Below are 444,267 nucleotides of genomic sequence, written 5' to 3'. Positions count from 1 at the left end.
CATCATCCAGGATGCGGATGGAGCCCTGCCGGACATAGCCGGTCTTCTCGTAGAAGCGATGCGCCGCCTCGAACCGCGTATCGGTCCAGAGCACCAGGCGTTCCGCCCCCGCATCGCGGGCATGCGATTCGGCCGCGCTCAGCAGGCGCTGGGCGAGGCCGGTGCCGCGGGCGGATTTGTCCACATAGACGCGGCAGATCTCCCAGGCCTCGTCATCACCCAGAGGCCTCGTGGCCGCCATGCCGATGATCCGGCCATCCTGTTCCGCCGCCCAGAGCGCGCCGCCCGCTTCCGCGAAGTAGGTCGCGAGCGCGCGCAGCTCCGGCACCTCCCCATCCACGTCCAGCACGCAGTTGGGGTATTCGGCCCAGCAGCCACCGACGAGGGCGATGAAGCCCTCAGCGTCCTCGTCGCGACCGGGCCGGAGGGTCATGCCAAGCCCTTGCAGAACTCCTGGATGCGCGTGCAGGCCTCACGCAGGCTGTCCGTATCGGTGGCGTAGGAGATGCGGACATAGGGGCTCATGCCATAGGCCGAGCCTTGCACCAGCGCGACATGCGCCTCCTCGATCAGTGCGAGGGCGAAGTCCGTGTCGGTGTCGATCCTGCGGCCGCCCTTGCTGGTCTTGCCGAGGCAGCCGGCAATGTTCGGGAAGACGTAGAAGGCGCCTTCCGGCTTGTGGCACTGGATGCCCGGCGCCTGGTTCAGCATCTCCACCACCATGTCGCGGCGCTGCTTGTAGATCAGCGCACGCTCCCTCACGACATCCTGCGGACCATCCAGCGCGGCCACAGCCGCCGCCTGGCCCACGGTGCTGATGCCGGAGGTGAGCTGGCTTTGCATGTTCACCATGGCGGCGATCAGCGGCTTCGGGCCGCCGCAGAAGCCGACGCGCCAGCCGGTCATGGCATAGGTCTTGGACACGCCATTGACCGTCAGCACACGGTCCTTCAGGCGCGGCTCGACTTCCGCGATCGTGCAGAATTCGAAGCCGTCATAGACCAGGTGCTCATACATGTCGTCGGTCATGACCCAGACATGCGGATGGCGCAGCAGGACTTCCGCGATCGCCTTCATGTCCTCACGCGAGCAGGCCGCGCCGGTCGGGTTGTTCGGGAAGTTGAGGATCAGCCACTTGGTCTTCGGCGTGATCGCCGCTTCCAGATCCTCCGGCCGCAGCTTGAAGCCGTTGTTCTGCGGGCAGGTCACCGGCACCGGCTTGGCCGTCGCCAGCTTCGCCATATCGGCATAGGAAATCCAGAAGGGTGCCGGGATCAGCACCTCATCGCCCGGATCGCAGGTGCCGAGCAGGGCGTTCATGATGACCTGCTTGCCGCCGTTCGAGATCATGATCTCGTCCAGCTCGTAGTCCAGGTTGTTGTCGCGCTTGAACTTGCGCTGCACCGCCAGCTTCAGCGCCTTGGTGCCATCCTGCGGCGGATACTTGGTGTCGCCCGACAGCGCGGCCTGATAGGCAGCGTCGATGGCATGGCGCGGCGTTTCGAAATCGGGCTCGCCGATGGCCAGGCTGATGACCTTGATGCCCTGGGCGGCGAGTTCACGGCCCTTGGCGGTCATCACCGCGGAGGCGGAAAGCTCGATATCCTTCAGGCGATTGGCAAGGGCGGGCATTTTTTCGATTAACTCCTGGCGAGGGAGCACAACCTAGTCCCGGAAGGCCCGCTGCTCAATCCGTAGGCGGGCGTGCCATGATCCAGTCGAATGGCTGCTCCCCCACCAACCCAAAACCCTGGCGTTCCCAGAAGCGGCGGGCGGGGCTGTCCTTCAGCACTTCGATGCGGAAGGTCTGGCCAGGGTGGAGGGCCAGGAGCTGGGCGACGATGGCGGCGCCGAGGCCCCTGCCCTGCCGGTCCGGCTCCAGATACAGGCTGTGGAGGTCCACCGCCTCCACCCCTGGTTCCAGGCCGATGCAGCCGATGGGCTGGCCACCGTCCTCGATCACCAGCATGCCGCCACCCGCGAAGGCGGCTTCCATGCGGGCGCGGCGTCGCGCCGGGTCGTAGCGGCCGACGCGCTCCAGATGCGGCCGCATGACGCGGATCGACAGATCCAGCAGCGCCTCGAAATCCGCCCCTGTGGCGGGGCGGAAGCCGAAGGTCACTTCAGACCCTCAGACGCCGGGCGCCGTGCATCCGCACGGCTTGGCTTCGCGGCATAGGCCGCGGGCGCCATTCGGCGCCTCGGCCCTGCGGGCCGCATGAGGCGGTTGTTCTGCCCCAGGCTCACGTCAAGCCGGCACAGAAATCCTGGATGCGGGTGCAGGCCTCGGTCAGCGTCGCGTCGTCCGTCGCATAGCTGATGCGGATATGGCCGGGGAACATGAAGGCCGCGCCGTGCACGGCCGCCACGCCCTTCTCCTCCAGCAGCGCCAGCACGAAGGCCTCGTCGCTGTCGATCTTCGTCCCGCCGGCGCTGGTCTTGCCCAGGCAGCCGCGCACATCCGGGAAGACGTAGAAGGCGCCTTCCGGCATCGGGCAGCGCATGCCCTCGGCCTTGTTCAGCATGCCGACCACCAGGTTGCGCCGGCGCTCGAAGGCCTGGCGCATCTCTTCCACGCTGTCCTGCGGGCCGGTCAGGGCCTCGATGGCCGCGGCCTGGCTGATGGAGCTGGTGTTGGAGGTGGACTGGCTCTGCAGCTTGTCCATCGCCTTGATGAGCTGGATGGGCGCGCCGGCGAAGCCGATGCGCCAGCCGGTCATGGCATAGGCCTTGGAGCAGCCGTTCATGGTGACGGTGCGGTCCTTCAACCGCGGCTCCACCTCCACGATCGTGGCGGGCTTCATGCCGTCATAGGCCAGCTTCTCATAGATATCGTCGGAGAAGATCCAGACATTCGGATGGCGCAGCAGCACATCCGTCAGCTCCTTGAGCTGGGCGGCATTGTAGCCGGCGCCGGTCGGGTTGCAGGGGTTGTTCAGGATCAGCCACTTGGTCTTCGGCGTGATTGCCGCCTCAAGCTGCTCGCCCGTCATGCGGAAGCCCTGGTTGGGGCCGCAGGGGACGATGACGGGCGTGCCTTCGGCCAGCGCCACGATGTCCGGGTAGGAGACCCAGCAGGGGGCGGGGATGATGGCCTCGTCGCCGGCGTTGATGGTGGCGACCAGCGCGTCGAAGATCACCTGCTTGCCGCCGGTGGCGACCAGGATTTCCTCCGGCGTGTAGTCGATGCCGCTGTCGCGCTTGAACTTCTGGCAGATGGCGCGGCGCAGCTCGACGGTGCCCGACACATCCGTATACCGCGTCTCGCCGCGCTCGATGGCGGCGATGGCGGCGTCCTTGACGTTGCGCGGCGTCTCGAAATCCGGCTCGCCGACCGAGAGGGAAATGATGTCCTTGCCCGCGGCCTTCAGCGCCCGCGCCTTGCCGGTCATGGCAATGGTCTGGGAGGGGGAGATGCGGTTCAGGCGATCGGCGATAAGGTTCATGACGGCTTCCGGGGTTCCTGACTGCCCGCTTTCCGGGCAGTTCGACGTTCCTACCGCCGGCCGCCGGGCGCGTCCACAGGATGGCGGCGGCTATTCGAGGCGAAGCGGCCGGTAACCCTGGAAGACAAAGCCCTTCTCCCGCATGCAGGCGGTGCGATGCGCCTCCCGCGCCCCGGTCGCCACATCGACCATGTCGTAGCGGGCGGGACGGTAGCGTTCGGTGACCCGGCAGCGTTCGCGGTCGCCGTCCCGCCAGCAATTCCGCTCCCGCTCGATCCGGGCCGGGGCGGTCTGCTGCCAGACCATCTGCGGCGGCACTTCCTCCGCGGCCCGCTGACCGCAGGCGGCGTTCATCGCCTCCGCCTCGGCCTCCGACGTGCCGGGGCGGGCCCAGCGCTCGGCGCAGCCGGCCAGAAGCAGAATCAGCAGCAGGGTAATCGGGCGCATGACGGGCATCATGGCGCGGAAGCGTGGAGAAATCAGGGCGTCGGCCGTGAACGCAGCAGCCGCAGCGCCAAGGTCAGCGCCAGCCCCACCAGCACCACCAGCACCGTCGCCAGCGCATATAGTTCCGGCGTCAGCCCCAGCCGGACGGTGGAGAAGATCACCATCGGCAGGGTAGAAGCGCCGGGGCCGGAGACGAAGCTGGCGATCACCAGATCATCCAGCGACAGGGTGAAGGCCAGCAGCCAGCCCGCCGCGATGCCCGGGGCGATCAGCGGCAGGGTGATCAGGCCAAAAACCTTCCAGGGCCGGGCGCCGAGGTCCATCGCCGCCTCCTCCAGGCTCAGATCGAAATCCGCCAGCCGCGATTGCACCACCACGGCGACATAGGCGGCGCCGAAGGTGGCATGGGCGATGGCGATGGTGCTGGCGCCGCGGCCGGCCGGGAAGCCGAAGACCGATTCCATCGCAACGAACAGCAGCAGCAGGGACAGGCCGGTGATCACCTCCGGCATCACCAGCGGCGCCGCCATCACCGCGCCAAAGCCAGCGCGGCCGCGGAAGCGCCCGAAGCGCGCCAGGGCGAATCCGGCCAGCACGCCGAGGATGGTCGCCATGGTGGCGGACAGGGCAGCGATGCGCAGGGACAGGCCCAGCGCGCCCATCAGCACCTCATTCCGCCAAAGGCTGTCATACCAGCGCAGGGAGAAGCCGGTGAAGGTCGTGACCATGCGGCTATCGTTGAAGGAGAACAGCGCCATCAGCAGGATGGGCAGATAGAGGAAGGCGAAGCCCAGCCCAAGCGGGATGGCGAGCCGGCCCATGCCCCTCATCGCCCCGCCCGCCACTGAAACAGTGCGATCGGCCCGACCAGCGCCGCCAGCAGCACGATGGCGAGTGCCGAGGCCAGCGGCCAGTCGCGGTTCTGGAAGAACTCCGTCCACAGCACCCGGCCGATGAGCTGCGCGCCAGGCCCACCTAGCAATTCCGGAATGACGAATTCCCCCACGGCCGGGATGAAGACCAGCAGGAAGCCGGCGACGATGCCGGGCAGCGACAGTGGCAGCGTCACCTGCAAAAAGGCGCGCCAGGGCGGCGCGCCCAGATCCTCCGCCGCCTCCAGCAGCGAAGGATCCAGCTTCGACAGCGTGGCGTAGAGCGGCAGCACCATGAAGGGCAGGTAGCAATAGGTGATGCCGAGATACATCGCCGCATCGGTGTAGAGCAGCGGGATCGGCTCTGCGATGATCCCAAGCGACAGCAAGGCACCGTTCAGCCAGCCCTGGTCCTGAAGGATGCCGATCCAGGCGGTGACGCGCAGCAGGAAGCTGGTCCAGAAGGGCAGGATCACCAGCATCAGCAGCAGGTTTCTGCGGGATTCCGGCGCGCGGGCGATCGCCAGGGCCATGGGGTAGCCGACCAGCAGGCACAGCGTCGCGGAGATCGCGGCGACGCGCAGGCTGCGCAGATAGGCCTCCAGGTAATAGGGATCGTCCAGCAACAGCTGGAAATTGGCGAGGTTCAGTTGCAGCACCGCCGTCGCCTCGCCGGACCAGCGCAGCAGCGGGGCGTAGGGCGGCAGGCCCTCGCTGGATTCGGCGAAGGCGATGGACAGCACGAAGGCGAAGGGCACCACGAAGAACAGCGCCATCCAGGCCCAGGGCAAGGCGAGAACCAGGCGCCGCCGCGCCCGCAGTGTCATTCGGGCAGCACCATGCTGGCCTGGCGGTCCCAGCTGACGGCGACGGTATCCTCCCAATCCACCGGGCGTTCCGTGCGCCGGCGGAGGTTCGGCTGGCTGACCCGCACTTCCTTCCCGTTCTCCAAAACCACGTGATAGACAAAGAAGTCGCCGTAATAGCCGATGTCACGCACCCGCCCGACCAGGCGGTTGTCGCCTAGCGGCGCGCCGGGCGCGACGCGCTCGATCCGCATGCGTTCGGGCCGCAGCGCAACAAACACGCGGCTGCCGAGCGGCTTGCTGGCGGCGGGCTCCGCGAGGATGTCGAAATCGAGTTCGGAACTGCCGATTCGCAGGCCCTCAGCCTCCACGCCCTCGACCACGCCTTCCAGGATATTGGCGGTCCCCAGGAATTCCGCGGTGAAGCGGCTGTTGGGGAATTCATAGACCTCCGACGGCGTGCCCACCTGCGCCAGCGTGCCGCGATCCATCACGGCGAGGCGGGTCGCCATGGTCATCGCCTCCTCCTGGTCGTGGGTGACGATGACGAAGGTGGTGCCCGTGCGCTCCTGGATATTCACCAGCTCGAACTGCGTCGCCTCGCGCAGGTTCTTGTCGAGGGCCGAGAGCGGTTCGTCCAGCAGCAGCAGCTTCGGGCGTTTCGCCAGGGCTCGCGCCAGCGCCACGCGGGCGCGCTGGCCGCCGGAGAGCGCCGCGGGCTTGCGGTCGCCCAGCCCCTCCATCTTCACCATGGCCAGCATCTCGGCGACGCGGTCGCGGATCACGGCCTTCGCCGCGCCTTCCTGCTTCAGGCCGAAGGCGATGTTCTGCGCCACCGTCATATGGGGAAATAGCGCATAGGACTGGAACATCATATTCACCGGCCGCGCATAGGGCGGCACCCCGGCCATGTCCTGGCCATCCAGCACGATGCGCCCGGCATCCGGCTCCAGGAACCCCGCCAGGCAGCGCAGCAGCGTGGATTTGCCGGAGCCCGAGCCGCCGAGCAGCGCAAACAGCTCGCCGCGATAGATCGAGAGGCTGACCTCATCGAGCGCGACGAAGCCGCCAAAACGCTTGGTCAGCTTCTCGATTCGCAGGAAGGGTTCCGCGTTCGGGTCGCGCCAGGGCTCCGCCGCGCCAGGCTTCTCGGCCAGACTCGTCGGCCCAGCGGGCCGCCCGCTAAAACTCATCTGCCCGCCTTGAAGCGCGCCCAGACTCGGTTGCGCGCACGTTCTGCCGCCTGCGCGACCGGGCCGATGGTGAAGAAACGCGGGCGCATCGCCTCTGGCGGGAAGACCGCCGGATCGGCCGCGACCTCGGGCGCCACCGAGGCCCGGCTGGCTGGCACGCCATTCGGATAGCGCACGTGGTTGGTGATGGCGGCCATCACGTCCGGCTGCAGCAGGAAGTTGATGAAGGCATGGGCATTGTCAGGATTCGGCGCATCGGCCGGAATGGCCAGCAGGTCGAACCAGAGCTGCGCACCCTCTGTCGCCGCCACATAGGTCACGGCGACGCCCCGATTCGCCTCCCGCGCCCGCACGCCCGCCTGGATCGCATCGCCTGAATAGGCGAAGGCGAGGCAGGCCTGACCGCTGGCCAGCGCCTCGATCGTGCCGCCGGTGGAGAAGTTGCGGATGAAGGGCCGCACCGCCATCAGCGTGCGCTCCACCTCCCGCAGATCGCCGGCATCGGTGCTGTTCGGGTCCTTCCCCAAATAGCGCAGCACGGTCGGGATGACGTCGGAAGCGCTGTCCATCATGCTGATGCCGCAGCGCGCGATGCGACGCGCATGGGCCGGGTCGAAGATCAGGCGCAGGCTGTCCATCGGCGCGTCGGGGGCCAGCGCCCGAATGCGTTCCGCATTCACGCCGAGGCCGATGCTGCCCCACAGATACAGCGCGCCGAATCGGTTGTCGGGGTCCGAGGCCGCGACCTGGGCCTGCAGCGCGGGGTCGAGATTGGCCAGGTTCGGGATCTTCGCGCGATCCAGCGGCAGCAGCCCGCCGGCACGGGCGAGTCGGGAGAAGGTGGGCTCGCTGGTCGGCACGACGATGTCGTAGCCGGACCGCCCGGCGGAGAGCCGGCCCTCCAGCGTCTCCAGGCTGTCATAGATGTCGTAGCGCACCCGGATGCCGGTTTCGCGGGTGAAACGCTGGACGACATAGGGGTCGATATAGTCGTTCCAGTTGAACACGTTCACCACCCGGTCCTGCGCCTGGGCGCTCGGACTGGCAAAGGCGGCCATCAGGGTGGCGAGCAGGGCCAGGCGACGCAGCATCTCGTGCACTCCCGCATCAGGATTCGGGCAATCCTACACAGATCGCCTCAGGGCCGCATCCGGCGCCGATGCGCGATCGACCTGGATTTTGTTCTTGACATGTTCTCGTCCGGGCGATAGGTAAAACCCACCACGGGGCGAGTTGCGCCCAGGACATGGCCTCAAGGCCACCCCTGACGGGGCAGAACCCGCTCGGCAGTCGCCGGAGCGGGATTTTCGCGTCCGGCCACTGGCCGGTGGATATTTTTCTTAGCGAAAGATTATCGTACCGGCCGCGCATCCGCGCGCCTGGCCCGCCACACGTCATAAAGGGAGACCAACCGATGGCCTACATCGACGCCGAGCTCGTGCCCCTGCTCACCAACAGCGGCTTCACGCTTTGGCTTTACCGCACCGCGGATACCCGAGCGGTGGCGCTGACAGCCGGGTACTTCGACGAAGCCGCACCGCGGCTGAACACCGGCGACATCGTCATCCTCACCGCCTCCGACTCCATCTCGATGTGCCCGGTGCGCTCGGGGGATGAGGTGGCGCCCGGCCTGGTGCTGGATACGGCGGCCGCGCCCTTCCGCATCAACATCAACGCCGCCCAGCGCTTCTCCGTCCGCACCGTGGCGAGCGCCGTGGCCTCGACCGTCGTGCTGGCGCCGCTGGCCGCCAGCATCTTCTCCAACGGCTTCGTCGACGCGCAGGCCACCATCGCCGGCCCGGTGACGGAAGTGGCCTTCAGCATCAGCGACGCCGGGGGCGCCACGGTGCGCGGCCCGCAGCTTGCACCGGTTTCCGCGGGCAGCGCCTCCGCCAGCCTGCCCGCGCCCGCCGCCGGCACCGGCTATCGGCTGCGGGTGCAGGCCACGAGCGACTCGGCGGTCGCCGCCAACTCCCCCGTCTTCAGCGTCACCCTGCCCTATGCCGTGCTGCTGCAGGCCGGCGGTGCCCTGCTGATCGAGGATGGCAGCCGTCTGCTGGTCTGAGCGCTCGCACACGGCTTCCGTCCAAGCACCTTCCCAGAATCGGAAACGAACATCCCATGGCTGACGCCAAGATATCAGAGCTGCCGGCTGCCACTGCGCTGGCCGCGGCGGACATCGCGCCCATCGTGCAGGGCAGCGGGACCGCCGCGGTGACGCGCCGTGCCACCTTCGCGCAGATCAGCGCCGGCGTGCATGCCGAGCGCATGTACCACGTCCGCGACTACGGCGCCGTCGGCAACGGCACCACCGATGACGCGGCCGCCATCCAGGCGACCATCGACGCGGCTTCCGCCGGCGGTGGCGGCATTGTCCGTCTTGGACCGCGCACCTACCGCGTCACCGGCGCCAGCATCGTGGTGAAGGAGAATGTGTGCCTGGAGGGGCCGTCGATCCCCGGCGCGCAGCGCGCGCTGGGTGACTACCGCAACATCCCCGGCACCATCCTGCTCTCCTCCAGCCGCACCATGCAGATGATGCGCGCCAGCACGATGCGCGCTGTGACGCTGCTGCGCGATGGCGCCGGCGCGCCACCCACGAACATGCGTGCGGGCATCAATATCCGTGCCCAGATGGCGGGCACCGCCATCAGCATCGGCACCACGGGATCCGGCCAGCACGACGTGCTGTTGCAGGACCTTCTGGTGCTGGGCTTCGACCTGGCGATCCGCTGCGACAGCAGCCAGCGGATGAATGTGCAGCGGTTGCGCGGCGACAATCGCAACGGCATCTACATGACCAACAGCTTCGACATCGCCCGCATCCACGATGTCCATTTCTGGCCCTTCATGACGGCCAATCTCAGCGCCGTCTCCCGCGTCACCTTCCCCATCGGCGGCGTCGCCAATAATGGCAGCGGCGCGGTGCGCATCACCACCACCAGCGCGCATGGGCTGATCACCGGCGATGTGGTGAATATCTACGGCATCGACGGTGTGCCCGGGGCGAATGGTCGCTTCGCCGTGACCGTCATCGATACCACCCGCGTCGACTTGCAGGGCAGCACTTTCACCGGTGGCTGGATCGCCAGCGGCACGCTGCAGGTCTTCAACGGTCGCCGCACCGGCACCGCCTTCCGCATTGAGGACAGCGATGTGGCGGAGATGGTGAACTGCTTCTGCTATGGCTACGACCGCGGCTTCGACCTTGGCAACGGCGCGCAATCCATCCAGCTGCACAATTGCAGCGTCGATGACCAGCTGGAGCTGAAGGATCCGAACACGATCGGTGCGCTGATCCAGGGCACGGCCTTCCGGACGAAGTGGGTCGGCGGCTTCATCAGCAGCCAGGCCACCGCCATCCGCGTCAATTCCAATGCCTCCAACCAGGGCGACAACCAGTTCGTCGGCGTCATGGTCGGCGGTGCCGGTGCCGGGCGCGCGGTGGAAGTCTTCAACGGCGGGCTGACACTGGTTGCCTGCGACCTGCCCAATTGCCGCGTCTACCTTGCCAGCGGCGGCGACAACCTCTCGGTCGTTGCCTCCGACACCCGTTCGGCAAGCTTCGAGGCGCAGACGCCTGGTGATCTTGGCCGCATCGCCCTGGTCGGCAACCGCCTCCAGGCGCTCGGCTCCTCGCCCGATCAGGAACGTGCGCTGCTGCGGCGTCGCTCGGAAACGATGGGCGCCGCGATGGACCTGGAGAACCAGGACGCGCAGGTCACCTACACGATGAGCATCGGCGCCGGTGCGCTGGCGCCACTCGAGATCGGCGGGGACATCGTCAATAACCCCGATGGCGGTGTCGTGCTTGGTGCGCAGTCGGACATGACGGCCCCGATGAAGCTGACCCTGCGCCGCGCCTCCCCCACGCCGGCGGCCGGCCATATGCTGGGCCAGCTCGCCTTCAGCGGCGGCAATGCCTCGGGCACGCAGACCGAATACGCCCGTGCCGGCGGCATCAGTGAGGCGGTGACAACGGGGGCCGAGACCGGCGCCTTCGTGGTGGAGACGCGCAACGGGGGCAGCCTCGCGGAACGCTTCCGCATCGCCTCCTCCGGCACCGTCACCCTGACCGGGCAGATGGTGCTGCCCTCGGACCCCACCAGCAGCACCCATGCGGCCCGCAAGGGTTATGTGGATGCGCAGTTCACCGCCCGGCGCCTGCCGGTGGTCGCCACCTCCGGCGCCACGGCGCTGACGCTGGCGGCGCATAACGGGCGGCTGGTCTCGGCCAATGCCGGCACCACGCTGAGCATCAACTGGACCGCGACCGGCGATGGCTTCTCCTGCCTCGTTGTCAATCGCACCAGCGGCGACCTGGCCATCGCCATGACCGGCTTCACCGGCAGCACGCCGATGAACCCGGATGGGCTGACGACGATCCGGGCGGGCGGGCTGGCGACGCTGCTGGCCTTCAGCCCGGATGGCGGCACCACGAAGCTGCTGATGCTGGCCGGGGCGGGGGCGCCCTGATGGTTGCCATGCCCTTCGCCCTGCTCGGCGCCACGGCGCCGCCCTGGCGGGCGCTGCTGCGCCCCGCCGCTTTGCCGGCGCCGGCCGTGCTGACCCGCGCGCAGGTCTCCTCCCGCGCCAGCGGCCGTGGCGCGGATGATGTGACCTGGATGGATTACGCGGCGGATGTGCCGCGCTTCCAGGGCGCGGCGCAGCGGCTGCTGATCGAAGGCCAGCGCAGCAACGGCATCCGCAACCCACGCGCCGAAGGCGCGGTGGTGGGGGGTGCCCTGCCGACGAACTGGGGATCGATCATCGGCGGCGGCCTGACCCTGTCCACCGTCGCCCTGCTGAGCGAACAGGGGATGCAGGGTGTCCGCATTCGCTGGGCCGGCACCGCGACCAGCACCCAGCCATCCATGCGGCTGGAAACCACCACGGCCATCGTGGCGGCACCGTCGCAGATCTGGACGGCGAGCTACTTCCTGCGGGTCGTCTCGTCCTCCGGCACCTTCGCCTTCGTCCATCGCGCCTTCCAGCGCGATGCCTCGGGCGCATCGGTGGCGGCGCCCGAAGGGGTGGTCTTCGCGCCGACCAGCAGCCTCGCGCGGCATGAACAGGTCTGGACGCTGACCGCCGACGCCACGACGGCCCGTATCGTGCCGGTCATCGGTCTGGCGGTGGCGATCGGCGCGGTCATTGACATCACCTTCGATGTCTTCTGGCCGCAGATGGAGCTGGCCGGCTTCGCCTCCACGCCGGTGCTGCCTGCCGTCGGCACGCCGGCGGCCAGCACGCGCGGTGCGGACCTGGTCAGCCTGCCGCTGGCCAGCCTGGGTGTCACCGGCCCCTGCACCATGCTGTGGCGCGGCGTGATGCCCCAGGCAGCCCCGGTCGGAGCCAGCCAGGTGGTGATGCAGGCGGATACCGGGGTGGATACCGCCCGCTGGGTGGTCATCAACCTGGCCGGCACCAACACCATCCGCCTGGCCGGCAGCGGTGGGCTGACGGCCGATCTCGGCACGATGACGCCGGGCACGCCCTTCACTGTGGGCGTGGCGGCGGATGGCGCCGGGCGCGTTGCCGGTTGGATGACCGGCGGCACCGTGCAGGTGCTGAACGGCGCGCCGACCGGCCTGACCACGCTGCGCCTTGGCAACAACGCGTCGAACACCGCGGCGCAGTTCGGCGAGGTCAGCCGTCTGGGCTTCCTGCCCTTCGCCGTGCCCGATGCAGGCCTGCCCGGCCTGGCCGGCACCCTGCCGCTTTAGCGACACCCAGTCTGAGGATCGCATGATGACTGAATGGACCATGATCTACTGGCAAGGCACGGCGGAGGCCGGTGCCGCGGCGCTGCGCACGCTGGGCTGGCACGGGCCGGGGGAAACGCCGGCGGCGATGCCCGATCCGCGCATCGGCGGCTTCATTCCCGCCCCCGGCACCGCGCCACAGACCTTCGACGGCATCGCCTATGTCGCCGTGGCGGCCAATGCGCCGATCGCCACGCCGCCCGGCCTGCAACCGTCGGGACCCGAGCTCGCCCGCGCCCTGTTGGGCAGCTTCTGACCCTCCCCCGTCCTTCCAAGAACCCCATTCCTTCCAAGAAGAGGATTCCCACATGACCGACCTCACCGATTACGCGAAGAACCTGCTCGGCCGCGCGCTCTGCGCCCGCCTTCCCACCCTGCCCACCGCCGTCTGGGCCGGTGTCGGCACCGGGGGCAGCGATGCCACCGGCCTGACCGGGGAGCCCGCCGGCAGCGGCTATGCCCGCCAGCGCGCCACCTTCACCGGCACCGGTGTGCAGCGGAATGCGGAGGCGATCCGCTTCACCTTCACCGACGCGACCGCGACGCTGACCCATATCGGCCTGTTCGACGCGGTCAGTGGCGGCAATCCGCTCACCTGGTCGGCGCTGACGACGCCGGTGACGGTGGCCGGGCCCGGCGTGGTGACGCTGACCGGCAATGCCTTCAGCGTCACGCCGGAGTAATCGCCCTCCGCGCCCCCTGGCCCGCGAGCCGGGGGGCGAAGGTCAGCCTGGCTGCGGCCGCATGCCGCGCAGCCAGCCCATGGCACTGCCGCGCCCGGCCTCGGCCGGAGCGGCAGGCTGCTGTCCCGGCGCAAGGGGCGTCAGCCGCCGCTCCGCCCAGGCCAGCCGCGCCTGCAGCGTCAGCATGGCGGACTCATAGGCCGGCGCCTCCGCTACCCCCGGCATCGACTCCTCCCGCCCTTCACCGTCCAGCATCGCCGCGGCGAATTGGGCCACGGCGCGAAGGCCGCTGTCGCCGGCATAGGGCGCCACGGTGCTGCTGCGCAGATCGGCCCAGGCCGGCGGCGCGGCATGGCCCGGGTCGCGCCAGAACGCCACGGCGGCACGCAATGCGGCGGATTGCGCATGCCCGCCCCAGGCCAGGTGCAGCGGCACGCGCAGGGCGTCGCCGGCGAAGCGCGCCGGCCAGCCCGGCGCAGGCATCGGCCGCGCAACGCCGCGCGACAGCGCCACCCAGTCCGGCGTCAGGCGCCAGCGACCGAATCGCGCGCGGTCCGCCAGCGCGACACCCCCCTCCTCCAGCATCCGCCATTGCGGCGCCGGCGCCAGCCGCGCCAGGGCCCGGAAGGCCGACGGCATGTAGTAGCCGGGGTTCACCACCACATGATCCGGCTTCAGGAAGCCCTCCGCCCCCGGCAGCAGCAGCAGCATATCGCCTTGTTCCAGCACCACCCGTCGCAGCAGGTCGCGCGCCATCTGCCGGGCCAGGGCGCGATGGTCCGGCTGCCCCCAGCGTTCCGATGCCTCGGCCAGCGCCCAGGCCACCAGCAGATCGCCCTGGGTGGCGTTGTTCAGATCCGGCACCGGGATCGGCGCGCCAGGCCGCCAGGCCCAGGCCAGCAGCTGGTCATCCGGCCGACGCAGCGCCCCGCGCGTCCAGGCCAGGATGCGATCGAAGCTGGGGCGATCGTCGAAGCGCACGGCGCAGAGCAGCGCCGCCCCCTGCCCTTCGGAATGGGAGATGCCGCCCTGGCCGGTATCCAGCACGCGGCCATCGTCCCGCAGGAAACGCCGCCGGAAGTTCAGCCAGTCCCCGATCACCGCCGCCGCCGCGGCGGGAGGCGCCAGCCCGATGAGGCAGGTGCCGATCCCCGCGCCCAGCAGCAAGCGCCGGCCCGGCCGGCCTGGGCCACCGCTGTGGCATGGCGTGGAAGGCTGATCCCTCATCATCACCTGGTCTCCCACCCCTTCGGGGTCATGGCGACGGGAGTAACGTGCCGCCGCGGGCCCAGGCCAACGAGCTTTTGTCAGAAGTTGTGCGCGCGGACGGGACAGGCCGGCCTGGTGCGCGGCACGTTGCGAGGCTGGCCTGACCGGCGCGCCAACCGATCGACGGCGGCCCGCGCTGGCGCGCAAACGCTGCCTTGCCTACAGACGCCTACAAATCACGACGAGTCCGGGCATGCCCAGGACGCCTGCGCGGAGGATCATCGGACGTCAGGCAAGCGGACAGTTCGTGATGGACGTTACCCAGGGCGATTCGACGTCACGCCACCCCCTACCGGGATTCGGGCAGGATCTTCAGTCCTTGCTGCGCGACAGCACGCAGATCGCGCCGGCGCTCGCCTGGCTTGGCCGGCTGCGCCATCACCATGAGGCGAGCGCCAGCCATTCCATACGCGTGGCACGGATCCTGATGGCGATGTGGGTCCATGCGCCGGAGGTGATGGGCGCGCCAGAGGTTCTGCTGATCGGCGGCGCGCTGCACGATATCGGGAAGCTCGCCGTCCCGGCCAGCATCCTCGCCTCCGACCGTCGGCTGAATGCGGAGGAGCAGGCGCTGGTGCGACGCCATCCCGATGCGGGCGCCGAAATCCTGCGCGGCCTGGACTTCGCGCCGGAGGTGGTTTCGGCGGCGCGGCACCATCATGAACACTGGCAGGGCGGCGGCTATCCCAGCGGCCTGCCATCCGCCCGGCTGCATCCGGTGGCCCGCGCCGTGGCCGTCGCCGACGCCTTCGTCGCCATGGTGGAACCCGGCCGGGCCTATCGCCGGGCGATGACCGCGGAGACGGCACTGGGCGAGATCGCCGCCTGCCGCGGCACGCAGTTCGACCCGCAGGCCGCCGACATCCTCATCGCCAGCCTGGCGCAGCCGGCCTTTGGCGCCGGCGCGGCCATCGATGTCCTGGGCCAGGGCCTCGTGACCCGGCTGCACGACATCCGCGAAGGTCTGGGCGATGCGTGACGATGACCAGCCGGCCGACCGGGCCAGGGAACGGCGCGGCGGAGAGATATGGGACGCAACGGGAATGGAGATCGTGTTCCGCGACCTCGTGGAGAATACCCAGGATGTCGTCATCGTCACCGATGCCCTGCTGGAACGTCCCGGACCGCTGATTCGCTACGTGAACCCCGCCTTCACCAGGCTAACCGGATGGCGGGCGGAGGAGGTGCTGGGCCGGTCGCCGCGGATGCTGCATGGCCCCGGCACGGACCGTGCGACCCTGGCTGCCATCGGCCTGGCGCTGCGCCGTGGTGAGCGTTGCGCCGCGCAGGTGATGAACTATGCCCGCAACGGCGCGCCCTATTGGGTCGATATGCGGATTGTCCCGCTGCTCGGCGCCCATGGCCGAATGAACGGCTTCGCCGCGATCCAGCGCGACGTCACCCTGATCCGACGCCGGATGGATGAGCTGGCGCATCTGACCGACCGCGACATGCTGACGGGCATTCCGAACCGCCGCGCCCTGATGCGCGGCGCGGCGGAAGTGGTGGCGCGGCTGGGGCGGCACGCCCCGCACAAGCGTGCCCCCGCATCCGCCGAGGGCCACGGCGCCCAGGGCATGGCGGTGGCCTGGCTCGATATCGACCAGTTCAGTCGCGTCAACGACACCTTCGGCCCGGCCGCGGGCGATGCGGTGCTGATGGGTGTGGCCGACCTGCTGGCCGAGAACCTGCGCCGCGCCGATCTGCTCGGCCGCATGGAGGGGGAGGAATTCGCCATCTGCATGCCGGGCCTCAACCTGGCTGAAGCCGGGGCGGTGGGAGACCGGCTACGCGCCGCCATCGCCGCCACCGCCTTTCCGACCGAGGCGGGCCCGCTGCACATCACCTGCAGCCTTGCGATCTGCTGCCTCGCGCCGGGGGAGGGGCTGACATCCCTGCTGCAACGCGTCCATACAACGCTGGGGAGGGCGAAAAGCGGCGGAAGGAACCAGCTCGCACTGGGATGATCACTTGTCTCAATAGCATGGCCGCCCCCAGCCTGCTCGCCCTTTGCGTGTAGACAGAACATTAACCTATACTATAAGTTAAGTTCTTGTTGCGCGATCGCGCGATTGGCTCAGGGAATCCCTGCATGGTTGCATCCCCGCTGGTGGCCATTCCCAAGGCCGCGTCCTTGTCGCCCCGCCCGATCCTGGTCCTGGAGGATGACGAGGCGGTGGCCACCACCATCTGCACCGCGCTGGAACGCGATGGCTGGACCACCGTGGCGGCCAATACCCTGGCGGAGGGTCGGCTGCGGCTGCAAAGCGACCATCCCCGGCTGGTGATCGCCGATCTCGGCCTTCCTGACGGCAATGGAATCGCCTTCGTGCGGGAGGCCGCCGGCTATCCCGACCTCGGCATCATCGTGGTCAGCGGAAGGGCGGCGGAGGTCGACCGGGTTGTCGGGCTGGAAGTCGGCGCCGACGATTACCTGGCAAAGCCCTTCTCGCTACGGGAAATGATGGCGCGGGTGCGGGCGCTCAGCCGGCGGCTGGATGCCTTGCCCGCCCCCTCCCCCACGCCATCGACCGCCGAGGCGGATCTTCTGATCGCGGAAGCCCGGCCGATCGCGGACCCCGTCGCCTGGACCATCGCGGGGCTGGCGTTACAGCCCGCGCGCGCCCGGCTGGTCCGCCCCGATGGCGCCGATACGCGACTGACCGGTGGCGAGGCGGGGTTGTTGCAGCTGCTGTTGACCGAGCCTGGCCATCTGGCGGCGCGGGAGGATATTTCCGAAAGGGTGCTGGGGCGCCGCCTGCTGCCGGAACAGCGCGGGGTGGATCAGCTGGCCTCCAACCTGCGCCAGAAGCTGCTCGCCGCCTCCGAGGGGCGCATCACCATCACGGCGCAGCGCGGCAAGGGATACCGGCTCGTCTGGTAGCGGGGCGGCAGCGACCCGTTCCGGCTGCTCCATAGGCCCGTTCAAAAGGTCCGAGCGGGGCAGCGTCCCCCTTCCCTCGCGCCATGCCTTTGACAGGCCGCAGGCACGCCGGGATGCGTGCTGATGTATTTGCCGTGCCTGTGGCCTAGTCTGCGCGCCCGCGGCGACCAGGCCCCACCCTCAACGACCAATGCCGTTGCCGGTAAGGTGGCCGGTCGTCATCATCATGTCCTTTCTCAGGAACCGCGCTGCATGCCGAGGGCGCCGACCGGGATTTCCTGTCTCGACGCGATCACCCGGGGCGAGCCGCCGCGCGGGCGAATCGAGGCAGGGGCGGGCGCCGATGCCTGACCAGGCCCCGCGGCTGCGGCTGTACATCGCCGACAGCAGTCCCAGTTCCCGCCCGCCACTGGCCGAATTGACGATGGAGACAGGGAATGTCCACCAGCGTCCGGACCGCGCCTTGGCCGATGGCGTCCTGATGACGCCGCAATTGCTGATCCTGTCGGAAGCCGGCACGGTCGCGGTGGTGGGCGACCTCGGAGACCGGGCGGCGCTGTTGGCGGCACAGGCCGTCGCGCCGCCATGACCACCCTCCAGCCCGGCACACGCCAGGCCGAGATCCTTGATCTGCTCGATACCCTGAGGGCCACCCAGCAGCGGCTGGTGGAGCTGACGGACGGCCAGGTGGATGCGCTGATCGACCCCCTCGGCCAGCGCCATTTGCTGCCGCGGGCCCAGGAAGACATCCTGCGCGCCGCCGGCACTTTCCAGAACATTTTCTGCAATGCCGCCGTCGGCATCGTCAGCACCGACGCCGACCATCACCTGCGGGAGGTCAACCCGGCCTTCTGCGCCATGCTCGGCTTCGGGGCGGAGGAATTGCTCGGCCGCCGCATGACCGAGTTGGACGACCCGAACCATCCCTCCAACTGCGGAGAGCTGATTCGGGAGATCCTGCGCGGCCTGCGGCAGGGCTTCGTCGCGGAGAAGCGCTTCCTGACGCGCGATGGCGCAAGCCTCTGGACGCGGGTCAGCGTCTCCGCCTTGCGCGACCATGAGGGGACGCTGGAAGGCCTGGTCGCGATCGTCGAGGATATCTCCGTCCGCAAGGCGACGGAGGCCGCCAATGAGCGCCTCGCGGCCCGCCTGGCCGCCACCGTCGCCAGCATCTCCGACGCCTTCTTCACCCTCGACCAGGCCGGCCGCCTGACGCATGTGAACGACCGCGCGGCGGCGCTGTTCGACCGGCCCGCGCAGGCGCTGCTGGGCCACGCCATCGCCGCGCTTCCCGGCTTCGATCCGGCGGAGCGCTTCGGCGAGACGCTGCGCGCCGCGACGGAAACCCGGCGAATGCGCGGTTGCGAAGCCCCGCTGGGGGCGGCCGGCCAGTGGCTGGAGATGCGGGCCTATCCCTCCGCCGAGGGCCTGACCGTGGTGCTGCACGACATCACCGAACGCCGGCGGCGCGAGGATTGGCAGCGCCTGCTGGAGACCTGCATCGCCCGGCTGAATCATATCGTGCTGATCACCGAGGGCGCGCCGCTGTCCGACCCCGGCCCGCGCATCGTCTTCACCAACGAGGCCTTCCAGCGCCGCACCGGCTACACGCCGGGCGAGGTGCTGGGCCTGACCCCGCGGCTGTTGCAGGGGCCGAAGACTCAACGCGCGGAACTGGACCGCATCCGCGCCGCGCTCCAGGCCTCCCGCCCCGTGCAGGCGGAGCTGCTGAACTACAGCAAGACCGGCGAGGAATTCTGGATCGAGATGGAGATCGTGCCGGTGATGGACGTCGCCGGCACCGTCACGCACTGGGTTTCCGTCGAACGCGAGATCACCGACCGCCGACGCTACCAGACCCAGCTGGAACAGCAGGCCGCGCTGCTGGAACAGGTGCAGGATGCGATCCTGGTGCAGGGCATCGACCAGCGCATCCATTACTGGAACCAGGGCGCGCAGCGGCTGTATGGCTGGCGGGTGGATGAGGCGCTGGGCCGCCCTGCCGCCAGCCTCGTGGGCGGAGAGCCGGACCTTCTCGCCACCGCCATGCAGGCCGTGCTGCGGGACGGCCGTTGGACCGGCCAGTTGCGGCAGCATCGGCGGGAGGGCAGCGCCCTGGTGGTGGAGGCGCGCTGGACCCTGGTGCGGCACGAGGATGGCACCCCGCGCGCCATCCTCGCCGTGCAGACCGACATCACCGAACGCCTGGAGCTGGAGCAGCGGCTGCGCCAGGCACAGCGGCTGGAGGCGATCGGCCAGCTGACCGGCGGCGTCGCGCATGACTTCAACAACCTGCTGACGGTGATCCTCGGCAATTCCGAAATGCTGGCCGATGGCCTCGCCCAAGGGTCGGAGCTGCGCCAGATGGCGGAGATGAGCATCGCCGCGGCCGAACGCGCGGCGGCGCTCACCGGCCGGCTGCTGGCCTTTTCCCGCCGCCAGGCGCTGGACCCGAAGCCGGTCGATGTGAATGCGCTGCTGACCGGCCTCGGCCAGATGCTGCGGCGGACCATCGGCGCGCAGGTGGCGATGGAGATTCGCACCGCGCCCGATCTCAGCCTGGCGATGATCGATGCGCCGCAGCTGGAAACCTCGGTGCTGAATCTCTGCATCAATGCGCGCGACGCCATGCCCGACGGCGGCCGCCTGTTGATCGAGACCGGCATGGTGCGCCTGGACGCCGCCTATGCGCGGATCGAGGGGGAGGTGACGCCGGGCGACTACATCATGCTCCAGGTCAGCGACACCGGCACCGGCATGACGCCGGATGTGGTGGCGCACGCCTTCGAGCCCTTCTTCACCACCAAGGAGGTCGGCCAGGGCAGCGGGCTCGGCCTCAGCATGGTCTTTGGCTTCATGAAGCAGTCGGGCGGGCATGTCGCCATCCACTCCGAACCCGGAAAGGGCACCCGGGTCCGCATGTTTCTGCCCCCTGCCCCCGGCGAGCTTCCCGCCGAGAGCGCGGCCCCGATCGAGGCCGAGCTGCGGGGTGGCGAGGAGCGGATTCTGGTGGTGGAGGATGACGCGGCGGTGCGGATTCACGTGGCCGGCCTGCTGCGCGATCTGGGCTATCAGGTCACCGACGTGCCGGATGCGGCAGAGGCGCTGGCCGCGCTGCACCAGGATGCGGGCTTCGCGCTGCTGTTCACGGATATCGTCATGCCCGGCGGCATGAACGGGCCGGAGCTGGCCGCCCTGGCGCAGGAGCTGCGGCCGGGCCTGCGCGTGCTGCTGACCAGCGGCTACAACGACCCGCCCCTGGCCCGCCCGGATATCCAGGGCGCCACGCTGCCGCTGCTAAACAAGCCCTATCGACGCCAGGTGCTGGCGGAGAAGCTGCGATCGGTTCTGGATGGGCTGGGATGAGGCCGCGCGCGGCGCGGCGGAAGGGCGAATGGTGCTGCTGGACAGGATTGAACTGTCGACCTCTCCCTTACCAAGGGAGTGCTCTACCACTGAGCTACAGCAGCGTACCGGGACGCCTTAGGGTGCGGGTTCGTAGCGGTTCAGCCGGGCCGCCGCAACCCCCTGTGCGCGGGTCTTTCGGCGGCTGACAATTCGCGGCGCCATCGCCAGATGGAGACGGACAACGTAACCCGGGCGCCGAAGTCGGCGAAGCCCGAACAGCCCTTCAGCAAGGATTGCCGCTTGTCGCACCTGACCGAGACGCTGCCGCGTCCCCTCGCCCCCGGCAAATTCCAGGACCCCGTGACCACAGCCAAGGGGGAGCGCCGGGCCTCGGTGGCGCCGGCGGGGCTGGAGACTCTGTGGTTCAACACCGGCACGCTGTGCAACATCACCTGCCGCGCCTGCTACATCGAAAGCAGCCCGCGCAACGATGCGCTGGTCTATCTGACCGCCGCCGAGGTCGCGACCTTCCTGGACGAGGCCCAGGGACTGCGGGAGGTGGGCTTTACCGGCGGCGAGCCCTTCATGAACCCGGACATGCTGCCGATGCTGGCCGATGTGCTGGCCCGCCCCGGCGATCTGCGGGCGCTGGTGTTGACCAATGCCATGCGGCCGATGACCCGCCGCGCGGCCGGGCTGCTGGCGCTGCGCGACCGTTTTGGGCCGGACCGCCTGGTGCTGCGCGTCAGCCTGGACCACCACACCGCCGCGCATCACGATTTTGAACGTGGCGAAGGCAGTTTTGGCCTGGCCATGGAAGGGCTGCGCTGGCTGGCCCGCGAGGGTTTTTGCGTCAACGTCGCCGGCCGCGCCAGCTTTGGCGGGGAGAATGAGGCGGCGATGCGCGCCGGCTTCGCCCGGCTTTTTGCGGACCACGCCATTCCGTTGGACGCCGCCGATCCGGTGGCGCTGATGCTGTTTCCCGAAATGGACGCCTCGGTGGATGTGCCGGAGATCACCGAGGCCTGCTGGGGCATCTTGGGCAAGCACCCGGACCAGATGATGTGCGCTTCGTCCCGCATGGTGGTGAAGCGGCGCGGCGCGGCCCGCCCCGCGGTGGTGGCCTGCACCCTGCTGCCCTACGACCCGCAATTCGAACTGGGGGCGACGCTGGCGGAGGCGGCCCGGCCGGTGGCGCTGAACCACCCGCATTGCGCGAAGTTTTGCGTGTTGGGGGGGGCGAGCTGTTCGCGGTGATGCCCCGTTCCCAGCCCTTGCGAAAACATACCGATCATGCAACGCTCAGGTCAGCCTGAAAGCATATTTTGTAACCGCACGGAAATTCCTATGAACCCGGTTATTCGAGCGCAGCTACGCGATTTTTCGAGATTACATAACATCTCCGGCGAAACGCCAGAAAACCAGTTCGAGATTTTTGCTATCTTCGCAACGCTTACTGGCCTTTTGGGTGAGACGATTGATGCTTACGACGCACACCTTCAGGGCAACGAATTCGGGGTAGATGGCATAGCTGTTGTTGTGCAAGGTGAGGCCGTCAGAAACCGGCAAGAAGCAGAAGACAAGCTACTCACAATTAAAAATCCATCTGTCGAGTTTATTTTTTTCCAAGCCAAAACAAGCCCGTCGTACGACTACGGCGATATATCAAAATTTTTTGATGCAGTCTCATCTTTTTTTAACGGGGACCTGAAGGGCGAAAGTGAAGCCATAGACGATCTGATCGGAGCCATGGAAGCCGTCTATGAGAAGGGAATTAGTCGGCGCAATCCCAAAATTAGCTGCTACTATATAACGACTGGCAATTATGAACAGCCTATAAGAATCGAAAAACTCAGGACCGCCTTCAAGCAGCAGCTCACCGAATTAAATATATTTGAAGATGGCGCCATCAAAGTGGAGATGGTTGGAGCGCGTGAGCTACAACAATGGTATCGCGCAGCCACAACCTCGGTCGAGGTAGAGATTAACCTTAGTCGCAACGTAGTCATGCCAAGTAACGAGCATGTTGATGAGGCATATATCGGCTACATCGACGCAACTAATCTTTTAAAACTTGTGACGCTTCGCGACGAACACGGCCAAATTCTTGGAATAAACCGAGCAGTATTTTTCGATAATATTCGCGACTATGATGCAAAATCAAAAATCAACACGGCTATAAAAGAAAGCGTTCGAGCCGATGGCGGAAGCGAGTTTGTGTTCCGCAATAACGGCATAACAGTTGTCTCGAAAAATATCGACAGAACAGGAGATAAATTCAAACTCGAGGATTTTCAGATTGTAAATGGATGCCAAACCAGCAATGTGATTTTTGATTTGGTATATGGAGAACCTGACGGAGAGATTGGTAATGAGCAACTCGCGACGACGATCCATGTACCTTTTCGTTTGATTGGTTCGCGAGACGACAGCTTTGTTTCGTCGATCATTATTGGCACCAATCGGCAGAATCCAGTGCGAGACGAGCAGTTCTGGGCGCTTCGGCCGTTTATGAAAAATTTCGAAGAATATTGCCGCAGCCTGGATATTGAACAGATTATTTATTTTGAACGGCGAGAAAATCAGTACCGAGGTCAGCAGGTTGAGCGGACGCGAATCATGCAGCCGTCCGTCTTGATGAAGGCAGTTGCCGCGTGCTTATTATTCCAACCCCAGCGCGCAGCAAGAGATTACAGAGGAATTTTATCTGAGTACGACAATCAAATATTTCTTGATGACCATGACGTCCGAATTTACCACGCAGTGGCCTATCTTTACTATCGACTAGAATTTCTCTGGAGAAACCAGCGCCTAGCTAATAGCAGCAAGACATTTCGCTATTACATTTTAGCTGGAATCGGAATGAGGATAACAAAATCGCAAAACGTCTTCGGAATGAAGACTAACAAAATTCCGCTGATCGCCGAGGCTCTGATAGCGTTGGCGAGGGATGAAGACTCGCTTAAACAAGAGATACATGAAATTGTCGCGGCTATTGAAGACGGCTTGAGCGCACTTGGCCTTGCCAGCCAAGAGAAGGTACGCGATGCAATCCGGTCGGAGGCGTTTTTTGCCCCGTTCAAAGAAAAAATCGGCGCGGCCCATGGAAAAAATAAGATTTAGTAGTTCATTTTGCGCCTACCCCTTCGGCGTCTGCCTCCGCGCCTCCGCCTGCAATAACCGAATCGCCTCCTCCAGCACGGCCAAGGTCTCCGCCGGCATCGCCCCCCGAAAGGCCGCGTCGCGCTCGCGGGCGGCCTGCATCAGCCCCTCCTGAACCCGCACACCCTCCGCCGAAAGGCGCAGCGCCACTTCCCGCGCATCGGCGCCCGTCGCGCGTTCCACCAGCCCGCGCGTCACCAGTGCCTTCACGGCCCGGCTCGCCTGCGCCTTGTCCAGCCCGCTCTCCCGCGCCAGGTCGCCCAGCGTCAGCGGCGCGAAGCCGCCCAGCAGCGCCAGGATGCGCCATTCCATCAGGGTGACGCCGAATTCATCGCGGTAGCGGCGCGCCGCCCCGCGGCTCAGCGCATTGGCCAGCCGGTGGATGCGGTAGGACAGCAGGTCCCGGATGGTGGCGGGCGCGGGGGGGCTCATCGCAAGGGAGTCTCGCGGCGGGGCGCAGGCGCGTCAATCGCCGCCCCGGATTCGCCGCAAGCCTGTGCCAGGATGGCATCATGCCCAGCGAGCTCGCCCCGATTCCGCCCCTCACCTCCCCCCTCCTCGGCACCGTCCGGCCGGCGCTCTCCGTCGTCGTGCCCGCCTATGATGAGGAGGAGGTGCTGCCCGCCTTCCATGCCCGGCTGGTGCCGGTGATGGAAGCCATCGGCCTGCCGTGGGAGGTGGTCTATGTGAATGACGGCTCCCGCGACGCCACGCTGTCCCTGATGCTGGCGCTGCGGATGCAGGACAGCCGGGTGGCCGTGGTCAATCTCAGCCGCAACTTCGGCAAGGAAATCGCCCTGACCGCCGGGCTGGACCATGCCGCGGCGGAACAGGCCGTCATCGTCATCGACGCCGATCTGCAGGACCCGCCGGAGGTGATTCCGGACTTCGTCGCCGCCTGGCGCCAGGGTTATGACGTGGCCTATGCGAAGCGCCGCGCGCGGGAAGGCGAGACCTGGCTGAAGAAGGCCACGGCCGCCGGCTTCTACCGGGTGATGAAGCGCATCGGCGGCAAGGTGGACCTGCCGGCCGATACCGGCGATTTCCGGTTGATGAGCCGCCGCGCGCTGGATGCGCTGCTGGCGCTGCGCGAACAGCATCGCTTCATGAAGGGCCTCTTCGCCTGGGTCGGCTTCCCCTCCATCCCCGTGCTGTACGACCGCGCGCCGAGGGCGGCCGGGGAGACGAAGTGGAATTACTGGCGGCTGTGGAACCTGTCGCTGGAGGGGATCACCGCCTTCACCGTCGGCCCGCTGAAGGTCGCTACCTATCTCGGCCTGTTCACCGCCTTCGGCGCCGTCATCTACGGCGTGCAGCTCATCATCCGCACCGTGCTCTTCGGCAATCCGGTCGCCGGCTATCCCAGCCTGATGGCGGTGGTGCTGTTCCTGGGCGGGGTGCAGCTGATGACGCTGGGCATCATCGGCGAGTATCTCGGCCGGGTCTTCAACGAGACCAAGCGCCGGCCGCTTTATATCGTGGAACGGCACGTGCCGAGCGAAAGCCCCCCGGCGTAGAACTAACGACAGGCCAGGAAGGGGCCGAGCGGGCGGCAGCGGTCCGCCCCCTCCGGCACCAGCGGGGCGAGCTCCGCCTGGGCCGCGGGCAGGATCAGCCGGACCTCCCCGGGCGCCAGCGGCGCGCTGGCCAGGGCGGCATCGCGACAGGCGGGCGGCACGCGCCAGCGGGCGACATACATGGTGCTGACCGGCACGGGATGCTCCGCTGCCAAAGCCAGCGTTTCCAACAGCAGGCCGAAGGTCGCGTGATCCGCCGCCGGCACGCAGCGCCAGCTCGGCAGCAGGGTCAGGCGCTCCGCCCCCGCCAGCTCGGCGCGCAGCGCGGCGGCGTCGAAGGACCAGGCCGGGCGGGCCTGGGCCCAGTTGGCGATGGCGGCGCGCAGCGGCGCGGCATCGGCGAATTGCAGCAGCCCCGCCACCAGGCACAGCGCCGGCCCGACGCGGCCTGCCCGCGCCAGCAGCACCATGCCCGCCAGCAGCAGCCCATAGGCCACCGGCCAGAAGAATCGGCCGGAGGCGCGGAACTGCTCCAGCGCCGCCGGCGGCGGGCCGAGATCCAGCACGATCCGATCGCCAAAACCGACCTGGAAGGACACGGCCAGCGCCGTCAGCGCCAGCAGCACCACCGCCAGCCCCGCATGGCGGCGCAATCCGCGAAAGGCGATGCGGGGCCGCAGCGCCAGCCCCAGCACCAGCGCCGCCAGCAGCCCGGCGCCGAGCCAGTTATACCCCTCCCACCCGCCATGCCCGGTGGCGTCGAGCTGCGGCGACCAGGGCCAGCCGGACAGCAGCGACCCCGCGGGCCAGAGCGGGGAGAGCAGGTTCATGGCGAATTGCCCATAGCCGCCATCTCCGGCGGCGCCGAGATAGCCAAACCCCGCCATCACCCCGACCGCCGCGACAAAACTGGCCGCGACGGCCAGGGCCGGGCCGATGAAGGCCTCGCCCCGCAGCAGCCGCGTCGCCGGCACCGCGCCCAGCAACGCCAGCGTCATCGCGGCCAGATACGGATGCACCAGCAGGGCCACGACTTGCAGCAACCCGGCACACAACCACAGCGCCACCCCCGGCCGCGTCACCAGACGCAGATAAAGGCCGAGCCCCAGCAGCAGCAGGAAATGCCCGCAGAGCGCCGCATGACCGAAGCGCCCGATCCAGGCGGGCATGGAGGCGGCAGCCAGCGCGATACCCAGCGCCGGCAGCAGCCGCCGCTCCCCGGCACTGCGCAGCACCCACACCGCCGCGACGGGCTGAGCCAGCCAGGCCAGGCCGTAGAACAGGCCGACGCCGTGAAACCCCTCCGGCAGCAACCCGCGCAGCGCCTTCAGGGTCAGCGCCAGCAGCGGGATGGAATCGGCGAAGGCGGTGTTCATGCCGCCTTCCTGGGTGTTCAGGTTCAGCGCCATGGTCGGCGGCCAGCGCCAGGCATCGGCGATCAGGTAGCGCTGCGCCACCACATGCTGGGCGGCATCACCCGCCGGCCGCCAGCCCAGCCCGGCGCCAGGAAACAGCACATCCAGCGGAAACACCCAGAGGACGAGGCCCAGCCCAAGGGCAAGGGCCGCGAGGTAGGAGGCCAGGGCGGCCTGGCGGTCGGTCAGGATGGGGGCGTTCCTCGGCTGCGCGTCGATTCTCTACCGCAGCACCAAAGCCCTGGAAATCACACCACCCAGGCGAGCCCGACCCAGAACAAGGTGGAGAGCAGCATGGCCACGCCGATGCCTCGCGCCGCCCCGCCATGCGGCGGCCGGTCCACCAAACGGCGGTGCGGCGGCAGGGGCGGCAGCCGGAAAACCGTGGTCGGACGGAGGTGCAGGGCGTTGCGCATGCCCGAATATGGCGCAAAAGGGGCGGCGGGGGCAGGCAAAAGCGGCACAATCATGATATTTTGAAGGGCAAGCCCAAGGATTTCCTGAAGTTTTCGGCTCCGCCACAATCCCGCCGCAAGCGCGTCGCAAACCCGCCCGTCCCCATGCGTATCTCTCTCATCAAGGGAACGGGTCCTGACCTGAAACGGCGTGGCCAAGCGGCCATCCGGATCAGCCAGGGTTCAGACCCACAACACAAGCTGCGGCCCCCCGCCGATCACGAGGACCCTCCATGCCCGGCCTGGAAGTTGTCCAAACTCTTGTTCGCGAACCGGAAACCCGGCGCTCCGTCTTCACCTATGCCGCTCCCGGCGCGGAGCCGCATGGCCCCGCCGTTGCCACGCCCGTCGGCTTCCAGGCCGCGGCCAAGCGCGCGCTCGACATCCTTGGCGCCGGCGCGCTGCTGCTGTTCTGCCTGCCCGCCTTCCTGGTGATCGCGGCGCTGGTGCGGATGGATGGCGGCCCGGCCTTTTATGCGCATGAGCGTGTGGGCCGGGGCGGGCGCCTGTTCGGCTGCCTGAAGTTCCGCTCCATGGTGGCGGATGCCGACCGGCGACTGGCGGAGCTGCTGGACCGCGACCCGCTGGCCCGTGCCGAATGGGAAGCGACCCGCAAGCTGAAGGCGGACCCCCGCATCACCGCCATCGGCCGCTTCCTCCGCGCCACCTCGCTGGATGAGCTGCCGCAGATCATCAATGTGCTGAAGGGCGAGATGAGCCTGGTCGGCCCCCGCCCGGTGCAGTCCGCCGAGCTCGCGGTCTATTACGGCCCGGCCGCGCAGCACTACATGGCGGTCCGCCCCGGCATCACCGGCCCCTGGCAGGTCGGCGGCCGCAACGACACCTCCTACGCCCAGCGCGTGGCGCTGGACGTGGCCTATGCCCGCCACCACTCGCTGCTGGGCGATATCGCCATCCTGCTGCGCACCCCGAAGGCGGTTTTGGCCCGGCGCGGCGCCTACTGAGGTCGCATCCCCTCCGCGTGCCTTCCCATCCGGTGCCGCGCGGGGCATACCGCGCGGCATGAGACACCAGGGATCGGCGGCCCCCGCCGCCGACCAGGCAGGAACGGCGCAGGTCATGGCCCATTCGGCCGAACAACGCGCCTCCGGCGGGCGACTTCTCTCCGGGACCCTTTGGAATGCCGCCGGGCGCGGCCTGCCGCTGCTGCTGGCGCTGGCACTCACCCCCATTCTCGTGGCCCAGATGGGCATTGATCGCTGGGGTCTTTTCACCCTGGCCCTCGCTTTGGTCGGCGTCTTCGGGGTCTTCGACCTCGGCGTCGGCGCGGCGCTGACCCGGGCGCTCTCCGCCCGCATCGGCGCCGGGGAGATCGAGGGCGCGGCGGAACTCGCCGGCGCCGCGATCAGCGCCCTGTTCCTGCTGAGCGCCGTCATCGCCGCCGCCGCCTTCGCCTTCGTCCCCGCCCTGGTCACGGGCGTGCTGAACACCCCGCCGGATTTGCAGGCCGAGGCCATCACCGCCTTCCGCTGGCTGTGCGCCGCCGCGCCGCTGGTCGTGGTGAACGCCGCGCTCTGGGGCACACTGGCCGCGCATCAGCGGTTCAAGGAAGCCAATCTGGCGGCGATCCCGGTGGCCATCTTCTACTATCTCGGCCCGGTGCTTGTGCTGCTGGTCTGGCAGAGCCTGGTCGGCGTGATCCTGGCGCTGCTCGCCTGCCGGCTGGCCAATACCCTGTCCTACGCCTGGCTGGCGCGCTGGGACCTGCCGGGCCTGCGCCCGACCTGGCCGCGCTGGCCGCTGATCGCGCCCCTGCTGCGCATGGGCGGGTGGATGAGCGCCTCCGGCGTGCTGACCCAGGCGCTGCTCTATGCCGACCGCTTCCTGGTGGGTGCGCTGCTGACCCTGGCCGCCGTCGCCTATTACGCCACGCCGCTCGATCTGGTGATGCGCATGTGGATTCTGCCCGTGGCGGTGTCCCAGGCGCTGCTGCCGGCCATGGCCAGCGCCTATCTCTCCCACAGCGAGGCCACCGCCGGGCTGTTGCGCCGTGGCGCGCTGCTGGTGATGGCGGCGGTGCTGCCGGCCTGCCTCGTGCTGGTGATCTGGGGGCCGGAGATCCTGCGCCTCTGGCTCGGCGCCGATTTCGCCGCCGGCGGCGGGCGGGTGCTGCAGATCCTCTCGGTCGGCGTCTTCTTCTCCTGCGCCGCCTTCGCGCCGGGTGCGCTGCTGGATGCGATCGGGCGGCCGGATGCCAATGCCAAATGGCAGTTGTTGCAGGCGCTGGTCTTCCTGCCGCTCTCGGCGCTGCTGCTGGTCTGGATCGGCATCGAGGGCGCGGCCGCCGCCTGGGCGCTGCGCTGCGCCACCGATGTTTTCGGGCGGCTGTTCCTGGTCGGGCGGCTGTATCCTGCCGCCGGCGTGGCGGCGCGCCAGCTCGCCTGGCCGCTCTTCGCCGGCGGGCTGGGCCTCGCCATCCTGCTGCCCGGCCTGCTGCCGATTCCGCTCGCTGTCTTGGCGCTCGCCGCATTCGCCGCCGCCGGCCTTCTGGCCCTGACCGAGGCCGAGCGCCGCGACGCGCGCGGGTTGTTACGCCGCCCCTGGCGCATCCGCGCCGTGCTGCGCGGGGAACCCGCATGACACCTCTCGCCATCAACGCCCGTTTCCTGACCCAGAAGCTGAGCGGCGTGCAGCGCTTCGCGCGGGAGGTGACGGCGGCCCTCGCCGCCACCGCCACGCCGATCCGCCTGCTCGCCCCGCCCGATGCGCCGGCCGACTTCGCCGGCCTGCCGGTGGAGCGGATCGGGCGGCGCACCGGCCAGGCCTGGGAACAATTCGACCTGCCCGGCGCCGTCGCGGGCCAGCATCTGTTGAACCTGGGCAATACCGCGCCGCTGCGCCTCGGCGCCGCGCAGACCGTGGTGATCCACGACGCCGGAGTCTTCGACACGCCCGAAAGCTATTCCTTCGCCTTCCGCGCCTGGTACCGCGCCTTGCACTGGACCCTGCCGCGCCGCGGCGCGCGGATCGTCACCGTCTCTGAATTTTCCCGCGCCCGACTTGCCCTGCATCTCGGGCTGCCCGCTGCCAGTATCGCCGTGGTGGCGGAAGGCGGCGAGCACGCGCTTCGGGATGCGGCGGAGCCTGGCGTCTTGACGAAGCACGGGCTGCAACCCAGCCGCTTCGTGCTGGCCGTCGGCACCCGCGCCGCGCACAAGAACCTGGATGCGTTGCGGGAGGCGGTGGCGCTGCTGGCCGCGCGCGGGTTGAAGCTCGCCGTGGCGGGCGCCGCCGATGCCAGCGTCTTCCGCAATGCCAGCGATGTCGATGCCGCCCTCGCCTTGGGCCGGGTCAGCGATGGCGAGCTCCGGGCGCTCTATGAAAACGCGCTCTGCCTGATCTTCCCCTCCCGCTACGAAGGCTTTGGCCTGCCGCCGCTGGAGGCGATGTGGTGCGGCTGCCCGGTGCTGGCGGCGGAAGCCGGCGCGGTGCCGGAAGTCTGCGGCGACGCCGCTTTGTGGTTCGACGCGGAGGGGCCGCGCAGCCCCGCCGCGGCCCTGACCCGCTTGCTCGACGAACCCCTGCTGGCGGAAAAGCTGCGCCAGGCCGGCCGTGCCCGCGCCGCCACCTATTCCTGGCCCGCCGCCGCGGACCGGTTGCTCGCTGTGATGGAGCATCGATGAGGATCGCGATCGTCCATGAATGGCTCGACAGCTACGCCGGGTCCGAGCGTGTGCTGGAACAGCTCTTTGCGATCTTTCCCGAGGCCGATCTCTACGCGGTCTGCGACTTCCTGCCGGAGTCGGAGCGCCATTTCCTCGGCGGGCGGGTGCCCACCACCTCCTTCATCCAGCGCCTGCCCCGGGCACGGCGCTGGTTCCGCTACTATCTCGGGCTGATGCCGCTGGCGGTGGAACAATTCGACCTCTCCAGCTACGATCTGGTCCTGTCCTCCTCCCACGCCGTCGCCAAGGGGGTGCTGACCGGGCCGGGGACGCTGCATGTGAGCTATGTGCACAGCCCGATGCGCTATGCCTGGGACCTTCAGCACCAGTATCTGCGCCAGGCGCGGATGGAGTCGGGCGTGAAGGGCGCGCTGACGCGCTGGCTCCTGGGCCGCATGCGGGCCTGGGATTTCGCTTCCGGCGCCCGGCCGGATGTCATCGCCGCCAACAGCGCCTGGATCGCGGAGCGCATCCGCAAATCCTGGCGGCGGGAAAGCGTGGTGGTGCATCCGCCGGTGGATCTGGAAGGCTTTCCCTTCCAGCCGGTGAAGGGGGATGCCTATGTCATTGCCTCCCGCATGGTGCCCTATAAGCGCATCGACCTGATCGCCGAGGCCTTTCGCCAAATGCCCGACCGGCGCCTGATCATCGCCGGTGACGGCCCCGAAATGGGCCGGGTGCGCGAAGCCGCGGGCAATGCCCCCAACATCGAGATCAAGGGCCGCGTCAGCCAGCCCGATCTGGTCGCGCTGCTGGCCCATGCCCGCGCCTTCGTCTTCACGGCGGAGGAGGATTTCGGCATCGGCATGGTGGAAGCGCAGGCCTGCGGCACGCCGCTGATCGCCTATGGCCGCGGCGGCGCCACCGACATCGTGCAGCCGGACATCACCGGCGTTCTTTTTCCCCGCCAGGAGGCATCCAGCCTGATCGCCGCCGTGAACCGCTTCGAGACCCTCGCCATCGCGCCCGAGGCCTGCCGCGCCAATGCCGAGCGCTTCTCCCGCACCGTGTTCCGCGACCGCATGCGGGCATTGGTGGCGGAGGCCTGCGCGGCGCGCGGGCTGACACCACCCATGGCCGGCGAGGTGGCCGCGCCATGATCCGCTTCAGCCTGGTGGTCGCGACGCGCGGCCGGACGACGGAGCTGGTGGAATTCCTCGACAGCGTCACCGCCCAGGGGCGCGACGATATCGAGGTGATCGTGGTCGACCAGAATGAGGATGGCCGCCTCGCCCCGTTGCTGGCGCCCTTCACGGAGCGTCTCAGCCTGACGCATCTGCGTTCCTCCGTCGCCCGCGCCAATCATGCGCGCAACCTCGGCCTGCGCCTGGCAGCCGGGGAGCTGGTCAGCTTCCCGGATGATGACTGCCTCTATCCGCCGCTGCTGCTGGACCGCGTGGCGGCGGCCTTCGACGCCGATCCGGCGCTGACCATCCTGACCGGCCCGGCGGAAAGCCCCGCCGGCGGCCTCGGTTCCGGCCGTTGGCGGCAGGAGGGCGGGCCCATCACGCCGGAAAATGCCTGGACCAGCATCATCGAATTCAACCTCTGGCTCCGCCGCAACCTGGCGCTGCGGCTCGGCGGCTTCGATGATGAGATGGGGCCGGGCACCAAGCTGGGCTCGGCCGAGGGCAACGACCTGGTGCTGCGCGCGGTCACCGTGGGCCACAAGGCGATCTACGATCCCAGCCTGCGCATCATCCATCCGGACAAGCGGCTATCGGAAGTGGCGGTGGCGCGGGCCTGGCTCTACGGCGCCGGGCTCGGCTTCGCGCTGCGCCGCCATTCGGTGCCGGCCGCCGTCTGGATGCCCTTCGCCATCCGCCCGCTGGGCGGGCTGGCGCTGAGCCTCGCGAAGCTGCGGCCGCGCGATGCGGCCTATTACGGCATGACCTTTCTGGGCCGGCTGCGCGGCTTTCTGCGGGGGGACGCGACCGCGGGCCGCATCCGGCCCGCCATCCAGGGCCAGAAGCCGGACTCGCCCTGATGCGCCTTGCCATCGGCATCGCCACGCGCGGCCGCGCCGCGATTCTGGGCGAGGTTCTGACCGAGCTTGCCCGGCAGACACGCGCGCCCGACCGCGTGGTGGTCTGCCATGTGACGGAGGACGACGTGGCCGGCCTGCCGGCGCGCTTTCCCCAGGTGGAATTCCTGGCCAGCCCCGCCGGCCTGCCGCGCCAGCGCAACGCCATCCTGGACCGGCTCACCGATTGCGACGCGGTGCTGTTCCTCGACGACGACTTCCTGCCGGCCCCCGACTATCTGGCGGTGACGGAGGCGGTGCTCGCCGCGCATCCCGACTGTGTCGTCACCACCGGCACCGTGATCGCGGACGGGGCAAAGGGGCCGGGGCTGAGCGTGGCGGAAGGCCGCGCCGTGCTGGTAGCCGATGCGCCGCCGGCGGACCGCATGGCGGTGGCGCCGCATTTCAACGGATATGGCTGCAACATGGCTTTTCGGCTCGCCCCGCTGCGCGCGCACGGCATCCGGGTGGATGAGGCCCTGCCGCTTTATGGCTGGTACGAGGATATCGACGTGACGCGGGCCTTGGGCCGGCATGGGTCCATCCTGCGGCTGGAAGGGGCGCGGGGCGTGCATCTCGGCAGCAAGTCGGGGCGGGTCTCCGGCCTCCGGCTCGGCTACAGCCAGGTGGCGAACCCGGTCTATCTGGCGCGCAAGGGCACCTTCCCCTGGAGCCATGCCATCCCTTCCGCCGCGCGCCACACCGCCATGAACGCGCTGCGCTCCCTGGCGCCGGAGCCGCATGTGGACCGCTTCGGGCGGCTGCGGGGCAATCTGATCGCGCTGTTCGACCTGCTGCGCGGCCGGGCGCATCCCATGCGCATCCTGGAGCTGTGATGGACGACGCCTTCTTCTTCGTCTCCAAGCTGGTCTGGGCGCTGCTGCGGCCGAACACGCTGGCGCTGGCCCTGGCGGTTCTGGGGCTGGTGCTGGTCTGGCGTGGCCGGCGCTTCGGACGCTGGCCGCTGACTCTGGGCCTCGGCTGGTATGTCGCGGTCTTCGCCCTGCCCGTCGCGGCGCTGCTGACCCTGCCGCTGGAAAACCGCTTCCCCCGTCCGGCGACACCGCCCGCGGAGGTGACAGGCATCATCGTGCTGGGCGGCGCGGTGGAACAGCGCATGACCGCCGCCCGCGGCATCCCCGCCTTGAACGGCGCGGCGGAGCGGATGACGGAAGGTGTGGCGCTGTCGCTGCGCTATCCGCGGGCGCGGCTGGTCTTCACCGGCGGCACCGCCGCCATCGACCAGTCCGGCCCGACGGAGGCCGAGACGGCGCGGCTGCTGTTCACCCAGCTCGGCCTGCCGGCGGACCGGCTGGTGCTGGAGAATGAAAGCCGCAACACGCATGAAAACGCCGTCTTCACCCACCGCCTGCTGAATCCCCAGCCCGGCGAGACCTGGCTGCTGGTGACCTCCGCCAGCCATATGCCGCGCTCGGTCGGCGTGTTCCGGGCAGCGGGGTGGCAGGTGGTGCCCTGGCCGGTGAACTACACGACCGGGGACGATCCCGCGCTGTGGTGGGACAACCCCTTCCCCACCAGGCTCAACCAGGCGGAATGGGCGCTGCGGGAATGGGTAGGGCTGACGGTCTACTGGCTGACCGGGCGGACGGGGGCGTGGTTTCCGGGGCCGTGACCCTGGCCTGCGGCGCGCTCCGCCTCGGGCGGCACGGTCACAGCGCGTCGGCCTTCACCCGGTAGATCTCCACCGGCCCGCGTCGCTCCGCCACGGTCGCCGCCAGTTCATAATCGCGGGCCACCGCCGCCATCACCTGCGCCGCCGCGGCCGGGCGCATGTTCTGCATCCAGGCGCGGTCCACCACGATCACGCGCGGACGGGCGGCCAGGACGCGGTCCAGCTCCGCCTCCGTGCTGGTATCCGACAGATCCTCGAATTCCCCGGTCAAATGGGCCGGGAAGGGAAAGCGCGTGGCGATGCGCAGGCCGGATAGGACATAGGCGCTGGTGTGGTAGTTGGCGATGAAGGCGTCCGCCCCCGGACCGCCCGCCGCCGCCATCGCCGCCGCCACCTCGCGCACCGGGTCGCGATGCAGCAGGCCGGGGCCGCGATCCAGCCGCTCATACATCTCCGGCACCCAGCCCTGCGCCGCCAGGCCCAGCAGCAGCACGGCCATGGCCGGCCGCACCAGATGCGGGCGGGCCAGCAGCCCCGCGACACGCCACAGCCCAACCGCCGCGAGCAGCGACAGCGACGGCAGCCACAGCAGGAAGTAATGCGCGAAGAAGAAGCCCGGCCCGGCGATGGCCAGGCAGGCAATACAGAACCAGGCGAGCGCCACCGCGGTCAGCAGCGCCGCGGGCCCGCGCGGCCGCCACAGCACCAACGCCACCAGCGCCGCCGCGAACATCAGGGTCAGTTGCACCGCCGCCGCGGCGATGCGCCGCCAGGCCTCCGCCCCAGCGATACGCTCCATGGAATAGCGGAAGGGGGCGAGGATCGAGCCGTCCAGGTAATCCGCCAGCCAGCCCTGCGCCCAGTAGATCAGCGCGAAGAGCAGGAAGGGCGTGGCGCAGAGCGCGGCATAGGCGCCTGCCATGGCCAAGGCACGGCGCCAGGGCAGCGCCCCGCGCCACAGCGCCGGCCCCAGCAGAACGGCGAAGGCCAGGCAGCCCGCCGGCACCACCACCTGCTTCACCACCAGCGCCCAGCCCACCAGCAGCCCCATCGCCACCAGGGAAAGCCAGCCCGGCGCCCGGCGTTCCGGCCCCAGCGCCTGGGCCGCGCCATGCATGGCGATGGCCATGGCGCTGGCCATGAAGGGCGCGATCAGCAATTCGGTATTGGTGCAAAGCCCGCTGAGCAGCAGCGTATGCGCTGCGTAGATCACGCCCGCGCTGACGCCGACGCCGCGCGGCGCCCCCGTCGCACGGGTCGCGCCATACAGCGCACAGCCGGTGGCGATCACACAGATCAGCCCAAGCAGCCGCACCGCTTCCACCGACACGCCGAAGGCCAGGAAGGCGAGCGCGAACATCGCCGGCGCGCCGATCGGGTGCATGTCCCAGGCGGCGACCAGCGGCCAGCCGCCGTTCAGCCATTCCCGGGCCTGCACCATGTACAGCCCCTCATCCGTATCGACCACCGCCGGGACGAAGGAGGTCAATCGCAGCAGCACCGCCGCGACGATGATGATGAGAAGCGCCAGGGCATCCGCCCGGCTGGGCCGGGCGGTGATGGCGGGGGCGTCGGGCAGGGTACGACCGTCCAGCATGGTCTCTCACGCGGCCGTGATGGCTCACACGCTACCCATCTCAAAGCTGGGGCGCGGATGCAACCGCTCTTCGCCCCTTGATGCGCCGCCCGCATGGCTTTCCCCGGGCGGCGCTGGGGCACAACAGAGGCAGCCTGCCTGCCGCGCGGTCAGCCTTCCCCTCAGTTTTCCGGCTGGAAGCCGCTCTCCCGCACGATTTCCCCCCATTCCTGGCGCTCCCGCCGGATGCGCTCGGCGAATTCGGCGGGGCTGGCGGAGATGGTGGGCAGGTATTCCAGCCGGTCCAGCGCCGCCACGATCTCCGGCATCCGTGCCACTTGGCTGATGCCGGCATGCAGGCCGTTGACGATGGCGGCCGGCGTATTGGCCGGCAGCAGCACGCCGAACCATTCATCCTTGGTCAGCGCCGGCTGGCCCAGCTCGGCGAAGGTCGGCAGGTTCGGGTAGCGCGGATTGCGCTCCGGCGAGGATATGGCGAGCATCCGCGCGCCGCTGCCCTCCTGCGGGGAGATGTCGCCCAGCACGCCGACAAAAATCGGCAGGCGGCCGCCGATCAGGTCCTGCATGGCCGGGGCAGCGCCGCGATAGGGCACATGCGTCATCCGCACATTGATCGCCTTGCCCAGCATCACCCCCAGGAAATGCGGCGCGGAGCCCGCGGCCGGGGAGGCGAAGGGCACGTCGCCCGGCTGGGCCTTCATCCAGGCCACCAGTTCCGGAAAGGTCTTCGCCGGATGAGTGCTGGGCACGGCGATGGCGAAGGGGAAGCTGCAGACGGTGGCAACCGGCGCCAGATCGGTCAGCGCGTCGTAGCGCACCTCCCGCGGGAAGACATGCGGCTGCAGCGTCAGCATGGAGGCCGGGGTCTGGACATAGATGCTGCCATCCGCCTCCCCCGCCTTCACCGCCTCCACCGCGATGCGCCCCGCCGCGCCGACGCGACCTTCCACGATCACATTCGGCGCGTAGATGCCGCGCAGCTTGTCGGCATAGAGCCGGGTGACGACGTCTGACGACCCGCCGGCCGGAAAGCCGACGATGGCGCGGGCATTGCGGTTGATGGTGGGCGTCGCCGCGGACTGCGCCAGGGCGGTGCGATGCAGAGCGGGCGTGGCCAGCGCGGCGGCGCCCAGCGCCAAGACGCGGCGGCGTGACAGGATCAGGCTCATCTCGGATCTCTCCTCCTTGGGGCCGGCGTCTGCGCGCCGGCTTGTGGTGCTACTTTGCCTTTTCGCCCTGTCGCGCGCCATCAGCGCGTCAGGCTGTCTCGATCAGCAATGCGATGCCCTGGCCGCCGCCGATGCAGGCGGAGGCGATGCCATAGCGCCCACCCCGCCGCCGCAGCCCCCGGGCGCAGGTGACCGCCAGGCGGATACCCGTGGCCGCCAGCGGATGGCCCAGCGCGATGGCGCCGCCATGCACGTTCAGCCGCCCCTCATCCAGGTCGAGTTCGCGCGCGCAGGCCATCACCTGGGCGCCAAAAGCCTCGTTGATTTCCACCAGGTCGATCTGGTGCAAGGCGAGGCCCACCCGATCCAGCAAGGCACGAATGGCCGGCACCGGGCCGATGCCCATCACCTCCGGCGCGCAGCCCACCGCCACAGCCGCGACCAGCCGGGCCAACGGCTGCCGCCCGCGCGCGAAGGCGCCGTCGCAGACCAGCGCGGCGGCGGCGCCATCGACCACGGCGGAGGAATTGCCGCCGGTCTGCACCCCGCCAAAGGCCGGCCGGATCCTTGCCAACGCCTCCACCGGCGAGGGGCGCGGATGCGTGTCGGCCGACAACTCCGTCACCTTGCGCGGCAGGGTGATGCCGCGATCGCGCAGCCCCTCCCGCGCGAAACTCGTGCTGGTGATGGTCAGCACTTCCTCGTCGAAGAAGCCGGCCTCCCGCGCCGCCAGCGCCCGGTCGAAGGATCGCGCCGCATAGGCATCCACCTCCGCCCGCGAAATGCCGTGGCGCTTCGCCAATTCCTCCGCCGTGCCGCCCATCGACAGGCCGCAGGCCGGGTCGTCCAGCGCCTCCCAGAGAAAATCCTTGAATTCGACGGGCGCGCCGAGGTCGAAGCCGGTGCGATGGGTGAAGGCGGCGATCGGGTTGCGGCTCATGCTCTCCGCGCCGACGCAGAGCGAAATGCCCGCGCCCTGCCGCTCCACCGCCGTGGCGCCCTGCACCAGCGCCTCGATCCCCGTGCCGCAGACGCGCTGCACCAGCAGCGCCGGCACCGCCATCGGCGCGCCGGCATAAAGGCCGATATGGCGCGGCAGCATATAGGCGTCGAAGCTGGCCTGGGCGACGGAGCCGGCGACGACATGGCCGATCGACCCTGGCTCGATCCCCGCCTTGGCGATCGCGCCCCGCGCGGCCGCGATGCCGAGGTCGATCGGCGAGACCTTGGCCAGCACCCCGCCCAGATCGGCGAAGGGCGTGCGGGCGCCGGCCAGCAGCCAGGCATCGCGCCATTCGGTGTGCAGCGCGGTCATGCATGGGCCTCCGTCAGGCAGATGATCTCGGGTCCCGGCGTCTCGGCATAGAGCGCCGCTACCAGCGCCGTGCGCTGCGCCAGCACGGCGCGCTGGTTGATCGAGCCCTTGTCGGTGATCTCCCCGGCATCGAGCGACAGCGGGGCGTCGAGCAGCACGGCGCGGGTGACGCGATTGGAACTGCCGGTGGCTTGGGAGGCCAGCCGCGCCAGCCCCTCCGCCAGCCTGTCGGTCAGGTCGGTGACGCCGGCGCAGGCCTCGCGTTCGGGGATCAGGATGGCGGCGATGTGGTCGCGGTCATGCCCGGCGATCACGGCATCCTTCACATAGGGCGCGCAGGCGGCGATCAGCTTTGCCCGCAGCGGGCCGACGCTGACCCAGGTGCCGGTCGCCAGCTTGAAATCCTCGGTGATGCGGCCGTCGAAGCGAAAACCCTTGTGCAGGTCAGCGGGGTCCAGCGGCACCAGCGCATCGCCAAGGCAGTAGAACCCTTCCTCGTCGAAGGCGGCGGCGGTGGCGGCCGGGTTGCGCCAATAGCCCGGCGTGATGGAGGGCCCGCGCACCCGCGCCTCCATCTTGCCCGCCACCGGCACCAGTTTCAGTTCGATGCCCGGCGCTGGCAGGCCGACCGCGCCGGATTCGGAAAAACCCTCCCGCACCACCAGGCAGAAGGGCGCCGTCTCGGTGGAGCCGAGGCCGGTGAAGATCGGAATGCGCCGGCCGCATTCGGCCAGCGAAAGCTCATCCAGCGCGTCCCACAGATGCTGCGGCAGGCCGGCGGCGGCGTAGTAGATCATCCGCAGTTTTTCGAAAAAGCGCCGGCGCAGCCCCGCATCCTGGCGAAGATGGTGGACCAGCTCCTCCAACCCACGCGGCACGTTGAAATGGATGCTGGTCGCGACCTCGCCGAGGTTGCGGAGCGTCTCGGCATAGCCGCCGGGCACCGGGCGGCCGTCATCCATGTGGAAGGTGCCGCCATTGTACAGCACCAGGCCGAGATTGTGGTTGCCGCCAAAGGTGTGGTGCCAGGGCAGCCAGTCCAGCAGCACCGGCGGTTCCTCCGCCACGAAGGGAAAAGCCTCCCGCAGCATCTGCTGATTCGAACACAGCATGCGATGGGTGTTGATGACGCCCTTGGGCTGGCCCGTGGAGCCCGAGGTGAACAGGATTTTTGCGACATCATCCGGCTGCACGGCGGCGGCCGCGGCTTCCACCGCCGGGGTCGGGGTGGTGGCCAGCAGCGCGGCCATCTCCGCACCGCCGCGCACCACCTCAACCCCCGGCGGCACGGCGGCGGCGATGGCCTCGGCGAAGCGGGCGCCATCCTCGGCGAAGACCAGGCCCGGCGTCAGCAGCGCCAGGCAGTGCCGCAACTTGGCGAAATCCTTGGCCAGCAGCGAATAGGCCGGGGAGACCGGCGCCACCGGCACGCCGACATGCAGCGCCGCCAGGGTCAGCATGGCCTGGTCCAGCCCATTGCCGGAGAGAATCACCAGCGGCCGTTCCGCCGATAGCCCGCGATCCAGCAGCGCCTGCCCCAGCGCCCGCACCTGCGCCAAGGCCTCGGCATAGGTGATCCGTCGCCAATCGCCGCCCAGTGCCGGATCGCGCTGCGCGATCAGCGTGCGGTCCGGCGCAACGGTCGCAAAATGCACCAGGCGTTCGGTCATGCAGCGGGGGTAGGCGCCGAGCTGCGGCTCCGGCGTGACCAGCAGCGCGCCATCCGACCGATGCGCGACGCGCACGGGGGCGGCGCCCATCCTGTGATGGGCTACGGACATCCCTATCCCTCCGAGGCACCGCGGCCCCTGATTGTTATATCCCATAATAGTAGGATCGCGGCCCCCTTCCAAGGGGCATGTCGTGTCCTGTAAGTCAGCTTCATGCCAATCCCACGCCGCCAGCCCAGGGACCGCGCCGGATTGCCCGATGCGGCCGCGCCGCCCGACATGTCGCCGCTGGACCACAAACTCGGATTCCGCCTGCGCCTGGCGCAGCAGACGGCCTTCGAGGCCTTCCACCGCCTGATGTCGCCGCTCGGCCTGACCCCCGGCCGTATGGGTGTGCTGCTGCTGCTGGAGGTCAATCCGGATATCCGCCAGACAGTGCTGGCGGAGGCGCTGCGCATCAAGCCCTCCAACCTCACCGTGCTGCTGGCGGCGCTGGAGGCCGAGGGGCTGGTCCGCCGGGCGGAGGAAGCGGGCAACCGCCGCGCCAACCTGCTGCGCCTGACCCCCGCCGGCCGCGCCCTGCTCATGCGCGCCAAGGCGGCGGAGGCGGAGGTGGAGCGGCAATTGACCGACAGCCTGACGCCCCCGGAACGTGCCGCCCTGATCTCTGCCCTTGCCCGGGTCGCCGCCGGCTGAGCCTTGCCTGCGCCAGCCCCGCCGCCTAACGTTATATGGCATAACAAATGAGGAAAGCCCGGCATGGCTGAGGATCTGGTCAGCCTGGAGATCCGCGACACGGTCGCCTGGATCGGCCTGAATCGCCCGGCCAAGCGGAACGCCATCAACGACGCGCTGCTGGCGGCGCTGGACGTGGCGGTGGCACAGGCGCAGGCCTCGGCACGGGCGATGGTGCTGTTCGGCCACGGCCCCTGCTTCTGCGCCGGCCTCGACCTTTCCGAACACGGCGCCCGCACGGCGGAGGCGGTGTTCCACCATTCCCGAAGCTGGCACGCGACCTTCCGCCGCATCCGCGCCGGCCGCATCCCGGCCATCGCCGCGATCCACGGCGCCTGTGTCGGCGGCGGTCTCGAACTCGCCGCCGCCTGCCATATCCGCCTGGCCGATCCGACCGCGCTGTTTGCCCTGCCGGAAGGCAGCCGCGGCATCTTCGTGGGCGGCGGCGCCAGCGTGCATGTGGCGCGGCTGATCGGCACGGCGCGGATGACGGACATGATGCTGACCGGCCGCGCCCTGGATGCGTCGGCCGCGGAGCGCGCCGGTCTGGTGACCTACCTGCCCCCCGAGGGCGGCGCCCTGGAACAGGCCGGCGCGGTGGCGGCCAAGGTGGCGGGAATGGCGCCGCTGACCGTGCTCGGCGTGCTCCAGGCCCTGCCCCGCATCCAGGACATGGCGGAGGAGGACGGGCTGTTCGTCGAGAGCCTGATCGCCGCCCTGGCCCAAACCGGGCCGGAGGCGCAGGCTGGCCTCGCCGCCTTCCTGGAAAAGCGGGCGGCCAAGGCGGGGGAGGCCTGACCATGGATCTGCGCGGCGCATCGGCACTGGTCACCGGCGGCGGCTCCGGCCTCGGCGCCGCGACGGCGGAGGCGCTGGCCGCCGCCGGCGCGATGGTGGTGGTCTTCGACATCAACGCGGCCGCCGCACAGGCCGTGGCCGCGCGCATCGGCGGCGTGGCGGTGGCGGGCGACGTGGCGGAGGAAGCGCCGCTGGCCGCGGCGGTGGAGGCGGCCGCCGCCCTCGCCCCGCTGCGGCTCGCGGTGGCCTGCGCCGGCATCGCCCCGGCCGGCCGCGTCGCCGGGCGCCAGGGGCCGCATGACCTGGCGCTGTTCGAACGGGTGGTGCGGGTGAACCTGGTCGGCACCTTCAACCTGCTGCGCCTGGCCGCTGCGCGCATGACCACCAATGACCCGCTGCCGAATGGCGAGCGCGGCCTGGTCGTCGCCACCGCCTCCATCGCCGCCTATGAGGGCCAGATCGGCCAATGCGCCTATGCGGCGTCGAAGGGCGGCGTGGTGGCGCTGACCCTGCCGGCGGCGCGGGAGCTGGCTCGATTTGGCGTGCGGGTGGTGACGCTGGCGCCCGGCCTATTCCACACGCCGCTGATGGACACGCTGACGCCCGAGGCGCGCGAAAGCCTCGGCAAGATGCCGCTGTTCCCCGCCCGGCTGGGAAAGCCGGAAGAATATGCGGCGATGGTGCTGGCCATCGCGGCGAACCCGTTGCTGAACGGGGAGACGATCCGGCTGGACGGGGCGCTGCGGCTGCCGCCGGCGTGACCCGGCGGCCAGTTCAAATCCCCCCTTGCCTGGCCTATCCTGTCCGCTGGCGCCTGAAGCGGGAGCGGGTTTGAAAGACATCATCATCTTCGGGACGGGCCCGATCGCGGAGCTGGCCGAGCTGTATTTCCGGGAGGATGCCGGCCGCCGCGTCGCGGGCTTCACCGTGGATGCCGCCTATGCCACCGCCCCCAGCTTCGGCGGCCTGCCATTGGTGGCCTTCGAGGATATCGAGGCCCGCTTCCCACCAGCGGAGTACGATGTCTTCGTCGCGCTGGCCTATACCAAGCTGAACCGCCTGCGGCGGGAAAAGGTGGATGCCGCCGCGGCCCGCGGCTACGGCATCGCGCATTACGTCAGCAGCCATGCCACGCGCTTTTCCACCTTCGCCCCGGCGGAGAACCAGTTCATCCTGGAGGACAATACCCTCCAACCCTTCGCGCGCATCGGCCGCAACGTCACGCTGTGGTCCGGCAACCATATCGGCCATCACAGCGAGATCGCGGAGGATGTGTTCATCGCCTCCCATGTCGTGGTGTCCGGCGGGGTGAAGATCGGGCCGCGCAGCTTCATCGGCGTCAACGTCACCATCCGCGACCATGTGACCATCGGCGCGGATTGCGTGATCGGCGCGGGGGCGCGTGTGCTGGCGGATGTGCCGGATGGCTCCGTCATGGCGCCTGGCGGGACGGAAATCTCCAAGGTGCCGAGCAGCCGGCTGAAGCGGATCTGAACGGCATGGCCCGCATCGCCTATCGCTGCCCGGTGACAGGCCAGGCCCTGACGGCGGGGCCGGAAGGGCTGGTCCGGCCGGATGGCGCGCTCTACCGATTCCTGCCCGGAAGCGAGGTCCCCAACTTCCTGGACCTCGCCGCCGCGGGCGAAGGCCAGCGGACCAGCCTCGGCATGTATGACACCGCCAGCGCGACCGCGATCTACCGCAACTTCCTCGACTGGCTCTTCGCCACCTTCGGGGAGGATGAGGCGGCGTGGCGCCAGGCGATGGTCGGGCGGCTTTCGCTTCAGCCGGGCGAGGCGGTGCTGGTGACGGGCTGCGGGCTCGGCGACGATATCCCCCCCATGCTGCGGGCTGTCGGCCCGGGCGGCGAGGTGCATGCCCAGGACCTTTCGCCCGCCATGGTGCAGGCAGCCGTGACCCAATGGGCCGAGGTCGGCGGCCCGCAACCCCGCTTTTCCGTGGGCGACGCCGCGCGGCTGCCCTTCGCGGATGGCGTCTTCGACGCCGTCTTCCACTTCGGCGGCATCAACCTGTTCGACGACATCGCGGGCGGCATCGCCGAGATGGCGCGCGTGGTGCGCCCGGGCGGGCGCGTGGTCTTCGGGGATGAGGGCGTGGCGCCCTGGCTGCGGGACACGGATTACGGGCGGATGGTCGTGACCAACATCCCCCTTTGGGGACGCGAAGCCCCGATCACCTCGCTGCCGCCCACGGCGCGGCAGGTTTCGCTCGATTGGGTGCTCGGCAACTGCTTCTGGGTGATCGGCTTCTCCGTCGGCGAGGGCCTGCCGCATCTCGACCCGCATGTGCCGCATAAGGGGCGGCGCGGCGGCAGCATGTGGAGCCGCTACCATGGCAGGCTGGAAGGCGTGACTCCGGAAACCCGGGCGCGGGTCGAACAGGCCGCCGCCGCGGCCGGGCTGTCGGTGCATGACTGGCTGGAAGCGGCGCTGCAGGCGCGGCTGGCGGAGTCGGCAGACCCCCCGGGTCAATCCTCCAGCACAGCGATGCCGAAGCCGGTTCGGCCGTAGCCGACGCCGTTATGCAGCATGTAGCGATGTCCGGCATGGTCGAAGACCGCCGGATAGGTGCGGGTGCCCCGTTCCCAATCCGCCTCCGGCGTCACGAAGCCGATCGCGTCATCCGCCCGCCGCCAGGTGACGCCATCGGCGGAATGCGCATAGCCCAGGGCGTAACTTTCCAGTCGGCGGCAGTACCAGAGATGCCAGCCAGCGGCGTCACGCAGCACGCAGGGCCGCGACAGCGCCCATTCCGCATCCTCGGCATGGTCGAGCGCGCGCCGCGCGTCACGCCGCCAGGTCACGCCGTCGTCCTGCGACACGGCGCGGCGGATCGGGTGGTCGATGGCGCGGCCGCCACGCGGCGGGCATTGATGGGTGCCGTACCAGATCGACAGCCCCGCATCTTCCCGCAGCACCCAGGGATAGCCGAGGCTCAGCGGGTCCGTCGCATCCCGGTCCAGCGCGGGCGCGAAGGAAAGGCGGCGCAGGCAGGCCTCCCCCGGCGCGGCACGAGCACGGCCGATGGCAGTCCGGAAGGGAACGGAACGCCCGAGGCTCCAGCCCAGGAACCAGCAATCGAGCCCACCATCCGGATGCCAGCCCACCCAGCCGACCGAGGCCCCCGCATCGTCGAAGGCACCGACGGGGCCGGGTTCGAGCCAGGGGCCGCGCGGCGGGCCCAGCTTCTCGAAGCCATCCGGTCGAAGCGCGAGGTCGAGCGACCAGATGCCGGACCGCCCCTGCGTGTCGCGGGGGGAGAAGAAGACCCGCAGGCTGCCATCCGGCATGGCGAGCGGCGTGGGGTAGGCGGCATGGGTGGCGTGGCCCGCCGCCTCCCCGGCCGCGACATGCACATGCCCCAGCGCTCGCCAGCGCTGGCGCTCAGCCATGGGAGCCGGGCGCATGGCGCTGGATCAGGGTGAATTCCCACAGGCCGTAATCCTGCAGGACCGCGGCGTGACGGCCATGGCGGGCGATCATCGCCGCCAGCATCGCGGCAGGGTCGGCATAATGCAGATCGGCCCGGCGACGTTCCGGGTCGCTGTTCAGGCTGAGCATGTTGAAGGCGAAGCCACGGCGCGAGGACCGCGCCAGCCCCTCGATCACGCCATCCACATAGCCCGGCCAGGCGGCCGGATCGGCGCCGCGGATGACGTTGAGGATGCCGCTGGCAATGGCGTAGTCCGCCGCCTCCGGGCTTTCGGCGCCAAGGAAGAAGGCGCGATCCGGTCCTTCGCCATGCAGCCGGCGCGCTTCCTCCACCATGGCCGGGGCGACATCGAGGCCGATATAGCGGCCGCGATGGCCATGGGCGCGGAGGAAGGGCAGGAAATCGCCATAGCCGCAGCCGAGGTCGAGGATGCTGGCCTCCGGATCCCCTTCCACCAGGCGGAGGAACTGGCGGTGGCGCAGGCGCTGGCCTTCCTCATCCTTCCAATCCACCCCCTTCGCGGTGGGGCCATGCGTCGCCAGCGCCTGCTCGTAATGGGCCGTGACGGCCTTCAGGATCGGGTCTTGCATCAAGGCCGAACCTGGCCGAGACGAGCGGCGCGGCGGGCGCGCCAGGCATCGGTGCTGGGTGCGGGCTGGTAGTCCAGGCCGAGCCGGCGGCGCAGCACGGGGTCCAGCCCCGGCCGGTCCCGAAACGCCACCTGCTGCGCCAACAGCGGAATGCCGTGCAGGGTGTTGATGGCGCGACGCGGCCGGGTGCCGCGATTCACCCCGCCGCGGTGAAAGCACATGGCGTCGAAGACCACGATGGCGCCGGCGGCCGCATGCGCCGGCATCGCCCAGCGATCGACGAAGGCGCGGGAGGGAAAGGCGTCATGCAGGTGCGAGCCCGGCAGGAACAGCGTGGATCCGCTGGTCGCGTCGAAATCATCCAGCACGGCCAGCGCACCGAGGGCGATCGGCTTGCTGGAGACCCAGGACTGATAGGGCAGGTCGCGGTGCCAGCTCTGCTGATGATGCTCCGCGGCATCGGGCGGCATGACGATGCCGTTCTGCTGCATGACCAGCGCGGCGGGTCCGAGCACCGCCTCCACCACCGCATCCAGGGCCGGGGCGCGCAGGATTTCGAGGAAGACGTCATCCTCCTCCAGCAGCGCGCGCGCCTGGCCGGCATCGCCGATGGCCGCGAGCGCGGGCTCTCCCCCAAACCGCGCGGTCTGCTCCGCCAGGACGCGGTCCAGCGCCGCCCGCAGCGCCTCGACCAGCGGCGGCGGCAGGGCGGCGTCCAGCACCGTGACGCCGTTGCGGGACAATTCCTCCAGCGCCAGGGACAAGGCCGGGTCCGCGGTCGCGGCATCCGTGGTGGTGGTGCTGACGCCGTAGGATTTCATCGTTGCCACCCATCATCCCGTTCGATCCTGTGGCCTGCCGCGACATGCCGGGCAAGCCTGGGCGCCTCAGCCACCCAGCGCCTCCCGCGCCCCCTGCACGCCAAGCGTCAGCAGGGGGTCGAGGACCGAGATCGCCGGCTCGAAATCACCCCAGAGCTGCGGATATTGCGGCAATCCGGCATAAGACATCCACTCCACCGCGATGCCGCGCGCGGCGAAGGCGCCCTCATCCAGATAGGACCGGGCGGAAGGGCCGGAGATGTAGTGCGTGGCGCCAACCGCCGCCGCCAGCTCGACCAGCCGGGTCGTCGCATCCAGCGCGGCCAGCGTCTCCCGTGGCAGCAGGTCCACGTCACGCTGGAAGGGTGTGTCGATGCCGAGCAGCCCGGCCAGTGCCCGCGTCAGCCCCTGGTTCACGGCGGAGAGCATCGCCTCCCCCGCCGCCGTCGCATAGGCGCTCCGCAGCGGGTCGATCACCTCCGCAAAGCCGGCGCCACGGCGATAGGCGCCCTCGATGCTGCGCAGATGCTTCGCCGACCAGCCGGGCTCGGCGACCTCCATGGCGTCGATCGGGGCATGGTAATTGCCCTTCTGCTTCACCGGGATGGTCAGCCAGAGCGGCCCATGCGGCGTCTTGATACGGTTGCGCGTGCGCCAGTCGCGCCGGGTGAACTGCACGCTGTCCAGGAAGATGTAGGCATCGCAGCGCGCCATCATGGCGAAGGCGCCGCGCCAGGGGATGTAGGAGGATTGGACGATGCCGACGCAGCGCCGCGGCCTGGTGCTCACCGGTTGCGGCCGAAGAAGGCGCCGACCGCCGCCACCACCCGCTCCACATCCGCATCGGTCAGGCCCAGATACATCGGCAGCCGCACCAGCCGCGCGGCGATGTCATCGGTCGCCGCCAGCTCGCCATCGACCCGGCCGAAGCGCTGGCCGGCGGGGGAGGAGTGCAACGGCACATAATGGAACACGGCATGGATGCCCTGGCCGGTCAGGTGTTCCAGCAGGCGCGGCCGGCTCCCGGCATCCGGCGTCAGCAGCCAGAAGATATGGCCATTGGCCGCGGTGCCCGGCGCTTCCGGCAGCGTCACCAGCCCGGCCTCCGCCAGCGGCGCCAGGCCTTCGCGATAGGCGTCATAGATGGCGCGACGGCGGGCGATGATGTCATCCGCGCGTTCGAGCTGCGCATAGAGGAAGGCGGAGACGATCTCCCCCGGGCAATAGCTGCTGCCGATGTCGCGCCAGGTGTATTTGTCCACCTCGCCACGGAAGAAACGGCTGCGATCGGTGCCCTTTTCCCGCAGGATCTCGGCGCGCTCGATCAGGGCCGGGTCGTTGATCAGCAGCGCGCCGCCCTCGCCGGAGATGATGTTCTTCGTCTCGTGGAAGGACAGGCAGCCGAGATGGCCGATGGTGCCCAATGCGCGGCCCTGCCAGTCCGAGAGCTGCGCCTGCGCCGCATCCTCCACCACCAGAAGGTTGTGGCGCTGCGCGATCCGCATGATCGCATCCATCTCGCAGGCCAGGCCGGCATAATGGACGGGGACGATGACGCGGGTGCGGGGCGTGATCGCGCGCTCGATCAGCGCCTCGTCGATGTTCAGCGTGTCGCGCCGGATATCCACGAAGACCGGCACCGCGCCGCGCAGCACGAAGGCTGTGGCAGTGGAGGAAAAGGTGAAGGAGGGCATGATGACCTCATCCCCCGGCCCCACCTCGGCCAGCATCGCCGCCATCTCCAGCGCCGCGGTGCAGGAATGGACCATCAGCGCCCGCTTGGCCGCCGCGCGCTGTTCGATCCAAGCCTCGCAGCGCCGCATGAAGGGGCCGCCGCCGGAGATGGTGCCGTTCTGGATCGCCTCCGCGATATAGAACATTTCGCGTCCGACGATGGCGGGACGGCCGAAGGGAATCTTCCCAGGTGGCGGTGCGGGCATGAAGCCCTGTCCCGCACTTCGCCACAGGCGTCAAGCGAAGCCGCCCGCCGCCTTGGCAGCCCGGCATGGACGCCTCGGGGGCGGTCGCGTAAGCCATTGCGGCCATGTCCCCGCCCCCTCCTTCCGCCGCCGAACAGGCCGCGACACTCGGTCGCCTGATGGCCCTGGGGGGCGATGCCGCCCGCGCGGCACATGCGGCCTTCGCCGCCGACCTGACCGCGCTGCTGGACCTGCCGCCAGGGCAGGTCGCGGACCCGGCGGCCTGGACCGCGGCGATCCGCCACGCCCATGCCTATTACGCCTGGTCCTGGGATGCGCGGGCGGTCGCGCTGGTGCCGGCCCTGACCCACGCCATCGAGGCCCGCGCCCGGCAGCCGGTGCCTGACATGCCGGCGCTGCTGGAATTGCTGGACCTGCTGTATTTCATCGGCTGGTGCTTCGAGGCGTCGAACCTGGCGCAGTGCCGCCTGGTGCTGCCCGGCATGCAGGCCGCCGCCCGCGCCTTCCATCGCCTGGCACGGCCAGCCGCCCGCCTGAGCCCCGGCCCGCCGCGCATCTGCTTCCTGTCCATGTTCGCCGGCAAGCGCAACGTGATGACGCTGGCGCCCCGCATGCTGCTGGACGCCTTCCGCGCCCTGCCCGGCGGCTGCGCACTGTCCATGGTCGCCTGGCGCTTCGCCGAGCCGGAATTCGTGGAGGAGCTGCGCGCGGCCGGCGTCAGCGTCACCGTCACCCAGGGCGAGACCACGACGGAACGGCTGGCCGCCGCGCAGGCGGCGGTGGCGGCGATCGCACCGGACATCCTGATCACCGACATGAACAATGCGGTGCCGATCGCGCTCTTCGCCCAGCGCGCGGCGCCGGCGCAGGTCTTCCTGCAGGGCGGAATGCCAGCCTTCCCCACGCCGGGACTGGACGCGGTGTATGACAGCTTCGGCATCGGCGCGACCGGCACCGGCTGGGGCGGCGCGCGGCTGCTGCCCTTCGACACGCCCTGGGACCTCGACATGCTGCTGCCCCCGCCGGACCCGGCCCAGATGGCGGCGGAAGCGGCGGACATGCCGCCGGGCCGGCCGCTGTTCGGCGTCTATGGCCGTCTGGTGAAGCTGACGCCCGATTACCTTCGGGTGGTGGAGCGCATCCTGCTGGCCGTACCCGCCGCGCATTTCGTCGCCGGCGGCACCGGGGAGGCCGAGGTCATCCAGGATTTTGCCCGCACCAGCCCGGCCGGCGCACGCATCCACATCCGCAACCGCTTCGTCCCAGGCCATGCCTGGGGCCGGCTGCTGGACCTGTATCTGGACACCTGGCCGCTGACCGGCGGCGAAAGCGTGCGGGAGACGATGGCCAAGGGCTGCCCCGTGGTCAGCCGCCACAGCGCGGAGATGCCGGCGCTGGACCGCCAGCGCGAACCGGCGCTGGTGGCGCAGGACGAGGCGGGCTTCGCCGATCTCGCCATCGGCCTGTTGCGGGATGACGCCGCGCGCCAGCAGGCCGGCGCCCGCGCCGCCGCCTTCGCCCGCCGCATGGCGGACCCCGCCCCCTTCGCCCGGCAGAGCGCGGAGGCGGTGCGCCTGCTGCTGCGCGACGCCGGATCGCGGCTTTCCCTCACCGGCCGCCTGTTGCGGCGCATCGGCCTGGGCCCTGTATGACGGACCACAGCATGACCGACCCGCGCGATGCCTTCGATGCCGCCCTGATCCCCGGCATGCGCGACCGCCTGGCCGAGGCCTATCGCGTCTTCCGGACGCAGGAACTGGCGAGCATGGCCTCCAACGCCCCGCCCGAGGTCGGCGGCACCACGGGCCGCTACCGGAAGCGGGACTGCCCGCTCTGCGGCGCGGCGGCCAGTGGCGCGCGGCCGGTGCTGACGGCGCATGGCATCACCCTGCTCGACTGCGCCGGCTGCGGCCTGACCTATACGCGGGAGGTGATGGAGGAAGCCGCCGATGCGGCCCGCTACGAAACCTCCGCGCTGGATGAGGCAACCATCGCGCTGCGCCTGTCCGCCCCCTATCTGGAGCTGGAGACGGCCCGCGCGCGCTACTACCTGTCCCGCCTCGCCACCCAGGGCGCCCGGACGGGCCGGCTGCTGGAGGTCGGCAGCGGCTTCGGCACGCTGCTGGTGGAGGCCGCGGCGGCCGGGTGGGATGCGCTGGGGCTGGAGCCGGGGGTGCTGGGTTCCGAAGCCTCCCGCCGCCGTGGGGCGCGGGTGGTGCGGGGCTATTTCCCGGATGATCTGCCGGACCCGGCTGCGCGGTTCGAGGTGGTGGCGGCGCTGGATGTGCTGGAACACATGGCCGATCCGCTGGCCTTCCTTGTCGCGATCCGCGAAAGGATGACGCCCGACGGCCGGCTGTTCCTGCAGGTGCCCAATTGGGACAGCCTGCTGGTGCGGCTGGAGGGTGCCGCCAGCAGCGTGGTCTGCCCCGGCCACTGGAGCTACTTCACCCCCGCCACCCTGCCCGCGCTGCTGGCCCGCGCCGGCTTCCGCGCGCTGGAGGTGGCCACGGTGCAGAGCGAGATCGACCGGCAGTCCGCCCATCCGCCCGCGCAGGTCCAGGCCATGCTGGCGCAGCTGCGCCCCGGGGAGCGGGAGGTGCCGGATGTGGCGCGGCTGCACGCGCTGCGGCTGGGCTACAAGCTGATCGGGGTGTTCGCGGCCAGCTAAGGTCAATCCTCCTCCGAGGCTTGCGTCTCCTCAGCCTTGGGCAACACGAAGCCGACCTGATAGCCGAATGGCTTGCCGATCTTTGCTCGGAGACGTGGCCTCGACCGTCTGAGCCATTTCTGATCTGTTGAGATGCGGAGGCGATCGATCTGTACCAGGGAGGATCATGAGCGACATTCTCATCCGGCAGGCCGTGCAGGGAGACTTGCCGGCACTCGTCGAGATCTTCAATCAATTACATCGTCCACGGCCACGCCACCTTCCAGACCGCTTTGCAGACCGTGGAAACCCGTCAAACCTGGTTCGATACCTATGGCGGCGGTCGTTATCAGCTGTTGGTCGCCGAGATGCAGGGATCTGTCGTGGGCTACAGCTCCAGCAGCCCGTATCGTACTGGCCCGGCCTTCGATACGACCGTCGAGACCAGTGTCTACCTGCACCCGCATCACACTGCCCGTGGCACAGGCTCAGCGCTCTATACGATGCTGCTGGAGCGGATGCGGCGCCAGCCCGTCCATCTCGCAGTGGCCGGCGTCGCACTGCCCAATGCCGCATCCCTCGCCCTCCACCGCAGGATGGAATTCGAGGAAGTGGGCACCTTCCGCGAATATGCGCGCAAAAATGGAGAGTGGATCAGCTCGACCTGGTTTCAGCGCCGCATCACAGGGTTGGCCAAGGCTTGAGGCCGTGACATCCGCGCTGTCCCGCGAGCAAGCGGCGGTCGTGGGCGCTGCGCCGACCGGCAAGCCGCTCCACGCCGGCCCATGGCCACAGAAACTGGCTCGAAACAAAGGGTTTGATGGTAGCGGCGAGCGGACTTGAACCGCTGACCCCGGCATTATGAGTGCCGTGCTCTAACCAGCTGAGCTACGCCGCCCCAGGCCATCTGGGACACCCCGTGGGCGCGCCGCGATTACGCTGCCGCCCCTGCCCTGTCAATGTTCGCGGCACGCAGGAAACCGCCGCCGAGGACCTGTTCGCCGTCATAGACCACGCAGGCCTGGCCGGCGGCGACGATATTGGCCTCCGCCAGCGTCACGCGCATCACCTGCGCCTCGGAGTCCCAGGCCACCGTGGCGCCACGCGGCGCTTCCCGGCCTCGCAGCTTCACCTGCACGGGGCGCGGCGCCTCGGGCGGGGTCACCAGCCAGTTCACCTCGCCCGCCACCGCCTCGGTCCGCGCCAGGGCGGCGCGCGGCGCCACCACGATACGGCGGCGGCCGGGTTCGATGGCGCTGACGAACAGCCGCTCGCCCGAACCACCACCGAGGCCGAGGCCCCGCCCCTGCCCCACCGTGTAGCGCCCGATGCCCTGATGCTGGCCGAGCACCTGGCCGGACAGGTCCACAATCTCCCCCGGCTCCGCGCTTTCGGGACGCAGCCTGGCCACGAGGCGGTCGTAGCTGCCTTCGGGCACGAAGCAGATGTCCTGGCTGTCCGGCTTGGCGGCGACCGCCAGGCCGAGGCGCTCCGCCACCGCGCGCACCGCCGCCTTGTCCGGCATGTCGCCCAGCGGGAAGCGGCAGAAATCGAGCTGGTCGCGGGTGGTCGCGAACAGGAAATAGGACTGGTCGCGGACGGGGTCGGCGGCGCGATGCAGCTCGGCGCCCTGCGGGCCTTCGACGCGGCGGGCGTAATGGCCGGTGGCCAGCGCCTCGCAGCCAAGGTCGCGGGCCAGCTCCACCAGATCCTGGAATTTCACCGTCTGGTTGCAGCGGATGCAGGGGATGGGTGTTTCGCCACGAGCGTAGGTCGCGGCGAAGTCGTCGATCACGGCGGCCCGAAAGCGGCTTTCGCGGTCGAGGACATAATGCGGGATGCCGAGCGTCTCCGCCACGCGGCGGGCATCGTGGATGTCCTGGCCGGCGCAGCAGGCGCCCTTCTTCTGGATGGCGGCGCCGTGGTCATAGAGCTGCAGGGTGGCGCCCACCACCTCATGCCCCTGCTCCACCAGCAGCGCCGCGACGACGCTGCTGTCCACGCCGCCGGACATGGCGACCAGCACTCTCATGACGCGGCGGCGTCCAGCCCCTGCTGCCAGAAGCGCTGTTCCAGCCGCGCCGCCTCACCGAAGGTGGCGGCGAGCATGGGGAAGCGGGCCTCCCCGCCATGCGTCACGCCCAGCGCGTCGATCCGCGCCGCGGCAGCGCGGGCCAGCTTCTGGTAGCCGTCGGAGCCATAGGCCTCGATCCAGCTCTGATACGGATTGTCCTGCACCTTCCGCGCCGGGTCGGCCAGGATTCGCAGTGCCACCTCGGCATAGCCCACCGTGCAGGGGGCCAGCGCCACTTCCAGGTCCAGGATGTCGCCGGCCAAGCCGCGGTCGATGACGTAGCGCGTGTAGCTGACCGTCTCCGCCGATTCCGGCGTGGCGCGCACCTTGGCCTCCGGGATGCCCCATTCGGCGCAATAGGTCAGGTGCATCGTCGTCTCAGCCAGGATGGCGGAGATGGAGGCGGTCTTCTCCCGCATCGCCTCCAGGCTTTCGGCCTTGAAGACGGCCAGGGCCTTGGCGCGGGCGAACTGGATCAGGAACAGATAGTCCTGGATCAGGAAGTCCTGGAAGGCCGCCAGCGGCAGGCTGCCGTCGGACAGGCGCCGGCAGAAGTCATGCCAGGTATAGGCCTGCCAATCCGCCGCGCAGTCCGCGCGCAGGCGGCGGAACAGCCCGCCCTCGGCACCAAAATCCTCCCAGGGCTGCGCCATCTCAGCCGCCGGCGTTGCGCGTGCCGGCCGGCAGCTTCACCACCAGCCCGTCCAGCGCGTCGGTCATGATGATCTGGCAGCCGAGGCGGGACGTCTCCTGCAGATCGAAGGCGAGGTCGAGCATATCCTCCTCATCCTCCGTCGCATCGGCCAGCTTCCCGTACCAGCCGGCATCCACCACCACATGGCAGGTGGAGCAGGCGAGCGAGCCCTCACACGCCCCTTCGATATCGACGCCGTGCTTATGCGCGATCTCGAGCACCGAGAGGCCGAGGGGCGCATCGACTTCCTTGTGCGTCCCGTCCCGCTCGATGAAGGTCATCTTCGGCATGTCAGCCATCACTCCGCCGCGCTGGCCCTGGGGTTTTGGCCCGGGGCATCCCTGTTGTCCGAGGACTCCATGGCCCGGCGCCAGGCGGCGGCCAGGGCCGCGGCTGCTCGATCCACATCCAAGGGCGACGTAAAGCGGCCCATGCCGATGCGCAAGGTTGCACGTGCCTGCGCCTCGGGCAGGCCCAGAGCCCGCAGGACATAGGAAGGCTCCACCTCGGCCGAGGAACAGGCCGAGCCGGTGGAGACGCAGATCTCCGGCGCCGCCGCCATGATGTCCTGGGCCGAGACGCCGCCGGGGAAGGACAAGGACAGATTGCCGGCGACGCGGGCTTCGGTGCTGCCATTGACGACAAGGCCCGGCACCGCCTGGGACAGCGCGGCCTGGAAGCGGGCGCGCTGGCCGGCGATGCGGCCGGCATCTAGCATGCCCTCCAGCGCCGCAATGCGGCAGGCCTCGCCAAAGCCCACGATCAGCGGCGCCGGCAGGGTGCCCGATCGCAGCCCGCGTTCCTGCCCGCCACCCGAAAACAGCGGCGCCAGCCGCACCCGCGGGCGGCGGCGGACATAGAGCGCGCCGATGCCCTTGGGGCCGTAGATCTTATGCGCCGACAGCGACATCAGGTCGGACTTGATCTCCGCCACATCCAGCGGAATCCGCCCCGCCGCCTGCGCCGCATCCGTGTGGAACAGCGCGCCATGCGCCTTCGCCAGGGCGCCGATGGCCGCCAGGTCCTGCACCACGCCGATCTCATTGTTCACCGCCATGACGGAGACCAGCAGCGTCGGCGCCTCGCCCAGCGCCGCCTCCAAGGCGGACAGATCCAGCAGCCCATCCGGCCCGACCGGCAGGATCAGGGGCTCAAAACCCTCGACGGCGAGGTCCTTGACGCTTTCCAGGACGCATTTGTGTTCGGTCGCCAGGGTGATCACCCGGCGGCGTTCGCTGCCCTGGCTGGCGGCGAAGCGGGCGGCGCCCTTGATGGCGAGGTTGTTGGATTCGGTGGCGCCGGAGGTGAACAGGATCTCGTTCGGCTCCGCCCCGATCAACTCGGCCACATGGCCGCGCGCCTCGGCCACCGCCGCCTCCGCCTCCCGCCCCATCACATGCTCGACCGAGCCGGGATTGGCGAAATTCGCCTCCCACCAGGGCCGCATCGCCGCCAGCACCCGCGGATCGGCCGGGGTAGTGGCGTGGTTGTCGAGGTAGATGGGGTGGTTCGGGCGGGTCATGGCGGATTATCTGGCCCCGACCAGGGCGCGGCGGGAGAGCCGATCGCGCATGGCCGACCAGGCCTGGATGAAAAGCTCCGCCGTCTCCTCCGGCGCATTCCAGGGCAGGGAGACGCGGATACCGCCCTCCGCCTCCCCCATCGCCGCCAGCACAGGGCTGCGCCCGACCTTGCCGGAGGAACAGGCCGCCCCCGCCGAGACCTGGATGCCGGCGAGATCCAGCGCGATCACCTGCGTCTCGGCGGCGGCGCCCGGCAGGATCAGGCAGGTGGTATTGGGCAGACGCGGCGCGCCGAGCCCGGCAACCCGCGCACCCATGGCGATGCAGGCCGCCTCGATCGCATCACGCAACGCGGCGAGTCGCGCCGCCTCGCCGGGCTCCGCCGCCCGTGCCGCCGCGCCGAGGCCGGCAAGGGCGGGCAAGGCCTCCGTCCCGCCACGCCGGCCGCGTTCCTGGCCGCCGCCGGCGATCAGCGGCGCCAGCGACAGCCCCGGCCGCAGCAGCAGCGCCCCCGCGCCCTTGGGCCCGCCCAGCTTGTGGCCCGAAATGGCCAAGCTGTCCGCGCCCAGCCCGGCGAGCGAGAGCGGCATGCGCCCCGCCGCCTGCACCGCATCCACATGCAGCAGCGCGCCATGCGCCCGGGCCAGGGCCGCGACCTCCGCCATCGGGTGCAGCACGCCGGTCTCGTTATTGGCCGCCATCACGCAGAGCAGCGCCGGCGGACCCTCCAGCGCCGCTTCCAGCGCGTCGAGGTCCAGCGTCCCATCCGCCCGCACCGGCAGCAGCGTGGCGCCCGGCGCGGCGGCGAGCACCGCCGGATGCTCCGTGGCGCCCACCAGCAGCCGGCGGCCCGCGGGCAGGCCGTGGATGGCCAGCGCATTCGCCTCCGTCCCACCGCCCGTGAAGATCACATCGCCCGGCGCCGCGCCGAATCGCGCCGCCACCTGGTCCCGCGCACGCTCCAGCACCGCCCGCGCCGCGCGGCCGGCGGCATGGACGGAGGAGGGATTGCCCGGCAGGTCCAGCGCCGCCAGCACGGCCGCCCGCGCCTCCGGCCGCAAGGGCTCCGTGGCATTGGCGTCCAGATAGAGGGTCACGCGGTCAGGCCTCTGCCACATCCGCCAGCAGCGGCGGTATGGCGCGGCCGCAGATGCGGCGGGCCACGACATCGGCCAGCGTCACGCCATCCAGGAACAGCCGGATCTGGTTGCCGAGCTCCGCCCAGAGGTCATGCGTCAGGCAGCGTTCCCCGGCCAGGCAGCCAGGTCCGCCCTCCTCGCAGCGCGTGGCGTGAATCGGCTCGTCCACAGCCTCCACGATCGCCGCGATCGAGACTTCGGCCGCAGGGCGTGCCAGGCGATAGCCGCCGCCGGGGCCGCGGGTGGAGGCGACCAGCCCGGCGCGGCGCAGCGGCCCGAACAGCTGTTCGAGATAGGCGAGTGACAGATGCTGCGCCTGGGCGATCTCCGCCAGGCTCACCTGCCCCTGAGCGCCGCAGCGGCCCTCGCCGCCCTGCCGCGCGGCCAGTTCGACCATCGCCATCACCGCATATCGACCGCGGGTGGAAAGCCTCATCCGGGTCTCCCGTCCTGATTGTTTCCGGCTCCAGGGCTGGGCCGGGCGGGCGAGTCACGCAGGCGATTGTCCGCACAATATCGGCCCTGGACGCAATCGAGACGCAATAACATGCAGGGCATGCGGTGAATCCGATATGAAACCTGCCCCTGCCTCACCTATATTGGATGGACCCCAGGGCTTGGGAACCTGCCCGGGGGTATCCGAAGGGCGCGGGCGTGCCGCACCCACCAGAACCACGACCGAGGCCGAATGCCGGCGACCACCGTCGCCAGCCTAAGCCTATTATTCCCGACTGCCGAAGTCAACAATCGGCGGGCGGGTTGACCAGGATGTCGGTGGTGGTTCCGGGTAGGCCCAGGAGGCGCCGCAAGATGGCGTGCTGGTTCCCCAAACGGCCCGGAGGTCGGCGCTGTGCGCGCGCCTGTCTCCGGCCATGGCCCTTGGCAGGCGGCACCGCGCGGTGGCTGCCAGCTTCGGGCCCAACATGGACTGGATCGACAGAACGATGCCTGAAGTCATGTTCGCCGGGCCTGATGGCCGGCTTGAGGGTCGCTACCACCATGCGAAGCAGGCCAATGCGCCTGTCGCGCTGATCCTGCACCCGCATCCGCTGCATGGCGGCACCATGAACAACCGCGTCGTTCACGCGCTGTATCAGCGCTTCCAGACGATGGGCTTCTCCACCCTCCGCTTCAATTTTCGCGGCGTCGGCCGCAGCCAGGGCCGCTATGACGGCGGCATCGGCGAGATTTCGGATGCCGCGGCGGCGCTGGACTTCCTTCAGGCGGTCAATCCCAATGCCTCCTCCCTCTGGGTCGCGGGCTATTCCTTCGGCTCCTATGTCGGGATGCAGCTGCTGATGCGCCGGCCGGAAATGGGCGGCTTCGTCTCCATCTCCGCCCCGGCCAGCCATTACGACTTCGGCTTCCTGGCGCCCTGTCCCTGCAACGGGCTGATCCTGCATGGCGCGGATGACGAGCTGGTGCCGGAAGGCAGCGTGCGGAAGCTTGTGGACAAGCTGAACACCCAGAAGGGCATCGCCATCGACTACCGTGTGATGCCCTCCGCCGGCCATATCTACACCCCGCCCCAGGCGGAGCAGGTGGCCGCGGCGGCGGAAGACCATGTGATGGGCGCGCTGAACCGCAACCGGATGGCGCTGGCCGCGGATTGATCCCGCCAAGCCCTCTCCCCCTGACAAGGGAGAGGGTTGGGTGAGGGGGCCCGCGCCGTAATCCCCCCTCCCCGCCTACAACAACGGCCCCACCAGCCGCCCCCCCAGGGTCGGCCCCGGCGCCCCGGTCGTCCCCGGAAAAGTCAGCGGCAGACCCCGCCACACACGGGCCGCCAGCACCCCAAACGCCTGCGCCTCCAGCGCATCCCCATTCCAGCCCACCACCTCCACCGCCCGCACCGGCTCGGCCAGTGCGGCGGCAAGCGCGCGCATCATCGCCGGATTGCGCCGCCCACCGCCCGCCACCAGCCATTGCACGGGCGGTTCCGGGAAATGCCGGGCCGCCGCCGCGACGCAGATGGCGCAGAAGGCGACCAGCGTGGCCGCGCCATCGGCCGGTGACAGGCCCGCTGCGCCTGCCTCCTTCAGCGCTCGGTCGAAATCCAGCCGGTCCAGGGATTTGGGCGGCGGCGCCGCCAGCCAGGGATGCGCCAGCAGCGGCGCCAGCACCCCGCCATCCGCCTGGCCCGCCAGCGCCAGGCGCCCGTCGCGGTCATAGGATTCGCCGGTGGCGCGCCGCGCCCAATCGTCCAGGGGGCCATTGGCCGGGCCGGTGTCGAAGGCCAGCAGCGTGCCATCCGCGCCGATCCAGGTGACATTGGCAACGCCGCCGAGGTTCAGGATGGCGAGCGGCTTCGGCAGGTCCCGCGCCATGGCCGCATGCACCACCGGCACCAGCGGCGCCCCCTGCCCGCCCGCCGCGACATCGGCCGACCGGAAATCATGGGCGACCGTCATCCCCGTCTCCCGCGCCAGCCGCGCCGCGTCGCCCACCTGCCAGGTGAAGCCCTTCGCATTCAGCCCTGGCCGGAAAGGCCGGTGCAGGATGGTCTGGCCGTGGAAGCCCACCAGATCCGCCGGCCATCCCACGGCCCGCACCGCCTCGATATGCCGCTCCGTCAACCGGTCCACGCAGCTCGCCAAGAAGGGATCGTCCGGCCCGATCTCCGCCGCGCGATCCAGCAATTCGCGCAGATCGCGCCGCAAGGCGGGGGGATAGGACAGGGTCAGCACCGGGCCGAGGCGGCCGATCGCCTCCCCATCCGTTTCCACCCAGGCGGCATCCACCCCGTCGAGGGAGGTTCCGCTCATCAGACCGATAGTTCTAAGCATACCCCCAACGTGCTACGGCACCCGCGCTTTCGGAAGCCCCACTGGATCAGACCGCAGATCGCCATGACCGCTACCCAAAACGCCGGCACCCAGGATTTCGTGCAGATCGCCCGCGAACGCGGCTATATCCACCAGGTGACGGACGCCGAGGCGCTGTCCAAGCGGCTGCTGGCGGGGCCGGTGCCGGGCTATATCGGCTTCGACTGCACGGCGGACAGCCTGCATGTCGGCAGCCTGGTGCAGATCATGCTGCTGCGCCTGATGCAGCGCTGCGGCCACAAGCCGGTGGTGTTGATGGGCGGCGGCACCACCAAGGTGGGCGACCCCTCCTTCCGCGACGAAGCCCGCCCGCTGCTGACCGATGCGCAGATCGAGGTGAACAAGGCCGGCATCCGCCGCGTCTTCGACAATTTCCTTCGGTTCGGCGAGGGCGCCTCGGACGCCATCATGCTGGACAATGCGGTGTGGCTGGACGAGCTCAAATACGTCCCTTTCCTGCGCGACATCGGCCGCCATTTCAGCGTCAACCGCATGCTGACCATGGACAGCGTGAAGCTGCGCCTCGACCGCGAGCAGAATCTGAGCTTCCTCGAATTCAACTACATGCTGCTGCAGGCCTACGACTTCCTGGAGCTCAACCGGCGCCATGGCGTCGCCATCCAGGCTGGCGGGTCCGACCAGTGGGGCAACATCGTCATGGGCACCGACCTGGTGCGCCGGGTCGATGCGAAGGAGGCCTTCGGCGTCACCACCCCGCTCATTACCACCGCCTCCGGCGCCAAGATGGGCAAGACCGCGCAGGGCGCCGTCTGGCTGAATGCCGAGCGCGTGGCGCCCTACGACTACTGGCAGTTCTGGCGGAACACCGAGGATGCCGATGTCGGCCGCTTCCTCGGCCTGTTTTCCGAGCTTCCGATGGACGAAGTTCGCCGCCTGGCCGCGCTGGGAGGGGCCGAGATCAACGAGGCGAAGAAGATTCTGGCCACCGAGGCCACCGCCCTGTTGCATGGCCGCGACGCTGCCGAGGCCGCCGCGGAGACCGCCCGCCGCGCCTTCGAACAGGGCGAGGCGGCGGAAACCCTGCCGAGCCACGTCACCGCCCTGCCCGCCGCCGCGGTGGACATCCTGGCGGAGGCGAAATTCGTCGCCAGCAAGGGGGAGGCGCGGCGGCTGATCGCCCAGGGCGGCATCCGCCTGAACGACACCGCCGTGACCGATCCGGCACAGCTGGTGACCGTTGCGGATTTGCGCGACGGCGCCGCGAAACTTTCTCTGGGCCGCAAGCGTCACCTGCTCGTGCGGCCGGCCTGATAACGACCCGGCCCGGCTGACCGCCGGGCTGCCTTCAAGCCGCCGCGGAACGGGCACGGATTGGCCGTGCCGGGCGACGAGGCTTCCCCTCTCCACCGAGGCGCGGGCTTCCCGCCGGTGGAGGCAGGAGGCCGGCTTGCACGACGCCAGGGTTCTGCGACCTGTCCGCTTCCCGACCGTCCCCGCGGTGGCCGAGCCACTGGCCGGCGCCCTGGCGGCCATGGCCATTGGCATCGCCGTCGTCGCCGCGATCTATGGCTGGCAGATCCTGCCCCCCCACAACACAGGTTGGATGCTGGAGGGCACGATCGGGCCCGACCCGGTGCAGTACTGGCTCGGCTGGACCTATTTTGGCCGCGCCCCCTGGACCTGGCCGCCCGGCGCCAATCCGGACTGGGGGCTCGAGGTCGGCTCCTCCATCTTCTATTCGGATTCCATCCCCCTGCTGGCCTTCGCCTTCAAGGCGCTGCGACGGCTGGTGGAGGTGCCGCAATATTGGGGCCTGTGGCTCTTCGCCTGCGGCGCCCTCCAGGCCCTGCTGGCCTGGCGGCTGATCGGGCTGTTCACGACGGATGCGCTGGCGCGGCTGGCCGGGGCCGGGCTGTTCGTGCTGCAGCCGATCCTGCTGCAACGCATGGGCGGGCATTTCGCGCTCGCCGGTCAGTTCCTGCTGCTGGCGGCGCTGTATCTGTGCCTGACGCGCATACCGGGCTGGCGGCGGCTACTGGCCTGGATGGCGCTGCTGCTCGCGGCTTCGCTGATCCATGCCTATCTGCTGCCGATGGTGGCCGGCCTCTGGGCGACCGACTGGCTCGCCCGCGCTTGGCCCGCTGACCGCCGCAAGCTGCCTCTGGCGGTGGAGGCGCTGGCCGTGCCCGGTGCCGGCGTGGCAGGGCTTTGGGCGGCAGGGTTCTTCCTGCTGGGCGGCGGCATGGGCGGCACCTGGGGTGGCTATGGGCATATGCAGCTCGATCTGCTCGCGCCCTTCGACCCCAGCCATTGGGGCGGGCTGCTGCCGCAACTGCCACGGCCGGACCACCTGGAAACCGCGGACAGCTATCTCGGCCTCGGCACGCTGATGCTGCTGGCGACCGGCGCGCTGGCCTTCCTGATCCGGCCGAACCGCGGGCTCTGGCGCCATTGGCCGCTGCTGGCGGGGCTCGCGGTGCTGCTGGCCCTGGCCATCACCCACCGGGTCAGCCTGGGTGGGCAAGTGGTCGCCGTGCTGGCCGAACCATCGGAGCGGGTGCAGGACATCGCCGATGCGCTGCGCGCCTCCGTCCGCTTTTTCTGGCCCGTCGCCTATGCGCTGATCCTCGGCGCCATTGCCGCCCTGGCTCATGCGCTGGGTGGGCGAAGGGCCGGGTTGGTGCTGGCGGCGGCCTTGGCGGTGCAGGTCATAGACCTGCGGCCGGGCTTCGACCGGCTTGCCCATTTCTTCCGCCCCGCCCCGGCCACGGCCGCGCTGCGGCTCGCCGACCCCTTCTGGCTCAAGGCCAGCCTGCGATATGAACGCATTCGCCTGGCGCCCACCGGCATGCAGGCCCGGCATTGGGAGGAGGTGGCGGTGCTGGCGGCGACGCGCGACCTGCCCACCGATGCCGTCTACCTCGCCCGCATCGACCCGGCGGCGGTGGAGGCGCTGAACACCGCCACCGCCCGCCGCCTGACCGCCGGCGATCATGAGCCCGGCAGCCTTTATGTGTTGGGCGACGAGGCCATGCTGGCGGCGGCCCGTGCCGGCCTGGACCCGGCGCTGGACCTGCTGACGCGCTTCGACGGCATCTGGGTGCTCGCCCCCGGCTGGCTGGGGCCGGCCCCGGTCATCGCGTCCCCGGCGTCGCCTGACCGATCCCGAACAATCCCCGCAGAAAGCCCGGTGTCAGTGCGGCCAGAGGGTTGACGCTGACCTGCGGGTCCTCCGCCGGCCCGGTGATGCGGAAGGTGGCGGCGAACAACCCGCCGCCGGCCTCCGGCGAGAACAGCCGGCCGAAGATCGGAATATTGCCCAGCAGCGAATTGAAGAAATAGGCCGGCACGATGGTGCCCGTTACGTTCAGCCGCTGGCGTCGGCGATCCAGCGTGCCGGTGGCGGTCAGGCCGAGCGAGGCGGAGAAGGCCCGCGCTTCCCCCAACGTCAGCACATCCGGCGTCAGGGAGAAGGGTGCGACCAGCCGGGTGAACCCCAGGCCGGGGCCGGAGACTGCCTCCACCAGCCCATACAGGGTCATCGCCTGCAACAGCTTGGCGATGCTGGGCGCGCCACGCACCGCGAAATCGGTCATCTCCGCGGTGCCTTGCAGCGGCGCGCCCGGCTGGTTGCCGGCATAGCTGGCCCGCACCGACAGGCGGCCACCCTCCAGCTTGCGCAGCACGTCGAAGCTGCTCAGCAGCGCGCCGGCATCCTCCGCCTCCAGCCGCAGGCTGCGGCCATTGCCGGCGGGTTCGATCACCGCCTCGAACCGTCCGCGCGGCCCGGCGCGGCCGGCCAGGGTTCCGGCGCGGACCACGCCACGGCCATCGATCCGCGCTTCCGCCATCACCGCCGCCACCTCCCGCTCCGGGCCGAGCAGCACGCGGTCGAACCGTGCATCCGCGACGAAGGCGGGGCCGCGATCATCCGTCGAATCCGCGGCGCCGGGGGCGGGGCTATCCTCCGCCAGGCTGCGGCGCAGATCGAGCACCGGCCCGCGCAGGGTCACAGCCCAGGGGCTGCCGGGGCCGGAGGGCGGGCGCGCCTCGCCGGTGAAGCGGCTGCCTTCCACCACACCTTCGGAGATGACGATGCGTTCCAGCCGTGTCTCGCCGGTGAAGCGCGCCTGGCCGCGCAGACGCAGATCGGCGGCATCCACCCGGAAACTCTCGATCGCCTCCAGCCGGTCACCGGCCAGCCGCAGCACCATCTCGCCGCCCGCCGCCTGGCCGGGGGGCTTGGTGAAGGCCAGGGGCTCGATCATCAGCCGCGCATCGCGCAGCTCCGCCCGCACCACGGCGCGTCCCTGGCCGCTGCGCCGCCGCTCCGTGCGGACATCGAGGCCGATCGTCCCCTCCACCAACTCCGGCAGGGCCAGGCCGAGCGCCACGAGACGGCTGGCATCCGTCTCCGCCCGCACCGTCTCCCGCATCACCACCTGGCTGGCGGGGCCGTTGCGGAAGTCCATCTCCACCGTGAGCCGCGCGGCGATCTCCGCCAGGGTGGCGGTGCCGCTGGCGCGCAGGCCATTGTTGTCGACGGTGAGATCCACCGTGCCGCGCTCCAGTGGCCGGCCCATCAGCACATCGGCCATGCGCACATCCCGCAGGCGGGACTGGACGCGCAGCTGCAACTGCTCCACCGGCAGGTCCGCCAGCAGGGGGAAGCTGATGGTCAGCTTGCCCTCCATGCTGCCGCGCGGGTCCTTGATCGGCAGCGGCCGGCGCTCGAACAGGCGCAGCCTGGGATGCTGCACCACCGCCAGCGCATCCGGCACCGGCCCGGCCAGGTTGAATTCCATCACCGCGGTTTCCTGCGCGCCGGGCGGCAGCAGGAAGCGCACCGTGCCATCCCGCACCGTCACCTGGCCGCCGGATTGCCGGCCCCCGGTGACGCGCATGGAAATCTCCTCCAGCCCGAAGGTGACCCGGCCCATGGCGCGCTCGGCGGGCGGGATCGGGCGCAGCCAGTGCACCGTGGCCTCCGCCACCTCCAGCGTGCCGGTCAGGCTGGTGAGGCGCGGCGCTTCCAGGCCTGCCCCGGCCTCCGCCTCGATCCGCCACTGGCCATCCCGCGCGATGCCGGCGGTCAGGTTCTCGGTGATCCAGCTTCGCGCGCTGCGGCCGAGGCCTTCCGGCCAGTGGCGGCCGAGATCGGCGATGGCGACGCGGTCGAGCCCGAGGGTCGCGGCACCGCGCCACCGGCCTTCCCCCAGCAACGCCTCCCCGGCAAGCGTCAGGACGGGCGGGGTCGGCCCATCCAGGCGCAACCGGCCCTGCGTCAGGGTGATGCGGTCGGGCGCGGCGGCCAGATCGAGCTCCAGCTCCGCCATGGCGATGCGCTGATCCTCCCCCAGATCCAGCACGCCCGCGCCCGTGGAAAGGCGGGCCGTCGCGGTGCGCAGCGCGCCATCCGGCGCCATCAGGATCGCCGCCTCCACCCGCGCCGTCGCGTCCAGCCGGGCCAGCGGCGCCAGCCCCGGCGCGGCGGCGGCGAGCTGGGCCGGGCGCAGTTCCGGCAGCCGCAGCCGCAGCGCCAGTTCCGCCGGCGTGCCATCGGGGGGGGAGGCCATCTCGGCCGCGATCCAGATCGGCACACGCTCCGCGCCCAGCAGCAAAGTCGCCCCGGCATCGCCCAGCAGGCCGCCGCCCAGTCGCCGGCGCAGAGTCACATCGGCCGCGTCCAGCACCCAGGTCTTGCCGAGCGCCGCATCCTCCACCGTGATGCGCCCGCCCAGGATGCGCAGCGATTGCAGGGCGGAAAGCGGCGTGTCGTCCGAAGGCGCGTGCATCAGCTCATTGAGCAGGTCATCCAGCCCGGCATTGCTACCGCCTTGTGCCGCCGCAGGTCCCTGGCCGAGCAGAAGCGCGATCTGGCCCTGCCCGTCCCGGCGCAGGGTCATCTCCGGCCGCAGCAATTCCAGCCGCCGCGGCGCGAATTCGCCACGCAGCAGCCAGGGCAGTGACAGGGTCACGGCGGCATCCGGCAATTCGGCGGTGACCACCCCATCCGGCTGCCGCAGCCGGACGGCGCTCAGCCGCAATTCCAGCGGCGCCAGATGCCCGTCCCGCCAGCCCTGCCAGCCGATGCTGACCTGTCCAACCTCCAGCCGCGCATCCGGCGCCATGCCATTGGCAGCAAAGGCATTGGCGCGCTCGGCGATGGCCTCGGCCAGGAAGGGCAGCTCGATCGGCCCCTTGGCCAGGCGCCAGGCGCCAGCGCCCGCCGCCAGCAGCAGCAGCAGCGCCAGGCCGAACAGCAGATGCAGGGCCCGGTGCGCTTCCCACGCCACTTGACCCGCGGCTTGCCTCATCGCCACCCTGACCACCCATGCCCAAACCCCGCAACCAGGCCGCCCTGGACCCCGCCGCACCCCGCCCGGCGCGGGCCGCCGACGCGCTGCCGCGCCCCTATGATGCCGAGGCGGCGGCCCAGCTCGCCGCCCGCTTCGCCGAGCGTGGCGGCGCCGAACGCGGCTATGCCGCCGGGGCGGAAGGCGCGGCGCTGCTGGCCGCGCTCGGCGGGCACAGCCCCTATCTCGCCGATCTGGCGCTGCGCGAATCGGTCACTCTGCTGCGGCTGGCGGAACGCGGCCCGGATGCGGCCTTCGCCCTGGCGCTGGACCCGCTGGGCCGCGCAGACCCCGCCGCGACGCGGGCCGGAGTCGCCAGCCTGCTGCGCCAGGCCAAGCGGCAGGCGGCCCTGATCGCCGCCGTGGCGGATATCACCGGCGTCTGGGCGCTGGACCGGGTGACGGGCGCGCTCTCCGACCTTGCGGATGCCTGCACCGACTACGCCTGTGCCCATTTGCTGCGGGAGGCGCAGGCGCGGGGCGACCTGAAACTCGCCGGCGGCGCCGCCAAGCACGACCCACGCGCCACCTGCCGCGGCTCCGGGCTGATCGTGCTCGGCATGGGCAAGCTTGGCGGGCGGGAGTTGAACTACTCCTCTGATATCGACCTCATGCTGCTATATGACCCGGAAGCGGCAACCTACGACGCCGACCGGGCCGGCGCCATCTATGTCCGGCTCGCCCGCGACCTTGTGCGCCTGCTGGAGGAGCGGACGGAGGGCGGCTACTGCTTCCGCACCGACCTCCGCCTGCGCCCCGACCCCGCCGCGACGCCGCTGGCGGTCAGCCTGCCGGCGGCTATCACCTATTACGAAAGCATGGGCCAGAACTGGGAACGCGCCGCCATGATCAAGGCGCGGCCGGTGGCCGGCGACCGCGCTTTGGGCGAGCATTTCCTGCGCGAGATCCGGCCCTTCGTCTGGCGCCGGCATCTGGATTTCGCCGCCGTCGCCGATATCCATTCCATCAAGCGCCAGATCCACGCCCATAAGGGCCATAAGGGCGCCCATGCGGAGGTCCAGGTCGCCGGCCATGACGTGAAGCTCGGCCGCGGCGGCATCCGCGAGATCGAATTCACGGTGCAGGTGCTGCAATTGATCTGGGGCGGCCGCGACCCGGCGCTGCGCGACCCGACCACGCTGGGCGCGCTGGCGGCGCTGGCCGCGGCCGGCAAGATCGACCGGCGCGCGGCGGCCGACCTCGCCGATGCCTATGGCTTCCTGCGCCAGGTGGAACACCGCCTGCAGATGGTGGCCGACCGCCAGACCCATCGACTGCCGGAGGATGCGCCCGGCCTGGCCAATATCGCCTCCTTCCTCGGCTTCGAGGGGTTCGAGGCCTTCAGCGCGGCGCTCACCGGCCATCTCAAGCGGGTCGAACGGCGTTATGCCGGGCTTTTCGAGACCTCGCCCGAGCTCAGTGCCGCCGATGGCGCCCAGGGCGACCTGGTCTTCACCGGCGTCGAGGACGATCCGGCGACACTCGCCACCCTGCGCGCCCTGGGCTTCCAGAACCCCGCCGCCGTCGCCGCCACGGTGCGCGGCTGGCATCATGGCCGCACCCGCGGCACCCGCAGCGAAAGGGCGCGGGAGTTGCTGACGGCGCTGATGCCGGCCCTGCTCGCGGCGCTGGCGCGCCAGCCGCAGCCGGATGCGGCGCTGATGCGCTTCGACGCGGCGTTGGCGCGGATGAGCACCGGGGTGCAGATGCTGTCGCTGCTGGCGCGCAACCCGGCGCTGCTGGATCGCCTGGCTTTCGTGCTCGGCGCCGCGCCGCAGCTGGCGGACCATTTCGCCCGCAACGCCGCGGCGCTGGATGGGCTGCTGGCTGGCCATTCCGCGCCCGGCAACGACCCCGCCGCCTCCCTGCCCGCCTTGGTCAAGGATGCCCGCTTCCTGGAGGAGGCGCTGGAAGCCGCGCGGCGAATGGTGACCGAGGGCAAATTCGAGATCGACGCCGCCGCGCTGGAAGGGCGGCTGGACACGGATGCGGCGGGCCTGTCGCGCAGTGCCCTGGCGGATGCCGCGATCGGCGCGCTGCTGCCCCGCATCACCCAGGATTTCGCCCGGCGCCACGGCAAGGTGCAGGGCGGCGCGCTGGGGGTGGTGGCGCTGGGCAAGCTCGGCGGGCGGGACATGCTGCCGGGCTCCGACCTCGACCTGATCCTGGTCTATGACCATGCGCCCGAGGCGGCGGAGAGCACGGGCGGCGACAAGTCCCTCGCCGCCTCCCAGTACTTCGCGCGGCTGGCCAATCAGGTGGTCGGCGCCCTGACCGCGCCGGGGGCGGAGGGGCGGCTGTATGAGGTGGATATGCGTCTCCGGCCCTCCGGCTCGAAGGGGCCGGTCGCCGTCTCGCTCTCCGCCTTCGCCCGCTACCACGCGGAATCGGCCTGGACCTGGGAACGCATGGCGCTGACCCGGGCGCGCTTCGTGGCCGGCGCGCCCTCCCTGAAACGCAAGGTGGAGACGGCGATCCGCCAGGCGCAGATCCGCGCCGCCGATACCACCCAGGTGCTGGAGGATGCGCGGGCGATGCGCGCCCGGCTGCGGCGTGACCTGCCGGCGGATGGGGCCTGGGATGTGAAGCACATGCAGGGCGGGCTGATGGAGGTGGAGTTCATCGCCCAGGCATTGCAGGTGGCCCATGCCCATCGCCTGCCCGCCGTCATCTCCCCCACCACGCGCCTGGCCCTGGCCGCCCTGGCCAAGGCCGGCATCCTGCCCGCGGCGGAGGCGGAGGCGCTGGTCGCCGCCGACCGGCTGTGGCGCGCCATCACCGCGCATCTGCGCCTGACCGTCGGCCGCTGGCCGGAGGAGACGCTGCCCGAGCCGGTTGCCCTCGCCTTGCTATCGGCCACCGCGAAGCTGCTGCCGGAGCCGGCGGTTGACCAACCCGCCTTCCGCGCACAGATGCGCCGCGTCGCGCAGCAGGTGCGCGACAGCTTCATCCGCCATATCGGCAACCCCGAGACCTAACCGGAGACACGCATGTCCGCAGCCATCGAGGGCGCGCCCGCGCCGGATTTCGCCATGCCGGCCTCGGGCGACCGCACGGTCAGCCTGGCGGAGCTGAAGGGCAAACCCTTCCTGCTGTATTTCTACCCGAAGGCCGACACCCCCGGCTGCACCAAGCAGGCCTGCGGCGTGCAGGAAGCCCTGCCGCAGCTCGGCAAGCTGGGGCTCACCGTCATCGGCGTCTCCCCGGATGCAATGAAGCCGATCGAGAAATTCGCCCAGAAATTCAACCTGACCTTCCCGCTGGCCTCGGATGCCGACCACAAGGTGGCGGAGGCCTATGGGGTCTGGGTCGAGAAGTCGATGTATGGCAAAACCTATATGGGCATGGAGCGCAGCAGCTTCCTGGTGGGCGCCGACGGCCGCATCGCCAAGGTGTGGCGCAAGGTGAAGCCGGAAGCGCATGCCGCCCAGGTTCTGGAAGCCGCGAAGGGGTTGTGATGCAGCAGCAGGTTGAACAGGGGGCTGGCGCCGGCAAGGCGAGCAAGCCGCTGAGCGCCGATGCGGTGACCTGGGCGTTCCGCCTGCTGATCGGGCGTGATCCCACGACCGAGGAGGTGGAAACCTATCGCCAACAGCCGGACCTGGCCGCGCTGCGCGGCACGCTGTTCCACACCTGGGAATTCCACCACATCTTCGACAGCCTGCTGCATGGCGAGCCGATCTACGGCATGCCGCTGTTCCTGATGCGCCCCCCCACGGACACGGCGGTGCCCTGGCGCTTCGAGCCGCCAAGCCTGGAAGAACCGGTCAGCCAGCTCTGCACCGCCGCGCAGTTCGATGATGCGGCCTTCACCGAGATCTCCGAGGCCATGCGCATGTCGCCCGGCCGCACCCGGCGGAACTGGGAACAGACCTGGGTGGTCTCCACGCTGGCGAGCGCCGGGGTCATCGCGCCCGGCAAGCGGGGGATCGGCTTCGGCGTCGGTGGCGAGCGCATTCCCTCCCTGCTCGCTTCCCGGGGCGTGAAGGTCGTGGCGACCGACAAGCCGGCGGCACCGGCCAAGTCCAAAGTCGGCGCCGACATGAACCGGATCGCGATTTTCCACCCGGATATCCTGCTGCTGGAGGATTTCGAGCAGTTGGTCGAATACCGGTCGGTCAACATGCTGCACCTGCCGCAGGACCTGAACGAGCAGTTCGATTTCTGCTGGTCGGCCGCCGCCGCCGACCGGCTCGGCTCGCCCGAGGCCGCCACGACCTTCATCGAGGAAAGCCTGGCCTGCCTGCGCCCGGGCGGCATCGCCGCGCATACCTTCAGCTTCAACATGCTGTCGGACCGCATCACGGCGAACCATCCCACCATCTGCCTGCTGCGCCGCAGCGACGTGGAGCAGCTCGCGCAGCGGCTGATCGTCCAGGGCCATAGCGTCATGCCCATCAACCTGTATCCGGGCCGCGATACGGCGGATGAGAAGATCGAACTGGCCCCCGATGCGCCCTTCCGCCTGAAGAAGCAGTATGGGGCCTTGATCGGCACGTCCTTCGGACTGGCCATCAGGAAGGCCGCGTGAGCGCGCCCACGGGCGGGCGAGGCGACGCAAGAGCGGCGGCCTGTCCTTGAACCAGCCCAGGCCACGGCTGTTCGACGGCATCACGCGCTACGTTTCGGACCTGCTGCGGGTGCCGAGCCGCATGCGCCAGATCCTTCGGAACCAGACGCGCCAGATGAACCAGGCGCACAGCTTGGTCCCGAACGTCTACCTCGGGGATCATACGGCCCTGACCCTGCTGCAGGGCCGGTTGAAGATCTTCGTGGACACGCGCGGCAACGACCTGGCGCCCCATCTGCTGATCGAGGGCACCTGGGAGACCGCCTATACGGCGCTGTTCGAAAAGCTGATCCGGCCCGGGGATACGGTGCTCGACCTTGGCGCGCATCTCGGCGTCTATACGCTGCTGGGCGCCCTGGCCACGGGCCCGTCCGGACGGGTCGCGGCCTTCGAGCCCAACCCCCGCTTCGCCGCGCTTCTCACCAGGTCGCTGGCGGTGAACGGCATGGCTGGCCATGCCCAGGTGAACAATGTGGCGGTCGGCGCCGAGGAAGGCGTGGCGGAGCTGGTGTTTTCCTTGGCCTGGGGCGGCGGTGGCCACCTCTCCCCCCATCCGGGTCACGTGCCGGAGGGTAACCAGATACAGCCCTGCCGCGTGGTGGCGCTGGACGATATGTTTCCCGATGCGGATTTCCGCGTGGATATGGTGAAAGCGGATGTGGAAGGTTTGGAGGCCCACGCGGTACGCGGCATGCGCCGCTTGCTGGCCAGGTCGCCCAACGCCAAGGTGATGTTCGAATTCGCGCCGGGCATGCTGGCGGCGCAGGGCAGCAGCGCGGCGGAACTGGTTCAGCTTTTCGCGGAGATGGGCTTTCGTTTCTGGAACATTGGCGATTCCAGCCAGCTTCAGGCGGTGGACGCCGCCATACTGGCGGCGATGACCGACGGCGTGCGCAACATTCTGGCGGCACGGGAGACCCCTGCCCCGGACTGACGACCAAGGAGATTGTGCATGACCGCGCGCCCCGCCGTGACCGCCGCCGTGCTCATCACCTGCGGGGTGCTCTGCGCCGCACTGGCCATGGGGCTGCGCAATTCCTTCGGCCTGTTCCTGGCGCCGATGACGGAAGCGAATGTCTGGACCGCCTCCGGCTTCTCCTTCGCCATCGCGCTTCAGGTGCTGCTGAACGGCGCCAGCCAGCCGATCTGCGGCCAGCTGGCGGACCGCTATGGTGGACGCGCGGTGGTGATCGGTGGCGCGGCGCTCTACGCCATCGGCATTCTGGGCATGCTGATGGCCTCCGCACTCGGTATCTTCACCTTCTTCGCCGGCGTGATGATGGGGGTGGCCGTCTCGGCGGCCGGCATGCCGGTGATCATCGCCACGCTGACCCGGCTGCTGCCGGAATCACATCGCGGCCGGGCGGTGGGGCTCGGCACCGCCGGTTCCTCCTTCGGCCAGTTCCTGGTGGTGCCGCTGGCCGGGATCGGCATCGGCACGCTGGGTTGGCAGACCACCATGGCGCTGATGGCGGCAACGGCCCTGCTGATGATCCCGCTCGCCATGCCGCTGCGGGAGCCGCCGCGGCCGGTCGTCGCGCCCAAGGATGAGGAGACGGCGCGCGCGGCGCTGTCCCGCGCGCTGCGCACGCCGACCTTCTGGTACCTGTTCTTCGGCTTCTTCGTCTGTGGCCTGCACATCTCCTTCCTGACCACGCATCTGCCGGGCTTCGTGCATTACTGCGGCCTGCCGGTGGCGGTCGGCGCCGGCGCCATCGGGCTGATCGGCCTGTTCAACATCGGCGGTTCACTGGCGGCCGGGGAGTTGACCCAGCGCTGGCGGCGGCGGGAGCTGCTGGTGATCATCTACGCCGCGCGGGGCGTGCTGATCACCGGCTTCATGCTGGTGCCGAAGACCACGACGACCGTCATGATCTTCTCCGCCATCATGGGGCTGCTGTATCTGTCCACCGTGCCGCCGACCGTAGCGCTGGTGGCGCGCAATTTCGGCACGCGCTGGCTGGCGACGATTTTTGGGCTGGTCTTCCTGGGCCACCAGCTGGGCGGCTTCACGGGCGCCTTCATGGGCGGCGTGGTGCTGGATATGACCGGCTCCTACGACCTGATGTGGTGGATTGGGGTGGGGGCTTCGGCTTTCGCGGCGCTGGTGCATTTGCCGGTGAAGGACCCGTCAGTGCCGCCGAAGGTGGCGACTGCGGCGGCTTGAAGCAGCTTCAGGACCTCGCCACGCCCGTGGCGACAGGTTGGAGTGCGACAGGCTCGGCTCCAGCCGGTCCTGGATTGCTGTTCTCCACACCCCACCAAGCAATCGTCATCCCCAGCGCCCTACCCAGCAGTTCAGGCGCATCAGAGGCCGCGATATCGAGGTCAAGAAAGCGCCTGTCGTCACCAAAGGCCGCCACCACCGCCCGATGATGCGCCTCGATCCAGCAGACGAGTTCTTCCGCTGTTCCACCAAATCCAGATGGCAGACCGGGGATATCGGCTGACTTCAACCGATCCGCCAGATCGCGCCATCGCAGCATGCTCTGCGCGGTTGCCTGGGGATCACGACGGTTCAACAAAAGAAGGCAGTCAGGATAGCGCCGGCGGATGGCGAACAGCACCGAGAAATCAAGGTTCGGCCAAAAATTCCGTTGCTTGGCGGGAACACAGTAATCCATCTGCGTAATGGCATCGACGCCCGGCAGAAGAAAAAATGGATCATCGTGGCGAAACAGACCCTGATAAATCAGCTCGCCGACCGGATCCGCACCCATTCTCCAGTGCACCGCATTCAGCCCGCTCTTTGCAAAGGCCTTTTGCAGCGTCGAAGTGCCTGATTTTGGAAAGCCGACGACAACAACTCGCATCCCGGGCTCCTGAAATGAGTGTCGCATCATATCGTAGAAGCAGATCGATTGACCAACGGATGGGGCGGGAACGCCGTTCACGTCGGCACATCATGCCGCCCTCGCCACGCGCTGTTCCGGCAATGCCCGGCAGCATGGCGGCATCCTGGCTCGGTCGGGGTCGCCGGTCTTCTTGTCAAGACAATGTGGGGCAATAGCGGCCCCCCCCTCCCCCGCGCTATGCTGCCGCCAAATGATGATGGAGCGCGGCATGCGACGGTGGGTCCTGGTGGCGGCGGCGGCGATGGCACTCGGGGGCAGCGCGGGCGCGCAGCCGCAGGGCGAACTGCCGCATGCCTGGGTGTTCGGGTCCTGGACCGGCGGCATCTACCCGCCCGGCGCGACCAGCGGGCCGAGCTGCACCGGCCAGCCGGCGGTGATCTTCACCAAGGACGTGGTGCTGCGCGCCTCGGTCTTCGACGTGGCCTATCGCCAGCGGATCATCGAGACGGTGGCGACCAGCCCCGATGTACTGGAATTCCGCTTCGTCCCGGCGCAGGCGCCGTCCGGCCCGCTGGCATCGCGCATGCCGCCCGATCTCGGCTTCGGCTGCGCCACGGGGCCGAACACGCTGCGGGTGGAACGGCGCGGGCCGAATGAGATCGCCTTCCCCAACTGCACCGAATTCCCCTCCCCACTTCAGCGCTGCGTCGGCAACTAGCGTCGTGCGGATCGCGCTGATCCACGCCCTGCGGCACTCCCCGCCGCCGATCGAGGCCGCCTTCGCAGAGATCTGGCCCGGGGCGCGGCTGATGAACCTGTTGGATGACAGCCTCTCGGCCGATCTGGCGCGGGAGGGTGCGCTGACCCCGGCGATGACGGAGCGCTTCCTGACCCTCGGCCGCTATGCGCGCGGCACGGGGGCGGAGGGGGTGCTGTTCTCCTGCTCCGCCTTCGGCCCCTGCATCGAGGCCGTGGCCGCCGACCTCGCCCCGATCCCGGTGCTGAAGCCGAATGAGGCGGCGATCGAGGAGGCTGTGGCGATGGGCCGGCGCATCGGCCTTCTGGCCACCTTCCCCGGCACCCTCGCCTCCATGCCACCGGAATTCCCCCCGGGCGTGGAGGTGGTGCCCTGCCTGGCCGAAGGCGCGCTGGCCGCGCTCGATGCCGGCGAGACGGAGGCGCATGACCGGCTGGCGGCGGAAGCCGCCCGGAAGCTCGCGGGCTGCGACGTGATCCTGCTCGGCCAGTTCAGCCTGGCGCGGGCGGCCCGGGCGGTATCCGCCACCACGGGGTTGCCGGTGGTGACGACGCCGGGGAGTGCGGTGCGTCGGTTGAAGGCGCTGCAGGGGGCGTAATCCAGGGCGCCCGCGTGGCGTCCGGGTCTTCCGCGTCCAGGGCCGGCGCCGGCATCTCGGGCGGCGGCGGTCGCGCGCCGGCATGGCGCACCAGGGCGTCGATCCGCGCCTCGATCGGCGGATGGGTCGCGAACCAGCGCGGACCGAGGCTGTTGGCGCCGTCATGCAGCAGCAGGGCGCGGACCTGGCCGGGCATGCCCGTCATCGCCTCCCGTCCCCCCGCCAGTTTCTGCAACGCGCTGGCCATGGCGTCGGGGTCCGCCGTCATCTCGACCGCCCCAGCATCGGCCAGATACTCCCGGTTGCGCGACAGCGCCATGCGCAGCGCGATGGACAGCACCCAGGCCAAGGCCGCCACGGCGAGCGCCAGCACCACAAGCAAGGCGGCGCCGCCCTTGCCCTTGCTGTTGCCGGAACTGCGCGGCAGGCGGCGCGCCACCCGGAAGCCGCCGCGCCCGACCCCGCGCCAGATCACCTCCCCGACCATGGAGATGACGCCGGCGAAGACCGCGGCCACCACGCCAAGCCGGGCGTCGCCATTGCGGATATGGGTCAGCTCATGCGCCACCACGGCGCGCAACTCGCGCGGCGTCAGCGCCTGCATCAGCCCGCGCGTCACCGTCACCGCGCCCTTGTCGCGCGTCAGGCCGCTGGCGAAGGCGTTGCGCGCCTCGGTCTCGATCACCGCGAGGCGCGGCATGCGCATGCCACGGCTGACCGCCAGCGCCTCCGTCATGTCCCACAGCGCCGGTTCCTGCGCCCGCGTCACCGGCCGGGCGCCGGAAACCATGTCCAATATCCATTGGTTGGAGAACCAGGCGATGGCGAACCAGATGGCGGAGATCAGCAGCGCGATGGGAAAGGCCGCGGGCAGCAGCCGGAAGGACTGCGCCAACCCCTGCCCGAAATCCTCGGCCTCCGCCGCCGACAGCAGCAAGGCGACGGACCAGGTGATCATTGCCAGCAGCACCGGAAAGCCAGCCAGCAGCAGCAGCGTGCGCAGGCCGGTGTTCCAGATATGCGTCCGCAGGCCCAGCGTGGGCAGCATGGCTCTATCCCCAACGTTCCGCTTATGCGGCCCGCCGCCTTCAGGCGGGCCGAGGCCGCGAATGCGGCCCGCGGCTTATGCCGCGTAGCCAAGCGGCCGGAGGCCGCGCCCGGCACCTGAGGGCAAGTTAGAACTTCACCTGCGGGGCGTTCCTGGTCGCCGCCCGTTCATTCTCATCCAGCTCGAAGAAGCCGCGCGGGCCGAAGCCCAGGGAGCCGGCAAAGAACACCGCCGGGATGGATTGGATGGAGGCGTTGTATTCCGCGACGGTGTTGTTGAAGAAGCGCCGGGCCGCGGCCAGCAGGTTCTCCACATTGGAGAGTTCGCCTTGCAGCGACAGGAAGTTGGTATTGGCCTTCAGGTCCGGATAGGCCTCCGACAGCGCGAAAAGCCGGCTGAGCGCGGCGCCGAGCTGGCCCTCCGCGGCGCTGGCCTGTTCCGGCCCCTGGGCGCGCACCGCCGTGTTGCGGGCGGCGATCACCGCCTCCAGCGTGCCGCTCTCATGCGCGGCGTAGCCCTTCACCGTCTCCACCAGATTGGGGATCAGGTCGTGGCGCTGCTTCAGCTGCACCTCGATATCCGCCCAGGCCTGGGCGACCGCCTGCCGCAGTGAGACCAGGCGGTTGTAGATGACGACCAGCCACAGCAGCAGCAGGACGACAATCCCGAGCAACACCCATTCCATGATCAGGCCATTCCCCCTTGATGGGCCGCAGGCTACGCCGCCGAGGCGCGCTCCGATAGGATCGCATCCGCCCGCCGAAAAGCCTCCGCCATGCGCTCGGCCGGCATGGCGCCGCTGAACAGCAGATGGCGGTCCATCAGGAAGGAGGGCACGCCGGAAATGCCGCCGCGTCGCGCCGCCATATCCTCCGCCAGCACCTCGTCCCGATGCGCATTGCTGGCCAGCATCGCGGCCACGGCCGCGCCATCCAGCCCGGCCCCGCCGGCGAGTTCGGCGAGCGTCGCGGCATCGCCAACATCGCGGCCTTCCTGGAAATAGCCCCGAAACAGCGCCTCCACCACCGCATGCTGCACGCCCTCGGTCTCCGCCATGCGGATCACGCGATGGGCGGCGACGGTGTTGGGGGTGCGCAGCATCAGGTCGTGGCGAAAATCCAGCCCGACGGCGCGGCCCGCCTGCGCCACATTGGCGTCCAGCTCCCGCCCCCGGCTTTCCGAGCCGAATTTCTGGGCGCGGTATTCGGCGCGGGCCACGCCTTCGGCGGGCATGTCCGGATTGAGCTGGAAGGGGCGCCAGCGGATCTCGAAGCGCAGCCCTTCCGCCGCCAGCAGCTCCAGCGCCGCATCGAGGTTGCGCTTGCCGATCCAGCACCAGGGGCAGATGGCGTCGGAGATGATGTCGAGCGTTCGCATGCCGGCCTCCGTCAACAAAGGCTGACCTCGCATCTTGGTCGCCGCATGGTCAAGCCGCGTGGCACAGTGTGCAACAAAGCGCGTTGCACAGCGCCGGCTTCATCAGCCGTTAGCCCCGGTCCCGCAGAATGAGCGTGTTCAACCGTTGGGAATCCCTTGCAGATCACCGCGACCAGCAGCGCGGCCAATGCCCGGCACCTGTCCGGCGTGCTGGCCAACCTGTCCACGACCCAGATCGGGATGCTGGAGCCGGAGGTGATCGGCCGGCTGCCGGGGCTTAGCCTGGCGGGTCTGGCCAGCACCCAGCTGGCTGCGCTGGCGACGACGCAGCTCGCGGCGCTGAAATCCACGCAGGTCGCGGCGCTGGCCACCAGCCAGATCGCCGCCCTGGCCAGCACCCAACTCGGTGCGCTGGGCACCGCGGCGGCCAGCGGGCTTGCCGCGACGCAGTTGGCGGCGCTCGGCACCACCGGGCTGGCCGCCCTGTCCTCCACGCAGCTGGCGGCGCTGAAGCCGGCCGCCCTGACCACGCTTTCCACCGCCACCCTCGAAGCGCTCGGCACCGCCCAGACCTCGGCGCTCACGCGCAGCCAGATGGCGGCGCTGCGGCCGACGCAGGTCGCCGCATTGGCCACGACGACCATCGCGGCGCTGACCACGACGCAGCTCGCCGGAATCAGCAATGCCGGCATCGCCGCCCTGGGCACGGCGCAGCTTGCCGCCATGGCGACTACGCAGATCGCCTCGCTGAGCCGCAGCCAAGCCACCGCCCTGACCGCCGCCCAGGTCACCGCCCTCGCCCCCGGCCAGCTCGCGGCGCTGGATGCGACACAACTCGCCACCTTCTCCGGCGCCGAGGTCGCGGGCCTGTCCAGCACGGCGCTAAGCTCCTTGTCCGGCACCCAGATCGCGGGTTTTTCCGCCGGCCAGGTTGCCGCCATGCAGCCCGAGGGGCTGGCGGCGCTCAACCCGACGCAGCTCGCCGCCATCTCCGCCTCCGCCATGGCAATGCTGAGCCTTGGCCAGGTGCAGGCGCTCGGCACCACCCAGGCGGCGGCGCTGACCACGTCACAGGTGCGGGCCTTCGGCGCGGTGCAGGCAAAGGCGATGACGGCGGAGCAGATCTCGGCGCTGTCCACCGGCCAGATCGCGGCATTGACACCGGCCGCGCTGGCGGCGGTGGACGGGTCGGATTTCGATGCGCTCTCGACCGCGCAATGGGCCGCCCTCGGCACGGCGCAACTGGCCGCGCTGAAGCCGGCGCAGGTCGCGGCCATGAGTACGGCGACGCTGACGGGGCTGGCAGCGGATCGTTTCGCCGTCCTGTCGCGCGCCGCCATTGGCGGGCTGACCACCACCCAGCTTGGCGCGCTCGGCAGCAGCCGCATCGCCGCGCTGACGACGACGCAGGTCGGCGGGCTGACCTCGTCGCAACTGGCCGGGCTGGGCACGGCGGATGTCGCCGCACTCGGTTCCAGCCAGGTCGCGGCGCTGGCGCGCGGTGCCCTGCCGGGACTCGGCACGGCGGGGCTGATGGCGCTGGGCGGCAGCGGGCTGGCGGCGCTCACCACCGGCCAGGTCAGCGCCCTGACCGCGACCCAGATCGGCGGCCTGCCGACCGCGAACCTCGCGGCGCTGGAAACCCGGCAGGTGGCGGCGCTCAGCAGCACGGCGCTGGCCGGGCTCGGCAGCACCCAGCTGGCCGCGCTGGGCACCAGCCAGATGGCAGCGCTGGGCACGGCGCAGCTGGGGGCATTGGGCAGCACGCAGCTTGGCGCGCTGGCGGCCACGCAGATCGCGGCTTTGTCCAGCACCCAGGTCACCGGCATCGCCGGCGCCGCGCTGGGCGGGCTGCAAGGCACCGCCATGCAGGCCCTGGCGGTCCAGGGCCTCGGCAAGCTGCAATTGATGGGGCTGGGCAGCGCCCAGCTCAGCGCCTTCGCCACCAGCCAGGTGGCGGCATTGACCAGCACCCAGGTCGCGGCGCTGGACCGCTACCAGGTGCAGGCCCTGCCGGATGGCGCGCCAGCGCTCTGGGGCACGGCGCAGATCAGTGCCCTGACCGCGGCCGGGGTGATGGGGCTGGAGGCGGCGGACCTCGCGGTGCTCTCCACCGATCAGGCGGCGGTGCTGAAGCGCGCCCAGTTGGCGGCGCTGAGCAGCAGCCAGATCGGCCAGCTCGGCGCGACGCAGATCGCGGCCCTGACCACCACCGCGCTGCAGGGCCTGGTCTCGACCCAGGCGCCGGCACTGACCAGCACCGCTTTGGCAGGGCTGGGCTCGGCGCAATGGGCGGCCCTGCCACCCACCGCGCTGCCGGGGCTGGAAAGCGGGGCGCTGGCAGGCATCGGCAGCACCGCCCTCGCGGCGCTGAGCGGCGCGCAGATCGCCGCCCTCGGCACGGCGCAGTTGCTGGCCGCGAGTTCGGATCAGCTTACCAGCCTCAGTTCCACCCAGATCGCCGCCCTGACCGCGACGCAGCTCGGCGGGCTGGATGGGCCGCGTGTGGCCGCGCTGGGAACGACGGCGCTGACCGCTTTGTCCACCGCCGGAGTCGCCGCCCTGGGCACAGCGACCACCAGCGCCTGGGGCGCGACGCAGGTCGCGGCGCTGGGCACGACGCAGGTGGCGGCGCTGTCCGGCACGGCGCTGGCAGCGCTGTCCAGCACCGCCTTTGGCGCGCTGGGCAGCACGCAATTGGCGGCCCTGGGCTCGGCGCAGCTCAGTGCCCTGTCCAGCACCAGCGTGGCCGCGCTCGGCACCACGCAGCTTGCGGCGCTGAGCGCTTCGGGCCTCGCCGGGCTGGGGGTGGCGGCGCTGGGCTCCACCCAATTCGCGGCACTGGCCACCAGCCAGGTGGCGGGGCTTGGCTCGGCGCAGATCGCCAGCCTTTCCACTACCCAGACCGCGGCTCTGGCGAGCACGCAGCTCGCCGCGCTGAGCGCCGCGGGCGCCGCCGGTCTCAATCTGGCCGCCCTGGGCACGACTGGGCTCGCGGTGCTTGGCACGGCGCAGATGGCGGCGCTGGGTTCGGCGCAGGTGGCGGCGCTGGATTCCGCGCAGATCGGGGCGCTGGCCAGCACGCAATTGGCCGCACTGTCCGCCACCGGCATCGCCGGGCTGGATATGGGGCTGGCGGCGGGGCGGCTGACGGAGCTGTCCTCCCGCCAGCTTGGCGGCCTGGTTTCCACGCAGATCGCCGCGCTGACCGCCAGCAACCTGGCGGCGCTGACAAGCACGCAGATCAGCGGCCTGGCCGCGCCCGCTTTGGGCGGCTTGACCACGGCCCAGATCGATCTGCTCGGCACCCGCATGCAGGGGCTGAGCGTGACCCAAATCGGCGGGCTGGGCGCCGCGCAGGTGGCGGCGCTGTCCACCACGGTGCTGGCGGGGATGGGCACGGGCCAGGTCGCGGGGCTGTCCTACTCCGGCACGTCCGGCCTCGGCACGGCGCAGATGGCCGCGCTGGGCACGACACAGATCGCGGCGCTGCGGTCGAGCCAGTTCCTGGCGCTCGGCACGGACAAAATCGCCGCCCTGGCCACCACCCAGGTGGCGGCGCTGACATCGGCGCAGGTCGCCGGCATGGGGCCGGCGCAGATCGGCGCGCTCGATACCGCGCAGATGGCGGCGCTCACAGGGGCCGCGCTGGCGGCGCTGGATGCGTCACAGGTCGCCAGTCTGTCGACCGCCGATGTCGGCGCCATCAGCACGGCCGCTTTCCTCGGCCTGACGCGCACGGCGGTGCAGGCGCTGTCCAGCGACCAGTTGGCGGCGGTGAATACGGGCCAGCTCGCCGCCCTGCGAGCGCGGCAGGAGGTGCCCTTCAGCCGGGACCAGCTCTTCGCCATGACGCCGGAGCAGCTTTCGGCGCTTTACGGCTGACGCCGCGGCGCCCTCACCCCCAGGCTTCGGCTGCCGCGCGCATCCGGTCCGGCACCTGTGCCAGCACCTCCGCCCCCGCATTGGCGAAGGCCATGCGCAGATGGCGGTCCTGACCGGGACCGAAGAAGCTGCCTGGCAGGGTCATCAACCCCTGTTCGGCGGCCAGGAATTCGGCCGCGGCCTCGGCGGACGGCGCCCCCTCCGGCAGGCGGAGATAGGCAAAGTAGGTGCCGATCGCGTCCAGCCGCCAGCCGGGCACCTGGCTGACCCCGGCACGGAACAGCGCCGCGCGTTCGGCCATCAGCGCCCGGTTGCCGGCCCGCCAGCCCCGCAGCGCCGGCACCGCCCAGGTGAGCGCCGCCTGGGCCGGGCGCGCCGGGCAGATCTGCCAGGTGTCCAGCAGCTTGGCGAGTTGCGCCAGAAAGGCCGGGCCGCCGGCGACCGCGCCAAGCCGGTGCCCCGGCACGCAATAGGCCTTGGAGAAGGAGTACAGATGCACCAGCCGGTCGCCCCAGCCCGGCTCGGCGAACAGGCCATGCGGCGGGGATTGGGCTTCGGTGAGGAAGTCGCGATAGGTCTCGTCCAGCACCAGCCAGACGCCGCGATCCCGGCAGAGCTTGGCGAATTGATGGATGACCTCGGGCGGATAGACCGCGCCGGTCGGGTTGTTCGGCGTGACCAGCACGAGGGCGCGGACCGGGTTCGCGTCCATCAGCGCGGCCGCCTCGGCCGGGTCCGGCACGAAGCCGGCCTCCGCGCGCGCCGGAAGCGGCACGGCGCGCACCCCGCGCAGGGTCAGCGCCATCTGGTGGTTGAAATACCAGGGGGCGGGCAGCATCACCGCCTCCCCTGGCGCGGCCAGGGCCGCCATGGTCATGGCGAAGGCGAGATTGCAGCCGGCGGTGATCGCGACATGCTCCGGCGCCATGGGTGTGCCGTAGAAACCGCTGATATCCTCGGCCAGCGCCGCGCGCAGCCCGGCATCACCGTCGATGGCGCCATAGCCGGAGCAGGCGATGCTGCCCGCCGCCTCCGCCAGCCGCGCCAGCAATTCGGGCGGTGGCGGATAGCCGGGGACCGCCTGGGTCAGGTCCAGCGCCGCCCCGGCCGCGCCGGCATAGCGCGCGGCCCAGGCCCGGGCGGCGGGGATCGGCGGGGCGGCGGTCTCCAGGACCCGGTCGGACAGAATCATGCGGGGATGGTGCCGTCCCCTGGCGGGGCCGGCAATGGATCGGGGCCGTCCTCAATCAGGGCGCGGCCGGTGACATGCCGCCAATGGTGCCAAAGCAGCCGCGCCGCGATGCCGCGCCAGGGCCTCCAGGCCAGGGCCATCGCCGCCAATGCCTTCGGAGCGGGCCGCGCCGCCAGGCCCTTCAGATGCGTGACGCTGGCCGCCAGGGCGATGTCGCCGCTGGGAAAAATATCGGGCCGGGAATGGGCGAACAGCAGATGCACCTCCGCCGTCCAGGGGCCGAGGCCGCGAATGGCGACCATATGCGCCACCGCTTCCGCATCGCTCATCCCGTCCAGCAGGTCGAAACGCAGCCGGCCCTCGATACAGGCCAAAGCGAGCGCCCGCGCATGCGCCGCCTTGGGGCGGGACAGGCCGCCGATGCCGCAGAGCACCTCATCACCCATCGTCACCAGCCCGGCCGGGTCGAGCGCGCCGGGAATGGCGGAAAGCCGACGCCAGATCGCGCCGGCCGCCTGGTTGGATATCTGCTGGCCGCAGATGGTGCGTAGCAGCCCGGGAAAGCCATGCGGGCGTGACCGCCAGGGCAAGGGGCCCGCCGCCGCCTCGATCCCCGCGAAATCCGGGTCGAGCACGGCCAGCGCGGCCACCGCATCCCGCGCCCAGCTGGGCGGGTGGGGGAAGAAAATGGGCGGCGGGGATTCAGGAGGGGGGGTCATCCCCGCCGCCAGTACAACACGCCACCCCGGGCTGGGAGGGGGACTCACACGGCATAGTCGAGGCCGCGGCCCGGGGTGACCTGTCGAGTTCGGGAAATGGGCCGCGCCGGTTACGCCGTCAGGGGCGAAAGCGTCAGGAAGTGCAACACCATGTTACGGCGGCCCCCCGCGTCACCCGCCGCAACAATGCGGTCGCTTTGCCGCTAGGGACCGGCGCCTGGCGCGCTATGTTACAGCCATGGACGCCACAGCCCCGCATATCCTGGTGGTCGATGACGACCGGGAAATCCGCGAACTCCTCGGAAAATTCCTGGAGAAGCAATCCTTCCGCGTGACCGCCGCGCGCGATGCTCGGGAGGCCCGAAAACTCTGGCCGCTTGGCCGCTACCATCTGGTGGTGCTCGACCTGATGATGCCGGGTGAATCGGGCCTGGACCTGGCGCGCTGGCTGCGCACGCAGTCCGAGGTGCCGATCGTGATGCTGACCGCGATGGGGGAGGAGACGGACCGCATCGTCGGCCTGGAACTCGGCGCGGATGACTATGTCGCCAAGCCCTTCAACCCGCGCGAATTGCTGGCCCGCATCCGCGCCGTGCTGCGCCGCGCCACCGCCGATAGCAGCACGGGCCCGTCGCAGGAGCCTCCGGCCAAGGTGCTGCGCTTCGCCGGCTGGGTGCTGGAGCCGACGCGCCGGCGCCTGCTGAACCCGCAGGGGGCGGAAGTGCCGCTGACCGGCGGCGAGTATGAATTGCTGATGGTGCTGGTCGAACGTCCGAACCGGGTGCTGACGCGGGACATGCTGATGGATCTGCTGCGCGGCCGCCAGGCGGGGCCGTTCGACCGCGCGATCGACGTCGCCGTCTCCCGCCTCCGCCGCAAGCTGGAGGATGACGGGCGCAACCCGCAGGTCATCAAGACCGTGCGCGGCGGCGGCTACGTGCTCTCCGCCACCGTCGAGCGTGGCTGAGATGCGCCGCTGGCTGGGCTGGTTGTGGCCGAGAAGTCTGGCCGGACGCACCGCGCTGGTGCTGATGACAGGGTTGATCCTGGTGCAGGTGGCGGGGCTGACAATCCATGCGCTGGATCGCGTGGACCTGCAGCGCTACCAGCATGCGCGGGAGATTTCCCAGCGATCCTTCGTCGCCTGGCGCAGCCTGCTGCCATTGCCCCCCGACCGCCGCCAGTCGGTGCTGGAGGATCTGGACACGCCGCCGGGCATGCGGATGACGCTGGATGACGTGGCGCTGGCGCAGCCCGGCTTCCCGCCGCCGCCGCCCGGTCTGATCCGCCTGCTGCGACTCGACGGGCTGAGCCGCGCGCCGCCCCGCCTGCGGCCGCGGGAGGTGATCATCGCGACCCATGGGCATCCGGGCCGGCTGATGGTCAGCCTGCGCTTTCCGGACCAGGGCTGGCTGAATCTGCGACTGGAGATGCCGCCGCCGCGTCCCTGGCATTCCTTCACCTTCCTCATCGCCTTCGTGCTGATGACCATGGCCGCCCTGGCGCTCACCCTCTGGGCGGTGCGGCGGCTGACACGGCCGGTGGCGGCACTGGCGGAGGCGGCCAACCGGCTTGGGCGCGACGTGAACGCCCCCCCCTTGCCGGAGACCGGGCCCAGCGAGGTCGCCACCGCCGCGCGCGCCTTCAACACCATGGCCGAGCGCATCCGCCGCTTCGTCGGCGACCGCACCCAGATGCTGGCGGCCATCGGCCACGACCTGAAGACGCCGATCACCCGGCTGAAGCTGCGCGCCGAATTCCTGGACGATGACGAGCAGCGCCGGAAGATGCTGGCCGACCTGGACGAGATGGAGGCGATGATCGCCGCCACCCTGGCCTTCGCGCGGGACGATTCAACGCGGGAGCCCTCGGTGCCCGTCGACCTCGCCGCGCTCTGCCGCACCGTGCTGGACGAGGCCGCGGATGCCAGCCCGGACCATGCCGAGCTGATCGCCTATATCGGGCCGGAGCATCTGACCGCTTCGGCGCGGCCGGGGTCCCTGAAGCGCGCCTTGGCCAATCTGGTGGGCAATGCCGTGGCCTATGGCGGATCGGCGACGCTGCGGCTGGTGCCGCCGGTGGGTCAGGTGGTGCGAATCACGGTGGAGGATGACGGCCCCGGCGTGCCGGAGGACGAGCTGGAGAATGTGTTCCAGCCCTTCTGCCGGCTGGAGGACAGCCGCAACCGGGAAACCGGCGGCACCGGCCTCGGCCTGCCCATCGCCCGCAATATTTTCCGTGCGCATGGTGGCGATGTGGTGCTGCGCAATCGGCCGGGCGGCGGGCTGGTGGCGCTGGCCTCCCTGCCGGTCTGACTCACGGCCCGAACAGGGCCAGCGCGATCTCCCCGGCGGCCATGCTGGCCGTCAGGCCGATCAGCGACCAGCGCGTCGCCTCTCGCCAGGCAGGCTCGGCGGGAGCTTCGCGGCGCAGCACGCAGGGGCGCGGCGGGATGCGAAGATCGGCCGGGATGTCGCGGGCGACAGAGGCCTGGGGGCGAAAGCCGAGGGCGATGCTGCTCATGGGGTGACTGGAACATATCAAGAACATGAACGCAAGCGGATTCATTGCCCATGGTGATGAGCGCGGTTGACGATGCCCCTTGTGAAAGCGCCCCAGGCCCATGAACATGTCGACCAGCAAGGAGCGCTGCATGTCAAAGTCCGAGGGGTCTCCGCTGGCCCGACGCCTGTTGGTGCTGCGCCTGGCAAGCCTGGGTGGTGCCGCGTCGCTGCCCGTCGCGGCGGCGGCGCAAAGTTCCAAGTCTCCGCCCGGCGCGCCACCTGCGCCGCCAGGGGGAAAGGGCGGGCCGCCGGCGCAGGGCGGCAAGGGCGGTAGCGCCCCCACCCCGCCCCCCAGCGGCGCGACGGACAGTGACCCGAATGACCCGCCGGGCCGTGGCCGTGGTGGCAATCGTCCGGGCACCGGCGTCAGCGACAGCGACCCCAACGACCCGCCCGGCCGTGGCCGTGGCGGCAACCGGCCGGGTGGTGGCGTCACCGACAGCGATCCGAACGACCCGGCGGGTCGTGGCCGGGGCGGGAACCGGCCGGGCGGTGTCACCGACAGCGATCCCAATGATCCGCCCGGCGCGGGCCGAGGCGGCGCGGCGCCGCGCAAGGGCGCCAGCGGGCCGACCGATCGCGACCCGACGGACCCGCCTGGCCGTGGCCGCAGCGGCACCGTGCGGATCTGACGACGGGGCTCAGCCGATCGCGATACCGCGCCCGGCGAAAAAGCGCTCGAAGACCTCGGGCGTCAGCCGCGCATCCAGCTGTGTGGCGGGGGTGTCGCCGGAGGGGTTGTGGAAGCGCAGCGCCCCGTCGGCGGCGCGGCCGAAGACCAGCACCAGATGCCCGCCGCGCAAGGCCGGCGGCACCTCCGGCCAGCGGATGCCGGGATGGACGGAGGCGATGAACAGCCCCTCCGGCAGATTATGCGCCGACACATCCAGCACGATGCGCGCGGCAATCCCCTGCCTCGCCAGCCAGGCCACCGCCCCGGCATAGATCAGGCCGCGAATATCGCCTTCCGGCGTTTCCACATAGCCGCCCTCGGCCTGGACGCCCCGGCGGATGTCATGGATCGGCGGCACCGGCCGGCCCAGCGCGCCGAGCACCATTTGCAGACAGGCGCAGCCGCAGAGATGTCCGGCCCATAGCCCGTATTCCGCTGCATCGGCGGCGCCGCTCTCGGCCCAGAGCGGATCGGTGGCCGCATCACGTCCGGCGAGGAAATCCGCGACCAGGTCGCGGCTTTCCCACTGGGCGCGATAGAGCGTGATGACTTGAGGTGGAATCACCGAAAAGTCTGAATCACGCGATCAAACAAAGCTGGATCAGGCGGCGTCGTTCAGATGGCAGGCGCTGCGCTGACCGGGCGCGATCTCCCGCAGCTTCGGCACCTCCACCGAGCAGCGCGCGAAGGCATGCGGGCAGCGCGGATGGAAATGGCAGCCGGGCGGCGGGTTCAGCGGCGAGGGGATTTCGCCCTTCACCGTGGCGAAGGCCCGCTTGCGGTTGCCGATGCGCGGCACGCTGTTCAGCAGCGACTGGGTATAGGGGTGGTTGGCCGCGGTGAAGACGCGCTCGGTCGGCGCTTCCTCCACCACACGGCCGAGATACATGATGACCACGCGGTCGCTGAGATGTTCGACCACGCCAAGGTCATGGCTGATGAACAGATAGGTCAGGTCCAGATCTGTCCGCAGCTTCATGAACAGGTTCAGGATCTGCGCCTGGATCGACACGTCCAGCGCCGCCACCGCCTCGTCGCAGACGATGAATTCCGGTGCCACGGCCAAGGCCCGGGCAATGCCGATGCGTTGGCGCTGGCCGCCGGAGAACTGGTGCGGGTAGCGGCGCTTGAAGGCCGGGTCGAGGCCGGCGCGGCGCATCTGCTCATCGACATAGCTGTCGAAATTCGCGCGCGTGGTCAGGCCATGCACCAGCGGCGCCTCGCCCACGATGTCGGCCACGCGCATGCGCGGGTTCAGGCTGGCATAGGGGTCCTGGAAGATCATCTGCCGGCGCAGCTTGCCGATCTTGCCGGCCTCGCCGTGCATGGCGGCGACGTTCTGACCGTTCCAGAGGACCTCGCCCTCCGATTGCGGCAGGATGCCCGCGACGATGCGGCCGAGCGTGGATTTGCCGCAGCCGGATTCCCCGACCAGGCCGACCACCTCACCCTTGCGCACGCGAAGGTCGACACCGTCCACCGCATGGACGATCTCCTCCTTCACCGAAGCGCCGAGCTTGCGCGCCAGCTTGGCGGCGATGTCGAGCTTCTTGGCGAAGCGGCGGGTGACGCCGCGCAGCTCGATCATCGGGGTTTCGCTGTCCGAGAAGACCCGGGCCGGACCGACGGATTCGCTCTGCATCTGCATCTGCGTCTGGCTCATGCCGCCACCACCTCCTCAAGATGCGGGTGATGGCAACGGGCGAGGCGGCCCGGCAGCCAGGGCTTCAGTTCCGGCATCACCACGCAATCGGCCTGGGCGCGGGGGCAGCGGGCGCGGAAGGAACAACCCTCCGGCAGGTTGAGCAGCGAGGGCGTCATGCCGGGGATCTGCCGCAGCGGCTCGCCGCGCTTGTTGCGGGACGGCACGCTGCCGATCAGCCCGTGGGTATAGGGATGCAGCGGCGCGTCCAGCACCTCTCCCACATCGCCATGCTCGACGACGCGGCCGGCATACATGACGGCGATATCGTCGGCGAGGCCGGCGACCACGGACAGGTCATGGGTGATCCAGAGCATCGCCGTGCCGGTGTTGGCGCAGAGCTTCTGGACCTCCGCCAGGATCTGGCCCTGGATCGTCACGTCGAGCGCCGTGGTGGGCTCATCCGCCACGATCAGGTCGGGCCTGTGCAGTAGCGCGATGGCGATGGCCACGCGCTGGCGCATGCCGCCGGAGAACTGGTGCGGATAGGATTTCAGCCGCTCTTCCGGTGACGGGATGCCGACCATGCCCAGCGCGTCCCGGGACCGGGCCAGCGCTTCGGCGTGGGAGACCTTGTCATGCGCCAGAACCGTCTCGACCATCTGCGTGTCGATGCGAAGCACCGGGTTCAGCGTCATCATCGGGTCCTGGAAGATCATCGCAATGCGGTTGCCCCGCAGATGCTGCATCTCCTCCTCGGACAGCTTCGCCAGGTCCTTGCCCTGGAACAGGATGGAGCCGCCAACGATGCGGCCGGGCGCATCGACCAGCCTCATGATGGAAAAGCCCGTCACGGTCTTGCCGGAGCCGCTTTCACCGACCAGCCCCAGCACCTTGCCGCGGCCGATGGTGAAGGACACGTCGTCCACGGCGCGCACGACGCCAGCGCGCGTGAAGAAATGCGTCTGGAGGTTGCGCACCTCCAGCGTCGGCGCCGCGGCCGTTGCGGCGGCCAGGGTCGGCGCCGCGGTGTTGAGGGAATCAGCCATGGGCACCCTTACTTCTGCAGCCGCGGGTTCAGCACATCACGCAACTGGTCGCCGACCAGATTGATGGCGACGATCGTCACCAGCAGCGCGATACCCGGATAGAAGGAAATCCAATACTTGCCGGACAGCATGTATTCGTAGCCATTGGCGATCAGCAGGCCGAGCGAGGGCTCGGTGATCGGCACGCCGAGGCCGAGGAAGGATAGCGTCGCCTCCAGCGCGATGGCGCGGGCCACCTGCATCGTGCCGATGACGATCAGCGGCGGCAGGCAGTTCGGCAGCAGATGGCGGAACAGGATGCGGTAGCGCGGCAGCGCCAGGCATTCCGCCGCCTCGATATATTCGCGCCGACGTTCCACCAGCGCCGTGCCACGCACGGTGCGCGCGTAGTAGGCCCATTCGACCACGACGATGGCGATGATGACGTTCGTCACGGACTTGCCGAGGAACGCCAGGATCATCAGCGCGACGAGGATCGACGGGAAGGAGAGCTGCAGGTCGACGATGCGCATGATCAGGCTGTCGGTCTTGCCGCCGGCATAGGCCGCGGCGAGGCCGAGCGAGGCGCCGACCATGCAGGCGATGAAGGCAGAGCCGGCGCCGACGGTCAGCGAGATGCGCAGCCCGTACATGATGCCGGACAGCATGTCCCGCCCCTGGTCGTCCGTGCCGAGCCAGTAGGTGATGGACCCGTCGCCGGATTTCTCCCCCGGCTCCAGCCGCCCGTCCATGATGTCCAGCACCGCCAGGTCATAGGGGTTCTGGGGCGAAATGAAGGGGGCGAGGATCGCCACCAGGATGATGATGGTGATCACCGCCAGCCCGCCCAGGGCCAGCTTCGATTCCGCGAATTCCGAGACGAAGCGCCGGAACGGCGTCTCCACCTTGATCTTGGCGGGGTCCTGGATCGGAGCCCCCTGGCCGACAACCGCGCTCATGCCGTGCGCCCCTTCACTTGCTGTCCAGCCGCACACGCGGGTCGAGCACCGAATACATCAGGTCGACGATCAGGTTGATGGTGATGAACATCAGCACGACGATCATCAGATAGGCGACGATCACAGGCCGATCGAGCACGTTGATGCTGTCGATGATCAGCTTGCCCATGCCCGGCCAGGCAAAGATGCTTTCCGTCACGACCGAGAAGGCGATGGTGCTGCCGAATTCCAGCCCGGTCACGGTGACCACCGGGATCAGGATGTTCTTGAACACATGCACGAAGGTCACGCGGAAGGGGCTGAGCCCCTTGGCGCGGGCGAATTTCACATAGTCCATCAGCATCGTCTCCCGCACCCCCGCGCGGGTCAGGCGGATGACGAGGCTGATCTTGAACAAGGCTAGGTTCAGCGCCGGCATCGCCAGATGCGTCAGCCCGTTCCAGGTCAGGAAGGACCAGCGCATGCCGAGGATCTCCACCGTCTCGCCGCGCCCGGTGGAGGGCAGCCAGCCGAGCTGCACGGCGAAGACCATGATGAGCATCAGCCCGACCCAGAAGGTGGGCAGGGAGAAGCCGAGGATCGACCCGGCCATGATGCCCTTGCTGGCGATGCTGTTGGGCTTCAGCCCGGCATAGAGGCCAAGCGGCAGGCCGATCAGGATGGCGCCGAAGGTCGCGGCGAAGGCCAGTTCCAGCGTCGCCGGCATGCGCTGCAGGATCAGCTGCAGCGCGGGTTCGTTGAACACGAAGGAGCGTCCGAGATCCCCCTGCACCGCCTTGCCCAGGAAGATCAGATATTGCTGCCAGAGCGGCAGGTCGAGGCCGAGGGCGGCGACCGCGCGCTCCCGCTCGAACTGGTCGGCATCCGGGCTGATCAGGATCTCCACCGGATCACCGATGGCGAAGACGCCGACGAAGACGATGATCGACATCGCCAGGACCACGCCGGCAGCCTGGATCAGGCGGCGGAGGAGATAGACGCTCATTCGAAGTCCTTCCGGCCTGCCTTAGCGGGCGGCAGCCGGGCGCACATCCTGGGCCCGGGTCAGTTCATCGACGCGCGGCGAATGCGTCAGGGTACGGCGCATTGCCCAGATGTTGGTCTGGATGTGCAGCGGGATCACGGCCACCTGCTCGGCGGCGATGCGCTGGGCACGGATCAGCATCTGCTCGCGCTTTTCCTCATCCAACTCGACCAGCGCCTGGGTCAGGATGCCATCCACCTCGGCGTTGGAGAAACGGCCGCGGTTGGAAGCGCCCCAGCCGCGCTCACGCGAGACGGTGGCCAGGATGTTGCGCAGCGGGTGGCTGCCATCCGGGTTGGAACCCCAGCCGATCAGATGCGCGGAATATTCGGCCCGGCCGGCCCGCCCGACGAAGGTGGCCCAGGTCTGCGCCTCCACCGCCGTGCGCACGCCGATGCGGGTCCACATCTGGCCGACCGCCTGGGCGATGCGGCTGTCATTGATGTAGCGGTCGTTCGGGCTGTTCAGCGTGATGCGGAAGCCATCCGGATAGCCGGCCTCGGCCAGCAGGCGCCGCGCGCCGTCCGGATCGTATTCCGGCGCGGTCACGTCGGTCACATGACTGAAGGTGCCCGGCGGCAGGAACTGGCCGGAGGGCGTGGCCGCCCCTTCCATCACGCGCTCGGCGATCGCCTTGCGGTCGATGGCGATCGACAGGGCGCGACGCACCCGCACATCCTGCAGCGGGTTGCGGCCCAGCGGGCGGCCATCATTGCCGGTGATGAAGGGCGAATTCTCATTCGCGGCGCGCAGATGGTCGAGGCCGAGGAAGACCAGCCGCAGGCCCACCGTCTCCGACAAGTTCATGTTCTGGTCGCGACGCAGCCGTGCCAGGTCGCTGGTCGGCACCTGGTCGATGAAGTCGAGGTCGCCCGACAGAAGCGAGGCGGTGCGCGTCGCGTCATTGGTGACCATGCGGTAGTTCACGCGCTCAAACGCCGGCTTGTCGCCCCAGTAGCTGTCGTTGCGCGCGAATTCGATGCGGTCGCCGCTGCGATGGCTGACCACGCGCCAGGGGCCGGTGCCGATGGCGGCGCGGCCGGCGTTGAAGTCCTCGGTCGCCGCATTGGCATGGGTCTCCGAATCCAGGATGCGGACATTGGTCATGTCGAGCGGCATCAGCGGATAGGGCTCGGCGGTGTGGAAGCGGATCGTCAGCGGATCGACGACTTCCATCCGCAAGATCGGCCGCGCATAGGCGGCGTAGGAGGACGGGCTGTTCGGCACATTGGGCAGGCGCTGGATGGTGAAGACCACATCCTCCGCCGTGAAGGCGTTGCCATTGTGGAAGCGCACATTCGGCCGCAGCTTGAATTCCCAGGTGGTCGGGCCGACCGCGCGCCAGCTTTCCGCGAGGCCTGGGATGTTGCGCGCCGCGGCGTCGGTATTGACCAGCTTGTCGAAGATCATGTCGCTGACGGCGTTGTTCGGCGACAACTGGTGATAATGCGGATCGAGCGATGTTACCGGCGAACCGACGCCGATGTTCAGCGTCTGAGCCTGTGCCACAGGCAGGCCCAGGACAGCGGCTGCCGCGGCCAGTACGGCGGCATTGCGGATGCTGTTGCGCATCACTCTCTCCTCAACAAAAGCTTCCCCGAAGCGGTCTGTGTAGCAGCATGTGTCGCGACGGGCTAGGCTAACAGCCTGTTCATGACTGTCCGGAGAGACACAGCGAATGCGATATCACCACCTGCGCCGCCGCCACGCCTTGCTGGCAGCGGCACTTCTGGCCACGGCATCGCCCGCCCTTGCGCAGCCGGCATCGCGCAACCTCACCATCGGCATCGGCGGCTCGCCCACCTCGCTCGACCCGCATTTCTACAACGCCTCGCCCAATATCAGCCTGACCATGCATATGTTCGACCGGCTGACGGAGCAGGATTCGCAGGCGCGCATCCAGCCGGCACTGGCCGAAAGCTGGCGCGCCGTCAGCGACACCATGTGGGAGTTCAAGCTGCGTGCCGGCGTGAAGTGGCATGACGGGCGCGACTTCACCGCGGATGACGTAGCTTTCACGATCAGCCGCGCGCCCAACGTGCCGAACAGCCCCGGCGGCTTCGGCGGCTTCGTCCGCGCCATCACGCGGGTCGAGGTGGTCGATCCCCTGACCATCCGCTTCCACACCGCCGCCCCGCACCCACTGCTGCCGACTGAACTCGCCTCGATCCAGATCATCTCCCGCCATGTCGGCGAGGGTGCGGCGACCGAGGACTACAATTCGGGCCGCGCCGCCGTGGGCACCGGGCCCTATCGCCTCGTCTCCTACCGCCCCGGCGACCGCACCGAATTCGCCCGCAACGAGGCCTATTGGAAGGGCGCCGAGCCCTGGGGCCGCGTCTCCTACCGCTTCGTCGCCAATGACGCGGCGCGCACCGCCGGCATCCTGGCCGGCGACCTCGACGTGATCGACCAGGTGCCGTCGACGGACATCGCCCGGCTGCGCCGCGACAACCGGCTCAGCATCTCCGAGATCCAGGGGCTGCGCCTGATCTATCTGATGACCGACTTCTCCCGCACCGACACCGCGCCGGTGATGGTCAGCGACAACGAGGGCAGGCCGCTGGAACGCAATCCGATGCTGGATTCGCGGGTGCGGCGCGCGCTGTCCATCGCCATCGACCGGGAAGCGCTGGCCGACCGCGTCATGGAAGGCACGGCACGGCCGACCGGCCAGTGGCTGCCGCCGGGCTCCTATTCCTACAACCCGGCCGTCGAGGCGCCGCGCCCCGATCCGGACGGCGCCCGCCGCCTGCTGGCTGAGGCCGGCTTCCCGCAGGGCTTCCGGCTGACGCTGGCGACGCCGAACGACCGCTATCCGAATGATTCGCGCACCGCCCAGGCGGTAGCGCAGATGTGGAGCCGCATCGGCGTGCGCACCCAGGTCGAGGCGCTGCCCTGGACCAGCTACGCCGCCCGCAACGCCCGCCAGGAATTCAACGCCCGCCTGGCCGGCTGGGGCAGCGTGACCGGGGAGGCCAGCTACATGCTGGTAAATATCTTCGGCACCTATGACCGCGAACGCCGCACCGGCGCCTCCAACAACTCCCGCTACTCGAATCCGGAGCTGGATGCGCTGACGGCCCGCGCCGCCGGCACGCTGGACGATGCCGAGCGCGAGAAGCTGTTGCAGGAGGCGGTGGCCATGGTGGATCGCGAGACGGCGATGATCCCGCTGTTCCAGCTGGTGAATTTCTGGGCCACCCGCCGCGGCATCAACTACGAGCCGCGGATGGATGAGCGCACCGTCGCGATGAACGCCCGCCCCGCTAACTGAACCCTCGCCCGTTAAAAGCCCTCTCCCCCCGACAGGGGGAGAGGGTTGGGTGAGGGACAACCCGGGACGAGAACGGCCTGCCTCGCCCCCGAAATCCCTACTCCTCCTCAGCCTCCGCCACCGGCAGGATCGCCGTTTCCTTCGGCGAGGCCAGCGCCAGGATCGTCTCGGTCCGCGCCACGCCCGGCTGGCCGCGCACGGCCTCCGACACAAAGGTCTCCAGCGCGGCGATGTCCGCCAGGCGCAGCTTCAGCAGGTAGCACCAGGCGCCGGTGACGGTGTGGCATTCCAGCACCGCCTCATGCTGCTTCATGGCGGCGACGAAGCCGGCATCGCCGTCGCCGGGATGCATGGCGACGAAGACGAAGGCGAGCAGCGGGCAGCCGGCGGCGGTGGGGTCGAGGTCGATCCGCCAGCCGCGGATCACCTCCCGCTCCTCCAGCCGCTTCACCCGCTCCGCGGTGGCCGAGACGGACAGGCCTGCGACCTTGGACAATTCGGCGAGGCCAGCCGCCCCATTCTCCTGCAGGGCGACGACGAGGTTGCGATCGATTTCATCCATGGGCGCAGGTTAGCCCGGCCGCGCCCAAAAAAGAAACGGCGGGCTTGCGCCCGCCGCTGATCTTTTCCGGTGGTTCTGCCGGACGGCCGTCAGATGTAGTGTTCGGCCAGCGGGCGGAAGCCGTTGAAGGCCTGGCTCGCATAGGTCGTTACATAGGCGCCGGTCGAGAGAAGCTGCACCTGGTCGCCGGCATCGAGGGCCATCGGCAGGCGGTAGTTGGACTTCTCATACAGCGTGTCGGTGCTGTCGCAGGTCGGGCCGGCGATGGTCACCGGGCCTTCCTCGCCACCATCATGCGGGGTCTGGAAGGCATAGCGGATGGACTCGCCCTCCGTCTCCGCCAGCCCGCCGAAGCGGCCGATGTCGAGATAGACCCAGCGCACCGGATCATCCTCCCCCTTGCGGGACACCAGCACGACCTCGGACGACACCACACCGGCATCGCCCACCATGAAGCGGCCCGGCTCGATCACCATCTCCGGCAGCGCATTACCGAAATGAGTGGTCATGGCGCCCATGATGGCATCGCCGAAGGCGTCGATCTCCGGCACCTCGGCCCGGTAGCGCACCGGATAGCCGCCGCCGAGATTGACCATGCGCAGATTGATGCCGGCCTGCTTCAGATCAGTGAAGATCATCGCGACGCGGGCGATCGCCGCCTCATAGGCGCCGGTCTGGGTCTGCTGGCTGCCGACATGAAAGGAGATGCCATAGGGGTCGAGACCCCATTCGGCCGCCTTCACCATCAGGTCGCGCGCCATTGCGGCTTCGCAGCCGAACTTGCGCGACAGCGGCCACTCGGCGCCCTTGTTCTCCACCAGGATGCGGCAATAGACGCGCGCGCCGGGGGCGGAACGGGCGAGCTTCTTCAGCTCCGGCTCGCTGTCGAAGGCGAACATGGTGACGCCGGCGGCGAAGGCGGCCTTGATGGCGCTCTCCTTCTTCACCGTATTGCCGAAGGAGATGTCGGCCGGGCGCGCGCCGGCTTCCAGGCAGGCCTGGATTTCTTCCCAGGAGGCCGCGTCGAAGGAGGAGCCGAGGCCGCTCAACCGGTCCAGGATCGGCGCGGCCGGATTCGCCTTCACCGCGTAGTAGACGCGGGCGAGCGGCAGCGTGGCCTTCAGCCGGCGATAGTTCTGCTCCACGCGGTCCACGTCCAGGACGAGGCACGGGGTGGCCGGCGCATGGTCGCGCAGATAGGAAGCGATTTTCGGGTTCATCGCGCCCGTACTCCTGCAAATAGCGGAGACAGCCCCCTGTCGGGAGGACGGCCCCTAGATTGACGAAACGGTCGAACGAACCAGCGACCAAGTGAGGCCGGCGGGGTGAGCCGCCGGGGTTGCCAGAACGCTGACGTCGTTGCGTTAACCTTGCGCCGCGGTGACCGGTCCCTACTGACCGGTTCCGTGGGCTTGGGGCCTTCGGCACGTGCGTACTGCGTCTGCGGCGCATATAGGCGCCAAGGGCCAGGGAGGAAAGCGGTATTTGCACCTCGACCCGGTTTTTTTCCGTGAGCTTTGCTAAATGACCGGAAAGGCCCCCCGTAGCCCCCGGGGGGCGGCCGGGATGGCTCCTGAAAAACCTGCAAGGTCCAGGCGAATCCGCCTGTATCGGTTTTCACCCCCCCTGCTCGGCCAACCCCTTCCGAGCCCGGCTTGCCGCAGGGAAGGCCGCCCCATAATGTTTCTTGTCTGCAATCGTGGGTCGCACTGATGTCTTACCGAGTTCCGCCAGCCCCCTCCCCGTTCCGCGCTTCCCGGGCCGCGCTGCTTCTGGCGCTGCTGATCGGGCTCGGCGGCTGCGCGCAAATGGAGGAGAGGCATCGGGAGCGGCTGCGGGGCGATGCCACCAGCATGCTGTCCAACGGGCCGCCCCCGAATTACCGCGAGCTGGTGCAAGCCGCCATCCGGCAGCGTCTGTCCCGGCCGGACAGCTTCGTGGATGGCCTGATCGGCTCGCCGAGGCCGGGCAGCCAGAATGTTGTCTCGGTTGTTAACGGCCGGGTGATGGAGTCCTCGCGCCGGACCACGGCGGTCGGCTGGGTCGTCTGCACGCGCTACGGCGCCCGGTCCGTATTCGGCCGCGAGTTCCAGGAGAATACGGCGGTGCTCATCAGCGCCCAGGGCGAGGTCACGTCGGTTGATTCCAACGCCCCGACCTGCGCCCGCATGCCGGCGACGATGATGGAGCCGCTCACCCTATAGGGGCGGCACCCTCAGCGGATCAGCCCCGCGACCGGGCTGGAGGGATCGGCTGCCGCGCTGCGCGGCATCCGCCCTGCCAGGAAAGCGTCCCGCCCCGCCTCCACCGCCGCCTTCATCGCCCGCGCCATCCGCACCGGGTCCCGCGCATGGGCGATGGCGGAATTCAGCAGCACCGCGTCGCAGCCCAGCTCCATGGCCAAAGCGGCGTCCGACGCCGTGCCGATCCCGGCATCCACCAGCACCGGCACCTTGGCCTGGGCGATGATCGCCTTGATCATGAAGGGATTGGCCACGCCGAGCCCGCTGCCGATCGGCGCGCCGAGTGGCATGATGGCGACGCAGCCCATCTCCTCCAGCCGCTTCGCCGCCACCGGGTCGTCGGCGCAATAGACCATCACCTCGAAGCCATCGGCCAGCAGCGCTGCCGCGGCCTCGAAGGTCGCGGCCATGTCCGGATACAGGAAGGGTGGCGGGCCGAGCACTTCCAGCTTCACCAGGTTCCAGCCCCCGGCCTCCCGCGCCAGGCGCAGTGTGCGCACCGCATCCATGGCGGTGAAGCAGCCGGCGGTATTGGGCAGGTAGGTGTAGCGGTCGGGCGACACGAAATCCTGCAGCATCGGCTGGCTGGCATCCGACAGATTCACCCGCCGCACCGCGACGGTGACCATCTCCGCCCCCGAAGCCTCGATCGCGGCCTGCGTCTCGGGCAGGTCCTTGTAGCGGCCGGTGCCGACGACGAGGCGGGAGCGGAAGCGCCGACCGGCGACGGTCCAGCCCTCATCGACCTGCGGAATGCCGTCCATCTCAACCACCCCCGATGAAGTGCACGATCTCCAGCCGATCCCCGGCGCCGAGTCGGGTGCTGGACCAGGCGGAGCGCGGCACGATTTCCAGATTGCGTTCCACCGCCACCTTGGGCGCGGCCAGGCCGATCAAGGTCAGCAATTCGGCGACGGAGGCACCCTCCGGCACCTCACGACGCTCCCCGTTCACCTCGATCGCGATGGAGGCAGGCATGGCTGTTCCCGTCATGGGCGGAAGATGGCGGGCGCGCGGGCGGTGAACAAGACGCGCCGGGTGCAAGGCTGGCATCGGCCGTGGCCCTGGCACGTCCCTGCCTGCGAGTGGCTCGCGCCCGCTTGCCCCCGCTTATCCCCCCGTGCTAGCCCGGCGCACCCCGTAAAACCCTGGGATTCCCGTGAACCCGCCGCTGATCGTCGTCCTGAACGGACCCAATCTGAATCTGCTCGGCACCCGCCAGCCGGAGATCTATGGCTCCGCGACGCTGGATGATGTCGAGCAGCTCTGCGCCGAAACGGCGGAACAGCTGGGTCTGGCCATCGACTTCCGGCAGACCAATGGGGAAGGCGAGCTGATCACCTGGGTGCAGGAATGCCGCGGCCGGGCCGATGGCATCATCATCAACCCCGCCGGCTACAGCCATACCTCCATCGCCTTGATGGATGCGCTGAAGGCCACCGACCTGCCGATCGTGGAGGTCCATATTTCCAACATCCACCGCCGGGAGGAATTCCGGCATCTCAGCTATGTGTCCAAGGCGGCGACCGGCGTGATCGCGGGCCTGGGCATCCAGGGCTACGCCCTGGCGCTGCAAGCGATCGCTGACCTGGTGACCGAAGAAGGAGAGCCCTGAATGTCGGGCGTGCAATTCGACGCAGCGGCGATCCGCGAACTCGCCAAGATCCTGCGGGAGACCGATCTCACCGAGATCGAACTGGTCGAGAAGGACAGCCGTATCCGCGTGGCGCGGCAGATCACGGTGACGCAGGTGGCGCATCTGCCCACCGCCGCAGCCCCCGCGGCCGCCCCCGCCGCCCTGGCGGTGCCGGAGCCCGTGGTGACCGATGCGGCGCATCCGGGCCTCATCACCTCCCCCATGGTCGGCGTGGCCTATCTGTCGCCGGAACCCGGCGCGGCGCAGTTCGTGACGGTGGGGGCCAAGGTGGCGCAGGGCCAGACCCTGATGCTGATCGAGGCGATGAAGACCTTCAACCAGATCCGCGCCCCCCGCGCCGGCACCGTCACCCGCATCCTGGTGGAAGGCGGCTCGCCCGTGGAATTCGGCGAACCGCTGATGATTATTGAATGATGGCGATCGCCATCAGCCGCCCGATGACGGGAGGGCCGGAGGCCCGGACGTCTGAATCGGCCGGCCTCGCGCCGCATAGCGGCGGGAAGAGAGCATAATGTTCAAGAAGGTCCTGATCGCGAATCGCGGCGAGATCGCGCTGCGGGTGCATCGCGCCTGCCAGGAGATGGGCATCCGCACCGTCGCCGTGCATTCCACCGCCGACAATACGGCGATGCATGTGCGCCTGGCGGATGAGAGCGTCTGCATCGGCCCGCCCTCCGCACGCGACAGCTATCTGAACATGGCCGCGATCCTGTCGGCCGCCGCCATCACCGGGGCGGAGGCGATCCATCCCGGCTATGGCTTCCTCTCGGAGAACGCGAATTTCGCCGAGATGGTGGAGGCCCATGGCCTGGCCTTCATCGGCCCGACGGCCGCCCATATCCGCATGATGGGCGACAAGATCGCCGCCAAGGACGCCATGCGCAGCCTGGGCGTGCCGCTGGTGCCCGGCTCGCTCGGCGCGCTGGACAGCCTGGAGGAAGCCCGCGCCGTCGCGGAGGAGATCAAGTACCCGGTGCTGATCAAGGCCGCCGCCGGCGGTGGCGGTCGCGGCATGAAGGTGGCGCGCAGTGCCGATGAGCTGGAGGAAGCCTGGCGCGTCGCGCGCACGGAATCCAAGGCCGCCTTCGGCGATGACAGCGTCTATATGGAAAAGTACCTGGATCGCCCGCGGCATATCGAGTTGCAGGTGATGGCCGACATGCACGGCAATGTGGTGCATTTCGGCGAGCGTGACTGCTCGCTCCAGCGCCGCCACCAGAAGCTGGTGGAGGAGGCCGGCAGCCCGGTTCTGACGCCGGCTGAGCGCGACGCGCTGGGCGCTCAGGTCACCAAGGGCCTGCGCCAGCTCGGCTACCGCAATGCCGGCACGCTGGAATTCCTGTGGCAGGACGGCCAGTTCGCCTTCATCGAGATGAACACCCGGCTTCAGGTGGAACATCCGGTGACGGAGATGATCTGCAATGTGGACCTGGTGAAGGAACAGCTTCGCGTCGCCGCTGGCGAGCCGCTGGGCTATACCCAGGACGACATCCGCTTCTCCGGCCATGCCATCGAATGCCGCATCACGGCGGAGGACCCCGAGACCTTCGCCCCCAGCCCCGGCCGGGTCGATATGTACCACGCCCCGGGCGGGCTCGGCGTGCGCGTCGATAGCGCCCTCTATTCCGGCTACACCGTGCCGTCGAACTACGACAGCCTGGTGGCCAAGCTGGTGGTGCACGGCCGGACGCGGCCCGAGGCGATCGCCCGGCTGAAGCGGGCGCTGGCGGAGATGGTCGTCTCCGGCATCAAGACCACCCTGCCGCTGCACCAGCGCATCGTGGCGGACCCGGAATTCCAGGCCGGCGACTATACGATCCACTGGCTGGAGCGCTTCGTGGAGCGCGGGGCCTGACATACCGGGGCCGGCCATCAGGCCGGTCCCGCGCCGTGACATGGGCCGAAACAGGCTGCCCTCGCGGCGACACTATCCTTGGCGCATACTGGTTTCGTGAGCCGCCGCCAGTTCGACATAACACCTGACCTGATGCTCCGCGCCTACCGGGCGGGGCTTTTTCCCATGGCCGAAACCCGGCGCGGGGACCGGCTTTACTGGCTGGACCCGGAACTGCGCGGCGTGCTGCCGCTGGACCGCTTCCACCTGCCGCGCCGGCTGCGCCGCACCGTGCTGGCCGGCCCCTATGACATCACCACCAATCGCGACTTCGCCGGCGTGATCGCCGCCTGCGCCGCCCCCGATACGGGGCGGGAGGACACCTGGATCAATCCGGAGATCGAGCGCCTGTTCGGCGCCCTGCACCGCATGGGCCATGCCCATTCGGTGGAAGCCTGGCTGCCGGGCGAAGGCGGGCCGCAGCTGGTCGGCGGGCTGTATGGCGTGGCACTCGGCGGCGCCTTCTTCGGCGAGAGCATGTTTTCGCGCGCGCGCGACGCTTCGAAGGTCGCGCTGGTGCATCTGGTGGCGCGGCTGCGGCTGTTCGGCTTCACCCTACTGGATGCGCAGTTCCAGACCACCCACCTGGCCCAGTTCGGCTGCCATGAGGTGCCGCGCCAGGCCTATAAGCGCCTGCTGTCCGAAGCGGTGGAGCAGCAGGGCATCTGGAACGACGCGGTGCCGGCGGAGGCCGTTCTGGCCGAGATCCGCCGCCTGGGCGAGACCGCTGACTAGTCTTCTAGGGACGCGGCCCTATTGCGGCAGGCATTGCAGGATGCGGATGTCGTAGACCGGGTGCTGCAGCATGTTCACGCCCGGCGCCTCGGCGAACATCCAGCCACGGAAGACCGGGTTGGCCTCCGGCGGCAGGCGGCTGTCACTGATCTCGATATAGGCCGCGGCGTCCGGCACCTCATCCGGCGGGCGGGCATGGCAGGCGCGGACCAGGATGGTTAGGCTGCCGAAGCGCTCCGGCTGGTTCAGCGCGGCGCGCAGCACGGTGATCCGCGCCGTCACCTTGTCCAGCGCCTGCAACTGGGCGACGCGCTGCGGCCGCCAGTCCTGGGCAAAGGCCGGGCTGGAGAGCAGCAGGAAGGCGAGAAGGAGGCGCCTCATGGGCGCTTCGGGCTCGGCAGGGCGGCGACCAGATCGCCCAGGATGCGCCGCATGGCCGCCTCGTCCACACCCATCAGCACCGCATCCTCGAAGGCGTCGCGCAGCACCTGGGCCGCCTCCTCATGGTTCTCCGCCAGCACCTTCAGCTTCTCGCGGCACGACAGCGGCACGCCATCGGCGCCCGGCCAGGTGGCGGGAGGGGCGAGGCCGTTCATGGGGTCCGGGCGGGTGCCGCCCCGCCGCCGGCCGGCGGCGTGCCCTCGCCACGGTTCGGCTGGCCCTCGGTCATCGAGAAGATGAAGCGGCCCAGCAGGCTTTCCAGGCTGATGGCGGATTGGGTGATGGTGATCTCCCCGCCATCGGCCAGGATGCGATCCGATCCGCCCGGCACCAGGGAGACAAAGCGCCCGCCCAGCAGCCCTTCACTGGCGATCTCGGCGGAGCTGTCGGAGGGGATCTTCAAGGCGGAATCGACGCGCAGGGACAGCACGGCCAGGAAGCTGACGGGGTCGATGCGCTGATCGACCACGCTGCCCACCTTGACCCCGGCGATCCGCACATCGGCGCCGGGCGCCAGCCCGTCGATGCGGTCGAACTTCGCGGTCAGGGTGACGCCCGCGCCGGAAAAGCCCGAACGACCGCTATTGGTCAGCGCATAGGCCAGAAATCCGCAGGCCACCACCAGCACCGCGGCGCCGGCGAGAATCTCGGCGAGGGAACGACGCTTCATGGGTGCTTGATCCTGTAGGGGACGCGCAGGGTCAGGAACCCGGCGTCCAGGCCTCATAATCGCCGGTCGTCACCTGCCGGCGGCCGCCCGAATAGTCGTGGCCGGCCGGGTGCCAGGCCAAGGCGGTGCCGGTCGGGTTCGGGCGGTGCTCCACCTGCCAGGCATGGGCCTTGGTCTCCGACAGCGGGGCGGCGGCGGTGTGATGCAGCCAGCCATGCCATTCCGGCGGCACCTTGGTCGGGTCCGCGGCGCCGGCGAACAGCACCCAACGGCGCTTGCGGCCATATTGCAGGTAGTCCCGACGGGACTCGTGATAGCTATTGCCGAAGCGGTCCGTACCGATCTTCCGACCGGTCAGGGCTGTGGTCAGACGCATCATCAGCGACATCTGCGATCCTTCGGCGCGGCCCCTGGCGATCCTTGCCCGTGGCTGTGCCGTCATCTGCGGGGGGCGCCAGTTTCGCACAACCCCGGCCTCCGCGCAAAACACCGTGTTGTCCACAGGATGTTGCGGGTTCCACGCAAATGACCCACCAGATACGGCTTCCGCAGGCCGCGCGAGGCCTTTAGGGTTGGTGCATGACATCACTCGCCGGAACGCTGTGGGATCAGGTCGCGCTGTGGCGGGTTCGCGCCGCGCCCGACCCGGATGCCGCCCCCCGCCCTATTGCCCTGCCCGTCGCCTGGGATGAATCCGCCGCGGAGGCGCTGGCCGCCCTGGCGCCGGGCGCCGGCCCGGTGGTCTTCCCGAAGCTCGCCGAGGCCTGGATCAACCGCCTCGCTTTGCGGGGGCGGGAGGTCGGGCTGCTGACCGACGCCGCGGCGCAGGACAGCTTCGCCCATGCGCTGCGGGCCCTGTTGCTGGCCCGCCGTGGCGCGCCCGGCGCCGCGATCTGGCGCAATGAGGTGCGCGGCCCCGCCCGCTTCGTGCTGAACCTGCCCGCCTTCCTCGACCCGGAGGGTGGCTTTGACGCCGCCGCCTACGGGCAGGCGGTGGCGCTGGCGGTGCGTGCCCTGGATATCTGGACCGGCGCCAAGGCGCCGCGCCTGTCGGTCGGGTTCGCCGATCTCGCCGGGCTGCTGGCCGGGCTTGGCCTGCGCTATGGCAGCGCGGAGGCGCGCGCCGTGGGCGCCGCCATCGCCGCCCTGACCCGTGGCGCGGCGGAGGCCGAGTCGGGCCGGATCGGCGCCATTCTCGGCGCCCGCGAGCCCCTCGCTCTGTTCGCCCCCGCCCCGCCCGGCGCCACCCCCGTGCCCGGCCTGGCGGAAGCCGCCCGCGCGGCGCTGGAAGCGGCAGCGCGCAGCCTGGGCCTGCGGCACCAAGTGCTGGTGGCGCTTTCGGCCCCCGATGCGGTGGAACAGCTTCTGGGCGCCGAGACCGGCGGCCTGGCCCCTGCCCCCGGCGCGACACGCCTCGCCCTGGACGCCCATGGCTGGGTGGCCGAAGTGCCGAGTCGCACCGCCTTGCGCATCGGCCGCGCGGCGGCGGAGGCGCTGCTCGCGCCCGTGCCGGATGCCGAATGGGCCGGCATGGCGCAGGCCCTCGCCCCCTTCCTGCATGTGCCGCCGCCCATGCCGGTGGCCCCCGCCGCCCCCGCCCGGGCCGCGCCCCCCTTGCCGGTGCCGGCGCCGAGCCAGGCGCAGCGGCCGATGGGCGCCGTCTGGCGGGTTTCCGTCGGCGGCCACAAGGTGGTGCTGCGCACGGCGGAGGATGCGGAGGGCCGCCTCTCCGAGGTGACCATCGCGCTCAGCAAGGAATCGGCGGCCTATCGCAGCCTGATGGAGGCGATGTTGCAGGCCGTCTCGATCGGTCTGGCGGGCGGCGTGGCGCTGGATTCCTATGTCGAGGCCTATGCCTATACCCGCTTCGGGCCTTCCGGCGCCGTGGAGGGCGACCCGGCCATCCGCCGCGCCACCAGCGTGCTGGACTGGGCTTTCCGCCGGCTGGCACTGGATTATCTCGGCCGTCGCGACCTGATGGACCCCTCCGAGGAGGATTGCGCGCCGGATGCCACCGGCCATGCGGCAGAACATCTGCCGCTGCTGCCGATGGACCTGCCCGCCAGCCCGGCGCCACGCCAGCGGCGGCGGCAGTTGAAGCTGGTGGGATAGAGGGGGCGCCTGGCCCCCACCCCGCGCACCCCGTTTCAGCTTGAGGAACCAGACATGCCCGGCACCGTCGACACCAACCTCGCAAACCTCGGCATCACCCTGCCGCAGGCCCCGGCGCCGGTGGCGAATTACATCGGCTTCAATCTGGTCGGGACCCTGCTGGTCGTCTCCGGCCAGATCCCGCTGGTGGATGGCAAGATCAGCACCACGGGCAAGCTCGGCGCGGGCGTGTCCATCGAGGACGGCCAGGCGGCGGCGCGGACCTGCTTCATCAATCTCGTGGCCCAGGTGAAGGCGGCGGTCGGTGATCTGGACCGGGTGAAGCGCGTGGTGCGCCTCGGCGGCTTCATCGCCTGCGGGCCGGACTTCAGCCAGCACGCGCTGGTGATGAATGGCGCGTCCGACCTCGCCGTGGCGGTATTTGGCGAAGCGGGGCGGCATGCGCGCAGCACCATCGGCGTGCCCTCCCTGCCCGGCGACGCGGCTGTGGAAGTCGAAGGCATGTTCGAGATCACCTGAGGCATTGTCGCGCGACGGGCGCGCCCAACCTTGAGCGGCATGCCCGAACTCAGCCTCTCGCTGCACCGCGCCATCGCGGACATCCCGCCCCTGGACTGGGATGCCTGCGCCGGCCCCGACAATCCCTTCGTCAGCCATGCCTTCCTGCTGGCGCTGGAGGAATCCGGTAGCGTCGGCGGGCGCAGCGGTTGGCTGCCGCAGCATGCGGCCCTGCGCGACGAAGCGGGCCGGCTGCTGGCCTGCGCGCCCTGCTATGCCAAGGTGCATTCCCAGGGCGAATACGTCTTCGACCATGGCTGGGCCGACGCCTTCGAGCGCGCCGGCGGCAGCTACTACCCCAAACTTCAGGTCGCCGCCCCCTTCAGCCCTGTGCCCGGCCCGCGCCTTCTGGTGCGGCCGAAATCCGGCATTGGCGTGGAGGCCTTGGCCCAGGGCCTGGTGCAGGCCTGCGGCCAGCTCGATCTTTCGTCAGTGCACTGCACCTTCTGCACGCCCGAGGAATGGGAAGCGCTGGGCGAGGCCGGCTGGCTGCAACGCATCGGCACGCAGTTCCACTGGTCCAATGCCGGCTATGCGACGTTCGACGATTTCCTCGCGGCGCTGTCCAGCCGCAAGCGCAAGCAGATCAAGCGCGAGCGGCGCGACGCTGAGAATTCCGGCTTCGTGCTGAAGACGCTGCGCGGCCATGAAATCACGCCAAAGCACTGGGAGGCGTTTCACCGTTTCTATGTCTCGACCTCCGACAAGAAATGGGGCCGCAGCGCCTATCTGAAAAAGGCCTTCTGGCCGCTGCTGGGCGAGCGGCTTGGCGACAAGGTCGTGCTGATGGTGGCGGAGCAGGACGGAGAGCCCGTGGCCGGCGCGCTGAACCTGCTCGGCACCGATGCGCTGTACGGCCGCAACTGGGGCTGCCTGGTAGAGGCGCCCTTCCTGCATTTCGAGCTGTGCTACTACCGCGCCATCGACTTCGCCATCGAACACAAGCTGCCCCGCGTCGAGGCCGGCGCCCAGGGCGAGCATAAGATCCAGCGCGGCTACCTGCCCGTGCCGACCTATTCCGCCCATTGGATCCAGCATCCCGGCCTGCGCGCGGCCATCGCGGATTTTCTCGATCGGGAGAGGCCGGCAATGGTGGCGGAGATCGAGGCACTGGCCGAAGCCTCGCCCTTCAAGCGCGAGGGCGAATGATCGCCGTCGCGATCGAGGATCCGGACCAGCCCGCCATCCTCGCCATGCTGCGCGCCGGCGAGGCAAATAGCGCCGCGCTCTATCCGGCCGAGAGCAACCACCACCTGCCCCTGGGGTCGCTGCGCACGCCTGGCGTGCTGTTCCATGTGGCGCGCGATGCAGGCGGCCTGGCGCTCGGCACCGGGGCGCTGGTGCCGCATGGCGAATGGGGCGAGATCAAGCGCATGTGGACTGACCCGGGCGCGCGCGGCCTCGGCGTGGCGCGCGCCGTGCTGGAAGCCCTGGAACAGGCCGCGCGCAATGCCGGCCTGCGCCTGCTGCGGCTGGAGACAGGCGCTCACAGCCATGCCGCGCTGGCGCTGTACCGCAGCGCCGGCTTCGTGGAGATCGCGGCCTTCGAGGGTTATGCGCCGGACCCGCTCAGTGTCTTCATGGAGAAGACGCTGGCGTGCTGACCGCCTATGCGCAGCTCGCCGGGTCCATGGCGCTGGTCGGTGCCAATGTCGGTGTGGCGAAGGTTCTGGCGGGCTCGCTGCCGATCGCGATGATCGTCGGGCTGCGCTGCCTGTTGGCCGTGCTGGTGCTGTGGCCGCTGGCGCGCGCGATGGAAGGCCGGGTGCAGGTGGACAGGCGAAGCCTGCGCAACCTGTTCCTCCAGGCGGCCTTCGGCACGGCGCTGTACAATGCCGGGCTGCTGGCCGGGCTGCGGCTGACCACGGCACTGGAGGCAGGGCTGGTGCTGGCCACCCTTCCAGCCGTGGTCGCCATCGGCAGCGCGCTGTGGTTGCGGGAGGTGCTGCCGCCGCGGCAATGGGCCGCCGTGGCGCTGGCCGCCATCGGCATGGGCGCGCTGACCCTGGCCCGCGCGAGCGGGGAGGCGCATGGCAGCCTGCTCGGCAATCTGCTGGTCTTCGGCGGGGTCTGTGGCGAGGCGATCTATATCCTGCTCGCCAAGCGCATCGCCGGCCGGGTGCCGCTGGTGACGGCGAGCCTTTGGATGCAGGCCTTCTCCATGCTGCTGATGCTGCCCTTCTGCCTGCCGGTGCTGGGCAGCGCCATGGCCCTGGCCGACCCGGAGGTGGCGGGGCTGCTGGTCTTCCATAGCCTGACCGCCAGCGTGATCTGCCTGCTTCTCTGGTACGCCGGCCTGCGCCGCGCGCCGGCCGGCATCGCCGGCGTCTTCACCGCTTTCCTGCCGGCGACGGCGGCACTGGTGGCGGTGGGGTTTCTGGGGGAGGCGTTTTCGGGCGTGCATCTCGCGGGTTTTTGCCTGTTGACGGGCAGCATGCTGCTGGCCACCTGGCCAGGACGGAGGCGGAACGGTTAGGCTGGGCGGATGCGCGCCTGGTTCGCCTGTACCGGTTCAGAACTTCTGGCGCTCACGCCGGATGCCGTGGCCAATGCGCTCGCCGCCAGCCAGATGTCCCGCCGGCTATCCGCAGAGCCCGCGCAGCTCCATGCCTGGCGCGATCAGGTGCGACTGCTGCAGGATTGCATTCGGCGCTGTGACGGCCAGGCCTGGACCCTTGCGCTGGAATTCGACCTGCTGCGGCTGGAAAAGCGCATCGATGCGGTGCTGCTGACCGAGGCAGCGATCCTGGTGCTGGAGTTCAAGATAGGCGCCAGCGCCATCACCAATGCCGACCGCGCCCAGGTCTCCGACTACGCCGAGGATCTGCGCGACTTCCACGCCGGCAGCCGGCATCACCCGATCCAGCCGATTCTGATTGCGACCCATTGCGCCAACCCCGCCGCGCCGCAGGCCCCGCTGCCCATCCCGGGCGTGCTGCCGGTGGCGGAAGCCAGTGCCGCCACGTTGCCCGTGCTGCTGGCGACGCTGCGCGATGCTTTGCCGGGCGCAGCCCTCGATGGCCGTGCCTGGCTCGCCGCCGCCTATCAGCCAGTGCCCAGCATCATCGAGGCCGCAGCGACCCTGTTCGCCCGCAACAGCGTGGCGGAGATCGCCGCGGCCCGCGCCGATACCGCCAATCTCACGCGCACCACGGCGGCGATCGCGCGGGCGCTGGATGCGGCGGCGGCGGAAGGTGGGCGGGTGGTGGTCTTCGTCACCGGCATTCCCGGTGCCGGCAAGACGCTGTGCGGCCTGAACGTGGTGTTCGGCGACCGGCGGCGGGACGGCAGCGCCTTCCTCACTGGCAACAGCCCGCTGGTCGCCGTGCTGCGGGAGGCCCTGGCCTGCAACCGCGCCGGCATCGACCTGGCGCTCGGCCCCAGCGCCGACCCCGAGCGCCGGCGCCTCGCCCCCCGGCTGCGCAAGGCGCGGCATGAGGCGGAGGCGGCGTTGCAGAACGTGCATCGCTTCCTGGCCGACAATGCCAACCGCAGCACAGCGCCGGCGGAGCGCGTGATCGTCTTCGACGAGGCGCAGCGCGCCTGGGACGCGGCGCAGGCCTCGCGCGATACGCAGCGCCGCGTCAGCACCCTGCGGATGAGCGAGCCCGCCCATGCGCTGGAGATCATGGGCCGGCATGATGGCTTCGCCGCGATCGTCGCGCTGATCGGCAATGGGCAGGAGATCAATACCGGGGAGGCTGGGCTGCGCGAATGGGGCAGCGTAATCGCGGCGACGCCCGGCTGGCGGGCCGTGGCCGCGCAACGTGTGCTGGAGGCGACGGAGCCAGCACAGCGCCTGGCGGAGGGCCGGCCCGATTGGCTGCGACTGGACCCGGCGCTGGAACTCACCGTCTCCCTGCGCAGCGTCCGTTCGGACGCCGCGGCCGCCTGGGTGGATGCGGTGCTGCGCGGCGCCGTGGCGGAGGCACGCGCGACGGCGGATGCGGCGCCCGAGGGGCTGCCCTTCCTGCTGACGCGCTCGCTGGAGGATGCGCGCCGCGCCCTGCGGCATCTGACGCCCGGACTGCGGCGGGCTGGCTTCGTTCGATCCTCCGGCGCGCGACGGCTGCGGGCAGAGGGGTTCGACGCGCAGCTCATCGGCGCAGAGGAGCCGGTCGCCTGGTTCCTGGAACGCTGGCCCGATATCCGCGCCTCGGATGCGCTGGAAGTCGCGGCCACGGAATATGCCTGCCAGGGGCTGGAACTGGACACGGTCGGCCTTGCCTGGGGCGGCGATTTTCGGCGGCAGGCGGGGCAATGGCAGGCGCGGCGCTTCGCCGGCACGGGCTGGCAGGTGGTGCGCAACCCGGCGGAGACCGAATTCACCCGCAACACGTACCGCGTGCTTCTCACCCGCGCGCGCTATGAAACGGTGATCTGGGTGCCGCCCGGCAGCCCCCGCACCGATCCCTTCCACGACCCCACACGGGATGCGGCGGAGATGGATGCCATCGCCGACTTCCTGACCACCTGCGGCGCCCGGCCGCTGCCCGAGGCCGCCCTGGCGCCACGCGACTCCGCCCCCGCCCTGCTGCTATAGCGCGCGCCATGCGCCATCTCCTGTTCGCCCTGTTCCTGCTCCTCGCCCTTCCGGCCCAGGCGCAGGAGATCAAGCTCGCCACCTGGAACATCGCCTGGCTGACCCTGAAGCAGGCTGGCGACCCGGCGCTGCCCAACAATCTCGAAACCCGCTCGCCCGAGGATTTTCGGCTGCTGCGCGGCTATGCGAACCGCCTCGCCGCCGATGTCGTCGCCTTGCAGGAAATCGATGGGGAGGCCGCGGCGCGGCGGCTGTTCGATCCGGCGGAATGGACCATCCATCTGACGGATGAGGAGGACGTCCAGCGCCCCGGCTTCGCGATTCGCCGGCATCTGCGCGTCACCCCGCAGCCCGACCTCCGCGCGCTCGACCTGTTCGCCAGTGCCCGGTTCAGCCTGCGCCGCGGCGCCGACATCTTGGTGGAATCGCGTGGCGGGGCGCGGCTGCGGCTGCTGTCGGTGCATCTGGATGCCGGCTGCCGGGAGGATGCCTTCGGCCCCGATGCGTCGCGGGACTGCCGCAACCTGGAGGAACAGGCCCGCATCCTGGCGCGCTGGACCCAGGCCCGGGCGCGGGAAGGTGTGGGCTTCGCCGTGCTCGGCGATTTCAACCGCCGCATGACGCCGGGTGACGACTTCCTCACCATCCTCGAAGCCGCCACGCCGCTGACCCGCGTGACCGAGGGCCTGTCCTCCCCCTGCTGGGCGGATGCGCGGGGCGGGCGGCCCTTTGTCAGCCATCTGCTGCTCGGCGGGCCGGCGCGGGACTGGCTCGTGCGGGACAGCTTCGCCGTCCTGACCTACAGCGAGCGGGCGCGCCGCTACCGCTGGGCGCTGTCGGACCATTGCCCGATGAGTGTCCGCCTGCGCCTCCCCTGAGTCCGGCCGGCGTGCCAGTATCGCCGCCATGCGCCAATTCGCCCGGATCACCCTTCCCCTCGCCGGGCTGAACTTCGTCAACCAGGCCTCGCGCACCATGATCGCGACGCTGGGGCCATTGCTGGCGCTGGAATTCGCGCTGTCGGCCAGCGAGCTGGGTCTGCTGGCGGCGATGTTCTTCGCGGCCTATGCGGCGGCGCAATTGCCGGTGGGGCTGGCCATCGATTTGTGGGGTTCGCGGCGGGTACAGACGGTGCTCGGGCTGGTCGCCGCCCTGGGCTTCGTTCTGTGTGCCCTGGCGGCGGGGCCGTTCTGGCTGGCGCTGGGGCGGGTGGTGACGGGGGTGGGGATCTCGGCAGGGCTGATCGCCATGCTGAAGGTCAACACGCAATGGTATCCGCGCGACCGGGTGGCGGGGATGACCGGGCTTGGCATCCTGTTCGGATCATTGGGCAGCCTGGCGGCCACCCTGCCGGTGGCGCTGCTGGAACCGCTGATCGGCTGGCGCGGCGTTTTTGGGCTGCTGGCGCTGATGTCGGTCGGGGTCAGCCTGTGGATCTGGGTCTCCGTGCCGGAGCGCGGGCCGGGCGCGGCGCCGCCACCGCGACGGGGCCTGGGGAAGGAAGTGGCGGAATTCGGCCGCATCTTCCGCCACCCCACCTTCCTGCGCTTCGCCCCCTCCGTCGCGCTGCTCTCGGCGATGAACTTCACCTATCAGGGCCTCTGGGCCGGGCCATGGCTGCGGGATGTGGGTGGCCAGGGGGATGCGGCGCGGGCGGTGCTGCTGCTGTGCTACGCGGCGGGGCTGATGCTGGGCAGCGTCGGCACCGGCCAGGCGGCCTCGCTTCTGCAACGGCGCGGGCTGCACCCGATGCTGGTGCCCTGGCTGGCCATGGCGGGCATCGTGCTGGTGCAGATCGCGCTGATCGCGCATCCCCCAGGCAACCAGGCGGCCCTTGGCGCGATCTGGTTCTTCTTCGCCCTGTTCAGCTCCGCGGGGCCGGCCGGCTATGCCGCGATCGGCCAACGCTTTGGGGCGGAGCTGGCGGGGCGGGTGGCCACCGCCATCAATGTCGCGATGCTGGGCATGGTGTTCCTGTTGCAGAACGCCATTGGCTGGATTCTGGACCTCTGGCCGCGCATGGCCGACGGGGGCTGGGCCTCGGCTGGCTATGGCTGGGCGATGGCGATGACGGTGGCGTTTCAGCTTGCGGCCGGGCTGCTGATGCTGCGGCCGGAACGACGGGGATAGGACAGACGGGCATGGAAAAGCGCATCGAATCGGTCCTGTCCCGCTTCCGGGTGGAGGACGGCAAGGATTTCCGGCTGAAGGACCACCATCCGGATGAGCTGGCCGGCCTCGACATCAAGAAGTCGGAGGCGCCGGCGCTGCTGAAGCGGGGTGTGGAATTCCTCTCCACTCAGCAGGACATGCTCTATGCGCAGGACCGCTGGTCGGTGCTTTGCATCTTCCAGGCGATGGATGCCGCCGGGAAGGATGGCGCGATCAAGCATGTCTTCTCCGGTGTGAACCCGCAGGGCTGCCATGTGGTGTCCTTCAAGGCACCGAATGCGACGGAGCTGGACCACGACTTCCTGTGGCGCCACACGACGGCTTTGCCCAGCCGCGGCCAGATCGGCATCCACAACCGGTCCTGGTACGAGGAAGTGCTGGTGGCCCGCATCCACCCGGCCATCCTGGATTCGCAAAAGCTGCCGCCGCGCCTGCGGACGGACAAGATCTGGGAGGAGCGGCTGGAGGATATCGCCGCCTATGAGCGCTATCTCGGCCGGCAGGGCACCGTGGTGCTGAAGTTCTTCCTGAATGTCAGCCAGGAAGAACAACGCCAGCGCTTCCTGAAGCGCATCGAGGAGCCGGAGAAGAACTGGAAGTTCAACGCCGGCGATGTGCGGGAGCGGGCGCATTGGGACGCCTATCAGGACGCCTATGAACAGGCGATCCGCGCCACCGCCACGCAGGAGGCGCCCTGGTATGTGGTGCCGGCGGACCGCAAGTGGTTCACCCGCCTGGTCGTCGTCGCCGCCATCGGCCGGGCGCTGGAGCAGTTGGACCTGCACTATCCTCGGGTGACGGAGGAGGAACGCCGCGCGCTGATCCAGGCGGGCGAGGAGCTCGGCGCCTGATCCGCCGTCGCGCGCTGGCGGGGCTGTCGCTCGGCGGGCTGGCGCTGACGGCCTGCTCGCCGAATGACATCGCCAACCTCGCCACACCGCGGCGCGGCACCATGCTGGTGGAGGGGCTGGCCTATGGCCCCCTGCCCCGCCACCGCCTGGACCTGACCCTGCCGCCGATGCCGACGCCGGAGACACCGCTGGTGGTGTTCATCCATGGCGGGGGGTGGGAGATGGGCGGGCGTGGGCAATACGCCTTCGTCGCCAGGCGGCTGGCCAGTTTCGGCTTCGCGGTGGCGGTGCCGGATTACCGGCTGTGGCCGGAGGCCCGCTGGCCGGACTTCATCGAGGATTCAGCCCGCGCCGTGGCCTGGCTGCGTGCCAATCCGGAGATGCCGCGCGGCCCAGTCTTCGTCATGGGCCATTCGGCGGGCGGCTTCATCGCCGCCGCCCTGGCGCTCGATCCGCGCTGGCTCGCGGCGGCCGGGTTGCCGGAGGGGCGCAGCGCCCTGGCCGGCGGCATCCTGCTGGCCGCCCCGATTTCCTGGCAGCCGACCGACGAGCCCGTGGTGAGCATCTTTGCCACCGCCCCCGGTGGGCGGATCGAAGCGGCGCCCGACCCCGCCATGCTGGCCGGCGCGCCGCCGATGCTGCTGCTGCACGGGCAGGCCGATACGGTGGTGGGCGACATCCATTCCCGCGAATTGGCGCCCGCCTTGGAACGTGCCGGCCGATCGGTGCGGCTGGTTCTGTATCCGGAGGTCGGCCATATCGGCATCATGACCGGCTTCGTGCCGGGGGCGGGCCTGGTCGGGCTGACGACGGCGCCAGTGGTGGCGGAGGTGGTGGATTTCGTGCGGGGGCTGTCGACGCTCTAGCTCTACCTCAGCGTCCGCCTCTCATCAGGGTCTGCACGCCCTACCCCTGCCCGGTCCCGTCCATCGCATCCAGCACATGCAGCGAGTAAGTCAGCGCTGCGCCGGCATTCAGCGCGATGGCGACGCCCAAGGCCTCGGCGATTTCCTCCTTGGTCGCGCCGGCGGCCTTGGCCTTGCGGGCATGGGCGTCGATGCAGCCCTGGCAGCGGGTGGTAACGGCGACCGCGAGGGCGATGAATTCGCGGGTCTTGGCGTCGATGTGCTTGGTGGTGGCAGCGCCGCGGTTGAGCGCGCCAAAGCCCTTCATCAGTTCCGGATGCAGGGTCCCCAGTTCCTTGCCGCGATCCCGCAGCCCGGCGCTGTAGCCATCCCAATCCTCAATGCGCGTATCCGTCGTCATCACTCTTCCCCTAACAAACAGAAAGGTGCCCCCCTTCCGAGAGACACCTTCCCAACTTCGACCGCGGCAGCGTCCCAAAACTATTCGGCGGTTTCGGGTTCTTTTTCGGCTTCGCCGTCGCCGCTGTCTTCCGGGCGGGGCAGAGCGGGGGGCGCGGCTTCGAAGAATTCGAAGGCCAGGTGCCCGTCCTTCAGTCCGACTTTCACCGAGCCGCCCTTGGCCAGCTTGCCAAAGAGCAGTTCCTCGGCGAGCGGCTTCTTCACCACTTCCTGGATCACCCGGCCGAGCGGCCGCGCGCCATAAAGCGGGTCGTAGCCGCGTTCGGAGAGCCATTCGCGGGCGGCGGAGGACAGTTCGATCGTCACGTTGCGGTCGGCGAGTTGCGCCTCCAGCTGCATGATGAACTTGTCCACCACCCGGGCGACGATCTCCTGCGACAGCCCGGCGAAGCCGATGACGGCGTCCAGGCGGTTGCGGAATTCCGGCGTGAACAGCCGCTTGATGGCGTCCTCATCCTCCCCGGTGCGCTTGTCGCGCCCGAAGCCGATGCTGTTCTTAGCCATGTCGGAGGCGCCGGCATTGGTCGTCATGATCAGGATGACGTTGCGGAAGTCGACGGTCTTGCCGTTGTGGTCCGTCAGCTTCCCGTGGTCCATCACCTGCAACAGGATGTTGTAGAGATCCTGATGCGCCTTCTCGATCTCATCGAGCAGCAGCACGCAATGCGGGTGCTGGTCGATGCCATCGGTCAGCAGCCCGCCCTGGTCGAAGCCGACATAGCCCGGCGGGGCGCCGATCAGGCGGCTGACGCTGTGGCGTTCCATGTACTCCGACATGTCGAAGCGGATCAGCTCGATGCCGAGGGTCTTGGCCAATTGCTTGGCCACCTCGGTCTTGCCGACGCCGGTCGGGCCGGAGAACAGGTAGTTGCCGATCGGCTTTTCCGCGTCGCGCAGCCCGGCGCGGGACAGCTTGATGGCGGCGGACAGGGCGTCGATGGCCTTGTCCTGGCCGAAGACCATCGCCTTCAGGTCGCGCTCCAGGTTCCGCAGCGTCTCCTTGTCGTCGGAGCTGACGGATTTCGGGGGGATGCGGGCGATCTTCGCCACGATCTCCTCGACATCCTTCAGCGTGACGGTTTTCCGGCGCTTGTGCTCGGGCAGCAGCATGCGGCTGGCGCCGACCTCGTCGATCACGTCGATCGCCTTGTCCGGCAGCTTCCGGTCATGGATGTACTTGGCGGACAGCTCCACGGCGGCGCGGATGGCCTCCGGCGTGTAGCGGACCTTGTGGTGCTTCTCGTAGTTGGTCTTCAGGCCCTGGAGGATCTTCACCGCGTCTTCCAGGTTCGGCTCGTTCACGTCGATCTTCTGGAAGCGCCGGACCAGGGCCCGGTCCTTCTCGAAGTGCTGCCGGTATTCCTTATAGGTGGTCGAGCCGATGCAGCGCAGCGTGCCCTGGGCCAGCGCCGGCTTCAGCAGGTTCGAGGCATCCATGGCACCACCCGAGGTGGCGCCGGCGCCGATCACCGTATGGATCTCGTCGATGAACAGGATGGAGCCGGGCTGTTGCTCCAGCTCGTTCACCACGGCCTTCAGCCGCTCCTCGAAATCACCACGGTAGCGGGTGCCAGCCAGCAGGCTGCCCATGTCCAGCGCGAAGATGGTCGACTTGGCCAGGACTTCGGGGACATCCCCCTCGATGATCCGCTTCGCCAGGCCTTCCGCGATCGCCGTCTTGCCGACGCCCGGATCACCCACATAGAGCGGGTTGTTCTTGGTGCGGCGGCAGAGGATCTGGATGGTGCGCTCGATTTCCGAATCGCGCCCGATCAGCGGGTCGATCTTGCCGGCCTGGGCCTTCTTGTTCAGGTTCACGCAGTAGTTGGACAGCGCGTCCTGGCCGCGATTGGCATTGCCGCGCGCGGGCTTGTCCTCCTTCTCGGCGGGTTCCTCCGGCGTCTGGGCGCTGCCCTGCACGGGGCGGGTGGCGCTGCGGCCGGGGGCCTTGGCGATGCCGTGGCTGATGAAGTTCACCGCATCCAGACGGGTCATGTCCTGCAATTGCAGGAAATAGACCGCGTGGCTCTCCCGTTCGGAGAACAGCGCCACCAGCACATTCGCGCCCGAGACTTCGTCCCGGCCGGAGGATTGCACATGGATGGCGGCGCGCTGCACCACGCGCTGGAAGCCGGCGGTGGGCTTGGCGTCCCCGGCGCGGTCGGAGACCAGGCCGGCGAGGTCCTTGTCGAGGAATTCCGCCAGGTCGCGTTTCAGCTTGTCGGCATCGACCCCGCAGGCGCGGAGCACGGTGGCGGCATCGACATCATCGGCCAAGGCGAGAAGCAGGTGTTCGAGCGTCGCATATTCGTGCCGGCGGTCATTGGCGAGGCCGAGGGCGCGGTGGAGCGTCTGCTCGAGGTTGCGGGACAGCATGGTCTGACGCTCCCTATCGGGTGGCCGGGAAACTCAAAATCGCTCCCCGGCGCGGGTTGCCCTCAATGTGGTTGCTCCCCCTGCCCGGGGCCAGCCCCTGCCCGATAGTTCCACACTCCCTGGGCAGGGCGCACCACCGATCATTCCTTCTCGATGGTACATTGCAGAGGATGCTGGTTCTGGCGCGCCAGGTCCATGACCTGTGTCACCTTCGTTTCAGCGACCTCATAGGTAAAGACGCCGCAGACGCCGACGCCGCGGCGATGGACGTGCAGCATGATGCGGGTCGCTTCCTCCCGCGACTTCTGGAAGAAGCGTTCCAGCACATGCACGACGAATTCCATCGGCGTGTAGTCGTCGTTCAGCATCAGCACCTTGTACATGGCGGGCTTGCGCGTGCGCGGCCGTGCCTTGACCACCACGCCGGTGGTCGGGTTCTCTCCGCCGTTGCTGCCCTGCCCCGAATTGCCTTGCCCGGGGCGTTTGTCGGTGTCGCTCATGCCTGCCTTGGTTGTCTGGCTGGCCTCCGCCCCCCGCCCGGATCGCCTCGGGTCGCATGGGGAGCCTTGGTCGGGGTGCCTCTATCACGGAAGATATCGGAGCGCGGGGGCGCACGGGAAGGGCTTGACGCATTTCTCCGTGCATAAGACCCGATTTGGGTTACCACACCGCGAAGAGCGGGCCGGGCGACCCCGCCAAAAAGGCGAAAAGCCCGCCCGGATCGCGCCAGCACCCGAGATACGGGTCACGGCGCGACCCGAACGGGCCTCGAAAAGGTCAGTCTGGCGGGTTGGCCCGCCAGGCTGGCTTGGCCTCAGGCGGCGAGCGGGCGGGAGAACTTCTCCACGGCCATCGTCATGCGCGCGCTGATCGGCGCGCTGGCCTGCTCGGCAAGGCGGAAGGCGGCTTCCTGCAGCTTCGCCGTCTCGGACATGGTCCGCTCCAGGGACGCCTTGGCGAAGGCGGACTGGATGTCGGCGACTTCCTTCAGGCTCTTCACGCCGGACAGCGCCTTGGCGCTTTCCATGGCGTGCTCGGACAGGGCCTGGGACATGGCGAAATACTGCTTGCCCAGATCCTGGAAGCCGGCCGTCAGGGCCTGCGTCGCCTTGGTGAAGGCTTCAATGTTGCCACGACCGAACTCCGCGGCCTCCTCGGCCGCCTTGTAGAAGCCTTCGGCCGTCTTCGTCGCCTGCTGCATACCCTGCTCCATCATCATCCGCGCCTGGTTGGCGCCCTCCTCGATCGTCTTGTTGGTGGTCACGGTGGCGGTCTCGACAGCCTGGGCTGCCTCGACCGTGGTTTCGGCCACGCTCTGCGTGGTGGTTTCGGCCACGGTGTCCGTGGCGGTCTCGACCAGCGCGAGCGCGCGCTTGGTCACGGCATTGGGTTCGGTTGCCATGGTGTCAGCTCCATCCATGTCGCGCCGACCAGGTCGGATGGCGGGAACCTTCGGCCCGGCTCCCGGGCTGGTCTTCGCCACACCGCCGCGTCCGCGGCGAACTGCCTTATCCACAGTGCTCATCCTCGCTCTCGCCATCCCACCCCAGCGCGACGCCATATCCGGCTTCACCGCCGAGCCGGGCCGGAGGCGCGTACCGAGACGTCGCTTCAGCCCATTATGCTGCGGTGCAACACAGGCCCCACATATCGTCCAGAGTACGGCTTGTGCAAGGAGATTTTGCAGTGCAACATAATTTTGTCGCGCATGTTGGAAACGCTAAGGAACCTTAACACCGTCGGATCGCCGATCGTTCCATTGTCACTGCGCCGTCCAAGTGCTTGCAGTAACACGGTGTTCTGCATTCGCCCCCGTGGACAGGCGGGACCACGCAGGGCTAGCCTGCTACCTCTGGTGGCGCACGGGGGGTGTGCTACCCGGGGGGTTTTACTGCCATGTTCACTCGGCTCGCGCCCCTGGTCGCCCTGGCGGCCAGTCTGTTCGCCGTGGTCTCGCCCGCGCAGGCGCAGATCGGCAGCGAACGCTATTCGGCCATGGTGGTGGATCACCGCAGCGGCAATATCCTGGTCGCCGCCAATGCGGATGAGACCCGGCACCCGGCCTCGCTCACCAAGATGATGACCTTGTATATGGTGTTCGAAGCGCTGCGGGCCGGCCGCATCTCGCTCGGCTCCGCCGTCCCGATCTCGGAGGAGGCGGCCTCCCGCCCGCCCTCCAAGCTTGGCATCCCGGCCGGTGGCAGCGTGACGGTGGAGCAGGGCATCCTGTCCCTGGTCACCAAATCCGCCAATGACGTGGCGACGGCCTTCGGCGAATTGCTCGGCGGCAGCGAGGAGCGCTTCGCCCAGATGATGACCCAGCGCGCGCGTGAGCTGGGCATGACCCGCACCACCTTCCGCAACGCCTCCGGCCTGCCGGACTGGGACCAGGTGACGACGGCACGGGACATGGTGACGCTCGGCCGCCGGCTGATGCTCGATTTCCCCGACCGCTACCACTATTTCGGCCGGACCGAGGCCGCCTTCCGGGGCCTGCGCCTGCGCAGCCACAACCGCATGCTGACGAGCTATGAGGGCGTGGACGGCATCAAGACCGGCTATATCCGCGCCAGCGGCTTCAACATCGTCACCAGCGCCAACCGGGACGGCAACCGCGTGGTGGGCGCGGTGTTCGGTGGCAGTTCCTGGGTGGAGCGCGACCAGCACATGACGGCGCTGCTCGACCAGGGCTTCGACCGGCTGGGCGTGACGCCCCGCGCCGCCATGGCCCAGGCGCCCGCCCCGGTGCTGATGCGCCAGGCACAGGCCGCGACCAGCCGCAGCCCCCGCACCGCCGCCCGCGCTGCCACGCCGACCCGCACCGCGACGCGGCAGGCCGCCCGCCCGGCGGCGCGCAGCGCCTCCGCCGCCCGTGCGACCCCGGCACGCCCCGCCGCGCGCACACCGGCCCGGGCCGCCACCGCCCGCGCCGCCGTCGCCCCGGCACGATCCGCAGCGCCGCCCGCGGCCCGCCGCACGGCTGCGCCGACGCCCACGGTCCGCACCACCGCCACGCGCCCCGCGGCGACCAGCCGCAGCGCCGCGCGCAGCCCGGTCGCCACCCGCAGCGCCATCGCGCCGCGCGGCACCACCCCGCTGGCGCCGCCTCGCCCCCGCCGCTGATCCGGCGGGGCGCGCCCCCTCAGGCCATCCCGCCCCGCGCCGCCACCGGCCAGAGGCATTCCACCCGGCCGTTCCGCACACCGACATACCAGTCGTGGCGATCCACCGTCGGGTCGCAATGGCCCGGCACCAGGCGCACGGACTGGCCGAGGCGCGGCAGGGCCGCAGGGTCCTCCGCCTTCAGCGTGCCATGCTCATCCGAGGCACCGGCATAGGTCACGCCGGGGAAGCCGTGCACCAGCGGCGGACCGCTGTCGATCGCCACGGCCTTGTGCCCGGCATCCACCACCGCCAGCCCGGGACGCGGCGCCGACATCACCTGGGCCAGCACGAACAGCGACTGGCGGAAGGGCGGCGGGTCGTCGTTGCGGCCGTAATCGGCATCCATGAAGGCGTAGGAGCCGGCCTGGATCTCGTTCCAGACCCCCGTCGCCAGCTCGTTGCGGAAGGTGCCGGTGCCGGCCCCGCCGACAATGGCGCAGTCCAGACCGCGCTGGCGCAGCTGTTCCACCGTGCGCCGCGTGCCATCCGCCGCCGCGCCAATCGCCTGCTGGCGCTCCTCGGGGCTGCGATAGTGCTGGGCGCTGCCGTGATAGGATTGCAGCCCGCCAAAGATCAGATGGCGGCTGCCGGCGATGCGCTCGGCCAGGGCCACCGCCTCCGGCCCCGGCGCCACGCCGCAGCGGCCGCCGCCGCAATCGATCTCGACCAGTACCGTCATGCGCAGCCCGGCGGCCTCGGCGGCGGCCTCGATGGCGGCGATGCCATGTTCATGGTCGGCGCAGACGGCGACCTTCGCCAGGCCTGACAGGGCGGCGAGACGGGCCAGCTTGCGCGGCGCGATCACCTCATTGCTCACCAGGATGTCGGGCACCCCGCCCCAGGCCAGCGCCTCCGCCTCCGCCACCTTCTGTACGCATTGGCCGATGGCGCCGCGCTTCATCTGCTGCAGGGCGATGATCGGGGATTTGTGGGTCTTGGCATGGGCGCGCAGCCTGGCGCCGCTGGGCGCCAGGATCGCCGCCATGGTGTCCAGATTATGCTCGAAGGCATCGAGGTCGAGCAGCAGCGCGGGGGTATCAACCTCCTCCTCGCGCATCCCGGGTTCGGCGGGCGGTGCTTGCAGCATCTTGTGTCCAGTTCCTCACTCAGCGAGCGCGGCGGTCAGCGCCGCCATGATGGGGTCGATCTCGGCAAGGTCGTTATAGCCGTGGAAGCTGATGCGGATGCGGCCACGGCCGTTCCAGGCGAGGACGTTCCGCGCCGCCATGGTGGCCACGACGCGCGACGCCCGGGGATGGGCGATGCACACGCTGGCGCCGTGCCGCGCCGGGTCGGCCGGGGTCAGGCTGGGGATGCCGGCCCGCGCCAGCCGGGTCAGCAGGGCCGTGGTCAGCGCCTGCACATGCGCCTGCATCGCGCCCTGCGGAACGCCCTCATGCAGATCCATCGCCGCCTGCAGTGCATAGGCGGGCAGATGCGCGGGATTGCCCCGGGTGAAGCGATTGGCATCCGGGCGCAGCGGCGGCGCCGCGCGGTATTCGTTGGCGCCCTGATCCGCCACCGAATACCAGCCCGCCGTCGCCGGCGCCCAGCCCGGCTGCCGCGCCCGGTTCCAATAGGCGATGGCGAGCCCGGTGGCGCCCAGCATCCATTTGTAGCAGGCGGAGAAAGCGAAGTCCGCGATGCCGGCCTCCACCGGCAGCCAGCCGCTGGCCTGGGTGTAGTCCACCACCAGCAGCGCGCCGACCCGATCGGCCGCGGCCCGCAACGGCAGCAGGTCCGGCCGGCTGGCGTCGAAATAGGATACGGCGCTGGCCGCCACCATCCGCGTGCGCCCATCCACCGCCGCCGCCACGGCTTCGGGATGGGCGATGGGCACATGGCGCAGCGTCACGCCCCGGCGCATCGCCAGCGGCAAGGCGATGGAGGGGTATTCATGGCTGTCGAGGACGACATTGTCCCCCTCCCGCCAATCCAGGCTCTCAACCAGCATCGACATGCCCTCGGCGACCGAGGACACCAGCCCGATCTCCGCCGTTGCCACGGACCAGAAACCGGCGAGGCGGGCACGCAGGCGATCAATCTCCGCATCCATGCGGGCACGGCCGGCGGGGCCGGAGGACTTGTCCAGAGCGTAGCGCGACACGGCCATGCCTTGCGCATGCGGGACCGGAGTCTGTCCCCCGGCGCAGACGTGGATCAGGCCGGGCGGGATCAGAAAATCAGCGGGATCGAATGGGGGCACGGCGGTCCTGACAGGGTTGCGCTTCGCGCGCAGCTTGGCACGCTGCGGGCGGAGGAGACAGACACCCATGGATTTCGCCTTGACCGAGGCGCAGCAGGCGCTGCACGAATCAGTGATACGCCGTTGCGCAGGCTTCGACGATGCCTATTGGCTGGCCGCGGATCGGGCGCATCGCTTCCCCTCTGAATTTCACCAGGCCATGGCCAGCGACGGTTGGCTGGGCATCTGCATGCCGGAGCGAGTCGGTGGCGCCGGCCTCGGCGTGACGGAAGCGGCGATCATGATGCAGGCGGTGGCGCAATCCGGCGCCGCCATGTCCGGCGCCTCCGCCATTCACATGAACATCTTTGGACCAATGCCGGTGGTGGTACACGGCACGGAAGCGCAGCAGGACCGCATGCTGCCGCCGCTGATCGCCGGGACGGAGAAGGCCTGCTTCGCGGTGACGGAGCCGAATACCGGCCTCGACACCACGCAGTTGAAGACCTTCGCGGAACGGCGCGGCGATAGCTACGTGGTGCATGGCCAGAAGGTGTGGATCAGCACCGCGCAGGTCGCCGACCGCGTGCTGCTGCTGGCCCGCACCACGCCGCTGGACCAGGTGAGGAAGCGCAGCGAAGGCCTGTCGCTGTTCTACACGAAGCTCGACCGCAGCAAGGTCCAGGTGCGCGAGATCCCGAAGATGGGCCGCCACGCCGTCGATTCGAACGAGCTGTTCATCGACGGACTGGAAGTGCCGGTGGACGATCGCATCGGCGAGGAAGGCCAGGGCTTCGCCTATATCCTGCACGGCATGAATCCCGAACGCATCCTGGTCGCCGCGGAGGCGGTGGGCATCGGCCATGCCGCCATCGCGCGCGCCAGCGCCTATGCCAAGGACCGCGTGGTCTTCGGCCGCCCGATCGGCCAGAACCAGGCGATCCAGCATCCGCTGGCGCAATGCTGGATGCAGTTGGAGGCGGCGCGGCTGATGGTGATGCAGGCCGCCTGGCGCTACGACCAGGGGCTGGATTGCAGCGCGGAGGCGAATGCGGCGAAGTACCTGGCCGGAGAGGCCGGGTTCAATGCCTGCCAGCAGGCGGTGATGACGCTGGGCGGCTACGGCTATGCGCAGGAATTCCATCTGGAACGCCTGCTCCGCGAAAGCCTGATCCCGCGCATCGCCCCGGTCAGCCCGCAGCTGGTTCTTTGCTACATCGCCGAGCGCGTGCTCGGCCTGCCCCGAAGCTACTGAGACTGGATGTACCTGATGCTTGCTGAGTTGGATGCCCAGGCGACGCGTGTCGAAACCCCGGTGGGTGAAGGCCGCATGGTCTGGCGGATATGGAATGCGACGGGGGGATCGCCGGTGATGCTGCTGCATGGCGGCAGCGGGTCCTGGCGGCATTGGGTGAAGCAGATCCCGTGGCTGGCGGCGGAGCGCATGGTGATCGCGCCCGATATTCCCGGCCTGGGCGAAAGCGATGATCCGCCGGAGCCGCAGGACCCGGCGACCATCGCCGGCGTGCTGGTAGAGGGGCTGCGGCGCATCCTGCCCGACACCGCCGTGATGGACCTGGTCGGCTTTTCCTTCGGCGCCATCACCAGCGGCCATGTCGCGCGGCTGCTGGCCCCGAAGCTGCGCAGCGTCACCATCTGCGGCGCCGGCGCGCTGGGCACGCCGCGCAGCCCGACGCATCTGGTGAAGGTGCGGGACAAGACCGGCGCCGAGAAGGTGGAGGCGCATCGCCACAACCTCGCCGCGCTGATGTTCGCCGATGCCACGAAGATCGACGCGCTGGCGCTGGAGATCCAGGAGATCAACTCCCAGGCCGCCCGCCTGCGCAGCCGGCAATTCGCCCCCAGCGGCAATCTGAAGGATGCGCTGGCCGCCGCGGTGGGCGTGCCCGTCAATGCCATCTGGGGCGCGCGCGACGCGGTGGCCTGGCCCAATCTCCAGCTCCGCATCGATGCGTTGCACGAGGCGCGGCCGGATGCGCGCGTGGCCGTGGTGCCGGGCGCCGGGCATTGGGTGGCCTATGAGGCGGCGGCGGAGACCGATTCGCTGCTGCGGGACTGGCTGGCGCCGAACCGTTAGAAGAACGAACCAAACACGCACCGCCGCGTTGACGTCCCGAAAGGCCGTCCTTGGCCTCCGGGAGTTATGAGCTTGAGTATCTTCAAATCGATTCTGACCAAGATCTTTGGCGATCGCGACGCCGCGGCCGCCACGCCGGCCACTGCACCCGCCCAGACGGGCACCGCCGCGCCGGTGGCGCAGGTGGATGTGGAAGTCGTGCTGATGCAGATGGCCTCCACCTCCAAGCAGAAGCTGGATTGGCGGCGTTCGATCGTCGACCTGCTGAAGCTGCTGGGCCTTGAGAGCTCTCAGGAGGCCCGTCGCGATCTGGCGAAGGAGCTGCGCTACACCGGCAACATGGAGGATTCGGCCACCATGAACCTGTGGCTGCATCGCCAGGTGATGACCAAGCTGGCGGAGAATGGCGGCCGCGTGCCGAACTCCCTCCGCGCCTGAACCATTGGGCGGCTGGGTTCAGCCGCCCATGCGCTCGCGGTAGCGGTCGCCCCAGCCTTCTCCCTGCACCCAGGCGCGGAAATTCTCCGCCGAGGGTGCGGTCTTCGTCACGGCGCAGACGCTGCGCCAGGCGAGGGCATGCATGCAGGAGGTGACCGGCGCTTCGCCCACGAAAGGCCTCGCCAATATCGGCCCCAGCGTTGGCATGCCCGTGCCGAGCATGGCGACCGCCTGGACATTGCCCGCCGGCAGCGCGGCCAGAGCGGCGGCGGCGCCCTGCGCCGTCATGGCGTAGATCGGATGAAAGCTGCCATCCGCCATGGCGCCACGAGAGACCTCCGTCACGTCAAAGCCGCGCGCGGTCCAGTAACCCACCGCCGCCTCGGTCAGGTCGTCCGGATAGGGCGAGACCAGCCCGATGCGCTCCGCCCCCACGGCGTGGAACGCATCCCGCACCGCGAGCGCCGCGGTGATGACGGGAATGCCCAGCGCGTCCTGCATACGCGCCACCAGCGCATCCTCCTCCGCCACCCCGGCATAGTAGCTGGCGCCGGTGCAGGCGAAGGCGATGGCGTCGATCGGGGCATTGGCGAATTGCGCGGCGGCGCCGGGCAGGTCGCGGAGATAGTCCAGCAGGCGGGCGATGATGGTGGGCTTGCTGCTCGTCATCCGCGCATTCAGCATCGCCACCCCAGGCGGCCAGAGAATGGCGAATTCCGGCTCCACCGTCGTATTCGCCTGCGGAGTCAGCACGCCCACCAGCCCGCGCGGGGCATATTCAACCGTCATCCTGTCTTGCTCCTTTGCGCCGGCGCTTGGGCTTCGTTGCGCGGCGGCGCACGGGCTCCGCCACGCGGCGGCAAACTGGCATACAACTCGCTTGTCCGTCAGGCCCGCCCGGGGCTAACTCCGCCACCTTGTCCGATCCGGAACCTTGCCCATGCGCCGTCGCCACCTTCTGTCGTTGCTGCCCGGTGCCCTGGCCGCGCCCTCTCTCGCCGAGGCCCAGCCTGGCTACCCCTCACGCCCCGTGCGGATGGTGGTGCCCTTCCCGCCCGGCGGCACCACGGACTTCATCGCGCGCCTGGTCGGCCAGCACCTGGGCAGCAAGCTGGGCCAGCCCTTCGTGGTGGAGAACCGGGCAGGTGCCGGCGGCACACTGGGCTCCGACTTCGTGGCGAAAAGCCCGCCGGATGGGCACACGCTCATCGTCTCCAACATCGCGAGCTTCGGCGTGGGGCCGAGCATCTATCGCTCGATGCCCTACAATGCCGTCACGGATTTCGCCCATATCGCGCTGATGGCCGAGATCCCCTCGGTGCTGGTGGTGAATGTCCAGAGCCCGATTCGCACGCTGGCGGACTTCATCGCGGCGGCGAAAGCCCGGCCGGGGCTGGCGGTGGGTTCGCCGGGCAATGGCACCTCCTCCCACGCCAAGCAGGCGATCCTGCAACGCTCGGCGGGGATCGAGACCACCCATGTGCCCTATCGCGGCAGCGGCCCGATGATGAATGACGTGATGGCGGGTTCGCTGGAATCCATGATCACCACGCTGGTCGAGGCCGGGCGCAACGAACGTTTTCGTCTATTGGCCGTCACGGCCGATGCGCGGGTGCCGGGCTGGCCGGAGGTGCCGACCTTCAAGGAACTGGGCCATCCCGAGATGGTCGCTTCCACCTGGTTCGGCCTCTCCGCCGCCGCCGGCACGCCGGAGGCGATCGTCACCCGCATCAATACCGAGGTGCTGGCCGGCCTCGCCACGCCGGAGATCACCGCCCGGCTGATCGAGACCGGCTCCACGCCGCGACGGATGACGGCGCCGGAATACAGCGCCTTCATCGCCTCCGAGGTCCGGCGCTGGCAGGCAGTGGTGCAGGCGGCGGGGATTCGCCTGGACTAGCGCGTGATGGCCGTGGGTGCGAAGGCACCGAAGGCCTGAATCACGCGCTCCAAAGATCACCGCCACGCTCCTGGGCTACAGGATGAAGTCGCTTTCCTGTAGCGCCTGCTGGCCGGCCAGGCGGATCACCATCTCCGCCACCCCGCCATCGCCAGCATCGAGGAACACGCCGGTGCCGTTCGGGCCTTGCAGCACGCACACCGAGGCCTGACCGCCGCCGGCGAAGGCGCCGCCGCCGACGAAGGCGAAATCCTCCGTGAAACCCTCCAGGCTGATCCGGTCGCCCTCGGCCAGGGAGAAGTCGAGGATACGGCTCGCCGCCTCACGCGGGCTGTCGGTGAAGGCGCCGAACAGGAAGATATCGGCCCCGGCACCGCCCCACATCACGTCCGCACCCTGGCCGCCATACAGCGTGTCGTTGCCGGCCTGGCCGAAGAGGCGGTCGTCGCCCGCCCCGCCCAGCAGCAGGTCGTCACCATCGCCGCCCACCAAGCTGTCATCATCGGCCTCGCCGGAGAGCGTATCAGCACCCGTGCCGCCATTCAGGATGTCATTGCCGGCACCACCCAGCAGCAGATCGTCACCGCCACGGCCAAGCAGGCGGTCCACGCCGCCGCCGCCCGACAATTCGTCGCCACCGGCCCGGCCGACCAGGCGATCCGCGCCCGCGCCGCCGGCCCGGGTGATGCCGCCGAGCGCGATCAGCGCCAGCAGCGGATCGTGGTCACTGGCCTGCTCGGCGAATTCGCTGTTCACATGTACCGCGTCGAAGCGCGTATCCCCGGCGAGGCCCGCATTGACCAGGATGTGGTCCAGCGACTGGCTGTTGCCGTCGAAGTTGTAGGAATAGCGTTCCAGCGGCGGCAGCGTCTCCGTCAGGTTCACCAGCGGCGCGCCGTCACCCGCCAGCGCCTGCATCGGCTCCTCGAACTCGAACTCGTTGTGGTCGCCGAGCACGACCACATTCGCATCCGCATCCGCCGCCAGCAGATCATCGACGAAGCCGCGCACCGCCTCGGCCTGCGCCTGGCGCTCATCCTCCGAACCATTGACCGGCGGCTGGTTCGCGCCGAACAGCGGCTGGCTGCCGCCCTTGGAGGAGAAGTGGTTGTTCACCACCGTCACACTCTCCCCCTGGAAGGTGAAGTCGGCGATCAGCGGCACGCGCGCGCCGTCGAAGGCCGCGTCGTCCACTGTGCGCAGCGAGCCCTCGGCCAGCTCGACGCGATCGGGGTTGTAGAGGAAGGCGTTGCGGATATTGCCGCCCGGCTGGCCCCCCACCTCGCCATTCTCGACGAAGGGGTTGTCGACGAAGACGTAGCGCGGGCCGCCCGCCGCGACGATCGCATCCACCAGCGCCTGCAAGGTCGCCGCCGCCGAGACCAGGTCGCTGATCTCGCCGCCATCGCCGTCCTGCACTTCCTGCAATGCGATGATGTCCGGCGTCTTCAGATTGTTCACGATGTCCTGGGCGATGCGCGCGAACTGGCCGTTGCCCACATCATCATCGACGTTGCTGGCGCTGCGATCGGCAACGAGGTTCTGGTCCTCGACCTTGGGGTCGAGGTTCAGCACATTGTAGGTGGCGATCAGCAGATCGGCGCCCTCGGCCCGGAAGCTGGTGACCTCCCGCTCCAGCGTGCTCGGCGCCGTCACTGTGTAGGCCTCGGTTGGGATCAGCTCGAAATTGCCGAAATTGTAGCTGATGACGCCGGTGACATTGCCGAGCTGCGCGCCGACATCGACCATCGGCGTGCCGGAGGCGAAGACGCCGGTATCCTCGTCGATCTGGATGCGTTCGGGGTTGAAGTCGCCGCCCGCCGTATTGGTCACGCCAGCGCCGCCGGTGCCGGGCTCGATGTTCATCGTGCCGCGATCGCTGAGGCCCGTGGCCTCACCGACGATGGTCCAGATCTCGCCGAAGCCGTTGGTGGCGCCGACGACTTTCGGCGCCTCCAGCGTCACGCGCATCGCTTCCAGGCTTTCATAGAAGGCCACGCCCTCGACCAGCGATTCGGTCGGCGGCAGCAGGCCATTCGGCCCGAGCACCACCGCATCCGGCAGCGCATTGCCGGAGGAGGTGACCAGGCTGGCGCTCACGCTGGCGGTGATCTGGGTGGTGGAGAGGTTGCCCGTGGAGGCGCCGCCAGGGACAAATTCGCTCACCGTGCCCTGCACCGTCACCGCATCGCCCACCGCCACGCCCGGCGCGCCGCTGGTGAAGATGAAGATGGCGTCGGAAGTGGCGGCATCGCCGTCGCCCGTGGCGTCCTGCAGGTAGTAGCCGTTGCTGTCCACCGCGGTGACGATGCCGCTGGTCCGCACCTGTTGGCCGGCGAGTTCGGAGACAAGACCGCTGCCCTGGATGGTGAAGATGGCGGTCATCGGCAGCGCGTCCGTCACCGCGACATCGACGGCGACCGGGTCGAGGTCGTCATAATCCGCATCGGCGGAGGTCGCGGTGATGGCGATGGCGAGCGCCTCCGCGCCTTCCGCCACGCCGTCATCGATCGCCGTCACCAGCACCTGCTGCGGCTGGTCCCAATTGGCGGCGGTGAAGATCAGGCTGGGGGCGGACAGCGCCAGATCGGCGCCCGGGGCGGTCAGCGTCACCGTCACATCGGCGGCGGGCTGGGTGCGCAGCACCACGGTGAAGCTGCCGGCCGCGCCGCCCTCCTGCAAGGCCAGCTCGCTGGCGGAAACCACCAGGCCGGGTGAGGATTCGCCGCCAAAGCTCTGGCCCGCATTCAGGCCGCCGAAGCTGTTGGAGCCGGGCGTCGCAGCCCAGGCAAAATCCGCATATTCCGTGCCGGTGCCGGTGAGTTGCAGGGAGGAGCCCAGCGGCTCCGTGCCCAGCTGCGCCACGCCGATATCGGTGCTGGTCAGGCCGGCAGCCGGGCCATCCGCCGCGGTCATCGTGCCCTCATAGCTCAGGAACTGCACCACCGTGCCGTTGGGATCGACCAGCGCGATGGCATCCGGCGCGCCGTTCTGCAGGCCATTGGCGGGGTAGGCGACGACCGCGGTGCCAAAGCCGCCGCCCTGGTCCGCCAGCACGCCGGAAAGCCCGTTCAAGGGCGCCGGGCTGGCATAGGCCGTGCCGTTGGAGCCGTTGTAGCGGACCAGGGTCCAGCCGGTCAGGTCGGTGCCCGCCGGACCCACCACCTCGATGCGCTCATCGGCATCGGCGCCGTCATTGTCGTAATGGATCTCGTTGATGAAGACGCTGGTCATGTCCCGCCCCTCTTGCGCAGCGGCTGCGGAGGTAACCGGCCGCCCGAGGTGACGTCCCGTTAAGATATGGAGGCAACGGCCATCCCGGCCGCTTCTCGCGCGAGGGTGATGGCCAGGACTGATCGGGGCTTGACCGGCCGGGCGCGGCGCGGTTCGTCTCCCCTATGGACAACCCCGAGGACCCCGCGCCGCCACCGGCGAAGTCAGAGGCCCAGCGCGCGCGGGAAGCCCGGCTGGCCGCGGCACTGCGCGAGAATCTGCGCCGCCGCAAGGCCCAGGCCCGCGCCCGGGCCGATCAGCCCGGCGCCGAGGAGCCGGAAGGGGAAGGCTGACCGGTGGCGGGATTGGACGCCCGCGCCCGCATCGGGTAACCCGACCCTCCCCCGTTGCCCTTCCCTCGCCTGAGGCCGCCGCACCATGTCCATCATGCCCGACACCTGGATCCGCCGCATGGCGCAGGAGGCGGCGATGATCGAGCCCTTCGTCGAATCGCAGCGGCGGGAAGGCGTGATCTCCTACGGCCTGTCCAGCTATGGCTACGACGCCCGGTTGGCCGACGAGTTCAAGATCTTCACGAACGTCGACAATGCGGTGGTGGATCCGAAGGTGTTTTCGGACCAGGGCTTCGTGACGCGGCGGGGGGAAACCTGCATCATCCCGCCGAACAGCTTCGTTCTGTGCCACACCATCGAATACTTCCGCATCCCGCGCGACGTGCTGGTGATCTGCCTCGGCAAGTCCACCTATGCGCGCTGCGGGCTGATCGTGAACGTCACGCCGCTGGAGCCCGAATGGGAAGGCCAGGTGACGATCGAGATCAGCAACACGACCCCCCTGCCCGCCCGCATCTATGCGAATGAGGGCATCTGCCAGTTCCTGTTCCTGCAGGGCAGCGCCCCGCCCGAGGTCAGCTATGCCGACCGCAAGGGCAAATACATGGGCCAGCGCGGCGTTTCGCTGCCGAAGCTGTAGCCGGGAGTTTCGACCATGGACCGCATCCGCATCCGCGGTGGCAAGCCGCTTTCAGGCAACATCCCGATCGGTGGCGCCAAGAACGCCACCCTGCCGCTGATGGCCGCCGGCCTTCTCTCCGACGGGCCGCTGACTCTGGAAAACGCGCCGGACCTGGCGGATATCGCCACCATGCGCGCGCTGCTGATCCAGCACGGCATGAAAGTGGAGCACGACAAGGCGCAGCGCCGCCTGGTGCTGTCTGGCGCCGCCGAGAATCTGGAAGCGCCCTATGACCTGGTGCGCAAGATGCGCGCCTCCGTCCTGGTGATGGGGCCGCTGGTGGCCCGCTTCGGCGAGGCGCGGGTCTCCCTGCCCGGCGGCTGCGCCATCGGCACCCGGCCGGTCGACCTGCACATCAAGGGCCTGGAGCAGATGGGCGCCGTCTTCGACCTGGAAGGCGGCTACATGCATGCGAAGGCGCCAAAGGGTCTGCGCGGCGCCACCATCATCTTCCCCCAGGTCAGCGTCGGCGCCACCGAGAACCTGCTGATGGCCGCCACCCTGGCCGAGGGCACGACGGAGCTGGTGAATGCGGCGCGGGAGCCGGAGATCGGCGACCTTGCCATGTGCCTGATGCGCATGGGCGCGCGGATCGAGGGCATCGGCACCGACCGCCTGGTGATCGAAGGCGTGAAGCGCCTGGGCGCCGCCACGCACCCGATCATCCCGGACCGGATCGAGGCCGGCACCTATGCCTGCGCCGCCGCGATCACCGGCGGCACGGTGCTGCTGGAAGGCGCGCGGATGGTCGATCTCGGCGCCGTGGTGCGGACGCTGCGCGAATGCGGGGTGGATGTGGCGGAGGAGACGGCGGGGCTACGCATCACCCGCAGCAACGGCCTGCGGGGCGCCGATGTGATGACCGAGCCCTTCCCCGGCTTCGCCACCGACATGCAGGCGCAGTTCATGGCGCTGATGTGCGTGGCCGAAGGTGCCTCCATGATCACGGAGACCATCTTCGAGAACCGCTTCATGCATGTGCCGGAACTGACCCGCATGGGCGCGCGGATCAAGTATCATGGCCAGTCCGCCATCGTGCGCGGCGTGCCGAGCCTGTCCGGCGCGCCGGTGATGGCGACCGACCTGCGGGCCAGCGTGTCCCTGGTGCTGGCGGGACTCGCGGCGCAGGGGGAGACCATCGTCAACCGCGTCTACCACCTCGACCGGGGCTATGAGGCGCTGGAGCGCAAGCTTTCGGCCGTGGGTGCGGCTATCGAGCGGGTCTGAAGGAACTGCCGGACGGCCTGCCGCAGCAGCTGGGGGATTCCCCGGCGAGGTAGCGCCCGACCGGCGTTTCCCGAAGCCGGGGCCACCCGGTCCAGAGCGCGGCCGCCAGAAGGCAGCCCAAAATCAGCCAGTCGCGCCGCGACATGCCGCGTTCAGCCCGCCGGCCGCAGCACGTAGCGCAGCTTGTCCGCCAGCTCCTGCCGCCGGTAGGGCTTGCTGAGCAGCACCACGCCGGGGTCCAGCCGGCCGTGATGCACCACCGCATTCTCCGTGTAGCCGGAGGTATAGAGCACCCGAAGCCCGGGCCGCAGCCGCAGCGCGGCCTCCGCCAGCTGCGGGCCGGAAATGCCGCCCGGCATCACCACATCGGTGAACAGCACGTCGATCGGCGCATCGCTGCGCAGGATCTCCATCGCCGTATGTCCATTGCGCGCGGCCAGCACCTGGTAGCCGAGCAGCGTCAGCTCGCCCACCACATGGTTGCGCACCATCTCATCATCCTCGACGACCAGCACCGCCTCGGTGCCGCCGCGCAGCCGGCCCGGACGGGTGGGCTGCATGTTGCGCGGCACGCCGGTCTCCGCGGCGCGTGGCAGGTAGAGCTTCACGGCCGTTCCCTGGCCAGGCTCGGAATAGATCTTCACATGGCCATTCGACTGCTTGACGAAGCCATAGACCATGGAAAGGCCGAGCCCGCTGCCGCGGCCGAACTCCTTGGTGGTGAAGAAGGGCTCGAAGGCCTGTCCCAGCACGTCCTGCGTCATGCCGAAGCCGGTATCGGTCACCGCGACAACCACATACTCGCCGGGCGTCACTTCCTCATGCCGCGCGGCATATTCGTTGTCGATCTGGGCGAAGCCGGTCTCTACCGTGATCCGCCCACCCTCCGGCATGGCATCCCGTGCGTTCAGAACCAGGTTCATCAGCGCGGCTTCCAACTGCGCCGGGTCGATCAGGGCGGGCGGCAGGTTCGGGGTCAGGTCGATGCGGCATTCCACCCGCTCCCCCAGCGTGCGGCGCAGCAGCAGCTCGATCCGCTTGATTTCCAGCCCGACATCCACCGGCCGCGGCTCCAGCGGCTGGCGGCGCGCGAAGGCCAGCAGGCTGCGGGTCAGCTCGCCGCCACGCTCCGCCGCGTCCCGCGTGGCCTCCGCGAGTTGCAGCAGATCCGGATCATGTTCCAGCCGCTCCGCCAGCAATTCCGCGCTGCCGATGATGACGGTCAGAAGGTTGTTGAAGTCATGCGCCAGGCCGCCGGTCAGCTGGCCCACCGCCTCCATCCGCTGGGCCTGAAGCAGCTTGCGGTTGAGATCCGAAATCGCGACGCGTTGGTGCTGGAGCGAGTCGGCGCTGCGGTTCAGCACCGTCATCAGCTCCCCCAGTTCCCCGCCCGGATGCGGCGGCGGGATGCGGGCGGAAAGGTCGCCCTGGCCAAGCCGGGTCGCCATGCGGGAAATCCGCGCGACCTCCCGCCGGATCGCCACCTCCCCGATCAGCCAGACGGAAATGCCGAGCACCAGCGACAGCATGGCCAGGATCGCCAGGTCCTGGCGAAACCGCATATCGGCCGACGCCACAAGGTCGCGCCGGGACTGACCGACCAGCACATGCAGCCCCGAAGAGGCCACATCGGCGCTCGCCCCGGCGGCCCAGATATGGATATCACCCTGCGCATCGGGCAGCTCGATCGTCTGACCGGCGGTCGCCCGGCGGGCGAAATCGCCCAGCGGCGTTGTTTCAAGCGACTGCCCAACCCGGCTCGACCGGCCGGCATGCGGATGCCAGGCGAGGACCGTGCCCTGCTCCCCCATCAGCAGGATTTCCGTCCCCGGCCGGGCCACGGCCAGATCATGGCTCACCAGCGCCTGGAGGTTGAGCGAGGCCAGCAGAACGAAATCGATATCCCCCGCCGTCGTGCGGACCGGCAAGGCGATCTGCAGCACGGAAAGCCCGGTCAGCCGGCCGAAGACCGCCTGCAACGCCACGCCGCGCTCCAGCGTCACCGCCTGCTGGAAATAGCGCCGATCCCGCACATCCAGCTCCCGCCCCGTCTGCAGGGAATCGCAGAACAGCTGGCCCTGGGGCGTGATGGTCAGGATGCCGGTGAATTGTGGGTACTGGTCCAGCACCCGGCCGAGAAAGGCCGAACAGGCAGCGCGGTTGTCGCTTTGCAGGTCGCGCGCCCGGGACAGGCCATACAGCAACTGACCGGCGGCGCGGATGCGATCCTCCAGGTCGCGGGCGGCGAAATCCGCGGCGGCCACCAGGCGGCTGGTGGCGGCTTCGATCGCCGCATCGCGCTCCTGCATGAAGCGGTAGCCCAGAAGCAGCGCCGGCACGATCGTGGCCATGGCAACAAGCCACAGCAATCGCGCACGGATGCTCATCCCTGGCCCACCCCATTCGGCTTCGACGGTTTTACGTCGGGAGACTGCTCCCCGCCCGTCCGCGCTTCGCGCCATTTTGGCGCAATCACCCGCGGACATCCATGGCGAGCTCCCGGCCACTGCATCCGGGCGCTCCGCCGGAGGCATACGGGCTCACGCTTAATGGTACGATCGTGACATGACGGTTTATGTACCGCAACTGCCACGTGGGGCCGCGGGGGCGGCCCTGGCCTCCGGGGGCGTTCAGCCCCGGAACATGCCTCCCCCATCCACATCCACCACCGTGCCGTTGACATAGGCGGCGCGGGGCGATGCCAGGAACACCAACAGGTCGGCGATCTCCGCCGCCTCGATGGCGCGACCATAGGGCAGACCGGTCAAGGTCTCCGCCCAGCGTTCCGGATCGCCGAATTTGAGCTGCGCATTGGTGCGCGCCTGGGTCTCCATGCGGTCGGTGCGGGTCGCCGCCGGGTTGATCCCCAGCACCCGCACGCCGCTGGCCTGCGCGGCGCCGCCAAGCGCGGAGGTGAAGGCGATCAGCGCCGCATTGCCGGTGCCACCGCAGATATAACCCATGCGCGGCGCCCGCCCGGCCATGCCGATGATGTTCAGGATGACGCCGGCGCCCTTGGCCTCCATCCCCGCGTAATACATCTGGCACATATGGATATAGCCCAGGACCTTCAGGTCCCAGGCTTGCTGCCAGCGGGCGAAAGGGATGTCCTGGAGGCGTCCGGCGGGGATCGCGCCGGCATTGTTCACCAGGATGTCGACCTCCGGGAAGGCGGCGTGCAGCCGCTCCCGCTCCTCCGGCTTCGACAGGTCCGCGGCCAGGCTTTCCACCCGGATCTGCGCGGTGCCGCGCAGGCTGTCGGCGGCGGTGGCGAGTGTCCCCGCGTCGCGCCCGACCAGTACCAGGTCGCAGCCTTCCGCCGCGAAAGCCTGGGCGCAGGCCAGTCCGATGCCTTTCGAGCCGCCGGTGATGAGCACCCGCTTGCCGGCAAGCTGCATGTCCATGGGCATCAGACCTCCATCTCGATCAGGAAGGGGCCACTGGCGGCGAAGCTCTGCTGCATCAGGTCGGCGACGCCTTCCAGCGTATTGGTGCGCGCCGCCTCCACCCCCATGCCATTGGCCAGCTTCACCCAGTCCAGGTTCGGATTGCCGAGGTCGAGCATGTCCATCGCCGTGCGGCCCGGATTGGCGCCGACGCCCTGATACTCGCCGATCAGGATCTGATACTTGCGATTGGAGATGACGATGGTCGTCACCGGCAGCCTTTCGCGCGCCTGGGTCCACAGGCCCTGGAGCGTGTACATGCCCGATCCATCGGCCTGGAGGTTGATGACGCGCCGCCCCGGCGCGCCGACCGCCGCGCCGGTCGCCAGCGGAATGCCGCAGCCAATGGCGCCGCCGGTGATATGCAGCCAGTCATGCGCCGGCGCAGCATGGGTGAACTTGTAGAAGCCGCGGCCGAAGGACACGCTTTCATCGGCGATGATGGCATTCTCCGGCATCAGCGCCGCCAGGGTCTGCGCCAGGCCTTCCGGCGTCGGCGCGCCGCGCACCGGGCCGGGGCGCGGGCCGGGGTCGGGGATGGCGGCCGCCGGCGCGCCGAGCTCCTCCGCCAGGGCGGTCAGCGCCTGGATCGGATCCGCCTCGTAGCGCGTCAGCAGCAGGATGTCCGCATCCTCCCGGTGGTGGCGGGACGGCTTGTTGGGATAGGCGAAGAAGCCGACCGGCGCCTTGCTGTTGACCAGGATGATTGTGGTGTAGGGCTTCAGCGCCTCCACCGCGAGATCGACGGGATAGGGCACGCGCTCCAGCTGCATGCGGCCCTGGCCGCGCTCGACCCGGCTGTTCGACATCTCGGCCAGCACATCGGCGCCCGTCGCCTGGGCGATACGCCAGGCGAGCGCCTGCGCCTGCTGCGTCAGCGCCAGGCCGCCGAGCAGGATCAGCACGTTCTTCCGGCCGCGCAGCGCCTTTGCGGCATTGTGGATGGCCAGCGGATCGGCCTTCGGCGCGGCCGGCGCCGGCAGCGCCGCGGCGCCACCGCCCGGCGCCTCGTCCCAGCAGACATCCGACGGCAGGATCAGGGTCGCGATCTGGCCCGGGGAGGTGCGCGCCGCCTGCACGGCCACGGCGGCATCGCGCGCCACCTCGGTCGCCTTCTCCACCGTGCGCACCCAGCCGGAGACGCCGCGGGCGAAACCCTCGGTATCGGCGGTCAGCTGCGCATCCAGCGGACGGTGATAGGTGGCCTGGTCGCCCACGCAATTGACCATGCCGGAGCGGGCGCGGCGGGCATTGTGCAGATTGGCCAGGCCATTCGCCAGGCCGGGGCCGCAATGCAGCAGCGTCGCCGCCGGCTTGCCGGTCATGCGGAAATAGCCATCGGCCATGCCGGTGACGACGTTCTCCTGCAGGCCGAGCACGCAGCGCATGCCGGGGATGCGGTCCAGGGCCGCGACGAAATGCATCTCGCTGGTGCCGGGATTGGCGAAACATGTGTCCACCCCCGCGCCCAGCAGGGTGTGCACCAGACTCTCAGCTCCGTTCACCGCAAACCTCCCCAACAGAATGGGCCGCAGGGTGCGCGGCGTGGGGCGAGGCGGCAAGGGTGCCTCATGAATGAACACTTATCCATGTTCTGTCCGAATGGTGACGCACGGATTTACCGTCTGCAATCTCCGCGCCATGGTTGACGTTCGCGTGAGGAGGGGGGCTTCCGCGCGGCTCGGGGGGAGCGGTGGGCATGCCACGCCTGGCGATTGCGTTCTTCTGTTCCGGTTTCGCAGCGCTGCTGTGCCAGATCGTCTGGCAGCGCATGCTCGGCATATTCGCAGGTTCCGACACGATTTCGGCGGCCCTGGTGGTGGGCGCCTTCCTCGCCGGGCTTGGCCTGGGTTCGATCATCGGCGCCCGGCTGGCGGACCGGCTTTCGCCTTGGCATGCCTTGCTCGGCTTTGCCCTGGCGGAGGCCGGCGTGGCGGGCTTTGCGCTGGTCTCCAAGCTGTTTCTGTATGACTTTCTGGCAACCGATCTGGCCGGGGTGGTGGACAGCCCGGCGGCGATCTTCGCGCTGTGCTTCGCCGGGCTGGTACTGCCCACGACGCTGATGGGCGCCTCCCTCCCGCTGCTGGCGCGGGCCATTGCCACCAGCCTGGACACCGTGGCGGAACGGGTGGGCAGCCTCTACGGGCTGAACACGCTGGGCGCCGGGCTCGGGGCACTGCTCGGCGGCTGGGTGCTGGTGGGGCATCTGGGCTTTGTCGGCGCCCTGGCACTGGCGGCGGGGCTCGACCTGTTCGCTGCGGCCCTGGCGCTGACCCTGCTGCCGGGCCTGTCGCGCGTGGCGCCGGCGCTGCCCAACCCCGCCGCCGCCACGGAAGCAAAGGCCGAGCCCTTCGGCAGCCTGCGGCTGTGGTGCCTGCTGGTCTTCCTGTCCGGCTACATCATCGTGGCGCTGGAGATCGTCTGGGTGCGGCTGATGGGCCAGGTGGGGCAGTACCACGCCTATCTCTTCCCCACCGTGCTGGGCATCTTCCTGCTGGCGGATGGCTTCGGCATCGCCGTGGCCTCGCGCATGGTCCGGCGGATGCGCGACCCGCGGCCGGCCTTCTTCCTGACCCAGGCGGGCGGCTTCGCGCTCGGGGCGGCGCTGATCCTGCTGCTGGTCTGGGTGCTGCCGCACTGGCCGGTGCGCCAATTCGTCTCCGCCGATCTCCAGCGCCTGCGCGATGGCGGGCTGGTGACGACGGTACTGCTGACGCTGGCCGTGGTCGGCCCGCCGAGCTTCCTGATCGGCATGACCTTCCCCTTCGTGCAGCGCGCCGTGCAGCAGGACCTGGCCAGCGTCGGCGCCCGGGTGGGCTGGGTGCAGCTGGCGAACATCCTGGGCAATGCGGCGGGGTCAATCCTGACCGGCCTTGTCACCTTCCATCTGTTCGGAACCGCCGGCACGCTGCGGCTGCTGGCGGCGCTGTCGCTGGTGCTGATGCTCGGCTGGCTGTGGAAGGCCGGGCGCGGGAGGCGCCCGGAGATGGCGCTGGCGGCCGCCTGCGGCCTGGCGCTGGTCGCGCTGCCCGGCAATGCCACGCTGTGGTCGCGGCTGCATGCCGAACAGCCGCATCAGGTGGTGGACTGGGCGGAGGACCGCTCCGGCATCGCCTTCTTCCGCGACGACAACCGGGCGGAGGGCGGGCCGCACGGCCCCTTCTTCATCCAGGGCTTCAGCCAGGGGCGTATTCCCTTCCTGCCGATCCACCAGTTCCTCGGCGCCGTGGGGCCGCTGCTGCATGCGGATCCCAAGCTTGTGCTGTGCATCGGCATCGGCTCCGGTGGCACGCCCTGGGCGGCGGGCATCTCGCCCCGGACGGAATCGGTCCGCGCGATCGAATTGGTGGGGCCGGTGCTGACCGCCCATGCCGGCATCGCCGCGCGCTACCCGGACAGCCCGATCGCCACGATGCTGTCCAACCCCCGCTGGCAGCTGGAATACGGCGATGGGCGCCGTGCGCTGGCCCGGGGCGAGACGCTGTACGACGTAATCCAGGCCGATGCGATCCTGCCGGAGGGTTCGCATTCCGGCCTGCTCTATTCCGCCGAATTCCTGGAACAGGTGCGCCGCCGCCTGGCGCCGGGCGGCATCTATGTGCAGTGGGGCCCAACCCAGCGCGTGGTGGCGACCTTCGCCGCGGTCTTCCCGCATACGCTGCTGCTGATGCCGGGCAGCGTGCTGATCGGCTCCGACAGCCCCATTCCCTATGATCCGGCGGCGCTGGCGCGGCGCTTCGCGCAGCCAGAGGTGATGGCGCATCTGCAGCGGGGGAATCGCGAAAACCGCGACTATGGCTGGATGTTCGCCGAGCCCGCGCTCGTCTGGGGGCCGGGCACGGCGCGTCCGGAGCCCCTGCTGACGGATGTTTTCCCGCGCGACGAGTTCTATCTGAACAACGGCGTCACCCACACCCTGGCGCTGCAGCGGACGGAGCAGTTGCTGGCGGTGGAATGATGCCAGTGCGATGGCGCCCGGCCAGCGGGCGGGATAGGGTCAGCGCCCCTGGACCTGGATCGCGCCGATGAAGAAGATTCTGCTGGTTGGCTTCCTCTGCGGCGCCCTCGCGGTGATCGTGTTCCACCAGGGCACACTTTATGTGCTGTACCACCAATTCCCCCTGATTCGCGGGCTGGGCGTGCCGGAGGCGTTCCGGCCCGGCTCGGCGGGTTTCAACATCCGCCCGGTGCCGCCTTTCGGCGTGCCGCAAGTGCTGTCCATCGCCTTCTGGGGCGGGGTCTGGGGCATCGTCCTGGCCGCGCTGATCCGCTGGGGCCGGCTGCCGGACCTGCTGACCGGCTTCCTGCTGGGCGCGGTGGTCTGCACGGTGGTGGGCTTCACCCTGGTGGCGCAGCTGCGCGGCGCGCCGATGTGGGCCGATGGCAACACCATCATCTGGGCCCGGGCCGCCTTGCTGAACGGCGCCTTCGGCTGGGGCGCGGCCTTCCTGATGCGGCCCTTCTCGATCGGCGGAGGATACTGAGACTAACTCGTCATCCGGCCGAGCAGCGCGGTCAGTTCCGCCAGGGTCCGACAGCCGGTTTTGCGGCGCACCGCCGCAAGCTGGCCGCGCGCCGTATCCACCGTGATCTTCCGTGCCGCGGCGTGCTGCGCCACCGTCCGCCCCGCAGCGAGCGCCGCGGCCAGGGAGGCCTCGGCCGGGCTCAGGCCGAAGGCCTGGCGCAACAGCGGCGCGCGGGGGCGCACGCGGGCGGCATCGTCGGTCACCAGCAGCATCACGCCGGTGAAGCCTTCCGGCATGCCGTGGCTCTCCACCCGGCGCAGCGGCAGCGCCTGCACCATATAGGGCGGCAGCCCGTCGCGGCGCGGCAAGGCGACGCTGGATGCATCCGGCATCATCCGCACCTTGCCCGAAATCGCCTGGATGGCCGCGCCCACGGCACGGGCCAAAGCTTGGCGTGCTTCCGCATTTGGCGTGGCGAGGCCGCCGTCACTGGCCAGCGACAGCCCATCGCCGCGTGCCGCCATCGCCTCCAGCGCCGGGTTGGTGGTGACCAGACGGCGCCGATTGTCCAGCAGCAGCACGCCTTGCGGCAAGGTCGCGAAGCTGCTGCGCAGCGCGGTGGCGGACTGCCAGCCGCTGGCGGAAAGCCTGGCCTCCAGCAGCAAGGCATGGCGCAGGTGCCGGAACAGCGGCGTCAGCAACGCCTCCTCCGCCGCGCCGAAGGGCTGGGCGCGGACCGAGCGATGGAAGGCGACGCGGCCGACCATGCCATCCGGCCCCTGCATCATGGCCGAGAGGCAGTGGAATGCGCCGTCGCGCCTAGCCTTGAATTCGTTCCAGATGGCGGAGGCGCGGTAGCGGTTCATGGAAACCACCCGGCCCATGTTCAGCACGCCCTCCCCGTTGCGGGAGGCGGCGGCGGCCCAGGGGTCGCGATGGATCCAGCGGCTCTGATACTCGGCGGTGACATCGGCGGCGAGGCCGCCGCCCTCGCAGCGGCTTTCCCGCAGGACGCCGCGCTCATACTGCATCAGATGGACCGCGTGGGTGCTGGTCTGCAAGGCATCCGCCAGCGGCGCGATGGCAGCCGCCAGGCCGCGCCCATCTGCCAGCGCCGCATAGAGATCCAGCGCATAGGCCTCCGGAGAGGTCATGTCGGGGAGGTCGATCACCATTCGGTAATACCATATTGCCGGATTTGTGTAAGCGATCGCGCGATGCTGATGATGTTTTCTTTGTACGATTCGCGCGATCAGGGCACGGAGGCCACACCTCGCCAGCTTGCGGCGGGCCGGCCGTAAGGCCACCTTGGCCAGCATGTCCACCCTTCGCGTCCAGCCCGACCCCAGCGATCCCCGCCTGACCCGCCGCCTGACCGGCCTCGATCAGACCGGCCAGAGCGTCGAAACCAGCGTGACAGTCGAGCGTCCGCTGACGCTGTTCCTCAACGGGCAGGAGATCGTCACCATGATGACGATCCTCGACCGGCCGGAGGAACTGGCCCTCGGCTATCTGCTCAACCAGGGCATGCTGCGACGGAGCGACCAGGTGACCGGCGTCGAGTACGACGAGGACCTTCAGCTCGTCGTTGTGCGCACCGAGAAACAAACCAATTTCGAAACCAAATTGAAGAAAAAGACGCTGACCTCCGGCTGCGCCCAGGGCACCGCCTTTGGCGACCTGATGGAGGATTTCGCCACCGTCCGCCTGGCGCCGGAGGCGCGGCTGCGCACCTCCTGGCTCTATCGCCTCCTGTCCCGCATCAACGCCCTGCCGAGCCTGTATCTGGAGGCCGGCGCCATCCATGGCTGCGCCCTGTGCCGCGAGGATGCGCCGATCGTCTATATGGAAGACGTCGGCCGCCACAATGCGGTGGACAAGATCGCCGGCTGGATGTTCCGGGAAAACGAGCCGCCCGAGGACAAGATCTTCTACACCACCGGCCGTATGACCTCGGAGATGGTCATCAAGACCGTCCGCATGGGCATCCCCATCCTGCTGTCCCGATCCGGCTTCACCGCCTGGGGCGTGGAGCTGGCGCGGGAGGCCAATCTGACCCTGATCGGCCGCTGCAAGGGCAAGCGCTTCCTGGCCCTGGCCGGGGAGCAGCGCCTCATCTTCGACGCCGACCTGGCCTATGTGCCGGAGGAATCCGCGAAACACTGGCGCAAGAACAGCGCCGAGGCAATGGGCGCCCCGGATGCCGAGTGACACGCTGGCGGTCGTGCTGGCCGGCGGGCTGGCGCGGCGTATGGGCGGCGGCGACAAGCCGCTGCGCCCCTTGGCCGGGCGGCCGCTGCTGGACCATCTGCTCGACCGGTTGCGGCCCCAGGCCGCGGCGCTGATCCTGAACGCCAATGGCGATCCGGACCGCTTCGCCGCCTGGGGCCTGCCCGTGGTGGCGGACAGCCTGCCGGACCATCCCGGCCCGCTGGCCGGCATCCTGGCCGGGCTGGACTGGGCGGCAGCGCAGCGGCCGGACCTGGCCTGGGTGGTTTCCGTCCCAGGCGATTCGCCGCTGATCCCGCACGACCTGGTGGCCCGGCTGCATGCGGCGCGGCTGGCCGAGGGCGTGCCGCTCGCCTGCGCCCGGTCCGACGGCCAGACCCACCCGCCCATCGGCCTCTGGCCCGTCGCGCTGCGCGAGGCGCTGCGTCAGGCGCTGCGGGAGGGGGAGCGCAAGATCGACCGCTGGACGGCGCGCCACGGCGTCGCCCATGCCGACTGGCCGACCGCGCCCATCGACCCCTTCTTCAACGCCAATGCGCCGGAGGATCTCGCGCGGGCCGAGCAGCTTCTGGCCTTGCAAGCCGGCGGCCTTGATCCGATACAGGAAGGGTGACGTGAAGCCCGGGAGCCAACGCCCATGAAGTCCATTCTGTTCGGTGCCGTGGCGGCCATCATCGTCGCCATCGGCGCCTATGCCGTCCTCGACACCCGTTTCCAGCAGACCGCCGACCAGCGCTACACGACCCAGGGCGTGCGGCTGTAGTCAGAAGATGCCGCGATAGGGCAGCACCCAGATCCGGTCTCCGGGGCTGACGCCTGTAACCTCCTCCGGCAGTTCGGCCAGCGCGTCGGACTGGGTCAGGGAGGTGAGCAGGCCGGCCCCCTCGCGCGCGAATTTTTGGGCCAGCGGCAGCCCCTCCCCCGCCGCCAGCTTCACCCGCACATATTCACGCCGCCCCGCCTTCTTGCGGTAGGCGAAGCCTGCCTCCGCCGGGAAGCGCGGCAGCGGCTCCAGGATCGCGCCGGCCAGGCGCAGGATCAGCGGCCGGGCGAGGTGCAGGAAGGTGACGACGGCGGCCACGGGGTTACCGGGCAGGCCCACCACCGGCGTGCCCCCGATCACCCCCATCGCCGCGGGCCGGCCGGGCTTGATGGCCAGCCGCCAGAAGACCAGCCGCCCGCCCTGCTCGATCGCGGCCTTCACGTGATCCGCCTCCCCGGTCGAGACGCCGCCCGAGGTCAGCAGCAGGTCGTGGTCGGCGGCGGCGCGGGACAGACCCTCGGCCGTGGCGGCGGGATCATCCGGCAGGATGCCGAGGTCGCTGGCCTCCACCGGCAGCCCGGCCAGCAGCGCCAGCAGGGTGAAGCGATTGGAATCATAGGTCTGCGCCGCGCCCAGCGCCCGGCCGGGCTCCGCCAGCTCATCGCCCGTGGAGAACACGCCGACGCGGACACGGCGGCGCAGCATCAGGCGGGTCAGGCCCAGGGCGGCGGCCAGGCCGATATCGGGCGGCAGCAATAGCCGCCCCTGCGGCAGGGCGACGGCGCCCTGGGCCACATCCTCCCCGGCCGGGCGGCAGTTGGCGCCGCGCTTCAGGCCGGGCACCAGCAGCACCGCGCCGCCTTCCTCCCGCGCATCCTCCTGCATCATCACCGTGTCGGCGCCCTCGGGCATCGGCGCGCCGGTGAAGATGCGGATGGCGGTACCGGGGGTGATGACGCCCGCCGCCTGGCCGGCCTGCAGCCGGGCCGCGATGGGCAGCCGCGTCTCGCCATCCGCGGCGAGGTCGGCATGTCGGAAAGCGTAGCCATCGACGGCGGCATTGAAGAAGGGCGGCAGCGGCAGCGGTGCGCGCAGGGCCTCGGCCAGCACCCGGCCCGGCGCGTCGCGCAGCGCCACCTCCTCCACCTCCGGTAGCGGTGGGACGCGGTCGGCGATCAGCGCCTGCGCCTGGTCCACGGACATCAGGGGGCCGCCGAAGGCGAAGCAGTCGTCGCTGAGCTGGGCCATGGCCGAGTTCCTTAGCTCGCGTGATTCAGACCTTCGGTGCCTTCGCCCCTACGGTCATCACGCTTTCGTCGCGCAGCACATCCGCCAGCGGGATGGCGCCCGCCATCACCAGATCGGCGATGCCGGCGATGTCGTCCAGCGCGCAATGAGGCAGGGCGCAGCCGGGCGGGGGCGCCGCATCGGCGGCGACGCCGATAATCGCCGGGTCCTCCGGGTGCAGCCAGGGCTTGTCATTGGCCTGCCGGAAGACCTCGATCTTCGGGTGCCGGTCGCGTTTGAAGCCCTCCACCAGCAGCAGGTCCACCGGGTCAAAGCGCGTCAGCAGCTCCCGCAACCCCGGCTCCGGCGCCTCCCGCAGCTCCGTCATCAGCGCCCAGCGGCGGGCGGAGGCAACCAGCACCTGCCGCGCCCCGGCCTCCCGATGGCTATGGCTGTCCTTGCCGGGCCGGTCGATGTCGAAGGCGTGGTGGGCGTGTTTCAGGGTGGAGACCGACAGGCCCCGCGCCGCCAGCGCCGGGATCAGGCGCGTCAGCAGGGTGGTCTTGCCGGCGCCGCTCCATCCGGCCAGTCCGATCACGCGCATTGATGTGTCCCGCAGAATCAAGAAGGGCCGGCCATGGCTTGCACCACGGCCGGCCCGTATCGGGCAAGGGGCTGAGTGTCAGTCCGCGCCGAGCGGACGGGCGCCCGGAGGGCCGGTGACGGTCGCCTGCGCCTTGGTCAGTTCCTCATCCACCCAGAGGGAATGGTGTTCCTTGGCCCAGTTCAGGTCCACCTGGCCGCTGTCCATGGCGTCGAATGCGCCCTCCATGCCCAGGCTGCCGATATAGATATGCGCCAGCATGGCCGCGACCATCAGCACGGACAGGATGCCGTGCACCGTATGGGCCAGCTGCTGCCCGGCCAGATCGGTCACCGTGAAGGGGAAGATCAACACGTAGCCGGAGACGGCGACCAAGGTGCCACCGATGATGGTGATCCAGAACACCACCTTCTGGCCTGCATTGAACCGCCCGGCCTCCGGATGGCCGCCGCTGATGAAGCCGCCGCCCGCCTTGACCCAGGCCAGGTCCACCCGGTTCGGGATGTTGTCCCGCACCCAGACCAGGAACAGCAGCACCAGACCCAGGGTGAAGGGGAAGGCCAGGTAGTTATGGGCGATCTTGCCCCACATGCTGACGGCGGTGAAGGCTTCCGGCCCGATCAGCGGCAGCAACAGGAAGCGCCCGAAGGTCAGGTTCAGGCCCGACAGGCCGAGCACGATGAAGCTGGACGCCGTCATCCAATGCGCCGCGCGCTCAAACAGGTTGAAGCGCTGGATGGTGCGGCCGGCGCGGCCCGCCTCGATGCGGATGCGACCCTTGGCGAGGTAGAACAGCGCCAGGATGCCCAGCATGCCGAGCACGGCGACGCCACCGACCCAGGTCAGGGTGCGGTTGTGGAAGCTGCGCCAGTCCTGGCCCTCGGGCTGGATCAGCGTGGCGGCGCGGGCGTCCGGGATGGTGATGCGGCCACCGATGCGCTCACCGCGCAGCGCCGCCTGCAATTCCATCTCCTCGGCCGAGGGTTGGCCGCGGTCGCTGAACGGCGCAGGGGTTGGCGGCTGGACGGAGGGCTGGCGCGCCTGCGGGGCGGTGACGGCCTCGGCCGCGGCGGGCGCCGGCGTGCCGGTGGGCGTATCGCCCTGGATGGTCGATTCCGGCACCTGCCCGCCGGGCTGCGCGCCTCGGCCGGCGCCAACCTCCGGCACGGGGGCCTGGATTTCGGGCGCGCCAGCTGCGGGGGCGCCGGGCTGGGACTGGCCAAAGGCCGGCGCTGCCAGAAGCAGCGCCAGCGCGAGGGTGGGGGCGAGGCGCGTCATACCGTCACCGTCTCGCGATAGGCCGTATGCCAGCCCCAGGCGCCGGAGCCATAGCCGCGCTTCTGCACACGCTCCCGGTAGATGGTGGCGATCATCTCGCCATCACCGGCCAGCAGCGCCTTGGTCGAGCACATCTCGGCGCAGAGCGGCAGCTTGCCCTCGGCGATGCGGTTGGCGCCGTACTGGGTGTATTCGACGATGCTGTTATCCTGCTGCGGCCCACCGGCGCAGTAGGTGCATTTGTCCATCTTGCCGCGGCCGCCGAAGTTGCCGACGCGCGGATATTGCGGGGCACCAAACGGGCAGGCGTAGAAGCAGTAGCCGCAGCCGATGCACAGATCCTTGTCGTGCAGCACGATCGCATCCGCCGTGGTGTAGAAACAACTGACGGGACAGACCGCGGCGCAGGGCGCATCGGTGCAGTGCATGCAGGCCATGGAGATCGAACGCTCGCCGGGCTTGCCGTCATTGATGGTGACGACGCGGCGGCGGTTGATGCCCCAGGGCACCTCGTGCTCGTTCTTGCAAGCGGTGACGCAGGCGTTGCATTCGATGCAGCGGTCGCTGTCACAGAGGAACTTCATGCGCGCCATGATTAGGCACTCCTGATCTGGCAGAGCGTGACCTTGGTTTCCTGCATGAAGGTCACCGGATCGTAGCCATAGGTGGTCACCGCGTTCACGCTCTCACCGAGCACGATCGGGTCGGTGCCCTGCGGATATTTGCTGCGCTGGTCCACACCCTGGAACCAGCCGGCGAAGTGGAAGGGCATCCAGGCGACACCCCGGCCGACGCGCGGCGTCACCATGGCCTTCACACGGGCCTTGGCATTGTTCTCCGGCCCCATCACCCAGACGAACTGGCCGTCGCGGATGTTGCGGGCGGAGGCATCCTCCGGGTTGATCTCGACGAACATATCCTGCTGCAGCTCGGCCAGCCACTTGTTGGACCGCGTCTCCTCACCGCCACCCTCATATTCGACCAGGCGGCCGGAGGTGAGGATGATGGGGAAGTCGCCGGCCACCTGATGGCTGCGGTTCTGCACCGAGACGCCCAGATGCGGCAGGCGGAAGCCGCGGCGGTCCGGCAGGGTCGGGTATTGCGCGATCAGGTCGGTGCGCGGCGTGTAGATCGGCTCGCGGTGCACCGGCACGGGATCGGGCAGGTTCCAGGCCACGGCACGCGCCTTGGCATTCCCGTAGGGAACGCAGCCATGTTCCATGGCGACGCGAATGATGCCGCAGGACAGGTCGGTGGCCCAGGAGAAGGTGCCGCCGTTGCTCTCGATCCAGCCGCGCTCCGCCTCCGTCAGCTCCTCATACCAGCCGAGGCGCTTTAGCACGGCGACGGTGAATTCCGGATAGCCGTCCTGGATCTCGGAGCCGAGCGAGTAGGAACCCTCCGCCAGCAGCGTCTTGCCTTCCCGCTCCACGCCGAAGCGGGCGCGGAAGGTGCCGCCGCCGTTCTTCACATGCAGGTTGGTGTTGTAGAGCACATGGGTGCCGGGGTGCTTCATCTCCGGCGTGCCCCAGCAGGGCCAGGGCAGGCCGTAGAACTCGCCCGCCACCGGCGTGCCGGCGGCGCCCCGCAGGGTCACCAGGTCGAACTTGTCCTGGTGTTCCATATGCAGCTTCAGGCGTTCCGGCGACTGGCCGGAATAGCCGGTGCTGAGCGAGCCGCGGTTGATCTCGCGCAGGATGCTCTCGGCGGTCGGCGCGTTGTTCCGGATCTCGTAGGGCTTGAACATCTCCTCCCGGAAACGGATGGGCATGCCCTTGCGCTCCGCCGCGCCATCCAGCGCGCCGGCGAGCCGGTACATCATCTCGTAATCGGTCTTCGATTCGAACAGCGGCGCGACGATCCGCGACCCCCACTGGACCGAGCGGTTGGAGGCGCTGCGGCTGCCATCGCATTCGAACTGCGTGCTGGCGGGCAGGAGGTAGGTGTTCTCCTTGCGATCGGCGAGCACGGCGAAGGTGGTGGGGTGTGGGTCGGCGACGACCAGCAGGTCGAGCGCTTCCAGCCCCTTCACCGCTTCCGGCATGCGGGTGACGGTATTGCCGCCATGGCCCACCACCAGCATGCCGCGCAGGCGGTCGCGCTGCTGGATCTGGTCCTTGGGCAGTGTGATGGCGTCGAAGTAGCGCGTCGTCGGGATACCCGGCGTGCCCATCATCGCCGCGCTGTCGAAGCGCGGGATCATGTCCTCGTAGCGCACGTTCCAGACGCGGCACCAATGGCGCCAGGCGCCCTCATCCAGCCCGTAATAGGCCGGCAGCGTCGTCACATCGAGGCCGAAGTCGGTGGCGCCCTGCACGTTGCAATGGCCGCGGAAGATGTTCGCGCCGCCGCCATTGTTGCCGACATTGCCGGTGGCCAGCAGCAGGATGGAGAAGGCGCGCACATTCGCCGTGCCCACCGTCTTCTGCGTCGCGCCCATGCACCAGATCAGCGTCGACGGCTTCTGGGTGGCGAAGGTCTCGGCCACCTTGCGCAACTGCGCGCCCGGCACGCCGGTAACGCGCTCCACCTCCGCGGGCGTCCACTTCGCGCATTCGGCACGGATCTCGTCCATGCCGTAGACGCGCTTGGCGATGAAGTCCTTATCTTCCCAGCCATTGGCGAAGATGTGGTGCAGCATGCCCCAGATGATGGGGATGTCGGTGCCCGGCCGGATGCGGACATATTCATTCGCGTGGGCGGCGGTGCGGGTGAAGCGCGGATCGATGACGATCAGGTTCGCGCGGTTGCGCTCCTTGCCCGACAGCACGTGCTGGAGGCTGACCGGATGCGCCTCCGCCGGATTCCCGCCCATGATGATCATGGTCTTGGAATTGCGGATGTCGTTGTAGGAATTGGTCTGGGCGCCGTAGCCCCAGGTGTTCGCCACGCCGGCGACCGTGGTGGAATGGCAGATGCGCGCCTGGTGGTCGACGCTGTTCGTGCCCCAGAAGGCGGCGAACTTGCGGAACAGATAGGCGCCCTCATTGCTGAATTTGGCGCTGCCCAGCAGGAACATGCTGTCCGGCCCGGATTCCTGCCGGATCGTCATCATCTTGTCGGCGATTTCGGTCAGCGCGACGTCCCAGCTCAGGCGCTGCCATTGGCCGCCCACGAGCTTCATCGGGTATTTCAGGCGCCGGTCGCCATGCACCAGTTCGCGCACCGAGGCGCCCTTGGCGCAATGCGTGCCGCGGTTGATCGGGCTGGCCCAGGTCGGCTCCTGCCCGGTCCAGACGCCGTTCTGCACTTCCGCCGTGACGGTGCAGCCGACCGAGCAATGGGTGCAGATGTTCTTGATCCGCTGCACCGGCTGGCTGTGGTCCTGAACCCCCATCGCCGCACCGGCCGCCCGCGCGCGCGTGGCACCGAGCGAGCCCAGCGCGGCGAGACCCGCCCCGGCGAAGCCGGCCTGACGGAGGAAGCTGCGGCGATCGAGACCGCCGGAGGAAAGGCCCTGATAGGCGGCGGACAGGCGCTGGCGCGCGGCCTTGCCCTCGGAGCGCTTGATCAGCATCTGGCGTGCTCCCCGTACTGGTTCATAGGTGCTTATTCGTAGCGATTGGTGCGGTAGAAAGCCTGAACATCGGCGGAATCCGCCTTGTAGCGGGCCTCCACACGCTGCTGCGCATTCTCCTTGCGGGCGTCGCGGGCCGGCACGCTGTCGGCGCGCTGTGCCAATGCGGGCGCCACGGCGGCGGCGGCGGCGGTTCCGAGGCCGAGGGCCTTCAGGAAACCGCGGCGGACGGGCGCTTCACGTCCCTGTTCGTTCATCTCCTGGCACTCCCCAACAGATATCAGGCCGGCAGATCCGCTGCCGCGGCCTCAAGCTCCACGGCCAGACGGCCGAGCCGCCCGACCGCACGGTAGAAATCCGCCATCTCCGCCTTCTCCAGATCCGCGAAGAAGCGTGCGGCCCAGGGGCGGATGTGACGGGCGAAAAACGGCGCGGCCGATCCGGCCTCGCTCGGGAAGGCGCCTGCCAGCAGGCCGGCGAAGGCCTCGCAGACAAAGGCGATGTGATCTTCCGGCTCCGCGATGCCCTCCGCCCGCTCGATGCCGAGCCGGCCGAGGTCGCCACGCAGTTCGGCGAGCGGGCGTTCGTGCAGGAAACCGGTCAGGTAGTAGCTGGCATAGGGCAGCAATTCACCGCGCCCGACGCCGATGAACAGGTGGAAGAATTCCTGCTCCGCCGCCTCAGCCTTGGTCCGGCCGGCGGCATCGGCCAGCGCCGCATAGGCCTCGCCCAGCTCACCGGTCTCGCCGCGCAGCGCCCGCATGCGGATCAGCAGCCCGGCATCCGGCGGGGCGCCGAGCAACCGGCCGAGCAGCGCGAACAGGCGCGCCCGCTCGGCATCCACCGGGTCCAGCACCGCTTCCACCACTGCCGCCTCAGTCGTTTCGGTCATGCGCTACGTATCGGGCCTTCCGCCTGGTCGCACAGCTCCCCAGCCATGTTCGACCTACCAGAGCGCACAACCAAGCCCAAACCCCGGACTTCTGCAAGCGTTTGATATATCATTGAGAATCGTTCTCAACTACTCCGGGTCGAAGGGGCTGTTGAAGTTCTTCACCGGCATGAAGCCCCCCGCGACGCGCCCAAGCGCGGCCTCATCCAGCGGCCTTGGCGCCGCATCCAGCGGCAGGTCCGATTCGGAAATCCGGTAGCCCTCGGCAGCCAGCAGGGCGGTGATGTCGGCAGGGCTGGCAGCCGGGTCGAAGGCGGGCGCGAGCCGGCCGCGCAAGGCGGGATCGGCGGCCACATCCCGGTCGAGCCGCTGCTTTTCCGCGATGGTCATGTTCGTTCCCCCTGTTGTTCCGTCCGCGATAACGATGGCGATCCGACGCGGCAAGCCAATATGGCTTGAGCCGGGGTCAGCTTGGCAGGGCACCGCCGTGGCGCCGCCGCGGCGCGCCCGATTCGGGCTCCGGCTCGGCGCGCGGCAGCGGGTCGGGCGCGGCTTCCGGGGGCGCTTCCGCGACCAGTTGCGGGGCGGCCGGCTCGGGCGCGATGTCGGGAGCCGTTGCCTCGGCCTCCGCCGGCGGCGCCTTCTCCTCCCGCTCGCCGATCGCCTGGGCCAGCAGTTCCTTCAGATTGCCGCCCAGGTCGAAGCTGAAGCCGGGCGGCATGCCGGCGGCGGTGTTGTAGTCCCAGGCATAATCGGCCGGGCCGATGAAGTCGCGAATACTCGGGTCCAGGCTCCACATCCGCCGCAGCGCGGCGCTGCGAAGTGCCGTCGGAATGCCGGGGCGAAGGAAGGCGGTCAGGTCGCTGCTGAGATCCAGATCCTCGATCCGCGGCAGGGCCGTGAGGTCCAGCTCGGGCTCCAGGGGGGCCGGACAGTCCTGTTCCGGGCGCGGCGCCGGCGGCGGGGCCTCGGCCTCCTGCTCCAGCTGGGGTGCCTCCGCCTCCGGCGCGCGCTTGCGGCGTGACCAGCGGCTGAGGAAGCCTTCCTCGCTCATCCCTCCTCCCCCGTCAGGCGGCTGCGATGGGCCAGGGCTTCCGGGTCCGCCTGGTCGCGCTTGCGCTTCCAGAAGCCGCGTTCCTTGTGGTGGCGGGCAACGAACTCCGTCATCACGGCCAGCAGGCGCGGCGGCATGGGCAGGGATTCCAGCAGGTCCTGCCCGACATCGGCGTAGAGATGCGCCTCCCCCGGATCGGCCGTCACCGTCTGCAGATGGAAGCCCGGCGCGGCCTCGATCGGCCGCAGCAGCACCCAGACCAAAGGCTGGGCGGAGGCGAGGTTGTGCCGGTAGTTGTCGGTGTCGGTCGGGTGCAGCGCCACATCCGCACTGCCGGCGAAGAAGACGGTGCGGCCCGGCTCCTCCCGCAGCACGGTCCAGGGCGGCACATCGGGCGCTTCTTCCAGCACCTCGATGGCGCGCCAGGCGAACTCCGCCCAGCGGGTCACGCCCGGCCGGCGTTCCACCAGCACGGCGAGCGGGATGAACAGGCTGTCCGGATTGTGCGATCGGGTCACGCCGCACTCTCCCGGCTGCGCAGCGGCAGGCCGGTGACCAGGTTCTGCGGCTTCATCCGCAGTTTTTGGGCCGCATCCATGGCGAGCGCCAGATAGACCGGCCGCCCCGCGACCCGCGGCAGCACGCGGGAGGTTTCCGAGAATTCCAGCACGCCGAGCCACAGGATGCGGGCCAGCCGCGCCTGCTTCACCTTCTTGCCCTGCCACAGGTCATTGGCGATGGAGGTCGCCTCGGCATCCAGCCCGACATGCCAGGTCCAGTTGTGGTCCTCGATCACCGGCACCGGGCGAATTTTGACCTGCTCGCCGATCACATGGCCGATGAAATGCTCCAGCGCGCGGGCCAGGCCGTGCTGGCCGGGGCGGTTCTCGGCGATATCCAGGGCGAAGTCATGCGCGTCGGAGCGGCCGCGATAGAGCGGCGCCGTCTCCTCCGACAGCACATCCAGCTCGACTTCACGCGGCGGCGAACCGGCTTCCACCAGCAACTGGCCCAGCGGCCCGAAGCCGCCATCGCCACCACGCGCCTCCAGAAATTCCTCATCGGCCAGCAATAGCGCGCCGTGGTGGATGGCGGCCCGCTGCGGCCGGAAGAACAACTCGGCGGCGCGGAGGACGAAGGGATCGTCCACCCCCTCCAGCGCGGCACGGGCGACCAGATGGGTCAGCATCTGCAGGAAGATCGGCGGCACGCCCTGCACGCCATTGCGGAACAGGTCGAGCCAGGCGGCCTCCAGGCTCGGCTGCGCCGCGACGCGGTCGCGGAAGCCCAGGAAGACCGCGAAGTTTTCCCGCGCGTCGGGGTCCGCCAGGCGGGCCAGCTCGGCCGGAGACACCGCCCGCATCGGGTCCAGCAGCAGCGCGGCGTGCAAAGCGCGCTCCGCCGGGCAGGCCTCCTCCGGCGGCACCAGCTCCGGCCGGGCGCAAAAGGCGCGCCAGAGGTCGGGGGTGCCGAGGATGCGGCCCTGTTCGTCGCGGTCGCAGAGGTGATGGCCACTGGCGACCCAGAAATCCCCCGGCGCGAGGCCAGCCGGCGTGGTCATGATTTCAGGCGCCTTGCGAATGCGGTCAGGTCGGGATGTTCCGGCGGCTCATCCTCAACGACGGAGAAGACCGGCAGGGTGGTAAACTGGGTATGCGGCGTCTCCCGCCGATGCAACGTCCGGAAGCTCTCCCGAACCTCCCCCTCCTCGATGCGGCGGGACAGGGCCAGGACGGTGCCGGGCGGGTGGTTGCAGAGGCTCTCGGCGAAGGCCAGCTCCTCCCGCGCCGCCGCCATCGCGGCCGCGTCGTCGGGCGCGCCGTGATGGGTACGGATGCGTCGGGCCAGGGCGGCCAGGGCGGCGGCATGCTCCACCTCCGACACCTCCGCGACTTCGACCAGGGTGGACCAGCCAAAGGACGAAAGCCCCAGGAAGCCACCGCGAAAAGCCTGGCGGCGCTTGCCGGAGAGGGTTTCGGGCGGCGTGTCCCAGAATTCGAACCCACCCGGCACCGCCCATTCGCCAGGCTCGGCGGGCTGTTCGAAGATGACGGTGTCGGAGGGGTCGAGGCGCAGGCAGCGCGGCAGATGGCGGGTCATGCGGCGACCATCGCCTCCGGCAGCGGGTGCATCCGCCGCGCGCCATCCAGCTCAAGCACCAGGGCGCCCGTGGCGGGGTCCAGGCCACGTCGCGCGGCGCCCATCCAGTGCTCCGCATCCAGTCGTGCCAGGTAGCGCTCGGCCAGCCGCGAAAAGCCCCCGTGGCGGCCGGGGTGCTGCCATTCGGCCAGGCCCGCCATCAGATGCCGCGCCCAGGCGGCGGTAAGGTCGGTGGCGGAGAGGTCCTCCTCCAGCCAGCCTTCCTCGCGCAAAGCGGTCTGGTGCAGGCCATGGCCGGGCTCCCAGCCCGTCGGGAAGATCAGCCGGGCCTCGATGCCCACCACCAGCCAGTCCGGCACGGCATCCTCCGCCGTGCCAGGGGGCCAGGCAAGGCGGGCGCGGCCGACCTCGCCGGCATTGATGCGCAGCCGGTCGGGCCAGCCGAAGCTGACCGGCACCTCCGCGGGGCCATAGGCACCGATCGCATCGGCGAAGGCGCTGGCGGCGGCGAACAAAGCGGGGCGGGCGGCGGCGAGTGGTGTTTCGGGTTCCAGCACCACCGCCACCTCCACCCGCGCCAGGGATCGCACCCAGACCAGCGTGCCGGCGCCGTGGCTGGGCGCGGCCTCGATGGCGCGACGCATGGCGTCGCCGCCCTCCCGCAGGGCGATGATCGGTTCGAAGACGGGCGGCAATTCGGGCAGGCCGGTTGTCACGGCGGCGGTGTCTTTCCCAAGTCTTTGGTCAGGCCGTCCCTCGCAAGCAGGCGAGGCGATGGATATATGAGCAGCCACAGGCCGGGCCTAGACCCAGCCATGACAACAGGAACACGTCCCGCCCATGGCCAGTGCCCGCATCACCTTCGCCTGCACCTGCGAGGACACGATGCCGCTCGATGGCCGGGTGCTCGCGCGCGGCTGCGGCGGCGCCGCGCCCCGGATGGCGGAGCAGCTCTGCCAGTCGCAGCTCGATCGTTTCCTGGCGGCGCTGGGCGAAGGCGCGCCGGTGACGGTGGCCTGCACTGCCCAGGCGCCACTCTTCGCCGAGGTGGCGGAGGATGCCGGCTTCACCGGGCCGCTGGATTTCGTGAACATCCGCGAGACCGCCGGCTGGGCGCGGGAGGCCAAGGCGGCCGCGCCGAAGATGGCGGCGCTGATCGCCGCCGCCGCCGTGCCGATGCCCGCCACAGCCCTGGTGCCGCTGAAAAGCGAAGGCATCACCCTGATCCTCGGCCGGGACGAGGTGGCGCTGGCCGCCGCTGAAAAGCTGGCCGGCACCCTGGACGTGACCGTGCTGCTGGATGGGACGGAGGCGGTCCAGCCCCGCCGCAGCGCCGATTTCCCTGTCGCGCGCGGCAAGGCGCGGGGTGCCACCGGCTGGCTCGGCGCCTTCGAGGTTGTGGTGGATGGTCATGCCATGCCGCGCCCCTCCTCCCGCGGCGCGTATGAATGGGGGCCGCGGCGCGATGGCGCCGTCAGCCGCTGCGACGTGGTGCTGGACCTGACGGGCGGCACAGCGCTGTTCCCGACGCATGAGCTGCGCCAGGGCTATCTGCGCGCCGACCCCGCTGACGCCACCGCCGTGGAACGCGCCATCGGCGCGGCGAAGGAGTTGATCGGCGAATTCGACAAGCCGCGCTTCATCACCTTCGAGGCTGGGCTCTGCGCCCATAGCCGCAACAAGCGCGTCGCCTGCACCCGTTGCCTGGATCTGTGTCCGACCGGGGCGATCACCCCTGGCGTCACGCCGGACGGCGCGCGGATCAGCGACAGCGTCCAGATCAGCGCGGAAATCTGCGCCGGCTGCGGCGCCTGCGCCGCCGTCTGCCCGACCGGCGCGGCCAGCTACGCCCTGCCCGATTCCGGATCGCTTCTGAAGCGGCTGCGCGCTTTGCTGCTGACCTTCCGCGAGGCTGGCGGCGAATCCCCCGTGTTGCTGGTGCATGATGCCGAACACGGGGAACCGCTGATCGACGCGCTGGCGCGCCATGGCGACGGGCTGCCGGCGCGGGTGCTGCCGCTGCGGGTGAATGAGGTGTCGCAGCTCGACCTCGCCTTTTTCCTGTCCGCCTTCGCCTGGGGTGCGGCGCAGATCCGCCTGCTGATGCGCGGCCATCGCAGCCACGGGACCGAAGGCGTGTTCCGCAACATCGACTTCGCCATGGAAACCCTGGCCGGGCTCGCCGTGCCCGACCACGGCGCGCCCCGCGCCGCCGCCATCGAGACCGACGACCCCTTCACCCTGGGCGAGGCGCTGGCCACCCTGCCCCGCCGCGGCCTGCCCTTCCCACCCGCCACCTTCGTGGCCCTGGGCACGGGGCGGGAGGTGCTGCGCCAGGCCGGGCGCGCCTTGGCGGAAGGCGCGCAGCGGCGGGACGCGGTGCTGCCCATGCCGGCGCTGGCCCCCTTCGGCCAGGCGCATGTGGCGGTGGATGGCTGCACGCTCTGCCTCGCCTGCACCATGGTCTGCCCGACCGGCGCCTTCACCGCCAATCCGGAAACGCCGCAGCTGCGCTTCCTGGAAGATGCCTGCGTGCAATGCGGGCTCTGCGCGACGACCTGCCCGGAGAAGGTCATCACGCTGGAGCCACGCCTGAACCTGGCGCCCGGATCCAGCCAGATGCGCGTGGTGAAGGAAGAGGAGCCCTTCTGCTGCGAGAATTGCGGCAAGGCCTTCGGGGTGAAATCCCAGATCGACCGCGTCACCCGCAAGCTGACCGAAAGCGGCCACTGGATGTTCCGCGACAGTGGCCAGTTGGCGCTGCTGCGGCTTTGCGAGGATTGCCGGCCCTTCGCCGCCACCGATGCCAGGATCGACCCCTATGCCGGCCCGGCCCGCCCGGTGGCCAAGACAACCGAGGACTGGCTGCGGGAGGCGGAGCGGGCCAAGCGGAACGCGGAGTGATAGACCTCCGGCAAGCTTGGAGAACCCCTCGATGAAAACCCAGCAGATCCTGCTCGCCTGCCGCCCCCAGGGCGCGCCCGTGCCCGAGGACTTCCGCTTTGCCGAGGCTGAACTGCCGGAACCGAAGGATGGCGAGGTGATCGTCGCGCATCGCTTCCTGTCGCTCGACCCCTATCAGCGCGGCCGGATGGATGACGCCAAATCCTACTCCGCGCCGGTGGCACTGGGCGCCGTCATGGAATGCCAGGCGGTGGGCCAGGTGGCGGCCAGCCGGGATGCGCGGTTCCAGGAAGGTGACTGGGTGCTGGGCGGTTTTGGCTGGCAGAGCCATTCGCTGCGGCCAGGCAAGGCGCTGATCCCGATCGACCCGACCGAGGCCTCCCCCTCCACCGCGCTCGGGGTGCTTGGCATGCCGGGGCTGACCGCCTGGGTCGGGCTGGAGGATATCGGCCAGCCCAAATCCGGCGAGATGCTGGTGGTCTCCGCCGCCTCCGGTGCCGTGGGCCAGGTGGTCGGGCAGTTGGGCAAGATCCGGGGCGCGAAGGTGGTCGGCATCGCGGGTGGCGCGGCGAAATGCGCCTATGTGAAGGACACGCTCGGCTTCGACGCGGCCATCGACCATCGCGGCGACCTGGATGCGCAGCTCGACGCCGCCTGCCCCGGCGGCATCGATGTCTATTGGGAAAATGTCGGCGGCGCGGTGCAGGCGGCGGTGTTTCCGCGGCTGAATGAATTCGGCCGCATGGTGATGTGCGGCGTCATCGCCCAGTACAACACCGCCTCCGGCCTCGCCGCCCATGGCGCACCGCCCGGCCCCAATCTCGGCCCGGTCGTGCGCAAGCGGCTGCGCATCCAGGGCTTCATCGTCTCCGACACCGGCTGGCCGCGCTACGGCCAGTTCCGGGCGGAGATGCTCGGCCATATCAAGGCCGGGCGGATGCAGTACCGGGAGGATGTGGCGCAGGGCCTGGCCAATGCGCCGGCCGCCTTCATCGGCATGCTGGAGGGCCGCAATTTCGGCAAGCAGGTCGTCGCGCTGGACTGACCATGGATGACCAGGCGCTGGCCCGCGCGCTGGACGGCACGCGGGTGCTGTTCTGCTACGGGCTGCTGGGGGAGGTCGTCGCCGGCCTTGCCCCGATCGGCCTGGACTATATGGGCCGCCAGATGGCCTGGCTCCGCCGCCTCGGCGTCGCGGTGCAACTGGCAAAGCTGCCGACGGCGGCGCCGGTGGGCGTCAACGCCGGGCGCATTGTCGCGGCCATGCTGGCCGAACCCTCCCCGGCCATCCTGATCGCCCATTCCAAGGGGGGGCTGGAGGCGCTGGCGGCGCTGGTGCGGCCGGGCATGGCGGAGCGCTGCCGCGGCTTCATCGCCCTGCAATCGCCCTTCCTGGGATCGCCACTGGCCGATGCCATCCTGGCGCGGCGGCAGGTGCTGCTGGCGGTGCATCACCTGGCGCGGCTGTCACGGCTCGGCACCGGGCGGGGCCTGCGCGACCTGACCGTGCCGGCGCGCCAGGCCTGGATGCAGGCGCATGCGGCGGAGGTGGCGGCGCTGGTCGCGCGCATTCCGGTCAGCACGCTGGCGACCGTGATCGCCCCGCGCGGCGATTGGCGGGAAAGCGCCTATCGCCGGCTGGCGCGTTGGATGGAGGGGCAAGGCTACGGGCCGGGCGACGGGTTGGTGCCGCTCGGCTCCGCCTTGCTGCCGGGGGCGCGGCAGCGGGTGATGGAAGGCGGTCACCGGGCCTTGGTGGCCGGCGGCCAGGGCCGCGACCCGGTGGGGCTGCTGCGGGAGGAGCTTTGGTGGCTGGTGCGGGAGCAAGCCCCCGCAGCAATCAAAACTATTCCTTCGCCACTTCCACCATCACCAGCTCCGCATCCTCCTCCGCCGTGATGGTGATGGTCGCCTCATCGACGATCCCCGCACCATCCCGCGTGCCGAGCGCCGCGCCATTCACCGTGGCAGCACCCTTCGCCACCACCAGATAGGCCGCCCTGTCGGCGCCCAGCGTCTGGGTCAGGCTCTGGCCCTTGGCCAAGGTCGTCGCCAGCACCGCGCCGTTGACGTTGATCGGCAGGGCGTCGCTGCCGGCATCGCCAGGGCGGCCGGAGGCGAGGACGGCAAAGCCGGTTTCCTTGCTGGCCTTGGGGAAGGCCTTGGCGCCCCAGTTCGGCTTGGCGCCACGGACATCCGGCATGATCCAGATCTGGAAGATCTTCGTCGTCTCCGGCTCCAGATTGTACTCGGCATGCACCACGCCGGTGCCGGCCGACATGATCTGCACGTCGCCGGCCTCGGTGCGGCCCTCATTGCCCAGGTTGTCGCGATGCGTGATCGCGCCTTCGCGGACATAGGTGATGATTTCCATGTCGCGATGCGGATGCGCGTCGAAGCCCGTGCCGGCGGCGATCTCGTCATCGTTCCAGACGCGCAGCCGGCCCCAACTCATGCGCTTTTCGTCGTGGTAGTTGGCGAAGGAGAAATGGTGCTTCGCCTTGAGCCAGCCATGGTTGGCACCGCCGAGGCTGGCGAAGGGACGGACATCGATCATCGGAAGGTCTCCGCTCTGCGACCGGGGGGTTCGCCCCGGCGCTTCTGTTGGACGGAGAGATAGGCGCAGTCCGCTGTCCGCACAGCGGGTCCGTATGGATGGGCGGCATTCAGCCAGTGAATGAAGCCACAGCCCGTTATTGCCGCGCCCTTCGGTCGCCCCCGCGGCGGGGCGGGATGGGCTGGCCTCGCCGAACCAGCTCCTCCCGCACGCTGCGGGGCAGGTCGCGGCATCCGCAGGCTTCGGCATGGGCGAGGTGCCAGGCGACGCGCTGGTCCAGCGTCGCCGGCTTCGGCATGGGGTTCGCCGCGTGCCAGTCGCGGTTCATCCCAGGCTCAGCGGCACATCAGGATCGGGATTTCCGAATTCTCCAGCACATGCCGCGTGACGCCGCCCAGAATGAGCTGGCGCAGACGGGAATGGCTGTAGGCGCCCTGGCACATCAGGTCGGCCCCGAAATCGCGCGCCGCGCCCAGCAGACCGGCGCCGACTTCGCGGGTCTGCGACTTGAAGGGCACCAGTTCCGCCTCGATCTCGTGCCAGCGCAGATAGGCCTGGATGCCCTCCGCTGCCGGGCCGCGGCGCTGGTAGTCCTCGGAATGCAGGATGCGCACGGCCTGGGCGCGGTGCAGCCAGGGCAGCGCCGCCGCCACAGCCGCCGCGCTCTCCGCGCTGCCATTCCAGGCGATGCAGACGCGGGAGCCCATGACCTCCGGCGCCGTGCGCGGCGCGATCAGCACCGGGCGGCCCGAATCGAACAGAACGGCATGCAGCGCGTCGGAGGAAGAGACATCCTCATCCGCCTCCGGATGCGGCACCACCGCCATGTCGTAGAGGCGCGACTGCTGCGCCACCACATCCTCCTCACGCCCCGCGATCGCCTCGAAGGACAGGGTGACACCCGGCACCTTCAGCGCGGTATTGGGGTCGGCAGCCATGGTCAGGTCGCCATGGGTGGCGGTGAACTTCTCGAACAGCGCGCGGACGCGGCCGGCGCGCTCGCCGCTCTCGCGTTCGGTGGCCGCCATCATCTCCTCGATCATCGCCCCCGACAGGCCTTCGCCCGCCAGCGGCGCGACATCGCGCGCATCGACGCGCACATGCAGGCAATGCAGATGCGCGCTCCAGATCCGCGCCACCATCAGGGCGGTGGCAAGTGCGGCTTCCCCGGCCGCGGTCCCGGTCAACGGCAGCAACAGGCGGCGATAGGCCATCGCGCCTCTCCTTTATCCAGTGGGTGCGGAAAGCGGTCCCGGAAACTTTATGCCCTATCTCCGGGACCCAAGGCCAGCATCCCCCTCGCGGCGGGCAAGGGGGCGGCGGCGTCCAGCACCGTCCAGCCGATCGCGCCCGGATCGGCGCGCGCCGCACGTTCCAGCACGGCCACCGTCGCGTCGGAGGCATCGCGGCCCTCCGCGCTGCGCGCGACGACGCGGGCGCGCAGCAGATCCAGCGGCGCGGCCAGCCAGATACCGGTGAAGGGATGGGGCGCCGCCGCCGTTTCCGCCGCCTGGCGCAGCGCAGGGTCGAGGAAGACCGCGTCCAGCACCACCGATTGCCCGGCCGCCAAAGCGAGGCGCGCGGCGGCCATGATCTCGGCATGCACGGCCTGGCTTTCGGCCTCGGCATAGGCCTGCTCGGGCAGGCGGGCTTCCGGGGCCACGCCTGCGCGGCGCTTGCGGGTTTCGTCCGTGCGCAGATGCAGCGCGCCGGGCGCGGCGCCCAGCTCCGGCGCCAAGGCGCGCGCCAGCCAGGTCTTGCCAGTGCCCTGCAAGCCGCCGATAGCGACCAGCCGCGGCGCGACCGGGCGCAGGAAATCGCTGGCGGCGCGCAGGTAGCGATGGCCATCGCCGCCGCGCCGCGCCTCCACATGCGCGCGCACCATGGCGCGCAGCGCCATCCAGAAGCCGAGCGCCGGCAGCAGTCCGAAATCGCCGCCGCGCGCCAGATAGCGGTTCATCACCCGGTTCGCCGCCGCGCGCTGGCCAAACTGACACAGGTCCATCAGCAGGAAGGCGATGTCGTAGCCGATGTCGGTGGTGGCCAGGGCCTCATCGAATTCCAACGCGTCGAAGGGCGTCGGCCGGCCCTCCCACAGGCACAGATTGCCGAGATGCAGATCGCCATGGCAGCGCCGCACCCGCCCTTCCGCCGCGCGGGCGGCCAGATGCGGGGCGAGGCTGTCCAGCCGCGCCTGCATCGCGGCGCCGAGGGCCGCGACCTCCGCCGGCGGCAGGCCGGTGGCGTTGCAGTCACGGATATTGCCCGCCAGCACGCGGCCGACAGCGGCGGGAGCGTCGAAGCCCGGCGCGGCCTGTGGGGCCGCCTGGTGCAGGGCGAAGACGGCATCGGCGGTCTCGTCCAGCAGCGCCGGGGTCAGGCCGCCCCGCCGCGCCACCTCATCCAGGAAATCGCCGGGCGGGACGGGCGCCATGCGCAGCACCCAGTCCACCACCTCCCCCCCGCCATCGATGGCCAGGCCGCCATCCGGATCGCGGGTCACCGGCACCACATCCCGGTACAGCCCCGGCGCATGCGGCTGGTTCAGCGCCAGCTCCCGCCGCGCGAAACGCTCCCGGTCCGCCAATGCGGAAAAATCCAGGAAGCCGAGGCGCACCGCCTTCTTCAGCTTCCACACCGTCTCCCGCCCGATGAAGACGGCCGAGATATGCGTCTCCACCGGATCGGCCCCTGCGAGGCGGCGCAGCAGCGCCGCGACGGGGGCCTGATCGGGCGGGATGGTCACGGATACAGCATCTCGATCCGCCAGCCGGCACCCTCGCGGTGGAACACCCGGCGCTCATGCAGCCGAAACGGCATGTCGCGCCACAGCTCGATGCGGTCCGGCACCAGACGGAAGCCGGACCAATGGGCCGGGCGCGGAATCTCGCCGAGGCCGAAGCGCAGGGTCTGCTCCGCCACCGCCTTTTCCAGGGCGAAGCGGGATTCCAGCGGACGGGACTGCTTGCTGGCCCAGGCGCCGATGCGCGAGCCGCGGGCGCGGGAGGCGTAGTAGGCATCCGCCTCCTCCGCCGAGACCGGCTGCACCGCCCCCTCCACCCGGACGGAGCGTTGCAGGGTCTTCCAATGGAAGCACAGCGCGGCGAAGCGGTTGGCCGCCAGCTCCCCGCCCTTGCGGCTTTCCAGGTTGGTGTAGAAGACGAAGCCGGCCGGATCGACGCCCTTGAGCAGCACCATGCGGGCGGAGGGCCGGCCCTCCGGCGTCGCTGTGGCCAGGCACACGGCATTGGGATCGTTGGGCTCGGTCTTCGCCGCCTCCGCCATCCAGGCCTCGAAAAGGGCGATGGGGTCGTCGGTCACGGGCGAATCCAAGGCGGCTCTCCTGCCGGGTGCGGGGGGCTGACAGATGTCATGCCCCTTGCCCGTGACAAGGGCATGTGCCACCACCGGGGCACCTTCGCAACCAGCCTCCGGTGCCCATTCCCCATGCCAGACGACGTTACGCCAGAAGCCGCCAGCACGGGGGTACCGACCGGCACGCTGATGGCAGGCAAGCGCGGCGTCATCATGGGCGTCGCCAATGACCGCTCCATCGCCTGGGGTGTCGCGCAATCCCTCGCCGCCCAGGGCGCCGAGATCGCCTTCACCTATCAGGGGGAGGCGCTGGAACGCCGCGTGCGCCCGTTGGCCGAGAGCATCGGCAGCCAGCATGTCCTGCCCTGCGATGTGACGGATGATGCCAGCGTCGATGCGGTCTTCGAGACACTGGGCCGCGAATGGGGCGGGATCGACTTCCTGGTGCATGCCATCGGCTTCGCCGACAAGCAGTTCCTGCGTGGCCGCTACATGGACACGCCGCGCAACGCCTTCCTCCAGGCGATGGATATCTCCGTCTTCTCCTTCGTCAGCGTGGCGCAGCGCGCCGTGCCGCTGATGAAGCCGGGCGGATCGCTGCTGACCATGTCCTATCTGGGCGCGGAGCGTGTGACGCCGCATTACAATGTGATGGGCGTGGCCAAGGCGGCGCTGGAAGCCAGCGTGCGCTACATGGCGGCCGATCTCGGCAAGTCCGGCATCCGGGTGAACGCGATCTCGGCGGGGCCGATCAAGACCCTGGCCGCCAGCGGCATCGGCGACTTCCGCTACATCCTGAAGTGGAACCAGCTGAACGCGCCGCTGGAGCGGAATGTGACCATCGAGGATGTGGGCGGGGCGGGCCTGTACCTGCTGTCCGGCCTGTCCTCCGGCGTCACCGGCGAAGTGCATCATGTGGATTGCGGCTACCACATCGTGGGCATGAAGAACCCGGACGCGCCGGATATCGCGACGGTCTGATCAGGAGCCGGTCATGCGGCCGAGTTGGCGGCAGGACGGCGCATAGCCGTCCCGCCAGGCGGCGCAGCTGCCATTCGCCTTGCGGCAGCCAGGACCTCCGCGGGTTCCGCAATTGGCATGGTTGGGGTGCGTGTAGGTCAGGCAGGGCGCCGAGGAGCGCTCACAGACGGGCGAGTTGGTTCGCTCACCCGTGCTCTGCCCGGCGGCCGGCAGAGCTGCCGCGAGCAGCAGGGTGACGGCCCCTGTCAGGCGCGCCCGCCAGCCCCAGAGATCGGCCCTCCGCCGCATCGTCATGCGGCAGTCTGACGCGATCCCGCCGAGATGGCCACAACTGCGATCGGGCGTGATCGCGGTGCGCTGAAGCGGGGCTCAGGCCGGCCGCTGCCGCATGCGGCGGATCACATTGAAGACGGCGGACAGCACGGCAGCGAGCAGCAGGCCGGCACCCACCAGCAGGGTCAAGGTGCGGCTCCACAGCGTGTTCAGCGCCATATCGGTCGTCAGCATCTCCGGTCGCGCCGGATCCGCCATAACCGCGACCGAATAGTCGCCGACATGGAGGTCGAAGAAGACGTAGTTCACGTCCCGGGTGAAGCGCCCTGACTTGGACTGCACCGCCAATGTGGCGGTGCAGACATGCACGAACAGCTTCGACCGGCAGGACCCCTCCGTCACCCGGCCATCAGCGAAGGGAATCGCCGTCGAGCGCACCTGCCAGTCCGAGATCAGGTTGGGCACGGTATAGATCGACAAGGCGACCAGAATGCCCGCGAACATCAGTATGCCGAGCAGGGAGAGCAGCTTCTGGCCCCAGCTCTGTTCTTTGGCGGGTTGCGGGGGCGGGGTCGTTGATTCGGTTGTCGTTTGCATCCGCGAACCGTAGCTGATGGATTTGCGGGCATAAGACCGCGGCCGTTTACATTCGCGGGATCGGGCCGCATGCGCCTGCATGGCTGCCGTGCGACTTGAGAAGGGCTGGCCGGTGCTGTTCGCGAAAGCGATCCTGAAGGGTATCGCCGCCAGCCGCATGGCCTCGCCCTGCGCGCATCGTTGCGGTAAGCGGGGCGGGCCATGAGCCACAACACCTTCGGCCACCTCTTCCGCGTCACCACCTGGGGCGAGTCCCACGGCCCGGCCATCGGCTGCGTCGTGGATGGCTGCCCGCCGCGCCTGGCGCTGACCGAGGCGGATATCCAGCCCTTCCTGGACCGCCGCCGCCCTGGCCAGTCCAAATTCGTGACCCAGCGGCAGGAAGCGGATGAGGTGAAAATCCTCTCCGGCACCTTCGAGGGTGTGACCACCGGCACCCCGATCGCGCTGCATATCGAGAATACGGACCAGCGCTCCAAGGACTATGGCGAGATCAAGGATCGGTTCCGGCCGGGCCATGCCGATCTGACCTATGAGCTGAAATACGGCGTGCGCGACTATCGCGGCGGCGGCCGCTCCTCCGCCCGGGAAACCGCCATGCGTGTCGCCGCCGGCGCGGTGGCGCGGAAGGTGCTGGAGGGTGTGACCATCCGCGGTGCCCTGGTGAATATCGGCGGCGACGCGATCGACCGCGCCCGCTTCGACTGGGCCCAGGTGGACCAGAACCCCTTCTTCTGCCCCGACCCCCTCGCCGCCGCGCGCTGGGAGGAGAAGCTGAGCGCCGCCCGCAAATCCGGCTCCTCCCTCGGCGCGGTGGTGGAAGTGGTGGCGGAAGGGGTGCCGCCCGGCCTCGGCGCGCCGATCTATGGCAAGCTGGATGCGGAGCTCGCCAGCGCGCTGATGAGCATCAATGCCGTGAAGGGCGTAGAGATCGGCGATGGATTCAGCGCCGCCGCTTTGTCCGGCGAGGGCAATGCCGATGAGATGCGGATGGGGCCGGATGGCCGGGTGCAGTTCAGCTCCAACCATGCCGGCGGCATCCTGGGCGGCATTTCCACCGGCCAGCCCATCGTCGCCCGCTTCGCGGTGAAGCCCACCTCCTCCATCCTCACGCCGCGCCATTCCGTTGACCGCTTCGGGCAGGAGGTGGAGGTGCTCACCAAGGGCCGCCATGACCCCTGCGTCGGCATCCGCGCCGTGCCGGTGGGGGAGGCGATGCTGGCCTTGGTCCTGGCCGACGCCCTGCTGCGCCACCGCGCCCAGAACCCGGACGCGCCCAGCCAGGCTCGCCTGCCGCGCAACTGAGGCGGCCGCGGAGGCCGCCAAAGATATATCCGACAAAAATACTCGCCTATCACGTATCCGGAACTTGACGTTTCCTCCGCGCAAGGGCTTAGGGTGAGGCGTCAACGTGATCGGGTCGCAGTCATGCCTTTCGCCGACCATCGGCCGGAACCGGCCGACCTCGACCGTTTCCGCACGCTCTGTGGCGCCCGGCTCTGGGCCAAGCGGCTTGGCGATATCCAGCAGCGCACCGCGCTCCCTTCCCTCTCCGGTCGCGCCGCGCAGCAACGTCATGCGCTGGAACTGGTGCTGGCCCGGCTCTGCGACCCGAAGGCCCTGGCCCGCGCCACCCCCGCCGAACGCCACGCGGCCGCCTTTGCGCGGGAGGCGGTGAAGCTCGCCGCCAGCCTGCCGGCCCCGCAACGCGCCCGGCTGCGGGAGCAGATCGCCGCCGGCCTGACCGGCGAGGCGACGCTGATGCCGCTGTTCCACCTGCTGCGCACCGCCGCCCTGCACCGCACCCGCGGCTTTGCGGTGGAGTTCACCGGCCTCGCCGAGGAAACGCCCTTCGACCTGCTGATCCGCCGCGACGGCGTGGCGGCCGAGGTGGTGTGCGAAACCGTCTCCGCCGAGGAAGGCCGGGAAGTGCATCGCGGCGATTGGTGCGCTTTGGTCGACAAGGTGAATCCGGAGCTTCAGACCTGGCTCGCCGCACATCCCGGCCGCTACCTGCTGAAGATGACCCTGCCCGGCGGCATGGCCACCGACAGCCAGGTGGCCGATCTGCATGGCCGCATCGCCGCCCTGCTGGCGGCGCAGAAGCGCCAGGATTCCAGCGCCGATGCGGTGCTGAAGCTGGACCCGCTTGTGCTCGCCGGCGCCCAGGCCAGCGCCCAGGGCCTGCCCGCCCAGCTCCGTGCCCAGTTCGGGGAGGAAGCGCATCTGGCCGTCACCGCCGCGGCCGGGGGCGGTTCCGTCTTCGTCATGGCGGCGCGCGCGGGGCGGGAGAATTCCATCGCCGGCGCCGTCACCCGCCGCTGCGCCCTGGCGGCGGAAAGCCGGCTCAGCGGCACAAGGCCCGGGCTGTTGGCGATTTTCGTCGATGACATGGACCGCGCCGAATGGCGGGGCTTGCGCGAAAGGCTGGATCTGGAAGGCGCCGCGCGGCGCTGGATGACGGAACCCGCCGCCCGCCATGTGGTCGCCGTGGCCTGCACCAGCCGGATGGAGCTGTTCGGCGTGGCTCCGCCCGATGGCGCGCCGGAGGGCGAGCTGCGCTTCCGCAATCCCGGCCACCCAATGGGCAAAAACCCGGCCCTGGCCCCGGCCGTCGCCTCCTCTCCCTGAAGCGCTGCATCGCGGCCGGCGATCACCCAGCTGGGACCGATCTGGAATCACGGCAGCTTTGCCGCGAAGGCGCCGGCCAGTATACATCTTGGCCAGGCCAGCTTTGCCGGTGGCGGAGATCAAAGGGGCCGGGAAGGAACCAGAAGCGCCTATGACACGGGACAAGTCAGATCCGCCGCGCAGCCTGCGCGAGCAGGCCTATGAGGCGATCAAGCGCGGCATCCTCGATTCCCGCTATGCCCCGGGCGCGCTGCTGTCGGAGAACCAGCTCGCCGACGAGCTGGAGATCAGCCGAACCCCGATCCGCGAGGCGCTGCGGGAGCTGGCCGGCGGCGGGCTGGTGCGCATCCTGCCGCAGCGAGGCATCGTCGTCTCCGAATTGTCGGTGCATGACATCGTCGAGGTCTATCAGCTGCGCGAACAGCTCGAAGGCTTCGCCGTGCGGGTGGCGGCGGAGCGCCTCGGTCCGGCGGACGCCGAGGGGCTGATGGCGGATCATCGCGATGCGCTGGCGCATATGGAGGCCGGGCGGCTGCGTGACGCCTATGACTGTTCCGTGCTGATGCACAGCCGGATCATCGCCTTGGCCGGCAATACCAGGCTGGTGCAGTTCATGGCGCAGCTCGGCGACCAGGTGCACCGCTTCGGCCTGCTGACGCTGCGGCATGGCCGGGTGGAACGGGCGCTGGCCGAGCATGGCCAGATCATCGCGGCGCTGATCGCCAACCGGCCCGAGGAGGCCGAGGAGCTGATGCGCCAGCATCTGCGCGCCGACCGCGACTTGGCGCTGCGCGTGGTGCTGCCCGCCGGGGTGATGCAGCCGGAGCTGACGGCCTGAGCATGATGACCGAAGGTGCGAAGGCACCGAAGGTTTGAATCATGCGCTCCAGCTCACGCGCTCCCACTACGGCAAGGCGTGTTCGATGAATCCGTGGGCCTTCAGCAGATCCCGCGCCGCCCTGATCGGCACGGGCACCTCGCAGGGCGTCTGGAAGCCCAGGGCTGGATAGGCGATCAGCCGGTCGATATCGCCGACCATCTCATTCACCAGCCGGTGCCGGAAATCCGCATCGGTGACATAGGCGTCGAAGCCCAGCGGTGGCGCATCGACCCGCGCGGCAAGCACGGGCCATTGCACGGGCAGGGTGTGCCGCACGCGCAGGATGGTCTGCGGCTTGGTCACGAAGACCGCGCTGTCGATCCCCCATCCGGCGCTGAGCGCGCGGGCGAAGGCGACGTTTTCGCCGATATGGGTGGCGCGCGGCTCCAGCGTGATGCGCGCGGGCGCCACGCCATGGTCCCGCAGGATGCCGGCGAAGACCTCGGCCTCGGTCGCCTGCCAGCGGCCGCGCGTCCAATTGCCGTCCCGCCCCGTGCAGATCACGCGGGCCGCCGGATGGCGATGCGCCAGCCCGGCCGCGTGGACGGCGACGCGGGTGTCGTAGCTGCCGAGGCAGACGATGAGATCCGCCGGTCCCGGCGGATCAGGCACCGCCTGGAAGGCGAAAAGCGCGCGGGCGGCGGCCTCCAGCTCCGGCGGCATCAGCCGGCCAGCGCCGCCCGGATCACCGCGACCTTGTCCGGCACGTTGTCGCCACAGCGCAGCAGGCTGGCCTCTGGCCGCACGGCCTGGACCAGGGGCATGCACTGGCCAAACAGGTCGTTCTCCGCCTCCAGCAGCACCACGCGGTGCGGCAGGGCCGCCAGGCGTTCCTGCAAGGGCCAGGCGAGCAGCGCCTGCCAGGCCGGGGCGAAGCTGGCCGGATTCTTCGCCACCTGGCGGATTTCCGCCTGAAGCCGCTCGGGCTCGATCCGCGGCTCGACGCTGCGGGCCGTCTCCAGCCGGCGATCCCACCAGGGGAACCACAAGCCCATGTCGCGGCGCATGTGCCACATCCGCAGCAGATGCGAGCCGTCCCAGACCGGCGTCACATCCGGCGCCCAGCGCGGCGCCCATTCCGCCCGTAGCCGGGGCGGCAGCGCGACAGGCGAAGCCAGCAGCACGGACAGCGCCCGATCCGGCCGGGCGGTCGCCGCCGCCACCACGGTGGAGGCCCCCGCATTATGGCCGAACAGATGTGCCACGGGCACGCCAAGCGCGTCGCAGACGCCCCAGAGCGCCTCCGCCCAGGCCTCCGGCCCCTGCACGCCATCCGCCCGCGGCTCACTCTCGCCATGGCCGGGCGGGTCGAAGGCGATGGTCGGGATGTCCAGCGCGCCCAAGAGTTCCTCATAGAGGGCGGAGGCGCCGGGGACATGCGGGGCGAAGACCAAAGGCGGGCCGGCATGAATGTCGCCCACCACCCGGACCAGCACCTGGCGGCCACCGACATCGACGTAGTTGGTGGTGCTGCGCCCGGCGATGGGCGTGGCCATGGGGGCCGGCGGCACATCGCCGCGCGGTGGATGGCGCAGCAGGATGGCGCGTTCCGCCGCCGCCGCCGCCAGCGGGTCGCGCGGCATCTCCTGCACCCAGGCCTCGGGCGGATAGGCCGCCATGGTGCGGTGCTGGCTGTCGCCCGGGCGGTTGCCGAAGCAGACCGGCACGCGCAGCTCCGGCAGCACCGCCAGGCCGGCATGGCGGAAGGCGGCAGCATAGCCGATGCGATAGCTGTCCCCAGCCTCCAGCAATTCGACCACGCCGCGATGGTTGAACTCCGGGTCGGGCGCGTCGGTATCGGCGCGGAAGGCAAGGCTCTGGTTGTGCCAGGGCCAGAAGACATGCTGGTCGCGGTAGCGGTACCAGAGCCAGACGAGGTGGCTGCCATCCCATTCCGGCACCAGCGGCAGCAGATACTTGCGCAGCCGTTCCTCCGCCGCCTTGGCGGTGAAGACCGGAAAGCCGTCGGTCAGCGCCATGGCGCAGCGGTCCGGATGGCGGCGCGCATATTCCACGGCGATGGAGGCGCCGGTGTGCCGGCCATAGGTGCAGGCCTGCTCGACACCGAGCGCATCCAGCGCCTCCGCCAGCGCATCGGCGAAATCCTCGATCTCGGGCGGGTCGTTGGGCAGCAGATCGGACAGGCCGAAGCCCGGCGTGTCGAAGGCCAGGGCGGTGAAGCTGCCGGCAAAAACCTCCTGCACCGGTTGCAGAACCTTGGCCGAGCAGGGCGAGGCGTGCAGCAGGCAGACCGCCGGCCCCTGCCCCATCCGCGTGTAGTGGACGCGCCGATTGCCGAGTGTGAGAAAATGCCGCGTCAGCCTCATGTCTTCTGCGACCCTTCCAGCGCCCCCGGATTCATCCGTCCGCGCGGGTCCAGCATGGCCTTCACCGTGTGCAGAAGCTGCGCCGCCCCCGGCTCCATGCGGGAGCCCAGCTTGTAGAAGCGGCCGATCTGGGCATGCACCGCGCCGTGCTGGTCCATGATGCCGGACAGCGTGTCCCGCGCCCGCCGCACCAGGTCACGTGCCGCCGGGTTGGGCGGGAAGCTGCTGAAGCGCGCGCGGTTGCTCTCCGACAGGTTCTGCAGATGCAGCGCGTCCAGCGCGTCGCGCCAGTAGAACATCGGCTCGATCGTCACATAGGCGCCGAGCGAGGAGACGATGTGGCTGATGCTGACCCCGGCCTCCGCCAGTTCCACGGAGAGGGTGGCGTATTCGGCCTCCAGCGCCGCGAGGCAGGCGCTGGCGGCACCGAGCGACAGCATGCCATGCACCGGCACCCAGCGCTCCCCATCCGGCCCCACCAGCCCACGGATGGAATAGGGCCGGGCGCGCAGGGCCTTGGGGATGGAGGGCGTCACCTCCGTCCCGCCGGCCTCCAGGCAAAGCCGGCGGGCGACTTCGATGCCGGCCGCAGCGGAAGCCTCCGTCACGCCATCGGCCGTCAGGTGCAGCGACCAGGCGGGCTCGACGCGGCTGGCGCGGGCGGTGCGGGCCAGGCCGGCGACATCGCGCATGGCCTTGTAGACGGAGCCCGCCCGAGCGGCGACGGCGCCGGCCGTGCGCAGCGCCTCCACGGCCTCCACCTTGGCGGCGCTGCGGCTGCGCACCGGGTCCATGGCGAAGGCGCGGGTCACGCAATTGGCCTGCGCCACGCGCACCATGGCGGCCATCATCGCCGCGCCGCTCTCGAAGGTGAAGGAGCCGAAAGCGGCCTCTCGCTCCGGCGCCAGGCGCAGCGCCACCTCGGTCTTCACCCCGAAGGCGCCGCAATCGCCGAGGAACAGGCCCGTCAGGTCTGGACCCATATGGCGCCAGAAGGGCGGAGCATTGCGCAGCGCCAGCGCGCCGGTGCGCACCGCATTGCCATCCGCCAGCACCACGGACAGGCCAAGGATACCATCCATCCCGCCCGGCAGGTTCTGGGCCACCGTGCCGCCGATGGTGCTGACCGACCCGGAAATGGGGGAGGCCTGGGCGGCGCGCAGCCCATGCGGCGCCAGCGCGGTGGCCAGCGCCTGCCAGGTGGCACCGGCACCGACCACCGCGGTGAGGTTCGCGGCGTCGATGCGGATGCTGTCCATCCGCACCGTATCCACCACCACGGCCGGCGCATTGGGCACCACGCCGGCGGTGTAGGACAGGCCGGCGCCGCGCGGCACGATGGGGCGGCCGAATTCCGCCAGCAGGCGGAGCGCGGTGGCCGTTTCGTCCGTATTGCCGGGGCGGATGACCATTTCGGCCGGCGCCGCGCCGGGCCAGTCGAACAGGTCGGCGGTGGCCAGCGCGCAGGAAGCCGCATCCGTCGCGACGTGCGCCGCGCCCAGCCGCTGCGCCAGCGCCGCAGCGAGGCTTGTCACTTTTCGGCCCTCAGGCGCCGGGCGGCCGCTCCGCGGCCTTGGCTGCGTCGCATAAGTGGCGGCGCCCATTCGGGCGCTCGGCCGGCCAGGGCCGGCCGCAGGTCGCGACTGTCTTGGCCGGATCGACTCATGCTGGCGTGTCTTTGAGGTTGAAGATCTTGATGGCGTTGTTGCGCAAAATCTTCTTCAGCGGGTCGGGCCGGAAGGCAAGGTCGTGCATCTCGTTCATCGCGCGCTCCGGGTCGATCACCGCCCAATCCGTGCCGAACAGGAATTTGTCCTGGCCGTAGGTGTTCGCATAGTGGACCGCCTGTTGTGGCCAATGTTTCGGCGCATAGGCATCACCCGCCATGTACACATTCGGGTGTTTGGTGCAGACGGAAATCATCTCATCGGTCCAGGGGTAGCCCAGATGGATGCCGATGATGGTCAGTTCCGGGAAGTGCATCGCCACCCGGTCCAGCGTCATCGGCCGCCCGACGGAAGGCAGGCGGCGGTCGGATTGATAAACCAGGCAGTGCCCGACCTGCATCATGATCGGCACGCCCAGTTCCGCGCAACGGGCGTAATAGGGGTAGTAGATCGCCGCATCCGGCGCCTCGCTGAACCAGTGCGGGTAGAGGTGGCCGCCGACGAAGCCGTACTCCTTGATCGCGACGTCCAACTCCTTGAGCCCGGCGATGCCGCGCGTCGGGTCGATGCCGGCGAGGCCGGAGAAGCGGTCCGGATACTTCGCGCAGATGTCGCGCACCCATTCATAGGGGATCTCGATCGAGCCCCGCACCCGCAGGTCGCCGCAGCGCACGGCGATCAGGAAGGACCGCTCGATGCCGGCGCGGTCCATCTTGCGCAGGTAGTCCTCGATGGAGACGCCCCGGCGGTCATCCTCCTTGGTGCGGACCTGGCTGCGGAAGCGGTCATCGGTCGGGATGCGGCCCTCGGCGAAGGCTTCCGGGGTGAAGACATTCACCACGATGTCGATCGCGCCATAGCCGGTGCGGGTGGCGGCGGGGTCGAAGGTGGTCATGGACGTTCCTCGGCAGGGGTAAGGTGGTTGGTGCCGTCCGCGATGCGGACACAGGCGGCACGGTGGCCGGCTTCCACCTCCTCGAAGGGAGGCGGACCGGCGGTGCAGTCGGGCCGTACCAACGGGCAGCGGCCGGCGAAGAAGCAGCCGGGGGGCAGGTTCACGGGGGATGGGATTTCGCCCACCACCTCATGCCGCCGCAGCTTCAAGAAGGGATCGGGTGGCAGATGCGCTGAAAGCAGAACCTGGGTGTAGGGATGCGCGGGGTTGGCAAATAGCTGCTCCGCCGCCGCCTGTTCCGCCACCCGCCCCAGATACAGCACGGCCACGCGATGGGAGACGAGGCGCACCGTTTCCAGGTCATGGCTGATGAACAGCATGGCCACGCCGGATTCGCGCTGCAAATCGTCCAGCAATTGCAGGATGCCGGCACGCACCGAGAGGTCGAGCGAGCTGGTCGGCTCATCCAGCACAATCAGCTTCGGCCGGTTGGCGATGGCCCGCGCGATGGAGACCCGCTGCAACTGACCGCCCGACAATTCATGCGGATAGCGCGCGAGGGAGGCCGCGGGCAGGCGCACGCGATCCGCCAGCCGCCGGATTTCCGCCGCGCGGCTGGCGGCATCGCCCTGGCCGTGCAGCGTCAGCGGCTCCTCCATCAGCCGCCCGATGGTCATGCGGGGGTTCAGCGCACCCCAGGGGTCCTGGAAGACGATCTGCAGACGCGCGCGCAGCTTGCGGAGGGCGGCGGCGCCGAGATGGGTGATGTCCTCGCCTTCGAACAGGATCTGCCCAGCCGTCGGCGCCAGCAGCCGCGTGACCAGCAGGCCAATGGTGGATTTGCCGGAGCCGGATTCACCGACCAGCCCCAGCGTCTCCCCGGCCGCGATGTCGAAGGAGACATCGTTGACGGCGTGCACGCCGCCTGGGAAGCGGTGGAGCAGGTTGCGGACGGAGAGGACGGTGCTCATGCCGCCTCCGCCGCAAAGTGGCAGGCGGCGCCGTGGCTGTCGGAGACGGCGATGCGGGGCGGAGCGGCCAGGCAGGCGGTGGTCGCGCGCGGGCAGCGGTCGCGGTACAGGCAGCCGGTCGGCAGGTTGTAGAGATCGGGCGGCGTGCCGCCGGTCAGTGTCCAGCCAAGCTGCGCGATGCGGCCCGGCGTGCTGGCGATCAGCGCCTGGGTATAGGGATGGGCGGGACGGGCGAAGACCTGCTGCACCGGCCCGTCCTCGATGATCTGGCCGGCGAACATCACGGCCACGCGCTGGCAGTAATGCGCCACCACGCCGAGGTCATGGGTGATGACCAGGGCGCCGAGGTTTCGGGCCGCCACGATGTCCCGCAGCGTATCCAGCACCTGCGCCTGCACGGTCACGTCGAGGCCCGTGGTCGGCTCGTCCGCGATGATGAGGGCCGGGTCGTTGACCAGTGCCATGGCGATCAGCACGCGCTGCGCCATGCCGCCCGACAACTCATGGGGCCAGGCCTGCATGCGCCGCGCCGGGTCCGGAATCCGCACGGCGGCCAGCATTGCCTCCGCCTTCGCCCGCGCCGCCGCGCCGCGCGCGGTGCCGTGCACACGCTGCATGCGCACCAGCTGGTCGCCGACGCGCTTCAGCGGGTCAAGCGAGGTCAGCGGCGACTGCACGATCATCGCCATACGCCGCCCGCGGATCTTCTCCAGCATGCGGTCGGGCTGGCCGATGATCTCCTGGCCCTCGAAGCGGATGGAGCCGCGGGGGATGCGCGCCGGCGGGCGCAGCAGACCCATGGCGGCGAGGGCGGTCAGCGACTTGCCGGCGCCGGTCTCCCCCACCAGCCCCACCACCTCGCCGGCCGAAACGGTGAAGGAAACACCGTTCAGCGCCTGGGCGATGCGCAGCTTGTTGTCCAAGCCGCGCGAGGCGAATTCGACGTGCAGGTCCTGAACGTTGAGCAGCGTCATTTGCCCGTCGCCCGCCGCTTCGGGTCCAGCAGGTCGGACAGCCCATCGCCCGCCAGGTTCAGCCCCAACACCATGGCGATCAGTGCGAGGCCCGGAAACAGCGCCACCCACCATTCGCCGGAGATCACATATTCCGCACCCTGCCGGATCATCGCCCCCCATTCCGGCGCCGGCGCCTGCACGCCGATGCCGATGAAGGCCAGGGTCGCGGAAATGCGCACCGCCCAGGCCATGCGAAGCGGCAATTGCGCGGTGGCGCCCAGGATGGCGTTGGGCAGGATATGCACCAGCAGCACGCGCCATTCCGGATTGCCCGCAGCGACGGCGGCGCGCACGAAGGTGGCGTTGCGCAGCGCCAGAACCTCCGCCCGCACGATGCGCGCGAAGATCGGGCTGTCTAGAAAGCCCACCACCAGGATGACGTTGAGGAACCCCTGCCCGGTCGCGGCGACGATCGCCAGCGCCAGGATGATGGTCGGGAAAGCCCTCAGCACGTCGAGGATTCGGAGAAGGACCTCATCCACCCAGCCACCGCGCCAGCCTGCGATCAGGCCCAACGGAATGCCGACCACCGCCATGATGATGCCGGCCGGCAGGGCAATGCCGAAGGCGTAGCGCGCGCCATGAATGGTGCGGGAGAACACATCCATCCCATTGCCGTCGCTGCCCAGCAGGAACTGGTCCGTCCCTGGCGGCCTCAGCGTCGCATAGGGGAAGGACAGAGTCGGCGGCAGCGGCGCCAGCACATCGGCGAAGGCGGCCATCAGTGCGAAGACCAGGATGATGCCGAAGCCCACGGCAAAAGTCGGGCTGCGGCGGGCGATGCCCAGGACATGGGTGAAGCTCATGCCCGCGCCCGCGGCTCCAGCAGCAGCACGATCAGGTCGACCAGGGCGAAGACCAGCACGGAGGCCAGCGCCAGCACCAGCACATAGCCCTGCACGGCGGCGAAATCGCCGAGCAGGATGGCGTTCAGCCCCCAATGGCCGAGCCCGCCCCAGGCGAAGACGAATTCGATCAGGCTGGCGGCGGCGAGCAGCGAGGTGAATTCGGACCCGACGAAGGTGATCACCGGCACCAGCGCCGCGCGCAGCGCGATGCGGCGGATGACACGGCGCGGGAAGCCGCAGGCGCGGGCGTAGCGGATGTAGTCGGAGCTCATCACCTCGATGGCGATGGCGCGGGTGTGCTTGATGATCGGCGCGGTGGCGACGATGGCGAAGCAGCCGACCGGCAGCACGAGCTGCCCGGCCGCGGACCAGGCGGCTTCCCAGTTCCCGGCGATCAGGCTGTCGATCAGCACGGAACCCGTCACCACCTCCGGCGGTGTCACCATCATGGAAATGCGGCCCATCGGCGCCGGCGCCCAGCCGAGCAGGTAGAAGAAGACGAAGATCGCCATCAGCCCGAGCCAGTAGGTGGGCAGCGAGAATCCGAACAGCGAACCGAAGCGCGACGCCTGATCGAACCAGCCATTCGGCCGTTCCGCTGCATGCAGCCCGAGGGGCACGCCGACCAGCGCGCCAATGCCCACCGCCAGCGTCACCAACTCCAGCGTCGCCGGCAGATGGTCTGCGATGGCCTGGGTGACGGGCGAATTGCCCTGCCAGGACATGCCGAGATCACCCTGCACCAGCCGGCCGAGATATCCCCAGAACTGCGTCAGAAGCGGCTGGTCCAGCATCAGCTCCGCGCGGATGCGCGCCAGCATCGGCGCATCGGCCATCGGCCCGGCGAGCATCGCCACCGGATCCTGGTCCCCGATCCGCACCAGCATGAAGGTCAGGAACAGGATGCCGAGCAGCACCGGCAGCGCGACCAGCGCGCGCCGCAGCAGGAAGGTCGAAAGACTCACCTCTGGCAGACCAGATCCTTCCAGACCAGCCGGTTATGCGGCCGCCATGTGAAGCCGCGCATGCAGGCATTGAACACCTCATGCGTGCCGGGCAGGAAGGTCTCGACGAAGGTGGCGCTGTTCGCCTGGCTGCGCTGCGCCTCCGCCACCAGTTCCAGCCACTTCGCATCGTCGCGTTCCACCACGGAAGCGTCGATCAGCCGGTCCAGCTCAGCATTGTTGTTGCCGTTGACGTTGGACCCGCCACGCGAATGGGCGGTGAGGAACATGTTGTAGGAGGGATCGGGCACGAAGGAGGACGTCAGATGCGTCATGAAGGGCAGCGTCCACACATTGATGGCGCGGCGCGATGTCATCTCCGTCGCCGGGATGCGGCGCGGCGTCACGCGAATGCCGGCGCGCGCCAGGCTCGCCTGCATCTGCAGGGCCAGCGGCTCCTCCCACCACCAGTTGGTGCTGTATTCCAGCGTGACGTCCAGGCCGTTCGGGTGGCCGGCTTCCGTCAGCAGCGCGCGGGCACGGTCGTAATCGGTCTCGAAGGTATAGGCGTCGATCGCGCCGGGAATCGGCGGGTTCAGCATGGAACGGCTGCGCGTGCCGAGGCCCAGGAACACCGCCTCCCCGATCGCATTGTAGTCGGTGGCATAGGCAACGGCCTGGCGCACCTTCTCATTGTCGAAGGGCGCGATGCGCGGATTCATGCGCACCGTGGCGCTGCCCGGCGCGGCCACGCTTTCCACGCGGATATTGCGGTCGCGGCGGATGTCCGCGATCTGCTGCAACGGAATCTGTTCGGCGTATTGCACCTGGCCGGTGCGCACCAATGCGACGCGCGTGGCCGGGGACGGCACTTCGCGCCAGACGATGCGGTTTAAATGCGGGCGTTCGAAGACGTAGTTCGGATTGGCGACGAAGATCGCCTGCTGCCCCGCCGTCACAGACTGCACGTGATAGGGGCCGAATCCGGCCGTGTTGGAGCCGAGCCAGCGCGCCGCGAAGGGGTCCTCCGCCGTGGCGTGCTTCTTCGCCTCCGTGCTGTCAAAGATCGCCGGGATGTGCAGCGTCAGCACGCTGAGGAAGATGCGGTTGGCATCGCGCAGGCGGAAGCGCACCTCGCGCGGCGAAACTTCCTCCACACTCTCGATACGGGCCACGTTGCGGATGAACAGACCGGTGCGGCGCTGGGCATCGGATTTCGCGAAAGTCCAGACGACATCAGCGGCCGTCAGCTCATTGCCGAAGGGGCTGCGCACGCCGGGGCGGATGCGGAAGACGTATTCCTTGCCGTCTTCCGACACCGTCCAGGATTCCGCCAGATGCGGCTCCACCTTGCCGGGGTCGAGCTCCGTGCGGCCCTCGACCGTGCGGGTGCCGAAGCGGGTCAGCCCCTCATAGACATTGACGGAAGCTTCGATCTGGCCGGGCACCCAGATATCCGGGTCGAAGCCGCGCGGCGTGGATACCATGGCCATCACCATGGTGCGGTCCTGCGCGACGGCCGGCTGCGGCGTCATGCCGAGGCTGGCAAGCAAGGCGGCGGCGGTGAGCAACAGGCGGCGTGGCGCGTTCACGGCATCCTCCTCACGCCAGCGCGAGGCCGGCGCCGTAATGTCCGGACAAGGCTAGGCATCAACTTGGATACAAGTCAACGATCCCTCAGTAACGCTCCGGCCGCGTCCAGGGCGTAGCCATCAGCGGCGCCAGATCGGGCGGCAGCACCGGCTTGTGATCCGGCTTCCAGGTGAAGGCCTGGTCCGGGTCCTCCCACAGCGTGCTCTGCGGCCCGTCGATGGAGCGGAACAGCAGCACGGTGCCGGTCCAGGAACCATAAGGCGCGTGCTTGATCATCGGCGGGCGCCAGCAATAAGCGCCCGAATGCATCACGCCGAAATCGCCTGCCAATTCGCCGGAGATCAGGAAGAACTCCTGCACCACGGGATGGCGCTCGCTGCGCTCGCCCTGGCGGAAGGGCATGGTGCAGGTCAGGTAGGTGACCTCGCCGCTGTCGGGGTCGCGTCGCAGCGTGCGCATGCGGGCGGTGGCGGCCATGGATTCCAGGCCCATGGCGGCGAAGTCGCCGTCCCAGACATTGTCGGTGGCGGAAAGGTGCCGCACCAAGCGGCGTTCATCGAAACCCTGCGCCGCAGCGCCAGGCCGCGCTTCGGGCGTGCCGGAAAAGAAGGTCAGCACCACCGCCCCATCAACCGCCAGAAATCCACTGCGCGGCATAAGCCGTGGCAGATGCGCATAGCTGTGTTCGCGATAGGCGATCCCGTCCAGCTCGATGCCACCATCGAGCACCCAGAATTCCTCATCCACCGGCAGATGCTCCGCGCCCAGCCGATAGCCGGGCGGGTAGCGCAGCAGACAGGACAGCGCCCCGCTTTCCGGATCGCGCGAGAGAATCTTGGCCTCGGCACCAGGCCGGGCGGCGACGGCGTCGGGCTGCCAGGGCAGCGCCTGCGCCTGGATCCATTCGATGTGGGGACGTGCCATGTCGCCTATCGCGCCCCGTTGCGCGACCGCTGTCAATGTCCTGTCCATTGACAGCAGTGCGAAAGCACCCCGATCCTGCCGCGCATGGCTGAATTCGCCCGACGCGGCGCCTCGCGCTGCATGCTGATCTCCGATGGTATCCGCGCCTCCGCGGGCCGCACCCCCGACAAAATCGCCATGCGCGAGACCGGGCGGGAATTGACCTATGCGCGGCTCGTGGAGCGCATCGCGCGCGTCGCCAATCTCTGCCATGCCGGGCTCGGCCTGCGGCATGGGGAACATGCGGCGGTGTTCTCGGCGAATTGTCTCGAATATGTCGAGATCGTCGCCGGCATGGCCGAAGCCGGCATCGCCGCCGCCACCATCGGTCCCGCCGCCTCCGCCCCGGAAATCCGCTTCATCTGCGACGACAGCGCCGCGCGGGTGATGTTTGTTTCCGCCGCGCTGGAGGATGCCGCGCGCGCCGCCGCACCCGCCAGCGTCGAACGCTTCATCGTCATCGGCCCGGACTATGAGGCGCTGCTCGCCGAGGCCTCCAGCGGCCCCTGCGCGGTGGAGGTGGATGAGCGCGATATCTTCTCCGTCCCCTATACCTCCGGCGCCACCGGCCGGGCGAAGGGCGTGCGGCTGGCGCATCGCGGCCGCGTGCTGTCGGCCTATGCGATGGCGGCGGAACATGGATGCTACACGCCCTATGACCGCGCCGTCGCCACCACGCCGATGTTCCACGGCGCCGGCTTCCTGATGGCGCTGACGCCGATCTTCTTCGGCGGCTTCGTGGAAGTCATGCCGCGCTTCGACATCGAGGCGCTGATGACCACCATCACCCGCATCCAGGCCACCAGCGCCTATATCGTGCCCGCCCATTTCGCCGCGCTCTTCGCGCTGCCGGAAGCGACGCGTGCGCGCTACGATGTGCGCAGCATGAAGGCCGCCATCTCCGGCACCGCGCCGCTGCCGCAGGCCACCAAGGAACGCATCGTCGGCTTCTTCGGCGAGGGCAAGCTGTATGAACGCTACGGCACCACCGAGACCTCCATCGCCTGCTCGCTGAGCCCGCCCGACCAGCTGCGCAAGCAGGCCAGCGTCGGCCTGCCCTATCCGGCGACGCAGATGAAGATCTGCGACGCTGACGGCCAGGCGGTGGCGCAGGGCGAGGTCGGGGAGCTGTGGGTCTCCTCCCCCTACATGTTCTCGGGCTATCTGAACCTGCCGGAGCAGACCGCCGCGGGCACGCGCGGCGACTGGTTCGTCACCGGCGATCTCGCCAGGCAGGATGAGGAAGGCTACCTCTATCTGGTCGATCGCAAGAACGACATGGTGATCTCCGGCGGCGAGAACATCTATCCGCGCGAGGTGGAGGAAGTGCTGCTGGCGCATCCCGCCGTCGCGGAATGCGGCGTTACCGGCGCCCCGCATCCCTATTGGGGGGAAGCCGTCACCGCCTTCGTCGTCACCCGACCTGGCATGCATGTGACGGTGGAGGAGTTGGCGACGCTCTGCCGCGATCGCCTCTCGCGCTACAAGGTGCCGAAGGACATCCGCTTCATGCCCGCTCTGCCACGCAATGCCATGGGCAAGGTGCTGCGGCGGGAGCTCAAGGACCAGCTGCGGCGCGAAGCCGTGTGATGATGAGCGCCACGGCGATGGCCCTGCTGCTGGGCGGGGCCTTCGCCGGCGGCTTCGTCTCCGGCCTCGCCGGCTTTGGCACGGGCCTCATCGCGCTCGGCTTCTGGTTGCATGTGCTGGAACCGGCGCCGGCGGCGACACTGGTCGCCATCTGCTCCGTCGCGGCGCAGGCGCAGAACCTGCCGGGCATCTGGCCGGCGGTGGACCATCGCCGGGTCTGGCCGATGGTGATCGCCGGGCTGGTCGGCATTCCGCTTGGCACGCTGCTGCTGACACGGCTGGATCTGGGCGCCTTCCGGCTCGGCATCGGGCTGCTGCTGCTGGGCTACGCGGCCTTCATGCTGCTCGGGCGCTTCCAGCCGCGCATCGCCTGGGGCGGGCGGATGGCCGATGCGGCGGTTGGGTTCGGTGGCGGGGTACTGGGCGGGCTGGCGGGGCTGTCCGGGCCGCTGCCCACCATCTGGGCCACGCTGCGCGGCTGGGGCAAGGACCAGCGGCGCGGTGTGTTCCAGCTTTTCAACCTGGCCATACTGGGCGCCGTGGTGCTGTGGCACACGGCCAGCGGGCTGGTCACCGCACGGCTGGGCCTGATGGCCGCCATCGCCCTGCCCGGCACCTTCGCCGGCGCCTGGCTCGGCATCCGCGCCTATCGCCGGCTGAGCGACCGGCGCTTCCAGGATGTGGTGCTGGTGCTGCTGGCGCTGTCGGGCGCCACCCTGATCTGGAACGCCGTCTGAATCAGCGTTGCATCGCGCGCATCGCCCGCGCGCCCCAAAGCCGCGCCAGCAGCATCACCAGCAGCACCGAACCGCCATGCCAGATCAGCACCATCGCAGCCGCATCCAGATGATGCACCAGCGACAGGCCGACGGAGGCGATGGCCGCCGCCGCCAGCCCGGCCAGGGCGGCGACGGGGCCGGGGCGGATGCGGGCGGCATGGCGCGTCATCCACAGCATGCCCAGCGTCAGCGGCACACCGAAGCCGACGATGAAGCTCATGCAGCCCAGGCTCAGGCCGAGTGCCGGCCAGCCACGCTCGACGAACTCCGTCAGGCAGCCCCAGCCGAGGCCGGAGACCCAGAAGGCGGCGAAGGGCAGCGGCAGCAGCGCCCAGCGTTCGCTGCGATCGGGCAGCGCCAGGTGGAAGGCGGCCACCGCCGCCGCCGCGCCCGTGGCCAGCGCCGCCGCCATGTTCACCTGCTCATGCATCAGCATCAGCCGTTGCTCGATATCGTGCCGAAAGCCCGACAACGCCACCACCGCCGCCACCACCGCGAAGGCCAGGGCCAGCCAGCTCAGCGCCGCCTGCATGGGCGGCGTCACCCGGCGCACCGGGGCGAGGCCCTGCGACAGGCGGCTGATCAGGTCATCGGTCTGCACGATCAACTCCTTCTCCAACGCCGAAGCGGCGGCGCAGCGACCGCATCGCCCGATGGGTCGCCACCTTCAGCGCGCCGACGCTGAGGCCCGAGCGCGCGGAGGCCTCGGTCAGCGACAGATCCTCCAGCTTCGCCAGGCGCAGCGCGGTGCGCTGGCTTTCCGGCAACTCGGCCACCGCGTCGCGCAGGTTGCGCGCGGCGATGCGTTCCTCCGCCACCGGCGCGATCGAGGCGGCGGATTCCGGCAGGTCGTCGATATTGGATTCCCGGCCGGCGCCGCGGCCGCGCCGGCGCAGCCGGTCGATGGCGCGGCGGCTGGCGATGGTGCTCATCCAAGGGCCGAAGGGCCGGGCGGGGTCATAGGTATGGCGCAGCGCATGGATGGTCATCAGCGCGTCCTGCACCGCATCCTCCACCTCCGCCGCGTCGCGGATGCGGGCGCGGGCGATCTGGCGCAGGCGCGGCGTCACCTCCCGCAACAGGGTGTCATAGGCGCGGGCATCGCCACCCTGGGCGGCCGCCAGCAGCCCGCCCCAGCGTTCCTCCTGCGCCGATCGCTGGGCGCCGTCCCCTAGCGCCATGCGCGGCACGCCAAGCGACAGGCAGGCCGATGGCATCTCAGGCATCGGCCAGCCGGGGCCAATTGGCCTCGGCCCGGGCGATGAAGCTGGTGACGTCGCGCAGCCACTGCCGTTGCACCCCCAGGTCGTAGTTCAGGTACAGCACACCCTGCCGGATGTGCCATGCCTCCGGATCGATATCCACCTTGTAGCCGCGCGCGACGCCAAAGGCGCAGAAGCCGCCGAAGCGGGGCGTATAGGCGGCCGGCGCAGCCTGAAAGCGGGCCAGATGGTCGGCGGAGGCGAAATGCCAGGCAACGCCCGCATGATCGGCGCGGAAGGCCGGGTTGCCCCGGCGCGGCCGGCCCTCGGTGAACCAGGCCACCGTGTCATGGCCATCCAGCGCCACCCCGGCCTTGTGGTTGATTCGCCGCGGCAGGGCCTCGGCGCGGCTGGAGACCGCCATCAGCAGGGGGGCCAGGGCAAGCAGGGTGCGGCGATGCATGGGGGTGGGACCTTTGCCAGACGTTCCACAGCCGCTTCGCCCGCTACGTCGCGCCGGTTACGCCCCAGGTTACGCCGCTGTTACGCCCCACCCTTGCCGAGCCCCACCCGGCCGCGCCAGGGTGGCGCATGGACCCCGATGCCCCGCCCTGGACCACCACCCATTCCGAAATCCTGGTCGAGGATCGCTGGATCCGCCTGCGCGCCGACCGGCTGCGCACCGGCGCGGGGGTGGAGATCGCGCCCTGGTATGTGCTGGACTATCCCGACTGGTGCGCGGTGGTCGCCCTGACGGCGGATGACCGCCTGGTGCTGGTGCGCCAGTGGCGCCATGGCGCGCAGAGCTGGTCGCTGGAACTGCCAGGCGGGGTGATGGATGCCGAGGATGCGGATGCCGTCGCGGCCGCCCAGCGCGAATTGCTGGAGGAGACCGGCTATGGCGGCGGCGACTGGCGCTACCTCTGCGCCGGCCATGCCAACCCGGCGATCCAGACCAACCGCCTGCATGTCGTGCTGGCCACCGGCGTCCGTCTGGTGGCCCCGGCAACGCCCGAGCCGACCGAGCTGATCCGGGTCGAGTGCCCCCATGTGGCGGAGGTGCTGGACGCGCTGCCGCAGGGGCTTATCGGCCAGTCCATGCATGTCGGCGCCATCTGCCTCGGGCTTGCCGCCGCGGGGCGCATCCGACTGGGAGACCCCGCATGAGCCGCATCACCGCCCTCGCCCCGCATCATCGCGACGACTGGGACCGGCTCTATGCCGGCTACGCCGCCTTCTACAATGTCGAGCAGACGGCGGAGATGCGCGCGCGGGTCTGGGGCTGGATCATGGACCCCGCCCATCCGGTAAAGGCCCTGGTGGCGGAGGATGCGGCGGGGCGTCCCATCGGCCTTGCCCATTACCGCGAGTTTTCACGCCCACTGGCCGCCGGCGCCGGCGGCTATCTGGACGACCTGTTCGTCGACCCCGCCGCGCGCGGCCAGCGCATCGCCGATGCGCTGATCGAGGCGGTGACGGAGATCGGCCGGCAGCGCGGCTGGGGCGTGATCCGCTGGATCACGGCGGATGACAATTACCGCGGCCGCGGCGTCTACGACCGGCTGGCGACGCGGACCATGTGGATCACCTACGACCGCAAGATCGGGTAATACAGCGCCCAGCGGATCGTGACCGATCCGCCCTTCTGCGCCTGGCTGCGCCGCCATCGCGGCGGGCGCCATTCGGCGCCACGGCCGGCCTAGCCTTCCCCTGGATGGGGTCTGGTATACCCGTCCCAGGAGGACAAATCCGCCGCCCGTTAACGGTGCCGTTACCCCGCCCCCGGCAAAACCTGCCCAGTCGGCATGGGCCGGCTCGGGGATGGCAGGATGCGATCAGCGAAAATTGGCGCCGGCGGCGCCATGCGGATGGGGGACAAGCCTTGGGTGGGCTGATGTCCCAGCTGCGCGGATTGGGCATGCTGCGGCTGGCGGCGCTGGCGGGCATTGGCCTTGCGGTGCTGGGCCTGGTCGCGATGCTGGCCATGCGCGCCTCCGAACCGCCGATGGCCCTGCTCTATGGCGATCTCGACCCGCGCGATGCCGGGCAGATGGTCGCGGCCCTGGAACGCGCCCGCATCCCCCATCGCCTGGCCGCCGGCGGCGCCCAGCTTCTGGTCCCGGAATCGGAAGTGCCGCGCATCCGCCTGATGCTGGCGCGGGAGGGCATGCCCTCCGGCGGTTCCATCGGCTACGAAATCTTCGACCGGGGCGAGAGCCTGACCACCACGCCCTTCCAGCAGGATGTGAACCGGCTGCGGGCGCTGGAAGGTGAACTGGCGCGCAGCATCCGCGCGCTGTCCGGTGTGCGCACCGCCCGGGTGCATCTGGTGCTGCAACGTCGCGAACCCTTCTCCCGCGAAAGGGGTGAGGCGCAGGCCAGCGTGGTGCTGACCATGCAGGGCGCGCAGCGGCTGGACCGGGAAGGCGTGCAGGCCGTGCTGCACCTGGTCGCCGCCGCCGTGCCCGGCCTGCGCCCGCAGCAGGTCTCCATCGTCGACAGCCGGGGCGAATTGCTGGCCCGCGGTGGCCAGGCCCTGACCGGCCCCGCCGCCGCCCAGACCGGGGAGGAGATGCGTCGCGGCCAGGAACTGCGCCTGTCCCGCGCGGTGGAGGAATTGCTGGAGCGCACGCTCGGCCCCGGCCGGGTGCGGGCCGAGGCCTCGGTCGAGATGGATTTCGACCGCGTCCAGACCATGGAGGAACGCTTCGATCCGGAGAACCAGGTCCCGCGCTCCACCCAGTCCAGCACCGAGAGCAACCGCAGCGGAGAGGCCGGCAATGTCTCCGTCGCCAATCAGCTGCCGGGCGCCGATGCGCAGAATGGCGGCAACCGTTCGGAGCAGCAGCGGCAGGAGGAGACGACGAATTTCGAGATCGGCCGCACCACTCGCAACACGGTGCGCGAACAGCCCTCGATCCGTCGCGTTTCGCTGGCCGTGCTGGTGGACGGCATCTGGGAACCGCAGCCGGATGGCGCGCCGCCGCGGTTCCGCGAACGCAATGCGGATGAAATCGGCCGCATCATGGCCCTCGCCCGCTCCGCCATCGGCTTCAGCGAACAGCGTGGCGACAAGGTGGAGGTGGTGAGCCTGCGCTTCGCCGAGCCGCCGCTGGCCGATGCCGGGAATGAGGGCTTCTCCATCCTCGGCCAGGCGCTGCCGCCGGCGATGCTGGGGCGGTTGCTGGAATCGGGCATCCTGGCGCTGGTGGCGCTGGCCGCCATCCTGCTGATCGGCAAGCCGGTGGCGAACCGCCTGGTGCTGGCGATGCAGCCGCAGCCCGTGCTGGTGGGCGTCGGACCGGACGGCACCACGGTGACCTTCGCCACCGCCGCCGAGGCCGCGCTGGCCCAGGCCAATGGCACCATCACCGGCGCCGCCCAGGTCGCCGGGCCCGACGGCACGCCGCTTCTGGCGCAGGACGGCGGCGGCGGGGACCCGGCGGACGAGCAGATGGTGAAGCTGTCCAAGGTGGAGGGTGAGATGCGCGCCTCCGCCCTCGCAGCCCTGGTTGAGATGGTTGAAAACAATCCCGATGCCGCGGTCACGGTTGTGCGCCGATGGCTCGTCCCGCCGGAGAATTTTTGATGGTCGAGCTGACGGGGCCACAGAAGGCGGCGACGCTGATGCTCGCCTTGGGCGAGGAGCATGCGTCCAAGATCTTCACGCGGCTGCATGAGGATGAGATCCGCGACCTGTCGCTGGCCATGGCCGCGCTGGGTTCCGTCAGCGCCTCGACGGTGGAGGACGTGGTGCGGGAGTTCTCCTCCCAGCTCGGCCAGGCGGGGCATCTGGTCGGCTCCTACGAGAGCACCGAGCGGATGCTGCTGAAGACGCTGCCGAAGGAGCGCGTCGCCCAGATCATGGAGGAAATCCGCGGCCCGGCCGGTCGCACCATGTGGGACAAGCTGGGCAATGTGAATGAGGCGGTGCTGGCGAACTACCTGAAGAACGAATACCCGCAGACCGTCTCCGTCGTGCTGTCCAGGGTCCGCCCGGACCACGCCGCCCGCGTACTGTCTTTGCTGCCGGAAGGCTTCGCCATGGAAGTGGTGATGCGCATGCTGCGGATGGAGACGGTGCAGAAGGAAGCGCTGGAAGGCGTCGAGCGCACGCTGCGCATGGAATTCATGTCGAACCTCGCGCGCGGTTCGCGCCGCGATGCGCATGAAGTCATGGCCGAGATCTTCAACAACCTCGACCGCGCCGCGGAAGGCCGCATCCTGACGGCGCTGGAGGAACGTTCCCGCGAGAGCGCGGAGAAGATCCGCGCGCTGATGTTCACCTTCGACGATCTGCAGCGCCTCGACGCCCAGGGCATCCAGGCCCTGCTGCGCGCCGTGCCGAAGGACAAGCTGACGCTGGCGCTGAAGGGCGCGTCGGAGACGCTGCGCGACATGTTCTTCCGCAACCTGTCGGAACGCGCCTCCAAGCTGCTGAAGGACGATCTCGCCGGCATGGGTCCGGTGAAGCTGCGCGAGGTGGACGAGGCGCAGGCAATGATCGTCGGCATTGCGAAGGACCTGGCCGCGCAGGGCCAGATCGTCATCGCTGATGGGCGCGATGACGAGATGCTGACATGAGGCACCTGCTGCGCCTGCCCGACCTCGGCGCCCCCCCGGCGCCGCCACCTCCGCCGCCGCCCGACCCCGAGGCGCTGGCCGCCGAAGCGCGGGCGGAGGGGGTGGTGGAGGGCCGCGCCATCGGTCACGCGGCCGGGCTGAAGGAGGGCCGCGCCGATCAGGCCAGGGCGCAGGAAGCCGCCATTCAGCGCGCCGTCGAACGTTGCGCCGCACTGCTGGCGGAGGCCGAGGCCGCCGGCCGGCGCGCGGCGGATGAGGCGGCCCAGGCCCTGGCCGAGTTGCTGCTGGAGGCGATGGACCTCGCCTTGCCCGGCGCGCTGGAACGGCTGGGGCCGGAGATCGTGACGCGGCTGGTGGTGCCGCTGCTGCCCGCCATCGCCGATCGGCCGGAGGCGGTGCTGCATGTCGCCCCCGATCTGGCGACGCCCGTCGCCGCCCGCCTGCCCCCCCGCGCGCCGGAAGTGATGGCCGATGCGGCCCTGGCGCCCGGCGATGCGCGGCTGGTCTGGCGCGACGGATCGCTGGTGATTTCACTGGACGACCGCCGCGCCGCGATCGCGGAAGTGCTGACCATTGCCGGGCTCCGGCCTGAGACAGATAAGGAATTGACGCCATGACATCCCAGGATGGGTTCGAGGCGGTGCCGGCGCAGGATGCGCAGCAGAGCAGCGGCAATGCCGGTGGGCCGCGCGATCTGGATGCGGTCTATGACATCCCGGTGCAGGTCAGTGCGGTGCTCGGCCGCGCCACCATGCAGGTCTCGCAATTGCTGAAGCTCGGCCGCGGCGCGGTGGTGGAGCTGGATCGCAAGCTCGGCGAGGCGGTGGACATCTACGTCAACAACCGCCTGGTCGCCCGTGGCGAGGTGGTGATGGTGGATGACAACCGCCTCGGCGTGACCATGACCGAAATCGTCAAATCCGACCGGGGCGGCTGAGGCCATGGCTCGGCTGCTCATCATCGGTTCGCTGGAGGGGGAGCTGGGCGCGGCGGCGCGCGTCGCCATCGCGCGCGGCGCCAAGCTTGGCCATGCGGAAGGTGTCGCCGCCGGGCTGGAACGTCTTCGTGGCGAAGGTGCGGATCTGGCGCTGGTCGATCTGCGGCATGATGTGGTCTGGCTGGTCCAGGCGCTGGCCGCCGAGCGCATCGCCTGTCCGGTGGTCGCCTGTGGCCGCGCCGAGGATGCCGATGCCGCGGTGCGCGCCATCGAGGGTGGCGCGCGCGACTTCCTGCCGCTGCCGCCCGATGCCGACCTCATCATCGCCATGCTGGAAGCCGCCGGCGCGGCGCCGCAGGCCGGCGATGGTCCAGTGGCGCGCGACCCTTCCATGCTGGCGTTGATGGCCCGCGCGGCGCAGTTGGCGCGCGCCGAGGCCTCCGTCCTGCTCACCGGGGAAAGCGGCACGGGGAAGGAGGTGATGGCGCGGCACCTGCACAACATCTCGAAGCGCGCCCGCGGTCCCTTCGTCGCCCTGAACTGCGCCGCGCTGCCGGAGACGCTGCTGGAATCCGAGCTGTTCGGCCACGAGAAAGGCGCCTTCAGCGGTGCCGTGGCCGCCCGCAAGGGCAAGTTCGAACAGGCCGAAGGCGGCACGCTGCTGCTCGACGAGATCGGCGAGATGGACCCGCGCCTCCAGGCCAAGATCCTGCGCGTGATTCAGGAGCGGGAGGTGGACCGGCTGGGTGGTGGCGCGCCGATCAAGGTGGATGTGCGCATCATCGCCGCGACGCATCGCGACCTGTCGGCCGAGGTCGTGGCCGGCCGGTTCCGGGAGGACCTGTACTTTCGGCTGAACGTCGTGTCGCTGCGCATCCCGCCGCTGCGCGAGCGCACCGCCGATATCCTGCCGCTGGCCGAGTATTTCTGCATCCGCTACGCTCAGGTGAACGGTCTGCCCGAACGGCCGCTGTCGCCGCTGGCGCGCCATCGCCTGCTGGCGCATCCCTGGCCCGGCAATGTGCGGGAGCTGGAGAATGCCATCCATCGCGCCGTGCTGCTGGCCGAGGGGCATGAGATCGGCCCGGAGGCGATCGAACTGACGCGCCCTGCCGCGCCTACGGTCGCGATCGCCACCCCATCCGCGGCCCCCTCCGCCAGCCCCACCCCCGAACCGCCAGGCCAGGTGGCCTCCCTGGTCGGCCGCAAGGTGGAGGAGGTGGAGCGGGAGCTGATCCTGGAAACCCTCACCCACTGCCTCGGCAACCGCACCCGCGCGGCGGAGATCCTCGGCATTTCCATCCGCACGCTGCGCAACAAGCTGGGCGAGTACCGCAGCGCCGGCATCGCCGTGCCGCCCGCGCCGGGCCAGCCGCCCACCCCCTTGCAAATCGCCATCTGATCCATGGGATCGATCGTGATTCCGGCCTGGTTGATTCGCGCCCGGCCGGGCGGCGACGTCGCACTCGGGCTTGGCGTGGTGCTGCTGGTGGCGGTGCTCGTCGTGCCGCTGCCGAACTGGCTGATGGATGTCGGACTGGCGCTGTCCATCACCGCCTCCGTGCTGGTGCTGATGGTGGCCCTGTTCATGACGCGGCCGCTGGACTTCACCAGCTTCCCGACGGTGCTGCTGCTGACCACGCTGCTGCGCCTGGCGCTGAACGTCGCCACCACCCGCGCCATCCTGACCCATGGGCATGAGGGGCCAACGGCGGCCGGCAGCGTGATCTCCGCCTTCGGTGGCTTCCTGATGGGCGGCGACGTGCTGGTCGGCCTCATCGTCTTCGCCATCCTGCTGCTGGTGAACTTCGTCGTCGTCTCCAAGGGCTCAGGCCGCATCGCGGAAGTCGCGGCGCGGTTCAGCCTGGATGCGATGCCCGGCAAGCAGATGGCGATCGATGCGGACCTGTCCGCCGGCCTGCTGACCGAGGAACAGGCGCGCACGCGGCGGCGGGAGCTGGAGGAGGAAAGCGGCTTCTACGGCGCCATGGACGGTGCCGCGAAATTCGTCCGCGGCGATGCCATCGCCGGCCTCGTCACCACGATGATCAACCTGTTGGCCGGCATCGCCATCGGCACCATCCGCCAGGGCCTGCCTTTCGGCGAGGCGGTCTCGACCTATTCCATGCTGACGGTCGGCGATGGGCTGGTCGGCCAGATTCCGGCGCTGCTGGTCTCACTCGCCGCCGGTATCGTCGTCACCAAGGGCGGCGTCCAGGGTCGGGCCGATGAGGCGCTGGTGCTGCAGCTCGGCGGTTCCAAGCCGCTGGCGCTGGCTTCCGGCGCCGCCCTGGTGATGGGGCTGCTGCCGGGCATGCCGCTGATCCCCTTCCTGGCCATTGCCGGCGCCGCCGCCTGGGGCGCGCGGATGCAGCACCAGATGGTGCTGCTGAAGCGCGCGGTGGCGGAAGCGCCGCCGCCACCGCCCGGCGAGCCACCGCTGAGTGACTCGCTCAAGATGGACCTGCTGCGGCTGGAGCTCGGCTACGGCCTGCTGAGCCTCGCCGCCGGCGACGCGCCGCGCCTGTCCGAACAGATCCGCACCCTGCGCAAGACCACGGCGCAGGAGCTGGGCTTCGTGCTGCCCAGCGTCCGCATCCAGGACAATCTGCAATTGCCGCCCGACACCTATGTGATCCGGGTGAAGGAGATCGAGGCCGGGCGCGGCGTGCTGAAGCCGCCCTTGCACCTCGCCATCGACCCTTCCGGCAACCCGCCTGCCCTTCCCGGGGAGCGGGTGCAGGAACCCACCTTCGGCCTGCCCGCCGCCTGGATCGAGGAATTCCGACGGGAGGAGGCGCTGGCGCTGGGCTGCACCGTGGTCGACGCCGCCGGCGTGCTCGCCACCCATCTGACCGAGGTCACCCGCGAGAACATGCCCGAGATGCTGTCTTTCGCGGAGACCCAGAAACTGCTGGACGAGATGGCACCGGAGCATAAGCGGCTGGTCTCCGACCTGGTGCCGGCCCAGGCCAGCATCGGCACCGTGCAGCGGCTGTTGCAGGCACTGCTGGCAGAGCGGGTTTCCATCCGGGACCTACCGACCATCCTGGAAGGGATGCAGGAAGCCGCGGCGGCCGGCGCACGCTCCCTCGGGCCGATCCTGGCCACGGTGCGCATGCGCCTGGCGCGGCAGATCAGCGACGCGGCGCGCGGGCCGAATGGCTATGTGCCCATCATCGCCCTGTCCGGCGAATGGGAACAGGCCTTCGCCGAAGCGCTGGTCGGGCCGGGCGAGGAAAAGCAGCTCGCCATGGCACCGTCGAAGCTCTCCGCCTTCATGGGCGCGCTGCGCAGTGCCTTCGATGCGGCAAGCGCGGCGGGTGAGCCGGCGGTGCTGGTCTGCTCCGGTTCCATCCGCGCCCATGTCCGCGCCGTGGTGGAACGCTTCCGCCCGGCCACCAGCGTGCTGGCGCATACTGAAATCCACGCCCGCGCCCGCATCCGCACGGTAGGGGGCGTGTCATGAAGCTGCGCGTCATCCGTGCCGCGCGCATGTCCGATGCCATGGCGCAGCTGCGCGCCGAGCTGGGCGAGGATGCTGTGCTGCTCTCCACCCGCCGCGTCGCCGGCGGGGTGGAGGTGACGGCGGCGCAGGAACAGGACGATGAGCCGCTGATGATCGCGCCGGATGCGCTGCGCAGCCATCGGCCCATCCCGCCCGACCTCGCCCGCCACAACGTGCCGGTGGCGCTGGCGCAAAAGCTGGCGCAGGGCAAGCTGTCGGCAGCGCTGGGCACGGTGCTGGGCTTCGCCAAGCTGCCGCTCGGCCCGGCGCCGATGCTGCTGGCCGGCCCTCCCGGCGCGGGCAAGACGCTGACGGTGGCGAAGCTTGCCACGAGGCTGGTGCTGGCCGGCGCCCGGCCGCTGCTGATCACCGCCGATGGCAAGAAAGCCGGCGCGGCCGAACAGCTCGCCGCCTTCGCCCGGGTGCTAGACCTGCCCTTGGCCATCGCCAGCGGCCCGGCCGCCCTGGCCAAGGCGCTGGCGCGGCGGGCGGAGGGCCAGCCGGTGCTGGTGGACCTGCCGGGCTGCGACCCCTTCAACCCGGTCGGCGCCCGGGGGCTGGTGGCGCTGCTGGATGTGGCCAAGGGCTCGCCGGTGCTGGTGCTGCCGGCGGGGCTGGATGCGGATGAAGCGGCGGAGACCGCAAGCGCCTTCCGCCTGCTCGGCTGCCAATGGCTGCTGCCGACCCGGCTCGACGCCGCGCGGCGGCTGGGCGGCGTGTTGGCGGCGGCCGCCACCGGCCTGAAGCTGACGGAAGCCGGCACCGGGCCGGATGCGATGGGCGGGCTGGAGCCCTTGTCGCCGGATTGGCTGGCCGGGCGCCTCGCCGCCCCGGCCCTGCGGGAGGGAATTGCATCTTGAGCGGACGGATCATCGCCATCGCCTCGGGCAAGGGGGGCGTCGGCAAAACCTGGCTGTCCATCACCCTGGCGCAGGCCCTGGCGCAGCAGGGACGCCGCGTGGTGCTGATGGATGCCGATCTCGGCCTGGCCAATGCCGATGTCCAGCTCGGCCTGAACCCGGCGCGGGACCTGACGGCCGTGCTGGCCGGCATGGCGCCGGAAGATGCCGCCACGCCCCTGCCGGCCGGCTTTTCCCTCATGCCCGGGCGTTCGGGCAGCGGCGCGCTGGCCGGCCTTTCGGGTCCGGCGCTGGAGGCGGCGCTGGCCCTGCCGCGTCGGCTGGCGGAGCGCTTCCAGGATGTGGTGCTGGACCTGGGCGCCGGGGTGGAGGCGCCGCAGCGGCGGCTGGCGGCCATGGCCGACCTGCTGCTGGTGGTGGCGACGGAGGAGCCGACCAGCCTGACCGATGCCTATGCCGTGCTGAAGCTGCATGCGCAGGATAGCGGCGCCCAGCCGGCGCGGCTGGTCGTCAACCTGGCCAGCAGCCCCGCCTCCGGCCAGCGCACCCATGCGACGCTGGAAGCCGCCACCCGGCGCTTCCTGCAACGTGGCCTGCCGCTGGCCGGCGTGGTGCGGCGCGATGCCAAGGTGCCGGACGCCATCCGCCACCAGACCCCGCTGCTGACCCGCCATCCCGGCAGTCCCGCGGCCACGGATGTGCAGACCCTGGCGAGGGGGCTGCTGGCGGCCGCGGGCTGACAGGCGGCCGCTTTGGAGGCAGACTCCCGCACCGCGCCGCGGAAAGACCGGGCAGCGCCCGGAGCCGTGATGCCAGACCTGTTCCAACTCGACCTGCCGAATCGCGACCATGCGGTGCCCGTCGCCCAGGCCGCTGCCCGCCAGGCCGCCGCCCTGCAAGGCTTGCCCGAGGCCAAGCTCGGCCGCCTGGAGCTGGCGGTGGAGGAACTGGTCGGCAATGCCGTCCGCCATGCCTACCCGGCCGGCCGCGAGGGGCTGGTGCGGGTGCGGCTGGGGGTGGAGGGTGCGAGGCTGATCCTGCATGTGCAGGATTGGGGCCTGCCCTATACGCCCAGCCTGCCGCAGCCCGGGCTGCCTCAAACCGGGGCGGGACCGGAGGAAGGCGGCGGGCTCGGCCTGATGCTCGCCTTCCGCATGGCGGATGAGGCGCTGTTCGAGAATCTGGGCCGCGAGGGCAAGCGCTTCGATCTGCGCTTCCGCCTGCCCCCCGCCACCCATCCGGCGGAGCTGCCGCCGCCACCCGAGCCCACCGAGCGCCGCGCCAATGCCCGCCCGACGCTCCGCGCCTTCCAGCCGGAGGATGCGCCCGGCATCGCCCGCTGCGCCTGGCTCGCCTATGGCTACACCAAGCCCGACACGCATCTTTATGACCCGGAGGAGCTGATTCGCCGCAATGCGGCGGAGGAGATGCTGAGCTTCGTGGCGGTGGCGGAGTATGGCAGCGTGCTATGCCATCTCTGCCTGGATTTCGGCCAGAACCCGCTGGTGCCGGAATGCACCGATCTGGTGCTGGCACCGGAGGCGCGCGGCCATGTCACGCTGGTGCCGCGCCTGTTCGACTTCGCCTATGGCGTGGCGGCCGCGCGCGGGCTGCTCGGCGGGCTGGCGCATGCGGTCACGGCCCATACCGTGTCCCAGCGCGGGGCGCTGCGCTGCGGTGGGCAGCCGGTGAATGTGCATCTGGGCAGCGTCAGCACGGATTGGGCGATCGCAGGCGCGCTGTCGGGCAGCGGCGTGCGGCAATCGGAAATCGCCTTCTACCGCGCCCTGCGCCAGGGCCCGCCGCGCGTGATCCATCCGCCCGCGCGGCACCGGCAGGTGCTGGAGGCGATCTACGCAACGCTCGGGGAGCCGGCGACCATCGGCCCGCCCGGCGCTGTTGCTCCGACGGGCGAAACCCTGCTGAGCGTGGCCAAGGACTATGCCGATTGGGGCCATGTGGTGCTGGCGCTGCGCTCCTATGGCGCCGATGCGGTGCCCGTGGTGGCGGGCTTCCTGCGCGGCTTCTGCCTGGAAGGCGTGGCGACGGTGCTGCTGGAACTGCCCCTGGCCGACCCGGCCACCGCCGCCATGGCGGAGGCCTTCGAGGCGCTGGGCTTCAGCTTCTGCGGCCTGATGCCGCATGGCGGCGCGGCGGAGGGCGATGACCTGCTACTGTACCAGTACCTGAACAACATCGTGCCGCAGACCGAGGGGGAGCAGGTGATCCCCGCCTGCCGGCCGCTTTATGACTATGTGCTGGCGGAGCGGCGGCGGGTGGACCTGGCGGTATTCGGCGCCCTGCCCTTCACGGCGGGCTGAGTCTGCCCAGCACCAGCAGCACGCCGGCCACCGGCACCCCCTTCTCCTCCCGCAGCACCGCCTCCTCCCGCGCGCGCGGGGTCAGGCCCAGCTTGGCGGCCAGGGCCAGGACATGGTCAGGGTCGTGGCGGTAGCGCAGCCCCTCCCCCAGCGCGAAGGCGGCGCCCTGCCCCTTTTCCAGGCTGAAGGCGGCGACGCCGCCGGGTGCCAGCGCGCCGGCGATGCCGGCCAGAGCGGGCGTGAGGTCGCCCAGGTAGTTCAGCACATCCACCGCCGCCACCAGATCGAAGCCGGCCGGGCGGGTGGCGAGGAAGTCGACCAGATCGGCCTCATGCAGCGCGTCGTACAGACCGCGCCGCCGCGCCTCCGTCAGCATGCGGGGCGAGAGGTCCAGCCCCTCCATCCGCCTGGCCCAGGGCTTCAGCGCCAGGCCGGACAGGCCGGTGCCGCAGCCCAGGTCCAGCACGCGGCGCCTGCCATCCGCCGCCAGCCCGGATCGGGACAGCAGCGCCGCCACCAGCGCCGGCGTGCGGTAGCCGAGGCGGCCCTGCAGATCGTCATCGAAGCGCGGCGCGTATTGGTCGAACAGGTCGCGCACATAGCCGGCCGGCGCCCGGTCCGGCGCGGCTTCCGCCCCCAGGGCGGCCAGCAGGAAACGCGCCTGGTCGGCCAGGGCCGGGGCCACCGCCAGGGCCTGCCGCGCCGCCTCCGCCGCGCCATCCTGGCCCGATTCGCGCAGCGCATGCGCCAAGGCGAGCCAGGGCTCGCCCGCCCGGGGCGTGATCTCCACCGCCCGGCGCAGCGGTGCCACCGCCTCCCCGGCCCGGCCCAGGACACAGAGGGCCTGGCCCAGATTGCGCAGCGCGGTCGCATCGGCCGGCCGCCGCGCCAGCGCCGCGCGCAGTGCCGCCACCGCCGGCTCCAGCATCCCAGCCTCGGCCAAAGTGGCACCACGGCTGGCCAGGAAGACCGGGCTGTCGGGCTGCGTCGCCAGTGCTTCGGCCGACAGCGCCAAGGCCGCCGCCAGCTCGCCCCGCTGGCGGGCGGCGACGGAGAGCAGGTTCAGCGCATTGCCATCCCCCGGCCGCAGCTTCAGCACGCGGCGATACAGCCGCTCCGCCAAAGCGAGGTCGCCCTGCGCATGGCGCGCCGCGCCCTGCCGCAACAATTCGTCAGGCGATGCTTGCGCCACGCCGTGCCCTTCCGCGATGTTGGCGCCGCATGACCTCTCCCACCACCCCATCCGTCAGCCCCGGCCGTGACACAAGGGTGGATTTCCTGCGCGGCCTGGCGCTGTGGTTCATCTTCATCACCCATACGCCAGGCAATCTGCTGGCGCACGCCACCCTGCGCAATGTGGCCTTCTGCGATGCGACGGAGGTCTTCGTGCTGCTGGCCGGCTATGCGGCCGGTATCGCCTATGGCCGCATCCTGGAACGCGACGGCTGGGTCACGGCCGGGGCGCGGATCGCGGGGCGGATGGGGACGCTGTATGTGGCTCACATCTTCCTGTTCGTGGTCTTCGCCGCCCAGGTCGGGTTTTCCGCCGCCGCGCTGAACCAGGCCGCCTATCTGGACGAGCTGCATCTCGACCCCTTCGGCAACGAACCCTATCGCGCGCTGCTGGAGGCGCTGCTGCTGCGCTACCAGCCGCATTTCCTGGACATCCTGCCGCTCTACATCGTGGTGATGGGGCTGTTCGCCTTGGCCCTGCCGCTGATCCGCCGGCCGAGCTGGCTGCTGGGCCTGTCGATCGCGCTGTATGGGGCGACCCGGCTGAGTGGCTTCACCTTGCCGAGCTGGACCGGCGGCGGCTGGTTCTTCAACCCCTTCGCCTGGCAGTTGCTGTTCGCCATCGGCGTGGTGCTGGGCCGGGCCGATCCGGTGGCCCTGGCACGGCGCTTCCCCTGGCATCGCGGCCTGGCCATCGCCGCCTTCCTGGTGCTGCTGGCCTGCGCCCTGGCGCTGAATCTGGTCTGGCACGGCCCAGGCTTCGGGCTTTACGCGCCGGAACGGCTGGCGGCCGGCCTCGCCACGGTGGACAAGGCCGGTCTGCATCCGGCGCGGCTGGCTTCCGTCCTCTTGCTGGGCTGGCTGATCGCGCATCTGATCCCGCGGCAGGCGGGCTGGCTGCGCCACCCGGTGCCGGCGGCCTTCGTGCTGATGGGCCAGCAGGGACTGCCGGTGTTCTGTTCCGGCATCTTCCTGTCCTTCCTCGGCCGGCTGGCGCTGGAGACGATGTCCGGCACGCTGGCGCAGGTCGTGGTGAATGTGGCGGGGCTGGCGGCGCTGCTGCTCGTGGCCGTGGTGTCCGCCTGGTATGGTGGGGAGGGCAAGCGCAAGGCGAAGCCCGCCTTGCCCCTCAGCGCGGAGGCGGTTAGGCCATGAGCCCCATGCGCGCCCTCGCGATACGCTGCCTTCCCCTGCTCGGCCTGCTCTTCCTGTGGGCCATGCCGGCGCGCGCCGCCGAGCCCGCCTGCGATGCGCCGGCGGACGCGCTGGAAGCCGCACCCATGGCGGGGGTCTTCGCCGCCCTGGCGCATACCGACCTGCGTATCCTGGTGGTGGGCAGCGCCTCCACCCAGGGGGGCGGCACCTCCGGCCCCGACGCCACTTGGCCAATGCGCCTGCAAGCCCTTCTGGCGGAGAAGGTGCGCCCGGTCACGGTGCGGTTGGAGGTATTCGGCGCGCGCGGCACCACCGCCGCCGACCATGCCCGCATCCTGGCCGAGCAGGGGCCGCGCGTGAGGCCGCATCTGATCATCTGGCAGCTCGGCACGGTGGAGGCCGCGCGCGGCCTGCCGGTGGAGGAGATGGCGGAGGCCGTGCAGGGGGCGGTGGAGCGGCTGCGCGCCATCCGCGGGGAGCGCACCGATGTGGTGCTGATGGACCCGCAATTCTCCCGCTTCCTGCGCGGCAATGCGGATGTGGACAGCTACCGGGATTGGATGCGGGTGGCGGCGGCGGCCAGTGGCGCGCAGCTTTTCAGCCGCTGGGCGATCATGCGCCACTGGGTGGAGACGGAGCGGATCGACCTGGAAAGGGCACCGCGCGCGCGGCGCGTCGCGGTGGCGGATGAGCTGCATGACTGCCTCGCCCAGGCCTTGGCCGAATTCATCCTGGACGGGGCGCAGCGCGGGCGGCGGCACCGGCGCTAGCTTTTGCTTTCAGGCATGCGGCGCATGACATCCTTGCAATGCAGCATGTGGAACCGTCGCCGACGATCTGCGCTGTATGTCCATGAATTGTCACCAGCAACCCCTTGACGGACCAGCGCCGCCGGCCAGGCCGGTGGCCCCGCCCCGCCCCGCCCCAGCCTTCGATCGCTGGTTGCAGGCCGAGCTGGCGCGTCGCTACGACGACGCGCTGGCCGAGCCGGTGCCGGACGAGTTGCTGCGGCTGTTGCAAGCCTCGAACTGATCGCGCCGTTCAGAACCGGATCTGCGTGCCCATATAGACGGTTCGCCCCTGGCCGGTGCCGATGGTGCTGAGGAAGGGCGTATAGGCCTCGTCCAGAAGGTTCGTGACGCGGGCATTCACCTGGATGGCCGGCGTCACCTCATAGGTCGCGAACAGCCCGATCAGGTTGTAAGGGTCGCCGCCCTGGCTGGCCTCGCCGGCCGTGAAGCTGGCATTGCCGCCGGCCACCAGCCCGCCGGACACATAATCCCAACGCGCGCCGACCGTCAGCTTCTCCTCCAGGAACCGCGCCCCGGCGCGCAGCGAGAACACATCATCCGGCGTGTACTGGCTAGCCCCCAGGCCGGGCAGCTGGCTCGGCAGGCGGGAATTGGTGTGGGTGTAGCTCAGGCTGGCGAAGACGACCCGCGGGTCATAGGCAATCTCGGCCTCGAAGCCATCGACCTTGGTGGTGCCGGCGACGTTCTGGAACTGATAGGCGCGGGCGGAGGAGACGTAGCTCGTCGCGATATAGTCCTCCACATCCATCATGAAGTAGTTCAGCCGGGCGCTGAACATGTCGTTCGGGCGCAGCAGCCCGCGCCTGCGGAGATTCACGCCGAATTCCCAGCCCTGCTGCCGCTCCGGCTCCAGGTTCGGATTGGGGATGTAGGAGCTGGAGACGGTGCCCGGATGGTCGCCGCCCAGCATCGTCTCCTGCAAGGTGGGCGCGCGCATCGAACGGGACCAGGTCACGAAGGGCTGGAGCCAGTCGGTGACATTGGCCGCCAGCGTGATCTTCGGATCGACCGAGCCTTCCGAGATATCGACATCATAGGCGCCGTAGCGGCTGCTGAGCACGCCCGAGCCGTTCAGCGCGTAGTGATTGTAGCGCAGCGCCGGGGTCAGGTCGAAAATGCCGTAGCTGAAGGTGTTCTCGGTGAAGACGCCGAGCATGGAGCTGGTGCCGTCGCCCGGATTGACGCCGCCGTTGCGGGAGCTGACGTCATCATGGAAATACTCGAAGCCCGTGGTGCTGCGCACCCGCACCGGGCCGAGATTGAAGCGGGAGGTATTGGCGGCGTCGAAGCCCATGCCGACATCCTCGATGACGCGACCGAGGGCGGTGCCGGTGCCGCCGGTGTATTTCATCGACAGGTCGTTGCGATAGGCATTGACCCGCAGGTCGATCAGCGGATTGCCGGGATTGTAGCGGTAATTCGCCGTCAGCGTCCGGTTCTCCACCGTCTGGCGGTAGGAGTTGGCGTAGAAGTCGTTGTCGTAGAACACGCCGCCGAGTGACAGGCTGTGGCCGCCGCCGAAATCAATATTGGTGCGCAGCAGGCCGGAGACCAGGTCCTGGCCCGAATTGGCCACGCTGTTGCCGTCGCCGTCATGATAATTGTCGGAATTGCGCCGGCTGATCGCGCCGACCACGCCGACGCCGCCCGAGCGCGCGCCGGCGGCCAGCATCTCCTGGAACCCGACGCCATTGCTGCCCCAGGACAGGCGCGTCAGCCCACCATGGGTGCGGTCCTGCGCCACCACGTCATCGACATCGAGCGTGCGGAAATTCACCGTGCCGGCCAGCGCGCCGCCGCCGATGCCGGTGACGGCGCCGCGCGTCACGTCGATATCGGCCAGCAGGTTCGGATCGACATAGGTGAAGCCCGCCGCCTCATGGCTGGTGAAGCGGAAGTTCTGGCGCACGCCGTCGATCGACATATTGACGCGGCCGGAGCCCTCGAAGCCGCGGATATTCACCGCGACGCCCGGCTGCTGTGCCGACTCGCGCGTAAAAGTGCCGGGCACCGTGCGCAGCAGGTCATCGAGGCTGAAGGCACCTTCCAGGTTCAGCCGGTCCTGGCCGATGGTGCTGTGCGCGGCGGTGTCGCCGGACTCGGTCACCACGACCGGGCTGAGGCGCACCGTCTCCCGCGCCGCTTCCTGCGCGCGGAGGGTGGGCGCGGCGAGCACCAGCCCCATGGCGGTGCCCGCCATGAGCCAGTTGGGGAAGGATGGCATGGTCTGTTCTCCGTCCTGCCGCGGCAGCGGATGCCGCGGCGCCTGTGTCATTCGCGTGCCGGGCTGGTCGCCGTGACGGTGCGGCGGCCTGGCTGGGGTGGCTCAGATGGCCTTAATGCGAATGAGAATGGATCGCAAACAGACTCGTGAAGGCGGGCCGGCCTTGCGCGTGACGAAGCGTAACCGCGCAAGTTCTGGCGGCCGGCGCGGCGCCGAGGGCGACGCCGGCCGATACGATTTTCAACAAGGCCAGCCGGGCGGCTGGCGCCGTGTCAGAACAGCCCCTCGATCCGCCCCTCGGCATCCAGGCCGATGGTCTCGGCGGCCGGGCGGCGCGGCAGGCCGGGCATGGTCATGATCTCCCCGCACACCGCGACGACAAAGCCGGCGCCGGCGGAAAGCCGCACGTCCCGTACCGGCAGCGTGTGGTCCACCGGGGCACCCAGAGCGGTGGGGTCGGCGCTGAAGGAATATTGGGTCTTGGCGACGCAGACCGGCAGATGGCCGAAACCCTCCGCCTCCCACCGCGCCAGCTTCTGGGCGGCGGGCGCCGGAATCGCCACGTCCTTCGCCCGATAGATCTGCTGCGCGATGGTCCGCAGCTTGTCGCTGAGGCTCATCGCATCCGGGTAGAGGGGCGCGAAGCGGGCGGCGCCCGCCGCGATGCGCGCCTGCACCGCCTGGGCCAACTCCGCCGCGCCGGCCGCGCCATCCGACCAATGGGTGCAGAGGATCGCCTGCGTATCCAGCCGCGCCATGGCCGCCTGCACGGCGGCGATCTCGGCCGGGGTGTCGCTGGTGAAGCGGTTCAGCGCCACCACCACGGGCAGGCCGAATTTGTGCATGTTCTCGACATGGCGAGCGAGGTTCGCCACGCCGCGCTCCACCGCCGCCACATCCTCCCGCCCCAGATCGGCCTTGGCGACCCCGCCATGCATCTTCAGCGCGCGGACGGTGGCGACGATGACACAGGCGGCCGGGTTCAGCCCCGCGAGCCGGCACTTGATGTCGAGGAATTTTTCCGCGCCCAGATCGGCGCCGAAGCCGGCCTCCGTCACCACCACATCGGCCAGGCCCAGGCCCATCCGGGTGGCGACCACGCTGTTGCAGCCATGGGCGATATTGGCGAAGGGGCCGCCATGCACCAGCGCGGGGCTGCCCGCGATGGTCTGCACCAGGTTGGGCGAGAGGGCATCGCGCAGCAGCGCCGCCATGGCGCCATCCGCCTTAATGTCCCGCGCCGTCACCGCCGTGCCGTCGCGCCGACGGCCCACGATCATCCGCCCCAGCCGGTCCTGAAGGTCGGCGAGGTCCTTGGCCAGGCAGAACACCGCCATGACCTCGGAGGCGACGGTGATATCGAACCCATCCTCACGCACCACGCCCTGGCTGGCCCCGCCCAGGCCCACCACGCAGTCCCGCAGGTTGCGGTCGTTCATGTCCATGGCGCGGCGCCAGGACACGCGCCGCGGGTCCAGCCCCAGCTCGTTGCCCCAGTACAGGTGGTTGTCCAGCATGGCCGAGAGCAGGTTGTTGGCGCTGGTGATGGCGTGGAAGTCGCCGGTGAAATGGAGGTTGATGTCCTCCATCGGCAGCACCTGGGCATAGCCGCCGCCCGTCGCACCCCCCTTCACACCAAAGCAGGGGCCGAGCGAGGGTTCGCGCAGGCAGATCATGGTCTTAGTGCCCAGCGCGTTCAGCGCATCGCCCAGGCCGATGGTGGTGGTGGTCTTGCCCTCGCCGGCCGGGGTCGGGCTGATGCCGGTGACCAGCACCAGGGCGCCGCGCGGCCGGGCGGAGGCCTCCGCCACGAAATCGGTGCCGATCTTGGCCTTGTACTTGCCGTAGGGCTCCAGCGCCGAATCCGGGATGCCGGCGCGGGCCGCGATCTCCGCGATCGGACGCAGCGTCGCCGCGCGGGCGATGTCGAGGTCGGTGGCCATGCTGGTGCTTGCTCCCTGCGATGTCTCCGCGCTTATCGGGACATCGGGACGGGGGCAAGCCACGCCGTTCAGCGCAGCAGCGCGAAGCCGAGCGCCATCAGCAGCACGAGCAGGCCGGTGAGCAGGGCCAGCAGAATGGCCATCTGGCGGCGCATGGGGGCTCTCCTCAGGCCAGCTCGAAGATTTCGGTCTGGATTCGGGGCGCCGGCACGCCCATGCCCCGCAGCGCCTGTTCCGCCGCCGCCGTCATCGGCGTCGGCCCGCACAGGAAGCAGTGCAGATACGGGCGCGGTTCGGCGGGCAGGTGCCGCTCCAGCACTTCGCGCGTCACGAAGCCCGTCTCCCCCTGCCAGCCCTCCGGCGGCTCCTCCAGGATATGGATCAGCCGCAGGTCGAGCCGAGTCGCCAGCGCCTCCAGCTCCTCCCGGAAGGCCACATCCTCCCAGCCCTTATTGCCGTAGAACAGCCAGATCGGCCGTCGATCCCCCCGCGCGGCCAGGCTGCGCAGCATGCTCAGCATGGGCGTGATGCCGACGCCGCCGACGATGCCCACCAGGCCCTCCGCCGCCGGCTGCCGGTCGATGGAGAAAACGCCGAAGGGCGCGTCGATCCAGGCGGGGTCGCCGGGGCGGACCTCCCCGATCCGGCTGGTGAAATCGCCCAGCTCCTTAATGCCAAATTCCAGCCGTGGCAGGGCCTCGGGCGCCGAGGCGATGGTGAAGGGATGTTCGCGCAGCCCGAAGGGCGAGCGCCGCAGCGTCAGCCAGGCGAACTGGCCGGGCAGGAAGCCGTGCAGGCCGGCATGGCCGTCCGGCTCGATGGCGAGGGTCCAGACATCGTTGCGACCGGGCCGCACCTCCACCACCCGCCAGGGGGCGCGCTTCTGGTTCAGGGGCTTCACCAGCCTCAGCCAAATTAGCAGCAGCAGCCAGGACAGCGTCGCCGCCAGCCAGAGCATCCGGTTCGTGGGCGATGCGGTGAAATAGCCAATGCCGATGATATGCGCGACCGCGGCCGCGAAGCCGAGCGTCGCCAGCACCACATGCAGGTAGCGCCACAGCCCGTATTCCAGCCGCAGAAGCTTCCGCCACTCGGAGGTGACGACGGCCAGCCCGAACAGCACCAGCGCCGCCCGCCCCGCCGTCAGCTCCCAATCCGCCTCCAGCGGATTGATGGTGGGGCCGAGACGGTCCTCGTACCACAGCCACAGGATGCCGAAATGCGCCGCCGCGATCGCCAGGGCGATCCAGGCCAGGTAGCGGTGGAACAGGTAGATGATGTCGACCCCGAAGGGTGAGGTCATCGGCCGGATGCGGGCCGTCAGGGCGAATTGCACGCCCATCATCGCCATGCCGGCGAAGCCAAGCGCCATGGCGAAATTCCACCAGAAATCCCGCCCCGGCGGCACCTCCCTCAGGAACAGCAAGGCCTGGGGCGTCAGCACCAGCACCAGATAAAGCGTCACCCAGGCCACCTGGCGGATCGCCATGCCTTCCCTCCCTGCCCGTCCCGGTCCGAACGCAGCGACGCCGCGGGCGTTCGCCCTGCGGCGACCTCGCCGGCCCCCGGCGGGCTTTGCCTGCGCCGGGGCACAGGGCATCATTCCGGCAAAAGATCACCCAGGAGGATGTCCATGCTGCGCCGTACCCTGCTGACCACGCTCGCCGCCACGCCGCTGCTGCCGGGCCTCGCCCGGGCGCAGGAGGCCGCCTGGCCGACGCGCCCCGTCACCGTCATGGTGCCCTTCGTCGCCGGCGGCCCCTCCGACATCATCGCGCGGACCATCGCCAACCGGATGAGCCAGGTGGTCGGCCAACCGGTGGTGGCGGAAAACCGCGCCGGCGCGAATGGCGAAGTCGCCGCCCGGCTGGTGATGCGGGCGCCGGCGGATGGGCACATGCTGTTCGTCGGCTCGATCGGCGTCTTCGCCATCAACGCCGCGCTGCGGCCGAGCCTGGGCTACGATCCGATCCGGGATTTCACGCCCATCACCATGGCCGTCACCACGCCGAATGTGCTGGTGGTGAATGCGGAGAAGGTGCCGGCGCGCACATTGCAGGAGGTGGTGGCCTGGCTGAAGGCGCAGGGTGGCCGTGCCAGCTATTCGACCTCCGGCGTCGGGTCCTCGGACCATCTGACGATGGAATTGTTCAAGCAGCGCACCGGCACGGAAGTGACGCATGTGCCCTATCAGGGCGGTGCCGCCGCGGCCACCGATCTCATCGCCGGCAATGTGCAGCTTTCCTTCCAGAATCTCGGCACCGTCGCCGCGCATATCCAGGGCGGGCGGCTGCGCGCCATCATGCTGACCAGCGCCACGCGCAGCGCCGTGCTGCCGGATGTGCCGACGGCCGCAGAAGCCGGGCTCAGCGATTTCGTCGTGACATCCTGGCAGGCCGTGATGGCGCCGGCCGGGCTGCCGCAGCCCGTGCTGGCGAAGGTGCATGAGGCGACGGTGGCCGCGCTGCGCCATCCCGAATCGGTGCAGCGCCTGAACGCCATCGGCTTCGATGTCGTGGCCAGTTCACCGGATGACTACCGAACCTTCCAACAAGCGGAAATCGCGCGCTGGCGCGAAGTGGTGCGCAGCGCCAACATTCGCGCGGAATAGCGATCGGCGACGTCGATGCGGAACGGATTCATGACCTGCATCAAGGACGGGTGACGCCGCCACGCCGATGAACGTCACGTGGCGCCGCGATGGGCGCGCGCCGCAGACGAGAAGGCTGAGACTATGACAAGGAAGTTCTGCGCGGCTGCCCTGGCGGGACTGGTCGCGGCGATGCCCGCATTCGCGCAGGATGTGCGCGGCAAGCAGGCGGGCGATCTGGTGCTCGGCGCGAGCATCATCGGCGTGCTGCCTTCCAATGGCGGCAACACCAGCATCGGCGGAACCCCGCATGCGAGCGCGACCGCGACCCCGCAGCTTGATCTGAGCTACTTCCTGACGCCGAACTTCGCGGTGAATGTCATCGCCGCGACCTCGCGCCATGATGTCAGCGTGCGCGGCCTGGCGGGCGGCAATATCGACCTCGGTCGCGTCTGGGCGCTGCCGCCCACCGTGACGCTGCAATACCACCCGCTGCCGGCCAGCCGCTTCAGCCCCTATCTCGGCGTCGGGCTGAACTACACGGTGTTCTACGGCGAAGGCGGCGGCCGCAGCGCCGGCATCAACCATGTCGATGTCGAGAATGCCTGGGGCTTCGCGCTGAATGCCGGCGTGGACTACGAGATCACACCGAGCTGGGTCGCCAATGTCGACGTGAAGCGGCTGTGGCTGCGCCCGGATGTCAGCGTGAACCATGGTGCCGTGCGGGGCGAGGCGAATCTCGATCCCTGGATCATCGGCGCGGGCATGCGCTACCGCTTCTAGAATGTGCGAGGCGGCGTGATTCAGACTTTTCGGTGAGTCCGCCTCAAGTCATCACGCGCCAGCGCCATCCAGATCGTGATGGCAGGATGCCATGCCGCACCCCATCTGGTGCGGCATGGCCAGTCCCTGCATCGATATCTGTCGCTATGACGACACCACCGGCTTCTGCCTCGGCTGCGGCATGCTGAAGCCCGAGAAGAAGCGCTGGAAGAAGGATCGCGAGCACCGCCCCGCGATCCGCGCTGCCCTGCCCGACCGTCTGACGCAACTCGCCGCCGCCGGCCATGCGACCGGCGAGGCGGCGAAGAAAAAGAAGAAGGGATAGCGCGGCGTCAGATACCGCGCTGCGTCACGCCCATCTCCGCCAGCACCGCCTCCGCCTGCGTCAGGGCGAAGCCGATATCCTCCTCCCCGATCGCGCCGATGCAGCCGAAGCGCATGCTGGGCACCTTGGTGGAGGAGAAGTCGGAGAGAATGACGCCGCGCGCCTTCATCTTCCGCTGGAAAATCTCCAGGCTCCAATTCGGGTCGTTCGGCTGATAGACGTTGACGATGATCGGCCCCTGATGTTCCGGCGCGACATAGGGCGTGAGGCCCAGCGCCTTCAGCCCCGCATACATCACGTCCCGATTGCGGCTGTAGCGCGCGAGCCGCGCCGGCTGCCCGCCCTCCGCCTCATAGACCTCCATCGCCTTCCCGAAGGCGCGCAGCGCCTGCACCGCCGGGGTGAAGCGGAAGCTGCCAAAGCCGTTCTTCAAAGCGTGATCGTAGACATCGGCCAGATCCATCACCCAGGACCCGGCCTGGCCGCGGCAGGCTTCCAGCCGGGCGATGGGCGCTACGGCGAAGCCGAAGCCTGGCAGCCCCTCCAGGCATTTGTTGGAGGTGAAGACCACCACATCGCATTCGGGATGGTCGCGTAGCGCGAATGGCAGCGCGCCGAAGCCGGAAACGGCATCGCAGATCATCCGCCGCCCCGCCGCCGCGATGACCGGGCCGAGGATGTTGGGGTCGTTGACGATGCCGGTGCCGGTCTCGCTGACCACCAGCGCGACATGGCCGCAGTCGGGGTTTTCCGCCAGCGCCTGGGCCAGGCGTTCCGGCGACATCGGCAGATTGTCCGGCCCGTCGAGCGCCACCACCATGCGGCCCGCCGTCTCCGCCAGCCGCGCCAGGCGTTCCGCATAGCCGCCATTGCGCACCACCAGCAGTTTCTGGCCGGCAGGCACGAAGGTGCGGATCGCGGCTTCAATAATCATGTGGCCGCAGCCGGGCAGCGGCAGGGAGGCGTGGACGCCGTCCTCGCCCCCGGCGATCCGCACGATGGCCGGGCGCATGGCGGCGTATTCGGCGCGGAAATCCTCGTCCCAGGGGGCAATGTCCTCGGCCATGCAGGCGCGGACTTCGGGGCGGGTCTGCACGGGGCCGGGGATCAGCAGCAGCATCGGGATATTCACCGTCCGGGTATTGTCCCCCGGCTATACCACCAGCGCGCCCCCCAGCAATTCCCGGCGCAGCTTGCGCAGGATGGCCTCCGCGAAATCGACGGTATCGGCGCAGGAGATGGCGAAGCTGCCCGGGCCGCCGATCACCTCCTCCACATAATGCGCCAGCAGGTCCGGCTCCTCGTTCAAGATCGCCAGGCCGTTCACCGTCAGCCCCGCCGCCACCGCCAGGTCCCGCACCGGACCGGGCGGGCGGCCGGCATTGTGGCGGCCATCGCCGGAGACATCGAGCACCAGGCGGGTCGGGTCGCCCGGCGCGCGGGCGAGCAGGGTCAGGCCAGCGGCCATCCCCTCCCCCGTCGCGGTGGCGCCGGGGCTGGGCAGGCGCGGGGCGTTCTCGATGGCCTCGGCCAGGGCCTCCGCTCCCGCCGCATCAGCGATGCGGGTCCAGCCCACCGCCACATCCTGCGCCCCGGGGCCGGACCACAACAGCAGCGCCACGGCCGCCGCGCCGCGCGGCCCGGCGGTGGCGGCGGCCAGCACCTCCGGATCGCGGAAGGCGGCGGCGGTGCCGCTGGCCATCAGGTTGAATTCGGCGAAATCGACGCTGGCCGAGACATCCATGGCGAGGCAGAGGGCAATATCCACGGAGTCCATCGGTATATAACCCTTGTTCCACGAACCGGTTTGCATCCCCGCCCGACCGATGCAAGCATGCCTCACGAACAGGACAGGTGAGCGCAAAATGATCGACAGACGTGGCATTCTGGCGGCGGGCGGCGGGCTGCTGGCCTCGGCGCTTACGGCCCCCGCGGTCCTGGCTCAGGCCTGGCCGGCGCGGACAATCCGCATGATCGTACCCTACACCCCCGGCGCCGCGACCGATGCCATGGCCCGGCTTTCCGCCCAGAAGCTTCAGGAAAAGCTCGGCGTCACCGTGGTGGTGGAAAACCGCGCCGGCGCCAATGGCGCCATCGGCAGCCAGGCCGTGCTGCAGGCCGCGCCCGATGGCTATACCATCCTTGGCTCGGCCTCGATCCACCCGATGGCGCGCCATGTGATGAAGGCCGCGCCCTATGACCCGGTGGCGGATTTCATCCCCCTGGCGCGCACCGCGCGCGGGCCGCTGGTGCTTGTCTCCAACCCCCGCCTGCCGCAGAGCACGATCGCGGAAGTGGTGGAGGCGGCGAAGCGCGACCCGGCGCGGTGGACCTTCGCCACCAGCAGCCTCGGCTCCGCCGGCCACCTGGCCAGCATCGAGTTCAACCGCGTCACCGGCGCGAATATCGAGATCGTCGGCTATCGCGGCAGCGCCCCAGCCCTGACGGATGTGGCGGCGGGCAATGCGCAGCTCATGTTCGACCCGGTGCTGGCGACGCTGCCGATGGTGCGCGGCGGGCAGTTGCGCGGCCTGGCCATCGCCACCCCGAGCCGCACGCAACTGGCGCCGGAACTGCCGACGGCAGTGGAAGGTGGCCTCGCCGGCTTCGAATTCTATTCCTGGTATGGCGTCTGGGGCCCCCGCGCCATGCCGCGGGAGATCGCGGACCGCATCAATGCTGCCCTGGTATCCGGGTTGCGGGAGCCGGAGGTGGTGCAGCGCCTGACCGGCCTCGGCTTCGAGCCGGTGGCCGAGACGGTGGAGGAGGCGGAGCGCTTCATCGTCGCTGACGTAGCGCGCAATGCGGAACTGCTCCGCATCGCGAATTTCCAGCCGCAATAAGACCGTCATCCGGCGATGAATTGCTTTTAAAGTCTGATCTCGCATTGTGAGCAGACCGGGGCGTTTCGCCCCGGTCCGGGACGCGTTACAGCCCAGTCCAAGCAATCCGCACAAGGACCGTCCCAGCTCTTGGCCCGCTCCCCCCTGCCAATCCGCGTCCTCCCGCCGCCCTCACATCGGCGTGACTTCTCCACTGTCGGTCCCGCCAGCCGCATGCTAACCATGCGTGCAGGGAATGGCTTCCGCGCCAGAATGGCCGGCATGGATCCGGAGGAGACTCGCCATCGACGGGCTTCACGACACGCAGCTTGCGGTGGACGCGCATATCCACCCCATCCCTGTCTCCCAGCTGGTGACGGTTCTGGCACGCGACTGGCCTTCCGAACGGCTGACGCTCGGCGAGCTGATCCAGGCACTGGGCGCGCGTGGCTACGGGGTGCTGATCGTCCTGTTCGCCCTGCCCAATCTGCTGCCGATCTATATTCCCGGCCTCAGCCCGATCTTCGGCGTGCCGCTGCTGATCATCTGCGCCCAGCTCGCCTACGGGCTGCCGACGCCGAAGCTGCCCGCTCTGCTTACCCGCCGGTCGATGCGCCGTGCCGATCTGCGGCTGATCGCGGAAAAGGCGCTGCCCTGGCTGCAGCGGGTCGAACGCTATGTGAAGCCGCGCCCCTCCTGGCTGACCACCCGCGCCGGGGAACGTCTGATCGGCGCCTATGGAGTCTGGCTCGCCTCCATCGTCATCGTGCCGCTGCCGCTGACCAATGGCCCGCCTTCGCTCGCCTGCCTGATCATGGCGATCGGGCTGATGGAGGAGGATACGCGGACCATCGCCGCGGGCGCCGCCTTCGGCGTCTTCGCCACTTTCCTGGGCCTGTCCATCATCGGCAGCGTCGGCTGGATCCTGGTGGCGGGCTTCACCTGGCTGCTCGGCCTATTCTGACCCTTCGCACGGCATGCACGGCATGAGCCCGGATCAGTCGCATATGGCGGCGGAGTCCTCCGCGCCGATCTCGCGCATCGTGGCCGAGGTGGCCGCCGCCTTTCCGGGCGAGCGGATCAGCCTGGGCGAGATGGCGGAGGCTTTCGGCGACCGCGCCTTCGGCCTGCTGCTGTTGTTGCTGCTGCTGCCGGGCCTGTTGCCGGGCATGGCCAGCGTCTTCGGCACACCGCTGCTGATCCTCGGCGTGCAGATGGGCCTCGGCCTGCGGGTGCCGAAGCTGCCAGGCATCCTGGCGCGGCAGACCATCAAGCGGGCCGACCTGCTGCGGCTGGCTTCGGCCTCCTCCAAGGGGCTGGGGCGGATCGAGCGCTATGTGAAGCCGCGGCCGGGCTTCTTCACCTCGCCGCTCGGCGAACGCATCATCGGCTGGCTGACCGCCTATGTCGCCCTGATGCTGATCCTGCCCGGACCTGGCACCAACGGCCCGCCGGCCTTCGGCAATATCGTCATGGCGCTCGGCCTGATCGAGCATGACAGCAAGGTCACCGGCTGGGGCGTGGCACTGACCATCGCCGGCTGCCTCTTCGCCACCGTGGTGCTGGTGGTGCTCGGCTGGCTCGGCATCCAGGCGCTGGGCTGGATCTTCTGAAGGTGCCGATTGTGCCGCGCCTTCCACCGGTGGTAACTCCCCGTCATGCGCCGGTGGCCCGCAAGGGCTGAAACGGGAACGCGCGAAGGCCAGCCGGGGCAACCCGCCGGGCCACGTCCGCGGCTGCCCCCGCAACTGTAGGCGGAGACCCTGTCTCCCTGACGCCATTGGACCCCGCCGGGGTCTGAGAAGGCGGGGACAGGATCCGGATGGTGTTCCATCCGGGGCTCCGCGAGCCAGGAGACCGGCCGGCGCAGAGACGTCACGCGCGTGCCGGGCGGGGTGCACCGGCGCAACGGAGCGACAGGCCAGAGGCGAAGACTCGCCCCTGTCCGCTCGTCTCCGCCGGCGGCGACGACGCCAGCCGCCTGGAGGCCCGCCAAGGGCTGTCAGGCATGTCGTCCGATCGCACGGAGGAACCGATGCGAATGAAGTCCATGAACCGGGCCGCGCCCCTCGCGCTCGCCCTGCCCCTGCTGCTGTCGGCGCCGAGCCTGGCGCAGCAGGCCATCTCCGAAACCATCGTCACCGCGACCCGCATCCCGACGGAGGCGGAACGTGTGCCGGCCGCCATCACGGTGCTGACCCGCGCGGATATCGAGGAACGCGGCTACCAGACCCTGGCGGAAGCCATGGCCACCGTGCCCGGCATGAACATGGTTCAGGGTGGTGGACTCGGCCAGCAGGCCAGCGTCTTCATCCGCGGCACCGCCTCCCGCCACGTTCTCGTCCTGCTGGATGGCGTGCCGGTGAACGATCCCTCGGAGGCCAATGGCGCCTTCAACTTCGGCAATGAGCTGCTGGGGGATATCGAGCGCATCGAGGTGGTGCGCGGCCCCGGCTCCGCCCTTTATGGCTCCGGCGCCATTGGTGGCGTCATCAACCTGGTGACCCGGCGCGCGCCGGCCGGCGTGCCGGTGCAGGTCTTCGGCGACATCGCCGGCGGCAGCCAGGGCACGGCGCGCGGCGCGCTGGGCGCGGCGGGTTCGCTCGGCCAGTGGAACTACCTGGTGATGGGCCAGGGCCTGACCACCCAGGGCAGCGACGCCACGCCGCGCCGCTTCCGCGCCGACACCAAGGAGACCGAGGCCCTGCGCGCCGGCGCCGGCACCGCCCGCTTCGGCTGGGCCGATGGCACCAGCATGGTGGAGGGCCTGCTGCGCTGGCGGGAGAACCAGCTCGACCTCGACAACATCCCGAATGACGACCCGAATTACGAGGGCAATGACCGCCGCTGGTTCGGCCAGTTGCGGAGCGAGACAAGCCTGTTCGACGGTGTCTGGACCACCGGGCTGCGCGCCGCGGTGACGGAGGATCGCCGCCGCTACATCAACCTGCCGGATGCGCGCAGCAGCGCCAGCACGGACGACCTGTATCACGGCCAGCGCCAGACCCTGGACTGGGGCAACCGGGTGCGGCTCGGCGATGTAGGCCCTCTCTCCATGGCCGGCCTCGCCTTTGGCGTGACGCATGAGCGGGAGAGTGTGGACGCCACCTCTGGCTCCCCGGGTTTTCGGACCGTCACCGATGCGCGGGCCAACAGCACCGCGCTGCATGCGGGCGTGCAGGCGCGACTGGGGGAGCGGCTCGACCTGTCGGCCGGGCTACGGCAGGACCTGGCGGAGGATTACGACGGCTATCTGTCCTGGCGCACCGGCGCCGTGCTGGCGGTGCCGGAGGTAGCCTCCCGCCTCCGTCTCTCGGCCGGCACCGCCTATAAGGCGCCGTCGCTGTACCAGCGCTTCGGCCGCATCGGGACCTTCTTCCAGGGCAATCCGAATCTGGAGCCGGAAACCTCCTTCGCCTGGGAGGCCGGCATCGACACCGACCTGCCGATCTTCGGCCGGCGCGATGGCGCCACAGTCGGCGTCACCTATTTCAACACCCGCACCCGCGACCTGATCAACTTCAACCGGGCCTTTTCCAGCCTGGAGAACGTCGAGAAGGCCAGCAGCCAGGGCGTGGAGATGGAGTTGCGGCTGCGCCCGGCGCGCTGGCTGGAAACGCGGCTGGCCTGGACCATCACCGATGCGCGGGACGAGACCACCGACGCGCCGCTGGCCCGCCGGCCGCGCAATGTGGTTTCCGCCGGGGCGCGGCTGTCGCCGGTCGATCGCCTGGTGATCGCGCCGGAGGTGCTGTTCACCGGCCCGTCGCCGGACACCGCCTCCTATGACGACAACGGCAACTTCCTGTCGGGCGTGCGCTACAACAAATCTGGCACGGTGCTGAACCTGACGGCATCGTACCGCGTGACCCCGGCCATCACCGCTTATGCCGAGGGCCGCAACCTGGGCAACAGCCGTTGGGAACCGGCGAACGGCTTTGTCACGCCGGGCCGCAGCCTGCTGGTGGGCACGCGCTTCGTCTTCTGAGGGTGACGGGGCGGGTCACCGCCCCGTTCGTCATTCCGCGCGCTTGCGCCTCGGCTTGCGGACCGGGGCCGGCTGGGCTTCCGCCTGGCCGGCATCGGCCACGGCCTCGGTCCCCTCCAGCGCCGAGAGGAAGCGGCGGCACCAGATGCTGGCCGTGCCGGCCTTCACACTGGCCCAGTTGCGGTTCCAGCGGTCCTGGCGCTCATCCGCCGGCATGTCCATCGCCGCGTCCAGCGCCTCCGCGATGTCATCCGGGTCGAGCGGGTTGACGATCAGCGCGCCGTCCAGCTCCACAGCCGCGCCGGCGAAGCGCGACAGCACCAGCACGCCGGGATCGGCCGGGTCCTGCGCCGCCACATATTCCTTGGCGACCAGGTTCATCCCATCCCGCAACGGCGTCACCAGCCCGATGCGCGCCATGCGCATGAAGCCGGCCAGCGTCGGCCGCGCCACGGCGCGGGTGATGTAGCGAATCGGCGCCCAGTCCGGCTCCGCCATCTGGCCGTTGATGCGCCCCACACCCTCATCCAATTCGCGCCGCAGGGCGCGGTACATCGCCACATCGCCGCGGCTGACGGGGGCCACCTGCAGGAAGGTGATCTTGCCGCGATGCCGCGGAAAGCGTTCCAGCATGGCGCCGAAGCCGGCGATGCGCTGCGGCAGGCCCTTGGTGTAATCCAGCCGGTCGATGCCGATGGCCAGCGACCTTCCGGCGAGCGAATCGCGCAGGCGCTGCACCTCCTTCGCGCTGGCGCGCTGGGTGGCGAGCTTGGCGAAGCCGGTGGCGTCGATGCCGATGGCGAAGGCACCAACCCGCAGTGCCACCTCCCCCTTGCCGATGGCGATCAGCGCGGCACGCAGATTCTCGGCATCGTCCTCGGTCTGGGTGCCGATGCAGTCCACCGCTTCCAGCGTCGCCAGCAGCGTCTCGGCATGCGGCAGGCCGTTGAAGACGGAGCGCGGGGGAAAGGGCACATGCAGGAAGAAGCCGATGCGCTGCTTGCAGCCCAGCGCCCGCAAATCCGCCGCCATCGGGAACAGGTGGAAATCGTGGATCCAGACCGTGTCATCCGGCTTCAGCAGCGGCGCCAGCGCGGCGGCGAAGGCGGCATTGGTGCGCTGGTAGCCGGCGAAATCGCGCCGGTCGAAGCGCGCGATGCCGAGGCGGTAGTGCAGCACCGGCCACAGCGCCGCATTCGAGAAACCCTGGTAGTAGTGCTTGTAGTCGTCATGGCCGAGATCGATGGTCGCATAGGTGGTGTTGCCATGCGGCACCAGCGTCGCCTCGGTGCCGGTCTTCGCCGCCGTCTTGCCGGACCAGCCGAACCACACCGCCTCCCGCTTCGCCAGCGCATCCTTCATCGCCACAGCGAGGCCGCCCGCGGTGGCGCCGGCCTCCTTCGGATCGGGCACGCGGTTGGCGACGATGACGAGGCGGCTCATGCCGCCACCCCGCGCGCGAATTGCGTATCGAGCAGCGCCAGCCAGTCCCGGAAACGCTGCGGCGTGCCAAAGCTGTCCTGAAGCCGCAGGCCGAGCCCGCCAACCTCGCGCGCCACCGCCATGCCGGCCTCATCCGTCACATCGTCGCCGATGAAGACCGGCACACGCCCCGCGAAGGGATCGCGGGCCATCAGATAGGCCACCGCGGTGCCCTTGGAGACGCCGCGCGGCGTCACTTCCCAGGCCATATGGGCCGGCAGCAGGGTGAAATTCTCGGGCGCCTCCGCGACCAGGGAGGTCAACAATGCCCCCGCCTCCGCCCCGGCGTCCGGCGCCTGGCGGTAATGCAGGACGAAACCATGCGCCTTGTCCTCGATGAAGGCCCCGGGAAAGCGCTCTGCGAACTCGCCCACCCTGGCGCGCCACGCGGCGGGTGGGGAGGTCAAGGCTAGCTGTTCCACCGCCCCATCCGGCACGGGCCGCAGCGCCGCGCCGTGATTGCCCGCCTTGGCGATGGCAATCGGCAGGAAATGGTCAAGCTCCGCCAGCGGGCGGCCGGAGACGATGGCGAGCGCGCCGCCGAGATGCGCGGAGAGCCGTTCCAGCAGGCCAGGCAGGTCAGGAGGGACGACGACGGCATCGGGCCGGGCGGCGATCTCCACCAGGGTTCCATCGAAATCGAGGAAGAGCGCCGCATTCGCGGGCGCTGTGGGGAAGTCTTGCATGCCGCTGTCTAGCACGATGCAGGCGTTTCGGTTCCTACCCACCCACGCGATCGTGAGGCGGGATGGCTGACGCCCGGCCTGGGCGTGATAGCTTCGGATGTCCGAAGAGGCAGGAGGAACCACATGTCCACATCGCCGCGCACGACCGTCAGCCATGCGGCGGAGGCCGCGTTCGAAACCGGGCTGCGCAGCTTCTTCGCCTATCGCGACCTGGGTGTACGCCAGGCCACCGGCGGCGCCTTCGGGGCGCATGTGATCCGCGCCGTGCCGGGCCAGGGGGCCGCACCGCAATGGCACAGCCACGCGCTGGGCTTCCAGCTTGTCTATGTGCTGCGCGGCTGGGTGACCTTCACCTATGAGGATATCGGCACGGTCACCTTCCACCCCGGCGATTCCGTGCTGCAGCCGCCCGGCATCCGCCATGTGGAGGTGGCGCATTCCGAGGATCTGGAGCTGCTGGAGATCATCAGCCCCGCCGAATTCGCCACGCGCGTGGAGACGCCCCCCGACAGTTTCCCCTGAGCGATTTTTCGGCTAGGCTGTGCGCCGCGCGGGCGTGGTGGAACTGGTAGACGCGCCGGACTCAAAATCCGGTTCCGAGAGGAGTGTCGGTTCGATTCCGACCGCCCGCACCACGTTGCCCCATTCAACGGCTCAGCCGCCGCCCCACACCCCCTCCTTCAGCCCGGCCAGTGTCAACAGCGCTTGGCGTTGCACCAGCGGTATGCGGCCGATCGGCCCGGCCAGCCGGTCCCGCAGCCAGGCCAGGCCCGGAATGTCGGACTGAAACACCGGCGTCAGCGCCCGGCTCGCCAAGCGGTAATAGGCCGTGCGGCGGCGTCGCGCCTTCCAATAGGCGGAGAGCCGCGCCGGAATCGGCTGGTCTTCGCGCAGCGCCTCGATCAGCGCCTTGGCGTCGCGCAGCGCTTGGGTCGTGCCCTGGCCGAGTTGCGGGCTGGTGCCATGCGCGGCGTCGCCCATCACCAGCAGGCGTCCGTCATGCGGCGGCGCAGCCCAGACGTCGCGATAGGTCGCGTGCTCGACATCGCCATGGGCAAGGCCGTGAAGCAGCGCCGCGGCCTCGGGCCAGGCGCGCGCCACCTCCGCCTGCCAGTGTACGAATGGGGAGGCCCGCCAGGCCGGCACCCGGTCGTTGCGGATGCTCCAATACAACGCGCCGAGCTGTTCGCCGCCGGCCGTGCCGATCGGCAGCACCCCCACCATCACCCCCGTACCCACGCAACGCTGCGTCAGCACGTCGAGCCGCCAGTCCGGCGGCAGCCGCACCGTGGCCCAGAGGCAGCCCCAGGGATAAAGCCGCGCCCGGTGCCCCGGCCGCCCGGCCCACAGGCTGGCATGGGTGCCGGCCGCCACGACCAGCAGATCGAAGCGCCGCGTCTCGCCATTGGCCAGCACCGCCAGCGCCGAATCCTCTCTCTGCTCCAGGCGCGCCACGGCGCAGCCCTGCCGCAGCACCGCTCCGGCATCGAGCGCGGCCTCCAGCAAGGCGGACCAGATGGCCGGCCGCGTCAGCCCCAGCCCATGCAGCCCGGGCGCCAGATCCTCATAATGCAGGTCGAGCAGCCGGGCGCCGCCCGGGGTGCGGCTGTCCAGATGGCGGATGCGGGCGCCCTGGGCGGTGACCGAGGGAAGCGCGCCCATCTCGTCCAGAATGGCGATGCCAGGCGGCTGCAACAGCAATCCGGCGCCTACCGGCCGGGCTCGCTCCGCCCGCTCCAGAACCTCCACAACATGGCCATCCCCGGCCAGCAGGGCCGCGCTTGCCAGGCCGCACAGGCCGGCGCCAACGATTCCAATGCGCAAGGCCAAGATCGCGTTCCCGTGAGGACAGTCCCGCCAGGATGGGCACGGCGCTTGCGCCGCAGCAAGGGCAGCCCCGCCGGCGGCCACCCAAAATCTCTTGCGAAGCCCCACGGCTTGCGTGACGGTCGGGATAACGGTGCCGCCGCAGAAGGAATCGGCCTTGGCCTATGCGCTCCAGCAGCTGATCAACGGCATCAGCCTCGGCATGATCTACGGGCTGATCGCGGTGGGCTACACCATGGTCTACGGCATCATCGGCATGATCAATTTCGCCCACGGCGACATCTTCATGGTGGGCGCCTTCGTGGCGCTGATCGCGATCACGCTGCTGACCTCCAGCGACCTGATGGGCGGGCCGGCGGCCATCATCCTGGTGCTGGCGATCTCCATGGTCTTCACCGCGCTCTATGGCTGGACGGTGGAGCGCGTCGCCTATCGCCCGCTGCGCGGCAGCTTTCGGCTGGCGCCGCTGATCTCGGCCATCGGCATGTCGATCGTGCTGCAGAACTTCGTGCAGGTCAGCCAGGGCGCCCGAGTGAAACCGCTGGAGCCGCAGATCCAGGGTGGGATCGAGCTGCTGCGGGATGGCAGCTTCGTGGTGCAGCTGTCCTACATGCAGATCCTCATCATCTGTTCCACCCTGGCGGTACTGGCGGTCTTTACCTGGCTGGTCACGCGAACAGCGCTGGGTCGGGCGATGCGGGCCTGTGAGCAGGACCGCAGGATGGCCGCCCTGCTGGGGATCAACACCGACCGCACCATCAGCCTGGCCTTTGTCATCGGTGCGTCGCTCGCCGCCGTGGCCGGCACGCTCTACCTGCTGCGCTATGGCATCGCCGATTTCTTCATGGGCTTCATCGTGGGCGTGAAGGCCTTCACCGCGGCGGTGCTGGGCGGCATCGGCAGCCTACCCGGCGCGGTGCTCGGCGGGCTGCTGATCGGCCTGATCGAGACCTTCTGGTCCGCCTATTTCTCCGTGCAATACAAGGATGTCGCGGCCTTCAGCATCCTGGTCCTGACCCTGATCTTCCTGCCCACCGGCCTGCTCGGCCGGCAGGAGGTCGAGAAGGTATGACGCCCTCCCCCATGGCGGGACGGCTCGGCGCGGCGCTGCTCGATGCGGCCAAGGCGATGCTGGTGGCCTTCGGCCTGTTCGTGGTGATGGTGGGGCTGCGCACCGATGTCAGCCCCAGCGGCGCGCTACTGCTGCGCAGCCGCTGGATGGATGTGGCGCTGCTCTGCGCCGCGGTCTTCGTGCTGCGGTTTGCCATGGCACTCTGGCCGCGGCCGCGCCTGCCGGCCGCCGGTTCCGCCCTGATGGGCACGGGGATTTCGCGCGCGGGGCTGCTGTTCGGGCCGGCGCTGCTGGCCCTGGCGCTGGTGCTGCCCTTCATCCCCGGCATCGGCCGCTATGAACTCGATCTTGGCATCCTGGTGCTGACCTATGTGATGCTCGGCTGGGGGCTGAACATCGTGGTCGGCCTCGCCGGGCTGCTGGACCTGGGCTACGTCGCCTTCTACGCGGTCGGTGCCTATTCCTACGCGCTGCTGGCCCAGTATTTTGGGCTGTCCTTCTGGATCTGCCTGCCGCTGGCGGGAATCCTGGCGGCCTTCTGGGGTGTGCTGCTGGGCTTTCCGGTGCTGCGGTTGCGTGGCGATTACCTGGCCATCGTCACGCTGGCCTTCGGCGAGATCATCCGCATCGTGCTGCTGAACTGGGTGAGCCTGACCGGCGGCCCCAATGGCATTTCCGGCATCCCGCGCCCGACCTTCTTCGGTCTGCCCTTCAGCATGTCCGGCGGCCCCGGCACCTTCGCCGGCTTCTTCGGGCTGGAGCCGAGCCCCACCCACCGCGTGATCTTCCTGTACTATCTGATCCTCGCCCTGGCCCTGCTGACCAACTGGGTCGCGCTGCGCATCCGCCGCCAGCCCATCGGCCGGGCGTGGGAGGCGCTGCGCGAGGATGAAATCGCCTGCCGGGCGCTCGGCATCAACATCACCGCCACGAAGCTGACCGCCTTCGCGCTGGGCGCCATGTTCGCGGGCTTCGCCGGCGCCTTCTTCGCCACCCGCCAGGCCTTCATCAGCCCGGAAAGCTTCACCTTCATCGAAAGCGCCATCATCCTGGCCATCGTCGTGCTGGGCGGCCTCGGCAGCCAGATCGGCATCGCGGTCGCCGCCATCGTCATGATCGGTGGGTTCGAGCTGTTTCGCGACCTGGACGAGTACCGGATGCTGGTCTTCGGCGCCGCCATGGTCATCATCATGGTGGCGCGCCCGCGCGGCCTGGTGGGTTCCCGCGCCCCGAGCGTGCTGCTGGGGGAGCGGCGGCGCATCGATGCGAGCCTCGTGGGCGAGGGCCGCGGATGAGCGTCGCAGTGGAGGAGGCAGGAAGCGAAATCCTGCGCGTCGAGGGGCTGACCATGCGCTTCGGCGGGCTGCTCGCCGTCGATGCGGTGGATTTCGCGGTCCAGCGCGGCAGCATCACCGCGCTGATCGGCCCGAACGGCGCCGGCAAGACCACCGTCTTCAACTGCATCACCGGCTTCTACCGCCCGACCGGCGGGCAGATCCGCCTGCGCCGCGCGGATGGCAGCATCGCCGAATTGCAGCGGCTGAAGGACCATCGCATCGCCCGCGCCGGCGTCGCCCGCACCTTCCAGAACATCCGGCTCTTCGCCGGCATGACGGTGCTGGAGAACCTGCTGATCGCCCAGCATCTGAAGCTGCAGAAGGCCACCGGCTTCGGCATCGGCGCCATGCTCGGCCTGTCCGGCTACAAGGCGGCGGAGGCCGAGGCGATCGCGAAAGCGGTGGACTGGCTGCGCGCCACCAACCTGCTGGATCGCGCCGATGACGCGGCTGGCGCCCTGCCCTATGGCGCCCAGCGCCGGCTGGAAATCGCCCGCGCCATGTGCACCGGCCCGGCGCTGCTCTGCCTGGATGAGCCGGCTGCCGGGCTGAACCCGCGTGAATCGGACGATCTGGCGAAACTGCTCGCCGCCATCCGCGACGGCACGGCCACCGCCAGCGCGCCGACCTCCGTGCTGCTGATCGAGCATGACATGGGCATCGTCATGCGCATCTCCGACCAGGTCGTGGTGCTCGACCACGGCCGGAAGATCGCCGAAGGGCCACCCGCCGCCGTGCGCAGCGACCGCCACGTCATCGCCGCCTATCTGGGCGAGGAGGAGGAGGCCTGATGCCCGGCACGATGCTGGAGGTGGAGGGGCTGGCCACCGGCTACGGCGCGGTGGAGGCGCTGAAGGGCGTGTCCCTGCATGTCGAGAAGGGCGAGATCGTCACGCTGATCGGCGCCAATGGCGCCGGCAAATCCACCCTGCTGATGAGCATCTGTGGCGATCCCCGCGCCCGCACCGGCCGGATCCTGCTGGACGGCCAGGACATCACCGCCAGGCCGACGCATGAGATCATGCGCAGCGGCGTCGCCCAATCGCCGGAGGGGCGGCGCATCTTCCCGCGCATGTCGGTGCTGGAAAACCTGATCCTCGGCGCGCAGGGCGCGGGGCAGGACCCGGCGCCGCAACTGCCCAAGGTATTTGCGCTGTTTCCGCGCCTGGAGGAGCGGCAGTCGCAGCGCGGCGGCACGCTTTCGGGCGGCGAGCAGCAGATGCTGGCCATCGGCCGCGCGCTGATGTCCCGCCCGCGCCTGCTGCTGCTGGACGAGCCCTCGCTCGGCCTCGCCCCGCTGATCTCCCGGCAGATTTTTGCGGCGATCCGCGCATTGAATGAGCAGGAGGGGCTGACCGTGCTGCTGGTGGAGCAGAACGCGAACCAGGCGCTGCGCCTGGCGCATCGCGGCTATGTGCTGGTGACCGGCCGCATCACCATGAGCGGCAGCGGCGCCGAACTGCTGGCCCGTCCGGAAATCCGCGACGCCTATCTGGGTGGCGGGCACTGAGTGCTGCCAAATCCCATTGATCGGAACCTGCTCCCGCCGAAGGCGGGCCAGCGGCCGAATGGCCGCCGCGCCAAGTGGCGCGCAGCCAAGCGCGCGGAGTCGCGCGCCGGCGATTGAGGCGGATCGGTCACGATCCGCGGATTTGATATCAGTCCGGCCACCCCGCCATGGCCCGCACCTCCGCCGGGCTGGCGCCCTGGCGGCGTAGGTCGCGCAGCGTCGGCGCGCCATCCCGCTTCGCCAGGCGCCGTCCGGAGGCATCCGTCAGCAGGGCGTGATGCGCATAGGCAGGCTCCGGCCAGCCCATGAGATGCTGCAACAGCCGATGCAGATCGGTCGCCGGCAGCAGGTCCGCCCCGCGCGTCACCAGCGTCACGCCATCCCGCGCATCATCATGGGTGACGCAGAGATGGTAGCTGGCCGGCACCTCCTTCCGCGCCAGCACCACATCGCCGAAGCGGCCCGGATCGCAGCGCAGGCGGCCCTTTCCCGCCTCCTCGAAATCCAGCGGCGCCTCCAGCCCAGCCAAAGCGCGGCCCATATCCAGGCGCAGCGCATGCGGCGCCCCCGCCGCCAGCCGGCGTTGCCGCGCATCGTCCGTCAGCCGCCGGCAGGTGCCGGGGTAGAGCGGGCCGTCCGGGCCATGCGGCGCGGCCGCGCTGCCGGCGATCTCCCGCGCGATGTCGCCACGGCTGCAAAAGCAGGGATAGAGCAGCCCCCGCCCGGCCAGCGAATCCAGGGTCACCCTGTAATCGGCCATGTGCCGCGACTGCACCCGTACCGGCCCGTCCCAGTCGAGGCCGAGCCAGGCCAGATCCTCGAAAACCGCCTCGGTGAATTCCGGCCGGCAGCGGGTGGCGTCGATATCCTCGATCCGCAGCAGGAAGCGCCCGCCGCCGGCCCGCGCGCGGCGCCACCCCGCCAGGGCGGAATGGGCATGGCCCAGATGCAGGAAACCCGTCGGGCTGGGCGCGAAGCGGGTGACGAGGGGCCGAGGCGCGGTCATCCTGCCCCGGCGTAGCGGACGATCGGCAGAGGGAGCAAGCGATGGCGGATGGATGGGATGGGCCGCGCTGGGGTCCCGCCTCGGGCGGTGCCCCGCGCAAGCTGGTGGTGTTGCTGCATGGCGTCGGCGCCGATGGCTTCGACCTGATCGACCTCGCCCCCGGCTGGGGCAAGGCGGTGCCGGAGGCGCTGTTCATCGCCCCGCATGCGCCGGAGCCCTGCGACATGGCCCCCTATGGAAGGCAATGGTTCAGCCTGCAGGATCGCAGCCCGGCCATGATGCGCGCCGGGGCGGAGGCCGCCACCGCCTGGCTGCGCCCGCATGTGGAGGCGGAACTGGCGCGCCTCGGCCTGACCTCCCGCGACCTGGCGCTGGCGGGGTTCAGCCAGGGGGCGATGATGGCCCTGCAGGCGGGGCTGTCCTGGCCCGGCCGCTGCGCCGCCATCCTGGCCTATGCCGGCGCGCTGCTCGCCCCCGACTCGCTGCCCAATGGAGGCCCGCCCATCCTGCTGGTGCATGGCGAGGCCGATGAGGTGGTGCCCGCCGCCGCCAGTCGCCGCGCCGAACAGGCGCTGCGCGCGGCGGGGCTGACGGTGGAGGCGGTCTACCGACCGGGCCTGGCGCATGGCATCGACGAGGTCGGCATCAGCCTGGGCGCGCTCGCCTTGCAGCGCGAATTGGCGGGCGGCGCATGACCGCCGCGTGAAACCTGAAAAACCGGCGGTTGCGCCTGCGGGGCGGCCCTGGCATGAAGGTCCGGTCAACGCGGCGCTGCCACAGAATATGGGGCTTTGCTAACGTTTGTGGCCCCAGGGCTGGGTATGTGTCGCCATTCATAGGAGTGGCGCTTGCCTGACGGCGGACACTTCCAGATCGGCCAGTCCTTTCCCGCGCTCGTGCTGAACGCGGATTTCCGGCCACTGTCGTATTTCCCCCTCTCGGTCTGGGCCTGGCAGGATGCTGTAAAGGCTGTCTTCCTGGACCGCGTCTCGGTTCTGTCGGAATATGAGGCCTCGGTCCATTCGCCGAGCATGACCATGCGCCTGCCGAGCGTGATCGCGCTGAAGGACTATATCCCGGCGGCGCGCCGCCCGGCGTTCACACGCTTCAACGTGTTCCTGCGCGACAGCTTCGAATGCCAGTATTGCGGCGAGGGACGCCCGACGCCAGAACTGACCTTCGACCATGTGATCCCCCGCAGCCGCGGCGGCCGCACCACCTGGGAAAACGTCATCACCGCCTGCGGCCCCTGCAACCTGCGCAAGGGCAACAAGCTGCCGCGCGAATGCCGGATGTTTCCGCGCCAGGAGCCACGCCAGCCCACCAGCTGGGAATTGCAGGAAAACGGCCGGTCCTTCCCGCCCAACTACCTGCATGAAAGCTGGCGCGACTATCTGTACTGGGACAGCGAACTGGAGAGCTGAGCTCTCAAACCCTCTCGCTGACCTTGATCGCCACCTTGCAGCCCGCCTTGATGGCGGCGCTCAGCAGCTTGTAGGCCGGCGCCAGCTCCGCCTCATTCTCCAGCCCGATGTCGCGGTGTTCCAGCTCCTCCTGCCGGAAGCGCTCGATATCGCCGCGCAGCGCAGCCTCATCCTCGCCGAGGGTGTCGAGCTGCGCGCGGTAATGCTCGTCGATCGCCTCCTCCACCGCCACGGTGCAGGCCATGGCGCCGCGATGGCCCAGCAGGGCGGTGGCCGCACCCAGCGCGAAGCCGGCCACGTGCCAGATCGGCAGCAGGGCCGTCGGCCGCACCCGGCGTTCCCCGATCAGCCGGGTGAAGGTGTCCAGATGCACCTGTTCCTGCGCCTTCATATGCTCCAGCACCGGCCCGTATTTGGTCCGGCCGAGCACGGCGAGCTGGCCCTCATAGATCCGCTTGGCGCCGTATTCGCCGGCGTGGTCCACCCGGATGGTCCGGGCCAGATAGTCGCGCGGGGTCGGGTCGCCCGGCAGGCGGCCCTCGGCGGTCTCGCGATTCGGCATCACACCCTCCCTGAACGTCCGGCCTGGCGCCACGTCCAGCCGGCAAGCAGCAGGGCATAGATCAGGTTCATCGTCGCGACGGAAAGGGGCAGGCCCGGAATCAGATAGGCGGGCTCGTCGCAGGGCTTGCTCGGCAGCGGCGTCAGGCTGGCCATCAGGTCATCGACGCTGACCCCGCTGCCGACACTCGGCGCCAGGCAGGCCGGCAAGGGCGAGGGCCACCAGCCCTGCTCCACGCCCACATGCAGCGCGGCGATGGCGCCGGAGACGGCTACGGCCACGGCCGCCGCGCGCAGCATCCAGACGCGCCAGGGCGGCGGCAGCAGCCCGGCCAGCAGCGCCAGCACCGCCGCCACCCAATAGGGCCAGCGCTGCCAGAGGCAGAGCGCACAGGGAGCCAATCCGGGCCAGCGCTCGAAGCCCATGGCCATCAGGGGGGCGGCGGCGGCCAGGGCCGCGACCAGGAAGGAGGCGTTCATCGTGTCGCATTCATCGGCCAGCCCGCGCCGAACGGCAACTGGACCCCCTGTGCCCCGCGCCTTAACGTGCCGCGCAGACCGGAGGGGAAGACCAAAATGCTGCGCATCTGGGGCCGCGCCAATTCGTCCAATGTCATGAAGGTGCTGTGGCTGTGCGAGGAGCTCGGCCTGCCCTTCGAACGCATCGACGCCGGCGGCGCCTTCGGCCGGACGCGGGAGCCCGACTACCTGGCCAAGAACCCCAATGCCCTGGTCCCCACCATCGAGGAGCCGGATGGCTTCGTGCTGTGGGAAAGCAACGCCATCCTGCGCTACCTGGCGCGCAGCAAGACGCCGGGCAACCCGATCTATCCGTCGGACCTGCGGCTGGCGGCCGATTGCGACCGCTGGATGGACTGGCAGCTCGGCACGCTGAACCGGCCGATGACAACGGTCTTCTTCACCTATGTCCGCATCCCCGAGGCGGATCGCGACTGGCCCGCCACCCACAAGGCGCGCGCCGAGGCCGAGCAGCTCTGGGCCATGCTGGACCGGCACCTGACGGGGCGTCCCTTCATCACCGGGGACGACTTCACCCTGGCCGACATCGCGCTGGGCATCTACGCGCATCGCTGGTTCGTCATGCCGATTGAGCGGGCCCCGATGCCGGCGCTGGAGGCCTGGTATCAGCGCCTGCTCACCCGCCCCGGCTGCGCCAAATACGCCTCCGGGCCTCTGAGTTAGCGACTGGCGCCGGGGGTCCAGGGGATATCCCCCGCGCCGTTAGCGTTCAGCCGGCGCGACAGCACGAACAGGTGGTCCGACAGGCGGTTGAGGTAGCGGACCACGGCGGGATTCACCGCCTCCTCCGCCGCCAGCGCCACCACGTCGCGTTCCGCCCGGCGCGTGATGGTGCGGGCCAGATGGGCATGGGCGGCGCCGGGGGTGCCGCCGGGCAATACGAAGCTGCGCAAGGGCGGGATCGGCCGGTTCATCTCGGCCAGCTCCGTCTCCAGCCGCAGGCATTGGTGGTCGGTCACCCGCAGCCGGCCCTCCCCGGTGCCGGGCACGCAGAGATCGGCCCCCAGATCGAACAGGTCGTTCTGGATGCGCGCCAGCATCGCATCCGCCGCCGCATCGCCCCCCAGATGCAGACGCAGCAGGCCGATCGCGGCATTCGCCTCATCCACCGTGCCATAGGCCGCCACGCGCAGGGCATCCTTGCGGACCCGCGTGCCATCGCCGAGCGAGGTTTCCCCCGCATCGCCGCCACGGGTCATGATCACGTCCAACCTTACCATCTACGGTCTCCTTCGAGCTGGAAGGTGATGCCGATGGAGGTGGAGGAAAAGACCGGCACGCCATCGCGCATCGCCGGCTCGAACCGCCAGCGCCGCACCGCCTGCATCGCCGCCTGATCCAAGGCGGGATAGCCGGCCGAACGCAGCACCCGGACATCGGTGACACCGCCGATGGTGTCGATTTCCAGCCGCAACGTCACCTGGCCCTGCTCATTCCGAATCCGGCTGGCATAGGGGTATTCGGGCGGCGGGTTGGCGGCGCCGCCGAGCTGGCGCGGCGGCACCACGGCGCCGGAGACCTCGCCCGACCCGCTGGCCATCGGCGGCGTCGTGGCCGCCGCGCCATCGGCAGCGGGAGCGCCAGGCGCTTCGCGGGCCGGCGGCGCGGCGGCGGCCCGCGGCGGTGGGCGCGGCGCGGGTGGTGGTGGCGGTGGCGCCGAGGGCGGTGGCGGGGGCAGAGCCTCCGCTTCGGCCTGCGCAGGCTCCGCAGGCGTCGGCTCGGGCGGCGCGACGGGGGGCGGCTCCGGTGCGGTGGGCTCGGGCGCAGGTGGCTCCGGCATCGGGGGGCTGACGGGTGGTGGCGGCGCGGGGGGTTCCGGCGGCGGAGGCTCCCTGGCCGCCTCGCTGGACCCGGCCGAATCGGCCGCATCGCCAGCGCCGGGTGACGGCTCGGCCCAGACCAGCGCCACCTGCTGTTCCGCCGCCGCCGGCAGGGGTTCACGCTGCATCATCAGCGCTGCCAGCACGGCGGCCGCATGCAGCAGCCCCGACAGCGCCAGCCATAACGGCACCCGCCACTGCCGGCGCCGGCGACGCGACCGCGCGGCGCGCGTCACAGCACCAGGACGCCCTGATGCTTGGCCTTGCCCTCCGGCTCCACATGGATGGTGATGACGGCGGTGTCGAGCTGCGCCTTCAGGGCGCCTTCGATGCGGTCGCAGATGGCATGCGCCTCCGTCACCGTCATGTCGCCCGGCACCACCAGATGGAATTCGACGAAGGTGTAGCGACCGGACCGGCGGGTACGCAGGTCATGCGCCTCGATCGCGCCCACGGCATGGGTCGCGACCAGGCTGCGGATCTGGCCGAGTTCCTCGGCCGGCGCAGCCTCGTCCATAAGGCCGCCGAAGGATTCGCGCATCAGCCGCCAGCCGGAGAACAGGATGTTCACCGCCGTCAGCGCCGCCATCAGGGGGTCGATCCAGGGCACCCCGGTCAGCGCCACCAGCGCCACCCCCAGCAACACGCCGCCGGAGGTGATGACATCCGACAGCAGGTGGCGCGCATCCGCCAGCAAAGCGGGCGATCGGGCGGCGCGGCCGCGCTTGAACAGCGCCGCCGCCCAGGCGCCATTGATGGCGGTCGCGATGCCCGAGACCACCAGACCGGCCACCGCCTGTTCCAGCAGGCGCGGCGTCAACCAGGCCTGCCAGGCCTCGTGCAGGATCAGCAAGGCGGCGACGCAGATCAGCACCCCTTCCAGCACCGCCGAGAAATACTCGGCCTTGGCATGGCCATAGGGGTGGTCGGCATCGGGCGGCTTGGCGGAAACGCGAATGGCGGCCAGCGCGGCAAGGGCAGCGGCGACATTCACCACGCTCTCCAGCGCATCGGCGAACAGCGCAACGCTGCCGGTCAGCCACCAGGCGCCGGTCTTCAGCCCCAGCACCAGCAGCGCGATGCCCACGCTGGCCAGGGCGAAGTTCGCGACTCGGGTCATCCGGGTCGGCCCTCAGGCACAGCGGGGGCTGGGGATATGGCAATCAGGCGCACCGAACCGCTCTCCGCTGGATCGCCCGCTTGATGCCCCGCCAGCCCCCCGCCCCGCAACCTCCCAGCGCCGCTCAGACCGAGAAGTACTTGGCCCGAGGATGATGCAGCACGATGGCGCTGGTCGACTGTTCCGGATGCAGCTGCCACTCGTCGGAAATGGATACGCCGATCCGCTCCGCATCCAGCAGCTTCAGCAGGGGCTCCTGGTCCTCCAGCTTCGGGCAGGCCGGGTAGCCGAAGGAATAGCGGCCGCCGCGATAGGATTGCTGCAGCATCTTGTCCATGTCGCGGTCATCCTCCCCGGCATAGCCGAGTTCGGCGCGGATGCGCTTATGGACGTATTCCGCCATCGCCTCCGCCATCTCCACCGACAGGCCATGCAGGTACAGGTAGTCCTGGTAGCGGTTGTCCTCGAACCATTCGCGCGCAATGTCGGACGCCTTCTGGCCGACGGTCACCACCTGCATGCCGATCACGTCGCGGGATTGCGGCCCCTCGTCGATGTCGCGGACGAAGTCGGCGATGCATTCGCCGTCCGGCTTCGGCTGGCGCGGCAGGTTGAAGCGGCAGACCTCCGTCACGCCGTCCTCCGCGAACAGCACCAGATCGTTGCCCTGGCCAGCGCATTTCCAATAGCCGTAGATCGCCTGCGGCTTCAGGATCTTCTGCTCCTCCGCCAGCGCCAGCATGCGCTTCAGCACGGGGCGCAATTCCTGCTTGGCCCAGCCCAGGAAATCCTCCAGCGACCGTCCGGCCTTCCGGAAGCCCCACTGGAATTGGTACAGGCTGCGCTCGTTGATGAAGGGGATGATCGCCTTCGGCGGCGCCTCCACCACCCGCGCACCCCAGAAGGGCGGCACCGGCACTGGGCTTTCCGCGGAGACGCGGCGGCGGCGTTCCTGCGCATAGCCGAGATCGACCGGCGCGAAGCCGCGCGGATCGGCCTGGCCGAGGGTGCGCTTCTCGTTCTTCGCCTTGCCCACGCGCTTGGCCTGCAAGGCCTGGAGGTAGTCCTCGAAGCCATTGCCCATCACCTTGTCCATCAGGTGCAGGCCATCGAAGGCATCCCGCGCATAGGCCACGCGCCCGCAGGCATAGGCCTTCACGCAGTCATCCTCGACATAGTTGCGGGTCAGCGCGGCGCCGCCGAGCATCACGGGAATGTCGATGCCCTGGCGGCTCATCTCCTCCAGATTCTCGCGCATCACCACGGTGGATTTCACCAGCAGGCCGGACATGCCGATGGCATTGGCCCGGTGTTCCTTCGCCGCGGCGACGATGTCGATCAGCGGCACCTTGATGCCGAGATTGACGACCTTGTAGCCGTTATTGGTCAGGATGATGTCGACCAGGTTCTTGCCGATGTCATGCACATCGCCCTTCACCGTGCCGAGCACGATCGTGCCCTTCTCCTGCCCTTCGACCTTCTCCATGAAGGGTTCGAGATAGGCGACGGCGGCCTTCATCGTCTCCGCGCTTTGCAGCACGAAGGGCAGCTGCATCTTGCCGGCGCCGAACAGCTCCCCCACCACCTTCATGCCGTCCAGCAGCACGTCATTGATGATGGAGAGCGGCGTATTGCCCTGGTCGAGCGCGACCTGAAGCTCTTCGCCGAGGCCCTTGCGATCGCCATCGACGATGCGGTCCTTCAGCCGGCCTTCGACGGTTTCGGCGCGGGCCTTCTTGACGTTGTCCGCCGCCTTACGGCCGGAGAAGATCTCCAGCACCTTCTGCAAGGGGTCGTAGCCTTCGCGGCGGCGGTCGAAGATCAGATCCTCCACCACCTCCACCTCCTCCGGCGGAATCTGGTGCAGGGGCTTGATCTTGGAGACGTGGACGATGGCGCCGGTCATGCCGGCCTTCACCGCATGATCCAGGAACACGCTGTTGAGAACGTGCCGGGCGGCCGGGTTCAGGCCGAAGGAAATATTGGACAGGCCGAGGATGATCTGGATGTCCGGGAATTTCTCCCGGATCATGCGGATGCCTTCCAGCGTCCAGAGGCCGAGCTTGCGGTCGTCCTCATTACCCGTGGCGATGGTGAAGGTCAGCGGGTCGATCAGCAGGTCGGATTGCGCCAGGCCGTATTTGTTGCAGGCGAAGTCCACCAGCCGCTCCGCGATGCGCAGCTTGTCCTCCGCCGTCTTCGCCATGCCGACCTCGTCGATGGTCAAGGCAATGACGGCGGCACCGAACTTCTTCGCCAGCTTCAGGCGGTCATGCGCCGCTTCCTCGCCATCCTCGAAGTTGATCGAGTTGATGATCGGCTTGCCGCCATGCAGCTTCAGCGCGGCCTCGATCACCGGCGTCTCGGTCGAGTCAATGACGAGGGGTGAATTCACGCTGCTGGTGAAGCGGCGGATGACCTCGTTCATCTCCTCCATCTCATTGCGGCCGACAAAGGCGGTGCAGACATCGAGGCTGTTGGAGCCTTCGGCCACCTGTTCGCGCCCGATGGCGACGCAGCCATCCCAGTCATGCGCCTCCTGCCGCTGGCGCCACAGCTTGGAGCCATTGGCGTTGCAGCGCTCGCCGATCGAGAAGTAGCTGTTCTCCTGCCGCAGGGAGGTCGCGCCATAGAGGCTGGCGACGGAGGGCACCCAGACCGGCTTGCGCGGCACGGGCGCCGGGCGATGGCGCGCGCCACCCAGCTTGCGCAGCAGCCCGTCCAGCGCCTGGATATGCGGCGTGGAGGTGCCGCAGCAGCCGCCGATCAGGTTCAGCCCATCCTCCAGCACGAAGCGTTCCATCCAGCTCGCCAGGTCCTGCGGGCTCAACGGGTAATGGGTCTTGCCGTCCACCAGCTCCGGCAGGCCGGCATTGGGCTGCACGCTGATGAAGCCGGGCCAGTTCTGCGACAGCCAGCGCACATGCTCCGCCATCTCCTGCGGGCCCGTCGCGCAGTTCAGGCCGATCAGCGGCACGTCCAGGGAATGCACCACGGTCGTGGCGGCGGCGATGTCGGGGCCGACCAGCAGCGTGCCGGTGGTCTCCACCGTCACCTGCACGAAGATCGGGATATCCGACTTCGCCCGGGCGCGGGCGATCTTGGCGGCGTTCACCGCGGCCTTGATGAACAGCGTGTCCTGGTTGGTCTCGGTCAGCAGCGCATCGGCACCGCCGGCGATCAGCCCCTCGCATTGCAGGACCAGCGCGGCTTCCAGCGCGTCGTAGCTGATATTGCCCAGGCTCGGCAGCTTGGTGCCCGGGCCGATATCGCCGATCACCCAGCGGTGGCGGCCATCCGCAAAACTCTCCGCCGCTTCCCGCGCCAGCTCCACCGAGAGCTTGTTGATCTCGAAGGCCTTGTCCTCCAGCTCGAACTCCCCGAGCGTGACGGGGGAGCCACCAAAGCTGTTGGTCAGCACCATGTCGGCGCCGGCCTCGTAATAGCCGCGGTGGATTTCACGGACGAGGTCGGGGCGCGAGAGGTTCAGGACCTCGGTGCAGTTCTCCTTCCCCCAAAAGTCCTTGTCGGTGTCGAGCGTCAGCGCCTGGACGCGGCTGCCCATGCCACCGTCACAGAGCAGCACCTGGTCCTTGAGGGCGTCGAGAAGATGCGGGCGGGACATGGAGAATGAACCCTTCAACGGGACGAAACGGAAACGGGGGCAGTCTGGCGCTGCGCCGGCCAGAGCCGGACGGGCAGCGCCCCATCGATGCTGTGCGGCTGGCGCAGGGCGCAGCCAGCGGCACCCAGCCAGCCGGCGAGCTGGGCATCGTCGAAGCCGGGCCAGCGATGCGCGTGCCGGCCCAGCAGATCGGCGCGCGCATGTGGCGCCAGATCCACCACCACCAGCAGGCCGCCAGGATTCAGCACCCGCGCGGCCTCGGCCAACGCGGCGGCGGGGTCTTCCGCATAGTGTAGCACCATCTGCAGGGTCACGACGTCGAAACCACCATCGGGCAGCGGCAGGCGGTACATATCGGCATGGCGCACGGTGCAGTGGCTCAGCCCGCGTTCGGCCAGCCGGGCACGGGCCAAAGCCAGCATTTCCCGGCTCGCATCCACGCCCAGCGCATGGGTGCAGCGCGGCGCCAGCACCTCCATCAGCCGGCCGGTGCCGCTGCCGATATCGAGAAGACGCTCGAAGCTGTCCGGCAGGGCTTGCAGCAGCGCCGCCTCGATCGCGGCCGCCGGAAGCTCCAGCGCCCGCATCTCATCCCAATCGGCGCCATGCCGGCGGAAGGCGTCGGAGGCGATGCGCGCCCGTTCCGCCGCGAGCCGCGCGGCGGCGCGGCGGTCGGCGGCCAGCAGCGGGTCTTCCTCCGGCAGCCGGGCCAGGATCTGGCGGACCAGATCGGCACTGGCGGGCAGCTGGAAGAAGACATTCGCCCCCTCCGGCATCCGCTCCAGCAGCCCGGCCTCGACCAGCAGCTTCAGGTGGCGCGACAGGCGGGGCTGGGACTGGCCCAATATGCCGCAGAGATCCGACACGCAGAACGCGCCTCGGGCACAGAGCGACAGCAGGCGCAGGCGGGTCGGCTCGGCCGCGGCGCGAAGCTGGGTGAGCAGATCATCCATGGCTTGCAAATGACATAAAGATATCCTTATGTCTAGTCTATGAGCTGGTCCATGGATGCCCGAATCCCCTTGCGGCTGATCGCGCCGACCGACCTGCCGGCTGCCCTGGCGGCGCAACCAGAAGGGGTAGTCGCCGCCCTGCTGATCCCGGAAGGGCTGGCGGACATCGACACAGATGGCGCGCCAGCCGCCCGCTTCCAGCCGGATGGCCCACGCCACGCCATGGCCTGCGCCTGCTGCGCCGGGCGCTCGCCGGTGGCCGCGGCGCTGGACCAGCTTTTCCAGGCGCGGGTGCGGGGAAGCTGCGCCTGGTTCGGCAGTGTCATCGCGCTGGTCCCGGATGAGGGAGCCCGCGCCGAGGTGGAGACCGCGCTGCGCGCCGATGCCGTGACCAGCGCGCGCTTCAGGCCGGGCTGACCGGCGCCGCCGAAGTCAGGCGCAGATAGCCTCCACCCGCCCCAGCGGACCGAGGGAGACCGAGACCTCCCCCTTGGCCTGTATCGGCGGGGTCAGCCCCGCCACCACCAGAAGGCCACCGGCCGGCAGCCCGCCCAGCTTCAGGGCGAAGTCCGCCGCCTGCCGAAAGGCCTCGGCCAGATCATGCCGCTCGGCCTTCCGGCGCACCCCCGCCGCCCCCAGGCTGGCGGGCACCACCCCCAGCACCAGGCGCTTGCCACGCCCGGCCACCACCAGACCCAGCCGCGCGAGGTCCGCGGTCAGGGCGAGTTCATCGTCGGTATCCACAGCATGACGCGTGGCGGCAATGTCGATCGCGGCATGCAGCGCGGCGAAGACCGGCGGCGCCCCCGCTTGCAGCGGCTCGGCCAGCACGCCGATCGCGGCGGCCGTCAGGCGCGGGTGGTGCAGGGCATCGAGGGCGATGGTCGCGCCCTTCGGCACCAGCCGCCCCTCGATCATCGGCCCCGCCAGGGGCGCCGCGCCGGGGCGGAGCAGCAGGCGGACACCGCAGGGCGCGATCTCCAGCTGTTCCAGCACCGCCAGCGCCACCGCCTCGGCCTGCTCCAGGTCCTGCGGCGCGATCTCGGGCGGCAGCTCGCCCAGCGGATTGCCTGTCTCCACCGCCTCCGCCAGCCACCGCGTGGCGGCCGCCGGCGACCAGTCCTGCATTCCCACCCTCAATTCAGCGGTGGGAGGACAACTTCCTCCTGCTCGATGAAGCCCCCGGCCGGCGGCGCATCCAGCATGCTCGGCGCGCCGGGCACGGGTGCGGAGCCGCCATAGAGCGTCTCGGGCAGCCAGGTCACCAGCGCGGGGAAGATGTAGACCAGCGCCATGCAGAAGATGACGATGTAGATGAAGGGCATGCAGCCCCGGAAGATATCGCCCAGGCTGACATGCGGCGGCGCCACGCCCTTCAGATAGAAGGCCGCCATGGCCACGGGGGGCGACAGGAAGGATGTCTGCAGGTTCAGCGCGATCATGATACCGAAGAAAATCGGGCTGACGCCGAAATCGTCCAGCAGGGGCAGAAAGATCGGCACGAAGATCACGATGATCTCCGTCCATTCCAGCGGCCAGCCGAGGATGAAGATGATGACCTGCGCCAGCAGCAGGAAGGTGAAGCTGTTCAGCGGCAGCGATTTGACGAATTCCTCGACCACCGACTGACCGCCGAGATAGCCGAAGACGGAGGAGAAGATGTAGCTGCCGACGAACAGCCAGCAGACCATCGCGCTGGTCCGCGCCGTCAGGAACACGCTTTCCTTTAACTTCTGGAAGGTGAAGGCGCGATAGACGATGGCCAGGAACACCGAACCGAGCGACCCCATCGCCGCTGCCTCGGAGGGCGTGGCAATGCCGAACAGGATGGACCCCAGAACCGCGGAAATCAGGAAGGCCAGCGGGAAGAAGGAAGTCAGCAGGGCCAGGATGACCTGCGGCACCGGCACGGCCACCGCATCCGGCGGCAGCCTCGGCGCCCGCTCCGGCTGGAAGATGCCGACGCTGACCGCATAGATCACGTAGCAGAGCGCCAGGGTGACGCCCGGGATGAAGGCCGCGGCGTAGAGCTGCACCACGGAAACGCCCGCCGTCGCGCCATAGAGAATCAGCATGATCGAAGGCGGGATCAGGATGCCGAGGCAGCCGCCCGCGCAGGTCACGCCGGCCGCCAGCCGAGGATCGTAGCCGGCCCGCAACATGGCCGGGAAGGCCAGCAGCCCCATCAGCGTCACCACCGCGCCGACGATGCCCGTTGCCGTGGCGAAGAGCGCGCAGGTGACGAGCGTGGCGACGGCCAGGCTGCCCGGCACGTTGCGACTGGCCATCTGCAAGGCGCGGAACAATCGGTCGAGGATATTCGCCCGCTCGATGATGTAGCCCATGAAGACGAAGAGCGGGACGGAGATCAGAACGTCGTTGCTCATCACCGCATAGGTGCGCTGCACCAGCAGGTCGAAGACCCGCTCCTGCATCCCGAGGTAGCCGAAGAACAGGCCCATCGCCATCAGGGTGAAGGCAATGGGAAAGCCCAGCATGATGAAGAACAGGAACAGCAGGAGCTGGGTCAGCCCCAGCGAGGCGTCACTCATGGCGTTCGGGCCCCAGACTCAGGAATAGACTCAGGAATGCGGGTGACGGGGTTCGGGATCGCGGGAGGCGTCGGGGGTCTGGGCCGCCAGAACCAGGGCTGCCTCGCCACCACGCGCCATCTCCGCCGCCAGCGCCTCGGCGCCCTTCGCTTCCGCCGCGGCGAGGATCTGCTTCTCCAGCTCCTCCACATCGGACAGCCGCTGCGGCCAGACGCCGGTGCGGATGCATTGCACGCAGCGGACAACCTCCACCACGCCTTGCAGCAGCAGCAGCAGGCCGACGATGGGAATGAGGAACTTGAAGGGCCAGATGATGGGGCCGTTCGGGCTCATGCTGGACTGTTCGTTCTGCGCCCAGGACTGCACCGAGAAATGCCAGCCGGAGATCATGAAGGCGAGGATCGCGGGGAAGAAGAACAGGAAATATAGAACCAGGTCGAACTTCGCCTGCAAGGCGGGCCGGAACAGGCGGTACAGGAAGTCACCCCGCACATGGCCGTTGCGGGACAGCGCATAGGCGCCCGCCATCATGAACAGCGTCCCGTACAGCATATAGGACGTGTCGAAGGCCCAGGTGGTCGGCGCGGCGAAGAAACGACGGGCGGTGACGTCGTAGACGATCACCCCCGTCAGCACCACGACGGTCCAGGCGAAGACCTGGCCGACGATGGTGGAGAGGCGGTCGATGCCAATCAAAGCTCGCTGCATGGAATAGGGCCTCTGGCGATGACGGCAGCGCCGGATGGGTCCAGGCCCGCCGGGAAGCGGGCCTGGCAGGCGGCATCAGCCCCGGCGGGCGAAGAAGTGGTTGTAGGAGATCACCGGGCTGGCCTCGTAGCGCAGGAAGAAACCGCCCACCCGGCGGCACCAGTCCCGCTGGCTGTCGCAGACCTTCTTGAAATAGGGACCATTGGCGGGGCTGGAGGCATCGGCCTCCAGCCGCTGCACCACGGTGTCCCAGGCGCGGAGCTGTGCATCCAGCACCGGGCGCGGCGTCGCCTGCACATTCACGCCGGACTGCGCCAGCGCCACCAGGTCCTTCGAATAGCGATCCTGCAGCTTCCAGGACATGTCGGAGGAAGCAGCTTCCGATGCATGGCGCAGAACGGCCTGCAACTCGGCCGGCAGCCCGTCATACTTGCCCTTGTTGAACAGGATCTCGAAGGATTCCGTCCGCTGGTGGAAGGACTGGATCATGTAGTTCTTCGCCACATCGGCGAAGCCCAGCACGCGGTCGGAGGACGGGTTGTTGAATTCCGCGCCGTCGATCACGCCACGCTCCAGCGCCGGCACGATCTCCCCGCCCGGCAGCGCCACCACGGCGGCGCCCATCTCGTTGAACAGGTCGGTGGCGAGCCCCACGGTGCGGTAGCGCAGGCCGCGGATCTGCTCGACGCTGGTGACGGGGTTCTTGAACCAGCCCAGCGGCTGGGTCGGCATCGGCCCGCTCTGGAAGCCCACGATGTTCAGCCGCAGGATGTCGTTGACCAGCTCCTTGTACAGAGCCTCGCCGCCGCCGTGGTAGAACCAGCCGAGAAGCTGGTTGGCATCGCCGAACCAGGGGGGGGAGGTGCCGAACAGGCTGAAGGCCTTGTTCTTGCCGAACCAATAGGCCGAGACGCCATGCCCGCCATCCAGCGTGCCGGCATGCACGGCGTCCATCAGCTGGAAGGCGCCGACGACGGCGCCGGCCGCCAGCAGTTCCAGCCGCAGCCGCCCGCCCGCCATCGCATTGACGCGGCTGACGTAATCCTGGGCGAATTCGTGGAAGATGTCGCGCTGCGGCCAGGTCGACTGGAAGCGCAGTACCGTCGTCTGTGCGCGGCTGACACTGGGTGTGGCCAGCACGGCGGTTCCCGCGGCGCCCACGGCAGCCGCCTTGAGCAGGCCACGACGGCCGGCTGCACGCGTGTTCGTCTCGCTCATTTTTTTTGCCCTCTGGACGTGCCCCCTGCCCGCTTCAGCGAGTCAATCGGGACCATCCTCATTAGGCATGAGCGCAACGATGTGCAATGCCAGATGCAGCAGCCGGCGATGCCCATCGCAGGGCATTGGCCCGCTGGCTGACACGCGCCCGCATCACAATTCCGCGGATGGGCGGTGGCCCCGCCCCCCTTGGCAGCCTTGCCTCAGCCTTCCCCGGCGGCGGTGGCGCGGCGCATTTCCTCCAATTCGCCATGCTCGACGGAGGCCAGCGCGCTGCGCAGCACACCGGCCACCGCCCGATCGTCCATGCTGCGGGCCAGCATGCCCAGCGAGCCGCCCAGCAGGGCGGAGGCGATGGAGATCGGGGCAATGCCCTGCTCGATCATGTATTCGATGGCCTTGTCCACCACCGAACCGGCATGGCTGAGATCTTCCGGGGCCACGCCCTGGGGGTCGAACTGCATAGTGGCCTCCTCAATGGATCGGGACATAGGCAGGACGGCGCGGCAAGGAAACCCCCGCGCGCCGTCCCAATGCTCAGGCAGTCAGGCTCAGGCGGGCAGTTCCGCGGCGGCCTGGGCGGCGGCGGCGGCCTCGGCGGCAGCCACCGCCTCCGACTGCCGGCGCCACATGGCGGCGTAGAGGCCATCCGCCGCGATCAGCGCGGCATGCGGGCCGCGCTCGGCCACATGGCCTTCCTGCAACACCAGGATTTCATCCGCATCCACCACGGTGGACAGGCGGTGGGCGATCACCAGCGTGGTGCGGCCCCGGGCGGCATCGCGCAGCGCGGTCTGGATATCCTGTTCCGTGCGGGTGTCGAGCGCGCTGGTCGCCTCGTCCAGGATGACGATTCGCGGGTTCTTCAGCAGGGTCCGGGCGACAGCGACCCGCTGCTTCTCCCCGCCCGACAGCTTCAGCCCGCGCTCACCCACCTTGGTCTCATAGCCATCCGGCAGGCGCAGGACGAAGTCATGCACCTGGGCGGCACGGGCGGCCGCCTCGATCTCCTCCTGGCTCGCATCCGGGCGGCCATAGGCGATGTTGTAGCGGATGGTGTCGTTGAACAGCACGGTGTCCTGCGGCACCACGCCGATCGCGGCCCGCACGCTGTCCTGCTGCACCTCCCGCACATCCTGCCCATCGATCATCACCCGGCCGCCGGTGGCGTCGTAGAAGCGGAACAGCAGGCGGCTGATGGTGGATTTGCCGGCCCCGGTCGGGCCGACAATGGCCAGGGTCCGGCCCGGCGGTACGGTGAAGCTGACGCCCTTCAGGATCTCCCGATCCGGCCGATAGCCAAAGCGCACATTGTCAAAGCGCACCTCGCCACCGGTGGCGACCAGGGCGGGGGCGCCGGGCGCGTCCGCAACCTCCCGATCCTCCCGCATCAGGGTGAACATGGCTTCCATGTCCACCAGCCCCTGCTTGATCTCGCGATAGGCAAAACCGAGGAAATTCAGCGGCTGGAACAGCTGGATCATATAGGTATTGACCAGCACGAAGTCGCCGACCGTCATCCCGCCACCGGAGACGCGGCCGGCCGCCATCATCATCACCACCGTCAGGCCGAGCGCGATCACCGCCTGCTGGCCGAAGTTCAGCGCATTCAGGCTGACCTCGGAACGGGAATAGGCGCGTTCATAGCGTTCCAGGCTGGCGTCATAGCGTCGCGCCTCGTGGCGCTCGTTGCCAAAGTACTTCACCGTCTCGAAGTTCAGCAGGCTGTCGACGGCGCGGGTATTCGCCTCCGTATCGGTGTCGTTCATCGCCCGGCGGAAGCGCAGCCGCCATTCGGTGAACATCAGGGTGAAGGCAATGTAGATGCCGACCGTCACCAGGATGACGAAGCTGAAGGTGAAGTCGAACATCCCCCAGAGGATCGCCGCCACCAGCAGGATCTCGAAGATGGTGGGCACGATGTTGAATAGAAGAAAATCCAGCACGAAGGTCATGCCGCGCGTGCCGCGTTCGAGCACGCGGGACAGGCCGCCGGTCTGCCGGTCCAGGTGGAAGCGCAGGGACAGGGCATGCAGATGCTGGAACACCTGAAGCGCAATCCGCCGCGTCGCCCGGGCCTGCACCTTCACGAAAATGGCGTCCCGCGCCTCGTTGAAGGCGCTGCTGGTCAGGCGCAGCAGGCCATAGGCGAGCACGAGCGCGATCGGCACGACGGCGATGGTCCCGGCCGCCCCCACCTCCGGCGCCAGGGCATCGACGGCGCGGGCAAAGGCGATCGGCACGACGACATTGGCGGCCTTGGCGAAGACCAGCAGGACCAGGCTGGCAACCACACGGAAGCGCAGGCCGGGCTCGCCCTTCGGCCATAGATAGGGGGCGAGCGTTAAAAGCGTGCGCAGGTGACCGCGCTCGCGGGGAATTTCTTTTGGCACATGAAGCTCCGGGAGCATGTTGCTGCCAAAATGGGGCCTGTAGCGCCTGGCGCAAACCGCCGACTGGGCTTCCGTGCCATGCGTGGCACGCGCTACACGCACCGCATGCACCCGCCCGCGACCGACTTCGCCCGTTTTGAGCGGCATATCGCCGCCTGCAACAACATCGCCTCCCCGGCCCATCTGATCCGCTTCAGGATCGGCGAGGAGCAGGTGGGCTGGGTCGGTACGGATCTGGCCCGGGCGCTGGCCTTCTATCCGCGCGATTTCCATTTCGACCACCAGGGCGTGGCGCTCGCCGGGCGACTGCGGGCGCCGGGGGCGCGCAGCCAGGCGCTGGCCATGGTGGTGCGCGGGCTGGCCGCGCGTGGCCATCTAACCCTGCGCGAGGAGGCCTTCGATATCCGCGCGACGCCCGACAGCCCAGTGCTGGCGCAGCTCGACCGCGGCGCCATGCCGGCCTTCGGCGCCATGTCACAGGGCGTGCATGTGAACGGCTTCGTGCGCCGGCCGGACGGGCTGCATCTGTGGGTCGGCTGGCGGTCCCGGCACAAATCCGTGGCGCCGGGGCAGCTCGACAATATCGTCGCCGGCGGCGTCCCCGCCGGCCTGTCACCCGCCGAGACGCTGGTGAAGGAAGCGGCGGAGGAGGCCAGCATCCCGCCCGAGATCGCGGCGCGTGCCCAGCCGGTCGGCCGAGTCTCCTATGTGATGGCGGCGCCGGAGGGCCTGCGGCGGGACGTCCTGCATTGCCACGACCTGGAATTGCCGGAAGGGCTGGTGCCGCGCCCGAATGACGATGAGGTGGAGCGCTTCGAGCTCTGGCCCGCGGCGCGGGTGCTGGAGGAGGTGCGGGACCGCGACCGGGTCAAGTTCAACGTCAATCTGGTGCTGATCGACTTCTTCCTGCGCCACGGCCTGCTGGATGCCGGGGCGCCCGGAGCCGAAGCCCTGCGGGCCGGCCTCGATCAAGTGGCCTGAGCCGGCTCCGGCTGCCGCATCTGCTGGCGCAGCTCCGCCAGCGTCACCGCGGCGAGATCGGCCTCCATGGCCGCCTCGGCGGAGTCGAACACGGTCCGCAGCATCTGCGGGATCGCGGAAGCCGACGCTTCCGCGCGTGCCGGACCCGGATGCACGGGCAGCAGCGGCAGACCCTTGCGCCGCATGGCCTGCCAGACCTGGCCCAGGGTGATCTCCCCCGGCGCCCTGGCCAGTTCGGCCCCACCGGGACCGCGGCGGATGCGGATCAGCCCGGCACGGGCAAGCTGCCCGGCGAGGCGGCGGATGACGACCGGATTTGTGCCGACACTCTCCGCGATACGACCGCTTGTGAGCTGGCCGCCCGGCGCAGTGGCCAGGAGCAGGAGGATATGCACAGCGACGGCAAAACGTGTGGCGACCATGCTGGCCTACACGCACGGTGACGCAAATGGTTCCGCAACAGGCGCGTCGCTTGACTAGGACGTGAACGCAAAGCGAACATAAGGCATGTCACAGACCATGCCCTCGATACTCCCCCCCACCATCCCCGAACGGACGATGAGCGTCTGCCGCGCCGCGGCCCGCTTCTGCGCCCAGCGCGGCTGGGCGCCGGTGCGGGAAATGCCGCTGCCGAATGGGCGGCGGGCGGACATCCTGGCCCTGCTGCCGGATGGCGGCTTCGCGGTGGTGGAGGTGAAATCCTGCGCCCGGGATTTCCTCAGCGACGGCAAATGGCCGGAGTACCGCGATTTCTGCGACCGGCTCTATTTCGCGGTGGACCTCGATTTCCCGGACGGGCTGCTGCCGGAGGAGGTGGGGCTGCTGGTCACCGAAGGGCCGGACGCCTCCCTGGTGCGGGAGGCACCGCTGCATCCCCTGGCGCCGGCCCGCCGCCGCGCCCTGCTGCATCGCTATGCCATGGTGGCCGCCGGCCGCCTCGCCGGCCTGCAGGACCCGGCCGGTCAGGCGGAGATCCGGGCGGCCTTGCGGGTCGAATAGCTTGGTTTGACCACGTGATTCAGACCTCCGGTGCCTTCGCACCTTCGGTCATCACGCTTCTAGCCGCGAATGCGGGCGACCGTCGCCGTGGTGCTTTGCCCCGGCAGCAGCGCGGCGAGCCGCACCTGGCCGCCCCATTCGCTGACCAGATCGGCGCCCACCACCTGGTCCACCGTATAGTCGGACCCCTTCACCAGCACTTCCGGCCGCAGCAGGCGCAGCAATTCGAGGGGGGTATCCTCCTCGAACACCGTCACCAGATCGACCGAGGCGAGGGAGGCGAGCACCGCGGCACGGGCGGCATCGCCCTGGATCGGACGGGTCTCGCCCTTCAGCCGCTTGACGCTGGCATCCGAATTCAGCCCGACCACCAGCCGGTCGCACCAGGACCGGGCCTGTTCCAGCAGATGCACATGGCCGGGATGCAGCAGGTCGAAGCAGCCATTGGTGAAGCCGACACGCCAGCCCCGGCGGCGCCAGCGTTCCACCTGCTCCACGGCCTGGGCCCGCGACTGCACCTTGCGCAGGGCGCCGCGTTCCGGCGTCAGCGCCTCCAACAGGTCGCTCTCCCGCGCCACCGCGGTGCCGATCTTGCCGACCACGATGCCGGCCGCGATGTTGGAAAGCCGGGCAGCGAGCGGCGCGGAGAGGCCGGCCGCGAGGCCCGCGGCCACCACCGCCACCACCGTGTCGCCCGCGCCGGAGACGTCGTGCACCTCCGGCGCCTCGGCGGGGAAATGGCGGGTGCCGGCGGCATCGACCAGCGTCATGCCATCCTCGCTGCGGGTCACCAGCACGGCGCCGAAGCCATGCTCCTCCCGCAATCGCTGGGCGGCGGCGACCAGCGCGGCCTCCGTGTCCACGGGCATGCCCGTGGCCTGCTTCAGCTCGGCGCGATTTGGGGTGATCAGGTCGGCGCCGGCATAGCGGGCATAGTCGACGCCCTTGGGGTCCACCACCACGCGACGGCCGGCACTGCGCGCCGCGGTGATCAGCCGCTGCGCCGTGTCGCCGGACAGGACGCCCTTGTTGTAGTCGGACAGCACCATCACCGTGGTGGCGGCCACCGCATCGGCGGCGATCCGGACCAGCCGTTCCGCCAGGCGCGGATGGATCGGGCCGGCCATCTCATGGTCGGCGCGCAGCAATTGCTGGCCGGCGGCGATGAAACGCGTTTTCGTGGTGGTGGCGCGGCCGCCCTGCACCAGCAGCCAGGGCTCGACATTCGGCTGGCCGCCGATCAGCCCGGTCAGGTCGCTGCCCGCCTGGTCGTCGCCGACGACGGAGACAAAGGCGACCGCGGCGCCCAGCGCCGTCAGGTTGCGCACCACATTGCCGGCGCCGCCCGGCATGGCGACCTCCCGCTCCACCGCCAGGACGGCGACGGGGGCCTCGGGGCTCACCCGCTCCACCTGGCCGTAGACGTAGCGGTCCAGCATGGCGTCACCGACGACGAGAACGGAGGCGCGCTTCAACAGGCGCACCGCCTCGGTCAGGTCGCTGACGGGGATTTCGGGCATGGGAAGGTCGGCGGGCGCGGGGCCTTGCATCAATGCGGCGTAGCGCAATCGTCGTATCCGGCGCAAGACACGCGGCTCGCGGCCGGGAAACAATCCGTCACCTGCGTGATTACATCTGTAGAAATGCGACTCGGTCCGCCTCCAGCACCGCGCAGGTCAGGGGGCCGCCAAAGACCGCGCCGGTATCCAGGCCGATGCGGTGCCGCCGCAGCTCCGGCTCCGGCGCCGGGGTATGGCCATGCACCACCACCGCCGGCAATGCGCCTCGCCAGGAAAGGAAGGGCTCCCGGATCCACAACAGGTCGAAAGGGTCCTGCCCCGCCAAAGGAATGCCGGGCCGGATGCCGGCATGGGCGAAGACATAGCCGCCCGCCTGGAAGCTGGCGGGGCAGGCGCGCAGCAGGTCGAGATGCGCCTCCGGCACGGCCCGCCAGCTTTCCCTGTCGCGTCCGGAGGCGCCGTAGTTTCGCAGCGTGGCATCGCCGCCATTCCCCAGCCACATCGCCACCTCGTCCCCCGTCGCCCCGGGGGCCAGTGCGTCGAGCATCATCTGGTCGTGGTTGCCGAGCAGATTCAGGGTTTCGAGCCCATCCCGCGGCTGCGCGAGCAGGGCCAGCACCCCGGCGCTGTCCGCCCCGCGATCCACATAATCGCCCAGATGCAGCAGCAGGGCCCGCCGCACCGGCCGGGCCAAGTGATCCGCCTGGATCGCGCCATGCAGCGCCGCCAGGCGTGCCGCGCAGCCATGCACGTCGCCTATGGCATAGATCCGCAGCCCCTCCGGCAGCTCGGCCGGGGCAGGTTGCAGTGGGGTTAAGGCTTTCGCAGGCATTGCGGGCGAATGCTAGGCGGATGGGTGGCGCCTCGCCATCCCGACCCTCGCGGTTTCAAACAATGCCCGGAAGTCCCGCCCAGAAGGATCAAGCCCCCGCGCCGCTGCTGGCGGTGATGCGAGAGGCTATTCGCCACGCCAGCGGGCGCGTCGTGCTGCGCGTCCCGGCCATGGCGCCGCATCGCCGGCGGGTGGCGCGGGCGCTGTTGCAGGAAGGCGCGCTGGCCGCCGGCGGCGTGGTGGTGGAGGGCGCGCAGGAGGATCTGCTGCTGATCGGCGCGGAAGCCGGGCGCGCCACCCGGCTGCGCGGCCTGCTGGACCAGCTGCTGGGCGGCGCCGTGACCATCGCCTGGTCGCTGGAGCGCGATGCCGCGGTGCTTCTGGACTATGCCGCCGGCGCCGAGGCGGGGATTGCCGCCGCTGCCGGACGGCCGCCGGATCTCGCCGGGCTGGATGTCTGGCTGCGCGGCCTGCCTCTGGTCCATGTGGCACGCCGGGCGATCGGCATGCGGCTCGACCCCTCCGGCACCGCCGCGCGGCCGGCCTTGCTGCGGCTGTGGATCGACCGCAGGGCGCTGGCCGGCTTGCTGGGGGATCTGGGGACGGATGGCGACCTGCTGGAACATGCGGCGCGCAACCTGGCCAGCCGGCTGCTGATCGCGATCAGCGACCCGCTCCAGCGCCGCGACCTGATGGGCAACAGCCTGCCCGGGCGCCTGCATCTGCCGGTGCCGCCCGCGCCGGTCGGTGGGCGGACCGATGGCGAGGATGGCGGGCGTGGCGCGCTGGTGGCGACGCTGGGGCTGGAGGCGGCGGCCGATCCCACGGCGCTGGCCGCCCGCCGCGCCAGCCTGGCCGCCCAGGGCTGGGCGCTGGAGATCGAGGGGCTCGACGCCGCGGCGCTGCGCCTGCTGGCGATCGAAACTCTGCCAGCCGACTGGCTGCGCCTGACCTGGTCCCCCGCCTTGGCCGCACCCGCCATCATGCAGACGCTGCGCCGTGTCGACCCGGCCCGGCTGATCCTGTCCGGCGCCGAGGATGCGGCCGCCCTCGGCTGGGCCGCGCGGCTTGGCGTGACGCTTGTCGAGGGCAGCGCCGCCACGGCCCTGCCGGCGCCACTCGCCGCGCCGATGCGCGCGGCGCTGGCCGCCAGCCTCGCCCAGCACGCCGGCCCAGCGCGGCCGGCAGCTTGAAGCGGTGGGCATGAGGGATATGGAAGGCGACCGGCGTTCCGTTGGCGTGCGCGCGGCGGCGGAGTTGGCGGCGCTGGTGCGCGAAAGCGTCGCCGCCCATGCGGTGCGGGACGTGCTGCATCTGCGCCTGGCCGCCATGGGTCCGGAACTGCGCCGGCCGCATCACCAGCGCCTGCTGCGCGCTGCCCTGGAACCGGTTCTGGCAGCGGCGCGCACGCGGGTCTTCGACCTGCCCAATGGCGATGTGATCGCCATCGCCCCGCCGCCGGGGCTGGCGCTGGAACATGCCCGCCAGGCGCTGCTGCGCACGCTGGATGCGGGGGCTGCGGACGCGGTGCAGTCGATGCGCCTGCCGGAGGGCGCCGCCCGGCTGCTGGCCATCACGGCGGACAGCCTGGGCCTGACGGAGCACCACGCCCCCGCGCAAAGCAGCGCCGCCACCGCGCCCATCACCAGCTTCGACCTCGCCATGGCCGAGCGATCCCTGGCCCAGGCGGATCTGGAGGCGATGACCCTGGTCCAGTCTGTCTGTCTGCTGGACCCGGATGGCGCCGCGGCCGAACCGCTGTGGGAGGATCGGCGCATCGTCTGGGCCAGCCTGGGAGAGGCCGTGCTGCCCGGCATCGACCTGACCGAATCCCCCCTGCGGCGCCGGCTCGCACGGCTCGCGGAAGCGCGGATGCTGGCGGAGATCGGTCGCCCGGCGGCGCAGCTCGGCAGCCGGCGTATCGGCCTGCCGGTGGCGCCGGCGACCATCGCCTCCGCCGCCTTCGGCCGCTTCGATGCCGGCCTGCCGGCCGGGCGGCGGCAGGATATCACCCTGGCCTTCCGCCCCGCCGAAGTGCTGGCCGACCCCGCCGCCTTCGCCCTGGCCCGCGACACGGCGCGCAGCCGTGGCTACCGCCTGGCGCTGGATGACGCGCCGGTGGAGCTGCTGGAGACGTTGCCGCCGGATCGCCTCGGCATCGACCTGGTGCGGCTGCGCTGGTCGCCGGATCTGCCGGTCGCCACGCCCCCGGCCCTCGCCCTGCTGCTGCAACGCCCCGATGGCATCGTGCTGAGCGGGGTGGACCGGCCAGCGGCCATCGCCTGGGGTTGGGAGGTCGGCATCCGCCATTTCCAGGGCCCGCTGGTGGAGCGCCGCCGCGGCCTGCTGTGACGCCGCGCGAATCCCGCCCGCCGGGTGATTTCCCCGGCCCCGCAGTTGGGATAGATCGGCGCTGTGCAAATCACCCGACTCTTTCTCGTCCGTCACGCGCTGGTGGAGCCCTCCGCCCGTGCCGTCGTCTATGGCAGCATGGATGTGGGGCTCTGCGAGCTGGCCCTGCGGCAGGAGGCCGCGGCCTATCGCTGGCTGGCCGCCCGGCTGCCGGAGGGGGCGCGCTGGGTGGTAACGCCGCTGTCCCGCACCCGTGCCACCGCCGCCGCCATCTTCGCCGCCGGCCATGCCGAGGCGCCGCTGGAGGTGGAGCCCGACCTCGCCGAGCAATATCTCGGCGAATGGCAGGGCCTGTCGCATGAACGCTTCGCCGAGCTGATCCGCCACCCGCCGCACCCCTTCTGGCCGCATGCGGGGGAGGAGAAGCCGCCCGGCGGGGAATCCTTCGCCGAGGTGGTGGAGCGGGTGTCGGCGACCCTGGAACGGCTGGTGCGGGAAACGCCGGACGGCGACATCGTGATCGTCGCGCATGGCGGGTCGATCCGCGCCGCCATCGCCCAGGCCATGGGGCTGACGCCGCATCAGGCGCTGATCTTTTCCATCAAGAACCTCTCCCTCACCCGGCTGGAACGCCATGGCCCCGATTGGCGCGTGGCGGCGGTGAATGAGGAACCCTTCACCCTGCCGGTGGCGGCCGCTTCGCCCGTCTGAGCCGCTTCACCTTGGACACCCCCGCCCCGCTCATGTAGATTGAGCGCTGACATAGGGTTGTGGGGGGCTTTTCATGTTCCGTGGAATGATGCTCGCCATCGGGCTTCTGTGGACCCTGCCTGCTGCGGCGCAGCAGGAGGAGCAGGCGCTGGTGGATCGCGCCACGCTGACGGTGCAGGAGCTGATGACCAGCGGCGACACCGCGCGCGATGCAGTGGGCTTCCTGCAAAGGGCACGGGCCGTGATGGTCTGCCCGCGCGTCTTCCGCGCCGGCTTCATCCTGGGCGGTGAGGGCGGGTCCTGCGTGCTGGTGGGGCGTGACGGGGCGGGCTCCTGGTCCTCGCCGGCCTTCTATGGCCTCGGCTCCGGCAGCTTCGGCCTGCAGATCGGCGTGCAGGACGCCATGGTCGCGATGATGATCATGACCGATCGCGGCCTGCAGGCGGTGATGGACAGCCAGTTCAAGATCGGCGCCGACGCCGCCATCGCGCTGGCCACCATTGGCGGCGGCATCCAGGGCAGCACCACCGCCGCGGCGGGCGCCGATATCGTGGCGGTGGCCAAGGCGCGTGGCCTTTTCGCCGGCATCTCCCTCGCCGGCTCCGTCATGTCCTACCGGTCGGAGTCCGCGCGGGCCTATTATGGGCGCGACTATTCCGCCCGGCAGATCGTGGTGTCCATGGAAGCCCACAACCCCGGTTCCGACCCGCTGCGGGCGATGCTGCTGCGCTACGGCGCCCGCTGATCCTCGGTTCAGCGTCCGGCTGATTCGCATTTTGCGACGCAAACTGCCGGTATGCTTCCTGCACGGCCCTGCCTGGTCGGATCCCACCCCCGGGACCCGGCGATGCAGAACAAGAGGCCGCCGTGCACCCCCAGCCCAGGCTCAGCGTCGTCATCCCCACCCGCAATGCCCTGCGCTGGCTTCCGGGCGCCATCGCCTCCCTCGGTGCGCAGTCCTGGCTGGAGATCCTGGTCGTCGATGACGGGTCGGAGGATGGGACCGGCGCCTATCTGCGCGGCCTCGCCCTGTCGGATCCGCGCATCCGGCCGCTGACCACCCCGGGCACCGGCCCCGCCGCGGCTCGCAATGCTGGCCTTGCCGCGGCCCAGGCGCCGCTCATCGCCTTCCTGGATGCGGATGACCGCTGGCGTCGCGGCAAGATCGAACGGCAGATGGAGCTGCATCGGCTTTATCCCGATATCGGCTTCTCCTTCACCGACCACCGCAGCTTCGCCGAGGACGGCGCCGAGCTGCCCGGCGGCTTCAGCCGCTTCCCGCATTTCGCCGGCCGGCACGCCATGCGCCAGGAGGCCTTCATCCTGGACCACGACGCCCAGGCGATGATCTATGCCGAACCGCTGGTCGCCACCTCCACCGTCATGGCGCGGACCAGCCTGCTGCGCGCCGTGGGCGGCTTCAACACGCAGCTCCAGCGCGCCGAGGACTGGGACCTGTGGCTGCATCTGGCGGCCTGCGCCCCGGTGGGCTGTCTGCCCCGCCCCCTGGCCGACCGCCTGATTCGCGCGATGGACCCGGAAGGCACAGAAGGCGCCGCGCGCCGCGTGGCGCATCACCGGGTCGCCGATGCCTATGCCGCGGCGGTCAGCCGGCTGGATGACGGGGCGCTGCGCCTCTGCCGCACCAGCCAGTTGGCGCTGGAGGCCGATGGCGCGGCGATGGCCGGCCGGCGGGTGCAGGCGGCGATGCTGCGCCTTTCGGCCTTCGCCCAGCAGCCGAGCCGGGACATGGCCCGGGCGGCCGCCTGGGACCTGTTCGGCATCCGCGGCGCGGCCCAGCGGGTTCCCTGATGACACCGGATCTCCCGCGACGGTCGAATGCGTTGACCCCATCGCTACGCAATGCGAGAGGTTGGATGTGAACGCCATAGACCCGGATATCGCCGGACAGCTCGCCTCGGATCTGCCGCGCGACGATTTCGTGCGGATCATCCGCACCTTCGAGGACGATCTGGGCCGGCTCGCCCAGCTGCTGGAAGCTGCCGTCGCCGCCGGCGACGAGGCGGGCTATCGGCAGGCTGCGCACAGCCTGGCCGGCGCCGCCGCGGCGGTCGGCGCCCTGCGGCTGGAGCACGTGGCCAGGATCGCCATGGACCCTCGCAACACGTCCGATCCGCGCGCGCTGTCGCAGCAGGTCCGGCAGGAGGCCGCCGCCGCGCTGGCCGAACTCGCGGCCCTGGCGGACAATCCCCCGGGCGGCGACTGATGCGGCGCGCAGGACGTCGCGCGGCCTTTCCCGAAGCCGGCGCGACATCCGGGACAGGACAGTAGGTCCCCATGCCCCCTGCCGCCGCGCGGGTCCTGATCGTCGAGGATACGCCAACCCAGGCTGAGGTCGCGCGCGCCCTGCTGCGCGACCTGGGGCATGAGATCCGCCTGGCCGAGACCGGCGCGGCGGCAGTGGAACAGGGGCTCGCCTGGCGGCCCGACGCCATCCTGATGGACCTCGAACTCCCGGATTTCTCGGGCTTCGAGGCGATGCGCCGGCTGCGCGCCGAAGGGGTCGAGGCCGCCATCATCGTCGTCACCGCGCATGGCAGCGTGAACCATGCGGTGGAGGCGATGCGCGAAGGCGCGGTGGACTTCATCGTCAAGCCCTTCGCCAAGACCCGCCTGACCGTCACCCTGCAGAACGCGCTGGAGAAGCGCGCGCTGGCGACCGAGTTGCGGGAGGTGAAGGCGCGGCTCAACCGGGACCGCTTCTTCGGCTTCATCGGCGGCTCCCCCGCCATGCAGGCGGTCTACCGCACCATCGAGAGCGTCGCCGCCAGCAAGGCGAATGTCTTCATCACCGGCGAAAGCGGCACCGGCAAGGAGCTGGCGGCCGAGGCGGTCCACCGCGCCAGCCCCCGCCGGACCCGCCCCTTCATCGCCCTGAACTGCGCCGCCATTCCCCGCGACCTGCTGGAATCGGAAATCTTCGGCCATGTGAAGGGCGCCTTCACCGGCGCCACCGAAACCCGCCAGGGTGCCGCCCGGCTGGCCGATGGCGGCACGCTGTTCCTCGATGAGATCGGCGAGATGCCGGTCGAGATGCAGGTGAAGCTGCTGCGCTTCGTGCAGACCGGCAGCTTCCAGCCGGTCGGCGCCTCCCGCCCCGAAAGGGTCGATGTGCGGATCGTCTCCGCCACCAACCGGGACCCCTGGGCGGAGGTGGAGGCCGGGCGGTTCCGGGAGGATCTGTACTACCGCCTCTATGTCGTGCCGGTGGAGATGCCGCCGCTGCGCGAACGCGGTGACGACACGCTGCTGATCGCCCGCCATTTCCTGTCGCTGTTCGCCCGGGAGGAGGGCAAGCGCTTCCGCGGCTTTACGGCGGAGGCCGAGCGGGTGCTGGCGAACTACAACTGGCCCGGCAATGTGCGCCAGTTGCAAAATGCGATGCGGAATATCGTCGTGCTGCATGACGGCGACCGGGTGGAGCGGTCCATGCTGCCGCCGATGCTGCTGCGCGCAGCGCCCGCCCGCGCTGCCCCGCCACCCCCGATGGACGATGGCCCGGCCCTCCCCGCGCCAGCCGAAGCTCCCGAGCCACCTCACGAGGCTACCGTGGAGGCCCCGGCTGAACCCGCGGCCGAACCGCCGATGGCCACCCTGCCCTGGGAGCCACCGCGCGAGCCGGAGGCGGTTCTGCCGCTGGCGGAGGTCGAGCGGCGCTATATCCTGGCCGTGCTGGACCAGACCGGGCAGGATGTTCCCCGCTCCGCCGCCCTGCTCGGCGTCAACCCTTCGACCATCTATCGCAAGCTACAATCCTGGCGAAGCTGAGGATCGGCTGGAACCTGTCCGGGCCTTCGCCACTTGATAGCGACATCCGGAATTCCTGGGGCATGAAGCGCCGCGAGGAGAGATCATGGACGTGATGCGGACACTGGCGGATTACAGCATCCGCCGCGCACTGGGCTTCGCCGGGTTCGGCGTGCTGACCCTGATGCTGGCACTGTCCTTCGACATGGGGCTGGCGCTGCGCACGGGTGGGGAGTTGCTGGCCCTGATCTGTCTCGGCCTGATCTGGTGCGCCTGGCGCGCGCCACGCCGCAACATGCGGCGCAGCGAACTTGGCATACTCGTGGCGGAACACGCCCCCGCCCGGCTGCGCGGCCTGTCGGCCAGCGAAGCGCAGCGCATGATGGCGGAGGCGTTGCGCCAGCGCCTGCTGTGGCACGCCGAACAGGTGGGCTTCACGGCGCTGGCGCTTTGGCTGGCCGCGCTGGTGCTGCGGCTGGTGATTGGCTGAGGCGGCGCGGCGTCAGCCCAGATCTGGCAGCGTGCGGTCGCCCTCGCCCAGGGCGCGCTGCATGAAGACCACATCGACCCAGCGGCCGAATTTCAACCCGGCCGCCTTCAGCACGCCTGCCTGGCGAAAGCCGAGCGAGACGTGCAGGCCGATGGAGCCGACATTCTCCGAATCGCCGATCACCGCCAGCATCTGCCGGAAACCACAATCCGTCGCGCGGCGCAGCAGCACCTCGACCAGCGCCTTGCCGACCCCCTGCCCCCGAACATCGTCCCGCACATAGATCGAGTTCTCGGCGGCGAAGCGATAGGCGGAGCGGTCGCGGAACTGGTTGAAATAGGCGTAGCCGATGACGACCCCCTCCAGCTCCGCCACCAGCCAGGCCCAGCCCGCCGCCTGCACCTTGGCGATGCGTGCCTGCATGTCGGCGGAACTCGGCGGTTCCTCCTCGAATGTGCCGGTGCCGACCAGCACGTGATGGGCATAGATCGCGGTGATGGCGGGCAGGTCGGCCGCGGTCGCATCGCGGATCAGCATGTGGCGAGTATCCCAGGATCAGCGTCGAACTCAGGACTACAGCAATACCGGCTTCGACGGTATCGCCCTCCGCGCATTCAACCGGGCGTCATACGAGCAGGCATCAGACCGGCAGGCGCAGCGCCGCCGCCACCCGTTCCGCGACCGCCAGCAGCGCCCTGTCGCGCCCCGGCGCGGCCACCAGCGACAGGCCGATGGGCGCGCCATCCACCTTGGCGGCCGGCAGGGTGACCTCGCAGAGCCCGGCCAGGCCAGCGATGGCGGTGACGCCCATGCTCCTCTCCCGCACCGCCTGCTGCGCCTCCGCGCCCGCATCCAGCTTCGGCGCCGGCACCGGGGAGGTCGGGTAAACCAGCACCGCGCCGCCGGCCAGCAGCGCGCGCAGGCGCTGGCTGAAGCCCTGGCGGAACTGTCGCGCGGCGGCCGCCAGAACGGGGTCCGTGGCCTTGGCCGCGGCGAAGCGTTCGCCGACGCCCGGGCCGAAGGCGGGGCCAGTGGCCTCGACCCAACTGCCGAGGCTGGACCAGGCCTCCTCCGCCTGGGCCGCGCGGAAATTCTCATAAAGCTGCGGCAGGCCTTCGGGGGCCAGGCTGATCGCCAGGCAGGGACCCAGCACCTGCTCCACCTTGGCCAGCGCGGCGACCAGGGCGGTGGCGGTCTGCGGCACGGCGTTCATCCAGGCTTCCTGCACCTTGATGAGCGGGCCAAGGGCGGAATCGCCCCCGCCGGGCAGCAGCACCTCCCCCACCTGGCGCAGCACGCTGGCCTTGGCGGCGAACCAGCCGGCCGTGTCGAAGCTGGGGCCGAGCGGGCAGGCGCCGGTCAGGTTCACCGCGCCCCAGGAGGGGCGGATGCCGAAAACCCCGCAATAGCTGGCCGGAATCCGCACCGACCCGCCGGTGTCGCTGCCCAGCGCGAAATCGACCAGGCCGGCCGCCACCGCGGCGGCGGACCCGCAGGAGGATCCGCCCGGGAAGCGGTCCGGCGCGGCGGGGTTGATCGGCGTGCCGTACCAGACATTCTCGCCGCTCAGCCCATAGGCCAGCTCCACCGTCTTGGTCTTGCCGCGCAGGCTGGCGCCGGCCTGGAGCAACGCCTGGATGATGGGCGCGGTGGCCGCGGCGGGGGGATGGGTACGGGCCCAGTCGGGATTGCCATAGCCGGTGGTGACCCCGGCCACGTCGAACAGATCCTTGACCGCGAAATCCAGCCCGGCGAGCGGCCCCTCCGCCGCCCCGGCCAGCTCCACCCTGGGACCGGGAACGAAAGCGCCGACCTGGTCGTCAATGGCACGCGGCATGGCAAGGCCTCCGTCTCAACCCGCGCGAGGAGGAGCGGCGGGTCGGATTTTCTACCGCAGGGCGATGACGCGATCCACTCCCTCAGCCCGCCAGGGTCGCCTGGCTGAGGGACGTCCGTGGCCGCTGCTGATGGTCCCAATTGGCATCGTCCAGCCAGGCGGCGATGCGGTCGCGGCGCGCCGGCCATTCCTCCGCCAGGATGGAGAAGAAGGCGGTGTCGCGGCGCCGCCCCTTCACCACCAGATGCGCCCGCAACTCCCCCTCATAGATGAATCCGAGCCGGGCCGCGGCGCGGCGGGAGGGCGCGTTGAGAGCGTTGCATTTCCAGACCAGGCGGCGATAGCCGAGGTCGTCCATGGCGTGGCGCATCAGCAGGAACATCGCCTCCGTCGCCGCGCGGGTCCGCTGCAGGCGGGGGGAGAACCAGATATGGCCGATCTCGATCGCCGCATTGGCGGGCTGGATTTCCATCAGGGTCAGCCAGCCGGAGACGGCGCCGCTGGTATGCGGCCGGATCGCCCAGGCCATCGGGTCGTGCTGCGCGGCGAAGGCGGCCACATGCCGGCGCATCGCCTCGGCATCCGCGAAGGGGCCATAGCCCATATAGGCCCAGCCATCGCCGCGCGCATCGGCCTGGGCGGCATCCCACAGCTCGGCGGCGTGGCGCAGCGCCAGCGGCTCCAGCGTCACCGCGTGGCCGCGATGCGGGATGCGGGCGGGCAGCGGGCGGGGGGTCGCATCGACGATCTCGCCAACGGGGGGAAGCCCAGTAGGGGGAAGTTCTGTCATCGGTCAGGGGCCGGTCCTGCTATGTCGTCCACACCATGCCGCAGCGCGCGCGGCGCGGCGAGACGCCGGGCGCGAAACGGCCCTGCGATGTCCTGCCCGCAATCGCATTGCAGCAAGGCCGGCGATGTCGCATATCGACGGAATGTCCTCCCCCAGCGCCCCGCCGCAGATCGCGGCCGCCCCGCCCGGGTTCTTCCTGGAACGGGTGCTGACCGTCCATCACTGGACGGACCGGCTGTTCTCCTTCACCTGCACGCGGGACCCGACCTTCCGCTTCGTGGCCGGGCAGTTCGCCATGATCGGCCTGATGGTCGCGGGCAAGCCTCTGGTCCGGGCCTATTCCCTGGTCAGCCCGCCCTGGGAGGAGACGTTGGAATTCCTCTCCATCAAGGTGCAGGACGGCCCGCTGACCTCTCGCCTGCAGCATGTCGTGCCGGGCGATGGGGTACTGATCGGCCGCAAGGCCACCGGCACGCTGGTGATCGAGAACCTGCTGCCCGGCGGCACGCTGTGGCTGTTTGCCACCGGCACCGGCCTCGCCCCCTTCCTCAGCCTGATCCGCGACCCGGACACCTATGACCGCTTCGACCGCATCGTCGTGGTCCATACCGTGCGCCAGGTGGCCGAGCTGGCCTATCGGGAGCTGATCTCCGCCGAGCTTCCGGGGCATGAATTGCTGGGCGAGATGGCGCAGGAGAAGCTGCTGTACTATCCGAGCGTGACGCGGGAGCCCTTTCCCAACCAGGGCCGCGTGACGACGCTGATCGAGACCGGCAAGATCAACGCCGATCTCGGCCTGCCGCCGATCTCGCCCGAGCGCGACCGGGCCATGCTCTGCGGCAGTGAGGCGATGAACGCCGATATGCGGGTGCTGCTGGAACAGCGCGGCTTCACCGAGGGCGCGAACAACCGCCCGGCCACCTTCGTGGTGGAGAAGGCCTTCGTCACCAAGTAACGCCAAATCCCGGTGATCGTGACCGATCACCGCCTCAATCGCCGGCTTGGCTACGCGCCAGTTGGCGCGGCGCCCATTCGGGCGCTCGGCCAGCTTCGCTGGCCGCAGGCTCCGAATGGGACTGAAATAGCCCCGCCGCGGCCCCGGCAATCGGGTCCGCGGCCTTGACGGGCGGGGCACGATCCGCGATACGCCCCGTCTCCGGACCACCTCCGCGCTCGGCCGCCTGGCCCCTTCGGCCCAGGACCCCTGCGTGTGCTTTTCGGGATTGAAGTGTCATGGCCCGCCGCTGCGGTATCACCGGCAAGGGCGTGCTGACGGGTAACAACGTCAGCCACGCCAACAACAAGACGCGCCGGCGTTTCCTGCCCAACATGCAGGAGACCTCGTTCTTCTCTGACATCCTCGGCACGCCCGTCCGGATGCGCCTTTCGGTGAATGGCATCCGCACCGTCGAGCACAATGGCGGCCTGGACTCGTTCCTGCTCAGCACGCCGAATCGCCGCCTGCCGGTCGAGGCGCAGGTGCTGAAGCGCCGGTTGGAGCGCGCGCGGGACAAGAAGGCCGCGGCCTGACTTTGGCAGCGGGGCACCCATCGTGCCCCGCCGCAACGCCGTCTCTACGTGCAGATTGACGGCGTCGATGCCTGCTGCGTATATGAGCTACCAGTATCACAAATCTGTGATAGTTTCTCTGGTGGCACGTTAACCCTCAGGAAACCCTCGCCGAGCCACGTTGCCGGCGATGTGGACTGATCATACCCTCCTTCTTGTTCTGTTGCTGGGCGGCGCGCCGATCCTCGCCGGGTTCCGGCTGCACGTCGCCTTCGGCAATGCGCGTGCGCGGGTAACCTCCGCCGAGCGGCTGGCCGCCGCGCGCGGCCGCTGCCTGTCCCTCGCCGCACAGGAACTGCGCGGTCCAGGACTGGCGCTGATGGCTGCTGTGGATACCGACCGGCCGGGCGCTCACGACTCCACCCAGATCGAGGCTGTGGCGCAGCAGTTGCTGCGACTCGCCGACGACCTTGCCGACTTCGCCACGGAGCCCGCCCCGCGCAGCCTGCATGAGGCCCCTGCCCTGCTCGGCCCGGTGATCGACGCCGCGATCGCCAATGTCACCGCCCAGCTTCGCCCGGGGCGGCGCCACTGGAAAATCGCCGCCGATCTGCGAGCCTTGACGGTGCGGGCCGATCGCCGGGCCCTGGAAGCCGCCCTGTCCGCCCTTCTGCGCCGCGCCGCGCGGCATTCCCGCGACGGCGACGTGGTCGCGCTGCGCCATGTGCTGGGGACGGAAACCGTCGCCATCGTCGTCGAGGATGAAGGGGATGGCCTGCCAGCCCAGGATCTGGTGCTGGAGGCTGCGAGCGGCTCGCTCTCCGCCCCGGTCGGCACCAACAACGGCACCCGCGGCCTCGACCTGGGGCTGACCCTGGCGCGCTCCCTCGCCGTGGCGCATGGCGGCGATATCCGACTGGAAACGGCGCCGGGCATCGGCGCGCGCGCCTGGCTGACCCTGCCGCGCGCCAGGCTGCTGCGCACCGCCTGATCAAGGCTCCAGCGTGAAGACCAGCAGGATGGTCGCCTGCAGCAGGCTCTCATTGTCGTCCGAGATCACCGCCACCAGCAGGCGCCCCTGCCAGGGCAGCACGGCCACGCCCTCATAATTGTCGATCGGCAGTGGCGCGGCGAAGCGCAGCAGCTCCTCCCCGATCAGCACGGGTGCCGCCCAGGCCTGGGGACGCAGCCGCACCAGCCGGCCGGAAAAGCCCCCGAACAGGCTGAAGCCGCGTTCCAGTACCAGGGCCCCGCCATCCGGCAGCGGCGCGGCATCCACCGGCTCGAGACCCGGCGCAGGGCGGTAGGACAGGCGCTGCCAGCCCTGCGGCCCGCCGATCCAGCCCTGCCGGTCCCCCGGCGCGCCCGGCGGTGCGAGTCCCTCCGACAGCGCCAGCCAGCGGCCATCCGCCAGCACGGCCAGCGACTCCAGCGCCGCATTGCGCGGCGAGGCCTCAAGCCCCGGCGGCGTCGGCACATGCAGGCCAGGGCCATCCAGGTCGCGATAACGGCGAATGCGGTGCCAGCGCTCGAATCCCACGAGCCAGCTGCCATCCGGCAGCCGGGCCAGCGCCTCGGCATCGGCGGTGTGTCCCGGCGGCAGGGCGCGCCCGGCGCCATCCCGCAGCGAACCGCGGCGCAGCAGGGACAGGCCGAGCGGCCGCCCGGCCTGGTCCAGCGCCAGCCGCATCTCTGCGAATCGGCCGCGATCGCTGATGGTGGTGAGGGTCAGGTCGGGCGCCAGATGCAGGCCGGACAGCCCGCCGAAGCCCAGGACGCCGGTATTGATACGCAGGCCGCCCAGCAGCCGCAGCGCCCCGGTGCTGCCTTCCGGCAGGTCCAGACGCCGGGCCAGCGCCGGCCCCTCCGCCCCGCCGGCACAGCCCGGCAGGGCGGCGAGCGCGGCGGCGAGGAAAAGCCGGCGGTGGAGGATCAGGCGATCTGCGGCGCGCGTTCCGACGCGGCCCGCTGCCAGGCCATCGCCGCATCCTCGTCGAACAGCTCGGCGAGCTTCTTCATCATGGTGCCGCCCAGCTCCTCGGCATCCACGATGGTCACAGCGCGGCGGTAGTAGCGGGTGACGTCGTGGCCGATGCCGATGGCGATCAGCTCCACCGCCTCCCGCCCCTCGATCTCGCCGATCACCTTGCGCAGATGGCGCTCCAGGTAGTTGCCCGGATTCACCGACAGGGTGCTGTCATCCACCGGCGCGCCGTCGGAGATCACCATCAGGATGCGGCGATGCTCGGTGCGGGTGAGCAGGCGCTTATAGGCCCATTCCAGCGCCTCGCCGTCGATGTTCTCCTTCAGCAGCCCCTCGCGCAGCATCAGGCCGAGGTTCTTGCGGGCGCGGCGCCAGGGGGCATCGGCGGATTTGTAGATGACGTGGCGCAGGTCGTTCAGGCGGCCCGGATTGCGCGGCTTGCCTTCCTGCACCCAGCGTTCGCGGGACTGGCCACCCTTCCAGGCGCGGGTGGTGAAGCCGAGAATCTCGGTCTTCACCGCGCAGCGCTCCAGGGTGCGGGCCAGGATGTCGCAGCACATGGCGGCGACGGTGATCGGGCGCCCGCGCATCGAGCCCGAATTGTCGATCAGCAGCGTCACCACCGTGTCGCGGAAATCGGCCTCGCGCTCCCGCTTGTAGGACAGCGACTGCATCGGATTGACCACGACGCGGGCCAGCCGCGCCACGTCCAGAAGCCCTTCCTCAAGGTCGAATTCCCAGGCGCGCTGCTGCTGCGCCATCAGCCGGCGCTGCAGGCGATTCGCCAGCTTCGAAACCACGCCCTGCAAATGGGACAATTGCTGGTCGAGCTGCTGGCGGAGGCGTGCCAGCTCCTCCGCATCGCAAAGGTCGTCGGCCTCCACCACCTCATCGAAGGCCTTGCTATAAGCGCGGTAGACGGAGGCGTCGTCGGTAGCCGGCACTTCCTTGCGCTGCTGCGGCCCGCCGGGGCGGTCGTCGCCCTCGGCCGCGGCGCCTTCCTCCTCGCCTTCCTCGCCGTCATCCTCAGCGCTGTCGCCCTGCATGGTCTCGGGCTGGGCACCGAGCATGCTTTCAGTGTCCTGGGCCTGGGACTCACCCTCGCCCGACTGGTCCTGCTGGGAGGTGGTCTCGCCGCCCTCGCCTTCTTCCTCGTCCTGCTCGGCCTCGGTCTCCACCTCGGCCTCGGCCAGGTCGAGGGCGGCCAGCAGCTTGCGCGCGGCGCGGCCGAAGGCGTCCTGGTCGGCGCTCTTATCGGCCATCTCGGCCAGCGCGGATTCGGCCGATTCGCCGATGGTGTCGCGCCACATGTCGAGAATGCGCTGCGCCGGGGCGGGCGCCGGCTGGCCGGAAAGCCTTTCGCGCGCCAGCAGGCCGAGCGCGGCGGCCAGCGGAAGCTGGTCCTTGCGCGTCATCCGGTCATAGCCTTCCGACTCGCACTGGTCGGTCAGGCGGGCGCGCAGATTGGCAGCGACGCCGGACATATGCTGGCTGCCCACAACCTCGACGCGCACATCCTCCAGGGCATCGAACACCTCCCGCGCCTCGCGGCGGGCGGGGATGCGGTTGGCGTGCACACCCTCATCATGGTGGCGCAGCTTCAGGGCGATGGCATCCGCGGCGCCGCGCAGCTTGGCCATTTCGGCCGGCGGCAGGGCGCGGGTTGGCAGCGGCAGGCGGGCGCGCTTGCCGGCGAGGCCGGAGGGGCCGGGCTGGTAGGCGACCTGCACTTCCGGCTGGCGCGCAATGGCACGCACCGCGCCGGCGGTGGCCCGCTTGAATTCTTCCTGGCGCGTCTGGTCGGGCTTGCCGCTCATCAATCGTGATCCGTCATCTGGCCCGGACCTCGGGCGCGGCGGGTGACGGGTTCAAGCCCCGCCACCCTGGCAGGCAGGGCACCGCGCCGGGGCGCGGGGTCCCCCAAGGCGGCGGTCAGCCCGCCTTGCGCAGCGAGCTGCCGGTCGGAAGCTCCTCGTTGAAGCAGCGCTGGTAGTATTCGGCGACGGTGCCGCGCTCCGCCTCATCGCACTTGTTCAGGAAGGTCATGCGGAAGGCGAAGCCGATATCGCCGAAGATCCGCACATTCTCCGCCCAGGTGATGACGGTGCGCGGCGACATGACGGTGGAGATGTCGCCGGCGATGAAGCCGGCGCGGGTCAGGTCGGCCAGCGCCACCATCGCCTCCGTCTGGCGCTTCATCTTGCTGTCCTTGTCGTCCCAGCCGAGCTTGGCCATGACGATCGCGGTTTCCTGCGCATGCGGCAGATAGTTCAGCGTGGCCACCAGGTTCCAGCGGTCCATCTGGCCCTGATTGATCTGCTGCGTGCCGTGATACAGGCCCGTCGTATCGCCCAGGCCCACGGTGTTCGCCGTGGCAAACAGGCGGAACATCGGATGCGGGCGAATCACCTTGTTCTGGTCGAGCAGGGTGAGCTTGCCCTCCACTTCCAGCACGCGCTGGATCACGAACATCACATCCGGGCGACCGGCGTCATATTCGTCGAAAACCAGCGCGCAGGGATGCTGCAGCGCCCAGGGCAGGATCCCTTCACGGAACTCCGTGATCTGCTTCCCGTCCTTCAGAACGATGGCATCCTTGCCGATCAGGTCGATGCGGGAGATGTGGCTGTCCAGGTTCACGCGGATGCAGGGCCAGTTCAGCCGTGCGGCGACCTGTTCGATATGCGTGGATTTGCCGGTGCCGTGATAGCCCTGGACCATCACGCGGCGGTTGAAGGCGAAGCCCGCCACGATGGCCAGCGTCGTCTCCCGGTCGAAGCGGTAGGTGCTGTCGATCTCCGGCACGTGTTCGGTGCGGCGGCTGAAGGCAGGCACCACCATATCGCTGTCGATGCCGAACACCTCGCGCACGGCGAGCTTGATATCCGGCTGGTCGATCGCGGAGGTGGGGTTGATCTCGGCGAGGCTGGCGGCCTTGTTCATATCTCGGTCCGGCTGTGACATCGATTGCAATCCTAAGGCGCCCGGACGGGCGCGGCTACCCGGCAGAAGCGGGTGCGGGCATCGCTTTGCCCGGAAGTTTGCGTCGGACGAGGCTGTAGGCGCGATTGATGTCCTTCAGCCGTTCCTCCGCCTGGCGATCGCCGCCATTGGCATCGGGGTGAAACCGCTTGGCGAGCTCTTTGTAGCGCGTCCGCAACGCCAGGGAATCGATGGGCCAGCCGAGACCCAGAACATCCAGCGCGGCACGCAGTTCCGCCGGCGGCTCATCCGGCCGGGGCTGGCGTGCGCGGCGCTGGGCATGCAGCGGCGTGGCGCCCAGCACACCGAGCGGGTCGCGCAGCACTTCCGAATCAAAGGGATTGGCGCCGCCGAGCCGGCCGAGCGGCCAGGTGGGCCGCTGCCAGCCGCTGTCGCTGCGCAGATTGGCCTCGATCTCGCCCGGGCTCATGCCTTTGTAATAGTCCCAGGCGCGGTTGTAGGCCCGCACATGTTCCAGGCAGAACCATCGGTATTCATTGAGGGTCTTGCGATCGCGCGGGGCGCGGTATTCGCCGGCCTCCGTGCAGCCCGGTTGCTCGCACAGCCGCAACGGCGCCTCCGGCTCCGCGGTCAGTGTTCCGATGCGGTCGCCACGTCGCGCCATCAGCCTGTTATGGTCGCCACATTTCCCGGGCGCAAGCGGGCGGGCCACGCGAAGCCGGCAGGGCGGACAACAAAAAAGGGCGCCCGAAGGCGCCCTTTTCCGATTGGCTTCGAGAGAAGCCTGCGATTAGCGCAGGACGATCTCGACGCGGCGGTTCTGCGGCTCGCGCACACCGTCGGCGGTCGGGACCAGCGGGCGGCTCTCACCGAAGGCCTGGATGGCCATCGCGGAGCGCGCAACGCCACGGCGCTCCAGCTCGGCAGCCACGGCGGCCGCGCGGCGCTCGGACAGGCGCTGGTTGTACTGCGGCGTGCCCGAACGGTCGGCGTGGCCGGAGACCTCGATGCGGGTCGTGCCCACGCCGCGGCTGTTCGTCGCGGCTTCCGCGATGATCTGGCGGGCGCGGTCCGTCAGGTCGGCGCGGTCGAAGTCGAAGAACACCAGGTAGGTGCGGGCGACCTCCGTCCGCGGCGCAACCGGCGTAACCGGGGCCACGACCGGCGGCGGCGGCGTCACGCCGAAGGCGTAGCGCAGGCCGAGCAGCAGGCTGTGGTTGAAGTTGTCAACCTCGGCATTGCCGGCGGCGCCGGGGCGAATGCTGCTGCGAGCGTCGATCTCCGGGGAGAGCGTGCCCATGAAGCGGTATTCGGTGGTCACGGCCAGGCCAGGAACGGCGGCGATCGGGAAGGCGGCGCCAACGATCGCCTGGTAGGCGAAGCGGCCCTGCTCACCGTCGATCGTGTTGCTGCCATTGGTGCCGACGGCGCGGACGCTGTCGTACTCATGCCACTGGTAGCCGGCGCCAACGCCGACATACGGGGTCACGAAGCTGCCCGGGCCGAGGTCGAAGTCATACAGCGCATTGGCCATGACGCCGTAGGAACGGGCCTTGCCATCGGTGCGAACCGGGCGGGTCAGGCCGGTGAAGCCGCTGATGCCGTCCACTTCGTTCTCGCGGTAGGAGCCTTCGAGCTCAACCCGCACGCCGTTGCCGAAGCCGTAGCCCAGGCTGATCACGCCGACGTAGCCGTAGTTGAATTCGATCTGGCCGCTGCGCTGGGCAGAGGTGGCACCCGCCACCACCGGACCGGTGATCGACACATCGGATTCCTGCAGCAGGTTCGCACCCGCGCCGGCACCGACGTACAAACCAGTGATGGGCTGTGCCTGAGCTGCCAGAGGCAGGGCCAGGAAGGTCGCAGCCAGCAAGGCGTTCCGAACTCGCATCTTCATCGCTCCATTTCCCGCGGCGGTGCCGGGGAGGCGGCGGACCAGCAAATCCGGGCGCCTTTTCCTGAACGACTTGTACTGCGCAACCAGAACGTGCGCGAGAGTGTCGAAGCGCCTGACTGCTGGCAGCCGGGCAACTGTTGCCCGGGGGCAACAGGTGTGAAGGGCGGCGGCGCCCAGCCGCCGGCATGCTATGCTCCACGGCGCATGAACCGCCCCGCCAAAGCCCCCCTCTCCGGCCCGATTTGGGCCGCCCCCACCCTCACCGAGGAAGCCTATGGGCGACTCGAGGAGATGATCGTCACCCTGGAGCTCGCGCCGGGCAGCGTGGTGTCGGAGGCGATTCTCGGCCGCCTGCTGGGAATCGGCACCACCCCGGTGCGGGAAGCGCTGCAACGCCTGGCCCGGGAACACCTGGTGCAGGTGCTGCCCCGCCGCGGCGTGGTGGTGACCGGGGTCGATCTGCACCATCAGCTGCATGTGCTGGAAACCCGGCGGGAGCTGGACCGGCTGATCGCCCGCGCCGCAGCCCGCCGCGCGCGGCCGACGGAGCGCGCCATGATCGGCGCCCTGGCGGAGGCCATCCGCGCCAGCATCGCCAGCAACGACCTGCGCGGCTTCCTGCGCCAGGACGGGCTGCTGAACCAGTCGCTGGCGGAGGCCGCGCGCAATCCGGTCGCCGCCGCCAGCGTGGCCAGCCTGCATGCCGTCTGCCGCCGTTTCTGGTTCTTCCATAACCGGGCGGAGGATGAACTGGCCGAGACGGCCGAACTGCACGCCGCCGTCGCCACGGCGGTGGCCGAGGGACGGGAGGTCGCGGCCGCCGAAGCCTCCGACTCGCTGATCGCGCACCTCCTGACTTTCGCCCGCGCCACCGTGCTTGACCCTGCCGATTCGCCGGTAGCATAAGACTGACATGCCAGGCTCGAAGACCTGGCGTGGGAGTAACGACCATGCAGGTGACCCCGATCGGCCGGGATTTCGTGGCGGAGGTCTCGGGCCTCGACCTTCGCAGCCCCCTCACTGCCCAGCAGGTCGCGGCGGTGGATGCGGCCGTGGACCGCTTCGCGGTCCTGGTCTTCCGCGACCAGGTGCTGGACGACGACCAGCAGATGGCCTTCGGCGCCGCGCTCGGCCCGCTGGAACAGGAACCGGCGACGGTCGATGCCGATAAGCGCCGGCTGCGCCACGCGCAGATGAACGACATCTCCAATCTTGACGAACAGGGCCGGCTGCTGGCCGCGGATGACCGGCGCCGCATGTTCAACCTGGGCAACCGGCTCTGGCATAGCGACAGCAGCTTCAAGCGCGTGCCGGCGAAGTATTCCATGCTGCATGCCCGCAGCGTGCCGCCCGCCGGCGGCAATACCGAATTCGCCGATATGCGCGCCGCCTGGGATGCGCTGCCGGCGGCGGAACAGGACAGCCTGCGGGAGATGGTGGCGGAGCATTCGCTGATCTTTTCCCGCGCCATGCTCGGCTTCGGGGAATTCACGCCGGAGGAACGGCTGAAATTCGCGCCCGTGCCGCAGCGGCTGGTGCGGCGCCACCCGGGCTCGGGGCGCCTGTCCCTCTATCTGTCGTCGCATATCGGCCGCATCCGCGGCCTGCCGGTGCCGGAGGCCTTGGCGCTGGTCCGCGACCTGACGGAACATGCGACGCAGCGCCACTTCGTTCATGCGCATCACTGGCGGCCGCATGACCTGGTGCTGTGGGACAACCGCTGCACCATGCACCGCGCCCGCCCTTTCGAGGACACCCGCTATCCACGCGACATGCGACGCGTGACGCTGATGGACAGCGCGCCGACGCTGGAACAGGCGGCCTGAGTCTCGGCGTCGCCAAGTGGCCGCAGGCCACGCCGGCGCCTGAGCTCGTCTTCGCTACAGGAAGTCGAGCAGGCGTTCGACCACCGCCTCCGGCTGTTCCTGCTGCACCCAGTGGCCCGCGCCCTCGATCAGGTGCAGGCCGCGGAAATCGGCGCAGGACTGCGCCTGCATCTTCGCCAGGGCCAGGGGAAACTGGTGGATGCCCCAGTCGCTGGCGCCGGCGATGAAGGTGGCCGGCACCTCGATCCGCCGGCCGCTGAACAGCACCAGCTCCGCCGCATTCGCCCCGCCGGTGGCGCAGCGGTAGGATTGCAGGCCGCCGGCGAAGCCCGTGCGGGCATATTCGCCGACATAGACATCCAGCTCCGCATCCGTCAGCCAGGGTGCCTCCCCGGCCGGGGCGTAGGGGCGCACCGCCTCCGGCATCGTCGCATGCAGCGGCATCACATAATAGTCGGGCAGCTTGGCCAGTTCCTCGGCGGTCCAGCCGGTCAGCTCGAAGGGCATGTTGCCGGGCCAGTCGGCGCTTTTCTGGTGGTAATAGGCGCGCAGAAAGCCGTGCAGGCCCTGCGGCGGATGGTCCATGTCCCCGGCCGCGCGGCGTTCGGCGTAATACCACTGGTAGTGCTTGCGCGGCGGATCGAGCGCGGCCAGCGCCGCATGCACGTCAGGCCCGGCCGGCGGGTTGCGCGCGGGCGGACCGGCGAAGGGGGAGCTCATCAAGGCGACGCGGCTGAACACATCCGGCCGGATCAGCGCGCACCAGGCCGCGACAGGCGAGCCATAGTCATGCCCGACCACGCCATGCAGCGTCGCGATCCCCAGCGCATCGAGCAGGGCGAGCTGGTCGCGCACAATATTCAGCATCTGGAAGGGCGCCAGCGGCGCGTCGTACTCCGCCACCCAGCCCGTGGTGCGGCCATAGCCGCGCAGATCCGGCGCGATCACATGGAAGCCAGCCGCCGCCAGGCCCGGCATCACCTTGCGCCAGGAAAAGGCGAGTTCGGGAAAGCCGTGCAGCAGCAGGATCGCGGGCCCGCCGGGCGCGCCGGCCTCCAGCAGATGCACGTTCAGCCCGTTCACATCCGGCACCATGCGGGCTCGCAGGCCTCGCGGCAGCAGTGTCTCGTCGAGTGGCGTCATGCGCCTTGTCTCCCCACCCATATTGCCGCGCGCGACTCCGCCGCGCAGAGTTGCGGCCTCGCGATACAGGAACATGCGGCATGTGGCAGGCCCACACCATCATCCATAACGGTCAGGCGATCCCCTTCGCCGAGGCGCGACTGCATCCGCTGGCGGTCGGCGTCGCCTATGGCGTGGCGGTGTTCGAGGGGCTGCGCGCCTATATGAACCCCGCCGATGGCAGCCTCAGCGTGTTCCGGCTGGACGAACATCTGGCCCGGTTGCAGCAGGGCATGAAGGTGATGCGCTTCGACTCGCCGCCGAGCACGGAGGTGCTGCGCGCCGGCGTGCTGGAAGTGCTGCGGCTGAACGCGCCGGATGAGGATGCCTATCTGCGCGTGCAGGCGCAGATCGAGGTCATCGGCACCCTGGCCACGACCGGCCCCGTCGGCTGGATCGCGGCGGCGCTGCCGCGGGAACGGTCGGCCAAATTCGCCACCGGTCTCGCCGCCACCGTCTCCTCCTGGACGCGCATCTCGGACAATGCGATGCCGCCGCGCGTGAAGGCCTCGGCCAACTACCACGCCTCGCGCCTGGCCAATCTACAGGCGCGCACGGATGGCTATGACAGCGCGCTGCTGCTGACGTCGCGCGGCAAGGTCTCGGAAGCCGCCGCCGCCTGCCTGTTCCTGGTGCGCGACGGCGTGCTGGTGACGCCGGGCAAGAGCAGCGATATCCTTGAGAGCGTGACGCGGGAGACGGTGCTGGTGCTGGCCGCCGAGGCGGGGCTGACGGTGGAACAGCGCGACGTCGATCGCACGGAGCTGTATGTGGCGGAGGAAGTCTTCCTCTGCGGTACGGGGCAGGAGCTGGTGGCGGTGACCAGCGTGGACCGCCTGCCGGTCGGCGACGGCAAGCCCGGACCCGTGACGCGCCAGTTGCAGGCGGCCTATGAGGCGGTGGTGCGGGGCACCACCGACGCCCATCCGGAATGGCGCACGCGGGTCGGCTGAAGCATTTTCACGTCGGGCGGCTTCGCCCGACGCTTCGGAAAACGCGTGCTCAGCTGAAGCGCACCACCAGGTTCAGCGCCGCATCCACCGTGGCGCGTGAGCCTGGCGGCAGCACCAGCGTACTTTCGCGTTCCTCCACCAGCGCGGGCCCGACGATGGCATCGCCCGGGCGCAGCGCGGTGCGGTCATGCACCTCGGCCTGGATGAAGCCGTTGCCGAACCAAGCGGCACGCCTGCCCTTCAGCGAGGTGGCGTCGGCCGGTGGCGCCTTGGCCAGTTCCAGCTTCGGCGTGGGGCCGGCGACAATGACGCGCCAGCCCACCGTCTCCACCGGCAGCGTCGCCTCGATGCGACCATAGAGGCGGCGATACTCGGCCTCGAAGGCGCCGCGCAGTGCATCGCGATCCAGCGCCGCGACCTCCGCCTCCACCTGATAGCCCTGGCCGGCATAGCGCATGGCGGCGATGCGGCGGATGGTGACGTCGGTGACGCCGGCCTCCGCCACCATCGCGCGGCCCTCTGCCTCCATCTCCGCCAGCATCCCGCGCAGCAGGCCGAGGTCCAGCGTCGCCAGCGGCGCGACCATGGCGCGCAGATGAGCAAAGGAGATGGGCGCGGCGAGGAATCCAAATGCCGAGGCGACACCGGCGCCGGGCGGCGAGATCAGCCGGTCCAGCCCCAGCTTCATGGCGATGGCGCAGGCATGCACGGGGCCGGCGCCGCCGATCGGCACCATGGTATAGCCTTCGATCCGTCGCGCCTTTTCCAGCGCATGCACGGCGGCGGCCTGGGACATGGACTGGTTCACCGTCTCATGCACCGCCCAGGCGGCTTCCAGCGCGGACAGGCCGAGCGGCTTGCCGATGTTTTCGTGAATCGCGCGCTCAGCCGCGGCGACGTCCAGCGTCATGTCACCGCCCAGGAAGCTATCGGGTGCGAGGTAGCCGAGCAGCAGGTCGGCATCCGTCACCGTGGGCAGCGTGCCGCCGAGGCCGTAGCAGGCCGGGCCGGGATCGCTGCTGGCACTGTCCGGGCCAACGCGAATCAGGCCCAGCCGGTCGACGCGCGCGATGGAGCCGCCACCTGCGCCGATCTCGATCATCTCGATCACCGGTACCTTCAAGGGAAAGCCGCTGCCTTTGCGGAAGCGGTCCACGCGCGACACTTCGAAATCGAGGCTGCGCTGCGGCTCCCCACCATCGATCAGCGCGGCCTTGGCCGTGGTGCCGCCCATATCGAAGCAGAGGATGTCGGCGGCGCCGGCGGATTCACCGATGACGCGCGCCGCCTGCACGCCGCCGGCCGGGCCGGATTGCACCAAGCGGATCGGGTGCCGCGCCGCCACATTCTCGCGCACCGTGCCGCCATCGGACAGCATGAGGAACAGCGGGCCGGTCAGGCCGGCGCCGCGCAGACCATCGCCGAGGTGGGCGAGGTAGCGCTCGAAGACCGGCTGCACATAGGCGTTGCAGATGGTGGTGGTGCCGCGTTCGTATTCGCCGATCTCGGGGACGAGGTCGGAGGACAGGCAGATGGTCAGCCCCGGCGCTTCCTGCCGGGCGATCTCCGCCAGGCGGCGTTCATGCACCGGGTTGAGGAAGGCGTGCAGCAGGCAGATGGCGAGCGCCTGCGCGCCGCCATCGCGCAAAGCGCGGATTTGCGCGCGCGCGACTTCTTCGTCGAGTTGGACGAGCACGCTGCCATCGGCGCGCAGCCGTTCGGGCACGCCGAGGCGCAGCCGACGTGGTACCAGCGGCTCGGGGCGGCGCATGAACAGGTCGTAGGTGTCGTGGCGCAGCTCCGTGCCGATTTCCGGCACGTCCCGGAAGCCCTCGGTGGTCAGGAAGCCGGTCGGCACGCCGCGGCGCTCGATCAATGCATTGGCGACGAGGGTGGTGCCGTGGATGACGTGCCGCACCTCGGCCGGCGCGACGCCATGCTGCGCCAGCAGCCCGTTGATGCCGGCCAGCACGGCCTGTTCCGGGGCATGCGGTGTGGTCAGCACCTTGCCGTTGAACAGGCGCCCGTCGCGCGTGTCCAGCAGCACGAAATCGGTGAAGGTGCCGCCGATATCGACGCCGATCTGCCAGGGCTGCATTACACGTAGCCCTCCGCGGCATCTTCATCGCGCGCCGTGGCGCTGCGCTCCGCAGGCGGGCCGAAGCCGCCGCCACCGGGTGTTTCAAAGACCAGCGTATCGCCCGGTTGCAGCACGAGCCGCGCCTTGGCGGCCACCTGCGTCCCGTTCAGCAGGTCGCGCCCGCCCCGCCCGGCCTCCCCGCCCAGTAATCCGCGTGGCGGGTGCTGAACACGCTCGTGCCGGTAGGTGGCCGTCACCGGCTTATCGCCGATAACCCGAAAGCCGAGGCGCTGGCCGAGGCCGCCGCGCATCGTGCCGTCGCCGCCACTGCCGGGGATCAGCGACTTCTCCGTGATCAGCATGGGCGCCGCATTCTCGAACTGCTCCACCGGCTGCGTCGCGACGTTGGAGGGGAAGGACAGGCATGCGGCGCCGTCATGCGAGGCGGCCGCGCCATGGCCGCCATTCATGAAGAACATGCGGACATAGCGGCGGCCATCCGGCTGTTCGCCGGTGAAGTAGACATTCCACAAGGGGCTGCCGGATTCGGCCACGACGCGATCCGGAATCAGCTTTCCCAGCGCCGAGAGAACCAGCATCGGCAGGTAGTGCCCGGTGAGGTGCCGCCCCCAGACCGGTGCGGGCCGGCGCGGGTTCACGATGGAACCCTCCGGTGCGATCAGCGTGATCGGCCGGAAGCAGCCGTCATTGTTCGGCGTGGTGGGATCGAAGGCGCATTTGACCGCATAATTGGAATAGGCACGGGAGAAGTTCAGCGGGGAGTTCACCGGGCGGGCGATCTGCGCATCGGTACCGGTGAAATCCAGCGTCAGTTGGTCGCCCTTCACCTCCAGCCGCAGGCGGATGGTGACGGGGTGTTCGAAGCCATCGGCGGTGACCTCGTCGAAGACCTCGCCATCCGGCACGGCGGCAATGGCCTCGCGCATGGCACGTTCGGATCGCGCGAAAATCTCCGCCGAGAGCACATCGGCATCCGCAATGCCCTCCTCTGCCAGGATGCGCAGCAGCCGCGGCGCGGCCTGGTCGTACATGGCGAATTGCGCGCGTAGATCGCCCAGCACTTCCTCCGGCAGGCGCAGATTGGCTTCGAGGAAGGCGATGACGTCTTCATTCTCCTCGCCGGCCCGCAGGATGCGGGCGACGGGGATGGTCAGCCCCTCCTCCCAGGAATCGCGCGCCTCCACGCCGGGGGCGCCGCCGATATCGGTGGCGTGGAAGGTGCTGCCAATCCAGGCCAGGATGCGGCCGCCGTCGAAGATCGGCTTGACCATGGTGATGTCGTTCAGATGGCCGGCGCCGAGATAGCCGTCATTCGAGATCAGCACATCGCCCGGCACCAGACGCTCCGCCGGGATCCTGCGCAGCATCGCCGCCAACGTCACAGGCATGGTGCCGACGAAGCTGGGCACGGATCTCGAGGATTGAGCGAATTGCCGCCCGGCGCTGTCCATCAGCCCGACCGCCATGTCCCAGTTGTCGCGCACGACCGAGGAAAAACTGGTGCGCACGAAGGTCTCGGCCGCCTCGTCCATCAGGCCGGCGATGCGCGCCCAGGCGGTGCCGAGGCGCAGGGCGGACAGGGGTTTGGTCATCAGCCGCGCATCGCCTGCAATTGCGCGGGATAGCCCGCCGGATTGACCTGAACATCCACGAGGCTCGGACCCTCCACGGCGAAGGCGGCGCGTAGCGCGGCGCGGTAGCTGTCAGGCGTGTCGGCGCGAAAGCCGGGCACGCCAAAGCCTTCCGCGACCTTGGCGAAATCGGTGGGCGCGAAGGCCACGCCGGCGGGGGCCAATTGGCGCTGCTGCTGTTTGATGTCGATCAGCGACAGGGCGCTGTCGTTGAAGACGAGGGTGACCAGCCGCGCGCCGGTCTGCATCGCGGTTGCCAATTCGCCGATGCACATCATCAGCCCGCCATCGCCGGTGAAGGCGACGGCTCCGCGCGCCGGATCATGCAGCGCAGCCGCGATGCCGGCCGGCAGGGCGAAGCCCATGGAGGCGAGGCCGTTCGAGATGAGCAGGTCGCGCGGCTGTTCCGCCTGCCAGAAGGCGGTGGCGGAGAACATATGCGCGCCGGCATCCACCGTGGCGCGCGGCGCGCGGCCGGCGGCGCGGGCTTCCTGCTGCGCGATGCGCACGATGTCGGGCGGCGCAACGCCGCCCTGCCCCTGCCAGGTCAGCGCCGCCAACGCGGCATCGCGATGGCCGGCGATCTCGGCATCCGTCCAGGCGGAAGGCCGCGCTGCGTCGCGCAGCGCGCTTAGGCTTGTGGCGATATCGCCGTGCAGTGCCGCGCTGGGCGCCGCATAGCGCACCGGATGCGGCCGCAGCGCGACATCCAGGATCGGCGCCTTGTAGCGCCAAGGCTGCAGGATCAGCTCCACCGGGTCCAGCCCGGCCTGGATGATCAGATCCGCCGCGCCGACGCAGGGCGCCTCCAACGTGCCGCCGGTGAACAGCCCGGCGTAGAGGGGGTGCGCATCCGGCAGCACGCCCTTGGCCTTGTAGGTGACCAGCACCGGGCAGCCCAAGGCCTGCGCCAATGCGCGCAAGGCCGCCGTCGCCGCCGGCTCCGCCGCTTCCAGCCCCACGAGGATCACCGGGCGCTTCGCCTGGGCCAGCAGTGCCGCCGCATCGCCGATCGGCGCGGCCTGTGCCAGAGTGGCGGAACGCGGCACGGCCAAGGGCGCGGCACGGCGCGCGGCCTGGCCCGTCAGGTCCAGATGCACGGCGCCACGCGGCGCTGCCTGGGCCAGGTCCAGAAGTTCGGCAATCTCCGCCCGCGGCGCATCGCCTTCCGCCCGCGCATAGCCCTTGCCGATCGCGGCCGTGGCGCCCTTCTGGTCGAAGACCTGATGCGTCACCCAGCCCAGTTGCTGGCTGGTGAAACCATCCGACAGCAGCAGCAGCGGCGCGCGTTCCAGCGTGGCGCAGGCCAGGCCATTGGCGGCATTGGACACGCCCGGCCCCTTGGTGGTCATCACCACGCCGGGCGCGCCCGTCAGCTCCGCATCCGCCAGCGCCATCATCGCGGCATTGGCTTCCTGCCGGGCCAGGATGAAATCCACCCCGAAGCGTGGCGCGGCGGCGATGACATCCAGCGAGGATCCCCCGCCCGGCACGCCCCAGATGCGCCTTGTGCCGCGCCGTGCGAGGTCTTCCAGCAGCGCCTCCGCCACCGTCTGGCTTGCCGTGTCCGGCATCACTTGGATACTCCCACCATACACATCACTTGCACCGGCCCGGACGACTTGCCAAGCCGGGGGTGGTGGCCTCTGCTGCCCTCCGAAACGGGCGAGGACAGCGATCATGACGACCTTCACGGGCAAGCGGGTTCTGGTGGCGGGCGGCAGCCGCGGCATCGGGCGTTCCATCGCGCTCGGCTTCGCCCAGGCTGGCGCCAGTGTCTCCATCTGCGCGCGGGACGCCGCGGCGCTGGAGGCGACGCGGGTCGAAATCGCGGCGCTCGGCGTCACCGCCCATGCCGTCTCCGCCGATCTCGGCGTGGCGGATCAGGTGATCGGCTGGGTGGAACAGGCGGCGGCGTCGCTGGGCGGCGTGGATGTGCTGGTGAACAATGCCAGCGGCTTCGGCGCCAAGGACACGGAGGAGGACTGGGCGCGCGGTCTGAATGTGGATGTGATGGCCACGGTGCGCGCCAGCCGCGCCGCGACGCCCTTCCTGAAGGCCTCCCGCGGGTCCATCGTCAATATCTCCTCCATCTCCGGCTACCGGCCCTCGCTCCGCACGCCGGCCTATGCGGCGGTGAAGGCCCTTCTGGTGAACTACACCGCGAGCCAGGCCGCCGCCTTCGGGCCGGACGGGGTGCGGGTGAACGCCGTGGCGCCAGGTTCCATCGAGTTTCCGGGCGGGTCCTGGGAACAGCGGCGCAGCAGCGCACCCGATCTGTACAACCGTGTGCTGCAATCCATCCCCTTCGGCCGGCTCGGCACGCCGGAGGAAATCGCGGAGGTGGTCCTGTTCCTCGCCAGCCCCGCGGCGCGCTGGGTGACGGGGCAGACCATCATCGTCGATGGCGGACAGATGCTGAGCTAGCCCCGCCACGGGTCGGCGGAGGCTGACACAGGCGCTGGAACATGGTGGATTGGTCGCAACAGGAGACGCGCCCCAATGATCGACCTCAAAGCCAAGCGCCTGAACGGCCCGGTGATCCGCCTGCATCCGGACGACAACGTCGTCGTCGCCCGCATCGATATCGAACCGGGCACCTCCATTCCCGGCGAGAACATGCTGGCGCGCCAGAAAGTGCCGGCTGGCTACAAGATCACCACCGCCGCGCTGCGCAAGGGCGACCCGGTGCTGAAATACCAGGTCACCATCGGCTTCGCCGCGGAGGACATGCCCGCCGGCACCATGGTGCACACGCACAACATCGATTTCCGCGAATTCGATCGCGACTACGCGATCGGCCGCGACTACCGCGCCGTGGAGATGATCCCCGAGGATCAGCGCAAGACCTTTGAAGGCTTCGTCCGCGCCGATGGCCGCGTCGGCACGCGCAACTTCATCGCCGTGGTGTCGAGCGTGAATTGTTCCGCCACCGTCTCCCACGCCGTGGCCGACTGGTTCACGCCGGACCGGATGGCGGAATGGCCGAATGTGGACGGCGTCGCCGCCTTCACCCACTCCACCGGCTGCGGCATGGAATTGTCCGGCGAGCCGATGCAACTGCTGCGCCGCACGCTCGGCGGCTATATGCGCCATCCGAACGTCGCCGGCGTGGTGGTGATCGGCCTCGGCTGCGAACGCAACCAGATCGCCGGGCTGCTGGCGGAACAGGGCCTGGCCCCTGGCCCCATGCTGCGCTCCCTGGTCATGCAGGAAGTGGGCGGCACCCGCAAAAGCATCGATGCCGGCGTCGCCGTGGTGAAGGAGATGATGGAGGAAGCCAACAAGGCCACCCGCTCCACCGTCTCCGCCGCGCACCTCTCCGTCGGCCTGCAATGCGGCGGGTCCGACGGATTTTCCTCCATCACCGCCAACCCGGCGCTCGGCGCCGCGATGGACCTTCTGGTGCGCCACGGCGGCACCGCAATCCTGTCCGAAACCCCGGAAATCTACGGCGTGGAACACACCCTCACCCGCCGCGCCGTCAGCCAGGAAGTCGGCGAGAAGCTCATCGAGCGCATCCGCTGGTGGAAGGACGTCTACACCCCCGGCCGCGACACCCAGATCAACGGCGTGGTCAGCCCCGGCAACCAGGCCGGCGGCCTCGCCAATATCCTGGAAAAATCCCTGGGCTCCTCCATGAAAGGCGGCACCGGCCCGCTGATGGACGTGTTCCGCTACGCGGAACCCGTTACCACCAAGGGCTTCGTCTTCATGGACACGCCCGGCTTTGACCCGGTCTCCGCCACCGGACAGGTCGCCGGCGGCGCCAACATGATCGCCTTCACCACCGGCCGCGGCTCCATGTACGGCGCCAAACCCGTGCCCAGCGTGAAGCTCGCCACCAACACGCCCATGTTCCGCCGCCTGGAAGAAGACATGGACATCAACTGCGGCGAAATCCTCGACGGCACCGCCAGCCTCGCCGAAATGGGCGAACGCATCCTCGACCTGCTGCTGCGCACCGCCTCCGGCGAACCCACCAAAAGCGAGCTCCTGGGCGTCGGCAAACACGAATTCGCCCCGTGGCAGATCGGGATCACGGGGTAGGACGGCGTTGGTGATGTCCAGCAGCCTGCCGCCCTTCGGAGGTTCCTCCGGCCCGTCCCGCGATGCGGTCGCGATGATGCAGTATGATGCGGCGAAGAAGTCCACGCTGCTGGCTTATCTGCTGTGGTTCTTCCTCGGCTATTTCGGCGCGCACCGCTTCTACCTCGGGCGCACCGGCTCCGGCGTGGCGATGCTGCTGATCTTCCTGGTGTCCTTCCCGCTGGCCTATGTGCTGATCGGGATGCTGGGATTCCTGGCGATTTTCCTGTGGTGGCTGGTCGACGCGCTGCTGATCCCTGGGATCGTGGCGAGCCATAACGCCGCGCTGATCGCACGACTTCAGGGCTGATCAGCCAGGCAAGGTCAGCAAGCGGCGCGGTGTTTCCACCAGCATCGCGTCCAGCTCGTCCTGCGAAAAGCCGCGTTCGCGCATGAAGGGGACGATGTTGCGGAAGATGTGGCCGTAGCCGTGGCCGCCGTGGTGGCGTAGGCGCGTCAGGCGGCAGATGTCCTGGCTGATGACGATCTGATCGCGGTGGCCGCGGTCCAGCAGCCGGCGGATCATGTCGATGCGGGTGCCGTCATTGGGCATGTTGATCGGCGCGAAGGACCAGTAGGCGTGTTCGTAGCCGAACAGGTCGAATTCCAGCACGCAGCCGGTGTCGGCCAGGGCGAACAGCCGGTCGTCGTCGAAGATGGTGCGGTCGACATGGTCGATGATGGTGCGCGGGATGTCGCCGCCATGGGCGCGCAGGAAGGCGATGATCTCCGCCGGCTGGTCGGGATGCACGCCGGGGTGGATGGTCAGCGCCGCGCCGGTGTCCTGCTGTGCCAGCACGGCGCCGGCCATCACGCGGCGCTCCAGGGCGGTCCAGGGGGCGGAGCAGCCGATTTCCCCGATCAACCCGGCGCGGATATCAGTGCCCCAGGCGCCCTGGCGCAGCGCGCCGAGCATCTCGGCGGCGAAATCCTCGACGCTGCGATCGTGGTTGGCGGGGTCCTGGAAGTCCTCGACATATTGGCCGCAGCCCATCACGAGCGTGACGCCGCTGCGGCGTGAAACCTCGACCAGGCCATCCGGGTCCGGCGCCAGGCCGCCGATGGTCATCTCCACCATGGTCGCGCCGCCCTCGGCGCGGAACATCTCCAGCTCCGCCACCGCCAGGTCGCGGTCCAGCATCACGGTCTTTCCGGCATGCGGGTGGCGGCCGTAGTCGATGTCGTAGCGGCTTTGCGGGGTGATGGGGGCGACGAGTTCAGGTCGCGTGGCGATGGCCTGCCGCAGGCTGCGCGGGGTGATGTCGCACAGCACGTGCTCATGCATCAGGGTCGGCCCCAGGCTTTCGGGCGGCACAGGCCCGAGTACCGTCTGCACAAATCCCGCCATGCACCACGCTCCGACTCGCTTCGGGCGGCACGATGCGGGGTGGGACGGGGCGCGGCAAGGTGGGGAGTGCCGGACCCGGAGGCGGCAGCGCCAGATCGTTCCGCGGGGTCAGAAGGGGTCTGGCCATATCGCGGTTTTAACATTCTACTGCGGATTGGGATTTGATAGGGGGCCAGGCGTTGGTGGATGGGCATGGCAAGGCGCAGTGGGCGGGGCTGGTCGCGCTGCTTATGGGCCTTGCGGGATCGCTGACCGCGGCACAGGCGCAGACGGCTGCGCCGAGCCGCGCCTGCCAGCAGCAATGCGCCTCCCAGGTGCCGGCCACCGCCGGGCAACGCAACATGCAGGTGTGCCTGGTGCGTTGCGCGGCGGGTGAGGCGTATCTGGCCCGCCAGCGCAGGCCCGGCTCCGTGGAGGCCAGCGGCCAGGGTGTGCGCCCCGGCACGGCTCCGGTCGCGACCCGTAGGGCGCGCAGCCTGGTGGTCTATGCGGGTGCGCTGCCGCTGACCGGCCTTTCCGTGTCCCGCCCGATGGAGCGGACGGCGGCGCATCGCGCGGCGGAGACGGATTGCTACCGCCGCAACGGCCAGCGGCCCTGCCGGCTGCTGACGGAGACGGAGCAGCGCTGCGTGGCGGTGGCGCGCGGTCTGCGCGCGCGGGGGCTGGTGGTGACGGACGACCCCGGCACTTTCATCCTGCTGCATTACGGCGTGGGCGGAGGCCAGGATGTGGCTTCGGCGCGCGACATGGCCATGCAGGACTGCCTCGCTCGCCTGGCGCCGGGCGACAGTTGCCGCCCGCTGACCAGCCGCTGCGGGCCGAACTGACTCAGGGAATCCCTTCCGGGAAGACGTGCCGCCCTTCGGCATCGAGTGGCAGCCGGGTGGCGGTGAGCACGGCCGACAACGGCAAGGCTGTGTAGAGATGCGGAAACAGCCCCGGCCGGCGCCCGCCCGCCGCAGCTTCCCAGCGCAGGGCCGCGCCCAGGCGCCGTGCATCCGCCTCGATCAGCCAGAGATCCGCCTCCCCTGCGCGGTGCTTCGCCGCGCTGGCCCGCAGCTGCGTGGCCGTGGAGAAATGCAGGAAGCCGTCGCGGGCGTCATCGGCACTGCCGGCATAAGCGCCGGCCTGTTCCGCCGCGCGCCAGTCGGCGTCGCGGACCATGGTGTAGATGCGGTCTTCCATCGCGCGCGCCCTGCCCTGCCAAGGCCGTTTCAGCCGAGCAGCCGATAGAAGACAAGCCCGCCGCGCTGCGCCGTCGGCACCAGGCCGATGGCCCAGCGCGGCAGGCAGTCCGCGGCGTGGTAGTGGGTGGCGCCCTGGGTGGCATCCGGCAGGGCGCCGGCCAGGGCGCGGGCGGCGATGCGCCGGCAGATGGCGAAGCCGGCCTCCTCCACCAGCGCCGGGTCGCGCAGCCGGGCGCGCTGCGGATGGCGAGGGTGCCAACAGGCAAACTGGAACGGCGCGCGGCATATGCCGGGCACGTCCGCGCCCAGATGGCGCGGCCCCTCCGGCAGTCGGGCCAGGCGCAGGCGGTTCATCACCACCGATGCCACCCCCTCCATCGCCCGCACGGTCAGATGGCCGGCCTCCCCCCAAAGGGTCAGCTCCAGCACCGCCGCGGCCAGGCTGGCCGGGCGGTGGGACAAGGCGCTGCTCATCGGCCTTCTCCCACCTCGGCGCGGGCGGAATAGCCCATCTTGCGGCCTTGCATGTTCTGGCCGGCGATGGCGCTGGCCGTGGTCGCGGCGCGGCTCACCTCGTCCAGCTTCTCCTCGATGCGCAGCAATTGCAGCGACAGACGCGAATCAAGGTCGCGGATCAGCGACAGCGGCACATAGGTGCGCGCAACCTCCAGCTTGAAATCCACCAGCTCGTCGCGGGAAGGGCCGGGCGGCTGTGCGGGTGGGGCGGGCGGCGCCTCGGGGCGGCCCTGCAGCTCGCGCCGCAGGATGAAGATCACCCACAGCATCAACGCGGCCAGCGGCGCATCGGCCAGGGCGGCCAGAAGCTGCGGTGGGAATTCGGGGATCATCGGGGGGAACTCCTTGAAGGGAAGCGGTGGGGGGGCCACCCTGGGTGCGAACAGCAAGCGGCCGTCACCGAACGATGTGGAACCAGCCCTATCTCGAGACCTGCTGCCGATCCGCCCTGCACCGGCTGACGCTGGTGGGGCGGCCCGGCCGACCGGATGGGCTGAAGGATGGCCCCTGCCTGAAGCGGCTGGAGGGGATGGGCCTGGCGCGGCAACGCCCGGATGGGCGCTTCGAAATCACGGCGGCCGGGCAGGACCGCCATGCGATAGAGATCGTTCCGGTCCGTAAAACTGCCTAGACGCCCCGCCAGGGCAGCGTCGTCTGCCGTACCGGCGGCGCGAAGGGCAGGCGAACCGGCTCTGCCAGCAGGCAACCCGCCACCGCATCCAGCGCATCATCATGCTGGCCCGGCGCATCCGGCCGCCATTCCGCCATTTCCTGGGCGAAGCGGGTGCGGAACACATCCTCCCGCGCCCAGAGCCGGCGCGCCGCCAGCACCGGGTCCAGCCCGGCCAGAATGCGCTCCGCCTTGGCACGGCGGCTGACCGCTTCCACCACCGTGCAGTTGTAGCCAATGCGGCGGAACTCGCGCTTCAGCAGGCCCGGCAGGAACTTGCCGATGCCGTTGCCCTCCACCCGCAGCACCGGCAGCAGCAGCGCCCGCGCGATCTCCGCCACCGCGCGGCATTGCTGGGTGGCGGCGTCGTCCTCCGCCTCCGGATCGTGCAGCAGATAGGCGAGGCGATGCAGGTAGTGCCGGCCCTCGGCATCGGCATAGGTGCAGGCCAGCACGCTGGCATCGCCGAACCCCGGCCGCCCGAAGGCCGGGTCCCACCAGCCGCCGCCCGAGACCATCTGCCGCCCCATCAGCGTCAGCACGCCGCGCCCATTCGCCTCGCGGTAGTCGGTATCCTCCGCGTAGCGCATGATCTGGCTGGGATCGAGGCGCGCCGCCTCCTCCGCCACCGCCTCCAGCAGCATCTGCCGGCGGAAGGCGAGCGGCCCGACGCGCTGGCGCAGCGCGGCGATGCCGGCCTCGGTGAAGCGTTGCGGCCAGGCGCTGGCGCCGGAGGCATCCACCAGCGGCAGCACCAGGCGACGATAGCCGGCGAGGAAGGCGTCCTCGCCCTCCGCATACAGGCTGTCGGCACAATGCGGCGTGCCGACGAAGATCATGCGGCCACCGGGCACCAGCACGAACTCCGTCTCGGTCAGGCGTTCCCGCAACTCCGCGCGCTGGCCCGGGGAGCCGCAATTGCCCGCCACCTCGACATCGTCGCAGATGATGAGGTCGGCGCGCGCGCCGGTGATATTGCCGCCGATGCCGGCGGCCAGCATCGAGGCATCGCGCAGCACCGCATGCCGCGCCACGGTGAAGCGGTCGGACGCCCAGGACCCTTCGCCGTGATCCGGCAGTAACGCGCCGCACAGCGGATGCCGGCCGAGAATGCGGCGCACCGTGGCGACCATGCGCGTCGCCAGCGCATGATCCGCCGCCACCACAAGAATACGCGTCTCCGGCGCACGATAGAGCTGCCAGGCGCAGTACAGCCCGACCAGCGTCGACTTGCCGCACCCCCGAAAAGCCATCAGGAGCAGACGCAGATCGCCCTCCTCGCCGCGCGCCATCAGCCAGCCCAGCATGCGGCGATGCACATCGGGCGTGCCGAGGCCGGCGAGGCGATTCCAGATCCAGGCGAATTCCAGCAGATCGGCGGGCCGTTCCGTCATCCATCACCCTCCTTCGCCATCTGCGCCCGCATCGCCGCGAGAATCTGTTCCGCATCCGGCGGCGAATCACCGGGCTTGTGAACCTCACCCGCCGTCATCGCCGCCAGCTCCGCCATATGCGCCAGCGCCGAGCGCGCCGCGGCCTGGTGCGCAGCGAAGGCCTTCGGGTCCGGCGGCGCATCGCCGCGCGGCCAGGAGGCGACAAACTCGGCATAATCCACGGCGACGCGCCGCATCGCCGCCTCCAGCGTCTCCCGCGGCAGGGAGGAACCCTGGGTCGTCTTGCCCCGAGCCGGTCGCTTCATGCCTTCACCACGCGCACGCGCACCGTGCCCGGATTGAGATCCAGCGCCGCGCCGCTGCGATTCCAGACAGTGACCGTCACCAGATCCTGCGCGCCGATCTGCGACAGGAAGACGGCGCCGGAGGTGGACAGGGAATAGGCCGCCTGCACGAAATCCCCGGGCCGCGCGCCGGGCACCGGCACATTGACCTGGGTGCTGCCCCCCGCGGCGATGGAGGGCGGGTCCCAGGCCTGTTCCGCCACCAGCTCCCGCTTGCCAATTGGCAGATCCGGCAGGCCATACATCAGCGCCGGCGCATGGCGCGGATCGCAATTCAGCCGCAGCGCGCGCAGTTCATAGTCGTTGGAAATACGCGCCACCCCAATCACCGCCGTGGCGACCGCCGGCGAAAGCCGCAGCGCCTGCAGGCGCGACAGCCCGCCATCGGTCATATCCGCCGCGCCCTGCCACCATCGCGCGGTCGGATTCCAGACGACCGACTGGCCGGAGGCCAGCACCAGCGGGCCGAGACTGTCGGTCAGCAGGTTGTTCGCGCCGTCGAAGCACATCACCATCAGCCGCGGCGCATCCGCATCGACACTCAGCGCGAAGTCGCGGCATTGCCGCGCATCGACGATGAAGCCCACCGCGCGCCCACCCGTCAGCATCACGCCGCGATTGGTCAGTTCGAAGGCGTCCAGCGCGGGAAAGACAAAGTCATGCAGCACGGCCGGGCTGCCGGAGACATTGGACGAAAGACAGGCCAGCTTCTCGAAGCCGATCTCCGTCGCATTCCAGCGGATGGCGGCGGCGCGGAGCGAGGGCAGGCTCGCCACCTCCCGCGTCGCCTCGCGATGTGCCGCCGCCTGGTGCAGCGCCCGCACCACGCCGCCGAGGCGGGTAGAGTCACTGGTATGCTCGATCTCCACCATGTAGCCCTGACTGGCCCAGGCCACTTCATACAGATGGTCCTGCGCCGCGCCGCTGTGGCGGGCGACGAAGCCGGTGCAGCCTTCCATGCGCAGGCCACGGGCGATGATGGCGCGGCTGCTGACCTCGCAGAGGAAGGGAATGCCGACGATCGGCCGACCTTCCGCGTTCAGTTCGAAATTCGGCCCGTCGAAGACATGCCGGTTGTGCGCGATATAGGCGCCGGGCGCGGCCGACAGGCGAATCCCGAAGCGGTCCTTGTCGACATGCAGGGTCGAGCCCACGGCGAAATGGCCGCCGTAATAGCGGATGGAAGTGTTCCAAGCCGCCGCCGTTGCCGTGTGCACATCGAGGCCGATGCGGTTGTTGACGATGCGGCCGAGCACCAGCGTGCAATCCTCGAAGCCACGACCGTCACCCAGGGTGCGGATGCCGATGGTGAATCCCTCGACGCGCCGCACTTCGATGAGGGAAGCGTCGTGATTGCGCAGCAGGATGCCGATATCGCCTTCATTCTCCCAATCCGACGTGGTCGCGCGCAGCACCGCCAGGCCGCTGTGCAGCTTGCTGGCATTGCGCGCGCTGCCGCCATCGCCAATCGTCAGCGCCGCTTGCCCGGCCGGCCCCGCATAGACAATGCTGCCGCGCATGATGAGGCCGGCGGAAGCGCCGGGCAGGGTCAAAGGCTGGCTGCTGCGGAAGGACCCCTCCCCGATCAACAGCATTTTGCCAGACGCGCCTGCGGCATTCATCGCCGCCTGAAGCGCCGGCCCATCCTCCGTCACGCCATCGCCCGTCGCGCCGAAGTCGCGCGCGCTGAGCTGTTCGGCGAGCTTGTCCTCCACCGTGTAGGGCACGGCACCCGGAAAGGGCGCGCCGATCAGCCCGGATTCGCGCGGCAGCACCACCAGGTCGCCGCCCCCGTCGAAGCCCAGCACACGATTGGCACGCGCACCGCGCAGCGGCAGGGTGAAGGCACCGCCGACTTCGGCCGGGTCCTGGCGCAGCGCGCCCGACAACTCCTCCCGTTGTTCCTGCAAGGCGGCGACGATGCGGTCCAACTCGTCGTTCAGCGTGCGGGCGCGCAGCACGCCATTGTCCTGGAAGTCGGTGCTGCGTTCCACGCGGATGCGTCGGCGCAGGGTGACGGTGCTGCCCTCGGCGGGCGGCATGGCCAGGGTGACGCTGCCGCCCTCACTGCTGCCGGCGCCGGTGACGCTGAAGCCGCCGTTGATCGGCACGCCATCCAGGCGCACCTCCAGCTCCGAGGCCTGGAAGATCGGGAAGGGATAGGTAAAGGCGGTGCGCGTGCCGTCGCCCAGATACTGGACGCGCGGCGCGACATCACCGATGCGGATATGCTCGGCCATCAGGGCCTCCGTTCAGGGGTTGGGCGGCTCAATCGAGCAGGTTGCGCAGCGAGGTGCCGAAGGTGGTGCCGGCGCGCAGGAAGCTGGTCAGTGACCCATCCGTGTTCAGCAGGCTGCGACGCCCGGCGGCGAGGCGGCTGGCGAAGATCTGGTCGCTATCGGATTGCGCCGCGGCGGCCTCACGCTCCATGCCCGTGGTCAGCGCCGCGGCGGAGCCTTCATCCGGCGAGATGCCGCTGGCGGCCAGGCGCGCGCGGGTGGAGGCGAGCGTGCCGGCCAACCGCGATTCGCGTGCGCGCTGCTCAGCCGCCTGTTGCAGCGCCGTCTGTTCCGCGCGCGCCGCCTCCTGCACCCTCGCGGCATTGGCCTGCGCCTTGGCATTGGCCGATTGCGCCTGGCCCTGCTGCACGCTGTTGAAGACGGACACGCCCGCGGTCAGGGCCGTGGCGATGGGGGCGAGTTGGGCCATCAGGTGGTAATCCTCAGATCCATGGTGACGGACAGCAGCGTGAGCGGCAGCGGCGTGGCGCCCTCGATGCGCCAGAGCGGCGCCATCGCATCGCGCCGCCAGCCCAGCGCGCGCAGCGCGACATCGCCCGTGAACGGCGCCGGCGGCGCGTCCAGCATCGGCGTGTCGAGGCGGCGGAAAGGTACGTTCTGCGCGCCACGCCCCAGATCCACCTCCAGCGCCGGGGTCGCCAGCAGGCGAAAGGTGACGGAGACCAGGCGCAGCGGCGCGGTGCCGGCCCCGCTGGCGCCGCCAAGCTCCACCGGCAGCGGCTCGATCAGATGCCGGAAGGCCAGCCCGGCCTGAAGCGTGGTGGCGGGCGGGTCGATATGGATGGCGCCCGAGGTGACGATCGTGGCCGCCGCCGGCGCGCCATCAGCCAGCACACCGACCGTCCGCCCCTCGAGATGCATGAGGCCCGACCAGTCATCCTGCGGCGTCGTCGCAACGCCGGACAGCGCCGCATCGAAGCCGATCGCCGCATCGAAGCATTCCAGCCGATGCGTGCCAAAGCGTTCGACCAGCGCGTAGACGCGGCCCTCGGTCTCCGCCACGGCGCGGAAGGCGCCTTCCGTCTCCTGCCGCGTCCAGGCGATGACCTGTTCGGCGCGATAGAGCGTCAGCGTTGCCAGCGCACCATCGGCCATCGCCACATGCAGCAGCCGTTCCGCCTGATCATAGGCCATGGAAACCGGCGCCTGCACCAGATGCCGCGCCACCAGCGCCAGGTCGTTCGCCTGATAGGCGTCGGCGACATCGGTATAGGCGAATTCATGCACACCGCGGCCGGAGCGCGCCACGAAGACCGTGGCGCCATCCACATCCACCGGCGGCACCTGGCGGTCCACAAGCGTGCCGACGCGGGTCTGCCGGTTGAGCTGGATGGAGGAAGGCGTCAGCGGATCGCCCGTGACCATCCATTCGGCGCCGGAGGTGAAGACCTGCAAATGCCGGCCGGAAAAGACGCCCCGGATCGCATTCACCTGGTCGGAGACCAGCGAGAAGGCGATCGCCTCATCATCCAGGCCGGTACCCGTATCGAAATTCCCGAGGTCGCCGGTGCGCGACAGCCACAGCCGGTTCGGCGCATCGCGTGACCCACCGAGCACCAACCGGTCCTGATGGAAGCAGGCGCAGACCGGCCAGCCACGCACGCCGCTGAAGGCGGTCTCCTGCCAATCCTGCGTCGCCAGCGTGTCGTCCAGCACATCCATCACAGCGGCGGTCGCATTCCGCGGCCCCTCGACGGAGAGGATGACCACGCGCTTGCCCTTCAGCAGGAAGCGGGCGGTGACATGGCCGCTGGAAAAGACGGGCGCGGAACAGGTCAGGGCCACAGTGCCGGTGGTGGCGGAGGCCGCCATGGCGACATCGCGGGTGAAGTTCACATAGGGCGCTTCGGTGAAGATGAAGGGCGACAGGATCCAATCGACATGGCTGGTGCGCGTCAGGCGCTGCGGCGGCATCTCCGGATGGAACAGCAGCAGCGTGTCGGCGCTTTGCGTGAAGGCGAGCTGCGGCAGCATGGTGGTGGACCAGGGCGCCGGCAGGCTGGCGACCTCCGCATCGTTCAGGAAGACCAGCAGGCGGCCCTCGCTCAGCACCAGCAGATAGGTCTGCTCCGTGTTGAACTCGAAGGGCACCAGCCGCGCCGGCCCGGGTAGCATCGCCACATGCCGAAGGCCCGGGCGACGCGCGACGCCGCCGGTCGGCTGGATCACCACGTTGCGCAGCCGCCGCGCGCCATTGGCGAAGGCACGCAGATCGGCACGGCCATACAGCTCCGGCGCCAGTTCACCCGCGGTGAAGGAGGCCTTGATGCGGCGCGTCGCGGCCGTCATGCACGCCCCCTGACATCGACCAGCGGGAAATGCTCGATGGCGCGCGGCGTGTCCTGCTGGCTGTCGATCAACCGCGCGCTGCGCAGCTCGCTCTCCGCCAGGCGGAACAGCATCTCGGCGCGGGATGCGCTTTCGGTCAGCGGCAGGCAGAACTCGGCGGCCAGCCGGGCCACCAGCGCCTGGTCGAAGAAGGGCGGGAAGGCGCTTTCATCGGGGCGGAAGATGTAGGTCAGGGTCACGCTGGTGGCATCCGCATGCAGCCGGTCCTCATGCAGGCGATAGGGCATGCCACGGCCACGCCCACCGCTGCCCGCCGACAGCGCGCGCAGGAAGCCGCTGGGCAATTGGAAGGCATGCGCCATATCGGCCGGCGGCACTGCGGCCAGGCGCGGCAGGCCGGTCTGGGCGGTGGCGAAGGACCAGGGATGCGTGGACAGCAGCATGTCGCGCGTCGGCGCGTAGAGATTCGCCGCCACCTCCGCTTCCGCGGTGCCCTCATCGAGCGAGGCGACGGGCTGCGCGCCGAGGCGCAGCAGGGCGCGCGAGCAGAGCGCCACAGCGGTCAGGGACATTTTGGGGCATCCGATCTGGAATCAGGGGTGGTGTGTGGTGAGGAGAGCGGCGAAGCCCCCCTCACCCAGCCCTTGGTGGGAGAGGGCTTTGTCGCTATTCGGCCGCGCGCATGCGCACGACACCAAAAGCGTCGACCAGTACGGCGCCCTGGCTCATCATGTTGGACACGAAATGCGCCGCGCGATCACCGTGCCAGGTGATGTCGGTTTCCACCTCGGCGGCGCTGGCATGGCCGATGGCGGTGCGGTGGTAGAAGTAGCAATGGCGCAGCGCGCCGGACTTGGTCAGGCCGGAATGCGGCATCCACAGCGCGCCGAGCCAGCGCTTGGCCTGGCTGCCCTTCCACGGCAGCGCATCGTCGCCGACATATTCCGAGGAGGCGAATTCTTCGATCTGCAGCAACTGCGACCACTGCTTCCAGCCAACCACGGCGAAGCGCCCGCCATCATCCGGCACTTCCGCCGCGCCCATCATCTCGAAGGCCAGCAGCACTTTCTGCTTCGTCAGCCCATCCGCATCGGTGGTGCCGGTGGCGGTGCCCACCGCCTCCTGCGTCGCGGTGTCCAGCGCGGCGATGATCAGCTCATCGGTCTTGCGACCCAGCGCATAGGCGCCGGCATTGGCGACGACGCCACGCTCGTCGATATTGGTCTTCAGCTCGTCCAGTCGGTCGATCCAGTCGCCGGCATAATAGTCCTGCAGGATGCATTCGACCTGGGCATGTTCCAGGTTCATCACCGGCACGGAACCATGCCGCGTCTTGGCGGCGGCGACGCCCTTGCCGACCCTCGGGAAGAAGGTGCTGGTGCCGGTCACGCCGGTCTTGGAACGCACGGTCGGGCGCAGCTTGCTGCCCTGGCGCTGATAGGCCTCATGCACCTCGGCCTGGAACTGGCGGGCGAAGACGGCATCGATCTGGGTGGAGACGGACATGCGGATTCCTCATGGGAATGGGGGGAGACGATGCGGCCGCGCCGCCGGTTGTTCCTTGCGGGCCGGCTGCGGGTCGCGTGCCCGCAGGCCCGCCTAGCACCGCGGCCAGGGGGGTTGGTTGCGGGAAAAGGGGGTGGCGGGGCGGATGGGGGCGCTGGTCAGGCCCGCGCCATCCGCCCCGCCGCCGCCGCGCGGCCTTGCCCATGCAGGGCCGGCCAGCGCGGCGGCACCGGCCGGGGGAGCGCGCCGCGCCTCACCCCGTGCCGGATCTGGGGCGGCTACTCGCCGACCAGCCGCCGAAAGCCTTCCGTCACGCGCTTGACGAAATCCGGCTCCCGCGTCCGCCAGTAGCGCGGGTCGCGCATCATCTTGCGAAGCTCCGCCTCATCCGGCCCGGCCTCGGCCCGCGCATCGCGAGACAGCGATGGCTCCTTGCCCTCCATCATCCGATGCAGGGCGACGACGCCATCGGCGGTGGAGGACAGCGCGGTGAACACCGCCTCCGGCAGATGCGCGCGGCCCCAGGCGGAAAGCTGCGCGGCGATGCGACGGAAGCGGTCCTCGCCACCGAAATGCGCGCGCAGCTTCTCCACCTGCCGCCCAGCCTCGAACTCCGCGGCCGCCTCGGCGATCAGCGGCAGCAGGCGTTCGGCGGCTAGGTCATAGACAAGCTGCACCTGCCGCGCGTTGAAGCCGGCCTCATGCAGCCGCTGGTTCACTGCGGAATCCGGCGTCAGCAGCTCGTTCGGCGGCGTCACCTCATAGCCTTCCGGGCTGTCCGGAATGCCCAGCGCGCGGCGCCAGCGCAGCCTTTCCTCCTCCGGCGCGTCATCCGCCGGGGGCGCGAAGCGCTGGGACAGGCGCCGCTCCAGCTCGGTGTAGGATTTCAGCAGGGCGTCGACGCGCAGCGCGCCCTTCGCCTCGTCCCAGAATTTTTCAGGCACTTCGGCAGGCCGCGTGCTCGTGCTGGCAGTTTCCGTCGCGGCGTCGAGAAGGTTGTCGGACATGCCGGGGCTCACTCCTGGATCGGGTTGATGGTCTGGGCCGGGCGGAGGATCTCAGCCGGCGCGCCAAGGGTTCGGGCCAGCCAGCGGGCGGCGGCCGGCGCGTCGAGCACCGCCTGCGCCTCCGCCCCCAGCCCGGCGGCGGTCTGGAGGAACAGCAGCGTGTCGGCGGCATCGGCCCGCGCCTGCACCCGGGCGAGCGGGGAGGCGTAGACCAGCCGCGCCTCCTGCCCATCGAGCAGCAGCGGTGGCACCTCTCCCCGCCGCCGCAGCAGCGACAGGCAGCGCACCACCAGCGGGCCGAGCAGTTCCGCCTGCAAACGTCCGTAGATGGCGCCCAGCAGACGGACGGAGATGGCGCTGCGCTCCGTTACCTCCGTCGCCGTCATCCCCGCCTTGTCAGAGGCCGCGATGCGGTCGGCGAGCAGGGCGCCGCGGATGCGCGCCCGCAAATCCTGAAGAATGATCTGGGAGACATCGAAATTGCCCGGCGCCGCCAACGGGGTCAGCCCCGCCGAGCCCTGCGCCTTCGGGATGATGGCGCCCGGCACCAGGCGGATCGTCGCCGGGTTCAGCACGCCGTCATCCTCCGCCTGCCAGATGCCGGTGGCGGCGATGGAGGCGTTCTTCAGGATCAGCTCCACCACCTTGTTGGCGGTGCGGATATCCGGCAGGGCCTTGGCGACGGGACCGCGGCCATAGGTCTCGCCCGGCACCTTCAGCCAGCGGAAGGCGATGAAGGGATTTTCCCGGAACTGCCCCTCGGCCAGCAGTTCCGGCGCGCCCTCCCCGCCATCCAGCACCACCGCGTAGCGATGGCCCGCAAGGGCGTCCGGCCACACCGCTTCCACCAGGCGAAGCGGCGCCGATTCCTCCTCCTTCTGCTGCTTCGGCAAAGCGAGCCGCGCCGCCGGCCAGCGGGCCAGGATTTCCGCCGGCGTCAGGCGCAGCGCGCGGAACACGGTTTCCAGCCGGCCGGAGGGGCCTTCCTCCAGCACTGTCTCGCGCAACGGCACCGCGGTGAAGCGCAGCGCCGAAATCTCGCCGGGCGGTGCCTCCTCCACCAGCAGCACGGCTGTGCCGGTCACCACCAGTTCGAGAAAGGCCTGGTGCAGCTCCAGCCCGAAATTGGACCGGTCGAGATGGCCTTGCAGCGTCGCCGCCGCCACCTCCAGCCGCTGCGCCACCGCCTGGGCTTCCGGCCCGGTCTCCATGTGCCGGGCGGGCGCCAGGTTGAACCAACGCGACCAGGGCGGCGCCAGCTCGGCGAGCAGGGAGGCGGCAAGCTGTTCCGCCGCATCGGCCGCCGTCGCATCGAACAGCGGCGCGGCCAGCGCGCCTGGCAAAGCGTGGTCGTAGCAATCCTGCCAGCCACCTTCCAACGGCCGGCGGAGCTGCACGGCGCGGGCATGGCGGGCGAGGATCTGTTCGGGGGTCATCATCATCCTCATTCGCCCAGCAGGTTCTTGCGCGCGGCAAAGGCCGGCGCCGGGTCCAGCACCCCGCGGGCGGAGGTGGCGATGGTGCCGGCCAGGCCGCGGCGGGCACGTTCCAACGCTCGCTGCCGGGCCTGCTGTGTCGCGTCCTCCGCGGCAGCCTCGGTGGCGGCGGTTTTTTCCGCGGCCGACTGGGTGGCGAGGTTGGTGTCCTCGGCGGAGACGACCGGCTGCGGCGCCTTGAACAGGCCACCCATGCGCGCTTCCTTCAGCTCGGGGTTGGGCCTCACCCAGGCGGCCAAAAAAAGACCCGCCCGGCGGGGGGCCGGACGGGTCGAAGTTGGGGGACTGGGAGAGGAGGATGCCGAGGGCGCAGCTCGCCCCGTGGCGTGGGTTTGATAGATCGGCGCATCGCCGTAGTCAATATATTTTCCTATCGAATCTGATTATTTTCCTTTTCCCGTCCGCCTAGGGCGCGGAAAAGTTGGAACGGCGTCCAGGCCGAAGGGGCCTGCGGGCCCAGCAGAGCCTGGCACAGCCCCACGCAGCTCAACGGCCGCAGCGTCGGCAGCCGGCGTGCTTCCGGCAGGGCGGGCAAGAATGGCCCGAGCACCCGAAGCCCTGCACGACGATAGAAGCCGGGCAGGTCGAAGCCGGCGGCGACCGGCAGCCGCGCCACCACCAGCCGCCCGGTCAAAGGCTCGATCACCGTCCAGCCGACCTCATCCGCCAGGGCGGCGAAGCAGTGGCGGAAGCCGGGGCGCAGCAGGCGCAGCCAGGGCTGGTCCGCCACCCCACCAAAGGCGATCCAGACCTGCTGGCCCGCCGCCTCCGCCACGCGGCGATGCGCGGCCTGGCGGGCCGCGGTCATGCCAGGCGCCCGGGGAATGCGATCACCTCCGCCGGCACCATGCCGCGCATCGGCCCGGCGACGATTCCCTTGGCGCGCAACGGAAAGTCCAGCCGCTCCATCGCTTCCCGCCACAGGCGCAGGTCACCGGCTTCCTGCGGGATACGCGGGCTCGGCGATTCGTGGCGCTCGCCCCAGATGCGCAGGATGCGGGCATGGGCCAGGTCGATTCGACGCTGGCGATACAGCCGGTCGAGGCATTTCACCACGTCATCCGGCTCGCAGGGCCGCACCACCAGGCCACGGCCGGCGCCGATGCGGGCGCCATCGCGCCGCGCGGTCAGCGCCGCCATGGTCCAGAACCAGGCATCCTCGGCGGAGGCGAAGGGTTGCGCGCGATCCAGGCTGGCCAGGATGGGCGTGTGGCGGGGGGCGATGGACATGGATCGAAGCTCCTCCGAAGGGGCATTTTGCCTAGAACAAAATAGGAACATCTGCTGCGTATCTCGTTCCGTTGATGGTTGCAAGGAGATATTCCTATTGCTTTCCGACTCGAAACCTAGGATGTGCAACCCAGGGCGCGCCTCATCCGGCGCGCATAACGGTTCGGTTCAGACCTTATCCCTTGAGGAACCTTGGCCATGCGGCACGAGGACATCTGGCGGGCCATAGATGCCCTCGCTGCGGAACATGGCCTCTCGGCCTCCGGCCTCGCCCGTCGCGCGGGGCTGGATGCCACCGCCTTCAACCCCTCCAAGCGCACCGGCGCCGATGGCCGCGCCCGCTGGCCCTCCACCGAAAGCGTCGCCAAGGTTCTGAGCGCCACCGGCACGGGGTTCGAGGCCTTCGCCTCCCTTGTCACCGGCGCCCCGGCACTGTCACGCGGTGGCGGCCGCGCAACCATCTCCCGCCGCATTCCGCTGATCGGCCTGGCCCAGGCGGGCAGCGATGGCTTCTTCGATGATGGCGGCTATCCGGTCGGCGGCGGCTGGGACGAGATCTCCATCCCCGACGTGCCGGACCCCAACGCCTATGCGCTGGAGATCAGCGGGGAGAGCATGGAGCCGGTGTTCCGCGACGGCGATGTCGTCATCGTCTCCCCCGGCGCGCCGGTGCGGCGCGGCGACCGGGTGGTGGTGCGAACCCGGCAGGGCGAGGTGATGGCCAAGCAGTTGCTGCGCCAATCGGCGCGGCGGGTGGAACTCGCCAGCTTGAACCCGGCGCATCCGAATTACAGTTTTGACCTGGCCGAGCTGGCCTGGATGCACCGGATCGTCTGGGCGTCGCAGTAGAACCAACGCTCGATTTCATCGACCGTTGGTTTGCTTTTCAGACCCTCAGTCGTGCCGCAGGCACGCCAAATGCGTGACGGGCGCGGCCTTCGGCCGCTTGGCTTCGCCGCACTCACGGCGGGCCGCATTCGCGGCCTCGGTCGGCTTCGCCGACCGCAGGTCAACCTTGTCTGGTATGACTGCCGGACTCCGCGCGAGCCTCAATATTCCGCGTAGATCTCGATGATGTTGTCCTCCGGGTCGCGGAAGAACAGGGTGCGGTGGCGCCAGGATGGCAGGTCGGTTGGCCCCCGCAGAATGGGCACGCCCTTGGCGACGAGCTCCGCGTGACAAGTCTCGATCGCGGGGGGCGGCACGCGGAAGGCCAGTTGCACCGAAGCCGACCCCGCCAGCGCCAGACCGTCGTCACAGACGCTCCATGTCCCGCGCGGCCGCAGCGACAGCAGCGTGGCGCCAAGCCGGAAGCTGACCCAGTTGGGGCGGTCCTCCTCGATCGGAAATCCCATCACGTCCCGATAGAAGGCCCGCATCTCCGCCATCCGGCGGCACAGCAGCACCGTGTGGTCCAGATTGCGGATGCTGCTGAGGCTCATATCTCCCTTCTCCCCGGCTACCGCGGTGGCAGCAGTGGTGCCAGCAACTCCAGATCCTTCTCGGCCCGGCAGACCAGGTAGCGCGGCCCATCATCCGGCAGCGGCGCGCCCACCGGGAAGGCGGTCAGCCCGATATCGCCATAGACCCGCAGCAGCCCGGGCCCGACGCGCCAGAAGGCCGCATCCACGCCAGCGCGTTCGCACATGTCCCGGAAGCGCCAGATGGCGGAGACGCGGTCGCGCTCCTCCCCCGCCGGATCGCCCAGGCCGAGCCAGATGCCGTTGCGCTTGACGAAGCCGAAGCCGGCACGCCCGCTTTCCCCGAACACCGCGCCATCGGCCAGTTCCGGCGCCTCCGCCCCCAAGGCGAGCAGCCGCGCCCGGATCTCCGGACTCCAGGCCTCCGGCACCAGACGGGCCGGTCGCAGCAGCCGCACCACGGCGACCAGCAGCAGCACCGCCGCAAGCCCGACCGAGAAGCGCAGGCTGTCCGGCGCAAGGGGCGAGATCACCACCTCCCACCAGCTTTCCGTCGCGACCTTGCCGCCATAGCTGACCAGCGCCAGCATCAGCGCGCAAAGCCCCACCACCACCAGCGGCAGCAGCGAGGCACCCGCCAACGGTTCGCGCATCAGCCGGGCGCTGCGGTAGAAGGCGCTGCGCATCGCCGCCAGCAAGCCGGCCACCAGCAGGAAAGCGCCCCAGAGCCACCAGCCATCCGCGCGCAGCCAGCATATCAACGCGCCGATGATCAGCAGGACGATGCCCGCGCCCCAGGCCAGGGTCAGCCGCCGCAGCAGCCCATAGCCCATCACCAGAAGCAGCGAGCCGATCAGGGAGGCGGCGAAATGCGAGGCGACCGCGGCCTCATACCCCGCCCATTCCGCCACCGCCGTGCCTCGCGCCGGCAGCGCGCCGACGAAGATCAGCAGCGCGCCGCCGATGCTCACCAGGCCCGCGATCGCCGGCACTTCCAGTGCATCGGCCACGCGCTGCTCCGCGGCGAAGCGCACCAGGGCATGGCGGCGCTGCGCGATCTCGAAGCCCGCGAACAGGATGCCGGCCAGGAACAGCGGCACGATGTAGTAGTACAGGCGGAACAGCAGCAGCGCCCCCACCACCTGCGCCGGCGTCAGCCAGGGCGCCAGGCCGATCAGGATGGCGCCATCGAAAACGCCGATGCCGCCGGGCAGGCTGGCGGCGATGCCGGCGGTATAGGCGGCCACATAGATGCCGAGGAAGCGCAGGAAGGTCAGACCCTCCGCCTCCGGCAGCAGCACGTAGAAGATCATCGCGGTGACCGCGACATCGACGCTGGCCAGGGTGGTCTGGGCCACCGCCATGCGGAAACCGGGCAGATCGATGCGGTGCTTGAAGATCGTCACATGGCTGCGGATGCGCGACAGCGTCACATAGGCGATCACCAGCCCCCACATCGCCAGGCCGAGCAGGTTCATCGCCCAATGCGGCACGTGTTCGCCGAGGCCGGGCACCACCTCCGGCTCCACCAGCAGCACCAGGCCACCGAGCGCGAAGCCACCCAGGCCGAAGGTCAGGCTGGTGAAGGCCACGACCTTGGCGATGGCCAGCGGCGGCAGCCCCCAGGCCGCGTAGAAGCGGTAGCGCACCGCGGCGCCAGACACCGCCGCGAAGCCCAGATTATGCGCCAGGGTATAGGCGCAGAAACTGGCCAGGGAGGTGCGGGCATAGCTGACCGGATAGCCGGCATAGACGCTGCCGAGCCGGTCGTAGATGGTCAGCACCGCATAGGCGAGCAGCGTCCAGCCGGCCGCGATCCACAGCGTGGCGGGATGGATGGCGGCCAGCGAACTGCGGATATCCGCCATCGAGAGGCTGCGGAATTCCTTCTGCACAACCCAGATGGCCGCGATCAGCAGCAGGACGCCGAAGCCCGCCACGCCATGCCGGCGCAGCAGCCCGCCCAGCTTCTTCACGCGGCGGCGTCTCCAAGGGGGGCGTCGCTGGCCGCAGCGGGGCGGGCCAACGCCGTCTCGATCAGCCCGATGGTGCCGGCGATGCCGTAGAGCGCGACGAAGCCGCCGAAGCGCGGCCCCTCCGGCTGGCCGAGCAACACCTGGTACAGCGCGTTGAACCAGGCCCGCGACACGCCGGGGCGGCCATCCTTGGTCATCTCGATGAAAGGCTCCCGCCGACCGGCGTCATAGACCACATCCTGGATGGCGCGGGCCTGTTCGTCCGGCGGCAGCAGGTCGAGCTCCGGCTGCCGCGCCCGCAGCATCGCGGCCAGCGCCTCAAAGGCCGGGCGCTCGGCCTCCGTCGCGGGGCGGTGCTGCTTGTTGGGGGCGACGCGGTCCCGGTAATAGGCCACCGCGTGTTCGACCAGCCGCGCCAGCAGCGGATGCGTCTCCCCGCTCGCCTCCGGCGCGTAGCGGCGCAGAAAGCCCCAGAGCATCTCGGGCGCATCGGCGTTGATCACGCTGGCGAGGTTCATCAGCATGGTGAAGGACACCGGCGTGCCCGGGTCGTTGGTCGGCCCGCCCAGGATGTGCCAGGCCGGATTGTCCGGGCCAGGCGCCGTCCGCAGCCGGTCGAGGTTCTGCACATATTCGTCGACGGCGCGCGGAATGACGTCGAAATGCAGCCGCTTGGCGCGGCCGGGCTGGTTGTACATGAACTGCGCCAGGGATTCGGGCGGCGCATAGTGCAGCCACTCGTCGATGGTCAGGCCATTGCCCTTCGACTTGCTGATCTTGCCGCCTTCCTCATCGAGGAACAGCTCATAGGTGAAGCCGATCGGCGGCTGGCCGCCAAGCACCTTGCAGATGGCGCCCGAGAGCCTGACGCTGTCGATCAGGTCCTTGCCTGACATCTCGTAATCCACGCCGAGCGCATACCAGCGCAGCGCCCAGTCGGCCTTCCACTGGGCCTTGCAATGGCCGCCGGTGATGCGCGTGCCGTGGCGTTCGCCGGTCTCGGGATCGACCCAGACCAGCAGGTCCTCCGCCGGCAGCACCTCCTCCATCGGCACCTGCATCACCACGCCGGTCTTCGGGTGGATCGGCAGGAAGGGGGAATAGGTGGCGCGGCGTTCCGGGCCGAGGGTTGGCAGGATCACCGCCCGCACCTCCTCATGCCGTTCCGCCATGCGCAGCAGCGCCGCATCGAATCGCCCCGAACGATAATAGTCGGAGGATGAGGCGAATTCGTAGTCAAACCCGAAACGGTCGAGGAAGGCGCGCAGCCGGGCGTTGTTGTGATGCCCGAAGCTTTCATGCGTGCCGAAGGGATCCGGCACCGCCGTCACCGGCCGGCCGAGATATCCCGACAACATCTCCCGGTTAGGAACATTGTCCGGCACCTTGCGCAGCCCGTCCATGTCGTCGCTGAAGGCGATCAGCTTGGCGGGCATGCCGGTCAGCCTTTCGAAGGCGCGGCGCACCCAGGTGGTGCGCGCCACCTCCCCGAAGGTGCCGATATGCGGCAGGCCGGAGGGGCCGTAGCCGGTTTCGAACAGCGCCGCCGTTTTGCCGCTGGACTTGACCCGATCGGCGACCTTGCGCGCCTCCTCGAAGGGCCAGGCCTTGGCGGTGGTGAGATCGGCGGACATGGCGGGCTTGCACCTCAAGCTGGGACTGCTGCGCCTTATAGAAGGGGGCGGCGATCCAGGCGAGGCCATGGCCGAAGACGGTGCGGCCCACGCGGCCGGGTTCCGCGGCGCCTCGGAGCCGCCTGACGACCGCGCATAGCGATATTTTAGCAATTTTCTGCTGACATGAAGCCTCCTGGTCTATTGATTTGCAGATGAAACAAGGAAGCTTCCGATGATGGCCTGCTCCTGCTGTGCCGATGCGCCCCGAGGCCTCGGGCGTCGCCGCCTGCTCTGGGGCGCCGCCGCCCTTGGCTGCATGGCCGTTGCCGGCCCGGCGCGGGCGGATAGCTCGGCCATGGCCCATACCAGCATGACCCCCGACCAGGCATTGCAGGCCCTGATGCAGGGCAATGAGCGCTTCCTGAGCGGCGCGGTGACCCCCGCCGCGCCGGACCCGGAGCGCCGCGCCAGGCTCGCCACCGGCCAGGCCCCCTTCGCCGCCATCCTCGGCTGCGCCGACAGCCGCGCCTCCCCGGAACTGCTGTTCCATGCCGGGCTGGGCGAGCTGTTCGTGGTGCGCAACGCGGGCAATATCGCCGATACCGGCGCCATCGGCAGCCTGGAATACGCCATCGGCAATCTCGGCGTGCCGCTGATCGTGGTGCTGGGCCACCAGAGCTGTGGCGCCGCCTCCGCCGCCGTGGCCATGGCGCAGAACGAGCTGACCCTGCCGCGCCACCTGCGGGACATGCTGCTGCCGATCCTGCCGCCGGCCCTGGCCGCGCTGCGGGCCGGGGGCGATGCGACGGATGGCGCCGTGCGCGGCAATATCCGCCGCAACGTCGCCCGCCTGACCGATGACAGCCCGGCCATCGCCGCGGCGGTCCATGCGGGCAAGGTGCGTGTCGTCGGCGCCTACTACACCCTGACGGATGAGCGGGTGTCGCTGATGGCCTGATGGCATCACCGGGCAGCGTTGCGCAGAAGGATGATTGGCCCGCCCGGCGCTTTGCGCTATGCGAGCCGACCATTCTTGCAACAGGAGCAGCGTGCGATGCGTGTGGGTGTGATCGGCGCCACCGGAGCGGTGGGGCGGGAGCTGGTGGAGGTCCTCGGGCGGCGTCGCTTCCCGGTGACGAAACTCCGCCTCTTCGCCTCGGGTCGCAGTGCCGGCACGATTATGCCCACGCCCTTCGGCGACACGGTGATCGAGGAATTCAGCCAGGAGGCCGCGCGCGACCTGGACCTGGCCCTGCTCGCCGTCTCCGGCGATTTCGCGAAGAAGCACGCGCCCGGCCTGGTCGCCGCCGGTGTCACCGTGGTGGACAATTCCTCCGCCTTCCGGCTGGAGGAAGGCATTCCGCTGGTGGTGCCGGAGGTGAATGCGGCGGCCATCGGCGATGCCAAGCTGATCGCCAACCCGAACTGCACCACCGCCATCCTGGTGGTGGCGCTCGCCCCGCTGCACGCCGAATTCGGCATCAAGCGCGTCATCGTCTCCACCTACCAGGCCGCCTCCGGCGCCGGGGCGGAGGGCATGGTGGAGCTGGAGCGGGAGACGCGGCGCGTGCTGGTCGATGGCGAGAAGGCCCAGAACGAGGTCTTCGCCCATCCGCTGGCCTTCAACGTGATCCCGCACATCGATAGCTTCCAGCCGAACGCCTATACGCGGGAGGAGATGAAGGTCGCCTGGGAATCCCGGAAGATCATGGGCCTGCCCGATCTTCTGATCTCCTGCACCGCCGTCCGCATCCCGACCATGCGCGTGCATGGGGAGAGCGTGACGATCGAGACCGAGCGCCCCGTCACCGCCGAGGCCGCCCGCGCCGTGCTACGCAAGGCCGCCGGCGTGAAGGTGCTGGATGACCCGGCCGCCCTGCTCTACCCGATGCCGCTGACCGCCACCGGCCAGGACGATGTCGAGGCCGGCCGCATCCGCGCCAACCCGGTGTTTGGCGATCGCGGCCTCGATTTCTTCCTCTGCGGCGACCAGCTGCTGAAGGGCGCGGCGCTGAACGCGGTGCAGATCGCGGAGCGCGTGCCGACACTTCGGGTGCCGGCCTGAGGGCAGCCGTTCGGCTGACCTGATCTGCCCCTTAGAAATTCAGCGCCTCCCTCTCCCCCCAACGGGGGGAGAGGGAAGGGGTGAGGGGGTCTTCCGAGTATGGCTTTGACGACGCCGAGGGGTCCTTCGCCTTTTCTGTAATCGACGGAACAACCGGCAAGCCCCCCTCACCCAATCCTCTCCCACTGTCAGGGGGAGAGGGCTCTTTCCCCCCGCGCGCCGCCATAATGGGAATTCGCATGCCGCCGCGCTTTTCCCTCTTTGTTCCCTCCCGCGCTGCCGCCACATTGGCGGCATGACTTCGCCTCGCCCGGCCGCCGCGGCATTCACGCAACCCCGACTGCTGCTGCCGGACAGCCCCGCGCTGATCGCCGGCTTCGGCCGTGGCACGCTGCTGACCCCCGATGGCGAACTCTTCTCCGGCCCGGCCATCGAAATCGGCCGCCGGCTGCGCGACATGCCGCCGCCCATGGTCGTGCATGCCCCCGCCGCCGCCCGCCGCCTGGGCCTGAACCCCTTCCCCGCCTGCGACCTGCTGGAGCTTTTCGCCTTCTGCCAGCCGGCCCGGCCCGCCGCCCCCACCCCGCGCGGCCTGGCCCTGGCGCTCGACCGCACGCCGCCGGAGGATGAGGAAGCACTGGCGGCCCTGCTGCCGGAACTCGCCACCGATCTGCTGCGCCACCTCGCCGCCGGCCGCCACAGCCCGATGAACCGCGACGCAGCCGCGCTCGCCGCCAAGCTGCGGCAGGAAACAGGTTGGCCCTGGGCGGATTCGATTCTCGCCGCCCTCGGCCAGGCCCAGGCGCGACCCTCCCCGGACCCGCTGAAGGTCTGGCGCCGCCTGCCGGATTGGGAGGAAGCGGCCCCGCCCCCGCCCCCCAGCCAGCACCCCGTCTCCGCCACCGAGGCCCGCCAGCGCCTGGCCGACATCCTCGGCGAAGGTTCGGAACAGCGGCCGCAGCAGGCCGACTACGCCTCCGCCGCCGCCAGCGCCTTCCAGGCGCGGGACGTGCCAGGCGCGCCGCATCTGGTGCTGGCGGAAGCGGGCACCGGCACGGGCAAGACGCTCGGCTATGTCGCCCCCGCCAGCCTCTGGGCGGAACGCAACGGCGCGCCGGTCTGGATCTCCACCTTCACTCGCAACCTGCAACGCCAGATCGACCAGGAAACCGCCCGCCTCTACCCCGACCCCACCGAGCGCCGCCGCCGCATCGTCGTGCGCAAGGGGCGGGAGAACTACCTCTGCCTGCTGAACATGGAGGAGGCGGTGGGCGCCGCCGGCATGGCCGGGCAATGGCTGCCGCTCGGCCTGATCTCGCGCTGGGCACTGGCGACCCGCGACGGCGACCTGCAAGGCGGCGATTTTCCGGGATGGCTGTCGGAGCTGTTCGGGTCGCACAATGTCTGGCCGCTGGCCGACCGGCGCGGCGAATGCATCCACTCCGCCTGCGGCCATTACAAGCAATGCTTCGTCGAACATTCGATCCGCCGCGCCAAGACCGCGACGCTGGTGGTGGCCAACCACGCGCTGGTGATGGTGCAGGCGGCGCTCGGCGGTGGCGAGGATGGCCGGCCGCAGCGCCTGGTCTTCGATGAGGGCCACCATCTGTTCGATGCCGCCGACGCTGCCTTCTCCGCCGATCTGTCGGGCGGAGAAGCGGCGGAGCTACGTCGCTGGCTGCTGGGCGCCGAGGGCGGCCGTTCCCGCGCCCGCGGCCTGTCCCGCCGGCTGGAGGAGCTGATCGGCGACCGCCCCGACCTGCTGCTGCCCTTGGAGGAAGCCTTGCAGGCCGCCCGCGCCTTGCCCGGCCCCGGCTGGCCCAACCGCCTGGCAGAGGAGGAGGCCGACAGCGCCCGGGGCGCCACCGAGGTGTTTCTGCAAGCCATCCGCCGCCAGGTGCTGGCCCGCGCGCGGGACGAGGAAGCCGGATACGGCATCGAATGCGACCTGCATCCGCTGGCCGAGCCGGTGGCGGGCGCCGCCGCGGACCTCGCCGACAGCCTGACCCGCCTGCGCATCCCCTTGCAGACCCTGCATGACCGCCTGGCCGCGCGGCTGGAGGATGAGGCGGAGGAGCTGGAGCTTGGCGACCGCATCCGCATCGAGGCTGCCTGCCGTGGCCTGGAACGCCGCGCTTTGATGCCGCTGACCGCCTGGTGCGCCATGCTCGGCACCCTGTCCGCCCCACCCCGCGCGCCCGGCACCCGCCCGGACTATGTGGACTGGTTCGCGCTGGATCGGCGGGAGGGGCGGGAGGTGGATTGCGGCATGCACCGCCACCACCTGGACCCCACCCAGCCCTTTGCCATGGCGGTCGCGGCCCCGGCCCATGGCGTGCTTATCACCTCCGCCACCCTGCGCGATCATGGCAGCCTCTCCGAGGCCGAGGCGGCGGAGGAAGCGCCGGAGGCCGCCTGGCGCGCGGCGGAAGCCCGCACCGGCGCCGCCCACCTGCCCAACCCGGCCATCCGCGCCGCCGTCGCCTCACCATTTGACTACGCGAGCCGCACCCGCGCCATCGTGGTGGAGGATGTGAACAAGGCCGATCCGGGCCAGGTCGCCAGCGCCTATCGCGCCTTGTTCGGCGCCTCCGGCGGCGGCGCGCTGGGCCTGTTCACGGCGGTGCGGCGGCTGCGGGATGTGCAGTCCCGCATCGCCCAGCCCTTGGCCGAGCGCGGCATTCCGCTCTACGCGCAGCATGTCGATGCGATGGACAATGCGACGCTGGTCGACGTGTTCCGCGCCGAGGAACATGCCTGCCTGCTCGGCACGGATGCGATGCGGGATGGCGTGGATGTGCCGGGCCGGTCGCTGCGCCTGCTGGTTTTTGACCGGGTGCCCTGGCCGCGGCCCTCCATCCTGCACCGAGAGCGGCGCACCCATCTCTCGGAAGGCCAGCCGAAATCCTATGACGACGCCATCGCCCGCCACCGGCTGCGCCAGGCCTTTGGGCGGCTGATCCGGCGTCATGACGACAAGGGCGTCTTCGTGCTGCTCGACCGCTCCTGCCCCTCCCGCCTTCTGGCGGGCCTTCCCACGGGCGTGGTGGTGCGGCGGATGGGGCTGCGCGACGCGGTGGCCGAAACCCGGGACTTTCTCGCGGAGAGCTGAATCATGGATGTCCGCCCGACCCTCGATGCGCCGGATGACGACCCCTACCTCTGGTTGGAGGAGGTAGAGGGTGACCGCGCCTTGGCCTGGGTCGCCGACCAGAACGCCCGCACCCGCGCCCGCTTCGCCGATGCCGGCTTCGAGGCCGATCGCGACGCGCTGCGCACCGCGTTGGACCGCCCCGGCCGCCTGCCGCACGTCACCCGCCGCGGCCCCCACCTGTTCAACTACTGGCAGGACGCCGCCAATCCGCGCGGCCTCTGGCGCCGCACCACCATGGACAGCTTCCGCAGCGAATCCCCGGAGTGGGAGGTGTTGCTGGACCTCGATGCGCTGACGGCGGCGGAGGGCGCGGATTGGGTCTGGAAGGGCGCCACCACCCTGCCCGGCCGCCATGACCGCGCGCTGCTGCGCCTGTCCCGTGGCGGCGGCGATGCGGTGGTGCTGCGGGAATTCGACCTGACGACCCGCAGCTTCCCGGCCGATGGTTTTGCCCTGCCCGAGGCCAAGGGCGGCGCCGGCTGGTTGGACCGGGACACGCTGCTGCTGTCTTCCGCGCTCGGCGGTGCCACCAGCTCTGGCTATTCCCGCACCGTCCGGATCTGGCGGCGCGGTGCCGACCCGCTGGCCGCGCCAGTGATCTTCGAAGTGCCGGAGACCAGCATGGCGGGCTCCGCCGGCGTGGACCGCGAGGGCGGGAAGGAGATGCTGGTCTTCTTCGAACAGCTCGGCTTCTACGACGCCCGCATCCATCTGGGCGACCGCGAGGGCCCCAAGGCGGAAATCCCACTGCCCACGGATGCGCATTACGCCTGGCAGCGCGGCCATGTCGCGGTGAAGCCGCGCACCCCCTGGACGGTCGGCGGCACCATCCACGCGCCCGACACACTGCTCGGCCTGTCCTTCGACGCGGTGATGCAAGGCGCGCCGGTGGCGGAGGTGCTGTTCACCCCCGAACCGCGCCGCGCCCTGCAAAGCTTCACCTGGTGCGACGGCACGCTGGTGCTCAGCATTCTGGATAATCTCGAACCGCATTTCGCCCTGCTGACACCGGGTGCGGATGGCTGGCGGCGCCAGGAAGTGCCCGGCCTGCCGCGCATCGGCGTGGTGGACCTCTGGGCGCTGGATGCGGAGGCGGAGGAATCGGACGGCACGCTGCTGGTCATGGCGCAGGACCCGGTGACGCCGCCGCGCCTGCTGCTGACCCGCACCACGCCCACCACGCCCGCCTTGCTGAAATCCGCCTCCCCCAGCTTCGACGCCGCCGGGCTGGTCGTGACGCGGCATGAGGCCGTGTCCTCGGACGGCGAGCGCATCCCCTATGTGCAGGTCGGGCCGAAGGACGAGACCGGACGCGCGCCCGTGCATCTTTCGGCCTATGGCGGCTTCCAGGTCTCCCGCCTGCCGAACTACGCTGCGACCTCCGGCCTGCTCTGGCTGCAGAAGGGCGGCACCACGGTGCTCGGCCAGATCCGCGGCGGCGGGGAATTCGGCGTGGCCTGGCATGAGGCCGGACGGTTGGCCAACAAGCCGAAAAGCCACGACGATTTCGCGGCCATTGCCGCGGATCTGGTGGCGCGCGGCGTGACGGTGCCGGGGCGCATCGCGGCGGAGGGTGGCTCCAATGGCGGGCTGCTGGTCGCCAATATGCTGACCCGCTATCCGGAGCGTTTCGGCGCGCTGTTCTGCACCATCCCGCTGATCGACATGCGCCGCTACACGAAGCTGCTGGCCGGCGCATCCTGGATGGCCGAGTATGGAGACCCGGACAAGCCCGAGGACTGGGCCTTCATACGCCATTTCTCCGCCTATCACGCCGCCGAGCCCGGCCGCGCCTACCCGCCCATCCTGCTGGCCACGACCCGGCGCGACGACCGCGTGCATCCCGGCCATGCCCGCAAGATGGCGGCGAAGTTGCAGGCCCTGGGCTATGATGCCTGGCTGCTGGAGCCCGAGGCGGGTGGGCATGGCTACGGCAAGGACAATGCCGAGGTGGCCAGCTTCGCCGCCCTTGGCGCCGCCTTCCTGCGGCGGGCCATTGGCTGGGATGTGTAAAACCCTCCCTTGACCCGCCTCGTCCCAGGGGCGACCAACGGCCCGGAAATCGGAGACCCATCATGCCAAGCCGCGCTGCCGCCGAACCCGCCGTGACGAGCTTCACCGCCCAGGAAGCCCTGGTCTGCGCCATGGTGCTGATGTCGGTCGCGGACGGGCCGATGTCCGATGCCGAGCTGGCCATGATGTCCCGCATGGTCCAGGACCTGCCGGTCTTCGCCGATTTCCACAGCGCGGATATCGAGACGGTGACCAATATCGTCGCGGGCCTGCTCGGTCGCACCGATGGGCTGGACCGCGCCATGGCCATGCTCTGCGACACCCTGCCGATGCGTCTGCGGGAAACCGCCTACCTCCTGGCCTGCGAGGTCTGTGCCGCAGATGGCGATGCGACGCAGGAGGAGCTGCGCTTCCTGCAGGACCTGCGCATCGGCCTCGACCTCGACCGCCTGATCGCCGGCGCCATCGAGCGGGCGGCCAAGGCGCGCTTCCAGGTCATCTGATCCTCATCGCGGCGGCGTGAGGACCAAAATAGAGACACGCGAACACACGCCCTGCGTGCAATCCTTCCCCGATACGATCGGGGAGCAAACAAATGGCCTGGAAGGTGATGTTCCGCGGCGACAGCCGCCATCCGGTGAACGACAACATCTTCACCAACGGCTTCACGAAGCAGAATCCCGCCATCGCGGCGCCCACCTATCGGGGCGCGGGGCCGGGGCAGGCCGGGGACCTGGACCCGCTCACCGGCGTCTGCGTCTCCGCCCGCTTCCAGGGCGCGGCCATGTTCCCGCTGAAATTGCAGGCCTGGGGCCCGGTGGCGCCCAGCACATTCATCTATGTGGTCTGCGTTGATCCCGCCACGCTGCTGAACACCCATGCGCAGCAGGTCCAGGATTCCCTGGGCGCCAAGGTGGGCACGCAATGGACCAACCCGCGGGCCGGGGAAAACCAGGACTGGAGCGTCAAAGCGCCCATGTGGCCGCTATTCGCGCATGAACTGGCGGCCGATTCCATCCCGGCCGGCGACATCATCAGCGCCATCGAATGCACCAGGACCTGGAGCGGCTGGAATTGGCAGAATGGCGGCACCTATCGCCTCGGCACCATCTACCACAATCCCGGCTGCACCGCGCCGCAGCAGGCGATCACCCTGGGCCGCGACTTCCTGGCCAAGGAGTTCAACAACCACCGGGACAACACCCTGCCCAATGGCGATGGCGGCTTCACCCTGTCGGTGCTGAGCTGAGCACCCCGTCCCGCGCCACCACCCGCCCATGGCTAAGCACCAACCGGCGCGGCGGGGTGGCGACCACGGCCTCCGCCACTGTCTCCGCCTCCACCAGCACCAGGTCGGCGCGGGCGCCCACCGCCAGCCCGTAATCGGCGAAGCCGCAGCCTTCCGCCGCCCAGTCGGTGACGGTGGCCAGCGCCAAGGCGATCTCGTCGTCGCGCCGAAACTCGTTCTTCAGGCCGATCAGCATCGCCCGCTGCAACATGTCCGGCATGTTGTAGGGGGTCCAGGTGTCGCGGATGCCGTCATTGCCGCCGAAGATCCGCCCGCCGGCGGCGCGCATGGCCTTCACGGAAGGCACGGCGCGGGACGGTGGCGCGGTGGTCGCCACGGCGATCCCGGCCTCCGCCAGCGCGGCATAGAGCGCCGGGGCGCGGGCGACATCGCCGAGGCAGAAGCCGTGGCTGATGACCACCTTCCCCTGCATGCCCAGCGCCAGGGTGCGCTCCACCGTCAGTTCCAGCGCGAAGGCCCCGAGCTCCCCCGGCTCATGCAGATGGATATCCAGCGGCTTGCCGTGCTTTTCCGAAAGCCCAAAGACCGCATCCAGATGCCCCTTGGGGTCGCGGTCGATGCCGGAGGGGTCGAGCCCGCCGACGATATCCGCGCCATTGCGCAGCGCCTGGTCCAGAAGCTCCAGCGTGCCGGGGCGGACCAGCAGGCCGGATTGCGGGAAGGCCACCACCTGAAGGTCCATGGTGCCGCGCAGCTCTTCCCGCAGTGCGACCAGTGCGTCGCAATGCGTGGTGCCAATCTCCGTATCCACATCCGCGAAACTGCGGATACGGGTGGTGCCGCGGGCCAGGAATTCGCGGGCCAGGCGGGCGGATTGCGTCGCGGGGTCGAAGCCGCTGCGGCGCGTGGCGCGCTCCGTGTCGATGCGGTCGATCAGGCGCGGACCGACCTCATTGGTCCACCAGCCCATGCCCCAGCGCGACTTGTCGAGATGAGTATGGCCCTCGACGAAGGCCGGCAGCGCCAGCAGCCCTTGCCCGTCCAGCACCGTGGCACCCGCTGGTGCCGCCAGACCCGGCCGGATGGCGGCGATCCTCTCGCCCTCGATCAGCAGATCGACGGCGGCACCGCCCAGGGGACGGCAATTGCGCAGCAGCGTGGTCATGCGGCCAGAACCCAATCCCGGAAAAGGTCGAGGTCGATATTGCCACCGCAGAGAATGGTGGCCACCCGCCGGCCGCGCATGCGGTCCTTTTCCTGCAACAGCGCTGCCAGCGGCGCGGCGCCGGCGCCCTCGGCCAGGTTATGGGTGTCTTGCCAATAGGCGCGGATGGCCGCGGCCACCTCTTCATCCGTCACCGTCAAGATGCGCGCCGCGCCCTTGGCGATGATGGCCAGGGCCGCCGGGTCCGGCACCCGCGTCGCCATGCCGTCGGCCCGCGTCTCCGCCCGCTCCGTCGTCACCACCCGGCCGGCGGCCACGCTACGGGCATAGGAATCGGCGCCGGTGCTCTGCACGCCGATGATCTCGGTCGACAGCCCCAGCAGGTCGCGGGCCATGATGCAGCCGCAGATGCCGGAGCCCAGCCCGATCGGCACATAGAGCGCGTCCAGCCGCGGTGCGGCGCGGAACAGCTCCAGCGCATAGGTCGCCACGCCGCGCACCAGGTCCGGCGCGAAGGAGGGGGCGAATTCCAGCCCCTCGGCCGCCGCCAGCCGCATGGCATGTTCGCGCGCCGCGTCGAAATCCGCGCCATGTTCCACCAACCGGGCGCCCTGGGCGCGCATGGCGGCGTTCTTCTCCCGGCTATTGCCCTCCGGCACCACGATGGTGACCGGCACGCCGAGGCGTTGCCCGGCATAGGCCAGAGACTGGCCATGATTGCCCCGCGTGGCGGAGATGATGCCGGGGGTCTCCGACCGTTCCCGCTTCAACCGCTCCATGAAGACCAGCCCGCCGCGCACCTTGAAGGCGCCGGTCGGCGTGTGATTTTCGTGCTTCACCCAGACTTCGGCGCCGGTTCGTGCCGCCAACAAGGGCCAGGCATATTGGGGGGTCGCGGGGAATACCGCGTGAACCAGTCTCGCGGCGGCCTCCAGCCCAGGCAGGTCGAACACGCAACATCCTCCTTTTGGAAACATCGGCGCGCCGCCGCGTTCCTCTCGATGAACAGCATAGTGGAGGAGGCCGCCATGGCCATCACCGTCAACAGCAGCCAGTGGACCGGCGAGAGCAGCGAAAGCGCCAAGGGCGTGCCGGTGGTCTGGGGCGAGTTCGCCAGTGACGCCGCGCGCGATGCCGCCATCGCCCATCTCAAGGCCGATGGCGCGAAGCGACAGACACCGACGACCGACACCGACCGCCCGGTGAGCCCACCGGATGAAAACCCGGAGGAAGCCGACCTTCGCAACCGCCGTCAGCTCGGCGTGGGGATGTCCATGGCGGCAACGGCGATGGGCGCGGCGGGGCTGGTGATCGCCAGCGGTGGCGCCCTTCTGCCGGCCGTGGCCGCCGCGGCTGCGGCCGGTGCAGGCGCGGGCCTGGCCGGAGAGGCCGTGGCCGGCGCGGTGACGGAAGACCAGCAGGAAGGTGCCCGGCTTCCGCCCAGCGATGCCCCGCTGATTGGCCTTCGCGCGCCCGATGAAGCGACGCGCCACGCGGCGGAGGCCGCCCTGCGGGAAGCCGGAGCCATCAACATCATCATCGACGAGGACTGATAAGGGCGCCCCGCTGAAAACCGGGGCGGCGGAAGGCGGGCGGCATCAGCCGCCCGCCTCAACCCGTTGATTACAGCGGCCGGAGATTGATGGCAGCCGCCTTGCCGCGCTCCATCGCCACTTCGTAGGAGACCTTCTGGCCCTCATTGAGGCCCTGAAGGCCCGCCTTCTGGACGGCCGTGATGTGGACGAACACATCCTTGCCGCCATCCTGCGGGACGATAAAGCCGAAGCCCTTCGTCGCGTTGAACCATTTTACGGTGCCAGTCGCCATGCGAACTGGTTCCTCCCTGGACTAGCTCGCCCAAGCGCCGATCGCCCGGGCGGGGCGCCATGCGGCGGCGGCGGAACCTGGAGGCACCCTGGACGGAGCCGGGGAGGCACGACGAGGCAAGCCGATACGCAATGACCGTTGCAGGATGCGCACCCCCACTGGGGCAAGTCAAAGCCGCCGGAGGCCGGTCACGGCGATGTCAGATTTGTTGCGGTCGTAACAAAAAAAGAGGCGGACCGGACGGTCCGCCTCCTTCTTTCGGCAAATTCTGTCCGAGGTGGCAGCCGGTTACCCGGCTGCCGGCCGCGATCAGAAGTCCATGTCGCCGCCCATGCCGCCCATGCCGCCGCCGCCACCGCCGGCCGGAGCCGACTTCGCGGGACGCTCGGCCACCATGGCTTCGGTGGTGATCAGCAGGGACGCGACGGAGGCCGCATCCTGCAGCGCCGTGCGCACGACCTTGGTCGGGTCGATGATGCCGGCGTCCACCAGGTCCTTGTACTCGTCCTTCTGGGCGTCGTAGCCGTAGGTGTAGACGTCGCTGCGGAGCACTTCGCCCGCAACCACGGCGCCATCCTTGCCGGCGTTCTCGGCGATCTGCTTCAGCGGCGCCTGGATGGCGCGGCGAACGATCTCGATGCCGACCTGCTCGTCGCTGTTGGAACCCTTCAGCGTGTGCAGGTTGGTGCTGGCGCGCAGCAGCGCGGTGCCGCCGCCCGGCACGATGCCTTCCTGAACCGCGGCGCGGGTCGCATGCAGCGCGTCGTCGACGCGATCCTTGCGCTCCTTCACCTCGACCTCGGTCGAGCCGCCGACGCGGATGACGGCGACGCCACCGGCCAGCTTGGCCAGACGCTCCTGCAGCTTCTCACGGTCGTAGTCCGAGGTGGTCTCCTCGATCTGCGCCTTGATCTGCTCGCAGCGGCCCTGGATCTCGGTCTTCTCGCCGGCGCCGTCGACGATCGTGGTGTTTTCCTTCTCGATCTTCACCAGCTTGGCGCGGCCGAGCATGGCGAGGGTCACGTTCTCGAGCTTGATGCCGAGATCCTCGGAAATCACCTGGCCACCGGTCAGGATCGCGATGTCTTCCAGCATCGCCTTGCGGCGATCACCGAAGCCCGGCGCCTTGACGGCGGCGATCTTCAGGCCACCACGCAGCTTGTTCACGACCAGGGTCGCGAGCGCCTCGCCCTCGACGTCCTCGGCCACGATCACCAGCGGACGACCGGACTGAACAACGGCCTCGAGCAGCGGCAGCATCGGCTGGAGCTGGGAGAGCTTCTTCTCGAAGATGAGGAGGTAGGGGTTCTCCATCTCCGCGATCATCTTCTCCGCATTCGTGATGAAGTACGGGGAGACGTAGCCGCGATCGAACTGCATGCCCTCGACGACGTCGAGTTCGGTCTGGATGGACTTGGCTTCCTCGACGGTGATGACACCCTCGTTGCCAACCTTCTCCATCGCCTTGGCGATCATCTCGCCGATCTCGTTCTCGCCATTGGCGGAGAGCGTCCCGACCTGCGCCACTTCGGCGGAGGTGGTGATCTTCTTCGTCTTGGCTTCCAGCTCGGCGACGATCTGGGTCACGGCCTTGTCGATGCCGCGCTTCAGATCCATCGGGTTCATGCCGGCGGCCACAGCCTTGGCACCCTCACGGACGATCGCCTGCGCCAGAACGGTCGCGGTCGTCGTGCCGTCGCCGGCCGTGTCGTTGGTCTTCGAGGCCACTTCGCGCACCATCTGCGCGCCCATGTTCTCGAACTTGTCGGCCAGCTCGATCTCCTTGGCGACGGTGACGCCGTCCTTGGTGATCCGCGGTGCGCCGAAGCTCTTGTCGATCACGACGTTGCGGCCCTTCGGGCCCAGCGTCACCTTCACGGCGTCGGCCAGAATGTCCACGCCACGAATCATCTTCTCGCGCGCAGAGGCGCCGAACTTCACGTCCTTGGCAGCCATGTGTCTAAATCCTTGTCGATGTTGAGGAGCGGTGCGGTCCCGGATGGCGGCGCCGCGGTCAGGCCGCGTCGCCAGCCGTCATCAGGCCAGGATGCCCATGATGTCGGACTCCTTCATGATGAGGAGCTCCTCACCATCGAGCTTCACTTCCGTACCGGACCACTTGCCGAACAGGATCTTGTCGCCGGCCTTCACGTCGAGCGCGCGGAGCTCGCCCTTGTCGTTCAGCGTGCCGGAGCCGACGGAGACGACTTCGCCTTCCTGCGGCTTTTCCTTGGCAGTGTCGGGAATGATGATGCCGCCCTTGCTCTTCTCTTCAGCCGCGAGGCGGCGGACGAGAACGCGGTCATGCAGTGGACGAAAGCCCATGGACTTCTCCTGTCGCTTCCAGTGATTGGCAAGCTCTTCCGGAGATAACAGCGGCCAGCGAACCCGATCTCGGCGTCCGTTAGCACTCCCCCCAGAGGAGTGCCAGCGATGTAGGCCAGTCATCTTTCTTCGTCAAGTCTCGGCAGCACTCTCGGATTGCGAGTGCTAACGAATTGATTGTGAAGGTTTTTCTTGCGCTTCCTTAACCCCTTCGTGGCAAGCTGACGGTGCCTGGCGAGGATCGCCCGGCATGTCGCGCAAGGATTGACCCCACAGGGTCAGGAAGGAGCACGATGCAGCTCGAAGGCCTGGAACGCTTCGCCCGTCTCGCCACCCTCCCCGATTGGCACCTGACCACCGCCGAGATCCTGTACCACATGCCGGACCATCCCGGCCTGTTGCAGAGCTTCATCTGGCAGAAGCACGACCTGGCGCCGAGCTTCCCCGCGCTCGGCCGGTTCCTCGCCTTCTGGCAGCGGGAGATCGAAGGCCCGCTGCATTCCGTCCGCGTCGCCTCCTCCGCCCTCACCCGCCCGGCGGAGCTGCGCTATGCGGGGGGTCAGTTCATCCTGCACTGAGCGGGCGCTACAGCTCCGGCAGGGCCTTGGTCAGTTTCGCCTCGAATTCGCTGGCCAGGCCCTTGCCGAGCGGCGTGTTGTAATGCGCCTTCCAATAGGCACCCATCGCCTTCACATCGCCAGCCGCCGGCAATTTGCCCGGCGCGCGGCGATAGCGCAGCCTGGCCATCACCGCGGCGTAGATATGGTTCTCAACCATCAGCTCGGCCTTCGGGTGACCGCTGGCCAGCCCGGCGACGGCTCGCGCCCTGGCCGCCAGCGCCTTGCGGAAGTCGAGAAAATTCACCCAGATATCGTCATGGGTTGTGGGCTCCATCTGGAAGTAGCCGACGGCTGGGCCGCGCGTGCCATCCCTATTGGCCAATTGCCGCAGATGCTTCAGCCCGCTTTCCTGCAAGGCGGTGCCGAGCAGCAATTGCCGCGCAGCCGTCGTCGCCTCCGGATCATCGAGCGCGATCGCCGCCAAAGCGGGGTCGATCACCTTCTGTGCGAAGCCTTGGACCGTCCAGACTGCATCCGCCATGGCGCACCTCCCTGCGACAGGGCGGCACAGTGGCAGAGAATAGGAAAATAATCAAGAAACCGTTTCAGACCCGCGCGTATCCGGCGGCGCATGACCCGCATCCATCAGCCGGCCCACAATCGCCCGCCGCACCGGGGCCAGCGCCGCCCCGGCACCGATCAAGGCGGCCCGCGCCAGCCGCGCCGGTGCGCGATCATCCGAATACAGCCGCGCCACCGCATTGGTCGCCAGGAACAGCGGCAGCGTCGCTCCCCGATGCGCCGCGGCGTAGCGGAACAGCGCCGGGACGGCCCCGGGATCCTCGGCGCGGCGGATCTCCCGGGCCAGCGTCTCGGCCCCCGACAGGCCAAAATTGAAGCCATGCGCCGTCACCGGATGCATCCCCACCGCAGCATCCCCCAGCAGCGCGAAGCGCCGGCCGGCGAAGCGATGGGCATAGGCTGCGACCAGCGGATAGGCATGCCGTGTGCCCGCCAGCTCCATGGTGCCGAGCCGCGCCGCATAGCGCCGCGTCACCTCCGCGCCGAACGCCTCCGGCGTCATCGCCATGGCGGCCCGCGCCTCCGCCGGCGGCAGGGTCAGCACGACGGAGGACATCGCCCCGGTGAGCGGCAGCATGGCGATGGTCTGGCCATGGCCGAACCACTCGGTGGCCACGCCCCCATGCGGCAGGTCATGCGCCACCCGCGCGACGATCATGGTCCGCCCGAAATCCAGCATCGCCGCGCCGATCCCGGCCAGGCGCCGCGCTTCCGAGAAGCGCGAATCCGCCGCGACCACCAGCCGCGCCGTCACGGCCTCCCCGCCCTCCAGCGTCACCGTGGCGCCCTGCGCCGCCAGCGACAGACCGGTGACGGCCCGCCCGGCGACCAGCCGCGCCTCGGTGGTGGCGGCCGTCTCGAACAGGGCGCGGCGGATCAGATGGTTCGGCACCAGCCGGCCGAGCGGCTCCCCTGCCCGCCCCGGCGCGAAGCGCAAGGTCAGCGGATTCGCGCCGTTCAGCACCTTCGCTTCCCGCAGCGGCGCCGTCCCGGCAGCAGGTATGCGCATCCAGGCGCCCAGATCGCGCAGAATGGCCTGGGACCGGTGGGTCAGGGCGATCTCTCGCCCATCGAAGGCGGGTTCGGCGATGGCAGCTTCCGGCGCGCGTTCCAGCAGCGTCACGCGCAGCCCGCTGCCGGCGAGCGAACAGGCCAGCGCAAGCCCGGCGGGGCCAGCCCCGATAATGGCGACATCCGTGTCCATGACGCCTCCTTTCACCCCAGGCGAGCTGGGTCGTCCTTGATGCGGCGCAAGTCGCGGGTCAGCTTTCGTCATCCAGCGCCCGAGCCGCCCGGTGCCGCCGCAGCAGCCAGAGGCCGAGGCCGAAGGACACCGCCAGCAGCGCCGCCGCCAGCCCGAGCTGCCAGGCGCCCTCCACCCGGATGCCCTTGCCGAGCAGGGCGAAGACCACCGTCTGCGGCAGGTAGCCCAGGGCGGAGCCGGCCAGGAACGGCCCCGCCGCCAGCCCAGCCATGCCGCCCAGAAGGTTCAGCGCCAGGTTGTTCCCCACCGGCAGCAGCCGCAGCGCCAGGGTGGCGGCGAAGGGCTGCGCCCGCAGCGTGTCGCGCAGCGGCCGCAGCCGATGGCCGAAGCGCCCGGCCATCCGCCGCTCCGCCCAGCCCCGGCCCAGCAGCCGCGCCCAGTAATAGGTGGCGGCGCAGCCCAGCAATTGCGCCAGCAGGCCCAAGGCCGTGCCCAGCAACGCGCCGAAGCCGTAGCCGCCGAGAAAGGCGATGCTCTGCCGCGGCACGCCGGCGGCCGTCAGCGCGGCGCCCGCCAGCACGAAGATCAATTCGCCCCAGAGGCCCTCACCGCGGATTTCCCGATCGATCCAGCCGGTGCCTGGCACGCCACCCATCTGCCGCAGCAGGGCGCCGGCCGCCAGCAGCCCGGCGGCCAGCAGCAGCAGTTTGGCGATCGAGCGCCAGCTTGGCGGCATGCTCAGCCCAGCGGCGGCGCGGGCGTCACACGCTCCGCCCGCGGCCGCTTCCAGCGGCGCTGCAGCCAGATCACACCCAGCATGTCCGAAATGCTGACCAGCAGCCGGTCCAGCGTGCCGTAATTGGACTGCCCGCGGGTGCGCGGCCGGTGGTTCACCGGCTCACTCACCACCCGCCCGCCGGCCCGCAGCACCAGGGCCGGCAGGTAGCGGTGCATATGGTCGAAACGCGGCAGGTCCAGGAATAGGGCGCGCGGAAACACCTTCAGCCCACAGCCGGTATCGGGCGTCGCATCGCCCAGCAGCCGGGCGCGGATGGCATTGGCCCAGCGGCTGGTCACCCGCTTCACGCCGCTGTCCTTGCGCTTGGTCCGATGCCCGGCCACCAGCAGATCCGCCTGCCCCTGGGCGCGGGCCCAGAGTGCCGGGATATCCGCCGGGTCGTTCTGGCCATCGCCATCCAGGGTCGCGATCCATTCAGCCCGCGCCGCCAGCACGCCGCTGACCACGCCGGCCGACTGGCCGCAGGACCGCGCATGGCGCAGCACCACCACCGGATAAAGCGAGGCCGCTTCCGTCAGCCGGGCCAGCGTGTCGTCGGAGGAGCCGTCATCGACGCAAACCACCTCATAGGGCGTGCCCGCCAGCGCCTGCGCGATCTCCTCGATCAGCGGCAGGACATTCGGGCCTTCATTGCGCATCGGGATGACGACGGAGATCAACGGCGTCGCGACCAGGGGGCTGGTGCCACTGGCGTGCTGGGACGGGGCCGGATCGGCATGGGCAGGCCGCTCCGGCCTCTGGGACGGGTCGGGGGCCATGGGGCGCGGGGTAGCAGGGGGCGCCGCGGGCGGCAAGCCGGGCCTCCCTCCCCACGCCGTGCGGCGCGGGATGCTGCACAAAGGCGCAACGCCACCTATAGTCATGGCCATGCCCTTCGACCCACCTCCTCCGCCCCGCACCGCTGACCAGCGCAGCGCAGCACGCGCCATCGCCTTCTGGCTGCTCGGCGTGGCCGGCCTGGTCTGGATCATGGTGGCACTCGGCGGCGCCACGCGGCTGACCGGCTCGGGCCTGTCCATCATGGAATGGGCGCCGCTCTCCGGTACCCTGCCGCCGCTAAGTGAGGCGGAGTGGCAGCGGCTCTACAACCTGTACCGCACCATTCCGCAATATGAGCTGGTGAATCGGGGTTTCGGCATCGAGGGCTTCAAGCGGATCTTCTGGCTCGAATGGGCGCACCGGCTCTGGGGGCGGCTGATCGGCCTGGCCTATGCGGCGGGCCTCGCCTGGTTCTGGCTGCGCGGCCGCATTCCGCAGGGCAGCAAGGCGCGGCTGCTCGGCCTGCTGGCGCTGGGCGGGCTTCAGGGCGCGGTTGGCTGGTACATGGTCGCCTCCGGCTTCGAGGCTGATCGCACCGCCGTCTCGCCCTACCGGCTGGTGATCCATCTGGGCCTGGCGCTGCTGATCTTCGCGGCCTTGGTCTGGACCGCGCTGGGCTTCCTGAGGCCCCTGGGCGATGCGCCGCGAGCGGCACGGCCGGCGCGGCGCATGCTGAAGGTGGCGGTCTGGACCCTGGTGGGCGCCATGCTGGCGGGCGGCTTCGTCGCCGGTATCCGGGCCGGGCTGACCTTCAACACCTTTCCGCTGATGGATGGCCAGCTGGTGCCCGACGGCTACTGGCTGCTGTCGCCGGCCTGGACCAACCTGACCGCCAATGTCGCCGCCGTGCAGTTCAACCACCGCCTGCTGGCGACGCTGACCGCGCTGTTCGCCGCCGGCGCGGTCTGGGCGGCGCTGCGACGCCTGCCGCCGGGCTTCGCGCGGCGATCGGTGCTTGGCTTCGGCGCCGCGGTCGCCCTGCAATATGGGCTGGGCATCGCGACGCTGGTGCATGTTGTGCCCGTGGGGCTCGGCACGCTGCACCAGGCCGTGGCGGTGCTGGTGCTGACCACGGCGCTGGTCGCGCTGCATGCGCTGCGGCCGGCGGTGGCCAGGAACCCGTGACGGACGGGGCCGCACCGGCGGACCCACTGCCCGCATTGCTCGCGGCGCTGCCGGTCGCGCTGACGGTCTATGACGCGGACCAAAGGCTGGTGCTGGCCAGCGCCGCCAGCCTCGCCTGGCACGGGCTGGATCCCGCCGCGACACCGCCCGGCACGCCCTTGGCCGATGTCGTCGGCTTTCTGGCCTGGAATGGCGCCTATGGGCCGGGCGACCCGGCGCAGATCATCCGCTCCGTGCTGGCCATCGACCGGTCGCGCCCGCATGTCCGGCTGGTGCGCAGTCGCAATGGCCGGGTCGGGCTGACGGAAAGCCAGCCGCTGCCGGATGGTGGCTTCCTGACCTGCACCAGCGATGTCACGGCCCTCAGCCGGGCGGAGGCGGAGTCCAGCGCCCGCGCGCGGCTGCTGGAGACGGTGCTGACCCGGCTGCAATCGGGCGTGGCGGCCTTCGGCGCGGACCTCACCCTCTCCGTCTCGAACCCGGCTTATGAATCCCTGGCGGGCCTCTCGGCGGGCGGCCTGCGTCCGGGGATGGCGCATCGGGAGATCCTGAACCTTCTGCTCGAACGCGGCGAGCTGGATGCGGAGGAGGTGGCCGCGGAGGCCCTGCGCGTGTCGGAACGGCATTTCGAGCCCGGCACCCGCCAGCGCATCCGCGCCAATGGCGAAGTCCTGCGCATCGGCAGCCAGCCGCTGCCGCCCGGCGGCTACATGATCGAGCTGAACGACATCACCGCCCTCAAACGGGCGGAGGACGAGGCCAGCCATCGCGCCGCGCTGCTCGACGGGGTGCTGGAAGCGCTGCCGCATGGCGTCTGCGTCTTCGGCCCGGACCGGCGCGTGGCCCGCTTCAACAGTGCGTATAACAGGATCATGGCGGGCTCCCCCATCGCGCGGGGGGAGTTGCTGGAGGATCTGGTGGCCCGGCGCCTGACGGAGGGCGAGTTCACCGCCGACGAAGCCGCGCTGGTGCTGCGCCGCCCCGCCGAGGCCGGGACCGGGGCGTCCGGGCTGCTGCGCCATCTGCGGCCGAATGGCACGGCCGTGGAAAGCCGCGTCGCGCCCCTGCCGGATGGCGGCCATATCAGCGTGCTGACCGATGTCACCGCCCTGCACCGCGCCGAATCGGAGGCACGGCACCGCGCCACGATGCTGGAGGCGATGCAGGGTTCGATCCGCCAGGGCATCTGCATGTACGGCCCGGATCACCGGCTGCTGACCATCAACAGCCGCACCGCCGCACTGATCGGGCTGCCGGAATCCTTCCTTCAGCCCGGGCGCGCGGTGCATGAGGTGCTGGATGAGCAGGTCCGGCGCGGCGAGATCACGCCCGAAGGCGCCGCCCGCGCCAAGGCTAATGATCGCGGCAAGTCGTACAGCTACCATCGCACCAGGCGCGACGGCCATGTGATCGAGGTCACCTCCGACCCGATGTCGGATGGCGGCTTCGTCATGACCTTCAGCGACGTGACGGAGGAATACCGCATCCGGGCGGAGCTGGAGCGTGCCCGGGCCGCCGCGGAGGCGGCCTCCGAGGCCAAGTCCCGCTTCCTGGCCACCATGAGCCATGAGTTGCGCACGCCGCTGAACGCCGTGATCGGCTATTCCGAGGCCATGGTCGGTGAGCGCGACCGCGGGCGGGTGGAGGATTATGCGCGCTGGATCAACGAGGCCGGGCGCCACCTGCTGCTGCTGATCGACGACATCCTGGATGTGGCGCGCAGCCAGACCGGGGCGCTGGCCGTGACGGAGACGCCGGTGGCGCTGGAACCGCTGCTGGCGGGCGCCAGCGCGGCCATCGGGCCGGAGGTGGAACGCGCCGGGCTGACGCTCGCGACGGAGGTGCCGGAGGGCCTTCCGGCCTTGCGCAGCGACGCCAGGCGGCTGCACCAGTTGCTGGTGCATCTGCTGTCCAATGCGGCGAAGTTCACCCCGGCCGGCGGCCGCATCACCCTTTCCGCGGGGGTTTCCTCCGAAGGCCTGGCGATCCGGGTCGCCGATACCGGCATCGGCATCGCCTCTGAGGATCGGGACAGGGTGTTCGAGCCTTTCACCCAGGTCGACAATTCCCTGTCCCGCCGCTTCCACGGCTCCGGGCTCGGCCTGTATCTGGCCCGCACCCTGACCGAGGCCCTGGGCGGCACGGTGCAGCTGGAGGCGCCCGCCGGACCCGGCACCGTCGCCGTCCTGCGCTTTCCGGCCGACCGGCTGATCCCCATCCCGGGGAATGGGGTGGCGAAGTCCACCTCCGGCGCCCCATATGCCGACCGTACTCCTTGAAGGACCTGCCGTGACCGACGCCCTGGCTGCCACCGATGCGCTGTTCTTCGCCCGGCTGGACCGCGCGGAGGCCGAGCGCCTGACCCGCGCCGCCACCGCCGGCGCGGAGGACGGCGAATTGTTCCTGGAACACCGTGAGAGTGAGGCGATCACGCTGGAGGACAGCCGCATCCGCTCCGCCAGCTTCGACGTGACCAGCGGCTTCGGCCTGCGTTCCGTGGCGGGCGAGGCCGCCGGCTATGCCCATGCCGCGGAGATCACCGAGGCCGCACTGGGCCGCGCGGCGGAGACGGTGAATGCGGTGGCCGCCGGCCATTCCGGCACGCTGGATGTCGGCCCGCGCGCCACCAACATCCGGCTCTATTCCGAGCTGAACCCCCTCTCCGCCATGGATTTCTCCGCCAAGACGGAGATGCTGGCGGAAATCGACGCCTATGCCCGCGCCCGCGACCCGCGCGTGCGCCAGGTGATGGCCTCGATCTTCGGCGAATGGCAGGCGGTGCAGATCCTGCGCCCGGATGGCTCGCGGGTTGCCGACCTGCGCCCGCTGGTGCGGCTGAATGTCTCGGTCGTGGTCGAATCCAACGGAAGGCGGGAGACCGGCAGCACCGGCACCGGCGGCCGCTTCGCCTATGAACGGGTGCTGAACCAGGCCACCTGGAAGGCGGCGGTGGAGGAAGCCCTGCGCCAGGCACTGCTGAACCTCGACAGCGTTCCGGCGCCGGCCGGGGAGATGGAGGTGGTGCTCGGCCCGGGCTGGCCCGGCATCCTGCTGCACGAGGCCATCGGCCATGGGCTGGAAGGCGACTTCAACCGCAAGAAGACCAGCGCTTTCGCCGGATTGCTCGGCCAGCGCATCGCCTCCCCCGGCGTCACGGTGGTGGATGACGGCACGATGCCGGATCGCCGCGGGTCGCTGAGTGTGGATGACGAGGGCACCCCCTCCGGTCGCACCACGCTGATCGAGGACGGCATCCTGGTGGGCTTTCTCCAGGACCGGCAGAACGCCCGGCTGATGGGCGTGGCGCCGACCGGCAATGGGCGGCGGCAATCCCACGCGCACATCCCGATGCCGCGCATGACCAATACCGTGATGCTGAACGGCGACCGCGACCCCGGCGAGATTTTGGCCAGCGTAAAGCGCGGCATCTACGCCGTGAATTTCGGCGGCGGCCAGGTGGATATCACCTCCGGCAAGTTCGTGTTCTCGGCGTCGGAGGCCTATCTGATCGAGGACGGCAAGATCGGCGCGCCGGTGAAGGGCGCGACGCTGATCGGCAACGGGCCGGATGCGCTGACCAAGGTGGCGATGGTCGGCAATGACATGGCGCTGGATGCCGGCATCGGCACCTGCGGCAAGCAGGGCCAGGGCGTGCCGGTTGGCGTGGGCCAGCCGACGCTGAAGATGACGGGACTGACGATCGGCGGCACGGCCGTCTGACGTCAGCCCACTTGGTCAGGCGCCGCCGGGCAACGGCGCCTCCGGATGCACGAGGCCCGCCTGGCGCAGGTCGCGCCAGAACTCGGCCGGCACCGTCTCCTCCAGCGCGGCGCGGTCCTCGGCGATGCGACCGGGCCGGCTGGCGCCCGGAATCACCGCGGCCACCGCCGGATTGGCGAGCGAGAACTGCAGCCCGGCCGCCTTCATGCTCACGCCATGCCGCGTCGCGATCGCCTTGATCCGCGCCACCTTGTCCAGGATGGCGGGCGGCGCCGGCGCATATTCGAAGTTCGGCCCACCGACCAGCGCGCCGGAGCTGTAGGGGCCGCCGACCACGATACCGAGGCCGCGCGCCGCCACCATGGGCATCAGCCGCTGCAGCGCCAGGTCGTGGTCGAGCAGCGTGTAGCGCCCGGCGAGCAGCGACCCATCCGGCCGCGCCTCCTCCAGCCCCAGCAGCAGCTCGACTGCCTCCACCCGGTTCACGCCGAGCCCCCAGGCCTTGATCACCCCCTCATCCCGCAGCCGGTCGAGCACCTGGAAGGCGCCGGTGCGTGCCTCCTCGAACTTGCCGATCCAGGCGTCACCATAAAAATCCTGCGCCAGGTCATGCACCCAGACGATGTCGATATGGTCGGTGCGCAGGCGCTTCAGGCTGTCCTCGATCGATCGCAGCGTGGCATCGGCGGAATAGTCGTTGACCACGCGGTTCGGCCGGCCGTGCTTGAAGACCTCGCTCTTCTCGCCCTGGTCGCGGGCGCTGACATCCTCGACCTCATCGAGGATGACGCGGCCGACCTTGGTGCTGATGACGTAATCGGCGCGCGGCTTGCCGGCCAAGGCCTCGCCCATGCGCAGCTCCGCCAGCCCGGCGCCGTAGAAGGGCGCATTGTCGAAGTAGCGGATGCCGTCGGCCCAGGCCGCCTCGACGGTCGCCAGCGCCTCCTCCTCGGGAATGGCGCGGAACATGTTGCCGAGCGGCGCCGAGCCGAAGCCGAGCTTGCCGGGTAGAATATCCTTGAGCGCCATGGAGCTGTCCTTGTGGTTCGGGGGCTGTCGCGGGGGCAACGCATTCAACCCCGGTAAGTGCGGCCGTGCCTGAGGGAAGTGATCGGCCCGGGCGCGATCAGCCCAGTTCGATCCCAAAGGCCTGCCGCAGCCCCGCCTCCCCGGCCCGCGTCACCAGCACGGTGCGGGAGGCTGGCACCCGCTTCACCCAGCCGAGTTCGAAGCACCGCGTGCAGAGCGCCGCGCCCAGCCCGCCGGCCAGATGATGGCGCCGCTCGCTCCAGTCCAGGCAGGGCTTGCAGAAGGCGCGGCGGGAGGCGTTGGACTGGGGCGTGATGCCGAGGCTTTCGAGAAAAGCCTCGCCCGCCGCCGTCACCGCCCCGCCATCCGTCGCCAGCTCCACCTGCCCCCGCGCCGCCATGGCATCCGCGATCGCCACGCCCAGCCGCCCGGCCAGGTGGTCGTAGCAGGTGCGGGCATTCCGCATCGCGGCGTCGGCGGGGCCGATGCGGCGCGGGCGCGTGGGGGGCGGCGCGGCGCCAGCCACCATCATGATCGCCTCCAGCATCCGCGCCACGGCCGGCGTCGCCAGGCGGTGGTAGCGGTGCCGGCCCTGGCGCTCCATCGCCAGCAGCCCGGCCGCCGACATGCGGGCCAGATGGCCGCTGGCGGTCTGCGCGGTGATGCCGGCGACACTGGCCAGCTCCCCCGCAGTCAAAGCGCGGCCATCCATCAAGGCGTTCAACATGCTGGCCCGGGCCGGGTCGCCGACCAGCGCGGCGGTCTCGGCCATGGCGGCGTTGCTGGACATGGCGGCCTCCCTGGATGGATCGGCATTATGGGGGCAACGGCGCCCGGCATGCTTCGGTCTGGACCGAAACATGGTCTCGCCGCGTCACCACCGCCAGCAGGGTTTCGCGACTTCCCGCGCCACCATGCCTTCCGTCAGGCCCAGGTCGTGCCGCAGATGCGGGCAAAGCGCGCGCAGGTCCTGGCGGCTGCGATGGCGCTGCGCGCAGCGTGCGATCCAGTCCAGCACCGGGCGCCACAGGCGAAGGCGGCGGGCCGGACGGGCGACCGCTAGGGGCTGGGCGAGGACATGCATGAGGCGGCTCCCAAAAGGACCTCGGCATGCTGAGGTGGCGACGCGGCTGGGTGCTTCGGGCGCGGCCGAACCGCGAAGCTTCGGCGCGGACCGCAGCATGCCTCGCAGCCACCAGGGCAAGATGCGGCAGGTTGGAAAAGAGCCCTGATGTCCCCGTCCCCGCACCCCCCATCCTCCCCCTTCCGCGGCTGGCGCGTGGCCTGGGCGGCCTTCGTGGTCGCGGTGCTGGGTTGGGGTCTGGGCTTCTACGGCCCGCCGGTTTTCCTGCTGGCGGTGCAGCAGGCGCGCGGCTGGCCGGTGGCGCTGATCGGCGGCGCCATCACCTGCCACTTCCTGGTCGGCGCCGCCGTGGTCGCCTGGCTGCCGGCGCTGCATGGCCGGCTCGGCGTCGCCGGCGGCACCCGGCTCGGCGGGGTGCTGGCTGGGCTGGGCGTGCTGGGCTGGGCGCTGGCCGCCGAGCCCTGGCAGCTTTTCGCCGCCACCCTCCTCAGCGGCGCCGGCTGGGCGCTGACCGGCGGGGCGGCGATCAATGCCATGGTCGCACCCTGGTTCACCCGCCGCCGGCCGGCGGCGCTGAGCCTCGCCTATAATGGCGCCTCGGTGGGCGGGGCGCTGTTCTCGCCGCTCTGGGTGGCGCTGATTGCCGGACTTGGATTCACGCAGGCGGCCCTGCTGCTGGGCGGCGTCATGGCCGGGATGCTCTGGTGGCTGTCCGGCCGGTATTTTGCGGCCGGTCCCGAAGCCTGGGGGCAGCAGCCGGATGGCCTTGCGGCACCCGCCGCCGGTCCGGCGCCGAAACCCGCGCCGACCCTGCCGGGCGCCAGGCTCTGGCGCGACCGCCGCTTCGTCACGCTGGCGCTGGCGGCGGCCCTGTCGCTCTTCGCGCAGATCGGGCTGATCGTGCACCTGTTTTCCCTTATCGCGGCGCCGCTGGGGGCGCAGGCGGCGGGCTTCGCCGCGGGGCTGGCGACGGGCTGCGCGATCCTCGGCCGCAGCCTGATCGGCTGGCTGATGCCGGAGGCGGCGGATCGGCGCCACATCGCCGCCGCCAATTACGGGGTGCAGGCCGTTGGGTCTCTGCTGCTGCTGGCCTCCGGCGGCACGCAGATCCCGCTGCTGCTGGCGGGGCTGGTGCTGTTCGGGCTGGGGCTGGGCAATGTGACCTCGCTGCCCCCGATGATCGTGCAGCGCGACTTCGCGACGGGCGATACCGCCCGCGCCGTGGCGCTGGTGACCGCCTGCGGCCAGGCCGCCTATGCTTTCGCCCCGGCCGGCTTCAGCCTGCTGCGCGATGGCAGCGGATCGCCGGCGCTGTTTCTGGCCGCCGCCGCCTTGCAACTGGCGGCCGCGGTGGTGGTGCTGGCGGGGCGGCGGCGCGGCAGCTGAGGATCAGACCTCCGCCGCCACATGCCGCGTCAGCGCCGCCGTCCACTGCGCCGAATCACCATCATGGGGGCTGGAATCCGGCTCCAGGATCGCCAGCGGCAGGCCGGTGCGATGGGCGTCGGCGCTGACCCGGCTGGCATAGGCGACGAACAGGAAGCTGTTTCCAGTCGGGCCGAAGGTGGAGTCCACCGCCGCCACAACCGCCCGCATCCGCTGCGCCGTCAGGCGAAAATCCATCGGCTGCGGGGCCTGGTCCGGCACCCGGGCCAGGTTGTTCTGGGTGTTGGACAGGATGAACAACCGTCGCGGCAGCGCCCGCAGCGCCAACAACCGGTCCCAGCGCCGTTGCAACCGCGCGGAGAGCGTCGTGAAGCCCGCCGCATCCGCCATGTTGTCATGCCACAGCCAGATGCCGTGGCGCAGCCAGAAGGGTCTTTGGGTCATCAGTATCTCGCCTGGCCCAGGCGGCACCCGCACCGGCCCGCGCAGCCAGCGCGCCACCGCGCCCGGCGGGGCCAGCACCCAGTCCAAAGGCAGGGTGCGCAGCTGCATCGTCGGGTCCAGCCGGCGGCACAGCAGCTCCGCATTCAGGCTGATATGCCGCGCCGTCTGGCAGGAGGTGCCGAGGCTGACCACTGCGGCCCTTTCGCCGATCAGAGACATGCGCGGCGATCCTTCCCGTGGCTTCCCTTTTGGCCAGTTTGCGCGGAGAAGGAAAGCGGGGGCCAACCCCCGGGGGAGCAAGCCAGATGACACCGCGCGGTCGCCATTTCTTCGCCAATCCGGGTCCGACCAATATTCCGGACAGCGTCCTGCAGGCGGTCAGCCACCACACGGTGGACTTCAACGGCCCCGATTTCCTCGAAGTCTATGATGCCTGCCTCGAAGGCCTGAAACGGGTGCTGCGCACCGGCCAGCACCTGTTCATGTACACCGGCACCGGCCACGCCGCCTGGGAAGCCACGCTGGTCAACCTGCTCTCGCCCGGCGACCGTATCCTGGTGATCGAGACCGGCCATTTCTCCGAACATTGGGGCAAGATGGCCGCCGACCTCGGCATCGAGGTGCAGACCCTCGCCGCCGACTGGCGCCTCGGCCTGGATTACGAGACGCTGCGTGCGGCGCTGACCGCCGACAAGGACCACGCCATCAAGGCGGTCTGCGCCGTGCATAACGAGACGTCCACCGGCATGACGCTGGACCTGCCGCGCATTCGGGCGATCCTGGACGAGACGGGCCACCCCGCGCTGCTGCTGGCGGATATCATCTCCTCTCTCGGCTCCATCGAGTTCCGCTTCGACGATTGGGGCATCGATGCCGCGGTGGGCGGCAGCCAGAAGGGGCTGATGCTGCCGGTCGGATTCTCGTTCACCGCGGTGTCGGAGAAGGCGATGGTGGCCCACAAGGCCGCCACCTTCCCAAAACACTACTTCAACTGGACCACCATGCTCACCCGTCGCCACCGCAGCTTCATCGGCACCGTGCCGATCGCGCTGTTCTATGGGCTGCGGGAGGCGCTGCGCCTGATCGAGCAGGAGGAAGGCCTCGACAATGTCCTGGCCCGCCATGCGCGCCTGGCCGAAGCGACGCGGCGCTGCGTGCGGCACTGGTCCGGCAATAACGGCCCGCAGCTTTTCTGCCTGTCGCCCGAGCGCGTCTCCGATTCCGTCACCTCCGTCCTGATGCCGGAGGGGCATGATGCGGAGGCGCTGCGCAAGCGCGTCGGCAGCATGAATGTGGCCCTGGGTACCGGGCTCAGCCGGCTGAACGGCAAGGTCTTTCGCATCGGCCATCTGGGCGATCTGAACGAGCCGATGTTGCTGGGCACGCTGGCCGCCACCGAGATCGGCCTGCGCCTGCAAGGCGTGCCGCACAGCCCCGGCGGGGTGGAGGCTGCGATCGCCTATCTGGCGGAGACCGCTCCCTGATCCGCCCCGCCACCCTGGCAGAGGCCCCTGCCCTCGCCGCGCTGGTCGAGCGCGCCTATGCGCCCTGGCTGCCGGTGACGGTCAGCAGGCCGTTGCCGATGGATGACGATTACGTGGCGCGCTGCGAGGCCGGCGAGGCCTTTGTCCTGTTGCGTGACGGCGGGTTGGCCGCGCTGATCGTGCTGGTGGACGGCCCCGGCCATCTCTGGATCGACAATGTCGCGGTGGAGCCGGCGTTCAAGGGCCAGGGCCTCGGCCGGACCCTGATGGCTTTTGCCGAGGCGGAGGCGCGGCGCCGGGGCCTGCCCGAGTTGCGCCTGCTGACCAATGCGCTGATGGCCGCCAACATTGCCCTCTACACCCGCCTCGGCTTCGTGGAGACGGAACGGCGGACGGAGAAGGGGCGCGCCCGCGTCTATATGGCGAAGCCACTTTCGGCCTGAAGCGCCACACCCAGGCTCGCCAGATCGCGCCAGTAATCAGGGTAGGTTTTTGCCACGCAGCCCGGGTCCAGGATGGTCACGCCGGGCACCATCAGCCCGACCAGCGCCAAGCTCATCGCGATGCGGTGGTCGCCATAGGTTTCGATCCGCGCGGGCTGAAAGGCTTCCCGCGGCTGCGGCGTCACCAACAAATCGTCGCCCAGTTCCACCGCGAGGCCGGGGGCGAGGCGCGACAGCTCGGTGGCCATGGCCGCCACGCGGTCGCATTCCTTGACCCGCAGATTGGCGATGCCGGTGAAGCGCACGGGCGTCGCGTTGAAGGCCGCCAGCGCCGCCAGGGTCGGCACCGCATCCTGCATCTGCGAGCCTTCGATCTCCGCCGGCAAATGCGGGAACAGCCGGATCAGCGCCTGCGCCTGCGCATCCGGCTGGGTGAAGTTTTGCGTGCCAAGGTCGATGGCGCCGCCGGTCAGCACTTCGGCGGCCCAGAGATAGGTCGCGGCGGAGGCATCCGGCTCCACATGCAGATCGGCGGCGCGATAGCCGCCGGGCTGCACCACCCAGGCGGCGCTTCCTTCCTGCGCCACCACCGCACCAAAATGGCGCATGGCGGCCACCGTCAGGTCGATATAGCCGCGCGCGCCGATCGCATCGCCGGCCAGCGAAACCCGCACCGGCTTCTCGCCGCATGCGGCCAGCATCAGCAGGGCGGAGACATATTGGCTGGACAGGCCGGCATCCACCGTCACCGCCTCGCCCGCAAAACCGCCGCGCCCGCGCACCGTCACCGGCGGGCAGCCGGTGGGGGCGGACGCCTCCACGCCGAGGGTGGCCAGGGCGGCCAGCAGCGGGCCGATCGGCCGCTTCTGCATATGGGCATCGCCGGTCAGCACCACCGGCCCATCGGCCAGCGCGGCGGCGGCGGTCAGGAAGCGGGTGGCGGTTCCGGCATTGCCGAGGAAGACCGGCGCCTCCGGTGCCCGCAGATGGCCGCTGCCCGTCACCACAAAGCCGGTCGCATCCGGCTCCTCCACCGTCACGCCCATGGCCCGCAGCGCATTGGCCATGTGCCGCGTATCGTCGCTTTTCAGCGCCCCGGTGATGCGGCTGCTGCCGCGGGCCAGCGCCGCCAGCAGCAGCGCCCGGTTGGTGATGGATTTGGACCCCGGCGGCGCCACGCGCCCGCGCAGCGGATGCCCCGGCGGGGTGATGGTCAGCGCGGCCATCGGATCAGGCCTCGGCTTCCGCAAAAATGCGGGAAACGTCGCCGCCCCAAGCGGTCTCCCAGCGCTGCAACCAGCGCTGCGCCTGGGTGATGCCGGAGTCGGCGATCTCGGCCAGCGGCGCCAGATAGACCTCCTCGCCCAGCCCCCGGGCCTTCAGCCCTTCCCGCGATATCGCCACCGCGTCGCGCGCGACGGCCTGCAGGGTGCGGCCGCGGATGGTGGCGGAGAGCGCCTGCGTCGGCACCGCCTGACGCAGCAGCTTCATCTCCTCAACCGTCCAGTCCCGGATCAGCCCGGCGGCGGCCTTCTGGGCGGCGTCGTCATACAGCAACCCGGTCCAGAAGGCCGGCTTGGCCATCAGCATCGCCGGGCTGCCGGCATCGGCGCCGCGCATTTCCAGGAAGCGCTTCAGGCGGACATCGGTGAAGACCGTGGTGACGTGGTCGGCCCAGTCGCCCATCGTCGGCTCGTGCCCCGCCAGCTTTTCCGCGCGGCCTTCCAGGAAGGCGCGGAAGGACACGCCGGCGGCGTCGATGTACTGGCCGTCCCGCATGATGAAATACATCGGCACGTCGAGGACGAATTCGGCAAACCGCTCGAAGCCGAAACCCTCTTCGAAGACTACGGCCGGGATGCCGGTGCGGTCCGGGTCGGTATCCGTCCAGACCCGCCCGCGAAGCGTCAGAAGGCCGGACGGCTTGCCCTCCAGGAAGGGCGAATTGGCGAACATCGCCGTGGCCAGCGGCTGCAAAGCGAGGGAGATGCGCAGCTTCTCGACCATGTCGGCCTCGTCGCCGAAGTCGAGATTCACCTGCACCGTGCAGGTGCGCAGCATCATGTCGAGGCCCATGCCGCCGACCAGCGGCATATAGCGCCGCATGATCGCGTAGCGGCCCTTGGGCATCCAGGGCATCTCCTCCCGCGTCGCGAGCGGGTGGAAGCCGAGCGGGGCGAAGCCGAGGCCGAGCGGGCCCGCGATCTCATGCACTTCCCGCAGATGATCGGCCAGCTCGACGCGGCCGGCATGCAGATCCTCGACCGGCGCGCCCGAAAGCTCGAACTGCCCGCCCGGCTCCAGGCTCACGGAGCCGCCATCCCGCTTCAGGCCGATGACATTGCCGGCGTCCAGGATCGGTTCCCAGCCCTTGCCCTGGAGCCCCTCCAGCATCGCCTTGATGCCGCCCGGCTCATAGGGCGGCGCGGCGAAGCCATTCCGGGCAAAGCCGAACTTCTCGTGCTCCGTGCCGATCCGCCAGGCGGATTTCGCCTTGCTACCCTGGGCAAACCACTCGGCCAGTTGGCGCGTGGCGGTGATCGGCGTCAGATCGGCCTCGCCGGGATTCGACATGCGCTGCGTTCTCTTCCTGGCGTGCGGCCGAGGCGGGTGCCCCGGCCGATCAGGCCCAATCACCCAGCAGCGCCTGCAGCGCCGCGAGCCCGGCCACCGCCGCGGTCTCGGCCCGGAGAATCCGGGGTCCGAGCGCGGCCGGCACTACAAAGGGCCGCCGACGCAGGTCGTCAAGCTCCGCCACCGTGAAGCCGCCTTCCGGGCCGACCAGCAGGGCGATGGGGGAGCCGGGCGGCACGGGCAAGGCGCGGGGCGGCTCGGCCTGGCTGCGCTCCATCGCCACCACCAGCTTCGGGCCTTTCCAGCCATCCAGCACCCGGTGCAGCGGCTGGGCTTCCACCACCTCCGGCACCGTCAGCCGCTCGCATTGCTCGGCGGCGGCGCGGGCGATGGCGGACAGCCGGATGGCATTGGCGCGGTCCGCGACGCTGCGCTGGGTCAGCACCGGCTGGATCAGGGTGGCGCCCAGCTCCGTCGCCTTTTCCACCACCCAGTCCATCGGCTCCCGCTTCAGGGCGGCGATCACCAGCCGGCATTCGGGCTCCGCCGCCGGGGGGCGGGACTGGATGGTGACGGCGAATCGGGCACGATCCTTGCGGATCGATTCGATGGTGGCCTCCCATTCCCCGTCCCGCGCATTGAACAGCCGCACCGCATCGCCCGGGCCACGCCGCAGCACGGTGCCGATATGATGCGCCTGGCCGGGCGCGGCCTCCACAAGGGCACCCTCGGCCAAAGGCTGATCGACGAACAGGCGGGGGATGGACATGCGGGGCCTCCACGGACAGGTATAGGACGATGAGCGGTTGGACCGATATCCGTGCTTCCGGCTGGGTGGCGCGCCTGCCCCCAGGCTGGCGACCCTATGCGCTGCTGGGCCGCTTCGATCGGCCGATCGGCGCCTGGCTGCTGCTGCTACCCGGCTTCTGGGCTTTTGCGGTGGTGGCGCCGGGATGGGCGGAGGGTTTGCGCCTCGCCCTGCTGTTCACCATCGGTGCCTTCGCCATGCGGGCCGCGGGCTGCGTGGTGAATGACCTGTGGGACCGCGACCTGGACCGCCAGGTGGAACGCACCCGCGGCCGCCCCCTGGCCGCCGGCATGGTCACGCCCTTCCGGGCGCTGGTCTTCCTGGCGGCGCTTTGCGTGGTGGGGCTGCTGGTGCTGGTGCAGCTGCCGCCGGCGGCGATTTATGTGGGCCTCGGCTCTCTGCTGCTGATCGCGCTGTATCCGCTGGCCAAGCGGGTGACGGATTGGCCGCAGGCAGTGCTGGGCCTCGTCTTTTCCTGGGCCGCACCGACCGGCTATGCGGCGGCGACCGGAGGGCTGGACTGGCCGGCGCTGCTTCTTTGGGCCGCCGGCTTCTTCTGGATTTTCGGCTACGACACGATCTATGCGCATCAGGACCGCAAGGATGATGCGAAGGTCGGGGTGCGCAGCACGGCGCTGCGGCTGGGCACCGGGACCGGGCGGTTCCTGAGCCTCTGCTACACGGCGATGATGGTGCTGCTGGTGGCGGCCGGCTGGGTGGCGGGGCTGCACTGGCTGTTCCTGCCGGCGCTGCTGCCGGCCGCGGCGCTGCTGGCGCGGCAGGTGGTGACGCTGGATATCGACGACCCGGCACGCTGCGAGATGCTGTTCCGCTCGAACCGGGAAGTCGGCTTCGCCATCGCTTTGGCCTTCCTGGCCGGACGGCTGTGAGGGACCCGCAAAACTTCATCCTCGCCCATACCGCCGTCGCCCGCCCGGCTTTGGTGCCGGAAATCGCCTTGCACCTCGCCACGGAGATCACCCCGATCTGGCAGGCCACCGAGGCCTGGCTGGCCGAGGAAGGCATCGAGCCGCCCTTCTGGGCCTTCGCCTGGCCAGGAGGCCTCGCTTTGGCCCGCACCGTTCTGGACCAGCCCGGGCTGGTCGCCGGCAAGCGGGTGCTGGATTTCGCCGCGGGCTGCGGCATCGGCGCCATCGCCGCGGCCCTGGCCGGGGCGGCATCGGTGGAGGCGGCGGAAATCGACCCGTTGGCCCTGGCCGCCACCCGGCTGAACGCCGCGCTGAACGGCGTGGACGTGGCAACGCCCGATGGCGACGTGGTGGGAAGCGCCTGTCGCTGGGACCTGATCCTGGCCGGGGACGTCTGCTACGAGGCGCCGATGACGGGCCATATCCTGCCCTGGCTGCGCGCCATGGCCGGCGCGGGGGCGGAGGTCTGGATCGCCGATCCCGGCCGCGCCTATCTGCCCAAGGCCGGCATGACCCTGCTGTCCACCCACCGCGTGGCCACGACGCGGGAGTTGGAGGACCGGGAAGTGCGAGAGGTCACCATCCACCGCCTGCTGCCCTGATGCGCGCGGTGGCGGAGACCGCCCGGCGCTTTCTGGAAGGCATCTGGCCGGACTGGCACCGCCAGCGCGGCTTGATGGTCCCGGCCATCGCCTCCGCCGGCACCTGCGGCCGCTCCGCCGTGTTTCTGGCCCGGGCGCTCCGGGAGGCCGGACATCCGGCGGAGGCCTGCCAGGGCTGGTTTATGGCGCATCGTCATGGCTGGGTCTCGGCGCGCGGCCTGATCCTCGACATCACCGCCGACCAGTTCGGCGCCCCGCCGGTGCTGATTTGCGCCGCGCCAGACCCGCGCTACCGGCCGGGGCCGGACACGGCGGACCCGGCCTTCCAGGCGGCGCGGGAACAGGATGTTGCGGCCATCTGGGACCGCTGGCGCGCCTTCGCCGCCACGACATTGTCTTAACCGCCTGCTGTCATGCTGCGGCCATGCGCCCCCTGCTCCTCCTCTTGGCCCTGATCCTCGCGCTGCCCGCCGCGGCGCAGACCCAGCGCTCCTATGACAATCAGGGCCGTTCGACCGGCCGGGCGGAGACGCGCGGCGACACGACCCGCTACTATGACAACCAGGGCCGCAGCATCGGCCGGTCCGAAACCCGCGACGGCGTTACCCGCCATTACGATGCCCAGGGCCGCTCCACCGGTCGCAGCGAACAGCGCGGCGGCACGGAACGGCATTACGACGCCGAGGGCCGGTCTACCGGCCGCAGCGAGCAGCGCGGCGATACCAGGCGGGACTACGACGCCAGTGGCCGCAGCCAGGGCCGGGCGGAACAGCGGGGCGACACGCAGCGGCTCTACGACGCCCAGGGACGCAGCCAGGGGCGCGTGGAAAAGCGCTGATCAGCGCGTCGCGGCCTCCAGGAAATCAAGCAGCGCCGCCAGTTCCTCGGCATTGCCCACGGTCTGCACCGGCATGCGGGTGCCCGGCGTCACCTGGTCCGGGCCGCGGGTGAACAGATCCGCCACCGTCTCCCGCGTCCAGACGATGTCGCCCCGTGCCAGGCGGTCGGAATAGGCATAGCCGGGCAGTGTGCCCATGCGGCGGCCGAACAGCGCGTGCAGATGCGGACCGGCCATGGGGCCGCCCTCCGCCGTCAGGGCGTGGCAGGCGGCGCAGGCCCGGAACACCCGCGCGCCCTCCGGATGCAGCCCGGCCGGGACCGGATCGGCGGGCGGCGGCCCCTCCAGCGGCCCCATCGGCCGACCGGTCGCGGCATTCCAGCGCCGCACCCGGCGGTCTGTGCCTCCGGTGAACAGGCTGCGCCCATCCGGCGCCCAGGCGACCGACCAGACCGGCAAGCCCGGCCCTTCCAGCGTGTGGCGCAGACGCAGCGCCGCAACCTCCCAGATCGTCACGTTGCCGCCGAAGCCGGCGGCGGCCAGCGCCATGCCGTCCGGGCTGGCGGTGAGGGCCACGATCGGGCGCGGGCTGGCCTGCACCTCCCGCACCCCGCCATCGGGCGCCACCAGCCGCAGCATCCCATCGGCACCGCCCACGGCCAGCACGCCGCCGGGTAGCGCCCAAAGGGCGTTCAGCGGCAGGCCGAATTCGGCGAGGGTCAGCGGCGCCTGCCCTTCCGGCCAGAGGCGCAGTGTGCCGTCGAAGCCGGCGGTCGCCACCAGCCCGTCGCTACGGAAGGCAACGGCGTTCACCTGCCCCTGATGCCCTTGCAGCACCCTGGGCGCGCCACCGCCCGCGAGATCCCAGACCCGCGCCGTGCCGTCCCAGGAAGCGGAGGCCAGGCGCCCGGACTGCACGGCCAACCCCGCCACCGGCCCATAATGTCCCACCAGCACCCGCAGCGGCTGCGCGCCCGGCGCCGGCGGCCACAGCGCCACCTGCCCATCCTCGCCACTGCTGACAAACATCCCGCCCGGCAGGGCGGCGAGGGCGTTCACCGCGCCCTGGTGCCAGCGCACCACCGCCCACGCCTGCGTCGCATCCGGCTGCCACAGGATCATCGCCTGGTCGAAGCCGCCGGAGGCCAGCGTCCCATCCGCCGCCACCGCCAGGGCCCGCACCGGCCCGCCATGCACCGCCTCCTGCGCCGCGGCGGGGGTCAGGCTCAGCAACAAAGCGAGGAGGAGATGGGCGGTTCGCATCCGCAGAGGATGGCGTCTCCGCGCCGCTGGTCTAGCCTCGCCGCGCAAACAGACGGGAATGTGCGCGGATGACCCACGATATCGCGACCGAAGTGTTTTGGGCGCGGCTGACCGCCGCCGAGATCCAGGCCCGCGCCACGGCGGAGACGGTGGTGCTGATCCCCATCGCCTCCATCGAGCAGCACGGGCCGCATCTGGCCGTGGGCGTGGATACGATCCTGGCCGGCGGGGTGGCGGAGCGCACGGCGCGGCGGCTGCTGGCCGCGGGCACCCCGGCCCTGGTCACCCCCACCATCTGGTCGGGCCTCGCCGAGCACCACATGCCCTTCGGCGGCACCATGACGCTCGACCTCGCCACCTTCTCCGCCCTGATCGGCGGCATCGCCCGCAGCGTGGCGCGGCACGGTTTTCGCCGAATTGCCCTGGTCAACGGACATGGCGGCAACACCGAGGCCGTGGCGAGCGCGGCCATCGAGCTGACCCGCAGCCTCGGTGTTCCGGTGGTCGGGCTGACCTATTGGCTGGCCAATGCCGACACCTTCGGCCCGATCCTCGAAACCCAGCCCAATGTCATGCATGCCTGCGAGGCCGAGACCTCCATGATGATGGTGCTGGCCCCCGATTGCGTGCGGGCGGACCGGATCGAGGCCGCGGTGCCGAAGCGCGGCGCGCCCCCCGCCCCGCCCGGCTTCAAGCGCAGCCGCCCCTTCACTGAGATGACGGATACCGGCGTAATCGGTGACCCGCGCACCGCCAGCGCGGCGAAGGGCGAGCGGCTGCTGGAGGCTGCCGCGACCCGCCTGGCGGAGGAATTCGCCCGGCCCGAACTCTGGGCCTGAAACACCATTCCGGGCCCTCAAGCGCCGGGCGGCCCCTCCGGGGCCTTGGCTGCGCCTCACTTGGCGCGGCGCCCGTTCGGGCGCTCGGCCGGCGTTGCCGGCCGCAAGTTCCGCTCAATGAGATTGGGTATTAGCCAATCAGATCGGCGGTGGTGAACTGCGCCTTGGTCAGCCCGTGCAGCAGCACACCATCGCCGCCCCCCAGATCGAAACGCAGCCCGTCGCTGACATTCACCGCCCCGGCGAGCAGCGTGGCGGCGGAGGAGCCGAAGCCGGTCAGGGCGAGGCGGTCCGTACCAGGCAGGAAATCCTCGATCCGGTCGAAGCCGTCGCCCCGTCGCAGCAGGAAGATATCGGCACCGGCACCGCCGACCAGCGTGTCGTTGCCGCCGCGCCCTTCCAGCAGATCCGCCCCCGCGCCGCCTTCCAGCCGATTGGCCAAGGCGTTGCCGAACAACAGGTTGGCGAGATCATTGCCGATGCCCGTGACCCCCCCGCTGGACAGCACCAGCGCATCGACATCGCCGGGCAGCACGACGCTGGGAAGGGCGCCCACCACCGTGTCCACGCCCTCGCCGGGCTGTTCCACCACCAGATCGCCGACATGGTCGATCAGGTAGCGGTCATGCCCGGTGCCGCCCACCAGGGTATCCGCCCCGGCCCCGCCATCCAGCACGTCGTTGCCGGCACGGCCTTCCAGCCGGTCATTGCCGGCGCCGCCCTGCAGATGGTTCATCCCGTCATTGCCGCGCAGCGTATCCGCCCCCGCCCCGCCGATGGCGTTCTCGATCAGCGAGGCCTTGTTGTCCTGGAACAGCAGGGAATTGAAGACATTGCCGTCGGCCAGCTTCTCCTGCCCCACCCGCGTGTCCAGCCGGGCGAGTTGGTCGCGGCTGATGACGGAGGCGCCACCTGGTGCCAGATCCACCGAAACGCCGCCGGCATAGTTCGACAGGTCGTAGGTATCGATGCCGCCGCCATCCCAGATGGTCAGGAACACCCGATTCGCGCCGGGGGCACCCTGGCCCGTGCCGTTGATCAGCATCTCCCCGGTCAGCGCGTTCCAGCTGTAGCGGGTGTTGCCGGCCTGGGCGGTGTAGTCGGCGCCATACAGGTGCTGCAACGCGGCGATGTCCAGCATCATCCAGCTTTGCGCATAGTCATTGGCGCCGTTGGTGTAGCCGGCACCGACCGTCGCCCCGGCATAGGAGCGGTAGGACATGACGGTGTACTGCATCATGTCCCAGGCGACCGGCATGGGCGCGAAGTTGTTCGAATATTCGTGGGGATGCTTCAGGCCCAGCGCATGGCCCAGCTCATGCACCGCCACCGCGAATCCATAGCTGCCGAGGGTCGGGGTCTGGAAGCTGGAGCGGCTGCCGAACCAGACATCTCCGCCCTCCCGCCCATTTGGATAATAGGCCCAGGCGGTGGAGGGGACGGAGGATTTGCCGATGCGGATATCCGCCGTCCAATCCTCCGTGGCCTCCCGCAGGACCAGATTGGTGAAGCCGGTGACGGAGACGCCGGGGCTGCCCGGACCACCCGCGGCCTCCCCCACCAGGATCTTGCGGATGGCGTCGCGCATCATGGCGCTGACCTGGCCGAATCCGCGCGTCGGCTCGCTGGTCCCGTACCAGCTTTCATAATCGGCGCTGCTGTCGGGGAAGGAGAAGGTGACGGCGCTGCCCATGTCCCAGGCATAGCCGCTGAGCACCCCATCGACTCCGGCATGGCCGGAGCCCACCAGTTCGAAGCGCGGCGCGGCCTCCACCGGCTGATCGGCGCGCAGGGCCGAACCGGTGGTCGTGGCTTCCTGGGTTGCCCCCGAGGGGAAGCGGCAGAGCCAGCACATGGCGGGAAGTCCGGATCGTCTGGCGCCTTGGCCCGCAGTCAGGTCTGAAGCCGCTTCCTGCGGCCGGTGACCCATCCCGGTGCCTGCCCTCCGCCTTGTTGCGGGGCTCAGTTGCAGGGCCCGCGCCAGCAGCGCCCTACCCCTTGCTTATGCCGCAGTCCGGTGAACCAGGAATGAATCAGCCACGCGGGGGCAGTTGTGCGCCGGCGCGGCCTGCGCTACCCGATGCGCGCCGGCCGGATGGGGCGTAGCCAAGCGGTAAGGCAGCGGTTTTTGGTACCGCCATTCCCAGGTTCGAATCCTGGCGCCCCAACCAGCCCCTCAGCATGCGGCGGGCGTTTCTTTTTTGAGATCGTCGCCATCCGATCCCTCCGCGCAAGCCGACTACTCGTTGAGGCCCTTGCCGGGATAGGGATGCGTCGCCACCCAGTGCCGGGCAATGTCCACCCGCTTCGCGATCCACACGTCGCGGCGCTGCATCATGTAGTCCAGCAGCCGTTGCAGCCCCGCCGCGCGGGCCGGGTGGCCGATCAGCCGCATATGCAGGCCCACGGACATCATCTTCGGCGTCTTCGCGCCTTCCGCATACAGCATGTCGAAGGCATCGCGCACGAAGGCGAACCACTGGTCCGCATTGCCGGTGACGGCGTTGTACTTGCCGTCATTGTTGGTCAGCGAATAGGGCACCACCAACCGGCCCTGCCCTTCGACCGTGACCCAGAAGGGCAGTTCCTCGCCGTAATAGTCGCTGTCGTACAGGAAGCCGCCATGTTCGGTGACCAGGCGGCGCGTGTTCACCGAGGGTCCGTAGCGGCAGTACCAGCCATCCGGCTTCTGGCCGAGCGTGCATTCCAGGCTGGTGACGGCGCGCGCGATATGCTCGCGTTCCTCCGCCTCCGTCAGCTCGTAATGCTTCACCCAGCGCCAGCCATGGCAGCAGATGTCGTAGCCGGCTTCGCGAATGGCGGCGGCGGCTTCCGGGTTGCGTTCCAGCGCCAGCGCGCAGGCGAAGATCGTAACCGGCAGGCCGCGTTCCTGGAACAGGCGATGCAGCCGCCAGAAGCCGACGCGGCTGCCATATTCGAACATGCCCTCCGCCGCCAGATCGCGCCCTTTCGGGATCGGCGTTGTGCCATTGGATTCGGTGTGGCCGTTTTCCGTATAGCCCTCGCCATCCTGCACGGAGGGCTCCGAGCCCTCCTCGTAGTTGATGACGAAGTTCACCGCGAGCCGCGCGCCGCCCGGCCACTTCGGATCGGGTGGGTTGCCAGCATAGCCGATGTAGTCGCGCTTCACCTCATAGGTCATGCCGCATCTCCATCCAGATCGACGTCGAAGGGGGCGACCTCGACGAATTCCTCATCGGTCGTGGTGCCGTCCTTCCACATGAACACCGCGAAGCGGCCGGGACGGTCCAGGACGGTGAAGGGGTGGTGCCAGACATTGGCACCGTAGGTGACGCCCTGATCCGCGCGCGCCACGAAGGCCTGCGCCCGCGCCATGTCCGGCCCGCCATCCGCCGCATGCGGTGCGACAATCGCGATCCAGCGCCCGCCATCCATCGGCACGAAGGACTGCGAGGAATACTGATGCCGCTCCATCGTCGTGGAGCGCAGCGGCAAGGCCGTTGGCGTCTTGAAGGTGAAGGACAGGCTGGGTGCGGCGGCGGGGCGGTGGCTGGATAGCGCTGCCTCGGTGTAGATCCGGCCCGGGCTGTCGGGGGCGCTCAGCACGTCGCCGAATGCGGCGAAGGCTTCGCTGGTCAGGGGTTTGGCGATCAGGCGCATGTCTCAGCCTCGGCGGTGAAGGAAACGGGCGAACCGGCACGGCGCCCCGCCGTCTTCTGGCATATCGCATCAGACGTCACGACCACCGCCCTCATCCTGATCCCCTGCTCAATAGACACGCACCCTCTCCGCCGCAATGTCCGACGAATGTGCAGGCGACCCGCCCCGCACCCATAATGCCGCAAAAATCGGCTACCGCCACGGCAGCTGCCGGCTATGTGTCCCTCCGAATGCACGGTCGCTCACGCGGCCTATTCCGGACGCGGCATTCGCCTGCCATCTGCATGATTGATCAAGGGAGAGACTGCATAATGCGCCTCAAGGACAAGGTCGTCATCGTCACCGGCGGCGCATCGGGCATCGGCCGCGCCATTTCCATACTTTTCGCCAAGGAAGGCGCCACAGTCGCCATCGGCGATCTGACGGAGGATGTGAAGGAAGGCGGCGAGCCGACGCACAGCCTGATCGCGCAATCCGGCGGCACCGCGCGCTTCCATCGTTGTGACGTCTCGAAATGGGACGACATCGACGCGCTGGTGACGAAGACCGTGGCGGAATTCGGCAAGCTCGACGTCATCGTCAACAATGCCGCGACGCTCGGCAGCGCGACCAAGCTGTTGGAGACGAGCGAGGCCGATTGGGATCATGTGATGGCGGTGAATGCGAAGGGCGTGTTCTTCGGCTGCAAGCGCGCGATCCAGCAATTCCTGACCCAGCCCGTGATCGGCGACGCGCGCGGGCGGATCGTCAATATCTCGTCCCAGCACGGCATGGTCTGCGCGCCGGGCAAGATCGCCTATGGCACCGGCAAGGCGGCGGCGGTGTACATCACGCGCCAAGTCGCGGTGGACTACGCCGAGGACTTCATCATCTGTAACGCGGTGGCGCCAGGCCGCATCCTGACGGGCAAACCGCTGGGTGGGCCTGGCTCTGACCCGTTGGAGTATTCCAGGTCGCGCACACCGATGCCGCGCCTTGGCCGGCCCGGCGACATCGCCAGCGCCGCGCTGTTCCTGGCCAGCGACGACGCCACCTACATCACCGGACACAACCTGATGGTTGATGGCGGCTGGATGGCTTATTGAGGCTCAGGGGTCGGTCCTTCGCCGCCTTACCCCAGCAGGTGCAGTTCCGAAGCGAAGCTGAACGCCGTCGGGGCGAAGTCGTCATTGCGGATGAGGCCGCTGGCGCTGCCATCGCCGATGGCCGCGCCAACCGGTGCGAACAGCGTCAGCAGAAAACCCTCATTGCCCTCCGGCACGGCGTCGCGGAGCACGCGCACCTTGATGATCTGGAGGTTGGACCCGGTGGACGTGCCGCCCGGCCGCGCGGTGACCGTACTGCCGCGGGTATCGACATCCGCCCAATAGGCGGCGATCAGCGGATTCGCGGTGTTGCCGGTGATCGCCGAGGGCGTGTAGTTCCCGATCGGGCCGGTAAAGGTCAGGTTGCCATTGTTGTTGAGATACAGGCCGGTGTAGCTGACCCCGAAGAAGTTGATCCCCTGGCTGCCGAAGACGCTCCGCAGGTCGATAAAGCCGGTGGAGCTGTCATCGTTCCTGACCAGGAAGGATTCCCCGAAGCCGGCGGAACCACCAAGATTGTTCACAAGCGAGGTTGGAAAGACCGCGACTCCAGATGTGACCGGATGGATGGAGATCCGCCCCCCTGCATATCTGGTTCGGCCGGGTGGGCTGAACATGCGCGCAGGGCGGTGCGGACGCTCATTTATTACCGAAACGTTAACCAGAAATGGTGTCGGCTTCAATGAATTGTTTTGCGACAGAGGGTCGATTTCGCACGAGGCGCCTTCGGCGTAGGCAGACGAGATTCGGCCTTCGCGTCGGCTGGAGGCCGTGGATTATGGATGTTCCAAGACTTGTCGCAGATGTGAGGCTGTAACCAACCGACTCCTGCCAAGCCGCGCCGCGTTGTGTCCGCAGAGATACCCCGTGGGGCGACAGCAGACATGTTTCAGCGCATCGATGAGACGTTGGCCAATTCAGTTTCCTTCGGCGGAACGCGCTCCAAGGGAGCCTTGCCGCGGGCGACTGGCCAGACCTCGCCCATTGGTGCCCGCCCCTCGACCCTGCTTTGCCTTTCCCATCTGCGCTGGGACTTCGTCTATCAGCGGCCGCAGCACCTGATGACGCGCGCCGCCCGTACCCAGGAAGTGATCTTCTTCGAGGAGCCCATCTTCAGGCCCGGGATCATCCCCCGGCTGGAGCTCTCAAAGACCGATGGTGGTGTCATCGTCGCGGTGCCAATGCTGCCGGAAGGCCTGCCGCCGAACATGGTGGTGGGCCAGCAACGCAGCATGCTGGATGACCTGCTGGTCAGCCGGACCGATCGCCACCTCACCGCGTGGTTCTACACGCCCATGGCGCTGTCCTTCGCCAGCGACCTCGCAGCCGACGTCATCGTCTATGACTGCATGGACGAGCTCTCCGCCTTCCGTGGCGCGCCGCCGGCCATGCTGCGGATGGAACAGGCGCTGATCGACCGCGCCGACCTGGTCTTCACGGGCGGCCGCAGCCTGTATGAGGCGAAGCGCGGGCGGCACCCGCGCGTCCATTGCTTCCCCTCCTCGATCGACACGGCGCATTTCGGCCAGGCACGCGCCGACCTGCCGGAGCCGGAGGCGCTGAAGGGTCTGCCGCATCCGCGCATCGGCTTCTTCGGCGTGGTCGATGAACGCATGGACCTCGACCTCGTCGCGGAATTCGCCGCGCGCCGCCGCGACTGGTCCGTGGTGATCGTTGGCCCCGTGGTCAAGATCGATCCGGCCCAGTTGCCGCAGGGGCCGAACCTGTTCTGGCTGGGTGGGCGCAGCTACGGAGATCTGCCGGCCTGCCTCGCGCATTGGGATCTGGGCTTCATGCCCTTCGCGCTAAACGAAAGCACGCGCTTCATCAGCCCGACCAAGACGCCGGAATTCCTCGCCGCCGGCCTTCCGGTGGTGTCGACGCCCGTGGTCGATGTGGTGCGCGACTATGGCGAGGCGGGGCTGGTTGAGATCGCCGAGAATGCCGAGCAGATGGTCGCCCATGCCGATGCCTTGCTGCATCGCCCGCGGGCTTCCTGGCTTGCGAAAGTGGATGCGCAGCTCGCGACCAATTCCTGGGACCTGACCTGGGACCGCATGTCCGCCCTGATCGGCGCGGCGGCGAGAGCGTCGCGGAAGCCGCAACCCGTCGCTGGCGGTGGTCCGATCGTCAACGCGGTCGCGGCAGGCGTTCCCCATGTTTGATTGGCTCGTCGTCGGCGCCGGTTTCGCCGGCTCCGTCCTGGCGGAGCGTCTGGCGCGGGAACGTGGCGACCGCGTGCTGGTCATCGATAAGCGCGACCATATCGGTGGCAACGCCTATGATCATCCCGATGCGGCCGGCGTTCTGATTCATCGCTACGGGCCGCATATCTTCCACACCAATAGCGAGGCGGTCTTCGCGCATCTGTCGCGCTTCACCGATTGGCGCCCCTACGAGCATCGCGTCCTCGCCGAGGTTCGCAGCCCGATCACCGGTGCCGCGGTGCAGGTGCCGATGCCGATCAACCTCGACACCATCAACAGGCTGTATGGCCTGACACTGACCGAGGCGGAGCTGGAAGACTGGTTCGCCAACCGCGCGGAACAGGTGAGCGAGGTCCGGACCTCCGAGGACGTCGTCGTCGGCAAGGTGGGGCGCGAGCTCTATGAACTGTTCTTCCAGGGCTATACCCGCAAGCAATGGGCGCTGGACCCCAGCGAGCTCGACAAGTCTGTCACCTCCCGCGTGCCCACGCGTACCAATCGCGACGACCGCTACTTCACCGACCAGTTCCAGGCGATGCCGAAGCAGGGCTACACGGCGATGTTCGAGCGCATGCTCGACCATCCGGGAATCACCGTCGAGACCGGCATGGATTTCGCCGAGGCGCGCCGGCGCTTCCGCTTCCGCCGCGTCATCTGGACCGGCCCGGTCGATGAGTATTTTGGTTTCCGCCACGGCAAGCTGCCCTACCGCAGCCTCCGCTTCCAGCATGAGACACACGACCAGGAATGGGCGCTGCCGACAGGCACGGTGAACCACCCCGCGGAGGCGACGCCCTATACCCGCGTGTCCGAATACAAGCACATGACCGGGCAGGCGCATCCGAAGACCAGCATCACTTACGAATTTCCAAGCGCGGAGGGCGACCCGTACTACCCCATCCCCCGGCCGGAAAATCAGGCGCTCTACAAATGCTACGAAGCATTGGCGGATGCGGAGGCTGATACTTGGTTCGTCGGGCGCCTCGCCACTTATCGCTACTACAACATGGACCAGGTGGTGGCGCAGGCCCTGACGACTTTCCGTCGCATTGACGCCGCGCTGCCCCGGGAATCCGCATCGGAGCCAGTCCTTGCCGCTGGCACTTAAAGCCGACCGCGCGGCGTGCCTGTTTCCCAGCTTCTTCCTCGGCGGCTTCGAATGTTCGGCGCATCGGCGCTCCGATGGTCGCCGGCTGGACCTGATCGCCTCCACCCGCCACGACCTGCTGGCGGAGGAGGATTATGCGGCGATTGCGCGACACGGTCTGCTCGGCGCGCGTGATGCCGCGCGCTGGCACCTGATCGAGCGCATCCCCGGCGAATATGACTGGTCCTCGCTGCTGCCGGTCGTCCGCGCCGCGAAGAAGGCCGGGGTGCGGGTGGCCTGGGATCTTTGCCATTACGGCTATCCCGATCATCTGCATCCGCTGAGCGATGGCTTCGCGGAGGCTATGGCGCGCTATGCCGAAGCGCTCGCACGCTTCCTGCTTCAGGAAGAGGGCGCGCCGCCGATCCTGTGTCCGGTGAACGAGATTTCCTTCTGGGCCTGGGCCGGAGGTGAGGTGGCGCATTTCAATCCTGGCCTGCGGAACCAGGGGGACGTGCTGAAGAACAAGCTGGTGGAGGCCTTCCTGCAAGCAGGGCGCGCGGCCCGCCAGGCGGTTCCGGGCACCATGCTGATCGCCGTCGATCCGCTGATCCATGTCGTGCCGAGCCGTCCGCAGGACAGCGCCATCGCGCGGGCGCAGGACGCCTCGCAATGGGAAGCCTGGGACGCGCTGCTGGGGCGGGCGCGGCCCGAGCTGGGCGGTGGCCCCGAAGGCTTCGACGTGATGGGCGTGAACTACTACTGGAACAACCAGTGGGAACGGCAAGGCCAGTCCGGCCGTACCATCCGCATCGGTGACCCACGCCACCGCCCCTTCCGCGAACTGCTGCTGGCCGCGCAGGCTCGCCATGGGCGCCCGATCATGGTGGCGGAGACCAGCATCGAAGGCACGCCGCGCGCCGCCTGGCTGCGCTACATCGGAAATGAAGTCCGCGCCGCCATGCGCCTCGGCGTGCCGGTTCAGGGCATTTGTCTTTATCCCGTGGTGTCGCATCCCGGCTGGGACGACGACCGCTACTGCCCGAACGGATTGTTCGAGATGCAGCCCCTGCATGGCCGCCGCCCGGTGGTCGTGCCCTTGGCAGGCGAGTTGCGGCGCCAGCAGGCGCTGTTCGACACCTTCCTGTCCGGACAGGATGTGGCGGACGAGCCGGATGCCGCGGCCGCCTTCGGCGCAGCCTGGCAGGAGGCGGAAGCGAAGCGGTTGGCGGCCGCCGAAAGCCGGCTGAAGGGCTAGGACCCCGCTACACCGTCTCCCCCGCCCATTGCCCGTCCCGCACCGCCGAAAGCAGCAGGCGCGGCGCCACCGCATCGCCAATCCGAAGCGTCACCATCCCCGCCTTCGCCAGCGCGGCCTCCAGCCCGGCACGCGGGCGACGTGGTGTGGACCAGGTGAACAGCGCCACATCCGGCACCACCATCTCCCGCCCCGTCAGGATGTGGCGGATGCGCAACCGGCCATCCGCGAAATCCACCGGCTCGCGATGGATCAGCAACTCGATGCGCGGCTCGGCCGCGGCCAGGCGGCGCTGCACGCCCTGGCCGTAGATCGCCGGCACGTCGCGCGCGATGGCATCGCGCGGCGTCAGCAGCAGCAGCCTGTCGAAACGCGCCAGCAGCAGTTCGGCGGCGGCATAGGTGGCGGCGGTGTGGTCGTGGTCGTAGAGCACGGCGAGCCCGCCGCGTGGCGCCTGCTCCGCCGACAGCTCCGCCAACGCGCCACGAAGATCCTGCCCGCCGCCGGTCATGCGCCGGGGTGGGACCATCTCCGCACCCGTCGCCAGGACCACCACATCCGGCTCCAGCGCCTGGATATCGGCGACGCTGCCGCCCTGGTGCCGCGTGACACCAGCCGCGGCCGCACGCCGCTCCAGATAGGCGAGGAAGCTCGCGATATCCTCGCAGCCCGGCAGCGCCGCATGCAGCCGCGCCGCGCCCCCGGCCTCCGCGCGTGCGGAAAGCAGCGTCACTCGGTGCCCGCGTTCCGCCGCCACCGACGCCGCCTGCAATCCCGCCACGCCGGCACCAACCACGACGACATGGCGAGGCACCTCCGCAGCCGCTGGCGGCGGCGCCGCATCGGCGGGTGTGCCGCCGCGGGGGTTGACGCTGCAGCCGATGGTGCTGGCGCGGTCGATCTCGCCCCAGCAGGCGTTGCAGTAGATGCAGGGGCGAATGTCCGGAACGCGTCCCGCCGCCACCTTGGCCGGCCATTGCGGATCGGCCAGCAGCGGTCGTGCCAGCATCACCATCTGCGCGTCGCCCGAGTCCAGCAGCGCCTCCGCCATCTCCGGCCCCATGATGCGGCCGATGGCGGCGATCGGCACATCCCCCGCCGCCTGGCGCAGTGGCGCCCAGGCGGCGCGGAAGGGCATCGGCGCCTCATGCATGTCGGGCGCGTGCATCCACAGGCTGGGCCCGTGGCTGCCCTGGCTGAAGCTGAGCAGGTCCGGCGGTACATCCGCCACGATCGCCGCCACCAGCCGCGCCGCCTCCGCGGGGTCGATGGAATCGGGTACCCCATCATCCGCCGGCATCTTCACGCCGAGGATGAAGCCGGCGCCGCAGCGCGCGCGGATCGCCGACAGGATGGCGCGGGTGAAAGCGCTGCGCCCCTGCGCATCGCCGCCCCAGCGATCCTCCCGCAGATTGGTCACCGGTGAGAGGAATTGCAGCGGCAGGAAGCCATGCGCCGCGGAAATCTCGACGCCGGAGAAGCCGGCACGCTGAAGGCGCGCGGCGCTGTCCGCATATTCCTCGACCAGCCCTTCCACCTCGCCCGAGGTCAGGGCGCGCGGTACGGTCCAGGACGCCGCATCGACCACCGCGGAAGGCCCGATGGCGCTGAGCGAGCGCGCATCGCGATGCGCATTGCCCGCATGCCAAAGCTGCCCCAGCAGCGCCGCGCCCTGCCCCTCCACGGCCGCGGCCAGGCGTTGCAGCCCGTCGAACTGCGCCTCGTCCCACACCGCCACGCGCGCCGGCACGGCGGCGGAGCGGCAGGCGGCCAACGCTTCCGTCACCACCATCCCGGCACCGCCGGCAGCGCGCGCGGACAGATGCGCGATCAACGCCTCCGTCACCGCGCCGTCGCGCGGCATGCGCGTGGTCATGGCGCCAAAGCCGATGCGATTGCGCAGGCGGCGCCCCGCGAGTTCGAAGGCGCCCAGCAGGCGCGGGAAGCTGTGCGTCACTCAGCCGGCCGCCGCACCGGAAACCTCGACCGCCCGGCGCCACTTCTCCAACTCCTGCCGATGGATCGTGGCGGCATCCTCTGCCGTGGTACCGGTGACGGTGGCGCCCAGTTCCGACAGCCGCGTGCGGATCGCAGGCTTGGCGAGCGTGGTGCGGATTTCCGCCGACAGCTTCTCTATGATCGGCCCGGGCGTGCCGCTGGGCGCGAACAGCATGACCCAGGCGCCGGCATCGAAGCCCGGCACCGTTTCCGCCACCGCCGGCACATCCGGCATCAGCGACGAACGTTCGGCGCCGGTCACCGCGATGGCGCGCAGCTTACCCTCCGCCAGGAAGCTCGGCACGGTCAGAATCCCCTCGATGCACATCTGCACATCATTGGACATGATGGCCTGCAAGGTGACCAGCCCGCCGCGATAGGGCACATGGGTGGCGTTCAGCCCCGTGGCGGCGCGCAGCATTTCCATGCCGAGATGGTTGGTGGCCCCGATGCCGGAGGAGGCATAGTTCAGCCGCCCCGGATTGGCCTTCGAATACGCCACCAGCTCCGCCAGGTTGCGCACCGGCAGGTTCGGTGAGACCACCAGCACCTGCGGGAAGGTGACCATATGCGTCACCGCCGCGAAATCGCGCTGCACGTCATAGGTCAGGTTGCGGAGCATCGCCGGACCGATGGCCATATTGCCCGGCGAGCCGACCAGGAAGGTATCGCCATCCGGCCGCGCACGGGCCGCGACCTCCGTACCGATGCTGCCGCCGGCACCGGTGCGACTTTCAACGATGAAGGGCTGGCCAAGCCGCTCCGTCAGATCCTGCGCCACAAGCCGGGCCACAACATCGACCGCGGAGCCCGGGGTGAAGGGAAAGATCCAACGCACAGGACCGCGCGGCCAGACGGGTTGCGATAATGCAGACGAGGCCAGAAGCGCGGCGGCACTGACGATCAGGCCGCGACGGCCCAGGGTGTTGGGGTCCATGGCATCGTTCCTCCGCTGCGGCGCGCTTCGAACGGCGCGCCTGTCGCGGCAGTTGAGGATGTTTGCCTGTCAGAGAGCAAGACCCCTTTGGCGAACGACTTGCGGCAATTGCGCTTTCGCCGATTCACATCGCCCAGGCTTCAGCGGCGGCCGGTCTATCCCGCGATCGCCGAACCGAAGTCGTAGAGGCGCGCGGGGTTGTCCACCAGGATGCGGTGCCGCAGCGCCGCATCCGGCAGCCATTCACCCAGCAGGCCCAGCAGGTCGCCATCATTCGGCATGGGCCCGTGCCAATGCGCGACATGCGGCCAGTCGCTGCCCCAGATCACACGGTCCGGCGCCGCTTCCACCACCGCCCGTGCCAGCGCCGCCGTATCGGCATAGGGAAAGGCCGGCTCGGCCGAGATCCGGTACAGCCCGGTCAGCTTCACCCACAGCAGCCCATCCCGCAGCATGGCGAGGAAGTCCTGATAGCCAGGATGCGAAAGCCCGCCCTTGGCCAGCTTGGTATAGCCGATATGGCCGACCGAGACGGGCAGGCGCATCGCCTCAGCCAGGCTGCGCAACTCCGCCGGCCGCTCCTCGACATGCACCAGCAGCTCGACATGCCAGCCGAAGGGCCGGATCACGTCCGCCACGTCGCGCAGTGCATCCAGCGAGCGGAAAGGCATGCCGCCGCGATCGACCAGATTGACCCGGATGCCCCGCGCGCCGGCATCGTGCATGCGCGCGATCTCCGCCTCCGTCACCCCCTCTCCCACCGCGACGATGCCGCGCAGACGGCCGGGATGGGCGGCCAGCGCATCCAGCACCGCGCGATTGTCCGTGCCATGCACGCTAGCCTGCACCACCACGCCGCACTGGATGCCGATGGCATCGTGCAAGGCCAGCAAACGCGCCACGCCATTGTCCGGCGGCGTATAGGCGCGCGTCGCCTGATAGGGGTGGCGTGCCGCGTCGAAGACATGGGCGTGGGTGTCGCAGGCGAATTTCGGCACGGCCATCGCGGGGCGGCGTGGTGACGCATCAGGGCCGGGGCAGTCACGGATTTCGAGGGTCTCGGTCATGCGAATGTCCTCAGGCCGCCGCGTCGCAGCGGAAGGCGCCGCGCGGGCTGCGGCCCCGCGGGGCCGCAAGTTCAGCGCCCGCCTGATCCAGGCAAGCCAGGATGCGCGCATGGTCCGCCCAGGCGATGGCGCCACCGCGCTGCCCCAGCACGATAGCCCAGCATTCCTCCGCCACAGGTACACCAGGCTTCACCGCCTCGATGGCGCGGGCACGCGCGGCGAGCGCCGTGCCGATGCCGCGCTGGCCGGGCGCGCCGGCCTCACAGGCCTCGCACATCAGCCGGTGTACTCCAGGATGTGCATGCCATGGCCCCAGCGGTCGATCAGGTACAGGCGGCCATGCTCGTCGGCGCCGATGTCGTTGGACTGGATCGTCTTGGTGCCCTCGGCCTGGGCCGGCACGAAGCAGCCCACCTCCTTCGGCTTCAGCACGTCGCTGACATCCACGGCACGCAGGCCGGCGTTGAAATAGGTGATGAAGACCGTATTGGCCCAGGGGCCATCGCCTGGGATGTTTTCCAGGATGTTATGCGCGCCGAAGCGGCCGCCGCGGTTGAAGTATTTTTCGCGCTCCGGGAACCAGGTGGAGACGGGGATCGGATTCTTCTCGTCGCGAATGTCCAGGATCCACATGAACTGGCTGTCCCAGTAGTTCTGCTTCGCCCGCGCTTCGTCGGTGACAACAAGATACGGGCGGTTGCCGATCGGCCAGGCGGTGTGCGTCGAGCCGACGAAGGGCGGTGACCAGCAGATATGGCCGAGCAGGTTCATGTTGCTGAGATCGGAACAGTCGATCACCGCGACGCCGCCGCCCCAGAACGCCGCGAACATGCGATTGCCACGGATCATCGGCGGGCCGTGCAGCGTGCAGGCGGTCTCGGCTGGATGCGGGTCGTTGCCCTCCCCCGCACCTTCCGCCTTCTGCCAGGGCAGGCCCCAGATGCTGACCACCTTGGGCTTCAACGGATCGGCGATATCCAGCGTCCAGATGACGCGCTTGTTCCAGCCCTCCGCATCGTTGGGGAGGAAGGCAAGCTTGCGGGCATTGTCCACGCCGAAGCGGTGCGGGCCACTGCCCGGCATGTCGACGAAGCCCACCTCGCGCGGCTCGGCCGGATTCGTCAGATCGAAGACGTACAAACCCGCCCGCGCATTCCGCTCGCCCGGAAGACGCTCGGAATTCACATAGAGCAGCCGGTCACCGACCAGCCGCAGCTTGTGCATGCGGATGCCCTGCGGCGCCCGGAATTCCCAAACCTTGCGCGGCTTCCGAGGGTCGGTGACGTCATGCACCGTGAAGCCTTCCCGCCCCTCCCAGCCGACGCCGCCGACATAGGCATGGCCGCGCGCCACCTCCACCACGCTGCCGGCGCCGAAGGCGGCGGAGGGGTCGTGGCCGAGCAGCCGGAAATTCTGCGATTCCTCAGGATACATGTCTCTGGCCTCGTTTCAGGCGGCGTCGCGGCGCGCCATGTGGTCGCGCACCAAGGTCTCGCTGAGCGCGAAATGCGCGCGCAGCAAGGCGCAGGCGGTCTCGGCGTCGCGCGCCACCGCGGCTTCCATGATGGCGCGATGCTCATCCTGGTGCTGCGGCCGCGTGCGGTCGGTGAAGGGCGACAGGTTGCGATAGCGCTCGAAGGCATCGAAGAGCTGGTCGCAGAAGCCCTCCATCCAGCGGCTGTCGCAGCCACCGACCAGGGCCTGATGGAAGACGCGATGCGCCGCGTCCCAATCCGGATTGCGCGCCGCATCCGGTCCCACGAAGCGCGGCGTGCGGGACAGGCGGAAGCAGGCCAGCGCCACGCTTTCCTCCCAGGCCGCGCCGCCACGACGGATGCTGTCGCGCAGCGCCGCCTCGTTCAGCGTGGTGCGGGTGCGGGTCAGTTCATCGAGGTCCGCCAGGCTCAGCGGCGCGGCGGCGAAGCCGCGCTGGTCGGATTGGCGCACCAGGCCTTCGGTGGACAGGCGGCTCAGCGCCTCCCGCACCGGGGACAGGCCGGTGTCGAAGCGCTTGCACAGGTCGCGCGTGTGCAGCCTGGCGCCGGGCGCCACCTCACCGCGGATGATCTCCTGCCGCAGCTGGGCATAGACGCGGGAGGCGAGCGTCGTCGCCCCGCCTTCGGCCTGTCGTGCTGTGGTCGCCATGCATCCTCCCTGCCCTGAGCATAGCGCGAAAGCTGCGATCAGCAATATCGATCATTGTTCCCCGGATTCACGATGATCGATTTTCTCTCTTGCCGTGCGCCGCAAGCTGTGTTGGCCTTCGCGCAACAACAACCACGCCGGCCGCCACCTGCCGGCAGGGAGAGGACATCCCATGACCACCACTCGGCGCTCGCTGCTGGCGATGGGCCTTGGCGCCTCCGCCGGGCTAGGCCTGGCGCGCGGCGCGCGCGCGCAGGGCGCCTTTCCCAGCCGCCCCATCCGCCTGATCGTCGCCTTCACGCCGGGCGGCCCCAGCGACGTTATCGCCCGCATCGTCGGCGCGCAGATGGGCGCGCAGCTGGGCCAGTCCGTGGTGATCGAGAACCGCCCCGGCGCCGGCGGCAATCTGGCAGGCGAAGTCGTGGCCCGCGCGGCGCCGGATGGCTACACGCTGCTGATGGGCAACAACAGCATCCTCGCCGCCAACAGCTTCCTCTACGGCAACATGCCCTTCGACCCGCGGAGGGACTTCGCGCCGGTCGGTCTGGTGGGCTCGCAGCCCAATGTGCTGGTGGTGAACCCCTCGCTGCCCGTGCATTCGGTGGCGGAGCTGACGGCGCTGGCAAAGTCACGGCCCGGGGAGCTGAACTACGCCTCCTCCGGCAGCGGCACCGCGGCGCATCTGGCGGCGGAGCTGTATCGCCTGCGCGCCGATGTCGGCATCGTGCATGTCGCCTATCGCGGCGCGGCGCCGGCCCTGGCGGATCTGATCAGCGGCCGGGTGCAGCTGATGTTCGCCACCTCCGCCTCCGCCATGACGATGATCCAGGACAACCAGCTGCGCGCTTTGGCGGTGACCACCGCGACCCGTTCCGCCAGCCTGCCCAACCTGCCGACCATGGCGGAGGCTGGGCTGCCCGGCTTCGACGCGACCACCTGGCACGGCATCACCGCGCCGGCCCATACGCCCGCGCCCGTCGTCTCCACGCTGGCGAACCACCTGACGCGGGCGCTGGCGGAGCCTTCGGTGAAGGACAAGCTGGTATCGCTCGGCGTCGACCTGGTGCCGAGCACGCCGGATTCCTTCGCCACCTATATCCAGGCCGAATACACGGCCTGGGGCGAGGTCATCCAGCGCGCCGGCATCCGGCTGAACTGAGGGCGACGGCGCGGCGGATCAGCCGCGCCCCGCAGCCTCCAGCGCCGCAAGGTCCGGGATCGGCCGGCGGAAATCCGGCAGGTCCCGGAAATGCTGTTCCAGCGCCAGTGCAGCATCCAGGGTGAAGGCATCCCCGCCGCGCGGCCCCACCACCTGAAGGCCGAAGGGCATGCCCTTCTCGTCCCGCCCGCAGGGGATGCAAATGGCCGGATGGCCCATCATCGAAATGCCGTAGGTCACGCCGGAGGTCGCGAAATAGCCGGTCAGCGGCATGCCCTCCATTTCGGTGGGATAGGGCAGTTCCTTCGGGAAGGGCGTCAGCGCCTGGCAGGGCAGCAGCAGCAGGTCGTGGCGCGTGAAGAAATCCTGGAAGGCGCGGTAGATGCGCGTCTGCTCCGCATGCGCCTCGGCGAGGTCCGTCAGGCTGTAGCGCAGCCCCTCCTCGTAATTGCTGCGGGTATTGCCGCCCAGCAGCTTCGGGTCGCGGTCGTAGTACTTCCGGAAGCCCGCCAGGAAATTGGTGCAGCGGATGACGCGGTAGGCACGGTCGATGCCCTCCATATCCGGGTCCTCCGCCTCGCAGTGCCGAAGCGCCGGCGCCAGCGCCGCCATGCGCGCGAGGAAGATGCGGCGGATGCTGGGCGCCACCGGGGCGAAGCCGAGATCGACCGTTGTCGCCACGCGCAGGCTGGCCAGGTCCACAGGCCGCCGCAACGTCAGCGCGGCCGGATCGCCGAGCAGCGGATTGGCCATCGGGTCGCGGCTGTCCGCACTCGCCATCACGCTGAGCAGCAGCGCGGTATCGGCGACATCGCGCCCCATCGGCCCCTGCACCGACAGCACCGACCAGCCCTGCCGCCGCCGTTCCGATGCGACCAGCCCCGGCGTCGGCCGGAATCCCACCACACCGGACCAGGAAGCCGGCTTGCGCAGCGACCCGCCGGTGTCGGAGCCGGTGCAGAGCGGCAGCATGGAGGTGGCGAGCGCCACGCCCGACCCGCCGCTGGACCCGGCGCAGGACAGTGCCGGGTCGAAGGCATTGCCGGTGGCGCCATAGACCTCGTTCAGCGTGTTGCCGCCGGTGCCGAATTCCGGCGTGTTGGTCTTGGCCAGGATGATCCCGCCGGCCGCGCGCAGCACCGCGACGATACGCTCATCCTTCTCCGGCACATGGTCGCGGAACATCGGCGAGCCATAGGTGGTGCGCAGCCCGGCCGTGTCGTTCAGGTCCTTCACACCGATCGGCAGGCCGTGCAGCGCGCCGAGCCGGTCGCCGCGCATCACCGCCACTTCCGCGTCCCGCGCGGCCTTCGTCGCACCCTCCACATCCATGGCCACCACGGCGTTCACCGCGGGGTTCACCGCCTCGATCCGCGCCAGGCAATCGGCCAGCAGTTCCACCGGCGAAATCCGCCGCGTGCCGATCAGGCGGCGCAGTTCCACGGCGGTCAGGTCACAGAGAGACGAGGTCATGGTGCGCGCCTTGTCGCCATGGCGAGGGTTCCCTGGTTGGCCTGCGGCACATAGACGAGATCGGGCGTGGTCGCCCAGGTGGAAACCCAGAAGACCAGCGGCAGGATCGCCCGGCTTTCCATCACCGTCGCCATGGTCTGTTGCAGGATGGTCCGGCGGCGATCGTCATCCACCGTCACCAGCGCCTGCTTGATCGCCGCATCCACCTGGGCGTCGGAATAGCGACCGCGATTGGACCCGCCATAGGCGCCACCACGGGTATGCACGATGCCGACGAAACTGCCCGCGGCCTCCCCCGTGCCGGCGCCCCAGCTGTGCAGCATATGCGACAGCTCGTTGCGCGCGGTGCGCCCGGAATAGACGGTGTGCGGCATGGTCTCGACCGAGGTGCGGATGCCGATGCGGCCCCACATCTGGGCGATCACCTGCACCGTGCGCGTGGCGTTGACGATGCGGTCGTTGCTGGTGTGCAGGATGATGCGGAAGCCATCCGGATAGCCAGCCTCCGCCAGCAGGCGGCGGGCGCGTTCCGGGTCCGGCGCCTCCGGCCGAATCGCGGGGTTGAAGCCGAAGAAGCCCTCGGGCACCAGCTGGTCGGCACGCACCGCCTCTCCCTCGTTCACGCGATCGACGATGATGTCGCGGTCGATGGCCAGCGACAGCGCCTGGCGCACGCGCAGGTCGCGCATCGGGTTGCGCGGCAACGGGTTGCCCGCATTGTCCGTGGCATTGCCGGGGATCGGCACTTCGTTGTGCACATCGACGGATAGGAAGGTCATGCGGTTGGTCGCGCCCGACCACAGCCGCACATTGGCCTGCCGGCGCAGCCGCGCCATGTCGGTGCTCGGCACCTCATTGATCATGTCCACATCGCCGGCCAGCATCGCGGCGACACGTGCCGGGCCGAGGGCGATGATGCGGAAGGTCACGCGATCCCAGGGCTCCGCGCCGCCCCAGTAATTCGGGTTGCGCTCATAGATCATGCGATCGCCCGGGCGGTGTTCCACCAGGCGATAGGGGCCGGTGCCGATGGCCGCGCGCACTGCCTGGTAATCCGCGGTGCTGGCGCCTTCACCATGCTTGCGGGAGATGATGGCCACGGAGCTGAGGTCGATCGCCAGCAACGGCGAGGGTCCATCCGTGTGCAGCCGGATGGTGTGCGGATCGACGATCGTCCAGCTTTTGATCTGCTTGGTATAGGTGCCGAAGGAGCTCGGGCTGTTCGGCACGCGGGGCGCGCGTTCCAGGGAGAAGGCGACGTCATCCGCCGTAAAGGGCGTGCCGTCATGGAAGGTGACGCCCTGGCGCAGCTTGAACTCCCAGGTCTCGTCATCGATCAAACGCCAGGATTCGGCGAGGCCCGGCGTGATCTGCTGGTTCGCGTCCTGATGCGTCAGGGAGTCGAAGACATGCCGGGCCTGGGAGTTGTTGACCCCATTGTTGTGGAAATGCGGATCGAGCGAGGTGGGCGGCGCGGCGAGGCCGATGCGCAGCTCCGCGGCCTGCAGCGGTGCCGCGGCCAGCAGCAGGGCCAGCGTACTGGCGGCAAGGCGGGGGATGGTGGTCATCGCGATCTCCTTATCCTTGCCAGGCGGGCTGGCGTTGCATCAGCGGGGTGCGAGAAGCTCCGGCAATAAGGTGTTGAAGGCCTCGGCAGCCTCGTAGCTCACCCAGTGGCCGGCACCGGGAATCACGTGGAAGGGGACATCGGGATCAGCCTCCCGCAGCACGGCACGCCGTGCCTCCATCGCGCCGCGCGCGATATTGTCCTGCTCGCCCCAGATCGCGGCGAGCCGGCCGCGCAGCGCCGGCAGGCTGCGGCGCAGCACATCGGTGCGGCTGATCTCCGGGCTGCGGACGCGGCCAGCCTCCGCATTGCGTTCCTGCAAATGCAGCGCCAGCGGGTCGATGCGCGCGGCATCCGCCAGCATCAGCACTTCCAGCGTCCGCCGATGCACCGCCAGCCGCGCGGCGCGGTCGGCTTCGCGGCGCCAGGACCCCATCGGCGCCATGGGCGCGCGCGCCAGGCCGAGCCCGTTGGAGCCGACGATGACAAAGCGCCGCAGCGCCGGGCCGAGCTTCACCGCCACCGGCCCACCCATGACGCCGCCGAAGGAGAAGCCCACCAGATCCACCGGGCTGCCCGCCGGCAGCAGGCGCCTGATTCCGTCCACGACGATATCGGCCATGGCATCGGGATTGTCCGGCTCCGGCGGGACGGCCGATTCACCAAGACCCGGCAGATCCACCGCCAGCACCTGACGATCCCGCGCCAGCGGCAGCACGTTGCGGATCCAGTGGCTCCAGGACCCGTAGCCGCCATGCAGCAGCACCAGCGGCGGCCCCTCGCCCCAACTGTGCCAGACGAGGCTGCCCTCGCCGCAGGGCGTCTCCGCCCGTCGCGCCAACCCCTTCACATGGGCCTCGATCTGCGCCGGCGTCGCGCCGAGCGCGGCCATGTCGGGCGGGATCGGCGCCAGGTCCTGCAACACGTCCTGCATCAGCGCCCCGTGAAGACCGGCTTGCGCTTTTCCATGAAGGCGCGGCGCCCCTCCGTGTAGTCGGCGCTGTCGAAGCAGGTGGCGACATGGCCGCGCATCATCGCGCCGTCCTGCTCGCTTTCCGGCTTCATCAATTCGTTCACGATGGCCTTGGAGGCGCGCAGCGACAGCGGGGCCTTCTCCGCCAGCAGCTCCGCATAGGCGCGCACTTCCGCCTCCAGCACGTCCCCTGGCAGCACGCGGGAAATCAGTCCGATGCGCAGCGCTTCCGCCGCATCCAGCCGCCGGGCGGAGAACAGGATGTCCTTCGCCGCCGCCGGCCCCACCAGGTTCACCAACCGCCGCAGACTGTCGGAGGAATAGGCGGCGCCAAGATTGGCGGCCGGAATGCCGAAGCGCGAATCCTCCGCGGCGAAGCGCAGGTCGGCCGCCATGGCGATGCCGAGCCCACCACCCATGCAGAAGCCACGGATCAGCGCGATCAGCGGCTTGTCGAAGCGGTTCAGCTTGGCCCGCGCGCTGTCGGAAATCGCGGCATAGGCGGCCGCCTTTTCCGCGCTGTCGCGCTGCTGCTCGAATTGCGAGATATCGGCGCCGGAGACGAAGGCCTTGTCGCCCGCGCCCTGCATCACCACCACGCGGATCGCGTCATCGGCCTGGAAATCATCCAGGATCGCCTCCAGCGCGCCCCACATCTCCAGCGACATGGCATTGCGCTTGGTGGGATTGCTGAAAGTCATCCAGCCAATCGCCCCGGTCTTCTGGGACAGCATCTCAGCCGTCATCGCATTATCCTCCCCTGCCCCGCCATGTCACACCACTTTCTGCGCGCGCAGCCGCGCGATGGCCTCGGCGTCGTAGCCCAGCTCGCCCAGAAGCGTGTCGTTGTGCTCGCCCAGCTCCGGCGTCGGCATGCGCAGCGTTTCGGGCTGCGGCGCGGCCGAGAGGTTGATGGGCTGCCCCACCACACCGAGCGTGCCGAGCGTCGCATGTTCCACCTTGCGGGCGATGCCGAGGTGCTGGACCTGCACATCGCCAAAGGTCTGGTCGATGCTGTTGATCGGCCCGCTGGGCACGCCCGCCTCGGTCAGGGCCGCAACCAGATCGGCGCTTTTCCACTTCCGGGTTTCCGCCGCGATGGCCTCGTTCAGCGCCACGCGGTTGCGCCGTCGCAGGCCGGTATCGGCGAATTCCGCCTGGGTGATCAGATCCTCGCGCCCCAGGGCGCGGCACAGTCGGCGATACAGCCGGTCGCCGGCGGCCGCGATGTTCATATTGCCATCGGCGGTGGGGAAGACGCCGGTCGGCGTGCTGGTCGGATGGTCGTTGCCGGCCTGGCCCGGCACGTCGCCCTCGATCAGCCAGCGGCTGCCTTGGAAGTCCAGCATGGCGATCTGCGCTTCCAGCAGCGATGTATGCACCCACTGCCCCACGCCCGTATGTTCGCGATCCAGCAGCGCGATCAGCACACCCTGCGCCAGGAAATGGCCGCTGGTGAGGTCGGCGATCGGGATGCCGACACGCACCGGCCCCTGCCCCGGCAGGCCGGTGATGCTCATCAGCCCGCCCATGCCCTGCGCGATCTGGTCCACACCCGGCCGCGTCGCATAGGGACCGTCCTGGCCGAAGCCGGAGATGCTGCCATAGACGATGCGCGGATTGACCTTGCGGCAGGCCTCGTAATCGACGCCCAGCCGCGTCTTCACGTCGGAGCGGTAGTTCTCCAGCACCACATCCGCCGTCTCGATTAGCTTGAAGAAGATGGCCTTGCCCTCGGGCTCCTTCAGATTGAGGGTCAGGCTGCGCTTGTTGCGATGCAGATTCTGGAAATCGGAGCCATGCCGTTTTCCGATCAGCCCGCCGCCCGGCTCATCATCCAACGCCGCCGGCGGTTCAATCTTGATGACGTCGGCGCCCCAATCCGCCAGCTGCCGCGCCGTGGTCGGCCCGGCGCGATGCGCCGTCAGATCCAGCACCCGGAAGCGCGACAAAGGCAGGCGCGATGACGACATGTTTTCCTCCGACCCATTCAGGACGAAGGCGATGCGACCATGCCTGCCACCCTGGCCGCAAGCTTGGCATGGTCGGGCGTTCCGTTCAGCGGAATTGCGCGGCGGCCTCGCGCGGTGCGGGCAGACTGGTGGCAACCCGGGAAAGCTGCGCGGCGCGTTCCGTCAGCAGCCGGGCGAAGCGCGCCTCATCCCCGGCGCCGAAGCGCGCCTGCGGCAGGGTGATGCAGAGATCGGCGACGATCCGCCGCCTTGCGCCAAAGACCGGCGCGGCCATGCCCACCGCGCCTTCCGTCTGCTCCCCGCGCGTGATGGCGTAGCCGCGCGCCCTGATGGTCGCCAGCCGCTCCGCCAGCACCGCACGGTCGGGCGGTGATCGGCCGTTGACCGGCGACAATTCGCCACGCCCCAGCACATCCGCCAGTTCCGCGGGGCTGAGCCAGGCCAGCATGCAAAGCCCGGTGGCGCCCCAGAGAAGCGACCGGTTGCGGTGCATGTGGATGGCATAGGGCAACGGCTGTGCCGCCGGGGCCTTGTCGATGAACATCATGGTCAGCGTCTGCGGCAGCAGCATGCCGAGCATGCAGGTCTCCGCCGTCTCCCGCGCCACATCCTCCAGCACCGGGCGGGCCAGGCGCAGCACGCCGGTTTTGCGGGCGGCCAGGGCGCCGATGCGGCTGAATTCGGCACTGACGCGGTAGCGGCGATGCGGCGCGCGTTCGATCATGCCGGCGGCGATCAGCTGGTCCAGCAGCCGGTGCAGCGTGCTCGGTGCCAGGCCCAGCTCCGCCGAGAGATCCTTGATGGAAACGCTCGCCCCGGCCTCCGCGAAGCTGCGCAGCAGGCCGACGACGCGGGCGACGACGCTGACCTGCGCCGCACCGCTCTCCTCATGCGCCGGAACCGATGTCGCCATGCCGCCTCCACCGACCGATCCACCCGGCGCCCATATTCCGCTGAGTGGAAGCCAGCGCAGTAGAGCGCGGCCCGGCGCCACCTTGCAATGGTAACGTCATTCGGACGTAGCGGGAGAGCAGTTCAATGAGCAAAGCCACAGGACCCCTGGCCGGGAAGGTCGCGATCGTCACCGGCGCCGCGCGGCGCAATGGCCGCGACACCGCCTATGCCCTGGCCGGCGCCGGCGCCGCCGTGGTGGTCAACACCCGCGCCTCACGAAACGAGGTGGACGCTGTCGCGGCCGAGATCCGCGCGCGCGGCGGCCGGGCCATGGCGATCCTGGCCGATGTGACGTCGGAGGAGGAGGTCGCCGCCATGGTGGCGGAGACGGTGGCCGAATTCGGTGGGCTCGACATCCTGGTGAACAATGCCGCCGACCGCGCCATCGCGCCCTTCACGGAGATGAGCTTCGCGGAATGGCGGCGCGTCACCGGCATCATCCTGGACGGCGCCTTTCTGTGCGCGCGCGCGGCACTGCCGCATATGGTCGCGGCCGGCGGCGGGCGGATCATCAATATGGGCGGCGTCACCGGGCATATCGGCGCGAATCAGCGCGCCCATGTCAGCACCGCCAAGGCCGGGCTGGTCGGGCTGACCAAGGCGCTGGCGGTGGAATTCGGCAACGCCGGCATCACCGTGAACTGCGTCGTGCCCGGCAAGATCGGCGGCCCGCGCAGCGCGACCTCCGGCGAGGTGCCCGGCAGCGGGGGCGCCAAGGTGCTGACGGGCGGAGAAGGCACGACGGAGGAGGTGGCGGCGATGATCCTGCATCTCTGCCTGCCGGTCAGCCGCTTCATCACCGGCCAGTCCATCCACATCAGCGGTGGCGTTTACTTGCCGTAGCTAGGCTATGGCGCGCATCCCCGCCTGAGGTCATTCTGCAACCGGTAAGCGGGGAGTCGGGCAAGGATGGCGAGGCGGCAGGACGACTCGCGGCCTCGGCTCTGGAACGCCGGCTTCGCCGGCATGCTGGTGTTGACCCTTCTGGGCTTCGCCAACCTCGCCGCCTTTTACGGGTTGGAACCCTGGCTGCGCGGCCGGGGCCTTGGCCCGGCCCAGGCCGGGATCGCCATCTCCGTCTTCACACTGGTGGCGCTGGTGCTGATCCCGCCCCTGGCCGTCCGCACCCCGCCCGCCAAAGCGGGGCGCTGCATCGTCGCCGGCTTCGCGGTGACGCTGCTGGCCCTGCCGCTCTATCTGGTGGTGCAGGACTTCCCGCAGATCCTGGCGCTGCGGCTGCTGCACGGGCTGGGTTTCGTGCTGACCCTGGTCGGCATCGTCTCCGCCTTCGTCGCCATGGTGCCGGTGACCCGGGCCGGGGAGGCTTATGCCTTGTTCGGCGTGGCGGACCTGCTGCCCTTCGCCCTGCTGCCCCCCTTGCTGGAGACGACCCTGCCGCGCTTCGGCGGCGATGCCGCCGCGCAATACGCCGCCATGGCGCTGTTGCAGGGTCCGGCGCTGCTGCTGGCCATCTGGTTCGCGCGCCGCAGACCCCCGGTGCCACTGCCTGGGGAGGCGCCCCCCGTGGGGCGAGCGGTTGGCCCGGTGCTGTTGCTGCTGGCGGTGAACACGGCGGCCTTCCTGGCCCATGCCCTGCTGTTCAGCCTGCTGAAGCCGCGCGCCCTGGAACTGGGCGGCGGCGCCTTCATCGGCCTGTTCTTCGGCCTGCAGACCGCGGCCATCATGGCGCTGCGGCTGCTGGCGGGCGGCAGCTTCGACCGGGTGGACCAGCGCCGCCTGGCCGCCGCCGGCCTGGCCCTGGTGGCGCTCGCCATGGCGCTGCTGGCCCTGCCGCTGCCCGCCATTCTGCTGCTGCCCGTCGCCCTGCTGGTGGGCCTTGGCTTCGGCGCGGCGCTGCCTTTGCTGAACGCGCTGATGCATCGCCATTCGCCGGCGGCACAGCGCAGCGGCAATCTGAACCTGATGATGATGACCTTGCAGCTCGGCTATCTGCTCGGCCCGCTGCTCGGCGGGCTGGTGGTGGGATTTGCCGGCTATGGCGGGGCCTTCGCCATGGCGGCGTTCTGCCTCGCCCCCGCCGCGGCGCTGCTGCTGCGCCTGCCGCGCTGAATCACGCCTCGGCCAACACGGCTTCCAGCGCCTCGGCGAAGGCCGCCATGCCGGCGGTGCTGCCAAAGGACACGCGCAGCCAGCCGGGATAGCGAAAGCTGGTCATGGCGCGGGCCATGACGCCGCGCGCCATCAGCCGCCGATGCGCCACCGTGTCCGGTATCGGCAGGCGCAGCATGGCGAAGTTGCCGATCGCGCCCACCATGGTCAGGCCCAGCCGCCCGGCCAGCGCCGAAAGCCCCGCACGCGCCGCGCCGACATGCGCGCGCGTCGCCGCGATATGCGCGGCATCCCACACCGCGGCCCGCGCCGCTTCCAGCGCCAGCAGATTGACGCTGTAGCTGATGCTGGTCTTGCGCACCGTCGCCGCCACCTCCGGCGCCGCTGCCATCCAGCCGATCCGCAGCCCCGCCAACCCCCACATTTTCGAGAATGTGCGGAACACGACCAGGTTCGGGTGCCGCGCCATCAGCGCGAAGCTGTCGGGAAAGGTCGGGTCCTCGGCGAATTCGGCATAGGCCTCATCCGCCACCACGATGCAGCGTCCATCCACGGCATCCAGGAAGCGTGCCAGCCGCGCATGGTCCCACCAGCTTCCGGTGGGGTTGTTGGGATTGCACAGGAACAGCACCCGCGTCCGCGCATCGATCGCGCGCAGCAGCGCCGCATCGTCGAAGCCATCATCGCGCAACGGCACCAGCCGAGGCTCGATGCCCGAAAAACTGGCCAGCCATTCATAGACAGCGAAGGTGCGGTCGGCGGTGACGATATTGTCGCCCGCTTCGCAAAACGCCTTGATGACAAAGGCGATCACCTCATTGGCGCCATTGCCGAGGATCACCTGCTCCGCATCCAGCCCAAAGCGCGCCGCCAGGGCGCGGCGCAGATGCCAGCCATCGCCCTGTGGATAGAGCGCGGCCTCGCGCGGGTCCCAGCGCGAGAGGATCTCGCGACAGGCGGCAGGCGGGCCCAGCGGGTTCTCGTTGTTGTTCAGCCGGTGCAGATGCACGACGCCGAAGCGGCGCAGCAGCACATCGTCTGGTGGGCTGGGTACATAGGCCTCGAAGGCGCGGACATGCGCCGGCACCAGGCGGTCCAGCGCGAAGCCGTTCATTCGGTCGCGGCCAGCAGCAGCAGGTCGCCCGCCGCATCCGGAATCAGCGCCGCCGGTGCCAGGCCGGCGCGCAGCAGACCCTCCGCGAAACCGGCATGCTCCGGCCGCCCCAGATCCAGAACGGCGCGCAGCCGGGAAAAGCCCTGGCCCCGGAACAGCGCGACATTGGCGGCCGCGACCGCCGCCGCATCCCCCGCCGCCAGCAGCGGCCGCAGGGTCACGCGGCCGGCGGCACGGTCGGTTTCCGCCGCCATGGCGGCACCGCTGGCGCGGGCTGGTGCCGGCGGCGTTTCGATATCCCGCCCCAGGCCAAGGCGGCGCACCATGCCGGTCACCCAGTCGCGCAATTCGGGCGCGACCCAGGCGATGCCGCCCGGATCTTCCTCCAGCGCACGGAACAGCACCGGGCAGCTTCCACCCGCCGCATCCGGCAGATGGCCGACCACTTCGAAGGCCTCACGCGGCATGTCCGGCGCAAGGTCGAGCACCACCAGCCCCTGCGCAGTGCCGCGTGCCAGGCCGCCCAGGACGGAGTCCAGCAACGCCATGGCCAGATCCTGTCGGGCCGGCCCCTCGGGCAGCAGCAGCGCCGGTCCGGACAGCGCCATCAGCCGGCGCCCGAAAGGCTGCCAGAACAGCCCGCCAACCGGCCGCCGCCGGGCATCCAGCGCCACCCTGGCGAACAACTCCCCGGCCGCGCGCTGGTCCAGCACCCGGGCGGCGGTGCGGAAGGCCGGGCCGCCGGCACCCCGCGCCTCCGCCCAATCCACCAGCAGCGCGAGTGTCGCGTCATCCGGATCGATTGGCGGGCCCAACGGCGGGCCCAGCTCGGCGGGTGGCACCGCCAGGTCACGGCTGGGATAGGCGCGGGCCAGGTCGAAGCCGAGCCGCAGTCCGCTTGCGCCCATCGTCTCCGTCGTCAACTGGTCCGCCAGCCGCGCCGCCAGATAGAGCCCGACGCCCGCCGCATCCTCCACATCCCGGTCGCGCGACTGGTCCAGCCCGGCCAGATCCAGCTCCGCCGAGGCGAAGCCCAGTTCCAGCCGCACCGCATGCCGGCGGTCCCGCAAGGCCAGGGTGACCTGCCTGGCGCTGTCGGGGCTGGCGCCCAGCACCTCCTCCGCAATCAGGGCCAGCCGCTCCGCGAAGCGCGGCTCGATGCCCGTCGCGGCGGCGGTGCCCCGGATGAATTCCGCGCCCAGCGCGGCGAAGCGCGGACCCGGTGGCAGGGTCAGTCGTGGCGCGTCGTCATCGGTTATCACCAGCTACATTCCCCCAGCGATCCCATCATGCCGGACACACGAAATCGCGCAAATGCCCGATTTGGGTTGCAGATCGGCCATGGCAGGTGCATATGGGTCGGGTCAGCCTTGTTTGGTTCGGCCTGCTCTCCCTGCTCGATCGAGCGCCGAGCCTGGTGTCCGTTTCCCCTCAAAGACTGATCCGCTGTGCAATCTCGCGGAGCGGCCTTTTGTTACGAAGCGGATTTCGTCATGCCGACCGGCACCGTCAAGTGGTTTAACGCAACCAAGGGCTACGGCTTCATTCAGCCGGAAGACGGCTCCAAGGACGTGTTCCTGCACATCTCCGATGTGCAGCGTTCCGGCCTTCAGGAGCCGCGTGAAGGCGATCGCCTGGAGTATGACCTCCAGCAGGGCCAGCAGGGCAAGACCTCTGCCGGCAACCTGAAGCGCGCCTGACGCTCGCTGGGGCGGGTTACCCGCCCCGGCCTGCTGGCGTCCTTCGGGACGCCGACAGGTGAAGCCATTGGGCAACCGATGGACTTCACCACTCCCATCCCTGCCCTTGAAGGGCGGCGATCTTCGCGCGACGCGCCACAGCGTCCCGCCCGAGACCCAGCATTCGCAGCACGGTGGCACAGCCACTCAGTGACTGCTCAAAGGACAAAGTGCACACTTTCTGCGACCGACTGCCCATCCCGCATGCCCATGACAGCGGGTCCCTTCCTTCAGCCCAGCCGGACGACAAGGCCCTTCGGGCGCCGATGACATCCAGTCTGACTCGCGATGAAATCCGTCGCATCGTCCTCGAACTCATCGGCTGAATTTCGACCTTGCGCCGACCGGCGGACCATCCGGTTCGCCGCATTTTCCGCGTTCTCCGGAAGATCTTCCGGACCCGAAAATGCTTCAGGACGGCGCGGCGCGCGGGCTGCCGGCCATCCGGCCCGGCCCAGGGCCCGCCCCGACCCGCGAGGATCGCCACATGCCTCCCATGCACCGCTACAATGTGGGCCAGCGCATTGAATTCCTGCCGGGCCGTTTCGACGGCTCCGCCCCTTCCGGCGCCTATACCGTCGTGCGGCAACTGCCGAACGACGCGCAGGACCGGGAGTACCGCGTGAAGAACGCCCGTGACGGGCATGAGCGCATCATCCGCGAAAGCCAGATGCGCCAGGGCGCGGCCTCCGTCTTTAGCTGAACAACCATCGGCGGCGGTCACCCGCCGCCGATCTAGTTGTTCTACCGCCGCTTCAGCGACGCCAGATCCCGCACCGCGCCCCGCGCGGCGCTGGTCGCCATGGCGGCATAGGCGCGCAGCGCGATCGAGACCTGGCGCTTGCGCGGGCTCGCCGGCTGCCAAGCCGCCTCTCCCTTTGCTTCCATCGCCACGCGTCGCGCCGCCATCACATCATCGCCCACCATCAGGTTGATGCTGCGGTTGGGGATGTCGATCTCGATGATGTCGCCATCCTCCACCAGCCCGATCGGCCCACCTTCGGCCGCTTCCGGCGACAGATGGCCGATCGACAGGCCGGAGGAGCCGCCGGAGAAGCGCCCGTCGGTGACCAGGGCGCAGACCTTCCCGAGGCCCTTCGACTTCAGATAGCTTGTGGGATACAGCATCTCCTGCATCCCCGGCCCGCCGCGCGGCCCTTCGTAGCGCACCACCACGACATCGCCGGCCACCACCTTGCCGCCCAGGATGCCATCCACCGCGGCGTCCTGGCTCTCGAACACCTTGGCCGGGCCGGTGAACTTCAGGATCGAGGCATCGACGCCCGCGGTCTTCACGATGCAGCCGTCGACGGCGATATTGCCCGCCAGAACGGCGAGGCCGCCATCGGCGGAGAAGGCCGTTTCCTTCGCGCGGATCACGCCGCCGGCGCGGTCGGTGTCCAGCTCCTCCCACCGCGCGGCCTGGCTGAAGGCCACCTGCGTCGGAATGCCACCCGGCGCCGCCTTGAAGAATTCCAGCACGCTGTCATCGGCCGTCTGGGTCACATCCCATTGCTGCAGCGCCTCCGCCAACGTCGGCGCATCCACGCGGCTGACGCTGGTATCGATCAGCCCGGCCCGGTCCAGCTCCCCCAGAATGCCAAAAATACCGCCGGCGCGGTGCACGTCTTCGACATGCACATTGGCGACGGAGGGTGCGACCTTGCACAGGACCGGCACGCGGCGCGACAGGCGGTCGATGTCGGTCATGGTGAAGTCGACGCCACCCTCATGCGCCGCGGCCAGCAGGTGCAGCACGGTGTTGGTGGACCCGCCCATGGCGATGTCCAGCGTCATCGCATTCTCGAAGGCCGTGCGCGTCGCGACATTGCGCGGCAGCACGCTGAAATCCTCGGTCTCGTAGTGGCGGCGGGTGATCTCGACGATCCGCCGCCCGGCTTCCAGGAACAGCCGCTTGCGGTCGGCATGTGTCGCCACCACGGTGCCATTGCCCGGCAGCGCCAGGCCCAGTGCCTCCGTCAGGCAGTTCATCGAATTGGCGGTGAACATGCCGGAGCAGGACCCGCAGGTCGGGCAGGCGGAGCGTTCGATGACCTCGACCTCGGCATCCGTCACGCTGGAATCGGCGGCGGCGATCATCGCATCGATCAGGTCGACGCTGCGCTTCTGGCCGCGATGCACCACCTTGCCCGCTTCCATCGGCCCGCCGGAGACGAAGATGGTCGGGATGTTGAGGCGCATCGTCGCCATCAGCATGCCGGGGGTGATCTTGTCGCAGTTGGAGATGCAGACCATCGCATCCGCGCAATGCGCATTGACCATGTATTCGACGCTGTCGGCAATCAGGTCGCGCGAGGGCAGGCTGTAGAGCATGCCGTCATGCCCCATGGCGATGCCGTCATCCACCGCGATGGTGTTGAACTCCTTCGCCACGCCGCCCGCCGCCTCGATTTCACGGGCGACCAGCTGGCCAAGGTCCTTCAGATGGACATGGCCCGGGACGAATTGCGTAAAGCTGTTGACCACGGCGATGATGGGCTTGCCGAAATCGCCATCCTTCATGCCGGTGGCGCGCCAGAGGCCACGGGCGCCGGCCATGTTGCGGCCATGGGTGGTGGTGCGGCTGCGATACTGGGGCATGGCTCGGCGGTCCTGGCTTGCGGTTCCTCGCGGGGCGCCGCTTTTGTAGGCCCGCGACCCGGCCGGGCGTTCTAGCCGCTTCGTGATCCGGGGGCCAGATGCAGGCCGGCGGCCGCGGCCTGGCGGGCGAAGGCGCGGGCGCCGCGCAGGGCGGTGGGAAGCTGCTGCGGCGACAGCCATTCCGCCAGGCCACCGATGGCGGACAGCGCATCGTCCCGCTGCAAGGCCGCCAGCAGATCCAGCAGCAAAGCCTCGTCGCGCCCCAACTCCGCCCCGGCGCAGCCGCGCACATCCAGCGCCCGGTCGGCATCGCGGGTCAGCACCGACATCAGCAGCCCGAAGCCCAGCGCCCCGGCCGGCCGGAACCCCGCGCAGGCCAGCATCGCCTGCCAGTCCGGATGGCGCCGTGTCGGCGCGCGATGCGCCGCCATCCAGGCGCGCAGCACCGCCAGCACCCGCAATTCGGCCGCCGCCAGCGCCCGCACCGGGTACAGGCCTTCGGTCCGCATTCCATCAGGCATCGCCACTTCTCCTCGGGGCGCAGCTACGTCGCAGGGTGGTGACGGGCTATCGTGATTGCGAGTCATTCTCATATATGCGAAGGAGGGTCCGGATAAAGGGATCGATCAATGGCCATCGCGTTGCCGTCCGCCCCGCCTCGTGTCGCCCGACTTTTCGCCACCCGGCATTGGGGCCTTCTCCTGACGTTGCTGCTGGGCGTGCTGGCCGCGCCGGTCGCGGCCCAGCCCGCGCTGCCGCTGGAGCTGAACCGGCTGGAGCCGGTGACGGCGCCCGCCGAGGGCTGCCGCATCTGGATGATGCTGTCGAACGATGCGCCGGAAGCCGCCGCCATCGCCGCGCTGCGCCTGGATCTGGTGGTGTTCGGCGCGGATGGGCAGATCGCCCGCCGCGCGGCGGTGGAGCTCGCCCCGATCGGCGCCGGTCGCACCGCGGTGCGGCTGTTCGATCTGGCCGGCCTGCCCTGCGACCGCATCAGCCGCCTGCTGGTGAATGAGGTTCTGGCCTGCCGCATCGGCGGCGCCGATGTGACGGATTGCGCCGACCGCCTCCGCCCCTCCTCCCGCGCCGGCATCCGCTTCGGCCTGTAAGGACTACCGCCATGGAAACCGCGCACGATCTTTCGCCGCTGGGCCTCTTCCTCGCCGCCGACTGGGTGGTGCGGTCGGTCATGCTGATGCTGATTGTCGCCTCCATCGGCGTCTGGGCCCTGGCGCTGGACCGCGCGCTGCGTTTCCGGCGCCTGGCGCGGGATGCCCGTGCGCTGCGCCGCTTCGCCGAGGATGGCTCCCCGCCCGCCCGCGACAATGGCTGGGCGGAGGTGCTGGTCGCCGCGGAACAGGCGGCGCGGGAGGTGATGGGCGAATCGCCCGCCGACCGCCGCCACTACATCGCCAGCGCCGCCCGTCTGGCGGTGACGGAACGCACGGCGCGCGCCAAGGCCGGCCTGCCGCTGCTGGCCAGCGTCGCCTCCACCGCGCCCTTCATCGGGCTGTTCGGCACCGTCTGGGGCATCATGAACGCCTTCACCGCCATCGCGCGCAGCGGCAATACCAGCCTCACGGCCGTCGCCCCCGGCATCGCGGAGGCGCTGTTCGCCACCGCCCTCGGCCTGGTCGCGGCGATTCCGGCGGCGCTCGCCTTCAACCGCCTTTCGGCCATGCTGGGTGAGGCGCGCGGCGCCGCCAGTGGCGCGGGTGAACGACTGGCCCGACGGCTCGGCCTGGCCGGCGCCAGCCGCACCCGTCTGGCGGCCGAGTAATGGCCTTCAACCTGGAGGAAGGGGACGGCGAGGAGGACGGCGTGCTGTCCGAGATCAACGTCACCCCCTTCGTCGACGTCATGCTGGTGCTGCTGATCGTCTTCATGGTGGCGGCGCCGATGATGATCTCCGGCGTGCCGGTGGACCTGCCGCGCGCCGCCCAGGCGCCGATGGGTCAGGTCTCGACGCCCCTGGTGGTGACGCTGGACCGCCAGGGCCGCGTCTTCATCGAGGAGGCCCAGACCGATCCGGCGACGCTGGTCGCCACGCTACAACCCATGGCCGCCGCGGCCCCGGACCGCCCGGTGTTCCTGCGCGCCGATCGCAGCCAGGCCTATGGCGAGGTGATGCGCGTGCTCGCCGCTCTGGCCGCCGCCGGCTTCGGCCGCGCCTCCCTGATCGGTGAGGCCGCGCCCTGATCGCGATGCGTGACTCCCGCAATATTCATCCCGGCGCCTGGGGTGTGGCGCTGGCGCTGCATCTCGCCCTGGCCGCGGTGATGATGCGCCCTGCCGCGCCGCCGATGCTGGCCGGCGGTGGCGGCGGCATGATGGTCGGACTTTCGGGTGGTCTCGCCGGTGGCGGCGGCGGGCCGATCTCGGCCGTGCCGCCGGAGGATCTGGCCGCGGCGGAGACGACGCCGCTGGAGGCTGCCGCCGCCACCCCCGACACGCTGGCCGCCGCGCCGCCGCCCGACAGCCAGGCCGTACCGCCCCCCCCGCTCGCCGCCGCGCCGCCGGAGGCGCTGATGCCGCCGCCACCGCCCGTGGCCGCTGCCGTGCCGCCGCCGCCGGCCCCGATGCGCCCGCCGGCGGAGCTTCTGACCGCCGCGCCGCCGCCCGCCTTGCCGCGCGCCGCCGCCGAACTGTCGCCTTCCGCCACCGCCGCCCCGCCGGCCTTGGCCGCGCTGGCGCCTGCCGAGGCCTTGCCGCCGGTGCCGGATGCGACGCTGGCCCCGCCGCCACCGCCGCCCGTGCAGACCGCCGAGCCCCCGCCGCCCGAGCCTCCGGCTCAGCTTGCGACCCTGCCGCCCCCTCCGCCGCCGCCGCCGGTGCAGGCCAGCGAGCCGCCGCCCGAACAATTGGCGGAGGCGGTTCCCATGCCGCCGCCGCAGGCGCCCCCGCCGCCGGAGCCGGTGCAGGTCGCGCGCCCGGCGCCGCGGCCCGCGCCCCGCCCTGCCCCGCGTCCCGCGCCGACGCCCGCCGCCGCCTCCCGCTCCGCCGCCATGGCGCAGAACGGTCCGGGGCCCGGCGCGGCCGAGCCTGGTCCCGGCAGCGGTGCTGGCCCCGCCACGGCGGCCGGCCCGGCGGCAGGCGGTGGTGGCCAGGGCGCGCCTTCGGCGATGCCCGGCGAGGCCTCCGGCGCGCGGCAATTGCCGCCGGCCTATGCCGCCGCGCTGGTCCGCATCCTGCAACGCAACCTGCGCTACCCGCCCAGCGCGCGGGAACAGGGCATCGAGGGCACGGCGACGCTGCGCTTCGTCATCGCCCGCGATGGTTCGGTGCAGGCGGTTCAGATGGTGCGCGGCACAGGATCGGCCTTGCTGGACCAGGAAGCGCAGGCGCTGCTGCGCCGCGTCTCCCCCCTGCCCCGCCTGCCCGCCGAGTTTCCGGATGCGCAGGCCATCGTGCTGGCGCCGATCGGATTCTCGATCCGCTGAGGGGTTACGGCAGGCCGGGCGCCTCCGCGCCCGCGCCCGGCTGCCGCGCGATAGCGAAGGCGCTGGCCAGAGCCTCGCGCAGCACCACCACCTCATGCCCGATGCAGATGCAGCGAAAGCCGGCGGCCAGCGCGGTGGCGGCCTGCGCGCCATCGCCGGCCACCCATCCCAAGGGCTTGCCCGCCGCCTGGGCTGCCAGGCACAGCGCCGCGGCCTGATCGCGATAACGCGGATCGGCGAAGGCGCCCGGAATGCCGAGGCTGTCCGACAGGTCGAAATGGCCGAGCCAGAGCATGTCGAGCCCTGGCACCGCGGCGATCTCCGCCGCCTGCGCCACGCCGGCCGCGCTTTCGACCAGCGCGATGGTCAGCACCGCCTCATTCGCCGCGGCCATTTTCACCGCCGGGTCGCCGCCGCCATAGCCGTCATGCGCGAGCGAGAAGGCCAGGCCGCGCCGCCCCTCGGGCCGGTAGCGGCAGGCGGCGACCAGGTCGCGCGCCTGCGCCGCGCTTTCCACCAGCGGCATCATGATGCCGAGCGCTCCGGCATCCAGCAGCGGCGGCGCCAAAGCGGGCTGAGGTGCCGGCAGGCGGACCATGGGCACTATGCCGGCGGCGCGCGCATAGGCGCATTGGGCCTTCACCCCCTCGATCCCCAGGCCGGAATGCTCCATGTCCAGCAGCACGAATTCGGCGCCGGCGACGGCCAGGGTCGGGGCCAGGCCGGGGGTGAAGAACTCGAAGGCCATGACGCCGAAGGCGGCCTCGCCCGCCAGCAATTTGCGGCGCACCGGATTCTGTATGGGTGTCATGGCCCCCTCCCTCTTTGCCGGCCAGTCCCGCATGGCGCGGCCCAAAAATCCATCCCGTCAGCGTGATCGCAAAAGGCTTGCCAGGGCGGGCCGGCATCGGTAACCATAAACCTTATGGTTAACCGTATAATGCACAGCGCCCCGCCGCCCGACCTCGACCGGGTCTTCGCCGCCCTCTCCGACCCGACCCGCCGCGCCCTGATCGAGCGGCTGGATGTGGAGGAGGAGCTGTCGGTCAGTGAACTGGCCGCCCCGCTGGCCATGTCGCTGCCGGCGGTGATGAAGCACTTGGATGTGCTGGAGAAGGCCGGGCTGATCGCCCGCCAGAAGGTCGGCCGCCGTGTCGGCTGCCGGCTGACCGCGGGCCCGATGGAGGATGCGATGGGATGGCTCGCCCGCTACCAGCGCTTCTGGACCGAAAGCCTCGACCGGCTGGCCGCGGCGCTGGAGGGCAAGGCATGAACGTCACCGTCCCCAGCCTGACGCTGGTCCGCCGCATCAAGGCGCCGCCAGCCCGCGTCTTCGCCGCCTGGACCGAGGCGGAGATGCTGGCCCTCTGGTTCGGCCCGCATCACACCAGCGTGGAATCGGCCGAGATCGACCCGCGCGTCGATGGCCGCTTCCGCATCCGCCTGCGCGAGGACAATGGCGAGCGCCACGAGATCGGTGGCCGCTACCTGGCGATCGAGCCGGAGCGCGAGATCGCCTTCACCTGGGCCTGGGCCAGCACACCGGAACGCGAAAGCCGTGTGACCGTGCGCTTCCGCCCGCTGGAGGATGGCACGGAGATCACCCTGACCCATGACCGCTTCGCCGATTCCGACACCGCCACGCGCCACCGTCGCGGCTGGACCGAATCCATGGAGCGGCTGCTGGCGATTTTTGACGACACTGTTGCCTGACTGCCGACTTTCCAACCTGCGACCGGCCCTTTTGGCCGGCTGAGCGGCCGAACGGCCGCGGCAGCTTATGCCGCGAAGCCAAGCGCGCGCCCGGCGTCTGAGGGTATGCAAAGAGAGGAAACAAAAATCCATGATGGACGACAAGCCCACCGACCAGCACCGCTGGCTGCAACGCCTGGTCGGCGAATGGAGCAGCGAGGCCGAATGCGTCATGGCCCCCGGCCAGGCACCCCTCACCATGCGCGGGCGGGAGAAGGTTCGCACCCTCGGCGAGTTCTGGGTGATCGGCGAAGGTGAAAGCGAGATGCCCGGCGGCGGCACCGGCCACACCATCATCACCCTCGGCTACGACGTGGCCAAGGGCCGCTTCACCGGCAGCTTCATCGGCTCGATGATGACGATGATGTGGCTCTATGACGGGGCGCTGGAGGGCCAGGTTCTGGTGCTGGACAGCCACGGCCCGGACCACGGCACGCCCGGCCGCGTCGCGCTGTACCAGGACAGTGTTGAGATGCAGGGGCCGGACAATCGCACCCTTTCCTCTCGCATGCAGGGCGCCGACGGGCAGTGGCATCATGTGATGACCGCGCGCTACCGGCGGGTGGGCTGAGCCATGGCGAAGCGCATCCTGCTGCTGGTCGGCACCAAGAAGGGTGCCTTCCTGCTGGACTCCGACGCGGCGCGCCAGGATTGGACGCTGCGCGGCCCCTTCTGTGACACCTGGCCGATCAACCATGTGATCGCGGACCCCGCCACCGGCCGCATCTTCGCCGGCGGTGGCAATGAATGGTTCGGGCCGGCGGTCTGGGCCTCCGACGATCTCGGCGCAAGCTGGACGCATTCCAGCGCGGGCCTCGCCTATGACGCCGGCGAGACGCCGATCAAATCGGTCTGGAGCCTCGCCATGGCGCATGGCGTGCTGCATGCGGGGGTGGAGCCGGCCGGGCTGTTCCGCAGCACCGATGGCGGCCAGAGCTTTGAACAGCTGCGCGGCTTGCGCGACCATCCCTCCCGCGCCGAATGGCAGCCGGGTGGTGGCGGGCTGATCCTGCATGGGCTGCTGCCGCACCCCACCGATCCTGATCAGCTCTGGGTGGCGATCTCCGCCGGCGGCATTTTCCACACGGCGGATGGCGGGGCGAGCTGGGCGCCCCGCAACCGCGGCACGCGCGCGGATTATGCGCCGGAGGATCAGCGCTACCCCGAACACGGCCAATGCGTGCATTGCCTGGTGATGGCGCCGGGCCAGCCGGACCTGCTGTACCAGCAGAACCATTGCGGCATGTACCGCAGCGAGGATGGCGGACGCAGCTGGACCAGCATCGAGGCCGGCCTGCCCTCCACCTTCGGTTTTCCCGCCGCGGCGCATCCGCGCGATCCCGGCACGCTGTACCTGCTGCCACTGAACGGCGACCAGGCCGGGCGCTACGTGCCCGATGCGCAGGCCGCTGTCTGGCGCACGCGGGATGGTGGCGACACCTGGCAGGCGCTGCGGCAGGGCCTGCCACAGCAGAACGCCTTCTTCGGCGTGCTGCGCCAGGCCATGGCGACGGACAGCCTGGACCGCGCCGGCGTCTATTTCGGCACCAGCGGCGGCGAGCTTTATGCCAGTGCCGATGAGGGCGAGAGCTTTCAGTGCATCGCCCGCCACCTGCCGACCATCAGCTCGGTCGAGACGCTGGTGCTGGATGGCTGAGGTGCGGGTCGAACTGCCGGCCTCCCTGGCGCGGCTGTTCCCCGGCGCGCCGAGGCGGCTGGAGGTGGAGGCCGCCTGCGTCGCGCAGGCGGTGCTGGCGCTGGATCAGCGCTGGCCCGGCATGCGCGACCGGATCTGCGATTCCACGCCCGCGATCCGCCGCCATCTGCGCATCTTCGTCGATGGCGAGGTGGCAGGCCTCGCCACGCCACTGCGCCCGGGGGCGGAGGTGCTGGTGATGACGGCGATCAGCGGCGGCTGACTCAGAACTGCGCCGTCACGGCGAAGACGCCGACCAGCAATACCAGCGCGCCGGCCACCCGCGGCACCGCCCCCGTGGTCAGCGCCGGCACGCGCCGGGCCAGCAGCGCCACGCCCGCCACCAGCGCGCCCTGCACCAGGCCGAGGCCCAGCAGATAGGCGAAGACGGGCGAGGCCTCCGCGCCGATCACCGCCTCCGCATAGGCTTGGCCATGCGCCAGCCCGGCCACCGCCAGCAGCGCCATCCAGCCGCCCGCCGGCAGGCTGGCCCGCGTCAGCAGCAGCGCGCCCACCGCCAGCACGCTGGCCGCCACGATCCATTCGGCCGCCGGCAGCGCCAATCCCATCCAGCCCGTGGCCACCCCGGCCAGGGAGGCGAGGACGAACAGCAGCGGCCGCGCCAGCCCCCAGCCCGCCAGCCCGGCCACCAGCCCGACCGCCAACAGGAAAGCCAGATGGTCTGGTCCGATCACCGGATGGCCGATGCCGGAGGCGAAACCCTCCCAGAACGTCGAGGGCGTCGCGCCACCCATCGGGTGATGCGCCAAAGCGGGGCCGGCGAGCAGCGCCATCGCCGTGGTGGCGGTTAGGCGGCGAAAAGCGAGGCTCATGTGACGGCTCCTGAATGTGTCTATCGCAGGATGCGGCAAGTGGACCGCGACGGGAACCCTCACGCCTACGTCATGGTCGCGACCCGCGCATCGGCCCGCTTTGGCCACAATTCGGGCGTCTCATCGGACCATGGACACACGCAAACAGATCGCGGCGGTCCGCTTCGGCACCGGCCCGCGTCCCGAATTCCCCCTGCCGGATGACCCCGTGGCCTGGCTTGATGCACAGACCCGCGGCCCCGCTGTCCCGCTCGCCCCCCCGCCCGGCCGCGACACGCCGGCGGCGCTGGAGGAGGGCTATCGCGCCTGGGTCGCCCATGATGCGAGCCCCCCGCCGCCGGGGCAGATGAGCCCGGTGACGGCGCTGTTCCGCGCCGAGCAGCAGGCCTGGGTCCGCCACCTGCTGACCAGCGACGCCCCCTTCCATGACCGCCTGACCAATTTCTGGCTGAACCACTTCACCGTCGCCGAACGCGGCGGCTTCGGCGTGACCACGGGCTTTCCGCTGTATCTGCGGGACGCCTTGCGCCCGCATGTCACCGGCCGATTCGTGGACATGCTGGTCGCCGTCTCCAAGTCGCCGGCCATGCTCTACTACCTCGACCAGACCGCCTCGGTCGGGCCGAACAGCAATTACGGCAAGCGCAGCGGCCGGGGCCTGAACGAGAACCTGGCGCGCGAAATCCTGGAACTGCACAGCGTGGCGCCGGCCAGTGGCTACACCCAGGCCGATGTCACCGAATTCGCCCGGATCATGACCGGCTGGGGCGTGGAGCGTCTGCGCGCGCCCTATGACACCGTCTTTCGCCCCGGCAATCACGAGCCCGGCGAGAAGACCCTGCTCGGCAAGCGCTATCCCGAGGGGCCGGACGCCTATGAGGCCGCGCTGCGTGACCTCGGCACGCATCCGGCCACCTACCGCTTCCTCGCCCAGCGGCTGGTACGGCACTTCGTGGCGGATACGCCGCCGCCCGCGGCGGTGGCGAGGATCGAGGGCGTGCTGCGGGACACGCAGGGCGACCTCGCCGAGGCCTCCCGCGCCCTGGTCCGGCTGCCGGAGGCCTGGGGCCCGCCGCTGAGCAAGCTGCGGGCGCCGCTGGACTACATGGTGGCCCTGCACCGCGCGGCGGGCGGGACCGATCCCGGCCCGGTACTGGGCGCGCTGAGCGCGCTCGGCCAGCCCTTGTGGAACGCGCCGCAGCCGAATGGCTGGCCGGATACGGCCGCCGGCTGGGCGGCGCCGGAGCCGATGATGCAGCGGCTCGACCTCGCCTATGAAACCGCCGGCCGCTTCGCCAGGCGCGACCCGCGCCAGGTGCTGGAGGTGGCGCTCGGCCCGCTGGCGCGGGAGGAAACGCGCAGCGCCGTCAGCCGCGCCGGCAGCACGCGGGACGCCATCACCCTCGTCTTCGCCAGCCCGGAGATGCAACGCCGATGACCCGGACCCACCTCCCCCGCCCCCATCTGCCAAGCCTGGGCCGCCGAGGCTTCCTGCTGGGGCTGACGGCGCTGGCCGCCGCCGGCCAGGCGCGGCTGGCCGTGGCCGATGCGCCGGGCCCCGGCCACGTTGCGGACCGGCGCCTGGTCGTCATCCTGCTGCGCGGCGCCATGGATGGGCTGCACGCCGTGGTGCCCTATGGCGACCCGGATTACGCCGCGCTGCGCGGTGCCCTGGCGATGCCGGAGCCGGGGCAGGAAGGCGGTGCGCTGGACCTCGGTGGCATGTTCGGCCTGCATCCCAAACTCACCGCCCTGCATGGGCTCTATGGCGAGGGGCAGTTGCTGCCGGTGCACGCCATCGCCGGCCCCTATCGCACCCGCAGCCATTTCGATGGTCAGGACCTGATGGAAGGCGGCGGGTTGCAGCGGCTGGAATCCGGCTGGCTGAACCGGGCGCTGACCCATATGCCGGAAGCCGCCGGCCAGCCGGCCCGCACCGGCCTGGCACTCGGCCTGGACCTGCCGCTGCTGATGCGCGGCGACGCCCCGGTCGGCATGTGGGCACCGCCGCGCGCCACCCGGCCAGAGCCCGATCTCTATGCCCGCATGGCCGAATTGCTGCATGCGGATGAGACCATCGGCCCGGCGGTGACGGAGGGCATGCGCGGCCGCGGCTATGCCGCCGGGGCGCTGGCCGCGGGCTCACCGCTGGCCAATCAGGGCGGCTTCATGCGGCTCGCCTCCGCCGCCGGGCGGATGCTGGCTCAGGCGGATGGGCCGCGCGTGGCGGCGCTGGAACTGGGTGGCTGGGATACCCATGCCGGTCAGGCGGGGCGGATGGAGCCGGTGCTCATCCAGCTCGATCGCGGCATCGCCGCGTTGCGCGGCCAACTGGGCGAGGCGTGGTCGAAGACGGCGGTGCTGGCCATTACCGAATTCGGCCGCACAGCACGGGCCAATGGCAATCTCGGCACCGATCACGGCACCGGTGGCGCGGCCTTCCTGGCCGGTGGCGCGGTGCGCGGCGGGCGGGTGCTGACGAACTGGCCAGGGCTGAAGCGGGATTCGCTGTTCGAGAACCGCGACCTGCAACCCACCCGCGACCTGCGCGCCCTGGCCAAGGCCCTGCTGCGGGAACATCTGCGCCTGCCGCAGAGCGCGGTGGACGCCGCCTTCCCGAACAGCGACGAGATCGCTGCGGAAGCGGGGCTGTTGCGGGCCTGATGCGGATCAGCGCTGGGCGGCGCCGCCACCCGCATTGGGCTGTGGCATGGCATCGCTGCCGGTCGGGGTCTCGCCGGCCGGTGCCAGGGCCGGCGCGGTGCCGCCGATCGGGGCGGTGCCGCTGGCCCCGGTCACCCCGCGCCCGGCGCTGTTGGTCACGCCCGTAGCGCCCGAATCGGTGGGCGCCGTGCCACCCGACTGGCCGGTGCGGGTCTCGGTCGGTGCCGAGGCGCTGTCGCTGTCGTCACAGGCGGCGACGCCCAGGGACAGGGCGACCGCCAATGCGGGCAGCAGGGATGCGATCCTCATCTCGTCTCCTCCTTATCGCGGTCTATCGCAGGGTGCGCGTGCCATCGCCCCAACCGCCCATGCGGCCATACTCCGCGAGGCGATCCGCGTCGTAGCGCGGCAGCCGCTCCAGCTCCTCGCGCGTCAGGCTCATGCGGACGCGGTCGTCCTCGCCGCCCAGCGTCAGCTGTTCCATCGGCACCACGGCGCGGCGCGCGCCAATGCCGAAGAAGCCGCCCCATTCGATCACGGCCGCGCGTACCTGGCCGTTGCCGTCGATCAGCAGGTTCTCAATCTCACCCACGTCGCGGCCCTCGCTGCCAATGACGTTGGTGCCGACGACGTTGGAGACGCGGCTCATCTCAACCCCCGCGCCAGGGCTGCGAGCCGCCGCGACCTGCGGCTGACCGCCGCCCGACTGCGCCGGGGCCGGCGCGGCGCTGGCGCCGGTGTTGCTGTCACGGCTGTGCCTCTGGGCAGTGGCCGGCAGGGCGGCCAGAAGCTGGTCGATGGCACGGCGCGCCTGTGGGGCCGACACCTCATCGTTCTGGAGGGTCTGGCGCGCCTGGGTCACCTGCTGCTGAAGGCCCTGGTGGGAGGTGCTGGCACCCGTTTGCGCGCGGCTGAGCCGATCGACGGCCTGGCGCGCACGCTCCAATGCCTGGGGCGACACGTCTTCAGAGGCATCGCCGATCTGCTGGCGGGCCACGCGCAATTCCTGCGCCGCCTGCTGCATGTTGCTGGATTCGGCCTGCGGCCGGGCTTCACGCGGCTGTCCAGCCTGGGGCTGGCCCGCCTGGCCCGGCTGCGCCATGGGGTTGGCTGGCGTGGTCTGCCCCTGGGCGCCACCGGCGAACAGCAGGGCCAAGGCGGCGATGGTGGCGGTGGTGGCCAGCAGGTTCGGGCGGTTCGTCCGGTTGGTCTGCATGGTCATGTTCCTCTTTCCGATAGGCGAGCCTGCCCCCCTTCAGCAGGAGGATTCGCTGGCACGCCTTCTGTTGAGTGCCCGCCTTTGCGGGCACCGGGGGCCTGATGCCCCAAGGCGTCATGCCAACCGCCTGATGCGGCTGGCCTGCGCCGGAATCAGCTGCGGTCGAGCGTGTCCCGCGCCTTGTCCTTGGCGCCGCCGACGGCATTCTGGACCTTGCCCTCGGCCTTGTCGGCCTTGCCCTCGGCTTGCAGGGACTGGTCGCCGGTCACCTTGCCGGCGGCGTCCTTCACGGCGCCCTTGGCCTGCTTGCCGATACCTTCAATGCGATCCTTGTCGGGCATGTCGTCATCTCCTGTGTTGCGTTGTCGCCAGTCGATCAGGGGGAGCCGTCATGCGCCTGCTGTTGCAGCACGGTGCCGCGCTGGGCATCGAGTTGCAGGCGCCACTGATGCTCGTTCTGCCGCGCCAGGACGATCATGCGATCACCCTCCCGCGTGATGCCGCTGACATCCGAATAGCCGCGCTCCTCAAGCAGGTGGCGAACCTGGCCGGGGGTCAAAGGCGCCTCATCAGGCACCTCTCCGGTGCGCGCCACGACGCGCAGATTCTCGACCCGTTCGCCGAAGCGGCGTGCCGCGCCGATGCGGAGGATTTCACCCTCCTGCGTCACATCGGCGATCTCCGTATAGCCGCGCGCGCCGAGCAAGGTGGCGATCAGCGGTTCGTCCATCCGGCTCGCCTCGGTCGACGGAGCCGGGGCAGTCTGCGCCCAGGCGGGCGCGCCCATCAGCAGGGTCGCGGCCAGACCGATGCCGCTCATTATCTTGCGCATGACCGTCACCTCCCTGGTCGGAGCCGTCTTGCGTCGGCTGCGGGTAGAACACCGGGCGACCCCGGGGCGTTCGATACTTTTCCGCATTGCCAAGGAGTTTCCGGGCTCAGTCGCCCTCGCCGGGCACCTCCGTGGGCTGGCCCAGCGTCTCCCGCACATAGAGCATCTTCACCAGGACGAAGGCGACGACGGTGATCGGCGCCGCCAGCATCACGCCCGGCAGGCCGAACAGCAGACCCACCGCGACCACGGCGAACAGCAGCAGGGCGGGCGGCATGCTGACCATGCGCTTTTCCACCAGCGGCATGATCATGTTGGATTCCAGCTGCTGGATCGCGAGGAACGCCGCCGCGGTCCACAGCAGCGCATCCCCGCCCGCCGCCATCGCCAGCAGCAGCGGCGGCACCGCCCCCGCCACCGAGCCGATCAGCGGAATGAACCCCACCAGCCCGGCGAACAGCCCGAGCGCCAAAGGCGAGGGTAGCCCGATCGCCCAGCTCGCCAAGCCGGACAGGGTTCCGACAATGGCCATGGAGATCAGCTGCGCGCCCAGCCACAGCCGCAGCGCCCGGCCGCTGGCCAGCAGCGCCGCATCGGCCTTCGCCTGCCGTGCCCGGGGCAGCAGCTTCACCAGGCCGCGGCGATACATGCCCGGGCTCGCCGCCAGGAAGAAGCCGCCGACCACCAAAAGCACCAGGGCGGAGGCCGCATTCACCAGGAAGCCGCCGGCAGTGGCCGCATGCCCGGCCAGCGTGCCGAGCGTGGACCCATCAATGGCCCCCCCCGAGCCACCCTGCTGCGTCGCCTGGTCCAGGGCCGGCATCAAGGCGGTGGCGCGGTCCTGCGCGGCCTGCAACGCCGCCGGCAGCCTTTGCCAGAGCTGGGTGATCTGCGCCGCCATCTCCTGGCCCACCAGCACGCCGGCCAGTGCCAGGAAGGCGAGGATCAGCAGCCCGACCAATCCCAGTGATAGGCTGCGCGACAGGCCCAGATGGCGCTCCGCCGGCTCCGCCGCCGCCAGCAGCAGCGCGGCCAGCACGATGCCGGCAAAGGTCAGCAGCAGCGCGTCGCGCACCTGCCAGATCAGCAAGGCCATCACCACCACGGCCGCCACGATCAGCACGCGGCGCAGGAAGGCCACCTCCGCTTGCGTTCCGCCGCCCGTTCCCCCCAGGCCCTGTTCCGCCGACATCCCATTCACTCCATCGCTTCGCCTCCCAAGCGATGGCGGAACGGAAGGGTTGCATGGCGACGGAGGAATGACGCGCGCGGCCGCATTGGTGCTTGCGGCCCAGCTTACAGGACGGCAATCTTCACAATTCTGAAATAGAAATGCCCGGGACTGGCCCATAGAAGGCAGCAGCCCGTTCCTTTTGGGAGTGACTGCCATGCTGCGCCGCCTTTTCACCACCGCTGCGCTGACCGCGCCGGCGCTCGCCCTCGGCCTGCTCGTCGCCCAGCCCAGCCCCGCCGCCGCCCAGGACTGCCCGCGCGGCACGTTGGATGCGCGCTACTGCGACCGCGATGGCGACCTGGTGGCCGACGTGCCGACCAATGCGCGGGAGCTGACCGATCCCTCGACCCTGATCTTCGCCTATACCCCGGTCGAGGACCCCGCCGTATACCGCGCGGTCTGGCAGCCCTTCATGGACCACCTGGCGCGCGAGACCGGCAAGCGCGTGCAGTTCTTCGCGGTGCAGTCCAATGCCGCGCAGATCGAGGCGATGCGCGCCGGCCGCCTGCATATCGCGGGCTTCAACACCGGCTCCAACCCGCTGGCCGTGAACTGCGCCGGCTTCGTGCCCTTCGCCATGATGGCGAGCCGCAACGACGCCTTCGGCTATGAGATGGAAATCATCGTCCCCGCATCCTCCACCGCGCAGCGGATCGAGGATCTGCGTGGCCGCACCATCGCCTTCACCTCCGAGACGTCGAATTCCGGCTTCAAGGCGCCGTCGGCCCTGCTGGCCAGCCAGTTCAACATGCGCGCTGGCACGGACTTCACCGCGGCCTTCTCCGGCCGGCATGACAATTCCATCCTCGGCGTCGCCAATCGCGACTACGATGCCGGCGCCATCGCCAATTCCGTGCTGACCCGCATGGTGGCGCGCAATGTCGTGCGACCGGACCAGATCCGCACGATCTACCGCAGCCAGTCCTTCCCGACGACCGGCTACGGCCACGCCCATAACCTGAACCCCGCGCTGGCGCAGCGCATCCGCGGCGCGTTCTTCAACTTCAACTGGGAAGGCACCGCCCTGCTGGCCGAGTTCCAGAAGAGTGAGCCGCCGCAGGAGAAGTTCATGCCGATCACCTACCAGCGGCATTGGGAAGTGATCCGCCAGATCGACGCGGCGATGGACGTCTCCTACGCCTGCCGCTGAATCCGCACGAACCGAGGACGACCATAAGGTGCTGCTGACGATCGAAGGGCTGACCAAGCGCTACCCGACCGGCGATCTTGCTCTCGACAAGGTCGATCTCGCGGTCCCGGCGGGACAGGTGATGGCGCTGATCGGCCCTTCCGGCGCCGGCAAATCCACCCTCATCCGCTGCGTCAACCGGCTGGTGGAGCCTTCCTCCGGCCGGGTGATGCTGGACGGGGTGGAACTCACCAGCCTCGGCTCCGGCGCGCTGCGCCGGGCGCGGCGGCGGATGGGGATGATCTTCCAGGAATACGCGCTGGTCGAACGGCTGACGGTGATGGAGAACGTGCTGTCGGGCCGGCTCGGCTATGTCGGCTTCTGGGCGTCTTGGTTCCGCCGCTTTCCCCGCAAGGATGTCGAGGAAGCCTTTCGGCTGCTGGACCGCGTCGGATTGGCGCATATGGCTGACAAGCGCGCAGATGCGCTTTCGGGTGGCCAGCGCCAGCGCGTCGGCATCGTCCGCGCGCTGATGCAGGACCCCAAGCTGCTGCTGGTGGATGAACCCACAGCCAGCCTCGACCCCAAGACCAGCCGGCAGATCATGCGCCTGATCGTGGAGCTCTGTGCGGAGCGCGGTCTCGCCGCCATCATCAACATCCATGACGTGGCGCTGGCGCAGCAATTCGCCCGGCGCATCGTCGGGTTGCGCGCCGGGCGCATCGTTTTCGACGGCGCCGCCGACCAGCTCGGCGCCGACCAGCTCACCGCCATCTATGGCGAGGAAGACTGGTCGCAGACCATCCGCAAGGCCGAGGAGGAGGAGGAAGCGGCCGAGGTGGTGGCATGAGCGCCACACATTTCGACGCCGCTGCAGCCGCGCGCGCCTGGCGACCGCCGCCGCTGATCGAGACCCCTTGGCTTCGCTACGCCGTCTATCTCGGCGCGCTGGCCTATGCGCTGCTCGCCTTCACCACCGTCGAGGTCAACTGGACCCGCGCGGCGGAGGGGGTGGAACGCGCGGCGCGTTTCCTCAGCGGCTTCTTCCCGCCCGATTTCGTCACCAAGCGACAGGACATCCTGGAAGGGCTGCTGGAGAGCCTGACCATGACGGTGGTCTCCACCGGCATCGGCATCATCCTGTCCATCCCGGTGGCGCTGGGGGCCAGCCGCAATCTGGCGCCGCTGCCCATCTATCTGTTCTGCCGCGGCATCATCGCCATCAGCCGCACCTTCCAGGAAATCATCATCGCCATCGTCTTCGTCGCCATGCTGGGCTTCGGCCCGCTGGCCGGCACGCTGACCCTGGCCTTCGCCACCATCGGCTTCATGGCCAAGCTGATCGCCGAGGATATCGAGGATATCGAGGCCAGCCAGGCGGAGGCGGTGCGCGCCACCGGATCATCCTGGTTCCAGCTTCTGGCCTGGGGCGTGCTGCCGCAGGTGCGACCGCGGCTGATAGGGCTTTCGGCCTATCGCCTGGATATCAATTTCCGGGAGAGCGCCGTGCTCGGCCTGGTCGGCGCCGGCGGCATCGGCGACACGCTGAACACCAGCTTCGACCGCTATGAATTCGACACCGCGGCGGCGGTGCTGATCGTCATCATCGTCATCGTGCTGGCCTGCGAATATGCCAGCGGCTTCATCCGCCGGAAGGTGCAGTAATGGCCATCCTGACCCGGGCGGACGGCACGCCGGATTGGCGGCGCCGCGCGCCGCGCGCCGATCTGCTGGTCTGGGCCGGCTGGTTCGGCGCGGTGGCGCTGACCGTGCTGTGCTTCCAGTTCATCTCCGACCGCACCATCTGGGCCTTCGTCTGGGACGCGCCGACGCAGGGCGCCGATCTGGTCGCGCGCATGTTCCCGCCGCGCTGGTCCTATGCCAGCCAGCTCTGGAAGCCGCTGCTCGACACCATCAACATGGCGACCATCGGCACCGCGCTCGCCATCGTCATCGGCGTGCCGCTGGCCTTCCTGGCCGCGCACAACACCACGCCAAGCCGTGCCTTCGTGCGGCCGCTGGTGCTGTTCATCATCGTTGCCAGCCGTTCGATCAATTCGCTGATCTGGGCGCTGATCCTGGTGATCATCCTGGGCCCTGGCATCCTAGCCGGCATCATGGCGATCGCGCTGCGCAGCGTCGGCTTCATCGCCAAGCTGCTATACGAGGCGATCGAGGAAATCGACACCACGCAGGTGGAGGCGGTGACCGCCACCGGCGCATCGCGGCCGCAGGTGCTGGGCTGGTCCATCGTGCCGCAGATCATGCCCGCCTTCGCCGGCATCAGCGTGTTTCGCTGGGACATCAACATCCGGGAGGCGACGGTGCTGGGCCTGGTCGGCGCGGGCGGCATTGGCATGCAGATGCAGGCGAGCATCAATGTGCTGGCCTGGCCGCAGGTGACGACGATCTTCATCCTGATCCTCGGCACCGTGCTGGTCAGCGAATGGCTGTCGGCGCGGGTGCGGCACGCGGTGATCTAGCAGGCCATCCTGCCCGGGACTGGCGCTGCGCCCCCAACCTCCTATATGACTACTGTGGTCACAGGAGCGGCGCCGATGCGTGAGGTCCAGTTGCGCGATGCCAAGGCCGGCTTTTCGGCCGTGGTCGATCAGGCGGCCAAGGGCGAGGGCACCGTTGTCACGCGGCACGGCGCGCCGGTGGCCGTGGTCCTTGGTTATGACGAATGGCTGCGGCTCCGTGGCGCCAGGCCGAGCCTGGCCGAGTTGCTGCTTGCCTTCCCCGAAGAGGCCGACCTCCCGCGCGACAGCACGCCGGCCCGCGATCCCGGGCTGTGACCGCGGGCTACCTTCTCGACACCAACCTGATCTCCGCGACCGCACCGGACCGGCGCGACGTGTTGCCACCCGAGAAGGCCGCCGCCCGCGCCTGGATCATCGCCCAGCAGTCGAAGCTGTTTCTGCCCGTCACCGCCGTAGCCGAGATCGCCGCCGGCATTGGCCAGCGGGAGGCGAGCGGTGCCAGCCGGCACGCCCAGGATCTGGCGGCATGGCTGGCCGCGCTGCTGACAGGTTATCCGGATCGCGTGCTGCCCTTCGACACCGAGGCGGCGCTACAGGCGCGACACCTCCAGCACGCGGCTCGCCTGCAGGGGGTGACGCCCGGCTTCGCGGATCTGACGGTGGCCTGTATCGCCCGTGCGCGCGGGTTGGTGGTGGCCACGCGCAACATCCGCGACTTCGTGCCCATGGGGATGGAGGTCATCAACCCCTTCGAGGCGTAGCTATCCGAGTTCAGGCTCCAGCCCCAACCCCGCCCCCTGCGGCACGGCCACCACCCCATCCTGCGGAATCAGCGCCGGATAGGGCGGCGTAGCGAGATCGGCAAAATAGAATTCCAGCGGCGCGGCCTGCGGCAGGGCGGCCAGCACATGCAGCGTGGCCAGCAGCCCCGGCCCGAAATAGGGCGCATGCGGCACCACCGTCACCCCTGCCTTCGCCGCCAGCTCCGCCACCGCCAGCAGGCCGGAGACGCCGCCATGCTTGGTGATGCTGGGCTGCGCCACATCCACCGCGCCCGCCGCGAACAGCCGCGCGAAATCCGCCACGCCGCCCAGATTCTCGCCCGCCGAAATCGGCACGCCGGCCTCCCGCCGCAGTGTGGCGAGGCTGGCAAAATCCTCGGGCGGCCAGACCGGCTCCTCGACCCAGCCGATGTTCATCCCGCGCACCGCGGCGCAGAAATCGCGCGCGGCGGTCGGTTCCTCGAAGGCGCAGTTGATGTCGAGCATCAGCGGCACCTCGGCCGGCGCCGCATCCCGCGCCGCGCGGATGCAAGCGAGGTCCACCTCATGCAGCTTGATCTGGCGAAAGCCGCGCCGCACGGCCTCCGCCACATTGCGCCCCACATCCGCCGCCACGCCGTAGCGCAGCAGGCTGGCATAGGCCGGCACGGAAGCCCGCGCCGCATCGCCAAGCAGCGCGTGCAAAGGCAGGCCGCGCGCCTTGGCCGCGATATCCCACAGCGCGATGTCGATGGCGGCCAGGCCGAAGCTCACCGGCCCGTTGCGGCCGTAATTGTGGAAGCGGCGCGCCAGCATGGCGCCCAGGCCGGCGATGTCGCTGGCATCCTGGCCAATACAGGCCGGCGCGATCAGCCGATCCACCGCATCCCGCGTCGTGCCGGCTAGGGAGAAGCCGAACCCCTCCCCCCAGCCATGCAGCCCGTCCTCGGTCTCGACGCGCACCAGCAGCGTCTCGATCTCCCGCAGCCGCAGATTGCCGCCGCTGGTCTGGGCGCCAGCCCCATAGGTGAAGGGGCTGCGGTGCAGATGGGTGGTGATGCGCGCGATCTTCATGCCGGCATCATGCCAGCCGAACTCCGCCCCGCCTATGCGGCGGGAATGGCCTCCGCCTGCCGGTCCAGATGCGCCACCAGGTCGGGCGGCAGTTGCAGCCGGTGCGCCAGCGCCTGGAGATAGGCGCGCTCCGCCGGATGGTCCGGGTCCACGGCGAGGCGCGAGACCAGGTAGATTTCGCTGGCCTGTTCCGGCCCCTGCGCGGCCGCGGCCACCTCCGTCACGCCGACGCCCTGGTCGATGGCGTCGAAGACGAAGGCCTTGGCCTCCGGGTCCAGCCCGGCCTTTTCCACCTGGGCGAAGATGCGCGCACGCTCCTCCGCGTCGATATGCCCATCGGCGCGGGCGGCGCCGATCATGGCGCGGATCAAAGCGAGTTCGAAGGCCTCGCCATTCGCCGCCGGGGTGGCGCCGGGCAGGAAGCGGGGTTCCACGGATGCGGCGTCCTGCGCCGTGGCGGGTGGTGCGGTGGCGGGGGCCTGGCCGGCCTGCCAGTTCTGCCAGGCGCGATGCGCCAGCGCGCCGAGCACCGCCGCGCCGCCATGGCTCAGCAGCCCGCCGCCGCGCCGAAAACCCTTGCCGCCCAGCAGCAGCCCGGCCAGGCCGCCCGCCGCGGCGCCGCCGGCGAAACCGCCCATGCCGCCGGAGCGGTTGAGCATCTGCCGCGCCGCATCGGCCAGCCCACCGCCGGCGCTGCCGGGGGAGGTCCAGGCGGAGGGGGCCTGGCCGGAGGGGGGCGCCGCGGGCGGCTGGGCGCCCGGCTGGGCACCCCAGGGCGAGGTGGATTGGCCACCGCTGCCGGTGCCGAGGAAACGGTCGAGGAGAGCCTTGGGGTCGATCATGCCCCGGATGTTGCGATGGGCGATGCGGGCTGCAAGACGCCCGCCGGTCATCATCCCGTCAGCCAGCGCCCCGGCCGTGTCAGCCGCGCAGGCGGCCGTCCGGTCTGACTTTCCCGGTTGCGCAGAGCCAGCGGATCGTCCCGCCGCCCCCATTGCACGATCAGGTTGCGCCGCGCGGCGGCGGAGCGGTTGGGCGCGCCGCCATGCAGCACCCGGGCATGGATCAGCACCAACGCCCCCTTGGGTACCCGTGGCACCACGGCCGGCCGGGTGGCGCCGCGATGCGAACCGGGTTGGAAGGCGGTGCCGCCATTGGCCGGGCGCATGCCGTCGAGGCAGAGCATCGCCCGCAGGAAGGCGCCGCGCCGGCTCGGCATGTAGCGGTTGGTGGCGTCCCGGTGCCAGGCGATGCCGCTGCCGAACCCGGCCGCCTTGGTGGTGACATTGGCGAAGTGGAAGACCAGCTTGGTGGAGCCCAGGGCCCGGGACACGGCGGTAACGACACGTGGATGCGACACCGCCGCCGAGAAGGCCGGGTGCAGCCGGCCCGGCTCGCCGAGGATGAAGATGGCGTCCCGACCCTCCGGCAGCACCGTGCCGCGCTGACCTTCGCGCAGGGCGGATTCCATCACGCAGCGGCCGCGCTCCGCTGGGGTCAGCGCGCGCCGGTCCAACCTTCCGAGCAGCGCCCGCAGCCGGTCCTGCAAGACCGCGGGCGGCCCGGGCAGCACCGCGAAACCGTCCCGCAGGAACCGCCGCAGCATCACCCCTCAGCCAAAGCTGGCCAGGGCCGCTTCCGCCGCCGCATCCAGCGGCCGCAGCACCAGCCCGGTCTCCGCCCCCTGCGCATCCAGCGCCACCAGCCCGACCTCCGTCCGGCGAAAACCTGTGACAGAACCGCCGCGCAGATGCAGGTGGAAGTTCGGGTGGATGATATTGGCGTAGCCCATCACGCCCTTCACCTCCTCCACTTGGCCGCGCCAGGCCTGGCTGGCGCCGGCCTCACCGAAGCGGATCTCCACCTCGCCGCCGCTGTCGCGCAGTGCCTCCAGCGCCGCATTGCCGGCATCGGCCTCGGGCTGCTGGTCCGTGGGCGGCAGGTCGGGGCGCGGCGGCGACTCCAGCACCGCGCCGATATAGGCGCGCACGGCTTCGTCGTAGAGCTCGGCGCCGTCCATCGCGGTGACCGACAGCAGCGTCACATCCGCCGCATCCTTGAATTCGAAACGCGGATAGGATTTGCCGCGCATGGTGCTGCTGCGGTCGCCGATCACGCGCACCACGCGGGCCAGCGCCAGTTCCGCATCATGCTGCTCACCCTCGATGCGCAGCGTTTCCGCCGTGCAAGGCGCGGCCGTGATCACGCCGATGCGCTCATGCGTGGTGCCGCCGCCGCTGATGCCGACCATGGCGCGGCCGATCGCCGGCAGCAGGGCCGCCAGCTCCGCCACGCTGCCCTCCAGCAGGAAGCGTTTCGGCAGGGTGTCGGGGGTGGTCTCGCTCATGGGGTCGTCTCCAGTATTGGGCGGTGCAGCACCCGGAAGCCGGCGATGCGGCCGGCGGCCAGGCGCAATTCCTCATCCGCCAAGGCGGCGACCACGCGCGGGTCGTGGGTCACCAGCAGGCAGGCGAAACCTCGCGCGGATTGCAGCCGGGCGATCAGGGCCAGCACCTCCGCCTCCACGCTGCGATCGAGCGCGCTGGTCGGCTCGTCCAGGATCAGCACATCCGGCCCGGCGATCAGGGCGCGGGCGATGGCGACGCGCTGGCGCTGGCCGCCGGACAGCGCCGCGGGCTTGCGGGCGGCCAGGGCCGGGTCCAGCCCGACCTCCACCAGCGCCGCCCTCACCCGCGGCGCCCGCAGACGGGGGGATAGGTGGGGCAGATGCAGCCGCAGCGGCTCGTCCAGGATGGCGCCGAGGGTCATGCGCGGGGACAGGCTGCCGGCCGGGTTCTGAAACACCACCTGCACCCGCCGCCGCCAGCCGCGCCCGGGCGGCAGGGGCTGGCCATCCAGCCGCACCTCACCCTCCGCGGCCACCAGCCGCAGCAGCGCCAGCGCCAGCGAGGTCTTGCCGCAGCCGGAGGGGCCGGTGACCGCCAGGGTCCGCCCCGCATGCAGCGTCAGATCCACCCCATCCAGCACCCGCGCGGCGCCGTAATGCAGGCCGATGCCGGTCGCGGCGAGCAGCGGACGCCCGGCCGGCGGCGGGCTGCGCGGTGGCGCGGCCTGGGGGTGCAGCAGGCGCCGCAGCGCCGGTTCCCGCGCCGCATCCAGCTCCGCCACCGGAAGATCGGCCAGGATGCGCCCACCCGCCATCACCGCGACCCGGTCCGCCACGGCGCGCGCCGCGTCGATGTCATGGGTGATCAGCAGCAGCGCCATGCCGAGCCGCCGGCGCAGCCCATCCAGCAATTCCAGCAGCGCCCCGCGCAGCGCCGCGTCGAGAGAGGCTGTGGGCTCGTCGGCGATCAGCAGCAGCGGTTCGCGGGCGATGGCCATGGCGATGACGGCGCGCTGCAACTGCCCACCGGAGAATTGGTGCGGCAAGGCGCGCGGCCGCATCACCGCGTCCGGTAATCCCACCATGCGCAGCAGCTCCGCCGCCCGGTCGCGCGCCGCCCGGGCCGACAGGCCGGCGGTGGCGGCGGCTTCCGCCACCTGGCGCAGCACGGGTTGCAGCGGGTTGAAGGCGGCGCCGGGTTCCTGGAAGACCAGCCCGATACGGTCCCGCAGCACCACCCGCCGCGCCGGCTCCGCCAGGCCCAGAAGCTGCTGCCCGGCCAGGCGGATGCTGCCCGCCAGCCGCGTCGCCTGCGGCGGCACCAGCCCGGCGATGGCCAGCCCGGTGACGGTCTTGCCGGAGCCGCTTTCGCCCAGCAGCGCCAGGGCCTGCCCGGCCTCGATGGTCAGGTTCACGCCGCGCAGCGCCTGGGTCGCGCCGAAATCCAGCTCCAGCCCGCGGATTTGCAGCAGCGCGTCGCCAGCGGGTGCGGGGCGGCGTTGCACAAGGCGTCGTGCCGGGGCGAGGCGCGGGTCCATCGCATCGCGCAGCTTCTGGCCGACCAGCGTCACCAGCAGCAGCATGCCGCCCAGCGTGCCCACCGCCGCCGCCGCCAGCCAGGGTGCTTGCAGGTTGTTGCGCGCCTGCGCCAGCAGCTCGCCCAGCGACGGCGTACCCGGCGGCATGCCCAAGCCCAAAAGGTCTAGCCCCGCCAGCAGGGTCATCGCCCCGGCCATCAGAAAGGGCGCGACGGACAGGGTCGGCGCCAGGGCATTGGGCAGGATGTGGTGGAAGATGATGCGCGGAGGCGCCGCCCCCATGGCCACCGCCGCGCGCACAAAATCCTGCCCGCGCAGGCGCAGGAATTCGGCACGGGTCAGCCGGGCGATGCCCATCCACATGAACAGCGACAGCACCGCCGCCAGCACCCAGAGATTCGGCGCGATGGCGCTGGCCAGCATCATCAGCAGGAACAGCAGCGGCACGCCGCCCCAGATCTCGATCAGCCGTTGCAGCACCAGGTCGGTGGCGCCGGCGAAATAGCCCTGGATGGCCCCCAGCGTCAGGCCGATGACCACGCTCAGCGCGGTGACCACCACGCCGAAGCCGAGCGACAGCCGCAGCCCCCAGATCAGCCTCGCCAGCACATCCCGCGACTGGTCATCCGTGCCCAGCCAGTGCTGGCGAGAGGGCGGGGCGGGCGCGGCCTGTGGCACGCCAGGCGCCACCGTATCCGGCGCAAAGCGGATCGGCGGCCAGATCTGAGCAGCTCCCCGCGCATTGAGCAGCGCCTGCACCGCCGGGTCGTGAAAATCCGCCGGGATTGGCAGGCTGCCGCCCAGGGCGCGCTCGGTCGGCCGCTGCAAGGCGGGGGAGGAGATGGCGCCGTCCAGCACCAGCAGCACCGGCCGGTCATTGGCGACGAATTCCGCCGGCAACACCAGCAGCGCCACCAGCCCGAGCAGCAGCGCCTGGAGGCTGCGCCAGACGGGGCGCGGCCTAGTTGCGGCGGCCATCGAAGCCGATGCGCGGGTCGATCGCGACATAAAGCAGGTCCGAAGCGAGGTGCATCAGCAGCCCCAGCAGCGTGAACAGCCAAAGCGTCCCGAAAATCACCGGGAAATCCCGGCTGAGCGCCGCATCGATGCCGAGCAGGCCGAGGCCCTGCAGGCCGAACAGCGCCTCGATCAGCACCGCCCCGCTCGACAGTTCCAGCAGCAGCGCGGCGGGCAGGCCGGCGGCGATCACCAGCATGGCGTTGCGGAAGACATGGCCGAACAGCACGCGGCGCGGCGCCAGCCCCTTGGCCTGGGCGAGCAGGACATAGGTCTTGCCCAGCTCCTCCAGGAACAGATTGCGGGTCATCAGCGCGAGGGAGGAGTAGCCGGCGATCACCATGGCCGAGACCGGCAGCACCAGATGCCACAGCCAGTCCAGCACCAGCCGCGGCCAGGACATGTTGGCGGCATCGGCGGAAAGCAGCCCGCCGGCCGGGAACCACTGCCAGAAGCGCCCGCCGGCGAAGACCACCAGCAGCACCACGGCGACCACCATGGCCGGCACCGCATGCAGCCCGACGGTGATGGCGGTCGCCATGCGGTCGAAGCGGCTGCCCCGCCGCACCGCCAGCGCGATGCCCAGCGGCACGGCGATGAGATAGGTGAACAGCATCGACCAGGCACCGAGGGATGCGGTGACCGGCAGCCTTTCCCACAGCAGCGTCACCACCGGCCGGTCGAGGAACAGGGACCGCCCCAGGTCGAAACGCACCAGCCGTTGCAGCAACAGCCAGAAGCGCTCCAGCGGCGGCTTGTCGAAGCCGAATTGCCGCTCGATCTCCGCCACCAGGCGCGGGTCCATGCCCTCGCTGCCGCGATAACGCAGCGACGGCTCCGGCGCCTCGTCGAAGGCCTGGGCGCCCAGCACACGCTCCGCCGCATCCTGCACATCGCCGCCCAGCGTCGCGATCAGATGCTCCACCGGCCCGCCTGGTGCGAGCTGGGCCACCAGGAAGTTCAGTCCCACGATCGCCAGCAGCGTCGGCGGCACGAGAAGCAGGCGGCGGAGGATGTAGCGGTGCAGATGCATCTTGCCCTGGCGTGGCGTTGGCTCTGATATATGCAAATGACTCGCAATTGCATATACGCCTTTGGCGCCCTGCCCCTGTTTCTCGGCATGGCCGCCCCGCAGGCCCAGCCGATGCCGCGCCACGACGCCGTGGCCGCGCATGCCGCACCTGCCCTGCCCCCCGACTTCACCCATTTCCCGCATGTGGATCCGGATGCGCCGAAGGGCTGCACGCTGCGCATGGTGCAGCCCGGCACCTTCGACACGCTGAACCCCTTCACGCTGCGCGGCCGCTTCGTGATGGGGGTGTGGGGCTGGTCCTTCGATTCCCTGCTGATGGAAAATCCGGACGAGGCCCAGGCCGCCTATGGCCACCTTGCCGAGAGTTTTGAAATCGACGCCGAAGCACGGCTGGTGCGCTTCACTCTGCGGCCCGAGGCGCGCTTCACCGATGGCAGCCCGATCACGGCAGAGGATGTGGTCTTCACCGCGCAGCTTCTGGGGCGGGAGGGACGGCCGCAGTTCCGCCGGCTGTTCGAGCATGCCGATCCGGTGGCCGAATCACCGCGCGTGGTGCGTTTCCGCCTGCCGCCCGGGGACCCGGCCAGCACCGTGCTGCGCCTCGGCACCGTGCAGATCCTGCCGCGCCATGATTGGCAAGGGCGCGAATTCGGCGCGCTGACCATGGATGCGCCGCTCGGCAGCGGCCCCTATCGCGTGACGGAGGTGGAACCTGGCCGCCGCGTGGTCTTCGAGCGCAATCGCGACTGGTGGGCGCGCGACCTGCCGACCGCGCGCGGCCGCTGGAATTTCGACCGGATCGAGGTGAGCTATCACCGCGATCCCATCGCCGCCTTCGAATCCCTGCTCGCCGGCAATGCCGATTGGATGGTCGATGCCGATACCCGCCGCTGGGCGCTGGGCTATGACACGCCGGCGGTGCGGCAGGGACGCATCCGGCGTGTGGAACAGCCGCACTGGTACATCACCGGCATGAACGGTTTTGGCTTCAACCTGCGCCGCGCGAAATTCGCCGATGCGCGGGTGCGGGAGGCGCTGACCACGCTGCTCGACTTCGAATGGGCGAATGCGACGCTGTTCCACGGAAGTTTCCGGCGTACCGGCAGCTATTTCGCGAATTCCGACCTCGCCGCGCAGGAGCCGCCCGATGCGGCGGAGCGCGCGCTGATGGCGGAGTTTCCGGGGCTGTTCCCCGCCGAGGCTTTCGACCGCGCCTGGCAGCCGCCGCGCAGCGATGGCAGCGGACGTGACCGCGCCATGCTGGAACGCGCCCTCACCTTGCTCGACGCCGCCGGCTGGGCACCGCGGGAGGATGACGGCAGGCTGGTCCATAAGGAAACCGGGGAGCCCTTCAACCTGTCGGTCCTGGCGCAGAGCAATGCGCAGCAGGCGCTGATCACCGTCTGGTTCCGCGCGCTGCGGCGCATCGGCATCGCGCCGCGCTTCGAAGTGGTGGATGCCTCCACCTTCGCCCAGCGCACGCGCGCCCATGACTTCGACCTCGCCTTCCGCTTCACCATCCCGCCCGAATGGCCGGGGGCGGAGCAGCGCAACCTGTGGTCGTCCGAAGCCGCGGCGCGGCCGGGCAGCGGCAATCTCAGCGGTATCGCGGAGCCGGCGTTGGATGCGCTACTGGACCTGCTGGTGGCGGCGCCGGACCGCGCCACCTTGCGCACCACGGCACGGGTGCTGGACCGGGCGCTGCAATGGCAATGGCTGGTGGTGCCGTCCTACTACAATCCGATGCGGCGCCTGGCGGTTTCCGCCCGCTTCACCGCGCCGCCACAGCCGCCGCGCTACGGCTATGGCGACGATGCCTGGTGGTGCCGCGATTGAAGGAATGCCGGCGCCGAGTCACGGCGCCGGCCGGTCACGTCAGAAGGTGACGCGCGCGCCAACCCGGAAGGTGCGGCCGGGGGCCACCTGGAGCTCGATCGGGTTCGTCGCCTTGGTGGCGTCGCTGGCGAATTCGGAGCGGGTATAGGTGGTGCCGCCGGGCGCCAGCGGCATGTAGCGCGTGTCGAGCAGATTGAAGATGCCACCGTTCAACTCGACATTCCGCAGCGGCCGCCAGGAGGCCAGCATGTCGAAGACCTGGTAGGACTTCGGCATGTAGATCTGCGAGGAGCTGACATCCGTCACCTCGGCGCCGTAGGTGCCGTTCAGCGTCACGCTGGTGCGCAGGTCGCGGTTCTCATAGGTGACGCCCGCCGTCGCCATCAACGGCCGCGCACCGTCGAAGGCAGTGCGGGCCGACGTCGGCGTGGCGCGCTGCGTGCCTTCCTGCCAGGACGCCGCGCCATTCAGCGTCCAGTCGCGCGCAAAGCGCCAGGCGCCGCTGAACTCGACACCCTGCACCGTCACCTCGCTGAGGTTCTGGTATGTCAGGTCGGCCGTGCCAGGGATGCTGACGAAGCTCTGGATGAAGTCCGTGTAGTCGGCGCGGAAGACACCGAGGCTGGCATAGGCATTCGGAAGCTGCACACGGATGCCACCCTCGACACTGCGCACTTCCTCCGGCCGCAGGCTGGGGTTCGGCACCAGGTTGAAGGTGGTGCTGGGCAGTGAGGTATAGAGCTGCTCCGCCGTCGGCTGCTTGAAACCCTCGCCGTAATTCGCGTAGAGCGAGAAGATCTCATCCAGCCGCCAGATGGCGCCGAGTGCGAGGGAGAGGTTGCTGTCGTCCTGCGTGCGCGGCTCCGCGCCGGCCACCGGCTTGTAGTCTCCATCCGGCCGCGGGCTGATGCGCGTGGTGGAATAGCGCATACCCGGCACCAGGGTCAGCCGGCCACCGAACAGCGTGATCTCGTCCTGCACGAAGCCATCGAGCCGGCGCGTATCGGCATTGGCGAAGTTGAAGCCACCAGCCCTGGTCACCGTTCGGACGCCGGTGTTCAGGTTGGTGGCGATGTCCTCCCGCTCATAATCCGTCTCCGTCGTGCTGGCGGAGACGCCATAGGTGAAGACGTGGCGCGTGCCGATCACATTGAGGCTGGAGCTGAGCTGCAATTCGCCCTGCAGCACATTCTCGGAATAGGTGGTCCGATCGAAGGTGCTGGTGCGCTGGCCATTGGCAAGTTGGCGCAGGCGCGTGCCGGTACGCTCGATCTCCTGCGGCTGGTAGCCGGCCATCACCCGCACGGAATCGAGCCAGCCATAATCGGGGCGCCATTCCGCATCGGTGGAGAACAGGCCGCGATCGATCGCCTGGCGGCGCTGGTAGTCGAGGTTGGTGATGCCACCCGTGGCCGGGCCGAGATCGTAGCGCTGGTCCACATCCGTCGCGCGCTGCATCACATCGGCGGTGACGCGCATGCGGAAATTCGGCAGCGGGTCCCAGACCACGCGGGCGAAATAGTTGTCGGAGGCGATGTCGGTCGGGTTCAGCCGGTTGCAGGGCAGCGCGCCGGCGGCGGTGTTGCGCGTGCAGTTCCAGATGCCGTCGGGCGAGCGGGAATTGTTGCGCTGCGGCTCGCTGGCGTCGCGCCGCTGATAGGAGAACATGGCCGACCACTCATCGGCCCGCGCCGCCACCGTGGCGCGGCTTTGCAGGCTGCTGTCGAGGGAGGAGAAGCTGGTGCTCGCCTCGCCGCCCCAGGTCTGACCGGGCTGGATATAGTCCGACGGATTGCGGGTGATGTAGTTCACCACGCCGCCCAGCGCATCCGAGCCATAGAGCACCGAGCCCGGGCCGCGCACCACCTCGACGCGACTCATGTTCCAGGGATCGACCACGTCGCGGGTATTGTCGGTGATGCGCTCGATGGTGCGGAAGCCGTCCACCACGGTCAGCACGCGATTGCCGCCGACGCCGCGCACGGTGATGCCGCCCAGGCTGCCGAAGGGATCGGTGCCGGTGGTCTGGCGGTTCACCGTGACGCCGGGCGTGTAGCGGAACACGTCTTCCGCATTGCGCGCCATCTGCCGGTCCAGCTCGGCGCCGGAGATGACATCGACCGTGGCGGGCGTGTCCATCAGCCGGCGCTCATTGCGCAGGCCCGTGGTGTTGACCGGCGGCAGCAGCGTCAGCGCCGGCAGCCGCACCTCCCCTTCCACCGGATCGGCGGGGACGGTGCTCTCCTGCGTGAAAGCGGGGCTGACGGCAAAGACGGCGACGGTGGCCAGCAGCACAGCGCGCCAGTGGCGCCGTCGGTGCATGGGCAAGGCCTGTGGAAACGACATCGGAACTACCCCCTCCTGAAAGAGGCCGGATGCAAATGCGAATCATTATCAATGTCAACGCAGCCTGAGCGCGTCACTCGGACTTTCCAATGGGACTGTTGCGCATATGCCGCCCAACCCCCGGGCATGCCGGCAGGCGCCTGGCGTCAGGAACGCCGGCAAGGACGGGATGGAATGTGCTGATATTCCGAAGCTTCAGCGGAAATCCCGGCTTCCCGGCAGTTGCGCCTTCGGCCGTCGGCCGGCCGATTCCGGGTGCCGGACCTCATCGGAGCGGCTCAGATTGCGTTCCGCCCAGGCGGCATCCCCCGCCGGCGCCCGCAACAGCCCGTCCAGCAGGTCCGAACGGTCCGTCAGCCGGCGAATGATGAGATGGGTGATCGGCACCTCCGCATGCTCCACCACCCGCTCCACCCGCCCTTCCGCGATCAGCAGCCGGGCCTTGACCAGGGCGGCGCGGTGGCGGGCGGCCACATCGGTGAAGACGACCAGGTTCGCCACGCCGTGCTCATCCTCGATGGTGATGAAGATCACTCCCTTGGCCGAGCCCGGGCGCTGGCGCATCAGCACCAGCCCGCCGATGCGCAGCAGGGAACCGGGCCGCGCCGTCAGCAATTGGCGCGTATCGGCATGGCCCAGCGCCCGCAATTCCGGCCGCAGCAGCGCCAGCGGATGCCGCCCGAGCGTCAGCCCGGTGGCGCGGTAATCCGCCACCACCTCCTCCCCCTCCGAAGGGGGGCGGAGCTCCACCGGCGCTTCAGGCATCAGCGGGGCTTCCTCCGCCAGCGGGTCGCGCGCGGCGGCGAACAGGGGCAGCGCCTGCGGCCCGCCGGCCACGCCCCGCGCCGCCCAGGCCGCCGGCCGCCGCGCCACGCCGAATCCGGCGAAGGCATCCGCCGCGGCCAGTGCATCCAGCGCGCGACGTTCCACCCCGGCCCGCAGCGCCACCTCCTCCACCGAGGCGAAGGGCGCGCCGTTATGGGCATCCCGCACCGCCAGGATGGCCTCCGCATCCGTCCCGGCCAGGCCCGTCACCATCCGCAGGCCGAGCCGCAGCGCCAGGCCCTTGGCGCTGTCCGCGCGCGGTTCCAGCGTGCAGTCCCAGGCGCTGGCATTGACGTCGATGGGCAGGATGATGACGTGATGCTCCCGCGCATCCCGCACGATCTGCGCCGGCGCGTAGAAACCCATCGGCTGGCTGTTCAGCAGCGCGCAGGCGAAGACCGCCGGGTGGTGGCACTTCATCCAGGCGGAGGCATAGACCAGCAAAGCGAAGCTGGCGGCGTGGCTTTCGGGAAAGCCGTAGCTGCCGAAACCCTCGATCTGCTTGTAGACGCGCTCGGCGAAATCGCGCTCATAGCCGCGCCGGACCATGCCGGAGACCAGCTTGTCGCGGTATTTCTCCACCTGCCCATGCGCCTTGAAGGTCGCCATGGCGCGGCGCAACTGGTCGGCTTCATCCGCCGAGAAGCCGGCGGCGACCATGGCGATGCGCATCGCCTGTTCCTGGAACAGCGGCACGCCCAGCGTCTTGTGGAGAACCTGCTTCAGCTCTTCCGGATCGCCGCCCGTGGGTGCGGGATATTCCGGCTTCTCCTCGCCGGAGCGGCGGCGCAGATAGGGATGCACCATGTCGCCGGCGATCGGGCCGGGGCGGACGATGGCGACCTCGATGACCAGGTCGTAGAATTTTTCCGGGCGCAGCCGCGGCAGCATGTTCATCTGCGCCCGGCTTTCCACCTGGAAGACGCCGACCGTGTCGGCGTGGCGCAGCATCTCGTAGGTATCGGGGCATTCGCGCGGCAGCTTGGCGAGATCCAGATCAAGGCGCGCATGGCCGCGCAGCAGGTCGAAGCCGCGGCGCAGGCAGGACAGCATGCCGAGCCCCAGCACATCCACCTTCAGGATGCCCAGCGCCTCCACATCGTCCTTGTCCCATTCCAGCACGGTGCGGTCCTGCATCGCCGCCTGGCCAACCACCGCCAGCTCCACCAGCGGCCCGCGGGTGATGACGAAGCCGCCGACATGGGTCGCCGCGTGGCGCGGAAAATCAATCAACTCCTCCGCCAGCTCCATCGCCATAGCGAGATGCGGATCGCGCGCATCCAGCCCTTCCTCCGCCGCCAGATCCGGCAATTCACGCTCCCGCCCCGGACCCCAGCTCGCCTTGGCGAGGCGGGCGGTGACGTCCTCGGTCAGGCCCAGCGCCTTGCCCACCTCGCGGATCGCGCTGCGGGCGCGGTAGCGGATGATGGTGGCGCAGATCGCCGCGCGGTCGCGGCCATAGCGCTGATAGAGGTGCTGGATCACCTCCTCCCGCCGCTCATGCTCGAAGTCGATGTCGATATCCGGCGGCTCGCCCCGGCTGGCGGAGATGAAGCGCTCGAACAGCAGGTCATGCTCCGCCGGATCGACGGCGGTGACGCCCAGCGCGTAGCACACCGCCGAATTCGCCGCAGAGCCGCGGCCCTGGCACAGGATCGGCGGGGTCTGCGCCCGCGCGAAGCGCACGATCTCATGCACCGTCAGGAAATAGGGCGCGTAGCCGAGCTGTTCGATCAGACGCAGCTCCTCCGTGATGCGGATGCGGACATGATCCGGCACACCATCCGGCCAGCGCGTTTCCATCGCGGCGGCGACCCGCGATTCCAGCGTCTGCTGCGGGGTGCGGCCTTCCTCCAGGATTTCGTCGGGATATTCGTAGCGCAGCTGGTCGAGCGAGAAGCCGGCGGTGGCGTGCAGCACCTCCAGCGTGTTCGACAGCGCCTGGGGATGACGCGCGAAGAGCCGCGCGACTTCGGCGGGGGGTTTCAGATGGCGCTCGGCATTCGGCTCCGCCGCGGCGCCCAGCGCCTGTACGGGCCGGCCGAGCCGGATCGCGCTCAGCACATCGGCCAGCCGCCGGCGCGCGGGATCGTGGTAGCGCACATCGCCGGTGGCGAGCAGGCCCGGGCCGATAGCCGCCAGGCGATCCAGCCGCGCCTGGTCATCGCCGCGATAGGTGCAGGCGGCCGCCAGCAGCAGCGGCAGGGCCAGCCTTCCGCGCAGCGCCGCCGCCTCCACCCGCAGGCTGGCGGCGAAGGCGGCGTCGGGCTCCACCGGCGGGATGGCGGCCAGCACCCAGCCGGTGGCGGCCTGGCGCATCGCGGCGCGGCTGATCCGGCCCGCATCCTTCGGCGCGGCCATGCGTGCTTCCGATAGCAGCCGGGTCAGGCGGCCATAGCCGGCGCGGTCCGTCGGCCAGGCCAGGAATTCGCTGTCATCCTCCAGAAGCAGCCGGCAGCCGACACGGAAGGGCAGCCCCTGCGCCTTGGCCGCGACATGGCCGCGCACCACGCCGGCCAGGGAATTGGTGTCGCAAATGCCGATGCCGGCGAGGCCCAGCTCCGCCGCCCGCTCCACCAGCTCCTGCGGGTGGGAGGCGCCGTCGAGGAAGGAAAAATTCGACCGCGCCGCCAACTCCGCATAGCCGGTCACGGGAGATGCCCGTGCAGCATCCAGCGCGAAGCCTCCGGCGGGCCGGCGCGGAACAGCCAGAGCCGGGCGCCGCTGGCCAGCGCCACCTGGTGGTAGTCGCGCGCCACCCCCGGGCCACGCCACCATTCCGGCTCCAGCCGCCTTGGCCCCTCCGCCCGCAAAACGCGATGGGCGCGACCATGCCAGCGCAGCAGCGCCGGTGGGCCATCCGGCAGCGGCGCCACCACCTCCACCGGCTGCGGCCGGCGCAGCAGCAGCACCGGCGCGTCGGGCCGAACCCAGCCCGGCGGCATGTCGGGCATCGCGGCCAGCGGGGACAGCGCCATCACGCTGCGCTCCGGCCAGTGCCCCTCGCGCGGTGCCAGGCGCCGCACCTTCACCCGCTGGCGCAGCCGGTCCAGCAATTGCGCCAAAAGCTGGGCCGCCGCCTCGTCCCGGCGGCCGCCGATGGCCAAGGCGGATTGCAGCCCGCCGGTCATCGGCTCCGTCACCCGTGCCTCCAGCGCCATGCGCTCGAAGCCCAGGCCCGGTTCCAGCCGTTCCAGCCGGTCCCGGAACAGGTGGCGCAGATGGGCCGGGGCGCGCACCGCGGTGCCGGTGCCGATCGCCACCTCCTGCACCGCGCCATCCACCCGCCAGGCCAGCAGCGCCACCTGCCGCGCGCCCCGCCCCGCCACCCGCAATTTCGCGCAAAGCTGTTCCAGCAAGCGGTCGAGCAGGGCATCGATGGCAGTGCGGGTGATGATCGGCTCCAGCAGGTCCCGCGCCGCGCTCAGATCGGGCGGCGACAGCACCGGGCGCAGCGGGGCATGCCGCCGTCCGGTGAGCGCATCCAGCCGATCCAGCAGATCCGTCCCGAAGCGCCGAGCCAGGCCAGGGCGCGGCAGGCGCAGCAGATCCACCACACGTACCAGCCCCAGCCCCCCCAGCTGTTCCAGCATCGCCGGGTCCAGCCGCAGCGCCGGGGCGATGGACAATGGCCCCACCCATTCAGCCTCCGCTCCGCTGGGCGCCACCGGACCATCCCCATGCGTGCGGGCCAGGGCGCCGGCGGTGGCGGCGGCGCCGGCCACCGCGCCCCGCACCGCGAATCCGGCCTGCCGCAGCCGGCCCTGCGCCTCTGCCAGCAAGGCCGCCTCCCCGCCCCACAGATGGTCGCAGCCGGTGATGTCGAGCAGCAGCCCATCCGGCGCATCCAGCGCAGCCAGCGGCGTGTAGCGCCGGGCCCAGAGCGCGAGGCCCTGCAGCAGGCGCAGATCACCCTCCGCATCGGCGGGGCGCAGCAGCAATTCGGGGGCGATGGCCTGGGCATCGGCCAGCGCCTGGCCAGGACGCAGCCCGGCCGCCCAGGCCAGGCCATCCACGGCGGAGAGCAGGCGGCGCGGCCCATGGCTGGTCCAGACGGCCAGCGGCAGGCGCGGCAGGTCGGGCTCCGCGCGGCGCAGCCGGTCCGTCGCGAAGGCGGGCAGATGCAGCGCCAGGTAGCGACGCGGCGGGCTCATGCCGATTCGGCTTCCAGCGTCTCGGATTCCCGGTCGATCCGGCCGGCGGCGGCACGCCAGGTGACGGTCCAGGGGCCGCCCGGCCGGCCGCCGCGCAGCCGCAGCAATTCCAGCCGCCAGCAGGGATCGCCCATGCCCTGCCCGGCGCCCGCCGCATTCTGGGCCGCGATGCGCCAGCGGCTGGCGGCCACGCTGGGCGGCGGCTCCGCCATGTCCGGCCGCAGCAGCAGGCCGATGCCGCCACCCGATTCGGCCGCGAGTTGCAGGCGGCGGCTGGCGGTGAGGTCCAGCGCCTGGGCCGCCGGATCGCCGCCCCAATCCGGCGCCAGCAGCACCCCGGCCACCGCCGGGCAGCGCAGTGCCTCCTCCATCGCCCAGAGCGCGTCGGTCCAATGAGCGGCGCGCAGCAGGATCAGATTGGCCGGCAGCAGGCCGAATCGCGCCAGGCCGGGGGGCCAGGCGGTCAGCGCATCCGCCCCGGCGCCGATCCACAACACGGTGCCGCCGGCGCGGCCCAGCAGCACGGCGGCGAAGGCCGCGCCGCAGCCGGGCTCGGCGGCCAGCACCTCATGCAGCGCCGCGCGGGCCAGGCCACCACCGGGCAGGCCGATATCGTCGCAGACCGGGATGGGGGCCGCGCCATGGCTGTCCCGCCCCGCCCCTTCCATCCGGGCGACCCGCGCGCGCAGCGCCGCCAGCAGGGTCTGCTGGTCGATGCCCGGCTGATCGAGACCCGGCCGGTCGATCTCGGACTGGTCGATCTCCGGCGGGGCATCGGGGGTGGGCACGGTGGGGGGGCTGGTCCGCGGCATGGGGGCGAGAGTGGCCGAGGCATCGGAACAAATCAAGAACTACTCGGACCGCACCCCTCCCTCACGCCCGCCAGAAAGGCCGCGCCAGATAGCTGCGCAGCGCCGCGGACGTGGTGCCGAAATCCGCCAGCACCTCCGCCGGCTCCCGCCCCAGCTCCGCCCGCAGACGCCCCCGCCAACGGATTCGCAGCCACCACAGGCGCAGCGCGGTATGGCCCCGCCCCTCGAAATCCGGCCTCGTGACATTCCCCACCTGACGGGCCGGACGATGCCGGGCCGGGCGGAACATCAGGATCTGCGCGCTGTGGGACATTCGGGAGGTGGGCATCGCGGCGCTCCATCTGCGCCCCGCAAATGCCCGATCCGCCCTTGCCGCGCATCCGACTTCGACGCAGGCTGCTGTGAGTATTTCTCACAGCCATCGGCAGCCATGACCCGCCGCTCCCTGCCCCCGCTCGGCCCGCTTCCCTCCTTCGAGGCGACGCTGCGTCTGGGCTCCATGACCCGCGCGGCGGAGGAGCTGGGGCGGACGCATGGCGCCGTCAGCCGCCAGATCCGGCAATTGGAGGAGGCGCTGCATCTGCCGCTGCTGGAACGTCGGCCGGGCGCGCTGCGCCCCACCGCGGCCGGTGCCACGCTCTTCGCCGCCGTGACCCAGGCCTTCGCGACGCTGGAGGGTGCGGCGGCGCGGCTGGCGCCACCCGGACATGATGCCGAAGTGCGGCTGGCCTGCGGCTCCACCTTCGCCGCGCGCTGGCTGGTGCCCCGCCTGCCGCGCTTCTACGCCCGCCACCCCACGATCAGCGTCTCACTCGTCATGGTCCGGCATTCCTATCAGGATGCGCGGGATTTCGACGTGGCGACGAGTTGGGACCGGCTGGGCTACCCCGCGCCGAAGGGGCGGCATGTGCATCCGCTGGCCGAGGCGCGGCTCGGCGTCATCGCCGCGCCAGACCTGCCGGTGCGGCACAGCGCCACGCTGCTGGAAGCGGAAACCCGCCTAGTGGCCGAGACCATGGAAAGCGGCTGGGCCGCCTTCGCCCAGCAATCCGGCCTGGCGCTGCGGACCCAGCGCGACATGCGCTTCCCGCATCTGCACCACTGCATCGAGGCCTGCCTGTCCGGCCTCGGCATCGCGCTGGTGGAGACCCGCCTGGTGGAGGACCATCTCGCGGCCGGGCGCCTGCGCCTGGTTGCCCCGCCGTTGCGCTTCCCTGGCGGCATGGTCGCGATCGAAAGCCGCAGCCCCCGCTCCCGCCCCGCGCTGCGCAAGCTGGTCGACTGGCTGCGGGAGGAGTTGGAGAAGGGCGAGCCGGCCTGACTCGCCCGTATTAGACCAAATCCCGGTGATCGTAACCGATCACCGCCTCAATCGCCGGCGCGCGCCTCCGCGCGCTTGGCTACGCGCCACTTGGCGCGGCGGCCAATCGGCCGCTCGCCCACCTTCGTCGGGCGCAGGTCCCGATCAATGGGACTTGGTATCAGACCGGCTCCGGCCAGACGAAGCGCTGCCGCTCCAGATAAGCGAGGCGCGCGCCCAGATCCTCCGCCGCGCAGGCCATGGCGGAGATCACGCCGATTCCCACCTGCCGGGCCTCGGCAGCTTCGCTCTCCGGCGCCGGCTCCGCCTCGATGGCGATCTCCAGCACCGGGCCGGGGGCGGCGAGTTCCAACGCGGCGACGGCGCGCGCGCCGGCCCGAAGCTCCATCACCAGCGGCTCCGCCCCCGGCGTGGCCAGGGTGACGCGCTGGTCGGTGGCGGGCGCCTGCAGCATCAGATGCAGCCGCAGCGTGCCGGGGACGGCCGCGCCCAGCGGCAGGCGCAGCAAAGCGCGGCCGGGGCGGGTCCAGCAGCCCCAGGCCTCGGCCTGGTGCCAACCCTCCCCATCCCGCAGCAGATCGGCGAGGGCCATGGCCGGTTCGGGCAGCGGCGCCGCGATCTCCGCCAGGCGGTGCACCGCGCCGAGCGGGGCGGTCAGCGCCACCCGGGCCTCCGCCGGCGGCGCTGCGATCAGGCGGCCCAGAAGGTCATCCGTCACCTGCTGCCAGGCGCGCAGCTTCAGCCCGGCCTTGACCTTCGCCTCCTCCGCCTGGCGGAAGCCGGCATCGAAGATCAGCCGTTCCACCGCATCCAGGAAATCCGGCTCGCTCTGGTGGCGGAAATGCAGGGCGAGGCCCAGCCCGGCCTCCTTCAGCCCGCTATGGTCGGGCGCCAGCGTCGCCTTGCCATGCGACAGCGCCTCCGTCACCGGCAGGCCCCAGCCCTCATGGAAGGAGTTGTACAGGGTGAACAGCGCGCCCTCATACAGCCCGCCCAGCGCCGAATCCGGCACATCCGACAGCAGCCGCACGCCGTCCCGCAGGGCGGGCGCATTGCGCAGCAGGGCGAGCGTGGGGTCGGAGAGGTAGCCAGGGCGGCCCACCAGCACCAGTAGCGGCAGGGTGCCGGGGCCGTGCCGGCGGATCAGCGCCAGCCAGGCATTCAGCACGAACAGGTGGTTCTTGCGGGATTCCAGCGTGCCGACGAACAGCACATAGGGCCGCCCGGCCAGAGCGGCGACGCCCGGATGAAGCCGTGCCGCGGGGGGCACCCGCACCGGCTGGGCATCCAGGCGCAGCACCTCGGCCGGCGGCCGGGGCAGGCCGGGCAGCAGCCTGTCCCGCAACGCCTCCAGATCCCGCCGGGTGGAGTCGGAGACGGTCAGCACCAGGTCGGCATGGGCGCCGAGGCCGGCGAACCAGCGGGCGAATTCCGCCACCATCCCCGGTGCATTGTGTTCCGGCACCAGCAGCGGCCCGCAATCATGCACCAGCGCGGCATAGCGCACGCCATGCCGCGCCTTCACCGCCCGCAGCGCCAGGTGATAATCGGCCAACCACCAGGAGGAGCCGAGATTGACCAGCCAGGCGCCCTGCGGAAAGACCAGCTCCGGGGCCGCCGCCACCGCTTCCCGCGCCAGGGTCACCGCCTCCCGCCAGGACGGGTCCATCGCATCGGCGCCGGCCCGGGCCAGGGAGGCGAGGCGGAGGAAGATCTCGCGTGGCAGGCCGCGCCAGCACCCTGCCTCGGCATCGAAGACCGCCAGCAGCACGGTGGTGGCGGCGACATCCGGGCGCAGTGCCGGGCCGACGATTTCCATCTGCACGCGCTGGATGCCGGTGGGGGCGCGATGGCCGCCGAACCAGGACAGCAGGTCGGACAGGTCGAAGACCACGGCGAAATCGCCGAGCAGGGTCAGCCCGCCGGCCTCCGCCGCCGCCTCGCCCAGGCCACCCTCGGCCAGCAGCGTCGCCACTTCCCGCCAGGCCAGGTCATTCTCCGGCGCCAGGTCCAGGGCACGGGCATAGGCGGCGCGCGCCCCGGCGCGGTCGCCGGCGCGCTTCAGCGCATGGCCGATCTGGATCTGAAGGTCGGCGTCCCGCGGCAGGCCCCGCTCCGCCTGGCGGTAGGAGGCGACGGCGCCCAGCGCATCGCCCTGTTCCTTCACGCAATGGCCGTGCTGGATCCAGATGCCCCAATCCTCGGGGTGCTGCGCCAGCCAGGCGGCGTAGCCCTCGGCGGCGCCGCGCCAGTCGCGCGCATCGCGCCGGCGATCCGCCTCCCCCAGCACGCCCGCACCCTCGCTCCGCCGCACACCGTCCATGCCTGAAGATCCCGCCCCGTCGTGTGACTGGCTCATGGTCTAGCGCATGTGCGGCGTCTCGGGCAGCGGCATCAGGGCCGCCGCCCGTCCGACCGTTCAGGCCCGGCCGTAATTGTCCTCAAGCCGCACGATGTCGTCCTCGCCGAGGTAGGAGCCGGACTGCACCTCGATCAGCGTCAGCGGGATCATCCCCGGATTCTCCATCCGGTGGACGCAGCCCAGCGGCAGGTAGACGCTCTCATTCTCCCGCAGCAGGATACGCTCCCCGTCGCGCTCGACGATCGCGGTGCCGGCCACCACCACCCAATGCTCCGCCCGGTGGTAGTGCTTCTGCAGGCTCAGCTTGCCGCCCGGCCGCACGGTGATCTTCTTCACCTGGAAGCGGGTGCCCAGAGCCACACCCTCATAGGACCCCCAGGGGCGGTAGACGCGGCGGTGTTCCGTCGCCTCCTTCCGCCCGGCGGCCTTCAGCTGCTCCACCATCTTCTTCACGTCCTGGGCACGGTCGCGGTGGCAGGCCAGCACCGCGTCATCCGTCACCACCAGGACCACGTCATCCAGCCCGACCACCGCCGTCAGGATGCCTTCCGACCGCACGAAGCAGCGCCGGGCGCCGAGCAGCGAGGTCGGGCCGATGGTGGCATTGCCCTCCGCATCCTTGGGCGCGATGTCCCAGAGCGAGGACCAGCTGCCGACATCCGACCAACCCGGCTCGCAGGGCACCACGGCGGCGAGCTGCGTGCGCTCCATCACCGAGGTGTCGATGGAAACGGAAGGGGCGGTGGCGAAGCTCGGGCCGAGGCGGACGAAGCCCAGATCCCGCGCCGCTGCCGCCACCGCCCCCCGGGCGGCCTCCAGCACATCCGGCGCATGGGCGGCGAGTTCGGCCAGCAGCGTCGCGGTGCTGGCCACGAACATGCCGCTGTTCCACAGATGGCGGCCGCCTTCCAGGAAGCGCTGCGCGGTGGCGGCATCCGGCTTCTCGACGAAGCGGGCGATCTGCTGCGCGCCGTCCACGCCGGGCAGCGGCGCGCCAGCCTCGATATAGCCGTAGCCGGTCTCGGCGATGGTGGGGCGGATGCCGAAGGTCGCGATGCGGCCGGCGGTGGCGGCGGCGGCGGCCACGACCAGCGCGCGGCGCAGCGCCGGCACGTCCTGGATCGCCGCATCGGCGGCCATGATCCACAGCGTGGCGCCGGGCGTCTCCTCCCCGATCAATACGGCGGCGGCAGCGATGGCGGCGGCGCTGTTGCGCGCCTCCGGCTCCAGGACGATGCGCGCCTCCTCGATCCCCGCCTCGCGCAGCTGTTCGGCGACCAGGAAGCGATGCGCCTCCCCGCACACCACCACGGGAGCGGCGAAGCCGGGGCCGCGGGCGCGGGCGGCGGTTTCCTGCAGCATGGTGCCGGCCGAGAGCAGCGGCCAGAACTGCTTCGGATACCCCTCCCGCGACAGCGGCCAGAGCCGGCTGCCGGTGCCGCCGCACAGGATGACAGGGACGATCAACCCGGTCTGGGCCTCCATGGACAGAAGCTCCATGGCGGGCACGGCGTCTTGAGGCATCGGGGACTCACCTTCGGGCATGGGGCTTGGTATGTCGCAGGGGTTGGGAAAAAGAAAGGCAAGGGTAAGGTCGAACCGTGTCATCCGGTGTCGCCCCCCAGGCCCCCAAGGTTGACGTCACCCACCGCCCCCCGCTTAACGAGGCCGGGATCGGTTGCGGCCCCGACAGGACCCGAACAGGAAAGGACGACCGTTGGCGAAGCCCCGCATCGCGATCGACGGCTACAATCTGGCGCTGGACCAGGGCACCGGGGTGGCGACCTACGCCCGCAACCTGTCGCAGCGCCTGGGCGCCATGGGGGCCGAGGTCGGCGTCCTGTATGGCCAGCGCGGCTCCACCGGCAATGACCAGCTGCTGCGGGAAGTCACGCTGTACGATGCCCGGCCGAAGCCGCCGCATTGGCTGAAGCGGGCGATCGACGATTTCATCCACGGCCTGAAGCTGTCGATGGGGGAGGAGGCGAAGCGCGTCCAGCTGACGGAGGCCGTCATCCGCAAGGGGCTGGAAGCCCGCCTGCCCTATGCCGACACCGCCTGGAACATCCCGGAGCTGTTCCGCGCCGCGGTGCAGAGCTTCGGCGCCAAGAACAGCATGGGCAAGGTGCGGCTGCCGGACCGGCAGGATGTGATGCACTGGACCTATCCGCTGCCGCTGCGGGTGGAGGGTGCCAAGAACATCTACACCATCCACGACCTGGTGCCGCTGCGCATGCCCTATGCGACGCTGGACGTGAAGCGTCGCTACCTGGGCACCTGCCGCGCCATCGCCGCGACGGCCGACCACATCGTGACGGTCAGCGAGGCCTCGAAGCGGGACATCATCAACCTGCTGGGCGTGCCGGCGGAGAAGATCTCCAACACCTATCAATGCGTCGAAATCCCGGAACGCCTGGCCCGCAAGCCGGAAAACCTGGCGCGTGGCGAGGTGGAGGGCGCCTTCGGCCTGGAATGGGGCAATTACTGGCTGTTCTTCGGCGCCATCGAGCCGAAGAAGAATGTCGGCCGGCTGATCGAGGCCTATCTCGCCTCCGGCAGCACCGCCCCGCTGGTGATCTGCGGCAAGCAGGCCTGGCAGATGCGCCAGGAACTCGGCCTGATCTATGAGGACGACCAGCGGATCATGGCCGATCCCGGCCCCTTCGATGGCGTCCAGGCCCTGACCCGCAAGCTGCGCGACCGCGTGATCCTGCTGGACTACGCCCCCTTCCGCCTGCTGATCAGCCTGATCCGCGGCGCGAAGGCGATGCTGTTCCCCTCACTCTACGAGGGTTTCGGCCTGCCGGCGCTGGAGGCGATGCTGCTCGGCACCCCGGTGATGACCAGCAACACGTCCTCCCTGCCGGAGGTGGTGGGCGACGCCGCCTTGACCGTCGACCCCTATGACACCAGGGCGATGGCGGAGGCGATCCAGGCGCTGGACGCGGATGCCAATCTGCGCGCCGAATTGTCGGCCCGCGGACCGCAACAGGCGGCGCTGTTCGACGCCGCGCATTACGACCGCCGGCTGGTGGAGATGTATGGCCGGATCGGTATCACGCTGAACGGGTGACGTGCCGTCAGGCGCGCCGGAGGCACGCCTGACGGAGCGGTGGCCCGTCGCTACCGCACCAATACTTCCGCGGCCTCCCGCGTCTTGGCCACCGCCTCCGCCGCCTGCGCCACGGCGCCCGAAATGCCGGAGATATTGGAGGAGACGGTGGAGACGGCGGTCGAGGCGTTGTGCATGCTGGCCGACATGCCCTGGGTGACGACGCTCTGCTCCTCGACGGCGGAGGCGGTGGCGGCGACGCTTTCGCGCACCGTGGTCACCGCGTCCCGGATCGCGCCTAGGGCGGAGGCGACGGTGGCCGAGGTGGCCTGGATGCCATCGATCTCGCGCGAGATCTGCTGGGTTGCCTGCGCCGCCTGCACCGCGAGGTTCTTCACCTCGCTCGCCACCACGGCGAAGCCCTTCCCGGCCTCCCCGGCCCTGGCCGCCTCGATCGTCGCGTTCAGCGCCAGCAGGTTGATCTGGCTGGCGACGTTGCGGATCAGGCCAACGATGCTGCTCATTGCCTGGGCGGCGGTGGCCAGGGATTCGGTGTTGTCGGCCACCGCCACGGTCTGGGCGAAGGCATCGTCGGTGGCGCCGCGGGACCGCGCCATGCTCTGCGCTATTTCGCCGATGGAAGCGGCGAGCTGTTCGGCGCTGGCAGCCACCTGCTGCACGCCCTGCGCCGCCTCATCCGCCGCGCTCGCGGCCGAATAGGCCTCAGTGTTCGACTGGGCGATGGCGCCGTCGATCTCCGCGAAATTGCTGTCGATCAGCGTCTTGAGGTCCGCGAGCAGCTGCATCTGCGCGGTGATGTCGGTGGCGAACTTCACCACCTTGCAGGGCTTGCCGCTGGCATCGAGGATCGGGTTGTAGGCGCCCTCGATCCAGACCACGCGACCGCCCTTGCCCAGGCGGCGGAACTGCCCAGCCTGAAACGCGCCCTGGCGCAGCTTGTCCCAGAAGGCGGCGTAATCGGGACTTTCCCGCGTCGCGGCGTCCACGAACATGCTGTGCGGCCTGCCGCGCACCTCCTCGATCGTATAACCCAACGCCTTCAGGAAATTCGCATTGGCGTCGAGGATGGTGCCGTCCAGGGCGAACTGGATCATCGCCTGCGACCGGCTGATGGCGAAGATCTGGCCGGCATAGTCGACATTCTCAAGCCGGTCGCGCGCATCCGACCATTCCACCACGAAGCCCGTGCGGCGGCCCTGTTCGGTCAGGGGCGTGACCAGCAGGTCGAAGGTACGGCCGCCGACGTTGATGGTGGCGGCATGGGGTGCCTGCAGCGCCTTCAGCATGCCGCGCTGATGGTCCGGCTTCTTGTGGAACACGTCGATGCTGCTGCCGATCAGCCGCGCCGCGCTGAAGTTCGGCAGGTCGCGCTTCAGCTCCGCCTCCGCCTCCTGCATCAGCTTGATGGCGGCGTGGTTCATGTAGCGGATGACGAGATCGGTATCGGCGATCATGACGCTGGCTCGCAGCGCATCGAGAGCGCGGGCCGTGGCGGGGGGCTGGGCTTTGCGGGTCAGCGCGGCGAGCATGCGGGGGAACCTTCTTCGTTCGCCAACCCACGATATCGTGAAGCGGTTAAACGTTGACTGACGCGGGAGCATGCTCGGCGGAATACCTGTCCAGCATGGCAACCTCCCGCCCGGCCAGGCCCTCGAACACCGGGCGGGAGAAGTGGAAGCCCTGCATGTAGCGCAGGCCGATCTCGCGCAGCGCCGTCACTTCCCCTTCCCGCTCCACCCCTTCCGCCACCAGCTTGATGCCGATCTCGCGGCAGAGACCAACCAGGCTGGCGATGATGGCGCGCCGCACCGGGTCCTTGTCGCAGTCCCGGACCAGAGCAAGGTCGATCTTGAGAATATCCGGCCGCAGCTCCGCCAGCCGGAGCAGCCCGGAATAGCCGGTGGCGAAATCGTCCAGTGCCACCTGGAAGCCCTGCCGACGATATTCCTCGATGATCGACCGGGTATGGGTGGGGTCCGCGATACGCTCATTCTCGACGATCTCGAAGGTCAGGCGGTCGAGCGGAAAGCCGGTGCGGGCGGCGGTTTCCAGAGTGCGTCGGATGCAGGCGCGCGGCTCATAGACCGCATTTGGGAGGAAATTGATGTTGAGCCGCGTGGTCATGCCGAGCCGGGCCGCCAGCTCGATCGCCTTCACCCGGCACGCCTGATCGAAGGCATAGAGGCTGTCGGCGTCGATCTGGTCCAGCACGCTCCGCGCCCCCTCCCCACCGGGGCCGCGCACCAGGGCCTCATGGGCATCGATCCGCTGGGCCTCGACATCGACGATGGGCTGGAAGGCCATGGTGAAGGCGGGCAGCGACCTTTCGGTCTGGCAGGCGGCACAGGCCTTGGGCGAGCGAGGCATTTGAAATGCAGTCCATGAGGAGAACAGGCGGGAGGGCGGTAACGCCCAGGGCTGTTCTATGGCAGCATCCCTTGACAAATCCTCACACTGCTGAACGCGGACCGCCCCTCAGGCCAGCGTCTCCGGATAAAACCGCCGCAGCAGCGGTTCCAGATGCGCGCGCAGATAGGCGATGGCGGCGCCTGGCAGGGCATGGCGCCATTCGCCCGGCTGGCCAGAGCGGTAATGGGAGGCCGCATCCACCTGGCCCGGCGCGCGGCCGGTCAGGGCCGTAAAACTGTGGCGCTCCGCGGGGGGCAGCAGATGGCCGGGATGGGCGGCCTTCAGCAGGGCGCCGAGCCGCTCATTCGGGCGCTGCACCATCTCCTCCATCCGCAGCGTGGTGAAGCGGGCATCGTCGAAATCCCAACGGCGCAGCGCATGCAGCGGGCCCACCGAATCCGGATGGAAATCGGCGCGTTCCAGGAAGGCGAGGGTCAGCAGCATGCCCTCCGCCTCCGGCACCTCCCGCAGCAGCGCCTGCTGCGCCACCAGTTGCGACCAGCCATCGGTCGGATGGGTGTTGCGATGGGAGTGGTAGGCGGAGACCACCAGATCCAGCGGGTTGCGGATGATGTGGATGCCACCCGGGATGCGCCCCGCCAGGAAGCCGTGATCGGCATTGGCCAGGATGGTCACATCCCCCTGCGGGTCCGGCAGGGCGGCGCTGTGATGGGTGGCGGTGCTCGCCAGCCCGTTCATCCGGGCATAGTCATTCACATAGCGCGCCAACCAGGCACTGGCGCATTTGTGGTGGGTGAGGACGTAGACCGGCACCTGTCCTCAACCCGCGCGCAGGAAGACCACCCGCGCCGCGCCATGTTCGCGCGACGCGACCTCCGCCCAGCCGGGCACCTCCAGCGCCTCCTCCCGCCCCAGCTCCGCCGCCACCAGCGCGCCGGGCGCGATCCAGCCGGCGGCGCCGAGCGCGGCGAGGGCCTTCGGCACCAGATCCTTCCCATAGGGCGGGTCGAGCAGGATGAGGTCGCAGGGCGCGGGCGGGGCGCGAGGGCGCAAAACGTCGCCGCCCAGCACGGTGCAGCGCGCTTCCTCCTTCAGGCTGGCCACATTCTGCCGAAGCACGGCGAGCGCCACGCGGTCCTGTTCCAGGAAGCTGGCATGGGCGGCGCCACGCGACAGCGCTTCCAGCCCCAGGGCGCCGCTGCCGGCGAAGGCGTCCAGCACACGCCGGTCTTCCACCGCCTCCGCCCCCGCCCAAGGGGCGTGCAGCAGCATGTCGAAGATGGCCTGGCGGACACGGTCGCTGGTCGGCCGCGTGGTCTCCCCCGGCGGCGCGGCCAGCCTACGCCCGCGGTGGAGTCCGGCGACGAGTCGCAGCACGCGGTGGCCTCTTCGGTTCGGCGTTGCGGGCGCGCGGGATATTGCCCGGGCGGGTCGGGCGCTTGCTGACCGGCGCGGCGGGTTCGGCGGGTGGCGGGGCTGCGGCCGCAGCGGCCTCGGCCTCCACCTCCTCCCGCCGCCGGCGCTTGGCGGGGGCCTCGCCGATGCCGAGCTGTTCACGCATCACCTTCGGATGCACCTCCTCCACCGCGCCCTTGGGCAGGGTGCCGAGCTGGAAGGGGCCATAGGCGGTGCGGATCAGCCGGGTGACCTGCAGGCCGAGATGCTGCATCACGCGGCGGATCTCGCGGTTCTTGCCTTCCTTCAGGCTGACCGTGAGCCAGGCGATGCCGCCCTGGCGGCTGTCCAGCCCGCATTCGATCGGACCATAGGCCACGCCCTCGATGGTCACGCCGCGGGCGAGCGCCGCGAAGGCGCGTTCATCGACATGGCCGAAGACCCGCACGCGATAGCGGCGCAGCCAGCCATTGCTCGGCAGTTCCAGCTTGCGGGCCAGGGCGCCGTCATTGGTCAGCAGCAGCAGCCCCTCGCTGGTCAGGTCGAGCCGGCCGATGGAAATGACTCGGCCGAGGGCCGGCGGCAGGCGTTCGAACACCGTCGGCCGACCCTGCGGGTCCTTATGGGTGGTGACCACGCCATCCGGCTTGTGGTGCCGGAACAGCCGCGTGCGTTCCGGCATCGCCACCGTCTTGCCGGAGACGGAGATGCGGTCGCCCGGCTGCACGAAGGTGGCGGGGCCATCCACCTTCTTGCCGTTCAGCTTCACCACGCCCTCGGCGATCAGCTTCTCCGCGTCGCGGCGGGAAGCGATGCCGGCGCGGGCCAGGAACTTCGCGATGCGTTCGCCGCGTTCGGCGCTGTCTTCCGTCTCGTCGGTCATCGGCGGGCCGCCTCGACAAAGGCCGCGAGGATATCGGGGTCGCGCGGGTCCACGGCATATTCCGGGTGCCATTGCACGCCGAGGGCGAAGCGATGGCCGGGCAATTCGATTCCCTCCACCACCCCATCCGGCGCCACGGCGTTCACCACGCCGGACCCCGCCGTGGCGACCGCCTGGTGATGCGCGCTGTTCACCGCCATGCGGGGGGCGCCGACGATGCTGGCCAGCAGCGTGTCCGGCGTGATCGCCACCTCATGTCCCGGCTCCGTGCGCGGATTGGGCTGTTCATGCGCCAGCGCGCCCGGCACCTCATCCGGGATGTGCTGGATCAGCGTGCCGCCGAGGGCCACCGCCAGAAGCTGCTGGCCGCCGCAGATGCCGAGCACGGGCATGTCGCGGTTCAGCGCGGCGCGCACGGCGGCGAGTTCGAAATCCGTCCGGCCCGGCTTCAGCGTGACCTTCGGATGCGGCGCCCCGCCGCCCCACAGCGCCGGGTCCACGTCGAAGGCTCCACCCGTGACGAGCAGCCCGTCGATGGCGTCCAGGTAGTCCACCGCCAATTCCGGAAAATGCGGCAAGGCGACGGGCAAGCCGCCGGCAGCAATGATGCTGGCAAAATAGTTCTGGCGGAGCGCGTACCAGGGCAGCTTCGACCAGCCACCGGCCGGTTCCGCATCCAGGGTCACGCCGATGACCGGGCGTTTGTTCATGCCGGTTGCTAGACCGCGGCCCGCCGTCAGGGCAAGCATCGCGCCATGTCCCCGATGGAAATCGCGCTGCAAGAAGCCCATTCCGCCGCCGCAAGGGGCGAAGTGCCGGTCGGCGCCGTAGTGACGGATGCCGCCGGCCGGGTGCTGGCGCAGGCGGGCAATGAGGTGGAGGCCCGCCGCGATCCCTCCGCACATGCCGAAATGCTGGCGCTCCGCGCCGCCGCTGCGGCGGCGGGCGACAAGCTGCTGCCCGACGCGACGCTGTGGGTGACGCTGGAGCCCTGCGCCATGTGCGCCCAGGCCATGGCCTTCTTCCGGGTGAAGCGCCTGGTCTTCGGCGCCTATGACCCGAAGGGCGGCGCCGTGGACCACGGCCCCCGCCTGTTCACCCAACCCACCTGCCACCATGCGCCGGAAGTGGTGGGCGGGGTGCGGGAGAGCGAGTCGGCGGCGCTGCTGCGCGGGTTTTTCGCGGGGCTGCGATAGGCCCCTACAACAACCGCCCCAGCCGCAGCGCCACCAGCACGCCGGCGACCGAGGCGCCGATCAATGCCAGCGCCAGGGCGAAGCCGCCCGGCTCCTCCACCCCTGGCACGCCGGTCACGTTCATGCCGAAGATGCCCGCCACCAGGCTCGCCGGCAGCATGGCCGCGGAGATCACCGACAGCACCAGCAGCCGCCGGTTGGTTTCCTCCGCCGCGCGCGATGCGGTCTGGTCCTGCGCGATGCGGCCGCGTTCCAGCACCGCGGCCAATGCCCGCACCGCCACCCGCGCGCGCCGCGATTCCAGCAGCAGCGGCGTGGCCAGGGGCGCCACCGGCCCGAGACGAGCCTCCGCCACATCCTCCGCCAGATCGTCCAGCGCTTCGGCCAAAGGGTCCAGATGGCGCGACAGGCGCAGCGCTTCCCGTCGCAGGGCGGCGAGCAGGTCGCGCGGCGGATCGCCGCCGGGGCGCAGGAGCTGGTCCTCGATCCGCGCCATCTGCCGCCCCAGCAGGCCGATCACCTGGCCGAATTCCAGCATCGACAGGCGCAGCACACTGGCCAGCGCCTCCGCCGGCGTCGCGACCTGGGGTGCCTGCAAGGCCAGATGCACGCCGCGCAGCGGATGGCGCCGGGCGGTGACCAGCAGCCGGGGCGTCAGGGCGAAGTGCAGAAGCCCCACCGGCGGCGCGGCCGGCGCATCGGCATCGTAGTGGATGTCGGGCAGGCAGCCATACAGCGCATCGCCGGAGGCTTCGATCCGGGTCGCCTCCTCAGCCTCCACCAACGCGGCGCGGGCCGCCTGCGGCAGCGCGGGCAGCGCCAGCAGGAAATGCCGCGCGCGCGCATCCACCAGGTCGAAATGCAGCCAGAGCGGGGCCTCCCCCGCCGCGACCATCGCGGCAACCGCCTGCGGCGCCAGCGGCGCCGCCCCCTCCCCCAGCCGCCAGGCGGCGATCACACCATGGCAGGGCGGCAGGCTGGCAGGGCTATCGGGCATGGGGAACCTACCGGTCGGCACGGCCGGCTTATAGACCTGCCCGGCCGGCTGCGTCAGGCGGCTTCGTGGACCCCCGCGGCGCGCGGGTCCCACCACCAGACCGGATCCGGCCCCACCATCACCCCGGCCTGGAAACGCGGCGCCGGGCGGTGCTTCGCCGTGCCGGCCAGCACGGCTGCGCCACGCTCGGTCAGCCGCCAGGGCGTGTCCCGCGTGACCAGCCGCAGCGGCCCGGTGGAAAGCCGCTCCGCCAGCTCGCGCACGATCAGGTCGGTCACATGGAAGACAGGATCGGCGATGCGCAGCGCATGATGCGCGGCGGCGAGGTCGGTGGCGCCCTCCGCCACCGCGCGCAGCAGCATCCGTTCGGTCAGCGCCAGCCCATCGCTCCGCCAGGGCAGGTCCTGAAGGTGGCGGCGCATGGCCACCGCCAGATGCGGCAGGGGGGAGGCACGGCGGGTCAGACTGTCCAGCGCCACCGGATCAGGGCTGGCGAAGGCCGCCCAGGCCTCGGCACCGGCTTCCAACTGCAAGGCGGTCAGCGGCTGTGGTTGCAGCGCCGCGACCTCCTCCGCCGGCATCAGGGCGAAGGGGCGCTTGCCATCCGCCGGCATCAGGAACAGCCGCCCGTCCAACGGCGCACGGCCCGCCAGCAGCGACAGCACCCGGATCAGGCAGGCCTGGTCCCAGAGGTCGTGCTCGAACCACAGCAGCACGCGGTCGAACTTCGCCAGCGCGTTCAACGCCATGTATTCACGACCCAGCCGCAGCCGCGCCGCCTCCGCATCCACCCCGGCATGCAGGGCGATGACGCGCGCGCGACGGCCGAGATAGGCCATCAGCTCGTCATCGGAGACGGCGCCGACACAGACCGGATCGGCGATCGGCAGGTAGGATCCTTCCCAGCCGGCCTGCGGCAGAAGGTCGCGAAGATCGTCGCCGCAGCGGATATGGGCGGTGGAGGTCATGCCCGCCCATGCCATGACACCGCCGGGCGTGGAAGAGGCGCGGGCATCACCGCCCGCGCCCGCAGGTCACAGCCGCAGGCCAAGCCGGCGAATCATCTCGCCTTCCTCGGCATATTGGCGGCGCATGAAGGAGGCATAGTCCTCCGGCCCCAGATGGAAGGGCGCCATGTCGAATCGGTCCAGGATGGCGACATGGGCCGGGTCGAACAGCGCCTCGCGGAAGGCGTCGTGCAGCACCTTCACATGATCGGGATTCATCCCCTTCGGCCCGGCAAGGCCGTAGGGGGAGGCCGAAACGATATCGATGCCGCTTTCCTTCAGCGTCGGCACATTGGGGAAGCGCTTCGCACGCTCCGCCGTCCAGGTCACCAGCAGCCGCATCCGGCCGGACTGCACCAGTTCCGACCAGCCGGAACTGTCAGCGCTGGCCTGGATCTGGTTGCCGAGCAGCGCCTGGCTGTTCTCCGCCCAGCCGCGGAAGGGCACATGCGTCCATTCGATGCCGCGCTGGCCCGCGATCTGTTCCATGGTGATGTGCAGCGAGGTGCCGACGCCCGGCGTGCCGTAGTTCACCCGGCCCGGATTGGCCTTCGCGTAATCCAGGAACTGCTCCAGGTTCTGCCAGGGGCTTTCGGCATTCACCACGATGCCGAACAGATAGCCGGTCAGGTGGATGACGTAGGAATAGTCCTCCAGCGGGTTGAACAGCGCCCGCTGCGCCATCTGCGGGTGGCGCAGCACGCTGATCGGCATCTGCGACAGCACATAGCCGTCCGGGCGCTCGCTCAGAAGCTGCTGCGGCCCAAGGATGCCGCCCGCCCCTGCCCGGTTCTCGATGACGATGGGCTGGCCGAGCCGCTTGGAGGCCTGTTCGGCCAGGACGCGCATCTGGATATCGGTGGTGCCGCCGGCGCCCCAGGGCACGATCATGCGGATGGGGCGGTTCGGATAGCGGTCCTGCGCCCAGACGGCAGGGGCGGCGAGCAGTGCGGCGCCCAGCCCCAGCGTGGCACGTCGGCCCATGGCGGTATGACGTCGGATGATCATGGCACGTGTTCCCCTGTTGGTCGCGCCGGCCTTCGGACCGGTTCTGTCCGAATGCCTATCGCGCGCGGGGAACGGCGGCAACTGCCAAGGGGGATGACTGGGCGAGGATGACCAGGGGGTGATGCGCCACCGCCGCGCGCCCAGCGCGGCGGTGGCGGAACGGCTCAGTCCCGCAAGGCGCGCGCGGAAAGCGCGGTCTGGAACACCAGGTTCAGCAGGTCGCTGGCGATCTGGAGGTTCTTCGGGTCCAGCCGCGGCAGGGCGATCAGCTCGTCGCCCGGCGCCGGGCCTTCCGTCGGCTCCAGGATCAGCTCGCCGGAGGCCTTGCGGATCATCACCTGGCTTTCCGCGCCACGTTCGGCGAAGCCACCGGCCGCGCGGATATAGTCCGGGATGCGCATGTCGGGCCGCCAGATGATGGCCTGCGGGATCGAGACCTCACCGGAGACGAGAACGGTCTGCACCCGCTCCGGCACCACCACCACGTCGCCATCCTCCAGCCGCACATCGGCGCAACGGCCGGTGCGGTCCATCACCACCATGCGGCCTTCAGGCCGGCTGCGGCGCGCGCGCTGGATATAGCTGGACACCAGGTTGGCCTCGCTCGCGCGGATCGCGGCGACGCCACTGGTGACGGAGACGGCCATGAAAAGCTGGCGTTCCAGCCGGTCCATCGCCTCCTGGATCACCCGGGCCTGCTGCGCCGCGACCGAGGGGCGCAGCAGGAAGACGCCGGCCGGATTGGCCAGCACCGGGTCCACCGCAACGTAATCGAGCAGGGTGCACAGCGTGGTGTCGCGATCGGTGATCAGCACGGAGGGGCCGATGCGGCTGCCCTCGATGCTGACGCGCACCGTGGGCGCCGGGCTGTCGGTGATGAAGGTGATGGTGTCCTGGTCCTGCAGCTGCAGGCTGCCCAGTTCCCGCAGCGTGGCGTAGCGCGCGAAGGGCTGGCCACCGCGGCTGCCGCGGATCACCGCATTGGTGGCGGAGGGCAGCGGCAGGGCCAGGCTGAGCAGTTCGCGGCCCGGCATGGAACGGCCGCTGACCTCGAACAGGAAGTTGTTGCGCACCGCGCCATCCGCCCCGACCATGGCGCCCTGCGGCGCCACGACGATGGTATCGCCTTCCTGCAACGAGATGTTCGGTAGCTGGCCGGTCAGCAGGAAGCGGTACAGGTCCACCCGCGCCACGGTCCGGCCGCCGCGATTGACCGCGATGTCGCGATAGGAGCCTCGGCCCGGATCGACGCCGCCGGCACGGCTCAGATAATCCAGGATGCTGTCGGAGCCGGCGCCCAGATGGCGACCGGGCAGCCGCACCGGGCCGGTGACGAAGACGCCGACCTGGCTGGCATTCAGCAGCACGGCATAGACCTGCACCTGCTGCGAATAGACCCGGCGGACCTCCGCCTCGACCACCCGCTGCACGTCGCCGGCGCGGGTGCCGGCGATGCGGATCGGGCCGATCTGCGGCAGGAACAGATTGCCTTCCGGATCCACCACGCCGACCACGGAGGCCTCGATGAAGCCCCAGATGGTGACGGAAACGCGGTCGCCGGCACGGATGATATAGTTCGGATTGGGCGCGTCAGTGGCCGAGGCCGGTGCCCGGGTGAACAGGGCGGCGCCGAACACCACGGTGGCCGGGCCGGCAGCCCGCGCCGGGTCGCCGATCGGGCCAACCGCGGTGGGCCCGCCTTCCGCCGCCGTGGCCGAGCCGGCGCGGGAGGTGGTGATGGTATCCGCGGCACTGCCGAGCAGGGCCGGCAGCGTACCGACCTGTGGTCCCCGCACCGCCTGACCCGTGGGCAGGCCCGGCGCCTGGATCTGGGCATTGGCAAGGCCGGGCAGCAGCAGCGCCCCCAGCATGGCCCCCACCAGGGCCATCTTCAGAGCCGCCGCCTTCGGGGCGAGGCGCGTCAGCGTGCTTGGCAGGCGGCAGAACACGTCGGGCATATCGGGCACAATCCGGAAGAAGGGCCGGCCGAAGCCGGCCGGCCGTTACACTGTCCTGTCTCGTCGCAAAATGCCAAGCCCCGGCTGCGCGCCGGGGCCGGTTCAGCTCGCGTGTTCGCGCGCCCCGGCGATCACCAGCCAGCCGATCGCGTATAGCACGGTCAGTGCCACCAGCAGGGTGATGGTGTTGAACATCGCCTTGGGGAAGGTGGCGCGTTCCGGCAGAATCGGCTCGACCACCCGCATCAGGAAGACCTGCTGGCGTTGCGCATCGGCGCGTGCCGCTTCCAGCGACCCGATGGCGGAGGAATAGACCCGCTCGGCGAATTCCCGTTCCAGCTGCAGGCGCTCATAGCCCGACAATTGCTGCGTCAGGGTCTCGTCACCCCGGGTGCGGCGGGCGCGCTCGGTGGCGATCTGCGCCTGCAGCGCGGCGATGCGGTTGTTCAGCACCTGGATCTGCGGATTGTCCGGCCGCATGAAGGCCTGCTTCTCCTGCAGCTCCGCCCGGGTCTGGGCCAGCGCGCCTTCCAGCCGGCCGACGGTCTCGACCGCCGTACCCACCGAGGCGGTGGGGTCCAGGGTCTGCTCGCGTTCGCGGAAGCTGGTCAGGGCGGCACGGGCGGCGACCACGCGCTGCTCGGCGATCGCCACCTCCTCGCGCCCGACCCGCAGCGTGTCCTCGGAGGTACGGGCGGAGAAGCGGTTGACCAGATCCTCCGACATGGTCAGCAGCGCCTCGGCCAGCATGCGCGCATCATCGGCCCGGTAGGCCAGAACCTTCAGGGTGATGATGCTGGTCTCGAGGTCGTAGGCGACGCTGACGCGGCGGCGATAGTAGCGCAGCAGCCGCTCCGCCTCCGGATCCTCGTACCAGAGGCGCGAGATCCTGTCGGCTTCCGGCCGGCGCCAGATCGCCGGCAGGTCGAGTCGCTGCCGCAACCCATCGACGGCGCTGAGGCTGTCGACGAAGGAGGTGACGGCCTGCGCCTCCTCCGCCCCCGGGCGCATCGAGCCGGCGCTGGCGCCGAGGATGCTGGCGATGCCGCCGGCGCCCGAACTGCTCGCACCGGGCCGGCCGCGCACCAGGATGCGCGCCTCGGCCTCGTACATGTCGGTGGCGTAGGTTGCGTAGTACAGGCCGACCAGCAAGGTCGGCAGCAGCACCAGCAGCATGTACCAGCCGAGCGGCCCGCGCGGTACCAGCCGCGCCAGCGGGTTGGGCGCGCGCTGCCGCACGCGCGGCACCGCGGCCGGCGCCGCGGTCGTGGTGGTGGCAGCCTCAGAGGGCCTTATAGGTGGCGACAGCTTCATCGACGTCCTCGAAGAAGGTCAGGCTGCCTTCATTCAGCACCGCAGCCGAGCGGCAATAGAGCTTCAGGTGTTCGGGAACGTGGGTGACCAGCACCAGCGACCGTCCGCGCGTCTTCTCCGCCAGCAGTTCCTGCGCCCGCTGCACGAAGCGCTGGTCACCGGTCGCTGTCACCTCGTCGATCAGATAGCAGTCGAAATCGACCGCGAAGGACAGGCCCAGCAGCAGCCGACCCATCATGCCGACCGAATAGGTCTTCGCCGGCATGTTCATATAGGGGCCGAGTTCCGCGAAGTTCTCGACGAAATCCAGCACCTGCTTGATCGGCTGGTTGTAGATGCGGGCGATGAAGCGGGCATTGTCCGCCCCCGACATCGAATTCTGCAGGCCGACGCCATGCGCCAGCGGCCAGGACACGCTCATGCGCCGCTCGATGCGGCCGGATGTCGGGTGCTCGACCCCGGCCAGCATCCGCACCAATGTCGACTTGCCGGCCCCGTTGCGGCCGAGGATACCGACCGCATCGCCAGGGCGGATGATGCCCGAGACGTTGCGGAGCACCTGCTTCTTGCCGCCACCGCGCAGGTCGTAGTGCTTGGAGACCCGGTCGAAGTAGATCACTGCCCGCGCCTCAGAATTCGAGCCGCGTGCGCACCGCGCGCACCGCCGCCAGGCCGAGCAGGTTCACCGCCACCACCCAGCCGACGATGTAATAGATGTCGTAATAGGCCGGGATCATGTCGCCGAACATGCCGTCGCGCATCATCTCGTGAATATTGGCCTGCGGATTCCAAAGCAGCACCTCGCGCCACCTCCGGGGCAGGAAGTGGAGCGCGAAAAGGGCACCGGAAAAGGGCAGCGCGACATAGGTCAGCGGATGAACGATGCGGTCCACCACCTCCCACCGCGCGGCGCCGGCGGCGACCAGCAGGCCGAGGCCATTGGCGAAGGCGAAAAGCAGCATCAGCGCGGCGACCAGCGTCGGCACGCTGTGCGGGCTCATGCCCGTCCACCAGGCGGTGCCGGAGATGACGACCAGCAGCACGCAGGTCACCGCGCCCATCTCAAGCAGGTTGCGGGCCAGCATGATGTCCACCAGCCGGACCTGGCGGTGGTACATCAGCGTCATATTGGCCTGGAAGGCGGTGGTCGCGCGGTTGATGATGGCGCGGAAGGCGAAATAGGGCGCGTAGCCGATCACCACGAACAGGAAGGGCGGCACATGGCCCATCTCGCGGGAACTGATCAGCGACTTCAGCAGGCCGATCGCCGTGGCCAGCAGCAGCGGTTCCAGGAACAGCCACAGAAAGCCCAGATGGCCGCGGCCGAACCGGGTCTGCAATTCGCGCAGCAGCAGGGCATGGATGACCCGGCGCTGCACGGAAAAGCCTTCCACCACCCGGGCAATGCCGCTTTTCCGCTCCGGCAGGCCCACGGGCGGCCCATGCATGCCGCCAGTCGCGGCACTCATGGCGCGTGTCTCACGGCCGGGCGGCCCCGCCGCCCCGCAGCAGCGGACGGGCCTCTACCCAGCCGCCTTCCGGCGCGGCGCAAATCAGGCGGGAGCGCTCGGCCATGCCGGCATCGACCCGCAACTCACGACATTCCCGGCCGCTGGCGGCGTAATAGGTTCGCACAAGCCGGACCTGCGCGGCCTGGCCATCGGCCAGGGTCAGGCGCTCCGTCGCGCCTGGCTGGGCACGGCTGGCGAAGATCACCACCGGGTCGGAGGACACCACCGCCGGACGCGCCGTGACCGCCGCGTTGCTGAACACACCCTCACCACCCCGACCGCAACCCGCCAGGGCCAGCAGCGCGGCCATGGCCAGCAAGGCGCGCCCCGGCGCACGGCCGGCCGGCAGGCCAGGGATGTGGTGCAACTTCGGCTGGGCCAAAGCTTGTGTGCGGTGCATCATGGTGATGCAGACTAGCCGAAGGTCGTGCGCTAGGCAAAATGCAAATAACTTCATCCATTTCACGGCAGGCGGCGCGCCGGGGTCCCCGGGCCAGCGCTTTCGCTTGAGCCCCGAGGACGCCACGCTGTCGATCATTCGGCTTCCCCCGGCCGCCCTCGCCGCCCTGCCGCACCTGCCCGCCTTCTTCCCGGGCCACGAGACCCGGGCTGCGGAGCCAGCCGATGCGCGGCCCGCCGGCGCGCCAGGCGCGGCGTCGCTGCGCTATACGCCAGGGCCCTTCCGCCCCCCGCTGCTGGGCACGCGCCGCGTACCGGTGCTGCTGGTGGTGGCTGCCGGGACGGACCCGTTGGCCAGTGCCCTCGCCTCATCACCCGATCAGCCCGACCTGGCCCAGGCGCGGGAAGTGATGGCGGCGATGCGGGCCGGGCGCTTCGGCGCGCTGCCGGGGGAGCCACCGCCGCAGGCCGCCGGCGCGCGGGCCATTCTGCTCGACCCCTGCGACCCGGCGGCCCAGGGGAAGGCGATCGCCCGCCTGGCGCGGCTTCGGGCGGAAGGCACCGCGCCCCTGCTGCTCTGCGACCCCTTCGGCCCCGGCACACCGGTGCTGCCCGGCAGCCTGCCCCTGCACGACCCCTGGGCCGTGCTCGACCTCGGCCTGCCGCTGCATGGCGCGAGCCGGGAGCTGGGCCTGCTGGCGCTCGCCGCCGGGGTGCCGCTCGCCGATGGGCCGCTGGCGGGCGCCGATCCCCTACAGGCCTGGGCCGCCCTGCTCGCCGCCACCCATGCCGCCGACCCCTTCCGCAACCGCCCCTGCACGGTGGCGGAGGCGCTGGATCTGCTGGCGCTGTGGCAGGCGCGCGCCAGCGAGTCGCGCGGCATCGCCGTCTGCCTCGGCGCGCATCCCTATAAGCGCGACAGGCTGCGTGAATTGTTGGCCAGCGATGCGCCACCCCCGAGCTTCACCGGCAAGGCCGAGAGGGCGGTCGCCACCGCGCGGCGGCGCGGCGGCGCCGTGCTGGCCTGGGCCGCCAGCGCGCCGCCGGACCTGCCCGCCCGCTGCGCCGAGGCGGGCGTGCCGCTGCGCTGGCTGGAGGATGGCTTCATCCGCTCCGCCGGCCTTGGCGCGGCCTTTCGCGCCGGTGCCTCCTTCGCGGTCGATGCCGGCGGCCCCTATTACGACCCCAAGGTCGAAAGTGACCTGGCGCGCTTGCTGGCCGAGGCCACCTTCCCGCCGGCCCTGCTGGAACGCGCCCGCGCGCTGCGCCGCGCCGTGGTGAATCGCGGCGTCACCAAATACAACCTTCCCGGCACGACCCCGGAAATCACCGCCCCGGACGGCCGCCGCCGAATCCTGGTGCCGGGCCAGGTGGAGGATGACGCCTCCATCCGCCAGGGCGCCGGCACCATCCGCCACAACCTCGACCTGCTGCGCGCGGTGCGGGCGGCGGCGCCGGAGGCCTGGCTGATCTACAAGCCGCATCCAGATATCGAGGCCGGCTTTCGGCGCGGCCGGATCGCCACCGCCGACCTCGCCGGTCTGGCCGACCAGGTGCTGCGCCAAGCCCCGATGGCGCCGCTGCTGGGCCTGGTGGATGAGGTGCACACCATCACCTCCCTCACCGGCTTCGAGGCGTTGCTGCGCGGGTTGAAGGTGACCTGCTGGGGCACGCCCTTCTATGCCGGTTGGGGCCTGACCGAGGATTTCGGCCCGACGGCCACCCCGCCCCGCCGCCGCCGCCTGACCCTGGACGAGCTGGTGGCCGGCGCCCTGATCCTCTATCCGCGCTGCATCGACCCGCTGACCCGCCTGCCCTGCCCGCCGGAGGTGCTGCTGGACCGCATGGCCCATCCCGAACTGTTTCCCACAGGCCGCCGCGCCCGCCTCCGCGCCGCCCAGGGCTTTGTCACGCGGGTCATCTCCAGGCTGCGGGGATGGCGATGACGGGGGTGGTCATCAGCGGGGCCTCGCGCGGCCTCGGCTCGGCGCTGGCCCGGCGCTACGCCGTGCCGGGCGCGCGGCTGCTGCTCACCGCACGTTCCGCCGAGGCGCTGGAGGTGGTGGCCGAGGCCTGCCGCGCGCAGGGCGCCAGCGTGACCACCCTGGCCTGCGACATCACCGAAGCCGCGTCATTGGCCGCCGCCCTGGCGGATTTCGAGGCGGCGGGGCCGGTCGATCTGGTGATCGCCAATGCCGGCACCTCCGCCGGCACCGCGCCGGACGGCACGCCGGAGGATGCCACGGCGGCGGCGCGGCAGGTGGCGGTGAACCTGATCGGCGCCATCAACCTGGTGGGGCCGCTGCTGCCGGGCATGCGGGCGCGGCGCGCGGGGCGGATCGGGCTGATCGCCTCCGTCGCCGGGCTGCGCGGCCTGCCCGACTTTCCGGGCTATTGCGCCAGCAAGGCCGGGCTGATCGGCTGGGGCGAGGCCCTGCGCGCCCAGCTTGGGCCATCCGGCATCAGGGTCACGGTGGTGACGCCCGGCTTCTTCGACAGCGCCATGGGCGCGCGCTTCCATGGCCGCCGCATGTTCCTGCTGACCCAGGACCAGGCGGCGGACCGCGTGCGGCACGCATTGGAAGCCGGCGCGCCCCGCGCCGCCTTCCCGTGGGTATTGGCCCTCGGCCTGCGAATGCTGGCGCTGCTGCCGCCCCGCCTTGGCGACTGGGCGGTGCGGCGCATGCGCTTCCGGGTCAGCCCGGAGGCGTAGCCTTCACTCCACCACGGCGCCGGAAGCGCGGATCACCGGGGCGAGCTGCGCGGCGCTGGCGCGCCGAAAATCGAACATCGCCTCCGGCGTCGTCCACCAGGGCGCCGCGCCATTCTCCTGGAACTTCGCCAGAAGATCGGGGCTGGCCAGCGCCTGGCGCGTCAACTCCGACAGCCGGTCCACGATCGCCCGCGGCAGCGCCGCCGGCGCGACGATCCCGGCCCAGGAGGTCAATTCGAAGCCCGGCAGGAATTCCGCCATGGTCGGCACCTCCGGCGCCTGCGGGCTGCGCGTCAGGCTGGTCACCGCCAGTGCCCGGGCCTGGCCGCCGCGGGCGCTGGCCAGGCTCTGCGGGATGTTGTCGAAGATCATGTGCACCCGCCCGGCCTGCACATCGAGCTGCGCCGCCGCGCCGCCGCGATAGGGGACATGCACCATGTCGAGCCCGGCCATCTGCTTGAACATCTCCCCCGCCAGATGGACCGTGGTGCCGGAGCCGGGGCTGGCGAAGGTGTAGCGGCCGGGATGCGCGCGGATCAGCGCGATCAGCTCCGGCACCGTCTGGGCCGGCACGTCCTTGTTGACGATCAGCAGGTTCGGCAACTGCCACAGCCCGCCGATATAGGTGAAGTCCCGCTCCACATCGAAGGCCATGTTCGGCCGCAGCGTCGGCGAGATGGCGAGCGAGGAGACGGAGCCGAGGCCGATCACCGTGCCATCCGCCGGCGACCGCGCGATGGCGGTCATGCCGATATTGCCGCCCGCCCCGGCGCGGTTCTCCACCACGAAGGACTGGCCGGCGATCTCGCCCAGCTTGGCGCAGACAAGCCGCACCAGCGTGTCCACCCCGCCGCCGGGGGCGAAGGGGGTGATGAAGCGCACCGTCTGGTTTGGCCAGGCGCTCTGCGCCATGGAAACCCCCGGTATCGCCACCGTGGCCATCAGGCTGCGTCGTGACATGAACATGCGGACCGCTCCCTTCCCATACACCGCAGCTCTCCGGCCGCAGCGGCGGAAGGGTAACGAGATGGGATCGGGCGCGTAAACACCGCGCTTCGGCAGGCCCCTGAAAGCCGGCTGTCAGCCCGCCTCGCGCGCCGTCACCCGCAACGGGACGGCCGGCGAATCCTCCGGCGGGAAGGGACCGACCCGGTCCTCATGCAGCGTGGCGACGATGGCGCGCACCGCCTCCGCCCGCCCTTCCCGGGCATAGAACACGCCGCGCAGCTGGGTGGTGCCCTGCAAGGCCGCCAGGAAGGCGTCGCGCAGTTCGAGATCCGGCACGCCCGCCTCCGCCCAGAAGCGGTCGAGCGGTCCCTGATAGGCCAGGCCAGGCACGTTCCACACCGCCTGGCCCAGTGCGACGGCCGGCTGGCCCAGCGCCAGGGCGCGGAGACCCACGGTGCTGTTGATCGTGATCAGCCCCCGCGCGCGCAGCAACATGGCATCCAGCGGCCCGTGATGCGCCACATGCACCCGGTCGGGCGCGAGGCCGGCCCGCGCCGCCATCAGGCCGATGCGGCGGTGCCAGTTCTTCACGCAGGGGTCCAGCGGATGCACCTTGAACAGCAGCCGCGCGGCCGGTGGCGCCAGGCGGGCGAAGCTGTCCAGCACCTCGGCGATCGGCGTGTCGAGATCGGGATAGGGGGAATAGGCGCGGACGGAGAAATCCGTCTCCATCTGCATGGCGAACAGCCAGAACGGCGCGTCACCGATCGCCGCCAGCGCCCGCACCCCTTCCGCATGTTCCGCCCGTCGGCGCAGCAGGCGCCAGCCGATGCCGAGATAGGTGGCGACCGGGTGGTGCAACTGGTGGCTGCGGTAATGCCGGAAGGGCCAGGGCGCGAGATTGGCCAGGTGATAGGCCATGTCCCACATCGCCTGGAGGCGGAAGTCGTCGCGGTAGCGCTCGGTCAGATCGGCCGCCGGCAGGCGGGCGGCCAATGCGCGGATCGCCGCCGGATCGCCCGGAAAGTGGCTGTCGCCCCCCATGCCGTCGCGTTCCAGCGTCACCCAGTCCGGCCGGAAATAGCCGAAATCGGTTACGGCCACGAAGATGCCGCGGCGCTGCGCGGCGGCGATGGCGGCGCGGTGATAGGCGCGCTGCTCACCCAGCAGCAGGATATCGGTGATGCCGTGGCGGTCGAGATAGGCGGCGATGAAATCCGGCCAGTCTTCCGGTGTGCCGCCATAATCCGAAGCCGGGGGCATGCCCGGCGCCTGGCGCCAGAACAGCCGGTCACCGAGCGACAGGTTGATGCGATACACCCTGTGTCCCAGGCCCACGAGCCCGGCCGCGACCTCGGCGAAGACGGGGCTGATCGGCCCCTGCAGGAACAGGAAATGCCGTGACCCGGTCCGGCGCGGGCGTGACATGTCCGTCCGCTGATTCAGCTGTGATTCCGTTGGCACCATTGAGACTGCATAGCCATGAGCGGACCCATTACTGTCAATGGCGCGGGACGCAGGGCAGGTTTCGCGCCGTTTCAAGCCTCCGCGGCGCGCCATATGCGCCAACGCCCGGTGACCGGTGCGGGCAGCCTTCCCATGCTGTTCAACATCGCGGCATTGCCCTCCAGGATCCAGGAAACCTCGAGGCTTTGCCAGCCGCGCCGCCCGGCCAGGCCGATCGCCTCCCGCATCAGCGCGCCCATCGCCAGGGCGGAGGCCGGATGGCCGCGAAAGGCCTGGCTGATGCCCAGCATCGGCAGCCGCGCCGATCGCACCCGCCCGGCCAGCGCCCAGCCCAGCCGCGCCCAGCCGAAGGGCAGCAGACGCCCATCCGCCGGCATCGCCTCCGCGATATTGGGCACCACCGCGACCAGCCCGACCGGCACCCGGTCCCATTCGGCGAAGACCACCTCCCCCGACCACAACAGCGGCCGCAGCAGGGCGCCGAGCCCCTTCACCTCCGCCGGGCGCAGCGGAACCGCGCCCCAATTGGCGCCCCAGGCATCGTTGTAGAGCGCGGCGACGCGGCCGACCTCGGCGCCGAAATCCCGCCGGTCCATCGGCCGCAGCGACAGCCGCGCCATCTCCGCCGGGCGCTTCAGGGCCAGCGCCGCGAAGCGCGCCGAATGACGCTCCGTCGCCAGGTCCAGCGTGCAAGCCAGCACGTCCTGCACGGGGGACAGGCCGGCCGCGTCCAGCATCTTCGGCAGCCAGGCCGGGGAGCCGGGCATGCGCAGCATCGGCGGGCGGTCGAAGAAGCCGGCCTGGGCGCCGACCTCATGATTGATGGTGAAGGAGAGCGGGCCGATCATCTCCGCCCTGCCCTGTTCGCGTAAAAAGCCGCGCGCCGCGGCCAGCAGCGCCGCCAGCACCGCGGGGTCCTGTTCCAGGCAGAGGAAGCCGAAGGTCGCGGGGGCGGCGGGGTCCGCCGGCACGCAGGCGGCGATGCGGCCGACCACCGCGCCATCCCGCCGGGCCAGGAAGCGCTGCACCGCATGGTCCGCCAGGAAGCCGAAGACCGTCGGATCGAACATCCGCGCCTCGTCCCAGCGCAGCGGCACCGACCAGCCCAACCCACGCAGCCGGGCCGGCAGGGCATGGAAGGCGGCCGCCTCTGCCCGGCCGCTGACGGGCGCTGTCGCGATCACCCGGCGAGGTCGGCCGGCGCCACCCCATCGGTGGCGACCACCAGAGCCGCCACGGCGTCGCGCACATCCTGTTCGGAATGCTCCGCCGAGAGGAAGAAGCGCAGCCGCGCCAGCTTTTCGGGCACCGCCGGGAAGACGATCGGCAGGGCATTCACCCCGTGTTCGAGCAAGGCGACGGAAACCCGCACCGCCCGCACCGAGCTGCCCAGCACCACCGGCACGATGCTCAGCCCCTCGGAGGCGCCGGTGTCGAAGCCGTGCTGCCGGCACAGGTCGCGGAACAGCCTGGCATTGGCCTGGAGCTTCGCCACCCGCCAGGGCTCCGCCGCCATCACATCCATCGCCGCGGCGGCGGAGGCCGCGAGCGGCGGCGACAGACCAACGGAATAGACGAAGCCCGGCACGGTATGGCGCAGCCAGTCGATCAGATCGCTGCGCGCCGCGATGTAGCCGCCGGCGGCGCAAAGGGTCTTGGACAGGGTGCCCATCCAGATATCGACCTCGGCGGGGTCCACCTCGGCGGCCTCGAACACCCCCTTGCCGGTGGCGCCGACGCAGCCCAGCCCATGCGCATCGTCGACCATCAGCCAGGCATCGTGCTTGCGGGCGATCTGGACCAGCGCGGCCAGGTCCGGCACGTCGCCATCCATAGAATAATGGCCCTCGACCAGCAGCAGCGCGCGCCCGGCGCTGCGCCGCACCGCCGCCATCTCCCGCTCCGCCGCGCGCACGTCATTGTGGGGGAAGGAGACGCGACGGGCGCCCGAAAGCTTGGCGCCCTCGACGCAGGAATTGTGGATGGCGGCGTCATGCACGATCACGTCGCGCGGCCCCATCAGATGGCCGATGACCGTGACATTGGTGGCGTGGCCGCTGACGAAGGCCAGCGCCGCCTCCTGCCCGTAATGCGTGGCCAGGCGCTGTTCCAGCGCGCCATGCACCGGTCGCTCGCCGGAGACGAGGCGGGAGGCGCTGGCGGAGATGCCGTAGCGCGCCATGGCATCCGCCGCCGCCTGGTGCAGCCGGGGGTCGCCATTCAGGCCGAGATAGTCGTAGGAGCCGAAATTGAGGGTGTCGCGATTGCCGATCAGGCTATGCGCCCCAGCACGGCCCTCATGCACCCGGAAGAACGGGCTTTCAATGGCCAGCGCGCCCATCGCCTCCCGCATCAGGCCCCAGTCGCGCAGACCCTGGATGGCGCCGAAGCCGCGGTGGTCGGAGGCGGCCTGCGCCTCCTGCCCCTCGCGCCGCTTCGCCAGGCGCTGCACCAGCGCCAGCCGCGCGGCGTTCGATAGTCCGAAACCCTGCCCACGACTCATGCTGTGGTGCGAACCCCCGAATGACCCCTGCCGTCGCTACTCAGCGGCACGCACCGTATCTGTGCTGGGTTCGAAGGATTCCATCAGGGTGGAGATGGTTGCCTCATCGCCCGCCGGTGCCAGCGCCGCATCGGCGATCTGCCGCGCCAGGCGTCCCACCGTCAACTCCTCGGTCAGCGCCGCCAGCGCCACCTGCAGGCCAAGCCGCTGTTCCAGCGCCCCGCGCAGTTCCAGCGCCCCCAGGCTGTCGAGGCCGAGGCCGGTCACGGCGGCGTCGATCGCCACCGCCTCCGGCGGCAGGCGCAGGATGCGGGCGATTTCCTCCGTCACCAGCCGCAGGATCAGCGCCTCCGCCTCCGGCCGTGGCAGGCTGGGCAGGCGGGCGCGCAGATCCTCGCCAGCCGCGGGGGCCTCGGTGCTCGCCAGCACCGCCAGCATCGGCTCCGCCATGATCGGCAGGGCCAGCCGCCCCTCGCCATTGGACAGGCGCACCAGCAGCGGCGCCGCATCGGCGGCGGCCAGCATCGCCGGCAGGGCGGAGAGCGATTCCGCCGCGGTCATCGCCACGACGCCCAGGCGGCGGTTCAGCTTTTCCGCCTTCTCCCGGTCATCGGCCAGCATGCCGACATCGGCGATCGGCCCCCAGGCGACGGCCAGAGCGGGGCGGCCGGCGGCACGGCGGCGGCGGGCCAGCGCTTCCAGCGCCGCATTGGCGGCGACGTAATTGGCCTGGCCGGGATTGCCGAAAGCGGTGGTGGCGGAGCTGAACAGCAGGAACAGGCCAAGCGGATCGCCGGCCGTCAGCCGGTCCAGATTCTCCGCCGCCTGCAATTTGGGCGACAGCACCCGCTGGAAGCGCCCCGTATCCATCGCCGTGGCGGCGCCGTCATCCAGCACCGCGGCGGCATGCACCACGCCACCGATCGGCCGCGCCGCCCGGATCTTTTTCAGCGTCGCATCCAGCGCCACGGCGTCCGTCGCGTCGCACAGATGCAGGGCCGGGCGGGCGCCGAGGGCGGAAAGCTCGCGCAGCGCGGCGGCGGCCTCATCGCCACCGCTGCGACCGACCAGCGCCAGATGCTTCGCGCCCTGGGCCACCAGCCAGCGCGCGGTGGCCAAGCCGAAGCCGCGCGTACCGCCGACCACGACGATGGTCTGGCCCGCCGGCGGTGCCCAGGCGGCGGCGGAAGCGGGGCGTTCCGCCGGCGGGCGGATCACCAGCTTGCCGATATGGGCGGAGGCCTGAAGGGTGCGGAAGGCGGCCTCCACCTCCTCCGGCCCGAACAGCGCATGCGGCAGCGGCCGCAGCGTGCCGTCCTGCAGGCGGTCCCGCACCCGGCCCAGAAGGCGGGCAGCCTGGCCCGGGCGGGCGCGCGGCAATTCGTCCACATCCACGGCGAAATAGCTGGCATTGCGCCGCAACGGCCGGATCGGCGCGCGGCGGTTTTCGACATAGTCGCGCTTGCCCAGTTCCACGAAGCGTCCGAACGGCTTCACCAATCCCAGCGAGCGTTCCATCGCCTCCCCGGCCAGGGAGTTCAGCACGACGTCGACGCCCTCAGGCCAGGCGCCGCGCAGCGCATCGGCAAATCCGGGGTCGCGGCTGTCCAGCACCAGGTCGGCGCCGGCGGCGCGCAGGAAGGCGCGCTTGGCGGCGCTGCCGGCGGTCATGGCGATGCGCGCGCCGATCGCCTGAGCCACCTGCAAGGCGGCGAGGCCGACGGCACCGGCGCCGCCATGGATCAGCACCGTCTCGCCCGCTTGCAGATCGGCGCAGGTTTCCAGCGCATGCAGCGCGGTCATGAAGGCGACAGGGATGGTGGCGGCCTGCACCGGGTCCAGCCCTTCCGGCAGCGGCGCGATCGCCTCCACCCGGGTGACGACGCGGGCCGCGAGCGCCCCCGGCGCGAAGCCGAACACCCTTGTACCAGGGCGCAGTGCGACGCCGGGCCCGGCCTGCTCGACCACGCCGGCGCATTCCATGCCGAGAGTCGGCCCCGCGAAGCCGGCTTCCAACACTTCCTCCGGCAGCAGCCCCTGCGCCCACATCAGGTCGCGGAAATTCAACCCGGCGGCTTCGACCCGCAGAACCACCTCCCCGGCCGCCGGGGCGCGCAGCGTCGCGGGCTCCCAGCGCAGCGTGCCGAGCCGGCCCGGCTGGCCGATGCCGAGTGCCAGCGGCCCACCCGGGGCCGGGCTGGTCAGGCCGCGTTGCAGACGCGGCACCAGCCGCGCATCGGGGCCGAGCGTCACCTCCGGCTCTGGCGTCAACTGCGCCAGTTCGGCAGTCAGGCGGCGGGCCGCGGCTTCCGGCACCATGCCGGGCGCCAGGTCGATGCGCCGCGCCCGCAGCGCCGGCATCTCATTCGCCAGCACCCGGGCCAGGCCCTGCAAGGCGGCGGCGGCGGGCACATGCACGCCCTCCGCCGGCTGCTGGCCGCCCTGGGTCACCAGCACGAAGCCATTGGCGAGACCGGCCGCGGCCTCCGCGATGCGGGTGACGATGGCGAGATGTCCCGCCAGATCCGCCGTCTCGGGCGCTGCCAGCAGCAGCAGCCGCGCACCCCGCAGGGCGCTGGCGGGCGGCACGGCATCCAGCGCCGCGCGTTCCACCATGCCGCCACGCCGGGTCAGCCGCGCCGCCAGGGCGGCGGCGAGCGGGGCGGAAGCGGCATCGGCCAGGATCAGGCTGCGTGGCGGTGCCGGCTGGGCGGCGGCCGGCGGCGGCGGCTGTTCCGCGGCCAGCAGCAGCGCCGGCCAGGGGGCGCAGGCCAAAGGTTCGGCCACGATGGCCCGGAAGCCGGCCTCCGCCAGGCGCCCCAGCCACAGGGATTCATCCGGCAGCGCGCCACCGGCCGAACCGCCCACCGCATCCGGGCCGAGACCCGTCCACCAGGAGGTGTCCTGGCCACAGACAAAGGTCCAGACGCGGCCGGGCAGCGGCTCCACCAGCAGCAGCGCCCCACCTTCCGCCAGCGCCGGGCGCAGCGCCGTGGTCAAGGCGGAGCCGGCACGGGCGCGGGCGGCGGGGGCGAGGCCGATGACGAGGTCGGCCACCAGCGGCGGCGGCGCATCGCCCAGCGGGTCCCAGACCACGCCGCGCATCTCGCTTCCGGCCGGCATGCCTTCCGGCAATTCGGGCAGCGGCACGCGGCCATCGCCGGCCGCGACATAGACCAGGGCGCGGCCCAACGGCGCCAGCCGCGCCAGCACGCGGCGGGCCAGCACGCCGCTGGCGGCGCCGACTTCCAGAATGCGCAGCGGCCGGGTTTCCGGCCAGACGGCTGCGAGCGCGCCGACCGCGGCGGCCAGCGCCTCCGCCAGTCGCGCCATCGCCTCGCCCTGGGGCGGCGGCGGCGGCAGGTCGCGCAGCCGGCCGCGCAAGGCCTCCGGCAGCCGTTCCGCCGCCTCCGCGATCCAGGCGAGGTCGAGCGCCAAGCCCGGCTGTTCCGCCAGGACCGACCGCCAGATCTCGGCGGCTTCCGGCAGGGCATTGTACGGCAGCAGGCGGATGCCGCCCGGGGCGCCCGCCGGCTCCGCCGCCCCGTCCTCGATCAAGGCACGGCGCAGGAAGGCCTCGTAGGCCGAGGCCTCCGGCGCCGCCTCGTGCAAGGTGGGTTCGGCGGCGTAGAGGCCCTGCGCGGCGGCGGCGACATGTGCCTCCAGCAGCAGCGCGGCCTCGGTCAGGTCGAGCCCGGAGGCGGCGGCGCGCGCCGCTTCCAGCGCCGGGGCCAAGGCGGGTGCGGGCGGCGCGCCTTCGGCCGCCGGGGCGAGGCCGATGCGATAGGCGGCGTCGGTGGCGGCGGTCTGCCCCGGCAGGGCGAAGCGCTGGAACACCGCATCCTCGATGCGCGCGACGACGTTGCCGAGCGCATCGCGCAGCACCAGCCGTGCAGTGGCGGAACGCGCGCCGCGCCGGGTCAGCGTGACCTCCGCCGTGACGGCGGCGGCAGCCCCCGGCAGGGCGACCAGCCGGGCGAAGCGCACCGGCACCAGTCCGGTGCCGGGCGGCGGCGGGGTTTCGGCCAGCAGGGCGAACAGCCCCTGCATGGCGCCATCGAGGCGGGAGGGATGCAGCAGGAAGGCGGCATCCGGCGGCGCCGAGTCGGGCAGCACCAGCCGCACCCGCACCTGGCCGGGCACGGAGGTCGGCGCCACGCTGTCCACCGCCGCGAAGGCCGGGCCATAGGTCAGGCCGAGCCGGGCGGCGATGCCGCGCAGCGTCGCGCCATCCATCGCCTTCGGCGCACCGCCCGGGCCGGGCGGCAGAGCGGGGGGCGCCAGCGCGGCGAGGGTCGCGGCGCGCACCTCACCCTCGGCATGCAGCGCCCAGGCTTCCTCGGACAGGCGGCGGCGGCCCTCGATGCGGAAGCCGCCCTCCGCCTCCAGCGTGCAGCGGAATTCGCGGGCACGGCCTTCTTCCAGAGTCGCGGCGCGCAGGATGCGGAATTCCGCCACCTCCAGCGCCGGCGCCTCGGGGAATCGGAGGCGCGCGGCGGCGAGCGCCATATCCAGCATGCCGGAGGCCGGCAGCACCGCATCCGCGCCCAGCCGGTGATCGGCCAGCCAGGGAAACAGTTCCGTGTCGATGGCACGATGCCAGACGCCCGGCTCACCCCGCCGGAAGCCGAGCAAAGGGTGGTCCAGCACCGGGTCCACCAGATGGCTCGCCTCCACCGTCTCCGGCTGCCAGACCGGCTTGCGGTCCAGCGGCGTCGGCGGCAGGCGGTGCGTGGCGGGGCCGGCGAAGGCCGGACCCTGGCGCGGATCGGCACCGGCGGCGAAGGCGCGGTCGGCGATGGCGGGGAAAGGGTCCGCCCCCTCCACATCCCGCTTGCTCAGGCTGACGAGGTTCGCCGCCTCCACGGCGGCGGCGCGGGCCGTCTCCCGGATATAGGATTGCAGCACCGGATTGGGGCCGACTTCCAGGAACAGCCGGGCACCCTGAGCCAGCGCCGTGCGCAAGGCGGGTTCGAAGCGCACCGGCTGGCGCAGGTTGCGCCACCAATAGACGGCCCCGACCGCCTCCGGCGCCAGCATCTCCCCGGTCACGGTGGAGATCATCGGCACCTGGCCGGGCTGGCCGGCGAGGCCGAGCAATTCGCCCAGAAGCCCCTCCCGCACCGGCTCCATCGCCGCGCTGTGGAAGGCGTAGTCCAGGTCCAGGGCCACGAAGGCGTGGCGCTTCGTCTCCGCCAACTGGCGCAATGTGGCCAGCGCCGTCTCCGGCCCGGCCAGGGTCACGGCGGCGGGGCCGTTGAAGGCGCCGATCTCCACCACGCCGGTCAGCCCGGCCTCAGCGATCAGTGCCGTGGCCTCGGCCTCGGTGGCGCCGAGCGCGGCCATGCGCCCCTGGCCGCGCGTGCGGTGCTGCTGGCGCGACCGCGCCACCACCAGCCGCGCGGCGGCGGTCAGGTCGAGCAGCCCGGCGGCATGGGCGGCCGCCACCTCCCCCACCGAATGGCCGAGCACGAGGTCGGGGCGCAGACCTTCGGCGGCCAAAGCGTCCAGGCTCGCCACCTGGATGGCAAAGAGCAGCGGCTGGGCGATGTCGGTGCTGGCGAGTTGTTCCGCCGTGACGCCGGCTTCCAGCATCGCCAGGGGCGACCAGCCGAGCAGCGGCGCCAGCGCCGCATCGGCCCGCGCCATGCCGGCGCGGAAAGCAGTGGAGGTGGGCAAGGCGTTGCGGCCCATGCCGGCGAATTGCGCGCCATTGCCGCTGAAGACGAAGCACAGCCCGCCGGGCGTCGCCGCCGGGGGCCGCTGTTCCGAACGCCGCCAGGCGGCGAGCGCGCCGGCCAACGCTGGACCATCGCTGCCGCGCAGGGCCAGACGATGCGCATGCAGGTCCCGGTGCCGCGCCGCGCCGCGCGCCAGGGCCGCGACCTCCGCCACCGGCGTCGCCGCCAAGCGGCTTTCCCAATTCGCCACCAGGGCGGAGAGGGCAGCGTTCGAACGGGCGGAGAGCAGCAGCGGCGGCTGCGGCGCGCCCTTCGGCGGTGCCGCCTGACGCCTGGGCGGCGGCGCCGGGCCGAGCAGGACGGCGGCGTTGGTACCGCCGAAGCCGAAGGAATTCACCCCGGCGATCGGCTGTTCGATCGGCGCCAGATCCTCCAGCGCCCCCGGCACGCGGATGTTCAGCGCCGCAAAGTCGATGTTCGGATTGGGCTGGGCCTGATGCAGGCTGGGCGGCACCTGGCGCTTTTCCAGCACCAGCAGCGCCTTCAGCAGCCCGGCAACGCCGGAGGCCGGCTCCAGATGGCCGATATTTGTCTTGATCGAGCCCACCGGCAGCGGCGTGGCGCGGCCGGTCGCGGCCTGGCCGATCGCCCAGGCCTCGGCCGGGTCGCCCGCCTGGGTGCCGGTGCCATGCGCCTCGTAATAGGCGAGCCGGTCCGGCGTCGCGCCGGTATCGTCCATCACCTGCCGGATCAGCCGCGCCTGCGCGTCCCGGTTGGGCAGGGACAGGCCGATGCTGCGGCCGACGGCGCTGACGCCGGTGCCGAGCACCACGCCACGGATCGCATCGCCAGCTGCCAGCGCCGCATCCAGCGGCTTCAGCAGAAAGGCCGCCGCGCCTTCCGCCCGCACATAGCCATCCGCCCCCGCATCGAAGGCGCGGCAGCGCCCGGTGGGGGAGAGCATGGAGGCGCGAGAGAAGCCGACGAAGGGAAAGGGCGAGAGCAGAACCTGCACGCCCGCCACCACCGCCGCCTCCAGCCGCCCATCCGCCAAAGCCTGGCAGGCGGCATGCAGCGCGACGAGGGAGGAGGCGCAGGCGGTGTCGATGGTCTCCGCCGGGCCGCGCAGGTCGAAGACATTGGTCAGGCGGTTGGACAGGATCGACAGCGCGTTGCCGGTCATGAAGTAGCGGTCACCGCCGCTGTGATCGAGCAGCCGCAGATCGCTGTAATCGGTGGAGGACCCGCCGACGAAGACGCCGATGTCACGCCCGGCCAAGGCGGAGGGCCGGCAACCGGCATCCTCCATCGCCGCCAGCGTCACTTCCAGCAGCAGGCGCTGCTGCGGGTCCATCTCCGCCGCCTCGCGCGGGGAAATGCCGAAGGCGCCGGCATCGAAGCCGCGCAGGTCACCGATCGTGCCGGCGGCGAAGGTATAGGACCGCCCAGGCTCGCTGCGGCGAGGATGCAGGAACAGCGCCTGGTTGAAGCGGTCCCCCGGCAGCACGGAGACGGCATCGGTGCCGGCGGCCAGCATCGACCACAGGGCCTCGGGATCGGCCGCGCCCGGCAACCGGCACCCGACGCCAAGAATGGCGATGGGGACTGCGGCGCGGGATCGGGCCGCCCGGAGAGGACGGGCGGGTTTCATGCGGTGGCTGCGCTCAGCAACGGCGCCTGGGTGCCGGCGGGCACAGGCCGGGGGTCGCGCCTGTCACGGCATGCCATCGTCGCGGCGCGCCGCGGTCGGGCGGGCAACGTCCCGCTCCAGCAGATCCACGCGCGGCGAAAACGGCTCCGACGGATGCCGCACCAGATCACGGAACAGATTCTCCACCTCGACGAAATGCTCGTCCCAACTGGGCGCGCGCCAGCCGGTCATGCGGCTGATCTGGGCACGGCGGCTGCCGCTGTCAGGGCGGGCATAGTCCAGCACGGCATTGCGCCAGGACGGGCCATCCAGCGGGTCCAGATAGTCCGGCACCTGCCGGCCCACCTCGCGCAGCGCGGGCAGGTCCGACGCCAGGGCCGGCACGCCGAGCGCCAGGCTCTCGGCCAGCGGCAGGCCGAAGCCCTCGGCGAAGGAGGGGAACAGCAGGGCGCGGGCGCCACGCAGCAGGGAGGCCACTTCCCGGTCGGGCAGCGACCCGCATTCCCGCACCAGCCCATCCAGGGCGGAACAGCGCTCGAGCATGTCGAGCACGTTCTCATTCTCCCAGCCCCGGCGGCCGACCACGACCAGACGCGGCGCGGCGCCGCCCATGGAGCTGGCGAATTGCCGCCAGAGGTTCAGCAGCAACAGGTGGTTCTTGCGCGGCTCGATGGTGCCGAGCGCGACGAAATAGGGCCGCAGCGCCACCGGCGGCGCCTCGACCATCGAGGGGGTGACGCCGAGTGGCGCGACGGCGATCAGCGGCCGGTCGTTGCGCGCGGCCAGCCAGGGGGACAGTTCCGCCGCCGTCGCCGCAGAATTCACGATGATGCCGTCGGCCAGGGCCGCGGTGGTGATGATGCGCCGCTTATGCCGCTCCGCCTGGCCTTCCCGGGCGAATTCGGGGTGGTGCAGCGGGATCAGGTCATGGATCAGCGGCACGAAGTGGCAGCCATTGCGCCGCATGGCGGCGATGCGGCCAGGCCGCTCCAGCGCCCGGTGCGAGACCAGCAGGAAGCTTTTCGGCCCCGGGCGGCGCAGCGCCTCGTTCAGGGCCGGGCGGCCGAAGGGCAGGGAAAGCCGGGCGCGGCGCGCGGCGTTGGCCGCCAGGCGCGTGCCGCTTTCCCAGGATTCCTCCAGCGCAGCCACCAATTCCCGAACCAGGGAGGGGGGCAGTGCCGCGAAGCCCAGCAGGGGCACTTCCGCGACGAAGGTACAGTTGTTGGGATGGTGCAGCGCCCAATGGCGGGCATAGGCCATCTCCACCCGGTCGATCCCGGATGGCGCCGCCCGATGAGCCACTGTCAGAAGGCGAGAGATGTCGAGGAAGACATGCACGCCAGCGATCCTCCTCGTCCCCATTGGCCGTCGCCGGTTGGCGCGCCAGCCTCGCTACGGCCCCCTGCCGCACTGCACATCCAAATACCGGAACAGCCCGGCGTCCAGTTAGCGTGCAGTGCAATAATGTCGCGGTTTCAGCCGCTTCATGCCTCACAAGACTGTGTGGATTGACGACGGGCGTCAATCTCTTTTTTGCAACACATTTCCGAGACGTGCCTGATCGCAACTATAGATTGTAATTTACCCGTTATCCGGGAGTATCACATTGGTCGAAAGCCCGAGCAACAGCACGTCGCGCATCGTCTCCGCACTCTTTCGGCGAATATCCAGCCAGGCTTCCGGCGTGTGGAATGCGCTGTGCGGGGTGATGACCACGCGCCCCTGCAGCCAGGGCTCCCGCCGCCGATAGGCTGCGAGTAGCCCGGGCACCGGCTCCACCGGCGGTTCCACCGGGATCACATCCAGCCCGGCGCCAGCGATGCGACCGCTGCGCAGCCCGGCTTCCAGCGCATCGATGTCGAGGCTGGTGCCGCGCGCGGTGTTCACCACCACCGCGCCTTCCGGCAGCCAGCCCAATTCCCGCGCGCCGATCATGCCGCGCGTTTCCTTGGTGTCCGGCGCGTGGATCGACAGGATATCGGCGCCCCGCATCAACTCCTCCAGCGTCCGGCAGCGGGTGATGCCCAGCGCGCGGTCCACCCCATTGGGCAGATGCGGGTCGTAGAAGCGGACCTTGAAGCCGAAGGCCTTGGCGCGCAGGGCGACCGCCATGCCGATGCGGCCCAGGCCGACGATGCCAAAGCCCTGCACCTCCGCGCGGCGGATCAGCGGGCTGTCGACATAGCGCCAGGGCGCCGGCGGATCGGCCCTTTGCAGGTCATGATGCAGGATGATGCCGCGCCGCAGCGCCAGCGCCAGGGAGACGGCATGGTCCGCCACTTCCTGGGTGCCGTAGTCCGGCACGTTGCAGACGGTGATGCCGCTGGCGGCGCAGGTGGCGCGGTCCAGCCGGTCATAGCCGACGCCCATGCGCACCACGACGCGCAGCTTCGGGAAGCGCGCGATATCCTTGGCCTGCAACCAATGGCGGAAGATCAGCAGGCCATCGACCTTGGCGCAGAGTTCATCCGGCAGGGCGTCCAGCGTGCCGGTATGCGGGGCGCCACCGTGGAGGATGTCGACACCGGGACCGAACACCTCCTGCTCCAGCAGGGTGTCCGGATACATGCCCTCCGGTTCGAGGACGGTCAGTTGCGCCACGCCTGGTTCTCCCCACTCGCCGCCACCCGGTCATCCGGGTGGCGGTTCTGTGGGATATCCTTGCCGCTCAGGCGCCGCGCCGCAACCGGGCGAGGCACCTGAAAGGCGGGATTCAGATCAGGCGCGCCACCAGCCCCGCTTGCGCGGCAGATCGGCCGGCGGACCTTCGCCCAGCACGATCGGCGCGACCGGCGGAGCGGCCACCGGCTCGGTGGAGGCGACGGGCGCCGGGGCGGGCGGAGCCGGCGGCGGGGCGACGGGCGCCTCCGCCGGCAGCGCTGCGGCTACTGGAGCTGCCGGGACGTCCGCCACCACGGGGGCTTCCACCACCGGGGCTTCGACGACCGCTGCTTCGACGACCGGGGCCTCCACCACCGGAGTCTCGACAACCGGGGCCACTGCCACCGGCGTCTCGACCTGCACGGGCGTCTCGGCCGCAGGGGGGACCACCACCGGCGCCGGGGGTGCGGGCGGCGGCGGGCTGGGGCGACGGTTCGTCGCGGCGCGCTCGGCGGCCTGCTCGGCCGCCTCCATCGCCATGAAGATGTCGTCCATATGCCCAGCGAAGGGGTCGGCCGGGGTTGGCGCGCGGCGCGGCGGCGGCGGTGCCTGGGCCGGAGTCGGACTCATCGGAGCCGGGCTCATCGGCGCATGGGCGGGCACGACGGGGCTCGACACGGATTGCGCCGGCTCGTTCCCCTGGGCCTCGCCCTCCTCACGCCGGCGGCGACCGCCGCGGCGGCCACGGCGGCGACGGCGCGCTGCCTCGTCCTCCGGACCCTCCTCGACATCGGACTCACCGGCCTCGATCTCGCCAGCTTCCGCCTCGGGGGTCTCGTCGGCCGGGGACTCCGATTCGGTGCCCTCCTCGGTCTCCTCGGACTCCTCCGAATCGCCCTGGGCCTCGCCGGCCTGGCCTTCCACACCCTCGCGACGACCGCCACGGCGGCGGCGGCGGCGGCGGCGGCGGCCGGCCTCACCCTCGGCGCCCTCGGCCGGGCGTTCAGCCGGCGCCTCGGCGCGCGGCGCCGGCGCGGCCGGCTCCGCCACGGCTTCCGGCTCCACGGGCTCGGGCTCCACGAAGGGCTCGGGTTCCGGCGCGTAGTCCATGCGCAGTGCGGAGGGGCGCTCGGCGATCGCGTCCGGATTGGCGGCGCGGGTGCGCTCGATGCGCAGCGCCGGCGGGATCAGCGTGTCGTCCGGCTGCACCAGCACGCGCATGCCGAAGCGCTGCTCGATCTGGCCGAGCCGCTCGCGCTTCAGATTCAGCAGCCACAGCATCACCGGCATGGCGCAATGCACCACGATCTCGGCGGCGCGGCGCTTGGCGCCCTCCTCCTCGATCGCGCGCAGCACCTGCAAGCCGCTGGATTCCACGCTGCGGACCATGCCCCGGCCCTGGCAATGCGGGCAGGCGACATAGGCGTGCTCGACCACGGAAGGCCGCAGCCGCTGGCGCGACATCTCCAGCAGGCCGAAATGGCTGATCCGGCCGACCTGGATGCGGGCGCGGTCCTGCTTCAGGGCCTCCTTCAACCGGCGCTCGACCTGCGCATCGTTGCGGGCCGATTCCATGTCGATGAAGTCGATGACGATCAGGCCGGCCAGGTCGCGCAGGCGAAGCTGGCGGGCCACCTCATCGGCGGCCTCCAGATTGGTGCGCAGCGCCGTGTCCTCGATGTGCCGGTCGCGCGTGGCGCGGCCCGAGTTCACGTCGATGGAGACCAGCGCCTCGGTCTGGTTGATGACGATATAGCCGCCGGACTTCAGCTGCACATTCGGGTTGTGCATGGCGTCGAGCTGGGCATCGACGCCGAAACGGGCAAACAGCGGCACGCCGTCGCGCACCGGCTTCACCTTGTTCACATGCGCCGGCATCAGCATGCGCATGAAGTCCCGCGCATCCTGATAGGCCTGCTCGCCCTCCACATGCACTTCCTCGACGTCCTTGCCATAGACATCGCGGATCGAGCGCTTGATGAGGTCGGCTTCCTCATAGATCAGGGCAGGCGCGGTACTGGCGAAGGTGCGCTCGCGGATGCCGTCCCAGAGGCGCAGCAGGTATTCGCAGTCGCGCTTGATTTCCGGCTTCGGGCGCTGGGCACCGGCGGTGCGGACGATCAGCGACATGCCCTGCGGCAGTTGCTGCTCGTCGATGATCTCCCGCAGGCGCTTGCGGTCGCCGGCGGAGGTGATCTTGCGGGAAACGCCGCCGCCACGGGGGCTGTTCGGCATCAGCACGGAGAAGCGGCCAGCCAGAGAGATATAGGTGGTCAGCGCGGCACCCTTTCCGCCGCGCTCCTCCTTCACCACCTGGATCAGCATGATCTGGCGGCGCTTGATGACCTCCTGGATCTTGTAGTGGCGCAGGAAGCGCGGCGGGATGCGGCGCTCGCGCGCGTCGTCCTCAGTGCTGCCGCCCACGGATTCGGGGGGCGGCGCATCGGCATTGCCGACGCTTTCCACATCGTCATCGCCGCGCGGCGCATCGCGCGACGAATCGCGGTCGCCGCGGGAGGCGTCGCGGTCGCGACCGCCCCGGTCGCGCCGGCCACGGCCACGATCCCGGTCCCCGCGATCAGGGCGCGGGCCGCGGGCCGCGCGCGGCGCATCCTGGCCGGCGGTCTCGCCATCGGCGGCAGGCTCGCCGAACGTCTCGGCACCGCTCTCCTCGCCGCCAATCTCCTCGCCACCGTTTTCCTCAGCGGCAGCCTCGGCGGCCTCCTCGGCGGCGTCGCGGGCGGCTTCCGCATTCTCGCGGGCCTCCTCGCGCAGCGCCGCATCCTCGGCGGCGGCCTCGTCCGTCTGGCCTTCCGGCTGGGCGCTGGCCTCGCCCTCGGCTTCCGGAACGGCCGGGCCGGTGCGGCGCTCGACCTCGATCGCCATCGGCATCGCGGTGTCGCCGCGGTCCTGTTCGTCCTGTCCGGACTCATCGGAAGGGGCTTCGGCGGTTGAAACCTCGTCGGCCTCGCCGTCGATCGCGGTTTCCAGCGCCGCGTTCAGCGCCTCATCGACCTCCCGAGCGGCCTCCTCGGCCTCCTCGCGTTCCTGTTCCTCGCGCGCCTCGGCCTGCTGCATCTCGATCAGGCGCTGCCGGTCGGCGACGGGAAGCTGGTAGTAGTCGGGGTGGATCTCGCCGAAGGCGAGGAAGCCGTGCCGGTTGCCGCCATATTCGACGAAGGCGGCTTGCAGGCTGGGTTCGACCCGCACGACGCGGGCCAGATAGATATTGCCCTTCAGGGGCATCTTGTTGGCCGACTCGACATCAAAGGCTTCGAGGCGGTTGCCATCCAGCACCACCACCCGTGTCTCTTCGGGGTGGGATGCGTCGATCAGCATGCGCTTGGTCATGGAGGAGAGGACTCCGCACCGCGCTGCCCAGGGGGATCACCGGTGGGCCGGTCGCGGCGACAGGGGGTGGCGGGGCCCGAGACAGAACGGATCGGCGGCAGGAAATCGTCCATGCGGCGGCGATCCGGTCCTTGTCGCGGCGGGCCTTGCACGGGGGTCCGTGGGCAGGCCCTGTTGGGTTCAGTGGGGCCGATACGCCTGGATCACTCCAGACAGACCGGTCCCGGCGGGCGCGCCTCGCGCTGCCCCGGAAACCCTTCAATCGGCAGCCCCCTGCATCGGGGCGCCGGTCGCAGGCGCAATCGGGCGGGCGGCAGGCCTGCCGGGCCGATTCCGTACCGCCAGCCGGATTTCCACGAAGGATTTCCGCCAGGGGAAACGTGACGGCCACGCAGGCTCCTCGCCAGCCGGGCGGGAATCGCTGTTCCTGGCGAAGCACGGAGAAGGACCAGGTCCCTCCCCCATGCCAGGATCCCGGCCATTGACCCTAGCCCCCTCCGCCGCGACAAGGCGGGCAGATGCGGGGCGGGACGGCCGCGCGACACGCAAACCAGGCCAGCGGCGGATGCCACCGGGGCGGGTCACCATAGGCGGCAAGACCCGGCTCCACAAGGCGCCCAGCCATCGCCCGTGCAAAAGGGCCACAGGCCGTCCTGGATGCGCGCATTTCACCTCGGATCTGAACCTTTGCTGGCAACCCTCGGGCCGGATGTGGCATTCTGGTCGTGAGGTCGGCACCGGGGGGTGGTCCTGCCTCCGGCGCTGGTCTTCCTTGTCTGGGACCGCGCGAGATGAGCCGCGCGGCAGCGCCCAGATCGGGCCGAGGCGCAGCCGGAATTAAGGGGGGTCCTACCCATGCTCGGACGTCGAGCCCTGGCGAGCCTTGTGCTCGGCCTGGCGGCGCTGCCAGCGCCACGCGAAGCCTTGGCCGCCGTCACCGGCGCCTCATTGCAGGCCATAGGTCCCGGCGCCCGCCTGACCTTGACCCTGCCCGCGGGCGCGGCCTGGCGGCTGACCGCGGCCCGCGGGCCCAATCGCCTGCTGCTGGAGGTGCCAGACCAGCCCTGGACCGCCGCCACCACGCTGCGTGGCGCCGGGCCGATCCGATCGGCCCGGATGGAGCGCGGCCGTTTGCGACTCGACCTGTCCGGACCGGTGGCGCTGCGCGCCGCCAATGCCACAGGCACTCGGCTGGTGATCGAGGTGGTGCCCGGCTCCGCCGCCGCCTTCGCGCGCCTGGCCAGCGGCAGTGGCACCCTGGCGCAGGGCGGCGGCACCTCCGCCCCCAGCGCCGCACGCGCCCAGAACCTGCCGCTGGTGGTGCTCGACCCCGGCCATGGCGGAAGAGACCCGGGCGCCATCGGCCGCGCCGGCACGCAGGAAAAGCGCATCGTGCTGGCCGCCGCCCTGCAGTTGAAGCGGGTGCTGGAGACGAGCGGCCGTTGCCGGGTGGCGATGACACGCGCCAATGACCGCTTCGTGCCCCTGGGCGACCGGGTGGAATTCGCCCGCCGCCGCCAGGCCGCGCTGTTCGTCTCCATGCATGCGGACAGCGCCCCGGGCGCGCGTGGTGCCAGTGTCTATACCCTGGGCGAATCCTCCGACTCCCTGGCCGGTGCCCTGGCGCGGCGGGAGAATCTGGCGGATCGCGCCGGCGGCCTGCGCCTGCCCGCCGTGCCGCCGGAGGTGCAGGCCATCCTGATGTCCCTGGTCCGCGCCGAGACCCGCGCCGGCAGCGCCATGATGGCCCGGCATGTGGTGTCGGAGCTGGGGGAGGATGTGCCGCTTTTGAACAACGCCCATCGCCAGGCCGGCTTCATGGTGCTGAAGGCGCCGGATGTGCCCTCCGTCCTGGTCGAGATGGGCTTTCTTTCGGACGCGCAGGACGAGGCCGCGCTGCGCCGCGCCGACCATCGGGCCAAGTTGGCCCGCGCCATGGGCCGGGCCATCCATGCCTGGCTGGCCCAGGGGCGGGAGACCGGGGCCGTCTTCGGCTAGGGTCTGTCCGGCCCCCTGGCAGCGGGCGGCGCGCCACCCAAGATGCGGGACACGTCTCCGCGCATGCAAGCCAGACACCGAAGTCCGGCATGGGCCGCGCCCGGTCGGACAGTGTATGGATGAGCCATGGATAGCCACGACCTCCGCGCCGAAGGCCCTATGGTGGGCCGCACCGCCACCACCGCCACGCCCCCGGACGCCGCGCCGGACCAGGCTGGCGGCGGCGGCCGGCCGCCTCGCGCCCCGCGCCAGCCCCGTACCCCACGCCGCCGGTCGTGGCTGTTCGGCACGATGGGCTTCCTCGCCCGCTCCGTCATCATCCTTGGCGTCGCCATTGGCCTGACCGGGGCTGGCGCGGCCTATGCGCTGTACCGCTCCGCCTCCGCCGAACTGCCGGACTACCGCTGGCTGGCCGACTACCAGGCCCCGCAGATGAGCCGCATCTATGCCGGCGACAGCCGGCTGATGGCGGAGCTGGCGCAGGAACGCCGGGTCTTCGTGCCGATGGAGGCGATTCCCCGCCACGTCCAGCAGGCCTTCATCTCGGCCGAGGACCAGCGCTTCTGGACCCATTACGGCATCGACCCCGTCGGCATCGCCCGCACCGTGGTGACCAATCTGGAGCAGATCGGGTCCGGCCGGCGCATGGCCGGCGCCTCGACCATCACCCAGCAGGTCGCCAAGAACATGCTGGTCGGCAACGACCGCACGCTGATGCGCAAGGTGCGGGAGGCGATTCTGGCCCTGCGCATCGAGCAGGCCATGCCGAAGGCCCGCATCCTGGAGATCTATCTGAACGAGATCTTCCTGGGCCAGCAGGCCTATGGCGTGGCGGCGGCGGCCCAGAACTACTTCAACAAGTCGCTGGATGACCTTTCGGTGGCGGAGGCCGCCTTCCTGGCAGCCCTGCCCAAGGCCCCCAACAACTACAATCCGGCCCGCTTCCCCGAAGCCGCCCGCGCCCGGCGCGACTGGGTGATCGGCCGCATGGCCGAGGACGGCGCGATCACCGCCGCCGAGGCCGCCCGCGCCCAGGCCGAGCCGCTGATCCCTCGCCCGCAGCGCCGCCCGGATGTGGTGCCGGTCGGCCAGTACTTCACCGAGGAGGTGCGGCGTGAGCTGGTGGCCCGCTTCGGCGCCGACCAGACCACCATGGGCGGGCTGGTGGTGCGCACCTCGCTCGATCCGGTTCTGCAGGCAGAGGCCGAGACGGCGCTGCGCAACGGGCTGCTGTCCTATGACCGTCGCCGCGGCGGCTGGCGCGGCCCGGTGGCGCGGATTTCCGCCAGCCCCACCGAATGGCTGCCCGCCCTGCAGGCCCAGACCCGCCCGCCCGGCGCCCTGCCGGAATGGCGGCTGGCCGTGGCGCTGGAGGTTCGCGACCGCGACGCCCGGATGGCCTGGCTGGAACGGCCGGATGGCCGCACGGCGCCGCAGCCGCGCACCGGCACCCTGAACTTCTCCGACGTCTCCGGCTGGGCGCGCCCGGTGCGCGATGGCCGCGTCGGCGGCGCGCCGCGACGCATGCAGGATGTGCTGGCGCCCGGCGACGTGGTGCTGGTGGAAACGCTGGCCGCGACCCCGGCCCAGGGCCGCAACGCGGCCCAGCCGGAACGTCTGGCGCTGCGCCAGTTGCCGGAGGTCGAGGGCGCTGTTGTGGCGATGGACCCGAATACCGGGCGCGTGCTGGCCATGGTCGGTGGCTGGTCCTTCGAACGGTCCTGGTTCAACCGCGCCAGCCAGGCGCTGCGCCAGCCCGGCTCCTCCTTCAAGCCCTATGTCTATCTGGCGGGGCTGGAGGCGGGCATTCCGCCGAACCAGCTTCTGCTGGACGGGCCAGTGGAGATCATGACCCCGCAGGGCATGTGGCGCCCGGGCAATTACGGCGGCGGCGCGCCGCAGGGCTGGGTGACCATGCGCAGCGCGCTGGAACGCAGCCTCAACCTGGTCACCATCCGGCTCGCCCAGCAGGTCGGCATGCCCGCGGTGGCGGAGGTGGCGGCGCGCTTCGGCGTCATCCCCAATATGCAGCGCGTGCTGGCGATGTCGCTCGGCGCCGGGGAGACCACGGTGGTGCGGCAGGCGGCGGGCTATGCCAGCTTCGTGAATGGCGGGCGGCAGGTGATCCCCACGCTCATCGACAGCGTGCAGGACCGCCAGGGCCGCCTGGTCTGGCGCACCGATGCGCGCGAATGCCGCGCCTGCGACGCCGAGCCCGGTGGCCGGCCGCCGCAGCTGACGGAAACCCGCGCGCAGGTGACCGACCCGGTCTCCGCCTTCCAGATGACCAGCATGCTGCAGGGCGTGGTGCAGCGCGGCACGGGCGCGCGCGCCGGCGCCGGGCTGAACCGGCCGGTGGCGGGCAAGACCGGCACCACGGACGACTTCAAGGACAATTGGTTCGTCGGCTTCACGCCGGATCTGGTCGTGGCCGTCTGGGTCGGCTTCGACGAGCCGCGCAGCCTGGGCAATGGCGAGACCGGCGGCAGCAATGCCGCGCCGATCTTCCGCGATGTGATGGCCGCGGCGCTGGGCGACAGCCCGCCGATTCCCTTCCGCGCCCCGCCTGGCGTGGCGCTGGTGCGCATGCAGCTGCCGAATGGCCAGACCATCTTCGAGGCCTTCAAGCCCGGCACGGAAAACAGCGCCCGCCCGCCGGTCGACCCCCTGGCTGGCGACACGCCCGCCACGGCGGCGGCCAGCGTCGACAGCAATCTGGGCGGTTTGTACTAGCTGCATTTTCGGCGGCGCGAGCTTCGCGCCGCCGGGTGGTTCGACCTGACCTGATGCTCTAGGCTCCCGGCACAAGAAAAATCCGAGAGAGCCATGGCCGCCGAATACGTCACAGTCCCCGCGCCCGCGCTGGAAGCGGTTGTCGAGAAGATCTTCGCGGCCGCGGGCTGCGATGGGGGCGAAGCCAACCGCATCAGCACGCATCTGCTGGGTGCCAATCTCGCCGGGCATGACAGCCACGGCGTGGCGCGGGTGCCGCGCTATGTCGAATGGCTGGAGGCCGGCTACGTGCTGAAGGGCCAGCAGGCCGAGATCGTCACCGATGGCGGCTGCTTCGCGCTGCTGGATGGCAAGTTCGGCTTCGGCCAGACGGTGGCGCCGCAGGCGGTGGAACTCGGCATCGCCCGCGCCTTGCAGCACGGCATCGCCGTGGTCGGGCTGCGCAATGCCGGGCATATCGGCCGGGTGGGTGAGTATTCCGAAAAGGCGATCGAGGCCGGGCTGATCTCGGTGCATTTCGTCAATGTCGCGGGCAGCGTGCTGGTGGCGCCCTTTGGCGGGGTGGAGCGGCGGTTTTCCACGGCGCCCTTCAGCGTCGGCGTGCCGCTGCCGGGGCGGCCGCTGATCCTGGATTTCGCGACATCCCTGGTGGCGGAGGGCAAGGTGCTGGTCGCTTCCAATGGCGGCAAGGCGCTGCCACATGACGCGCTGATCGAGCCGGATGGCAGCCTCTCGGCCGATCCGCATACGCTCTATGGCGACTATCCGCAGATCGGCCCGCGCAATCCCTCGAACGGCAAGGGGGCGATCCGCGCCTTTGGCGAGCACAAGGGCAGCGGGCTCGCCTTCATGTGCGAGATGCTGGCCGGCGCGCTGACCGGGGGCGGCACCTCCGGCCCCGTGGATGCGCGGGGGCGGATCGCCAATGGCATGCTGAGCTTCTACGTCTCGCCCCGGCACTTTGGGACGCAGGCGGAATTCGAGGCGACGGGCCGCGCCTATGTGGATTGGGTGATGGAGACGACGCCGGCCGATGCCGCGAGCCCGGTGATGGCGCCCGGCGACAAGGAAGCCCAGACCCGCGCCGACCGTCTGGCGAATGGCGTGCCGCTGCAGCCGGACACCTGGGAGAGCATTCTGCAGGTCGCGCGGCGCCTCGGCGTGCCGACCAACGGATAGGTGGATCCCCTCACCCGTCTGCTGATGCGGATGGCGCAGTGGCTGCGCCATCCGCCATCCCGCCGCACCGTCCAGATCATCATCGTGGTGCTGGTCGTCGCCACGCTGCTGGTGCTGGTCGAACGCTTCATCGGCTGGCCCGACTGGGCGACGACCAACCGGGTGCCGATCCGGCGGATCTAGATCCTACAACAGCTCCATCTGCCGTGCCTCGGCACGCGGCGGCTGGAACTGGCTGCAATCCAGGGCGCCGAACTGCCCCGGCCGCCCTTCCAGCCCGTAGCGGCGCAGGGCGATGCGGAAGCGCTGGGACAGCAGCTCGGCATAGGGGCCGCTACCGGTCTGGCGCTGGCCGAAGCGTGCGTCATACAGCCGTCCGCCACGGGTTTCCCGCACCAGGGCCAGCACACGGGCGGCGCGATCAGGGTGGTGTTCCTGGAGCCAGGCCTCGAACATGCCCTTGATCTCCAGAGGCAGGCGCAGCAGCACATAGCCGGCATGGGTGGCGCCGGCATGGGCGCTGGCTTCCAGGATGCGCTCCATCTCCATGTCGTTCAGCCCGGGGATCATCGGCGCCGCCAGCACGCCGGTGGGCACGCCCGCCTTGGTCAGCTGCGTCACCGCCGCCAGACGCTTCAAGGGATTGGCCGCGCGCGGCTCCATCACCCGCGCCAGCTTCATGTCCAGCGTGGTGACGGAGAGGCAGACCCGCACGAGGTTGCGCGAGGCCAGCCTTTGCAGGATGTCGAGGTCGCGCAGCACCAGCGCGCCCTTGGTGACGATGGTGACCGGATGGCCGAAGCGTTCCAGCACCTCCAGCACCCGCCGGGTGATGCCGAGTGTGCGTTCCACCGGCTGGTAGGGGTCGGTATTCGCCCCCAGCGCCACCGGCTTCGGCGTGTAGCCCGGCTTGGAAAGCTCCTTCTCCAGCAGCTCGGGCAGGTTCGGCTTGAACATCAGCTTCGATTCGAAATCGAGGCCGGGGGACAGGCCGATATAGGCGTGGCTGGGCCGGGCGTAGCAATAGACGCAGCCGTGCTCGCAGCCGCGATAGGGGTTCAGCGAACGGTCGAAGCCAATATCCGGGCTGTCGTTCCAGGACATCGCGCTGCGCGCATGGTCGCGCGTCAGCGTCGTGGCCAGCGGCGGCAGTTCGGCGAAATCGGCGTCCAGCGTGCCCCAGCCATCGTCGTAGAGTTCGGAATGGCTGGAGTCGTAGCGGACACCCGGATTGGTGACGGCACCCCGACCCTTGCGGGCCAGGGAGGGCATCGCGGTGGCACCTCCGTCCGGCATGGCTCCGATCCCCTTGTTTCGCGGTTTGTTCTCAGGCATCAGAAGGCATTCCCGCCGCGATCGTCAAGAACAAAATGAGAATAAAGGGCCTGTCCGTCGTCATCCCCGCGCTGAACGCCGCCGCCACCCTGCCGGCGGTGCTGGCGGCGCTGGGCGATGCGCCGGCGGAGGTGCTGGTGGTGGATGGCGGCAGCACCGACGCCACCGCCCAGGCCGCCGCGCGCGTCATCACCGCCCCGCGCGGCCGCGGCCCGCAGATCGCCGCCGGCATCGCCGCCGCGCGCGGCCCCTGGCTGCTGCTGCTGCATGCCGATACCCGCCTCGCACCCGGCTGGGCGGAGGCGGTGCGCGCCGCCATGGCCCGACCCGACCGCGCCGCCTATTTCCGCTTCGCCCTGGATGA

Annotated in this window: 420 protein-coding genes, 4 tRNA genes, 1 pseudogene and 1 riboswitch (2 of these 426 cut by a window edge); of the genes and pseudogenes, 190 read left to right on the top strand and 235 right to left on the bottom strand. The window is 70.0% G+C overall.

The features are described 5' to 3' along the window. The 9 genes from ACVFYP_RS04225 to ACVFYP_RS04185 all read right to left on the bottom strand — a co-directional run. Positions 1-433, bottom strand: the start of a protein-coding gene (locus tag ACVFYP_RS04225) for a GNAT family N-acetyltransferase (protein ID WP_499198872.1). It extends 557 nt beyond the left edge of the window; only the first 433 of its 990 coding nucleotides appear in the window; its start codon is at positions 431-433; its stop codon lies beyond the left edge, outside the window. After that, on the bottom strand, positions 430-1,632 hold the full coding sequence (locus tag ACVFYP_RS04220) for a pyridoxal phosphate-dependent aminotransferase (protein ID WP_499198871.1): 1,203 nt from the start codon (positions 1,630-1,632) through the stop codon (positions 430-432). Before ACVFYP_RS04220 ends, ACVFYP_RS04225 begins: the two co-directional genes overlap by 4 nt. A gap of 55 nt (positions 1,633-1,687) precedes the next feature. Next, the gene (locus tag ACVFYP_RS04215; RefSeq protein ID WP_499198870.1) at positions 1,688-2,122 is read right to left on the bottom strand and encodes a GNAT family N-acetyltransferase; all 435 of its coding nucleotides are present in this window, start codon (positions 2,120-2,122) and stop codon (positions 1,688-1,690) included. 121 nt (positions 2,123-2,243) lie between these two features. Then, complete coding sequence (locus ACVFYP_RS04210; protein ID WP_499198869.1) at positions 2,244-3,446, bottom strand: pyridoxal phosphate-dependent aminotransferase; 1,203 nt, start codon at positions 3,444-3,446, stop codon at positions 2,244-2,246. A 90-nt stretch (positions 3,447-3,536) separates the two neighbouring features. Then, positions 3,537-3,893 carry a hypothetical protein gene (locus ACVFYP_RS04205; RefSeq protein WP_499198868.1) on the bottom strand — a complete coding sequence of 119 codons (357 nt, stop codon included), beginning with the start codon at positions 3,891-3,893 and terminating at the stop codon, positions 3,537-3,539. Positions 3,894-3,925: 32 nt separating this feature from the next. Continuing rightward, positions 3,926-4,714, bottom strand: a complete 789-nt coding sequence (locus ACVFYP_RS04200) for an ABC transporter permease subunit (RefSeq protein WP_499198867.1) — start codon at positions 4,712-4,714, stop codon at positions 3,926-3,928. A 5-nt stretch (positions 4,715-4,719) separates the two neighbouring features. After that, positions 4,720-5,592, bottom strand: a complete 873-nt coding sequence (locus tag ACVFYP_RS04195; RefSeq protein WP_499198866.1) for an ABC transporter permease subunit — start codon at positions 5,590-5,592, stop codon at positions 4,720-4,722. Next, complete coding sequence (locus ACVFYP_RS04190) at positions 5,589-6,764, bottom strand: ABC transporter ATP-binding protein (protein ID WP_499198865.1); 1,176 nt, start codon at positions 6,762-6,764, stop codon at positions 5,589-5,591. Before ACVFYP_RS04190 ends, ACVFYP_RS04195 begins: the two co-directional genes overlap by 4 nt. Then, positions 6,761-7,855 (bottom strand): polyamine ABC transporter substrate-binding protein, encoded by a 1,095-nt coding sequence (locus ACVFYP_RS04185; protein WP_499198864.1) that lies wholly within the window; start codon positions 7,853-7,855, stop codon positions 6,761-6,763. Before ACVFYP_RS04185 ends, ACVFYP_RS04190 begins: the two co-directional genes overlap by 4 nt. A 323-nt stretch (positions 7,856-8,178) precedes the next feature. Here ACVFYP_RS04185 and ACVFYP_RS04180 point away from each other — a divergent pair, with 323 nt between their 5' ends. From ACVFYP_RS04180 to ACVFYP_RS04160, 5 genes are read left to right on the top strand one after another with little or no spacing between them, the layout of a single operon-like run. Beyond that, positions 8,179-8,829 carry a hypothetical protein gene (locus ACVFYP_RS04180; RefSeq protein ID WP_499198863.1) on the top strand — a complete coding sequence of 217 codons (651 nt, stop codon included), beginning with the start codon at positions 8,179-8,181 and terminating at the stop codon, positions 8,827-8,829. A 56-nt stretch (positions 8,830-8,885) separates the two neighbouring features. Beyond that, positions 8,886-11,240: a glycosyl hydrolase family 28-related protein gene (locus tag ACVFYP_RS04175; RefSeq protein WP_499198862.1), complete on the top strand. Its 2,355-nt coding sequence runs from the start codon at positions 8,886-8,888 to the stop codon at positions 11,238-11,240. 8 nt (positions 11,241-11,248) lie between these two features. Next, on the top strand, positions 11,249-12,490 hold the full coding sequence (locus tag ACVFYP_RS04170) for a hypothetical protein (RefSeq protein ID WP_499198861.1): 1,242 nt from the start codon (positions 11,249-11,251) through the stop codon (positions 12,488-12,490). A 25-nt stretch (positions 12,491-12,515) separates the two neighbouring features. Then, positions 12,516-12,785: a hypothetical protein gene (locus ACVFYP_RS04165; RefSeq protein WP_499198860.1), complete on the top strand. Its 270-nt coding sequence runs from the start codon at positions 12,516-12,518 to the stop codon at positions 12,783-12,785. Positions 12,786-12,837: 52 nt separating this feature from the next. Beyond that, positions 12,838-13,212, top strand: coding sequence for a phage tail fiber protein (locus ACVFYP_RS04160; RefSeq protein WP_499198859.1), 375 nt, complete (start codon positions 12,838-12,840; stop codon positions 13,210-13,212). A 42-nt stretch (positions 13,213-13,254) separates the two neighbouring features. Here ACVFYP_RS04160 and ACVFYP_RS04155 read toward each other — a convergent pair whose 3' ends face one another. Further along, positions 13,255-14,442, bottom strand: coding sequence for a family 8 glycosyl hydrolase (locus ACVFYP_RS04155; protein ID WP_499198858.1), 1,188 nt, complete (start codon positions 14,440-14,442; stop codon positions 13,255-13,257). Positions 14,443-14,800: 358 nt separating this feature from the next. Here ACVFYP_RS04155 and ACVFYP_RS04150 point away from each other — a divergent pair, with 358 nt between their 5' ends. The 5 genes from ACVFYP_RS04150 (at position 14,801) to ACVFYP_RS04130 (ending at position 20,731) form a co-directional block, all read left to right on the top strand. Next, entirely contained in the window at positions 14,801-15,460 is a 660-nt protein-coding gene (locus ACVFYP_RS04150; protein ID WP_499198857.1) for an HD-GYP domain-containing protein, read from the top strand. A gap of 64 nt (positions 15,461-15,524) precedes the next feature. Then, positions 15,525-16,448, top strand: a complete 924-nt coding sequence (locus ACVFYP_RS04145; protein ID WP_499198856.1) for a sensor domain-containing diguanylate cyclase — start codon at positions 15,525-15,527, stop codon at positions 16,446-16,448. A 125-nt stretch (positions 16,449-16,573) separates the two neighbouring features. After that, a complete protein-coding gene (locus ACVFYP_RS04140; RefSeq protein ID WP_499198855.1) occupies positions 16,574-17,365 on the top strand; it encodes a response regulator transcription factor in 792 nt (263 codons plus the stop codon). Positions 17,366-17,708: 343 nt separating this feature from the next. After that, positions 17,709-17,954, top strand: a complete 246-nt coding sequence (locus ACVFYP_RS04135; protein WP_499198854.1) for a thioredoxin domain-containing protein — start codon at positions 17,709-17,711, stop codon at positions 17,952-17,954. After that, positions 17,951-20,731 carry a hybrid sensor histidine kinase/response regulator gene (locus ACVFYP_RS04130; protein WP_499198853.1) on the top strand — a complete coding sequence of 927 codons (2,781 nt, stop codon included), beginning with the start codon at positions 17,951-17,953 and terminating at the stop codon, positions 20,729-20,731. The genes ACVFYP_RS04135 and ACVFYP_RS04130 overlap by 4 nt, the downstream gene beginning before the upstream one ends. 29 nt (positions 20,732-20,760) lie before the next feature. On the opposite strand, the gene ACVFYP_RS04125 is transcribed toward ACVFYP_RS04130, so the two are convergent. Beyond that, positions 20,761-20,835: transfer RNA gene (locus ACVFYP_RS04125), tRNA-Thr, on the bottom strand. A 178-nt stretch (positions 20,836-21,013) separates the two neighbouring features. Here ACVFYP_RS04125 and ACVFYP_RS04120 point away from each other — a divergent pair. Together ACVFYP_RS04120 and ACVFYP_RS04115 are read left to right on the top strand one after the other, a co-directional pair. Continuing rightward, positions 21,014-21,970 (top strand): radical SAM protein, encoded by a 957-nt coding sequence (locus ACVFYP_RS04120; RefSeq protein ID WP_499198852.1) that lies wholly within the window; start codon positions 21,014-21,016, stop codon positions 21,968-21,970. A gap of 90 nt (positions 21,971-22,060) precedes the next feature. After that, positions 22,061-23,836 (top strand): AIPR family protein, encoded by a 1,776-nt coding sequence (locus ACVFYP_RS04115; RefSeq protein WP_499198851.1) that lies wholly within the window; start codon positions 22,061-22,063, stop codon positions 23,834-23,836. A gap of 15 nt (positions 23,837-23,851) precedes the next feature. On the opposite strand, the gene ACVFYP_RS04110 is transcribed toward ACVFYP_RS04115, so the two are convergent. Further along, complete coding sequence (locus ACVFYP_RS04110) at positions 23,852-24,307, bottom strand: MarR family winged helix-turn-helix transcriptional regulator (protein ID WP_499198850.1); 456 nt, start codon at positions 24,305-24,307, stop codon at positions 23,852-23,854. 80 nt (positions 24,308-24,387) lie between these two features. Between ACVFYP_RS04110 and ACVFYP_RS04105 the strand changes: the two genes are divergently transcribed. Further along, positions 24,388-25,392 carry a glycosyltransferase family 2 protein gene (locus tag ACVFYP_RS04105; protein WP_499198849.1) on the top strand — a complete coding sequence of 335 codons (1,005 nt, stop codon included), beginning with the start codon at positions 24,388-24,390 and terminating at the stop codon, positions 25,390-25,392. 2 nt (positions 25,393-25,394) lie between these two features. Here ACVFYP_RS04105 and ACVFYP_RS04100 read toward each other — a convergent pair whose 3' ends face one another. Continuing rightward, on the bottom strand, positions 25,395-26,942 hold the full coding sequence (locus tag ACVFYP_RS04100) for a DUF6311 domain-containing protein (RefSeq protein ID WP_499199537.1): 1,548 nt from the start codon (positions 26,940-26,942) through the stop codon (positions 25,395-25,397). Positions 26,943-27,055: 113 nt separating this feature from the next. Next, positions 27,056-27,223, bottom strand: coding sequence for a hypothetical protein (locus tag ACVFYP_RS04095; protein WP_499198848.1), 168 nt, complete (start codon positions 27,221-27,223; stop codon positions 27,056-27,058). A 272-nt stretch (positions 27,224-27,495) separates the two neighbouring features. On the opposite strand from ACVFYP_RS04095, the gene ACVFYP_RS04090 reads away from it, so the two are divergent. From ACVFYP_RS04090 to ACVFYP_RS04060, 7 genes are all read left to right on the top strand, one after another. Next, positions 27,496-28,227 (top strand): sugar transferase, encoded by a 732-nt coding sequence (locus tag ACVFYP_RS04090; RefSeq protein WP_499198847.1) that lies wholly within the window; start codon positions 27,496-27,498, stop codon positions 28,225-28,227. Between the two features lie 115 nt (positions 28,228-28,342). Beyond that, entirely contained in the window at positions 28,343-29,863 is a 1,521-nt protein-coding gene (locus tag ACVFYP_RS04085) for a flippase (RefSeq protein ID WP_499198846.1), read from the top strand. After that, positions 29,860-30,906 carry a glycosyltransferase family 4 protein gene (locus tag ACVFYP_RS04080; protein ID WP_499198845.1) on the top strand — a complete coding sequence of 349 codons (1,047 nt, stop codon included), beginning with the start codon at positions 29,860-29,862 and terminating at the stop codon, positions 30,904-30,906. Before ACVFYP_RS04085 ends, ACVFYP_RS04080 begins: the two co-directional genes overlap by 4 nt. Further along, a complete protein-coding gene (locus ACVFYP_RS04075) occupies positions 30,903-32,048 on the top strand; it encodes a glycosyltransferase (protein WP_499198844.1) in 1,146 nt (381 codons plus the stop codon). Before ACVFYP_RS04080 ends, ACVFYP_RS04075 begins: the two co-directional genes overlap by 4 nt. Beyond that, on the top strand, positions 32,045-32,935 hold the full coding sequence (locus ACVFYP_RS04070) for a glycosyltransferase family 2 protein (protein WP_499198843.1): 891 nt from the start codon (positions 32,045-32,047) through the stop codon (positions 32,933-32,935). Before ACVFYP_RS04075 ends, ACVFYP_RS04070 begins: the two co-directional genes overlap by 4 nt. Further along, on the top strand, positions 32,935-33,807 hold the full coding sequence (locus tag ACVFYP_RS04065) for a glycosyltransferase family 2 protein (protein WP_499198842.1): 873 nt from the start codon (positions 32,935-32,937) through the stop codon (positions 33,805-33,807). The genes ACVFYP_RS04070 and ACVFYP_RS04065 overlap by 1 nt, the downstream gene beginning before the upstream one ends. Next, on the top strand, positions 33,807-34,604 hold the full coding sequence (locus tag ACVFYP_RS04060; RefSeq protein ID WP_499198841.1) for a YdcF family protein: 798 nt from the start codon (positions 33,807-33,809) through the stop codon (positions 34,602-34,604). The genes ACVFYP_RS04065 and ACVFYP_RS04060 overlap by 1 nt, the downstream gene beginning before the upstream one ends. Before the next feature lie 37 nt (positions 34,605-34,641). On the opposite strand, the gene ACVFYP_RS04055 is transcribed toward ACVFYP_RS04060, so the two are convergent. From ACVFYP_RS04055 to ACVFYP_RS04040, 4 genes are all read right to left on the bottom strand, one after another. Beyond that, entirely contained in the window at positions 34,642-36,201 is a 1,560-nt protein-coding gene (locus ACVFYP_RS04055; protein WP_499198840.1) for an ArnT family glycosyltransferase, read from the bottom strand. Between the two features lie 161 nt (positions 36,202-36,362). Next, a complete protein-coding gene (locus ACVFYP_RS04050) occupies positions 36,363-37,370 on the bottom strand; it encodes a tripartite tricarboxylate transporter substrate-binding protein (RefSeq protein WP_499198839.1) in 1,008 nt (335 codons plus the stop codon). A gap of 88 nt (positions 37,371-37,458) precedes the next feature. After that, positions 37,459-38,685, bottom strand: a complete 1,227-nt coding sequence (locus ACVFYP_RS04045) for a thiolase family protein (protein WP_499198838.1) — start codon at positions 38,683-38,685, stop codon at positions 37,459-37,461. Then, positions 38,682-40,466, bottom strand: a complete 1,785-nt coding sequence (locus tag ACVFYP_RS04040) for a feruloyl-CoA synthase (protein WP_499198837.1) — start codon at positions 40,464-40,466, stop codon at positions 38,682-38,684. The genes ACVFYP_RS04045 and ACVFYP_RS04040 overlap by 4 nt, the downstream gene beginning before the upstream one ends. Positions 40,467-40,568: 102 nt before the next feature. Between ACVFYP_RS04040 and ACVFYP_RS04035 the strand changes: the two genes are divergently transcribed. The 5 genes from ACVFYP_RS04035 (at position 40,569) to ACVFYP_RS04015 (ending at position 44,419) form a co-directional block, all read left to right on the top strand. Further along, a complete protein-coding gene (locus ACVFYP_RS04035) occupies positions 40,569-41,051 on the top strand; it encodes a MarR family winged helix-turn-helix transcriptional regulator (RefSeq protein ID WP_499198836.1) in 483 nt (160 codons plus the stop codon). Positions 41,052-41,114: 63 nt separating this feature from the next. Continuing rightward, positions 41,115-41,888, top strand: a complete 774-nt coding sequence (locus tag ACVFYP_RS04030; protein WP_499198835.1) for a crotonase/enoyl-CoA hydratase family protein — start codon at positions 41,115-41,117, stop codon at positions 41,886-41,888. Between the two features lie 2 nt (positions 41,889-41,890). Continuing rightward, entirely contained in the window at positions 41,891-42,649 is a 759-nt protein-coding gene (locus ACVFYP_RS04025; protein WP_499198834.1) for an SDR family NAD(P)-dependent oxidoreductase, read from the top strand. Positions 42,650-42,719: 70 nt separating this feature from the next. Continuing rightward, complete coding sequence (locus tag ACVFYP_RS04020) at positions 42,720-43,382, top strand: acetyltransferase (RefSeq protein ID WP_499198833.1); 663 nt, start codon at positions 42,720-42,722, stop codon at positions 43,380-43,382. 5 nt (positions 43,383-43,387) lie between these two features. Beyond that, positions 43,388-44,419, top strand: coding sequence for a class I SAM-dependent methyltransferase (locus ACVFYP_RS04015; protein WP_499198832.1), 1,032 nt, complete (start codon positions 43,388-43,390; stop codon positions 44,417-44,419). On the opposite strand, the gene ACVFYP_RS04010 is transcribed toward ACVFYP_RS04015, so the two are convergent. From ACVFYP_RS04010 to rffA, 5 genes are all read right to left on the bottom strand, one after another. Then, complete coding sequence (locus ACVFYP_RS04010) at positions 44,377-45,300, bottom strand: hypothetical protein (RefSeq protein ID WP_499198831.1); 924 nt, start codon at positions 45,298-45,300, stop codon at positions 44,377-44,379. The genes ACVFYP_RS04015 and ACVFYP_RS04010 overlap by 43 nt on opposite strands. Further along, entirely contained in the window at positions 45,293-45,931 is a 639-nt protein-coding gene (locus ACVFYP_RS04005) for a methyltransferase (RefSeq protein ID WP_499198830.1), read from the bottom strand. The genes ACVFYP_RS04010 and ACVFYP_RS04005 overlap by 8 nt, the downstream gene beginning before the upstream one ends. After that, positions 45,931-46,752 carry a phytanoyl-CoA dioxygenase family protein gene (locus ACVFYP_RS04000; RefSeq protein ID WP_499198829.1) on the bottom strand — a complete coding sequence of 274 codons (822 nt, stop codon included), beginning with the start codon at positions 46,750-46,752 and terminating at the stop codon, positions 45,931-45,933. The genes ACVFYP_RS04005 and ACVFYP_RS04000 overlap by 1 nt, the downstream gene beginning before the upstream one ends. Before the next feature lie 66 nt (positions 46,753-46,818). Next, positions 46,819-47,541 carry a WbqC family protein gene (locus ACVFYP_RS03995; RefSeq protein ID WP_499198828.1) on the bottom strand — a complete coding sequence of 241 codons (723 nt, stop codon included), beginning with the start codon at positions 47,539-47,541 and terminating at the stop codon, positions 46,819-46,821. Continuing rightward, positions 47,538-48,692 (bottom strand): dTDP-4-amino-4,6-dideoxygalactose transaminase, encoded by a 1,155-nt coding sequence (gene rffA, locus ACVFYP_RS03990; RefSeq protein ID WP_499198827.1) that lies wholly within the window; start codon positions 48,690-48,692, stop codon positions 47,538-47,540. The genes ACVFYP_RS03995 and rffA overlap by 4 nt, the downstream gene beginning before the upstream one ends. 104 nt (positions 48,693-48,796) lie before the next feature. On the opposite strand from rffA, the gene ACVFYP_RS03985 reads away from it, so the two are divergent. From ACVFYP_RS03985 to ACVFYP_RS03975, 3 genes are all read left to right on the top strand, one after another. Next, positions 48,797-50,344 (top strand): hypothetical protein, encoded by a 1,548-nt coding sequence (locus ACVFYP_RS03985; RefSeq protein WP_499198826.1) that lies wholly within the window; start codon positions 48,797-48,799, stop codon positions 50,342-50,344. 11 nt (positions 50,345-50,355) lie between these two features. After that, positions 50,356-51,363 carry a class I SAM-dependent methyltransferase gene (locus ACVFYP_RS03980; protein WP_499198825.1) on the top strand — a complete coding sequence of 336 codons (1,008 nt, stop codon included), beginning with the start codon at positions 50,356-50,358 and terminating at the stop codon, positions 51,361-51,363. Positions 51,364-51,593: 230 nt separating this feature from the next. Beyond that, complete coding sequence (locus ACVFYP_RS03975) at positions 51,594-52,046, top strand: GNAT family N-acetyltransferase (protein WP_499199536.1); 453 nt, start codon at positions 51,594-51,596, stop codon at positions 52,044-52,046. A gap of 117 nt (positions 52,047-52,163) precedes the next feature. On the opposite strand, the gene ACVFYP_RS03970 is transcribed toward ACVFYP_RS03975, so the two are convergent. The 7 genes from ACVFYP_RS03970 to ACVFYP_RS03940 all read right to left on the bottom strand — a co-directional run bounded on the left by ACVFYP_RS03970 (position 52,164) and on the right by ACVFYP_RS03940 (position 57,208). Then, positions 52,164-52,240, bottom strand: a tRNA-Met gene (locus ACVFYP_RS03970). A 36-nt stretch (positions 52,241-52,276) separates the two neighbouring features. After that, the gene (gene mnmA / locus ACVFYP_RS03965) at positions 52,277-53,374 is read right to left on the bottom strand and encodes a tRNA 2-thiouridine(34) synthase MnmA (protein WP_499198824.1); all 1,098 of its coding nucleotides are present in this window, start codon (positions 53,372-53,374) and stop codon (positions 52,277-52,279) included. Next, positions 53,371-54,069: a TenA family protein gene (locus tag ACVFYP_RS03960; RefSeq protein WP_499198823.1), complete on the bottom strand. Its 699-nt coding sequence runs from the start codon at positions 54,067-54,069 to the stop codon at positions 53,371-53,373. The genes mnmA and ACVFYP_RS03960 overlap by 4 nt, the downstream gene beginning before the upstream one ends. 1 nt (position 54,070) lies before the next feature. Next, complete coding sequence (locus tag ACVFYP_RS03955) at positions 54,071-54,400, bottom strand: ferredoxin family 2Fe-2S iron-sulfur cluster binding protein (protein WP_499198822.1); 330 nt, start codon at positions 54,398-54,400, stop codon at positions 54,071-54,073. Between the two features lie 8 nt (positions 54,401-54,408). After that, a complete protein-coding gene (locus tag ACVFYP_RS03950; protein WP_499198821.1) occupies positions 54,409-55,632 on the bottom strand; it encodes a cysteine desulfurase family protein in 1,224 nt (407 codons plus the stop codon). 6 nt (positions 55,633-55,638) lie between these two features. After that, positions 55,639-56,751 carry a cysteine desulfurase family protein gene (locus ACVFYP_RS03945; RefSeq protein ID WP_499198820.1) on the bottom strand — a complete coding sequence of 371 codons (1,113 nt, stop codon included), beginning with the start codon at positions 56,749-56,751 and terminating at the stop codon, positions 55,639-55,641. After that, a complete protein-coding gene (locus ACVFYP_RS03940) occupies positions 56,735-57,208 on the bottom strand; it encodes an Rrf2 family transcriptional regulator (RefSeq protein ID WP_499198819.1) in 474 nt (157 codons plus the stop codon). Before ACVFYP_RS03940 ends, ACVFYP_RS03945 begins: the two co-directional genes overlap by 17 nt. A gap of 508 nt (positions 57,209-57,716) precedes the next feature. On the opposite strand from ACVFYP_RS03940, the gene ACVFYP_RS03935 reads away from it, so the two are divergent. After that, entirely contained in the window at positions 57,717-58,385 is a 669-nt protein-coding gene (locus tag ACVFYP_RS03935; protein WP_499198818.1) for an alpha/beta hydrolase, read from the top strand. Positions 58,386-58,460: 75 nt separating this feature from the next. Here ACVFYP_RS03935 and ACVFYP_RS03930 read toward each other — a convergent pair whose 3' ends face one another. Continuing rightward, positions 58,461-59,558: an anhydro-N-acetylmuramic acid kinase gene (locus ACVFYP_RS03930; RefSeq protein ID WP_499198817.1), complete on the bottom strand. Its 1,098-nt coding sequence runs from the start codon at positions 59,556-59,558 to the stop codon at positions 58,461-58,463. 63 nt (positions 59,559-59,621) lie between these two features. Here ACVFYP_RS03930 and tyrS point away from each other — a divergent pair, with 63 nt between their 5' ends. Continuing rightward, positions 59,622-60,869, top strand: coding sequence for a tyrosine--tRNA ligase (tyrS, locus tag ACVFYP_RS03925; RefSeq protein WP_499198816.1), 1,248 nt, complete (start codon positions 59,622-59,624; stop codon positions 60,867-60,869). 136 nt (positions 60,870-61,005) lie between these two features. Beyond that, a complete protein-coding gene (locus ACVFYP_RS03920) occupies positions 61,006-62,772 on the top strand; it encodes a DUF6311 domain-containing protein (protein WP_499198815.1) in 1,767 nt (588 codons plus the stop codon). Here ACVFYP_RS03920 and ACVFYP_RS03915 read toward each other — a convergent pair. Beyond that, complete coding sequence (locus ACVFYP_RS03915; protein WP_499198814.1) at positions 62,693-65,854, bottom strand: DUF3971 domain-containing protein; 3,162 nt, start codon at positions 65,852-65,854, stop codon at positions 62,693-62,695. The genes ACVFYP_RS03920 and ACVFYP_RS03915 overlap by 80 nt on opposite strands. A 38-nt stretch (positions 65,855-65,892) precedes the next feature. Here ACVFYP_RS03915 and ACVFYP_RS03910 point away from each other — a divergent pair, with 38 nt between their 5' ends. From ACVFYP_RS03910 to ACVFYP_RS03890, 5 genes are read left to right on the top strand one after another with little or no spacing between them, the layout of a single operon-like run. Continuing rightward, the gene (locus tag ACVFYP_RS03910; RefSeq protein ID WP_499198813.1) at positions 65,893-68,892 is read left to right on the top strand and encodes a bifunctional [glutamine synthetase] adenylyltransferase/[glutamine synthetase]-adenylyl-L-tyrosine phosphorylase; all 3,000 of its coding nucleotides are present in this window, start codon (positions 65,893-65,895) and stop codon (positions 68,890-68,892) included. A gap of 12 nt (positions 68,893-68,904) precedes the next feature. Further along, a complete protein-coding gene (bcp, locus tag ACVFYP_RS03905; RefSeq protein ID WP_499198812.1) occupies positions 68,905-69,372 on the top strand; it encodes a thioredoxin-dependent thiol peroxidase in 468 nt (155 codons plus the stop codon). Further along, positions 69,372-70,445, top strand: coding sequence for a class I SAM-dependent methyltransferase (locus ACVFYP_RS03900; RefSeq protein ID WP_499198811.1), 1,074 nt, complete (start codon positions 69,372-69,374; stop codon positions 70,443-70,445). The genes bcp and ACVFYP_RS03900 overlap by 1 nt, the downstream gene beginning before the upstream one ends. A gap of 46 nt (positions 70,446-70,491) precedes the next feature. Further along, entirely contained in the window at positions 70,492-71,418 is a 927-nt protein-coding gene (locus ACVFYP_RS03895; RefSeq protein ID WP_499198810.1) for an FkbM family methyltransferase, read from the top strand. A gap of 18 nt (positions 71,419-71,436) precedes the next feature. Next, positions 71,437-72,651, top strand: coding sequence for an MFS transporter (locus ACVFYP_RS03890; RefSeq protein ID WP_499198809.1), 1,215 nt, complete (start codon positions 71,437-71,439; stop codon positions 72,649-72,651). A 7-nt stretch (positions 72,652-72,658) separates the two neighbouring features. Here the strand turns inward: ACVFYP_RS03890 and ACVFYP_RS03885 are convergent, their stop codons facing one another. Next, positions 72,659-73,378, bottom strand: coding sequence for a sulfotransferase family protein (locus ACVFYP_RS03885; protein WP_499198808.1), 720 nt, complete (start codon positions 73,376-73,378; stop codon positions 72,659-72,661). Between the two features lie 169 nt (positions 73,379-73,547). On the opposite strand from ACVFYP_RS03885, the gene ACVFYP_RS03880 reads away from it, so the two are divergent. Then, entirely contained in the window at positions 73,548-73,997 is a 450-nt protein-coding gene (locus ACVFYP_RS03880; protein WP_499198807.1) for a hypothetical protein, read from the top strand. Between the two features lie 4 nt (positions 73,998-74,001). Further along, positions 74,002-74,634 carry an aspartate/glutamate racemase family protein gene (locus tag ACVFYP_RS03875; RefSeq protein WP_499198806.1) on the top strand — a complete coding sequence of 211 codons (633 nt, stop codon included), beginning with the start codon at positions 74,002-74,004 and terminating at the stop codon, positions 74,632-74,634. Here ACVFYP_RS03875 and ACVFYP_RS03870 read toward each other — a convergent pair. From ACVFYP_RS03870 to ACVFYP_RS03860, 3 genes are all read right to left on the bottom strand, one after another. Continuing rightward, positions 74,528-75,682, bottom strand: coding sequence for a M48 family metallopeptidase (locus ACVFYP_RS03870; protein ID WP_499198805.1), 1,155 nt, complete (start codon positions 75,680-75,682; stop codon positions 74,528-74,530). The two genes, ACVFYP_RS03875 and ACVFYP_RS03870, sit on opposite strands and share 107 nt — an antisense overlap. A gap of 127 nt (positions 75,683-75,809) precedes the next feature. Beyond that, positions 75,810-76,367, bottom strand: a complete 558-nt coding sequence (locus ACVFYP_RS03865) for a LemA family protein (protein ID WP_499198804.1) — start codon at positions 76,365-76,367, stop codon at positions 75,810-75,812. A 32-nt stretch (positions 76,368-76,399) separates the two neighbouring features. Further along, positions 76,400-77,059, bottom strand: a complete 660-nt coding sequence (locus tag ACVFYP_RS03860; RefSeq protein ID WP_499198803.1) for a DsbA family oxidoreductase — start codon at positions 77,057-77,059, stop codon at positions 76,400-76,402. Between the two features lie 156 nt (positions 77,060-77,215). Here ACVFYP_RS03860 and ACVFYP_RS03855 point away from each other — a divergent pair, with 156 nt between their 5' ends. Further along, positions 77,216-80,944: a beta strand repeat-containing protein gene (locus ACVFYP_RS03855; RefSeq protein WP_499198802.1), complete on the top strand. Its 3,729-nt coding sequence runs from the start codon at positions 77,216-77,218 to the stop codon at positions 80,942-80,944. Positions 80,945-80,957: 13 nt separating this feature from the next. On the opposite strand, the gene ACVFYP_RS03850 is transcribed toward ACVFYP_RS03855, so the two are convergent. Together ACVFYP_RS03850 and ACVFYP_RS03845 are read right to left on the bottom strand one after the other, a co-directional pair. Continuing rightward, positions 80,958-82,136, bottom strand: coding sequence for an aminotransferase (locus ACVFYP_RS03850; protein ID WP_499198801.1), 1,179 nt, complete (start codon positions 82,134-82,136; stop codon positions 80,958-80,960). Next, positions 82,133-82,855, bottom strand: coding sequence for a DNA-3-methyladenine glycosylase family protein (locus ACVFYP_RS03845; RefSeq protein ID WP_499198800.1), 723 nt, complete (start codon positions 82,853-82,855; stop codon positions 82,133-82,135). The genes ACVFYP_RS03850 and ACVFYP_RS03845 overlap by 4 nt, the downstream gene beginning before the upstream one ends. A gap of 238 nt (positions 82,856-83,093) precedes the next feature. Here ACVFYP_RS03845 and ACVFYP_RS03840 point away from each other — a divergent pair, with 238 nt between their 5' ends. Both ACVFYP_RS03840 and ACVFYP_RS03835 read left to right on the top strand, forming a co-directional pair. After that, positions 83,094-83,822: a response regulator gene (locus ACVFYP_RS03840; RefSeq protein WP_304811878.1), complete on the top strand. Its 729-nt coding sequence runs from the start codon at positions 83,094-83,096 to the stop codon at positions 83,820-83,822. A 1-nt stretch (position 83,823) separates the two neighbouring features. Next, positions 83,824-85,170 (top strand): ATP-binding protein, encoded by a 1,347-nt coding sequence (locus ACVFYP_RS03835; RefSeq protein ID WP_499198799.1) that lies wholly within the window; start codon positions 83,824-83,826, stop codon positions 85,168-85,170. A gap of 1 nt (position 85,171) precedes the next feature. Here the strand turns inward: ACVFYP_RS03835 and ACVFYP_RS03830 are convergent, their stop codons facing one another. Further along, positions 85,172-85,378 (bottom strand): hypothetical protein, encoded by a 207-nt coding sequence (locus ACVFYP_RS03830; protein ID WP_499198798.1) that lies wholly within the window; start codon positions 85,376-85,378, stop codon positions 85,172-85,174. A gap of 130 nt (positions 85,379-85,508) precedes the next feature. On the opposite strand from ACVFYP_RS03830, the gene ACVFYP_RS03825 reads away from it, so the two are divergent. Next, complete coding sequence (locus ACVFYP_RS03825; protein ID WP_499198797.1) at positions 85,509-86,051, top strand: hypothetical protein; 543 nt, start codon at positions 85,509-85,511, stop codon at positions 86,049-86,051. A 9-nt stretch (positions 86,052-86,060) separates the two neighbouring features. Here the strand turns inward: ACVFYP_RS03825 and ACVFYP_RS03820 are convergent, their stop codons facing one another. The 6 genes from ACVFYP_RS03820 to ACVFYP_RS03795 are packed head-to-tail and all read right to left on the bottom strand — an operon-like array spanning position 86,061 to position 92,317. After that, complete coding sequence (locus ACVFYP_RS03820; protein ID WP_499198796.1) at positions 86,061-86,657, bottom strand: cysteine peptidase family C39 domain-containing protein; 597 nt, start codon at positions 86,655-86,657, stop codon at positions 86,061-86,063. A gap of 36 nt (positions 86,658-86,693) precedes the next feature. Beyond that, on the bottom strand, positions 86,694-87,734 hold the full coding sequence (locus ACVFYP_RS03815; RefSeq protein ID WP_499199535.1) for an ABC transporter ATP-binding protein: 1,041 nt from the start codon (positions 87,732-87,734) through the stop codon (positions 86,694-86,696). A gap of 17 nt (positions 87,735-87,751) precedes the next feature. Continuing rightward, positions 87,752-88,783: an ABC transporter ATP-binding protein gene (locus ACVFYP_RS03810; protein ID WP_499198795.1), complete on the bottom strand. Its 1,032-nt coding sequence runs from the start codon at positions 88,781-88,783 to the stop codon at positions 87,752-87,754. Between the two features lie 8 nt (positions 88,784-88,791). Continuing rightward, a complete protein-coding gene (locus ACVFYP_RS03805) occupies positions 88,792-89,721 on the bottom strand; it encodes an ABC transporter permease (RefSeq protein ID WP_499198794.1) in 930 nt (309 codons plus the stop codon). Positions 89,722-89,734: 13 nt separating this feature from the next. After that, positions 89,735-90,706 (bottom strand): ABC transporter permease, encoded by a 972-nt coding sequence (locus ACVFYP_RS03800; RefSeq protein ID WP_499198793.1) that lies wholly within the window; start codon positions 90,704-90,706, stop codon positions 89,735-89,737. Between the two features lie 21 nt (positions 90,707-90,727). Next, positions 90,728-92,317, bottom strand: a complete 1,590-nt coding sequence (locus tag ACVFYP_RS03795; RefSeq protein ID WP_499198792.1) for an ABC transporter substrate-binding protein — start codon at positions 92,315-92,317, stop codon at positions 90,728-90,730. Positions 92,318-92,423: 106 nt separating this feature from the next. Between ACVFYP_RS03795 and ACVFYP_RS03790 the strand changes: the two genes are divergently transcribed. Further along, on the top strand, positions 92,424-94,022 hold the full coding sequence (locus tag ACVFYP_RS03790; RefSeq protein ID WP_499198791.1) for an ABC transporter substrate-binding protein: 1,599 nt from the start codon (positions 92,424-92,426) through the stop codon (positions 94,020-94,022). A 97-nt stretch (positions 94,023-94,119) separates the two neighbouring features. Here the strand turns inward: ACVFYP_RS03790 and ACVFYP_RS03785 are convergent, their stop codons facing one another. Beyond that, positions 94,120-94,584 (bottom strand): Lrp/AsnC family transcriptional regulator, encoded by a 465-nt coding sequence (locus tag ACVFYP_RS03785; RefSeq protein WP_499198790.1) that lies wholly within the window; start codon positions 94,582-94,584, stop codon positions 94,120-94,122. Between the two features lie 89 nt (positions 94,585-94,673). Further along, positions 94,674-95,804 carry a type III PLP-dependent enzyme gene (locus tag ACVFYP_RS03780; protein ID WP_499198789.1) on the bottom strand — a complete coding sequence of 377 codons (1,131 nt, stop codon included), beginning with the start codon at positions 95,802-95,804 and terminating at the stop codon, positions 94,674-94,676. Between the two features lie 492 nt (positions 95,805-96,296). Here ACVFYP_RS03780 and ACVFYP_RS03775 point away from each other — a divergent pair, with 492 nt between their 5' ends. Continuing rightward, a complete protein-coding gene (locus ACVFYP_RS03775) occupies positions 96,297-96,788 on the top strand; it encodes a hypothetical protein (protein WP_499198788.1) in 492 nt (163 codons plus the stop codon). A gap of 11 nt (positions 96,789-96,799) precedes the next feature. On the opposite strand, the gene ACVFYP_RS03770 is transcribed toward ACVFYP_RS03775, so the two are convergent. Together ACVFYP_RS03770 and thiS are read right to left on the bottom strand one after the other, a co-directional pair. Beyond that, positions 96,800-97,591, bottom strand: coding sequence for a thiazole synthase (locus tag ACVFYP_RS03770; RefSeq protein WP_499198787.1), 792 nt, complete (start codon positions 97,589-97,591; stop codon positions 96,800-96,802). Position 97,592: 1 nt separating this feature from the next. Next, positions 97,593-97,805 (bottom strand): sulfur carrier protein ThiS, encoded by a 213-nt coding sequence (gene thiS, locus ACVFYP_RS03765; protein ID WP_499198786.1) that lies wholly within the window; start codon positions 97,803-97,805, stop codon positions 97,593-97,595. 181 nt (positions 97,806-97,986) lie between these two features. On the opposite strand from thiS, the gene aroQ reads away from it, so the two are divergent. The 4 genes from aroQ to aat all read left to right on the top strand — a co-directional run bounded on the left by aroQ (position 97,987) and on the right by aat (position 101,113). Beyond that, positions 97,987-98,442, top strand: coding sequence for a type II 3-dehydroquinate dehydratase (gene aroQ / locus ACVFYP_RS03760; protein ID WP_499198785.1), 456 nt, complete (start codon positions 97,987-97,989; stop codon positions 98,440-98,442). After that, the gene (gene accB / locus ACVFYP_RS03755) at positions 98,443-98,898 is read left to right on the top strand and encodes an acetyl-CoA carboxylase biotin carboxyl carrier protein (RefSeq protein WP_499198784.1); all 456 of its coding nucleotides are present in this window, start codon (positions 98,443-98,445) and stop codon (positions 98,896-98,898) included. It begins immediately after the preceding gene. 97 nt (positions 98,899-98,995) lie between these two features. Next, on the top strand, positions 98,996-100,339 hold the full coding sequence (gene accC / locus ACVFYP_RS03750; RefSeq protein ID WP_499198783.1) for an acetyl-CoA carboxylase biotin carboxylase subunit: 1,344 nt from the start codon (positions 98,996-98,998) through the stop codon (positions 100,337-100,339). Between the two features lie 96 nt (positions 100,340-100,435). Then, a complete protein-coding gene (gene aat / locus ACVFYP_RS03745) occupies positions 100,436-101,113 on the top strand; it encodes a leucyl/phenylalanyl-tRNA--protein transferase (RefSeq protein WP_499198782.1) in 678 nt (225 codons plus the stop codon). Between the two features lie 18 nt (positions 101,114-101,131). Here aat and ACVFYP_RS03740 read toward each other — a convergent pair whose 3' ends face one another. From ACVFYP_RS03740 to ACVFYP_RS03725, 4 genes are read right to left on the bottom strand one after another with little or no spacing between them, the layout of a single operon-like run. Further along, positions 101,132-101,494 carry a DUF2155 domain-containing protein gene (locus tag ACVFYP_RS03740; protein ID WP_499198781.1) on the bottom strand — a complete coding sequence of 121 codons (363 nt, stop codon included), beginning with the start codon at positions 101,492-101,494 and terminating at the stop codon, positions 101,132-101,134. Next, complete coding sequence (locus tag ACVFYP_RS03735; RefSeq protein ID WP_499198780.1) at positions 101,491-101,709, bottom strand: hypothetical protein; 219 nt, start codon at positions 101,707-101,709, stop codon at positions 101,491-101,493. Before ACVFYP_RS03735 ends, ACVFYP_RS03740 begins: the two co-directional genes overlap by 4 nt. Further along, on the bottom strand, positions 101,706-102,224 hold the full coding sequence (gene mlaD, locus ACVFYP_RS03730) for an outer membrane lipid asymmetry maintenance protein MlaD (protein ID WP_499198779.1): 519 nt from the start codon (positions 102,222-102,224) through the stop codon (positions 101,706-101,708). The genes ACVFYP_RS03735 and mlaD overlap by 4 nt, the downstream gene beginning before the upstream one ends. A 31-nt stretch (positions 102,225-102,255) precedes the next feature. Continuing rightward, positions 102,256-102,612: an NADH:ubiquinone oxidoreductase subunit NDUFA12 gene (locus ACVFYP_RS03725; RefSeq protein ID WP_499198778.1), complete on the bottom strand. Its 357-nt coding sequence runs from the start codon at positions 102,610-102,612 to the stop codon at positions 102,256-102,258. Between the two features lie 191 nt (positions 102,613-102,803). Between ACVFYP_RS03725 and ACVFYP_RS03720 the strand changes: the two genes are divergently transcribed. From ACVFYP_RS03720 to ACVFYP_RS03675, 10 genes are all read left to right on the top strand, one after another. Beyond that, complete coding sequence (locus ACVFYP_RS03720; protein ID WP_499198777.1) at positions 102,804-104,336, top strand: TSCPD domain-containing protein; 1,533 nt, start codon at positions 102,804-102,806, stop codon at positions 104,334-104,336. 54 nt (positions 104,337-104,390) lie between these two features. Then, a complete protein-coding gene (locus tag ACVFYP_RS03715) occupies positions 104,391-104,855 on the top strand; it encodes a RidA family protein (RefSeq protein WP_499198776.1) in 465 nt (154 codons plus the stop codon). Positions 104,856-104,894: 39 nt separating this feature from the next. Beyond that, a complete protein-coding gene (locus tag ACVFYP_RS03710; RefSeq protein WP_499198775.1) occupies positions 104,895-106,043 on the top strand; it encodes a GNAT family N-acetyltransferase in 1,149 nt (382 codons plus the stop codon). Then, positions 106,040-106,498, top strand: a complete 459-nt coding sequence (locus ACVFYP_RS03705) for a GNAT family N-acetyltransferase (protein WP_499198774.1) — start codon at positions 106,040-106,042, stop codon at positions 106,496-106,498. Before ACVFYP_RS03710 ends, ACVFYP_RS03705 begins: the two co-directional genes overlap by 4 nt. Next, complete coding sequence (locus ACVFYP_RS03700; protein WP_499198773.1) at positions 106,492-107,370, top strand: DMT family transporter; 879 nt, start codon at positions 106,492-106,494, stop codon at positions 107,368-107,370. Before ACVFYP_RS03705 ends, ACVFYP_RS03700 begins: the two co-directional genes overlap by 7 nt. 9 nt (positions 107,371-107,379) lie before the next feature. Further along, positions 107,380-109,437: a DNA/RNA helicase domain-containing protein gene (locus ACVFYP_RS03695; RefSeq protein WP_499198772.1), complete on the top strand. Its 2,058-nt coding sequence runs from the start codon at positions 107,380-107,382 to the stop codon at positions 109,435-109,437. Positions 109,438-109,445: 8 nt separating this feature from the next. Continuing rightward, positions 109,446-110,315 (top strand): endonuclease/exonuclease/phosphatase family protein, encoded by an 870-nt coding sequence (locus ACVFYP_RS03690; protein WP_499198771.1) that lies wholly within the window; start codon positions 109,446-109,448, stop codon positions 110,313-110,315. A gap of 28 nt (positions 110,316-110,343) precedes the next feature. Continuing rightward, positions 110,344-111,567: an MFS transporter gene (locus tag ACVFYP_RS03685; protein ID WP_499198770.1), complete on the top strand. Its 1,224-nt coding sequence runs from the start codon at positions 110,344-110,346 to the stop codon at positions 111,565-111,567. A gap of 11 nt (positions 111,568-111,578) precedes the next feature. Beyond that, positions 111,579-112,460, top strand: coding sequence for a polyphosphate kinase 2 family protein (locus ACVFYP_RS03680; protein WP_499198769.1), 882 nt, complete (start codon positions 111,579-111,581; stop codon positions 112,458-112,460). A gap of 101 nt (positions 112,461-112,561) precedes the next feature. After that, on the top strand, positions 112,562-113,326 hold the full coding sequence (locus tag ACVFYP_RS03675; protein ID WP_499198768.1) for an alpha/beta hydrolase: 765 nt from the start codon (positions 112,562-112,564) through the stop codon (positions 113,324-113,326). A 40-nt stretch (positions 113,327-113,366) separates the two neighbouring features. Here ACVFYP_RS03675 and ACVFYP_RS03670 read toward each other — a convergent pair whose 3' ends face one another. The 4 genes from ACVFYP_RS03670 to ACVFYP_RS03655 form a co-directional block, all read right to left on the bottom strand. Further along, entirely contained in the window at positions 113,367-113,708 is a 342-nt protein-coding gene (locus ACVFYP_RS03670) for a carboxymuconolactone decarboxylase family protein (protein ID WP_499199534.1), read from the bottom strand. Positions 113,709-113,806: 98 nt separating this feature from the next. Beyond that, positions 113,807-116,161 (bottom strand): ATP-dependent Clp protease ATP-binding subunit ClpA, encoded by a 2,355-nt coding sequence (gene clpA, locus ACVFYP_RS03665; RefSeq protein WP_499198767.1) that lies wholly within the window; start codon positions 116,159-116,161, stop codon positions 113,807-113,809. Between the two features lie 140 nt (positions 116,162-116,301). Further along, on the bottom strand, positions 116,302-116,661 hold the full coding sequence (gene clpS, locus ACVFYP_RS03660) for an ATP-dependent Clp protease adapter ClpS (RefSeq protein ID WP_499198766.1): 360 nt from the start codon (positions 116,659-116,661) through the stop codon (positions 116,302-116,304). Between the two features lie 314 nt (positions 116,662-116,975). Then, a complete protein-coding gene (locus tag ACVFYP_RS03655; RefSeq protein WP_499198765.1) occupies positions 116,976-117,563 on the bottom strand; it encodes a phasin family protein in 588 nt (195 codons plus the stop codon). 494 nt (positions 117,564-118,057) lie between these two features. Here ACVFYP_RS03655 and ACVFYP_RS03650 point away from each other — a divergent pair, with 494 nt between their 5' ends. Then, positions 118,058-119,284, top strand: coding sequence for a D-alanyl-D-alanine carboxypeptidase family protein (locus ACVFYP_RS03650; protein WP_499198764.1), 1,227 nt, complete (start codon positions 118,058-118,060; stop codon positions 119,282-119,284). Positions 119,285-119,303: 19 nt separating this feature from the next. Here the strand turns inward: ACVFYP_RS03650 and ACVFYP_RS03645 are convergent, their stop codons facing one another. Both ACVFYP_RS03645 and ACVFYP_RS03640 read right to left on the bottom strand, forming a co-directional pair. Continuing rightward, the gene (locus ACVFYP_RS03645; protein ID WP_499198763.1) at positions 119,304-120,413 is read right to left on the bottom strand and encodes a DSD1 family PLP-dependent enzyme; all 1,110 of its coding nucleotides are present in this window, start codon (positions 120,411-120,413) and stop codon (positions 119,304-119,306) included. A 15-nt stretch (positions 120,414-120,428) separates the two neighbouring features. After that, entirely contained in the window at positions 120,429-121,433 is a 1,005-nt protein-coding gene (locus ACVFYP_RS03640) for an aminotransferase class V-fold PLP-dependent enzyme (RefSeq protein WP_499198762.1), read from the bottom strand. A gap of 166 nt (positions 121,434-121,599) precedes the next feature. On the opposite strand from ACVFYP_RS03640, the gene ACVFYP_RS03635 reads away from it, so the two are divergent. The 3 genes from ACVFYP_RS03635 (at position 121,600) to ACVFYP_RS03625 (ending at position 124,047) form a co-directional block, all read left to right on the top strand. Further along, positions 121,600-122,766, top strand: a complete 1,167-nt coding sequence (locus ACVFYP_RS03635; RefSeq protein WP_499198761.1) for an acyl-CoA dehydrogenase family protein — start codon at positions 121,600-121,602, stop codon at positions 122,764-122,766. A 15-nt stretch (positions 122,767-122,781) separates the two neighbouring features. After that, the gene (locus ACVFYP_RS03630; RefSeq protein ID WP_499198760.1) at positions 122,782-123,609 is read left to right on the top strand and encodes an alpha/beta fold hydrolase; all 828 of its coding nucleotides are present in this window, start codon (positions 122,782-122,784) and stop codon (positions 123,607-123,609) included. 72 nt (positions 123,610-123,681) lie between these two features. Next, a complete protein-coding gene (locus tag ACVFYP_RS03625; protein WP_499198759.1) occupies positions 123,682-124,047 on the top strand; it encodes a DUF3597 domain-containing protein in 366 nt (121 codons plus the stop codon). Between the two features lie 18 nt (positions 124,048-124,065). Here ACVFYP_RS03625 and ACVFYP_RS03620 read toward each other — a convergent pair whose 3' ends face one another. Beyond that, positions 124,066-124,836 (bottom strand): maleate cis-trans isomerase family protein, encoded by a 771-nt coding sequence (locus ACVFYP_RS03620; RefSeq protein WP_499198758.1) that lies wholly within the window; start codon positions 124,834-124,836, stop codon positions 124,066-124,068. Positions 124,837-124,987: 151 nt separating this feature from the next. Between ACVFYP_RS03620 and ACVFYP_RS03615 the strand changes: the two genes are divergently transcribed. Next, on the top strand, positions 124,988-125,947 hold the full coding sequence (locus ACVFYP_RS03615; protein WP_499198757.1) for a Bug family tripartite tricarboxylate transporter substrate binding protein: 960 nt from the start codon (positions 124,988-124,990) through the stop codon (positions 125,945-125,947). A 75-nt stretch (positions 125,948-126,022) separates the two neighbouring features. Here ACVFYP_RS03615 and ACVFYP_RS03610 read toward each other — a convergent pair whose 3' ends face one another. Then, positions 126,023-129,181: a DUF8508 domain-containing protein gene (locus ACVFYP_RS03610; RefSeq protein ID WP_499198756.1), complete on the bottom strand. Its 3,159-nt coding sequence runs from the start codon at positions 129,179-129,181 to the stop codon at positions 126,023-126,025. A 164-nt stretch (positions 129,182-129,345) separates the two neighbouring features. On the opposite strand from ACVFYP_RS03610, the gene ACVFYP_RS03605 reads away from it, so the two are divergent. The 3 genes from ACVFYP_RS03605 (at position 129,346) to murA (ending at position 131,422) form a co-directional block, all read left to right on the top strand. Further along, on the top strand, positions 129,346-129,513 hold the full coding sequence (locus ACVFYP_RS03605; protein ID WP_499198755.1) for a hypothetical protein: 168 nt from the start codon (positions 129,346-129,348) through the stop codon (positions 129,511-129,513). Between the two features lie 85 nt (positions 129,514-129,598). Further along, positions 129,599-130,153 (top strand): dCTP deaminase, encoded by a 555-nt coding sequence (gene dcd / locus ACVFYP_RS03600; RefSeq protein WP_499198754.1) that lies wholly within the window; start codon positions 129,599-129,601, stop codon positions 130,151-130,153. 15 nt (positions 130,154-130,168) lie between these two features. Then, positions 130,169-131,422 (top strand): UDP-N-acetylglucosamine 1-carboxyvinyltransferase, encoded by a 1,254-nt coding sequence (gene murA / locus ACVFYP_RS03595; RefSeq protein ID WP_499198753.1) that lies wholly within the window; start codon positions 130,169-130,171, stop codon positions 131,420-131,422. A 152-nt stretch (positions 131,423-131,574) separates the two neighbouring features. On the opposite strand, the gene ACVFYP_RS03590 is transcribed toward murA, so the two are convergent. From ACVFYP_RS03590 to ACVFYP_RS03580, 3 genes are all read right to left on the bottom strand, one after another. Beyond that, positions 131,575-133,773 (bottom strand): ATP-binding protein, encoded by a 2,199-nt coding sequence (locus ACVFYP_RS03590; RefSeq protein ID WP_499198752.1) that lies wholly within the window; start codon positions 133,771-133,773, stop codon positions 131,575-131,577. A gap of 279 nt (positions 133,774-134,052) precedes the next feature. Further along, positions 134,053-134,826 carry an SDR family oxidoreductase gene (locus ACVFYP_RS03585; protein ID WP_499198751.1) on the bottom strand — a complete coding sequence of 258 codons (774 nt, stop codon included), beginning with the start codon at positions 134,824-134,826 and terminating at the stop codon, positions 134,053-134,055. Between the two features lie 5 nt (positions 134,827-134,831). Beyond that, positions 134,832-136,373: an acetolactate synthase large subunit gene (locus ACVFYP_RS03580; RefSeq protein ID WP_499198750.1), complete on the bottom strand. Its 1,542-nt coding sequence runs from the start codon at positions 136,371-136,373 to the stop codon at positions 134,832-134,834. Positions 136,374-136,567: 194 nt separating this feature from the next. Between ACVFYP_RS03580 and ACVFYP_RS03575 the strand changes: the two genes are divergently transcribed. Together ACVFYP_RS03575 and ACVFYP_RS03570 are read left to right on the top strand one after the other, a co-directional pair. Next, positions 136,568-138,826, top strand: a complete 2,259-nt coding sequence (locus ACVFYP_RS03575) for a fused MFS/spermidine synthase (RefSeq protein ID WP_499198749.1) — start codon at positions 136,568-136,570, stop codon at positions 138,824-138,826. Positions 138,827-138,893: 67 nt separating this feature from the next. Then, positions 138,894-139,352 (top strand): hypothetical protein, encoded by a 459-nt coding sequence (locus tag ACVFYP_RS03570; RefSeq protein WP_499198748.1) that lies wholly within the window; start codon positions 138,894-138,896, stop codon positions 139,350-139,352. Positions 139,353-139,354: 2 nt separating this feature from the next. Here the strand turns inward: ACVFYP_RS03570 and ACVFYP_RS03565 are convergent, their stop codons facing one another. After that, complete coding sequence (locus ACVFYP_RS03565; RefSeq protein WP_499198747.1) at positions 139,355-140,509, bottom strand: helix-turn-helix transcriptional regulator; 1,155 nt, start codon at positions 140,507-140,509, stop codon at positions 139,355-139,357. 142 nt (positions 140,510-140,651) lie between these two features. On the opposite strand from ACVFYP_RS03565, the gene fdhD reads away from it, so the two are divergent. Genes fdhD through ACVFYP_RS03550 form a run of 3 tightly spaced genes read left to right on the top strand, consistent with a single transcriptional unit; the run spans position 140,652 to position 142,326 of the window. After that, complete coding sequence (fdhD, locus tag ACVFYP_RS03560; protein WP_499198746.1) at positions 140,652-141,545, top strand: formate dehydrogenase accessory sulfurtransferase FdhD; 894 nt, start codon at positions 140,652-140,654, stop codon at positions 141,543-141,545. Next, positions 141,535-142,176, top strand: a complete 642-nt coding sequence (mobA, locus tag ACVFYP_RS03555) for a molybdenum cofactor guanylyltransferase MobA (protein WP_499198745.1) — start codon at positions 141,535-141,537, stop codon at positions 142,174-142,176. Before fdhD ends, mobA begins: the two co-directional genes overlap by 11 nt. Positions 142,177-142,200: 24 nt before the next feature. Further along, positions 142,201-142,326, top strand: a complete 126-nt coding sequence (locus ACVFYP_RS03550; protein ID WP_499198744.1) for a hypothetical protein — start codon at positions 142,201-142,203, stop codon at positions 142,324-142,326. Here ACVFYP_RS03550 and ACVFYP_RS03545 read toward each other — a convergent pair whose 3' ends face one another. The 13 genes from ACVFYP_RS03545 to ACVFYP_RS03485 form a co-directional block, all read right to left on the bottom strand. Further along, a complete protein-coding gene (locus ACVFYP_RS03545) occupies positions 142,327-143,574 on the bottom strand; it encodes a molybdopterin molybdotransferase MoeA (RefSeq protein ID WP_499198743.1) in 1,248 nt (415 codons plus the stop codon). 25 nt (positions 143,575-143,599) lie between these two features. Beyond that, positions 143,600-144,157: a molybdopterin-guanine dinucleotide biosynthesis protein B gene (mobB, locus tag ACVFYP_RS03540; RefSeq protein WP_499198742.1), complete on the bottom strand. Its 558-nt coding sequence runs from the start codon at positions 144,155-144,157 to the stop codon at positions 143,600-143,602. 78 nt (positions 144,158-144,235) lie between these two features. Beyond that, a complete protein-coding gene (locus ACVFYP_RS03535) occupies positions 144,236-145,435 on the bottom strand; it encodes a formate dehydrogenase subunit gamma (protein WP_499198741.1) in 1,200 nt (399 codons plus the stop codon). After that, positions 145,432-146,028 carry a formate dehydrogenase FDH3 subunit beta gene (gene fdh3B, locus ACVFYP_RS03530; RefSeq protein ID WP_499198740.1) on the bottom strand — a complete coding sequence of 199 codons (597 nt, stop codon included), beginning with the start codon at positions 146,026-146,028 and terminating at the stop codon, positions 145,432-145,434. The genes ACVFYP_RS03535 and fdh3B overlap by 4 nt, the downstream gene beginning before the upstream one ends. A 2-nt stretch (positions 146,029-146,030) precedes the next feature. After that, a complete protein-coding gene (locus ACVFYP_RS03525) occupies positions 146,031-148,952 on the bottom strand; it encodes a formate dehydrogenase subunit alpha (protein WP_499198739.1) in 2,922 nt (973 codons plus the stop codon). A gap of 32 nt (positions 148,953-148,984) precedes the next feature. Then, positions 148,985-149,209 (bottom strand): twin-arginine translocation signal domain-containing protein, encoded by a 225-nt coding sequence (locus ACVFYP_RS03520; protein WP_499198738.1) that lies wholly within the window; start codon positions 149,207-149,209, stop codon positions 148,985-148,987. 23 nt (positions 149,210-149,232) lie between these two features. Continuing rightward, complete coding sequence (locus ACVFYP_RS03515; protein WP_499198737.1) at positions 149,233-149,844, bottom strand: TorD/DmsD family molecular chaperone; 612 nt, start codon at positions 149,842-149,844, stop codon at positions 149,233-149,235. A 129-nt stretch (positions 149,845-149,973) separates the two neighbouring features. Next, complete coding sequence (locus ACVFYP_RS03510; RefSeq protein ID WP_499198736.1) at positions 149,974-150,234, bottom strand: Nif11 family protein; 261 nt, start codon at positions 150,232-150,234, stop codon at positions 149,974-149,976. Positions 150,235-150,310: 76 nt separating this feature from the next. After that, complete coding sequence (locus ACVFYP_RS03505) at positions 150,311-150,898, bottom strand: DUF3306 domain-containing protein (RefSeq protein ID WP_499198735.1); 588 nt, start codon at positions 150,896-150,898, stop codon at positions 150,311-150,313. Next, positions 150,895-151,416: a DUF3305 domain-containing protein gene (locus ACVFYP_RS03500; protein ID WP_499198734.1), complete on the bottom strand. Its 522-nt coding sequence runs from the start codon at positions 151,414-151,416 to the stop codon at positions 150,895-150,897. Before ACVFYP_RS03500 ends, ACVFYP_RS03505 begins: the two co-directional genes overlap by 4 nt. Then, positions 151,413-152,459: a DUF6352 family protein gene (locus ACVFYP_RS03495; RefSeq protein WP_499198733.1), complete on the bottom strand. Its 1,047-nt coding sequence runs from the start codon at positions 152,457-152,459 to the stop codon at positions 151,413-151,415. Before ACVFYP_RS03495 ends, ACVFYP_RS03500 begins: the two co-directional genes overlap by 4 nt. Next, positions 152,456-152,998: a DUF6505 family protein gene (locus ACVFYP_RS03490; RefSeq protein WP_499198732.1), complete on the bottom strand. Its 543-nt coding sequence runs from the start codon at positions 152,996-152,998 to the stop codon at positions 152,456-152,458. The genes ACVFYP_RS03495 and ACVFYP_RS03490 overlap by 4 nt, the downstream gene beginning before the upstream one ends. Then, entirely contained in the window at positions 152,995-153,714 is a 720-nt protein-coding gene (locus ACVFYP_RS03485) for a biotin/lipoate--protein ligase family protein (protein WP_499198731.1), read from the bottom strand. Before ACVFYP_RS03485 ends, ACVFYP_RS03490 begins: the two co-directional genes overlap by 4 nt. Before the next feature lie 124 nt (positions 153,715-153,838). Here ACVFYP_RS03485 and ACVFYP_RS03480 point away from each other — a divergent pair, with 124 nt between their 5' ends. The 3 genes from ACVFYP_RS03480 to ACVFYP_RS03470 are packed head-to-tail and all read left to right on the top strand — an operon-like array spanning position 153,839 to position 157,801. After that, the gene (locus tag ACVFYP_RS03480) at positions 153,839-155,902 is read left to right on the top strand and encodes a 4Fe-4S dicluster domain-containing protein (RefSeq protein ID WP_499198730.1); all 2,064 of its coding nucleotides are present in this window, start codon (positions 153,839-153,841) and stop codon (positions 155,900-155,902) included. A gap of 31 nt (positions 155,903-155,933) precedes the next feature. Next, a complete protein-coding gene (gene curA / locus ACVFYP_RS03475) occupies positions 155,934-156,947 on the top strand; it encodes an NADPH-dependent curcumin/dihydrocurcumin reductase (protein WP_499198729.1) in 1,014 nt (337 codons plus the stop codon). A 2-nt stretch (positions 156,948-156,949) separates the two neighbouring features. Beyond that, entirely contained in the window at positions 156,950-157,801 is an 852-nt protein-coding gene (locus ACVFYP_RS03470) for a lipase family protein (protein WP_499198728.1), read from the top strand. Here ACVFYP_RS03470 and ACVFYP_RS03465 read toward each other — a convergent pair. From ACVFYP_RS03465 to pdxH, 5 genes are all read right to left on the bottom strand, one after another. Next, positions 157,749-158,459, bottom strand: coding sequence for a pirin family protein (locus tag ACVFYP_RS03465; protein ID WP_499198727.1), 711 nt, complete (start codon positions 158,457-158,459; stop codon positions 157,749-157,751). The genes ACVFYP_RS03470 and ACVFYP_RS03465 overlap by 53 nt on opposite strands. Before the next feature lie 136 nt (positions 158,460-158,595). Further along, positions 158,596-158,787: a hypothetical protein gene (locus tag ACVFYP_RS03460; RefSeq protein WP_499198726.1), complete on the bottom strand. Its 192-nt coding sequence runs from the start codon at positions 158,785-158,787 to the stop codon at positions 158,596-158,598. Between the two features lie 7 nt (positions 158,788-158,794). Further along, positions 158,795-159,673: a universal stress protein gene (locus tag ACVFYP_RS03455; RefSeq protein ID WP_499198725.1), complete on the bottom strand. Its 879-nt coding sequence runs from the start codon at positions 159,671-159,673 to the stop codon at positions 158,795-158,797. Between the two features lie 47 nt (positions 159,674-159,720). Beyond that, positions 159,721-161,205 carry a bifunctional aminoglycoside phosphotransferase/ATP-binding protein gene (locus ACVFYP_RS03450; RefSeq protein ID WP_499198724.1) on the bottom strand — a complete coding sequence of 495 codons (1,485 nt, stop codon included), beginning with the start codon at positions 161,203-161,205 and terminating at the stop codon, positions 159,721-159,723. After that, positions 161,202-161,744 (bottom strand): pyridoxamine 5'-phosphate oxidase, encoded by a 543-nt coding sequence (gene pdxH, locus ACVFYP_RS03445; RefSeq protein ID WP_499199533.1) that lies wholly within the window; start codon positions 161,742-161,744, stop codon positions 161,202-161,204. The genes ACVFYP_RS03450 and pdxH overlap by 4 nt, the downstream gene beginning before the upstream one ends. A 162-nt stretch (positions 161,745-161,906) precedes the next feature. On the opposite strand from pdxH, the gene fabI reads away from it, so the two are divergent. Beyond that, positions 161,907-162,755 carry an enoyl-ACP reductase FabI gene (fabI, locus tag ACVFYP_RS03440; protein ID WP_499198723.1) on the top strand — a complete coding sequence of 283 codons (849 nt, stop codon included), beginning with the start codon at positions 161,907-161,909 and terminating at the stop codon, positions 162,753-162,755. Here fabI and ACVFYP_RS03435 read toward each other — a convergent pair whose 3' ends face one another. Further along, entirely contained in the window at positions 162,756-163,049 is a 294-nt protein-coding gene (locus tag ACVFYP_RS03435) for a hypothetical protein (RefSeq protein ID WP_499198722.1), read from the bottom strand. 75 nt (positions 163,050-163,124) lie between these two features. Further along, positions 163,125-163,625, bottom strand: coding sequence for a hypothetical protein (locus ACVFYP_RS03430; protein ID WP_499198721.1), 501 nt, complete (start codon positions 163,623-163,625; stop codon positions 163,125-163,127). A gap of 201 nt (positions 163,626-163,826) precedes the next feature. On the opposite strand from ACVFYP_RS03430, the gene aroC reads away from it, so the two are divergent. The 3 genes from aroC (at position 163,827) to ACVFYP_RS03415 (ending at position 167,094) form a co-directional block, all read left to right on the top strand. Beyond that, positions 163,827-164,930: a chorismate synthase gene (gene aroC / locus ACVFYP_RS03425; protein ID WP_499198720.1), complete on the top strand. Its 1,104-nt coding sequence runs from the start codon at positions 163,827-163,829 to the stop codon at positions 164,928-164,930. Positions 164,931-165,053: 123 nt separating this feature from the next. Then, positions 165,054-166,256: a hypothetical protein gene (locus ACVFYP_RS03420; protein ID WP_499198719.1), complete on the top strand. Its 1,203-nt coding sequence runs from the start codon at positions 165,054-165,056 to the stop codon at positions 166,254-166,256. A gap of 151 nt (positions 166,257-166,407) precedes the next feature. Then, positions 166,408-167,094: a GntR family transcriptional regulator gene (locus ACVFYP_RS03415; RefSeq protein ID WP_499198718.1), complete on the top strand. Its 687-nt coding sequence runs from the start codon at positions 166,408-166,410 to the stop codon at positions 167,092-167,094. 66 nt (positions 167,095-167,160) lie between these two features. Here the strand turns inward: ACVFYP_RS03415 and ACVFYP_RS03410 are convergent, their stop codons facing one another. From ACVFYP_RS03410 to ACVFYP_RS03365, 10 genes are all read right to left on the bottom strand, one after another. Further along, the gene (locus ACVFYP_RS03410; RefSeq protein WP_499198717.1) at positions 167,161-167,799 is read right to left on the bottom strand and encodes a YdcF family protein; all 639 of its coding nucleotides are present in this window, start codon (positions 167,797-167,799) and stop codon (positions 167,161-167,163) included. Then, a complete protein-coding gene (locus ACVFYP_RS03405) occupies positions 167,799-169,463 on the bottom strand; it encodes an alpha/beta fold hydrolase (RefSeq protein WP_499198716.1) in 1,665 nt (554 codons plus the stop codon). The genes ACVFYP_RS03410 and ACVFYP_RS03405 overlap by 1 nt, the downstream gene beginning before the upstream one ends. Further along, positions 169,460-170,998, bottom strand: coding sequence for an FAD-binding oxidoreductase (locus ACVFYP_RS03400; RefSeq protein ID WP_499198715.1), 1,539 nt, complete (start codon positions 170,996-170,998; stop codon positions 169,460-169,462). Before ACVFYP_RS03400 ends, ACVFYP_RS03405 begins: the two co-directional genes overlap by 4 nt. Positions 170,999-171,125: 127 nt before the next feature. Further along, positions 171,126-172,025, bottom strand: coding sequence for an amidohydrolase family protein (locus ACVFYP_RS03395; RefSeq protein WP_499198714.1), 900 nt, complete (start codon positions 172,023-172,025; stop codon positions 171,126-171,128). Continuing rightward, positions 172,022-172,996, bottom strand: a complete 975-nt coding sequence (locus ACVFYP_RS03390; RefSeq protein WP_499198713.1) for an ABC transporter ATP-binding protein — start codon at positions 172,994-172,996, stop codon at positions 172,022-172,024. Before ACVFYP_RS03390 ends, ACVFYP_RS03395 begins: the two co-directional genes overlap by 4 nt. Continuing rightward, the gene (locus ACVFYP_RS03385) at positions 172,993-173,970 is read right to left on the bottom strand and encodes an ABC transporter ATP-binding protein (RefSeq protein WP_499198712.1); all 978 of its coding nucleotides are present in this window, start codon (positions 173,968-173,970) and stop codon (positions 172,993-172,995) included. Before ACVFYP_RS03385 ends, ACVFYP_RS03390 begins: the two co-directional genes overlap by 4 nt. Further along, complete coding sequence (locus tag ACVFYP_RS03380; RefSeq protein ID WP_499198711.1) at positions 173,967-174,818, bottom strand: ABC transporter permease; 852 nt, start codon at positions 174,816-174,818, stop codon at positions 173,967-173,969. Before ACVFYP_RS03380 ends, ACVFYP_RS03385 begins: the two co-directional genes overlap by 4 nt. Next, positions 174,815-175,825, bottom strand: coding sequence for an ABC transporter permease (locus ACVFYP_RS03375; protein WP_499198710.1), 1,011 nt, complete (start codon positions 175,823-175,825; stop codon positions 174,815-174,817). Before ACVFYP_RS03375 ends, ACVFYP_RS03380 begins: the two co-directional genes overlap by 4 nt. Then, the gene (locus tag ACVFYP_RS03370) at positions 175,822-177,396 is read right to left on the bottom strand and encodes an ABC transporter substrate-binding protein (protein WP_499198709.1); all 1,575 of its coding nucleotides are present in this window, start codon (positions 177,394-177,396) and stop codon (positions 175,822-175,824) included. The genes ACVFYP_RS03375 and ACVFYP_RS03370 overlap by 4 nt, the downstream gene beginning before the upstream one ends. A gap of 85 nt (positions 177,397-177,481) precedes the next feature. Then, the gene (locus ACVFYP_RS03365; protein WP_499198708.1) at positions 177,482-178,321 is read right to left on the bottom strand and encodes a cupin domain-containing protein; all 840 of its coding nucleotides are present in this window, start codon (positions 178,319-178,321) and stop codon (positions 177,482-177,484) included. Between the two features lie 84 nt (positions 178,322-178,405). On the opposite strand from ACVFYP_RS03365, the gene ACVFYP_RS03360 reads away from it, so the two are divergent. Both ACVFYP_RS03360 and ACVFYP_RS03355 read left to right on the top strand, forming a co-directional pair. Beyond that, positions 178,406-179,950 carry a class I adenylate-forming enzyme family protein gene (locus ACVFYP_RS03360; RefSeq protein WP_499198707.1) on the top strand — a complete coding sequence of 515 codons (1,545 nt, stop codon included), beginning with the start codon at positions 178,406-178,408 and terminating at the stop codon, positions 179,948-179,950. Then, the gene (locus tag ACVFYP_RS03355; protein WP_499198706.1) at positions 179,950-180,687 is read left to right on the top strand and encodes a sulfite exporter TauE/SafE family protein; all 738 of its coding nucleotides are present in this window, start codon (positions 179,950-179,952) and stop codon (positions 180,685-180,687) included. Before ACVFYP_RS03360 ends, ACVFYP_RS03355 begins: the two co-directional genes overlap by 1 nt. Position 180,688: 1 nt before the next feature. Here ACVFYP_RS03355 and ACVFYP_RS03350 read toward each other — a convergent pair whose 3' ends face one another. From ACVFYP_RS03350 to ACVFYP_RS03340, 3 genes are read right to left on the bottom strand one after another with little or no spacing between them, the layout of a single operon-like run. After that, complete coding sequence (locus ACVFYP_RS03350; RefSeq protein ID WP_499198705.1) at positions 180,689-181,330, bottom strand: NrsF family protein; 642 nt, start codon at positions 181,328-181,330, stop codon at positions 180,689-180,691. Further along, positions 181,317-181,955, bottom strand: a complete 639-nt coding sequence (locus ACVFYP_RS03345; protein ID WP_499198704.1) for an RNA polymerase sigma factor — start codon at positions 181,953-181,955, stop codon at positions 181,317-181,319. The genes ACVFYP_RS03350 and ACVFYP_RS03345 overlap by 14 nt, the downstream gene beginning before the upstream one ends. Then, positions 181,948-182,394, bottom strand: a complete 447-nt coding sequence (locus ACVFYP_RS03340; protein WP_499198703.1) for a YHS domain-containing (seleno)protein — start codon at positions 182,392-182,394, stop codon at positions 181,948-181,950. Before ACVFYP_RS03340 ends, ACVFYP_RS03345 begins: the two co-directional genes overlap by 8 nt. Before the next feature lie 128 nt (positions 182,395-182,522). Here ACVFYP_RS03340 and ACVFYP_RS03335 point away from each other — a divergent pair, with 128 nt between their 5' ends. From ACVFYP_RS03335 to ACVFYP_RS03285, 11 genes are all read left to right on the top strand, one after another. Further along, positions 182,523-183,098, top strand: a complete 576-nt coding sequence (locus ACVFYP_RS03335) for an NUDIX hydrolase (protein WP_499198702.1) — start codon at positions 182,523-182,525, stop codon at positions 183,096-183,098. Then, the gene (locus ACVFYP_RS03330; RefSeq protein ID WP_499198701.1) at positions 183,095-183,541 is read left to right on the top strand and encodes a GNAT family N-acetyltransferase; all 447 of its coding nucleotides are present in this window, start codon (positions 183,095-183,097) and stop codon (positions 183,539-183,541) included. The genes ACVFYP_RS03335 and ACVFYP_RS03330 overlap by 4 nt, the downstream gene beginning before the upstream one ends. 284 nt (positions 183,542-183,825) lie before the next feature. Then, positions 183,826-185,520 (top strand): flagellar basal-body MS-ring/collar protein FliF, encoded by a 1,695-nt coding sequence (gene fliF, locus ACVFYP_RS03325; protein WP_499198700.1) that lies wholly within the window; start codon positions 183,826-183,828, stop codon positions 185,518-185,520. Continuing rightward, the gene (gene fliG, locus ACVFYP_RS03320; RefSeq protein WP_499198699.1) at positions 185,520-186,515 is read left to right on the top strand and encodes a flagellar motor switch protein FliG; all 996 of its coding nucleotides are present in this window, start codon (positions 185,520-185,522) and stop codon (positions 186,513-186,515) included. The genes fliF and fliG overlap by 1 nt, the downstream gene beginning before the upstream one ends. Beyond that, entirely contained in the window at positions 186,512-187,132 is a 621-nt protein-coding gene (locus ACVFYP_RS03315; protein WP_499198698.1) for a FliH/SctL family protein, read from the top strand. The genes fliG and ACVFYP_RS03315 overlap by 4 nt, the downstream gene beginning before the upstream one ends. Next, positions 187,129-187,452, top strand: a complete 324-nt coding sequence (fliN, locus tag ACVFYP_RS03310; RefSeq protein WP_499198697.1) for a flagellar motor switch protein FliN — start codon at positions 187,129-187,131, stop codon at positions 187,450-187,452. Before ACVFYP_RS03315 ends, fliN begins: the two co-directional genes overlap by 4 nt. A gap of 4 nt (positions 187,453-187,456) precedes the next feature. Continuing rightward, a complete protein-coding gene (locus ACVFYP_RS03305) occupies positions 187,457-188,854 on the top strand; it encodes a sigma 54-interacting transcriptional regulator (RefSeq protein ID WP_499198696.1) in 1,398 nt (465 codons plus the stop codon). A gap of 15 nt (positions 188,855-188,869) precedes the next feature. Then, on the top strand, positions 188,870-190,921 hold the full coding sequence (gene flhA / locus ACVFYP_RS03300) for a flagellar biosynthesis protein FlhA (RefSeq protein WP_499198695.1): 2,052 nt from the start codon (positions 188,870-188,872) through the stop codon (positions 190,919-190,921). Further along, complete coding sequence (locus ACVFYP_RS03295; RefSeq protein WP_499198694.1) at positions 190,918-191,820, top strand: flagellar biosynthesis protein FlhF; 903 nt, start codon at positions 190,918-190,920, stop codon at positions 191,818-191,820. Before flhA ends, ACVFYP_RS03295 begins: the two co-directional genes overlap by 4 nt. After that, the gene (locus ACVFYP_RS03290) at positions 191,817-192,560 is read left to right on the top strand and encodes a nucleotide-binding protein (RefSeq protein ID WP_499198693.1); all 744 of its coding nucleotides are present in this window, start codon (positions 191,817-191,819) and stop codon (positions 192,558-192,560) included. Before ACVFYP_RS03295 ends, ACVFYP_RS03290 begins: the two co-directional genes overlap by 4 nt. A 69-nt stretch (positions 192,561-192,629) precedes the next feature. Next, positions 192,630-194,141 (top strand): ATP-binding protein, encoded by a 1,512-nt coding sequence (locus ACVFYP_RS03285; protein ID WP_499198692.1) that lies wholly within the window; start codon positions 192,630-192,632, stop codon positions 194,139-194,141. On the opposite strand, the gene ACVFYP_RS03280 is transcribed toward ACVFYP_RS03285, so the two are convergent. Continuing rightward, the gene (locus ACVFYP_RS03280; RefSeq protein WP_499198691.1) at positions 194,128-195,333 is read right to left on the bottom strand and encodes a class I SAM-dependent DNA methyltransferase; all 1,206 of its coding nucleotides are present in this window, start codon (positions 195,331-195,333) and stop codon (positions 194,128-194,130) included. The genes ACVFYP_RS03285 and ACVFYP_RS03280 overlap by 14 nt on opposite strands. 29 nt (positions 195,334-195,362) lie before the next feature. Here ACVFYP_RS03280 and ACVFYP_RS03275 point away from each other — a divergent pair, with 29 nt between their 5' ends. From ACVFYP_RS03275 to ACVFYP_RS03265, 3 genes are all read left to right on the top strand, one after another. Then, positions 195,363-196,529 carry an OpgC family protein gene (locus ACVFYP_RS03275; protein WP_499198690.1) on the top strand — a complete coding sequence of 389 codons (1,167 nt, stop codon included), beginning with the start codon at positions 195,363-195,365 and terminating at the stop codon, positions 196,527-196,529. Then, a complete protein-coding gene (locus ACVFYP_RS03270) occupies positions 196,526-197,299 on the top strand; it encodes an SGNH/GDSL hydrolase family protein (protein ID WP_499198689.1) in 774 nt (257 codons plus the stop codon). Before ACVFYP_RS03275 ends, ACVFYP_RS03270 begins: the two co-directional genes overlap by 4 nt. A gap of 133 nt (positions 197,300-197,432) precedes the next feature. Then, a complete protein-coding gene (locus tag ACVFYP_RS03265) occupies positions 197,433-197,561 on the top strand; it encodes a hypothetical protein (RefSeq protein WP_499198688.1) in 129 nt (42 codons plus the stop codon). A 9-nt stretch (positions 197,562-197,570) separates the two neighbouring features. Here ACVFYP_RS03265 and ACVFYP_RS03260 read toward each other — a convergent pair whose 3' ends face one another. The 3 genes from ACVFYP_RS03260 to ACVFYP_RS03250 all read right to left on the bottom strand — a co-directional run bounded on the left by ACVFYP_RS03260 (position 197,571) and on the right by ACVFYP_RS03250 (position 202,997). After that, the gene (locus tag ACVFYP_RS03260; RefSeq protein WP_499198687.1) at positions 197,571-199,565 is read right to left on the bottom strand and encodes a TonB-dependent receptor domain-containing protein; all 1,995 of its coding nucleotides are present in this window, start codon (positions 199,563-199,565) and stop codon (positions 197,571-197,573) included. Positions 199,566-199,837: 272 nt separating this feature from the next. Further along, positions 199,838-201,508, bottom strand: coding sequence for a formate--tetrahydrofolate ligase (locus ACVFYP_RS03255; RefSeq protein ID WP_499198686.1), 1,671 nt, complete (start codon positions 201,506-201,508; stop codon positions 199,838-199,840). A 166-nt stretch (positions 201,509-201,674) separates the two neighbouring features. After that, positions 201,675-202,997, bottom strand: coding sequence for a ferredoxin reductase family protein (locus ACVFYP_RS03250; protein ID WP_499198685.1), 1,323 nt, complete (start codon positions 202,995-202,997; stop codon positions 201,675-201,677). Positions 202,998-203,141: 144 nt separating this feature from the next. Here ACVFYP_RS03250 and ACVFYP_RS03245 point away from each other — a divergent pair, with 144 nt between their 5' ends. From ACVFYP_RS03245 to ACVFYP_RS03235, 3 genes are all read left to right on the top strand, one after another. Next, positions 203,142-204,119, top strand: coding sequence for a Bug family tripartite tricarboxylate transporter substrate binding protein (locus tag ACVFYP_RS03245; protein ID WP_499198684.1), 978 nt, complete (start codon positions 203,142-203,144; stop codon positions 204,117-204,119). 123 nt (positions 204,120-204,242) lie between these two features. Beyond that, positions 204,243-204,881: an OmpW/AlkL family protein gene (locus ACVFYP_RS03240; RefSeq protein WP_499198683.1), complete on the top strand. Its 639-nt coding sequence runs from the start codon at positions 204,243-204,245 to the stop codon at positions 204,879-204,881. A 91-nt stretch (positions 204,882-204,972) separates the two neighbouring features. Then, positions 204,973-205,206 (top strand): DUF1289 domain-containing protein, encoded by a 234-nt coding sequence (locus ACVFYP_RS03235; RefSeq protein ID WP_499198682.1) that lies wholly within the window; start codon positions 204,973-204,975, stop codon positions 205,204-205,206. Between the two features lie 7 nt (positions 205,207-205,213). On the opposite strand, the gene ACVFYP_RS03230 is transcribed toward ACVFYP_RS03235, so the two are convergent. Further along, entirely contained in the window at positions 205,214-206,326 is a 1,113-nt protein-coding gene (locus ACVFYP_RS03230; protein WP_499198681.1) for a 2-aminoethylphosphonate--pyruvate transaminase, read from the bottom strand. 33 nt (positions 206,327-206,359) lie between these two features. After that, positions 206,360-206,983 (bottom strand): DUF1194 domain-containing protein, encoded by a 624-nt coding sequence (locus tag ACVFYP_RS03225; RefSeq protein ID WP_499198680.1) that lies wholly within the window; start codon positions 206,981-206,983, stop codon positions 206,360-206,362. A gap of 88 nt (positions 206,984-207,071) precedes the next feature. Between ACVFYP_RS03225 and ACVFYP_RS03220 the strand changes: the two genes are divergently transcribed. The 4 genes from ACVFYP_RS03220 to ACVFYP_RS03205 all read left to right on the top strand — a co-directional run bounded on the left by ACVFYP_RS03220 (position 207,072) and on the right by ACVFYP_RS03205 (position 212,016). After that, complete coding sequence (locus ACVFYP_RS03220) at positions 207,072-208,049, top strand: Bug family tripartite tricarboxylate transporter substrate binding protein (RefSeq protein WP_499198679.1); 978 nt, start codon at positions 207,072-207,074, stop codon at positions 208,047-208,049. Between the two features lie 235 nt (positions 208,050-208,284). Continuing rightward, positions 208,285-208,992, top strand: a complete 708-nt coding sequence (locus tag ACVFYP_RS03215) for an exopolysaccharide biosynthesis protein (RefSeq protein ID WP_499198678.1) — start codon at positions 208,285-208,287, stop codon at positions 208,990-208,992. A 22-nt stretch (positions 208,993-209,014) separates the two neighbouring features. Continuing rightward, positions 209,015-209,641 (top strand): exopolysaccharide biosynthesis protein, encoded by a 627-nt coding sequence (locus tag ACVFYP_RS03210; protein WP_499198677.1) that lies wholly within the window; start codon positions 209,015-209,017, stop codon positions 209,639-209,641. A 34-nt stretch (positions 209,642-209,675) separates the two neighbouring features. After that, a riboswitch (cobalamin riboswitch) is annotated at positions 209,676-209,908 on the top strand. A 161-nt stretch (positions 209,909-210,069) separates the two neighbouring features. Continuing rightward, positions 210,070-212,016, top strand: coding sequence for a TonB-dependent receptor plug domain-containing protein (locus tag ACVFYP_RS03205; RefSeq protein WP_499198676.1), 1,947 nt, complete (start codon positions 210,070-210,072; stop codon positions 212,014-212,016). A 30-nt stretch (positions 212,017-212,046) separates the two neighbouring features. On the opposite strand, the gene ACVFYP_RS03200 is transcribed toward ACVFYP_RS03205, so the two are convergent. Both ACVFYP_RS03200 and otsB read right to left on the bottom strand, forming a co-directional pair. Continuing rightward, the gene (locus ACVFYP_RS03200) at positions 212,047-213,459 is read right to left on the bottom strand and encodes an alpha,alpha-trehalose-phosphate synthase (UDP-forming) (RefSeq protein WP_499198675.1); all 1,413 of its coding nucleotides are present in this window, start codon (positions 213,457-213,459) and stop codon (positions 212,047-212,049) included. Beyond that, a complete protein-coding gene (gene otsB, locus ACVFYP_RS03195) occupies positions 213,456-214,184 on the bottom strand; it encodes a trehalose-phosphatase (protein ID WP_499198674.1) in 729 nt (242 codons plus the stop codon). Before otsB ends, ACVFYP_RS03200 begins: the two co-directional genes overlap by 4 nt. 123 nt (positions 214,185-214,307) lie before the next feature. Between otsB and ACVFYP_RS03190 the strand changes: the two genes are divergently transcribed. Continuing rightward, positions 214,308-214,706 carry a cupin domain-containing protein gene (locus tag ACVFYP_RS03190; protein WP_499198673.1) on the top strand — a complete coding sequence of 133 codons (399 nt, stop codon included), beginning with the start codon at positions 214,308-214,310 and terminating at the stop codon, positions 214,704-214,706. Between the two features lie 28 nt (positions 214,707-214,734). Next, positions 214,735-214,819, top strand: a tRNA-Leu gene (locus ACVFYP_RS03185). 19 nt (positions 214,820-214,838) lie between these two features. Here ACVFYP_RS03185 and ACVFYP_RS03180 read toward each other — a convergent pair. Next, positions 214,839-216,014 (bottom strand): FAD-dependent oxidoreductase, encoded by a 1,176-nt coding sequence (locus tag ACVFYP_RS03180; RefSeq protein ID WP_499198672.1) that lies wholly within the window; start codon positions 216,012-216,014, stop codon positions 214,839-214,841. Positions 216,015-216,168: 154 nt separating this feature from the next. On the opposite strand from ACVFYP_RS03180, the gene ACVFYP_RS03175 reads away from it, so the two are divergent. From ACVFYP_RS03175 to ACVFYP_RS03160, 4 genes are read left to right on the top strand one after another with little or no spacing between them, the layout of a single operon-like run. Continuing rightward, positions 216,169-217,083 (top strand): branched-chain amino acid ABC transporter permease, encoded by a 915-nt coding sequence (locus tag ACVFYP_RS03175; RefSeq protein WP_499198671.1) that lies wholly within the window; start codon positions 216,169-216,171, stop codon positions 217,081-217,083. Further along, a complete protein-coding gene (gene livM / locus ACVFYP_RS03170) occupies positions 217,080-218,378 on the top strand; it encodes a high-affinity branched-chain amino acid ABC transporter permease LivM (protein ID WP_499198670.1) in 1,299 nt (432 codons plus the stop codon). Before ACVFYP_RS03175 ends, livM begins: the two co-directional genes overlap by 4 nt. Continuing rightward, positions 218,375-219,211, top strand: a complete 837-nt coding sequence (locus tag ACVFYP_RS03165; RefSeq protein WP_499198669.1) for an ABC transporter ATP-binding protein — start codon at positions 218,375-218,377, stop codon at positions 219,209-219,211. Before livM ends, ACVFYP_RS03165 begins: the two co-directional genes overlap by 4 nt. Then, complete coding sequence (locus ACVFYP_RS03160) at positions 219,211-219,930, top strand: ABC transporter ATP-binding protein (protein ID WP_499198668.1); 720 nt, start codon at positions 219,211-219,213, stop codon at positions 219,928-219,930. Before ACVFYP_RS03165 ends, ACVFYP_RS03160 begins: the two co-directional genes overlap by 1 nt. Before the next feature lie 148 nt (positions 219,931-220,078). Here the strand turns inward: ACVFYP_RS03160 and gluQRS are convergent, their stop codons facing one another. Beyond that, complete coding sequence (gene gluQRS, locus ACVFYP_RS03155) at positions 220,079-220,936, bottom strand: tRNA glutamyl-Q(34) synthetase GluQRS (protein WP_499198667.1); 858 nt, start codon at positions 220,934-220,936, stop codon at positions 220,079-220,081. A 41-nt stretch (positions 220,937-220,977) separates the two neighbouring features. Here gluQRS and ACVFYP_RS03150 point away from each other — a divergent pair, with 41 nt between their 5' ends. Then, positions 220,978-221,631, top strand: coding sequence for an alpha/beta hydrolase (locus ACVFYP_RS03150; protein WP_499198666.1), 654 nt, complete (start codon positions 220,978-220,980; stop codon positions 221,629-221,631). 153 nt (positions 221,632-221,784) lie between these two features. Further along, positions 221,785-222,360, top strand: coding sequence for an HNH endonuclease (locus ACVFYP_RS03145; RefSeq protein ID WP_499198665.1), 576 nt, complete (start codon positions 221,785-221,787; stop codon positions 222,358-222,360). Positions 222,361-222,364: 4 nt separating this feature from the next. Here the strand turns inward: ACVFYP_RS03145 and ACVFYP_RS03140 are convergent, their stop codons facing one another. Beyond that, complete coding sequence (locus ACVFYP_RS03140) at positions 222,365-222,922, bottom strand: demethoxyubiquinone hydroxylase family protein (RefSeq protein ID WP_499198664.1); 558 nt, start codon at positions 222,920-222,922, stop codon at positions 222,365-222,367. Continuing rightward, the gene (locus ACVFYP_RS03135) at positions 222,922-223,401 is read right to left on the bottom strand and encodes a disulfide bond formation protein B (protein ID WP_499198663.1); all 480 of its coding nucleotides are present in this window, start codon (positions 223,399-223,401) and stop codon (positions 222,922-222,924) included. The genes ACVFYP_RS03140 and ACVFYP_RS03135 overlap by 1 nt, the downstream gene beginning before the upstream one ends. Positions 223,402-223,497: 96 nt before the next feature. Between ACVFYP_RS03135 and ACVFYP_RS03130 the strand changes: the two genes are divergently transcribed. Beyond that, complete coding sequence (locus tag ACVFYP_RS03130) at positions 223,498-224,124, top strand: glutathione S-transferase family protein (protein WP_499198662.1); 627 nt, start codon at positions 223,498-223,500, stop codon at positions 224,122-224,124. On the opposite strand, the gene ACVFYP_RS03125 is transcribed toward ACVFYP_RS03130, so the two are convergent. The 5 genes from ACVFYP_RS03125 to ACVFYP_RS03105 all read right to left on the bottom strand — a co-directional run bounded on the left by ACVFYP_RS03125 (position 224,121) and on the right by ACVFYP_RS03105 (position 230,979). Then, positions 224,121-224,681, bottom strand: a complete 561-nt coding sequence (locus ACVFYP_RS03125) for a cob(I)yrinic acid a,c-diamide adenosyltransferase (protein ID WP_499198661.1) — start codon at positions 224,679-224,681, stop codon at positions 224,121-224,123. The two genes, ACVFYP_RS03130 and ACVFYP_RS03125, sit on opposite strands and share 4 nt — an antisense overlap. Continuing rightward, entirely contained in the window at positions 224,675-225,472 is a 798-nt protein-coding gene (locus ACVFYP_RS03120; RefSeq protein ID WP_499198660.1) for an energy transducer TonB, read from the bottom strand. Before ACVFYP_RS03120 ends, ACVFYP_RS03125 begins: the two co-directional genes overlap by 7 nt. Before the next feature lie 41 nt (positions 225,473-225,513). Next, the gene (locus ACVFYP_RS03115; protein WP_499198659.1) at positions 225,514-226,401 is read right to left on the bottom strand and encodes a cation diffusion facilitator family transporter; all 888 of its coding nucleotides are present in this window, start codon (positions 226,399-226,401) and stop codon (positions 225,514-225,516) included. A gap of 124 nt (positions 226,402-226,525) precedes the next feature. Further along, complete coding sequence (metH, locus tag ACVFYP_RS03110; RefSeq protein ID WP_499198658.1) at positions 226,526-230,026, bottom strand: methionine synthase; 3,501 nt, start codon at positions 230,024-230,026, stop codon at positions 226,526-226,528. Between the two features lie 14 nt (positions 230,027-230,040). Then, positions 230,041-230,979, bottom strand: a complete 939-nt coding sequence (locus ACVFYP_RS03105) for an ArsR/SmtB family transcription factor (protein ID WP_499198657.1) — start codon at positions 230,977-230,979, stop codon at positions 230,041-230,043. Positions 230,980-231,030: 51 nt separating this feature from the next. Between ACVFYP_RS03105 and ACVFYP_RS03100 the strand changes: the two genes are divergently transcribed. After that, positions 231,031-231,396, top strand: coding sequence for a hypothetical protein (locus tag ACVFYP_RS03100; protein WP_499198656.1), 366 nt, complete (start codon positions 231,031-231,033; stop codon positions 231,394-231,396). A gap of 15 nt (positions 231,397-231,411) precedes the next feature. Here ACVFYP_RS03100 and ACVFYP_RS03095 read toward each other — a convergent pair whose 3' ends face one another. The 6 genes from ACVFYP_RS03095 to ACVFYP_RS03070 all read right to left on the bottom strand — a co-directional run bounded on the left by ACVFYP_RS03095 (position 231,412) and on the right by ACVFYP_RS03070 (position 237,868). Beyond that, the gene (locus ACVFYP_RS03095; RefSeq protein WP_499198655.1) at positions 231,412-232,107 is read right to left on the bottom strand and encodes a hypothetical protein; all 696 of its coding nucleotides are present in this window, start codon (positions 232,105-232,107) and stop codon (positions 231,412-231,414) included. An 8-nt stretch (positions 232,108-232,115) separates the two neighbouring features. Beyond that, the gene (locus tag ACVFYP_RS03090; protein ID WP_499198654.1) at positions 232,116-233,531 is read right to left on the bottom strand and encodes a TRAP transporter large permease; all 1,416 of its coding nucleotides are present in this window, start codon (positions 233,529-233,531) and stop codon (positions 232,116-232,118) included. A 30-nt stretch (positions 233,532-233,561) separates the two neighbouring features. Then, a complete protein-coding gene (locus ACVFYP_RS03085) occupies positions 233,562-234,239 on the bottom strand; it encodes a TRAP transporter small permease subunit (protein WP_499198653.1) in 678 nt (225 codons plus the stop codon). 75 nt (positions 234,240-234,314) lie between these two features. Beyond that, positions 234,315-235,457 (bottom strand): TRAP transporter substrate-binding protein, encoded by a 1,143-nt coding sequence (locus tag ACVFYP_RS03080; RefSeq protein ID WP_499198652.1) that lies wholly within the window; start codon positions 235,455-235,457, stop codon positions 234,315-234,317. A gap of 203 nt (positions 235,458-235,660) precedes the next feature. Continuing rightward, entirely contained in the window at positions 235,661-235,921 is a 261-nt protein-coding gene (locus ACVFYP_RS03075) for a hypothetical protein (protein WP_499198651.1), read from the bottom strand. Between the two features lie 87 nt (positions 235,922-236,008). Further along, a complete protein-coding gene (locus ACVFYP_RS03070; RefSeq protein ID WP_499198650.1) occupies positions 236,009-237,868 on the bottom strand; it encodes an ABCB family ABC transporter ATP-binding protein/permease in 1,860 nt (619 codons plus the stop codon). A 60-nt stretch (positions 237,869-237,928) separates the two neighbouring features. Here ACVFYP_RS03070 and ACVFYP_RS03065 point away from each other — a divergent pair, with 60 nt between their 5' ends. Then, positions 237,929-238,831 carry an NUDIX hydrolase gene (locus ACVFYP_RS03065; protein WP_499198649.1) on the top strand — a complete coding sequence of 301 codons (903 nt, stop codon included), beginning with the start codon at positions 237,929-237,931 and terminating at the stop codon, positions 238,829-238,831. On the opposite strand, the gene ACVFYP_RS03060 is transcribed toward ACVFYP_RS03065, so the two are convergent. Continuing rightward, positions 238,819-239,253 (bottom strand): Rrf2 family transcriptional regulator, encoded by a 435-nt coding sequence (locus ACVFYP_RS03060; protein ID WP_499198648.1) that lies wholly within the window; start codon positions 239,251-239,253, stop codon positions 238,819-238,821. The genes ACVFYP_RS03065 and ACVFYP_RS03060 overlap by 13 nt on opposite strands. A 97-nt stretch (positions 239,254-239,350) precedes the next feature. Between ACVFYP_RS03060 and ACVFYP_RS03055 the strand changes: the two genes are divergently transcribed. Beyond that, positions 239,351-239,830, top strand: a complete 480-nt coding sequence (locus tag ACVFYP_RS03055; RefSeq protein WP_499198647.1) for an MmcB family DNA repair protein — start codon at positions 239,351-239,353, stop codon at positions 239,828-239,830. A 59-nt stretch (positions 239,831-239,889) separates the two neighbouring features. Here ACVFYP_RS03055 and rfaE1 read toward each other — a convergent pair whose 3' ends face one another. Then, the gene (gene rfaE1 / locus ACVFYP_RS03050) at positions 239,890-241,350 is read right to left on the bottom strand and encodes a D-glycero-beta-D-manno-heptose-7-phosphate kinase (protein ID WP_499198646.1); all 1,461 of its coding nucleotides are present in this window, start codon (positions 241,348-241,350) and stop codon (positions 239,890-239,892) included. A gap of 109 nt (positions 241,351-241,459) precedes the next feature. Next, positions 241,460-242,182: a metallophosphoesterase family protein gene (locus ACVFYP_RS03045; RefSeq protein WP_499198645.1), complete on the bottom strand. Its 723-nt coding sequence runs from the start codon at positions 242,180-242,182 to the stop codon at positions 241,460-241,462. A 62-nt stretch (positions 242,183-242,244) separates the two neighbouring features. Between ACVFYP_RS03045 and ACVFYP_RS03040 the strand changes: the two genes are divergently transcribed. The 8 genes from ACVFYP_RS03040 to ACVFYP_RS03005 all read left to right on the top strand — a co-directional run bounded on the left by ACVFYP_RS03040 (position 242,245) and on the right by ACVFYP_RS03005 (position 249,503). Then, the gene (locus ACVFYP_RS03040; RefSeq protein ID WP_499198644.1) at positions 242,245-243,375 is read left to right on the top strand and encodes a hypothetical protein; all 1,131 of its coding nucleotides are present in this window, start codon (positions 242,245-242,247) and stop codon (positions 243,373-243,375) included. Positions 243,376-243,385: 10 nt separating this feature from the next. After that, positions 243,386-244,534 carry a hypothetical protein gene (locus ACVFYP_RS03035; protein WP_499198643.1) on the top strand — a complete coding sequence of 383 codons (1,149 nt, stop codon included), beginning with the start codon at positions 243,386-243,388 and terminating at the stop codon, positions 244,532-244,534. Positions 244,535-244,597: 63 nt separating this feature from the next. Next, entirely contained in the window at positions 244,598-245,245 is a 648-nt protein-coding gene (locus ACVFYP_RS03030) for a histidine phosphatase family protein (RefSeq protein WP_499198642.1), read from the top strand. A gap of 73 nt (positions 245,246-245,318) precedes the next feature. Continuing rightward, positions 245,319-245,990, top strand: coding sequence for a lipid-binding SYLF domain-containing protein (locus tag ACVFYP_RS03025; RefSeq protein ID WP_499198641.1), 672 nt, complete (start codon positions 245,319-245,321; stop codon positions 245,988-245,990). Positions 245,991-246,112: 122 nt separating this feature from the next. Continuing rightward, positions 246,113-247,057, top strand: a complete 945-nt coding sequence (locus tag ACVFYP_RS03020) for a glycosyltransferase family 2 protein (RefSeq protein ID WP_499198640.1) — start codon at positions 246,113-246,115, stop codon at positions 247,055-247,057. Positions 247,058-247,124: 67 nt separating this feature from the next. After that, positions 247,125-247,472, top strand: coding sequence for an Hpt domain-containing protein (locus ACVFYP_RS03015; RefSeq protein WP_499199532.1), 348 nt, complete (start codon positions 247,125-247,127; stop codon positions 247,470-247,472). A 71-nt stretch (positions 247,473-247,543) separates the two neighbouring features. Continuing rightward, the gene (locus ACVFYP_RS03010) at positions 247,544-249,034 is read left to right on the top strand and encodes a sigma-54-dependent transcriptional regulator (protein WP_499198639.1); all 1,491 of its coding nucleotides are present in this window, start codon (positions 247,544-247,546) and stop codon (positions 249,032-249,034) included. Between the two features lie 85 nt (positions 249,035-249,119). Next, positions 249,120-249,503 carry a hypothetical protein gene (locus tag ACVFYP_RS03005; RefSeq protein ID WP_499198638.1) on the top strand — a complete coding sequence of 128 codons (384 nt, stop codon included), beginning with the start codon at positions 249,120-249,122 and terminating at the stop codon, positions 249,501-249,503. 12 nt (positions 249,504-249,515) lie between these two features. Here the strand turns inward: ACVFYP_RS03005 and ACVFYP_RS03000 are convergent, their stop codons facing one another. The 3 genes from ACVFYP_RS03000 to ACVFYP_RS02990 form a co-directional block, all read right to left on the bottom strand. Further along, positions 249,516-250,040 carry a GNAT family N-acetyltransferase gene (locus ACVFYP_RS03000; RefSeq protein ID WP_499198637.1) on the bottom strand — a complete coding sequence of 175 codons (525 nt, stop codon included), beginning with the start codon at positions 250,038-250,040 and terminating at the stop codon, positions 249,516-249,518. A 103-nt stretch (positions 250,041-250,143) separates the two neighbouring features. After that, positions 250,144-251,340: an amidase gene (locus ACVFYP_RS02995; RefSeq protein ID WP_499198636.1), complete on the bottom strand. Its 1,197-nt coding sequence runs from the start codon at positions 251,338-251,340 to the stop codon at positions 250,144-250,146. An 82-nt stretch (positions 251,341-251,422) separates the two neighbouring features. Beyond that, the gene (locus ACVFYP_RS02990; RefSeq protein WP_499198635.1) at positions 251,423-252,130 is read right to left on the bottom strand and encodes a GNAT family N-acetyltransferase; all 708 of its coding nucleotides are present in this window, start codon (positions 252,128-252,130) and stop codon (positions 251,423-251,425) included. A 142-nt stretch (positions 252,131-252,272) separates the two neighbouring features. Here ACVFYP_RS02990 and ACVFYP_RS02985 point away from each other — a divergent pair, with 142 nt between their 5' ends. The 3 genes from ACVFYP_RS02985 to ACVFYP_RS02975 all read left to right on the top strand — a co-directional run bounded on the left by ACVFYP_RS02985 (position 252,273) and on the right by ACVFYP_RS02975 (position 254,630). Continuing rightward, complete coding sequence (locus ACVFYP_RS02985; RefSeq protein ID WP_499199531.1) at positions 252,273-253,085, top strand: ferredoxin--NADP reductase; 813 nt, start codon at positions 252,273-252,275, stop codon at positions 253,083-253,085. Positions 253,086-253,363: 278 nt separating this feature from the next. Beyond that, complete coding sequence (gene rpmB, locus ACVFYP_RS02980) at positions 253,364-253,660, top strand: 50S ribosomal protein L28 (RefSeq protein ID WP_499198634.1); 297 nt, start codon at positions 253,364-253,366, stop codon at positions 253,658-253,660. 169 nt (positions 253,661-253,829) lie between these two features. Next, on the top strand, positions 253,830-254,630 hold the full coding sequence (locus ACVFYP_RS02975; RefSeq protein ID WP_499198633.1) for a sensor histidine kinase: 801 nt from the start codon (positions 253,830-253,832) through the stop codon (positions 254,628-254,630). On the opposite strand, the gene ACVFYP_RS02970 is transcribed toward ACVFYP_RS02975, so the two are convergent. From ACVFYP_RS02970 to ACVFYP_RS02950, 5 genes are all read right to left on the bottom strand, one after another. Beyond that, entirely contained in the window at positions 254,631-255,398 is a 768-nt protein-coding gene (locus ACVFYP_RS02970; RefSeq protein WP_499199530.1) for an esterase-like activity of phytase family protein, read from the bottom strand. Between the two features lie 173 nt (positions 255,399-255,571). Next, positions 255,572-257,440, bottom strand: a complete 1,869-nt coding sequence (cobT, locus tag ACVFYP_RS02965) for a cobaltochelatase subunit CobT (RefSeq protein ID WP_499198632.1) — start codon at positions 257,438-257,440, stop codon at positions 255,572-255,574. Between the two features lie 115 nt (positions 257,441-257,555). Next, entirely contained in the window at positions 257,556-258,566 is a 1,011-nt protein-coding gene (cobS, locus tag ACVFYP_RS02960) for a cobaltochelatase subunit CobS (protein ID WP_499199529.1), read from the bottom strand. A 55-nt stretch (positions 258,567-258,621) separates the two neighbouring features. Then, positions 258,622-259,230, bottom strand: coding sequence for a J domain-containing protein (locus ACVFYP_RS02955; RefSeq protein WP_499198631.1), 609 nt, complete (start codon positions 259,228-259,230; stop codon positions 258,622-258,624). Between the two features lie 126 nt (positions 259,231-259,356). Further along, positions 259,357-260,457, bottom strand: a complete 1,101-nt coding sequence (locus tag ACVFYP_RS02950; RefSeq protein WP_499199528.1) for an OmpA family protein — start codon at positions 260,455-260,457, stop codon at positions 259,357-259,359. A gap of 210 nt (positions 260,458-260,667) precedes the next feature. On the opposite strand from ACVFYP_RS02950, the gene ACVFYP_RS02945 reads away from it, so the two are divergent. Beyond that, the gene (locus tag ACVFYP_RS02945) at positions 260,668-261,369 is read left to right on the top strand and encodes a GntR family transcriptional regulator (protein ID WP_499198630.1); all 702 of its coding nucleotides are present in this window, start codon (positions 260,668-260,670) and stop codon (positions 261,367-261,369) included. A gap of 44 nt (positions 261,370-261,413) precedes the next feature. Continuing rightward, on the top strand, positions 261,414-262,289 hold the full coding sequence (locus tag ACVFYP_RS02940; RefSeq protein ID WP_499198629.1) for a TauD/TfdA dioxygenase family protein: 876 nt from the start codon (positions 261,414-261,416) through the stop codon (positions 262,287-262,289). 54 nt (positions 262,290-262,343) lie between these two features. Here ACVFYP_RS02940 and ACVFYP_RS02935 read toward each other — a convergent pair whose 3' ends face one another. After that, positions 262,344-263,432 carry an alpha/beta fold hydrolase gene (locus ACVFYP_RS02935; RefSeq protein ID WP_499198628.1) on the bottom strand — a complete coding sequence of 363 codons (1,089 nt, stop codon included), beginning with the start codon at positions 263,430-263,432 and terminating at the stop codon, positions 262,344-262,346. A gap of 80 nt (positions 263,433-263,512) precedes the next feature. Here ACVFYP_RS02935 and ACVFYP_RS02930 point away from each other — a divergent pair, with 80 nt between their 5' ends. Beyond that, positions 263,513-264,424, top strand: coding sequence for an aminotransferase class IV (locus ACVFYP_RS02930; protein WP_499198627.1), 912 nt, complete (start codon positions 263,513-263,515; stop codon positions 264,422-264,424). A gap of 49 nt (positions 264,425-264,473) precedes the next feature. Here ACVFYP_RS02930 and ACVFYP_RS02925 read toward each other — a convergent pair whose 3' ends face one another. Genes ACVFYP_RS02925 through ACVFYP_RS02915 form a run of 3 tightly spaced genes read right to left on the bottom strand, consistent with a single transcriptional unit; the run spans position 264,474 to position 269,730 of the window. Further along, positions 264,474-266,522 (bottom strand): hydantoinase/oxoprolinase family protein, encoded by a 2,049-nt coding sequence (locus ACVFYP_RS02925; RefSeq protein ID WP_499198626.1) that lies wholly within the window; start codon positions 266,520-266,522, stop codon positions 264,474-264,476. Next, the gene (locus tag ACVFYP_RS02920; RefSeq protein WP_499198625.1) at positions 266,522-268,117 is read right to left on the bottom strand and encodes a hydantoinase B/oxoprolinase family protein; all 1,596 of its coding nucleotides are present in this window, start codon (positions 268,115-268,117) and stop codon (positions 266,522-266,524) included. The genes ACVFYP_RS02925 and ACVFYP_RS02920 overlap by 1 nt, the downstream gene beginning before the upstream one ends. Further along, entirely contained in the window at positions 268,117-269,730 is a 1,614-nt protein-coding gene (locus tag ACVFYP_RS02915) for a thiamine pyrophosphate-binding protein (RefSeq protein WP_499198624.1), read from the bottom strand. The genes ACVFYP_RS02920 and ACVFYP_RS02915 overlap by 1 nt, the downstream gene beginning before the upstream one ends. Before the next feature lie 106 nt (positions 269,731-269,836). Between ACVFYP_RS02915 and ACVFYP_RS02910 the strand changes: the two genes are divergently transcribed. The 3 genes from ACVFYP_RS02910 to ACVFYP_RS02900 all read left to right on the top strand — a co-directional run bounded on the left by ACVFYP_RS02910 (position 269,837) and on the right by ACVFYP_RS02900 (position 272,555). Then, positions 269,837-270,583, top strand: coding sequence for an SDR family NAD(P)-dependent oxidoreductase (locus tag ACVFYP_RS02910; protein ID WP_499198623.1), 747 nt, complete (start codon positions 269,837-269,839; stop codon positions 270,581-270,583). Between the two features lie 75 nt (positions 270,584-270,658). Beyond that, positions 270,659-272,206 (top strand): UxaA family hydrolase, encoded by a 1,548-nt coding sequence (locus tag ACVFYP_RS02905; RefSeq protein ID WP_499198622.1) that lies wholly within the window; start codon positions 270,659-270,661, stop codon positions 272,204-272,206. Positions 272,207-272,219: 13 nt separating this feature from the next. Next, positions 272,220-272,555 carry a TM2 domain-containing protein gene (locus ACVFYP_RS02900; RefSeq protein ID WP_499198621.1) on the top strand — a complete coding sequence of 112 codons (336 nt, stop codon included), beginning with the start codon at positions 272,220-272,222 and terminating at the stop codon, positions 272,553-272,555. Here the strand turns inward: ACVFYP_RS02900 and ACVFYP_RS02895 are convergent, their stop codons facing one another. Further along, positions 272,556-273,593 carry a phosphotriesterase family protein gene (locus tag ACVFYP_RS02895; protein WP_499198620.1) on the bottom strand — a complete coding sequence of 346 codons (1,038 nt, stop codon included), beginning with the start codon at positions 273,591-273,593 and terminating at the stop codon, positions 272,556-272,558. A 161-nt stretch (positions 273,594-273,754) separates the two neighbouring features. On the opposite strand from ACVFYP_RS02895, the gene ACVFYP_RS02890 reads away from it, so the two are divergent. Next, entirely contained in the window at positions 273,755-274,420 is a 666-nt protein-coding gene (locus ACVFYP_RS02890; protein WP_499198619.1) for a DUF4189 domain-containing protein, read from the top strand. A gap of 1 nt (position 274,421) precedes the next feature. On the opposite strand, the gene ACVFYP_RS02885 is transcribed toward ACVFYP_RS02890, so the two are convergent. The 3 genes from ACVFYP_RS02885 to ACVFYP_RS02875 are packed head-to-tail and all read right to left on the bottom strand — an operon-like array spanning position 274,422 to position 275,628. After that, positions 274,422-274,778: a DUF952 domain-containing protein gene (locus tag ACVFYP_RS02885; protein ID WP_499198618.1), complete on the bottom strand. Its 357-nt coding sequence runs from the start codon at positions 274,776-274,778 to the stop codon at positions 274,422-274,424. Positions 274,779-274,807: 29 nt separating this feature from the next. After that, positions 274,808-275,254, bottom strand: coding sequence for a cell wall hydrolase (locus ACVFYP_RS02880; RefSeq protein ID WP_499198617.1), 447 nt, complete (start codon positions 275,252-275,254; stop codon positions 274,808-274,810). Then, positions 275,251-275,628 (bottom strand): hypothetical protein, encoded by a 378-nt coding sequence (locus ACVFYP_RS02875; RefSeq protein WP_499198616.1) that lies wholly within the window; start codon positions 275,626-275,628, stop codon positions 275,251-275,253. Before ACVFYP_RS02875 ends, ACVFYP_RS02880 begins: the two co-directional genes overlap by 4 nt. A 74-nt stretch (positions 275,629-275,702) precedes the next feature. On the opposite strand from ACVFYP_RS02875, the gene ACVFYP_RS02870 reads away from it, so the two are divergent. Further along, positions 275,703-275,927 (top strand): hypothetical protein, encoded by a 225-nt coding sequence (locus ACVFYP_RS02870; protein WP_499198615.1) that lies wholly within the window; start codon positions 275,703-275,705, stop codon positions 275,925-275,927. Here ACVFYP_RS02870 and terL read toward each other — a convergent pair. The 12 genes from terL to ACVFYP_RS02810 form a co-directional block, all read right to left on the bottom strand. Next, on the bottom strand, positions 275,924-277,360 hold the full coding sequence (terL, locus tag ACVFYP_RS02865; RefSeq protein ID WP_499198614.1) for a phage terminase large subunit: 1,437 nt from the start codon (positions 277,358-277,360) through the stop codon (positions 275,924-275,926). The genes ACVFYP_RS02870 and terL overlap by 4 nt on opposite strands. Beyond that, positions 277,357-277,665, bottom strand: a complete 309-nt coding sequence (locus ACVFYP_RS02860) for a hypothetical protein (protein WP_499198613.1) — start codon at positions 277,663-277,665, stop codon at positions 277,357-277,359. Before ACVFYP_RS02860 ends, terL begins: the two co-directional genes overlap by 4 nt. Then, positions 277,662-279,944 (bottom strand): phage tail fiber protein, encoded by a 2,283-nt coding sequence (locus ACVFYP_RS02855; protein WP_499198612.1) that lies wholly within the window; start codon positions 279,942-279,944, stop codon positions 277,662-277,664. The genes ACVFYP_RS02860 and ACVFYP_RS02855 overlap by 4 nt, the downstream gene beginning before the upstream one ends. Positions 279,945-279,972: 28 nt before the next feature. Next, on the bottom strand, positions 279,973-280,413 hold the full coding sequence (locus ACVFYP_RS02850; protein WP_499198611.1) for a hypothetical protein: 441 nt from the start codon (positions 280,411-280,413) through the stop codon (positions 279,973-279,975). Then, entirely contained in the window at positions 280,413-282,293 is a 1,881-nt protein-coding gene (locus ACVFYP_RS02845; RefSeq protein ID WP_499198610.1) for a phage tail protein, read from the bottom strand. Before ACVFYP_RS02845 ends, ACVFYP_RS02850 begins: the two co-directional genes overlap by 1 nt. Continuing rightward, positions 282,290-282,865: a phage connector family protein gene (locus tag ACVFYP_RS02840; RefSeq protein WP_499198609.1), complete on the bottom strand. Its 576-nt coding sequence runs from the start codon at positions 282,863-282,865 to the stop codon at positions 282,290-282,292. Before ACVFYP_RS02840 ends, ACVFYP_RS02845 begins: the two co-directional genes overlap by 4 nt. Positions 282,866-282,959: 94 nt before the next feature. After that, entirely contained in the window at positions 282,960-283,799 is an 840-nt protein-coding gene (locus ACVFYP_RS02835; protein ID WP_499198608.1) for a phage capsid protein, read from the bottom strand. A gap of 278 nt (positions 283,800-284,077) precedes the next feature. Beyond that, positions 284,078-284,806: a capsid assembly protein gene (locus ACVFYP_RS02830; protein WP_499198607.1), complete on the bottom strand. Its 729-nt coding sequence runs from the start codon at positions 284,804-284,806 to the stop codon at positions 284,078-284,080. A gap of 8 nt (positions 284,807-284,814) precedes the next feature. Next, positions 284,815-286,242 (bottom strand): portal protein, encoded by a 1,428-nt coding sequence (locus ACVFYP_RS02825; protein WP_499198606.1) that lies wholly within the window; start codon positions 286,240-286,242, stop codon positions 284,815-284,817. Between the two features lie 8 nt (positions 286,243-286,250). Beyond that, positions 286,251-286,529: a hypothetical protein gene (locus ACVFYP_RS02820; protein ID WP_499198605.1), complete on the bottom strand. Its 279-nt coding sequence runs from the start codon at positions 286,527-286,529 to the stop codon at positions 286,251-286,253. A gap of 143 nt (positions 286,530-286,672) precedes the next feature. Next, a complete protein-coding gene (locus tag ACVFYP_RS02815; RefSeq protein WP_499198604.1) occupies positions 286,673-287,110 on the bottom strand; it encodes a hypothetical protein in 438 nt (145 codons plus the stop codon). After that, positions 287,107-287,532 (bottom strand): hypothetical protein, encoded by a 426-nt coding sequence (locus ACVFYP_RS02810; RefSeq protein ID WP_499198603.1) that lies wholly within the window; start codon positions 287,530-287,532, stop codon positions 287,107-287,109. The genes ACVFYP_RS02815 and ACVFYP_RS02810 overlap by 4 nt, the downstream gene beginning before the upstream one ends. A gap of 198 nt (positions 287,533-287,730) precedes the next feature. Between ACVFYP_RS02810 and ACVFYP_RS02805 the strand changes: the two genes are divergently transcribed. Then, positions 287,731-288,381: a S24 family peptidase gene (locus tag ACVFYP_RS02805; protein WP_499198602.1), complete on the top strand. Its 651-nt coding sequence runs from the start codon at positions 287,731-287,733 to the stop codon at positions 288,379-288,381. A gap of 200 nt (positions 288,382-288,581) precedes the next feature. Here ACVFYP_RS02805 and ACVFYP_RS02800 read toward each other — a convergent pair whose 3' ends face one another. Genes ACVFYP_RS02800 through ACVFYP_RS02790 form a run of 3 tightly spaced genes read right to left on the bottom strand, consistent with a single transcriptional unit; the run spans position 288,582 to position 292,563 of the window. Further along, positions 288,582-288,974, bottom strand: coding sequence for a VOC family protein (locus ACVFYP_RS02800; RefSeq protein ID WP_499198601.1), 393 nt, complete (start codon positions 288,972-288,974; stop codon positions 288,582-288,584). Between the two features lie 17 nt (positions 288,975-288,991). After that, the gene (locus ACVFYP_RS02795) at positions 288,992-290,929 is read right to left on the bottom strand and encodes a lysylphosphatidylglycerol synthase domain-containing protein (protein WP_499198600.1); all 1,938 of its coding nucleotides are present in this window, start codon (positions 290,927-290,929) and stop codon (positions 288,992-288,994) included. Next, entirely contained in the window at positions 290,926-292,563 is a 1,638-nt protein-coding gene (locus ACVFYP_RS02790) for a lysine--tRNA ligase (protein WP_499198599.1), read from the bottom strand. The genes ACVFYP_RS02795 and ACVFYP_RS02790 overlap by 4 nt, the downstream gene beginning before the upstream one ends. A gap of 214 nt (positions 292,564-292,777) precedes the next feature. Here ACVFYP_RS02790 and ACVFYP_RS02785 point away from each other — a divergent pair, with 214 nt between their 5' ends. The 6 genes from ACVFYP_RS02785 to ACVFYP_RS02760 all read left to right on the top strand — a co-directional run bounded on the left by ACVFYP_RS02785 (position 292,778) and on the right by ACVFYP_RS02760 (position 301,026). Continuing rightward, entirely contained in the window at positions 292,778-293,503 is a 726-nt protein-coding gene (locus ACVFYP_RS02785; protein WP_499198598.1) for a carbonic anhydrase, read from the top strand. A gap of 96 nt (positions 293,504-293,599) precedes the next feature. Beyond that, entirely contained in the window at positions 293,600-294,610 is a 1,011-nt protein-coding gene (locus ACVFYP_RS02780) for an aspartate-semialdehyde dehydrogenase (RefSeq protein WP_499198597.1), read from the top strand. Positions 294,611-294,905: 295 nt separating this feature from the next. Then, entirely contained in the window at positions 294,906-297,722 is a 2,817-nt protein-coding gene (locus tag ACVFYP_RS02775) for an ATP-dependent DNA helicase (RefSeq protein ID WP_499198596.1), read from the top strand. A gap of 3 nt (positions 297,723-297,725) precedes the next feature. Beyond that, a complete protein-coding gene (locus ACVFYP_RS02770) occupies positions 297,726-299,777 on the top strand; it encodes a prolyl oligopeptidase family serine peptidase (RefSeq protein ID WP_499198595.1) in 2,052 nt (683 codons plus the stop codon). A 62-nt stretch (positions 299,778-299,839) separates the two neighbouring features. Further along, on the top strand, positions 299,840-300,280 hold the full coding sequence (locus ACVFYP_RS02765; protein WP_499198594.1) for a tellurite resistance TerB family protein: 441 nt from the start codon (positions 299,840-299,842) through the stop codon (positions 300,278-300,280). 92 nt (positions 300,281-300,372) lie between these two features. Beyond that, positions 300,373-301,026, top strand: coding sequence for a hypothetical protein (locus tag ACVFYP_RS02760; RefSeq protein WP_499198593.1), 654 nt, complete (start codon positions 300,373-300,375; stop codon positions 301,024-301,026). On the opposite strand, the gene ACVFYP_RS02755 is transcribed toward ACVFYP_RS02760, so the two are convergent. Both ACVFYP_RS02755 and ACVFYP_RS02750 read right to left on the bottom strand, forming a co-directional pair. Then, entirely contained in the window at positions 301,004-302,191 is a 1,188-nt protein-coding gene (locus ACVFYP_RS02755) for an amidohydrolase family protein (protein WP_499198592.1), read from the bottom strand. The two genes, ACVFYP_RS02760 and ACVFYP_RS02755, sit on opposite strands and share 23 nt — an antisense overlap. Further along, positions 302,188-303,144 (bottom strand): threonine dehydratase, encoded by a 957-nt coding sequence (locus ACVFYP_RS02750; protein ID WP_499198591.1) that lies wholly within the window; start codon positions 303,142-303,144, stop codon positions 302,188-302,190. Before ACVFYP_RS02750 ends, ACVFYP_RS02755 begins: the two co-directional genes overlap by 4 nt. Positions 303,145-303,219: 75 nt before the next feature. On the opposite strand from ACVFYP_RS02750, the gene ACVFYP_RS02745 reads away from it, so the two are divergent. Further along, positions 303,220-303,744 carry a hypothetical protein gene (locus ACVFYP_RS02745; RefSeq protein WP_499198590.1) on the top strand — a complete coding sequence of 175 codons (525 nt, stop codon included), beginning with the start codon at positions 303,220-303,222 and terminating at the stop codon, positions 303,742-303,744. A gap of 70 nt (positions 303,745-303,814) precedes the next feature. Here ACVFYP_RS02745 and ACVFYP_RS02740 read toward each other — a convergent pair whose 3' ends face one another. The 3 genes from ACVFYP_RS02740 to groES form a co-directional block, all read right to left on the bottom strand. Next, complete coding sequence (locus ACVFYP_RS02740; RefSeq protein ID WP_168050971.1) at positions 303,815-304,018, bottom strand: cold-shock protein; 204 nt, start codon at positions 304,016-304,018, stop codon at positions 303,815-303,817. 309 nt (positions 304,019-304,327) lie between these two features. Further along, entirely contained in the window at positions 304,328-305,974 is a 1,647-nt protein-coding gene (gene groL / locus ACVFYP_RS02735; RefSeq protein ID WP_499198589.1) for a chaperonin GroEL, read from the bottom strand. Between the two features lie 81 nt (positions 305,975-306,055). Next, positions 306,056-306,343, bottom strand: a complete 288-nt coding sequence (gene groES / locus ACVFYP_RS02730) for a co-chaperone GroES (RefSeq protein WP_499198588.1) — start codon at positions 306,341-306,343, stop codon at positions 306,056-306,058. A 293-nt stretch (positions 306,344-306,636) separates the two neighbouring features. Between groES and ACVFYP_RS02725 the strand changes: the two genes are divergently transcribed. Then, complete coding sequence (locus ACVFYP_RS02725; protein WP_499198587.1) at positions 306,637-306,921, top strand: usg protein; 285 nt, start codon at positions 306,637-306,639, stop codon at positions 306,919-306,921. A 7-nt stretch (positions 306,922-306,928) separates the two neighbouring features. Here ACVFYP_RS02725 and ACVFYP_RS02720 read toward each other — a convergent pair whose 3' ends face one another. From ACVFYP_RS02720 to ACVFYP_RS02705, 4 genes are read right to left on the bottom strand one after another with little or no spacing between them, the layout of a single operon-like run. Beyond that, positions 306,929-307,444 (bottom strand): hypothetical protein, encoded by a 516-nt coding sequence (locus ACVFYP_RS02720; RefSeq protein WP_499198586.1) that lies wholly within the window; start codon positions 307,442-307,444, stop codon positions 306,929-306,931. Positions 307,445-307,495: 51 nt separating this feature from the next. Next, the gene (ubiM, locus tag ACVFYP_RS02715; protein WP_499198585.1) at positions 307,496-308,689 is read right to left on the bottom strand and encodes a 5-demethoxyubiquinol-8 5-hydroxylase UbiM; all 1,194 of its coding nucleotides are present in this window, start codon (positions 308,687-308,689) and stop codon (positions 307,496-307,498) included. A 58-nt stretch (positions 308,690-308,747) separates the two neighbouring features. Continuing rightward, complete coding sequence (locus ACVFYP_RS02710) at positions 308,748-309,425, bottom strand: TVP38/TMEM64 family protein (protein WP_499198584.1); 678 nt, start codon at positions 309,423-309,425, stop codon at positions 308,748-308,750. A 2-nt stretch (positions 309,426-309,427) separates the two neighbouring features. Further along, complete coding sequence (locus ACVFYP_RS02705; protein WP_499198583.1) at positions 309,428-310,246, bottom strand: glycosyltransferase family 2 protein; 819 nt, start codon at positions 310,244-310,246, stop codon at positions 309,428-309,430. A gap of 103 nt (positions 310,247-310,349) precedes the next feature. Here ACVFYP_RS02705 and ACVFYP_RS02700 point away from each other — a divergent pair, with 103 nt between their 5' ends. Genes ACVFYP_RS02700 through tldD form a run of 3 tightly spaced genes read left to right on the top strand, consistent with a single transcriptional unit; the run spans position 310,350 to position 315,152 of the window. Next, positions 310,350-311,432, top strand: a complete 1,083-nt coding sequence (locus ACVFYP_RS02700; RefSeq protein ID WP_499198582.1) for a COX15/CtaA family protein — start codon at positions 310,350-310,352, stop codon at positions 311,430-311,432. Further along, positions 311,429-313,711, top strand: coding sequence for a sensor histidine kinase (locus ACVFYP_RS02695; protein ID WP_499198581.1), 2,283 nt, complete (start codon positions 311,429-311,431; stop codon positions 313,709-313,711). The genes ACVFYP_RS02700 and ACVFYP_RS02695 overlap by 4 nt, the downstream gene beginning before the upstream one ends. Beyond that, positions 313,692-315,152: a metalloprotease TldD gene (gene tldD / locus ACVFYP_RS02690; RefSeq protein WP_499198580.1), complete on the top strand. Its 1,461-nt coding sequence runs from the start codon at positions 313,692-313,694 to the stop codon at positions 315,150-315,152. Before ACVFYP_RS02695 ends, tldD begins: the two co-directional genes overlap by 20 nt. Before the next feature lie 15 nt (positions 315,153-315,167). On the opposite strand, the gene ACVFYP_RS02685 is transcribed toward tldD, so the two are convergent. The 3 genes from ACVFYP_RS02685 to ACVFYP_RS02675 form a co-directional block, all read right to left on the bottom strand. Next, positions 315,168-316,181, bottom strand: a complete 1,014-nt coding sequence (locus ACVFYP_RS02685; RefSeq protein WP_499198579.1) for an aldo/keto reductase — start codon at positions 316,179-316,181, stop codon at positions 315,168-315,170. Positions 316,182-316,278: 97 nt separating this feature from the next. Next, on the bottom strand, positions 316,279-316,971 hold the full coding sequence (locus ACVFYP_RS02680; protein ID WP_499198578.1) for an ArsR/SmtB family transcription factor: 693 nt from the start codon (positions 316,969-316,971) through the stop codon (positions 316,279-316,281). Positions 316,972-317,055: 84 nt separating this feature from the next. Next, positions 317,056-317,265: a hypothetical protein gene (locus tag ACVFYP_RS02675; RefSeq protein ID WP_499198577.1), complete on the bottom strand. Its 210-nt coding sequence runs from the start codon at positions 317,263-317,265 to the stop codon at positions 317,056-317,058. A gap of 147 nt (positions 317,266-317,412) precedes the next feature. Between ACVFYP_RS02675 and ACVFYP_RS02670 the strand changes: the two genes are divergently transcribed. Then, entirely contained in the window at positions 317,413-318,651 is a 1,239-nt protein-coding gene (locus ACVFYP_RS02670) for an MFS transporter (protein ID WP_499198576.1), read from the top strand. Positions 318,652-318,654: 3 nt separating this feature from the next. Here ACVFYP_RS02670 and ACVFYP_RS02665 read toward each other — a convergent pair whose 3' ends face one another. Next, complete coding sequence (locus ACVFYP_RS02665) at positions 318,655-319,314, bottom strand: DUF1796 family putative cysteine peptidase (protein ID WP_499198575.1); 660 nt, start codon at positions 319,312-319,314, stop codon at positions 318,655-318,657. A gap of 86 nt (positions 319,315-319,400) precedes the next feature. Here ACVFYP_RS02665 and ACVFYP_RS02660 point away from each other — a divergent pair, with 86 nt between their 5' ends. Next, entirely contained in the window at positions 319,401-320,579 is a 1,179-nt protein-coding gene (locus ACVFYP_RS02660; RefSeq protein ID WP_499198574.1) for a pyridoxal-phosphate-dependent aminotransferase family protein, read from the top strand. Positions 320,580-320,677: 98 nt separating this feature from the next. After that, on the top strand, positions 320,678-321,022 hold the full coding sequence (locus tag ACVFYP_RS02655) for a GNAT family N-acetyltransferase (RefSeq protein ID WP_499198573.1): 345 nt from the start codon (positions 320,678-320,680) through the stop codon (positions 321,020-321,022). Here the strand turns inward: ACVFYP_RS02655 and ACVFYP_RS02650 are convergent. From ACVFYP_RS02650 to ACVFYP_RS02640, 3 genes are read right to left on the bottom strand one after another with little or no spacing between them, the layout of a single operon-like run. Then, the gene (locus ACVFYP_RS02650; RefSeq protein ID WP_499198572.1) at positions 320,995-322,248 is read right to left on the bottom strand and encodes a 3-phosphoshikimate 1-carboxyvinyltransferase; all 1,254 of its coding nucleotides are present in this window, start codon (positions 322,246-322,248) and stop codon (positions 320,995-320,997) included. The genes ACVFYP_RS02655 and ACVFYP_RS02650 overlap by 28 nt on opposite strands. A gap of 4 nt (positions 322,249-322,252) precedes the next feature. Next, on the bottom strand, positions 322,253-323,596 hold the full coding sequence (locus ACVFYP_RS02645; RefSeq protein WP_499198571.1) for a glutamate--cysteine ligase: 1,344 nt from the start codon (positions 323,594-323,596) through the stop codon (positions 322,253-322,255). A gap of 49 nt (positions 323,597-323,645) precedes the next feature. Next, positions 323,646-324,365, bottom strand: coding sequence for a 16S rRNA (uracil(1498)-N(3))-methyltransferase (locus tag ACVFYP_RS02640; protein ID WP_499198570.1), 720 nt, complete (start codon positions 324,363-324,365; stop codon positions 323,646-323,648). A 29-nt stretch (positions 324,366-324,394) separates the two neighbouring features. Here ACVFYP_RS02640 and ubiA point away from each other — a divergent pair, with 29 nt between their 5' ends. From ubiA to ACVFYP_RS02620, 4 genes are read left to right on the top strand one after another with little or no spacing between them, the layout of a single operon-like run. Beyond that, positions 324,395-325,294 (top strand): 4-hydroxybenzoate octaprenyltransferase, encoded by a 900-nt coding sequence (ubiA, locus tag ACVFYP_RS02635; protein ID WP_499198569.1) that lies wholly within the window; start codon positions 324,395-324,397, stop codon positions 325,292-325,294. Further along, positions 325,291-325,935 carry a class I SAM-dependent methyltransferase gene (locus tag ACVFYP_RS02630; protein WP_499198568.1) on the top strand — a complete coding sequence of 215 codons (645 nt, stop codon included), beginning with the start codon at positions 325,291-325,293 and terminating at the stop codon, positions 325,933-325,935. Before ubiA ends, ACVFYP_RS02630 begins: the two co-directional genes overlap by 4 nt. Positions 325,936-325,943: 8 nt before the next feature. Then, positions 325,944-326,336, top strand: coding sequence for a hypothetical protein (locus ACVFYP_RS02625; protein WP_499198567.1), 393 nt, complete (start codon positions 325,944-325,946; stop codon positions 326,334-326,336). A gap of 23 nt (positions 326,337-326,359) precedes the next feature. Then, complete coding sequence (locus tag ACVFYP_RS02620; RefSeq protein ID WP_499198566.1) at positions 326,360-326,773, top strand: hypothetical protein; 414 nt, start codon at positions 326,360-326,362, stop codon at positions 326,771-326,773. Here ACVFYP_RS02620 and ACVFYP_RS02615 read toward each other — a convergent pair whose 3' ends face one another. Further along, complete coding sequence (locus ACVFYP_RS02615; protein WP_499198565.1) at positions 326,774-328,036, bottom strand: c-type cytochrome; 1,263 nt, start codon at positions 328,034-328,036, stop codon at positions 326,774-326,776. It abuts the gene before it with no gap. A 68-nt stretch (positions 328,037-328,104) separates the two neighbouring features. Here ACVFYP_RS02615 and ACVFYP_RS02610 point away from each other — a divergent pair, with 68 nt between their 5' ends. Then, positions 328,105-328,875: a creatininase family protein gene (locus ACVFYP_RS02610; protein ID WP_499198564.1), complete on the top strand. Its 771-nt coding sequence runs from the start codon at positions 328,105-328,107 to the stop codon at positions 328,873-328,875. Between the two features lie 130 nt (positions 328,876-329,005). On the opposite strand, the gene ACVFYP_RS02605 is transcribed toward ACVFYP_RS02610, so the two are convergent. After that, complete coding sequence (locus tag ACVFYP_RS02605; RefSeq protein WP_499198563.1) at positions 329,006-330,730, bottom strand: M10 family metallopeptidase; 1,725 nt, start codon at positions 330,728-330,730, stop codon at positions 329,006-329,008. Positions 330,731-330,971: 241 nt separating this feature from the next. Here ACVFYP_RS02605 and ACVFYP_RS02600 point away from each other — a divergent pair. Beyond that, positions 330,972-331,046 (top strand) — tRNA-Gln (locus ACVFYP_RS02600). 68 nt (positions 331,047-331,114) lie between these two features. On the opposite strand, the gene ACVFYP_RS02595 is transcribed toward ACVFYP_RS02600, so the two are convergent. Together ACVFYP_RS02595 and ACVFYP_RS02590 are read right to left on the bottom strand one after the other, a co-directional pair. Next, complete coding sequence (locus tag ACVFYP_RS02595) at positions 331,115-332,038, bottom strand: polysaccharide deacetylase family protein (protein ID WP_499198562.1); 924 nt, start codon at positions 332,036-332,038, stop codon at positions 331,115-331,117. After that, entirely contained in the window at positions 332,035-332,517 is a 483-nt protein-coding gene (locus tag ACVFYP_RS02590; RefSeq protein ID WP_499198561.1) for an ureidoglycolate lyase, read from the bottom strand. The genes ACVFYP_RS02595 and ACVFYP_RS02590 overlap by 4 nt, the downstream gene beginning before the upstream one ends. A 311-nt stretch (positions 332,518-332,828) precedes the next feature. On the opposite strand from ACVFYP_RS02590, the gene ACVFYP_RS02585 reads away from it, so the two are divergent. Continuing rightward, positions 332,829-333,602 (top strand): SDR family NAD(P)-dependent oxidoreductase, encoded by a 774-nt coding sequence (locus tag ACVFYP_RS02585; RefSeq protein ID WP_499198560.1) that lies wholly within the window; start codon positions 332,829-332,831, stop codon positions 333,600-333,602. A 26-nt stretch (positions 333,603-333,628) separates the two neighbouring features. On the opposite strand, the gene ACVFYP_RS02580 is transcribed toward ACVFYP_RS02585, so the two are convergent. After that, positions 333,629-334,126: a nidogen-like domain-containing protein gene (locus ACVFYP_RS02580; RefSeq protein ID WP_499198559.1), complete on the bottom strand. Its 498-nt coding sequence runs from the start codon at positions 334,124-334,126 to the stop codon at positions 333,629-333,631. 360 nt (positions 334,127-334,486) lie between these two features. On the opposite strand from ACVFYP_RS02580, the gene ACVFYP_RS02575 reads away from it, so the two are divergent. The 3 genes from ACVFYP_RS02575 to ACVFYP_RS02565 are packed head-to-tail and all read left to right on the top strand — an operon-like array spanning position 334,487 to position 338,154. Continuing rightward, positions 334,487-335,767, top strand: a complete 1,281-nt coding sequence (locus tag ACVFYP_RS02575) for a glycosyltransferase (RefSeq protein WP_499198558.1) — start codon at positions 334,487-334,489, stop codon at positions 335,765-335,767. Next, the gene (gene glf / locus ACVFYP_RS02570; RefSeq protein ID WP_499198557.1) at positions 335,760-336,917 is read left to right on the top strand and encodes a UDP-galactopyranose mutase; all 1,158 of its coding nucleotides are present in this window, start codon (positions 335,760-335,762) and stop codon (positions 336,915-336,917) included. The genes ACVFYP_RS02575 and glf overlap by 8 nt, the downstream gene beginning before the upstream one ends. After that, positions 336,901-338,154 (top strand): hypothetical protein, encoded by a 1,254-nt coding sequence (locus tag ACVFYP_RS02565; RefSeq protein ID WP_499198556.1) that lies wholly within the window; start codon positions 336,901-336,903, stop codon positions 338,152-338,154. Before glf ends, ACVFYP_RS02565 begins: the two co-directional genes overlap by 17 nt. 7 nt (positions 338,155-338,161) lie before the next feature. On the opposite strand, the gene ACVFYP_RS02560 is transcribed toward ACVFYP_RS02565, so the two are convergent. The 6 genes from ACVFYP_RS02560 to ACVFYP_RS02535 form a co-directional block, all read right to left on the bottom strand. Next, entirely contained in the window at positions 338,162-340,111 is a 1,950-nt protein-coding gene (locus ACVFYP_RS02560) for an oxidoreductase (RefSeq protein WP_499198555.1), read from the bottom strand. Beyond that, the gene (locus tag ACVFYP_RS02555; protein WP_499198554.1) at positions 340,112-341,089 is read right to left on the bottom strand and encodes a Bug family tripartite tricarboxylate transporter substrate binding protein; all 978 of its coding nucleotides are present in this window, start codon (positions 341,087-341,089) and stop codon (positions 340,112-340,114) included. 155 nt (positions 341,090-341,244) lie between these two features. Beyond that, positions 341,245-342,156 (bottom strand): amidohydrolase family protein, encoded by a 912-nt coding sequence (locus ACVFYP_RS02550; RefSeq protein ID WP_499198553.1) that lies wholly within the window; start codon positions 342,154-342,156, stop codon positions 341,245-341,247. A 10-nt stretch (positions 342,157-342,166) separates the two neighbouring features. After that, positions 342,167-342,433: a hypothetical protein gene (locus tag ACVFYP_RS02545; protein WP_499198552.1), complete on the bottom strand. Its 267-nt coding sequence runs from the start codon at positions 342,431-342,433 to the stop codon at positions 342,167-342,169. Beyond that, positions 342,433-343,590, bottom strand: a complete 1,158-nt coding sequence (locus tag ACVFYP_RS02540; protein ID WP_499198551.1) for an LVIVD repeat-containing protein — start codon at positions 343,588-343,590, stop codon at positions 342,433-342,435. The genes ACVFYP_RS02545 and ACVFYP_RS02540 overlap by 1 nt, the downstream gene beginning before the upstream one ends. Positions 343,591-343,605: 15 nt before the next feature. Beyond that, positions 343,606-344,301: a GntR family transcriptional regulator gene (locus ACVFYP_RS02535; RefSeq protein WP_499198550.1), complete on the bottom strand. Its 696-nt coding sequence runs from the start codon at positions 344,299-344,301 to the stop codon at positions 343,606-343,608. 172 nt (positions 344,302-344,473) lie between these two features. On the opposite strand from ACVFYP_RS02535, the gene ACVFYP_RS02530 reads away from it, so the two are divergent. Then, on the top strand, positions 344,474-345,460 hold the full coding sequence (locus tag ACVFYP_RS02530; protein WP_499198549.1) for a Bug family tripartite tricarboxylate transporter substrate binding protein: 987 nt from the start codon (positions 344,474-344,476) through the stop codon (positions 345,458-345,460). A gap of 18 nt (positions 345,461-345,478) precedes the next feature. Here ACVFYP_RS02530 and ACVFYP_RS02525 read toward each other — a convergent pair whose 3' ends face one another. The 6 genes from ACVFYP_RS02525 to ACVFYP_RS02500 form a co-directional block, all read right to left on the bottom strand. Next, positions 345,479-346,933 (bottom strand): amidase, encoded by a 1,455-nt coding sequence (locus ACVFYP_RS02525; protein ID WP_499198548.1) that lies wholly within the window; start codon positions 346,931-346,933, stop codon positions 345,479-345,481. Continuing rightward, the gene (locus ACVFYP_RS02520; RefSeq protein WP_499198547.1) at positions 346,930-348,501 is read right to left on the bottom strand and encodes an ABC transporter substrate-binding protein; all 1,572 of its coding nucleotides are present in this window, start codon (positions 348,499-348,501) and stop codon (positions 346,930-346,932) included. The genes ACVFYP_RS02525 and ACVFYP_RS02520 overlap by 4 nt, the downstream gene beginning before the upstream one ends. 39 nt (positions 348,502-348,540) lie before the next feature. Continuing rightward, positions 348,541-349,434 carry an alpha/beta fold hydrolase gene (locus ACVFYP_RS02515; RefSeq protein WP_499198546.1) on the bottom strand — a complete coding sequence of 298 codons (894 nt, stop codon included), beginning with the start codon at positions 349,432-349,434 and terminating at the stop codon, positions 348,541-348,543. Beyond that, positions 349,434-350,219 (bottom strand): enoyl-CoA hydratase, encoded by a 786-nt coding sequence (locus ACVFYP_RS02510; RefSeq protein ID WP_499198545.1) that lies wholly within the window; start codon positions 350,217-350,219, stop codon positions 349,434-349,436. Before ACVFYP_RS02510 ends, ACVFYP_RS02515 begins: the two co-directional genes overlap by 1 nt. Before the next feature lie 27 nt (positions 350,220-350,246). Continuing rightward, on the bottom strand, positions 350,247-351,446 hold the full coding sequence (locus ACVFYP_RS02505; RefSeq protein WP_499198544.1) for a CaiB/BaiF CoA transferase family protein: 1,200 nt from the start codon (positions 351,444-351,446) through the stop codon (positions 350,247-350,249). 85 nt (positions 351,447-351,531) lie between these two features. Then, positions 351,532-352,359 (bottom strand): IclR family transcriptional regulator, encoded by an 828-nt coding sequence (locus ACVFYP_RS02500; RefSeq protein ID WP_499198543.1) that lies wholly within the window; start codon positions 352,357-352,359, stop codon positions 351,532-351,534. Positions 352,360-352,484: 125 nt separating this feature from the next. On the opposite strand from ACVFYP_RS02500, the gene ACVFYP_RS02495 reads away from it, so the two are divergent. After that, a complete protein-coding gene (locus ACVFYP_RS02495) occupies positions 352,485-353,243 on the top strand; it encodes an SDR family NAD(P)-dependent oxidoreductase (RefSeq protein WP_499198542.1) in 759 nt (252 codons plus the stop codon). A gap of 123 nt (positions 353,244-353,366) precedes the next feature. Next, positions 353,367-354,470: an MFS transporter gene (locus ACVFYP_RS02490; protein ID WP_499198541.1), complete on the top strand. Its 1,104-nt coding sequence runs from the start codon at positions 353,367-353,369 to the stop codon at positions 354,468-354,470. A 1-nt stretch (position 354,471) separates the two neighbouring features. Here ACVFYP_RS02490 and ACVFYP_RS02485 read toward each other — a convergent pair whose 3' ends face one another. Together ACVFYP_RS02485 and ACVFYP_RS02480 are read right to left on the bottom strand one after the other, a co-directional pair. Further along, positions 354,472-355,584: a pyridoxal phosphate-dependent aminotransferase gene (locus ACVFYP_RS02485; RefSeq protein WP_499198540.1), complete on the bottom strand. Its 1,113-nt coding sequence runs from the start codon at positions 355,582-355,584 to the stop codon at positions 354,472-354,474. Next, positions 355,581-356,846, bottom strand: a complete 1,266-nt coding sequence (locus tag ACVFYP_RS02480; protein WP_499198539.1) for a hypothetical protein — start codon at positions 356,844-356,846, stop codon at positions 355,581-355,583. Before ACVFYP_RS02480 ends, ACVFYP_RS02485 begins: the two co-directional genes overlap by 4 nt. Positions 356,847-357,077: 231 nt before the next feature. Here ACVFYP_RS02480 and ACVFYP_RS02475 point away from each other — a divergent pair, with 231 nt between their 5' ends. Together ACVFYP_RS02475 and ACVFYP_RS02470 are read left to right on the top strand one after the other, a co-directional pair. Next, positions 357,078-357,284 carry a cold-shock protein gene (locus tag ACVFYP_RS02475; RefSeq protein ID WP_216872844.1) on the top strand — a complete coding sequence of 69 codons (207 nt, stop codon included), beginning with the start codon at positions 357,078-357,080 and terminating at the stop codon, positions 357,282-357,284. A gap of 526 nt (positions 357,285-357,810) precedes the next feature. Next, complete coding sequence (locus tag ACVFYP_RS02470) at positions 357,811-358,026, top strand: hypothetical protein (RefSeq protein ID WP_499198538.1); 216 nt, start codon at positions 357,811-357,813, stop codon at positions 358,024-358,026. A 41-nt stretch (positions 358,027-358,067) separates the two neighbouring features. On the opposite strand, the gene ilvD is transcribed toward ACVFYP_RS02470, so the two are convergent. Next, entirely contained in the window at positions 358,068-359,924 is a 1,857-nt protein-coding gene (gene ilvD / locus ACVFYP_RS02465; protein ID WP_499198537.1) for a dihydroxy-acid dehydratase, read from the bottom strand. A gap of 71 nt (positions 359,925-359,995) precedes the next feature. After that, on the bottom strand, positions 359,996-360,445 hold the full coding sequence (locus ACVFYP_RS02460) for a hypothetical protein (protein ID WP_499198536.1): 450 nt from the start codon (positions 360,443-360,445) through the stop codon (positions 359,996-359,998). A gap of 108 nt (positions 360,446-360,553) precedes the next feature. Between ACVFYP_RS02460 and ACVFYP_RS02455 the strand changes: the two genes are divergently transcribed. The 4 genes from ACVFYP_RS02455 to ACVFYP_RS02440 are packed head-to-tail and all read left to right on the top strand — an operon-like array spanning position 360,554 to position 363,364. Beyond that, complete coding sequence (locus ACVFYP_RS02455) at positions 360,554-361,033, top strand: Tat pathway signal protein (protein ID WP_499198535.1); 480 nt, start codon at positions 360,554-360,556, stop codon at positions 361,031-361,033. Between the two features lie 11 nt (positions 361,034-361,044). Beyond that, positions 361,045-361,704 carry a MotA/TolQ/ExbB proton channel family protein gene (locus tag ACVFYP_RS02450; RefSeq protein ID WP_499198534.1) on the top strand — a complete coding sequence of 220 codons (660 nt, stop codon included), beginning with the start codon at positions 361,045-361,047 and terminating at the stop codon, positions 361,702-361,704. After that, on the top strand, positions 361,704-362,123 hold the full coding sequence (locus ACVFYP_RS02445; RefSeq protein ID WP_499198533.1) for a biopolymer transporter ExbD: 420 nt from the start codon (positions 361,704-361,706) through the stop codon (positions 362,121-362,123). Before ACVFYP_RS02450 ends, ACVFYP_RS02445 begins: the two co-directional genes overlap by 1 nt. Before the next feature lie 5 nt (positions 362,124-362,128). Beyond that, positions 362,129-363,364, top strand: a complete 1,236-nt coding sequence (locus tag ACVFYP_RS02440) for an energy transducer TonB (RefSeq protein WP_499198532.1) — start codon at positions 362,129-362,131, stop codon at positions 363,362-363,364. 4 nt (positions 363,365-363,368) lie between these two features. On the opposite strand, the gene ACVFYP_RS02435 is transcribed toward ACVFYP_RS02440, so the two are convergent. Then, positions 363,369-364,175 carry an HpcH/HpaI aldolase family protein gene (locus ACVFYP_RS02435; protein WP_499198531.1) on the bottom strand — a complete coding sequence of 269 codons (807 nt, stop codon included), beginning with the start codon at positions 364,173-364,175 and terminating at the stop codon, positions 363,369-363,371. A 129-nt stretch (positions 364,176-364,304) separates the two neighbouring features. On the opposite strand from ACVFYP_RS02435, the gene ACVFYP_RS02430 reads away from it, so the two are divergent. The 5 genes from ACVFYP_RS02430 to ACVFYP_RS02410 all read left to right on the top strand — a co-directional run bounded on the left by ACVFYP_RS02430 (position 364,305) and on the right by ACVFYP_RS02410 (position 367,035). Continuing rightward, positions 364,305-364,637 carry an ArsR/SmtB family transcription factor gene (locus ACVFYP_RS02430; protein ID WP_499198530.1) on the top strand — a complete coding sequence of 111 codons (333 nt, stop codon included), beginning with the start codon at positions 364,305-364,307 and terminating at the stop codon, positions 364,635-364,637. Next, complete coding sequence (locus ACVFYP_RS02425; RefSeq protein ID WP_499198529.1) at positions 364,634-365,077, top strand: SRPBCC family protein; 444 nt, start codon at positions 364,634-364,636, stop codon at positions 365,075-365,077. Before ACVFYP_RS02430 ends, ACVFYP_RS02425 begins: the two co-directional genes overlap by 4 nt. 130 nt (positions 365,078-365,207) lie before the next feature. Further along, the gene (locus tag ACVFYP_RS02420; protein WP_499198528.1) at positions 365,208-365,687 is read left to right on the top strand and encodes a DUF1579 domain-containing protein; all 480 of its coding nucleotides are present in this window, start codon (positions 365,208-365,210) and stop codon (positions 365,685-365,687) included. A gap of 3 nt (positions 365,688-365,690) precedes the next feature. Then, a complete protein-coding gene (locus ACVFYP_RS02415; RefSeq protein WP_499198527.1) occupies positions 365,691-366,773 on the top strand; it encodes a WD40/YVTN/BNR-like repeat-containing protein in 1,083 nt (360 codons plus the stop codon). Further along, positions 366,766-367,035, top strand: coding sequence for a MoaD/ThiS family protein (locus tag ACVFYP_RS02410; protein WP_499198526.1), 270 nt, complete (start codon positions 366,766-366,768; stop codon positions 367,033-367,035). The genes ACVFYP_RS02415 and ACVFYP_RS02410 overlap by 8 nt, the downstream gene beginning before the upstream one ends. A 1-nt stretch (position 367,036) precedes the next feature. On the opposite strand, the gene ACVFYP_RS02405 is transcribed toward ACVFYP_RS02410, so the two are convergent. Continuing rightward, positions 367,037-367,645, bottom strand: coding sequence for a HupE/UreJ family protein (locus ACVFYP_RS02405; RefSeq protein WP_499198525.1), 609 nt, complete (start codon positions 367,643-367,645; stop codon positions 367,037-367,039). A gap of 130 nt (positions 367,646-367,775) precedes the next feature. On the opposite strand from ACVFYP_RS02405, the gene ACVFYP_RS02400 reads away from it, so the two are divergent. Both ACVFYP_RS02400 and ACVFYP_RS02395 read left to right on the top strand, forming a co-directional pair. Continuing rightward, on the top strand, positions 367,776-369,083 hold the full coding sequence (locus ACVFYP_RS02400) for a DUF1800 domain-containing protein (RefSeq protein WP_499198524.1): 1,308 nt from the start codon (positions 367,776-367,778) through the stop codon (positions 369,081-369,083). Then, positions 369,080-370,309, top strand: a complete 1,230-nt coding sequence (locus ACVFYP_RS02395; protein WP_499198523.1) for a DUF1501 domain-containing protein — start codon at positions 369,080-369,082, stop codon at positions 370,307-370,309. Before ACVFYP_RS02400 ends, ACVFYP_RS02395 begins: the two co-directional genes overlap by 4 nt. A gap of 6 nt (positions 370,310-370,315) precedes the next feature. Here ACVFYP_RS02395 and ACVFYP_RS02390 read toward each other — a convergent pair whose 3' ends face one another. The 5 genes from ACVFYP_RS02390 to ACVFYP_RS02370 form a co-directional block, all read right to left on the bottom strand. Continuing rightward, positions 370,316-370,618, bottom strand: coding sequence for a hypothetical protein (locus tag ACVFYP_RS02390; RefSeq protein ID WP_499198522.1), 303 nt, complete (start codon positions 370,616-370,618; stop codon positions 370,316-370,318). 22 nt (positions 370,619-370,640) lie between these two features. Beyond that, positions 370,641-371,531: a PRC-barrel domain-containing protein gene (locus ACVFYP_RS02385; RefSeq protein ID WP_499198521.1), complete on the bottom strand. Its 891-nt coding sequence runs from the start codon at positions 371,529-371,531 to the stop codon at positions 370,641-370,643. A gap of 149 nt (positions 371,532-371,680) precedes the next feature. Next, on the bottom strand, positions 371,681-371,869 hold the full coding sequence (locus tag ACVFYP_RS02380) for a CsbD family protein (protein WP_499198520.1): 189 nt from the start codon (positions 371,867-371,869) through the stop codon (positions 371,681-371,683). Between the two features lie 35 nt (positions 371,870-371,904). Then, the gene (locus tag ACVFYP_RS02375) at positions 371,905-372,360 is read right to left on the bottom strand and encodes a hypothetical protein (protein WP_499198519.1); all 456 of its coding nucleotides are present in this window, start codon (positions 372,358-372,360) and stop codon (positions 371,905-371,907) included. Between the two features lie 106 nt (positions 372,361-372,466). Further along, positions 372,467-373,552 carry an AI-2E family transporter gene (locus tag ACVFYP_RS02370; protein ID WP_499198518.1) on the bottom strand — a complete coding sequence of 362 codons (1,086 nt, stop codon included), beginning with the start codon at positions 373,550-373,552 and terminating at the stop codon, positions 372,467-372,469. A gap of 196 nt (positions 373,553-373,748) precedes the next feature. On the opposite strand from ACVFYP_RS02370, the gene phnD reads away from it, so the two are divergent. From phnD to ACVFYP_RS02340, 6 genes are all read left to right on the top strand, one after another. Beyond that, on the top strand, positions 373,749-374,744 hold the full coding sequence (gene phnD, locus ACVFYP_RS02365) for a phosphate/phosphite/phosphonate ABC transporter substrate-binding protein (RefSeq protein WP_499198517.1): 996 nt from the start codon (positions 373,749-373,751) through the stop codon (positions 374,742-374,744). A 28-nt stretch (positions 374,745-374,772) separates the two neighbouring features. Then, the gene (gene phnC, locus ACVFYP_RS02360; RefSeq protein WP_499198516.1) at positions 374,773-375,573 is read left to right on the top strand and encodes a phosphonate ABC transporter ATP-binding protein; all 801 of its coding nucleotides are present in this window, start codon (positions 374,773-374,775) and stop codon (positions 375,571-375,573) included. After that, positions 375,570-376,388 (top strand): phosphonate ABC transporter, permease protein PhnE, encoded by an 819-nt coding sequence (phnE, locus tag ACVFYP_RS02355; RefSeq protein WP_499198515.1) that lies wholly within the window; start codon positions 375,570-375,572, stop codon positions 376,386-376,388. Before phnC ends, phnE (ACVFYP_RS02355) begins: the two co-directional genes overlap by 4 nt. Then, positions 376,388-377,206 carry a phosphonate ABC transporter, permease protein PhnE gene (phnE, locus tag ACVFYP_RS02350; protein ID WP_499198514.1) on the top strand — a complete coding sequence of 273 codons (819 nt, stop codon included), beginning with the start codon at positions 376,388-376,390 and terminating at the stop codon, positions 377,204-377,206. The genes phnE (ACVFYP_RS02355) and phnE (ACVFYP_RS02350) overlap by 1 nt, the downstream gene beginning before the upstream one ends. A gap of 75 nt (positions 377,207-377,281) precedes the next feature. Then, positions 377,282-377,521: a type II toxin-antitoxin system Phd/YefM family antitoxin gene (locus ACVFYP_RS02345; RefSeq protein WP_499198513.1), complete on the top strand. Its 240-nt coding sequence runs from the start codon at positions 377,282-377,284 to the stop codon at positions 377,519-377,521. Beyond that, on the top strand, positions 377,518-377,967 hold the full coding sequence (locus tag ACVFYP_RS02340) for a PIN domain-containing protein (protein WP_499198512.1): 450 nt from the start codon (positions 377,518-377,520) through the stop codon (positions 377,965-377,967). Before ACVFYP_RS02345 ends, ACVFYP_RS02340 begins: the two co-directional genes overlap by 4 nt. Here the strand turns inward: ACVFYP_RS02340 and ACVFYP_RS02335 are convergent, their stop codons facing one another. The 6 genes from ACVFYP_RS02335 to ACVFYP_RS02310 are packed head-to-tail and all read right to left on the bottom strand — an operon-like array spanning position 377,968 to position 384,976. Next, complete coding sequence (locus tag ACVFYP_RS02335; protein WP_499198511.1) at positions 377,968-379,041, bottom strand: mandelate racemase/muconate lactonizing enzyme family protein; 1,074 nt, start codon at positions 379,039-379,041, stop codon at positions 377,968-377,970. Between the two features lie 32 nt (positions 379,042-379,073). Further along, complete coding sequence (locus ACVFYP_RS02330; RefSeq protein ID WP_499198510.1) at positions 379,074-379,934, bottom strand: tellurite resistance TerB family protein; 861 nt, start codon at positions 379,932-379,934, stop codon at positions 379,074-379,076. After that, positions 379,934-380,647: a phytanoyl-CoA dioxygenase family protein gene (locus ACVFYP_RS02325; protein ID WP_499198509.1), complete on the bottom strand. Its 714-nt coding sequence runs from the start codon at positions 380,645-380,647 to the stop codon at positions 379,934-379,936. The genes ACVFYP_RS02330 and ACVFYP_RS02325 overlap by 1 nt, the downstream gene beginning before the upstream one ends. 6 nt (positions 380,648-380,653) lie before the next feature. Then, a complete protein-coding gene (locus ACVFYP_RS02320; RefSeq protein ID WP_499198508.1) occupies positions 380,654-381,388 on the bottom strand; it encodes a hypothetical protein in 735 nt (244 codons plus the stop codon). Beyond that, the gene (locus ACVFYP_RS02315) at positions 381,385-383,904 is read right to left on the bottom strand and encodes an ATP-binding cassette domain-containing protein (protein WP_499198507.1); all 2,520 of its coding nucleotides are present in this window, start codon (positions 383,902-383,904) and stop codon (positions 381,385-381,387) included. The genes ACVFYP_RS02320 and ACVFYP_RS02315 overlap by 4 nt, the downstream gene beginning before the upstream one ends. Next, on the bottom strand, positions 383,888-384,976 hold the full coding sequence (locus ACVFYP_RS02310) for an ABC transporter permease subunit (protein WP_499198506.1): 1,089 nt from the start codon (positions 384,974-384,976) through the stop codon (positions 383,888-383,890). The genes ACVFYP_RS02315 and ACVFYP_RS02310 overlap by 17 nt, the downstream gene beginning before the upstream one ends. A 36-nt stretch (positions 384,977-385,012) precedes the next feature. Here ACVFYP_RS02310 and ACVFYP_RS02305 point away from each other — a divergent pair, with 36 nt between their 5' ends. Continuing rightward, positions 385,013-386,812: an extracellular solute-binding protein gene (locus tag ACVFYP_RS02305; protein ID WP_499198505.1), complete on the top strand. Its 1,800-nt coding sequence runs from the start codon at positions 385,013-385,015 to the stop codon at positions 386,810-386,812. Positions 386,813-386,851: 39 nt separating this feature from the next. Here ACVFYP_RS02305 and ACVFYP_RS02300 read toward each other — a convergent pair whose 3' ends face one another. From ACVFYP_RS02300 to ACVFYP_RS02280, 5 genes are all read right to left on the bottom strand, one after another. Then, positions 386,852-389,134 (bottom strand): TonB-dependent hemoglobin/transferrin/lactoferrin family receptor, encoded by a 2,283-nt coding sequence (locus ACVFYP_RS02300; RefSeq protein WP_499198504.1) that lies wholly within the window; start codon positions 389,132-389,134, stop codon positions 386,852-386,854. 219 nt (positions 389,135-389,353) lie between these two features. Continuing rightward, entirely contained in the window at positions 389,354-392,635 is a 3,282-nt protein-coding gene (locus ACVFYP_RS02295; RefSeq protein ID WP_499198503.1) for an error-prone DNA polymerase, read from the bottom strand. Then, a complete protein-coding gene (locus tag ACVFYP_RS02290) occupies positions 392,632-394,137 on the bottom strand; it encodes a Y-family DNA polymerase (RefSeq protein ID WP_499198502.1) in 1,506 nt (501 codons plus the stop codon). The genes ACVFYP_RS02295 and ACVFYP_RS02290 overlap by 4 nt, the downstream gene beginning before the upstream one ends. Next, the gene (locus ACVFYP_RS02285; protein WP_499198501.1) at positions 394,134-394,949 is read right to left on the bottom strand and encodes an ImuA family protein; all 816 of its coding nucleotides are present in this window, start codon (positions 394,947-394,949) and stop codon (positions 394,134-394,136) included. Before ACVFYP_RS02285 ends, ACVFYP_RS02290 begins: the two co-directional genes overlap by 4 nt. A gap of 61 nt (positions 394,950-395,010) precedes the next feature. Continuing rightward, positions 395,011-395,277 (bottom strand): hypothetical protein, encoded by a 267-nt coding sequence (locus tag ACVFYP_RS02280; RefSeq protein ID WP_499198500.1) that lies wholly within the window; start codon positions 395,275-395,277, stop codon positions 395,011-395,013. A 102-nt stretch (positions 395,278-395,379) separates the two neighbouring features. Between ACVFYP_RS02280 and ACVFYP_RS02275 the strand changes: the two genes are divergently transcribed. Continuing rightward, entirely contained in the window at positions 395,380-396,270 is an 891-nt protein-coding gene (locus tag ACVFYP_RS02275) for a LysR substrate-binding domain-containing protein (RefSeq protein ID WP_499198499.1), read from the top strand. 160 nt (positions 396,271-396,430) lie between these two features. Here the strand turns inward: ACVFYP_RS02275 and ACVFYP_RS02270 are convergent, their stop codons facing one another. Together ACVFYP_RS02270 and ACVFYP_RS02265 are read right to left on the bottom strand one after the other, a co-directional pair. Beyond that, positions 396,431-398,593 (bottom strand): glycosyltransferase, encoded by a 2,163-nt coding sequence (locus ACVFYP_RS02270; protein WP_499198498.1) that lies wholly within the window; start codon positions 398,591-398,593, stop codon positions 396,431-396,433. A gap of 96 nt (positions 398,594-398,689) precedes the next feature. Then, positions 398,690-400,156, bottom strand: a complete 1,467-nt coding sequence (locus tag ACVFYP_RS02265; protein WP_499198497.1) for a mannose-1-phosphate guanylyltransferase/mannose-6-phosphate isomerase — start codon at positions 400,154-400,156, stop codon at positions 398,690-398,692. A gap of 193 nt (positions 400,157-400,349) precedes the next feature. On the opposite strand from ACVFYP_RS02265, the gene ACVFYP_RS02260 reads away from it, so the two are divergent. Beyond that, entirely contained in the window at positions 400,350-401,705 is a 1,356-nt protein-coding gene (locus tag ACVFYP_RS02260) for a glycosyltransferase family 4 protein (RefSeq protein WP_499198496.1), read from the top strand. 50 nt (positions 401,706-401,755) lie between these two features. On the opposite strand, the gene ACVFYP_RS02255 is transcribed toward ACVFYP_RS02260, so the two are convergent. The 6 genes and pseudogenes from ACVFYP_RS02255 to ACVFYP_RS02230 all read right to left on the bottom strand — a co-directional run bounded on the left by ACVFYP_RS02255 (position 401,756) and on the right by ACVFYP_RS02230 (position 407,063). Continuing rightward, positions 401,756-403,234 carry a methyl-accepting chemotaxis protein gene (locus tag ACVFYP_RS02255; protein ID WP_499198495.1) on the bottom strand — a complete coding sequence of 493 codons (1,479 nt, stop codon included), beginning with the start codon at positions 403,232-403,234 and terminating at the stop codon, positions 401,756-401,758. Between the two features lie 46 nt (positions 403,235-403,280). After that, positions 403,281-404,072 (bottom strand): EAL domain-containing protein, encoded by a 792-nt coding sequence (locus ACVFYP_RS02250; protein ID WP_499198494.1) that lies wholly within the window; start codon positions 404,070-404,072, stop codon positions 403,281-403,283. A 108-nt stretch (positions 404,073-404,180) separates the two neighbouring features. After that, the gene (locus tag ACVFYP_RS02245; RefSeq protein WP_499198493.1) at positions 404,181-404,888 is read right to left on the bottom strand and encodes a sulfotransferase family protein; all 708 of its coding nucleotides are present in this window, start codon (positions 404,886-404,888) and stop codon (positions 404,181-404,183) included. Between the two features lie 6 nt (positions 404,889-404,894). After that, entirely contained in the window at positions 404,895-405,452 is a 558-nt protein-coding gene (gene rsmD, locus ACVFYP_RS02240; protein ID WP_499198492.1) for a 16S rRNA (guanine(966)-N(2))-methyltransferase RsmD, read from the bottom strand. Positions 405,453-405,591: 139 nt separating this feature from the next. After that, positions 405,592-406,353, bottom strand: a pseudogene (locus tag ACVFYP_RS02235) (pseudouridine synthase); the annotation flags it as partial. After that, the gene (locus ACVFYP_RS02230; protein WP_216872897.1) at positions 406,350-407,063 is read right to left on the bottom strand and encodes a gamma-glutamyl-gamma-aminobutyrate hydrolase family protein; all 714 of its coding nucleotides are present in this window, start codon (positions 407,061-407,063) and stop codon (positions 406,350-406,352) included. The gene ACVFYP_RS02230 and the pseudogene ACVFYP_RS02235, both read right to left, overlap by 4 nt. A 54-nt stretch (positions 407,064-407,117) precedes the next feature. Here ACVFYP_RS02230 and ACVFYP_RS02225 point away from each other — a divergent pair, with 54 nt between their 5' ends. Further along, positions 407,118-407,549: a nucleoside deaminase gene (locus tag ACVFYP_RS02225; protein WP_499199527.1), complete on the top strand. Its 432-nt coding sequence runs from the start codon at positions 407,118-407,120 to the stop codon at positions 407,547-407,549. A 4-nt stretch (positions 407,550-407,553) separates the two neighbouring features. Here the strand turns inward: ACVFYP_RS02225 and ACVFYP_RS02220 are convergent, their stop codons facing one another. The 8 genes from ACVFYP_RS02220 to ACVFYP_RS02185 form a co-directional block, all read right to left on the bottom strand. Then, entirely contained in the window at positions 407,554-408,546 is a 993-nt protein-coding gene (locus ACVFYP_RS02220) for a CorA family divalent cation transporter (RefSeq protein WP_499198491.1), read from the bottom strand. 53 nt (positions 408,547-408,599) lie between these two features. Then, complete coding sequence (locus ACVFYP_RS02215) at positions 408,600-409,514, bottom strand: hypothetical protein (protein ID WP_499198490.1); 915 nt, start codon at positions 409,512-409,514, stop codon at positions 408,600-408,602. 66 nt (positions 409,515-409,580) lie between these two features. Beyond that, complete coding sequence (locus ACVFYP_RS02210) at positions 409,581-410,561, bottom strand: tripartite tricarboxylate transporter substrate binding protein (protein ID WP_499198489.1); 981 nt, start codon at positions 410,559-410,561, stop codon at positions 409,581-409,583. A 164-nt stretch (positions 410,562-410,725) separates the two neighbouring features. Further along, a complete protein-coding gene (locus tag ACVFYP_RS02205; protein ID WP_499198488.1) occupies positions 410,726-412,519 on the bottom strand; it encodes a polysaccharide biosynthesis/export family protein in 1,794 nt (597 codons plus the stop codon). Positions 412,520-412,621: 102 nt separating this feature from the next. After that, on the bottom strand, positions 412,622-413,833 hold the full coding sequence (locus ACVFYP_RS02200; protein ID WP_499198487.1) for a KpsE/RkpR family capsule polysaccharide export protein: 1,212 nt from the start codon (positions 413,831-413,833) through the stop codon (positions 412,622-412,624). Then, entirely contained in the window at positions 413,802-414,452 is a 651-nt protein-coding gene (locus tag ACVFYP_RS02195) for an ABC transporter ATP-binding protein (protein ID WP_499198486.1), read from the bottom strand. The genes ACVFYP_RS02200 and ACVFYP_RS02195 overlap by 32 nt, the downstream gene beginning before the upstream one ends. Positions 414,453-414,462: 10 nt before the next feature. Next, positions 414,463-415,302, bottom strand: a complete 840-nt coding sequence (locus tag ACVFYP_RS02190; protein ID WP_499198485.1) for an ABC transporter permease — start codon at positions 415,300-415,302, stop codon at positions 414,463-414,465. 10 nt (positions 415,303-415,312) lie between these two features. Then, on the bottom strand, positions 415,313-415,744 hold the full coding sequence (locus ACVFYP_RS02185; RefSeq protein WP_499198484.1) for an RT0821/Lpp0805 family surface protein: 432 nt from the start codon (positions 415,742-415,744) through the stop codon (positions 415,313-415,315). Between the two features lie 106 nt (positions 415,745-415,850). Between ACVFYP_RS02185 and ACVFYP_RS02180 the strand changes: the two genes are divergently transcribed. Beyond that, positions 415,851-417,689: a capsular polysaccharide export protein, LipB/KpsS family gene (locus ACVFYP_RS02180; protein WP_499198483.1), complete on the top strand. Its 1,839-nt coding sequence runs from the start codon at positions 415,851-415,853 to the stop codon at positions 417,687-417,689. Continuing rightward, the gene (locus ACVFYP_RS02175) at positions 417,686-418,456 is read left to right on the top strand and encodes an SDR family NAD(P)-dependent oxidoreductase (RefSeq protein ID WP_499198482.1); all 771 of its coding nucleotides are present in this window, start codon (positions 417,686-417,688) and stop codon (positions 418,454-418,456) included. Before ACVFYP_RS02180 ends, ACVFYP_RS02175 begins: the two co-directional genes overlap by 4 nt. Positions 418,457-418,459: 3 nt before the next feature. Here the strand turns inward: ACVFYP_RS02175 and ACVFYP_RS02170 are convergent, their stop codons facing one another. From ACVFYP_RS02170 to ACVFYP_RS02135, 8 genes are all read right to left on the bottom strand, one after another. Beyond that, positions 418,460-419,416 (bottom strand): Bug family tripartite tricarboxylate transporter substrate binding protein, encoded by a 957-nt coding sequence (locus ACVFYP_RS02170; protein WP_499198481.1) that lies wholly within the window; start codon positions 419,414-419,416, stop codon positions 418,460-418,462. Positions 419,417-419,536: 120 nt separating this feature from the next. Next, positions 419,537-420,832, bottom strand: coding sequence for a capsule polysaccharide biogenesis protein (locus ACVFYP_RS02165; protein WP_499198480.1), 1,296 nt, complete (start codon positions 420,830-420,832; stop codon positions 419,537-419,539). Positions 420,833-420,942: 110 nt separating this feature from the next. Then, the gene (locus tag ACVFYP_RS02160) at positions 420,943-422,055 is read right to left on the bottom strand and encodes a hypothetical protein (RefSeq protein WP_499198479.1); all 1,113 of its coding nucleotides are present in this window, start codon (positions 422,053-422,055) and stop codon (positions 420,943-420,945) included. Continuing rightward, entirely contained in the window at positions 422,052-423,374 is a 1,323-nt protein-coding gene (locus tag ACVFYP_RS02155; protein ID WP_499198478.1) for an aminotransferase class I/II-fold pyridoxal phosphate-dependent enzyme, read from the bottom strand. Before ACVFYP_RS02155 ends, ACVFYP_RS02160 begins: the two co-directional genes overlap by 4 nt. Before the next feature lie 36 nt (positions 423,375-423,410). After that, complete coding sequence (locus tag ACVFYP_RS02150; protein WP_499198477.1) at positions 423,411-430,706, bottom strand: SDR family NAD(P)-dependent oxidoreductase; 7,296 nt, start codon at positions 430,704-430,706, stop codon at positions 423,411-423,413. Positions 430,707-430,769: 63 nt separating this feature from the next. Then, entirely contained in the window at positions 430,770-432,044 is a 1,275-nt protein-coding gene (locus ACVFYP_RS02145; RefSeq protein WP_499198476.1) for a glycosyltransferase family 4 protein, read from the bottom strand. A gap of 243 nt (positions 432,045-432,287) precedes the next feature. Continuing rightward, positions 432,288-433,307 (bottom strand): C-terminal binding protein, encoded by a 1,020-nt coding sequence (locus ACVFYP_RS02140; RefSeq protein WP_499198475.1) that lies wholly within the window; start codon positions 433,305-433,307, stop codon positions 432,288-432,290. A 117-nt stretch (positions 433,308-433,424) separates the two neighbouring features. Further along, positions 433,425-436,658, bottom strand: a complete 3,234-nt coding sequence (locus ACVFYP_RS02135) for an Rne/Rng family ribonuclease (protein WP_499198474.1) — start codon at positions 436,656-436,658, stop codon at positions 433,425-433,427. 855 nt (positions 436,659-437,513) lie between these two features. On the opposite strand from ACVFYP_RS02135, the gene ACVFYP_RS02130 reads away from it, so the two are divergent. From ACVFYP_RS02130 to ACVFYP_RS02115, 4 genes are all read left to right on the top strand, one after another. After that, on the top strand, positions 437,514-438,656 hold the full coding sequence (locus ACVFYP_RS02130) for an N-acetylmuramoyl-L-alanine amidase family protein (protein ID WP_499198473.1): 1,143 nt from the start codon (positions 437,514-437,516) through the stop codon (positions 438,654-438,656). 126 nt (positions 438,657-438,782) lie between these two features. Continuing rightward, positions 438,783-441,389, top strand: a complete 2,607-nt coding sequence (locus ACVFYP_RS02125; RefSeq protein ID WP_499198472.1) for a penicillin-binding protein 1A — start codon at positions 438,783-438,785, stop codon at positions 441,387-441,389. A 93-nt stretch (positions 441,390-441,482) separates the two neighbouring features. Continuing rightward, entirely contained in the window at positions 441,483-442,568 is a 1,086-nt protein-coding gene (locus ACVFYP_RS02120; protein ID WP_499198471.1) for a malate/lactate/ureidoglycolate dehydrogenase, read from the top strand. Next, entirely contained in the window at positions 442,569-442,751 is a 183-nt protein-coding gene (locus ACVFYP_RS02115; protein ID WP_499198470.1) for a hypothetical protein, read from the top strand. Positions 442,752-442,754: 3 nt separating this feature from the next. Here the strand turns inward: ACVFYP_RS02115 and ACVFYP_RS02110 are convergent, their stop codons facing one another. Further along, on the bottom strand, positions 442,755-443,864 hold the full coding sequence (locus ACVFYP_RS02110) for a PA0069 family radical SAM protein (RefSeq protein ID WP_499198469.1): 1,110 nt from the start codon (positions 443,862-443,864) through the stop codon (positions 442,755-442,757). A 74-nt stretch (positions 443,865-443,938) separates the two neighbouring features. Here ACVFYP_RS02110 and ACVFYP_RS02105 point away from each other — a divergent pair, with 74 nt between their 5' ends. Next, a protein-coding gene (locus ACVFYP_RS02105; protein WP_499198468.1) for a TIGR04283 family arsenosugar biosynthesis glycosyltransferase crosses the window boundary here: on the top strand, positions 443,939-444,267 show its start. The gene runs 343 nt beyond the window's last position; only the first 329 of its 672 coding nucleotides appear in the window; the start codon lies at positions 443,939-443,941; its stop codon lies off the right edge, out of view.

This window comes from Roseomonas sp. F4, from assembly GCF_053891155.1.
This window is presented reverse-complemented; position numbering and strand designations above follow the sequence as displayed.

Bases quoted from the DNA above. Each gene is read 5' to 3' on its own strand.
- ACVFYP_RS04140 (WP_499198855.1), top strand. From the start codon at position 16,574: ATGGTTGCATCCCCGCTGGTGGCCATTCCCAAGGCCGCGTCCTTGTCG.
- ACVFYP_RS03645 (WP_499198763.1), bottom strand. From the start codon at position 120,413: ATGCTGCAAGCACCGCCCGCCGAACCCGGGATGCGCGAGGAGGAGGTT.
- metH (WP_499198658.1), bottom strand. From the start codon at position 230,026: ATGTCCCGCCCGCATCTTCTCGACGCCCTCAAGGACCAGGTGCTGCTC.
- ACVFYP_RS04025 (WP_499198834.1), top strand. From the start codon at position 41,891: ATGGATCTGCGCGGCGCATCGGCACTGGTCACCGGCGGCGGCTCCGGC.
- ACVFYP_RS03220 (WP_499198679.1), top strand. From the start codon at position 207,072: ATGATCGACAGACGTGGCATTCTGGCGGCGGGCGGCGGGCTGCTGGCC.
- ACVFYP_RS03860 (WP_499198803.1), bottom strand. From the start codon at position 77,059: ATGCGAACGCTCGACATCATCTCCGACGCCATCTGCCCCTGGTGCTGG.
- ACVFYP_RS03420 (WP_499198719.1), top strand. From the start codon at position 165,054: ATGCCTTTCGCCGACCATCGGCCGGAACCGGCCGACCTCGACCGTTTC.
- rfaE1 (WP_499198646.1), bottom strand. From the start codon at position 241,350: ATGCCCGAAATCCCCGTCAGCGACCTGACCGAGGCGGTGCGCCTGTTG.
- ACVFYP_RS04145 (WP_499198856.1), top strand. From the start codon at position 15,525: ATGGAGATCGTGTTCCGCGACCTCGTGGAGAATACCCAGGATGTCGTC.
- ACVFYP_RS02765 (WP_499198594.1), top strand. From the start codon at position 299,840: ATGCCAAGCCGCGCTGCCGCCGAACCCGCCGTGACGAGCTTCACCGCC.
- tyrS (WP_499198816.1), top strand. From the start codon at position 59,622: ATGACCGCTACCCAAAACGCCGGCACCCAGGATTTCGTGCAGATCGCC.
- glf (WP_499198557.1), top strand. From the start codon at position 335,760: ATGTTTGATTGGCTCGTCGTCGGCGCCGGTTTCGCCGGCTCCGTCCTG.
- ACVFYP_RS03345 (WP_499198704.1), bottom strand. From the start codon at position 181,955: ATGCCTGAGATGCCATCGGCCTGCCTGTCGCTTGGCGTGCCGCGCATG.
- ACVFYP_RS02540 (WP_499198551.1), bottom strand. From the start codon at position 343,590: ATGTATCCTGAGGAATCGCAGAATTTCCGGCTGCTCGGCCACGACCCC.
- ACVFYP_RS02925 (WP_499198626.1), bottom strand. From the start codon at position 266,522: ATGCAGCCCTGGCAGATCGGCGTCGATATCGGCGGCACCTTCACCGAT.
- fdhD (WP_499198746.1), top strand. From the start codon at position 140,652: ATGTCCACCCTTCGCGTCCAGCCCGACCCCAGCGATCCCCGCCTGACC.
- ACVFYP_RS03335 (WP_499198702.1), top strand. From the start codon at position 182,523: ATGGACCCCGATGCCCCGCCCTGGACCACCACCCATTCCGAAATCCTG.
- murA (WP_499198753.1), top strand. From the start codon at position 130,169: ATGGACCGCATCCGCATCCGCGGTGGCAAGCCGCTTTCAGGCAACATC.
- ACVFYP_RS02915 (WP_499198624.1), bottom strand. From the start codon at position 269,730: ATGCCGGACACGGCAAGCCAGACGGTGGCGGAGGCGCTGCTGGAAGAC.
- ACVFYP_RS03380 (WP_499198711.1), bottom strand. From the start codon at position 174,818: ATGAGCTTCACCCATGTCCTGGGCATCGCCCGCCGCAGCCCGACTTTT.
- ACVFYP_RS04160 (WP_499198859.1), top strand. From the start codon at position 12,838: ATGACCGACCTCACCGATTACGCGAAGAACCTGCTCGGCCGCGCGCTC.
- ACVFYP_RS04045 (WP_499198838.1), bottom strand. From the start codon at position 38,685: ATGACCGCGCTGCACACCGAATGGCGCGATGCCTGGCTGCTGGCCGGC.
- ACVFYP_RS02710 (WP_499198584.1), bottom strand. From the start codon at position 309,425: ATGCCGCCAAGCTGGCGCTCGATCGCCAAACTGCTGCTGCTGGCCGCC.
- ACVFYP_RS02310 (WP_499198506.1), bottom strand. From the start codon at position 384,976: ATGCATCTGCACCGCTACATCCTCCGCCGCCTGCTTCTCGTGCCGCCG.
- ACVFYP_RS02550 (WP_499198553.1), bottom strand. From the start codon at position 342,156: ATGACCGAGACCCTCGAAATCCGTGACTGCCCCGGCCCTGATGCGTCA.
- ACVFYP_RS02380 (WP_499198520.1), bottom strand. From the start codon at position 371,869: ATGCCCGACAAGGATCGCATTGAAGGTATCGGCAAGCAGGCCAAGGGC.
- ACVFYP_RS03130 (WP_499198662.1), top strand. From the start codon at position 223,498: ATGCTGCGCATCTGGGGCCGCGCCAATTCGTCCAATGTCATGAAGGTG.
- ACVFYP_RS02650 (WP_499198572.1), bottom strand. From the start codon at position 322,248: ATGGCCGCGCTGACCATCACCCCGCCGGGGCATCCGCTGCGCGGGCGC.
- ilvD (WP_499198537.1), bottom strand. From the start codon at position 359,924: ATGCCCCAGTATCGCAGCCGCACCACCACCCATGGCCGCAACATGGCC.
- ACVFYP_RS03275 (WP_499198690.1), top strand. From the start codon at position 195,363: ATGACCTCTCCCACCACCCCATCCGTCAGCCCCGGCCGTGACACAAGG.
- ACVFYP_RS02375 (WP_499198519.1), bottom strand. From the start codon at position 372,360: ATGCGCAAGATAATGAGCGGCATCGGTCTGGCCGCGACCCTGCTGATG.
- ACVFYP_RS03585 (WP_499198751.1), bottom strand. From the start codon at position 134,826: ATGGACATGCAGCTTGCCGGCAAGCGGGTGCTCATCACCGGCGGCTCG.
- otsB (WP_499198674.1), bottom strand. From the start codon at position 214,184: ATGCAAGACTTCCCCACAGCGCCCGCGAATGCGGCGCTCTTCCTCGAT.
- ACVFYP_RS02200 (WP_499198487.1), bottom strand. From the start codon at position 413,833: ATGAAGCTGTCGCCACCTATAAGGCCCTCTGAGGCTGCCACCACCACG.
- ACVFYP_RS03230 (WP_499198681.1), bottom strand. From the start codon at position 206,326: ATGCTGCTGCTGATCCCCGGCCCCGTGCAGACCCGCCCCGAAGTCCGC.
- ACVFYP_RS02280 (WP_499198500.1), bottom strand. From the start codon at position 395,277: ATGCCCACCTCCCGAATGTCCCACAGCGCGCAGATCCTGATGTTCCGC.
- ACVFYP_RS02595 (WP_499198562.1), bottom strand. From the start codon at position 332,038: ATGACCTATGAGGTGAAGCGCGACTACATCGGCTATGCTGGCAACCCA.
- ACVFYP_RS04110 (WP_499198850.1), bottom strand. From the start codon at position 24,307: ATGAGCCCCCCCGCGCCCGCCACCATCCGGGACCTGCTGTCCTACCGC.
- ACVFYP_RS02830 (WP_499198607.1), bottom strand. From the start codon at position 284,806: ATGTCCGACAACCTTCTCGACGCCGCGACGGAAACTGCCAGCACGAGC.
- ACVFYP_RS03190 (WP_499198673.1), top strand. From the start codon at position 214,308: ATGTCCACATCGCCGCGCACGACCGTCAGCCATGCGGCGGAGGCCGCG.
- ACVFYP_RS03985 (WP_499198826.1), top strand. From the start codon at position 48,797: ATGTCCCCGCCCCCTCCTTCCGCCGCCGAACAGGCCGCGACACTCGGT.
- ACVFYP_RS03005 (WP_499198638.1), top strand. From the start codon at position 249,120: ATGGACGTGATGCGGACACTGGCGGATTACAGCATCCGCCGCGCACTG.
- ACVFYP_RS03825 (WP_499198797.1), top strand. From the start codon at position 85,509: ATGTCAAAGTCCGAGGGGTCTCCGCTGGCCCGACGCCTGTTGGTGCTG.
- ACVFYP_RS02270 (WP_499198498.1), bottom strand. From the start codon at position 398,593: ATGGACGGTGTGCGGCGGAGCGAGGGTGCGGGCGTGCTGGGGGAGGCG.
- ACVFYP_RS04130 (WP_499198853.1), top strand. From the start codon at position 17,951: ATGACCACCCTCCAGCCCGGCACACGCCAGGCCGAGATCCTTGATCTG.
- ACVFYP_RS02175 (WP_499198482.1), top strand. From the start codon at position 417,686: ATGACGGGGGTGGTCATCAGCGGGGCCTCGCGCGGCCTCGGCTCGGCG.
- ACVFYP_RS02120 (WP_499198471.1), top strand. From the start codon at position 441,483: ATGGCCGCCGAATACGTCACAGTCCCCGCGCCCGCGCTGGAAGCGGTT.
- ACVFYP_RS03590 (WP_499198752.1), bottom strand. From the start codon at position 133,773: ATGGCCACGATCGTGCCGGCGCTGCTTCTGGGCTACCGCTTCATGCAG.
- mobA (WP_499198745.1), top strand. From the start codon at position 141,535: ATGCCGAGTGACACGCTGGCGGTCGTGCTGGCCGGCGGGCTGGCGCGG.
- ACVFYP_RS02755 (WP_499198592.1), bottom strand. From the start codon at position 302,191: ATGACCACGCTGCTGCGCAATTGCCGTCCCCTGGGCGGTGCCGCCGTC.
- ACVFYP_RS04060 (WP_499198841.1), top strand. From the start codon at position 33,807: ATGGACGACGCCTTCTTCTTCGTCTCCAAGCTGGTCTGGGCGCTGCTG.
- mlaD (WP_499198779.1), bottom strand. From the start codon at position 102,224: ATGAAGCGTCGTTCCCTCGCCGAGATTCTCGCCGGCGCCGCGGTGCTG.
- ACVFYP_RS02545 (WP_499198552.1), bottom strand. From the start codon at position 342,433: ATGTGCGAGGCCTGTGAGGCCGGCGCGCCCGGCCAGCGCGGCATCGGC.
- ACVFYP_RS02225 (WP_499199527.1), top strand. From the start codon at position 407,118: ATGGAAATCGCGCTGCAAGAAGCCCATTCCGCCGCCGCAAGGGGCGAA.
- ACVFYP_RS02420 (WP_499198528.1), top strand. From the start codon at position 365,208: ATGATGGACGACAAGCCCACCGACCAGCACCGCTGGCTGCAACGCCTG.
- ACVFYP_RS03510 (WP_499198736.1), bottom strand. From the start codon at position 150,234: ATGACCATCGCGGAAAAGCAGCGGCTCGACCGGGATGTGGCCGCCGAT.
- ACVFYP_RS03090 (WP_499198654.1), bottom strand. From the start codon at position 233,531: ATGAGTGACGCCTCGCTGGGGCTGACCCAGCTCCTGCTGTTCCTGTTC.
- ACVFYP_RS02640 (WP_499198570.1), bottom strand. From the start codon at position 324,365: ATGTCCATCCCCCGCCTGTTCGTCGATCAGCCTTTGGCCGAGGGTGCC.
- ACVFYP_RS03610 (WP_499198756.1), bottom strand. From the start codon at position 129,181: ATGACCAGCGTCTTCATCAACGAGATCCATTACGACAATGACGGCGCC.
- ACVFYP_RS03040 (WP_499198644.1), top strand. From the start codon at position 242,245: ATGCCCGGAAGTCCCGCCCAGAAGGATCAAGCCCCCGCGCCGCTGCTG.
- ACVFYP_RS03615 (WP_499198757.1), top strand. From the start codon at position 124,988: ATGCGCCGTCGCCACCTTCTGTCGTTGCTGCCCGGTGCCCTGGCCGCG.
- ACVFYP_RS04190 (WP_499198865.1), bottom strand. From the start codon at position 6,764: ATGAGTTTTAGCGGGCGGCCCGCTGGGCCGACGAGTCTGGCCGAGAAG.
- ACVFYP_RS03250 (WP_499198685.1), bottom strand. From the start codon at position 202,997: ATGGCGATCCGCCAGGTGGCCTGGGTGACGCTTTATCTGGTGCTGGTG.
- ACVFYP_RS02385 (WP_499198521.1), bottom strand. From the start codon at position 371,531: ATGACCATGCAGACCAACCGGACGAACCGCCCGAACCTGCTGGCCACC.
- ACVFYP_RS03655 (WP_499198765.1), bottom strand. From the start codon at position 117,563: ATGGCAACCGAACCCAATGCCGTGACCAAGCGCGCGCTCGCGCTGGTC.
- groL (WP_499198589.1), bottom strand. From the start codon at position 305,974: ATGGCTGCCAAGGACGTGAAGTTCGGCGCCTCTGCGCGCGAGAAGATG.
- ACVFYP_RS03225 (WP_499198680.1), bottom strand. From the start codon at position 206,983: ATGGACTCCGTGGATATTGCCCTCTGCCTCGCCATGGATGTCTCGGCC.
- ACVFYP_RS03880 (WP_499198807.1), top strand. From the start codon at position 73,548: ATGCGACGGTGGGTCCTGGTGGCGGCGGCGGCGATGGCACTCGGGGGC.
- ACVFYP_RS02575 (WP_499198558.1), top strand. From the start codon at position 334,487: ATGTTTCAGCGCATCGATGAGACGTTGGCCAATTCAGTTTCCTTCGGC.
- ACVFYP_RS04065 (WP_499198842.1), top strand. From the start codon at position 32,935: ATGCGCCTTGCCATCGGCATCGCCACGCGCGGCCGCGCCGCGATTCTG.
- ACVFYP_RS03285 (WP_499198692.1), top strand. From the start codon at position 192,630: ATGCCAGACCTGTTCCAACTCGACCTGCCGAATCGCGACCATGCGGTG.
- accB (WP_499198784.1), top strand. From the start codon at position 98,443: ATGTCGGGCGTGCAATTCGACGCAGCGGCGATCCGCGAACTCGCCAAG.
- ACVFYP_RS02430 (WP_499198530.1), top strand. From the start codon at position 364,305: ATGCACAGCGCCCCGCCGCCCGACCTCGACCGGGTCTTCGCCGCCCTC.
- ACVFYP_RS02505 (WP_499198544.1), bottom strand. From the start codon at position 351,446: ATGTCGTCATCGCGCCTGCCTTTGTCGCGCTTCCGGGTGCTGGATCTG.
- ACVFYP_RS02740 (WP_168050971.1), bottom strand. From the start codon at position 304,018: ATGGCGACTGGCACCGTAAAATGGTTCAACGCGACGAAGGGCTTCGGC.
- ACVFYP_RS03785 (WP_499198790.1), bottom strand. From the start codon at position 94,584: ATGGATGAAATCGATCGCAACCTCGTCGTCGCCCTGCAGGAGAATGGG.
- ACVFYP_RS02150 (WP_499198477.1), bottom strand. From the start codon at position 430,706: ATGAAACCCGCCCGTCCTCTCCGGGCGGCCCGATCCCGCGCCGCAGTC.
- ACVFYP_RS04090 (WP_499198847.1), top strand. From the start codon at position 27,496: ATGCCCGGCCTGGAAGTTGTCCAAACTCTTGTTCGCGAACCGGAAACC.
- ACVFYP_RS02390 (WP_499198522.1), bottom strand. From the start codon at position 370,618: ATGAGGATCGCATCCCTGCTGCCCGCATTGGCGGTCGCCCTGTCCCTG.
- ACVFYP_RS03715 (WP_499198776.1), top strand. From the start codon at position 104,391: ATGCCCGGCACCGTCGACACCAACCTCGCAAACCTCGGCATCACCCTG.
- ACVFYP_RS02405 (WP_499198525.1), bottom strand. From the start codon at position 367,645: ATGAGCCTCGCTTTTCGCCGCCTAACCGCCACCACGGCGATGGCGCTG.
- ACVFYP_RS04175 (WP_499198862.1), top strand. From the start codon at position 8,886: ATGGCTGACGCCAAGATATCAGAGCTGCCGGCTGCCACTGCGCTGGCC.
- ACVFYP_RS03150 (WP_499198666.1), top strand. From the start codon at position 220,978: ATGGCGGATGGATGGGATGGGCCGCGCTGGGGTCCCGCCTCGGGCGGT.
- ubiA (WP_499198569.1), top strand. From the start codon at position 324,395: ATGAGCGGTTGGACCGATATCCGTGCTTCCGGCTGGGTGGCGCGCCTG.
- ACVFYP_RS02475 (WP_216872844.1), top strand. From the start codon at position 357,078: ATGCCGACCGGCACCGTCAAGTGGTTTAACGCAACCAAGGGCTACGGC.
- ACVFYP_RS02910 (WP_499198623.1), top strand. From the start codon at position 269,837: ATGACGACCTTCACGGGCAAGCGGGTTCTGGTGGCGGGCGGCAGCCGC.
- ACVFYP_RS03115 (WP_499198659.1), bottom strand. From the start codon at position 226,401: ATGACCCGAGTCGCGAACTTCGCCCTGGCCAGCGTGGGCATCGCGCTG.
- ACVFYP_RS02135 (WP_499198474.1), bottom strand. From the start codon at position 436,658: ATGACCAAGCGCATGCTGATCGACGCATCCCACCCCGAAGAGACACGG.
- ACVFYP_RS04040 (WP_499198837.1), bottom strand. From the start codon at position 40,466: ATGTCCGTAGCCCATCACAGGATGGGCGCCGCCCCCGTGCGCGTCGCG.
- ACVFYP_RS04055 (WP_499198840.1), bottom strand. From the start codon at position 36,201: ATGCTGGACGGTCGTACCCTGCCCGACGCCCCCGCCATCACCGCCCGG.
- dcd (WP_499198754.1), top strand. From the start codon at position 129,599: ATGTCCATCATGCCCGACACCTGGATCCGCCGCATGGCGCAGGAGGCG.
- ACVFYP_RS02905 (WP_499198622.1), top strand. From the start codon at position 270,659: ATGATCGACCTCAAAGCCAAGCGCCTGAACGGCCCGGTGATCCGCCTG.
- ACVFYP_RS03565 (WP_499198747.1), bottom strand. From the start codon at position 140,509: ATGGTGATCGACCTCCCCGACATGACCTCTCCGGAGGCCTATGCGCTG.
- fdh3B (WP_499198740.1), bottom strand. From the start codon at position 146,028: ATGGCGCGCATGAAGTTCCTCTGTGACAGCGACCGCTGCATCGAATGC.
- ACVFYP_RS02425 (WP_499198529.1), top strand. From the start codon at position 364,634: ATGAACGTCACCGTCCCCAGCCTGACGCTGGTCCGCCGCATCAAGGCG.
- ACVFYP_RS02770 (WP_499198595.1), top strand. From the start codon at position 297,726: ATGGATGTCCGCCCGACCCTCGATGCGCCGGATGACGACCCCTACCTC.
- ACVFYP_RS02855 (WP_499198612.1), bottom strand. From the start codon at position 279,944: ATGGCCGAGCATATCCGCATCGGTGATGTCGCGCCGCGCGTCCAGTAT.
- fliN (WP_499198697.1), top strand. From the start codon at position 187,129: ATGACATCCCAGGATGGGTTCGAGGCGGTGCCGGCGCAGGATGCGCAG.
- ACVFYP_RS03705 (WP_499198774.1), top strand. From the start codon at position 106,040: ATGATCGCCGTCGCGATCGAGGATCCGGACCAGCCCGCCATCCTCGCC.
- ACVFYP_RS04000 (WP_499198829.1), bottom strand. From the start codon at position 46,752: ATGAAATCCTACGGCGTCAGCACCACCACCACGGATGCCGCGACCGCG.
- ACVFYP_RS02125 (WP_499198472.1), top strand. From the start codon at position 438,783: ATGGATAGCCACGACCTCCGCGCCGAAGGCCCTATGGTGGGCCGCACC.
- phnE (WP_499198515.1), top strand. From the start codon at position 375,570: ATGAGCGCCACACATTTCGACGCCGCTGCAGCCGCGCGCGCCTGGCGA.
- ACVFYP_RS03650 (WP_499198764.1), top strand. From the start codon at position 118,058: ATGTTCACTCGGCTCGCGCCCCTGGTCGCCCTGGCGGCCAGTCTGTTC.
- ACVFYP_RS03140 (WP_499198664.1), bottom strand. From the start codon at position 222,922: ATGCCGAATCGCGAGACCGCCGAGGGCCGCCTGCCGGGCGACCCGACC.
- ACVFYP_RS04205 (WP_499198868.1), bottom strand. From the start codon at position 3,893: ATGCGCCCGATTACCCTGCTGCTGATTCTGCTTCTGGCCGGCTGCGCC.
- ACVFYP_RS02290 (WP_499198502.1), bottom strand. From the start codon at position 394,137: ATGAGCCCGCCGCGTCGCTACCTGGCGCTGCATCTGCCCGCCTTCGCG.
- ACVFYP_RS02255 (WP_499198495.1), bottom strand. From the start codon at position 403,234: ATGCTCGCCGCGCTGACCCGCAAAGCCCAGCCCCCCGCCACGGCCCGC.
- ACVFYP_RS03685 (WP_499198770.1), top strand. From the start codon at position 110,344: ATGCGCCAATTCGCCCGGATCACCCTTCCCCTCGCCGGGCTGAACTTC.
- ACVFYP_RS03165 (WP_499198669.1), top strand. From the start codon at position 218,375: ATGAGCGTCGCAGTGGAGGAGGCAGGAAGCGAAATCCTGCGCGTCGAG.
- ACVFYP_RS02500 (WP_499198543.1), bottom strand. From the start codon at position 352,359: ATGGCGACATCGGTTCCGGCGCATGAGGAGAGCGGTGCGGCGCAGGTC.
- ACVFYP_RS03865 (WP_499198804.1), bottom strand. From the start codon at position 76,367: ATGGAATGGGTGTTGCTCGGGATTGTCGTCCTGCTGCTGCTGTGGCTG.
- phnE (WP_499198514.1), top strand. From the start codon at position 376,388: ATGGCCATCCTGACCCGGGCGGACGGCACGCCGGATTGGCGGCGCCGC.
- ACVFYP_RS02875 (WP_499198616.1), bottom strand. From the start codon at position 275,628: ATGATCCCCGAATTCCCACCGCAGCTTCTGGCCGCCCTGGCCGATGCG.
- ACVFYP_RS02410 (WP_499198526.1), top strand. From the start codon at position 366,766: ATGGCTGAGGTGCGGGTCGAACTGCCGGCCTCCCTGGCGCGGCTGTTC.
- pdxH (WP_499199533.1), bottom strand. From the start codon at position 161,744: ATGGCGGAGGCGGCGAAGACCGAGCCCAACGATCCCAATGCCGTGTGC.
- ACVFYP_RS02920 (WP_499198625.1), bottom strand. From the start codon at position 268,117: ATGACCAAACCCCTGTCCGCCCTGCGCCTCGGCACCGCCTGGGCGCGC.
- ACVFYP_RS03830 (WP_499198798.1), bottom strand. From the start codon at position 85,378: ATGAGCAGCATCGCCCTCGGCTTTCGCCCCCAGGCCTCTGTCGCCCGC.
- ACVFYP_RS02645 (WP_499198571.1), bottom strand. From the start codon at position 323,596: ATGTCGAATCCCGGCGAGGCCGATCTGACGCCGATCACCGCCACGCGC.
- ACVFYP_RS03070 (WP_499198650.1), bottom strand. From the start codon at position 237,868: ATGCTCCCGGAGCTTCATGTGCCAAAAGAAATTCCCCGCGAGCGCGGT.
- ACVFYP_RS02685 (WP_499198579.1), bottom strand. From the start codon at position 316,181: ATGGCGCTCAAGGATATTCTACCCGGCAAGCTCGGCTTCGGCTCGGCG.
- ACVFYP_RS03950 (WP_499198821.1), bottom strand. From the start codon at position 55,632: ATGACCCGCCCGAACCACCCCATCTACCTCGACAACCACGCCACTACC.
- ACVFYP_RS02825 (WP_499198606.1), bottom strand. From the start codon at position 286,242: ATGACCCCCGAACAGATCCTCGCCCGCCATGCCCGCGCCGTGCAGCTC.
- ACVFYP_RS03945 (WP_499198820.1), bottom strand. From the start codon at position 56,751: ATGTGGCAGAGGCCTGACCGCGTGACCCTCTATCTGGACGCCAATGCC.
- ACVFYP_RS03805 (WP_499198794.1), bottom strand. From the start codon at position 89,721: ATGAGCGCGGTTGTCGGCCAGGGGGCTCCGATCCAGGACCCCGCCAAG.
- rffA (WP_499198827.1), bottom strand. From the start codon at position 48,692: ATGCCCGCACCGCCACCTGGGAAGATTCCCTTCGGCCGTCCCGCCATC.
- ACVFYP_RS02305 (WP_499198505.1), top strand. From the start codon at position 385,013: ATGACTCGCAATTGCATATACGCCTTTGGCGCCCTGCCCCTGTTTCTC.
- ACVFYP_RS02525 (WP_499198548.1), bottom strand. From the start codon at position 346,933: ATGACCTCGTCTCTCTGTGACCTGACCGCCGTGGAACTGCGCCGCCTG.
- ACVFYP_RS03080 (WP_499198652.1), bottom strand. From the start codon at position 235,457: ATGAGCGAGACGAACACGCGTGCAGCCGGCCGTCGTGGCCTGCTCAAG.
- ACVFYP_RS04075 (WP_499198844.1), top strand. From the start codon at position 30,903: ATGAGGATCGCGATCGTCCATGAATGGCTCGACAGCTACGCCGGGTCC.
- ACVFYP_RS02605 (WP_499198563.1), bottom strand. From the start codon at position 330,730: ATGTGCTGGCTCTGCCGCTTCCCCTCGGGGGCAACCCAGGAAGCCACG.
- ACVFYP_RS02190 (WP_499198485.1), bottom strand. From the start codon at position 415,302: ATGAGTGCCGCGACTGGCGGCATGCATGGGCCGCCCGTGGGCCTGCCG.
- mobB (WP_499198742.1), bottom strand. From the start codon at position 144,157: ATGCGCGTGATCGGACTGGCCGGATGGAGCGGCGCCGGCAAGACCACC.
- ACVFYP_RS02680 (WP_499198578.1), bottom strand. From the start codon at position 316,971: ATGTCCAGCAACGCCGCCATGGCCGAGACCGCCGCGCTGGTCGGCGAC.
- ACVFYP_RS02775 (WP_499198596.1), top strand. From the start codon at position 294,906: ATGACTTCGCCTCGCCCGGCCGCCGCGGCATTCACGCAACCCCGACTG.
- ACVFYP_RS03890 (WP_499198809.1), top strand. From the start codon at position 71,437: ATGACCGCGCGCCCCGCCGTGACCGCCGCCGTGCTCATCACCTGCGGG.
- ACVFYP_RS03245 (WP_499198684.1), top strand. From the start codon at position 203,142: ATGCTGCGCCGTACCCTGCTGACCACGCTCGCCGCCACGCCGCTGCTG.
- ACVFYP_RS03480 (WP_499198730.1), top strand. From the start codon at position 153,839: ATGGCCAGTGCCCGCATCACCTTCGCCTGCACCTGCGAGGACACGATG.
- ACVFYP_RS02845 (WP_499198610.1), bottom strand. From the start codon at position 282,293: ATGACGGCCGCGACGCGCCGCATCAAGGCCTCCTTCACCGCGGGTGAA.
- ACVFYP_RS02760 (WP_499198593.1), top strand. From the start codon at position 300,373: ATGGCCTGGAAGGTGATGTTCCGCGGCGACAGCCGCCATCCGGTGAAC.
- ACVFYP_RS03840 (WP_304811878.1), top strand. From the start codon at position 83,094: ATGGACGCCACAGCCCCGCATATCCTGGTGGTCGATGACGACCGGGAA.
- ACVFYP_RS02725 (WP_499198587.1), top strand. From the start codon at position 306,637: ATGCAGCTCGAAGGCCTGGAACGCTTCGCCCGTCTCGCCACCCTCCCC.
- ACVFYP_RS02705 (WP_499198583.1), bottom strand. From the start codon at position 310,246: ATGGCCCCCGACCCGTCCCAGAGGCCGGAGCGGCCTGCCCATGCCGAT.
- ACVFYP_RS03630 (WP_499198760.1), top strand. From the start codon at position 122,782: ATGCTTGCTGAGTTGGATGCCCAGGCGACGCGTGTCGAAACCCCGGTG.
- ACVFYP_RS03075 (WP_499198651.1), bottom strand. From the start codon at position 235,921: ATGCAGTTCGACCCCCAGGGCGTGGCCCCGGAAGATCTCAGCCATGCC.
- ACVFYP_RS02300 (WP_499198504.1), bottom strand. From the start codon at position 389,134: ATGCACCGACGGCGCCACTGGCGCGCTGTGCTGCTGGCCACCGTCGCC.
- ACVFYP_RS02700 (WP_499198582.1), top strand. From the start codon at position 310,350: ATGGCCATGCCCTTCGACCCACCTCCTCCGCCCCGCACCGCTGACCAG.
- curA (WP_499198729.1), top strand. From the start codon at position 155,934: ATGAAAACCCAGCAGATCCTGCTCGCCTGCCGCCCCCAGGGCGCGCCC.
- ACVFYP_RS04220 (WP_499198871.1), bottom strand. From the start codon at position 1,632: ATGCCCGCCCTTGCCAATCGCCTGAAGGATATCGAGCTTTCCGCCTCC.
- ACVFYP_RS02900 (WP_499198621.1), top strand. From the start codon at position 272,220: ATGTCCAGCAGCCTGCCGCCCTTCGGAGGTTCCTCCGGCCCGTCCCGC.
- ACVFYP_RS02660 (WP_499198574.1), top strand. From the start codon at position 319,401: ATGACACCGCGCGGTCGCCATTTCTTCGCCAATCCGGGTCCGACCAAT.
- ACVFYP_RS03720 (WP_499198777.1), top strand. From the start codon at position 102,804: ATGACATCACTCGCCGGAACGCTGTGGGATCAGGTCGCGCTGTGGCGG.
- rpmB (WP_499198634.1), top strand. From the start codon at position 253,364: ATGGCCCGCCGCTGCGGTATCACCGGCAAGGGCGTGCTGACGGGTAAC.
- ACVFYP_RS02445 (WP_499198533.1), top strand. From the start codon at position 361,704: ATGGCCTTCAACCTGGAGGAAGGGGACGGCGAGGAGGACGGCGTGCTG.
- accC (WP_499198783.1), top strand. From the start codon at position 98,996: ATGTTCAAGAAGGTCCTGATCGCGAATCGCGGCGAGATCGCGCTGCGG.
- ACVFYP_RS02330 (WP_499198510.1), bottom strand. From the start codon at position 379,934: ATGACCGGCGGGCGTCTTGCAGCCCGCATCGCCCATCGCAACATCCGG.
- ACVFYP_RS03135 (WP_499198663.1), bottom strand. From the start codon at position 223,401: ATGAACGCCTCCTTCCTGGTCGCGGCCCTGGCCGCCGCCGCCCCCCTG.
- ACVFYP_RS03125 (WP_499198661.1), bottom strand. From the start codon at position 224,681: ATGGTAAGGTTGGACGTGATCATGACCCGTGGCGGCGATGCGGGGGAA.
- ACVFYP_RS03000 (WP_499198637.1), bottom strand. From the start codon at position 250,040: ATGCTGATCCGCGATGCGACCGCGGCCGACCTGCCCGCCATCACCGCG.
- ubiM (WP_499198585.1), bottom strand. From the start codon at position 308,689: ATGGACACGGATGTCGCCATTATCGGGGCTGGCCCCGCCGGGCTTGCG.
- ACVFYP_RS02590 (WP_499198561.1), bottom strand. From the start codon at position 332,517: ATGCGCCTGATCGCCAAACCCCTGACCAGCGAAGCCTTCGCCGCATTC.
- ACVFYP_RS03025 (WP_499198641.1), top strand. From the start codon at position 245,319: ATGTTCCGTGGAATGATGCTCGCCATCGGGCTTCTGTGGACCCTGCCT.
- ACVFYP_RS02315 (WP_499198507.1), bottom strand. From the start codon at position 383,904: ATGGCCGCCGCAACTAGGCCGCGCCCCGTCTGGCGCAGCCTCCAGGCG.
- ACVFYP_RS02495 (WP_499198542.1), top strand. From the start codon at position 352,485: ATGAGCAAAGCCACAGGACCCCTGGCCGGGAAGGTCGCGATCGTCACC.
- ACVFYP_RS02440 (WP_499198532.1), top strand. From the start codon at position 362,129: ATGCGTGACTCCCGCAATATTCATCCCGGCGCCTGGGGTGTGGCGCTG.
- terL (WP_499198614.1), bottom strand. From the start codon at position 277,360: ATGACGGAACGGCCCGCCGATCTGCTGGAATTCGCCTGGATCTGGAAT.
- gluQRS (WP_499198667.1), bottom strand. From the start codon at position 220,936: ATGACCGCGCCTCGGCCCCTCGTCACCCGCTTCGCGCCCAGCCCGACG.
- ACVFYP_RS03575 (WP_499198749.1), top strand. From the start codon at position 136,568: ATGCCACGCCTGGCGATTGCGTTCTTCTGTTCCGGTTTCGCAGCGCTG.
- ACVFYP_RS02215 (WP_499198490.1), bottom strand. From the start codon at position 409,514: ATGACCTCCACCGCCCATATCCGCTGCGGCGACGATCTTCGCGACCTT.
- ACVFYP_RS03460 (WP_499198726.1), bottom strand. From the start codon at position 158,787: ATGAACCGCGACTGGCACGCGGCGAACCCCATGCCGAAGCCGGCGACG.
- ACVFYP_RS02780 (WP_499198597.1), top strand. From the start codon at position 293,600: ATGCGTGTGGGTGTGATCGGCGCCACCGGAGCGGTGGGGCGGGAGCTG.
- ACVFYP_RS02810 (WP_499198603.1), bottom strand. From the start codon at position 287,532: ATGTCCATCGCCCCCCGCCACACGCCCATCCTGGCCAGCCTGGATCGC.
- ACVFYP_RS02620 (WP_499198566.1), top strand. From the start codon at position 326,360: ATGCGCCCCCTGCTCCTCCTCTTGGCCCTGATCCTCGCGCTGCCCGCC.
- ACVFYP_RS03800 (WP_499198793.1), bottom strand. From the start codon at position 90,706: ATGAGCGTCTATCTCCTCCGCCGCCTGATCCAGGCTGCCGGCGTGGTC.
- ACVFYP_RS03795 (WP_499198792.1), bottom strand. From the start codon at position 92,317: ATGCGCAACAGCATCCGCAATGCCGCCGTACTGGCCGCGGCAGCCGCT.
- ACVFYP_RS02785 (WP_499198598.1), top strand. From the start codon at position 292,778: ATGATGGCCTGCTCCTGCTGTGCCGATGCGCCCCGAGGCCTCGGGCGT.
- ACVFYP_RS03395 (WP_499198714.1), bottom strand. From the start codon at position 172,025: ATGACCACCTTCGACCCCGCCGCCACCCGCACCGGCTATGGCGCGATC.
- ACVFYP_RS03570 (WP_499198748.1), top strand. From the start codon at position 138,894: ATGAAGAAGATTCTGCTGGTTGGCTTCCTCTGCGGCGCCCTCGCGGTG.
- ACVFYP_RS02675 (WP_499198577.1), bottom strand. From the start codon at position 317,265: ATGCATGTCCTCGCCCAGCCCCTAGCGGTCGCCCGTCCGGCCCGCCGC.
- ACVFYP_RS04185 (WP_499198864.1), bottom strand. From the start codon at position 7,855: ATGCTGCGTCGCCTGGCCCTGCTCGCCACCCTGATGGCCGCCTTTGCC.
- ACVFYP_RS02165 (WP_499198480.1), bottom strand. From the start codon at position 420,832: ATGTCACGCCCGCGCCGGACCGGGTCACGGCATTTCCTGTTCCTGCAG.
- fliF (WP_499198700.1), top strand. From the start codon at position 183,826: ATGTCCCAGCTGCGCGGATTGGGCATGCTGCGGCTGGCGGCGCTGGCG.
- ACVFYP_RS02670 (WP_499198576.1), top strand. From the start codon at position 317,413: ATGTCCCCGTCCCCGCACCCCCCATCCTCCCCCTTCCGCGGCTGGCGC.
- ACVFYP_RS04080 (WP_499198845.1), top strand. From the start codon at position 29,860: ATGACACCTCTCGCCATCAACGCCCGTTTCCTGACCCAGAAGCTGAGC.
- ACVFYP_RS02955 (WP_499198631.1), bottom strand. From the start codon at position 259,230: ATGGCGCGACGTGGCGACCGCATCGGAACACTGACCGCGGAGCCGGAG.
- ACVFYP_RS03385 (WP_499198712.1), bottom strand. From the start codon at position 173,970: ATGACGCTGCTCAACGTTCAGGACCTGCACGTCGAATTCGCCTCGCGC.
- ACVFYP_RS02110 (WP_499198469.1), bottom strand. From the start codon at position 443,864: ATGCCGGACGGAGGTGCCACCGCGATGCCCTCCCTGGCCCGCAAGGGT.
- mnmA (WP_499198824.1), bottom strand. From the start codon at position 53,374: ATGAGAGTGCTGGTCGCCATGTCCGGCGGCGTGGACAGCAGCGTCGTC.
- ACVFYP_RS03815 (WP_499199535.1), bottom strand. From the start codon at position 87,734: ATGCAGAGCGAATCCGTCGGTCCGGCCCGGGTCTTCTCGGACAGCGAA.
- ACVFYP_RS04165 (WP_499198860.1), top strand. From the start codon at position 12,516: ATGACTGAATGGACCATGATCTACTGGCAAGGCACGGCGGAGGCCGGT.
- ACVFYP_RS02455 (WP_499198535.1), top strand. From the start codon at position 360,554: ATGGCCATCGCGTTGCCGTCCGCCCCGCCTCGTGTCGCCCGACTTTTC.
- ACVFYP_RS02850 (WP_499198611.1), bottom strand. From the start codon at position 280,413: ATGGCCCAACTCGCCCCCATCGCCACGGCCCTGACCGCGGGCGTGTCC.
- ACVFYP_RS02800 (WP_499198601.1), bottom strand. From the start codon at position 288,974: ATGAGCCTCAGCAGCATCCGCAATCTGGACCACACGGTGCTGCTGTGC.
- ACVFYP_RS04115 (WP_499198851.1), top strand. From the start codon at position 22,061: ATGAACCCGGTTATTCGAGCGCAGCTACGCGATTTTTCGAGATTACAT.
- ACVFYP_RS02515 (WP_499198546.1), bottom strand. From the start codon at position 349,434: ATGCAGGACGTGTTGCAGGACCTGGCGCCGATCCCGCCCGACATGGCC.
- ACVFYP_RS03060 (WP_499198648.1), bottom strand. From the start codon at position 239,253: ATGGTCGCCACACGTTTTGCCGTCGCTGTGCATATCCTCCTGCTCCTG.
- ACVFYP_RS02185 (WP_499198484.1), bottom strand. From the start codon at position 415,744: ATGCACCGCACACAAGCTTTGGCCCAGCCGAAGTTGCACCACATCCCT.
- ACVFYP_RS03295 (WP_499198694.1), top strand. From the start codon at position 190,918: ATGAAGCTGCGCGTCATCCGTGCCGCGCGCATGTCCGATGCCATGGCG.
- ACVFYP_RS03355 (WP_499198706.1), top strand. From the start codon at position 179,950: ATGATGAGCGCCACGGCGATGGCCCTGCTGCTGGGCGGGGCCTTCGCC.
- ACVFYP_RS02870 (WP_499198615.1), top strand. From the start codon at position 275,703: ATGTGGAACCAGCCCTATCTCGAGACCTGCTGCCGATCCGCCCTGCAC.
- ACVFYP_RS02585 (WP_499198560.1), top strand. From the start codon at position 332,829: ATGCGCCTCAAGGACAAGGTCGTCATCGTCACCGGCGGCGCATCGGGC.
- ACVFYP_RS02510 (WP_499198545.1), bottom strand. From the start codon at position 350,219: ATGACGGCTGAGATGCTGTCCCAGAAGACCGGGGCGATTGGCTGGATG.
- ACVFYP_RS03065 (WP_499198649.1), top strand. From the start codon at position 237,929: ATGCGTGGCACGCGCTACACGCACCGCATGCACCCGCCCGCGACCGAC.
- ACVFYP_RS02220 (WP_499198491.1), bottom strand. From the start codon at position 408,546: ATGCCCGATAGCCCTGCCAGCCTGCCGCCCTGCCATGGTGTGATCGCC.
- tldD (WP_499198580.1), top strand. From the start codon at position 313,692: ATGCCGACCGTACTCCTTGAAGGACCTGCCGTGACCGACGCCCTGGCT.
- ACVFYP_RS03085 (WP_499198653.1), bottom strand. From the start codon at position 234,239: ATGCAGCGAGCTTTGATTGGCATCGACCGCCTCTCCACCATCGTCGGC.
- ACVFYP_RS02880 (WP_499198617.1), bottom strand. From the start codon at position 275,254: ATGAGCAGCGCCTTGTCCCACCGCCCGGCCAGCCTGGCCGCGGCGGTG.
- ACVFYP_RS03210 (WP_499198677.1), top strand. From the start codon at position 209,015: ATGAGCCCGGATCAGTCGCATATGGCGGCGGAGTCCTCCGCGCCGATC.
- ACVFYP_RS03725 (WP_499198778.1), bottom strand. From the start codon at position 102,612: ATGTCGCTGATGATGCGTCTGACCACAGCCCTGACCGGTCGGAAGATC.
- ACVFYP_RS03930 (WP_499198817.1), bottom strand. From the start codon at position 59,558: ATGCTTAGAACTATCGGTCTGATGAGCGGAACCTCCCTCGACGGGGTG.
- ACVFYP_RS02400 (WP_499198524.1), top strand. From the start codon at position 367,776: ATGGACACACGCAAACAGATCGCGGCGGTCCGCTTCGGCACCGGCCCG.
- ACVFYP_RS02345 (WP_499198513.1), top strand. From the start codon at position 377,282: ATGCGTGAGGTCCAGTTGCGCGATGCCAAGGCCGGCTTTTCGGCCGTG.
- ACVFYP_RS03055 (WP_499198647.1), top strand. From the start codon at position 239,351: ATGCCCTCGATACTCCCCCCCACCATCCCCGAACGGACGATGAGCGTC.
- ACVFYP_RS03010 (WP_499198639.1), top strand. From the start codon at position 247,544: ATGCCCCCTGCCGCCGCGCGGGTCCTGATCGTCGAGGATACGCCAACC.
- ACVFYP_RS02610 (WP_499198564.1), top strand. From the start codon at position 328,105: ATGACCCACGATATCGCGACCGAAGTGTTTTGGGCGCGGCTGACCGCC.
- ACVFYP_RS02945 (WP_499198630.1), top strand. From the start codon at position 260,668: ATGAACCGCCCCGCCAAAGCCCCCCTCTCCGGCCCGATTTGGGCCGCC.
- ACVFYP_RS03620 (WP_499198758.1), bottom strand. From the start codon at position 124,836: ATGACGGTTGAATATGCCCCGCGCGGGCTGGTGGGCGTGCTGACTCCG.
- ACVFYP_RS02745 (WP_499198590.1), top strand. From the start codon at position 303,220: ATGGCCATCACCGTCAACAGCAGCCAGTGGACCGGCGAGAGCAGCGAA.
- ACVFYP_RS02720 (WP_499198586.1), bottom strand. From the start codon at position 307,444: ATGGCGGATGCAGTCTGGACGGTCCAAGGCTTCGCACAGAAGGTGATC.
- ACVFYP_RS03260 (WP_499198687.1), bottom strand. From the start codon at position 199,565: ATGCCATCCTTCCCCAACTGGCTCATGGCGGGCACCGCCATGGGGCTG.
- ACVFYP_RS02415 (WP_499198527.1), top strand. From the start codon at position 365,691: ATGGCGAAGCGCATCCTGCTGCTGGTCGGCACCAAGAAGGGTGCCTTC.
- ACVFYP_RS03305 (WP_499198696.1), top strand. From the start codon at position 187,457: ATGGCTCGGCTGCTCATCATCGGTTCGCTGGAGGGGGAGCTGGGCGCG.
- clpS (WP_499198766.1), bottom strand. From the start codon at position 116,661: ATGAGCGACACCGACAAACGCCCCGGGCAAGGCAATTCGGGGCAGGGC.
- ACVFYP_RS04035 (WP_499198836.1), top strand. From the start codon at position 40,569: ATGCCAATCCCACGCCGCCAGCCCAGGGACCGCGCCGGATTGCCCGAT.
- ACVFYP_RS03940 (WP_499198819.1), bottom strand. From the start codon at position 57,208: ATGAGGCTTTCCACCCGCGGTCGATATGCGGTGATGGCGATGGTCGAA.
- ACVFYP_RS04200 (WP_499198867.1), bottom strand. From the start codon at position 4,714: ATGGGCCGGCTCGCCATCCCGCTTGGGCTGGGCTTCGCCTTCCTCTAT.
- ACVFYP_RS04030 (WP_499198835.1), top strand. From the start codon at position 41,115: ATGGCTGAGGATCTGGTCAGCCTGGAGATCCGCGACACGGTCGCCTGG.
- ACVFYP_RS02335 (WP_499198511.1), bottom strand. From the start codon at position 379,041: ATGAAGATCGCGCGCATCACCACCCATCTGCACCGCAGCCCCTTCACC.
- ACVFYP_RS02170 (WP_499198481.1), bottom strand. From the start codon at position 419,416: ATGTCACGACGCAGCCTGATGGCCACGGTGGCGATACCGGGGGTTTCC.
- ACVFYP_RS02490 (WP_499198541.1), top strand. From the start codon at position 353,367: ATGCTGGTGTTGACCCTTCTGGGCTTCGCCAACCTCGCCGCCTTTTAC.
- ACVFYP_RS03545 (WP_499198743.1), bottom strand. From the start codon at position 143,574: ATGGCCCAGCTCAGCGACGACTGCTTCGCCTTCGGCGGCCCCCTGATG.
- ACVFYP_RS02130 (WP_499198473.1), top strand. From the start codon at position 437,514: ATGCTCGGACGTCGAGCCCTGGCGAGCCTTGTGCTCGGCCTGGCGGCG.
- ACVFYP_RS02535 (WP_499198550.1), bottom strand. From the start codon at position 344,301: ATGGCGACCACAGCACGACAGGCCGAAGGCGGGGCGACGACGCTCGCC.
- ACVFYP_RS03810 (WP_499198795.1), bottom strand. From the start codon at position 88,783: ATGGCTGATTCCCTCAACACCGCGGCGCCGACCCTGGCCGCCGCAACG.
- ACVFYP_RS02265 (WP_499198497.1), bottom strand. From the start codon at position 400,156: ATGCCTCAAGACGCCGTGCCCGCCATGGAGCTTCTGTCCATGGAGGCC.
- ACVFYP_RS03360 (WP_499198707.1), top strand. From the start codon at position 178,406: ATGGCTGAATTCGCCCGACGCGGCGCCTCGCGCTGCATGCTGATCTCC.
- ACVFYP_RS02530 (WP_499198549.1), top strand. From the start codon at position 344,474: ATGACCACCACTCGGCGCTCGCTGCTGGCGATGGGCCTTGGCGCCTCC.
- ACVFYP_RS02325 (WP_499198509.1), bottom strand. From the start codon at position 380,647: ATGCTGCGGCGGTTCCTGCGGGACGGTTTCGCGGTGCTGCCCGGGCCG.
- ACVFYP_RS03430 (WP_499198721.1), bottom strand. From the start codon at position 163,625: ATGCAAACGACAACCGAATCAACGACCCCGCCCCCGCAACCCGCCAAA.
- ACVFYP_RS02205 (WP_499198488.1), bottom strand. From the start codon at position 412,519: ATGCCCGACGTGTTCTGCCGCCTGCCAAGCACGCTGACGCGCCTCGCC.
- ACVFYP_RS02895 (WP_499198620.1), bottom strand. From the start codon at position 273,593: ATGGCGGGATTTGTGCAGACGGTACTCGGGCCTGTGCCGCCCGAAAGC.
- ACVFYP_RS04180 (WP_499198863.1), top strand. From the start codon at position 8,179: ATGGCCTACATCGACGCCGAGCTCGTGCCCCTGCTCACCAACAGCGGC.
- ACVFYP_RS04070 (WP_499198843.1), top strand. From the start codon at position 32,045: ATGATCCGCTTCAGCCTGGTGGTCGCGACGCGCGGCCGGACGACGGAG.
- ACVFYP_RS03235 (WP_499198682.1), top strand. From the start codon at position 204,973: ATGCCGCACCCCATCTGGTGCGGCATGGCCAGTCCCTGCATCGATATC.
- ACVFYP_RS02395 (WP_499198523.1), top strand. From the start codon at position 369,080: ATGACCCGGACCCACCTCCCCCGCCCCCATCTGCCAAGCCTGGGCCGC.
- ACVFYP_RS03980 (WP_499198825.1), top strand. From the start codon at position 50,356: ATGACCGACCCGCGCGATGCCTTCGATGCCGCCCTGATCCCCGGCATG.
- ACVFYP_RS03390 (WP_499198713.1), bottom strand. From the start codon at position 172,996: ATGAGCACCGTCCTCTCCGTCCGCAACCTGCTCCACCGCTTCCCAGGC.
- ACVFYP_RS03770 (WP_499198787.1), bottom strand. From the start codon at position 97,591: ATGGACGGCATTCCGCAGGTCGATGAGGGCTGGACCGTCGCCGGTCGG.
- ACVFYP_RS03535 (WP_499198741.1), bottom strand. From the start codon at position 145,435: ATGACGCGCCTCGCCCCCACCCTCGCGCTGGCGCTGCTTCTGGCAGCG.
- ACVFYP_RS03200 (WP_499198675.1), bottom strand. From the start codon at position 213,459: ATGAGCCGCCTCGTCATCGTCGCCAACCGCGTGCCCGATCCGAAGGAG.
- ACVFYP_RS02155 (WP_499198478.1), bottom strand. From the start codon at position 423,374: ATGAGTCGTGGGCAGGGTTTCGGACTATCGAACGCCGCGCGGCTGGCG.
- ACVFYP_RS02370 (WP_499198518.1), bottom strand. From the start codon at position 373,552: ATGTCGGCGGAACAGGGCCTGGGGGGAACGGGCGGCGGAACGCAAGCG.
- ACVFYP_RS03045 (WP_499198645.1), bottom strand. From the start codon at position 242,182: ATGCCTGCGAAAGCCTTAACCCCACTGCAACCTGCCCCGGCCGAGCTG.
- clpA (WP_499198767.1), bottom strand. From the start codon at position 116,161: ATGCTGTCCCGCAACCTCGAGCAGACGCTCCACCGCGCCCTCGGCCTC.
- ACVFYP_RS04050 (WP_499198839.1), bottom strand. From the start codon at position 37,370: ATGAGCCTGATCCTGTCACGCCGCCGCGTCTTGGCGCTGGGCGCCGCC.
- ACVFYP_RS03340 (WP_499198703.1), bottom strand. From the start codon at position 182,394: ATGCATCGCCGCACCCTGCTTGCCCTGGCCCCCCTGCTGATGGCGGTC.
- ACVFYP_RS03255 (WP_499198686.1), bottom strand. From the start codon at position 201,508: ATGGCCACCGACCTCGACATCGCCCGCGCGGCGACGCTGCGTCCGATC.
- ACVFYP_RS03495 (WP_499198733.1), bottom strand. From the start codon at position 152,459: ATGACCACGCCGGCTGGCCTCGCGCCGGGGGATTTCTGGGTCGCCAGT.
- ACVFYP_RS03605 (WP_499198755.1), top strand. From the start codon at position 129,346: ATGGACAACCCCGAGGACCCCGCGCCGCCACCGGCGAAGTCAGAGGCC.
- ACVFYP_RS03435 (WP_499198722.1), bottom strand. From the start codon at position 163,049: ATGACGATGCGGCGGAGGGCCGATCTCTGGGGCTGGCGGGCGCGCCTG.
- ACVFYP_RS02520 (WP_499198547.1), bottom strand. From the start codon at position 348,501: ATGACCACCATCCCCCGCCTTGCCGCCAGTACGCTGGCCCTGCTGCTG.
- ACVFYP_RS04095 (WP_499198848.1), bottom strand. From the start codon at position 27,223: ATGCGCAACGCCCTGCACCTCCGTCCGACCACGGTTTTCCGGCTGCCG.
- ACVFYP_RS04015 (WP_499198832.1), top strand. From the start codon at position 43,388: ATGGCCCGCATCGCCTATCGCTGCCCGGTGACAGGCCAGGCCCTGACG.
- ACVFYP_RS03850 (WP_499198801.1), bottom strand. From the start codon at position 82,136: ATGATTCTGTCCGACCGGGTCCTGGAGACCGCCGCCCCGCCGATCCCC.
- ACVFYP_RS03790 (WP_499198791.1), top strand. From the start codon at position 92,424: ATGCGATATCACCACCTGCGCCGCCGCCACGCCTTGCTGGCAGCGGCA.
- ACVFYP_RS02995 (WP_499198636.1), bottom strand. From the start codon at position 251,340: ATGCCGCGTGCCATTGACGACCAGGTCGGCGCTTTCGTTCCCGGTCCC.
- ACVFYP_RS04085 (WP_499198846.1), top strand. From the start codon at position 28,343: ATGGCCCATTCGGCCGAACAACGCGCCTCCGGCGGGCGACTTCTCTCC.
- ACVFYP_RS02435 (WP_499198531.1), bottom strand. From the start codon at position 364,175: ATGACACCCATACAGAATCCGGTGCGCCGCAAATTGCTGGCGGGCGAG.
- ACVFYP_RS03365 (WP_499198708.1), bottom strand. From the start codon at position 178,321: ATGGCACGTCCCCACATCGAATGGATCCAGGCGCAGGCGCTGCCCTGG.
- ACVFYP_RS02285 (WP_499198501.1), bottom strand. From the start codon at position 394,949: ATGCCGCGGACCAGCCCCCCCACCGTGCCCACCCCCGATGCCCCGCCG.
- ACVFYP_RS03315 (WP_499198698.1), top strand. From the start codon at position 186,512: ATGAGGCACCTGCTGCGCCTGCCCGACCTCGGCGCCCCCCCGGCGCCG.
- ACVFYP_RS02885 (WP_499198618.1), bottom strand. From the start codon at position 274,778: ATGGAAGACCGCATCTACACCATGGTCCGCGACGCCGACTGGCGCGCG.
- bcp (WP_499198812.1), top strand. From the start codon at position 68,905: ATGTCCGCAGCCATCGAGGGCGCGCCCGCGCCGGATTTCGCCATGCCG.
- ACVFYP_RS02975 (WP_499198633.1), top strand. From the start codon at position 253,830: ATGTGGACTGATCATACCCTCCTTCTTGTTCTGTTGCTGGGCGGCGCG.
- ACVFYP_RS04105 (WP_499198849.1), top strand. From the start codon at position 24,388: ATGCCCAGCGAGCTCGCCCCGATTCCGCCCCTCACCTCCCCCCTCCTC.
- phnD (WP_499198517.1), top strand. From the start codon at position 373,749: ATGCTGCGCCGCCTTTTCACCACCGCTGCGCTGACCGCGCCGGCGCTC.
- ACVFYP_RS04010 (WP_499198831.1), bottom strand. From the start codon at position 45,300: ATGGCTGAGCGCCAGCGCTGGCGAGCGCTGGGGCATGTGCATGTCGCG.
- ACVFYP_RS03775 (WP_499198788.1), top strand. From the start codon at position 96,297: ATGTCTTACCGAGTTCCGCCAGCCCCCTCCCCGTTCCGCGCTTCCCGG.
- cobT (WP_499198632.1), bottom strand. From the start codon at position 257,440: ATGAGCGGCAAGCCCGACCAGACGCGCCAGGAAGAATTCAAGCGGGCC.
- ACVFYP_RS02840 (WP_499198609.1), bottom strand. From the start codon at position 282,865: ATGTCCCTGACCGCTGTGGCGCTCTGCTCGCGCGCCCTGCTGCGCCTC.
- ACVFYP_RS02935 (WP_499198628.1), bottom strand. From the start codon at position 263,432: ATGACGCCACTCGACGAGACACTGCTGCCGCGAGGCCTGCGAGCCCGC.
- ACVFYP_RS02485 (WP_499198540.1), bottom strand. From the start codon at position 355,584: ATGAACGGCTTCGCGCTGGACCGCCTGGTGCCGGCGCATGTCCGCGCC.
- ACVFYP_RS02665 (WP_499198575.1), bottom strand. From the start codon at position 319,314: ATGTCTCTGATCGGCGAAAGGGCCGCAGTGGTCAGCCTCGGCACCTCC.
- ACVFYP_RS03240 (WP_499198683.1), top strand. From the start codon at position 204,243: ATGACAAGGAAGTTCTGCGCGGCTGCCCTGGCGGGACTGGTCGCGGCG.
- ACVFYP_RS03935 (WP_499198818.1), top strand. From the start codon at position 57,717: ATGCCTGAAGTCATGTTCGCCGGGCCTGATGGCCGGCTTGAGGGTCGC.
- ACVFYP_RS03870 (WP_499198805.1), bottom strand. From the start codon at position 75,682: ATGCTGCCCACGCTGGGCCTGCGGACGCATATCTGGAACACCGGCCTG.
- ACVFYP_RS03900 (WP_499198811.1), top strand. From the start codon at position 69,372: ATGCAGCAGCAGGTTGAACAGGGGGCTGGCGCCGGCAAGGCGAGCAAG.
- ACVFYP_RS03525 (WP_499198739.1), bottom strand. From the start codon at position 148,952: ATGCTGATCAAGCGCTCCGAGGGCAAGGCCGCGCGCCAGCGCCTGTCC.
- ACVFYP_RS02230 (WP_216872897.1), bottom strand. From the start codon at position 407,063: ATGAACAAACGCCCGGTCATCGGCGTGACCCTGGATGCGGAACCGGCC.
- ACVFYP_RS02860 (WP_499198613.1), bottom strand. From the start codon at position 277,665: ATGAAGCGACCGGCTCGGGGCAAGACGACCCAGGGTTCCTCCCTGCCG.
- ACVFYP_RS04170 (WP_499198861.1), top strand. From the start codon at position 11,249: ATGCCCTTCGCCCTGCTCGGCGCCACGGCGCCGCCCTGGCGGGCGCTG.
- ACVFYP_RS03405 (WP_499198716.1), bottom strand. From the start codon at position 169,463: ATGAGGCTGACGCGGCATTTTCTCACACTCGGCAATCGGCGCGTCCAC.
- ACVFYP_RS04135 (WP_499198854.1), top strand. From the start codon at position 17,709: ATGCCTGACCAGGCCCCGCGGCTGCGGCTGTACATCGCCGACAGCAGT.
- ACVFYP_RS03835 (WP_499198799.1), top strand. From the start codon at position 83,824: ATGCGCCGCTGGCTGGGCTGGTTGTGGCCGAGAAGTCTGGCCGGACGC.
- ACVFYP_RS02805 (WP_499198602.1), top strand. From the start codon at position 287,731: ATGCGGCACGAGGACATCTGGCGGGCCATAGATGCCCTCGCTGCGGAA.
- fabI (WP_499198723.1), top strand. From the start codon at position 161,907: ATGCCAGACGACGTTACGCCAGAAGCCGCCAGCACGGGGGTACCGACC.
- ACVFYP_RS02460 (WP_499198536.1), bottom strand. From the start codon at position 360,445: ATGCCTGATGGAATGCGGACCGAAGGCCTGTACCCGGTGCGGGCGCTG.
- ACVFYP_RS02940 (WP_499198629.1), top strand. From the start codon at position 261,414: ATGCAGGTGACCCCGATCGGCCGGGATTTCGTGGCGGAGGTCTCGGGC.
- ACVFYP_RS03215 (WP_499198678.1), top strand. From the start codon at position 208,285: ATGGCTTCCGCGCCAGAATGGCCGGCATGGATCCGGAGGAGACTCGCC.
- ACVFYP_RS03675 (WP_499198768.1), top strand. From the start codon at position 112,562: ATGCTGGTGGAGGGGCTGGCCTATGGCCCCCTGCCCCGCCACCGCCTG.
- thiS (WP_499198786.1), bottom strand. From the start codon at position 97,805: ATGCCTGCCTCCATCGCGATCGAGGTGAACGGGGAGCGTCGTGAGGTG.
- ACVFYP_RS02985 (WP_499199531.1), top strand. From the start codon at position 252,273: ATGTCCTCCCCCAGCGCCCCGCCGCAGATCGCGGCCGCCCCGCCCGGG.
- ACVFYP_RS03455 (WP_499198725.1), bottom strand. From the start codon at position 159,673: ATGGCCTATCGCCGCCTGTTGCTGCCGTTGACCGGGACCGCGGCCGGG.
- ACVFYP_RS02320 (WP_499198508.1), bottom strand. From the start codon at position 381,388: ATGAGCGAGACCACCCCCGACACCCTGCCGAAACGCTTCCTGCTGGAG.
- ACVFYP_RS04195 (WP_499198866.1), bottom strand. From the start codon at position 5,592: ATGACACTGCGGGCGCGGCGGCGCCTGGTTCTCGCCTTGCCCTGGGCC.
- ACVFYP_RS03635 (WP_499198761.1), top strand. From the start codon at position 121,600: ATGGATTTCGCCTTGACCGAGGCGCAGCAGGCGCTGCACGAATCAGTG.
- ACVFYP_RS02275 (WP_499198499.1), top strand. From the start codon at position 395,380: ATGACCCGCCGCTCCCTGCCCCCGCTCGGCCCGCTTCCCTCCTTCGAG.
- ACVFYP_RS03160 (WP_499198668.1), top strand. From the start codon at position 219,211: ATGCCCGGCACGATGCTGGAGGTGGAGGGGCTGGCCACCGGCTACGGC.
- ACVFYP_RS03690 (WP_499198771.1), top strand. From the start codon at position 109,446: ATGCGCCATCTCCTGTTCGCCCTGTTCCTGCTCCTCGCCCTTCCGGCC.
- ACVFYP_RS03515 (WP_499198737.1), bottom strand. From the start codon at position 149,844: ATGACCGAAACGACTGAGGCGGCAGTGGTGGAAGCGGTGCTGGACCCG.
- ACVFYP_RS03505 (WP_499198735.1), bottom strand. From the start codon at position 150,898: ATGAGCGAGGAAGGCTTCCTCAGCCGCTGGTCACGCCGCAAGCGCGCG.
- ACVFYP_RS03465 (WP_499198727.1), bottom strand. From the start codon at position 158,459: ATGATCGATGTCCGTCCCTTCGCCAGCCTCGGCGGTGCCAACCATGGC.
- ACVFYP_RS03710 (WP_499198775.1), top strand. From the start codon at position 104,895: ATGCCCGAACTCAGCCTCTCGCTGCACCGCGCCATCGCGGACATCCCG.
- ACVFYP_RS03680 (WP_499198769.1), top strand. From the start codon at position 111,579: ATGGAAAAGCGCATCGAATCGGTCCTGTCCCGCTTCCGGGTGGAGGAC.
- ACVFYP_RS03910 (WP_499198813.1), top strand. From the start codon at position 65,893: ATGCCCAAACCCCGCAACCAGGCCGCCCTGGACCCCGCCGCACCCCGC.
- ACVFYP_RS02950 (WP_499199528.1), bottom strand. From the start codon at position 260,457: ATGCGAGTTCGGAACGCCTTGCTGGCTGCGACCTTCCTGGCCCTGCCT.
- ACVFYP_RS03740 (WP_499198781.1), bottom strand. From the start codon at position 101,494: ATGAGGCGCCTCCTTCTCGCCTTCCTGCTGCTCTCCAGCCCGGCCTTT.
- ACVFYP_RS03550 (WP_499198744.1), top strand. From the start codon at position 142,201: ATGAAGTCCATTCTGTTCGGTGCCGTGGCGGCCATCATCGTCGCCATC.
- cobS (WP_499199529.1), bottom strand. From the start codon at position 258,566: ATGAACAAGGCCGCCAGCCTCGCCGAGATCAACCCCACCTCCGCGATC.
- ACVFYP_RS03270 (WP_499198689.1), top strand. From the start codon at position 196,526: ATGAGCCCCATGCGCGCCCTCGCGATACGCTGCCTTCCCCTGCTCGGC.
- ACVFYP_RS03205 (WP_499198676.1), top strand. From the start codon at position 210,070: ATGAAGTCCATGAACCGGGCCGCGCCCCTCGCGCTCGCCCTGCCCCTG.
- ACVFYP_RS03105 (WP_499198657.1), bottom strand. From the start codon at position 230,979: ATGGATGATCTGCTCACCCAGCTTCGCGCCGCGGCCGAGCCGACCCGC.
- ACVFYP_RS03520 (WP_499198738.1), bottom strand. From the start codon at position 149,209: ATGAACGAACAGGGACGTGAAGCGCCCGTCCGCCGCGGTTTCCTGAAG.
- ACVFYP_RS03095 (WP_499198655.1), bottom strand. From the start codon at position 232,107: ATGCAGGACTGGTCGCCGGCGGCCGCCACGCGGTGGCTGGCGGAGGCG.
- groES (WP_499198588.1), bottom strand. From the start codon at position 306,343: ATGGGCTTTCGTCCACTGCATGACCGCGTTCTCGTCCGCCGCCTCGCG.
- ACVFYP_RS04155 (WP_499198858.1), bottom strand. From the start codon at position 14,442: ATGATGAGGGATCAGCCTTCCACGCCATGCCACAGCGGTGGCCCAGGC.
- ACVFYP_RS02250 (WP_499198494.1), bottom strand. From the start codon at position 404,072: ATGCCTCGCTCGCCCAAGGCCTGTGCCGCCTGCCAGACCGAAAGGTCG.
- ACVFYP_RS02790 (WP_499198599.1), bottom strand. From the start codon at position 292,563: ATGTCCGCCGATCTCACCACCGCCAAGGCCTGGCCCTTCGAGGAGGCG.
- ACVFYP_RS02990 (WP_499198635.1), bottom strand. From the start codon at position 252,130: ATGACAGAACTTCCCCCTACTGGGCTTCCCCCCGTTGGCGAGATCGTC.
- ACVFYP_RS03410 (WP_499198717.1), bottom strand. From the start codon at position 167,799: ATGCCGCCGGAGCTGGAGGCCGCCGCCCGCGCGCTTTTCGCCTTCCAG.
- ACVFYP_RS02930 (WP_499198627.1), top strand. From the start codon at position 263,513: ATGTGGCAGGCCCACACCATCATCCATAACGGTCAGGCGATCCCCTTC.
- aroC (WP_499198720.1), top strand. From the start codon at position 163,827: ATGAGCCACAACACCTTCGGCCACCTCTTCCGCGTCACCACCTGGGGC.
- ACVFYP_RS02655 (WP_499198573.1), top strand. From the start codon at position 320,678: ATGGATGACGATTACGTGGCGCGCTGCGAGGCCGGCGAGGCCTTTGTC.
- ACVFYP_RS03415 (WP_499198718.1), top strand. From the start codon at position 166,408: ATGACACGGGACAAGTCAGATCCGCCGCGCAGCCTGCGCGAGCAGGCC.
- ACVFYP_RS02450 (WP_499198534.1), top strand. From the start codon at position 361,045: ATGGAAACCGCGCACGATCTTTCGCCGCTGGGCCTCTTCCTCGCCGCC.
- ACVFYP_RS03100 (WP_499198656.1), top strand. From the start codon at position 231,031: ATGGATGCCCGAATCCCCTTGCGGCTGATCGCGCCGACCGACCTGCCG.
- ACVFYP_RS03955 (WP_499198822.1), bottom strand. From the start codon at position 54,400: ATGCCGAAGATGACCTTCATCGAGCGGGACGGGACGCACAAGGAAGTC.
- ACVFYP_RS02835 (WP_499198608.1), bottom strand. From the start codon at position 283,799: ATGTCCGTCTCCACCCAGATCGATGCCGTCTTCGCCCGCCAGTTCCAG.
- ACVFYP_RS03695 (WP_499198772.1), top strand. From the start codon at position 107,380: ATGCGCGCCTGGTTCGCCTGTACCGGTTCAGAACTTCTGGCGCTCACG.
- ACVFYP_RS02210 (WP_499198489.1), bottom strand. From the start codon at position 410,561: ATGATCATCCGACGTCATACCGCCATGGGCCGACGTGCCACGCTGGGG.
- ACVFYP_RS02470 (WP_499198538.1), top strand. From the start codon at position 357,811: ATGCCTCCCATGCACCGCTACAATGTGGGCCAGCGCATTGAATTCCTG.
- ACVFYP_RS04005 (WP_499198830.1), bottom strand. From the start codon at position 45,931: ATGCAAGACCCGATCCTGAAGGCCGTCACGGCCCATTACGAGCAGGCG.
- ACVFYP_RS03960 (WP_499198823.1), bottom strand. From the start codon at position 54,069: ATGGCGCAGCCCTGGGAGGATTTTGGTGCCGAGGGCGGGCTGTTCCGC.
- ACVFYP_RS03735 (WP_499198780.1), bottom strand. From the start codon at position 101,709: ATGAACGGCCTCGCCCCTCCCGCCACCTGGCCGGGCGCCGATGGCGTG.
- ACVFYP_RS02815 (WP_499198604.1), bottom strand. From the start codon at position 287,110: ATGACCGCGGCCCGCCAGGCCGCGCATCGCCGCGTGGCGGAGGCGGCG.
- ACVFYP_RS03035 (WP_499198643.1), top strand. From the start codon at position 243,386: ATGAGGGATATGGAAGGCGACCGGCGTTCCGTTGGCGTGCGCGCGGCG.
- fliG (WP_499198699.1), top strand. From the start codon at position 185,520: ATGGTCGAGCTGACGGGGCCACAGAAGGCGGCGACGCTGATGCTCGCC.
- ACVFYP_RS03330 (WP_499198701.1), top strand. From the start codon at position 183,095: ATGAGCCGCATCACCGCCCTCGCCCCGCATCATCGCGACGACTGGGAC.
- ACVFYP_RS03780 (WP_499198789.1), bottom strand. From the start codon at position 95,804: ATGAACCCGAAAATCGCTTCCTATCTGCGCGACCATGCGCCGGCCACC.
- ACVFYP_RS03470 (WP_499198728.1), top strand. From the start codon at position 156,950: ATGGATGACCAGGCGCTGGCCCGCGCGCTGGACGGCACGCGGGTGCTG.
- ACVFYP_RS03845 (WP_499198800.1), bottom strand. From the start codon at position 82,855: ATGACCCCCCCTCCTGAATCCCCGCCGCCCATTTTCTTCCCCCACCCG.
- ACVFYP_RS04210 (WP_499198869.1), bottom strand. From the start codon at position 3,446: ATGAACCTTATCGCCGATCGCCTGAACCGCATCTCCCCCTCCCAGACC.
- livM (WP_499198670.1), top strand. From the start codon at position 217,080: ATGACGCCCTCCCCCATGGCGGGACGGCTCGGCGCGGCGCTGCTCGAT.
- ACVFYP_RS02555 (WP_499198554.1), bottom strand. From the start codon at position 341,089: ATGGACCCCAACACCCTGGGCCGTCGCGGCCTGATCGTCAGTGCCGCC.
- ACVFYP_RS02615 (WP_499198565.1), bottom strand. From the start codon at position 328,036: ATGCGAACCGCCCATCTCCTCCTCGCTTTGTTGCTGAGCCTGACCCCC.
- ACVFYP_RS03490 (WP_499198732.1), bottom strand. From the start codon at position 152,998: ATGACCCGCCATCTGCCGCGCTGCCTGCGCCTCGACCCCTCCGACACC.